Genomic DNA, 461,373 nt, shown 5'->3' on the forward strand with positions numbered 1-461,373 from the left:
TTTAATTCTAACGATATTAGCAATAATTGTTGGCTTAAGTTGGCCAACTAATTATTATATTGAAATGCCTGGTGAGGCTGTGGCCACTAATCACTTTATTAAAAGCCAAAAAAAAGTACCTCCAAATTTTTATTTGGTTACGGTTAGTGAAACTAGTCAACCGGCATCAGTTTTGGAATATCTGCTAAGTTACACCCAAAAATTTGCTACTAGAGTACCCAAAGATGAACTATTAGGCAATGCTACCAATAGTCAATATCAAGAATTACAAAAATGGTATATGCAAACTAGTCAGCAGAATGCCATTTATTATGCTGCTAAAAGAGCTAGATTAAGGCCAAAGTTAAATTATGAAGGCGTCTATGTGATGCAAGTGCAAAAGAATTCTAGCTTTAAAAATAAACTCAAGGTTGGCGATACAGTTCTTGGCGCTGATCATTATAACTTTCATTCAACTGCAGAAATGATGTCATACTTTCAAAAGAAAAAGATTGGTACAAAAGTTAAAATTAAAGTTTTACGAAATCAAAAGTACTATACTTTTTCCGGAAAAATTGTTAAAGTTGCAGGCACTGGCAAGGCCGGAATTGGCATTCAGTTAGTTGAACATATTAAAGTAACTACCAAGCCTAAACTTAAAATTGATGCTGGTGAAATCGGTGGTCCATCGGCAGGTTTAATGTTTACGTTAACAAGTTATGAAATTTTTACTCAAGGTAAATTAGCTAAGGGACATAAGATAGCGGGTACTGGTACAGTTACACCTGATGGTAAAGTTGGTGTCATTGGTGGAGTAGACAAAAAAGTTGTGGCTGCTGATAAAGCTGGAGCAGAAGTGTTTTTTGCTCCAACGGATACTTCGGTAGTCAAACAATCTGAAAGTAATTATGTAGTTGCTAAAAAAACTGCCCAAAAAATTGGTACTAAAATGAAAATAGTTCCAGTGCGTACAGTCGATGATGCAATAAACTATTTGACAAATAATTATTAAAAAAGCTCAGAAAAAATTCTGAGCTTTTTTTTCGTATATAACCTTAAGGAGGAAAAAGGATATGAATTGGGAAAAAATTAGGGATTGGCTCATTGAGCATAAGCAATACGTCATTATAGGAGTGATTTTTATTTTTATTGTATTTTGGAATAAATATGAAAATCATGCACCAACCGTTGATGACCAGTTGGGCATTAAACCAACGCATGTTCAAAAAAATACTTCAACTAAGCAAAAACAGCAGAAAAATGAAGGTGATAAGCCACAGCTTGTAGCAAAAAATAGTGATATAACTTGCGATATTTCAGGTGCTATCAAGCACCAAGGAGTCTATACTTTAAAAAATGGTGCAAGACTACAGGAACTAATAACGGCAGCAGGTGGAATTGTAAGCAATGCCCAGCTAAAAAATGTAAATCGAGCATTAATTTTAAAAGATCAAGACAAGATTCACATTCCATATAAAGGTGAGAAAATCAAAATCAGTGAAATAATTATTTCTGCTAATTCAAGTCAAGGTGAAGCAGCAAGTACCTCTGCGACCGCAGTAGCAGCTACTAATTCTAATCAATCGGCTACGGGGAAAGTAAATATCAATACTGCAAACGAACAGGATTTACAAAAGCTGACTGGGATTGGTGAAAAAAAGGCAGCTCAAATACTTGCTTATCGTCAAAAAAATGGTCTTTTTAAAAGAATTGAAGATTTAAAGCAAGTTTCAGGTATTGGAGATAAAACTTTTGCAGCACTCAAAAATCAACTGGAAATTTAGGCAGCAGTTACAGCCAGGATTTTTTTTACTTACTGCGCTCTTATTTATTGACTTGAGTTTTTTAATATATCAGTGTTCCAAAATAGAACAAATAATTGTTTGTAGTTTATTCGGATTATATTTTATTTATTTATTATTAAAAAAATATTCAGCTTTAAAAAATGTATTAGCATTATTTTTGATTTTAGCAGCTGTAAGTGTAACTTTAAACAGGCCCCATCCAACTTTTTCCCTTACTAGTAGTTCTTCAATTGAACTTTATCCTGATCAAATAAGCTTAAAGGATAATTGGCTTACTGGGGTGGGTAAGGTAAAAGGGACTCCAGTTTTAGTAACAGCAACTATTACGGATATGCAAAAAAAGCAACTGGAACGTGGGTATCAAGTAGTTTTAACTGAACTTAATGGGGAAGTTAAAAAAATTGATCAAGCAACTAATTATGGTCAATTCGATTTACGTAAATATTACTTAGGAAAAAATGTAACGCAGCAGGTTAATTTAAAGAGTTGTCATATTAAAACTAGAGTGGTTGGAATAATAAATTATTTACATTATTTACGCTTTTGTTTACAGTCGTATTTTAAAAAAATGCCACAATTACTGTGCTTTTTTAGTAGTGAGTTGATACTAGGGGAAAATCCTAGTCAAGCTAATCAGTCGATTCTAGACAATTATCGCGATCTTGGCGTTATTCATATCTTGAGTATTTCAGGGTTACATGTAGGCATATATACTATACTTATTAGCACAATCTGCTGCTATTTTAAATTAACAGAATTTGAAACTTTTGCTTGCTGTGTGCCACTTTTATTAGGAGGAATTTTTTTTAGTAATTACCAAGCAGGTTTTATTCGGGCCAGCTTATCTTATTTTTTAAGTCAGATGCTCAAATTTCATCGCTTTCCAATTGCTAAATTAGACTTACTAGGGCTGACATGCTTAATCCATTTATTAATTGATCCACGTTTAATGATGCAAGCTGGAGCTCTTTTAAGTTATGTACTTAGTTTGGGCTTAGCTATTACAGATAAGCTACCTAATTTTAAACAGTCATTATTATTAAATATCTTTTTAGTCCCTTTGCTATTATTCTTCTTTTTCCAGTTAAATCTATTAACTGTAATTTTCAATTTGTTGATTGTGCCTTATTTTAACTACATTATACTGCCACTTACTTTTATAAATTTACTAACTTTTAACCTTGTACCTAGCATGGGTGCGGCTTTTGAAAAAATTTTAATGCTGGGAGAGCAACAAATTGGTAGTCTATCGGCTTCTAAAATTGGCCTATTAACTTTTGGTAAAATCAATTGGTGGCAATGCCTACTGCTAATTAGCTTAACAGTAATTTTACTAGCTGATCAGAATGAGCCCTATTTTAATCGGTCACAACGAAAGTGGCTCTTTCAAAGTATAGGGTGGCTATACCTGATCTTGTTTTTAATGATTCATTTTCCATTAACTGGTCAAGTAACTTTTATTGATGTTGGGCAAGGAGATAGCATTTTAATTACAACGCCTTTTCCTAGAAGAGCTTATCTGATAGATACTGGTGGTAAGCTTAATTTTAGTAAGCAAAAAGTACAACCACAAATCAATAAAATTACGCTTCCCTTTTTAAAAGCTCAGGGAATTAGCAGACTTAATGGCATTTTTGTAACGCATAAGGATACTGACCATATTGGAGATTTAGGACCACTTATGAGTCAAATTCCAGTCGAAAGATTATATTTTGCACAAGGGTTGATGGCTAATCCTTCTTTTAAAAAGCGTATAGAAAAGCACATAAAATTGAATCAGCTAGTACAATTACTAGCGGGACAAGAAATTAAGGAACCACAAATTAAATTTAATATCGTTTATCCCTTTAAGCCGGGACAAGGTGAAAATAAAGATTGCTTATCAATTTTTTTCAAAGTTGCAAATAAAAGCTGGTTATTTACCGGCGATTTAGACCAAGAAGGTGAACAAAAGTTGATGGCTAAATATAATTTACAGGCTAATTATTTTAAATTAGGTCATCATGGTAGTAAAACTTCATCTAATCCTGATTTTTTACATAAATTAGCGCCAGAAATTGTTTTTATTTCAGCTGGTCGTAATAATCGCTTTGGACATCCTCATGTAGAAACTATTGCTACACTTAAAAAATTAGGCATTCCCTGGGTTTCAACACAGGACTGCGGCATGATTTCTTGGACATATAGTAAGTTTACTAAACCTAAATTTAATCGTTTCCTAAAGTAAAAATAAGTTAGCGATATTACCATTTTATTAACTTGGCTAAATTCTAATTTTGAATATATACTTTATTTCATCATAGATTAGGCATGGGTTTCAACAGTAGACTATGATATGATTAATTAGATTTATACCAAATTTTAGGTTTTGATAATGGTGAGTAGCGATGACTTTACTTTCTTTATTTAAAAATTCAAGTAAGAATAATCCGCAAACGTTGATTACGGGAAATGATGCCTTTTTAAATGATTATTTGGCTGCCTCATTTACACATGAAGAAGCTTTTTCTGGCTTTGACTATCTAACTATTGATTGTGAAACTGATGGGCTAGATTTGTTGATAGCTGATTTAACTGAATCAAGTCTATTTAGTCAGAAAAAGGTAATTTTGGTGAAAAATCCATTTTTTTTAAAGGCTAAAGTTCCACAAAAATTAAAAAAGCAAACGGACCAACTACAAAAAATTTTTACTAATATTGAGCAGCTAGATGATATTGTTGTGCTAGTTGCTTCATATGACAAACTTGATCGACGTAAAAAAATAACGAAAACTGTTTTAAATAAGTTTAATGTTGTTGATACCACAGTAAAAAGTTACGAAGTTGGGAAAATAATTCAGTCAATTATGAATACCCAGGGTTATGAAATTTCAAGATCAGCATTACAATTGCTACTTGAACGAAGTGATCAAGTTTTAGATACTGCACTAAGTAATTTTAATAAGTTAAAGCTAGTTGCAGATAATGGCAAAATTACATCTAAATTAGTTGAAAAAAATATTGACCTTTCTTTGGCACAAAATATTTTTGCAATTTTGGAAGCTGCACTAAAACATGATTATCAAGAAGCAATTGATCGATTAGAAAATCAGTTGCGTGAAGGAACTAATCCAATCCAACTACTTGCTGTTTTTGAAAATCAGTTAGAATTAATTTTGGTAGTCAAAATTTTACAGCAGCGAAGCAGAACAGAAATGGAAATTGTTAAAACACTAGGAGTACATCCCTATCGGGTAAAGGTGGCTCTTAGTAACAAATTTGCAGTTACTCAGATAGAAAAGTTGCTTGAGCAGGCGATTGAGCTAGATTTCAATTATAAAAATGGTCAATATCGGGAAAGTGTTTTTTTGAAATTATTTATTTTAAGTATATAAAAAAGCAAGAATGAATTCATTCTTGCTTTTTTATTTTAGTTATACAAGTTTATTTAGCTAACTTAGCTAAGCGGCTCTTGTCACGACTAGCCTTGTTTTTATGAATAAGACCCTTTGAAGCAGCCTTATCTAATGCACGGGCAGCAGCAACATGTAATTCGGAGGCGTTTTCAGCACCAGCAGCTTGAGCAACCTTGAACTTCTTAACAGCAGTTCTTAATTGATTCAATTGAGCGGCATTGCGCTTTCTAGTAGCGTCTTGAGTTTTAACACGTTTAATAGCTGACTTGATTTGTGGCATAAAATTCACCTCCAATAATCGTAAATTCACTTAGTAAATTATACTGAAGAATAATTGCAGATGCAAGCTAATTTATACTTGCTTTTTAAAAAAATAATCTGTATTATACTATTGTTGTGAACCGTTAACGCTGTTTGCACGCTCACACCTGACGGTTAACGTTGTTAACGGCAATTATTTAATGAAAGGTGAAATATTATGGCAATTTCAAAAGCAGAAAAAGATGAAATTATTAAAAAGTTTGCGACTCATGAAGGTGATACTGGATCAACAGAAGTTCAAGTTGCAATATTAACAACAGATATTAACAATTTAACTGAACATATGCGCAATCATTCGCATGACCACCATTCATATGTTGGTTTATTGAAAAAGATTGGTCATCGCCGTAACTTGCTTCGTTATTTGCAAGATAATGATATTAATCGCTACCGTGAATTGATTAAGAAGCTTGGTTTACGTCGTTAATTTAATAAAATAAAAAGTCAGTTCGAACTAGGAACTGACTTTTTATTTTTCTCATCATTAATTTTTATGCTAGAATGAAAAAAGACACTTTTTTACGTTGAGATCGTAATGATCCATAAAATAACAATTGAATAGCAATAGAAAAGGAAATATGATGACTGATCAAGTTAAAATAATGATTTTGGGCGGCGTACGTGAGCAAGGAAAAGATATGTTTGCTGTCCAAGTAAATGACGAAATTTATATTCTTGATGCTGGTTTGAAATATCCTGATAGTACCTTGTTTGGAATTGATTTGGTTATCCCAGATCTTGATTTTTTTGAGCAGTATAGTGATCAGGTAGTTGGCATCTTTTTAACACATGGACATGCTGATTCTATCGGGGCATTGCCATATATATTACGTAAGTATGATATTCCGGTTTTTGGTTCGCAGCTCACAATTGAATTAGCAAAAATAAAAGTCAAACGTGAAAATAAGCGTCTAAAGACAAGCCTTTTTCATGTGATTGATGCAGATACAGAAATTGAATTTAAAAATTCTAATATTTCTTTCTTTCACACCACGCATTCAATTCCAGATTCATTAGGAATTGATGTTCATACAAATGCGGGAGAAATAGTTTATACCGGTGATTTTAAATTTGATTTATCTGCAGCACCAAATTATCGAACTGATTTAGATAGATTGGCAGAAATTTCACAAAAAAACGTCTTGGCTTTGTTAAGTGACTCTTCTAATGCTGAAGCCACCCTACCAAATGTTTCGGAACAAGAAATTGGCGAATATGTGACTAATGTCTTCCGTAATGCAAAGGGAAGAGTGATTGTTGCAGCCAAAGCTTCTAATTTGATTCGTATACAGGAAGTATTAAATGCTGCTTATAGAACTGGCAAAAAAGTTTTGTTAACAGGCCGAGATGTTGCCAAAATTGTCCGTACAGCGATGGGCTTAGGCTATTTAAAAGTGCCAAAGGGGCTTTTGATACGTGTTAAAGACTTAAAGGAAATACCAGAAAATAAAGTGGTTATCCTTGAAACAGGTCAAATGGGCGAGCCCCTTAATTCATTACAGAATATGGCCAAGAAGCGACATACGATGATTACCATTCATCCTGGAGATCTCGTTTTTATTGCAACTACTCCTTCTCATGCAGTTGAAACAACAGTGGCACAAACCAGCGATATGGTTTACCAAGCAGGTGGAAGGGTTATTGAATTAGGACGTGCTAAAAGTACGAGTGGGCACGCTACAGGGACCGATTTGCAAATGCTAATTAGTATCCTTAAGCCTAAATTTGTAATACCAGTTATTGGTGAATATCGCTTACTTGAAGCTCATAAAGACTTAGCAGTTAAAGCAGGGATAAGTCAGGAAAATGTAATAGTTACACGTAATGGTGATTGTTTAAACTATGATTTTAAACAAGCTAAATTTTATTTGACTGACCCGGTTCCAGGTGATGATATCATGATAGATGGCTCTGGTATTGGAGATGTAGGTAATATTGTGCTACGTGATCGGGAGGTTCTTTCTGATGATGGTATTTTTATTGCAGTAGTAACTATTGATCGTCGAAAGAAAAAAATCATAGCTCAACCTCAAGTTACTAGTAGAGGTTTCGTTTATATTAAAGCAAATCGACAATTGATGCAGGATAGTGTTGAGTTAATTAAAAGTACAATTAAAAATAATTTTGAACATAAAAAGTTTGATTGGACTGAAATTAAACAGGATGTACGCAATGATTTAGAGAAGTTTTTGTATAAAAAAACTAATCGGCGACCGGTTGTTTTACCGGTGGTAATGGAAGTTAACCAGAATCGACACCGAGCTTTACAAAAACGCAACGGCAAAAATAACGATTATCATTCAGTTGATGTAAATAAATCTGGCAAGCGAATTATTAAGAAAGATTAGTCATGACTACATTAAGTCAAAAAAATTTATTGCAACTTGCAAGAAAAAATGAGTTAGATAACAATGTGACACTAGCCATTCAAAACTTAGAAGAAGCACTACGTGAAGGTTCAAGTCAAGAAATAGTTTTAATGCTTTGTGAATTATATTTAAAAGATAAGCAGGAATATGCTGCATATAGTTTGATTAAAGAAGAAGGGGATCTTTTTTCAGATAAAACTATTTTTACTGAATATAGCAAAATTTTAAAGGCTAATCATTTTGCTATTGAAGCTTTTGAAGTAACTAATTTGACCAAAGGAGAACTAGCTATTTCTGTTGAACCAGTAAGCATAACTGAACAACAAGAATTGATGCTTAAGTTTAAGCAACTAAAACAGCCTACGCAATATGATTATCAGCAATTATTTAAATTAAGCTTAGCTAATTTTAAGTTTTTTGCACAAAGTTTGTTAGTTGATCCAACTTTGAACTTTGCAGTAAGAATAGCACTCTGTGAAGATTTTGTGCGGCTTGGCTTGAAAGATGAGATTAGCGTAGTCATTCTAGGTGATTTAGTGAAATTTATCCCAGCTGATACTAATTTATTGAAAGATGAGCCAATATATCGTGAAGTAATATCGGGTATAGGAGCAAAATATTATCATCGGCCAAGTCAATTACCAGTAGTTTTAGCTGAAGTTAACTTGATTTTAGGTAGTCTTTATCCTATGATAAATAAGTACGTTGATGAGCCTGATAGTTTCGCTAGCGATATTGCTTCTTACATTGATAACCACGATGGTAGGGGTAATCAAAAGCTGTTCGAAACAATCGAACTTAATTTGCCTAAATAATTTAAACAAAGGGGTTTACTTTTTGAAAACATTTAGTATAATAGCAAAGGATGTTTTCATTAGGCATGGCTCTATGCATTAAAATACTAGGCATTTGCCCATGAAAGTAGTACAATATTCAACAGAGAACTATCCGTTATTATCTCAACGGACTTCTTGCAAATTTACAGGAGGGTCATTTTAATGGCAGAAAAAGAACATTACGTTAGAACGAAGCCACACGTAAACATTGGTACTATTGGTCACGTTGACCATGGTAAGACCACTTTAACAGCGGCTATTACTAAAGTTTTATCAGAAAAAGGTTTGGCTAAAGCTGAAGATTATTCAGAAATCGATGCTGCACCAGAAGAAAAAGAACGTGGTATTACTATCAATACCGCTCACGTTGAGTATGAAACTGAAAAGCGTCACTATGCTCACATGGACGCTCCAGGACACGCCGACTATATCAAGAACATGATTACTGGTGCTGCTCAAATGGATGGTGCCATTTTAGTTGTTGCTGCAACTGATGGACCAATGCCACAAACTCGTGAACACATTTTGCTTGCTCGTCAAGTTGGTGTTAACTACATCGTTGTCTTCTTAAATAAGACTGATTTAGTTGACGATCCAGAATTGATTGACTTGGTTGAAATGGAAGTTCGTGACTTATTATCAGAATATGATTACCCAGGTGACGACATTCCAGTTATCCGTGGTTCAGCTTTGAAAGCTTTACAAGGTGACAAGGAACAACAAGACGTTATTATGAAGTTAATGGATACTGTTGATGAATACATTCCAACTCCAGAACGTCAAACTGATAAGCCTTTCTTAATGCCAGTTGAAGATGTATTTACAATTACTGGTCGTGGTACTGTTGCTTCAGGTCGTATTGACCGTGGTACTGTTAAGGTCGGCGATGAAGTTGAAATCGTTGGTTTAGTAGAAAAGGTTATCAAGTCAGTTGTTACTGGTTTGGAAATGTTCCACAAGACTTTAGATTCTGGTGAAGCCGGTGATAACGTTGGTGTATTGCTTCGTGGTATTGACCGTGACCAAGTTGTCCGTGGACAAGTTTTAGCTGCACCTGGCTCAATTCAAACCCACAACAAGTTCAAGGGTCAAGTTTATGTCCTGAAGAAGGAAGAAGGTGGACGTCATACTCCATTCTTCTCAGACTACCGTCCTCAATTCTATTTCCACACTACTGATATTACTGGTGAAATCGAATTGCCAGAAGGTACTGAAATGGTTATGCCTGGCGATAACACAGAATTTACTGTTACCTTAATTAAACCAGCAGCCATTGAAAAGGGTACTAAGTTTACTATCCGTGAAGGTGGTCGTACTGTTGGTGCTGGTCAGGTTACTGAAATCCTTGACTAGTTCATAAAAGGACAGTTTAAAAAGATGTACTTCTTCATAGAAGTACATCTTTTTTTGCCTAAATTTGTTTTTTTCAATCGTTTAATGTAAGATAATTTAGTATGTACGATGAAGTGATACTTGACATTGGAGGTATTTAATTAATGTCTGTAAATTGGAATAAAACCGGTGAAAATAACGGTGAACTTACTTTTGATATTCCCCAAGCTGAAGTTAAGCGTGGGTTAGACTCAGCTTTTAAGCGAGTAAAAAATAATTTACGTGTTCCTGGTTTTAGAAAGGGACATGTTTCTCGAGTAATTTTTAATCAATATTATGGTGAAGAAGCATTATATGAAGATGCATTAAATATGGTTCTTCCAACTGCATATGCTACTGCAGTTAAAGAGGCTGGTATTGAAGCTGTAGGGCAACCACAAATTATCCCTGTTTCAATGGAAAAGGGTAAGGACTGGAGTGTAAAAGCACTTGTCAATGTTAAGCCTGAAGTTGAATTAGGTGACTACAAGGGTATTGAAGTTCCTAAACAAAATACTCGGGTATATGCTAAGGATATTGACAATGAACTTGAGCAAGATCGCCAGAAGAATGCTGAACTTGTGCTTAAGAAAGATGCCTCTGCTAAAGGTGACACTGTAACTATTGATTATAAGGGTACAGTAGATGGCACGGCCTTTGATGGAGGAACAGCTAATGATTACGCTCTTGAACTTGGCTCAAATACCTTTATTCCTGGTTTTGAAGATCAACTAATTGGTCATAAAGCTGGTGATGATGTAGACGTTGTAGTAACATTCCCAGAAGACTATGGTGCAAAAGATTTAGCTGGTAAGGAAGCACATTTTGCTACAAAGATTCATGAAGTTAAATCAAAGCAACTTCCTAAATTAGACGATGAATTTGCTAAAGATATTGATGATTCTGTTGAAACGCTTGATGAATTAAAAGAAAAAATCAAGAAAGATTTAAAAACTAAAAAAGAAGAAGAAGCTAAATCAGCGATTGAGCAAGCCGCAATTGAAGTAGCAGTTAACAATGCAACAATTAAAGAAATACCTGATACGATGATTCAAGAAGATGTTAATACTCAAATGAATCAATATTTAGGTAATATGCAACGTCAAGGCATTAATCCAGAAACTTATTATAAATTAACTGGGACTACTGAAGAACAATTGCGTTCACAGTTTAGCAAGGATGCAGAAGAAAGAGTTAAGACTAACCTAGTTCTTGAAGCAATCGTTGAAAAAGAAGCTATTAAAGCCTCAAAAGAAGAGATTGATAACGAAATTAAAGAGCTTGCAAAAGAGTACAATATGGATGAAAAGACTGTCCGTAATACTTTAACTGATGACATGCTTTCACACGATATCAATATTCGTAAGGCAATTGATCTTGTCACTGACAATGCAAAACAAGTTGCTAAATCCAAGATTAATGACGACGATAAGAGTTCAGACAACAAATAGAACTTAAATCGAAAGTAGAAAGGTAGTTATTTAACTACCTTTTTATTTTTCTACAAGCAAATAATTCAAGTACCTAACATATTTATGATACTCTTAAACTTGTAGACATAAGGAGGAATAGAATGGCATCACAATTTACTGATCAAGAAGAAATTAAGTGCTCCTTTTGTGATAAAACACAAGATCAAGTTAAAAAAATGATTGCTGGTAACGGTGTTTATATTTGCAATGAATGTGTTAATTTATCTAAAAAAATTATCGACGATGAATTAAAATCGGATTCATTAAAAGAGGCAAAAGACTTACCGAAGCCGATGGAAATCAAGAAGCAGCTTGATCAATATGTTATTGGGCAAGAGAGAGCCAAGAAAATTTTATCAGTATCTGTTTATAACCATTATAAACGGATTACTCAGATGGATATTGATTCTTCAACAGAATTGCAAAAATCAAATATTGCTCTTATTGGGCCTACTGGTTCAGGTAAGACCTATTTAGCTCAAACTTTGGCTCGTATTCTGGATGTTCCATTTGCCATAGCAGATGCAACAACTTTAACAGAAGCTGGTTATGTTGGTGAAGATGTTGAAAATATTTTACTGAAGTTATTGCAAAATGCTGATTACGACATTGAAAGAGCGCAACGTGGAATTGTGTATATAGATGAAATTGACAAAATTTCTAAAAAATCTGAAAATGTATCGATTACACGCGATGTATCTGGGGAAGGAGTGCAGCAATCACTCTTAAAAATCTTAGAAGGCACTATTGCCTCAGTTCCACCACAAGGTGGACGTAAACATCCCCAACAAGAATTGATTCAGATTGATACCACTAATATTTTATTTATTGTTGGTGGAGCATTTGATGGAATAGAACAGATAGTTAAAAGTCGGTTAGGTAAAAAAGTTATCGGGTTTAGTGCAGAAAGTAAGTTAAATTCAGTACAAGATGAAGAATGGACAGAGCACTTGACAACTGGTGATTTAGTTAAATTTGGTTTAATTCCAGAGTTTATTGGACGTATACCAATTGTAGCTACCCTAAATAAATTGGATAATAAAGATTTAGTTCGTATTTTAACAGAACCTAAAAATGCTTTAGTAAAACAATATAAAAAATTATTTTCTCTTGATAATGTTGAACTAGAATTTACAGATAGTGCTTTAACAGCAATTGCTGATTTGGCAATTGAACGTAATATGGGTGCGCGTGGGTTAAGAACAATTATTGAAAATGCAATGATGAGCATTATGTATGAAATACCTAGTGAGACAGATATTGAAAGAGTTGAAATAACCGAAGATGTGATTACTAAGCAAGCTGAACCTCGAGTTGATAGAAAAAAAGAAAGTGATAAGCCACTTAAAGAAGAAGTTAAGGTTGTAAATGATCATTAAGAGTAGTGACTATGCCATTAGTGCAGTTAAAGAAGAACAGTATCCTCAAGATAATTTAAGTGAGATTGCTTTAGCGGGTCGTTCTAATGTTGGAAAGTCCAGTTTGATTAATTCATTATTAGGACGCAAAAATTTAGCTAGAACATCTTCACAACCTGGGAAAACACAAACTTTAAATTTTTATATTGTTAATCAAGATTTTTATTTAGTAGATGTTCCAGGATATGGCTATGCGAAAGTTTCTCAGACACAACGAGAAAAATTTGGCGAAATGATTCAAGATTACCTTGAAACTAGAGAAAACTTAAAGGGATTGATTATTTTAGTTGATTCAAGGCATGAACCTACTAAAAACGATGTTGCGATGTATAACTATGCCTTGGTTCTTGAATTGCCAATTTTGGTAGTCTGTACAAAAATTGATAAAGTAAAGAAAAGCCAGCAAAATAAAGTTATATCCAATTTGAAGAAAAATTTTGATTTAGCACATGATAATGTTAGTGTATTAACTTATAGCTCTGTGCAAAAAACGCATGTTAAAGAAGTATGGACTTGGATTGAACAATATTTGTAAGACTAAAGTAAATAAAAATGGCCCATTAATGAGCCATTTTTATTTTGCCTTTTTTTTATCTTTATTGCTCTTCTTTTTTTTATCTTCAGGAACTGTAGCAAACTTATCAAATAATCTTTCTAAATTATCTTGCTTTTTAAAAGTTAATCCCATAGTTATCTTCCTTTCGTTTGTCTTATTATAATAAAAAAAGAAAGATTCGGCTAGTGCTAACTTACTATTAGAAATAATTATTATTATGTAAAGTAAATTGTTAATTTAAAAACCCATCCAGGCTTCCAGAAAGAAAGTTTGTGATAAAATTGATTCAGAAAATAAGGAAGTGAGTTTTTGGCAACAAAATTAATTGAAAATAAATTAAAGCTTTTGCCTGCTAATCCAGGCTGTTATTTGATGAAAGATATAAACGGTAAGGTTATTTATGTTGGTAAGTCAAAAAATCTGAAAAGCCGTGTTCGGTCATATTTTAAGAGTAAACAGGTTGGACGTAGGGCTGAATTAGTGCGTGAAATTCGAGATTATGACATTATCACTGTATCAACGGATAAAGAAGCATTTCTATTAGAAGTTACCTTAATTAAAAAATATCAACCTTACTATAATGTACAGTTGAAACAAGGAACGGGTTATCCTTATATTGAAATCACTAATGAACGCGATCCTCAAACTAAGTTAACTAGTATTGTGCGTAAGGATGGTGGATATTACTTTGGTCCATATCCTAATGTTTATGCGGCACAAGCAACATTAAAATTTATTCAAAAGCTTTTTCCTTTAAGAAGGTGCAATGGTAAACAGAAGAGACCATGTTTATATTATCATATGGGGCAGTGCTTAGGGGCTTGCTTTAAGGAAGTTCCCAAAGAAGAATACAGAGCACAAATTAAAAAAATCAAAAGTTTTTTAAATGGCGACATAATAGCAGTTAAACAAGATTTAAATAAGAGAATGGGTAAAGCTGCTGAAAATTTAGAATTTGAACGAGCAGCAGAAATTCGTGATCAACTCGCATATATTGAAGAAACAGTCGAAAAGCAAAAAATAATTTCTAATGACAATACTCAGCGTGATATTTTTAATTTTTATGTAGATAAATCATGGATTGCGATTCAAATTTTCTTTTTAAGACAGGCTAAGTTACTTAGAAGCGAAACAAGAATGTATCCCTTAACTGATGAAAGTGACCCCGAAGATGCATTTACTTCATTTATTGTGCAATTTTATGGTCAAAAAAATAGAGTATTACCTAGAGAAGTCTTAGTGCCAACTGGAATTGATAATGAAGCCTTAGGTGAAGTTTTACAAGTTCAAGTTAGAACTCCCATCAGAGGACAAAAAAAAGCACTATTAAAAATGGCAAAGGAAAATGCTAAACTTAAATTGGATGATAAGTTTAGGTTGTTAGAACTTGATAACCGCAAGACTAAGGGGGCACAAAAAGAAATCTTTGATGCTTTGACTCTGCCCTATGGACATGTGATTGAAAGCTTTGATCACTCCCACATTCAAGGAACAGATCCAGTTTCAGCACTAGTGGTTTTTAAAGACGGAGAACCTGACAAAAATTCATATCGAAAGTATAAATTGAAAGGTGAAGTTGAACATCAAAACGGGGGTGATGAAGTTCGTAATACGCGTGAAGTTGTTCGTCGTCGATATAGTCGTCTTTTACGTGAACATAGAAAAATGCCTGATCTCATCTTAATGGATGGTGGACAAATTCAAATTGATGCTTGCCAGGATATTTTGCGTAATGAATTGGATTTAAAAATACCGGTTGCTGGTATGGTTAAGGATAACAAGCACCGAACAAATCATCTGCTTTATGGTGACCCAATTAATGGCATACCCATGAAATTGATTCCACTTGATCCTAAATCACAAGGATTTTATCTAATGACTAGGATTCAGGATGAAGTACACCGATTTGCCATTACTTTTCATCGGCGTACACATGCAAAAAATGCCCTATCAAGTAAGCTTGATTCAATTAAGGGAATTGGTCCAAAAAGTAGAAATAAACTTTTAAGACAATTTGGATCTTTAAAGAAAATAAAGGAAGCAAGTATTGCAGAATTATGTTCAGCGGGATTAACTTTACCACAGGCGCAAACTGTTAAATTAACGTTGTGACGCTAATTTTATCGAATGTGCCAGAATTTTTGTGGTATAGTATTAAGGTTAGTGCAATTGGGAGGAAAAATACATGCCAACATTTGTCGATCAAACTAAGATTGAAGTGCAAGCTGGTAAAGGTGGAGATGGTATTGTTGCCTTTCGCCATGAAAAATATGTACCAAATGGCGGACCAGCCGGAGGTGATGGTGGTCGCGGTGGAAGTATTATTTTTGTTGCTGATAGTGGGTTAAGGACCTTGATGGATTTCCGTTATCGGCGCAAATTTAAGGCCGAGAATGGTGAAAACGGTCGTATAAAATCACAATATGGTCGTGGCGCCAAAGATCTCTATTTACGAGTACCGATTGGTACAACTGTATACGACTTTAACACTAATGAAGAAATCGGAGATCTAACCGAAAATAAGCAAGAGTTAATTGTTGCTCATGGTGGTCGTGGTGGTCGTGGAAATATTCATTTTGCTAATAGTGTTAATACTGCTCCAGAAATTGCTGAAAATGGTGAACCTGGTGAAGATCGTGTTCTACGCTTAGAACTTAAAGTACTAGCCGATGTTGGTTTAGTAGGCTTTCCATCAGTAGGTAAATCGACTTTATTATCAGTAGTAACAAAAGCAAAACCTAAGATTGGGGCCTATGATTTTACTACACTTACTCCTAATTTAGGAATAGTCATTCTTCCTGATGGTCGTGATTTTTCAGTGGCTGATTTGCCCGGATTAATCGAAGGAGCCAGTCAAGGCGTTGGTCTTGGTATTCAGTTTTTACGTCATATTGAAAGAACTAAAGTGATTTTGCATTTGGTATCAATGGATCCAGATAATGGTCGTAGCGCAATTGAGGATTATCAAAAAATTCGTAAGGAACTATTGTCTTATGACCAAAATCTAGAAAAAAGACGTGAAATAATTGTAGCCACGCAAATGGACTTACCTCAAGCTGCTGACAAGCTAGCTAAATTTAAGCAGGATTTAAAACAAGCTGCTATTAATGAAACGGTTTATCCAATTTCAAGTGTTACTCATCAGGGTATTGAGCAATTGATTAATAGTACTGCCACTTTAATAGAGCAAGTAGAGCAAGAACAGGCTAAAGAAAAAATAAAAGCTGGACCAGAGACTAAGGAATATCGATACGAAAAATCTAAGAAATATGAATTCACGATCGAAAAGCTTGAAGAGCATTTATTTAAAATTAAGGGTGAAGGTTTAGAAAAATTAGTTGCAAGAACCAACCTGGATTATCAAGATAGTATTATTCGTTTAGCTCGGCAATTAAAGAACTTAGGTGTAGATGAAGCACTACGTAAAAGTGGGGCTGTTGACGGTGACGAAGTTGTTATTGGCACATTTAATTTTGAATTTGTGCAATAAATTTAATAGAAAAGTTTGAAAATATGGAAAAAAATCGGTTTATTACAGGATATTCTGGACTCAGAGCATTGGCAGTTATTGGGGTGATTTTATATCATCTTAATCCCGATACTTTTATTGGTGGCTATCTTGGTGTACCGATATTTTTTGTTTTATCAGGATATTTAGTTACTTGTCAAATGTTAAAGTCATATGAAAAAGATGGTTTTTTTGATAACGTAAATTTTTATTGGAGTAGAATTAAAAAATTATATCCATCATTACTTTCGGTCTTATGGCTTTCTTCGGCGTATATATTATTATTTCAGCGCAATTTACTTGCTAATTTATGGCAAATCGTAGTTTCTAATGTACTAAGTGTTTATAACTTTTGGCAAATCTTTAATGGGCAAAGTTACTTTGAACGGTTTGCTGCTAATGAGTCACCTTTTGTCCATCTTTGGACAATGTCAATTAATGGGCAATTTTATCTTTTATGGCCATTAGTCGTTTATCTACTTGTCAAGTATGCAAAGAATAAAAAAGTAATGGTCAAAATTCTTTCGGGGTTTTCTCTACTTTCTGCTCTTGAAATGGCAATTATGTATCGAATTGGTGTTAATATTAATAGGATTTATTACGGTACTGATACACGTTTTTTTGCTTTAGGGATAGGAGCAGTATTAGCCGTATTATGGCCAATAAATAAACTGAAGACCGAAATTAAGCAAAATAAAGCTTATTTTTTGGATGGCATGGGTTTTGTTGCCTTATTTATTATTTTATTGATGTTTTTTAGTCCAGCAATGAATGCTGAAGGACCATTTCCTTATTATGGTGGGATGTTGTTATTTACGATAGCAACAACTATCTTTGTGGCTGTTATTGCTCATCCATGTAGTCACTGGAATAGATGGATGACTAATCCAGTTTTTAATTGGCTCGGTTCTAGAAGCTATGGTATATATTTATATCAATTTCCAGTTATGATTTTTTTCGAAGATAAAGTATCTAATCTAGCTGAATATGCTTTTTTATACCATTTATTTGAAATTGCGATAATTCTTGTCTTAAGTGAATTGTCATATCGTTTTATTGAAAAGCCATTGAGTAAAATTAGTCTATCTTCTACCAAAAAATACCTAAAAAAAGTTTTAAATTTTAAGACAAAAAATTACGGTTCTAAAATCCAGGCTTTAGTAATAAGTTTAATTTTTATTTGCGGTAGTATTGCTATCATTGTTTCACCAATGGTTAAAGCTCAAGATTATAATCAGTCGCAGTTAGCTGTAAGAATTCGAAAGAATTGTCGGCAGCAAAAAAAAGAGAATCAACTGGCCATTGCCAAAATAAAAAAAAGTAAGAAAAAAGATCAAAAAAGAGCTAAACTAATTAAAGTAGCTAATAAGACTGCAAAGAGCCACCCAGTCAATCGGTTATATAAAAAATATGGAATTTCACAACTTGATTTACAATTAGCACATAAAGTTCAATTAACGGCAATTGGTGATTCTGTTATGGCAAGTTCTAGTAACGATTTAACACGGTTAATGCCTAAATCTATTATTGATGCGGCTGTTTCTAGACAAGTAAACGCATCTTTTGGGTTACTTGACCATTACAAGTCTCAGCATGTCTTAGCTGACAATGTATTAATTGCTTTAGGAACAAATGGAGCTTTTCCAATGTCTGACTTAAATCAACTAATGCAACTAATAGGATCTAAGCGGCAAGTTTTTTGGATTAATACTTATGTACCCAATAGACCGTGGCAAAATCAGGTCAATCAATCTTTAGCTAAAGCGGCTAGACGTTATCATAATTTAAATATTATTGATTGGTGCAACTATGCAAAAAGTCATCCCAATTGGTTTTATGATGATCATACTCATCCTACACCAATCGGTTCAAAATATTATAGCGCTTTTGTTGTCAAAGCAATCGTTAAGCATGCAAAATTTTAGAATGGGAAATTTATGGAGTTACAATTTTTAGGTACAGGAGCAGGGCAACCATCAAAGCAACGCAACGTATCAAGCATTGCCCTTAAAATGCTTGATGAATTAAATGAGATTTGGTTATTTGATGTAGGTGAAGCTACGCAACATCAAATTTTGCGGACTAATATTCGAATGCGCAAGATAACAAAAATATTCATTTCACATAATCATGGCGATCATATTTTTGGCCTGCCTGGCTTTTTGGCAACTAGATCATTTCAAGGCGATGTTGGTCCCATAACAATTTATGGTCCCCCAGGCTTAGAACAATTTGTTAGAACTTCTTTAAAAGTATCAAGAACAAAAATTTCCTATCCAATTAGGTTTGTACCGCTAGAAAAGGGTGGCCTGATTTTTCAAGGCAATGGATTTAGCGTTTTCGCAGAAAAATTAGAACATCGAGTGCCTAGTTTTGGCTATCGCGTAGTTGAAGATCCTCATCAAGGTGAACTTTTAATGGATAAATTAGCGCAATATAATATACCTAATGGACCATTACTTGGTAAACTAAAAAATGGGGAGAAAATCGTTTTGGATGATAATACGATTTTGGATGGACGCGATTTTTTAGGTCCATCTAAGGCTGGGCGGATAATTTCAATTATTTATGATACCCGTTCAACGGCAACAATTGCACAGCTAGCTAAAAATGCTGATGTCTTGGTTCATGAGTCTACTTTTGCTGGTAACGAAGCAGATTTAGCGTATTCTTATTATCATTCGACTGCGGTAGAAGCGGCTAAGGTTGCGCAAGCTAATGGGGTAAAGCGTTTGTATTTAAACCATATTTCAGCTAGATACTTAGGTGCAAAAGCAAAAAAATTAGTGCAACAAGCGGAGAAGATATTCCCCAATACTAAATTGGCTAATGATTTTGATCGAGTTATAATTCCAATGAAAGGTGAAGAAAAATGAGCGATTCATTAAGAGATAAAGTGGTTGTTATTACAGGAGCTTCAAGTGGTATAGGTCATTCAATTGCCTTAGAGAGTGCTGGTCGTGGTGCTACAGTTGTTTTAATTGCAAGAAGAAAAGATGAACTTGATCATCTTGCAGCTGAGGCACATGAACTTTCCGGTGCTCCAGCTTATGCATTTGTCACTGATATGGGGGAGAGCGACGCAATTGATGCTACTTTTAAAAATATAATTAAGGTAACAAATCATATTGATTATTTAGTCAATTGCGCCGGATTTGGAAAATTTGGTAACTTTGTCGAGATGGATCGGCGCGAAATAACTGCCATGTTTCAAGTCAATGTATTAGGTTTAATGTATTTTACGAGACTAATTGGTCGAGTGATGATGGACCAAAAGGCAGGGCAAATTATAAACTTTGGTTCAATTGCTGGCAAAATTCCAACAGTTAAATCTGCGGCATACAGTGCATCAAAAGCAGCTGTTATTCAATTTTCTAATGTATTACGCTTAGAATTAAAACCCTTTGGCGTTAAGGTGATGACTGTTAATCCAGGTCCAGTTTATACTAACTTTTTTAATATTGCTGATAAAACTGGACATTATGTTGAAAATATTCAAGGATATATGCTTGACCCTGATGATGTTTCTTGGCAAGTGGTACATTATTTTGGTAGCAATAAGCGCGAACTAAATATTCCTATTAGTCTTGCCGTGTATGCGAAGCTGTATAATTTATTTCCAAGTATCGGTGACAAATTATCTATTAAGTATGCTTCCAGAAAGTAGTTCAACCAATGAAAAATAAAATTGATCAGTTAAAATTAATTTTAACTTTAATTCTTAGCTTGTTATCGGTAATTTTTGTAGTTATTAATACTGGCAATGTGGCAATCAATTTTGGTTTATTTAAACTCAATTTACCCTTAATTATTATTTTAGTTTTAATGCTAATTATTGGTGTTTTAATCGGCTGGTTTTGGGGTTCAAATGGACATAATCATGATAAGAATAACTAATATATCTTGATTTATTTGGGATACAATAGTATCATTAACAAGCGTGAAGTGTTTAAGGCCCTTATTAATAGTGACCGGAAAACCTAATTTACAATAAAGGAGATCAATTAAATGGCAGTTCCTAAGAGACATACTTCTAAGCAAAAGAAACGTTCACGTCGTGGTCATATCAAATTAACTGTTCCAGCAATGCATTACGATGCAACTACTGGTGAATACCGTTTGAGCCACCGCGTTTCACCTAAAGGTTATTACAAAGGTCGTCAAGTTGCTACAGAAGCTAATAGCAGTGACAACCAATAATATGAAAAAAACACCGATTATTGGTGTTTTTTTTTACCTAAAAGAATCTGTTGAGTAAGAGGAAAATGATGGAAATAGTATTTTTGAGTTCAAGTGACATCCATGGCTATATATTACCGACTGATTATCAAAATTTCGGAACTGAAGATGCTTCTTTTGGTTTAAGTCGAGTAAGTAGCGTAATTAAGTCAGAGCGAGCAAAATATGACGCTAATAACGTTATTGTAGCAGATACAGGAGATTGCTTACAAGGCTCTCCTTTAGCCGCATATGTTCATACAGCAGATGAGACTGCCCTAAAACAATACACTGACTTATATAATGCTGTTGGCTATGATGTACGCTGTTTAGGGAATCATGATTTTAATTTTGGCCTAACTTATTTAAGACAATACATTAATTACAATCACTCAACTTTATTAAATGCCAATATTTTAGCAAAGAAGACTGCTCAACCGGCTTTTGGTCAAGGCTACTGTATAATTACTAAAAATGGCATCAAGATAGGCATAATTGGAGTAACAACTAAACGAGTTCCTGCATGGGAACCAGCAGAGAATGTTACAGGCTTGAAATTTTTGTCTGCTTTTGATCAAGTTAGATATTATACACAAATTATACGAGCTGAAGTTGATATTTTAGCAGTTATTTACCATGGCGGCTTTGAAGCCGATATACATACTGGTCAAGCAACAGAACCAAAAACTGGTGAAAACGAGGGATATCAAATTTTAAAAGAAATTCCAGAAATTGATGTTTTTTTGACAGGTCATCAACACCAAAAAATGAGTTTAGAAGTTTTTGATACGGCAATTGTTCAACCTGGATATCGCGGAGAAGCTGTTGGTAAGGTTGTCGTTGAAATAGATGAAGACACTAAAAAAATCCAATCAACAACTGCAAGTTTAATTGATACAAAAGATTATTGCCCTGATAAAGAAATAATTTCTTTATGTTCAGGTTTAAATAAGCAAACTGAAAACTGGCTTGATCAACCAATTGCTTATTTAAATGCTCCAGCAAAAATAGATAACGCTCAAAAAGCTAGACTTCAAGGAGCCCCTTTTGTCAATCTTTTACAACAAATGCAGCTATATTATACTCAGGCGGATATCTCGGCAACTGCAGTAATGAGTGAAACCGCAAAAGGATTCGAGCAAAAAGTAACAATGCGTGATATTTTGCTTAACTATCCGTATGCTAATCAGTTATGCCGTGTAAAATTAACTGGAAAAGAATTAAGACAAATTATTGAACATAGTCTTTCATTTTTAATTAAAAATGATCAAGGTAAAATTGAATTTGCTCCTAAGTATCAGAATCTACTTTTTAATTTTGATACGTTCTATCCTATAAATTATCAAGCTGAAATTGATCGTCCCATTGGGCAAAGGCTAACCAAATTAGAACTTGATGGACAAGAAATTGCAGATGGACAAATCTACCGTTTGGCAGTCAATAATTATCGCGCAATGGGTGGCGGTTTTTATCCCGTCTATAATTTAGACAAAATTGAAGAGATATATGACAAGGATTATGTACAAATGTTTCAAGAATTTTTGACTCAGATTAAGCCGAAGGTTGATTTAGTTAAAAATTATTCTTTTAAATAAAAAAGCAGGCGGTATTGCCGACTGCTTTTTTATTTGAAATTTGAATACTTATTTTTATCTTTAGTTGAATGAGCTGTAATTGTTGGGATAGTTGCTGCAAATAGTAGTCCAAAAATGATACCTACAACTATAGCTTCACCAAAATTAAAGACGTTCTGCGTTAAAGGTGCAGCAATAAAACCAACGATTAACATATAAACAATACTCCAACCAATAGTTACAATATATCGCCCCATAAAAGTTCCCTCTTTCATAGATGAATTTTAACAAAGTTAGCGTTTGATTTCAAATCTTAAAGGTGGTTTTTGGTATACTTATATTAGGAAGAAAGGTGGCATGAAGAATGAAAATGGCTGCGTTGCAGAATATTAGTGCATTTACATTGTTAGAAAGTCCAACAAAAATTAAAGACTTGTTGCTAGCTGCCAAAAAACAAGGTTATGAGGCAATCAGCCTAACAGATATTAATGTTACTTATGGGTTAGTAAATTTTTTCGAATTAGCTCAAGAAGTAGGTATTAAGCCACTTTTAGGAATGCAAATTCGAGTGAATGGCTTAATTGATACTTTTAATCAATATGATTTGATTGTCTTAGCAAAAAATGATGCCGGTTACCGTAATCTTTTACGCTTATCAAGCAGAATCAACCTAAAAACTGATAACGGAACTAATAAAAAAGTTTTGACTTTGACAGAGCTAACTAAAGATTTGACCAATTTAATTTTAATTGTTCCAGCCAATTCTTATAGTGAACTTTTGAATTTGCAAGGACAAGACGAACGATTAGGCAATGATTTTGTACGAAAACTAATTGGGATTATACCCAAATCAAGTGAATTGTATTTAGGAGTTTACGGGTCACCAAAACAAAAAGTTTATATTTCATATGTAAAAATGCTAGCTAAACAATTTAAACTACCCTTAGTTTGCGTTGAAGATACACGTTATTTAAAGCCCGAAAATCAATTCTTACGGCATACTTTAAAATCTGTTAAAAATGGTAGTGTATTACCCGATGTTCAATCTTTAGCAAAGCAAAGTGGCTCGCACTATTTACCTTCAACTGAGGAAATAAGTGAGCGTTACCATAGTTTAGATCTTGATCAGGCAGTCAGCAATACATGGGAAATAGCTAATAAATGTACAGCACAAATTACCTTTCAATTGCCAGTTTTACCTAAGTATAAACAGAATAAGTTTCAAACTTCTAAAGAATATCTTAATGAGTTAGCGCAACAGGGATTGAAACAGCGTTTCAGTGGACAAACTGTGCCAATGCAATATCAGCATCAATTAGATTACGAGTTAAAAGTGATTGATGAAATGGATTTTAATGATTACTTTTTAATTGTATGGGATGTTGTTAGTTATTGTCACCGTGTGAATATTGCTATGGGACCGGGACGTGGTTCAGCTTGTGGTTCACTTGTCTCGTATGCTTTGAAAATTACTGAAGTAGATCCAATTCAATATAATTTGTTGTTTGAACGCTTTTTGAATCCTGCGCGGCATGAAATGCCAGATATTGATTTGGATATTCCAGATAATCGGCGTGATGCTGTAATTAAGTATATGTACGAAAAGTATGGCATGGACCACGCTGCTCAAATTCTTACTTTTGGTACCTTAGCAGCAAAGCAGGTTTTACGTGATACTGGGAGAGTTTTTGGTCTAAGTGAGGCCGAATTGAGTAAATGGTCAAATAGTGTTCCTTTTTCTAAAGGAAAGATTACTCTAAAACAAGCATATGAATCTTCTCCTGAAATGAAACTCTTGGTAAATGCAAATGAAAAAAATAAGCTGTTATTTAAAACGGCGCAAGAATTAGAAGGCTTACCGCGGCACTATTCCATTCATGCTGCAGGGTTAGTTATTAGTGATAATTCAATTGCAGCAATTAGTGGCTTGCAAGCAGGGCAATTTGGGATACCTGTTACTCAGCAAACTAAGGCATATGTTGAAGCTTTAGGACTACTAAAAATTGATTTTTTAGGGTTGCGTAATTTAACTATTTTAGGCGAAACTGAGGAATTAATTCATGCTCAAGGGAAGAAATTTAATGCCAATCAAATTCCACTTGATGATTTTGAAACCATCAGGTTATTTCAAACAGGTAATACAGGGTTGATTTTTCAGTTTGAATCAAGTGGTATCAAAGAGGTGTTACGCCGGCTTCATCCAGATAATTTTGAAGACTTAGTGGCAGTAAATGCGCTTTATCGACCTGGCCCAATGCAAAATATTTCATCTTTTATTGCTCGAAAACAGGGAAAAGAAAAAGTAATTTATCCAGATGCTAGTTTAAAGAAAATATTAGCGCCAACATATGGTATCTTGGTTTATCAAGAACAAGTTATGCAAACCGCACAAGTTTTAGCTGGCTTTTCTCTAGGAGAAGCCGATATCTTACGGCGTGCAATGTCGAAAAAAAATCAAGTTGTCATTGAACAAGAACGTAGTAAATTTATAGCTGGTGCAATAAAGAAAGGCCGTTCTAAAGACGTAGCTGAAAAAGTTTATAATTATATTGCAGAATTTGCTAATTATGGCTTTAACCGCTCACATGCGGTTGCTTATACCAAATTGGCCTTTTGGCTGGCTTTCTTACAGGTTCATTATTCGACTGAATTTTATACAGCAATGTTGAATTCCACAAGTGCAAATCAGTTGAAGACAAATGATTTAGTAATGCAAGCTCAAGAATTAGGGGTGAAAATTTTACCACCAGATATTAATCAAAGCGGCTTAGATTATGAAATTAAAAATGGGAAAATAATTGTTGGTTTACGTGCCATTAAAAATATCCGTCTTGATTTTTTAAAGCAAATAATTGAAGTTCGAGCAAAAAGTAAATTTACATCTTTTAGTGATTTTTTACGGCAGGTTGATCCTAAATTCATTCAACCCAAAGTGATTCAAACGCTAATTAAAGCAGGTTGTTTTGATCGGCTGGATCCCAATCGCAATGAATTATTAGAAAATAGTCAAGAAATCATTGAAAATGTTGAACTAACAGGTAAAAATATTGCTCTTTCAGAAAGTCTAGGGGGTGTACCACTTAAACAAGCTCCCATGCCTTCGAAACAAGAAAAAGCGCAAATGGAAGAAGAAACCTTAGGCTTTTCAACGCTTACGTCGCCATTAATTGCTGTACAAAAATATGCAGTAAAATTTAATGCCAAGCCTTTGAGTCAATTTAACATAAATGAAACGGGTATCGCCGTTGGAAAATTAATGGCTTTAAAATTAATTAAGACTAAAAAAGGGGCAGCAATGGCTTTTAGTGTGTTTGCTGATTCAACTAGTCGCCAAGATATTGTTATCTTTCCTGGTGTTTATGACCAGTTTAAAGCAAACTTAAAGGTCGGTACTATTTACTTATTAGAAATAAAAGTTCAAAATGATCGTTATGATACAAGCCGAAAACAATATTTATTAAATAAATTAAAAATTGTTAATTTTAAAAGTTAGGGTATCAAATAGCAACTTATTAACTGTTAACGCTAACACATTAAAAGTTAGCCAAAACGGGATAATATATAATTTTTTTGAGATTTTTTTATAAATTAATGTTAGAATTTAACTGATGTGAGAAATTACACAATAAAATCTTGATGAGGTGAATTCATGAAACGAATTGGTATTTTAACAAGTGGCGGGGATGCTCCCGGTATGAATGCAGCTATTAGAGCTGTTACTAAAACTGCTATTCATCATGGACTTGGTGTTGTTGGTATTCGTTATGGTTTTGCCGGGTTAGTTGCAGGAGATTTTGTTACACTAACTGCTGAAAATGTTGACCACTTGATTAATTTAGGTGGTACATTTCTTTATAGTGCTCGTTATCCAGAATTTGCACAAAAAGATGTGCAAGAAAAAGGTGTGGAGCAATTAAAGAAGCACGATATTGATACTGTTATCGTAATTGGCGGTGATGGATCTTATCATGGTGCACTTGCTTTAACTCGCTTGGGCATTAATTCAATTGGTTTGCCAGGTACTATTGACAATGATATTCCATATACTGAATATACAATTGGATTAGATACTGCATGCCAAACAGCCATGCAAGCTATCGATAAAATTCGTGATACGGCAAGTAGCCATCATCGCGTGTTCATTGTTAATGTGATGGGCCGCAATTGTGGTGATATTGCCATGCGGGTAGGTTTAGCAAGTGGTGCAGATGCAATTGTTGTTCCTGAGCAATCATATGATATTAAAGAAATTGCTGAAACATTGAAACGCGGCTTTGCAGATGGCAAGGATAATGGTATTATCGTATTAGCTGAAGGTGTGATGACTGCCGATGACTTTAGAAACGAGCTTTTAAAGTATGGTGATTTTGATGCCCGAGCTAATATCTTAGGTCACATGCAACGTGGTGGTTCACCATCTGTTTTGGATAGAATCAATGCTACAAAGATGGGAAATTATGCGGTTAAGTTACTTCTTGATGGTAAAGGCGGTTTAGCTGTCGGTATGGAGAATGGAAAACTTGAAACTCATGATATCCTTGATTTATTTGATGGAAAACATGACAGTGATGAAACATTAATAGATATTAATAAAGAAATGACTAAATAGTCAATTTGAGGAGATTTTTAGATAATGAAGAAAACTAAAATTGTTAGTACGTTAGGACCAGCTTCTAATGATGTTGCAACTATTACAGCTTTAGCTAAGGCTGGTGCAAATGTATTTCGTTTTAACTTCTCACACGGGGACCATGCTGAACACCTTTCACGGATGAACATGGTTCGCCAAGTTGAAAAGGAAACTGGTTTAGTTCTAGGTATTGCATTAGATACTAAAGGGGCTGAAATTAGAACTACTGACCAAGAAGGTGGCAAGTTTACTATTAATACTGGTGATGAAATTCGTGTTTCAATGGATGATTCACAAGCAGGTAACAAAGATAAAATTCATGTCACTTATGAAGGATTATACGATGACACTCATGTTGGGGGACACGTTTTAATCGATGATGGTTTGGTCGACTTGTTAATCAAGGAAAAAGATGATGCTAACAAAGAATTAGTTTGTGAAGCTCAAAATACTGGTGTCATTGGATCAAAGAAGGGTGTTAATGCACCTGGAGTTGAAATTCGTCTTCCAGGAATTACTGAAAAAGATGCTGATGATATTAAATTTGGTCTTGAACATGGAATTAACTTCATTTTTGCCTCATTTGCCCGTAAGGCACAGGATATTTTAGATATTCGTAAGCTTTGCGAAGATGCTGGTTGTGATTACGTTAAGATTTATCCTAAGATTGAATCACAAGAAGGTATCAATAATGCTGATGAAATTTTACAAGTTTCAGATGGTTTAATGGTTGCTCGTGGTGACATGGGAGTAGAAATTCCATTTATCGATGTTCCATTTGTGCAAAAGGATTTAATCAAGCGTGCTAATGCGCTGGGTAAGCCAGTTATCACAGCCACACAAATGCTTGATTCAATGCAAGAAAATCCACGTCCGACTCGTGCTGAAGTCTCTGATGTTGCCAATGCAGTTTTAGACGGAACAGATGCTACAATGTTATCTGGTGAATCAGCTAATGGTCTTTATCCAATTAATGCTGTTAAAGCGATGGCCGAAATCGATGAAAGAACTGAAGACGAATTGCTTAAGCGCAATACTTTGGCTTTGCAAAGATTTGAAGAGTACAAGGGTTCTAATGTTACTGAAGCAATTGGTGAATCAGTAGTTCGGACAGCTCAAGAATTAGGAGTTAAAACAATTATTACTGCTACTAATTCTGGTTATACTGCAAGAATGATTTCTAAGTATCGTCCAAATGCAAATATTTTGGCTTTGACTTTTGATGAAAAGATTCAACGTTCATTGGGAATTACTTGGGGTGTACAAGCACTACTTACTGACAAGCCTTCATCAACTGATGATATGTTTGAAGTAGCTGCTAAGGTTGCTAAGGAACAAGGTTATGTTAAAGATGGTGATTTAGTAATTATTGTTGCTGGTGTACCGGTTGGTGATTCAGGTACAACTAACTTAATGAAGTTGCAAATTATCGGTAGCAAACTAGCTCAAGGACTAGGTGTTGGTAACGGTTCCGTTGTAGGAAAAACATTAGTAGTTAACAGTGCCGAAGAAGCCAATAGCCAAATTAAAGAAGGCGATATTCTTGTTGCTAAGACTACTGATCCTGATTACTTGCCTGCAATTAAAAAAGCTTCTGGTTTAGTAGTTGAAGCTTCGGGATTGACTTCTCATGCAGCAATTGTAGGATTATCGCTTGGAATTCCTGTTGTAGTTGGGGTAACTGATGCAACTGAAAAAATTGCAAGTAATATAACTATTACTGTTGATGCACGTCGTGGTGCCATTTATCAAGGTGAAATTGCTAACCTTTAATTAGCAGTAATAAATAATTAAAATAGTCAGCCGATTGGCTGGCTATTTTAATTTTAATCAAGTATTCGCCCTTAATTAATATTGACTTATATCACTTTACTATTCTAAAATGTTATACTTAATGAAAAGAAATATTATATTTTAGGGGAGTGCAGATAATGCTGGGCACGGTCGCAACAGGTAAGATAATTGATCAAAATGAGAACTCATTTTACGTTCAAGTTGAAGGAATAACTTATGAATTAAAGCAAAAAGAACTTACACAAGACGAAAGACCTAATTTGGGTGATCAAATTCAAGGTTTTTTATATGATGATAAGCAACATAATCGCCAAATGACGCAGTTTTTGCCCTTTGTTCAAGCTGATCAATATGGTTGGAGTAAAGTAACTGAGGTGAAATATGATTTGGGGGTTTTTGTTGATATAGGATTACCTGATAAAGATGTAGTGGTATCAGTGGATGACTTGCCCTTTGATAAAAGCCATTGGCCCCATAAAGATGACCAACTTTTGGTTCATTTAGAAACAGATCATAAAGATCGTATTTGGGCCAAATTAGCTGATGAAGATATTTTTAATCAGCTATCGACGCATTTTCCCAATAATATGGAAAATAAAGATATTTTTGGCACCGTTTATTCAAGCCGCGAGGTAGGGGCATTTGTTATTACTAGCGATTATTATCTAGGCTTTGTTCATTCTTCCCAAATGGGAAGACCATTACGTTTAGGGGAACAGTTCAAGGGTCGCGTAATTGGAGTGAGTCAATACGGTCGTTTAAATTTAAGCAGTTTACCACGAGCCTTTGAAGAAATTGATGAAGATGCTGAGATGATTTTAATGAGTTTGCGCCGAAAAAGTGATTTAACTTTGCCTTTTTACGATAAATCAGATGCTCAAGAAATTAAGAATTATTTTGGTATATCTAAGTCTTCTTTTAAACGGGCAGTAGGTCATTTGCTTAAAGCAAAATATATTACAGAAGATAAGGTAGCTGGAACAATCACGTTAATTAAAGATCCTAAAGCAATTGAAAATGAATAATTTACAGGAAAATGTTGATGATTATTTGAGACATTGTCAAATTGAACGGGGCTTAAGTAATAATACTTGTATCGCTTATCGGCAGGATTTAACTAATTTTTTAATATTTTTAAAAAAAGAGAAGATAACTTCTTGGCCAACTAAGGCAATTGATATTGATGCATTTTTGGCTGAATTACGGGATGAAAATAAAGCAACCAGTTCGATTAGTCGTATGATATCTAGTTTACGCAAATTTTATCAATGGCTTGTACGCCAGCATATTCAAAAGTTAAATCCGATGCAAGAAATTGATTCACCTAAAAAGCAACACTTATTACCAGTCGCTTTAAGTGTTAAAGAGGTAACTACCCTTTTAGAACAACCAGATATAAATAAAAAATTGGGCATACGTGACCGTGCTTTATTAGAAACGCTATATGCTACTGGTATTAGAGTTAGTGAATTGATTAATTTAAAATTTACCGACTTACATACTGATTTAGGATTGTTAAAGGTATTTGGAAAGGGATCAAAGGAACGCTTAATTCCAATCAGTGAGGTGGCTATCTCCTGGATTGAAAAATACCAAAAAGAGGTACGTGATGGACTGCTTTTAAGTGTTGGCAAATATAATGATTACATTTTTCTTAATAACCGTGGTGGGTCGTTAACTAGACAGGCCGTCTGGCAAATAATAAAGCATTATTGTCAAACAGCCCAAATTCAAAAAAATGTAACACCACACACTTTACGCCATACTTTTGCTACTCATTTGTTAGAAAATGGGGCCGATTTGCGTGTGGTTCAAGAAATACTAGGACACACTGACATTAGTACTACACAAATTTATACTAATTTGTCACAAAAGCACATTTTAGAAGTATATTCAAAGACGCATCCGCGAATTTAGGTAATTTATGCTAATTGAATGTAAGAAGGACAATGAAAAAATTGCTATGGGACTTTTGTCTTATTTAGATGATTTTAAAAATATTAATGTTTTAAAAGAAGAAATTGAACTAAATAAAAATAGTAGCGAGTTTCAGCTTTATTTGTATCGTGAGTTAAATTTAAATTTTATTGGTGTAATCGGTATTCAAAATTATAAAGATTTTATTGTCGTTCGGTATCTTTCATTGTCTCCCAACTATCGCCAACTTAGGTATAAAGGTAAAATTATACATGAACTGGCATGCAATAATCCTGATAAACGGATTACGGCACTGCCTGAATTTACTAAATTAGTTGAATATTTTAAAAATAAGGAATTATGAGTAATAATCTAACTTTAGAATTACCAAATTTTGAAGGTCCACTTGACCTACTGTTACATTTGATTAAATCACAAAAAATCGATATTTATGATATTCCGATTGCTCAAATTACTAGTCAATATTTGGCATATCTCCATGAAATGCAACGACTAAATTTGAAAATTGCTGGTGAATATTTTGTGATGTCTTCTATATTATTGCGGATAAAATCACAATCACTTTTGCCACAAAATGATTTTGTCAATGAAGATGAACCAGAAGAAGACCCTAGAGACGAATTAGTTCAGCAATTAGTTCAATACTCTGTTTTTAAAAAAATTTCGGCATACTTTAAAGAACGTAATGAAAAAGTACCAATTACAGCATCTAAAGAAGAGAGTGTGCCCCAAACTAAAGAAATTCAACCTCTACCTTTAGGACAAATAACTTCATCTGACTTAGCTAATACTTTTATTGTGATTTTACAACGTTTAAAATTACGCCATCCTAATCTTGCTTCAGTCAAAGTAAATGCAAAATCTATAACGCAAATGATTGATTTTTTGCGAGAAAAACTCGCTGAGAATAAAGTTATTAGTTTTTTTTCTTGCACAGATCAATTACAAAATCTATCTGATTTTATTGGTCTATTTTTAGCATTACTTGAACTTTGCAAGAAGAAGGAGATTAAGGTTAAACAAGCTTGTACTTTTGGTGATTTAAAATTAGAAAGAATTGATAATAATGGTAAGTAAAATAGCTCAGCTAGAAGCATTATTGTATCTTGCTGGTGATAACGGAATTGAGAGTGAAAATCTTTGTGAGTTATTACATGTGGAGCAATCTGCTTTAGGTGAAATGGCTACCAAATTGACTAGCCAGCTTAAAGCAAACGTTGATTCTGGATTACAAGTACTACATGTTAATCATAATTATAAGCTGACTACTAGGCCTGAAGTTAGTAAAACTGTTACTAGCTTTTTTCAAAGAGATTTAACTAAAACTTTGAGTCAATCAGCGCTTGAAATATTAGCTATTATTGCATATAAACAGCCTATCACGCGTATTGAAGTTGATCAAATTCGGGGAGTTAATTCATCAAGCGCATTACAAACGTTAATTTGGCGCGGATTAATTAAGGTTCAAGGTAAAAAGGATGTTGCTGGACACCCCAATTTATATGTTACTAGTGATTATTTTTTGCAATACTTTGGATATCAAAGTTTAGCCGATTTACCGTTAATTGAAGATTTTGAAGTTAACGAAATTAATGCTGATGGAGAAATTGACTTATTTACCACTAAAGGACAAGCAGATAAAAATTTAGCGAAGTTGCCAAAAGGAGAATAATAATGGTTTTAGAACGTTTACAAAAAGTAATTGCCGAAGCTGGTATTGCCTCGCGCCGAAAAGCCGAAAAAATGATTGAAGAAGGTAGGGTAACAGTTGATGGCGCAATTATTACCCAACTTGGTACTAAGGTAGATACCTTTAGCAATATAACGGTTGACGGTGAACCAATTGAACGTGAGAGTTTGCATACGTATCTTTTTTATAAGCCGCGAGGTGTAGTTTCAACCGTAAGTGATGATAAAGGCAGAAAAACGGTAGCTGATTATTTTAAAGATTTACCGTATCGTTTATACCCCATAGGTAGGCTTGACTATGATACATCAGGGTTGTTGTTAATGACAAATGATGGCCAGTTAGCCAATTTACTAATGCATCCACGCAGTGAAGTAGCCAAGGTCTATGTAGCAAAAATTAATGGTCAGCTACTGCCTGAAGAAATAGGGCTGCTTAAGCGAGGAGTAACGATTGATCATCAAAAATGTGCTCCGGCAAAAGTTAAAATTATTCGGACGGATAAAAAGAAGAATATGCAAATAGTGCAATTAACGATTCATGAAGGTCATTATCACCAAGTGAAGCGGATGTTTAAAGCCGTTAATCATCAAGTAAGAAAACTTTCACGCGAAAGATATTCCTTTTTAACCTTAGATTCATTAATTTCTGGTAAGTACCGTGAATTAAGTCATGCTGAGGTTGACAGATTAAAGCAGGTAGATTAGTATTATATTGTAGTTAAATATCGAGTTTGTTGTCTTCATGGCAGGGTGAAAATCCCGACCGGTGGTGAAAGTCCACGACCCACGTAAGTGGTGGAATCGTTTAAGATACCGATAGTTAAAGTCTAGATGAAAGAAGACAGACTAAACTAAGAGCCAAGATGATACTTACTTTTAATTGGTCTGTTGCTAGAAGCAACAGACCAATTATTTTTTCGGAGGTAAGTTCATTGAAAACAAAGAATGGAAGTAAATTGGCCAATATTATTGCTTATGCGTTGATTGGTACAATTGCATTTATCTTGATGTTTATTGCATTTCCCTTGCCAGTAGCAAGTTTTTTAAAGTTTGATTTTTCAGACGTAATTGTTACTATTGGGACATTTTTATTCGGCGCTGGGCCAGGAATATTTATTGCTTTTATTAGAATGTTTATTTCTTTAATTTATAAAGGTTTTTCATTGCCGAGTATAGTAGGTCAATTAGCAGCTTTTGTGGCAACAATTTCATTTGCATTGCCTTTTTACTTTTTCACTAAAAAAATTAATGTTCATGAAAAAAATATGGTAAAAAGACATCTACAACCAATATTAGGAGTTATTTTAGGAATTATTGCAATGACTTTAGTTTTGTCTGTACTCAATGCATTAGTTTTGACCCCTGTTTATGCTGTAACAACTGTTCCCAATTTACCAAAAATTGATGGTTATTCGGGTTTATTAAGTTTTACAGAAAAAGTTTACTTGAGGCAATTACTTCATATTCCATCAATGACCAGCTATATTGCAGGAATTATTGTTCCTTTTAATTTAGTTAAGGGTGCCATTAACGGCATAGTAGTTTATTTACTTTTTGAAACAGTTTTGGGTAGTTTAAAGCCATTTGTACAGCGCTATTTTAATTTAAAAAATTAATTTTTTACTAGATCTTAATCGACCACGTATGAGGTCGATTTTTTTATCCAAAATAATAATTAAATATGCTAAAATAAAACAAGCTAAGTGAAGGAGGTTTTTATTTTAGATGAGCCATGAACCCAAAGGCCCGTATTTACATTACGAGCGTCCAAGTGAATCTAGAACAGTGATCCATAAAGCAACATCAAGAGGGTGGATTGTGTGGATGGTTATTCTGGTTCTGAGTATTATTGCACTTGTACCGCTTGTGCATCACTTAGCTGCAAATGGACAAACAAGTGAGCAAGTAGTTGAATTAAAGAAATCGGTAAAAAAGCATGACAAGCTAAAAAAATCGGTTGTACCTCAAAACCGACTTCAGCCAAAAGCTGAACAAAAGAAAAAAAGGCACCCCCCAAAAGTGCAAACTAAGCCTACACAGTATGTAGCAAAAAGCGGAGATTCATTATCAAGTATTGCCGAAAAATTTGATTTAAGTATTGAAGAGCTCGCAAGTCTAAATCAGCTCAATGTAGATAGCCAAGTTAAAGTTAATCAAATACTTAAAGTGAAATAAATATAGAAAGGATAGGGACTGAATGTCCCTTTTTTATTGGAATGCAAGTAGCAATTGATGGTCCAGCTTCAGCTGGAAAAAGTACAGTGGCAAAACTGATCGCACAAAAATTAAATTTTATTTATATTGATACTGGAGCAATGTATCGTGCATGTACGTTAATTGCCCAAAAGCATGGTATAGATTATAGTAATGAAGCAGAAATTTTAAAAGCAGTTGAAGCAGAAGGAATAGAATTTCAAACTGTTAACAATGAGCAAAGGGTTTATGTTGGTAAGCAGGATGTTTCACAAGAAATTAGAACTCCGGAAATTTCAGCTAATGTTTCACAAGTTTCAGCTTTAGCTGGAATTCGTGCAAAAATGGTCGATCTTCAAAGACAAATGGCTGGAAAAATGGACGTGGTAATGGATGGACGTGATATTGGAACTACTGTTTTGCCTAATGCCCAGGTGAAGATATTTTTAATTGCTTCAGCTTATTCTCGTGCCAAAAGGCGAATGCTAGATTTTAAAGAACGTGGTATCAAAAATTCCCAAACAATTGAAGAAATTGAAGTAGATATTACCGCTCGTGATTATAAAGATTCTCACCGCAAAATCTCTCCTTTAAGAAAAGCTGCCAGTGCAATTGAAATTGATACGACAAATATGACAATTGCCCAAGTAGTTGATGCAATTTTGGCAGAAATTAAAAAAAGTCAAAAAAAACTAGAAAAAAGGGGATAAAACAGTAGAAAAATCTCTAACTTTCATTTAAAATTAGGTTATGATATCGGGAGGTAAATAATGTCAGAAAATAGTAATCAATTTTTAGATGCATTAAAGCAAATGCAAGGGGTTGAGGTCGGAGATATTGTAGATGTTGAAGTGTTGGATGTTGAAGAAGGCCAAATCGATGTCGGTGTTGTAAATGCCGGTGTTGAAGGTGTAATTCCTCGTCGTGAATACACTTCAGATCGCAACGTCGATCTACGTGATGCTGTTAAGCCAGGTGATAACTTTAAGGCTTTAGTTTTAAGAAAAGCTGGTGGCGATAAAGAAAACGGTGAATTTTTCTTCTCAGTTACTCGCTTAAAGGAAAGAGAAGCATACGAAGAACTAAGAAAAGATTTTGAAGCAGGCAATCCAATTGAGGGTACTGTAACTTCTTCAGTTCGTGGCGGTTTACTAGTTGACGTTGGTACTAGAGGATTTTTACCAGCTTCACTTATCTCAAATCGTTACGTTTCGGATCTTAAGCCATATATTGGTAAAACAATGAAACTTAAGATTACAGAAATTGACCCAAGTAAGAATCGTCTGATTCTTTCACACAAAGATTTAATTGAAGAAGAGCGTGAAGAAGCTTTTGACAGTGTTGCATCACAATTAGTTGTGGGAGACATAGTTGAAGGCAAGGTATCTCGTTTGACTAACTTTGGTGCTTTTGTTGATGTTGGTGGAGTTGACGGATTAGTTCATATTTCCGAAATATCATACAAGCATGTAGATAAACCAAGTGATGTTTTAAAATCTGGTCAAGAGGTTAAAGTTAAAGTAATTGGTATTGATGATGACAGACATCGCATCTCCCTTTCAATTAAGCAAACTGAACCATCCCCATTCGAACAAGCAACAGCAGAACTTCATGAAGGTGATATTTTTGAAGGTGAAGTTAAGTCTTTAACTAATTTTGGTGCTTTTGTTGAAGTAGCTGATGGAATTCAAGGTTTGGTTCATGTTTCTGAAATATCATATAAGCATGTAGATAAACCAAGTGATGTTTTAAAGGTCGGCGAAACAGTTAAAGTTAAAGTACTTAATATTGACCCTAATGATCGTCGAATTTCACTTTCAATGAAAGCTACTGAAGCTAAGAGTTCAGATAGTGAAAGTACACGTTCACACAATTCTTACAATAGAAGCGCAGTTAATAAAAAGTATATGAATAGCGATGACAGTGGCTTTGCTTTAGGTGACATTATAGGTGACCAATTAAAAGATCGTCGTTAGTTTTAATAAAAAATGCCGACTTTAAGTTAAGTCGGCATTTTTATTTTTAAGGGAGGCTGGAAATATGGTTTTACCTATAGTTGCAATTGTAGGACAACCCAATGTTGGTAAATCAACTCTTTTCAACCGGATAATCAATGAGCGTTTAGCAATCGTTGAAGATAAGCCTGGCGTTACCCGTGATCGTAATTATGCTCAAGCTGAGTGGATGGGGCATAAGTTTGATTTGATTGATACAGGTGGAATAACCTGGGAAAATAGTCGAATTGAAGATGAAATAAGAGCGCAAGCAGAGATTGCAATTGAAGAAGCGGATGTCATTGTCATTCTGACAAGTGTTACTAATCATTTAACTGACTTAGATGAACGGATTGCACAGATGCTTTATCAAACTAAAAAGCCAATTGTTCTTGCTGTAAATAAGGCCGATAATCCTGAACAAAGAATGGATATTTATGATTTTTATAGTTTAGGATTAGGGACGCCAATACCAATTTCAAGTGTTCATGGGACTGGAATTGGAGATTTACTTGATTGTATAGTGAGTGAACTGCCTAAAGACTTAGACCAACAAAATGATGATCAAATACGTTTTAGTGTGATTGGTCGTCCCAATGTTGGTAAGTCTTCTATTGTTAACAAACTAGTTGGTGAAAAGCGGGTAATTGTTAATAATGAAGAAGGCACAACACGAGATGCTGTAGATACTCCATTTATTGACGAGGAAGGCACTAAGTTTCGAATTGTCGATACAGCTGGAATTAGGCGTCGTGGTAAAGTTTACGAAAAAACTGAAAAATATTCTGTCATGCGAGCAATGAGTGCAATTGAACATTCTGATGTAGTTTGTCTTGTATTAGATGCAAGTACTGGTATTCGTGAGCAAGATAAGCATGTTGCAGGTTATGCCCATGAAGCTGGTTGCGGTATTATTATTGTAGTCAATAAATGGGACTTGCCTAAAAAAACTAGTAATAGTGGAAAAGAATTTGAACAAGTAATCAGAGAGGAATTTCAGTATTTAGATTATGCACCAATTTTATTTGTTTCTGCCAAAACTGGACAAAACCTTGATCAAATAGCAAAATTAGTTAAATTAGTGCATCAAAATCAAACACAACGTATCCAATCAAGTATTTTAAATGATTTATTACTTGACGCAAGTAAATTAGCCCCTGCACCAATGATAAAGGGTAAGCGACTTAGATTATATTATATGACCCAGGTTGCTACAGCGCCACCTACATTTGTGGTATTTGTGAATGATCCAGAATTAATGCACTTTTCATATCAACGTTTTTTAATCAATCAGTTGCGTAATAATTTCAATCTTTCTGGAACCCCAGTTAAGATTATTGCACGTAAAAGAAAATAGTTTGTATTTAGCAAATAATAAAAAACACAAATTTTGATTAAATTGCTTGTTGTACTAAGGGTTTTGTGCTATTTTAAGAACAGAGAAATGATGATTTAAATAATCATTTATTCCTTATTCTTTTTTGAAGGATAAGTTAAGAATCTCTAGATGGAGATTTTATTTTGGGAGGTGAATTCCAGATGGCAAATAAAGCTGATATAGTTAATGAGGTAGCATCAAAAACCGATTTAACTAAAAAGCAAATTGCTGCAGCTATTGATGCAATTTTTAGCTCAATTCAAGATGATCTTGCTAAAAATGAAAAAGTTCAATTAATTGGTTTTGGTACTTTTGAAGTGCGTCAACGTGCAGCTCGTAAAGGTCGTAATCCACAAACTGGTGATGAAATCGAGATACCAGCAAGTGTTGTTCCTGCTTTTAGACCAGGTAAAGCTCTTAAAGAGGCAGTTAAATAGTTTTTAATAAAAAGATGATGGTATTTTGGCCATCATTTTTTTACTTAAAAAAATTTATAAAAGAGCTATAATAGACACCTTGATGTAATCTGATTAAGTGGAGGAATAATATGAGCTATTCAGAACAATTACTTGATTCAATTGAAGAACAAGATTTTTCTCAAGCAAATATTTTATTAAAGAAAGCATTAGATAGCGACCAACCAGAAATTTTAGCATCATTAGCTGAAAGTTTAACTAATATTGGTTTTACTAATTTAGCTAAACAAGTCTATCGTAGTCTTATCGCTCAATTTCCCAAGGAAGATATTTTTAAAATTTATTTAGCTGAAATTTTATTAAATGATGGCAAAGATGACGATGGCTTATCTTTACTTTACAATATTTCTAATGCATCACCAGCTTATCTTGATAGTCTTTTAGTACAAGCAGATTATTATCAGACCAATGGCTTTTTAGAAACAGCTTATAGTAAATTGACGGAGGCATCTCAGCTTGCTCCCAATGAAGATGTTATAAAATTTGGCTTAGCTGAGATAGATTATCTTAGTGGTCGATATGAGAATGCACTTGAGTTATATAAGGATTTATTAAAGCGACAAGAAAGTTTTGGTGAAATTAGTTTAAATGACCGACTTTTTCAAACTTTAGCAAAATTAGGTCGTTATGAAGAGGCTAGCCAAGTAATTAAAAGTAATAATAGTTCGTTATTAGACATTGATAGCAAATATCAAGCCGGATTAGTGTTATTAACAGTCAATGAAGATGATTTGGCAATTAAGTATTTGAATGAAGTTATTGAACAGAGTCCAGACTATGCTAATGCTTATCGCTTGTTAGTTACTGCTTATAAACATAAGAATGATAATGAGCAAATTTTATATATGGCCCAAACTGGTATTGAATACAACGAATTTGATCCTGTCTTGTATGTAGAAGGCGCCTTAGCGGCGGTTAAGCTTAACAATAATAAAACGGCTGAGGAATTGCTTAAAAAGGGCTTGAAGAATATTCCTGAAAGTGAAGATTTACGCTTGCAGTTATCTAACTTATACCTTCGTGAAGGCAAGGATACAGAAAATCTGCAATTGTTCAAAAATGTTGCTGAAGATGAAATTGAGCTGCGAGCACATTGGAATATGGCTATGTCATATCAAAATTTAGAACAAGCCGATAAGGCTAAAAGTGAGTATCTATTGGTTTATCCAGAATTCAAAGATAACGCTGCCTTTTTAAAACAGATGATTCGCTTTTTTAAAACTCAGGCTCACTCAACTGATATTGTGAAGCAACTACTACAAAGATATTTAAAATTAGAACCTGAAGATTTTGAAATGCAAGAAATGTATGCTGATTTATAATTAAACAAAAAACTGTTGGAATTTCCAACAGTTTTTTAATTAAAGATTATTTTCGGATAAGAAAGTGCCGTTGCTTTTGCTTATAGGTGAAGCCTTCACCAACAGCTTCATGAACTTTGATTACGCTAACGAATGCCTTAGGATCTTCTGCAGCTATTAAATCTTTAATAGCAGGCAATTCTCTTGGCGACACAACTAAATAAATGACGGGACGCTTATGCTTACTATAGCCTCCTTGTGCTTCTAAATAAGTAAAGCCGCGGTCCAATTTCAAGTCAATCATTTTAGCGATTTCTTGATATTTATTGGAAATAATTAATAGACCTCTAGCTGATGTTGTTCCCTGCTGAACGGCATCCATTACCCGAGATAAAATAAAAGAAGCAACCAAAGTATACATAATATGTTTAATATCCAAATATGAAAGCGAGGCAAAGAGTACTAGTGCATCACAGATTAACAAAACCTTACCAGAAGAAATACCATAATTCATTTGTAAAATACGGGCAATAATATCTGTGCCGCCAGAAGTACCGTTGTAGCGAAAAACTAGTCCTAGTCCAATTCCTGACAAAGTACCAGCCATTATTGAGGATAAGAAGAGGTCGTGTTCTAGATTTAATTGCGATATAATAGGTACCAAGCGCCAAAACCATAAAAAGAAGGATAACCAAAGTGTCCCCCAAATTGTATAGGCTAAAAGACGCTTTCCCATGTAACGATAACCTAGAATAATTAAGGGAATATTTAATAAAAGGGATGATAGTCCCATATTAATTCCCCAAAAATGACGTAAAAGTAGTGAGATACCACTTATACCACCGTCAGTTAAATTATTGGGAGCTGAGATCATATCTAGACTAATACCATAAATAGCGCAGCCTAGCATAATCATTAACAATTCTAAAAGATTGTGTTTATTAAACTTTGACATAATATAAATCTTTCTTTTAATTTCTTAAATATAGCCCCTTAAACATACCAGAAATAAAGTCTTTTGAAAATAAAAATACTAAGTTAAATGAGTTGATTAAGAATGAAAATAGATAAATTACCTTCAATTTTTTTATCGGCACTACCAGTGCTGAAAATATTAGAACAAGCTGGATATGAAGCGTATTTTGTTGGGGGATCAATTCGTGATTTGTTGCTAAAGCGGCCAATACATGATATTGATATCGCAACAAGTGCTTATCCTGAAGAGGTTAAGAAGCTTTTTCCTAAAACAATTGATACCGGAATTAAACATGGTACAGTAACAGTTTTACATCATGGGGAAAGTTATGAGATAACAACCTTTAGGACTGAATCAGGCTATCAAGATTTTCGTCGCCCTGATAAAGTGACGTTTGTACGTAGTTTAGCTGAGGACCTTAAACGACGCGATTTTACTATAAATGCTCTGGCAATGAATACTAGTGGAGATATCATTGATTTATTTGATGGATTAAGTGATTTACATAAGCATTTAATCAAAGCAGTTGGCAATCCGTTAGAACGATTTCATGAAGATGCTTTAAGAATGATGCGTGCGGTCCGATTTATGAGTCAACTAGGTTTCAAATTAGAAAAACAAACAGCAACTGCACTAAAAGAGTTACATCCTTTGCTAGCCAAAATTTCAGTTGAACGGATTCGAGATGAATTTGTAAAAATGGGATTAGGGAATGATTCTAGAAGAGCTTTTGCAGTATTTTTGAATACCCATCTTAGTGAAGAAGTTCCAAATTTTGCTGGTAAAAAAACCCTGCTAGCGGTCTATCCCAATTTAAAGTTTAATCCGGACTTAGAAACGAGTCTCTGGAGTGTGATAGCTATTTTACTTAAGATTCCTAACCGCCAAATAGCGAGCTTTATGCGTAGTTGGAAAAATTCTAATTTAATGACTAATAAGGTAGAAAAAATTATTACCTTATTTGATGTGATTTCTGCTCATGTGCCAACAGATTTTGAATTATTTGAGGCTGGTGAGGGAACTTTAATGAATACAATTGATGTTGCACGTATTTTAGGACAACCAATTAGTTCAGAAATCCTGGTTAACCGATATCGGGCTTTACCAATAAAAAAAGCCGCTGATTTAGCGGTTGATGGTCGTTTTTTGATTAACTTGGGAATTAAACCGGGGCCGGAGTTAGGCAATTTATTGCTAACAATCAAAAAAGCAGTTGTTGCAGGTGAATTAGAAAATAGCCCAGAAGCAATTGCGGCCTTTTTAAACGTAGAATAAAACTGAAAAATACATTAAAGCAGATGCTAAAATAACAAAAAGGTGCCAAATAACGTGTATATAAGGAATGCGTCTCATGGTATAAAAAAATGCTCCGACAGTATATGCTACTCCTCCACTAGCTAGTAACCAAAATCCAGTTGGGCTCAGACGAACATATAGCTGTTGGGCGACTAAAATTACTAACCAGCCCATACCAACATATATTATGGTATCTAAAATACGATGTTTGCCCCGATTGAAAATGTAGTAAAGTATGCCCAGAATTGCTAATAGCCAAACTAAACTAAACAAGAACCAACCCCATCTGCCACCAATGGCTACTAATGAATAAGGCGTATAGGTACCAGCAATTAAAAGAAAAATTGAGGAATGATCAAAAATTTGAAATATATTTCGTGCTTTCGTAAATATTAAACTATGAAAAAGGGTTGAAAAAAGGTACAGTAACAATAAGCAAATTCCATAAACACTAAAGGTAATAATTCTTACTGTACTATGGGTTGAAATAGCCTTAATAATTAATAAAATTAATCCAGCTATAGCGAGACAAAAGCCGATGCCATGTGTAATAGCACTCAGCGTATTGTCAATAATATAGTATCTTTTTGTTCTTTTTTGCGGCTCCTGCCAAAATTCTTTTAATTTCATAATGAATCAAGCCACTCACTTTCTTCTTTTTGTTTATTTTTTTGATATAATACAAATAATTGATATTAATATTCTATCATAAAAATGTGACAGCAATTCAGAATTGAGGGCGAGTAAAGTTGTCAGAAATTAAAATTTTGACAGATTCTTCGGCACAATTGACGCCAGAAGAAATAGAAAAATATAATATTACAGTCGTACCGTTATCGGTAACCGTTGGAGGTAAAACCTATTTAGATGGGGTAGAAATCACTAGACAACAATTTGTTGATGAAATGGTTATTGCAAAAGAATTACCCAAAACAAGTCAACCACCAATCGGGACTATCATAAAAGCAATTAATGATTTGACAGCAGATGGTAGTGAAGTCATCGGTATATTTTTAGCCAAAGCATTAAGTGGTACGATTGATGCAGCAAGGCAAGCAGCCAATATGGCTGATAAGCCTGATGCTGTTCATATTGTAGATTCAGAATTAACAGATCGAGCTGAGGGACTACAAGTTTTAGCTGCTGCACGTGATGTTGCATCTAACAAAACAGTTAACCAAATTTTAGAGCATATTGAAAACATTAAAAAAACGCAGCGTTTGCGGATGATGATTGTGAACCTAGAAAATGTTATTAAAGGTGGACGTTTAGGCCCTATCTCTGGGAAGATTGCTAATTTACTTAATATTAGAATTGAATTACAGATGCCAGGTGGAGAATTAAAAATTGCTAAAAAGGGCCGTGGCAAAAAGTTTTCGCTTGCCTTTGATCAACGCGTTTTAGCTGATATAGCGGCTAACAAAGATAGTATTAAGGAAGTGGGCATTTCTTATGTTTCAACTGGTGGAGTACCAGAAAAATTACTTGATTTGGCTCAAAAAATAAAAGATATTAATTCAAATATTAATGTATTGGTACGTGAAACTAGTCCTATTATTGCCACCCATGCTGGTATGGATGCGTATGCCATTTTATATTATACGGAGTAAACATATTGTCATATCGAGAGAGCTTTTATCATTATTTAATGACCCAGTGTAGTGCAGATGCAAAAGATGATGTAGCACAATTTGCAAATAATGCTCAAAATGATCAAACTTTTCCTAAGCAAGAGCAAAGTTATGAAGAATTGTCTAATTATTTGGAATTAAATGCAGGTTATTTACCAAATATGAGTATTTTTGATGAAGCATATCAAATGTACCGCGAAAAGATGTCATATTAATTATATATGGTCACATAGACCTTTTAGTGTAAAGAAGGCAAGATAGTAATGGCTAAAATTCAGTGGTATCCAGGTCATATGAATAAAGCTCGTAATCAACTTGAAGATAAGATGAGCTTAATTGATGTATTAGTTGAAGTATTGGATGCACGAATTCCACAATCATCAAGAAATCCAATGATTGAAGACTTAGTTGGTGATAAACCGCATTTAATTATTTTAAATAAAGCAGATTTAGCAGATCCTACAATGACCAAGCTTTGGCAAAAAAAATTAACTGGCAAAGGTAAATTTGTTATGGCAATGGACTCCTTGCATAGTAATAATATGCAAGTTTTAGTTCGTATGATTAAAAATGCCGCCAATGAAAAAATTAAACAGCGTGAAGCCAAAGGAGCTACTAATCCTATAATTAGAATTGCCGTAGCTGGTGTACCTAATTGCGGGAAATCGACAATTATTAATCGTTTAGTTGGACGTAATGTGGCAGTAGTTGGTAATAAGCCAGGCGTTACTAAGGGACAAACTTGGCTAAAAACGCAGTCTAATATTCAAATACTTGATACGCCAGGAATTTTGTGGCCTAAATTTGAAGATCAAGATGTTGGTTATAAGTTAGCTGCGTTTGGAGCAATTAAAGATACAATTTTTAGTGCAGATGATGTTGCTTTATTTTTGCTTGCAAGTTTGCGCAAAAATTATTTAGCTGATTTGGTGAGATTTACTCGTTCGACCAAAGATCGAGTAGAGAAGATTAATAATACTGATTTGTTATTAGCACTTACTGAAGAATATGGCATGCGCGATGACTATGACCGTTTCTCTTTGTATTTACTACAACGGCTTCGTAAAGGTAAGGTGGGAAGGATTACGCTTGATCGTCCATGAAGATTACTGAAATAAAACAGTTATTAACTGAAGATAATGTTAGTGAGTCAGATTTAGCAATGTTTTCGTTAGATTCAAGAGTTGGCGTCCAAAAATTATTAGCAAGCTATTATAAACGTAAAGCAAAGTTTGCCGAAAAAAAACTTGCCTTTAATAATCGTTTTTTTTATGAAAAAAAATATTGGTCGAAAAAAAAGATTGTAGCTGGAGTAGATGAAGTAGGGCGGGGACCGCTTGCTGGTCCGGTAGTTACTGCGGCAGTTATTTTAGACGATAGTTTTGATCTTATTGAAGTCAATGATTCTAAAAAATTAAGTGGAACTAAACGTTTAGAGCTCTATCCATTAATTTTACAAAAGGCAGTCAGTGTAGCTATAGGAATAAAGAGTGCCCAAGTAATCGATCAAATTAACATTTATGAGGCTGATCGTTTAGCAATGGCTGATGCGGTAAAAGGATTGGACTTAAAACCAGATGCATTATTAGTTGATGCGATGAATGTGCCAATTAACTTGCCGCAAGAGCGCTTGATTAGAGGGGATGCTAAATCTAATTCGATTGCAGCAGCTTCGATTATTGCGAAAGTTTTTCGTGATCAGTTAATGGAAGATTATCATGATATTTATCCCGAATATCATTTTAATTGTAATGCTGGTTATGGCACTAAGGACCATATTGCAGCATTACAAAAATATGGTCCGACGCCGATTCACCGTAAAACTTTTGCTCCAGTAAGTGATTTTTATAAGTAAAATAAAAAATCTGCCTCCTTTTCTGCGTATTATACAAATGGGAGGATTTTTTATGAAAATAACAGATTTTCTTTTACGTCTAAAACTACAAAAAAATATTGGTTATGTTAAAATGTTACGAATTGCTAGTCAAATCACTAGCAATGATATCAGTATTCAGACTATTAAGAATATGAATTTGCCTGATAATTTAACTCAGTCATGCTTAGCTGCGTATAATGATACAGGGATAGAAAAAATTATTATTCGTATTAAGAAACAGTGTTACCCCATTAGTTTTTTTGATAATGAATATCCAGACGCCTTGCGTCAAATTTATCGGCCACCTTTAGTTTTATTTACTCAGGGAGATTTAAGTTTATTAAAAAATAAAATAGTAACAATTGTTGGCGCTAGGCAGGCTACTAATTATAGTCAAGTAGTGTTGGATAAGTTGGTACCTAATTTAATCAAAAATAAGATAGTAATTGCCAGTGGTCTAGCCAAAGGGGTAGACGTCATGGCGCACAAAGCAACCTTAAAAAATAAAGGTAAGACTATTGCTGTAGTGGGGAATGGACTTAATCATTTTTATCCCATGAGTAATTATCAGGTTCAAGAGCAAATTGCTAAATCTGGTCTAATTTTAAGTGAGTACCTACCTGATACTCCACCCAGACCCTTTCGATTTCCAGAGCGTAATCGTATTTTAGCTGGCATTGCACAAAGTGTGATTGTAACTGAAGCTAAGGAAAAGTCTGGCTCATTGATAACAGCTAACTTAGCTTTACAAGAAAATCGTGATATCTTTGCCATCCCGGGGCCAATTACTAGTCTCCTTTCTGCAGGACCTAACAAGTTAATTGCAGCTGGGGCTTGTCCAATTACGGATTTTGAATTTCAACTTTAAAGATTTGACAATTAGCCAATAAATATTCTATTCTCAGTCTAGTACTAAAATTAAGAAAATTAATGAGGAGGCTTTTGATGCCTACTAAGTCAAAGCCAAAAAAGCGTAAAAAAACATTAGTAATAGTTGAATCGCCGGCTAAAGCTAAAACAATTGAAAAATATTTAGGACGTAACTATCGTGTGATTGCTTCTAAGGGACACATTCGTGACCTGCCTAAATCACAAATGGGGATTGATTTTGAAAATCACTACGAGCCTAAATATATTTCAATTCGTGGTAAAGGTGACACAATTAAGGAATTGAAAGCAGAAGCCAAAAAAGCTAAAGAAGTATATTTGGCTTCTGACCCCGATCGTGAAGGAGAAGCTATTGCTTGGCATGTGGCCCATGCCTTAAATTTGGATGATACAGCTAAAAATAGAGTTACTTTTAATGAGGTTACTAAGGATGCTGTCAAAAACAGTTTCAAGCATCCACGGGCAATTAATATGGATACAGTTAATGCCCAACAAGCTCGCCGAATTTTAGATCGAATAGTTGGTTATTCTTTATCACCCATTTTATGGGATAAAGTAAAAAAAGGTTTGAGTGCTGGGCGTGTTCAATCTGTTGCGCTTAAGCTTGTGATTGATCGTGAAAAAGCAATAAATAATTTTAAGCCTGAAGAATACTGGACAATTGACGCTGAATTTAAGAAAAAAACTAAAATATTTAAAGCCCAGTTTTGGGGAATTAATGGTAAAAAACAGGACTTACCCAATAATGACGCTGTCAAAAATGTTTTAGCTAAAATTGATAAAAAGCAAGAATTTAATATTAATAATGTTGTTAAACGTGAACGTCGGCGCCAACCAGCTGCTCCGTTTACAACTTCAACAATGCAACAAGAAGCCAATAAGCGGTTAAGTTATCGTACTAGAAGAACTATGAGCATTGCCCAGCAGTTATATGAGGGAATTAGCTTAGGTAAAGAAGGTACGGTCGGCTTAATTACATATATGAGAACAGACTCCAAACGAATATCTCCAATAGCCCAGGCTGAAGCATCTAAATTTTTGAATGAAAAATATGGTGCCCAATATGCAGCTAAAGGGGCGCGGCATTTTAAAAATCAAGAAGATGCCCAAGATGCTCATGAAGCAATTCGGCCAACTAGCGTTTATCGTACACCGGAGTCACTTAAAGCAGTGTTAACTACTGAGCAATATCGTTTATACAAGTTGATTTGGTCACGCTTTTTAGCCAGTGAAATGACACCAGCTGTTTATGACACAGTTAGAGCAGATGCTGAACAAAATGGGGTGATTTTTAGAACTACAGGTTCAAAAATGAAATTTGCTGGCTTTACTAAGGTATATGACAATCAACAAGAAAAAAGTAGTGAACTACCTGAATTGGAAAATGGTGATATTGTTAAATTAGCAAAATCTGATAATAAGCAGCATTTCACTCTACCACCAGCTCGATATACTGAAGCTAGTTTAGTTCATGCTCTAGAAGAAAATGGTGTTGGTCGGCCTTCAACCTATGCTCCGACAATTGATACACTGCAGCGACGTTATTATGTTAAATTAGAAGCTAAATCTATTGTACCAACAGAATTGGGTGAAATTGTTGACGATTTAATTGAAAAATTTTTCCCAGACATTGTTAATATTGATTTTACAGCTCAATTAGAAAATGACTTAGATAGCATTGAAGCGGGCCAGAAGAATTGGGTAAAGGTGGTAGATGAATATTATCATCCCTTTAAAAAGGAACTAGATAAAGCTGATGCTGACATTAAAAAAGTTCAGATTAAAGATGAACCAGCAGGTTTTAATTGTGATATCTGTGGTGCGCCCATGGTCATTAAAATGGGCCGCTATGGCAAATTTTATGCTTGTTCGCGCTTTCCAGAATGTCGTAATACGAAAGCAATTGTTAAAAAAATAGGTGTTTTGTGTCCCAAATGTGGTAAGGGGGATGTGGTTGAAAAGAAATCCAAACGTAACCGTAAATTTTATGGTTGCTCTCGTTACCCAGAATGTGATTTTGTTTCATGGGATAAGCCGATTAGTCGCCAATGCCCTAATGATGACCATTTCTTAGTTGAAAAAAGAAGTAAACACAATTTAGTTGTGTTATGCCCTAATGGTGATTACAGCGAAGAACCAAGGGAAGAAGAAAAAGAAAACCAATAAAGTTAAATTTATGTAAATATCATCAAATCAATCTGATTTGATGATATTCTTTTACATAAATAATATTTTTAGTAAAGGAATATTGATATGCCTAAAAAAGTAACTGTAGTAGGTGGTGGTTTAGCTGGAAGTGAAGCTGCTTGGCAATTGGCTAAACGAGGAATTCCAGTTGATCTTTATGAAATGCGACCGCAAAAAATGACATCCGCACATAAAACAGGGCAGTTAGCTGAACTTGTTTGTACCAATTCAATGCGGTCGAATCAACTATCAAATGCGGTAGGATTGATAAAAGAAGAAATGCGTCAGTTAGATTCACTTATTATTGCTGCAGCGGATAAGACACAAGTTCCAGCTGGTGGAGCACTAGCTGTGGATCGGGATGATTTTAGTGACTATGTTACCGCTAAGTTGCACGCAATGCCGAAGATCACTTTTCACGATGAAGAAATAAAAATTTTGCCAACTGAAGGGATAAATGTTATTGCTACAGGTCCTTTAACTAGTGATGCATTAGCTACACAAATTCAAAAATTTTCTGGAACTGAAAGTTTACATTTTTTTGATGCTGCTGCACCAATTATTGCTGCTGATTCAATTGATATGGATATTGTTTATAAGAAGTCACGCTATGATAAGGGTGAGGCGGCATATTTAAATTGTCCAATGACGCAAGAAGAATATGAAAATTTTGCCCGTGAATTGGTGAGTGCAGAAACAGCTCAAGTGCATAGTTTTGAAAAAGAAGATGTATTTGAAGGCTGCATGCCGATTGAAGTTATGGCCGCTCGTGGTGAAAAGACTATGTTATTTGGTCCACTAAAGCCAGTAGGGTTAGAAGATCCACATACTGGGAAACAGCCATATGCAGTAGTCCAATTGCGGCAAGATAATGCGGTTGCTTCAATGTATAATATAGTTGGCTTTCAGACTCATTTGAAGTATGGGGCCCAAAAGCGAGTTTTTTCAATGATACCAGGACTAGCCAATGCACGTTTTATTCGTTATGGTAAAATGCATCGTAATACTTATATGGCCTCACCTGAAGTATTAACGGCAAGTTATGAAGCAAAAAAATGTGCTGGCCTCTTTTTTGCTGGTCAAATGACAGGTGTAGAAGGATATGTTGAGAGTGCAGCCAGTGGCTTAGTTGCTGGAATTAATGCAGCCAGAAAAGCGAGCGGACAAGATACAATTATTTTTCCTAAAATTACTGCAATGGGTTCAATGGCTAATTATGTGACTACAGCTAATGTTAAGCACTTTCAACCAATGAATGCTAGTTTTGCTTTGATACCTGGTCTTGAAGGTAAAAAAATTCGTAATAAGCGTGAACGGCATGAAAAAATTAGTGAGCGTAGCTTGGAAACGCTAGCAAAGTTCAAGCAAGAAGTGATAGACTAAAATGGTAGCGGAAGAAAGTAATTTTTTGCAACTTTTTATTTCGTATTTACAAAATGAGCGTCAATATAGCAAGGCAACTATTAGGTCTTATCAAACTGATTTGCTTGAAGCAAAAATGTTTTGGCAAGAAAATGGTGGCTTTACTGGTTGGGAAAAAGTAGTACCCAGGGATGTAGAGATTTTTTTACAAAATTTGGTTCAACGTCAGCTTGCACGAACTACTCAAGCGCGAAAAATGTCAAGTTTACGTTCTTTTTATCATTTTTTGTCTAAACGAAAAATGATTAAAGTTGATCCGACTCAGACTATTGTCTTGAGAGCTAAGGAACGAAAACTGCCACAATTTTTTTATCCATCAGAAATTGAGCAAGTTATAACTGCACTAAGTAGTAAAGATCCATTAACAATGCGCAATCTAGCGATGTTTGCATTGTTTTATACAACTGGTATGAGGGTTAGTGAGGTTAGTGGATTAAAAATTAAGGCAATAGATTTTGATTTAAAGATTATCTTAGTCCATGGTAAGGGGAATAAGGATCGTTATGTAGCTTTTGATGATCAAACTAAAATTGTATTAGTAGATTATTTAGAAAGTGCACGTAAGCAACTTTTAGCAAATGCAAAAGATACAGATCATGTTTTTTTAAATAGTCGGGGACGATCATTAACTTCGCGTGGCATTGAGTATATTATGCAAAAAGTGTTTAACAATGCAGGAATTAACGGTAAAGTACATCCACATGAGTTACGGCACTCCTTTGCGACGGCTATGCTCAATAATGGTGCCGATTTGCGTAGCGTGCAAGAATTACTTGGTCACGTTAATCTTTCAACCACCCAGATATATACGCATGTGACTATGAGCCATCTACAAGCAAATTATAAAAGATTTTTTTCCCGCAATGATAAGAAAGACGAGGCAAAATAATGACAACAATATGTTCAGTAAAATATAATGGTAAGACTGCAATTGCAGGCGATGGACAGGTTACTTTAGGTGAAAAAGTGATTGCTAAGTCAACCGCTAAAAAAATTCGCCGGATATATCATGATCAAGTAGTAATCGGTTTTGCAGGTGGGGTTGCGGATGCTGTTAGTCTGCAAGACATGCTTGAAGGAAAGTTAGAGGCATTTAGTGGAGATTTGCGCCGAGCAGCTGTTGAAATGGCGCAAGCATGGCGTAAAGATGCAACTTTACAGAAATTGGAAGCCATGATTATTGCTTTTAATGATCATGACCTATTGCTTATTTCTGGTAATGGAGAGGTTTTAGAGCCAGATGAGAATGTTGTTGCGATTGGTTCAGGTGGCAATTTTGCTCAAGCAGCAGCAATTGCAATGATTAGGCATTCTTCGAATATGACAGCGAGTGAAATTGCACATGAAGCAGTTGAAATTGCTGCTGGTATTGATATTTTTACCGATGACCAAATTAATACAGATGAACTTTAAAAGCAGGTGAAACTCATGGAAACAAAGACCCCTAAGCAAATTGTTAGTTTGCTAAACGAATATATTATTGGTCAAGATCATGCTAAAAAGGCAGTTGCAGTTGCCCTTTATAATCGTTATCGGCGCATGCAATTACCCAGTAAAATGCAGGCAGCAATAACTCCTAAAAATATGCTGATGGCAGGACCAACAGGTGTAGGTAAGACAGAAATTGCTAGAAGGTTAGCCACAATCGTTAAGGCACCTTTTGTTAAAGTAGAAGCAACTAAATTTACAGAAGTTGGCTATGTCGGTCGTGATGTGGAATCAATGGTACGTGACTTGGTTAATGAAGCAGTTCGCATGGAAGAAAAAGAGCAATTTGATCAAGTTCGTTTACAGGCAACTAAAGAAGCTAATAAAGCTTTAGTGCGCTTGCTAGTTCCTGGTATTAAACGTGAAAAGCAAAAAAATATGATGGAAGAATGGCAACAGATGATGTCGGCGATGACTTCAGGTACTCAGGCAAGTGCTAATTCAAATGAAGAAGAAGTAACTGATGCTATCCGTAATGAGCGTTTAACTGTCGCTGAACAATTAAACAAAGGTTTACTAGAAAATCGAGATGTTACAATTAACGTTGAACAGGCACCTAAAGTTAACCCGATGGGTGATATGATGGGACAAATGGGTATTGATATGAGTTCAATACTTAATGGCTTAGCACCTAAAAAGAAAATTAAGCGCACTTTACCCGTTCGAGAAGCACGTGAAATTTTGATTCAAGAAGAATCACATAAGATGGTTGACTATGATTCAATTTATCAAAAAGCGATTGAACGGACGGCTAATAATGGCATCATTTTTATTGATGAAATTGATAAAATTGCTGCTGGTAATAAAAAAACTTCTGGGGAAGTATCACGTGAAGGGGTACAGCGGGATATTTTACCAATTGTTGAAGGATCGACTGTGCAGACAAAATATGGTCCAGTTGAAACAGATCATATTTTGTTTATTGCAGCCGGTGCCTTCTCTGAATCTAAACCTAGTGATTTAATTCCTGAATTGCAGGGACGTTTTCCGATTAGAGTGGAACTTAATGCGCTGACAAAAAATGATTTTGTGAAAATTTTAAAGGATCCAGCTGATTCTCTGTTAGAACAGTACGTTGCTTTGATGAAAGCAGATGGTGTTAAATTAATTTTTACACAGGAAGCTATAAGTCGAATTGCACAAATTGCTTATGATGTCAATCAGGGAACTGATAATATTGGTGCAAGAAGATTGTCGACTATTTTAGAAAAATTGCTTGAAGATGTGCTTTATGAAGGACCGGATATGGCCATGGGTGAAATAACGATTACTGAAGCATATGTTAATGAAAAACTTAGTGATATAATAACAAATAAAGATTTAACCAAGTTTATTCTTTAATAAAGGCGATGAATGATCATGGATTACACTATTAAAAATAGTATTTTACAAGTTGTTATTTCAAATATAGGTGCTGAGATTCACAGTGTTAAAAGTCTGCATAGTAACTATGAATATATTTGGCAGGCAAATCCAGATGTATGGCAACGTCATGCACCAATCCTATTTCCTATCGTAGGTAAATTGAAAAATAATCAATATACTTTTCAAGGTAAGACCTATCAAATGGCCCAGCACGGTTTTGCCCGCGATATGGCATTTGAGGTTGAGCAACATACTGCTGAGAGTATTACTTTTTTACTAACAGACACAGCTCAGACAAGAGAAATTTATCCCTTTAGGTTTGAACTGCGGGTTAACTATAATTTATTAAATAATTTACTTGAAGAAAACTTTAGTATTACCAATAAATCAGATTATGAAATGATTTTTGGAATTGGCGGGCATCCGGGATTTAATATTCCAACAAGTTCGGTTATTAGCAAGTCTGATTTTTATTTTAGTACTAAACCTTCACTTACTCGTGTGCAAATTCCAATAAAAAGTAATGGTCTTCTAGACTGGTCTAATCGCTCTCTAGCATCGACTAATAGTTTGATTACCTTAAGCGAACATTTATTTAAAAATGATGCCCTGGTTTTTGAATTACATGGTCATGATAATCGCGTATCGTTGAAAACTGATACTAGTAATTATCATGTTAATGTATGGCTACGGGATGCACCTTTTGTGGGAATTTGGTCACAGTATCCCCAAATGGCGGATTATGTTTGTATTGAACCTTGGTGGGGAATTGCTGATCGATCGGATTCGACTGGGAAGTTAGAAGAAAAATTTGGAATGAATCATCTTGCAACAGGTAAAACTTTTACTGCTGGTTTTAGTATGGCTTTTCATGATTAAGGTAAAAAGTGTAGTGGTAATTATTGACTGAAACTAACCCCTAGAATTAGATGTTAATATTATTTCATTTTATAAGGCCGTATTCCGATATTCAATCGGGGTGCGGCCTTTTAACTTATACTTAATTCTAGTTTGAGTGTAGTATTTGATTCACTTTAATAGATAATCTGTTTTCCAAAAGATATAGGTAAATCTAAGAATGTAGAATCTATTTATAAATTAGGATGAGTTGAATTCGATTGTGGAGATGTAAAACTATCTTGATGTTTTTTCAAATTGGTTAGTGGCATTGGCTATTTTGTTTCTGCTTTAGTATTGTTGTTTTATCCATTGGACCATGTTAATCGTTATTTCCTTTGCGCGGGTCTCGATATTAATATGAATTCCAAATTTAACCATAGTAAAACCCTCTAGCTGGATTTCTGGTTCATTCTAGAGGGTTAATTTCAGTTAATTATTACTACTAAGCTTTTTTATTAATTATTTTATTGCGAACTTTTGTTCTGATGATTTATAATTATAACAGCCAGTTTTTCTGGTTGTATTTATTTTAGTTTATAACTTATGGTGCTTTTTTTTATACCAGTACCATAAGCCGAAGGGAATAATATTTTCTTGGTGGTGAATAAGTCGATTTATATTACTGCGATGGCGATTAAAAAGTATAATCATAATGCAGCCAACGATGATCTCTAAGAAAAGATCATGAAAGAAAAAGGTAGTAATAAAAATCAAAACAACAGCGATTAAACTTGATAGGCTTACATAAGAAGTAATAAACACAAGGGGCAAAAAAATCAAGGCACAAATGCTGAAAAACTTCAAATCGTAGCCTAAGAAAAGTCCGGCACTAGTTGCAACAGCTTTTCCCCCCTTAAATTTAAGGAAAATAGAAAAAGTATGTCCTAAAATTGCTAAGCAACCACAAATTAGAAGAAGATACTTTGGACCAGAAATTTGCAATAATCTTGGCAGATTAGTTGCTAAGGTTCCTTTAAGTACATCAATGATTAACACAAAGCTACCAGCTAATGGTCCAAAAACTCTAAAAGAATTAGTTGTTCCTATGTTACCTGAACCATATTTACGTATATCTTCTGCGAAAAATATTTTTCCGATAACAACCCCGGTCGGAAATGATCCTAGTAAGTATGCTAAAATAAATACCAGTATTAATTTTAGATTTATCATTTATATCCTACTCTCTTAATTTCTAATCTTATTCTATCAAAGATTGTTTAGTGTGAGAACAGAACAAAAATAAATGATTAAAAAACTGGAGGAGTTTATTTGGTTAAAACAAATAAAAATATAAATTCATATGATGATTCGTCAATCCAGATTCTTCATGGTTTAGAAGCTGTACGTAAAAGACCAGGAATGTATATTGGATCGACTGACATTCACGGTTTAAACCAGTTAGTTTATGAAATCGTTGATAATTCAGTTGACGAAGCTATGGCTGGTTTTGGCCAAGAAATTGATGTAACCATTCACGGTGATAACAGTGTGACTGTGCGTGATTTCGGACGGGGGATGCCTACTGGCATGCACAAGTCTGGTAAGCCGACGATTGAAGTGATATTGACTGTTCTACATGCCGGTGGGAAGTTTACCGAGCAGAATTATAAGACTTCTGGCGGGCTTCACGGTGTAGGATCATCTGTTGTCAATGCTCTTTCTAGTTATATGTGTGTAAAAGTAGTGCGTGATGGCATATTGTATGAAGAGGAATTTACTAATGGTGGTCATCCTGTTGGTAGTTTAAAGCGCCTTGGTAAAACTAAGGAACCAACGGGTACTACTATAACTTTTAAGCCAGATGAAACCATTTTTTCAACTACAAAATATAAGTATGAAGCTATTCAAGAACGAATTCGGGAGTCTGCTTTTTTACTAAAGGGCGTTCGTTTTGTTTTAAATGATGAACGTGAACCTATACATCATGATGACTTCAAGTATGATAACGGAATTGAATCTTTTGTATCATACCTTAACGAAGGCAAGGATACATTAAATAATGTCTTTTACTTTGATGGAAAACAAGATGAAATTGAAGTCGAATTTAGTGGTCAATATAGTGATAGTTATTCTGAAAGTCTTGTTTCTTTTGTAAATAACGTGCGTACAGCTGATGGTGGAACACATGAAGTTGGCGCCCGAAGTGGCTTTACGCGAGCATTCAATGATTATGCTAAAAAGCAAGGTTTACTTGGTAAAAAAGATAAAAACTTGGATGGTTCGGACTATCGTGAAGGTCTAAGTGCAGTATTGTCAGTAAAAATACCTGAAGAGCTTTTGGAATTTGAGGGCCAGACTAAGGGAAAACTGGGTACCCCACAAGCTAGATCAGTAGTTGACGCAATTGTTTATGAAAAAATGTCTTACTATTTAATGGAAAATGGTGAGCTGGCTCAAGAATTGGTTAAAAAGGCCCAGCGTGCAAGAGATGCTCGCGAAGCTGCAAAAAAAGCGCGTAATGAAAGTCGAAATGGTAAAAAAAGACGTAAAAAAGAAGTATTATCAGGTAAATTAACCCCCGCCCAATCTCGTAATCCGAAAAAAAACGAGTTATTTCTTGTCGAAGGTGATTCTGCTGGTGGTTCCGCTAAACAGGGGCGTGATCGTAGATTTCAGGCAATATTACCTTTGCGCGGTAAAGTATTAAATACGCAGAAGGCTAAATTGCAAGATATTTTTAAAAATGAAGAAATTAATACTATGATCTATACTATCGGTGCAGGTGTGGGAGCTGAATTTAAAGTTGACGATTCTAATTACGATAAAGTAATTATTATGACGGACGCTGATGATGATGGTGCTCATATTCAAATTTTGCTATTGACTTTTTTCTATCGGTATATGAGGCCAATGATTGAACATGGCAAAGTATATATTGCCTTACCACCTTTATATCGCTTACAAAAAGGACATGGTAAAACTAGACGGGTTAAGTATTCTTGGACGGATGAAGAATTAGCAATTGATGAGGAAAAAATTGGCCGTGGCTATACTCTGCAGAGATTCAAGGGATTGGGTGAAATGAACGCTGAACAATTATGGAAGACAACGATGAATCCTGAATCTAGAATGTTAATTCGAGTTAAGATTGACGATGCGGCATTAGCTGAACGCCGCGTAACTACTTTAATGGGTGACAAGGTTGATGCTCGGCGTAAGTGGATTGAAGAGAATGTTAAATTTAGAATGGGCGAAAGTGCATCAATTTTAGAAGAAAATGAGTAGAAATAAAGAGGTTTTTGATTAATGGCTACAAATGAACGAATTCGTGAAATGCCGCTTGAGCAGGTTATGGGTGAACGTTTCGGACGATATTCGAAATATATCATTCAAGAAAGAGCATTGCCAGATATTCGTGATGGCTTAAAACCAGTACAAAGGAGAATCCTTTATGCTATGTATCTGGACAATAATACTTATGATAAACCGTTTAAAAAGGCTGCTAAAGCTGTAGGTAATATCATGGGTAATTTTCATCCTCATGGTGATAGTTCAATATATGGTGCTTTAGTTCATTTATCCCAAGACTGGAAAATGCGTGAGACTCTGATTGAAATGCATGGTAATAATGGATCAATGGATGGTGATGGTCCAGCAGCTATGCGTTATACAGAATCACGTTTGAATAAGATTTCTAATATGCTTTTACAGGATATTGACAAAGATACTGTCAATATGGTACTTAATTTTGACGATACAGAATATGAGCCAACTGTTCTTCCGGTTCGTTTTCCTAATTTATTAGTTAATGGATCTACTGGAATTTCATCAGGTTATGCTACTGAAATACCCCCGCATAATTTAAGCGAAGTAATTGATGCTACAATTTATTTATTGAATCATCCTAATGCTAGTTTGGATGAATTAATGCAATTTGTTAAAGGCCCAGACTTTCCTACAGGGGCAATTGTCATGGGGCAAAAAGGACTTCAAGAAGCATATCAGACTGGACGCGGTCGAATTCAAATTCGAGCAAAATCAGTGATTCAAGAAATTCGCGGTCATCGGGAAGAAATTGTGGTTACTGAGATACCCTTTGCAGTTAATAAGGCTCTATTAGTTAAAAAAATTGACGAAATTCGGCTAAATAAAGAAATAGATGGTATTGCTGAAGTTCGTGATGAAACAGATCGTCATGGACTATCAATCGTAATTGAACTTAAAAAGGGTGCAGATGCTCAAAATATTTTAAATTATTTATTTAAAAATACAGAACTACAAGTTTCCTATAACTTCAATATGGTGGCAATTGATCATATGACACCGGTACAAGTTGGTCTGAAACATATTTTGACGTCCTATTTAGAGCATGAAAAAGATGTTGTTATCAAGCGGACTAAGTATGACTTAAATAAAGCTGAAACACGTTTAGAAATAATTCAAGGCTTAATCCATACGATGGATATCTTGGATGAAGTAATAAAAGCAATTCGTGCATCTAAAAATAAGGCCGAAGCTAAGAAAAATTTAACTGCTAAATTTGCTTTCACTTCAAGACAAGCAGAAGCAATTGTCTCATTACAACTATATCGTTTAACTAATACCGATGTAAATGCATTAGTTGCAGAGCAAAATGATTTAAAAGACAAAATTTCCCGTTATCGTGCACTACTGTCAGATGACAAAATTTTACAAAAAGAAATTATTAAAGAATTATCAACTGTTAAAAAAGAATTCGGAAATCCCCGAAGAACAGAAATTTCTACAGAAACAGCTCAAATTAAAATTGATGAAAAGGCACTTCTGGCTGATGAACAAGTACGAATTTTAATTAGTCGTGATGGTTATTTAAAACGATCCTCTTTACGATCTTGGCAATCAAGTGATGATGAAGATAATGGATTACCAGATGGCGATCAAGTTGTGTATGAAAAGACAGTGTCAACTTTAGATAATTTATACTTGTTTACTAACCGTGGTAATGTGATTTATCGTCCAGTAAATGAACTTGTTGAAGCAAAGTGGAAAGAAACCGGTCAGCATTTATCACAAGAAATAGGCTTGAGCAGTGATGAAGAAATTATTCGGGTGTTTTCATTTAGCAAATTAGATGAAGACGTAAATTTTGTGTTAGCTAGTACAGATGGCTATATTAAGCAAGTAAAATTAAAGAATCTACCACCAACTAGGACCTACCGTTCACGTGCAATGGTTGCAATGAAAATGAAAGGTGATACCAGTACCATAGTAAGGGTTGACTTAGTTAAGCCAAATGAAAAATTCGAGGTCATTTTATTTACTCATGATGCCTACGCTGTTAGATATGATCTCAGTGAGGTACCAGAATTGGGGGCGAAAGCGTTAGGCGTTAAATCAGTTAACCTAAAAGCCGATGACTTTATTGTTTCATATACACTAATTCCTTCTAATTACATTAATTTAGTTCGAATAGGTATAGTTACACAGCGCGGTGCCTTTAAACAAATTAAGGCTGATTTAATTAATAAAATTTCTAGAGCTAAAAGGGGTGTACTTGTACTTAGAGAACTTAAGTCGCACCCACATAAAATAGCTTCTTTGGTCTCATATGGACAAGAACATGTATTAGTAATAACTACAAGTAGTAAAAGACAAATCATGGTAAAAACCAATGAATTTCCATTAAGTGATCGGTATTCTAATGGATCTTTTGTTGTTGATACTACAAGCGATGGGGTGCCAATAAGTTTAAAATTAGGTAGGCCTTTGAATTATAGTTAAATAGTTTTTTATTTATGATTCTATTTATATATATTTATTATTTTGCACAAGTTATTTAATTATTTATAAAATATACTTTGACACAGAGCCGTTTTTGATTGATAATAGCATATAAATGTAAGCTATATTATTGTTAAGATAGAAGGAATAATTTATATGCCTAAAATGGATGCTATTCTCTCAAGTAAATCTCTACACTATTTTTTACAGTTAATAGATACAATGAATTATACTCAAGCAGCACAAATTTTGGGAATTACTCAACCAGCATTAACGCAGCAAATCAAAAAAATTGAACATGCAATTGGGACTCCTTTGTTTGGACAAATGGGTAAAAAACTATATCTTACTGAAGCAGGAAAGCAATTACAAGTTGGAGCAATTAAACTTTTGGGAACTATGAACTCTGTCGTAAGTGATATTCAGGAGTTTACCCAAGCTGATCGAGGGAATATTGCAATTGGAGTTTTAGAAAGTGTTAATTGTGAGTGGTTACAAAGGTTCTTAATTAAGTTTAACCAGAAATACCCTGATATTACTATTAATCTTAGTTGCTTTAATCGTAAGGATTTGTGGTATAACTTGGATAATAATTTGATTGATTTGGCAATTTTATATATTCCAGATGTTGCTAAGAAAAGCCAGGCTAGCTTGAATAATCAATATGAACAAATGAAAATTAATGATGAACGCTTAATAATTTTGACGCATCTCGCTAATTTAGAAGCTGGTGAAGCATACCCAATTTCTACGTTTACTAAACAAAAATGGGTAGCATATCCAGATGGATTTTTTTTAACTCAACTAATGAAAGAAAAATTTGAAAGCAGAGTTAATATAAAAAAGAAATTGGATATTTCTATGAGCTTTTCATCAACAGAGCAGCTAGTAGCAACAGCTATAGCAACAAACTACGATACATTTGTTAGTCATTCGTATTATCAAGCTCACAAAAATGACATTAATTTAACTCCAGTCTTTTTAAAAGATGACAAGAAGTTCCTTACTTCAATAGTTTATCGAAAGGGTAAAAAAGACGTTCCTCGAGTCGCTAATATTTTAGCTGAATTTAAGCAATTCTTACCTAAATAGGCTTTATTGAATAGGAGTTATTAGGTAAACTAATTATGTACAATAATTTATAGAAAAAGAGGAAAATTAATGGAAAAAGAGCTAGTTTTTGGTCATCAAAGTCCGGATACGGATGCTATTGGTACAGCTATTGCTTATTCATTTTTACAAAATAAACTGGGTTATAATACTGAAGCAGTGGCATTAGGTGAGCCTAATGACGAAACTATGTTTGCATTAAACAAGTTTGGTTTTCAGGCACCTAGGGTAATCAAGACCGCTGCTAATGAAGTTGAAAAAGTAATGCTAGTTGATCATAATGAACCACAACAAAGTGTTTCTGATATCGATAAGGTAAAAGTTACCCATGTTGTTGATCATCATCGAATTATGAATTTTAACACTAGTTCACCGCTTTTTTATCTTGCTGAGCCAGTTGGCTGTACAAGTACAATTGTTTGGAAGTTATATAAACATTTCGCAATTGCTATTCCGCAAAATATTGCTGGAATTATGCTTTCTGCTATTATTTCTGATACTTTACTTTTAAAATCACCGACTACAACTGAAGATGATTGTAAAGCAGTAAAAGAGTTGGCTAAAATTGCTAATGTTGATTATGAAAATTATGGGCTTGCAGAATTAAAAGCAGGCACAAATATTGCAAGTAAGTCAGAAGATGATCTAATTAAGTTAGATGCGAAAACTTTTGAATTGAAAGATAAAAAAGTTAGGGTAGCTCAAATTAATGTAGTCGATTTACCTGAAGCAATGGGACGTAAAGCTGCTTTTCTAAAGGCAATGGAGTCTGCAATAGCTACCGATCATTATGATTTATTTATGTTACTTATTACGAATGTATTGGATTCTAACTCAACTGCAATAGTAGCAGGATCTAGTGAAGCACAGCAGCTATTTGAAAAGGCATTTGGACAAATTATTGATTCGGAAATCAGTTTACCAGGTGTAGTTTCACGTAAAAAACAAGTTGTACCACCACTTACAAATTCATTTAGTTAATAATTATTTCAAATTTTAAAGATTAAAAAACACGAGTAGGGAAGTAATCCCGCTCGTGTTTTGATTTACGTTTCTAAATTTAAATAAATTATTCTTTGTTAATTTCTTTAGCCAGAATAATAAAAGATTTACACACTCTTTCAGCCTTTTCTGGAGACATTTTTCTTAATTCATTGAGAACTTTTTTAATGAATACAGGTGTATTATCCTGATGGTTCTCAACTTTAACTTCCTTAAATCTATATGCGTTCATTATGATATCAGGTGTAGTAGTATTCAAAGCTCTAGCAATAGAATCAAGTTTTTGAATACTGATATTTTGATTTTTAGTACGCTCAAGACGAGAAATAAAGTTTACAGACAAATCACTCAACTCTGCCAGATCCTCCTGCGTCAACTTCTGTTCGCGTCGACGACGGCATATTTCTTTTCCTAAATTTATACTCATGGAATAAATTCAACCCTTTCAAAAAATATAATTCCATATTCCATAATAACAGATTAATTATAGAATTAAACAATAAAACAAAAAAATTATAAATAAAAACAATTAATTTCAACAAATCTTTAAAACATCAAAGTCGATTGTTGAAATAATAGTTTTAATCTATACTCCAGATAGTATTATAAGACAAATACTAAAAAATATAAATAATAAAGTTTCAACTAATTAAACTTAAAATGAAAAAATATAAGTTTTAAAATATTATTTCAAGTCTGAATTTCCTTTGATACTATAGCCAAAAAGTTTAAATTATAAAAACAACCTTTACAATTAATGATAATATATAAATTAGATATAGAAACCGCTTTACATATACTTAGTTAAGAAAGTATATGTAAATTGATAGTAAATATTTTTAGATAAAATACTATCTAAAAATATTTGATAATAAAAAATAATAAAAAAAAGTAAAAAGCAATATTTTAAGGTCTATAAATAAAATTCTTATGTGTACATGAATTATTTGTATAGGGGAATAGTAGTAGCTAATTTGTAAGTTAAGTTACTAGTTCATTAATAACTTCGTATAATATATATTATGTAAAGTAAGAACTAAAATTAAACCATCAAACGGAAACACACTAATTAATTAAAAAGGCAGCGCTAAAACTTAACACAGTAATCAGCAAACCGGTTTAGCTGAATAATCAATCAAAAGTAGCAAATAAACTTTTCTTGTTTTGCCAGTTTCTAAAAAGAAGCAAAAATCACTTCTCTTACTACAGTGAAAAAGACTTGTTTATGACAATCATATCAAAGTAAAATTATAGTTTTTAAGAGCATGAATTTTAGCTGCAGTGCCAAAAACTAAAATGCTAAAGAGAATAATTTAGAAATGAATATTAACTTTAGCATGCAAGCAAAACTGATAACACTTTTAAGGCAAGTTGCTAGTGAGTTATTAAAATCTAAATAAGTAGTTAATTAAGTTCATGCAAAATTCACTTTAGAATTAATTGGTACAATTGCAGCTAGAAAATGCGTGTAAGTTGATCTGATTTTTTCTAATGTATTACATGTGTATTACATGCAAAGAACGTATTGAAACCAGCAAAAATTTTTGCTCATTGGCTTTATTACAACCATAATGTTTTCTCAGCTTGCTTTCATTAAAACTATAATTTTAATGAAAGGTAAAAAACAACAGCAATAAGGTTTTTTTACTTTTCTACCTAATGAGAATAATTTTATATATAAATGTTTTCAAAATCCAAACAGACATTCTTATTTTGCTTTATAATTTAACTAAGATAAATTTATTTAGGAGAAAATAATATTGGAAACAAAAAAATATTTGGACTTAATTGAAGATGAATTAACAAAAATGCCTGACTTTGTCCAGGAATACAATTTTGGTACTAACCATTCCTTAGCAACTACCTATCAATATTTAACAGAAATTCGCAGATTTTTTGATTGGTTACGCAAAGAAGGAATTTCTTCTGCTCAAAAAAATAGTGATATTACAACTACTACTTTAGCTAATTTACATCGTAATGACATTATGCTTTATATCAATTATCTAGGTCATGTTAAAAACCAACAAGGTCATTTAAATTCACCTACAACAATCAATCGCTCGATTAACGCCCTACGCTCACTTTTCAAGTTTTTGACCATTACTGCAGATAATAATGACGGCCAACCTTACTTTGAGCGAAATGTGATGCTGAAAATTGACTCCCTTAATAATACTAAGACCCTTAATTATCGTGCACATATTCTTGAATCTCATATGTATATTGGAGACTTAAAATACCAATTTTTAAATTATATTGAGAACAACTTTGAAAAGCACTGTAATCCTCATGCCCTCCCCTCCTTTAAGCTTAACAAGGAGAGGGATATGGCAATTATTGCCGTAATTTTAGGGACAGGAATCAGAGTTTCAGAATGTGCGGGTATTAATATATCCGATTTAAATTTAAAGAAAGCAACTTTAGACGTTACTAGAAAAGGCGGTCAAAAAGATAGTGTGCCAATAGCCGAATGGACGTTAACTTATCTAGTTAAATATCAAAAAATACGTAGCCAACGTTATAAAGCAACCAAAAAAGAAACAGCGTTTTTTCTTACTAGGTGGCACCATCAAACGCGTCGAATGACAACTAGCGCAATTGAAAAAATGGTTAATAAGTACTCGGCTTCATTTGGACACCCACTCACCCCACATAAGCTGCGTCATACTCTTGCTTCAGAACTTTATGGAGTTACTAAAGATCAAGTTTTAGTTGCACAGCAATTAGGTCAAAAAGGTACATCAGCAACAGATTTATATACACACGTTGACCAACATAAGCAACGTGAAGCCCTAAATAAAATCACCCAAAGTAATAATTCAAATAATAAAAAGAGCTAGTAATCATAACTAGCTCTTTTTATTATCGTTATTAAAATCTTACTTGCCAACTAGAACCAGCCTGCGCAGCATTGAAACACATTTTAATTTCATCTTCATTAGTTTTATTTTGTGAAAGTGGAGGAAGATTATTTAAATTGAAGTAAGCACTCTCGCTTGTTTCAATATTGGGTGTGAAATTTGAACTTAATTCGCGACACAGAAAAATAACATTACACACGTTGACTAGCCTTTTAATACGCTGTTTATCATGAATGGTAGTTTGACTATCATTAATTGCAATTAGATAATCAATTGCAATATCACATCCGGCTTCTTCTTTTGCTTCTTTAATGCAGTTATCTTTTACCGAAAGATTAGGTTCACACCATCCTCCAGGCAGGGACCAACAGTTGTCTGTGGTTTCTTTAACCAACAAAATCTGCTTATTTTTAAAAATTGCTGCTCGTGTGGCTAATTTAGATGTTTGATAGCCATCTTCACTACTGAAAATTTCTTTTACTTGTTTCAGTGGTAATCCGGTTTTGGCAGCCATCATTTCGGTAGCAATTAATCTAATTTGTGTATACCGTTCTATATCAAAACAATCATTGCCATATTCTAACCCATTTTGGGCAATATTTTGTAATTTTAAGGTCCAATTTAAAAATTTATCTGTATTGTCCATTTTTAATCCTTAAAATATTTTTTATTTAGTTAAATCAATTTTATCAATATCAATCATCCAGCCAATTGCAAATGATTTTTCGCCTAAGTGAGTTGCAATTCCTGGACTAAATTTAGTAATTGAAATGTTTTGCCCAGGAAAGTTTTCTTTCAAAAAGACTTTTGCTTCCTCTACTTGACTACTATCATTTGAATCAATAATAAATAATTTGATTTTATCTTTGTATGGAAGTGTAGCAATTTTGCTTAAAATTAATTGCTGCATTTTCGTAAAAGCACGTTTCATTGATCTAATTTTATCAAAAGCCACAATATTTCCGTCTTTAAAAGTTAAAAGTGGCTTTATATTAAGCATTGAACCAATAAATGCTTCAGCATTACTTAAGCGACCACCTCTTTTAAGGTTCTGCAAATCGTTTGGTACAAAAATTTCATCAATTGTGCCCCTGATCTCTTCAAGTCGTTTAAGTATTGTATCTAAGTCGACCCCATTTTTTATCATTTTTGCGGCAGCTAAAGTAAGTTCTCCTTGAAGACGGACCGTCATTTTAGTATCAATTGCATGTAAGTTGTATTTGGGATTATTTTTCGAAATGTTACACAAAGTATGATAGAATCCAGAAATTCCACTGGATAAAGTAATTGCAATAATTGCTTCATATCCATCATAATGTAGTCTTTCAAAAAGACTAATTAAATCACCCATACTTGGTTGAGACGTTTTGGGAAAATCTGCCCCATTCTTTTGCATTTCAAAGAGTTGTTCAGACGTAATGTCAATATTTTCTAAATATTCTTTATTACCAATAATAATGGGTATTGGCAAAACAATAATGTTATTATCCTTTGCTTCTTGTTTAGTTATAACGCTAGTACTATCAGTAACTAATGCAATCTTCATCTAATTAACCTTTCGCTGTATATACAATATAGAAGATTATAGCATAAAAATAATGAGGTTACGACTAATAGTTAAAATCATTTTGAACCTTTTGTTTTTTGAATTAATTTAGTAAACACCTGGTTAAACGTGTCAATTTCATTTTCAGAAAATCCAGTTAGGAAAAATTCTTCTATATTTTTGACGGTACTCCTTAACTCAGCAATTTTTTTAATGCCATGCTCATTTAAATGGACAGTTTTGCTTGAATCGCTTTCCGAACGAGTAATTGTAATAAGGCTTAATGTCTTTTTCTGTTGTAGTTGTCGGCTTAAAGTTGATAAAGAAATTTTAAGCTTTTTTGCCAAATCACCCATTTTTTGTTCTTTATTGTCATTGTGAGCAAAATAAAGCAACAAACGAGTCTGAGAAAGGTTAAGACCGCACTTGTGCTTAATCTCCTTTTTAATAGTTTCGGAAATTAAATCGAAAGATAAAATGTCCATATAAACCTACCTTTTCTTTTAAAATCAATAATAAAAACAATTTATACAACTTTTAATTATTTGTGAAACATTATCAAATAACCTATTAGCGAATGATTATAGTTTATCGATTAATATTCTAAAAATCTAAAATCAGTATACCAGCTTTTTTAAAATAATGCTTGGCAAAAATTACAAAACATTTATATATGCACAAAAGTAACTTATTTTCAGATAATGATTCTTATACTTATTGCGGTATAATTGATATGATTAATATCGTATTTTTGAGGTGATACTTATGGCATATGATGGCTTATTCATTCATAGTTTGTTAGGTAATGTAAAAAAGCTTTTGGTTGGTGGACGTTTATCGAAAATTTATCAACCATTTGAGCATGATTTAATTTTAATTTTTAGAAAAGAAAGAAAAAATCGCCAACTGCTTATTTCGGCAAATGCGCAATATCCCAGATTTTATATAACTGACCAATCGATTAATAACCCAGATAAGGCTCCTACTTTCGTAATGGTACTAAGAAAATATCTTGAAGGCTCTATTTTGCAATCAATTAAACAAGTTGGTGTTGATCGAATCATTAATTTTTATTTTAGTAATCGCAACGAATTAGGCGATCAAGTACAACTTGTTTTATCAGTTGAATTAATGGGTAAGCATAGTAATGTTATTTTATATAATCAAACAAGTGGACGAATTATTGATTTACTTAAACGGATAAATCCAGAAGAAAATCGGGTGCGTTTACTCTTACCTAAGGCTAAGTATGTTTTACCGCCACTTAATCCAGGGATAAACGGCTTTGAGATAACATCAGCTGAATTTAAGGCGGAAATTAATAAAATAGCACCAGCTGAATTTGTACAAAAGGTTAATGGACTTGATCGTGATGATCGTAATGAATTACTGGGCTATTTAACAGATGATTATTCTTATTCTTCGTTTATGACTTTTATAAGTCAATTTGATAAGAGCAGAGCATATATCTTAACAACTAAAAATAATAAACGAAAGATTTTCCCCTATCTTCCCTATCATCTTGATTTGCTTAAAGAAACTACTGATGATAACTTTAATCATGCACTTGATGAATTTTATCGCTATCAATCAAATCATGACTGGGTTAGACAAAAGTCAACGCAGGTCGAACGAATTATAAAGAATGAGCAAAAAAAATTAACAAAAAAAATAGTTAAATTACGCAAGCAGCTTGAATTGGCTGAAAACTCTGAAGGCTACCGAATCCGAGGCGAAATTTTAAATGCTAATTTAGCCCAAGTAAAGCCAGGAATGACCAAAATTAAGCTTCCAAATTATTATGATAATAATAATTTGATTTCAATTACACTTGATGTTGCAGTGTCTCCTGCCCGTAATGCGCAGAAATATTTTACACGCTATAAAAAAATGCGTGACTCAATTAAGCATGTCAAAGAACAAATCCAAATAGCACAAAATAACTTACTTTATTTTGATTCAGTTCAAACAGCAATTGATAATGCTGAACCTCAAGATATTGATCAAATCATTGATGAATTAACTAGTCAAGGATATATTAAACCAATATCGACGAAAAAGCGGCGTAAAAAGATAATAGAACAGAGCTTGAATAAATTCAAACTCTCCTCAGGCAAGCTTGTTTTAGTGGGTAAAAATAATTATCAAAATGATTGGTTAACATTTAAAAAAGCTAATAAGCAAGATATATGGTTTCATGTAAAAAACATACCCGGTTCACACGTGATTTTACAGGATTCTCAGCCCTCAGAAACTGATATCATAGAGACAGCTGAAATTGCAGCCTACTTTTCTAAGGCAAAAAACTCTGCTCATGTACAAGTTGATTTTGTTAAAGATCAACGGGTTAAAAAGCCCAATGGTGCAAAACCAGGCTTTGTTATATATACTGGCCAAAATTCGATTGAAGTTACGCCGCAAAAAGATAGAGTTTTAAGTAAAAGAATAGACTAATATTTATTAAAAAAAGTTGATAAATCAATGTTTATAACAAGATTTATCAACTTTTTGCTTCTTCTTTAAGATCTTTAACTTTGAAGACGGAAATATTTGCTATATAGGCAAAGTAGTTAAGGATAATGATTCTAAAACTTCCAAAATCAATTCTGTAGTTTCAATACTTGAAAAAACTGGAATATGAATATTTAGAGCAGCATCACGAATTCTAATTGCGTCACCACTTGCTGTATCAGATAAATCAGTAATATTAATAATCATTACTATTTTATGCTGATTTATTTTATCTAATAAATTATTTTCGTTGCTATATACTTTAGTGATTACACCTGTTGTTATTCCTGCTTCAGCAAAATTATTAGCTGTTCCTTCAGTAGCAACGATTTTAAATCCAAGTTTATAGAATCGTTTAGCCAATTCAGTCATTTTCTTCTTATCTTGATCTCTTACTGAGATAAAGATGGTACCGTAACTAGGAATGCGTAGCCCACTTGCCTCGTAACCTTTATATAGAGCTTTTGCTAACTGCGTGTCCCTACCCATTACTGAGCCAGAAGATTTCATCTTAGAGTCGAAAGTATTATTACTTGAGTAATTAATATAAGAAAAAACTGGCATCTTAACATAAATGAAATTATTAGACGACCATATTTTATTTTTATAGGCTAATTCCGACAGATTATGACCACATAATACCTCAGTTGCATAAGCTGTAATATCTTTATTCAATGCCTTAGACAAAAATGCTATATTATGCCCAGCATATGGTTTGATTTGAAGCAAATAAATATCTTTATTAACAATTAAGAAATGTAGTGTGAAAATACCACGCATTTGTAGTCGCTTAATCAAATTAATTGTGTACTCAATAAGAAGTTTTTTGCTGATTTTGGACAGATTTTGCGGCTTAAAAACTGCAATCGAGTCTGATGCATGAGAGCCCGTTTGTTCTAAATGCTCAATAATGCCTGGAATTGTCACATCTTTGCCATCTGAAATAGCTGTAACTTCATATTTGTTTCCTTCAATAAAGTGTGACAAGGTAATTTTAGCTAGTTTATTTTCTTGCAAATATTTTTCTAAAGCAGGCAGATCATAAACAACAGCTGACTTTTGCTTGATATTTTCATTATTATAGCCACCTATTAAAATCGGAAAGTTCTGCTCTTTAGTAAAATTAGCTACTTCTTGTTTATCAAAAGTAGTTAATAATTGATTCTGCCTTAATGATTTTAAAGGTGTTTGCAGAATATTATTAATTTTTTCTTTTGGGTCAAGAGTATTATTACCCAATACATTCAGACCATATTTGGTTAATTTTTTACTTAATGCACTAACTTCTTTTCCAGAAAATTGTAGCAGAACATCCTTTATGGCCTCTTTTTCTGCAATATCTAGAATGTTTTCTAGTGTAATCGGTTCAAAGTAAATTTTATCAGCATTTTTATAATTAGCTGAAACAGACTCATCATTATTTGAAATTAAAACTATAGCATAATTATTATTATGTAAAACTTTGATAGCATGACTAATCATATAGTCAAATTCACTAGTTACGGATACTTGTGATGGTAACATACCAATAACTAATACTTTTTTATCGGCATTCAGAGGCTGTAACTCATCTTGGATGCTGTAGGCACTATAATATGCATGAACTCTAGGTTTATAGACACCAGCTGAACCATCAATTTGCAAATAGACAGGCTTTAGATGGATCTTTTTAAAGTGTTTGTATAGCACACTTTCTTTTATTTTCGTCAAATTAGAAATTAACGCATTACCAAAACCATATTTTTTTGCCGTAAGCAATAAATTGTCAGTAACTTCATCTTCAGCTAATTGCTGACCAATCTTAACGATATGCTCCAATTTTTGGTAATAAACAGGATGAATATATACAATATGTTGTAATTCCTGATAAGTAAAGCCTTGATAAATTGCTGCTAAAAGCTTGATTATATGCAATTCATTTGGATGATTTAGGTCAAAAATAATTTCAGCTTTGTCTTTAATTTTTTCAGCTTCAAAAACTTTTAAAGCCATTTCACTATTAATAGATGAAGCTAGTCCCTTTAAAAAGGCAGATTCAAAATTTCGTCCAATACCGATTGTTTCACCACTAGCTTGAGTTTTATTACTTAAATCATAATGATTACTTCCAGACTGTGTTAATGACCAAAATGGCATTCTTACAGTCACTTTATCTTGTATTGGTTCAATAGCAGCATTTAAACCGGTCATCGGATCAATAATCTCGTTTAGATTATAGCCCACAGCTATTTTACAAACAATATAGCCAATACTATAAAGACAAGTTTTTTGTAACCACAGAGCACTCCGCGTTAGTCGAGGTTTAATGGTTAAAATCTTTACTGTGAATTCATTGCCTTGATGCTTTACCGCAAAGTGAATATTTAAAATACCAACGATTTGTAAGCAATCAGCAATTTTTTTAGCAATTAGTCGAATTTTTTGGACTTGGTCATTATTTAAAGTTAAAGCTGGCATTACAGCAGCTGAATCACCTAAGTTGACGGCAACTGGTTCAATTGTATCAGCTAAACCAGTAAATAAAATATTACCTCGATTATCACGTATTACATTAACAATAACCTCTTCCCATGAGGAAAGATCTTCAATTAAACGATAATTATCATGTAAAGCAATTTCATTTTGTTGCTCTTTTTTTAAATAATCACTCACTTCTAAGGAATTTTTTAAAATAATATGTTTATTATGTAAATAAGAATTATCTTTAATTAATAATACTGGAAAAGTAACTTGTTCCTTTAATTGTTGTTCTAGTTTATCAAATGCAAAATCAGTCATTTCCCAGTATTGATTTGCAGTAATTTTATTTCTTTCTAAAAAAGATGTCATATCCTGTTGGGAATTAAGTTTTAAAGCCTGTTCATTTAAGGCGAGCAAACGTACTCCCATTTGCTTAAGAATACCATCATGAACTAATTCACGTGTTACTTTAAGTCCAGTTGATGAACCATAAGCTGAAATAATTGCATCAGGCTCTTCCATCCTAATTATTCTTTTAAGAAAATCAATTGTCATTGGCTCCAAATAAACGGTTACACCTGGTTGTTTATCAGTAGAAACAGTTGCAGGATTGGGATTAACTAAAATAACGTTAATATCTTCTTCTAAAAGTGCACCGATTGCATCAGACATTAGGATATCTGTTTCCGACACACTACCAATTAATGTAGGACCTGATCCAATAATTAAAATTTTATCTAAATCATTTTCTAAAGGCATGCTTTACCCCATCATCTTTACAAAATCATCAAAAATTTGTAGTGCATCTAAACTACCCGGAGCACCTTCAGCATTAAAAGCTGTAGCAATTGCTTTGTTTTTAGTGCTGAAACCAGCTAGTAGTTGACTATGTAAATCATAGTATTTTTGGTCTAATTCAAGCTGGACACTATTTGGTAAAACTAAACAATCAATATTCATTGCTACTTGCCAAATTTGCTTTGTTAAATCATTAATTATTGGATAATTTGTGCCATTATATGCTTTAGGTAATTCCACTAATTGAAAATTCAAGTAATCACTAAGTACGAGAAAGCCTAGTCCAATTCCCCAGATGGGATACTCGCCATAAAAATTATCTAAGATAGGTCTAAGCTCACCTTGAACTTCTTTAACTTTACCAGGCCCACCAGAGATAATAATACCCTCAGGTCGTAAATTTTTGATATCTGGTACAGCAGTGTTATATGGCAAAACAGTTGCATTAATCTTTCTTAATGATAATTCTCGGAGCATTGAATGTTTAAGACCAAAATCAATAATAGCTACACTTTTACCAACATTTGGTACAGCATATGCATTTTTAGTTGAGACAGACGCAGACCTATTTTTTGGCAAAACTAGTGCTTTAATTTGATCAAAGGCATGTTCGTCATTAGTATCCATAATAGATGCTTTAATCGTTTTAGCTTTTGTTAATCGGTGAACTAAAGCCCGTGTATCAATATTATAAATTGCTGGAATATTTTTTTCTTTTAAAAAAGAATCAAGGTCTTGAAAGTTTTCATTATCTGAAATATTTAGAGCAACATCGTTAGCAATTATGCCCTTAACAGTAGGATTAATGCTTTCATAATCAATGGCATTAATTCCATTACCACCAATCATGGGTGTAGTAAAAACTAGAATTTTTCCAGCATTTGTAGGATCTGTAAGCGCTTCTTGATAACCGAAATTACTAGTTTCAATGGCTAACTCGCCAGTTGAAATAATTGAAGAACCAAGACCTTCACCAGCTAGTGAACTGCCATCTTCAAGAATTAAATATCGCTTCATCTCATCACATTTTTTCCTTTAGCTCGGCTAATCTTTCCGTAAAGATGGTTGGTGGAGCAACTTTAAACTCTAACCATTTATCAGTGCTGGGTTGCATGAACCCCAAAACTTGCGCATGTAAAAATTGACCGTTTCCTTGTAAGGTATTCTTTGGACCATATAATGGGTCACCAGCTACAGAATGACCAATATATGCCAGATGGACTCTAATTTGGTGTGTCCGCCCAGTTTCTAGTTGACAACTTACTAAGCTATAGCCCTTAAATTGTTCTAAAACTGTAAAATGTGTTATAGCTGGTTTACCATTATCAACTACAGCCATTTTTTTACGATTAAGTCGATCACGTCCAATAGGCGCATCAATTAAGCCGGATTGCTCGTTAAAATTGCCATGAACAATTGCTAAATACAATCTTTTGTTACTTTTACTAGCAAGCTGTTTTTCTAAGCTAATTCGTGCCTTTTGATTTTTGGCAACCATTAATAAGCCCGAAGTATCCTTATCAATGCGATGAACAATCCCTGGACGAAAACCTTCAGGACTACTTGCTAAATCTTTTGTATGATATAAAAGTGCATTTACTAAAGTGTGATTGGGGTGACCGGCAGCAGGATGAACTACCATACCTTGTGGTTTGTTAACTACAATTACATCTTCATCTTCATAAATAATGTCCAGTGCAATATTTTCTGCAGTTACTGCTAAAGGGGCTAATTGTGGTACAGTGACTGATATTCGATCTCCCGTTTGAATTTTATATGATACTTTTTCTTTTTTATGATTGACCATAATTCGTTCATCCTGAATCAGCTCTTTAATTCGAGTCCGTGATAACGAACTAATTTTACTTGCAATAAATTTATCTAATCGGCCCTGTTCTGTATTAACTTTGAGTTCATAATTTTTTTCCATGCTCTTTTTCACTTTCATCAAGAAATAGTAGATAAATAAATACCAAAACTATCCCGACTGTTATAGCAGAATCAGCAATATTAAATATATTAAAGTTAATAAAATCGAGTTGAATCATATCGATTACATATTTCAAATGAATCCGATCAATTAAATTGCCGATAATTCCTCCCAAAACTATTGCTAGACCCAATTTCATTAGTTTACTTTGATTTCGTCTTTGAAAAATATAATATAGACAGATTAGAATAGCTATTACACTAATAATATAGAAAAGCCACATTTGACCAGTAAGAATGTTCCAAGCAGCGCCATTATTTTGAATGTAAGTTAATGAAATAACATTAGCTAAAACTGGACGTATTTCCCCAATTGAAAAATTGTGGGCAACAAAACCTTTTAGAGTTTGATCAGCAACAACAATTAATAACGAAATTATTAAATAAACAAGTTTCATATATTTTTTAGAATAAGCCACTAATTTTACCATTATTATCAACATCAATATCTAGTGCCGCAGGATGCTTCGGTAACCCTGGCATATCTAAAACATGGCCAGTGGTAATTACAATAAAACCAGCACCATTTTTTAAACTAGCTCCTGTAACATGCAAAGTGAAATCTGTTGGTGCTCCTAATAATTTTTGGTTATCAGTAAAGGAATATTGAGTTTTAGCAATAATTACTGGCAACTTATCTTTACCAAGCTTTTCTAGTTCCCGAATATCATTTTCGGCTTTTTCAGAGTATTCAACTTTGCTAGCATGATAAATGTTAGTAGCGATTTTATCAATTTTTGTCTTAACTGAATCGTCTTTTTCATAAGTTGACACGAAATTAGACTGATTGGAGTTAGCTAAATCAACGACTGCTTGAGCAGCTGCAATTCCACCTCTTGATCCTTGCTCATGATAATCAACAACGAGAGCTTTAATTCCCTGTTCAGCTACCAACTTTTGTAATAAATTGAGTTCTGCAGGAGTATCAGTTGCAAAATGATTAATTAAAACTATTACTGGCACACCATAATTACGCATATTATTCATATGACGCTCTAAATTTTTAAATCCAACTTCTAATGCTGTAAGATTTTCATCATCTAAATGATCTGTGGTTCCTTCTGCTTGATATTTAAGTGCACGAACAGTAGCAACAACAACACAGGCATCAGGCTTTTTAGCAAGATTATTTGAAACAAAGTCCATAAACTTTTGCCCACCTAAATCACTACCAAAACCAGCTTCTGTTAATACATAATCACTTAAATGCAAAGCTAAATTAGAAGCAATAACGGAGTTAGCCCCATGAGCGATATTGGCAAAGGGACCACCGTGAACTAAGGCTGGAGTATGTTCAATAGTTTGTACTAAATTAGGTTTAAGTGCATTAGCCAATAGAGCTGCAATAGCTCCTTCAAAACCTAATTCTTTTACATAAACAGGTTGGTCTGTTTTGGTATAGCCAACTAGCATTAAACCAATTCGCTTTTTCAAATCATCAATATCAGTAGCTAAACATAAGATGGCCATTAATTCATTGGCAACTGTAATGGCAAAGCTTGATTTGTGTTCTATACCATTAAACTTAGACCCCTGACCAATAGTTATGTTACGCAAACTACGATCATTTACATCAATGCCCCGTTTTAACAAGATTCTTTCTGGGTCAAGATTAAGTTCATTGCCTTGATATATATAATTATCGACTAATGCAGCTAAGGTATCAATTGCCGCAGTTAACGCATGCATATCGCCAGTAAAATGAAGATTTATATCCTCCATTGGAATTACTTGTGCACGACCGCCTCCGGTTGCCCCACCTTTTAGACCAAAAACAGGTCCCATTGAAGGTTCTCTAAGTGCAATTAAAGTTTTTTGATGGAGTTGATTATTAATTGCGTCTCCTAAGCCAATTGTCATAGTTGATTTACCTTCACCAGCTGGTGTAGGCGAAATCGATGTAACTAAAATCAATTTTCCCAAATGATCTTGAGCCATACTTCTGTTAATGGCAGACCATTTTATCTTAGCTTTATTTGAGCCATATAATTCTATATCTGCTAAATTTAAACCAATTTTAGTTGCTATTTCGTCAATAGGTAGTGAATGTGATTCTTGCGCAATTTGAATATCTGATGTCATTGGGCATACTTCTTTCTATAAAAAATTATTTGTCCTATTACTTAATTGCATCTTCGAGATTAGAATTTAGGTTCCCCCTTTGACTTAATAAATTAATTATAGCAAAAATATAAGCTTGTGTATCTTAATTATTAACTAACTGAGAAATTCTGCTTTACCTTCGTTCAATGCGCAAAAGATGATATTTTTTAAAATTATCTATTTTGACTACATAAATTGAAAAACAATGCCATTTATTATTAATTTGTGGTACTGATTCTAGCTGCGTTTTCACCTTAAATGGTAATTTGAAAATATTCCCCTTCCAATAGGAAGTTAAAAATGTATAGATAACAAGAAAAATAAATAGAATTCCCCAAGCAATTGCTGACCAGTTGATAGTTTTAGTGCCCTCGTAGGTAATAATTAAACTCAAAAAAAGAACAATAAGTAACCAACTATAGTAAATAATCCCAACGTTACCTAAAATAATAAAATGTTTTTTATTCATTTTGCTTCTCTTTAAAATTAATTTGTATATTTAGATTACTGTGATCAGTTGTATCAAATAATGTCTGCAAATATCGACCCAGTTTTGGTTGATATTTAGTCAATAGCCGATATTGCTCAGAATTATAAAGTTGAATTAACTTTTTTTCATTGATATGATTGTGTCCGGTAAAATAATTATAATTTGCTTCAATAAAAAATTTATTTATTTTTTGCCCAGAATTTTTATCTTTTTGCGTCATATTATGGGTTAGATTTTTTAATTGTATATCTTTAAGATAATTATGAAAATGGGTTAAAATATAACTTTTTTGTTCTTCTGCAGATAAGTATGGTCGCATATTAAAAGTTTGGCGCTGATATCTAATTTGATTTTTTTTGACTTTTACAAGACCATAAGCTTGATCAAAGGAACAAAAACTAGATGTAACTATTTCAGTAGTTGGAATATTTGGCTGTGGTTTTACAATGTTTTGTGCATGAATATGTCCAGAAAAAGCTAACTTAACATCATATTTTTGGCAAAGCTGACTTAATGAACTAGCATTATCGATAACAAATCCACGATTAACTGCAGGATTATGAACGTATAAATTATGATGCATAAATAAGAGCGGATATAAATTATGCTTTTGGGCAAATTTTAGCTGTTTTTCAAGCCAAGCCAACTGCATTTCGCCTATAAAACCAGCTGTTACTGGTGACCGCAAAGCTTCTTTTTGACCATATATATTAGTGTCAAGCATTAACAACAAGTATTGTGGATTTAACTGAATGCTGTATGCTAATGAAGAAGAATCTGTTGCCCAAGCATGATCATAAGATTCATGAAAAATATTGCGCCAATCAGTGGGACTAATTTGTTTTGTATAAAGTTGCTGGTCATTGCTAAAAGATCGCGCCCAGCCATCAAAAATATCATGATTTCCTGGTAATAAAAATAGTTTGGTGTCAGTTAAGCTACTAAAAATTTTTTGAAATCTTTGTGCTGATAATAATTCGCCATTAAAAGTGACATCGCCAGTGACAATAATTGCTGCTGGTTTTTTTTCGTTTGCAAATTTGCAAAAAGCTCTAAGAGCAATTTCTTGATATACCAAATCTTTGCCTTGGCTAGTACTTTGAATTTGCTTGAAGGCAGGTCCATTATCATGAAGTTGATTAGCAATTAAATGGGTATCAGTAATCACCCAAAATTCAGTATCTAGTTTATTTGTAATCATTTTTTGCCCAATATTGATAAAAATCAACACGTAAGTTGCCATTAAATAACTTACGTTTTTTAGTTGCTTTTTTGCCAAAAAAACTTTCGAAATTGGGATCACCAACTAAATAATATTGACTAAAACTATCATATTTTAGTAAGTTTGACCCCATTTGGGTGTATAAGGCCTCGGCCGATTGTTTATCTTTTAACCTTTTCCCATATGGAGGATTAGCAATAATCACCCCATTTTTTAAATCGGTTGCTAAATCTTTAACAGCAACTTGCTTAAAGTAAATATCTTGTAATACACCAGCATTGTTAGCATTTAACTTAGCAATTTCCAAGATGGATTGGTCAATATCGCAAGCCCAAATTGGGGCTGCTAGTTTTTTGATTTTACTTTTTGCTTCAATTAATAAGTCTTTATGTAATTTTGCATCAAACCAATCAAAATTATCGAAAGCAAATTTTCGCCATGATCCGGGAGCAATATTTTTCCCAATTAGAGCAGCCTCAATTGCTAAAGTACCTGAACCGGTCATTGGATCGATTAGCGGATGACTTCCGTCAAACGGAGTCAACTTTATTAAACTTGCTGCAAAATTTTCTTTCAGGGGTGCGCCACCATGCTCAATGCGATAACCACGTTTAAAAAGACTGTCACCACTAGTATCAAGTGAAATACGGGCAGTATCTTTATAGAGGTGAATGTGTAATGGATAAAAATTACCACTTTCTGGTAAAAAACCACGGCGATGATATTGATCGGACATTTTGTTGACGATTGCCTTTTTTACAATGGATTGAATACCTGGCTCAGAGTGCAATTTTGAGCGAACAGACCGCCCTTGCACTGGAAATTTAGCATCAATAGGTAAAATTGTTGCCCAATCGATATCATATACTTGATTATATAGTGTATCAAAATCAGTTGCTTTAAATTCTTTAAGTAAAATTTTTACGCGATCAGCTGTACGAAGCCAAAGATTGGTTTTAACGATATCTGCTTGAGTTCCCTTAAAAAATACACGACCATTTTCTGTAGTAGTTTCATAACCTAGTGAATGTAATTCTTTAGCCACAACACTCTCAAAACCGGCACCCATTGTTGTATATAATTGATATTTTTTCATTAGTTATCTCTTTCATTTTAATTTCAAAAAAAGCGTTGAGCCCTTTTAAAAGCTCAACGCTGCCTGTACAAATTTCTATAAGCCACGTTCTGTACGGGTAATTTTGGCAAAATTACCTTCAGCAGCCATCTATCTTTACTATCAACATAGTAATCTAACCTTTAGTTCATTTTCTTAGGTTAAGACGCCCCCACCAAATTTGGGTTGCACGCTCGCAGGGTTTACCTCGTTCCACCAATAATGTTTCCACTACTGCTACGTCACTGTGGCACTTTTCAGAATATTCATGCATATTAAAAAAACTTAGCACTTTTTTCGCCGTAATTATAAAAATTCTTTAGTTTATTGGACTAAATACGAGCACTACAAGCATCTCAGCTTGTGCGTGCGTGGACTTTCCTCAGCTCAATTATAAAAATCAAACCGCGACTGCTCAAAATTTGTACTATAAAAAATTATAGCAAAGCTTACTGCTTTTGCAAACCATAAACTTGTCGTTCTAAGTTATAAACTTTACGTTCAAGAGCTGAGATACGTTGAATGATTGCCATGTTAGTAGAACTTTCTGTTTGGTTAGTTTCGCTATCACTAATTGAAGTAAATGACGGATTTCGACTGTGTTTTGGAGTATAAGTACGTACAGCTTCATCGGTTGCTTTTGTTTGATTAGTTTCTTTAGAAAACTGGTCTTTTTGCTTTTCTTTTTGTTGATCAGCCATTAGTTGGCCTTGTAATTTTCCGATTTGACCATATAAATCTTCAATGAGCTGTTCAAAAGTATCGTAATCAGCAATTACAATATCTAAAAATGCATCAACTTCATCGGGATCAATACCTTTAACTTTAGTTCTAAATTGTTTTTTTAAAATATCCTGTGTAGATAACTGTATATCATTTAAATCAGCCATGAGAATGCAACTCCTTTATCGTTATAATTTATTTTAGCAAAAAGTTGTTTAGCTTAAAACTTAAACGATAATTTTAGGCAAACTTTTATAAATTTTATTAGAATTGATTTTTTTCCTGATCACGATATTCTTCAGCAGCATCTTGTAAATCATAAAAATCAATTAATTCAAGTGGATAGTTTGTAGTTTGTTGATAGTTACGAATTAAGTCATAGTCATATTTAGCTTTCCCAGGATATTCTGCGTCATATACCATTAAAGCAGCATCAGTATGTAAAAGCATAAAATTTTGATAATTTCTAAGTTGGACTACGTCATAATAAGCTTGATTTGAAGTTGATGCAAAGAAGTCAACTTTTTGCGTTAAATTAATAAATTTAGTTTGATTAGTTTCGTTCCACCTATGAGCAAAATCTTCGTAAGGAGTGATGATTGAAACGCGTAAGGGATATTTTTTACGTAGTGCAATTGCTAATTCACAGGCCCATTGCTCTATTCCGAGGTTAGCACCAGTAATTACCCAATCAAGCTGTCCATTTTCAAGTAAATTAACCAAACGAGTTTGCAAGACATTTTTGATGATTTTTATTTTTGGATCTTGATCGTTAAAGGTATTTAATTCAAAATTTCGATATCCAGTAATCCAAAGACGTTGCATAGTAAAAGAGATAGCTCCTTGTTCAAAAACTTTTCTATTATTGCTATAATGCTAACAGGAGTGAGATAGATGGTCAAATATCCAAACGGTACTTTTGCCGCATTTCGTAAGTCTGTTGGAGATCCTACATTTAAAAAAAATCAAAAAAGCAACAATTATCGTAAAAATATAAGCTTTTCTGATCGTGGCATGACTCTAGAGCAGATGATTAACGAATCAAATAAATTTTATCGTCTTAAAGAAATTGCGGTTGTACATAAAAAACCAACCCCTATTCAAATTGTAAAAGTTGACTACCCTAAGCGATCAAGGGCCGTAATTAAAGAGGCTTATTTTCGCCAAGAATCTACAACAGATTATAATGGTGTATACAATGGCTATTATTTGGATTTTGAAGCTAAAGAAACTAAAAATAAAACAAGTTTTCCTTTAAAGAATTTTCATGAACATCAAATTGTTCATCTTACAGAATGTTTAAAACAAAAGGGAATTTGCTTTACAATTATCGGCTTTACTAGTTTGAACCGATATTTTGTCACTCCAGCCAATATGATTGCTAAAGCTTGGTGGACCCAGAATAAGAGTTCAGTAACATTAACAGAAATTGAGGAATGGTCAGTCGAAATTGAAAACGGTTTTCAACCTACCCTTCCGTATTTGGAAGCCGTGGATTATTTTATCGCAGATAGGAAATCGAAGAATGGCAAATACAAAATATAAACGTGTATCGCGCAAAAATTATCGGCAAAATCGGCCTAAGCCAATATGGCGGCGGATAATTAAGTGGGCATTTTTAGTAGTTTTTCTGATTTTATTATCGGGTGTAGGCTTGTTTGCCTATTATGCCAAAGATGCTCCCAATATTAGTCGCTCACAACTAGAAAGTGGTGGTTCTTCAAGTCTATATACCACTGATGGTAGATTTTTACTGTCGCTTGGTTCAGAGAAAAGAATCTATGTCAAAGACAGTCAGGATTTACAATTATTAAAAGACGCAGTTGTCTCGGTTGAAGATAAACGATTTTATAAGGATAAATTAGGCATCGATCCCATCAGAATTGCTGGATCAATGTTAACAAACGCTAAAAGTAATAGTATTTCAGCCGGTGGGTCTACTATTACACAGCAGTTAGTTAAGTTAACTGTTTTTTCAACTGATGCTTCGCAACGTACTTTAAGGCGTAAAGCTCAAGAAGCTTGGTTAGCGATGCGCGTCCAGCGTGAATATACCCATGATGAAATTTTAGAGTTTTACATTAATCGTGTCTATATGAATTATGGTAATTATGGTATTGGGACTGCAGCTAATTACTATTATGGTAAAAAAATTGGTCAACTTGACTTAGCCCAAACGGCTCTATTAGCTGGTATCCCTAATCGCCCTACAGCATATAATCCTTATGTTTATCCTAAATATGCTAAATATCGGCGTGATCTAGTTTTAAAAGCAATGCTTGATAATAACAAAATTACGCAAAAACAGTATGAGCAAGCTACCAAGGAAAGTATTAAAAAGGGTTTAAAAGCACATAATCAACGTAAACAATCCAATTTACGTAAAATAGATGATCCTTATATAAAGGAAGCAATTACCGAAGTCAAAGCCAAGGGCTTTGATCCTTATCGTGACAATTTAAAAATTACTATTAATATTGATCAAAAGGCCCAAACTAAGTTATATCAATTAGCAAATAACGGCTTAGTCCCCTTCACTAATGATCAAATGCAAATAGGAGCAACTGTAATTGATCCAAGTAATGGACATGTAGTGGCAATTTTGGGAGGCCGCCATTTACCAGCTAGTGTTCAACTAGGCTTAGATCGGGCCGTACAAACTAGTCGTTCTACAGGTTCGTCAATTAAACCAGTATTAGATTATGCCCCGGCTATTGAGTATTTAAATTGGTCTACTGCCAAAATATTAGATGATAGCAAATACATTTATCCTGGCACTAACGTTCAATTATATGATTGGGATAATAAATATGATGGAGCAATGACGATGAGGCATGCTTTAGAGCAATCACGAAACGTGCCTGCTGTTAAAACTTTAGCAGAAGTTGGAGTTAGTCGAGCTGCTAAATTTGCCGCTAACATGGGTATTAATGTTCCTAAAGACTCAGGTTTATCTGTAGCAATTGGTGCTCAAGCATCTAGTCTGCAAATGGCTGGGGCATTTAGCGCCTTTGCTTCTATGGGGATTTACCATAAGCCACAATTTGTTTCTAAAATCGAAACACCTGATGGGTTAACTAGAAACTACGATTCTGCTGGAATTCGAGTTATGAGTAAATCTACTGCCTATATGATTACGGATATGCTCAAAGGTGTAATTAAACATGGGTCTGGTACTAATGCGCAAATTAAGGGACTTTATCATGCTGGCAAAACCGGTTCGGTTAAGTATTCTGAACAAGATTTAGCCCGTTATCCAGGTTATGCAGCAACCCCCAAAGACTCTTGGTTTGTTGGCTATACCCAGAGATATTCAATTGGGGTTTGGACAGGCTATGATAACCTACGCGATGGGACAATTTCGGGAATTGGTCAACAATCAGCACAATTATTTTACAAAAATATGATGTCATATTTAATGCAAGATAAAGAAAACACAGACTGGCAAAAACCAAATTCAGTTATACGAGCAAGAATTGCCCGTAATTCTAACCCACCTGAAGTTTCGCCAGCTGGTGATTGGCAATTATTTGTGAGAGGTCATGCCCCAGTAGGAATTATTGATGACAGCAGTTCTTATGATGAAGATGACGAAGAAACTAATATTAATCGTTCTAATTCTACTAGTACAACTCAAAATTGGCATGAAAGTGATCAACATATAAACGGTGCGACTACTCAGTCGAATACCAATCAGCATAATTCTAATCGTCAAGCTAAAGATTATTACCTCAAAGAGCCTGATGAAAGTCATGCTCATAGCAGCTCTGATTCTGGAGCTAATGATGCTAATAGTAATAAGCCAAAGCAAGATAATGATGATGCTGCAGATAATAGTTCACCTACTAATGAATCTAAAAATCAGCATAAAAGTCAACATTAAGTAAAAAGAGTAACAATAACTATATTGTTACTCTTTTTCTAATGTATCGATTTTTGTTTTAGCTTTAAATAACTGTATGGGTCATCTTTGTCACGTGCTGTCATCGAATAACGGCCAAATAATATCATTGCATGGTGGGTATGAATCCATTCATTTTTAGGTAAAATTTGTTCAAGTCGCTTTTCAATCTGAAGTGGTTTGGCATTTTGGTCAACAATATGAAATCTTTTAGCGATTCTAGCCACATGTGTATCAACAGCAATTGCTGGGACACCATATCCGTCTGCCAAAACAACATTAGCAGTTTTTTCACCAACTCCGGGTAAAGTAACTAATATTTTTTTGTCTGGTGGTATTTCACTATGATATTTATTAACTAAAATTTCTGCCATAGCTTTTAAATGTTTGGCTTTAGAATGATAAAGTCCTATTTGAGAAATATGTTGTTCGATTTCGATAATTGAAGCTTGCGCCAAGTCTTTGGGCGTAGGATAATCTTGCATAAATTTCGGCATAACACGATTAACCATCTTATCAGTTGTTTGCGCGCTCATTAAGACTGCACATAATAAATGAAATTTATTGTCCCAGATTAGTTCGCTTTTAGCATCTGGATACATTTCATTTATAGTTTGCAAAACTTGACGGGCTTGCTTTGTACTTAATAATTTATCTTGTGCCATTAACGATTCCTTTGCAAAAAGTTTTGAACTTCATTACTTGTCTTTAAGTTATGTCGTTGCCAATTTAATAATATGCGATCAACATATTTGAGACTATATGCTTGAGCTAAAACCGCCTCGCGTAGGGCCAATCTGATTATTTCTGGATCATAATGATCAACTCTTAGCCAAGCTGAAATTTCTTCTCTTTCAATTGGACTTAAATAACGTCCAAATTCAATTTCAAATTGACGCAGTAACTTGTTTAAAGGGCTATTATCTATTTCAGTTGTGGGCTTAGCATGATTAGAATTTGCTGCTGTAATGTTCACACGCAAAACCTCATCTAATTTATCGTAAATTTGATCAAGATTATAACAATTGTAAATTCTCCCTTTATTATCAGTACTTTCATCGATTGCTAAATATTTTTGCTCAATTAACTTTTGAATTAAACTAGCAATTTCAGTAGTTGAAAAATTGGTATTTGCAGCTAATTCTTCATTAGAAGGAAAATTATTTCCTTTCTGGGCAAACATTTCAAGCTGAATGATTAAAATCATTTCAGCATCGCTTATTTTAAGCTGAGGATAATAAGCGATTAATCCATTCGAAATGGTGGTAAACCCTAAATTACGATAGTTATTGTAATGCAATATAATTTTCTCCTTTTAAAAAATTGGGCCAAAATAATTTTAGTCCAACTTTTTAAAATATTCACTTTTCATGTTTTATGGCTGAACACGATTAATCATTCTTGGAAATGGAATTGCTTCACGTACATGGTCTAATTTACATATCCATGCAATCACACGTTCAAATCCCATTCCAAATCCAGAATGAGGAACACTACCATATTTACGTAAGTCTAAATACCAACTATAATCATTTTCGTTCAGTCCCGCTTCAGCTATTTGTTGCCGTAAAGTTTGATAGTCACTTTCTCTTTCAGAGCCACCCATAATTTCTCCGTATCCTTCAGGAGCTAAAACGTCAGCACATAGGTATTCTTTTGGATTATCAGGATTTTTCTTCATATAAAATGGCTTAATTACAGTAGGATAATTTACGATAAAGAATGGACGATCAAACTTTTCAGAAATAAACGCTTCATCCGGTGCACCAAAATCATCGCCCCATTTAAAGTCACGTCCAGCTTCTTGCAGCATTTTAACGGCATCATCATAAGCAAGTCTAGTGTAGTGACCTTGAGCAGCCGGTTCTAATTTTTGCGGATCACGTCCTAATAGTTCTAATTCATATTGACCATGTTCCAATACTGCTTTAACCACGTATGACAGAAAACGCTCTTGAATATCTAATGATTCATCCTGATGCATCCAGGCCATTTCTGGTTCCATCATCCAAAACTCAGTTAAATGACGTCTTGTTTTTGATGCTTCAGCTCTAAAAGTTGGTCCAAAGGTAAATATCTTATCAAATGCAGCGGCACCAACTTCTCCATATAGTTGTCCAGACTGTGATAAGTAGGCATCCCCACCAAAGTATTCTGTATGGAATAATTCAGTTGTACCTTCAGGTGCAGAATGCATAAAAATCGGAGCATCAAATTTCACAAATCCTTCTTTTTCAAAGAAATCTATTGTTGCTTTGTAGATAATATTTCGAATACGCATAATAGCAAACGGCCGTCTACTTCTTAGCCATAAGTGGCGATGGTCCAATAAGAAATCAATCCCATGCTCCTTATTTCCAATTGGGTAACCTTCGTTATTGGTAACTACTTCCAAATCAGAAATTTGAATTTCATAACCAAAGTGGGATCTTGAATCTTCACAAACCGTTCCTGTAATATAAAAACTGGCTTCTTGATGTAATGATTTTGCTGTTTCAAAAACTTCAGCAGAAACATTATCTTTACGAATAACTCCTTGGAAAAAAGCTGTACCATCTCTTAACTGTAAAAATGCTATTTTCCCACTGGAGCGCTTATCTGTTAACCATACGTGCATTTTAACTTCTTCGTTAACATGCTTGTCGCAATCTCTAATTGAAATTAATTTTGTCATAAATCTTGTTTCACTTTCCATATCTTATCAATTTAATAATACCAGAGATTTGATTAATAATCGACTTAACCTAGCAATTTCCCATTTTTAAATTCATACAATTGATAGGTATATCTATTTGCTTGATCTTTAGCTGTAACTTCCCAAACAGCTTTTTTTTTGTACCAACCAAGATTAACTTTAATTATGCTATAATTTGCCCTTTTACCAGAAAATTTATTGCGAACCACATGTTCACTGACTCCTTTATTAGCTGGAAATAAATAAGCTTTTTTTGATCCTGGTAAGTAAATAAAGTAGTAACTTTGTTTTTTGGCTTGTCCTTTAAGTGCATAGCTATTAATACCACGATTTAAATGGTAGTTTTTTTCAATATGCTTTATTGGCGTTTTTGATAAAGCAAGGGCATTTATTTCTTGAACCTGACTTCGTTCTGGCTTACTTGCTTTATAAAAAATTGCTAATAGTAAAAAATATAGCACTATAATTATCGCGGTCAACCATGCTAAAAAAGTTATTGCTTGTTTTGTATCATCTTTTATCATAATTATCTAACTTATTTCGTAATTTATTCAACTTAATCTTTTTAATTTTAACAGGAATGGCATCTAAAAAATTAATACCATAATCCATATTCCATATTCGTGTATCTAGGATTAGAAACTGACCATGATCTTTTTCATTGCGAATTAAACGCCCCATTCCTTGTTTAAACTTGATGATGGCTCGTGGCATTGTATCGGAAGCAAACACATTAATGCCTTGACTTTGTAAATTTTTTTGTCTTAGTTTTACACTTGGTTGATCAGGTGATTCAAATGGTAATTTTGCCACAATAACAAGATCAATACTGCAAGTATGAAAATCAACCCCTTCCCAAAAACTATCAGCGCCAATAATTATTGCCTGTTGAGCAATTGAAAAACGCTTAGTAATTCGATTATTAGAACCGGATACACCTTGTGCTAATATCTCAAAATCACGTAAAGCTGGTTCATTCGCTATTGCACTAAATACTTCCCTAATTTTATCTAGATTAGTCATTAAAACTAAAACATGATGCTTAGTTTTTAGACAGCTTACTAAAATTTGCGCTAACTTTTCGTCAAAATTAGTGCTGGAAATATCAGGCATATCGGTAACTCCCAAAACTTCCAGATTCTGTTTTAACTCAAAGGTGTTAGCTCCAATATAAGTTTGCGGTTTTAAATTGGCTAATGCTAATTGCTTAATAATAAAGGAAAAATCATTATTATTAGTCAAAGTAGCACTGACAAATAGAATATGATCAAAACGTTCATAAATTTGATTTAATTCGTTGGAAGCGTCGAGCATCATCCAGCTTAAATTTACACTTAACGGATCTTGCGGATTGGTCAAAGTTATTATAAAGCCCTCATGCTTTAAGAGATTTTGTTTATGTAGCAAATCTGATAGTTGATAGCTTTGGGTAATGTAAGAATCTAATTGATCAATCTGTGTCGTTAAATCACCTAATAAGGCTTCCTGCTCAATACCAGAACTATCAGTTTCGCTGTACAATTTAAATATAATTTGATTAGTTTGTTGGCGAACATCTTCTAGTTTTCGCTGGAAATTAGCTATTTCCTTTTGAAAACCACTATTTTGTGGGAACAAATCAGCTGCTTGAAAACTAAGTAGCAAATTACCATTGGCTAAAGTATTACTGCTTACAGCTAGTGCTTTTTTACTATATAAGGAACGTTGTAAGTTAGTAATTGCTTCAATTAATGATAAAATTGCAGGGTTTAATTTCTCCAATAAAAAGTTAAACTGAACATCACTGCCATATTGATTTAAAATGCTATCATCGGCATAGTAAAGCAAATTACGTAAATGATTTAGTTCACCCCAAAGTGATTCAAACTGAAAAGAATCATTTCTAGAATTAATGACGTTTTCATTAAATCGATGTGCTTCATCGATTACTAGGTATGGATTTTGCCCCCAAATCGTATCATGATAATGATTAGCTAAATAAGCATGATTAGTTACTAAAATATCAGCAGCTTCTTGTCGTTGTCTAGCTAAATTCCAAAAATCAACTTTTGCAAAAATACTCCCGACACGAGCATCACCTGGATGACTAATTTTAGCAAATAACGGTGCATGATAGGTGGTTAATTGTAACTCATCTAAGTCACCAGTTTTAGTTTTAGTTAGCCAAACCAAAATTCGCATTTGCAAAGTTAAAGTTACCCGATTGACAGTTCGATTTTGGTATAAACTTTGATAAAAACCATCTAAGTCTAAGTAATGATTACTAGATTTGACTATCTCAGCTTGTAAATCTAAATTAGTAACTTTTAATAACTGCGGTATTTCTTGATTAATTATTTGATCTTGTAGGACCTTAGTTGGCGTTGAAATTACTAATTTTCGATTTGTATAAAGACGATATGAATAAGCAAACAAATAAGAAAAAGTTTTGCCTGTACCATTGGGGGCTTCAACTAAGAAGGCTCTTTGTTGCGGATCTGTGATAAATTTATTTATTTGGTTAATTAAATTGACTTGCGGTTGCCGATAATTAATTTTACCCTTAAATAAGTTATTTTTGCTTTGATCACTTAGAGGAAAAGTAACGTTAGTAGCATTATTAGTTTTGTTACTAATCACTTGTTGTTGCAAAATAATATGTTGGACTTGTTGGTACTGCTTTGCTAAAGGCCGTTTTTGCTTACGCAAATTATCCGCAATTGTTGTAAAAATCCATGCTGTATCTCTAATTAGCCCATGAGCCAATGAACTAAGTGTATTTAAAGTGGCTTGGGGCAGTTGTTCTAACGCTTGAATACTTTTAATTAGTAAAATAGCTGTGCTATAAGCATCAGAGTCGGCTTTATGTGGGTTTTGGTGCTTAATTCCCAAGTGACTTGTTAAGTCACTTAGTTTATATGAAGGCATAGTGGGAAAAGCAATTTTTGCAAGTTCAACAGTATCAATTGCCTTATTAGTCAGCGCATCATAACCATGTTGAATAAGTTCGTAATTTAAAAAAGGTAAATCAAAATTGACATTGTGCGCTACAAAGATAGTATTTTTTAGTATTTTCATGATTTTAGGGGCATAGTAATTAAAATCTGGTTGAGTTGTGACATCTTCATTGCGAATATGGGTCAAATTTTGTACGGCTATGGGAATCTCGCAATGAGGATTAATCATAAAAGAATATGTTTTTACTACTTCCATTTTTTTTATGATGGCACAGCCAAACTGAATGATATGATTATTTTCTTCATGTTGTGTACCAGTAGTTTCCAGATCGACTACTGCAAAAGTGTCATTCATAAATGAAACCATATGTTCTTTCTTGCCCCCCTATTTGACTTCAACTATCTTTTGCGCATTAAGTAAAATAAGATATTTATGCTTAACCTTTTTATTTGCAAAAGAGTTGAGTGCTTGTTCATATAAGCGTAATTGTCCCGTGTATTTATGCTTAACTTTTTCGATTGTTTCATCTTGATGATTAGGGTCAATATAATCAGTTTTATAATCAAACAATATTATGCCATCATCTTGGATAAAGTAACCATCAATTGTCCCATGAATTAGAATTTTCGCATCAGGATCACTGAAATCACTAAATAAAGTACTAGCAGGAATTAAACTTGAAAACTCTATTTCACGTTTTAAATTATGCGGATTTTGCCAAAACTCTTTAGCAAAATCACTGTGAACAAACCAGTTAATTTGATCTTGATTGAGACTAGACACGATATCGGGATTAAGTTGATGATGTTTAATTAAATCTTTAATCTCTTCATCAAGTTGCTCCTGATCGCCACGACCATTGTAATCATAATATTGTAAAAGCAAATGCATAGCCGTGCCGATTTCAACTCCGGTAAAAGTTGTTTTAAAAAGAAATTTTGGTTTTGTATCAATTGGTTGTAAATAGCGGTTAGTAGAAGATAAAAGATGAGCATTTTCAAGTTCCGTATCTAAGGGATCATTGAAGGCTTTTTTAATTTCAGAAACTGACTGGTAGGCAGTTGTTTGGCTAGCATCTTTAAATGTATATGAAAAATCATATAATTTTTGGGCCGTTCGCTGCAAAAGTTCTGGACTGTAATTTGCTTTTTGCTTTGTATTAATCTTTTCATGAACCGCTTCAACTGTCTTAGCTTGCTTATGATAATTTACAAAAATAAAATCTTTGCTGAGATCAAGATACATATTAAGATCATTTAATGATAAACTGGAGCATTCCTTTAAACCAAGTGCTGGACCAATAAAACCTAAGGGATTAGTAACGGTTAGTTTATCATTTAATGATATTTTGTGCTGTTTTGCTTTTCGATGCCATAGCTCAATATTTTGCTCAAAATTACTAATTTCAGCGGTTAAAATCAACTTTTGCCTTGCCCTAGTCATGCCAACATATAAAATACGTGCTTCTTCTTCTAAAAGTTGTTTTTCTTTAGTCATATTATCAATGGCTTTGAGCAAAGTATCGGCACAATAATGATTGCGTTGAATAGTAAGTCCAACATTGTCAGCAGTGATGATGTAGTCGCCACTTATATCACGTTTTTGAAAGCGATGATGTAATCCAGCATAAAATACAATTGGAAATTCCAATCCTTTGGAACCATGAATTGTCATAAGTTTAACCGAATCATCAACTTCATTTGTTAGCAATGGTTGTGCTAAATCCTTTTGACTACGACGCATGCGTTCAATAAAATTGATGAATTGATACAATCCTTTGAAACCAGCGCTTTCATATGAACTCGCACGCTCATAAAGAGACTCTAAGTTGATGCGCCGCTGCTTGCCATTAGGAAGTGCAGTCATAATTTCTAATAAATCAGTTCGCTCATAAATGCTCCAGATTAATTCAGAAATACGATGATTGACAGCAAATTGGCGTAAAGAAGCTAATTGATTTAAAAAAATTTTTATCTTTTGACTAAGTTCGTCATTAATTGCAACATAAGCAGTTAGAGCATTATAAAACGTAACTTTTTTGCTATTTATACGAATTTTTGCTAAATCTGGTTCCTTAAAATTAAACAAGGGAGAACGTAAAACGGTCACTAAAGGGATGTCTTGATCTGGATTATCAATGAGACGCAAATAATTCATAATAATAGTCAATTCTATGGTTTGAAAATAATTTTTAGCATCAGTGACTAATAATGGAATATTCTCATTAGCAAATTCTTGCATCATAGCTAAATTATCACTGCGACTTCTAGTTATAATTGCGATATCACTATATTTAAATGGTCTCTTTTGACCCGCTTTTACATCATAGATTTGTAAATTTTCTTGTTTAAATTGTTTGATTCGACTAATAATCATTGCAATTTCGGTAGAATCAAAAGTTTGCTCATCATTTTCTTTATCGTCTTCTGTTTGGTAATAAAGAAATTCTGTTGCTTGAGCTAAATCGGCTGGATAATATTGCGCTCCAAAAGTTAATTCCCCTTCTTTTGCATAATCAATGCCACCGAAATCAGGGGTTAAAATGTTATCAAATACTTGATTAACGATTTTAATAATCGGTTTAGTAGAACGAAAATTATCAGCTAGTAAAATTCGTTTTTGTGTTTTATTTTCGACAGTTTCTTCATATTTACGTAAAAACAAACTCGGATCGGCTTGGCGAAAGCCATAAATTGACTGCTTAACATCCCCTACCATAAAAAGAGTATTATGTTTGTCCTTTTTAATCAATTGTAAGATATTTTCTTGTAATTGATTAATGTCTTGATATTCATCAACCATAATTTCTTTAAACTTATTTTGATAAAAAGAACGAGCCATAGCTGAACTAGATGTATCTTGACTTAGAATTTGATAAGCTAATTGTTCCATATCACTGTAATCAAGCAAATTTTGGGCCCTTTTTAGTTCATTAAACCGGTTAATTAAGGCCGTTTCTGCTTTAGTAATACCCAACATTATTTGCTGGCCTTGCTTTAAGATACTTAATTGTTCTTGTTCATCAGTGGCATAAAAAGATGTAAAGGAGTTGAAAACTAAAGTATTGGCTTCACTTTTTAATTCTGCACATTCATCAATAAAGTCTAGAATATCTTCATCCCATTTTTGAGATTTATTAAATCTTGAAAACTCACAACTGCGCAGATTTTCACGTTGTAAATCGTAATCATAATCTTGCTTTAGGCTAGTTAAATAATTATCAAGACCTCGTTTAAATAGCGTAAAGCTTTCTTTTACTTTCTTGAGCTCTTTAGTTTCAATGATACTAGTAGATAAATAATGATTGATTTTTTCCCTTAATGTTGAAAAACTTTCAAAAAGATAAGGTTTAACTTGTTCTTGCCATAATGGTGAAGTTATTAGGTTAGCTTTTACCTGATACTTTTGGGGTAAATTCTTTAGCCAGGCAGCATAGTCAGGCTTAGCCATTGCATAATTATATAAATCCAAGAGTAAATTACGGGCTGTTTCTGCATCGCGATCTCCTGCAAAATTATTATAAAAAGCTAAGAAGTCTTCATCATTATTGGTTAGAAATTCATTTTCAATCTCATGCAAAGCACGTTCACGCATTAAGCTAGCCTGAGTTTCATCAGTTAAAATACTAAAACTTGGATCGAGGTCAATAACGTAATAAAAGCGATGAATAATATCTAAACAGAAAGCATCAATTGTTGAAATATTTGCTGCATCAATTAAATTAAGCTGTTGCCGCAAATAACGTTGCTTACTTGGTTCGGTAGTTTGGTTTAATTCAGCTTGAATAATCATCTTAATGCGATTTTTCATTTCTTGAGCAGCAGCTTTAGTAAAGGTAACGACCAGTAGCTGATCTACGCTAATTCCACCTAATATTTCTTGCAGTAAACGTTGAACCAAAACGGTGGTTTTACCACTACCAGCAGACGCTGAAACTAATATATCGTGTTCTTTTAGAGTAATTGCCTGCTTTTGCTGATTAGTATAAGAAGTCACTATATTATTCACCCTTTTCTAGTTTTGCTTTAACCTTGTCAATCAAATCGGCTTTTTTTAAGTTTCCAATTTGATGATATTTATTTTCTTTCAACATGGCATCAAAGAAGAAAATGTCACGATAATCAGAGTAGGTTAATGCATTGCTACTCTTTTCATATTTATATGGATTTAATTTGATTTCACCAGCAAGTATTTGTCTGGCAGCATTTTTAATTAAGACTTCATCATATTCGAGTAATAGATCAATTTCATCATCACTAAAAGAATTACCATAAAAAATTAAATGGCCATCTTTAGCAGATGATTTAACATTAGCATATAAATTTGATGATACGCCTTGTTTTTTAAGTTCGGTGTCAGCTTTTAAAAAAGCTAACTGATCATTATTGATGATGCCCTTATAGCGTAACCGATTGTTACTATCATAATTAGTCTCTTTAATTTGCAAGTTAGTGTTATAAAGCATCTTACTATTGAGCCGTTCTAGCTGCCTGGTAATTGTTTGATAAAAGGCACCTAATAAGGATAAAGAGTTCTTTCCCGCAAAAAAGGGTCTATTTTGCTTTAAAACATCAAGATACGAGATCATTTGTAAAGAAATGCCTTCATAAAAAAGACCTAAATCAAACTTTTTAGCAGAAGACTTATAATCAATTATTTGGGCAATTGTTTCTTTTGTTTCTGGTAATTGAGCTAAGTCAATACGATCAATTTTTCCCCGTAAATTAACTTGATGATTAGTAAAATCAGGTATAGGGAAATTAAGTCCGCTTACTTTTTCACCCAAGCCAAAACTTAATTCAGAATATTTTGCTTGTAGAGGTGTTACTTTACCATTACGATGCCAATTATTTACTACCCGCGATGTGGTTTTATCAAGGCATTTGAATAGAAATTGATTGAACGGATCGTTTAATAACTGCTGATATTTGATTTCACTTGTTATATGCAAACGTACATCCTCAAGTATTTGATTTAGGGTTTTATCATCAATTTCTGCTAAATTAAGTGCTTGCCGATTAAGTTCCTTAACTAAGAAATCAAAGGTTTCATGACAATAATTACCTGCCTGAATTAAATCTAATTCATTTTCGAAACGTTTATGTAAATGTAAGCCATAGTTTAAAAAATATTCATAGGAGTTTTCATAGAAAGTCTCTAATTGTGACACCGAAGCATTTAAGTCAGAACCATATAATTTTTGCGCCAACGCTGGGCCGATGTCTGTAGGCTCATTAACAAACTGACTAGCTGCTGTAACTAAGGCCGTTTGATAAGGTAAATGTTGTTGGGTCATTTGAATTAAAGCCGTAACATTGTTGTTTTGTGTTTGTCCTAAGTATGTTAAGTATCCCAAACTTGCTTGTGGGTTAGTCAAAAAAGTTAAGACGTCCTGCATTCCTTCTGGCAAATCGTGTTGTTCAAATTCCGGTGCGCCAGCTTTTTTAATTCGTTCATAAAAAATTGAAGGAAGGGCTTTTTCATTGTCAGATCCAGCTACAGAATATGAAAGATAAACTTTATCTTCTGCTAGAGCTAAGCAATCGCCAAATTGATAATTTTGATTCAAATTATTTAGTTGTTGAAAATCTTCCAAATAAGCTTCCTCACCAAAGGCTGGTCGCAGTTTTTCTAAATTTTCAGTACTTAAAAATCCTGGTGTTGTTTTAATTTGTGGTAGATTGACATTGGTTGCCCCTAAAATAAAAACTTGCTTATAGCCGCCAACTTGAACAATGCCAGTTTCTGATAAATTAACAGCATCTAATGTTGCTGGTATCTGAGCAAAAGTTGCTTCTTTAAAGCCATTTATCAAGACATCAAAAAAACTCGGTAGATTAAACTCAGTTTCATTAATTAAAAGATAATCATGCAATAAATTAATTAATAAATCCCAAATTTGTTCAGATTGGCGGGCTTGTTGTAAGTCTCCTTCTTCTTGAGCCTCTTCACGCCATTTTTCTAAGACTTGTGTAACTCCATTTTGGATTAAAAAATCAAAAAAGATGGTAATTGCTTTTTGCGTGTCTTTTTCTTTTTTAATACTAGTTAGTAACCCTGTTAATTGCTTGACAAAGTAGTTTTTTAACTTGTTTATTTTGGCTACTTCATCGGAATCTTGGTCAAGATAAATAACACCTGCAGCTGTGAAATCAGTAAAATCTCGTTTCCAAAGATTGTTATTAATACCGTGAGCTAAAACAAAATTTTCTAATTCATCAATATCATGTAAATAAGCACTCTCAGTTTGATACCAGTTCGGAATAATTAATCGGGTTTTCATTACAGCTAATATATTTTGGGTAGCAAGTGGGCGAGTTAATAGTTGGGCAATATTTTCAATTAAGACTACTAAAGGATGGTATTTCATTTCTTGCTGTAAGTCATTAAAGAATGGGATTTTATTTTGTCGCAAAATTGGAGTTAGATAGGTTTCATATTCATGTAAGTTTGGTGCTAACACCAAAAAATCACGATAGCGATAATTATTTAAGGCTACCTGCTGGTAAATAGTTCGTGCGACAAAATAAGCCTCAGAGTAGCGGTTATCAGCCCGAACTAGCTGTATTTGATCTAGGTCGCTAATATCATCTATTACATTAACCCAAAATTCATTAAGTAATTCCCGTTTTGTTGGCACTGGTGCCATGGGTGTCTCACTAACTTCAAAGTTTAGTTTATGCCCATTTAAATAATTGATTAACTGATTAATTGTTTTTTGAATAACATAATCATAATCTCCTGGTTCAGTTTGCTTTTTAATTTTGCCTACTTTAGTTTTAAAGGCTAAAGTAACACTATGTGCTTTCATCATCAAGAGCTTAATTGTTAGACATTCTTGTAAAGTAAAATGGGAAAAATCGCTAAAGTAAAAATCAGTTTTGCTTAAATCAATTTTTCCCGCCAGATACTCATTTAATTGCAATTGAATTTCATTAGAAGTAGAAAATTTATCATTAATACCTGCAATAAAACTATCATATATAACTTTTAAATCAGCAATTTTATTTTGAGTTTCCAAATCTAGTTTTTCTTCATTAATTTCAGTTAAATCTAGATTGCCCTCGCGAATTTGTAAAATGGTGTCATAAATTTGCTTTAGTAATCCGGGGCTAGTGCTAACATTTTTGAATAAATGAAGTTGATTTCGATTTTGCTCAATAATTTTAGCTAAAAGCATTGCAGCAGCTGCATTATCTAGTTGAGTTGGTAGTCCTTTTTCAGCATCTTTTAAAAAGTACCATGCTAAGCGTGAAAAAGATAGCACTTGTAAGTTTTTAACTGATTGTTCAGTATGCTGCAAACTAACGGCTAACTTATTAATTGTCCTAATTTCTGTGGTAAACTTAATATGATTGGGAACGATAACGAAAGTTTCATGTTTTGGAAAGCGAATATAATTTTCTACCGCCGCCTGCAAAACTTTTTCTTGTAAGGAATCTGTCTGTCGACCGATTAAAATCTTAATCATTTGTTCTCTTCTCCTCTATTCTTTTTATTTTAGCATAGGAGGAGCAAATTTTTCACAAACAATGAGGATCTTAAATAAAATGAAACTTAGTTACAAAGCACATGGAAAGGTAATTCTACTCGGCGAACACTCAGTTGTTTATGGGTATAACGCTTTAGCAATGCCAATAAAATCTTTATGGCTTAAAGCAACAATTGAACCATCTACCATCTTATGGATGGATACTGCTCTATATCACGGCCCATTTTTGGCTGCACCAGCTGAATATGATGGCTTAAAGTATGTTGTCACCAAATTGTTAGCTAAGACTAACTCCCAACAATTGGTAAAAATTACTTATACAGGAAAAATTCCAATTGAACGCGGCTTAGGTTCAAGCGCGACGGTAGCGACTGCAACTGTTAGAGCATTAAATGATTATTGGCAATTAAATTTGAGTGAAAAAGAAATCATCACCATGATTAATCATGCAGAAATGATTAATCATGGTAAGGCGTCAGGAATTGATGCCGCTACAGTTAATTCTGATAATTTGCTTTTTTTCAACAAAAAAAACGGTGCTCTCCAATTAAAAAGTAAATTGAAAGCCAGTTTATTAATTATGGATACTGGGGATTTAGGTAATACTCAAAAAGCAGTTAAGCAAGTTCATACAATAGTAGCTAACTCGATCTCAGCTAGGCAAAATATTAAAAAATTAGGTAACCTTACTGATCAAGCTAAAGTTGCTTGGGTGAACCAGGATAAGCAACAATTAGGACAAATTTTTAATTTAGCCCAAGATATATTACATTCTTTTAATTTATCGACTACTAAAATTGATCAAATACAAGATATTGCGCTTGCTAATGGTGCTTTGGGTTTTAAATTATCAGGTAGCGGTCTGGGCGGCATTGTGATTGCGCTTTGTGCCAATCATGAAATAGCTGAAAAAATTGCTGACCTAAGTCATAAATTAATTGTTAACCAATGGATTGAGGAAATTTAATGAATAAAACAGCCCGTGCTCATACTAATATTGCCCTAATTAAATATTGGGGTAAAGCCGATTCGAAAAATAAATTACCTTTAATGTCCAGCTTATCTATGACTTTAGACCAGTTTTTTACTGATACTAGGATTACGGTTAGCGAAAAAAATGAATTTGTTCTAAATGGTGTCCTGCAAGCAGGCAAAAACTATCAAAGAGTTTTTACTTATTTAAAAATTTTACAAAAAAAATTTGGTGTATCAGACAATTTACGGGTTGAATCGACTAACCACGTTCCCACCGCTGCAGGTCTGGCCTCTTCTAGTTCGGCTTTTGCAGCGATGGCTGGAGCTTTTTGTGCTTGCTATAATATTCAGCTTAGTAAACGTGATTTATCAAAAATAGCTCGATTAGGATCTGGTTCGGCTAGTCGTTCAATATATGGTGGATTTGCAATTTGGCAAAAGGGATTTGATCATGACTCATCTTATGCCTATGCTCTAGATGAGACTCCGGCTATGGACTTACATTTGCTTGCAATTGAATTAAATCCTAATCCTAAAAAATTATCTTCAACTGCTGGGATGCTTCAAGCACAAACATCTCCATTTTTTATACCTTGGATAAAGCGTAATGAACAGGAGCTTAGCGCAATGGTTGCAGCAATTAAGGCCCAGGACTTTTCAGCTCTAGGTCAATTGGCAGAACTTAATGCCAATGAAATGCATGCGATTAATTTAACTGCTAACCCTGGTTTCAGTTATTTTGAGCCAGATACAATTCATGCTATTCACTTGGTACAGCAATTACGTGCTAGTGGGATTGAATGCTATTACACAATTGATGCTGGTCCTAATGTAAAAATTTTAGCGCAATTAAAAAATGTCAAAGAAATTATTAAACAGTTTCTATCAGAATTTGAGAATGTTAAGATAGTAAATGCAAGCTTTGGTCCAGGACTTTCATACTTGGATCAATAATGTAATTTAATTGATTAGGAGCTTAAATTCTTTTGATAACAGAAAAAGCACCCGGAAAGTTGTATATAGCTGGTGAATATGCGGTTTTAGAACAAGATTGTCCCGCAATTTTGGTTGCTGTTGATCAGTTTATCCGAGTTTCAATTACTAAATCAAATTCAAAAATGGGCTTAATTCATTCTAAGCAATATTCGCAAAATTCAATTCATTGGGTACGCCGTGGGGCGAAAATGGTAATTGATAATCGTGATAACCCTTTTGAATATATTTTGGCAGCAATTTCGTATACTGAGCAGTACTGTCTTGAACAACATGTTAAAATGAAAGTTTATGATTTATATGTTAATTCTGATCTTGATTCAGCTGATGGCAAAAAATATGGCTTAGGTTCAAGTGCAGCAGTTACAGTGGCAACAGTCAAAGCAATTTTACGCTTTTATCATGTCGTATATAGTAATGAACTAGTATATAAGTTATCTGCTATTTCGCATTATTCTGTACAAGGTAATGGGTCTGCCGGCGATATTGCAGCTAGTGTATATGGCGGCTGGTTAGCATACCAAACTTTTGATAAGGCATGGTTAAGTAAAGAATTGGCTACTAAAAAATTAGTAGCAGTGGTCAGTGAAGCTTGGCCAGGATTAAAAATTCAGCTTTTGACTCCTCCTAAAGAAATGAAATTACTTATTGGTTGGAGTCAAACTCCCGCATCTACTTCACGTTTAGTTGATGAAACAAATGCGAATAAAGATGCATTAAATGAAAAATATAGTGAATTTTTGCAAGCATCAAGAAACTGTGTTTTAAAAATGATTGCCGGCTTTGAAGAGAATAATATTACCATTATTCAGCAAGAAATTCGCAATAATCGGCACTTACTTCAGCATTTTGCGCAAATCAATCAAATTGCTATTGAAATTCCTCGCTTGTCAAGACTAATTAATATTGCAGAAGACTATGGTGGAGCAGCTAAGACTTCCGGAGCTGGTAACGGTGATTGCGGAATTGTGATTGCTGATCATACAACCGATATTGCTGCTTTAATCAATAATTGGAAACAGAATGACATTTTGCCATTAAACTTCCATGTGCATCAAGTAAAATTATTACAATAAGGGGAATAAAATGTCCATTCGATCTCAGCGTAAAGAAGACCACCTGGCTTTAGCTGGTCAATTCTATAAGACAAACAAGCCAAATAGTTTTGACCAAATGCATTTATTGCGCCCGGCTTTGCCCGAAACTAAAGTTAAACTGGAACAATTAACAACTGTAATGTTTGGCAAAAAAGTAGCAGTCCCCTTCTTTATTAATGCAATGACTGGTGGAGCCGATAAAGCCTATGCAATAAATCAAGCATTTGGTAAGATAGCTGCAAAAACACAGATAGCTCTAGCACTAGGTTCAGCCAGTATTTTAACTAAGGAACCAGAAGCCCTTACTAGTTTCTTGGTTGCTCGAGAAGAAGATCCAACTGGAGTTGTAATTGCTAATCTTAATGCTAAGACTAAAGCTGATTCGGCCCAGAAAATTGTCCGAGCACTCGAGGCTGACGCACTGCAGATTCATCTCAATTCTGTACAAGAAATAGCTATGCCAGAAGGAGAACGAGATTTTACTTGGCTAACAAATTTACAAGACTTACGCCAAAAATTGACAATTCCAATTATTATTAAAGAAGTTGGTTTTGGTCTTGATCCAACAACTATTCGCTTACTCAAAAGTGAAGGCTTCACTTTATTTGATATAGCTGGTAGTGGTGGTACTAACTTTGCTCAAATTGAAAATGCTAGAAATGAACGTGATTTATCTTATTTAGAAGATTTAGGCTTACCCACTGTTTTAGCAACTATCCTTGCTAAAAATGAGCAAGTTGAAGTAATTGTTTCAGGTGGTGTACGCCAACCATTAGATGTCTTTAAAGGACTTGCTCTAGGTGGTAAATATATTGGCGTAGCTAATGTTTTCTTGCAAGCATTGGAACAAAAGGGAGCTAATTTTTTATTGCAAATGATAAAGAATTGGCAAGAAGAACTGGCATATTTGCTGGCTTTATATGGGATAAGTGATTTAAAGCAAATAACCAAGTTAAAAAAATATTATGATGAGCCTCTTTATAGTTGGCTTCAACAATTTAAATAAAAAAATTCATTTAAAAGTGAATTCCCAAAGTTAGACTAATAAATTTTAATAATGACGGGCTAAGGCTTGATGACGATATTTAAGTGGCGTTAAGCCTTTTTAGCTACACTTTATGCGTTCTTAATTATCATACGCAATGTAATTAAGCTTACTCAGTTGGATTATAATAGCGGACTGGTGGGCCACATTTTCAAGCTGATATAGCTTAGCCAAATGGTTAACTAGCTACCCTGCCATTTTTTCATTGATAATAAAAATTGAGTTTCTGTTTTGTTCCGTTCCTTAAATAATTTTAGTTATAGAAAAAAGCTCGAAAATTGTCTAACTTTCGAGCTTTCTTTCATTGGATGTCTTTTTATTAACTATTTAAAATCTGCCAAATTTCTTTTTGTACCGCACTGTCATTACTTGAGCCAATGACACGACTAGCAGCGTTTTTAGCAATTGGTAAAGCTGTAGAAGTAGCAAAACTTTGACCAACATATTTGAACATGCCCACATCATTGCCGCTATCACCAAAGGCAATCATTTCACGTGGATTAATTCTAAATTTTTGACTTAGGTAGTCAAGACCAATTGCCTTGTTCATCCCCTTAGTGGACATATCAATTGAGGTGGCTGAGCCAGCTACAAAACCTAATTGCGGATATTCGTGTCTAAGTAAATCAATTAAGGCAGGTAGTTTTGCTGCTGATACGTCAAAAGTTACTTTAAAGATTTTATCAGCCAAATCTTCAAAATTAGCGACCAGGGTCAATTTTTCGTAATATTTTTTAAGTTCCTGAGCGTAAGCTTTGCCATCTTTAGTTAAAACATAAGCACTTGCTAGCCCTGAAACGGTTACCTTTTCATCAAAACGATTAATAATTTCCAAAAGTGTTTGCCAATCAATTTCAGATATGCTAGCTGTATGCATAACTTGTCGGCCGTGAGCAACTAAAGCTCCATTTTCGGCAACAAAGTATATTTGACTTGCAACTTCTGGGAAACGTTGATAAATATTTTCGAATTGATTACCACTGGCCACCACGAACTTAATATTTCTTTTCTTCATTAACTCAAATTCGCGTAAAAATAGTTCATGATCATACGTCTTTTCATCAGTTAACCAGGTGCCATCCATGTCTGTTGCAATTAACTTAATCATTTTGAAATCCTTTCTTTACTGTACGTAACCCTTTAGGATAAAAATTTTTTAAAATACCATCCCCACTTACTTTACCAAAACTAAAGATTAAATTATGACAACTAATTAAAACGAAACCCCGTATTTCAGTGTCAATTCGAACAGTTTCGCCATGTAAATAGCACAAATAATCTTGCTCAGATAAATTAATTACTTGATTTTGTTTAATTTGACCTAAAACCATTGCCAATTGATGACTGGGTTCAAATCTTTTTTTCTTTAAAATCCCAAGATCTATTCCATTATTGATGATTTTTAGATGTAAACTAGCAACTTCAGGAAATGCTGGAATACAAACGTGATTATTTTGGACAAGACCTAATTTTGACCAGTTTTTTAATTCATTAGGTAAATTAAAGGGCTCTAAAACTTTTTTGATTAATAAAATTTGTTCTTTATTAAGTAAATTCTGGTTAGTTCCGCGTTTACGTCTCTTTTTTTGTGAGCTTTTTACTAGCTGGGATTCAGATTTAACTAATTTTAGTTTTGCAACAAACTGCCCTTCACCTAATTCATCAAAAGGCCAAAAACGTAAGGTGTTTTTCAATGACAAATTCCCATCAGCCCATTCTGGATGTCCATGGTCTACTGCTATTTTTGCTAATTTAATTGGTAAAATTTCGAAATTAAAGTTGGTGACTAACCAAGAAATTATTTGTTCATTTTCTTCAGGAGCAAAAGTGCAAGTCGAATATATTAATTCACCTCCTGGACGTAACATTTTAACTGCTTCAGTTAAAATATCTTTTTGCCTTTTTTGGCAAACCGAAATATAGTCAGGTGACCAATAGTTGATTGCTTCATTGTTTTTCCGAAACATTCCTTCACCACTACAGGGAGCATCAACAACAATTTTGTCAAAAAAATGTGGTAATTGTGATGCTAATTTTTGCGGGGTCTCGTTTGTAATCAAAGCATTGCTAATTCCCCAGCGTTCAATATTTTCGCGTAATATTTTTGCCCGTGAACGGGAAATTTCATTAGCAAGTAACAGACCTTGACTTTGTAATTGTTCTCCTAGAGCAGTACTCTTACCTCCAGGAGCAGCACATAGATCAAGAACACGCTCACCAGGCTTAGCCTCGGCAATCATAGCTGGAAACATGGCAGCTGGATCTTGCGAATAAACTGTACCACTAACCCATTCAGGATCAAGACCAGTTATTTTTCCATAAAAAGCGGCATTAATATTTAAAATTGGTTCATCTTGCTTATAAGAAACCTGATTTTGCCATTTTAATGAATTAATTCGATAAGCTTTTTTGGGTGAATATTCAAGTGAAGTAAATAGTTCTTTAGCCTTTTCAGCTCCTAGTAAAGCTTGATACTTATTTAGAAAATCAACTGGTAATTTAAGCATGCTTTTTTTCCTTTCTTAAATGCTGTAAAATAGTAAAGCTATAAGCGGCAATGATAAGAAAACAACTAAGAAATAGTAACAAAATCATTTGCTGAGGTTTAGAGATGAAAGCACGCCATGAAAGAAAAAGGTATGCTCCCAGTACTAGAGCTGATTCTAATAGAATTGTTCTGACTCCCCGATTAAATAGCCAATTATGCAACAGCTGCCCAGTTAACGCAGTATTTTTTACCACAGACCAGTCAAGAAGTGCTAATAATGTACTGCAGGACATAGCAATTATGGTAAAAACTATCACTAAACTGATTTCTCTAATTATTGAAAATTTATGAATTTGATGATTTTTAACAAAAACTGGTGTTTTAATTTTAACTTTGTAGCGTGAAGCTAGTTTATTTATAATTTTACTTGAGCTATCAATTATAATGATGTAATTTGTTAGCTTAGCTTTTCCTGTTGGTTGTTTTGGACCAGTAGAAAGATAGTAACCATTTTGTTTCATTTGATGATAATGTTTTAACGTCCCAATCACTGAATAGTAACTATTATCCAAAACGACATATTCATTTCCTTGAGTTGCTAGAGTTTGAACTTTAGCATTAAGACTTAAAACGGCAAAGGATACCCTGCCTTGAAAATCGTCAGCTGTAAAATAGCGCCCACTTTCAGTTGGCAAAGTAATTACATTATGGTTAGCCCAAATCAGTGTTTGCTTAGGATCTATTTTACTTTTAAAATGTAGTTGAATTTTATATTTTGCATAATTTTTTTGTAAATATGTCAAAAAAGAGCTAATTGTTTGATTATTTTTGACTTCTATATAACGTGTATTATTACTTAAACCGTAGGCTTCGAGAAGTTGATCGGCTTCCCTGGACTGTATATTAGATAACATAGAGCCAATGCCCAAAAGGGACAAAAAGATTGTCACAAAGATTATTATTTTTTTAAATTTCATGCTTTATCTCAAATATTTGTTCATTAATAAAATCGTAACTTTTAAGGGACTGATTAATTTTATCAAGTTTTTGGGAATAGTTAAACTTAACTTCTTGCCAAAATGCCATCGAATTGGTGGCTCCGTTTTTTTCGCCAATAAAAAGCAAATGACTTTGCGGATTATATTTTTGCCATGCTTTAATTGCTAAAAGATCACTTTTGGTAAAATTGGGGGCCCAAGAGCAGATAATTAATTGTGCAGTAGCGAATTTTTCGATTGCCTTAGGGGCATCGTAATTTTTAACTGCCATATATGGATTATTTCCAGTTAAGGAAGTTTTTGCCCATTCCAGTGAGTCAGTTGCAATAGTTTCAATCCCAACTTCAGTTAAAGCTTTAGCCCAGCAAGCATTGCCGGCCATGATTTCTAGTGCTTGATCAATTTGAAAATAATCTTTTATCAATTTAGCTGTTGCTAAGTTTGGTAAGGACCAAATACCATATTTAATGGATAAAAATTGGCGTACACTATTTAAAAGTTGATTAATTATCCTTACTTTTTTCTTTTTATTTGCTGCAACTTGAAAACAAATTGCTTCAATTTCATCTGGTAAAAAGCCTAGTTTTTTGGGGGCAAGTGGCATGATTTTCTTTTGTCTGGTAAAAGAAATCATTTGATTAACTATTTGCACTTGCTCATGAACCGACTGATTATCAATTTCACTATCTAATTGGTTAATTTTATTTAAAAATTCTGTCATTATCAAATACCTAATAATGATTTTAACATTCAATTGCCAAGATTTCAGTTATAATAAAAGGTAATGGAATATAAGGAGAATATTTTATGGCAAAAAAGATAGTAAATAAACAAGATGAGCAAGAAGAAAGTTGGGGAAAATTCCTTTTAGATGTTGTAGTAATGATGGCAATCATTCTTGGGATTTTTTACCTGCTATTTAATTTTGTACTTTCAAATGATCGTGTGTCGGGACCATCGATGCAGCCAACTTTTGAAAATAATGAGCGATTAATTTCTACGCGTCATTTCACCCCAAAAAGAAATGATGTTGTGGTTTTACTTGCGCCGAAAGCTGCTAACGACACACCTGGAGCTTTATATATTAAACGTGTAATTGGTCTACCTGGCGATACTTTGGTTTCCAAAAATGATAAAATGTACATTAATGGTAAGCTTTTGAAAGAACCCTACTTAGAAAATTCTTTCAAAAAAGCAGCTAATGATGCTGGGCAAACTTATACCAGTAATTTTACTTATAAAGTACCGCAGGGCTATTATTTTGTTATGGGTGATCACCGCGATATTTCTAAGGATTCTCATATATTTGGACCAGTTAAACGTAGTAATCTTGTAAGTAAAGTAGTATTACGTTATTGGCCATTTAATCGAATCCAAAGTTTTTAGGTTATTTTAATTTTTTTAGCAAAATAAATTCTAGAGGAGCAATTTATTATGAATCAACAACTAGAAGAATTATCCGATACAATTATTAATTATCAAGTTAAACACCATGTAACTGATACTGATTTAGCTTTTGCTAGTCATTTATCAGTAGAAAAAATTCATTCTATGAAAACTGGTAAGGGTGAATTTACAGCTGAAGAAATTAGTCAGTTGTATGACTATTTGGCTGCTAGTCATTAAAAAAAACAAATTAAGTTAAAAAACCATCAAGTTAAGCCTTGATGGTTTTTTAATTTTAATAATTATTAAACAGTTACTTTTTCTCAATTGCTTCAAAGTAATGTTGCATTAAGAAAACGTTAACGATTAGGAAAAATAGATTCAAAATTAGTAAGACCAAAATGATTAGTAAAGAACTTTTATCATTTACCATAAAGCCGGAAAAAATATTGTTCATTCTAATTAAATTACTAATTTTTACTAACAGCCACGCAATTAACCAAATTATGACTAACCGAATAATACTTGATACTCCTCTGCCTGATACATAGGGCAGAAAGTTCATAATTGCCCGACTCGTGAAATTTAAAAAGCTAATGATAAGATAAGTTAGTAAGGCAAACAAGACCATAATTGTGATGAAAATTAATGTTTTATCAAGAATATTATATAAATCACCAAGACGGGAATTCGTATATTTATTTAACTCATTAAGTGTAATTGCAACATTTGTTCGAACTTGAGGACTAATTACATAATAAATACCACTAAATATGGCTAGGGTTAGTAGTTCAAGTAATTTAAAGTAAACCATAGTGACAAATGAACTTAAGATATTACTAATGTAAAATAAACTATCGTTAATTGGTGTGAGCCGCCAGGTTTGGCTAAGATTGATTTTTTCATTTATAAAACAAGTAATAATATAAAAAGCAAAAGTTGAAAAAATCATAATAGTGCCATATATAGAAAGCAATTTAATCATAAAAGTATCTAATACAGAACTATTATAAGAATACCTACTAGAGAAAAAAGTAATGGCAATTGAACCAATGAACTCGATTAACAGGATTAAATACAAATTTTTAGTTTTTTGTTTAAATTGCTGGCTAAATAAACTCTTAAAAATTGACATTATTCATCCTCCTTTAAGTAAAGTCCTTCATAATATTCCTCAATACTCAGATTATTTGTCCTAATTGCTTCAGTTGATTGATGTGTAAGCACTGTTTTATCTTTAATAACGACAACTTCATCAAGCATGGTCGCAATTTCGTTAACAAAATGATCGGAAATCAAAATTGTCGCTTGATCAGCCTTCCAGAGAATAATTGAATTAATTATTTTTTTGCGAGCCATTGCATCTATCCCTGAAAATGGTTCATCTAACAGATATAAATCAGCTTTACGTGAAAAAGTCAATGCAATAATTAATTTTTCACGCATCCCCTTTGAAAGATGAGATAGACGCATATTAAGATCAAGTTTCATAAAACTTCTTAATTGATCAAATTGCTCGTCATCAAAATCGGTATAAATAACTTGATAAAAATGCACAATATCCTGGATTTTCGTTGAGTCACCAAACCCGGTTAACCCATCAGTAAATGATAAATGCGCTTTTCTCATAGCTTCTTTAGTTTCGTTAAGAAGTGTAACACTACCTTGATAGTTTTTAGCCATTCCAGCAATGATACGCATCAAAGTAGTCTTGCCTGCCCCATTTTCACCTAAAAGCGCCACAATTTTTCCTGGTTGTAACTCTAAGTTAATTTTATCCAAGATGATTTTTTGGTTCTTTTTATAGGTTAAATCTTTAATTTCTAAAAGATTATCCATATTTATTCTCCTATCAGATAATTTGATAAAATAACACTAATTTGATCATCAGATACTCCCAAAGCATTCATACTTTGAACAAACTTTTCTAATTCAGCCTTAATCAATTTAGCCTTTGTCTGTTCAAGTAAAGCAGTATCTTCGGTGACAAAATTGCCTTCGCCTCTTTTAGTGAACAAAATACCCTCAGCATTCATTTGTTGTAAAGCTCTTTGAACAGTATTAACGTTGACCGTTAACTCAACCGCTAATTCTCTTACAGAAGGTATTTTATGACCAGGCTGTAATTTACCAGTAATAATTTGCCGATAAAGGTACTGTTTGATTTGGAGATAAATAGGTATATTGTCCTTAAATTCCACTAGCACACCATCCTTTATATACTGTATTATATTTCTATTACACGATCATATCGTAAATTGTTAATTTATGCAATATTTATGTTTTTTCATATTATTAACTACTTTTACCTAACAAAGACATGGCTACGACAAACTGGTAAACTTTTCAATAATAGTAATTCTGAAAAATAAAGCCTAATTTTTTTATAAAAGCTGGCCAGCTGCGTCAGCAGCTATTTGTGATTATTAACATAAATTTGGCCGCTAAAAGCTAGATCAAGCAAAGTGATTTTAGATGATATCCTTTCATTAGCATTTTTAAATCTGCTATATTAAGTATCATTAGATTAACACCCTATTATTCGATAGCTGCTTAAAAAGGCTTCAACCTTTTTAATAATTTTTTCGTTGTTTCACGACCATGTAATTTATTTACTTAAGGCAAAAAAATACCCACAAAGCCATCTAAAACAATGTTTTTGTGAGTAAATTTATTTTTTTATAATAGATGTGTATAATTAGCTAATTTTAAAAAACAGCCAACTATACCTGGTATAAAAGCTTTTTAAAAAATTAATCATCTTATTAAAAAAGTGTGATTAGCTATAATTTTGTTTCACTATTTGTTATTTGTCACATTTAATTCAACCATTTTTACCATAACGTCAACTGCCTTGTACATTGATTCTAAAACTGTGTACTCGTAGCGTCCATGCATGTTTTCTTGTCCAGCAAAAATATTAGGACATGGCAGACCCATATAGGTTAACTGAGACCCATCAGTGCCACCGCGAACCGGATCTTCATTAATTGATAATCCTTCACTGCGATAAGCTTCACGAGCTAAATTAATAATATCCATACGTTTAGCTAATTCATCCGCCATATTATAATATTGATCCCACATTTTCAACTTGATTCGTTCAGTACCAAATGCTTCATTCATTTTATGAACAAGTGATTTGACTAATGCTTTTCGTTCTTCTAGGCCTTCGCGCTCAAAGTCGCGAATGATATAGTCCATATGGGCATTATCAACCGTTCCGGTTAAATTCATCAAATGGAAGAATCCTTGTCGCCCATCAGTCTTTTCTGGAACCTCATCTGCTGGCAATTGATTTTGAAAATCAATTGCGATTTGAAGTGCATTAACCATTTGTCCTTTGGCTACTGCTGGATGGACGTTCACTCCTTGAATATCAAGCCCAAATTGGGCAGCAGAAAAAGTGCCCCAATCAAGTTTTCCTGGTGCTTCGCCATCAACGGTAAAAGCAAAATCAGCTCCAAATTCTGCTACATCAAAATGCCCTGCTCCAGTGCCAATTTCTTCATCTGGCGTGAAAGCTAAACGAATCTTGCCATGCTTAATTTCTGGATGGGTTAAAAGATATTCTGCTAAAGTTACTATTTCTGCTACCCCACATTTATCATCGCCACCAAGTAAAGTATCACCGGAAGTGGTAATAATAGTTTGCCCCTTATAATTTGCAAGATGGGGGAAAACTGCGGAATCAAGGTAAAATTCGGAATTTCCTAATTTTATTTTTGATTTGCCATCATAGTTTTCATGAATTTGCGGTTTAACATTTTCGGAATTGAAGTCTGCCGTATCACAATGAGCTAAAAAGCCCATTGTTGGAACTTCAAAATCAATATTAGCGGGAATTTCAGCGATTACACAGCCGGAATTTTGGTTATAATGAACATCGCTTAGACCTAATTCTTCTAAGTCCTTGATAATTACTTCTTTTTGAAAGTCTTCTTCACGTTTGGTTGAGGGGAAACGATCAGCATGCTCGTCTGATCGTGAATTGACTTGCACATATTTTAAAAATCTTGGCAGTAAGTTTGGATATTCCATAATTCTCCTTTATTAAAATAAATCTTGAAATGGATTAGTTGAAACAGTAGACTTTTCCACTTGTAGGTCCCAATTGTTTTCTTTATTCCATTGAGTTAACTTTTGATACATTTTATCTTTAAATAGTTTTTCTGTATAGTGACCAGGATCAATAACTGTTAATCCTGAAGAAATTATATCATGACCGGTGTGATAATAGACGTCACCAGTAATAAATGCGTCAATTTTTTCTGCAACCGCCTGGTGCCAGAACTTGCTACCATCGCCACAAATAAAACTCACTGATGAAATCATCTTATTAGAATCAGCAGTTATTAACCGTACCATCTTAACTTTCATTTTAGCTTTAACATAATACGCAAAATCATGTGCTGATAATGGGTGTGGTAATTTTCCTTTACGGCCAATGGCTATACCATCAGCATCAAAACAGAAAGGTTTAACATCAATTAAACCTAGTTCTGTTGCCTGCCAATCGCTAGAACCGTCTTGTGCTTTATCAGAATTAGTGTGAATTGAATAGACAGCAATTCCGTGAGCAATAATTTTGCCATACATTTCATTTTGTGGATCAGCAAAATTAAGGTTAATGACAGGCCGAAATATAACTGGATGATGACTAATAATTAAATTAACTCCTCTTTGAATGGCTTCATCTACTACTTCTGGTCGCACATCAAGAGTAGTCATTACTTTATGTACTTCTTGATTAAGTGAACCAATCTGCAGTCCTACGGGGTCACCTTTACTAGCAATTTCTTCAGGAAAGTGTTGGCAAAGAATGGTGACAATATCTTTAACTTTGGTCATTTAATTCTCCTTCAATTAACTCGATTTCTTGTTCTACTTTTTTGATACGCAAGGAATCCTTTTGTTTAGCCTTATTTAAATTATCTAAAAGCCGCTCATGATAATGCAACTGGTCTTGCCACTTTTGGTAAAAGACTGGATTTTTTTCTTTAATAATTACTGGTCCAAAAAATAACTGTGCCTGAGTTAATGTTTCTAACTTAGCTACTTTTTTAGCCTTAATTAATTCATAAATATGACCTGCTTCAGCAATAATTTGTTCAGCTTGAATATGATAAGAGTGCTCAATTAGCCATTTTCGTACCCCATACTCACCAATATTTGGCGCTAAAATTAGCGTATCAAAACTTAAACCATTTTCCCAAGAAGTAGTTAAAATTTGGGTCATGAGTTTGCCCCCCATACCAGCGATTACCACAGTATCAATCTGATCTGCTTTATTAACTGTGTCAAGTCCTGCACCTAGACGTGGTTCAATTTTTTCTGCAAGTCCGGCTTCGATAATATCTTGCTTTGCATTTGCTAGGGGACCTGATGCAATGTCACTAGCAATGGCAAAATCAATTTTACCTGATTTAACTAATTCAATTGGTAAATAAGCATGATCAGTACCAATGTCGGCAACCCGACTACCTGTATCTACCATATTGGCTAAAGTATTTAAACGTAAATTCACTTTTTCCCCTACTTTCTACATACTGAAATTTTAGCATATTACTTAAGCTGGTTTAAGAATTAAATGTTTTTGAAAATTGGTGTCTTGAATAAAATTTAGCTTTACCAAAAAGCTTCATTTTGAGTTTAATTCAAAATGAAGCTAATAAAGAACAATTTAATATGAATACTTATACCAATTATTTAATTAACTGCTTTAAGCTACACTTTATTAAAAATAAAACTAGGGTTACACCAAGATATACTAAGCAGACAGATGGATTTAGTTTATTTATGGGTAACAAGTTAGTAATTCCATTTAGGTAGATAAAACAAAAAATGACCATTAAAAAAATAAACATGCGGTTACACTTGGTAATTAATCCTAAAACTTGTGCTAGCATGCAAATCATAATGCTAAAACATACTAGTAACAAAGCAGTATAACTTGACTTTAGCATGAAAGGTAAAAACAAGATTAGTGTAAATGTTAAACTAGCTACATATTCAAAAAATTGTTGCTTATTTTGTGCTTTAGGAATCGTCATCAGCCATTGATAGAAACTAAATTGAGTAATTTGTGAACCTAAATTACTCAATAATGGTAATTCTGTTAATAAGATTAAAGGTAAAATTATTAATTGCTTTATGGCTAATGAACTAAGCCATGCTGTTAACCACAAAATAATTAATGCAAGTTTATTATAAATAGATAGTGGTCTCCATAATAAAGCAAATGAAGTTTTTAATAAACTACTACTAGCCGATTTTGAATTGATTGTTTTCAATTTATGATGGTCGTGAACTAAGTTAATAGGGATGGAATTTTTACGAATTTTATTTGAGTATTTGTGCGGAGAAAAAATAAAACCTGCTAAAATTAGCATTACAATGCAAATTATGAGCTGAATAATAAAAATTAGTAGATCTTGCTGAGTAAATTTAATCGGTAAAAAAAATAAAGTCTGCTTTCCTGTTTCTTTAAAATTTCCTGAACTAAGTAGCATTGTTTGCTTTAATGGTTGCCCTACTGTCTTAACGCAAGTATCTTGAATCATTTTGAATAAATAGGAGCTACCAGATGGATTAATTATCTTTAAAAAAAAGGAATTATAATTTTCGATACTAACTCCATAACAAATTAATGAAAAAAAGCTAACAAGAATTATTCCTAGAATACCTCTTAGAAAAGGAACAATTTCTGTAAATATCGCAAGCATCGAAATTATGAAAATACCAGGTAATAAAGTTAAAAATGGCGTTAAGAACTGATAAAAGTCAATAAATTTCCCTGGAAACTGTAAAATCACCATTATAATTGTCCCTAATATGATAACAATCCAGAGAATAAATAAAAGTAAACAATTCGCCAAGAATTTTCCACCAATGTACTTAATTTTAGAAAAGGAAACTGACGCCATTAAAACATTAGTATGATTTTGATCATCAATTCCAATTGTATTTTTTAAAAACAGGTAACTAATAATTGGTAAAAACAAGCCTAATACTAACACCACACTAACTGGAACCCAACTAGGATTGCTTGCTTGAATAAATAAATTCGGCTCAAGTACAAATACCTTAATTGGACCCTTAATTCTTGGATATCCAATAACAGCTGCGATTAAGGCCAAAATTATTAGAGCCCAATATGACAAGCGTCGACTTCGTTCTAAAAATGTAGCTTTAACAATTCTAGTCAAACTAATCACCGCTTTCTAAGATAGCCAGACTGGCATCTTCTAAGCGTGGTGTTACATTAACAGCTTCTGCATTAGGTTTAGATTGAGAGATTACTCTAATATGAACACCATCAATTTCTTGCGTAATAGAACTAACATTTTCTAGTTGATTAAGAACCTGATTAACTGGAGCAGTATATTCCCAAACTGAATTTGTTACCCTCTGTAAAAGTCTTTCCGGTGAACCTGTATATAAAATTTGCCCCTCTTTCAAAACAATAATTTTAGAAGCAACTGCTTCTATATCAGAAATAATGTGAGTTGATAAAATAACAATATGATTAACAGCCATTTCTGCCAAAACATTCCTAATAGTTACTCTTTCTAATGGATCTAATCCGACTGTAGGTTCATCAACAATAATTACTTTTGGATCACCTAGTAATGTGGCGGCTATACCTACTCTTTGTCGCATACCGCCAGAAAAGTCGGCCAATTTTGTATTTTTTGCATTAATCAAATGAAATTTAGTTAGTAAATTTTCAATATTACTTCGTGCTTGCTTTTTAGAAATACCTTTAAGAGCCGCAATGTATTGCAAATATTCAATTGCAGTTAAATGAGGATAATATGGAACTTGCTGTGGTAAATATCCTAATGAAATTCGCATCTTTTTGGGATATTTAACAATGTCTACTCCATCTAAAAATATGCTTCCTTTTTCAGGTTGCAAAATAGTTGATATTATCCGCAATAAAGTTGATTTCCCAGCGCCATTAGGACCAATTAGTCCAATGAGCCCACCTGAATGTAAGTTAAGGTTAATGTTATCAAGTATTAGCCTTTGACCAAACTTTAATGATACGTTTTTGATATCTAATTCCATAGTCAATTCCCCTAAAAGTGTAAACTATAATATCATTTATATATTGTATTACTATTCTATTATAGTACAAAAATAAACAAAAAAGACCAGATTTTTAATAAAGTTATTGACTGTAAGTAAATTAATGTATTGTAAATTTACCTAGTTAATCTTTCATCTTTTTTATATAATAAATTCAATAAAAAATGAAAGAAGTTATACGGAATGGATAGAACTGAAAGAGTAACATTAACAAATATGTGTATGATTGAAAATAAGCAAAAAATATTAGTGATTAATCGTAACGATCCAACGTGGCCTGGACTCACCTTTCCCGGCGGACATGTTGAAGCGCATGAATCATTTCACGACTCGGTCATCCGAGAGATTAAAGAAGAAACTAATTTAACAATTAAGAAGCCACATTTAGTGGGAATTAAACAGTTTTATGACGATAATAATAATCGCTATATCGTCTTTTTTTATATTGCTACAAAGTTTAGTGGGCAGCTAAAAGCATCAAAAGAAGGAGAGTTGATCTGGATGACCAAAAAAGAATTGCAACAAGAAAAGCTTGCCTATAACTTTGACCGCGATTTAAAAGTTTATTTTAATAATGATATTGATGAACATCTACTTGATGGCAAGCGTGATGAACTGTTTTAAGTCTAGAAAGGTTTCTAATGGTTACAGAGAAAAAAATAAGAAGTTGGCACCTACTGCAGACCTTATTACAATTGCTACTTGTAATATTTAGTTTAATTTATAGTTTATTTATTCATGCTGGTGGGATTACTACTTTTAAAGCATTTGTTTTGATAATTTTGATTAGTTTACATTTTTCAGTATTAAATAAAAATGTAAATAGTAAGTTAATTCAATGCAATTATTATTTTCAGGCAATTAGTATCACTAGTACCCCAATTTTTTTCTTTACTTTTGTAAATGATCTTTTAATTAAGTATACAAATGAGACTATAACAACATTTGTTTTGTGTCTTATTACAATTTATAAAATTTTTATGTTTATTCCTATGGGCGAATTGGCTATGGGAAATGTTCAGAATAAATGGGGACGTTTTTGTTTACTATGGTTTATATATTTGATTATCGAAATAGAATCTACTTATCCTATTCCCACTAACCCTTTTTTTAAGGCTTGTACCAATAGTGCAATTATTGGTAGTTTAAGTTTTGTTGTTACTACATGGTTTGTGATGAAAAAATGGGGATTTGTTACTCCTAATTTTAAGTTTAGTTCAAGAGTTTCAAAGGTAATTTTGAGTATTCTAATTATTTTTATTATCATAGATTGTCTGTTTAATGGTTTTAATGATGCCAATTCATTGAACGGTATTCTTACTAACTGGAATTTTAGGGTAGCTTCAAATAGTAATCTTTTATATTTAACTTTAAATGCTTTTGCTGCTGGAATTGGTGAAGAATGGATGATGCGCTTTTGCATTTTAAGTTTTTTATTGAAGTTACTCCAAAATTCTAGTAGGCAAATCTTTTGGGCAATATTTCTTGATGGCTTAATTTTTGGTCTAATTCATTTTTTAAATACTCCTGTTCAACCATTATCAGCTACTATTTTGCAAGTGATTAATGCAATGACAGTAGGTATACTATTTTCAGCACTCTATTTATACACTGGTACAATTATTAGCAATATCGCATACCACTTCTTATATGATTTAGCGGGGATGATTGCGTCTGGGAGTATTTCGATGTTAAGTCCTACAATATTTGACTGGCAATTATTAATTTTTATAGTTTTAATTTATCTCGGCCTTGCTTTGTTTCTAGTTACAGGTAAACGTAAAAAAGTTGTCGAATATAATTTGAATCTTCAAGGATTAAATAAAAAGGCATTTTAAATTTATAAGAGAAAAAGTTAAAATTAAGATAAAGCAAAAAAGCTTCACTTCGTACAATAAACGAAGTGAAACTTTTTGTATAGTATAAAGTTAATCCAAAAAATCACGTAACTGATTGGAACGACTAGGATGACGCAATTTCCGTAAAGCCTTGGCTTCAATTTGGCGAATACGTTCACGAGTAACACCAAACACTTTACCGACTTCTTCTAAAGTTCTAGTTCGGCCGTCATCAAGACCAAAACGTAAGCGTAAAACATTCTCTTCACGATCAGTAAGTGTATCTAAAACTTCTTCTAGTTGCTCTTTTAACATTTCATATGAAGCATGTTGTTCTGGACTAGTTGCATCTTTATCTTTAATAAAGTCACCAAGATGAGAATCGTCTTCTTCACCAATTGGTGTTTCGAGTGAAACTGGTTCTTGAGCAATCTTAAGGATATCACGTACCTTAGAAGTTGGCATATCCATTTCGGCACCAATTTCTTCAGGAGTTGGTTCACGTCCTAAATCTTGCAATAGCTGTCTTTGAATTCTGATCAATTTGTTGATTGTTTCTACCATATGAACCGGAATTCTAATTGTCCGTGCTTGATCTGCAATTGCCCGGGTGATGGCTTGCCTTATCCACCAGGTCGCATAAGTTGAAAACTTGAAACCGAGGCTATAATCAAATTTATCTACAGCTTTCATTAACCCCATGTTACCTTCTTGAATTAAATCAAGAAAAGACATACCACGACCAACATATCGTTTAGCAATTGAGACAACAAGACGTAAGTTAGCTTCAGCTAATTCTTGTTTGGCTTCTTCGTCACCTTTTTCAATTCTTTTAGCTAAAGAAATCTCTTGATCGGCGTTTAAAAGTGGTACACGACCAATTTCTTTTAAATACATCCGCACAGGATCATTCATCCTCACGCTTGATGGAGCCGACATATCTTTTAGCTCGGCTTTTTCAATGTCTTTTTGTTTCTTTAAAGCTAATTTAGAAGGATCGCCATTCTCATCGACAATACTAATACCGTTGTCTTCAAATTCCTGAATTAATTGATCGACAGCCTTATTTTGTAAATCATAAGGCTTGACTAGGCGATCTACAAATTCAGTTTCAGTAATCGATTTATCTTTTTTTACGTCTTTGACAACGTGCTTAACAACTTTGTCTAAAGACAATTCTTCATTATTATTGGTATTTTTATTTTCTGTCAAAATAAAGCCCCCCTTTAACCCTGAATTCTTTTTAACTCTAAAATTTTCTGAGTAATTGTCATTATTTCTTTAGTGTCCGTCTTTCTTTTGGCATCTTGCAATTCATTCATTAAGTGATGCAATTGCGTACGAATTTCTCGCATTTTTAATGCATCAATTTGCTCATCAATTTCTTGATCTGAAAAATCCTGGGGCATGTCTGTCATTTCGGTATTAACTATTATACCTTGAAGTTGACTTGGAATAAAATTTAAGAAACTATTGACGGATGGATTTTCTTGTTCTTCACTAAAACTTAACCATAATTCCGCTAATCTTTGAAAAGCCTCATCTGGAAATAAAAATTTTCTATTTAATAAATAATCGCGTGCATGAGTAGAATGAATGAATAAATATAATAAACGCACTTGAATCGGATCAATTGCGGTCTCTTGAGTCGATTTAATTGGCAGCATTTGCCTACTTTGATTAATCAAACTATTTTCTTTACGCCGTTGAGCAATATTAAATTGACGTCTATAGCGTGCTAAGGTCGCTTTTAAAGAATCAAAAGAGACATTTTGCTCGCGTGCTATTTTATCTAAATATAAATCTTGTTCGACGGGATTAGTTAATTTAGCAATTGCTTTAACTGCTTCATCAATATATGCTAATTTTTCGCGATCGTTATCTAAATTATATTTTTTAGCCAAGCGTTTCAAGAAAAAGTCAGTTGGCGTCAGTGCCCCCTTAACTTCTTTAGTATAATTTTCTGCGCCATATTTTTTTATGTATTCATCTGGGTCTAATTTTTCCGGTAATATTACAATACCTAGATTAAATCCACCAGCTTGAGCAAACATTTTAACTGCACGATCTTCCGCATGAATACCAGCGTCATCGCCATCGTAATTAATAATAATATTTTTAGTAATTCTACGAATCATGTAAAGCTGCTGATCGGTAAGACTTGTTCCCATAGAAGCAATTCCCGATTTTATCCCGGCTTGATAAGCTGCAATTACATCCATATATCCTTCATATAAAACTAAATGGTTTTCATCACGAACGGCTTTTTTGGCCTCAGCAAAATGAAAAAGTACCTTTGATTTTGCAAAAACTTTTGTTTCTGGGCTATTAATATATTTTGCCTCAGTTTTGTCATTAGTAATTCTTCTTCCCGAAAAACCAATGACATAACTACCCTCATTTGCAATCGGAAACATTAACCGGTCACGAAAACGATCAAGCAGGCTACCATTTTTTGTCTGAACGAATAAGCCACTTTTTAACAAGTCACTATCTTGAAAATCACGTCCTCTTAAGTAAGTCAAAAGTAAGTCGTTTTGCCTGGGCGCATAGCCAATTTTAAAATGGTCAATTATTTTTGCATCTAGTTTTCGCTGCTTGGCGTATTCAAGTCCACGTCTTCCTGCATTCGTTGAAACTAGTACACGTTGATAAAATTTTGCTGCTTGCTCATTTATTTTAATTAAAATATTAGAGTTTTCTGCTCTAGCATGGGTTACGTCCCCAATATCAATATGCGCAAAATTCGCTGCCTTTTGAACACTTTCCGGGAAAGTCAAACCATCCTTTTCCATTAAGAAGGTAAAAACATTACCGCCTTTACCGCAACCAAAACATTTAAAGAATTGTTTACCCTCGTTAACGGTAAAGGAAGGCGTTTTTTCTTGGTGAAAAGGACATAGGCCAATATAATCTTTACCTTTTTTTTCAAGTGATACATATTGGCTGATAACGTTCACAATATTGATATTTTCTCGTACTTTAGCAATTGTTTGCTCAGGTATTAATCCAGCCACTTCATCACCTACAAATAACTATTTAATAACCAGCTTACTTAAATCCCCTAATCCAGTAGCTAATTCTGAAATCAACTTAAGCTGTGCTAAGCGATTATTCTTAACTATTTCATCTTTGGCCATAATCATATTAGTTTCAAAATAAAGATTTATAATTGGCTGTATTTCAACAAAGCCTTCATATAAAGCTGTCAAATTGGTAAGCTTACTTAAATTATTTACTTCGATAAATAACTTATTCTCACTTTCATTTTCAAACAAGTCTGGATTAATTATGTTTTGCCCTTTGAATTCAGCTTTCTTTAAAATATTATTTATTCTAATTAAGCTTTCAACAACTGGCTTAAATTGTTCATCATCATGGTGCAATTGCAACACATTAGCTGCCGACAAAATTTGAATCGGATCTTGTTGATTGGAAGCTAACACGGCATCAATAATGTCATACTTAAATTGATTTCTTTGTAAGTATTGATTAATCCGATCCCGAATAAATGAAGCAATCTCATCATCTTGCAGCTCAGTCTTAGGTAACTTAGCCGAGGTTTGACCGTCAAGTTCGGTTACAATTTCAGGCAAAACTTTATTAAATGGTAAAGACCAACTTTGATTTAATAAAATACGCACTATCCCATATGCATAACGGCGTAGAGCATATGGATCGTTTGATGAATTGGGAATCATACCTGCCGCAAAAAAGGTAATGATTGTATCCAATTTATCTGCAATTGATAAAAGAGAACCAACAATAGTTTGTGGTAATTCACCTTCGGCAGTGGTTGGCATGTAATGCTCTTTAATTGCAACAGCGACTGTTTGTCTCTCTCCAGCTAAGCTAGCATAATGCATGCCCATCACACCTTGCAATTCAGCAAATTCACCAACCATTTGAGTAATTAAGTCAAATTTATATAATTCACTAGCCCGATTAAAATCAGCGATTGTTTGTTCATCTAATTGCCATTTCTCAGCTAAAAAGTTACCAATGATGCGAACACGTTTGATTTTTTCTGACATTGAACCAATCTTGTCATGAAAAGAAACATTATCGAGTTTTTGTACAAAATGACTAAGCGGATATTTTCTATCTTCATCATAAAAGAATTGTGCATCATCAAGACGTGCAACTAAAACTTTTTCATTCCCTGAAATAACATTTTCTAGAAAATCTTGGTTACCGTTACGTACAGAAATAAAATGATTAACTAGGTGTTCATCTTGATCGTAAACTTCAAAGTACCGTTGATTATCTTTCATTGAAGTAATCAATACTTCTGCTGGCATTTGTAAGTATTTTTCATCAAATGTTCCTGCAAAAACAGTTGGATATTCAACCAAATTAGTCACTTCCTCAAGCAAACTGGAATCTGGTTTGATTTTCCAATTATTTTCTTTAACCAATTCAGACATCTGCGTCACAATCATTTCTTTACGTTTAGTTGCGTCAACAATGACAAATTGATCTTTTAAAGCATCTTCATAATCGCCCGTATTAGCTAATACTACTGAATCACCTAAGAAACGATGACCTTCAGTTTTACGACCAGCTGTAATATCCAATAATTTGACAGGAATAACTTCATTGCCAAAAAGAGATACAATCCAGTGAATTGGTCTGATAAATTCAAAATCATTGGCCGCCCAACGCATTTTAGTAGGGAAGGTCATGGCCTTAACTACTTTATTCATGTTTAACAAAATTTCACTAGCTTTTTTCCCCGTTTTTTTAACATGAACATAGGCATACTCTACACCTTTAAGTTCTTCAAAATAAATATCATCAACGGACATTCCTTGCCCACGAGCAAAACCTTGAGCAGCTTTAGTCCAATTATTATCTTGATCTAGGGCGATTTTTTTAGCTGGTCCCTTTTTGATTTCATCAATATCATCCTGCTTTTCAGCAAGTTCTTCGACTAAAATCGTTAGACGTCTTGGCGTAGAAAAAGTTTTGATATTCTTAAACTTTAAACCATTTTCATTTAAAAATTTTGTGGTTTTGTCAGCTAGTTGATTCACACTACGGGTGACAACATGTGCTGGCATCTCTTCGGTCCCAATTTCAAATAAATAATCTTTAGTCATTTTCAAGCCCTGCTTTCTTATCTTCTGCACTCTTTAATAGCGGGAAACCTCTTTTTTCCCGTTCTTTGACAAAACAAACAGCTACTTCATGGGCAAGATTTCTAATTCTCGCTAAATATCCCGCCCGTTCCGTTACTGAAACTGCTCCGCGTGCATCAAGCAAGTTAAACGTATGCGAGCATTTTAAAATATAATCATATGCTGGCTGAACCAAATTTAATTTAATTAATTCCTGTGCTGTTTTTTCGTAAACATCAAAGAATTTTAACAAGTCTTCCTGGTTTGATTCTTCAAACGCATATTTTGAATTTTCATACTCTGCTTCTTTAAAGATATCGCGGTATAAAACACCATTGCCCCACTCCAAATCAAAAACAGAGTTAACATCTTGAATATATGAAGCTAAACGTTCAACCCCATAAGTAATTTCACTCATTGTTGGTTTAACTTCGAGTTCACCGACAACTTGAAAATAAGTAAACTGACTTACTTCCATTCCATCAAGCCATACTTCCCAACCGACACCGGCACACCCCATTGAAGGATTTTCCCAATTATCTTCAACAAAGCGAATATCATGCTCAAGTGGATTAATTCCTAAAACTTTTAAACTATCTAGATAATATTGTTGAATATCTGTCGGCGCTGGTTTAATTACTACTTGAAATTGATGATGTTGGAATAAGCGATTGGGATTATCACCATAACGTCCATCAGCTGGTCTTCTTGATGGCTCAATATAGCAAGCAGCCCATGGCTCTGGCCCCACAGCCCGTAAAAATGTATACGGGCTCATTGTACCAGCCCCTTTTTCTACATCATATGAAGGCATAACCATGCAGCCTTTGGATGACCAAAATTCTTCTAATTTAAAAATCATATTTTGAATGTTTAATTTTTTCTTTGTCATTTTTAATCCTTTCTGCATTAGACCATAAAAAAAGCCTATGCAAAACTTGCATAGGGACGAGATTTAATCGCGGTTCCACCCTAATTCAGGGAAAATATACCCTGCACTTAATTATTGACTAAAGGTGCCTTTTCCCAGATGTCCTTGCACTATCTAACACTCGCTTAACTGGTACTTTTCTTCTTCCTTATCATTGCCAAAATACAAATTAATTTTACCATAATCCAAGGATAAGCTAAAGCAAACTAAGTTAATAAATTTAACTCGTCTAAAAATTTTTTGGTTTTTAAGTTTAAGTCAATCGTTGCCTGATAAATTTGGTCAATTGCTTTTCGCGTTGCTTTTTTAGTTTGAGCGCTAATTGTAATTTCACCCAATCGTTCAGCTGGTAATAGCCCAATCGTTCTTAAAACAGCCGTTTCTTTAGGCTTTAGATGGAGGCGATTAGGATCAGTATAAAAATGGTCGCTACATAAAACCCCGCCATACTTTATTGAATAATCAAAATTGCCTTTTTCTTTCCTACAAATAACGCAGTGACGTAGTTCTGGCTTTACCCCAAACGCAGCTAAAAGTTGCATTTGAACGATTTGAGTAATCATTTCTGCGTCAACTCCAGCATTGATTTTTTGCAAAGCAAAATCAGCTAATAAGTAATATTGATCTATATGTTGATATTCAATAAAGGCATGATCAATTAAATCTAAAATGAAAGAAGAATACGCATTTTTATTTATATCAGTAAAAATATGATTAAATTGTTTGATATTTTTATAAGTTCGTAAATTACTAAGCCCATGACCATTGGTATAGATAATGTAAGTACCGTAAGAAAAGTTAAGTAAGGCTGCGCCTAACTTCGACTTGGGACGTAGTGCTCCGCGAGCAAGCATGGTAATTATGCCGTAATTTTTAGTTATAATTTTAGCTAAAACATCAGCTTCATTGTATTTTTGCCGTTTAAAAATTATTCCTTGAACTTCTTTGAGTTCACGTGCCATTTTTAGGACAAATCCTTCTTATTATAACCAATCTGCTTCAAAAAGCGGGGATCAGATCGCCAATTACGTTGAACTTTAACCCACAAGTGCAGGTTAACTTTTTCACCTAATAAGTCCTCAATTTGTTTACGGGAATTAATGCCTATTTGCTTAAGCATTTTCCCCCCTTTACCAATAATAATCCCTTTTTGCCCACTTTTTTCGACATAAATTGTAGCTTCAATTTGCAGCTTGTTATTTTCATGCTGATTCATTTGTTCAACCCATACGGCAGCTGCATGGGGTACTTCTTCGGCAGTTAAATTTAAAAGTTGCTCACGAATTAATTCACTAACCATAAAATATTCTGGCCGATCGGTAATTTGCTCAGAGTCATAGTAGGCTGGACCTTCTGGTAAATAGTCATATAAAACTTGATTTAAGTCAGAAATACCAATTCCCTGAGTAGCAGATATTGGTAAAAATTCTTTAAAAAGATTTAATTGACGATATTCATCAATTATTCCTAATAAGTCGTTTGGATTAACCTGATCGACTTTATTAATTAATAAAAATGCTGGTACCTTAACTTGTTGTAAAAGATTAACGATATATTCGTCACCTTTACCCATTTTTTCTGGTTCAACCATAAATAAAATTAAGTCAACATCATTTAAACTGGATAAACTTGCTTTATCCATGTAGTCATCAAGTTCACCATGTGGCTTAAATATTCCTGGTGTATCAACGAAAATTACCTGCATACTTGACGTAGTGTAAATACCTGATATTTTATTACGCGTTGTTTGCGGTTTGTTAGAAGTTATTGCGACTTTTTGACCCACTAAATAATTCATTAAAGTTGATTTACCAACATTGGGTCTACCAATTAACGCAACAAAACCAGACTTATTTTTTTCATTATTTGACATTATTTACCTCTGCCCTCATCTAACTGGTCTGCATATAAAGGCAAGCCATAGTTTTTTAAAATTTTACCTTGAATGGCAAACATTTCTTTTGCTTCGTCAGGTTCTATATGATCATACCCATTAAGGTGTAAAAAGCCATGAACAAGGGTGTAGCCAAACTCACGCTGCCAACCAGTACCATATTCTTCACTGTGTCTTCTTATGACACTCGGACACATGAACAAATCACCAATATCTTCACAAAAATCAGGATCTGCTGCAAAAGCGGCAATCTCAAACTTATCTTCACCGTCTTCAATCGCAAAGGAAATTACATCAGTTGGTCGATTTTTATCACGATATTTATAATTGATTTTTTGACTACGCTCTTCATTGACAAAGTTAATACTCATTTCTAAATTATTTTCTTTACCAATTTCATTTTTGGCTAACAATAATAGGTCAGTAATCCACTTTTGCCAGTTACATTTTTTATCTTGTAAAAAATCAACTTCATCATTATAAGTAATATCGATTGGGGTCATTAACTTTGTTCTTTCTTTTCATATGCATTAATGATTTTAGCTACAACTGGATGTCTAACAACATCATTAGCTGAAAACTGAATAAATTTAATATGACTGATATCTTTTAAAATATGCTCAGCGTCTACTAAACCGCTACGCTGGCGTCCAGGTAAATCGACTTGCGTCATATCACCATTAACAATCATCTTGGAATTAAATCCTAAACGAGTTAAAAACATCTTCATTTGCGCATCAGTAGTATTTTGAGCTTCATCTAATATTATGAATGCATCATCTAATGTACGCCCACGCATATACGCAAGTGGAGCAACCTCAATTACTCCCCGTTCCATCAAATGATCAGTCGTATTCGTACCCAAAATAGAATAAAGAGAATCGTAAATTGGTCTTAAATATGGATCAACCTTTTCCTTTAAATCTCCAGGTAAAAATCCAAGTGACTCACCTGCTTCAATTGCTGGTCGGGTTAAAACAATGCGTGAAACTTCACCCTTTTTAAAAGCTGCAATTGCGCAAACAACGGCAATGAATGTCTTACCAGTACCAGCAGGACCAATACCAAATACGACATCATTTTTTTCGATTGCTTCAACATAATTTTTTTGACCGATATTTTTCACCCTAATCGGTTTGCCTTTAGCATCCCGAATTAGAATTTTTTTATATAGATCAGGAAAATATTCGGTAATCCCCTTATCCGCCATTTTCATTGCGCTGACAATATCAGGAGCACTGATATTAATATTAGCACTAACTACATTGTCTAAGGCTTTTAAAACAGCAATTGCTTTTTGACAATTATTGCTATCGCCTGCAAGCAGAATTTGGTTTCCAGTATCAGTGATACTGATATCATATCCTTCTGCTAACAAATCAAGATTGCTGTCATTAACCCCAACTAACTTTTGAATATTTTCTGGATTTCTAGGAATAAAATTGGTTTGAGCCAATATCTTTGCTCCCTTTCTTGCTTAACTCAGTTTGTTTTTAACCAGGTTAGAGGCAACTTTTCCATCTGCCCTACCTTTAATTCTAGGCATTAAAATTTTCATAATCTTACCAAAGTCAGCTTTAGTTGCACCACTGACTTCAGCAATTGCTGCACTAACGATTTTTTCCAACTCAGATTGTGAAAGTTGCTTAGGCATATAGGCTTCAATAACGGTTAATTCTTTTTTAGTCTCCTCAACTAAATCAGTACGCTTAGCTTTAACAAAGTCAGCCAATGATTCTTCACGTTGCTTTTTTTCACGATTTAAAACTGTTAATTCTTCATCGGAATTCAATTCACGCCCTACTTTGATTTTTTCGTTCATTAAAGCAGCCTTAATCATCCGCACAGTGTTCAACTTAACTTTATCATGTGCCTTCATCGCATCTTTCATATCAGCCATTATCTGTTCTGATAAACTCACAGTAATCCCTTCTTTCTAATATAGCTTGCTTAAATTATAACAAATCTTGTTATAGGTATAAAATAAATATTCTTAGTAAAATATCTAAAAAACGACCTCTACCATAATAGATAGAAGTCGTTTTTTTATATTAATAATGCTTACGCTTGCGAGCTGCTTCTGACTTCAGCTTTCTACGTACACTTGGCTTCTCATAGAATTCGCGCTTGCGATATTCTTGCAAAGTACCACTTCTAGAAACGGAACGTTTGAAACGACGAAGAGCATCATCAATAGACTCGTTTTCGTGAACAACAGTCTTGGCCATATGTGATCCCTCCTTCCATTTCTTGACGTTTCCGTCATACATTTATTTAAATTATATCAAACCATATTCATCGGTCAATACATACAAGCAATATTTTTTAAAATTATTTTTCATTACCGTTTTAGCTATTTAAAATCTGTTAATATTAAAGGAAGATTGTATAATAAATGAAAAAAGGAGCAGACAATGACTGACGAAACCCCAAAAAAAGAAGTTAATATTATAATTATTTCTGATTCTGCTGGTGATACTGCTTTTAATAATGCAGTGGCAGCAGCAGCGCAATTCCCCGATGCTCAAATTAACTATCGGCGATATCCATTCGTTTATAATAAAGAAAAATTGGCAGAAACTTTTCAAGAAATCGAAAAGTATCCTAATTTGGTAATTATCTATAGTTTAGTTAAAGATGAAATGCAGTTACCAGTAATTCGTTTTATTCGGGAACATAATATCCATGGGATTGATATCTTATCTCCAGTGGTTGAAGCAATTCAAAGCGCTACTGGTAGCCGACCGCTTAAGAAAATTGGTGCCCAACATAAAATGAATCAAAAATATTTTGATCGAATATCTGCAATGGAGTTTGCCGTAATGTATGACGATGGCAAAGATCCAAAGGGCTTTTTAGAAGCTGATGTCGTTTTATTAGGTGTTTCTCGAACTTCAAAAACACCACTCTCTTTATTTTTAGCTAATAAAAATTTAAAAGTAGCTAACTTACCATTAGTACCAGATACGCATATTCCAAAGGAGATATATCAAGTTAATCCTAAAAAAATTATTGGTCTGACCAATGACTTATCCGTATTAAATGAAATTAGACGGCAAAGAATGATTGCCTATGGGTTAAATCCCGATACCACTTATTCAAATACAGACGCAATTAAAAAAGAACTTGATTCTGCCCAAACGCTTTACAATGAACTGGAGTGTTTTGTTATTAATGTTGCCAACCGGTCAATCGAGGAAACGGCTGCCTTGATTTTAGATCATCTGGGAATTGAAGAATAAACAAGCACTTAAGACCGGTCTTAAATATTTTTTACCTAAGTCCGGCAAGATGAAATGAGGTCAATAAAATGGCAAATATAAATAAGGATAAAAAACAAAATTTTCAAAAAGCCATCTTTGCTGGGGGCTGCTTTTGGTGTATGGTAGAGCCATTTGACACTTTACCTGGTGTCAAAAAGGTGATTTCTGGCTATACCGGCGGTCACGTCCCTAACCCTACTTACGAGCAAGTAGCCAGTGGATTGACTGGGCACACAGAAGCAGTTGAAATAACTTATGATCCAGAGCTGATGTCTTATAACCAATTATTAGAATACTATTGGCAAGTAACTGATCCAACTGATGCCATGGGCCAGTTTCAAGATCGCGGTGATAATTATCGCCCAGTTATTTATTATAATTCTGTCCAACAACAGTTAGCTGCCGAAAAATCAAAGCAGAAGCTCCAAGAAAGTGGCAGATTTACTGCACCGATTGTTACCAAAATAGAACCGGCTCAACCGTTTTATCCAGCTGAAGAATATCATCAAGATTTCTATAAAAAGGATCCCAATCGCTATGCGCTAGAGGAAGCTGGTGGTCGGTTAACTTTTATCAAAGAACACTGGCAAAAATAAAATTAACTGAATTTTCTCAGTTGGTTACCTCCCCAACTTTTGTTACACTGAATTAAATGAATTACTATTATTTAGGACAAAAGGAAAATGTGAATAATGGATCGACTCGATACCTTTAACAGACGTTATAATTTACTTTCAAAGATTTCAGCTTCATTTTTTTATTCAATTGCAGTAGCAATTGCGTTAAATCTTTTTTGGGGTCCGGGGCACATGTATTCTTCTGGTATTACCGGATTTGCTCAATTAATTAATACATTGAGTGAACGTTATCTCCCCTTCACTTTGACAACTTCAATAATGTATTTTGCCTTAAATGTGCCACTACTTTTAGTTGCTTGGTTTAAGATTGGGCACAAGTTTACTTTTTTTACAATTATCACAGTAATTTTGGGCTCGATTATGATGCGCGTGCTACAACCAGTTAATATGCATGTTGATCCCCTTGTTTGCGCAATTTTTGGGGGAATGATTAATGGCTTGGGAACTGGTTTTGCCTTGAAAAATGGCATCTCAACTGGTGGCTTAGATATTGTGGGAATTGTTGTTCAGAAAAAAACAGGCACAAGTTATGGCAAGGTAAGTATTTTTATTAATTTAGTAATTATTGCTGCTGCCGGTATTGCCTTTGGCTGGAATCGCGCTTTATACTCGGCCCTGACCATTTTTATTAATGGACGGGTGATTGATGCTGTCTATACCCAACACCAAAAATTGCAAGTCACAATTGTCACAGATCAGCCACAAGCGATTATTGATGGAATTCAAGAAAAAATGCATCGCGGCATCACAATTTTTCATGATGTCGAAGGGGCGTACAGTCACATAGAAAAAAAAGTTTTAATAACCGTTATTAATCGCTATGATATGTACGATGTTTTACAAATTGTTCAAAAAAGTGATCCCTATGCCTTCATGAGTGTCACCGAAGTAGAGCGTGTTTATGGGACATTTAAAGAACAAGAAATTGTTTAAAATATATCTATATGTGACACCACAAAAGCCACTCCATGATAAATGGAATGGCTTTTTAGTTATGTTAATTAAAAAATTATTTACTTCTTAGAAGTGGTAGCCAAGCATTCCAGGTATGTTGCTTAATATCTGTTAAAAGTAGCAGTAAGCCACTGCTTCCAGTAGTCAAATCTAAAGAACACTTAAAGCCAAATCTGCCAGGTACCATTACGCCGCCATTTTGAGCAACTAAGTAATTATTAAGTAAATTGTACTTCTTCTTTAAAGTCACTTTATTATTGGTACAAATTGCAAAGGCATTATCTAAAATCAGCAGGCTAAGAAAACCATCGAATAATCCGGCAAAAAAAGTTACAAAAACATCATTTTGCTTTAATATTTTTAATAAAATTTCTAATTCTTTTTTGGTAAAAACCTTAGGATCATCTTGTAAAAATTCTATCATTAATAAGGCTAAGCCAGCACTACCATGATTAACATACGGGATTAAACGTTCATATGAGTAGGAATTATCTTTAATAAATGCACCGTCACTTGTAAGTTGTAATGAATTTTTTATTACTACCTGGTAGATTCTTAAAGCTGCTTGCTTATATTGCTTTGCCTTTGTAACAATACTTAATTTCCATAAAAATAATGCTGCACCCAACCAGCCAGTAATTAATCCACTATCAGTTTTTTCGGTATAGCGTTCATGCTTAATGATTTGCATTACTTGTTTACCAAGATCAATTGCATTTTGTAAGTAAATAGTTTTTTTGGTTTGTCCATAAAAACATAAAAAAGCTAGTCCAACTCCGGCTAAGCCAGAATAAATTGAAATATCATTGGTTAACTTAAATGCCGCATTAGTCTGTATTTCTTTCATTATACTGTAACTAATTTTAGTGTAGCCTAGTTCATACAAAACAGTAGCAATACCGCTTAGACCAGTAAATAATCCGATATCTGTTGTTGGCTCAGCTAACAATTTTTTTAAATTTGGTAATTGTTGTTCGAGCCAAATATTAATTTCTTGCTCACTTTTCTGATCTAAAGTCTGTGATCTATTTAAAGCCATTATAGCGCCAAAAGCGCCATTGGCCACGGAATAATAACTAATTTCAGAACTATATTGTGGAATATCACCATAAATTAATCCTTTAAAGTTGTAATTCAAGTTGTCGCTGATTCCCTTAGCTACTTCGGCAATATTTTGATTTAACTGACTCAGTGAAAATTGTGTAGACGGTACTGTTAGATTTTGATAATAATACTGCGGGTGGCGTGAGTCAGAATTAAAATTCAAATTTAATTGCTTTTTTAAATTATGCAAAAATTCTACAATTTGCTTGCCAAATTCATTGCTAATATTCTTATCTTGTACGGCTTCTAATTCAGGCGCCCAATCAAAGCCAGTTGCGGTTGGCAAAATCATATAACGTGCTATTTTGTATAACGCAATTCGATCAGCTTCTGCAAAAGTCTTCGCATTAAAATCAGAATAGCTAGGCGTTGCCAGACCAGGATTGTAGGCTGCTGAAGCTTTTTGAGCATTTTCAAAATCAATTAACTTTACTTTATCCGTATCTAATATAATTATATTATCCGGTTGTAAATCACCAATTGCGATTCCCTTTTGGTGAATTTGGTTAATTGCCTTTAAAAGTGCCGTAATAATTTTGACCGTCTTCGTAAGATATTCATTTTTCTTTTGCTTATTTGCGGTAAAGGGATATTGACTATCAACAAAATCAGCTAGAGTATCTCCTTGAAGATATTCTTCAACTAAATATTGATGTTTCCATGCCTTAAAACTTTCATAAACATTAACAACTGTTGGTATCTCAGCTAGTTGTTTTAATATCTTATACTCGTGTTTAATCCGATTAAAACCATCATTGCCATTAGCATCTAAGCCCGCAAAAGCACGGCCTTCTTTTAGAACCCATTCCTTCCCCTTGAAAACTGCATGATAAACTCCACCAGCATTGCTATAGTGTAAAGAAAAATCAACATTATAATTCATTAGTTTTTTGAATTCATTTTGATCATAATGTTGTACATTATTTTTCAATTGTTCAGGTTCTACAATAAAATCAGGCTGATAATAATATGGTAACCGTTTATCTTCAACTAAGTCATGTTTATTATCAATAATGGCGTAAACTTCTTCACCGTCAATCACCGTTTTCATTGCCTTAAAGGCACCGTAACGGTAAAAGACATGGCTATCTTGCCATTCTTGATCGCTTAATATATATGGCCCCTCTAAAAAGTCTTGGGTGATTTCTGCTAACGCAGTCAGAAGTTGGACAAATTCAGTAGTATTTACGGGATAAACTGTAATAAACTTTCCCGACTCTGTTCGGTCACCATATTTGGAATTACTTAAAAGCATTGCATCTACTGTATCAATAAATTTATAACTAACTTGTTGATTGTTTAAGTACTGGCTCACCGTCAATAATAGTTTTTGTGCATCCTTAATATTAGCAGTTAGATGAATTTTCCAGCCTTGTTGGGGCAATTTATGATCAAATAAAATATAATGCCAATAGCTATCAGTTAATTCTTGAAAGCTAGTTTTAGGTTTTATAAATTTAAATTTATTTTTTGGTTCATCATTGGGATAATAAAAAAGTGAACGGTCGTTTTTAACAAATTTCAGGTATTCATTACCAGTTAAGTCCATTTATCTGTTTCCTCCTTGTATAATTATTTTTCAACTGCCAATAGTTCTTCATTAACAAATTGTTTATATTTAGGAACCAATTGCATCAACTCTTGGTGGGTACCACTGCCGGTAATTTGATGATTATCTAAAAAATAAATTTTGTCTGAATCAACAATTGTCGATAAGCGATGAGCAATGACAATTAAAGTCGTCTGGTGGTTAGCAAGCAACTCATTCAAAGTATTAGTAATAATTTTCTCCGAATTGGGATCTAGGTTAGAAGTTGCTTCATCTAGAATTAAAAAATTGGCTTGGCGTAAGTATGCGCGAGCAATCTGTAATCTTTGCCTTTGACCACCCGATAAACCAACTCCCTGTTCACCAACTAAAGTTTGTAAGCCATTGGGCATTTTTTGCACATCTTCTAACAAATTAGCCTTGTCTAGGGCGGCCCAAATGTCACTTTCTTCAGGAATAACAGTCAAGCCAAAAGTTAGGTTTAAATAAATTGATCCTGAAATAATCGTGTTTTCTTGGGTTACTACGGCAAACAAATTACGCCAAGTATTTAGATCGTAGTTAGTAGCACTTACTGAATTTAATAAAAGTTGTCCTTCATTCAATTCATACAATCTAGTTAATAAATTAATAATTGTTGTTTTACCAGCACCAGAGGGACCAACTATTGCTATTTTTTGGCCACTATTAAAACTTAAAGAAATATTTTGTAAAACCGGTTCCTTTTGATATGAAAAAGAGGCATTTTTCAACGTTAAACAACTATTCTTAGCAAACAATATTTGAGAATTAACTTGATAAACACTTTTTTCTCCTGGTGTATTCAAAATCTTATTTAATTCCAAAGTAGCTCCTTTAGCTTGCTTGTAACTGGTATAAAAATTACCCAACATATTGATTGGCTCAATTACCTGAAAGAGATAAATTAAAAAGGATACTAAGGTGCCAATACTCAAACTAGCCTGCTGTACACGAATACCACCATATATAATAATTAAAAGAATAATTCCTAAAGTAAAAACTGTTTGAATGGGACCTACAATTGAAAATATGCGATCAGTTTTATTTGAAACTTTAAATAATTCAACTACTACCTGCTTAAAATTTAACAAGACTGGGCGATAAGCATTATTCAGCTTAATACTGCGGATATTATATATGTTTTCTGTACTTTGACCAGAAAGTTCGCTTAATTTATTCTGGGTAGTGAGCGACAATTTTTCACTAATTTTTCCAATTGGATATGCAATTAAGATAATTAGTGAAAAAGATAAGACAATAAATACCGTCAATTGCCAATCTAAATGAAATAAAACGATGAATGATCCTAGCACTGTAATTAAACTATTAATGGTGGCTGGGATACTACTAGTCATAAAATCTTGAACTATTTCAGCATCATTAATTAAATGACTAGAAAGTTGACCACTTTTTTGATTAGTAAAAAAGCTCATAGGCAAAGTAAGTAACTTTTGCTCAATTTCCATTCTGACTTCAGCAATTTTTAAATTTCCGGCCACACTGATCAAGTATTGGCAAAAAGCACTAATAATTGAACTAAAAATAATGGTTAACACGATTACCGCAACTAAACGAAAATTGATATGTGCACTTATGTGCGTTTTACCGTCAATAAATTGTCGCACTATTAAAGGTATCAAAACCTCAATAAAGGTACCAAAAATACCTAAAATAAGCCCTAAAATGAACTGCCAAGAAATTGCATACAACTTTATTTTCTTATTCATAAATCTCACATTCTTTTACAATTAATAAAGACATATCTCATGACCAAAGATATGTCTTTATTAATTTATTTACTTAAAATATACCAAAGAAAGTATGCCCGCAAATTAACGACTTTCGTTTTTTATTATTGTATTTACTATGTTTTTGATGTTTGACTTTCTTCTTTTGTAGGCCAAAAATATGCCGCATTAATGAATCCATGTAATCGCTCCCTTTCATTGATATAATAGCATATTTGTCAAATCGATTAAATATTGTTTCTTCCTTTTTTAAAAAATCCTTTATTCTTTATTTGAATTATTTATAATTGATGTACTAATTTGATTAAAAAGCTGATACTTGCCACTATATAAAAACTCACTGGTCCCTTTTAATCTCTAAGACTTTTAAGTCTTTAGCAATTTTAGCTTCTAGTGCAGCGATGTCTTTTTTATCTTGGACCAATAATCTATCGATTTCAGTTAAATCAATTTTTTTATTTTCAGAAGTAGTAATATATTGTGAAACATTTAAATTATAATCATTAGCACGGATTTCTTCGATAGACGCTAAATAAGCATATTGTGGCATGGCTACACGTTTTTGATAGGTCTTGAAAATTTTATCAATGTTTTCTTGAGTTAAATAATTTTTCATTTTACCTTTAGCAAATTCTTTTGAAGCATCAATAAAAAGAATATCTTTGCTAGTACGCATCTTTTTTAATACCAAAATAATCATTGGCCTTATGCCCTCATAAAATAGATTAGGCGGTAGCCCTATTACAGCATCGATCTGATTACCATCCGGATGCTCAACCAAATTTTTGCGAATTGTAGCTTCTGCAGCACTACGGAATAAAACTTCGTTAGGAAGAACAATCGCCATGATTCCCTTTTCGTTTAAATGATAAAGACCTTGTAAAACAAAAGCAAAACTAGCCTTAGTCCGAGGAGCCAATTTGCCATAATTACGAAAACGGGGATCCGTTAACTTATTTTGGTTATTGTTCCAAGATTGAGGATATGGTGGATTAGCCACAACCGCATCAAAGGTACGTGGATGAGCAATTTCTTTAGTATTTGGTTCGGCCGGCCAATCGTTTTCGAGCGCATCAGTGTTGAACAATGTCATATTAGTAAATAAAACATGGTGCAACATTAAATTTATTCTAGCTAAATTGTAAGCGGTCAAATTTGCTTCTTGCCCATACAATTTAGCAATTGCTGAGTTATTATCATTTGCGACCGCTGACAAAATTGAACCTACCCCACAACTAGGATCATATACTGTGAACGATTGGGTTGCTTTAGGTAAATCTGCTGTCACTATTTTAGCTATTAATTTTGCAACTGCCGGTGGTGTGCAAAAAGTAGCCCCCTTCTTACCAGCTGTATATTTGCTAATTAAACCAGTAGAAATATCACCAAGAATATCTTTACCAGCTTCATCTTGATAATCAATACTATCAACTAATTTGACAATCTTCGCTAAAGACTTCACTCGTTCATTAGCTGATGACCCCAGGTAGGAATCGCCTAAGTTAAGATTACTAAAGATCCCCTTGAAGGTTTGACCTGCCGCTTTAGATAGTGCAGCATTCTTATCAAAATTATCAAAAATAGTTTGATAGTCACTTAGATTTACTTGGCCCTTGTCAATTTTATTTACTAATGACTGCCAAGTGTCAAGTGGCGCAATGGCATAACCAAGATTTGAAAAGATATCCTTAAGATAAGCATTTAATTCAACACCGCCTGCTTGTTCTAGGTAAGCTTCATTAATTGCTTGGTCTTTCTTAACATTTATAGCACTGCTACTAACAAGATACTGTTCTTGCTGTTCGGACAAGTAACGATAACATAGGAAGGCTAAAATATAATTTTTGGATTCAGTTGTATCCGTATTAGTCTCTAGCTCATTGGTCAGTGTCCATAACTGGGAACTAATTGTCTGTAATTTTGTCATTATTCTTCCTTTCTCATGTACCCATTTAGCGCAATAGTACTTTTGCTTTTGAAGATGGACTATTTGCTATTGCCTCATACTAATTAGCTTATCAAGTTTTTAGAAAATGTTAAATTAAGAGAGCTAAAAATAAAAAAAGCATCTAATTTATTAAAGAAATTAATTTGCTTTTTTATACTTTACATAATTATTATTATTTAAAAAGTTTGCGATATTCGCCATATCCCTCTTTTTCTAAGTGATCAAAAGGAATAAATTTTAAGGCTGAAGAATTAATACAATAACGTAAGCCTCCTTGATCTACAGGACCATCGGTAAAGACATGTCCTAGATGAGAGTCAGCCTCAGGACTCTTGACCTCGGTGCGTTCCATATTATGAGACTGATCACGATGATAAACTAGTTTTTGAATTGGCTTAGTAAAGCTAGGCCATCCACAACCAGCATCGTATTTGTCTTCACTTGAAAATAGTGGTTCCTTAGAAACAATGTCAACATAAATTCCCTTTTGATAAAAATCATCATATTTACCCTTAAAAGGATAATCGGTAGCCCCATGCTGCGTCACTTCGAATTGCTCCTTGGACAAATGCTTTAATTGCTGCTTTTTTTGTTCTTGATCCATTATTGTCACTCTCCTTAAATAACTATCATAAATCTATTTCTGAACAACAGAAAAATTAATTGCTAAATTAATATTAATTTAAATATTCTTAAAGCGACTACTGCGTTATAATTGTATCTATATCAAAATTCAAGAAAGGTTCTTTTATTATGCCAACTCTAGCAAATAATTTATCTGATACAATTAACAAAAGGATTGAAAAATTACCTAAATCCGAAATTCGTTCATTTAGTCAAAAAATATCTCAAATTCCTGGAATAGTTAAGTTGACTGTCGGTGAACCCGACTTGAACACTCCCGACCACATTAAGCAAGCTGCTATAGATGATATTAACCGCGATGACTCACACTATGCGCCAGAAGCTGGTAAAGAAGAATACTTAAACGCAGTAAGTGATTATCTCAAAAAGAGTTTAGGTGTGTACTATAACCCCAAAAATGAAATTTGTGCAACTGTCGGAGTATCAGCAGCCTTAAATGTTTCCTTTATGGCTATCCTTAACCCCGGTGATAAAGTAATTGTTCCTACACCTGTTTGGGGGGTCTATTTTGGTATTATAAAAATGGCTGGCGGCGTACCTATAGAAGTAGATACTTCTGCTGATAATTTTATTTTGACTGCTGCACATCTAGCAGAAGTTATGGAAAATGAAGGAAAAGGAGCAAAAGCAGTTATTTTAACTGATCCATCTAATCCGACTGGACGAGTTTATGCTAAAAAAGATTTAAAAGAGCTAGCAAAAGTTATTGTCGATTATAATTTATTTGCCTTAAGCGATGAAATTTATGCCGAATTAATTTATGCTCAGAAAAAGCACTATTCGCTTACACAAATTATTCCGGATCGGACTATCCTTCTTTCAGGATTATCTAAAAATTTTGCCATGACTGGTTGGCGAATTGGTTATATTGCAGCGCCAAAAGAAATTATGCAAACGATCTCCAAAATCAATTCCTTTATGATTACCTCAGTTACTGATAATGTTCAAATTGGGGCAGCAGAAGCTATCAGTCATGGTGAACAAGATTATATCGAAGCCCGAGCAATTTATGAACGCAGATTACACATAATTCAAACAGGTCTTGAAAAAAATGGGTTTACAATGGCTACACCTGAAGGCGCATTTTATATTTTTGCTAAAATTCCAAGTAAATTCGGTACAGATGATGTAGCTTTTGCTACTGACTTAGCCAATAAAGTTAAGGTAGGAGTAATTCCTGGTAGTTACTTTGGGGCTGGTGGTCAAGGATTTGTACGTTTATCCTATGCATCATCTGAAAAATGTTTAAGAACTGCCGTTGAGCGCATTACAACTTACGTAAATGAGCAGCTTTAAATAATTAGCAAGCATTTTATTTTGGTCCAGTTCAGTAGATAGTTTAGACTTTAGAGTAAACAGTTTTAAAGAAAGAGTAAACAAAATGCAAATTACAAGACTAAGTACCCCATTATCGACTAATGGTCAACCACCAAAAGTTGGCGAGATATTACCCGATTTAAAAATTGAAAAAGCTGATGGATCTATCGTCAACTTGTCAGAATTAATTAACAAACCCACCTTAATTAGCGTAGTACCCGACATTAATACTAGTGTATGTAGCATTTCAACCAAGCGCTTTAATAGTGAAGTTGACAAATACGACAATATTAATTTTTATACCATTTCAACTAACTCACCTAGTGACCAACGTAACTGGTGTGCAGCAGAAGGAGTAGTAAAAATGGAATTACTCTCTGATGAAAAATTTGATTTTGGTAAGAAGATGGGACTATTTATTGAAAAAATGGGACTTGATTCACGAAGTATTTGGATTGTTGACACTAACCAAAAAATACTTTATCAAGAATTAATTGTGGAAATGACGAATGAACCAAACTATGATGCAGCTTTAGCATTCTTAGATACTTTAAATTAAGCAAAGAAAAAAGTAACTAGGTAAAATACTAGTTGCTTTTTGTTTAAAATCTTGTTTAAAAAACTGGTCGTTGTAAAACTTGCCAAGTAGAAAAAGTTTGATCTTCTAAATTCATTTGCTCAGGATTGATGAGATACAATTTAGCCCACATAACTAAAGGAGAAGCATTGGTGAAACTTAGCTTTTTCAAAGGTACGCGTACTGCTCCTAATGAGTCTTGACCATCAAATTGGCTAACCTCACCTTTTAATTGACCGACAGCTTTTTGAATATTATAAAAAACGCAGAAGTGCTGGTTAAAATGCCAATTTTCATAGTCCCAAGGATATTTAAATGATGTAATCCCTAATTGTTGATAAACTTGAACTAATAAGCCGGTCTCTTCTCTTATTTCCCGTAGTATAGCTTGATCCAGCCCCTCTCCATCCTCTAAACTACCACCCGGTAAATCATAACGATTAGTATATGGACCACCATTCTTTTTAATGACAACAAGTTCGGACTGATTACCAATTATTCCATAACAGCCAAAGGCCAAGTGATATTTGTCAACCATTTAACTATCCTCCATAAATCAACTTACTGCAGCCAACAATAAACTATTATAGCTTGAATATTTATCTTGGAAAATTAAATCATTATGCTAGACAAAAACAAATTATAATTGCAGAAGTTGATCTTCGATACTTAGAACTTCTAGCAAATCCATTGCACATTCAACTCCCTTATTGCCAGCTTTGCCGCCAGCCCGATTAGCAGCCTATTCAACGGTTTCAGTCATTAAGACGCCAAACATGACTGGTACTTTGCCGGTTGCAGCAATTGCCGCTAATTGACTAGTTGTACCTTCGCAAACATACGTAAAGTGCGCCGTTTCACCCCTAATTATCGCTCCTAAAGTAATTATGCCGTCGACTTTGCCGCTTTGAGCCAAGTAATTGACAACCCGAGCTATTTCAAAAGCCCCCGGGACACGAACAACTATAATTTGCTCGTCAGCGATTCCGCCTTTACTTAATTGGGCAACGGCACCATTAAGCAGACGCTCAGTTATAACATTGTTAAATTGGGCAACGACAATTCCAACTCTTTTTGTTTGGTCAGCAGTTATTTTACCAGTGATTTCCTGCATGCTAATTTACCTCGCTTAATAGATGATTCATTTGGTGTTTTTTAGTCAATAAGTAGTTTTGATTTTCTTTTGTCATTCCGACTTCAAGCGGTATTCGTTTGCTGACTTTAATGCCATAGTTTTCTAATTGGGCAACTTTATCAGGATTATTGGTCATTAAGTGAACTTCTGTAATACCTTTTTGCTTTAAAATGGTAGCGGCCAGCTGATAACTGCGCGCATCAACTGGTAAGCCTAAATGCTGATTTGCCTTTACTGTATCCATTCCTTGATCCTGCAGTTCGTACGCCCGTAATTTATTCATTAAACCGATTCCGCGCCCTTCTTGACGTAAATATAAAACGGCACCGGCGCCATTCTTTTCGATTTGTTTTAAAGCTTCCTGCAATTGTGCTCCACAATCGCAGCGTTTGGAGCCAAAAACATCCCCGGTTAAACATTCACTATGCAGCCTGAGTAGTAAGGGGGGCCCAGCTTTAATTTCACCTTTGCTAATTAATAGTGTGGGCTCTTTTTCTAACTGCTGGTGTTCCCGAAAACCTTCAAGTTGAAAAGTGCCGTATTTGGTAGGCAAGGCCACTCTTGCAAAAGATTCAACTGCCAGCTTTTTCTGAGTTTGAAATTTACGGTATTCAATCAATTCCTCAATCGTTAAATAGGGAATTCCTAATCCTTCAGCCAAGGCCTTCAAGTCTTTGCGCCGGGCCATTGTGCCATCTTTTTTGATGCATTCGCAAATGTAACCTACAGGAGCAGCGCCAGCTAGACGGGCTAAATCAAGCGCTGCTTCGGTATGACCGGTTCGTTCTAAAACACCGCCTTCTTTTGCAACTAAAGGAAAGACGTGGCCGGGATGATAAAAATTGGACCAGTGACTGTTAGGATCAGCTAATCTTTTAATTGTTTTAGCCCGATCAAAAGCGGAAATTCCAGTGGTCGTTTCGGTGGCATCAACGCTTAGTGTAAATGCCGTACCAAAACTATCATTAGAATCAGTTTTAATGGGTTCAAGCTGCAGCCGTTGCGCATATTCCTTGCTCATTGTCACACACAAAAGCCCGCGAGCTTTACTAATCATCATATTAACCGCTGCTGGCGTTACTTTTTCAGCTAAACCGATCATGTCGCCTTCTGCTTCACGCTGAGGTGAGTCAGCCACAATTACAAGTCCGCCTTTTTTCAAATGATTTAAGATTTCTTGCATTTTGCTATTTAATTGTTCATTCATTTTAATTACCTAACGTATTCTTTTTTCCAAATTTGTAATTGTTTGATGACATAACGGCCAATCATATCCGTTTCAATATTGACCAAATCATTAAGCTGATAATTTGCCAAGGTCGTATGTGCAATGGTGTATGGTATTAAGCTAACACCAAATAAATCATCTTTTGCCATCGTGACGGTCAAACCAATGCCATCAATTGCAATGGAACCTTTTTCAACAATCAAGGGCGCATATCTTGCTGGCACCCTAAACTGCAATTCAAGCGAATTTTCATTTTCTGTTTTCTTGATTAATGTAGCCGTCGTATCAACATGGCCCGCAACGATGTGCCCATCTAACTTGTCATTTAATGAAATTGCGGGTTCCAAATTTACTAGGTTATTGAGCTGTAATTTACCTAGATTCGTTCTTTTCATCGTTTCTGGCATGACGTCAACTGTAAAATCTGTGGCCGTGCAATTAGTGACGGTTAAGCAAATTCCATTCACCGCAATACTTGCGCCTAAAGGCAAATTTTTCAGGTCGGTTTGCGGACTGCTGATTATCAATTTTGCATGTTCTTGAGTAGCTTCTAGATTGACAATTTTTCCCGTTGCTTTAATCGTTCCTGTAAACACTTATTCTCTCCTTAAACAAATTCGCACATCTTCACCGCATGTTCTTAAATCAACCAGTTGATAATGCAGTGGCCGCTCTAATCGCGGCCCCATAGCGACTGGCATAGCCGTTCCGCCTAAAATGACTGGCGCTACGTAAGCAACTATTTTATCTACCAGTTTGGCCGCCATAAATTGCGCTTGTAGATTGCTGCCGCCTTCAATCAGTAGTGACTGAATTTCTTTTTCAGCCAATAAACGCATAATTTTGGCAGGTGTCCACTCTTGGTCAACAAAACAAGTAACATTTTCTCTTACTGATTTTGTCAAAGCTACATTGCTCAACAGCCAAATTCTGCCTGGCAAATTAAATAACTTCTTATTAAAGTCTAAGCAGTTAGCATCATGCGTTAAAACGATTCTAACTGGTGGAACGGGTAGCTTTTTAATTCTGACAGTCAATGCAGGATTATCAATTCGCAAGGTATTAGCCCCAATTAAAATAGCCTGCTGATCAAGGCGCAACACTTGCGTATCTAATTGCGCTGCTTGGCCAGTTATGAACGTGCGCTTTTCTTGCTCTTCGTTAAGTTTGCCGTCAACTGACATTGCATATTTTAAAGTAACAAGCGGACGCTGTCTTTGGTAGAAAAAGTTATACGCCTCGTTCAAAAATTCTGTTTGGCCCAGCAATTTAGTTTTAACCCCATGCGCTTCTAAATAACTGATTCCTTTGCCGCTAACTATTTGATGAGGATCGACTTGCCCAATAATTACCTGCTTTATTCCTGCTGCTGCAATTTGATAAGAACATGGTGGTTGCTTGCCGTAATGACTGCAAGGTTCTAAAGTAACGTAAAGGGTTGCCCCCTGAGCCAATCTAAGATCTGCTAAATTATTCAAAGCATCGACTTCGGCGTGCACACCACCAAATTGATGATGGTAGCCAGTGGCAAGAACTTGGTCTTTTTTGACAATAACCGCACCAACTAAGGGATTGGTTTGCGTCATCCCACGTGCCTTAAGCGCTTCTTCTGCCGCCAGTTTCATATAATCACTATCTTGCAATTTTTACACCTCCTAACTAAAAAACTCGTTGATGTAAAATCAACGAGGCTTAAAAAGATTAATTAAATATGATTCCAGCGAAGTATACGCAACGCTACTATCAAATTAGTTTGTTTGTTCTTCTCCTATCCAGACTTTAACTGTCGGTACCAGACTTGCACTAGTTCCACCGCACTTTGCGGGTCACGGACTTCAATATTATGTTGTCACCGTCGGTAGGGAATTACGCCCTGCCCCGAAGAAACCGTATTCAATCACTTACAGAGTAATCTAATCAGCGCTTAACGTCAAGAGGCAATTGAAAAAATTTCTATATCCTTGGAAGTAATGACCAGTTGCAGCATAATTTTAAAACAAAAAAAAGAACCTTTTTGATAAAAGGTTCTTTTTTTAAGTTAAACCGTTGAATAGTAGGTTAAAAAGCAGGTATTGCCCTATCCTTCATCCCAAGCAGTCTTGCGCTCTGAGTTTTGTTGTGCCTGCTGAATTAAGGTATTTTCGGTCTTAGCCACGCTGTCTGCGTATTGTGCTTCAACTTCGATCCCCAAGTCAGCTAATTGCTGCTCAGCAACCGGAGCAGGTGCGTGCATCATTGGCTCTGAAGCATTAGCATTTTTAGGGAAGGCCAAGACATCACGAATATTATCTTTTTCTGCTAGTAGCATTGCAAAACGATCTAAGCCAATAGCTAACCCAGCATGTGGCGGGAAGCCCATATCAAGAGCATCTAATAAGTAACCAAATTGTTCATATGCCCGTTTTTTGCTAAAACCAAGTGCTTTAAGCATTTTTTCTTGAATTGAACGCTTATGGATACGAATTGAACCTCCACCCAATTCATCACCATTCATCACAATGTCATAACTACGAGCATGCGCCTTGTGCGGATCAGTATCAAGTAATTTAATTCCCTCATCATCCGGCATAGTGAATGGGTGGTGAGCCGCAATCCAACGACCTATGCCTTCATCATATTCAAATAGGGGCCAGTCAACTACCCAAACAAAATTAAAGACATGCTTAGGAATAATATTGGTCTCTTTAGCAAATTCCCGGCGTAAATGATCTAATGAATCACAGCAGACTTTCCATTTATCAGCTATAAAGACCAATAACTCACTACCTGTAAGAGAAAATTCTTTAATTAGGGCAGCTTGATTTTCCTCACTTAAAAAGCGCGCAATTGGTCCATTAAATTCCCCATTTTCAAATTTAACCCAAGCTAAACCCTTAGCGTGGAAACGTTTAATGAAATCTTGTTTTTTCTCAATTTGTTTGCGCGAATAAGTCTCAGCGCCGTTTTTAACCGCAATCCCTTTAACAAAACCGCCCGCACTAATTGCATTAGAAAATACTTTAAAGTCACTATTTTTAAAAATTAGACTTAAATCATGAATTTGCATGCCAAAGCGAAGATCAGGCTTATCAGTACCATAATTGTTCATTGCTTCAGTCCAAGTAATGCGATCAATTGGCGTTTTTAAGTCAATCCCCATTACATCTTTCATAACTTTCTTTAATAGTCCTTCAGTATATTCTTGCACTTGTTCTTCATCAGTAAAGGACGTTTCCATATCAATTTGGGTAAATTCTGGTTGACGATCGCCTCTTAAATCTTCATCGCGGAAGCATCTAGATAACTGGTAGTACTTATCAAAACCTGCTCCCATTAACAATTGTTTAAATAATTGAGGTGACTGCGGCAAAGCATAGAAACTACCTGGATAAATTCGCGAAGGAACTAAATAATCTCGTGCACCTTCTGGTGATGATTTTCCTAAAATTGGTGTTTCAATATTAATGAAACCATTTTCATCAAAATATTCATGTGTTGCCTGTAAAATTTTCGAACGTAAAATAAGCGCTTTTTGTAAGCTGGGGCGCCGTAAATCTAGATAACGATATTTTAGCCTAGTTTGCTCGCCTACTTCAATATTATCTTTAATTTCAAAAGGTGGATTTTGTGATTTATTTAAAATAATAAGTTCTTGCGCATTAATTTCAACTTCTCCTGTTTTCATTTCTGGATTAATGCTCGAACGCTTAACTACCTCACCTTTAACTTGAATAACATATTCATTACCAAGTTGATCAGCAAGGTGCATCAATTCTTGGCCTGAGTCATGATTAATGACTACTTGAACTAGACCTTCACGGTCACGTAAATCAATAAAAACTAAATTACCTAAATTACGAACTCGTTGGACCCAACCATATAGATTAACTTTTTGACCAATATATTTAGCAGTAATATTACCACAATAGTTTGTTCTTTTTTCCATAATTTTAATCCTTTAAATGTTCTAAGACTGAATGCATATTTGCTAAATCACTTAACAGCAAATCAATTTTTTGTCCATCAGCTAAGCGTTTAATATTCAACTTACCCTCGGCTATTTCTTTAGCTCCGATAGTAATTACATATTTGGCCTTAACTCGATCAGCTTTTTTAAATTGCGCTTTTAACTTCTTTTGATCAACGTCATATTGAACCCTAAAACCTTGCTTACGTAACAAACGAGCAATTTCAACAACTTTAATTTCAGTCTCTTCACCAATATTAGTAATAAAAAAATCAATTCCTTGATCAGTAAATAAGCCTGGGTTTTGTTTTTGCAAAACTAGCATTAAGCGTTCTTCACCAATACCAAAACCAACTGCTGGGGTTGCAGGACCATCAAATTCTTCAACTAGGTGGTCATAACGTCCACCACCAAGAATCGTTGTAGCCGATTCCCATAAACTAGCGTCTTCAACCATAAATTCAAAGATAATCCCGGAATAATAATCCAGCCCTCTAACCAAATCATTATCAATTACATAATGGATATCTAACTGGTCCAGCATCTGAATAATTCGATTAAAATTATTTTTAGAAGCTTGATCTAAATAATCAATAATTTTTGGTGCATTAGGTAAAAATTGCTTATCTTGTTCATCTTTAGAATCTAAAATTCGGAGCGGATTTTTCTCTAAACGTCGTTTAGAATCATCGGAAAGCCGGTCTTTTAAGGGCGTAAAATAGTCAACTAGTGCATCATGATAACTTTGACGTACTTGACTATTACCCAGGGTATTAATGTGTAATTCATAATTTTTAACACCAAGTTTAGCCAATAAATCGTTAGCTAGAACAATGGTTTCAACATCAGCTAAAAAATTACTTGAGCCAAAACTTTCAATACCAATTTGATGAAATTCTCGCTGCCGCCCAGCTTGCGGGCGTTCATAGCGAAAGGTTGACTCAATATAATAAACATTAAATGGCTTAGCCATTTCTGGAGCATAAAGCTTGTCTTCAACATATGCTCGAACAACGCCAGCTGTTCCTTCTGGACGTAAAGCAATGTGACGTCCACCCTTGTCATTGAAATCATACATTTCTTTTTCAACTACATCCGAAGTTTCACCACTTGATCGAGAAAATACCTCATAGTTTTCAAAACTTGGTGTTCTAATTTCTTGATAGTTTGCCTGTTTGAAAAAATCACGCAATATTTGTTCAACTTTTTCCCATGAACTAGATTGCCCTGGCAATATATCAACTGTTCCTTTAGGTTTTTGCACTCTCATCTAATCATCCTTTTAATCTAAAAAGCACCCTTGAATTAAATCAAGGGCGCTTCAAATTAGCACGGTACCACCTTTTGCCTGCTGCGATTAACGCTCGCGAAACGTTTATTATCTGTTAAAGGGGTCACAGTTAGCTCATTATCTGTCCTTGCACCATAGATAGACAGTCTCTGAAATAAAATTGCTAAGCTTCATTCTTTGTCATTGATAATTCTTTTTTAGCTTATATTTTTACTAGCAAAAAGTCAACCTGTAGTATCATTTTGCACCGATTTTTACATATCTAATACAATCGTGAACGGACCATCATTTTCTAAATCAACTTTCATATCCGCTCCAAACTGTCCTGTTTCAACCTCTAAGCCCAACTTTTCTAATTCATGATTAAAAGATTGCCATAATTCAGCAGACTTTGGTGGCTTCATGGCTTGAACAAAGCTAGGACGATTTCCCTTTTTGGTATCTGCTAACAGAGTAAATTGGCTTACACTAAGAATTTTTCCATTAACATCCTTAATTGCCAAATTAGTCTTACCACTCTCGTCTTCAAAAATACGCATCTTAGAAATTTTGTTTGCAGCTTTTTGAATAATTGCTAAGTCGTCCCCTTCACCTATACCAACTAATAAGAGTAGCCCTTGATTAATCTTACCAACTGTTTCCCCAGCTATTTTTACATTGGCCTGGTTAACCCTTTGAATTACAACTCGCATTAATTATCTGCCCTCCTTGTCTCATAAACATCAGGAATGTCTCTTAATTTAGTTAAAATACTGGCTAATTGACTTGAATTATTCACAGCAACGGTAGCATAAATGTGTGCTATATTATCGTCATTAACTTTACCTGAAAGATTATCAATATTAGGCGTTAGTGCATTTAAGCGGTTGATTACATCACTAAGTAGCTGGGCCCGATTGTAACCAAATATTTCAATATTTGCATTAAATGATTGATTATTATTTGACTCAGTGCCTTCCCAAGAAACTTCTACTAATCGACCTAAACTATCATTATTGTTTACAATATTACGACAGTCATTGCGGTGAATAGTGACACCACGTCCCTTAGTAACATAGCCAACAATTTCATCGCCGGGAACTGGATTGCAACACTTGGCTAAGTGGAGCATCAAATCGTTAATTCCTTGGATAGTAACACCATCGTTATGTTTTGACTTAAGTGTTGCAGCATCTAAGCGACCGTTAACTGACTTGTTAGCAGCTTTTTGACCAGAGTTCAAAATTTCTTCTTCTAGTTGCTTTTGCTTTTTTTTCTCATCTTCACGGCGCAAATCAGATGTTAGGCGGTTAACAATACTAATGGCAGACAAATCGCCAAAACCAACTGCAGCATACATTTCATCAACTGTATGATAATTCAGTTGAACCAAAATTTTTGCAACATGCTCCTTATCCATAAACTCTTTAGGTGAAAGTTCCTGGCTACGAAGCTGTTCAGCAATCATTTGTTCCCCTTGAGCAATACTATGGTCGCGATCAAGGTTACGATAATAACGACGAATTTTATTGCGCGCTCTAGAAGTCTTAACCATATCCATCCAATCGCGCGATGGTGTTGCATTGGTTTGGGTCATAATATCAATGACATCACCATTTTTTAATTTATAATCAAGCGGAACTAGCTTTCCGTTAACTTTAGCTCCAACTGCATGGCTACCAACTTGAGTATGAATTTCATAAGCAAAATCTAAAGTAACTGCTCCCTTAGGCAATTCATATACTTCCCCCTTAGGCGTGAAGACATAAACTCGATCCGAGAAAATTTCGCTTTTGACGCTTTTCATGAATTCACCAGCATCTTGGGTTTCATCCTTTAATTCAAGAATTTCACGCACCATATCTAGTTTTTCATTTGAACTTGTTTGCTCAACCCCATTAAAGTTGCCCTGTTTATATGCCCAATGTGCTGCCACACCATATTCAGCTACATCATGCATATGTTGCGTTCGAATTTGTATTTCTAAAGGTCGCCCACCTGGTCCAATAATCGTTGTATGCAAAGATTGGTAGCCATTAACCTTCGGAACAGCGATATAATCTTTAAAACGCCCCGGCATTGGCTTCCACTTTGTATGGACAGCTCCTAAAACTGCATAGCAATCTTTAACAGTTTGCACAATTACTCGTACAGCTAAGAGATCATAAATTTCTGCGAAATCTTTATGTTTGTCAACCATTTTTTTATAAATGGAATAAATATGTTTAGGCCGCCCATGAATATCATATTTAATATTTAAGCCGTCTAAACTTGTAGTTAGCGTGTTGATTGTGTCTTGAATATAATTTTCTCGTTCGCTACGCTTAGAATCCATTAAACTTACAATTTGATAGTATGCCTTGGGATTTAAGTAGTGAAAACTCATATCTTCTAATTCCCATTTGATTGTTCCAATTCCAAGGCGATCGGCAAGTGGTGCATAGATATCCATTGTTTCAGAGGCAATACGTCTCTGTTTATCAGGGCGTAAATGCTCTAAAGTATGCATATTATGAAGGCGATCTGCTAATTTAACCATAATTACACGTAGATCTTTTGCCATAGCAATTAGCATTTTTCGATGATTTTCTGCCAAAAATTCTTGATGTGATTTATATTCATACTTATTTAGCTTGGTAACTCCATCAACAATAAAGGCTACATCTTTACCAAATTTATCTTTTAAATCATTATTAGTTACTGGAGTATCTTCTACTGTATCATGCAAAAACCCCGCTGCAATCGTGTCGGGATCAAGCCCTAGAGTTGCTAAAGTTCCAGCAACTTGAGTGGGATGAACAATATATGGTTGACCAGAAGCACGTTTTTGATTTTGATGCGCTTTTTGAGCAAAGTCGTAGGCCTGCTTAACAAATGCCAATTGCTCCTCATTCATATATTTTTGACACGCATTGATTACCTCATCATATGTCATTTCTACGTATTTAGACATTTTAATCACCTTCAACTATATATTTGCTTATCCATTAAGCCAAAAATTTCAAAAATAAGATAAATTAAACCAAATAACAGATTATAATTTGCATATTTTAATAATACTATCAAACAAAAACATGTTGGTAAAAGAAGTAGCCAATAATGCTTTATATTGATAGTTTTAACCAAATTACCTACATGATATCCGATGAAGCAATTAATTACAGTGAATAATAGTCCCACTCGCCAAATAACTGAAATTTTCAATAGACTAAAAATAAAAGGTAAAGTAACAACTAAAATACTCCACCAAATTACTGGCATTGGCTTATACTGGTTTATCTTGCGAATAAAAGATATTTGTTTGAACTTATCAATCAATTTAATAATTCCTTACTTAATTTAACTTAATTTTATATTATAACTCTTTTCAATTATCTTTTCGCGTAATTATTAAACCAATCCAGCGATCTTGCTTTAAAGTAAGGATAATTTTAAAACCATTCTGATCAAGCGAATGGGCTATCTTATCCAATTGCAAATAATCTATCCCTGAAAAAATCACTTTTCCTGCTTGAGTTAAATGTTGATCTAATTGTGGAATTAGTTCAAGTAATATTTCAGCCAAAATATTAGCAACAATAACGTCAAACTTTTCATTAACATCTTGTAGTAAACTTGTTTTTTTAATATCGATATTAGTTAATTTATTCAAAGCAACATTTTCTTGGGCAGCTGTAATTGCCTGATCAGATATATCAGTTGCCATTACCCTGTTTGCTCCTAAATAGGCAGCTGCAATAGCTAAAATTCCTGAACCAGTCCCGACATCAATAACAGTCTTAGGTTCAACCAACACTTGTTCAAGTCCCATCATTGCTAAACGAGTAGTTTTATGGTTACCGGTACCGAAAGCAAGACCTGGATCGAGTTTAATTAAATGTTGATCACTAAATTTAGCTTGATAGTTTTCCCATTCAGGAACAATGGCTAAGTGGCGTGAAAAATTCACAACATGGTAAAATTTTTGCCAAACACGATTCCAGTCGCTATCCTCAATATAGGTATAATCAATTTTATTTAGACCAATATTTAAACCGTATCCTTTCAATTCGACTAATTTATTTTTATAAGCATTAATTAATTGAACTTGACTTTGATCTGCTGCAAAATAAGCAGCAAATTCCATATCTTGTGGCAAATCAACAATTTCATCTAAATCTACAATAGTAGAATCATGTTTTGTATTTGCATCTTCAAAATCAGAACGTTTACGTGTTTCTGTACCCAAGCAATGAAGAATATCTTGACTAAAAACATTAAGTGCATCTTCTACTTCATGACTGGTTTCAATTTTAATAACTAGTACTTTCATGCTTAAACTCCCTTTTTATTTATCTTTTATCAATGCTATTATTAAGAAGGTGATTTTTATGGTAAAGAAGAAACGACAAATTGAAAAAACATTGGTTGAAAAAATTTTAGATCAAAATAAAATTTTATACCAGCAAGCCCAATTCCCTACTCATTCAGATTCTAGTGGTATAGCACAAATGGATACTTCTATTCTAAACGAGAATGAACATTTAATCTATAAAACACTTGTCTGTTTAGGAAATAAGACTGGTGTTTTAGTTGGCGTTATTTCGGTAACGGAACATTTAGATATGAAAAAATTAGCTAAAGTATCTGGTAATAAGAAATGCGAACTTTTACCACTAAAAGATTTAGAAAAAACAACAGGTTACGTCCATGGGGCTAATACTCCCATCGGCATTTATTTTAACCATCATTTTCCCATCTATCTAGATAGTAGCATGATGCAAGAAAACAAAATTGCTGTTTCGAGTGGAAAAATCGGACGTAGCGTGTATCTCAAACCCAGCGATTTAAAAAGAATTACAAATGGAACATTCTGCGACTTAATAAAAAATAAAAATTAAGTATCTATTAACTATCTTATGTGTATTTTAAAATTTATAATTTAATAATTTTTTAGCATTTTACCTTTAAATAAACAGTACTTTTGTAATACAATATAAAATAAAAGATAGGGATTATAAAATGACATTATTAAGTGATGAACAGCTAGCAAATATTGCTCACGATTATTTTTTGAGCAATTTAAATATTGCAGATATTTCTAAAAAATATGACCTTTCGCGCTACTTAATTGATAAAGCAATTAATGAAGCTCGTGACAAAGGAATTGTTAAAATAAATATATATCAGCGGCCAAAAAGGGCACATAAATTAGAGCAAGAATTTCAAAAATTATTCAATTTAAAAGAAGCTTATATATTAGAAGACTTAGAAACAAAAAATCAAGATAATGAAATGATTGTTCATTATGCTGCTAAGCAAATTCAAAATTATATTAAACCAGCTCATGTAATTGGTCTGAGTTGGGGAACCTTAATTAAAGACATCATTGACAATTTTACTGAAAGTAATCATGAAGATTTGACCTTTGTTCAATTAGTTGGTTTAGCAGTCAATACTAGTAGGCGAAAAAACCAATTAACCCAGCAAGCAGCTGAAAAATTCAATGCCAAATGTCTAAATATGCCTGCCCCACTTTATACAATAAATTCTAAATTAGTAAAAGAAATTAAAAAGGAACCATATTATGAATATATTGATCAATATTTCAAAAAAATAGATTTGATTTTTGCCAGTATTGGTACTGTTAAATCACTTGAATCTGGGAAATTTTTTATGGACTATTATTCTGATAAATTATTAAAAGATCTTGATTATAGTCAAATTGCTGGTGTGATCTTTGGCAGACCTTATGACATAAATGGCAATTTTTATCAGCCGATTGAATCACATATCTGCGGCATTAGCATGCAAAATATATTACAAATTCCTACTCGTTTCATCGTAGTTAAAAATCGTTTTAAAGATGATGCCCTATTAGGAGCTCTAAGAAGCGGTATAATTACACATCTGGTAACAACTAGTGGCATTGCCCAAAGAGTATTGCAAAAAGCAAACATTAACTAAATGTTTTTTTATATAAATTGCTGATATAATTTTGTAATTCTTGCACAGAATGACGTCTAGAGCGAGCACAATCTTTGGCTGGTCGCTTACATAAAAAACATTTTCTTCCAGAATAGCCAATTTCAGACCTTGATAAGGCCTGTTTTTTATTTTTAACTAAGACATCAGCATCAAATAAACGATTTAGTGGCGCAGAATCTTCAAATTCAATCGCTACTTTTTTAACTTCAATTTTATCTGCAGTTAAAAGATAAAAATTTTCACAACCTGCAGGTTGATTATGACTTTGCAATAAAACAAAAGGTAATTTATTTTTCGTTAATGCCTGTTCAAGCTCAGAAATTCCTGCATAAAAAATATTTTCTAAATAACTGTTATTTTTTATTGGACCTGGAATATTTAATTTTATATCTAATAAAGTATCATGCGGATATTTTTGAAATATTTCTTGTTGTAGGTATGCTCGTTGATCTTTATTTTTTAAAACTTGATCAATACTTAATTTTTCCCCTTCAATAAAAATTGACTGATTCATTTCTTTCCTTTTAGATATATTCATAGTAAAAATCAATATATTAAATTAGAACGGCTTACTTAATATTACTATTTTATTTTAGCTACTAAACAAAAAACCTAACATTTTTGTTAGGTTTTCGCTATATTGATGTTGCCAAATGAATTTTATTAAACATACTTAAATTTGTTAATTGAATTTAACTAAAATCGAAAGCTGCTTTTTAAAATTTTTATGGCAAATTTTATTCTTTAACTTGCTTAATAGTATCAATGATTGAACCATCGCGGTATTGGATAAGAGCAACTGTATTGTCAGTATATTCCAGTGCCTTTGGGCTACCAACTTGCTGTTCAGCCATTTTTTGCAATTCTTTAATATCAATAATATTTAGATTTGTTACTTTACTAAAAGCAGCAAGTAAATCTGGCCGCTTTGGATTAATAGCAATTCCGCGTTCCGTTACTAAAACATCAATTGAATCTCCCGGAGTTACAACTGTCTCAACAGCTGGAACTACAGTAGCATTTCGACCACGAACAAGTGGCGCAGTAATAATTGTCATTTTCGCTGAAGCTGCATCTTGATGTCCACCGATTGCTCCACGAATAACTCCGTCAGATCCTGTCATTACATTAACGTTAAAGTCGGTATCAATTTGCAAAGCAGATAAAATTGCAATGTCTAAATTATTGACTACCGCACCTTTATTATGTGGATCAGCATACCAAGACGCATCAATTTCTTGTTGATCTTTATTCTTAGCCATTGATGCAGCAGCACCCTTGTCAAAGTCCTGCACATCCATAACTTTCTTAACTAAACCCTCATCAAGCAAATCGGTAGTTGGTTTAGTAATACCACCTAAGGCAAAAGATGCTGTAATACCATCATTAATCATTGATTGCCGCAAGTAGCGAGTAACAGCTAATGCTGCGCCACCTGATCCAGTCTGGAAAGAAAAGCCTTCTTTGTAGTATGGCGAATTAACAATTACTTGATTAACCATTTGAGCAATTTTTAATTCTTTAGGATCTTTAGTAAAACGAGTTGCACCGGAACCAATTTTATCAGCATCACCAATTTGATCAACCTTGACAACATAATCGACTTGAGTTTGTTTAATTGAAGCTGGTGTATTGGGATAATCAACAATATTGTCAGTTAACAATACTACTTTATTAGCATATTGGGCATCAATTAAAGCATAACCAAGTGAGCCAAAAATAGCGTCTCCCTCTTGACCATTGGCATTACCAGCTGGATCCGCATTTGGCACTCCTAAAAAGGCAACATCAATCTTAATTTCTCCTTCTTCAATGGATCGAGCTCGATTACCGTGTGAACGAAAAATAACTGGTTTTTTCAACCCACCATGAGAAATGAAATCGCCTAAACTGCCACGCATTCCTGAAGAAGTGATATCCGTAATCACTCCTTTTTTAATGGCTTCAATAACCTTATCGTTCATAATTCCGGTCAAAGAGGATGGGGCTAAGGTTAAGTTTTTGTACCCCAATTTAATAATTAAATCCATTACTTTATTAAAAGCAAAATCACCATTTCTAAAATGATGATGAAATGAAATAGTCATTCCATCTTGCACGGTTCTTTTAATTACTTCTTCAAGCGAATTAACGACTTTATCTGCACCAGTCGTAACTCGAACTTTAGGTGCTACCCTGTTTACTTCGGGATTGCCAATATCTACTGTTTCAAAAGGCTTTAAACCCATTTCTGACATTAGATTATCTGGTAAATTACGCTTTACTTTATTTTCCAATATAATTACCCTCTTCGTTAATCAAACTTGATGCCTTAGCTGTCTCAATTACCCGATTAGCTTTTTCAACAACTGGCTTATCGACCATTTTACCGTTCATTGAAATGACGCCGGAACCTTTAGCCTTAGCTTCACGAATTGCACTCTGAACCGCCATCGCATTTTCAATTTCATCTTTTGTGGGATTGAAAACTTTATTGACCATCTCTATTTGCCGCGGATTAACTAATGATTTTCCATCATAACCTAATTTATAAATATAATTGGTTTCACGATAAAACCCTTCAGGATCGTTCATATTTGAAAAAACTGTGTCAAAGGCATAAACATCCGCTGCTCGAGCAGCTTGTAAAACCATATTACGGGCAAATTCTAACTCACGTCCATCAGGATAACGACGCGTATGCATGTCAGCTGTATAGTCTTCACCCGATACGGCAAGTCCCATCATTAAAGGAGTTGCTGTGGCAATTTTTTGGGAATTTAATACTCCCTTTGCACTTTCAATTGCGGCCATAACACCAATTGAGCCTTTTTCAACACCATATTCTTCTTCAGCTACTTCCATATCTTTTACAAGTTTTTGAATCATTGCAGCTGATTCAGTCTTAGGCAAACGAATCACATCAACACCGGCGCGAACCATTGCTTTAACATCTTCATCATAAAATGGTGTATCCTGACCATTAATCCGAACTACAATCTCGGCTCCACCAAAGTCTACAGTTTTAATAGCATTATAAACTAGCATTCGTGCTGCATCTTTTTCTGTCAAAGAAACCGCATCTTCCAGATCGAGCATGATGGAATCTGCACCATAGATACCAGCATCCTTAATCATAGAAGGGTTGTTACCTGGAACAAACATCATTGTTCGACGTAGACGATTTTTTACATAAGTCATTGATTACAATACCTCCAATTTAGGTTGATCTGAAGTTTCTGTAGCACGTTGGACTGCCGTCAAAGTTCGAACAGCAATTACACAATCAAGTGCTCCTTTATCAGTAGCTTTAACCTTAGCATTTTGAACACCATATTTTTTTAGGGTAGTAATAATTACTTCTTTAATTTGATCACCATAGGCTTTAATAACTTCTGAATCCAAATCAATTTGAATTCCATTGGTACCCTTAGAAATCATGATTTGAATATCTGATGATTCCAAGGTGCCTGCTACACCAATTGTCTTAATTTCCATTAATATTTATTCCTTCCTTAATTCTAGCTTGTAGGACTTCTTTTTGACGATAAATAAATTGCATTGTTTGCGGTGGTACAAAGTTTGAAATGGCTGTCAAATTGTCTTCCTTAATTAATTGTCGCACACGGGTTGCAGTTATTACTTTTCCGTTAATCTGAAATCGATTAACAATTCTAACATTTACTAAGGAACTTAGCTTATTTGTTAAGCTTTGGTTATAAAAGTTAGTTGTTCTTGAGAATGGTTCCGTCCCTAAGTAACGGCGCTTAATTGCTAACTGAGGTGCAATAAAATTTTTAAAAACTAAAGCATCAATATCTGTTTGGGTTGTAATTAAATCAGCCGAAGATTTTAAAAAGTATGCGGGGAAAGTTGACTGTGAAACCATATAATCACCACCGCTTACTACTAAGACATTTTTCAAATCGCTAGTTCCGCTTTTGACCAACTGCATTCGTTCTTTTGTTTTAAACAAGGAAAGATCAGTCGCTACAACAAATACATAAACTAAGTCATTTTCTTGACTAGCCAGCTGAACTAACTTTCTATGTCCCAAAGTAAACGGGTTGGCATTCATGACAATTGCTGCCACTTGTTTATTAGATTGATCTTCAATTTTAGGTATTGCGGCTATAAAGTCGTTGATATCTGGAATCCCACTTTCTAAAAAGGCAGCATGTTCAGTATGTGCTAATTCTGAAAAACCTAAATGTGAAAAACTAGTAGCATATTTTGCTTTTGTAAATACAAAACTATGAAATATTTTCTGATCAAATAAGTAGTGCTGCAAGGCAGTTACCATCTGATTAAAGCGCGCACCGGGGACGGCGTCTTGATTACATACCGCAATATACTTTAAAACATTGTTTGCAATGCTACCCGTGCCAACCAGCTGACCATTTTCATCAATTAGGGCTAAAGTATGATCAATTGCCGCTATTTCACGTAGGCCAAAATCAGTTATACCCATTTTTAACAAAAAATTTTGCCATTTTTTCTTTGTCGCTGAATTATTCAAATATAAATCTACTACTTTATCCATTAAGTCACTTCCTTTTCAACCAAAAAATTAAGTACTTCTTCATACATAACATTGGGTTGCTCAGCTTGAATAATGTGTCCACATTCAGGAATAATTTTAGCGCTAATTTGAGAATTGAGTTCAGTCATTTTATAAGCAAAATGATAATTAAAGAAAGGGGAATTTTTTCCAGCTAAAACTAGCATTGGAATTTTCAAATTAACTAACACATCGCGCCAATCTTGTTCCGCATGATTAATTCGACACAAATAATTACTTTTTGGAAAATAAGGATATTTTTGTGCAAACTGATGTGCTTTTTCAAACATCTCATCGTCTATTTGAGCATAAATACCACTACCAAAATCAAGCTTTAAGTAATCAGGAAAGTTAGCCCATGTTAAATCTTTAAAACCAAACTTCCAAGTTGAATCGTTAATCATCTTGGGTGGCTGGTCTAAATCAATTAGTGCATTTAATCTATCAGAACCATAGATAGAAATATACGCCCAGAAATTGGCAGCTCCCATTGAATTGCCAATGCCAATAATATGGGATAAATCTAACTTTTGAATTAACTCAGCTAAATCTGCTGCATGCCGACTAATTCGTTGCCCTTGAAAAGTTCTTGCAGACTTACCTTGATTGCGTGGATCAATAATGATAATTCTAAATTTTGACTGAAACTGTTCCAATGCTTTTTCCCAAAGTAAAGCAGATCCACCGATACCTGGAATAGCTAATAATGGTTGTTTATCTAATTGAGTATCATAATAATGAATTCTTATACCATCATTGGTTATTAAATCTGCTTGATGAATCATCTACCACATTCCAATCATTTTCATCCAAATTGTCCCAATTCCACCAAAAATAACCAAATAAATGATGCCTAGAACAAAGTTGTACTTCCACCATTCACCTTGCTTAATATAGCCAGTAGTAGCTAAAATCGAAGCGGGACCGTTGGCATAGTGAGTAGTCGACGCATTAATTGCACCAGTAAATGCTAGTAACATTGCAGCTAAGGCCAACGGAGTACCAGTTGCAACAGCTACTGACAAAAACGGTAAATATAAAGCAGTCATATGGGCAGTACCACTAGCAAAGAAGTAATGCGTATAAAACATTAATACAATTAAAATGGCTAAGACAATACCCCAACTAATGCCATGCAATCCACTTTGAATAGTTTTAGAGAACCAGTCAATAAAGCCAAATGAAATCAACTTACTAGCCATAAAAACCAATATTGAAAGCCAAATTAAAATATTCCATGCTCCAGTTTGATTTAAAGCATCTTTCATTGTCAAAACACCGGTTAAAAGCAGTAATCCGACTGCTAAAAAAGCAATGAAAGTTGAATCTAATTGGGGAATATCAAAAATTCCAGATAAAACCCATAAAATAATAGCTAGTAAAAAAACAATTGACATAATTTTCTCAGGCTTAGTAATCGCTCCCATTTTTTGTAAACGATCGTCAGCCCATTTTTTGGCGTTAGGCGTTTCTTTAACTTCTGGTGGGAAAATTTTATAGATAACTATCGGAATTACAGCAGTGGCAATTAATACTGGAACAATAGCTGCTGTGAACCAGCCAATCCAAGTCATCGTATAACCTTTTTGCGACGCCATCTGTGAAGCCACCATATTGGGCGCCGCACCGGTAATGAACAACGCAGTTGATAAGATGTTGGCATGAAAAGCGGTAAAACTTAAATAAGCTCCGATTTTCTTACGAGACGAATCATTAGGTAGAGAATCATAATCTTTAGAGATTGATTCGGTAACTGGCCAGACTACTCCACCAGTTCGTGCACTATTGGAAGGGATTAATGCCCCAAGAATTAATTCTAAAACAGTTATTGCATATCCGATACCGATTGAGCGCTTACCAAAGCGTCGAATCATCCAATAAGCAATCCGATTCCCTAACCCCGTCTTACTAATACCATATGCCATAATAAAAGCCATCGCAATCAGCCAAGAAGCTGAATTACTAAATGCACTCAGTATTCCGGAAGTAACCACTCCTGTTTTAGGATTTACTTCATCTTTAATTGGGGCTAAACCAGCCAAAACAGTTACAATCAAGCCCAATAATGTTGTCCCCCCAATTGGTAAGGGCTTAGTAATGCAACCTATAATTGTCGCCACAAAAACGGCAAACATTTCCCAAGCTTGAACAGACAATCCAGCTGGTCTTAGTGGCGTGTAGCACCACAGAGCAATACCAATTATTAATGGCAAAATAAAACCTTTATAATTTACTTTTTCTAACGTCTTCATCATTATTCCCTTTTAGTTACGGGCGATAAATATCGTCAATAATTTTATAATCTTTATTCTTTAATTTTTCATCAAGCCAATCTATATTTCCGGTGCCATTATGAAAGCTAGCAGCCTTGGCCTCATCTTCTTGATGAAATTTTTCTACTATAGGTAAAAGTTCTGCTGCTTTTTCGCGAGCAATCTTAACAACACCATCTGCATCCCCTAGCATTAAGTCACCCGGATTAACACTAATATTTCCACAAGAAATTGGAACATTTATTTCGCCTGGGCCCTCTTTATATGGTCCATTTGGTGTTGTACTAACGGCATAAATAGGCAAGTCCCAATTGCGCAAACTATCAATATCACGTATTGGTCCGTCGACCACAACCCCTGCTACATGTCTTTGGTCACGTAGCCAAGTCATCATTACTTCACCAATAACAGCTCGAGTATTATCGCCTTCATTATCAATCACAATAATGTCACCTTCATGACAATATTTTAAAGCAGCATAAATTGTCAAATTATCTCCAGGACGATTATGAACTGTAAAAGCTGGCCCACACATTTCCGCTTTAGGCTTAGACATTAATTTGATTCGCGGAGCCATTGCTCCTCTTCGATTCATACAATCTGCTACATTAGATGATGGTAATTTTTTATATTTTTCAATGAGATTTTTGTCTGGTAGCTCTCTTTTCAAAAATATTCTTTTTCCAACTTGCATACTTATGCCTTCTTTATGCTTAATCTACCTTAATATTGACCAAAATTTCATGCATTTTATCAGCCGAATTAATCATTTTCTTAATTTCGCGATCTGACAAATTTGCTTCAATTACGTGACTAATTCCTGAACCGTCAATTGCAGTTGGCGTTCCTAAATATAATTCATGCTGGATGCCATATTCACCGTTAATTGGTGCTGACAATGGTAAAACAATCGCATGGTTATCTAAAATTGCACTAACAATTTGAGCCAACATCATGGCAATTCCATAGAAAGTAGCACCCTTATTTTCAATGATTTTGCCACCCTTTTGCCGGATATCAGTTTCAATTTCGCTTAAAACTTGATCATTTATTGCACTGTACTGGCGTAAAGACTTTTCCGCTACCGTTGATTCATCAAAGTTTTCAAATGATGTATCTCCGTGTTCACCAAGCACCATTGAATTAACACTAGCGATGGGAACACTTAATTTTTGGGCCAACTCTACTTGTAAACGAGCTGAGTCAAGTGAAGTTCCCGTTCCAATAACTTTATTTTTCGGAAAACCAGATAATTTTTGGGTTAAGGTGGTCAAAATGTCTACCGGGTTAGCCGACACAACAAAAATCCCATTAAAGCCAGAAGCTACAACCGGTTCAATGATGCTCTTTAAAATAGCAGCATTCTTATTAACAAGATCTAATCTAGTCTCGCCAGGTTTGCGGGGAATTCCTGCAGTAATTACAACGACATCTGCATCTTTTGCATCAGAATATTCTCCAGGATGAATATTACAGTCACCAATAAAGGGGGTGATATCTTCAAGATCCATAGAATCGCCAACTGGACGTTCTTTAACAACATCGGCAATAATTAATTCATTAACATGTGTCTGTTGTAATAAGTCATTGGCAAAAGTTGACCCAACTGCCCCATCACCAACGAGTAACACTTTTCTATTCATAGTTTTTTCCTTTCAATTTATGAAAAAATGTAATCCTTTACATATTTAATTATAGAATTGAATTATTCTATTTGCAATATTCAAAATAAATTATTTAAATTTAAATTTTTTAAAATTTAAAAATATTTTTAAAACTTAGATAAATAAAAAAGTTAATTACTTAGTTTACTTAAACCCAGCAATTAACTTTTATTCTTTATTTTTTATTGCGAACAAATTTAGTCATCTGCATTCCTGCTTGACGTCCGAATACGACTGTTTCTGCGACAGAGTTTCCCCCAATTCGGTTATTGCCATGAAGGCCACCAGAAACTTCACCAGCAGCATATAAACCATTAATCACATTTCCATTAGTATCCAAAACTTCAGTCTTAGAATTAATATGGATTCCACCCATTGTATAGTGAATAGCTGGATTAATATGAATGGCAAAAAATGGGCCCTGATTAATCGCGCGCTCCATGCCAGTTGTTCTACTATATTCTTTGTCGACTTTGCTATCTACAGCTGTATTCCAAGTTTTAACAGTTGCTTCTAAATTAGAACTAGCAACACCAATTGCTTGAGCAAGATCAGTTAAACTTGTACCGTGTTCAACTAAGCCAATATGATCATAAAACTCTACCGCGGTAAAATTATTGCGAATACTTTGATCAAAAATCAGGTAAGCACCATTTTCATTCAAAGCTGTAATAGCATTAGAAACAATTTTTCGCGTATCCATTTCATTAACAAATCGCTTCCCCGATTTATTGACTAAAATTGCACCCTCACCACGTAGGCCTTCACCAATTAAATACACGTGATCAGTGTCAGTTTGAGCTGTAGGATGAACCTGAATAAGATCCATCTGTTCCAATTGGGCATCAACCTGATTAGCTAGTTTTAGTCCATCTCCAGTTGCGCCTGGTTGGTTTGTTGTCTTGTAATCAACTAAATCTGGGCGGTATTTTTTAATTAATTCCTTTGAAGAACCAAAACCACCAGAAGCAAGTAAAACTGCCTTAGTTTTAACAGTCTTAACCCCATCTTCAGTTTTAATTTCAACGCTATCCACATTTTTATTTTTATCTTGTAATAATTTTATTACCTCAGCATTATTGAACACTGGAATTTTTGCTTGTTGAACTTGTTTTAAGGCATTAGTAATTAAATAATTACCAACTGGTGCCATTGATGCCGGGCGATGAGCTCTTTTTTTACTCATTCCACCAGTAATAGTTAAGTTAGTTAGCTCAATTCCATGGTTTAAAAGCCAGTCAATAGCTGCTGCTGAATGATCGACAAAATAACGCAATAATTCTTGATCATTCATAAGGCCGCCGCCTTTAAGCGTTTCTTGATAGAAATCTTCTTTATCGTCAATAATTCCTTCAGCTAGTTGAACTAAGCTCTCAGATGCATTCATGCCTGAAGAAGCGCGCATTGTATTACCACCTAAAGCAGTATTTTTCTCAAAAACTGCAACTTGCAAGCCTAATTCATGGGCTTGAATGGCTGCAGTTAACCCGGCACCACCAGTACCGACAATAACTGCGTCGTAATAATTAGCGATTTCAGTACTTTGATTAGGGGTAAAGACAAATTTTGCCATTTAAATTATTCTCCTCTTGTATTTCACTAGTCTTCTGGTTTAGTACGATCAATGTTAGTCATTTGCATGTAATCCATCCATTCATCATACTGCTTTTCTGAAACTTTACCACTCTTAAGGGTAGCTTCTTTTAGAGTAATACCCTCTTGATCAGCTGCCTGTGCAATTTTAGCGGCAGCATGATAACCAATGTGGGGGGATAAAGCTGTAACGGTCATTAATGAATTTTCCAGTAATTCATCCATCTTTTCCGAATTTACAGTCAAGCCAGCAATCATCTTATCAGCAAAACCAGTAATTGTTCCTGTCAAAATATCACAACTATCCAGAAAAGCAGCAATCATCACTGTTTTGTAAACGTTCATCTCAAAATTACCTTGTGCGGCAGTGAAGGTAATCGTAGTATCATTACCAAAAACTTTAGCAGCCGCCATCGTAACTGCTTCTGCTTGAGTAGGATTAACCTTACCCGGCATGATTGATGAACCAGGTTCATTAGCTGGAATATTTAGTTCATGATATCCAGCGCGCGGACCTGATGCCAAGAAACGAATATCTTGTGCAATTTTAAACATGTCGTCGGCCAAAGTCTTAAGGGCCCCGTGAACCACTGCAATACCAGAATGATGTGCCAACCCCCAAAACTTATTTGTTTCAACTTTGAATTCATGCCCATAAATTTTAGATAACTTAGTAGCAATTTTTTCAGTCATGCCTGCTGCTGCATTCAAGCCAGTGCCTACAGCAGTACCACCGATTGCTAATTCGTAAAGTGTTGGCTTCAATTTCTGAATATAAGTTAGATCATGCTTTAATGCAGAAATGTAACCCGATACTTCTTGACCAAAAGTAATTGGAGTTGCATCTTGCAAGTGGGTACGTCCTACTTTAACTGTCTGCCAGTATTTGTCTTGCTTAATTTTTAATTCAGCAATTAAATGTTGCACAGCCGGCTCCAACTTATCAAGGGCCTCAACTGCCACAATATTCATAGCTGTTGGGAAAGTATCATTTGATGACTGGCCTCGATTTACGTCATCGTTGGGTAGAATATTTAAACCAGGATGTAATTTATTAGCTAAATTAGCTACAACCTCATTTACATTCATATTACTCTGAGTGCCTGACCCAGTTTGCAAAACGTGCAATGGAAAATCTTTACGTAAATCAGTGTCATTCAAGGCAAGTAATTGATTGATTGCTTCTTCTATTGCTTCACCTTTTTCTTTTGGCTCATCACCAACTTCAACATTTGACTCTACAGCGGCTTTTTTCAAATTTAAAAAAGCACGGATAATCGCTAAGGGCATTAATTCCCCACTTGGAAAGTTGTGGCGGCTTCTTTCAGTTTGTGGCCCCCATAAAGCATCTTGAGGAATTTTAACTGGTCCAATTGTGTCACTTTCAATACGATATTCTGCTTCGCTCATTGTAATTCTCCTTACTATTAAAAATTATCATGACTTATCTTCATGAATATCATACCTGTTATATTTTTTTATTTCAATATTTAAAAATAATTGCTATTTATTTAAATTTTTAAAAATTCAGCATTGATTGCAACAATAACTGTTGACAGTGACATTAAAATTGCGCCTACCGCTGGCGGTAAAACTAAGCCCCATGGTGCTAAAATTCCAGCAGCTAAGGGTAAGGCAATGATATTATAACCTGCCCCCCACCAGAGATTTTGAATTGTTTTGGTTTGCGTTTTCTGTGCTAAGTCCAAGAAACTAATGATTGCTTCTGGCTCACTATTGACTAAAATCACATCAGCAGAATCAACTGCAACATCAGTCCCAGTCCCAATCGCTACTCCAATATCAGCCTTAGCTAAACTAGGAGCATCATTGATGCCATCGCCCACCATCATAACCTTATTACCTGCAGATTGTAGTTTTTTAACTACCTTTTCTTTATCTTGAGGCAAAAGTTCAGCATAAACTTGATCAATTCCAAGTTGAAGAGCTACATTATCAGCTACTTTTTGATTGTCACCAGTTAGCATTACGGGGGTGATTTGACGTTCTTTAATTTGCTTAATTAAAGTAAAAGCTGATGCTTTAATCTGATCCCCCACTGCTATATAACCTAAAAGTTGACTATCTTGTATGAGATAACTAATTGTATCTTTATCAGCTGCTAGCTTAGGAAAATTACTGACTTGTTTGCGTGCTGCTTTTTCATTAACTAGTTGATAAGTGTGCTGCTCAATAGTTCCACTGACGCCTGCACCTGTCATGTTCTGACTATTAGTTAATGGCAGTAGGTTTATCTTTTTAGATTGAGCATAATGTAAAATACTTTGAGCTAAAGGATGAGTTGAATCCTGTTCTAGCGATGCCATAATGGTCAAGACTTGGTTAGAATCAAGTTTATTAGTTAAACTAGCATAGTGCCGAACTTGAAACTTTCCTTGAGTTAATGTTCCCGTTTTATCTAGCAATAAATAATTAATTTTGGAACTTAAACTTATTGCATTATGATTGCGAATAAGTAGACCATGTTTAGCACCAAGAGCAGTACTCTTAGCATTTACCAATGGGATAGCCAGTCCCAAGGCATGTGGACAGGCAATTACTAAAACGGTCACCATCCGCTCTAATCCATTAGCGATTCCTTGAAAACTAGTCCAAACAATCAAAGCCAAAAGTCCAATTATTAATGCAGCATAAAATAACCAACCTGAAACTTGATCTGCCTTAGTCTGCAATTTCGATTTATCTGCCTGTGAAGACTGAACTAACTTATTGACACTAGCCAGAAAACCAGAATTAGCCGTCTGGGTAACTTTGATAGTCAGCGTACCTGGGCCATTGATTGAACCACCAATTACTCGCTGCCCCTTTTGCTTGGTGATTTGCCTTGCTTCACCGGTAACTAAAGACTCATCAGCAGTACTCGAACCACTGATAATTATGCCATCTAAAGGAATACTTTCACCAGGTTTTACAATGATTGTTGCTTGTTTTTGAACATCGTTAATCTTGATTTCTTCAATTTGATTGCTTGTTTGTACATGTACTTTATCTGGCAATAACTTTGCTAAGTCATGAACTGAACTACTAGCCTTCATCACAGAAGTCATTTCAATCCAATGACCTAAGAGCATAATCAAAATCAAAGTTGCTAATTCCCAAAAAAAGTCCATTACCTTCATTTGACTGTGTACCAAATTATTTTGAATAAAGGCGTATACGCTATAAAGATACGCAGTGACAATCCCTAAGGAAATTAGCGTCATCATCTCTGGCTTTTTTTGCTTTAATTCCGCATAAGCTCCTCGTAAAAATATTTCTCCCCCATACCAAAATAAAATAGTAGCAAAAATAACCACTAGCCAATCTGAACCCGGAAAAGAGAATTGGAATGGTAAATTAAATCCCATTGCTGGTGATAACAATAAAATTGGTAGTGCTAAAATAAAAGACCACCAAAATTTTTGCTTTAAATTTCCCATCTGCATCATCTGACCACCATGCATCATCATCTTATGGTCACTCATCGCTTGCTGAGAATCATTTTTCATTTGCATGTTATCTTTTTGATCTGCTTGCTTTAGGTGCTGTTCATGCCCCATATCCATATTTTTCATATTTGTGTCCTATCCTTTTTGATCAATCCTATCTATAACTAGTTACCTTTAATTTACGTTGCTTGGTAAATGTTGTCAAAGAAGAGGCTCAAATTATAAAAATGTTATTTTTTAGTTTTACCCATTTTGCGTAATTGTCAGGATATAATTTTAATTACGTCTAGATTTGTTTATTAACAATCATATGTGCAAGAAAAATAAGCCAAATAAAAAAGATGAAATATGTTCATCTTTAAATTAATATCTATTTTTGCTAATTTTAAATTTAATTTATGCTATCTGATAGCCTACTCATTTAATCACTATTTTTGTACCATGAACTTGATTAACTCCCAGTAATTGCGCTACTTGATTACAGTTATCAACGGTAATTCCTCCTCCTGGCAAAATCGTTATTTGCCCCTTTGACCAAGTAATCAATTCGCTCAAATGGGCAAGATGAGTTTCAATTGGCTCCGTTAGTGGTCCACCGTGAGTTAAAATCCTTTTCACACCATGATTTGCCAACCAATCTAAGCTTGAATGTTGCTGTGCCAATTGTAGTTGGTCAAATGCCATATGCATAACCACTTCTAAATTCAGTTCCTGAGCTAAAGTAATTAATTTTTGCATCTGTTCGCAATTAAGTACCCCTGACTCTTTCAAACAACCAAAGGTGACTGCATCAGCATCTAACAAGGCAGCTAGCTGCAAATCATTAATCATTATATTTAATTCCGTTTCATTATAGACAAAATCACCACTACGTGGTCTAATCATAACTACAACTGCTACGCCATGTTGGTGCGCATATAATATTGCTTGTTTCATTACACCAAATGATGGTGTAAGTCCACCTTGAGCTAAATCACTGTTAAGTTCAATTCTTGTTGCACCAGCAGCAATCATTTGGGGAATAGCAGTAAAATTTTCAACGCAAGCTTCTTTTAGCATAATTAATCCTTTCAGTTTAGCCTCATTAGATAGGCTAATTTCTCCTAACCTATGAGTGATTAGCTACTTACTCATTAGTTTTATAATTTTTATCTTAGTATATTAAGTTAAATAAGACTATTTTTCTGATCAAAATCTCTAACAAATGCAGTGCAACGAAAAGGTTAGACATTTTATTATTTACCTATCTTGATAATCCGCTAAATTAATTACCTGATCATACTTGTCTAAATCAGCAATTTGATAATGATGAATTACCTCTACGAAGGTTAAATTTGAATGCAATAATATCTGATGAATTGCGGCTGAAGTTGCTTGATCAAGTGAAGCATTGATTTCATCAAGTAATAAAATTGGACGTTTCGATAAAATTGCTCTTGCTAATTCAATTCTCGCTAACTGTCCACCAGATAGCTTGTCGGCATTATCCCCTAATTGATAATCAAAACCTTTTTCTTCTACCATAGTATTTAACTCTAGTTGCTCACAAACTTGTTCAACTTCGGTCACAGGTAATTTTTCACCTAAGGTTAAATTAAACCAAAGTGTATCAGCAAAAATAACTGGTGCTTGACTGGAATATGCAAATAGATTAGATATTTGATTAGCTTTGACTTCTTGATTATCAAGCAAAATATTTGATGCTTTCCCAAATTTATTAGACATCAGAAAATAGAGCAAAGTAGACTTACCACTACCAGAAGGCCCAATAACTGCTATCTTTTCTCCAGGATTAATAATTAAATTAAGCCCACTGAAAAGTTGCTTTTTATCCCTTACCAGACAGATATTTTGCCAATTCACTTGTTTATGGAAAGTATATTGGGCTGCTGATTCCTTGGTAGCTGCCAGATCCAAATAATAATTAACCTTTTTTACAATATCTTGAGTCGTTGATAAGTGATTGCGCTCTTCTAAAATTTGCATAAGCGGATTAATAAAAGAATTTGATAATTGAACAATTGCAAACAGAACACCCATCGTTGTTTGCCCGTGTAATACCATTAGCCCACCTAAATAGGCTGGAATGACAAATGTACCATAAATTCCTACAAAGCCTACAACTGTATGAATATTATTGCTCAATAAATTCATCTTACACAGCGCTTGTTCTAATCTTGAAACTTTTGGTAAATTTTCATTAACAGCATTGGCTTGCTTGTGATATAACTTTAATGAATCCGTTCCTGCTAAGATATTTTTTATTTGACTAACATACTTACTATTGGCTTCAGTCCACTGCTTTGAAGCTTTACGTATTGGCTTTTGTAATAAAGCTGAAACTAGTATTGGAAGCGTAGAACCGATTAGAAAAAATACCGTCAAAATCATATTAATATATATTGCATAAATTAATGAAATTGCCACCGTCACAAAATAAAAGGCAATATTAATTTCAGCATTAAACCGATTAGTTTCTAATAATTTAAAATCATTGGTTAAAAAGCCTAGAGCTGAAGCATTATCTTCTTTAGAAGTTTCTAACATTCCTGCTAGAATTTTAGTTCTCAAAAGGGTATTGACTCTCCTAACAGCATCATTTTTTAAATAATTATAGCCTAACTCAGCTACTAAAACGATTAAGAATAAAATTAGCGCAACTAAAAACATACGAGGTAGCTCATGCAAATTTTTGTCTGCTAATGCATTTGTCATAGTTTCTAGCACATAAGCCATCACAATGTTTTGCGTACTAGCAATTATGCCAAGTATTATAAGTGCTACAAGCTTCCATTTAGTATAATATCTAACAATCATAATTGCTCCTTCATCTTTTCATAATTGATAGTAAATCAATCGAAGTATCGCTGTTTCTAATAAAATAAGGATCATGCGATACTATTACAACAGTTTTACCCTTGCTTTTTGCAAACTTTAGTGCCTCAAAGATAATCTCTCTATTTTTTGGATCAAGTGATCCAGTTGGTTCATCGCACAAAATTAATTCACATGGTTTTAGCAAACATCTTGCAAAAGATATACGTTGTTGTTCACCGCCTGATAGCAATCCAGCTTTTACATTTTCATCTACTTTGATATTTAACTGATTTAATAACTCTAATTTTCTTTTTTCAAAGGAAGCGTTTGATTCCTTCGTGTCTATTCTTGCTAAATTCAAATTTCTTTTAACACTTTGATCATTAAGTAACGCATAATTTTGAAAAAGATAACTAATCTTAGTTTTTAAAAGTATTCTGGATTTTGTACTATTGATTTTTGGTGCAGGTTTATTAAAGAGCATTAATTCTCCGGTGTCCGCCTTGTCCAATAAACCAATTATATTAAGTAAAGTCGACTTCCCAGATCCACTAGTTCCATAGATAGTTGTGAGCTCACTGCTTTTAATTTTTAAATTTAAATTATATAAAACTTTTTTCCTTCTGTAGCTTTTATTTATTCCCTTTAACTCAATTATATTATTCACTTAATAATCTCCTTATTGAATTTTTCGCAAACACTTTTAAACTAACCAAGTCCACTAAAAAGTCAATGAATATTGCAGATGCCAATAATATAACACCTGAAATATTAACTTGCCCGTTACTGAAAGTAAACATTATAGCCAATATAATTTGAACTATCCATAATAGCCACAATCCTATACTACTTTTAAAAATGGAAACACCTAAAGTCTGTTTAATTGCATAGGTACGTCCAAAAACATAAAAATACAAATATATCAACGATAAAGATATAATTATAAAAGACATTAACGTTATTATAATTGAAATAATGTTAGATATAGTATTGCCCTCTTTTTGTTGTAGTAAATTTAATTGTATATCGCTTACACGAATTAGCTGAGGGTAATTATCCGCTAAATTATATTTTTCAAGCAATTTTTTGTATTCAGTATTATATACTTCTTGTGGACTTTTCCCGTGTAATGCTACCTTTAACGGATCTTTACCATCTCCGGTAAAAATATTATCGTATCTATTAAAAGCATGCGATGATCTTACATAGATATATCCATATTTTTTTACTTTTTCCCCCATTTCATCAATAATTGTTTGATTGTCCTTAACATATATTATTTTAGCCTTATAGATCTTAAAGTTTTTATATAGATACTTATTTATTTGTTCTTGTAAATTTACATTTGATTTAAATTTGTTAGATAGTAAAATACTTGGTTGGTTATTAACATCGTTTTCTTTTACTCTTGTTCCATTACTTTTATATATAGGATTAAATTTTAAGTAATTTGAATTAATTGTTACAAGTTGATACTGCTGTCTCCCTTTACTATTTGGGCCTGTTATTCCCGTGGTATCAACTAAAATGCCACCATTCTTATTTACATGTGAGTAAATAGCACCGTTCAATAATTTGATTTCATTTTCTGGATTGATCAAATCCTCTTGGTTATATCCGATTATAGATGGAAAGAAAGTAGCATAATCATTGTAAACCGAAGATTCGTTATTGCTGCTACTTGTAATCAAATATTGATACATTAAATCGCCTAGTGGTAATGCAGATGCTAAAACGAATGTTAACAATATTCCCTTCGTAATATACAAAAGAATAAATGCTGTTTTAGCATAGGTACGTTTTATTAATAGCCTGCTAGTAGGCAGTGCTTTCAGTAACATAGCTACCAAATATATAACTAAGCTAAAAGCAATCATTATCATACAAGTTAAAGAAAACATGGGCCAAATTAGTTCATAATGTCGTTTAGTTAATTCAAAAATCGATGCCAACACAAACCCTATTCCTGAACCTAATATTAGCCATGGTAGTGCTACGTGCTTCAAAGTAGTGGCAATTGTATACCCAAGCAATCGATAAATCCCTAAATCCCTAGTAATTGATAAGCAGTAAATCATAATTACTATTAACTGAAAAAAAGTCATAGTAACAGCTAACTGACGAAAATTAATTAAACTTGATTGATCAACACTCGGCAGAGCTGCTGCCCTAAAATCATTCTCTGTAAGTTTAATGCCCAAGTCTGTATTTAATTTCTTACTAAGTACTTTTCTGAATTTTTTAACTACATTGACGTCTAAAGTTTGTAAATAAAATATCCCTTCTCTAGTCATAGGAAGTTTACGCGTACTTATTTCTTTTATTGTAAAATCTGCATTACTATATTTAATAAGTGATACTCTGTTTTTTAACTTTTTTGTTGAATATTCTTTTCCATTTTTTAGTTTAATATTAAAAATTTTGGTCAACGCACTTGATTTCAAATTGCTTACTTCAAATACTGTATTATCAACATATTTTGCATAATCAACTTTTTTAGAATTTAGACCGTTGCCTTTATAGCTCGCCATTTTTAGAAAAGGTACATTCAGTTCTCTACCTGTTTTACTTATATCTATAATTATTTTTCTATATTCTTCATTAGTTGTAGATTTTATAGGTAATCCTAATTGAATATAGAAATTATCAAGATTAATTCTACTTTGATTCTTTACTATATTATGCTGATTAATTATAAAAAATAGCCAAAGAAAAACTGTAATAGTTGAAGTAATCACTAAAACTGACTTTAAAAACTGTTTAAACATATTTTCTCCATGTTTCTCTCAATAAACAAAAAGCCATATACAAATCCAAAAATTCATATATAGCCTTTAGTAATATTACTTCAATTTTTTACGATGCTTCTTTATTCATATGGTGCCCAATACCAAGCTTTTCCAGTTCCATATCCTTCAGCAGTAGCATATGAAAACTTGCCAGCTCCTGCGAATACACGTTTTTTACTGCCATTGCCTACAGCTGCCGTAGAGGAATGCCTTTCACTGTCATGGTAATAATTTGAATGCATCCATTTATAGCCATTAAGATAGTTATTATGGTCTGAATAATAAACCCAGCGACTATGCGGCCACCATGGAAAGCTTGGTGAACGTGGGGTCAACTTATTTGAATCTGAATTTCTGGTTGAACTTGATGTAAAAGTGGGTGAAGAGCTTTCAATGATTTTATTATTATCATCAAGTGCTACGTACCCGCTATTTGGTATTTTTGAACTTGAATCGACTGGCGCTGCTTTGATAATAGCTGGAACTCCTGTCAGTGATACAGCTGTACCAGCTACTATTAGCAATGTAGATAATTTTTTCATATTTTCATTCCTAACAGTATTTATAGCTCTGACGTTTTTCTAAGTACTCCTAGGCTGTACTTTTGCTTTATTATACTTTAATCACCATTGAATGCAAGCGATTTCTTAATAAAATAGTGAAAACATTTAATAAAAAAGTGCACAAAAGTACACATCTGTTGCATAACAGCTAACTTTTCCGGTTCAGCTCAATTAAGCTAACCATAGTAATACACCTGAAATCAAAAATCAATTCAGGGATATTATAAGATTTGCTTGATTTCATTGATTACTTATCAAAAAAATCTTGGATTTCTAGAAGATGTTTATCTTGGCTCTTCTTTTCACTAGCCCATTGATATTTGACCTGTTCATAGATTCTTTGACATTCACGCTCATATACTTCGCCTTCTTCAATATTGGTCACATTAATAAAGTCATAAATCCTATAGGCAATAATATTTTGCTTCGATTCTGCTATGTCCTGATTGGCGCCCATTTGCTTCTCTCCTCTTTGCTACTTTTTTAGCAAAAGCTCTTCTAAAGAAACCAAATACTTTAAATCATCTTATCTGAGTGCTCTCGTAGCATTGAACTTTTCATAAAACTTAATAACGTCCGTCATGGAGCTGATTAATACTATATTTTTTTGACCTATTCTAAATCACCACGAATAAACATAGGCTTGGCTGCATAGTTCTTTTGTCTGTCAAGAAAATAAGTAGATGGATGAGCGTGCTGGTAAGTTTTTTCGGTAGTACCGAGCTTAATGCCGCAAAATTTATCAATTGCTCTAAATTTGGCCTTTGGAGAAGGAAAAGTATTAGTTCTAATGTAGTAATACTACTTTCAAACAATTCATTGCTCCTTAAATCACGCTTGCTCTTCGTTTCTTTAGGCATAACCTGCCATTTATCTTCCCCTTTTTCCTTTTTCATAAACTTTGAAGACGACTAAATTTTAAAAAATAAAATAATTATTGACATTTTTTTAAAAGCGCTTTAATATGAAATTTGTATTTCTAAAACTATATATAGTCATAAAATTTTTATATATTTTAATTGAAGAAAATTACAACATTAAAAAATAACAGTAAAAAGTATATATATGCTTTTTTGTTTATTAAATCATTAAACAGAGTAGGAATTTAATATGTTCGAAAACAAATTATCTAATAAGTTGGCTTTTTTTCTTTGTGGTTTGATGCAAATATTTATAGGAATAATATTTCTATTCATTGAAAGCAAAAAGTATCATTTTGTATATTTTATGATTTTTATTTTATGTGCAATTTTATTTTTCTTTGCGTCCTTTTCTCCTAGGATATCATTTAAAAAGAATGCAAAAAAAGATGAAATGTCTGCGATAGACACTGGGGATCAAATTTTAGGAATGATTTCCTGTCTTCTTGGGTTAATTACAATAATTATAATAAAAGACCCTTGTTCTGGCTTACTAGCAATGGATTTTGGATTCTGTTTATTAATCCTACCTCCAGTTAAGAAATGAATAATTACAAAACTCTTAATCAAGAAGAACTAGTTGACATTATTGGTGGAAATAATTGGGGAGATGTATTTAACAATGCTTTATCGGCTGGTGGAACTACTGCTGGTTTGTGTTCTCCTTTTGATCCTTGGGGAATGGCAGCGTGTGGTACGGTAGCTACTGTTGGTGCTGGCTACTTGACTTACAAGCATCACAAGCGTTAATTCACGAAGACAGGATGTTATATGTATAAAACTAAGCTAACTACTAAAGAAAGATTAAGATTAATTAGTTTTCTTCAAATTATAATAAGTGTCTTTTGTTTTGCGACACTTAATTCTAATAAAAAAATTTATTTTCTAATATTCTTTCTATCTTTTTCAATTCTCATTTTCGGAATTTCTATTTTTAAACCAGTTTCTAAGAAAGATTTTTTTAAAGGAAAAAGTCAGGTCATTTTAAGTAATTTTTTTGGAATGTGCTTTCTTTTGATTGGAATTTTAGAGTTACTTTGTCACAAAGAATTGTTTTCAATTTTACTTGCATTTGATATTGGTTTAATTTGGCTAATTTTATAATATTTGTTTTTAAGTGATTTTCAGGCAAAAGTATTATTTTTTGCTTCTAAAGTAACTTTTATAATCTATTATTTTGCAATTACAAGAACATTAGTAGTTCTTTAATTACCATAGATGCGGGAACTTTATTTATGATTAAACCCCCAAATAGTTTTAAACATCAGACTAACAAGTAATACGAGCAATTTTACTTTAATGCACCTTAATTAGCGGGGATTAGCCGCATGTGCTGCTATTGGTGCAGGAATAGGATATATGGGATAATCAATTATAATTAACAAAAAGCACACGTAAAAGTATTTTTGTGTGCTTTTATTGATGGAAAGGTTAAAAATATGTTTGAAAATAAACTAACCAATAGTCAAGCAATGAGAATTTTTGGTTTAGTTCAAATTTTGATTGGAATCATTTTCTTATTTACAGTAAATAAATATATATGCTTTGTTCTTTTTGGAAGTTTTTTAATAATCGGAAGTTTTTTTGAGATTTTTTCTTTTTCTAACCACTGTAAATATACTGAAAAAGTAAAAAAAGAAGATATGACTATCTATCAAAAAGGATTGCAATTAATAGGAATTGTCTTGTTTTTTAGTGGACTAATTTATTTATTTTTCAATTATAATAATATAAGTGATTCTTTAATTCCCATAGACGCAGGAATTTTATTTATGATTGAACCACCAAATAATTTTAAACATAAGACTAACAAGTAATACAAGCAACTTTATTATAATATGCCTTAATTTATTTATAGTATTAAATATCGAAAGCGCTTTATCAATTTAGGAGTTAAAAATGAAAAAATTAATTAAATATTTAATTATGAGTGCTTTCACTTTACTTTTAGCACTTTCTATCTTTCCTTCACATCAAGTCTCTGCTGAAGAAACAGTGTATCCCATTCGGCAAGTTTCAGTAGATCGCTATCTTAGAAAGATTAAACGAACTAAGCAAATTACTTCAACTGAATACTTGTCCCTAGTTAAAAATTCTAAACAAGATTTTATTGTTTACTTTGGTTTCAAAGATTGTCCGTATTGGCGGGCAGAATCTAGATATCTTAAGAAATTTATTCGTAAAACAGATTATCCCGTCTATTATATTAATATGGAAGAAAGCCTAAACAATGCAACCACTAATGAGCTTAATGAAATTGATAATTCATTAAAGCCTTATGCTTTTATTGGAACACCAACTTTCGCATTCTTTCATAATAATAAAATTCAAAATATGATGATTGGCTATCCATTAAAGGTTGACCAATTGGAACAATTAGATAAGCCGAGCTTAAGCAATGGTACAAGAAGTTTTGAAAATATTGGTATGAGAATATCATACCTACCATTAAGAGCATTGAGTTTAACTAACAATAATGTTGATTAAATTTAATGGCAAGGTGGACTTAACCCATTCGGTATGCGTAAAGGACATTATTATTGCCTTATTATAATGGCATTAATTTTTTAAATTTATATCACTTTTTACACGCTATTCCAGTATTTACTGGGGCGTGTATTTTAATTTGTTCAATCTTCTAATATTGGCATGTAAATAAATATATTTTAGCAAAGTGATTGCTTCACGTTTCATTAATTTAAAAATTGTCTTGTCTATAGCACTAACCCTTAAATAGTAACCAATTTATTTTAAACAATAAATGTGTGCGAGACTTTAGTATATTTAGAAGAATTGCTCATAAAAAGACTTTAGGTTTAAAGTTATAAAAGAAAAGGAATATTACTGCTAATGAAAGTTAATAAAAACCAAGCATTTTTAATGATAGGTGGAATTTCTGCGGCTGTAGCAAGTAAAGGCGCAGCTTTAGCCAAAACTACTACTGTTCATGCTGATGCGACACCAAAAAACACTAAAGTATCTAATAAACAAAATAAGAATAGAGATACTAAGGGACAAGATGTAACAAAAATTGATTCTCAATCAAAAATGGAAATTGTAACTGTAGCAGACGGTGATACTACCTGGGATATTACACGAAAGCACAATACTACTGTTAAACAAATCGTTAAAGACAATGATCTAGCTAATGGTGGTTCATTAATTCATATTAATGACAAACTTAAAATTCGGGTAGATGATAGTACGAATAAAGATAAAAATAAAGATAAAAATAATAGTACTGTACTAACTAAACAAAGATTTCAAATAAATAATATCCAAACATCATACAGTAGTTTACCGACAACTAATCAAACATATACATCAACAACTACCAATCAAACTCAGTCACAAGCTATGCCTCCTTCAACAGACTATAAGTCAAATGTAACTGGTAATGAAATAGCATCCAAAGAATGGATTGCTGCTCGTGAATCAGGTGGATCTTACACTACTCGCAATGCATCATCAGGTACATATGGTCGATATCAATTAATGCCAGAGTACCTACATGGCGATTACTCTCCTGCTAATCAAGAAAAGGTTGCTAATAACTATGTGCTTAAAAGGTATGGTTCATGGGCTACTGCAAAATCATTTTGGCAAGCACATAATTGGTATTAAATACTGCTTGCTTGTATACTTATTTTTTAAAAGAGCAACATCGCAATGATGTTGCTCTTTTTATGTGAGTTTTGCTGTAGTAACTAATTCATATAAGTATTAATGAGATTTAACCATTTTTGCTTAATTTCTTTGTAGCTAAATCTTTGAGCACTTTTATACGCATTTTTAGAGAACTCTGAAGCCACATTTTTATGCTTAAGTAAGTAGATCAATTTATCAGTCAGAGTGTTTATATCATCCGGGGGAATCAAGTAACCTGTACTTTTATCTTCAACAATCTCTGATGGACCATAGTCAACATTATAACTAATTGCAGGAATGCCCTGCATTTGTCCTTCTAATAGAGTCATTGCAAATCCTTCATATTTACTAGTTAATAGTTGTATAGAGCTTGTATCATACTCTGTCTTTAAATCCCTTTTATACCCGCAAAGATTTATGTATAAAGCATGATTATCCGTAATTAGTTTATTTAATGATTTAACCGCTTCATTATTTTCATAAGCATCTCCATAGCCCCAGATATTCAAATACAAATTTTGAAAAAACTTATGGGCTTTAATAATTGCTTTTACAGCATCATTAACATTTTTTCTTCGGAAATCCTAGACACTAGTGATACTTTATTCGGATCACGGTCGCTATAAGATACTTGCGGCTCCTTTAAAGAAGATGTAACTGGAATTACTGCTATCTGGTTATCACTTAACTTAAAAAAATCCATTAATTCCTGTTTTTGCTTTACAGTAGAAACGATAAACTTGGAGATCGTTTTGTTATTTATTAATGCTGGAAAATTTTGATATACAGGACGTAATCTACCATTATTGAGAAAAGTAGAATGAAAAACAAAAAGCACTTTACACGACGAATTTACTGTAATACACGGTAAATCTATTGGAAAAATCCTATCAAAAATTAAGATAACTCTTTCATTTGAATTACAAGCTTTAATATTGTCAAGCAATTTTCGTAATTTAATTGAATTATCTTCGCATACGTAAATATCTTCATCCACCTTGTGATAATCAGATTCACTAAAAATTTGAGCGATTTTCTTATACTCAAATTCTATTGGAATTTGCCGTAAATTCTGAAAATAATTATACATATTGATAATTCGGTGATTTTTCATTTGAAGACTTTTTTCTATTTGAGGGTACTGAAGATTATCTTCTTCTACAATCTCGCTTTCAATAGCTAAATCATCAAATATCTTCTGTCTTTTAACTTGCGCTAATTCAATAACAAAAGTTTACATATAAAACTTTGTAGTTAAAAATAAAAACATGCTTTAATACTCCTTTCCCATACCTACTCTTTTTATTATGAATAAATGTAAAGTAACTTTTAAAAAAATCTATTTAACAAAAAACAACAACAAATCCAATTGTTGTTGTTCGTTTAATAATTATTTTCAAAACCGGAATCAGATATATTTTTAGAAACTTCTATTCCAGTCCAGATTTATCATTTTTTTAATTCAATTTTAGGGACTCTCGACCTAAAATTGAATTGAAAAATCTTTATATGATCTTTTAATACACAAATTCAAAGATTTGCTACTATTAATGACCTCAACTTTAATTGTAAAAGAAAAAATAGACAATTTATCAAGTAAATACCTATTTCTTGATGCCAGTATTTATTCAATAAATTTGGAAATCAGGAAATAAATTAATTTTTAGCTGTGTTTTTATGCCATTTCCAAGCTGAAGAAATAATATCTTCAATATCTTCATGTTTTGGCTCCCAACCTAATATATCTCGCGCTTTAGTTGAATCTGCAACCAAAATATCTGGATCACCACCACGTCTTGGACCAAAAGTATATGGAATATCAATGCCAGTAACTTTTATTGCAGCCTTTACTATTTCAAGATTCGAGTATCCTTGAGATGTCCCTAAATTAAACACATCAGACTTGTTAGTTTTCACTAATCTAATTAACGCTAAAATATGAGCTTCAATTAAATCATTAACCTCAACATAATCACGAACATTAGTGCCGTCTTTTGTATTATAATCATCACCAAAGATTGTAAATTTACCATCACCCTTAAGCGCACTTTTTAATAGTACTGGGATTAGATGTGTTTCATGCTCATGCGCTTCTCCAAAAGAACCATTATCTGCTGCCCCAGCTACATTAAAGTATCGAAGAGCAATTGATTTAATGCCATTAGCTTTATCAGCCCAAGACATAATACGCTCCATCATCATTTTACTGTCACCGTATGGATTAATAGGTTCAAGCGGCGTATCTTCCGTTATTTTTTCCACTTTGGGAATACCATATACCGCAGCAGTAGAAGAAAAAATTAAATATTTAACTTGTGCATCAATCATTGCTTTAAGTAAAGAAATCATACCAGTTACATTATTATCATAATATTTCAACGGCTTTTTTACAGATTCAGAAACCAATGATGACGCTGCAAAATGCATTACTGCACCAATTTTCTCTGAACGCAAAATTTTACTTACTAAAAATGTGTTTTTTAAATCTCCCTGATAAAACTTTGCCTTAGGATCTATTGCACTTGAATATAGAGTGTCGAGTACGACTACATCATATCCATTTTTAATTAATTTTTTTACTGCAACTGAACCAATATATCCAGCTCCGCCAATAACTAAAACCCGCATAACAAAATTCGCTACCTTTCAATTTATTTTAGTAAACTACTCATTCTAATAAATACTAAATTTTCAGTTCCATATATTCCAATAATTATGACAAAATACAATTGTTTTTAGATAGTATAAATCATAAATATATTTTAAATAAAATATTTATATCACTTTAAAGCGATTTTATGTTTTACATAATATTCGTAAGCGGATGGATCTAAAAGTTCTTTAAATCGTCCAGTCTTTATAATATCAGAATTATGAGTAAAAAAGTCTGGCTTGACAGTATAAATTTCCCTCAAAAAAACATTTTTAAATTTTTTATATTTTAAAGAATCCCATTTGGTTGAGTTATCTAAAGGGAAAACAATATCAAAATTTTCTTTAGGATAACATGCATCAAAAAAAGAAATATTAGCATCTGGCCGACAAAATACCGCAATATGTACCTTACCTATTAATTTGGGATTATTTTTAATCACTAAAGAAAGTGCATTAACCCTATCAACAATTGGTAATAACTTCTTTTTCTGAATAGAATCATTACACATGCTCAAAAAATCATTAGTATCCTTATCAGGATAAACAATGGGATTGCAAATATTATTGTTTGGCAACATTAAAACAAAAACTTGACTCCATTTTCTGGATATTTAACTTGAAAATATTCAGCAACTGTTGCTGCTATATCAGATAAAGACTGTCTTTCACCAATATGTTTATTATGTACGTTTGGATAATATATAAGTATAGTAAAAATTTCTCTTGTATGATGAGAGGAGCCATTAGTAGGATCATTACCATGATTCGAAGTTATAATTAGTAAATCATTTTTTTAAATAAGCTCTCGATGAGAGGTAGCCTTTTATCAATAAATTCTAAAAGATTAGAATACTTTAGAGTTTCCTCAGTATGCCCCGCTAAATCAGTTTCCTGTATGTTCATGAATATAAAGCCGTTGCTTATTTCCTTAGATTGTCTTAAAAATTCACCTAATAGATAATTTGTATTTTCACCTGGGAATTTTCTTTTTGTATCAGCTTGAATAATATCTGCTATTACAATAATCCCCAACTTTATATTCATAAACTATTCCATTTTTCATCCAATTATTAATCTTTAACAGCTCTTTTTTCACATAATCATAAGGCTGTCCTTTTACAGAAATTGCTGCAAGAGCTTCCCCACTATTATGATCACCTGTATACTTTCGTCCCAATTTCGCGTATTGATAGTGATCGTAGATACCTTTAATTGGATCCAAATTATAAGTACGACAAAAGCTAAAGATTAAATTAGCATATTCAGAGATATTATTGAATGATGATTAGTAATACATACTATTACTGTCATAATTTACAAATAAAGTATAATCAAGAATTTCATCATTCTTTTTTAAAATTTTAAGACTAAGATATAAATCTTCAAGTTCCTTTTCAATTGATTCAATTTTAGAAATATTCATATATTTACCGATATGGGTAAAAGTATCAGTAAGCTGAGTATAATCAAAATCTTCATTAATTTTCTCTACAGGATTTTTTCGATAGCAAATATCTTTAATGACATCAATTATTCTCCCAAATAGGTAATCTTTTTTAAATTGAGATTGTAGTAGTAAGTTAAAAATCAAATCTGATTGTCCCTGCATAGAATTACAACAAGTAAAATTAGTTACAGCTTGGTCTTTATAATATCTCCATCTGATCTATAATTAATTTCTGATTTACTTTCAATTGTACAAGAATTTATTTACCCAAAACGAAAGTTAAACATCAAAGAATTATTGAATATTTATCTTTAAAAGTATAATTTTTTCGATGCTGAGAAAGCAATTCTAAGACTAAGTCTAGTTTAAATTAATTAGCAACACTTTCATTAAATGACACAGAATGCTTAAAAATAGCAAAAGAAAAAAGTTCTTTTTTGAATGAAAAGAGCCTTTATAAATTTAAAAAATCAAACTCTAGATCTAGTAATGTTTCCTTACGTTATTCTTCAAAACCTAAGTATCTGAAAGTCATTGCTTCGCTAGAGATACGAAACTAATATTATGTCCTGTCTGTTCGTAAATAATGAATGCTCCAGTCTTTCTCATAGTATGTGAACCAATCCAATCAACACCTAATTCAAGTCCAATTTTGTGACAGATACGATAATAAATGTTCTCTGCAATCGGCTTATTTTCACCTAAGTATCTTGAACTTGGAAATAACCATTCACTAGATGCCAATTTTTTATAGGGATGCTTTTCTTCATAGTCTTCCAATACATCTCTTACTGAAGTGAGATATAGTCTGTTCTGCTTTTTGGTTTTCTTATCTTTGGTAAAGACTTCTTTTTCTACTCTACCCCTCTTATCAAAAACTTGATCTTTTTTTAAAGCCAAAACATCACTTACTCTTAAGCACGTAACTTTACCTGTCTGAAAAATGGCATAGTTCCTTTCTCCCATTTCTCCTTCGCTTTTTAATTTGTCTAAAAACTTTTTTAGCATAATTGAGTCCGTAATTGGTCGTGTATCTTTATGTTTTCTCGGCATTTTTTGTTCCTTACTTTATGTTATTTTTTAAAGCCTTGCTATATAGCTATTTTAACGTATTAAGTAGAATAATTCTATTATATTTATTTATTCTACTTAGTTAAATAGCTCAAAATTTTACTATCAGTAAGAATACATCTTTTAGCATACTATGCAGAAAAATTATGTTTTTCTACATAGTTGAAGTTTGAAGATATTTTAATCAAAACAAAAGACACGGCTAAGTTTATTAGTTAATAGTTAAAAAAGATGAACTAGGCCTTAAAATCGCTCTCTCAGCATAATAAAAAACAGAAGCAAGATATAAGCTTACTTCTGTTTTAAGCAGTTAAGGATTATTCGACACATTTTATCTGGTAGAGGAAAAATATTATAATTTGGATTGAAAGACATAATTTTCTAATATAATATATTATTTAAAATTATTTGATTTTTTCTGCACTTCTGATAACCAAAATTGCGCAATTTTCTCTCGATCAGCTTCACTCATTGACAATATAGTTTTTTTAGGTTTATATTTTTTGATTAGCATTACAGCCATTTCTAATTGTGTTAATTGAACATAGGATGCTAACGTAGAAATAGTATAGGTAAAATTTATTGCATTACCAGAGTTTGCAATAATAATAGACTTTTTATTTTTAGATTTTAGTATTCGATAACCTCCATTGTGGCCATAGAGCTTTAAATTTTGTATTTTTTCACTGTGTTTATAAGTATCTTCTGCTGAAGTCACAGAAAACAGATAAAGTGTATTTTGTAAAGATGACTTTTCCAATTTTTCTGTATCTAACGATTGTTCTCCATTAGCAGCGTAAACAATGTCCATGTCCGCCATGATCTTATAATAGTCAATAGTTCCACGAGCTAAGGCATCTGCTAGTCTTATCGCTTGTTTATCTGCCACATATACAATGGCTTCTCGCTTATTCAAATTTTCTGAGATGCTTGCTCCAATTTTTCCAAATCCGATAACCAATATCTTTTTGCCTAAAAAAGTAGTTCCATAATCGGCTAAAAACACTTCTGATTTTACGACAATTTCATGCCCAACCAAGTAATCTTCTTCTATTTTCAATGAACTGCGAGCAACAGATAATAATGGAACACTAATATTATGTTGTTCTAGACTTTTAACGTATTTTTGGTATCCATTTTCTGTATCTTCAATTACTTTTAAAAGTTGACCTTTAAATGCCAATTGAATTTTATCAACCTTTGGTGCAAAATAACCACCAATATCAATAATTGCAAATGTATCATTTTGCACTATCTGACCAATAAAATCAATTACTGAGTCTTGTTTTAATTCTTCTCTATTTGTTTGTAATACGTTACACCAGGATTTAATGGTTTTCAAAACTTTTTTATCTATACTTTTAGGCTTAGAAATATAGTATACTTCATAGTGAGTGCTTAAGTACTTTATAAAATCTAAACTATTAATTACTGAATGCTCTACGACAATAATCTTTTTTGGAATATTACTTTCTACATTAGTATTAAAAGAAGATACTACTTTCGAAAATAATTTTGAATCTAATAAATATTCATTATATCTCATTTTGCTACATTTACTTCCTTTTCAAATTCTTTTAAAAATGAGTTAATATATTCTGTTCTAAGGATAGCTTCCTTCTTTCCAGCTGCTGTATTCATTAATTTTTCAAGATTTAGTAATTTTTCAAAGAAATGGTTATATGTTGTTGTTTCATGTTGCCGATACTGTTTATGGCTTGTCAGCGTAGCAATCTTTATTTGTGGATCATAAATTTTTTGATTTATATGTCCACCATAGGCAAAGGCACGTGCAATTCCTATAGCTCCCAATGCGTCAAGTCGATCAGCATCCTGGACATACTTACCTTCTATTGATAGATTGTAATGAACATCAATATTTTTAGAATAGGACATATGTTGAATAATATTAAAAATCATGTCTTTATTTTCTTGAGATACTTTTTGACTGATTAATAATGAATTAATTTCTTGAAGTGACTTAGTCATATTAGAAGATAGCTTTTCGTCAATCACCTCATGTAAATAACCCGCTGATTCAATAATAAAAAGACTAGTTTTATTATTGCCGTAATAAGTTACATACATTTGTTTAGTCAGAATAGCTACTCTAGACGCATGTAAAAACATGTCTTGTTGGCATCATCATAAATTTTTCTTTTGCAATTTTTTTAGTCATTTATTGGTCATTTTTTTATCTCTTAAAATTATTGTTGTACAAAATATTAAAACTATTATCGATAAAAAGAACAAAACTTTAAAGTTAATCTTTAGGCCAGCTAATGTTCCATTTATAAAATTAAAATAATCGTTTTGTGTAAATGTTAAAATTGAGGCTGCTATTGCTGTTCCCATTGCTCCAGAATATGATTGTGCAGTCATATAGATTACATTGCCGTCGTTGGTCGATTGAATAGGTAAATTTGCTAAGCTTCTTGTCATAATATTACTATACGACAAACCCAATCCAAACATAAAAATTGAATAAATTATAATCAGATTAATTGGTGCAACTGATATAATATTTGCTAATAGAAAAGAGACGCAAATAAGTCCTTCTCCTAACAAGATTGGAAAATTATGATTTAATTTATCATAAATTATTCCAGCAACTGCTGACATTATGGCATCAATTACTGCTGCTGGTAATACAAGCAAGCCCGTTTTTGCCGTTGATAAATGAAATATTATTTCTAAAACATTCGGCATTAAATATGACATGCTTAATGACATTAACTGTAGTAGAAAAAAAGAAATCAGAAATATATCAAATTGTCGATTTTTAAACAAAGATATATCAATAATATAATTTTTATTATTTTTTTCAAAATAAATAAAGAGAATACAACAAATAATAGCAGTTAACAATAAAAAAATACGATAATTACTTTTACTTGCTGTACTAACTATTAATAATAGTGTAGTTATTAATAAACCAGTTAACGTAATACCACCACGATAGTCAAAAGAAATACTAAAAACGTTAAATTTTTGCGTAATACTAAATTCACCTAATAACCAAATAACTAATATTATAGGTATTATTAGTATAAATAAAGTTTGCCAACTATAATACTTTAAAACAATTCCACCATAAACTGGACCAATTGCAGGGGCAAAAGCAATTACTAAACTTCCTAGTCCCATAAAAGAGCCTACTTTCTTTTTAGGAGATTGCTCTAAAATAATTGAAAACATTAATGGTAAGCCAATACCATCAGCAATTCCTTGGATAATTCGACCACATAGAAGCAAGAAAAAGCTTGAAGTAACTCCTGCTAAAACTGTTCCAATAAAAAAACTAATTATTGCTACTCTAAACAACGTAATTGCACGAAATCGTTTTCTCAAATATGCTCCGAAGGGTATAATTACAGTAGAAACTAACATGTAACCAGTTGTTAACCACTGAACTGTGCTAGCGGGAATTTTAAACTTTACCATTAATTTTGGAAAAGCAATATTAAGCGCTGTTTCAATTACAATACCCAAAAAGCTTAGTGTTCCAATTGCGACAATTGACATAATTAATTTTTTATTTTTTTTCAATAAAATCTACTCTCCTTTTTATCACTTATTTTCCACAACATATTGTACTTTAACTATAATAAAAACACAATATGTTGAAGGAGTTATTGTTTTTAGTCTTTAGCATGATTATGAATCCGGTTTCTTTTTCAGCACAAAAAAGCAAAAAAATAAATTTCTTTTACATTTCTACTATTAATTTAAGCCAGCAGCTTATTCTTTTCTCGTAAAGTAAACGAAACTACCAATCATAAATACAATACTTAGTGATCCTAGTATTTGCAGTTTACTGTACCATGGTTATATTCGGCTTAAAGGTAGCTGTTGCTATGACAGGTACACCATTTTTAACAACAGGTAATCCAGTACTTGGTCCATTAACTTACCTCTAACAGAATAAGTTTGACCTAGTATTAAATCAGTTACCGTATTTAGCGGTTTAGCTACAACATCCTTAACACACGTTTGAAAAAGAAAAAAGTTATTGTTTAAACTTAGTTTTCTATTGAACTATAATGGGTATAATTATTATTTCTATTTATGAGGTGAAATACATGAAATTAAGTAAAAAAATCTTTCTTGGATCTATTGCTGGTATTTTAATTTTGGGGGCTGGATTCTCGGTGTCACAACAACTTAAATCTACCCCTATTACTGCAGCAACAACATCTAACAATAACACTCTAAAATTAGTTCATGGTGCATATGTCTATAATAAAAAAGGTAGGCGTCTTAAAAAATATTGTGGCAGCTGGTCTAACACTCACTTACGCAAAGGAACTAATGTACAATATTCCGGCACAATCCAACCAATTGAAAAAGACAGCAAGCAATACTATCTACTAAATGATGACAACTACAATCAATCATGGTTACCTTATAAAAAAATCAAGGGTAAATATTATTACAGCATTGGTCACGGTGGTTACATTAATGCGGCTAACGTTAATGAAATTGACGGTCAACCACTTTATGTGGCATGTGCTACTGTTACCGTTAAACCTAAAGACAATCATGGTTTTTCTGGTGGATATACTGGATCAGGAACGAGCAGAACTTTAGTTAAACCTAGTCAGAAACTGAAAGTTGATTGTATTACTAAAATTCCAGATGGTAATTCAACGTCAAAAGTTTATCGTATAGCTGGTACAACTGACGCTTTTATTTATATTGGACATATAAAAACTCAACCTAGACAAAAATTAGCAACTTACACGATGTATACTTATGTTGGTTTAAAGCAAAACAGTAATACTTACAATATTGCAACAATTCTTAATCCGAAAACTACTAATAAAAATATTACTCTTGCAAAAGATGAAGCTATTCCCGTAGTCAGAGAAATTTATGTTTGGGTACCTAACGACAATAAAGCAGAATTATTTTATCGTTTAAATTATTACACTCCTGACGCTAGAAGTAATCTTTATAACGCAACTACTAATCAACTGTTTTATATTAAAGCAGCTGACACGACTTACTTATCAGGTCCACAATTAACACCAGCAAATACCCCTGAAGAAGCTCGCACAGACGCTAAAGTTGCAACAACCACTGACAAGCAAGACTTACAAAAATTAATTGATCAAGAAAAAGTAATAATAGCTAGTGCTAACTATAAAAATGAACTTTATGTAAATACTTATAAAGCTCGTTATGATGAAGCTTTAGAACAAGCTAAAACCGTAAATTCTTCAACTTCCGCAAGTATTACTGAGGTTAAAGAAGCCGTTTGGTATTTAACTACACAACAGCAAGCTTTATTAAACGCTTCAAAATTTGGCAATGGAGTTATTGAAGACACTATGCCTGTCAACTAAAGTTTAAGCGAAATTAGGTCATCTGACCTAATTTTTTTACGCCTTTTCCGAACGCATGTTTGAGTGATGCATTTTTAACATGTCTTTCAGTTGCTCCAATAACTACATAGTAGTGTTCAAGATCTCCTTCTTTAATCACGTGGGCAATGAAAGGAAAAGGTAAATCCTTAATTTCAAATAAGGACATATCAGCCTTAATCGCTTTGGTCCCAAAGTTAAATTTTTCCGCCGTTTTTATTAGTCCAAGAGCTGTTGTCCCCATTTGATCGATCTTAGCCGTGTTACGTACCTTCGCTAAAGATACTCGCGTACCAAAATGCTTAAACAACATTGCCAGTGCGGCAATACCACAATCTGATTCATCAACTTGTGATATATAAATTTTATTTCTCATAATTTTCTTCATAAACAAAAGCTTACAGTATTATATTTATAATTATACTAATAAAAACGGCAAATTGTGGTATAACATTTTTGATAGATAATCATGATTAGGAGGTATATATCATGAAAAACAAAAAAATGATTGGGACTTTTTTAGCAGCCACATCATTAGCTTTAGGTTTAAGTGTTTCTACTACACAGGTTCATGCCGAAAAATATTATTGGATACGAAACTATTCATACTCTGCTAGACCGTATCATGCCAAAGATCCTCAAGCGAGTGTAGCTGTTTGGAACTGGAATCATACACATAAGTTACATGATTTAATTAATTTTCCCCATACAACTTGGTATGCGACTTCTTCAGTAACCATGCGCCATGGCTCTACTAAGGCTGTCTATTATAAAGTTATTAGTGGCAATAAAAAGCATAGTGGTTATATTTGGCGTGGCTTTTTAACAAAGGGTGCCTATGTTTACTCAGATGATACAGATGGTAGTATAGATGTGCATGATCCAGCTGAGAAATATTACGATCCGGTGCCTCCGGTAACGTATACAGGAAAAAAATATATTGACAGTAGTTTGAATAATCAACTTTCTGCTTTATTCACTGGCGCCGAACCGGATAAGCAAGTACAGTTAGCAGCCGATTTAGCTAATAGAAATGGAGATCATTTATCTACATCACTTCAAAAACTTCAAAATGATATATTAGGTACTGAAAATTCTGCTAACATCATAAAAATTGTTAATAATACGAAATATGAAGGTACTACTGCTGGGTTACTTCAATTTGAAAAAGAGCAAATAAATCAGCAACTAGCTGCGCAAGGCAAGACAATCTCTGATTTTGCGAATTATAAAGTTGGTTCATATGTTTTTCCAAGTAATAATAAAAATTACGGTCGCTTTATTGTGTTCTTAAGCCCAAAAGATGCTGTCTTGCCTAAATTAGGAGATGTTTACTATGATCCGATTGACACAGGGATTGCTATTCCCGCTAATTTAATTGATAATAATTTAAATAATCAAATAGCGGATTTGTTCCCTGGTACAATTAAGGATAGTCAAGTACAATTTGGTGCTAATTTAGCAAGTGTCGCTTTTCAAGAAGGTGATGCTACCAGTGAAAGAGATTATGTATTAGATCATATCGTTGGTAAAGGTAATCATGATAATTACTTTGAATCTGTTGAAAGATATACTGGCTCTCCAGATGGTCTTGTTGACTTTGAAAAAGAGCAGTTAAAGTATAAGTTAGCACTAAGGGGAAAAACATTTTCAGATTTTAAAGGCTATAAGATTGGTGCTTATGTAGTACCGCAAAGTAAAAATGAATTTGAAAGTAGACAATATGGGGAGGTTTTAGTAGTCTTAGTTCCACCGAAGGCAAAACTGCCTGCAGTACCTCCTAAACATACTTTTAACGTAAATGATGTAAATTAAAATTAAAAAATCAATTCTAACGAAACTTAGAATTGATTTTTTTAGTGTATAAGCTATTTTTTAAGATTATTTAAAAAGCAACGGTTACCAAATCTACCCAATACCTTCTTTCATTAACTTTAAGCTCTACTCTTACAGTAGACTCACAGTTGGCATAAACAGAAGTCAATTACATTGTAAATGATAGATATATTTTGCTTCTAGTTTTATCCTTAAAAACATAGCCACTGAATAAAGCAATACTTACTTCATTACGGTTGCTAGTAGTTTCAATTAGATGATGTAATGCTGAGGGGACGATTCTAAGGAGCTTTTTATTAACTTACATTGATAACTTTACGTACTTATTCTTAGAATCGCAATTCTATATTTAAAGCAAAAAATTTTATTAAGCGAATACAAAGCCATGAGAAATCACATGCTAGTTACAAGATTTATTTCTCACAAAAAAGGGCGCTTTACCTGCGTCCTTCATTCTTTTCTTTATACCTAGCAATATTCATTTTCAAAATTGAAACTGCCATAAGTAACTGCTAACTTTAAAATTTCACATCTGCTAAATATTGAACCTAAAAACATTTAGCAACTATTGCTCCTATATCAGATAAAGATTGTCTTTCACCAATGAGTTTATTATATATACGGCTTAAATTTTCTTGTATGACAAAAGGTGAGCCGCTTTCCAAGTCGAAGTAACCTTATCACTTAAGGGCTTAATTATTCCAAACCAGTTACAACTACCCTATTCAATTATTTTTAACTACCCATTCACTTACGTAGTTAGCTATTTTTTCCAAATATTCATTTCTTTTGTTCATACTACTATGATCAATATTACCAAAATTTTTCCATACTCGATTTTTAAATTTAAGCTGCTTAAGTGTACTATTAATAAAAACTTTTTTAATAGCATTGCCACAAAACATCTTCAAATAAAATGTCGGAGAAGTCGAGGTTGTAAGAACTAACGTCTTTTTTATATTGTTAAGGTTTCCTATTAACCCAGTACTGCCTACATTGTAAGCAAAGTCCTTCTTCATTACTTTATCTATGAAGCCTTTTATAATAGCTGGCGTATCATTCCACCATATTGGAAAAATAAATATAACTTTATCTGTATTTTTGATAATTTTCTGGTACTTACTAACTAAAGGATCAATTGTTTTTCCAACACTAAATAAAGATAACTCTTTAGCAGAATATGTTGGATCAAATTTATCATTATATAGGTCTATAACTACATACTCTTCTTTGTTATCTCTCATCGCTTTTATAACTTTATTAAGTATTGCATGGTTAAAGCTTTTTGTGTAAGGATGTGCGTATATTATTGTTGTTGTCATTACTTTATCTCTCTTGTCTTAAATTTATTGATAATATGTAAAATATTTTTTAGTATGCATACTAGAGACAAAAAATATAATTCTTGCCTCACTCTTAAGCCATCCCTTAAAAAGTTCATTTACTTCGCCATACAATAGCAGCAATTCAAACTTGATATCTGTCGTATTAAAATTATGTCTTCTTTTATTATCTAGAACTTCCTTCTGAAGTTTTTTGGTATCAATTATCATTTTTCCCCCTAAATTAATAACTTGGCCATACCTGGAAATTTCTTATTCGCTTAATTCATGAGCTATTTGTATAAAGCCTCTATTTATAGAAAATAAATAAGTTCTAACCTTACTAGAAGTAGCTTCATCTAATAGCAAAAACTTGTTAGTTAACAATAAAGCCCTTGCTAAAGCTATTCGCTACTTTTTATCAAATTTATTATAAATGACTAGTTTTTTAATTTCTATTATTTCAATCGAATACTTTATTTTATATATGTCAACATTATTATTTAAAGTAATATTATCAACCGCAGTACCAGGAAATAAAGGTTAATTTAAATCAATATAAATAATATTTTATTTTTTAACTTAAAATATTTAACCCTTTACAAGATATACCATATTGGTCAAATATTGCCTTTAATAACGGTGCCTTCCCTATTCCTGCGCCTACAAATGATAATACGCATCTAATATCCGGCTTCCCAAACTCAAGAGCCTTATTTGTTTAACCATTTTTTCATAAACTACCCCTTTCTATTTGAATATTTAGTCATGAAAAAAGCGCTCCTAATAGTTAAATTAATGTCTAACTATTATGGAGCACTTCAAAGGCTGAAATTTTTCAATTAATTACCACATACCAATAACTTTAGTCCATAAAAGACCGCCGCCAAGCCAGATAATGTTAAGAATTATTCCGATAATTGCACTAAGCCGCCACCAGTCTTTATTTGAAACATAACCAGTTGATGATAAGAGTGCAGCCGGACCAGCGGAATAACTGGTAGTTGACAAGTATAATGAACCATCTAGCGCCAACATTAATGCGGCCATAATTGGAGGTACACCAGCACCGATCGCAATTGAAAGAAAGCCAGCATATAAGGCTGAAATTTGAGTGGAAACACTAGGAAATAAATAATGTAAATAGAAATAAGCTAGATACAAAATTACTAAAACCCAGACCCAATTCATACCATTTAACATACTTCCCAAAGTTTTTGAGAACCATGGGAAAAAGCCAAGTTGCATTAATTTTTGTGACATTAACATAATAATTGAAAGCCAGGTCAAAATATTCCATGCAAAACTTTGACCAAGAATGTCTTTAACATTAATAACACCACAAATTAATAATAAAGCCACGGCAATAAAACTAACTAAAGTAGCATCAATACCAAATTTAGGACCAATTAACCAAAGCGCTACTGCTAAAATAAAAACTACGGCCATAATTTTTTCAGCTAAGGTCATTTTGCCTAGTTCTTTTAACTTATTATCTGCCCAAGCATGCGCATTAGGAGTTTCTTTGATTTTGGGCGGATAAATTTTATACAAAATAAACGGGATAACCAATAAAGAAATGATTCCTGGTACAATTGCTGCTAAGAACCACTGCATCCAAGAAATTTCAATATTTTGCGTCTTCGCAATTCCTAAAGCTACCATGTTTCCAGCCAATCCAGTCAAAAACATCGTTGACGTAACAATATTAACTTCATATTCATTAAAAACCAAGTAAGATCCCATATCTGCTTGGGTTCCCTTTTTAGGATCTGATCCCATCTCTTTAGAAAGGTTGTCAATAATTGGATACATAATACCATTGACTCTAGCATTATTACTTGGAATTCCAATGGCGAGCACTGTTTCAACCATGGATAAGGCATAAGCCAAACCTAATGTTCGCTTACCAAAAGTTTTAACAAAGAAATAAGCAATTCTTTTTCCTAAACCTGATTTAATAAAACCAGCTGCCATGAACATACACATTGCTACCATCCATGCAGTTGAATTTCCAAAGCCAGCAGTGACTTCTTCCATTTTAAAAATGCCGGTTAAGGTAGCAATTACAATAGCAATAATTGTAGTAGCCATCATAGGCAATGGCTTAGTGATACACGCCACAATCGTTGCAATAAAAATTGCAAACAAGTGCCATGCCTGAATATTAATAGCTGTTGGTCTGATAGGCGTTAAAAGCCATAACCCTAAGCCTAATACAAGTGGTAAAATCCACTTTTTCCATTCAAATTTATCTAACATTTTCTCTACTTTCTATTTAAAATTAGCGTATTATCAAGTATAAATTAATGCTTTTGAATATTATTAATTGCTTGCTTAACTGCCTCTTTAAAGGCAGCACTAGTCGTACTTGCGCCACTGACTACATCAACATCAGTTGTTTGCTTCTCTAGCATTTCCTTAGTCAATACTGGAATCGCTTTACCACCCAGCGAAGGTGTTTCTTTCTGTTGCAAAGTTTCAATCTGGGTCAGCTGCTTACCATTAGCTGTAACTCTAACCACTATTGGTACATCATTAATCCCGTTTTCACTAATACCAATGCCTTGATTTTCGCCAGCTTCATAATCAGTTGCCAAAGCATGGGCGTCGGATTTGAGCTCAGGATTTGCTGAAGCGCCAGTAACCACATCAACTGCAGGTAGCTTACGCTTTACTAAAGCAGCATTTTCACCAGCAATCTTGCCTGAAATTAACAAATCCGCAATGCTATTTGCACCAACATACTTGGTCGCAAATATGTCGCCAAGTTCACCAGCTTCATATAAGTGTGGTATTACGTTATTTTGCAAGTCAAGCACTTCACATTTTTCATTTCGCCGTGCTCCACCATGAGTATGTAAAATATTATGTCTAATTGGAATTGCATAATATGGTCCTGCACCAAAGGCACGCATCGTTTCAAGCTTGCGATTGAGGAACATATCACGTTTTTGTTTTTCAACCAGATAATTAAAATCGGCAACTGCTTCAGTTAGTTTAGGGGCAGCAATCTTTTCCGCTAATTCTGTAAGAGAATCTGCTTTGACTGCATACGAAATTAATTGCTTAATCTGATCGGCTTGAGCTGAATCATCATTGGCTAACTGATGATATTGTTTTTCATCCATTACAATGTGCGGATGATTCTGATTAGGAAGCATAATCCAGTTGCCATGATTATATTTGTAACCATGACGATCTTCTTCGTCTTCACGGTAATAACGAGTACCATCATCACCGGCAACAAAAATGCTCCCATTAAACAAGCTCTTCCAATTAATCATATACGCAAATTTTTCACGTGGCTTACCTTCATTTAAGGAAAAACCATGTGAATCGTAATTAGACATATGCCATAATCTTGCTCCAGCTTCAATTGCTAAATCGATTCCTTTACCCTGATTATAAAGTGTACCGATTGGCGCTAATGATCCTTGGCCCAAAAAAGTCTGCACCATATCTTGGTTATTCTCAAAGCCACCACAAGCTAAAACAACCCCGTTGCGAGCTGCAACATTACGCTTGATCGCGTTGTGTTTAATTTGTACTCCTAAAATAGTCTTAGTTTCTGGATCCTGAATTAAATGCTCTGCTGGACTTGAGAACCAAATATCTATTTGATCAAGACGTTCATATACTTTTTTACGTAATAATTTCCAGAATCCACCATTATACATTCCTGTAGTCATACTTTGTGAACGCATAGTTTCAGCGTGATTATATTCAGGATATTCACCTTTAGGTCGGCGTCCTGTATATTGAGCTTCAATATCAAAGTATTTTTTAGCATATTCCTTCATTTGCAAAACATTGTTTACAAAAGTATCCAAGTCTTTAGGATCATACTTAAAAGGATAATAAGTTTGCTTATAATATTCGCGCAAGTCATTGAAGTTATCACTCCATGCAAAAGCCCCGCCTGCATAACGGGTATTGCCTCCTTCATGACCTTCTGGAGCCGCATCAATTAATAGAACTTTAGCCTTATTATCAGCAGCAAATCTTGCAGCTCCAGCCCCAGCTCCACCAAAACCTACGACAATTACATCATAGACTGCATCCCATTTTTGAGTTGAATCGTAGATCAAATTAATTACCATCACTTTCTTAAGAAATATTTACTACATGCAATATAATCTGTATTTTAAATTTAGTCTAATTAAATTTTTTCTCCAAAAAGGGCAGACAACATGAGCTATATACTACTCTATCTAGTGTTCTTGCATTTTTATTTAAAATTTAATATAATTTAAACAGATAAATTTATAAATTTTTTTTATTTAATTTAAGGTAAGCATATGAATGAAAAAGACTTATTATATTTTTGTAAACTTGTTGAAACAGGAAATTATACAGCAACTGCTTCTTTTTTTGATGTAACCCAACCAACGATTTCAATGGCCGTAAAACGATTAGCTGAAAAATTTGATGATCCTTTGATCATACAAAAAAATCGTAAAAGTAAAATAATGTTAACTGACGCTGGCGATTTACTATACCAAAAAGCTAAAATTTTACTTCAAGATATTGCTAGTATCAATTATGACGTTAAGCATGCCAGCGATAAAAAAATACGTTTAGCCTTTTCTGGCGAAGCCGGTAGTTTATATATAGCAGACATTGTCCAACAATTTCATCAAGCAAACATTACTAATTTAATCGAAACTCATATTGAACGCTCTGCAGATGCTTTTGCAGACTTAACAAATGGGAATGTTGATGTAGCAATTTACTCTTGGATGGTACCCATTAATGATCCGGAATATTTTATTCATAACTTACAAAAAACAGAATTAGTAATAATCACTGGTACAAACGATCAATGGAAGGATGCACACGAGATCAGTGCTAAAGACCTGCGTAATCGTAAATTTATTGCGCGAGCACGCGGTTTTTTAACTCGTGAATGTCTTGAAGAGGAAGCAAAATTAGGTGATTTTACACCTAATATTATTTACACTGCACCGACAATGAAATTAATGATTGATTTGGTTAAACGAAATGTAGGTATTGCCTTGGCGATGGAAAGTAGTATTCAGGATGAACAAGGAATTCATATTATCCACCTACGACCTGGCCAAAAACTTTGGGCTTATATGCAAATCGCAATGCGTAAAAGTTTTGTTCCTAATAAATATCAACGTCAAGGAATTGAAATTTTACGTAATTTTGATCCTAAAAAGTAAAAAAGGTAGTAAAACATAAATGGTTTACTACCCTTTTTACTATAATAAATATTTATTCAGCTAAAACTTCTGCACTTTTTGGATCCAAATCAGCCCATTTAATAAATTGCTTTTCTGATATACCAACAAGTTTAATTCCCTTGACTTTCTTAGTTGAAAATACTACTACTTTTTTGCCTTTTTTTATATAATAACGTGAATCCCTTACTCCTTTTGCATTATAGACAAAAGCATTTCGCTTAACTCTGTATCTAACCGCCTTTAAAATTTTCACATTAGCTGGTTTGATAAATTGATTCTCTTTATTATTAAAGCCAATTAGGGATTTGCCATTTACAGTAGTAAAACTACTAATACCAACAATTAAACCTTTTTTCAACTTTTTATTCTTTACTCTTTTACCGTGCTTATCATAAACATAAGAATTTCGAGTTAATCTAACCGTTTTACCCATTAAAGCAATAGCATTACCATTAGGCTTTTCTGTAGATTTCGGAGTCTCAGTAGCTGTTTTATTACTACTATTATCAGTTTTATTCGCATCCGTCACTGGTGTCTTAGAAGAATTACTTGCTTCTAATTCTGTTTTACCTGCCACTGGACTATTCGCCTCAGCTGCTGATACTGGTATACTAGCACTTAAGCCAATAAGGGCAGATGCTACACCGACAAAACTAATTAATATTTTTTTATTCATACTTAAACCTCGTTAACATTTTAAATTGAACTAAACATATTATACAACTTTCTTTTTATAATAACTTGAAATATGAATAAATAAGTCTCATCTTTTAAATATTGTCAATTTCTCTTGAAAGAGGATAATAATGAAACAAAAATTTACCGAAACAATTGAAATTTTAGTTACAATTGATCAAAATTATGTACATCCATTAGAAGTTATGCTCTACTCTTTAAAATTAAATAATCCAGATAGTGAATTTTGCGTATGGCTACTGTATATTAACCTTGAGGCACGGACTTTAAAGCAACTTGAAATTTTTAGTAAAAAAATAGGCATAGAACTACGACCATTAACAATTAATAAAAAGATTGATTTTTCAAAATCATTGCTTAACTTCAATGATTACCCGCAAGAAATGTATTTTCGGCTTCTAGCAGGGCAAATTCTACCTGCCAGTTTGCATCGAATTATCTATTTAGATCCAGATATCCTAATCATTAATTCAATTAAGCCCTTATGGCACATTAACTTAAATAAAAAAATATTTGCTGCAGCAGTTCATGAGGGCTTAACAGACATTATGAGTTCCATCAATAGTATTAGACTGGGAACAAAGAATAGCTATTTTAATTCTGGTGTTATGGTAATGGACTTAGATAAAATGAGAGAAAAAATCAGTTTAAGTGCTATATCTTCTACAATCAAAAAATATCATAATATTTTAATTTTACCAGATCAAGATATTTTAAATTATCTATACGGGCAAAATATCTTAAAAATTCCAGAAATTAATTGGAACTATGATGCACGTGCGTATTCAGTTTATTTAGCAAAAAGTGCGGGCAAGATAAATACCGAATGGGTGATGGCAAACACTTCAATCTTACATTTTTGTGGTAAACCCAAGCCTTGGCAAAAAGAGAATCATACACATTTCAAAGTACTTTATCTTAATTATCAGCAAATGGTTAAAAGAATACTTGCGAACCAAAATAATTATAAGATTTAGCTTTTTTCTATTGAAGGACTAGCTAACTGTGCTAAAATAATAAAAGTTGTCAAAGGGTAAGTGAGACAATGCTTTACAAAGTTTACGTATAGTTTATTGCGAACTTGCTTTGACTAGTAATAAATTTTATAGAAAAGAGAAGGAAATATGGCTTCAATTAATAAATCTGAGCTTACTAAAGAAGTTTCAGCGAAGACAGAACTTAAGCAGAAAGATGCTGAAAAGGTTATCGATGCCTTAATTGAATCAATTAAGGAGAACTTGGCTAAAGGTGAAAAAGTACAAATTATCGGCTTTGGTTCATTTGAAGTTCGTGACCGGGCAGAAAGAAAAGGTAGAAATCCTCAAACAGGTAAGACTTTAACTATTCCAGCAACTAAGGTACCTGCATTTAAGCCTGGTAAGGCATTAAAAGATGCAGTTAAATAAGATTTATAAAAAAAGCAGCGATTTTAGTCGCTGTTTTTTTTATAAATCTTATCTATTTTGATGATTTAATTTCTTGGCAAAAAAGTCACCTACCACTTGTACAATAAAAATCATAATTACTATTAGTACAGTAGCTATAAATGTGACATCATTATCATAACGAGTATAGCCATAAGAAATAGCTGTATTGCCAATTCCACCTGCGCCAATTGCTCCAGCCATCGCCGTTAACCCAATTAGACTAATGATTGTTACAGTTGATACTCGAATTAATTCTGAGCGTGCTTCTTTCAAATAAACAGTAAAAATGATATCCCAAATAGTTGCCCCAAGACTTTGAGCAGCTTCAATTTTACCATGGCTGACACTTTCTAATGCTACTTGTACTTGACGAGCATAAAAAGGAAAAACACCCAAAGTTAAAGGGACAAGAGCTGCTCTAATTCCAATCTTGGTTCCTACGATTTTCTCAGTAACTGGCTCAATAAAGGCAAGTAAAATGATAAATGGGACTGCACGAAATATTGATACCACTTTATCACAAAAATTAAACCAAAAATGGTTAGGCCGGATACCGTTACTATTAGTTAATACCAAGACAATACCAAAAATGATGCCTAAAAGTCCCCCAAAAATAGCCGACCAAAAAGTCATATAAAGTGTTTGACCAATGCTAGTCCCCCAGCCAGTATCACCTAACCAGCCTAAATTTACAACATTTGGAAAAATCTTGCTGAACCAACTAACCATACAAATTCCCCTTCTCATCTAATCTAGTAACTGTTACATTTGCTTCTTTAAGAAATTTAAGCGTTGCTTCTTGCTTAGTTGGATTACCTTTAACTAAAACCAGCAATGTGCCAATTGGTTCCCCATCAAGAAGTTCTACGTTACCATATAACATGCTGGCTTCAACGCCTATTTCGCGATATAGGTCAATCACGATTGTTTTAGTAACGTTAGCCATACTATAGACAAGTTGATATATTACTTCATTATCTTTCAACTCAGCTAATTTTAAGGACTTCAAGGTATTAATTACTGCACCTGAACCGCCGACAAAACTTTTTGCCAAGTCAGATTGTGGCCTAAGCACTATATCATGCAGATTCCCTTGCTCAACAATTTCACCCAACTGCATTAATGCGACTTGATCACAAATTTGTTTTACTGCTGCCATTTCATGGGTAATCAGCACAATCGTTAAATTTAATTCTTGTTGCAATTTTTTTAATAAAGACAAAATTTGTTGAGTATTTTGAGGATCAAGCGCACTAGTAGCTTCATCTGAAATCAAAATATCGGGTTCATTAGCTAGCGCCCTTGCAATAGCTACACGTTGTTGTTGACCACCTGAGAGCTGAATCGGATAAAAATTTGCTTTATCTTTTAAATCAACTAATTCTAATAGTTGTAGTGCTTTGGCGTTAATCTCTTTTTCTTTCAGTCCAGAGTGTTTTAAGGCAAAAGCCACATTTTCAATAACTGTAATTTCATTTAATAAATTAAAGTTTTGGAAAATCATGCCGATTTTTCTACGAGCAATTTGTAAATTTTTATTAGTAATAATTTGCTGACCATCTTTGATAAATTCTGTACCATTAACTTTAATTGTACCCGCTGTTGGCTTTTGTAATAGGTTAATTGTTCTTACCAGAGTTGATTTACCCGCTCCAGAAAAGCCAACAATGCCAAAAATTGTCCCCTTTTCGATTGATAAATTAACATCATGAACAGCATGAACCGTTTTATCAGTATGATTAGCAAAATCGACATTTACATGTTTTAATTCAATAATTGCCATTAAATTTATCCCCGTTTATTAAAACTTAACATCCCAAGCTGGTATTGTTGCATCACCGTAATATTTTTTAATTAATGCTTTAGTTTCAGCAGTTTGATAAGCCTTAACTACCGCTTGATAATCTTTATTATTTTCTTCTCCTTTACGTGTGCAGATGATATTAACCCATTGCAAGGAATCCTTATTTACTGGTTCAACAAAAATAGTTTCCTTTTTACCAAGACCGGCTGGACGAGCAAAGTCATTATTAACAACTGCTGCATCTACGGAACTAACTACTCGACCACATTGATCAGCGCTGACTTCCTTGATTTTTAGCTTCTTAGGATTTTTAACAATATCAGCAATTGTAACCAGGGCCTTGCCTGGACGTAATTTAATGAAACCAGCATTTTTTAAAACAAACAAAGCACGAGATTCATTAGTTGCATCATTAGGAACCGCAATTGTTGCACCACTAGGCAACTGACTTAATTGGTGATACTTTTTTGAATATAGTCTAATTGGATTAATTTCAGTTCTACCAATTGCAACCACACCGTTATGATTTGCCTTATTCCATGCCTTTAAAAAAGCATAATGTTGGAAAGCATTTAAATCAATATCGCCATCCTTAACTGCACTATTGGGTTGATTATAATCAGTGAAACTTTTAATTTTAATAGTTACACCATACTTTTTCTTTGCTAAAGCAGCTGCATGATCCCAAATGTCCTGCTTAGCTTTAGTCGAACTTACAATTCCAACTGTAACTACATGACTTTTTTTATTGTTAGTAGTCTTATTTTGACTAAAACTAAACCAACCAGCAATACCGATTATTGCTATAGCAATTAATCCAATGATAATATTTTTATTTTTTTTTGTCATTTTACAACCTCCAAAATTAAACAAGCAAAAAAGCACTCGTCCTTAGCAAAAGGACGAGTGCTTCGCGTTACCACCTTAATTTCATTTATTACTCACGTAATAAACCTCATTAGCTATCAAACAATAGCTTGCAAATTTAACGGACGCAACTCCGCTACTAGCTAAATATCACTAATAGACATCATTTCAAGCCCATGTTCACTAACTTTTACTAACTGAGTTTCACCATATCCCCAGCTCTCTTTATTAGTAAAAAGTATAGCTACTCTGCTTTTCAAGATGTATTAATATTTAATTGTTTATTAATTTAGCACTTAAAATTAATCTTGTCAACTGAATTTTAATTTTATTTTTAACGATTAGCAATAATAATTTATAGTTAAGATCTAACTTTACAGATTAAAGAATTAGCGTCTTAATTTTTTATGCTTTAACCAGAAAATACTAACTACAGATAATAACAATGTCCCTCCTAAAGAAAGCACCGCTATATTTTCACGTTTTTTTGCTCGAGTTTTAGGTGATAACTCATTTATAGTATCTTTTGATTTATTATTTAGTTTTGGTTTAGTTACTTCATCTTTTATTGCATCATTAATTTTTTTACTGTAGACATAAGCAACAGACTGCGGAATTTTAGTAAAGTAACCATAAACTGAACCTTTAATCTCTTTCAAAGTATAACCAGGAATTGTCTTTGCTAGGGTGTGATACTCATCACCAATTTTTCCCTTTAAAACTTCGTCAGCTACAATTTTTGCCCCAATTTCATCTACAAATTGAATAAAAACCTGTGCTTTAGTATAGACAAAAGTAATAACTTTATTTTTTCTATCCGTAAATCGATCACTTGTCTCGCCGATTATATTTTTAATCACATAGCTTGAAATGTTAATACTTGAAACGTCAGTATATTGTTCATCGATTAAACCCATTCTAACATGATTGGGCGCCAAAACATTGCCATCCTCATCTCGGTATTGAGTCGTCACAATACCAAAACGAATATAGGTATCGGTATCTTGTCCTACCTGATATTTGGTCGACATTTCGCATGGATACCAAATATTAGAGCCCTTTGCATCTGTGATGGTTCCTCCATCCAAATTGACCCATCTACTATCTACTGGTTGGCCATAATTTACTCCTTCCCGATATAGCCAGCCATCCATATTTGAATTTTTTAAATCACAATTATTATTTAATTTTAAAATTTTCAGTTTGGTCATACCTGATAGCATTGCAAATGTACTTTGATCATCGGAACCAATTGGCGCTTGATTAAATCGTGGTATGCTTCTCATATCAAAATGGCTTAAATCCAGTTTTTTAATATTTGCACAACCAGAAAACATTTCACCCATATCGGTTACTTTAGCTGTGTTAAATTTTTCTATGTTTAAACTAGTCAAATTATAACAATTGCCAAACATCCCATGCATATTAGTGACATTTGACGTATCAAAGTTACTTACGTCTATAGTTTTTAAATTACAGCAATAATTGAATAGCCCACTCATATTTGTAACTTCAGTAGTGTCGATATTTGCTAAACCATCAATCAGAGTCAATTTTTTTAAATAGCTGAACATGTATTCAGCAGAACCAATTATTTTTAGCTTTCCAATTATTTTGATTTGTTTAACATTATTTTGACCAGTAGCACCAAAAATTGAATAAATTTGCTTTGGATTATTTAAAATTGTAGGAGAGACTTCTGTACCACCTGGAATTGTTAAAACTTTTGAAACATCATTATAAAAAACTGGTATTTCATTCCAAACGTAATTAAAAATTAAACGTTTTGCTTTCGAAGCTTTTACAAAAAGATTAGTCTGTTTTGTTGCTTTTTTAAAATTTAAATCACTTTGTTTACAGTTCATATTATCAGTCATATCAGTACAGTTAGTTATATTCTCTGAAAAGTTTTTTATACTTGATTAGCACTCATCTGATTAAATTATTTACATTGCTATTATTAGTTTAAATATCTTCACAATGATATTATCAACTTTGACTATCTTACTTTTGTTAAAATAAGTTCGTCTACTTGTGCAGTAATTAAGTTACGTATGTTATTAAATTATCGCTTTTTTAAAACAAATAGTCAACTTAAATAGCAATCAAACTAGTAAAATAGTCCCTTGACTTACAATAGTAACGCTAGTTTTAATTAAAAATAAAATACATGTACTAATATTGGTTAGTATTACCATTAATCTATTAATTCAAAACATGTTTTTTTAAAAATAATCTTGCTATAGTAGTTATAGATATAATTATGAGGAGAAATAGAAATATGTCAAAAAAAGCTGATAAATTTGCAGAAGAAAAATTCAATAAACTAAAAAAAACTGAGGCCGATTTAGTACGTGATTTGCAAACCGTAATTAGTCATCCTGAAGAAGAAAATAAACTTAGTAAGCAAATTTTTCAAAATCATCAAACTTGGCTTAAAATTATTATGCCAAATTATTCTCCGGAAATTCATCTAAGTATTGTTAATAGTTATCAGTGTGATAAACGTTATCGTTCGTACTATGATGATAAAGCTGGTAAGGGAGCAACCAAAATTTTAATCAAAAGTGTCAAAAAATATTTAACTAAATAAAGGCAGTCCCATTATTAAGGGACTGCCTTTTAAGATAACTATCGTTTCACGCAAAAAATATTTTCAACACACTAGTGGTTTTCTTAGTGTCATTTACTTCTCTTAAAAAATTTTTATTCTTTTTAAATTATAAAATTGAAGTAGCAGACTATTTTACTTATGATTCTTCGATTAGCTAATTTTTAATGGAACCAATGAGTATGCTTATCAGTAAACGCTAATAAATCATTACTCAAATACAAAATGTAAGTAAAAAATAAAGTTAAATTAGCATCTCCTTGAAAAGCCGTTACTCCCCAAAGAACAACGGATAAGATACCCTGAATTGTCCAAAAGTAATACTGCTCCCGAAACCGCAAGGTACACAAAAGTGAACCAGTTAAACCAATTGCACCTGCAACTGCATCAATTAAAGGTCTAGGACTAATAAAAACTTTTGTATCCATTAAATATAGCAATCCAGTAGTTACAACAAAAAAGAAAAACGTTAACAGCCATTTAGAAGCATTCAATCCGCGAATATGTTTTGCGGCATCTTTATTCCAAGCTGGCAATAATAAGACTGGCAAATCTAACAGAAAAATATATGATGCTTGCAAAACAATGTTGGCATAATTTTTAGCTGTAATTGATATTATGATGTAAATAATTGAAGATAGTAATCCTAATACCCCGTTGATTGCTTTAGCATTAGTGATTGCTAACGTACAAGTAAAACCCATAATTGCCGCGATCATTGTTACAAATGTAATTAAATTAATTGGAGCAGAGATTGTTGTGCCAATAATCACACCAATTCCGAGCATTAAGAGCATATAAGTTTTAAAACTCCAACCTTGCATTTGGTTAATGTACCAATTTATTTTAAATACATTTGTATTTGGTTCAAATTTCATGTATTATCCTACCTTTTCTTAAAAGTCATTGGTTAAAAAACACGTTCTCAATCATAACATTCTTGAACAGATAGAAACAAGAGTTTAACCAAAAGTTAATAACAAATAGAGCTATAAACTATAACTAATTGAACAATAAAAAGCTTATAGTTTTAAAAGCAATTTACGTGTAATCACCTAGCTAAATAAAATGGCGGACAAGAGCTTAAATGGTTTTCTAGTACTTTTTTTATATATTTGAACTAAAAAAGTTCGCTATGGGACACAACGGACTCTTATTAGTACTCAATATTATACAGTTATACGCCAAATTTACGAATCAATTAAGTTTTATCCTCATCCTCCAAAAAGTGACATTATTCCTACCCCAAATCTTCGTTTTCCAGGAAATTTGGGGTCAAGTAATAACCGATAAATTTTTTTACCACCATCAGATAATTCTTCACGAATTGCCAACGGAGTTAATGCATTTTGAAGAGAACTTACTATAGCAGAAAGATATTTTTTTCTTTTCCAAGTATCTTTTGGCTAAAAGAAAAATTCTCTTTTCTTTTGCTGAAATAGGTTCCTGAAGACACGCATTAATTTCAGCTAACAATACAGTTTTCGGTTTCTCTCGTTTCACTAGTAGTACCTCTTGATTTTAATGACTATATCTATTACTGCCAAATCCAAACCCGCTACCTAGAGCATCTTGCCATCCTTGTGCTATAACATGACCAACAGTTTCCCATGGAGTTCTAGTGACAACGTACTGATAGTATCCGTGATTGCTTTGCATTAAGTAGCTATTAGAACCCGTAGTTGTATCTACTACATGCCATTTTTCTTTTGCTTTTGGGTAATATCCTGTATTTGTTACATTTGCCGCACGTAATAGATTAACGTATTCATCAGGTTCCTGTGCAGCCTTAATAGTTTGTTTTGTTTCAACCTGGTTGTCAGATACTTGTACAACTGGTGTTGTGGCTGCTACAACGATTTGTGGTTCTGTTGCAGTAAAAATTCCTGCCGCAGCGATTATACTTGATACTTAAAAAATTTTCTATTCATTTTTGAATCATCAGAAATCCATTGCAATATTTCAAAATATTGTACTGTGAATTTTATTAAAAGTAAATGCAACAATTTATTTTCATTTAATAAATATTAGATAGAAATGTACTCCGGATTTTATTTAAGCACAATAGAATACGCTCTATTGGACTAACTACTTTAAGAGATAGTAGAAAAAAGCTATAAATTTACTTTTTCTTTTAGATTCAATATGAAATTAAGCATGCGTGAATTCAATTTTTACTTTTCTATTGGCCGCTTGAGCAATTTCGCTTAGCAACATAGTGAAAGCGTTAAACGAGCCATTTTCAATTCTTGCAATTGTTGATTGCGGCTTGTTTACCAGATTAGCAAATTCCCTTTGCGTTAAGCCCAGATGCTCTAATCTCGGTATGATCAACGCCGTATTCCCGCTCTAAACTAGCTAAAGTTTCTTGGGGAGACAAGTATTTACTGCAAATTTCAATTTTGTAATCACTTGAATATTTAGTCATTAAAAAAGTGCTCCTAATAGTCAGATTAATGTCTAACTATTATGGAGCACTTCAATTTCGGGGGTCATATCGCTTTAGTGACCTGATACTCAAGCAAAACTTTACCAAATTCTATCAACTATATTTAATAAAGAGTCGATAAAGCTGCTACTAATCTAAATGATATATTGATTACTGCTGCGCTAATTTGAGATATTTTCTTTTAATTTACCATCGGTTAATAGCCATTGTTTATATCCTAAATCTTGTGCTTGCCGACTATTAATATGATAGGAAATCATAATCACTGTTTTATCAATGTTTGCAAGCAAATTATCTATTTGAACGGCATTTTGAGGATCTAAATTTGCATCAATTTCGTCCGCCAAGATAATTTGCCTATCAAAAACTAGAGCACGAGCAATCTCTAGGCGAGCACGTTGACCTCCCGATAAATTATTACCACCATCTTTACAAACATAATCTAATGGTTTACTGCCAAGTTCTTTATCTAAATTGACCTCTTTTAGACATGATTCTAAAATCTGATCTGAAAATCTCAGTCCTAAGCCTAAATTGTAGCGAATAGTATCATTGAAAATATATGGATCTTGTTGAATTAGAGCAAAATCATTTGGATCAAGAGCTGTTTCTCCATCTTTAGTAGTATAAATTATTTTGCCTTTTGACGGCTTAAGTGAACCCATCAATAAATTGAAAACGGTACTCTTACCAATACCCGAGGCGCCTGCTAACAAAATTTTATCGTTTTGATTAATTGTGATCATAGCATTTTTTAGAATTATCTTGTTACCAAAAGAGAAGGTAATATCGTTACTGTATATCTTTTTTAAAATTGGTGAAGTATTAGTATTGATTTCAAATTTTTCATCAAATTGATCAATTTCACTTGCAAGTGTTTGTTCAATTGTCTTTCTAATCATTTTGGTTGTTTTTATAGAAGCAAAGTCATTTATAGCTTCTCTTAAAGGCTGCATTACCTGACTGCTTGCTAAATAAATAGATAGAATGATTGAAATCGTAACGGGTTTGCCAGTGTTCATTAAGAAAAATCCTAGAGCAACTGGTACGAATAGAGCAATTATGGACCATATCCAAGATATTAATTGAACATCTATTCTAGAGTTATTCATTTTCTGATGAGACCGCTCTGTTACAGAGAGCTGTTGCTTAATTTTTTTGAAAGCTGGAGCAAATGCACAATAACGCAGTACGGTATCCCGACCACCCATTAAATCACGTATTTGTTCAACAAAATCGCTATTATTATTCGACCATTTGGCTGAACGTCGTAACAAGACAGGCTGAAAAATATTTGGGATAAATATTTGGGGTATAGCAAAAATAATAAAGACTGTTCCTAGTAAAAGATTAAGCTTCAGTACAAAAAATGTCGAAAATGCAGCCATACAAAAATCAGAAACAATTTGAATAAGTAAGTTAAAATAATTAGTTTCGATTAATTTGAAATCATTAATTAGTGTAGAAATCTCTTTATTAGTATTAACCTTTTTAAAAGTTGCCTTCTTAATATATTCGGATTTAAGGTTTGTATTGAGTAAATAAATGATTTTGTTTTGTATCTTCGAAAACAGCCAAATCCAGAATATAACTGTACGCTTCGTTTAAGTTAATAATCTCCAGCGTTTCCCTAATGGTTTTCCCATGAATAGTTGCACCGAGCCCGCCGTTAAGAATCTCGGCAGTTTCGGCTTCGGTCATTGTGTTGCCCTCAATTGCAGCAGAAGACCAGACGTGTTCAATTCTGATATTTTGCTCGAGTTGCTTAACTTCAAGCGGGGATAAAGGTCTGTAAGTATCCATCTTGTTTTTTAGGTTTGTAATTGCGGCTAATTTTCCCCCGTATTCCATTGTGATACCTTCTTAATTAAATTAATATTTTGGGCCAACTAAAGCTCAAGTCCATCGTTGCCCAGTTCCTGCTGCTCTTTTTCCTGTTGTTCAGCGTATTTTTTGGCAAGTTCAGCTTGGCTATCATGTGTTTGTCTACCATGCTCTCCTTCACCCTGTTTGCTCCATGCAGCTGCTTTGAGCATTTTTTTGAATTCGGCAATAGTTTCTTTTTCTTCATTAGCGGATAATTCCTGACTTTTATGTTCCGCCCGCGCCTGCAAGTTTGGCTCCATACCAGAAATACCATTTTGATACGTCCAGTCCTTAAGGTCGGTCATGTCATTTGAAAAGTAATAATCAGCCAGCTTTTTCTGCCATGTGGGCATTTGTCAAGCGGCACATTAATCATACCGGCTCCGTTATCAATCATTATCTTGTTAGCCGCAATTGTGGCGGTCCGCTTGTTGCCATCGTAGAACATTTGTTGGCGCATATTGTGATACATCAGGGTTAGTGCCTTATCGGTAGCAGTATGATTACTGGCTAACAGCTGCTTTAAATACTCCTGTTCTTGGCCCTCTTCAATCATAGGTGGTTCAAACTCACCTCGGTAAGTTTCCACCCCGCATGATCCATTACGCAAATATCCTGGAAAGGCCGCCGTATCGCGTGCAACAATCTTATTAATCTTCTTTTTAAAGTTTAAGTCTAGGGGCTTTTTTTCATTGATGGCAAACTGCCAGCCACGCTTAAGTTGAACAATAATATTAATATCATCGATTGGAAGGCCGTCAACACCCAGGCCATCAATGATTGTCTGGGTTTGCGGCATGGTGGTAGTCAGGCCTTCAAAGCGTGAGTTAGTGAAGACCAATTTGGTTAGATTGGTTTTGGCAAAGCGTCTATTTTCTTCAGGCGTTAGCCTAAATTTGTCTTCATACTTCAATTGATTTATCCTGCTTTTTAATCTAATTCAAGGCCTTCATCTTAATCTAACGCCTGTTGTTCTTTGCCATACCTATTAGCTAATATAGTAAAAGCATTCTCTCGGCTAGGCATATTTTGAATCTTAATTAATTGCGCAATTCGTCCCACATCAGCGTCTATTTGCGCTTGGATCATCTCTTCATTTTTTCGTGGGTAGTCAATCACTTGGCCATGGTTTGCTGCATAGGCAGAAAGAAAAACTTTACAGCTCCGACCGTTGCCCTCTCTAAACGGGTGCATAAAATTGATTTCATCTAATAGTTTAGTGTAATCCTCAGCTGCTAAAGCCCTCTTTTCGGGCTGATTATGCATGATGCTATTAATATTGGTTTCCGCATACCCAAATCTTGAATGGTCAAAAAAATCATAACCGTTTTTTTGGAAATTACCCGGTCGGTATTTTCCGGCCCAATCATATAAACGGCCAAACATGATTTTATGAACCTTTTTTATATCCTGAATATTTTTAATTTGGGGCTTGGAGTGGAGAAAAATTGCTGCTCTGCGCGTTGCTTGAAGATATTCTACTTGTTCAAGCTTTTGCTGATCCCGAATATGATATTTGTTTTTCAAAACGCCGTTAGGGTACAGCGTATCTTGTATCCAGTCACTCATTGTTACTATCCCAAATTGCAGCAATTTCCTTAACTTCTTCTGGATCAGGATTTACAACTCCGTCCAGAACGGCTTGAATATCCTCCTTAGTGGGGTTCCAGCCCTCTAAATGACTAGCTTCTACTACTCCCCGGATTTCAAAATACATTTCTTTATCTGGTATAAAGACGCCCTGAATGGTCTGCGCGTCATCATCAATTTCTAAATTATATGATTGTGGTTTTAACATGTTTAATAAATCACCCGCTCTTTTATCTAAACCGACCGCAAAGGCGTCAAGAATTCTGATTGACCAAGCTTCAATAGGCCTAGCAATTGCTTTTCTTAGTGTACTTTCTGAAACGTGACTCTTTTCGGCAACTTCCCTTACCGAAACGTGTTTATTATTCAGTAGTTTTGTAATTGTTGCGCTCATTTTAAAATGCTCATTTCTAAAATTATTTCCTAAATATATTATACCATATTTGGAAATATTTATTCCATTTATGGAAGTGTCTTAATGCGAAGCGTATATCTGTTAAAGTTCTAGACCTTCATCTTGAATTATGTCTTGCTGTTTAGCGTACATAGCTGCCAACTGCTTTTGGGTCATTGGTTCTTGTTCTAATCGACAACTTTTGCCCCAATAAATAATTGCATATTGCTACAATATCGTAGCTATTTTTCTCAGAACAACAGAGAATTAAATTAATGAAACTGCTAAAATTGCCTAAAGTTTCGGTAAAATGTCTCAAAATAGAGCATTTTTTAGCCAAGCAAAAAACCTAACTGTTGTTAGGTTTCAATCGTTGATATTCTGTTTATACAATAAATGTTAATACTTAGCCTACATGTCCACCAAAAATTGTTGCTAATCCTATGCCCAACCCCTTGTCTGCAGGGAATTGTGGATCAAGTAATAATCGATAAATCTTTCTTCCGTTATCTGATAACTCTTGTCGAATAGCAAGAGGAGTTAGTTCCATTTTGAGAGAATTAACTATAGCAGGAAAATATTCTTTTTTTTCTAAACGCTTTTTTATATTAAGAAATATTTTTCTTTCTTTTGTCGTAATGATGCCTTGTAAACAATAATTTATTTCATTAAATAAAATAGTTTCACTTTTTTCTTTGTTCATATAAAACCACTTTCATCAGTTATGCCCGAATCCAAAGCCCTTACTCATAGCATCTCCCCAACCTTGTTTCATTACATGTAAAACTGTTTGTGTGGGAGATCTAGTTACAACGTATCTATAATCCCTTTATTGCTTTGCATTAAGTATCCATTAGAACCAGTAGTTGTATCTATTACGCGCCATTTTTCTTTTTCTTTTGGAAAATATCCTGTACTTGCTGTATGTGCCATCGAGCGTAATAATGGGTAACGGCTTCATCAGGAACTTGTCCAGCTTTAATATCCTGTTTTACTTTAACTTCTCTATTAGAAGCTTGTGCTGTGTTTATAGCAGCCTGTTTTGCTTCTGCTCCTTTATTAGAGGCTTGTACTGTGTTATCAGTAACTTTTTCACTATTGGCAGATTCAACAGAATCGGCAGCTACAGTTTGCGTTTTAGCGGCAGTGAGGAAAACTGCTGATAACATCATACTTGACATTAAAGTAATAACTTTTCTTTTTTCCATTTTATTAACTTCCAATAATGTAGTATGTCCAATATTATGATATGTATCGAATTAAAAGTCAATATTTTTTTAATTTAATTATTATAAATATAAAATATTGGTACAGGCAAGGCAAAGTTAAACAAAATAGATTAAAGCTCTAACTCTTCTTCTTTCTCTTGTCCTCCTTTATATTGATTATATATTGTTGTCAATTCTAGTTGAGAAAGTGGTTGTGATGTCGTATGCTTCTCAATATTCTTTTCAATTTCCTGCTCTTCGATGAAATTGATCATGCAACGGCAGCCTTAGTGGTATTTGAAAGAATTTTTGCTTGCATTTCTGGATTTAATTGGTCAAGCTTTTTCCCGTTGTCTGTCTAGCCAGCAATGTAGTCTACAGTGTACTCCCGATTATCAATGCCATAGTTTTGGGCCACTAAATAAGAAGTCATTTGAGCTTGTAGCTCTTGTAGTGGCCGTGATAAATCTTTGGTTTTAGAACCAGACAGGCTGTGCAATTGTGCATGCCCTAATTCGTGCATTAGAGTCGTCGTCATTTCATTCCCAGTATTGCTAGGATTGAGGTATATTTCCTTTTTTGACGGCACGGTAACCCCCCTTTGCAATTCCAAAAGTATTACTGTAGTCGGCTTCAGGCAGAGTTCTATTAACTGAATACCCTAATTTTTGAGCAAATTTATCCAGCTGCTGATCAAGTTTAGTCTTATCAATCGGATTATTAATGTCAAAGTCTAAATGCCGGTTAGGATACATTTCTGGATATTTTTCTTTGGGCATATTGGTCTGAGTAACGTCAAATACGTTACCATGAACAAATCTAAGCTCCTTATAGACGAAAATTTGTCCCTTTTTAATTTTGCTTTTTTCTGCGGCTGTCGCATATTTAACGGGCACCTTGCTTTTATTGCGCATAAAAGTTTTGGACTCAAAGGGAACGAGAACTTTGATTCCTCTTTTGACTGCATATCCCAAATCCTCAATTTTTTTAAAGCTTGCTACAGCTACAACTGCAGGTCTTTGACTATTAATTAGTAAGCGATTTTTCATTGAATAATGCGGGAAATTATTTAAAAAATCAACCAATTCTATAAATTTTTCTGGAGAAGTAAAATATTTCTGTACATCTTTCATTAAATCAGAAATAGTTGTTTTATCAATTTTTTGCTTTGTCGCTTTGTTTTTCCATTTTTTAATTTCTTTTTTCTAAAAAAAGCACTTAGTTAAACTAAGTGCTTTAATATAAGTTACAAAAAAGGGCATTAAATCTGTCCTTTTAACGATCTAGCCCTCTTGATTTATTAAGTTGTTGCTGTAACAAGGATTGTTGCAGTGAAGTTTGGTGTAGTGCTTGACAATCAGCTTTAATACATTCTTATGCCCATTTGATAGAGCCGTTATATATTTTCCCGCAAACACATAGAACGCTGGCGTCATCTGATAAATTCCTTATTATTTATAATTTCTTTTTGATTTAATTGCAAGTTTCGGTCATAAATTGTGCTCCAAAACTTTGCTTCATCCGGATTGGAAATATTCATTATTTTTTTGTCAAGTTCGCAAATATCCATATTTAAAATGGCTTGATCTAATTGTTCTGGAGTAATCATAAGCTGTTCTCTTTTTTAAAAATATTGTTAATTATATCATGTACTTTTTAAGAATTACTGATTTTATCAAATAATTAAAGTGTGGCAAACATGACCAATAAGTTGTTGATTAGGTGTGTAAAATAGGGATAGGCTAAGTCTTTTGTTTGTGTATATTCGTAAGCTAAAATTATACCACAAATTGTATATACTAAAGTACACCAATCTAGTTTTGGCTCATGACACAAACCAAAGATTATTCCGTTTACTAAAATAACAGTAAAATATTTAAGTTTACTGGTTGTTGAACTGCTTAAAAAAGTTAAAGAAAAATGTTTTTTATTCTATCACTTTAGTCCAAATATTCTCAATTTATGTATCAATATTATATTCAACCTTACTACACAAATTGAAAATATCAAGTAGAAATACACACTCATTGACAACAATTATATTCATTACTAATATCATATATTATAATATACTAAAAATGAAAATAAATATGTACAAAAGAAGGAAACTATGACAACTTTTAGTAAAAGACTAGAAAAAAGACGTTTAGAAAAGGGATGGACAAAAACAAAAACGGCTAAAAGGTTAAAAATAGGCTTGTCAACTTATGCTAATTATGAATATGGGTTAAGGGAACCCGATATAAAAATGCTTACGTTAATAGCAAACTTATTTGATACTTCAACTGATTACCTTTTAGGAAAGACACCTAACTTTGATGATTTTGAAGATGAACTTAACTGGTCTTACTTTGATGTGGGAAATAAGTCTACTCTTGAGACGACAGTGCAGAATGTACATAATTATTTAGATTATTAACCATTGCTGTATATAAATAGCCTTCGTAATTAGTAATGCGTTTACTCGAATCAGTGTCTACTGTACGGATTCGGTTAAAGTAATTACGTAACCACTTTGGCATTTCATCGGTTAAATTTTCTAAGTCTAACAAGCCTGTGTAAGCTTCAAAGCCTTGATTAGTCATGTTTTTAGTTACTGCTTTTTTGGCATTCAAAATAATCTGAACAAAACGATAAACTTCTTTTGGTGTTTTGCACCACGACTTGATTAAGATTGCTGATTCCTGATTTAAAAATGGGGGGCTATCTTTACTGTTAACTAAATCAGGTAAATGCATGTATCTTAGTTAGTATCTATATTATTATATAAATTGTGTTTCATTTCGATAATGTCTTGTGGCTCTAATGTTTGTGCTATTGCTTGTTTTATGTATACATCTTTAGCCGTGTCTTCTAAGTCAGCTAGGTAAAGTCGATTAGGTAGATTCTTTTTTGTTTTGAATCAAAGCCTTGATTTATTTGAAATAATAATCTTTTTGTTCGAACTACTTTAGCAGAACTCCAGCCAAAAAGATTATGTAGTTCTTGATTAAGTAAAAATAAACTATATTTTTTGTTCATAGGATAATTTTTCTTTTTCATAAGTAAGTAATTTATCATCAAAATGGTCAATTTTATAGTTTAAATAATTTATTGTTTTTTGAAGCTGGGCTTGTTGTTGCTCTAATTGCTCACGTTGCTTAATTAGTAAATTCAACCGTTTTTGCGCTGTTTCTTTTTGACGATAATTGAATAGGAATACTTTTAGTTTGGATACAGGCATCCCCGCATTACGTAAAACTTTAATATAAAAAATCCAATTTTGATCTATTTCGCTATATTGGCGATAGCCGTGTTCATCGCGCTTAATTGCTGGCAGTAACCCCACTTTTTCCCAATAGCGTAACGTATCTTTTGATAAGACAAACTTTTTACTAATTTCATTAATACTCACAAACTACCCCTTTTTATCTACTTTTTGTATCATATCATAAATACGTTGTACCGCAGCTGGATCTTGATGATCGAAGAATTGACTTTTCTTTTGATCTAAAGAATTAATTAATGTAACTTCTTTAGCTGTTAATTCAAAGTCAAAAATATTACTATTTTCAATTATTCTTTTTTTATGAACAGATTTCGGAATAACCACAATTTTTCTTTGAATTAGCCATCGTAGAATAACCTGACTGACTGATTTATGATATTGCAGACCAATTTTAGTCAACAAAGAATTACTAAAAAGTTCATTTTTTCCTTCAGCAAAAGGAGCCCAAGCTTCTGGCTGAATCTTTTTTTCTTTTAAAAATTTAACTGCCTTAGATTGTTGCATCCATGGATTAATCTCAATTTGATTAACAGCTGGTTTTATTTCATTATACAACGTTAAATCTAAAATACGATCTGGCTCAAAATTTGAAACTCCAATTGCCCTAATTATACCTGATTCATATGCTTCTTCCATTGCACGCCAGGAACCATGGACATCACCATATGGCTGATGAATTAAATATAAATCAAGGTACTGCAATTGTAATTTATTTAACGACTCTTTAATTGCTCTTCTAGTTGCTTCATATCCTGTATCGGATACCCAAAGCTTAGTGGTAATAAATAAATTTTCCCGTGATACCTTACTATTTTTAATTGCTCGTCCGACTGCTGCTTCATTCCCATAAGAACTTGCGGTATCAATCAGGCGATAGCCTGCTTCAAGTGCTGACAAGACAGATTTTTCCACCATTTCTGCATCAGTAATTTGAAAAACTCCAAAGCCTAAAAGTGGCATTTCAACTCCATTATTTAATTTCACTTTTTCCATGTCTTTATTCCTCAATATCTTTTTAATCATACTTTTTAGGTATTATAAGCCTTGGTGTGTGGACTAAGGCAAGCTAATATTTTTAATTACTCATATCAAATTACTAGTTCATATAATGCTGCTTTAAAAATAGATTATGTCAAACTTATTTAATATCTACCTGCAATACAGTAACTTTTTAGATAATTTTCCACAATAAATACAATAGTTAGATTAAGTGAGCGTTAAAATAAAAAAAGCCCGAAAAGAAATAATCTTGCGGGCTTTTTAATATCAAGGAATTATAGATAAGAAGTTGCTTCCAGATAGATGAAACGATGACTTTTACAGTAGAACATTTATCTTACTAATACACTTTCTGCTTACTCTTTTTCTAGTTTCTGTTAATTCCTCCATAAAACCAATGTTAAGAACACCTTTTTATTTTTAAAAGTTTTCTTATAATACTTTATAATTGATAATACTTTCAATTACTACGGCAATAATTAGACTTATTATTACAGTTTTAATTATTATTTTTGGTCTCAAATCGATTTTTGTTTTAATTGTCCAATTACCCTTTGATTTTTTAAATTCATAAATTTTGTTCATTGTTATTTTTCTTTTCATAGTACACTAATTTATATACAACAGAAACCAAACTCTTCTCTGTTGTTATCATCTATAAATATTTATAAGCTTTTTACCATATAGTTGCAATTAAACTCACTTTTTTCCCAAAAATGGGAAATACTTTAGTCTAGTTCCAATAATCAACGCAATTCTTTTAACGTTAATGCTATTTTCTATTAGGTTTTCGCTTAATCGCAGCATTATTTAGCCAACTTACCCTCGCCTAAATTTACTAATAGTAGAAAAATAGATACTTGATTGCATAATTTTTAGCTTACATAAAAAACTACTAAGAGAGACCATTCTCTTAGTAGCTATGTTCAAATTTATCAATAAGGAAATCGATAAATAGAAATAAATCTCTAGTTGAACAATTATAGTTTAACATAAGTCGAAACTTAAAGATAGGAAATTATAGAGCAATTGTTAATACCAAAATAAACTATACTTAAAAAGTCGCTTTATTATTCAAAACAGTGCATTTTTAATTTTTTACCGTTTGTAATCGTTGATATTACAGGCTTTTTAAAAGTATTTAAGGAGATTAAAGTGATTAATTTATAATTAATAATGGTTAATTACAAAGTTGGCGAACATCTCTATGCTTTTAATTCAGTCCTACGTTGTTCAACCTATTCTAAAATATTTTCTAAGTCTTCTTTTGTAGCTAAATTAAGGATAAAGTTTTTAGCTGTAGACCACTTATTTATATATGATTTTATTTTTTTGTTTTTTCGTCCCACTTTTTATTAGCACGTTTCTTTGCTTCACTTAGAGTCATAATAATTCACCAATTGCAAATAATATTATTCCAAGCAAGATAGCAATTATTGCTGATTTATAATACTTTTTTTCTTTTTTGTCATGTTATATAGGTAGTAAAGAGTGGAATTTAGTTCCACATCTTTTGGTTATTTACAAAAGGCTTTAGCAATTTTTTCATTTGATTCTTGTTGAAGTCTTTTTTATTTCTTTGCCATCTACTTTCACCTCCTTATATATATACTGATTATAGTGCACATTATGAATAATAATTGATAATTAATTTATATTTTTGTATAAAAAGAAGCCCTACTAAGGGTAATATAACTCCTAAGTGTGGAGCTATCAAATGAAGGTAACCATCAATTATATTTTAAACGTTTTTATATTGGCCTGCAATCTGACTCTGTAAAGATTTATTGGTCTTGACTAGCTTATCTGTCTTGGTTTTTATTGCCTCAACATCAGCGCCATGTAGGATCATGACCTTGTCAATTTGTTCATCGGTTAAATCTAATTTTTTTAATTCTTCATGTTTCATATTTTTCCTTATTCCATGTTTTCCTCCAAGCAAAAGCAGGGCGCTCGGACTGTCAAGGGACGAGCGCCCCTTGAGCTGGCTATCGCTTGATAGCAACGACTAACAGTAGTATTATAATTAATATAAGTATTATATCAGTCAAGGTAATCACCCTCGGATAATGCAATCCAACTTGTTGGATTAAGCTAAGGAGAGGTGATTACTTTTTTTGCTAGCCAGCGCAAGAAATCCTTTAAGGTACCTATGAATAAAATCAAAGAATTTCTTACTAAACATAAGGAATTAACCTTTGATTTTAATGAGTATCGTGATACCTTGTATATTGAAGAGCATTAAAAAAACAGCTACTAGAGCTGTAATGTAAAACATTAAATTTTCTGCCCATAGCTTCAACCTATGGCAGATTAGAGGGAGATTAATTATGAAAAAAATAGTAACTGCAGTATTCAGTACCCTATTAATGGGTTTAGGTCTGATAACTACTAGTAGCACTATAATTAATGCCACAGTAGCTACAAACAATAGCACTTCAAAAATAAACTTTAAACAAATTAAAAAGGGAGACTACACTAGCTTATTAGGTAAATGGAAGCAAGTTGCAGGAATGCACAATGCTTATGATGGTAGAGGTATTACTTGGTATAAGTTAGATCCTAAACATCCGATATTTAAGTTAAAAATCACAAAACATCAAATAAAAGAATTTAGTGGAGATGGAAGAACTAAATTTGAAACTTTTCATGGAAAATATATTACTGTCAAATCTGCCTCTGGTAAGGGATACGAAAGTGCTAAATTAAAATGGTCTAAAAATAATCACTTCTTTGGAGCTAGTGAAGATGTCGGAGCAATCAATTATGCTATTACATTTTATCCTAAAAATGTTCCAATTTACGATGACAAATATCATAGAAAGCAACCTAAGGAGATAGATAATAAAAAAAATCGTATTGAACTTTGGTGTAGCAATATGGGGTCCGTGCAAATTTTTCAACGGAATTAACCGATTATGAATAAAACAAAAAAGCCCTTAAGAACTCGTCTGGAAAACTATTCTTAAAGGCTTCACATGTAAACAATTAGCCAAAGCTTTTTGTCTACCCTATTTTAGCAAATTTTAAAGGGGAAATAAATATGGCGTATTTTAAAAAACGCGGCAACAGTTGGCAAGCACAAGTGTCGTGGTATGACGCAGACAATACTAGGAAGTATAAAACAAAAAGTGGCTTTGCCACCTCCTAGCAATATGCCACCATCTAACACTGGTGAAAACGTAAGTCCTTTAATGTAGCCATCATCACTTAGCATCTGTAGCGTGCGAATGAATTGTTGCTGCGATATAATCGAAAGTATCAGCTTTCAATATATTAGGGTCTGTATCTTGACCGTTCTCATAGCAATATTTTAGATAACTCAATATTTTATAAGCAATTGTAAAATAATCGTTGTTACTCATTACTCTACCTATGCTGGTTCTGCACTAACAATATCAGAAATGCCTATCTCATCTTCTAAAGTTCCGCCAATGAAAGTAAGCTCAGGCTCATCATCATCTTCATTTAAGATGTCCTCAACAAATATCGTTTTATGCTTACCATTCTTTAAAGTGAACTTCACATTCCTGCCATAGAAATGCTGATCAATTTCTTTAATCGTCATTTTTCGTGGGTTCATGATTTGCCCTCCTTACTTTAAATAATCTGGCTTTCTAGGTGTAATATGTGCCCCTTTGCTTTTTCTATATGAAATACGTCCATTTTTAGTTGGGTATAAATTACCATTTATGTCAGACCAAAAACCAATATATGATTCATGTTTAAATAGAATTTGATTCTTACTATTACTTTCTCGTTTCTTGCCATATTTATCAAATTCAGGTGTACTTCTTACATGTTTATTATACTGCTCTGCATTGAGTTCGTTCCAGTTATACTTGCCCTTTTTTGAAATATATCTCGCAGCAGTATTCGGTAGCGACTCATTTTTCCTTTGATAATCAACTGCCTTTTTCCATTGGTCAAAGGTCATGTTTTCAACATATTCACCCTTACCAGTTTCTGGGTCTCTTGACTACCTTACTCGGTCATCTGGCAAGCCCTCGATGTAAGGAACTGTTGTACACCTACAATAAGGATGAATTAACGGATAATTTAACGCCGTCTTTTTGCCGTACGAAAGTAATAAAAAAGCTTGTAATCATTGATATTACAAGCTTTTTAAACATATTTAAGGAGAGTACAGTCTAATTTATTAAAAATAAATAATTTAACCATCTCACAATCACTGAAATATCAATATTTATAAATTGATTGATCATAATTAATAACAACTAATTACAAAGTCGGCGAACATTTTGGCGAGCATCACACTATGCTTTTAATTCAATCCTACGTTGCCCAACATATTCTGAAATGTTTTCTATTTAAAAGCTTGAATTAGCAAGTTTTATAGCACACAAAAAAGCCACTCAGAATCTATTCTGAATGGCATTTAATTTTAGTCAATATTATCGTGATCCTTATTGTTAGTTAAATCGTCATTTCCCGATAACGTATCAATATTATTAGATATAGAACCCATAAATGTAAAAAACGATATTAGTCCTGATGCTCCACCAAAATAAGGATGTTCATTCATAATTAAATAAACTGCACCTATAGTAAAAAAGAGAACAAAGCAACCTGTTATAATCAAACTAACCCAAGCTAACCTTCCACGTCTTCTTTGACGTTCTTCTTCTAATTTTCTTCGTTGCTCAGACTCTGCAATACCATTATCAATAATCTTTTTTGCGGCTCCTTTATAAAGTGCCTCATATCCAGCTAACAACTTCGGGTGAGGAATTGGACCTGAATACATCGACATTGCCGCAATGATATGTTCCTGCTCATCCTTTGGAATATCAGAATTTTCAACTTGCTTAATAATTTCTTTGTCAAGCTCTTGCCCTTCCTCATTCTGATTCAAAGTTTGATCAGCTTTAATGTTAATATTCTGTTCCTGACTCATTATTTAAATTTTGATGTCCCATAATCTAAAATTCCACGTCTTAAATCATTTCCTACGTTAATCCAGTCTTGTTCAATAAAACCCCCTATAGAAGCCTTTAAAGGCGTTTTATTATGGCTGTAATTATGTCCTGTTCTATTATAAGATACACTTAAAAGCTTAGTAGCTTTTTTAATTATAATGTTCAATTCAGTAAACATACTAATATACCTCCCTTAGAACTTAGAAAAATACTAATTTCTACATCTAACTCTACACATTGCAAACTTATTTGTAAACTATTTTTTGTTCTTACAATCAATCTTAAATTAATTATAAAATTAGTTACAAAGAAAAAATAAACCATCCCAACCCACAGTCCATAGTGGCTTATTTTATTTGTTCAATTCATTTTCGCGTTGTGCCACATATTTCTTAATGGTTTCCAAGTCTTCTTGAGTGGCTAAATTTAGAATAAAACTTTTAGCAGTTGAGCGTTTATTTAAATAGCGCTTGCGCTCTTTATTTTTGCTATCCCACTTTCGATTGGCTTTTTCTCGTGCTTCAGTCAATTTGTTCATTAAAATAAAACCTTTCTTATCGTAAATAATATTATTGCTATAATAATTGCCAAAAATGCAGATGTATAATATTTCTTTTCTTTATCACTCATGTTATTATTTAGATGACAAAGTAGTGAGGACTTATCCTCACTACTCAGTTATTTCAAAAATGCTTTTACAAGACTTCTGATAAGCCTTAGTAACTCAACTACTGGGGCTGACCAAGCTGCTATTGCTGTATATTTAGCAATTTTAGCTTGAGTTTCTTGTTGAAGCATTTTTTTCTTTTTCTTTGCCACCTATTTCTCACCTCCTTACATATTATATAATACACTATCAAGCGTACATCGTAAATAATATCTGACAATTAATTTATATTTTTTGCACAAAAATAAGCACTCCAGGAATTACTCCCAGAGTGCTTATTTAATATTTTGTAAAAAAGCGCTTTTTTTAAATTTTCATTAGTAAATTTACTTCGTAATTTGCAAAAACCAGATTTTTTAACAAATTAAAATTAAACGTAATTTTAAGCACAAAAAAGCCACTCACGTTACTTCCTGAATGGCTTTTATTTTTCAATGTAAAAATAACTCGACCAATTAAAGATAGTAAGAGTGCTGACCATTATAACACATCAAAAAATCAAAACTTTATTTTTAGTCCTATTGACTTTTATACGTAAATTACGTATAAAAGTTATATAAAGTTGAGAAGGGAGGAATAACAGATATGACAATGAAACCACAACAAATAGTAAAATTGTTGATGAAAAACGGTTTTGTGAAAAAACGCAAGAATGGAACCTCACATTTAATAATGTATAACAAAAATAAAAATATCTCAGTTCCAGTTCCCATTCATGGCGGCAAAGAATCACGCAAGACGCAATTCTGAAAGAAGCAGGCTTAAAATAAGCCTTCTTTGCTATATCTGTTATCCTTTAAAAAATAGAGGTGTAAAAAATTATGCAAGAAAAAGATCTATTAACATATCCAGTAGTTATTTGGGCTGCTGAAAAAGGCTATAATGTTTTTGTTCCAGATTTAGGGGAAAAAGGTCTAGCGACACAAGGAACCAGCTTAGATAATGCTATCTATATGGCAGGCGATTTAATTGGCTGTATGCTAGCTGATACCACCAACTATCCGAAAGCAACACCGCTTAATGAAGTTGACATTCCTGCCGAGGCTAAAAAAGCAATCACAACACTTGTACCTGTCAATATTAAAGATTATAGAAAACGGGCATCAAAGACAGTCAGAAAAACAGTATCCTTACCAGAATATTTGGTGGATTTAGGAAAAAAAGAAAAAATTAATTTTTCTAAAATTTTAACTGAAGCATTAGAAAGCAGATTACTATAACTAGACCAGTACCAACTTTACATAATGTGCATTATAGGAAATACCTAAAAAATACTACTAAGTCAAGGCTGATAATTGCCCATGATAAAACTTTGTGAAATTATCATGTTTCACACTTAATAATCCTAATTTTATAGGGTTCCTTTTTTCGTCCAAAATACAATTTCACAAAGTATACCAATTGCATAAGTTCCTTGTTGTGCTACAATACGTATATAGGCGTATTGTTTATTTGTGAATAAAAAATAATTATGCACGTTAAAGGAGGAAAAATATGACGGAACATAGCGCCAATGAAATCATTAACTTAATTAAGAAAAAGGGATATGAAGAGCATCATACAACTGGTGACCACCATATCTATAAGAATAAATCCGGAAAAATGATTTTTATTCCCTACACTCACTTGAAAGATAGTATTAGCATTGGGACGTATAAATCAATCGTCAGAATGCTTGATAGTAAGTAATTACTTAAAAAGACAGTCATAACTGTTTTTTTATTGACTTATATGCGTACTAATGCGTATAATATTGTTAATAAAAAATAAAAATAGAGGTAAAATTAAAATGTATAAAGGGACAAAATACTACAAAGAAAAATTTTATACATATCCTGCGGTACTAGATGATTCTGAAAATGAAAAAGGTACATATACTGTAACGTTTCCAGATGTGCCAGGTGCTATCGGAGAGGGAAAAGGTATTTCTGAAGCTATTGCCAGTGGTAAAGAGGGCTTAGAATCTATTTTGATTGCTTCAAATGAGCTATATACTAATAGTCCAATTGAAAAAGTAAAAAAAGACAATCCTAATAAAATTGTCACATATATTTTGGCCGATATGGAAGAAGCTAGAGAAATCACTAAACCAGCGACTGTTAAAAAGAATACAACTATCCCAAGAGATTTAGCCATTAAAGGTGAAAAAGCAGGAGTTAACTTTTCAAAGTTATTAACTGATGCTTTACGCGTTAAATTAAGTTAAAAAAGCGGGTGACTTTTTTTAATTTATCAAGGATTTTTTGCAAAAAAAATCAAAAAGATGTATAATAATTTTACTCCGATGTTTTCGGTCTTAACTTTATAAAAAAGACGCCTAGATTAATTTCTAGGCGTCTTTTTTATAAAGTTTAATTCATCAATAATGTCTGGTTATAGCATCCAACAATTTTGTTCTTTATCGAACTCTAAAGTGCCGTATTTCTCTTCGTCTACATTAAGTTCTCCTTTGTTTTCTTAACTTTATATCTATATATTGTCAACAGAAATTTATATTTTTTTCCGTTTTTCTGCAATTATTTTTTCTAATTCGTCTAAATCCTCGCTGGTAGCAAAGCGACGAATGAAACTCTTGGCTTGTGACCTGTAGACTAAATATTTTTTTCGGTCTTTATTCTTCTCGTCCCACTTTTTATTAGCACGTTTCTTTGCTTCACTTAAAGTCATAATAATTCACCAATTTCGAATAATATTATTCCAAGCAAGATAGCAATTATTGCTGATCTATAGTACTTTTTTCTTTATCAGTCATGTTATAATAGATAGCAAAGAGTGGAATTTAGCTCCACATCTTTTGGTTATTTACAAAAGGCTTTAACAATTTTTTCATTTGATTCTTGTTGAAGTCTTTTTTGCTTATTTGCCACCTATCTCTCACCTCCTTACATATTATATGATGCACTACATAACGTGTACTGTCAACTATTTCTTTAAAAAAAGCCACCCTAGTTTTACCTAGAGTGGCTTATTAAAATGTTAAAAACCCTGTTTTAGGCATTTATCTTGATATTTCCCATACTAAATTCACAAAAAACGGACTTTTTAACAAATTAAAATTAAACGTAATTTTACGCACAAAAAACCCACCCAGAAATTAGTTTGAGCGGCTTTTTATAAAGTTAAGAATCCGACAAACAACGGAATGTTAAAATTATACATTTTTAAGTAAAGATAGTCAAACGGTTCTGCCTAATGGTTTTGCTTAATAAGGAAGCAAAACAATTTAACAAAAAGATTCCTTAAAGAATCGTTTTGTTATATACATAAATATATCATCTTACAACAAGGAGGATATCAACCGCAAAATTATCACATCATAAAATTAATGGTTTTTGCTTTACAAAAGAATCAATTTTTTATAGAATAACCATCAGTTGCTATTTATTTGAATAATATTTTTGTTTATAAATTTTTGCTTTTTGGTTATACACTAAAAAAATTCTACTTTATAAGTAGAATTTCTTTAATGAGTTGAATTTAAAGTGTAGTCATATACACATACAATTATACAAATTTACTTAACCAAAAATTTGCTTAAGGATATTAAGAATGAATTCAATAATTTTAGTAATGAACATAATTAGTACCAAACCTTTCTTTTAGAATAAACTTTAAAGTTCTTTAAAGATTATAACATAATATTTTTAAAAGAGTAGTACTATTTTAAAAAAATAGTACTAATTTTAAAAGTTAGTACAATAGGTGCGATTTAATGCATTGAAAAAGGCGATTCTTGATTGGATCGCCTTTTTATTTTGGTGGAGATAAGATATCTGCTCTTTATTTTATATAACAAAAAAAGCCACCCAGAAATTAATCTGAGTGACTTTTCGAATTTATTTTTGGATTGTAGTGCAATGTATATACACCAACTATATTATACAACCGTTATCTAGTTAGCGCAATATTAGCCCCACTAAAACCTTTGGTCAAATCATGTGCGAATTTAGCCCTTGATACCCCAATTTTTGGCAGGTATTGCCATGGGGCAACATGATCAGTATTAGAGTAACCGTATTGCACAAGCCATGAGTGAGTTTTGATTCCACGATATGAACCAGTGTCCAAGGCTAACGGTATACCATATTTTTTAGCTGACCAGCGTAACCAATTGACATAGTGTTTGTAGGCTTTCATGGCACGTCTGTGATTACTAAACTCGCACAATTCAATCTGGACTGGTGCCAAGTTGTTAGCAGGACTGCCCGCTCCCCACGCTACATATCCAAGCTCTCCCACTTGATATATGCTTTTGTTGTCAATTACAAAGTGCACGTAAGTCTGGCTAACATTGATGCCATTTTTCATGTTGCGGGAAATAGCCCAGGCTTCTCCATTTGGTGTAGCGGTTGAGTGAGCAATAATAAGTTTCGGTGTTGCCAGTTGTGAACTTCCTTCATTGTCACCAGTTTGCTTTTTGAGCGTCTTTAAATCCTTGTCACGCTCTGCAATTTGGCTTTGTAGCGACTCATTGGTCTTGCCTAGCTCATCTGTCTTGGTTTTCATTGCCTCAACATCAGCGTCATGTAACCCCATGACCTTGTCAATCTGTCCATCGGTTAAAGCTAATTTTTTTAATTCTTCACGTTTCATCTTATTTCCTCTTTCGCAATCTTTTACGTGGGGCGACCACTTTCAAGGTATAAAAAATAAGCCTTTTTACGCCATGCTCAGGGCAAATTTTGAGTACAAAAAAAGCAACTAGAACAGTTGCTTAAATATATTTAATTATTCCATTTTCATTGGGCTTGCATGATTGATTCATTGTTTTCTGATATTCATCAAATTCTTCTTTAACCCAATTAGGAGCATTTTTTTCTATTACCGCACCACTGTCAGTATAGTGCCAGTATTTATATCCCTTTGGTATGTCCAGCATTGTTTATTACCTCCAGTGCCATTTTTTCAAAGTAAGCTTTGAACTCTTTTGCTTGGTTTCTAGGCGTTGATCCATATGCTTCTGCCATTATCTCTGCAAATGGTTCTGCTAAACTATTTGATTTCATATAACTACTGTAAGCATAATCACTTATTTTTTTAATGTCAATAGTTTTTGAATCTTCTTTCATCTTGCCAAATATTGCGGTAGAAAAATCACTGCCTGATAGTTTTGAAAGCTGTCTATCAATATGATGAGAAAACTCATGTAGCATCACATGATTTGCATCCGAATTGTTTGAGAGCCAATGACTTTTTACCATTTTACTTACTGAGTCTTTAAGCTCTGCTTCACTTTTAAACCATTTGACATTTAAACCAAATTCATACGGCATTTTGCTTTTAACATATGAGGAATAACAAGCAATAGTATTGCCCATTTTGGAAGGAGGATATGCTGTTAATGTTGGTATTTTATCTGGCAGTGCATCATACAGATTACTGAATTGTCCAACAGTCTTTATTGTTTCTTTAAGTGCTGTTCTAGACAACTTAGTACGACTGGTTTCTTTTAACTGCATTCCAAATTTATCAGTAATATACTGCCTCATTTCAAGCTCTGTAGCCTTATCAAGATTGATATCATGAAACGGCTTAGGTTTTAACAAACTAGCAGTATAGCCCTGTTTCTGTCCATCGACATATTGCTTTTTCCACTCATCAAAGGTCATGTTTTCAACATATTCACCCTTACCAGTTTCAGGGTTACGTGCCAATCTTTCGGAACTATCAGGCAAGCCCTCGATGTAAGGAACTGTTGTACACCTACAATAAGGATGAATTAACGCCATCTTTTTTGCCGTGCGTTTGCCGTGCGAAAGTAATAAAAAAGCTTGTAATTATTGATATTACAAGCTTTTTTAAAATATTTAAGTGAAGAAGCCTTACTCTATTTTTATCGTTCCATTTTTTATTAGCACGTTTCTTTGCTTCACTTATTTTGCCCATAAAATTATTCCGCCAATAATTGCCATAATTGATATTAATAATAGCAACCGTTTTGGGTAAAATTGAAAATTAGTTTTAACAATACCGTTTTTATTTTTTAGGGGCCTTTCCCGATGGTAATAATAGTTTTTCATTGTAAATTCCCTCCATAGCATTTATAATTAACTTAGATATGGCAAAGAAGGCAATGCCTTCCTTGCCTGTCTTGTTTCTCGTATGAGATATGATATTCAAAAGCTACAAAATAGAGGTTGATTCTGATGGTTATCTCTACTGTAGCTTTTTTCTTTTTCCGTTTTTTCATATCTCTCACCTCCTTACATATTATCAACAACATTTTTTAAATATAATCGAAAAAATTTCTATTTAAAAGTTTGAATTAGCATACTGTACAGTAAAAAAATAAGCCTTTTTATGCCATGCTCAGGGCAAAATAAAAAGCAGCTGTTAAGCTACTTTATTAGTTTTGATTATTATTTTCAGAATATTTTTTCTAGCTTTTTCTGCAAAATACTTCTTACTTATAAAAATACAATAACTACCATTGAACATCATCCATCTTAGAATATAGTTCTGATAACTTTTTACCATCAATTTCAAAGTTCAATACTTCATTAATATTTTTGAACTTTTTAATATAGTCGCCACTACCTAGCTCGCGACTCTCTGAAAAGTCAGGTGCATTTGGGTCAGGCTCCAATAACCAACGTCGCTTATTTAAAGTGAACTCTATTTCGTATCCTATTTCAATTAATTCTCTAAATTGAGCTAAACTCTTAATATTGCTCATTATTGTGCCACCTCCTTAAGTCCTCAATTTCGTTTTCAGTTAATGGTCTACCTGTTCTTCTATATAACCTTATTTTACCACGGCTTTTATCAAATTGCTTTACCACAAGTGCACATGCGGTACGATTATATGAATTTTTTATTGCCATGATCAGTTAAGTCTAAATCTTTGTCAACGAAACCTGTTTCATCGTAATATCTATATTTAACCAACTTACCTTTGTATAATCTACCAATAACTGATAGTGGTTTACCTTTAGTCGACATGTTATGCATTTCTTTTATAGATGAAACAACTTTTTCATATTTATTAATACGATTTTGTTCCTTTTCATTAACATGTCTAATTTTAATTTGTTTCTTCCACTCATCAAAGGTCATATTATCAACATAAGCACCTTTGCCAGTTTCTGGGTCTCTTGACCACCTTACTTGGTCATCTGGCAAGCCCTCGATGTAAGGAACTGTTATATACCTACAATAAGAAATCAACGGATAATTTAACGCCGTCTTTTTTGCCGTACGAAAGTAATAAAAAGGCTTGTAATCATTGATATTACAAGCCTTTTTAAACATATTTAAGGAGAGTACAGGATTTGAACCTGCGCGCCAAGGAATACTTGGTTCGCCGGATTTCGAGTCCGGTGCATTACCACTCTGCCAACTCTCCACAACAATCATAATTATACATGATATTGGCAAAACTGCAAAATTAATTTTACAATTTTGCCAAATTTGTTCTTATAATTGTTATCCATTTTAACTATGACTTCTTTAATTTTTGCCAAAATGGCTTACTATCGTTTTGCAACATTAACCGTTTATATGATTTGCCAACAGAAAATACTAATAAACCAATGCATCCAATTAAAATAAGCAAAGAAAAGGCACTCTCCCAATTATTAGCCGTTTTAGTAATTAAGCGTAAAGGCATGAAAAACGATGAGAATCCAGGAATAAAGGATAAAAAAACTATAATAGGATTCTTTAGTGTACTGATATTGCTTGATATTAATCCAATAAATAAGATAACAAATGAGAAGTAAGTAACTGGCTGTGCAGCTTTTGAAGCATCTTCTGTCCGTTTGACCACTGCTCCACAATATGCCGCTAAAATCATGAATAGAATTATTCCCAATAAAAGATATACTAGTTTAATTCCTAAAAGACTTTGGACAATAGCTCGGGCGTAAGCTAATAAATTAGTTTGCGCCATAAAAGGAGCAGCTTGCGGTATATGTTTAATCATTTCTAGCCCAGTAGCTCCAATGATTAAATAAATCAATAATTGAAAAACTACAAGCCCTAAAATACCAGTAATTTTTCCAGTGAAATATTTAACGGCAGAAATGCTTGAAAAAATAACCTCAATTATCTTTGTCCCTTTATCAGCAGCAATTTCTTGTGCGGTAATATTAGTATAAATACCAACGATAACAAACATAATTCCAAATATAGTCGATAAAAATAGATGAGGATCTTCACCGAGATTAATGGTCATCTTCTGCAAGTGCTCGCTTAATACTGGAGTCAGATGAGTCTGAGATGAGTTTAGTTTAGAATCTTTCTTGCTACGCTCATTTTGAAGTTGTTTCAGGTATTTTACTAATCTCTTTTTAAACTTTGAATCAATTTTCTTAGTACCAAAATAATCGGCTTGAATTTGACCACGTTTAACTTCAATATCAACATAACCGTCAATATCAACATTTTGTAAACTCTTTTTAGCAATTGAAACTGTTTTGATAGTGTCATCAACGTAATCTTCAACATTAGCTTTTACAAAAGGTTTACTTATCTCCGGATTATTGCTGACAACAGCATAAGTGTCACCCATGCTGTTAATAATGAAGTATTCGGTTCCAAATGTAACAGCTAAGAGCAAAAGTGGTACTGAAAATAACATCACGAATGACCATGATTTTACTTGTTTGCAAAATGTGTGCCAAACAACAATAGCAAATTTACGTATTCTTCTCACTCGCTTTCATCCGAAAAATTTCAGCTAAAGTTGGTGCTTGCTGCTGATATTCTTCAATATACTGATCTTTTGTCAAAGCTACAAAGACTTCCGGACCGCTTTTTTCGTCATCTATTCTTAATAAATAGCGATTATTTTTCCTCTGCTCAACAGTTTGAACATGTGGCAATTTAATTAGTTCTGCTAGCGGTGTAGCTGTTTTGACAAGAATTTCATTTTTAGAAAACGAATTTCGAACTTCTTCAACCGGACCTTTTAAAACTACCTGGCCTTTTCTGAGCATCAAAAGTGAATCGCAAATTTCCTCAACATTCACCATATCATGACTTGAATAAATAATAATAGCTCCATTATTCTTAGCGTCTAGAATTGCCGTTTTTAGTAATTCCGTATTAATTGGATCAAGCCCACTAAATGGTTCGTCTAAAATAATTAATTTTGGTTGATGAATCAAAGTACAGATCAGCTGTACTTTCTGCTGATTACCCTTTGATAAAGTCTTTATTTTGTCAGATTTATTTCCATTAACCTCAAAGCAATCTAGCCAAGCATCGATTTTACTTAAAATATCTTGCTTTTTCATCCCTTTGAGTTGAGCATAATAAATAATTTGATTTTGAAGCGTCAACTCTTTCATCAAACTGCGCTCTTCAGGTAAATAACCAATTTGATCAAAATTATCTTCAGTTATCTGTTTATTTTCCCAGGAAATCTTACCGTCATAGCTAATAAAGTTCAAAATACTATGAAAAGTTGTAGTTTTACCAGCACCATTTTGACCAATTAGTCCTAAAATTTTACCTGGTTCAGCTACAAAATCAATATCATCTAGTGCGACCTTGTCATCAAACTTTTTACTAAGATGTTCAATTTTCAGCATATAAAACCACCTTTTTAATTTTTTCTAAATAATTGATTTATAAAATAAGATAGAGCGTTTTCCTTTTTTATTAGAATTGTTGCATCACCCTTCATGCCGTAGTGAATATTTTCGCCTGCTTAGCTGATAATTTAGTTTGAATCTCAACATAGGATGTATAAATTAAAACTTCCTTTTAATAGCCATCAATTTTAAAAATGTATCTCTTATTCCAGTTTAGTCAGAATTTTGGTTTTTCCATTTGAAAATGTGAGAAAATATATCTTTCAGGACTCCTATGACGCAATCTTAGTTTGTAATGAAACACTTTACGCCAAATATTTTATGCTTGAAGCAAGTATTTTTTCAAGCTAAGTTTCTAAGACATAGTTCAAAAGACTCTATTTAGAAGGATTTTTTGATCATTTATAGTTAAGCCAAAAATAATTATTTTTGGCTTAATCAACATCTATTATCAATTTGTACCCAGACCTAACAACAGTCTATGAATAATTGGTAGTTAGTGCTAGGTACAAATTATTAAGACCAAACTGATTTTTAAATTTAACTGAAAAATGGTTTAATATATATTTATATGTATATGGAATTTTGAAAAGGTGGTTTAAAAATGAAAATAGGTTTAAAAATTAAGTTTTATCGTACCAAAAACAGGCTTACTCAAGAGCAACTAGGCAGTCAACTACTTGTATCAAGAAAAACAATTTCAAGCTGGGAAAATGATCGTAGTGTGCCTGATCTCGAAACTTTATTAAAATTAAGCGACATTTTTAATATTACCTTGGATTACTTACTGCACCAAGATATTACTAAAACTCAAAATATTAAAACACAGTATTATATTGGTATATCCTCCACTCATTAACATAGCTTTGTCTGTCATCTATTTACTATTATTCAATGACTGGGCTCGTTTTCAGCAAAAAAAGAAACTAGTTTTATTACTAGTTTCTTTTTCTTACTTTTTAATTCTGGCATTATAATATTCAATAATTATCTTATTGACTCTTTCTCAAATATACCTTCACATAACCTGGAAACCTTATTTGATGCGAGGACCCTTGCCCTCACCCAGTCGAAAAGCAAGATGTCGACTCTTTAAATGCGTCCTAGATATGTTAGAATTAAGCAAGTTCATTGGTAACTTTATTTGCTAGAATTGAATTGGTAATTACATTCTAGCAAATAGGTCCAATGGACTTTTTATTTTCTAATCAGGGCAAATGTCCAACTTCATTCTATAATTTAGGAAAAAACATTTTGAAGATTTCTAATTAATTTTCCAATAGTAATTAAAAATCTATAGCATCATTGTCGCTCTTTTAACCCCACTATTAATTTTACCTAAATCTTTGTTATTGCAAATGTAAAATTTACTTTTATTTAACTTGTTCATTATTTGTTTCTCTCATATTCAATTTTTTACATACTTATCAAAAAACTAAGAATGGTGGTTAATAAACAATTTTTGAAGGCCGACACCTATCGCACTTGCTGCAATCCCCAGCAGAACTACTAACCCTACATTTATTTTAACTTTTGAGAAAGACTGAATTACTTCTATTCCAGCTATTGCAATAACTAGTCCTCTTAAACCAGATACTATCATACTTGAATGTTTAATTTGTTGGGTATACATACCATTATCAATACTTTTTTTCAATAAGTGCTGATAAATAAAAATATCAGCAGAAGCTATAATTAGAGATACTAGGGCAATTAAACCACTTCTAAAATCATTTTTTTGTAAAAAAATTGCGTTTGGAATTGGAAAACAAAAAATTACAATCGCCAGTGGCAAGAGATTACCCTTTTTTAAAGCAGAGCTAGGATCTGACCATTCTTTCAGATGATGATAAATATCTTTTAACGCTTCGAAAACTGTTTCTTGTTTTTTCATCCTCTAATTTCTCCTATTTAGACTTTTAAGATTATAATATCTTATAATCAAAGTTAGCATTTTTTCAAGCTAAGTTTCTAAGACATGCATTAGAGCTTGATTTATTAAGTCATGCAGAAATCGCTTAATAAATTTTTGAAAAACGGATTATTATTTGATGCAAAAGAATTTAAGCAAAGACAAACAATTATTATTAACATTTTTCTCGCGATTTTTGAAACTTATTCGAAAATTCAAAGTAACATTAATTTTCCCAACAGTTTTTCTTTATTAAAAAACAAACTTGAAGTCCATCTCCTATTAAGCTAGCTATTATTGAAAATATTAATACTGACCAAAGATTAAATTTCATTTTAGTATAAGTACAAATTGAAAGCATGATACTAACAATAATCAAGCTCATTCTTATAGATGTATTAATTAAAATCCATCTTTTCATTGAATCGTTGATATTATTAGCGTTAATTTCTTTAATGATAGCACATTGATAACAAAAGCCAGTCCATATTTCTGCAAATACATCAAAAACAAAAAGTGGGCCCATAACACTTACAGATTCGTTACCCCCATAATTAAAATTTAAATCTTGCAATACCATGAAAACACAGAACCATAAACGGGAATCGAATTTTAGAAAAGTATTTTTTTTCTCTAATTTATCCATATTTAATCTTTTCCATTTAGAAATATGGTTATGGATATCCATTAAGCTTTCTATAATCCCGTTTTTTTTCATTTTAGTCTCCCCTCTTCTATGCACTCAAACAATTTTTTAAAAAAATATTTTCAATAGTATGATATTAAAAGTTATTACTTGATGTACTTCTACAGTAAGCTATAAAAATGATTTCTAAATAAATATCATCTCAACAATTGGTACTGAAAAAATCACAAATAATTGATATAAAATTTATCTTTTATAATTTTTAAATATTATATTGTCTTTTTAAACCAATAATGCTTGAATGTCACTATGTATGTACACATGATTTAAATTTTTTAATAGAAAGTCATAAAGATGGAATTAGGAGACAAAATTAAACATTATCGTATTAAATATGGTCTTACACAAGAACAATTGGCTAAAAAATTACTAGTTTCTCGTAAAACAGTATCAAGCTGGGAAAATGATCGTAGTACACCAAATATTGAAATGCTTTCTAAACTTTGTAGTATATTTGAAATTTCACTTGATGAACTAGGTAGTATACAAGATACAAAATTAAAAAAAGACAATAATGTAAAAAAGAAAAATAAGCCGTTAACCGTTATACTATATTTATTATTATGTGCATTTGCCGTAATGACTTATCTGAGATTTTTTGGATTTAAATTGATTATTAAATATACTCCATTTATAGCTTTTATAATCAATATTGTTTATCTTAATTTTTATTCTGAATGGAGTAAATTTTCTAAACCAAAAGCACTTGTCTTTCTTTTATGTTCTATTTTTGTTTTTCTTATACTAAATTGCTGTTTATTATTTAAAAACAACTACCTTTTTTCTTCTTATTCGACAGATTATATAAATAATATTTTAGTTACTTTAGCTTCAATTACATATGTTTTGATTACCACATTTATTATTACAACAATAGTTTTTTTTAGTCCTTTTAATATAAAAAAACTCACAAAAAATAATTTCTAGCCTACTTCTCTCTTAGATTAATCAACTTTTTCATTAGACAATCTTTGCTATAAGTCTATAGGTAGCAGTAATATGTTTTTATTAATTTTAAGTAGAACAAAATTATTTTTGATTATAATAAAAACCTTTAGCTTTAATTTCTTTAGTCTTTGAGACTTCTAAAAACCCATGTATTTATTTAATAAATTTGTTTCAGAATGTTTGCCTCCGCGTATTTCAATTAAATCCGCATTTTTTAGCAAATAAAATTGTATTTTTTTGTTGCATTTTTCATAATTAATTCCTCTCTTAAATTAATATTATTTAAAAAAGTTAACTAAATAATCTAAAAAATCGTACTTTCACAAAACTAAACAAAAACAAGTTAGAGTAATTCAGTAAAACTTTCTTGTTTTTTCATCCTCTAATTTCTCCTATTTAGACTTTTAAGATTATAATATTTTATAATCAAAGTTGGCATTTTTTCAAGCTAAGTTTCTAAGACATGGATTAGAGCTTGATTTATTAAGTCATGCAGAAATATTTTAATGAAGCAAAAAATATTTTTGCCTAGGAATATTCAATTACATTTGACTAAATTTTTAAAATTAATTGTTTATAATTCTAACTAAACCAATAACAAGTTAATGACAAAAAACATTTATAACTAGCAATTTTCTTAATTTTTACTCAAGAGTGTACTTTAAAGTATATTGAAACCTCGGTAACTGTTAAAATACAGTCAAATAAAGTTAAAGTTTGATAGGTAGGGATTTATCTTGTATTTAAACATCTGGGTTGCAATTATGTCCGCTCTAATACTGGTACTACTTATTTTTAATGTTAGAAACTCACGTCGATTTAATCTGTTTGACCATTGGCTCCATCACAAATTAGTTGGGCAACATGATGGTTTTAGCTGGCAAATAATTACTTTCATCAATGATCCAAAACTCTTAGTAGTTTGGGATATTTTTTTGGCTAGTTTCCTAATTAATGAAGAAAAGAATTTAGCCGCACTTTGGGTTTTATTTACTCTTGGTTTTACCGATTTAAGTGGGCTGCTATTAAAAAAGTGGATGCACCGCAAGCGTCCACTCATGCACTCCAGTCTTGAAGACGGTTATAGTTTTCCTAGTGGTCATGTCTTAGGAACTACTAGTATGGTCTTAATTATTTGGGAAATTTTTGGAACAAAATTTGGTAATGGGTTAATAATTACACTAGCTGTCATTTGGATAATGGTAGTGATATCAAGGATTAGTTTGAAAGCCCACTATCCTTCAGACGTTATTGGTGCAACTTCTTTAGCTGTCTTCTGTTTTACCTTATCACAGCAAATTTTTCTTGCCTTTTTATAAATACCAAATTATTAGAACAATAATACTATCTTAGCTAAATATCATAAGACATATTTCATAGTATCGGATACGATTTATGGCTTACTTCTTAAGGTTTTCTCAAATTGGTCTTTTACTAATCGCCAAAATTACTATCAATGTATCTTAACCGTCATTTTTTTAAAGTGTAATAAAATAATTACCAAAAAAGCAGTTCACATCGCTATGTTGAACTGCTTTTCGCTATTTAAAAATTACCGCTCATCGAAACCAACCATTAAACTACCGGCTTCTGCGTAAAAAGCACATAGACCATGCATTGGTCGAATTATTATTTCTGCTTGAGGATATGATATGAGAATTTTTTCTTTAAGTACTTGCGCATCTTTTTCATTATTACACTGATCAATGATTACTCGCCCACCTTGATAGTTCATTTCATTCATCAATTTTAATATTTCATTTAAAGAACGCTTCATACCACGTACTTTAGCAATTGGTTCCAATTTCCCTTGCTCACTAGCTGTCCCAACAAGATTGATTTTTAACATTTTAGCTACTTTAGCTACTGCCATACTTACACGACCGTTTAAAGCTAAATTATGTAGGGATTGTAGCACAAACAATAAGTGCGTATGCGTTTTGTATTCCGAAATTTTTTGTTCTATATCTACAAACCTAGTTTGATCATCAACCAAGCGTTCAATTTCACGTTGAATCATTGAAACCTCTGGTCCAGCAGTTCTAGAATCAATAACGATGACCCGACTATTAGGATTATCTTTTTCATATATCTGCTTTGCTTGATAAGCTGAAGAAAAACTACCACTAAGTCCACTAGTAATTGTTAACATAATTGCTCGGCTACTACCTTCTAAGGCTTTAAGCCACTCATCGATACTTGGACAAGATGTCCTTCCCTCTTCGGTATTTTTCGCCATTGAATCAAGAAAATCAGCCATATTTAAATGTTGATCATCTATAAAGTCTTTACCTGAAATTGATATTGTTAAAGGAACGACTGTCAGTCTTTCACTTATCTTTTCATTAGCACTAGAATCGATTATTAATTTTACTTCTTCCATTTATTGAATATCCTTATTAAAAATAAACCAATCAAAGTTAAGATTGTATAGTTAAATAATAATGCAAATCGACTAAAAAAGCGAATAAATGCTTATAAAATTTTTAATACTAGAAAACGGTTACAAATGTTTACATAATCACAAACTTAGGCTAAAATTTGTCATGTAGACTTGGAGCTCTGCTCCACTAATGTATGTACTAATTAGTACAGCATTTATTATTTAGGAGGTTTTTAGATGTTAAAATCAGTCATTGAAAATGTTCATGCACTGGAAATCTATGATTCACGTGGTAATCCAACTGTTGAGGCGTTTGTTACGCTTTCAAATGGTGTTGTAGGAAAGGCCGAAGTTCCATCTGGTGCTTCAACAGGTGAAAACGAAGCTGTTGAATTGCGTGATGGTGATAATCGTGTTGGCGGTAAAGGTGTTGCCAAAGCCGTTGAAAACGTTAATACTAAGATTGCCGAAGCTTTAAAGGGTTTAGATCCTCACGATCAAGCAAATATTGACCGTGTTATGATTGAATTAGATGGTACCCCTAACAAGGCTAAGCTTGGTGCTAATGCAATTTTGGGTGTATCAATGGCTACTGCTGCTGCTGCTGCTAAAGATACTCATCAACCTTTATACCGTTACCTTGGTGGAACTGACCTTGAAATGCCTCAAACTTTCCACAACGTTATTAACGGTGGAGAACACGCTGACAACGGTATCGATGTTCAAGAATTCATGATTACCCCAGTTAAAAAGACTTCATTCCGTGACGGTTTTGAAAAGATTGTTAACACTTACCACACATTAAAGAAGGTTCTTGAAGACATGGGTTACGAAACTGGTCTTGGTGACGAAGGTGGTTTCGCTCCTAACATGAAGAACTCTGAAGAAGCTTTGCAAGCTTTACACGATGCTATTGTTAAGGCCGGTTACAAGCCTGGTGAAGATATTGCAATTGCTTGTGACTGTGCTGCTTCATACTTCTACAACAAAGAAGATGGTAAGTACCACTTTGAAGGTAAAGTCTTTGACGACGATCAATTAGCTGAATACTACGACAAGTTACTTGATGAATTCCCTGAATTAATTTCAATTGAAGATCCATACGATGAAAATGATGTTGAAGGAATGATTAAGTTTACTCAAACTCACAAAGACAGAATTCAAATCGTTTTAGATGACTTCATTTGTACTAATCCTCAACTTTTAGCTAAAGCTATTAAGGAAGGTGCTGGTAATGCATCATTAATTAAGTTGAATCAAATTGGTACTGTTACTGAAACTTTGGAAACTATTCGTCTTTCACGTAAGAATGGTTACAACACCATGATTTCTCACCGTTCAGGTGAAACTGGTGATACTTTTATTGCTGACTTCGCTGTTGCAATTAATGGTGGTCAATTGAAGACTGGTGCTCCAGCTCGTTCAGAACGTGTTGAGAAGTACAACCGTTTACTTGAAATCGAAGAAGAACTTGGTGCAGGTGAACGTTTAGCTACTTTCCCAGATAACGTTAACAAGGACTAATTAGTCTTATCATAAAAAAGCTTGCTTATAAGCAAGCTTTTTTTGTGCCCTATTTGTTGTAAGTAAAACCATTCCGTTTTATTTGCTAGAAAACGGGGCATATTTATGCTAACTTAAATAAAGAATTACTTGTTAAGGAAGGAAAATTATGTCTGAAAAAATTGCTAGCTTAAGTCAAGCCGAAGCAGATGAATTACTAACAAAAAATGGGTTAAACGAAGTACCCGAACCTCAATTTAACTTTTTTAAAGAATTTTTAGCTAAATTATGGAATCTATCCGCCTGGATTTTAGAAGCTGCCTTACTTCTTGAGTGTCTTTTAGGTAAATGGATCCAATCTTTTTTCGTTTTATTAATGTTACTATTTGCTGCTTGGAATGGTGCTTCAAAGAAAAAGCAGTCTCGCCGTGTTTTAAACACTATTTCTCATAAATTAACCCCTCTGGTATCAGTTCAACGCGATGGAATTTGGAAAACTATTGATTCCAAATATTTAGTTCCAGGCGATTTGATTAGTATCCAATCTGGCGATGTGCTAGCGGCAGATGTTCAAATACTTGATAACCCAGTTTCTTTTGATGAAAGTTCTATTACGGGTGAAGCAAAAACCGTAAAAAAGAACATTACAGATATCGCCTTTGCGGGTACAACTGTAACCGAAGGAAGTTCCCTAGCTCGTGTAACCGCAACTGGGGCAAATTCACGTTCTGGGAAAACCATTAATTTAATTAATAATTCAGCTGCTCCAGGTCACTTGCAACAACTATTAACTAAAATTATTTATTATCTCTGTATCCTTGATGGAATTTTAACTTTAGTAATCGTGATTGCTTCCTTCTTTAAAGGTGGTGATTTGAAGAATTTAATTGATATGCTACCATTTTTGGCAATGATGTTTATTGCCTCCATACCTGTTGCGATGCCTTCAACCTTTGCCCTCTCCAATTCCTTTGAAGCTACTAGATTAAGCAAAGAGGGGGTTTTGACATCTGATTTAACCGGTATTCAAGATGCAGCTAATTTAAATTTAATTTTATTAGATAAAACTGGAACAATTACCGAAAATAAAACAGCTGTTTCTCAATGGACTAATTTTAGTGAGATGAGCAATGATACGGTATTAGAACTTGCTTCTGCCGCCATTGATCAAAGGAATAAAAAAATTATTGATACTGCGATTACCGATTATATTTCCAACTGCAACTTACAGATTAAAACTAGTAAGGACTTTACTCCTTTTACCTCTGCAAGAGGCTATTCAATGGCCAATGTTGATAACCATAATGTTAAATTAGGGTCATTCAAGCAATTATCTTTAATTGATTCAACTGCCCTAACCAAAGTTAAAGATATTGATTTTAGTTCAGGACGATCCGTTGCTGTGTTAATTGATGATATTTTAGCGGGAGTATTTATTTTAGAAGATAAAGTAAGATCTGACTCAAAAGCTGCTATAGCTGAACTTAAAAAACGTGGTGTTCTGCCAATTATGCTAACTGGTGATAACCAAAAAACCGCTCAGGCTGTTGCAAAACAAGTTAACTTAAGCGGAAAAGTTATTTCTATTCATGATTTTAATGATCAAACTGATATTCAACATCTTGCTGGAATTGCTGACGTGTTACCAGAAGATAAATTACGAATGGTCAAATTTTTTCAAAAAAAAGGTTATATTGTAGGAATGACTGGGGATGGTGTCAATGATTCTCCTGCATTAAAACAAGCCGAAGTTGGAATCGCTGTTTCAAATGCAGCCGACGTTGCCAAACGATCCAGTAAGATGGTTCTTCTTGATGATGGCTTAGCATCCATTGTTAAAATTCTAGACGCTGGACATCGGGTATATCAGCGAATGACTACCTGGTCGTTAACAAAATTAGCTAGAACTGCTCAACTCACTATGCTACTTACTTTTGGCTATTTATTTTTCGATTATATCCCTATGGCCTTAAATGCAATGGTTATTTATACCATTATGAATAACATGGTTACAATGATGATTGGTACTGATCGCACCCACATCACTTACCGACCAGAAAATTGGGATATGGCTAAGTTAGCTAAAATTGCTTTTTCACTAGCATTCGGCTGGACCTTGATTGGCATAGCAGGTATTTGGTACTTAAATAACCATAACTTTAGTCATGGTACTATTTCAACTATGGTCTATGTATATCTAGTTTTAAGTGCAATGTTTATTATTTTAATAACTCGGACAAAGCATTACTTTTGGCAAGACTATCCTTCTAAAGCCGTTGGATTAACGCAAATGGGAGATATTATTCTAACAATTGTGCTTGCACTAAGCGGAATTGCGATGACTCAGATTAATTGGATAAATTTGCTAATTACTATTTTTATTAGTTTAATAGCAGCAATCTTAATTGATTTATTTTATCAACCAATTATGAAAAATAAATAACTAAAATTGAAGTAGATCGCTCCAAATATCTCTTGTGATAAGTTTGGGAGCGATTTTTATTGTCTCTCAAATATGAGCTGCTTCTTGTTGCCTCTTTAATAATTAAAAAAGCTGAGCACGCCATTTTGACGTACTCAGCTTTTAAAGATTATCAGGCGTTCCTGACTATCCTCGCCTAATAAAATATGTTTGTATATGTGTTTGTATATGTGTTTGGTTATAAAAATTAAAAATAGGAAAAAATATTTAATTAATCAGGAAATTTAATTAGTTTATTTAAAATTTGAATCATTAACATAAATCATAATATATCAATGACCCTCTAACCACCCCCTTAAAATTGTTGATTTTATCGAGTTATACGGTTTTAATTTAATAAGCTTTAACTGTTTTTGTTTTTTGCAATAAATCAATATATAATTTGTATTTTAGTAACTATTGTTTAAACAGTTTATTTAAATATACTACAAAACTAGTTAAAAAAACAACAATAAATTAAAAAAGATTCCCAAAGTTAACGGAACCTTTTATTAATTATTACTCTTTAATTCATACACATAAGATGTTTCATTTGGTCTATATACACCATGCAAAGTACCTACTCGAGTAAAGCCCATCTTATTAATTAAATGTTGCATTGCCTTATTATCTTCGTGAGTATCAATGCGAATTGAATCAATATCTGTTCTATTATCGAGAATATAATTAATAACAGAGCTTAATAATTCTGTTGCATAGCCCTTCCCTGCATAATTTGAATGGATTGCTACTCGATGAATAACTACATATTTATCAGTATTACATAACCACTGGCCAACTAACTTATCGTAAGCATGATCAGGAGCGTTTACAATAGAAATTGCCCCAATTGTTTCACTATCTGCTGAAGAAGCTAGGTATGCTGAACCATGTTCAATATCCTCTTTAATTTGAGCTTTAGAAGGATAATCTCCTTGCCATTGATCAACTCCTCTTTCAGCTAACTGGTTAGCGCCATCTTTCAAAATCGTCATAATTTGGTCAAAATCGGCCATGGTTGCTTTTCTTAATTTCAAATTATTATGCTCCTTTTTTGAGATACCGTACCATTATAAATACTTGAACACTATTTGTAAAAAGATTTCGTCCTAAAATTAAAAAAAGTTTGCGATGATTACGTTCTGTTTAAGAAAATTAAGTTGATCCCTACTTTTAAATACCAGAGTCCTATAAATAAAAGGCTTGATACACTTGTGCATCAAGCCTTTTTTATTGTTCTTAAGCTCCGTGATACTGAACAAGAGAAAAGACATCTAAGCCTGGCAACTTCTCTTTACCCTTTAAATCAGGTAGTTCAATATAAAAAGCAGCTCCTACTAGTTCGCCACCTAGTTCTTCAACAAGTTCCTTACATGCTCTTAAAGTTCCAGCCGTAGCAAGCAAATCATCACAGATGACTACTCGTTGTCCGGGTTTAATTGCATCTTTATGCATTTCCAAAATATTGGAACCATATTCTAAATCATAGGATGCGCGCTCAACTTCACGTGGTAGTTTCTGTGGCTTTCTGGCGGGAACAAAACCTAAGCCCAATTCAGTTGCTACTGGACAGCCAACAATAAAACCGCGTGCCTCAGGGCCTACAATTACATCAGCCGCTCTACTTTTAGCGTATTCCGCCAATTGGTGAGTAGCTTCTCGAAATAACTTCCCATCTTGCAAGATGGGTGTAATGTCGCGGAAAGTAATTCCTTTATTCGGGAAATCCTTGACACTTGCAATATGATCTTCAAAAACGTTTGCCATAAGAAGAAAAAAACCTCCAAATTCAATTGCTTGCTACAGCTTCTTTGACTTATCTATTCTACCAGACTTTTATCTTAAAAGCATTAAATGCTATTAATTATTGTTCTTTAATTGCTGATTAACATACATTAGCAACTTTTCACTTGGCATTTGTCGTAATTGTTGAATAAAATTAAGTTGTGATTGAATAGCACAAAAATACTTTGAAGCAGTCAAGGCTTTTTTTTCTGGATTTTTAATACCCCAAATTTTATTTTGCTTAATTGTAATAAATTTTAATTCATAAAAAACACGCATAATAAATAGTATATTCTGATAATCAATACCTAAAAATGGTGCCACCTGTCGATATTCATTAATTTCTAATCCTGGATGCTGGTATACATATTTAAGAAGCACTTCAAAATATTTCTTTGCCGGCATTAATTTAATTGGTAATTGATCTAGCAGAAAGCGTAAATAAAGCTGTTTATAATTTTTACTCAAGGCTTGATCCAATTCAACCTGATTATGAGGTGTATCGAGAAAGACCACAACTTCACGATCACTGTCATTATCATATTCATCAATTAGGGTGATTTTTTTAGAATCAATATCAAAACTATTATTTGCCACTTCTAAGTTTTGCTTGTCAAATAAAAGATAGCGATCAGCAAAGCCCATTATATGCTTTTCTTGACGCAAATCAATTACTGGAGTTGAAAACAAAAATTTAGGTGCTGAAAAAACAATTCCCTCGATTATTCCCTGTAATTTAACTTGATTACGATAATTATTTTCACCAAGTTGGATAAACAATTGGTTTATATATGGTAATAAATCTTTAGTTATGTATTTTTTATTAAAGCCCACTACCTCTAATTTATTATTTTTTTGGCTTAATGTTAATTTAATATGGTTCTTATCCTTACCCATAAAAAAGCAACTGCTGATTTCTAAATTAGAAATACTGAAAATTGGCTTTACATTGTCAGTTCCATAGGGTCCAACTTGATTAATTTGGTGCATAATATCAAGAGAAAGATGCGTAAATGGTAATTCAAAATCATAATACTTAACTACTGTACTTTCATGAATATCGTAACTAGCTTCAAATTCGGTTCTAAGGGTAGCAATTTTGCTTTCTTCCATTGATAGCCCACAAGCAAAGTCATGACCACCAAATTTAAGAAATAAATTTTGTTTTAAGCTATCTAACGCATTAAAAATATTAAAATTTGCAACTGAACGCCCTGAACCTTTGATAATTCCTGCTCTATTTTTAGTTAAAATAATTGTTGGCTTATGTAACTCTTCGGCAATTTTATTAGCCACCAGTCCTAAGACACCTTCGTGAAAGTCAGCAGAATAGATAACAAGTGTTTCCCTTGATTGCCAATTATTGACTTTAACTTGCTGTAAGCATGCCTTATATACTTTAGCTGTTAAATCTTTACGCTGTTCATTAAGGTTTTCAATCTTATCGGCTATTTTTTGCGCTTCAGCTTCACTTTCACACAACAATAGTTCAACTGCCAAACTAGCATTATCGAGTCTTCCCACTGCATTTAATCTGGGAGTAATATTAAAGCCAACATCATTCTCATCAATTTGACCACTTTGCAATCCTGAATTTTTAATTAGTGCCTTCAGCCCAGGTCTATCGGTTTGATTTAGTACTTCTAAACCACGTTTGACAACAATGTGCCCCTCACCTGAAACTTTCACCATGTCACCAATTGTGCCAATCATCGCAAGCTCTAATAATTCAGGCATCGGATCTTGCATCAATTCACGACAAATTGTATAAGCAACTCCCGCACCACAATAATCATCAAACGGATATTTTTGTCCCGGATAGTTGCAGTGCACTAGGGCATAACAATCAGGTACATTTTCTTGCATTTTGTGATGATCCGTAATTATGGTATCAACACCCTTGTGCTTGGCATAAGCTACTTCTTCTACTCCAGTAATACCATTGTCAACGGTAATAATTAAATTAGTCCCATTAGCAACTATTTTCTTATATGCGACTAAATTGGGACCATAACCATCTTCAAAACGATTAGGAATAAAATAGTGCACATCAGCCCCTAAAATTTCCAGTGTTTCCATCATAATAGCAGTAGCTGTTATTCCATCTGCATCATAATCGCCATAAATAGTTATTTTTTCATTATGCTCAATAGCTAAATTAATACGTGCGACTGCTTTAGCCATATCATGCATTAAATTAGGATCAGCTAAATCTTCTTCGGTAGCATTTAACCAATATTCTAATTTCTCTACTGTATTTAGATTACGTAATGCAAACAATTTTGCAGCAATGGGTTTTAGCTGATATTTTTCAACTAATTCAGGAGCTAATTCTTTACTAGTGCGCTCTTTCCACTTTATCATTTACTTAATTATGCCTTCTCTAAAATAGTAAAATTCCAAAGTTAAATATTGCGATGCTGGAACTTAAAAATTGTCACAGTACCATATTAAATCTTTGGAATTAAAATATCTTGTTAAAATTTATTTTGAGTTTAAATCATCATCATTCATTCTTAGAACTGCCATAAACGCATCTTGGGGAACTTCAACTTGTCCAACAGCCTTCATTCTCTTTTTACCACGTTTTTGTTTTTCAAGTAACTTTGCCCGACGATCAGGGTCACCTGTATGAATTTTCCAAGTAACATCTTTACGATACGGCTTAATTGTTGCTCGCGAAATTATTTTTGCTCCAATTGCTCCTTGAATATCAACTTCAAAGTTTTGCCTTGGAATCAGCTTCTTTAGCATTGAAGTCATTTGTCTTGCTCTATTTTGTGATTCATCGCGATGAGCAATAAAACTCAAGGCATCGATAACTTGTTTATTTAGCAAAATATCAATCTTGACTAAATCGGTTGCACGATAGCCAGTAATTTCGTAGTCTAGTGACGCGTATCCTTTAGTAGACGATTTTAAATCATCAAAGAAATCATAGATTATTTCGGCTAAAGGCATATTATAAATTACATTAACCCGGTATTTATCTAAATAATCCATTGTAACAAATTCACCGCGTTTACGTTGACAAAGTTCCATTACCGGACCTACAAAGTCACTTGGTACCATTACTTCTGCTTTAACATAAGGTTCTTGAACTTCACGATATTCTCCAGCTGAAGGCAAATCAGATGGATTGTCAATCACTTTTGTAGAGCCATCGTTCATAATTGCATGATAATCGACTGAAGGGGCTGTCATAATTAGATCTAAATTAAATTCTTGCTCTAATCTTTCTTGAACCACATCCATATGCAATAGACCTAGAAAGCCACAACGAAAACCAAATCCTAATGCAGTAGAAGTTTCTGGTTCAAATTCCAGTGCAGCATCATTTAATTGTAATTTTTGAAGTGCCTCTTTCAAATCGTCATATTTTGAGTTATCAACTGGATACATACCCGAATAAACCATTGGTGGGATTTGACGATAGCCAGGAAGTGGTTCAGCTGTCGCATTTTCGTTTGAAGTAATTGTATCTCCCACCCCAGTTTCACGAACTGACTTAATATTAGCTGTTAGATAGCCAACATCTCCAGCAATTAAAAGATCTTTTTTCACGGGATGCGGACTAGAAACACCAACCTCAGTTACTTCATACTCTTTTCCCGTGTTCATGATTTTAATATGGTCACCAGGTTTAACCATTCCATCTTCGACTCTAATTGATAAGACGACCCCACGATAGTCGTCATATTTTGAATCAAAAATCAAAGCCTTAAGTGGTGCCTCTAAATCACCATCCGGAGCAGGAATATCTTGTACAATTCTTTCTAATAAATCACCAATACCTTGCCCAGTTTTACCTGAAACTTCAGCCGCATTAGACGCATCTAATCCTAACATCTCGGTAATCTCTTCTTTTGCTTGCTCGGGATTTGCTGATGGTAAATCAATTTTATTAATAACCGGTAAAATTTCTAAATCATCATCAATAGCTAAATATGTATTGGCTAAGGTTTGTGCCTGTACACCTTGAGAAGCATCAACGACCAAAAGCGCTCCTTCACAAGCAGCTAGTGACCTTGAAACTTCATAAGAAAAATCAACATGACCTGGTGTATCAATAAGATGAAAAATATAATCTTCACCATTTTGAGCATGATATTTAATTTCAACTGAGTTCATTTTAATTGTAATTCCTCGTTGACGCTCAAGTGGCATATCATCTAGCATTTGATTCTTTAACTGCCGCTCTGAAACCGTATCGGTTAACTCTAAAATTCGATCAGCAATCGTTGATTTACCATGATCAATATGAGCAACAATTGAAAAGTTGCGAATATGTTTTTGATAATCTTCTAATTTTGTTAGATCCATAAATCATTTGCATCCTTTTGTTTTTTCTGTCATTGACCAATCAACGTTTTAATGCTGATTGATGCAATTTTTATTTCTTAATTACTTTCAGATTAATAATTATTTACTATATTATTGTGAAGACTACTTTCTTCTTTCTGTGTAAGACAATTATACCATACCCCCCATACTGAAAAAATAACTGCAAGTTAGACCTATGTTTCAGAATAAAGTCTTAACATTAACTTTTAAGTAATTATTACTACTAAAATCAATTAAATTAATTATCTAGCAAACATTTTTAAATGCTGTGATTTTCATTGACTGTTTAGCAGAATAAAAAAAACGCAATAACTAAATTGCGTTTTCTTAATTATTGCAGTTTTTCTTTTAATCTTTCAAAGAAACCTTTTTCTTGTGGATTAATGGATCCCCCGCCAGCCTTAACAAAGTCAACCAAGGCTGCTCTTTGTTTTTCGTTAATGGTCTTAGGAATCTGTACTTCAACTGTTGTTACTTGATCACCACGTGCATTACCACGTAAATATGGAACTCCCTCACCTCTTAATGTGAATTTTTTATTAGGCTGGGTACCAGCAGGAATTTTTAATTTTTGCTCCCCATGAACAGTTTTAACTGTAATTTCATCCCCAAGAGTAGCCTGAGCAAATGAAATTGGCACCGTTGTATAAATTGTATTCCCTTCACGCTTAAAGTCCTTGGACGGTTTTATCCGATATGAAATATATAAGTCACCATAAGGCCCACCGTTTTTACCAGCTTCACCTTGACCTTCATAGCGTAACTGCTGACCATTGTCAATTCCGGCTGGAATATTAACTTCTATAGTGTTTTTACCATCTACAACACCATTTCCATGACACGTACCACAAGGATGTTCAATAATAATCCCTCGTCCATTACATTTGTCACAAACCGTTTGCCGTCGAATCATCCCAATCATTGACTTCTGCGTAACTGTCATATAACCAGTTCCATTACATTTGTCACAAGTAATTGGATGGGTACCCTTTTCAGCACCACTTCCCTTACATGTCCCACAAATTTCACTACGAGTATATGAAACTTGCGTTTTTTTACCAGTAATAGAATCCATGAAATCAATAGTTAGGGTATAGTCTAAATCTTCGCCACGTGTTGGTGCAGTCGGATCTGCTCGTCGCTGTCCACTAGAAGCGCCACCAAAGAAATCGTTAAAAATATCACCAAAATCACCGAAACCACTAAAGTCACCGTAGCCTTGACCTGCACCACCAAAGCCAGCTTGGCCATTCACACCAGCTGCACCAAATTGATCGTACTGACTCTTCTTTTGTGGGTCATGAAGAACTTCATAAGCTTCATTTATTTTTTTGTATTTTTCCTCTGCACCTGGTTCATGATTGATATCAGGATGGTATTTCTTAGCTAATTTACGATAAGCAGAATTAATTTCTTTATCACTGGCATTTCGATCAACACCTAGCACACTATAATAATCTTCTTGTGCCATCTAAAAGCTCCTTACTTTCCAAAAGAAAAGAACTACTTTCATGGCAGTTCTTTTCTAATTTATTCAATTATAAACCCATTACTTGTCAGGGTCTACTTTATGAAATTCGCCATCGCTAGCTGAACCATCACCTGCATTGCCATTTTGACCATCAGCTTCAGCACCAGGTTGTCCTTGAGCTCCACCATTAGCTTGGTATAACTTAACCGCTAAGTCTTGAGCAACTTTTGATAGTGCATCTTTCTTAGTCTTCATTTCTTCCAAGTTATTGTCCTTTTGTGCCTGCTTCAATTCATCAAGCGCATCTTGAACCTTCTTAATATCGTCTTCAGAAACTTTATCCTTAACTTCACCCAAAGTCTTTTCAGTTGAGAAAATTAATTGATCAACTTCATTGCGTAAGTCAACTTCTTCTTTCTTCTTTTTATCTTCTTCGGCATGCTCTTCAGCTTCTTTTTGCATCTTTTGAATTTCTTCATCGGATAAACCAGATGAACTCTTAATGGTAATCTTTTGTTCTTTACCGGTACCCATATCTTTAGCCGAAACGTTTACAATTCCATTCTTATCGATATCAAAGGTTACTTGAATTTGTGGAACACCACGAGGTGCGGCAGGAATATCAGTCAGTTCAAAACGACCCAAGGTCTTATCATCAGCAGCCATTGGACGTTCACCTTGCAAAACGTGGACATCAACAGCAGGTTGATTATCAGCAGCAGTTGAAAAGATTTGACTCTTAGACGTTGGAATTGTGGTATTCTTTTCAATTAATTTAGTGAAGACACCACCCATGGTTTCAATACCAAGTGAAAGTGGAGTAACATCGAGTAAAACGACATCCTTAACATCACCTGAAATAACACCACCTTGAATAGCAGCACCTAAGGCAACAGCTTCATCAGGATTGATTGAGTGGTCAGGTTCTTTGCCAGACCACTTCTTAACTGCTTCTTGAACCGCTGGAATTCTAGTCGATCCACCATTTAAAATAACCTTATCAATATCATTAACAGTTAAGTCTGCATCTTTTAGTGCATTATCAAATGGAATCTTAGTTCGATCAACAAGATCAGCCGTTAATTCATCAAACTTAGCACGAGTCAAATCAGCTTCTAAGTGTAATGGACCGGCTTCACCAGCAGAAATAAATGGAAGTGAAATGTGAGTTGAAGATACACCAGATAGATCTTTCTTAGCTTTTTCAGCAGCATCTTTTAATCTCTGTAGTGCCATCTTATCAGTTGATAAGTCCACACCATTTTCATCTTTAAAGCCTTTAACAAGCCAGTCAATGATCTTATTATCAAAGTCATCACCACCAAGACGTGTATCACCATTAGTGGACAATACCTGAAAAACACCATCACCTAGTTGCAAAACAGAAACATCGAAAGTTCCACCACCAAGGTCATATACTAAAACTTTTTCATCTTCAGCATCTTTATCCAAACCATAAGCAAGTGATGAAGCAGTTGGTTCGTTAATAATCCGTTTTACTTCTAAACCAGCAATCTTACCAGCATCTTTAGTAGCTTGACGTTGAGCATCATTAAAGTAAGCTGGAACCGTAATAACTGCTTCAGTAACCTTCTCACCTAAATAGTCTTCTGAAAATTTCTTAATATATTGTAAAATCATTGCAGAAATTTCTTGTGGTGTATAGGCCTTATCCCCAATTTTCACTTTATAACCAGCCTCACCAATGTGACGCTTAATTGAAGAAATAGTATTAGGATTAGTAATTGCTTGCCGTTTAGCTACTTCACCAACTTGAATTTCACCATCCTTAAAGGCAACTACTGAAGGAGTAGTTCTGTTACCTTCTGGATTAGTAATAATTTTTGGTTCCTTACCTTCAAGAACTGCAACTGCAGAGTTAGTTGTTCCAAGATCAATACCGATAACTTTTGACATTAATAAAACTTCCTTTCAATTATTGTGCAACAACAACCATTGCTGGTCTTAATGTGCGATCCTTATATAAATATCCCTTTTGTAAAACCTGAACGATATAATTCTTCTGCTCATTATTTTCAGCAGTAACCGTTTGAACTGCCTGATGTAAGTTTGGATCAAATTCTACACCTTCAGCATCGATTTCACTAATTCCATGATCTTTCATCGCTTTAATCAGGGAGTCAAGAGTCATTTGAACACCCTTTTTAAGCTGCTTTGAAGCTTCATCATCTACTTCAATTGCTAAAGCTCTTTCTAAATTATCCATTGCCGGTAAAATATCTTTAGCTAAAGACTGAGATTCATACTTAATCAATTGTGCACGTTCATTATTATAACGATTTTGCATATTTTGCATTTCTGCTTGACTACGTAAGTATTTATCTTCTAAATCTTTATTTTGTTCCTGTACCCTAGTTAACTCTGATTTGATTTTATCTTTTTCAGATTCAGATGCTTGTTGATCATCTACTTGAGCTTCAAAATCTTTCGTTTCATCCGTTGCCGGTTGATTTTCTATAAAATCTTTTTCATTAGTCTGTTTTTCTTTACTCACAGTTAACCTCCTTTATTTAAATCTGCCATAATATTCCAGTAGCTTTTTAGCTAATTCATTTCTAAAATATTCTAGTAGGCCAATCACTTGCGAATATGGCATATTATTAGGACCAAGTAAAGCAATAATACCCTTACCATATGACCCTACACTGTACTCTGCAGTAAGAAGACTATAATCCTTCAATAAATCATTAGATAATTCCGAACCTAAACTAACTCTTATGGGTGAGTGACTATCACTTGAGTTCATTACATTAGTCATTAAATTCGAAACTATATCTTCATGACCCAGTAATTCATAGAGCGATTTCAAACTTGAAGCATCGCTTAGTGAACTGTTATTTAAAAGGTTTAGCTGCCCGTCAACATACATTTGCTCACTAGTAGCCTCTTTAACCACATCTTCAACCAATTCAATTAATTCAGTGATATGATGAAGACCAAATTTTTCACTTAAATCTTGACTTAATAAACTCGGGTTTATTTCGTTTAAAGTCTTACCTACCAATTCATCGTTTAGCATTCGCACAGCTTTTTCAACTTCATCGCCACCAATATTATAGGGTAAACGATAAACTTGACTGTGAACATTCCCATCACTGGTAACCAAAATAGCCATAACTTGCCTATTCACTAATGGAACAATTCGAAAACCAGTAATAGTTAAAGAATTACTCTCTGGTCCTTCAGCAAAAGCAGTATAATTAGTCAAATTAGATAAAATCTTGGCCGCCTCTTGAACAATTTCATTAACTTGATGAAATGGCTGGCTAAATTGTAGCATAATTCTATCATATACTGATGCTGGCAAACGTAATGGCTCAACTAAATTATCTAAATAGTACCGATAGCCTTCAGTTGATGGTAAACGGCCACTAGACAAATGAGTTTTTTCAATTAAGCCCTTGTCTTCTAAAAGAGCCATTTCATTACGAATAGTTGCACTGGAAACTTTAATTGGCAGTTGGTTCATTACAGTTTTTGAACCGACAGGATCATGTGTCTGTGTAAAATTATTAATAATTGTTTTTAAAATTAATTCTTGACGTTCGGTCAACATAAATATCGCCCTCACTTTTAGCACTCTTATTTGCTTTGTGCTAACAATTATTATGATACTAGTATTTAGCAGAATGTCAAGCTGAGTGCTAATTATTTTGAAATAAATTTTTGCAACAATTTCAACTTACCTGTACCGCTCAAAATAGTCTGTAATCTTTAATTTATCCTGTTTCATTTGCTCTTTTAGTTGATTTAAATTAGCAAACTTTATTTCGCCACGTGTATACTTATACCATTTAATTATTATCTTTTGGTCATAAGCCTCTTCACTAAAACCAAATAAGTTAGATTCAATATATATTTTTTGGGCACTGTTAATTGTTACATTATAGCCTACACTAGTCATTGATTCATACCACTTACCATTAATCATTGTCCTTGTAGCATAAACGCCAACTTTAGGAATCACCTTATTCTCATCCCAAACTAAATTAGCAGTTGGAAAGCCCAACTTGTGACCATTACGTAGTCCATGCCCAATATAACCGGACATGACATAAGGTGTGCCAAGTAAGTCTTTAACTAAGTCCATTTTCCCATTTTTAATAGCTCTTTTAATCTCTGTTGAGCCAATTTTTTGGCCATTGTATGTTTGTTCCGGAACCGTAATAATCTCAAATCTGTTTTGCGCAAATTTGGGTAAATTTTGCATATTGGCAATATTTTTAGGTCCATAGGTATAATCAAAACCAGCAACAACAGTCTCAGTATTAAGTTTAACAATAATATTATCTACAAATTCTTGGGCACTTACTTTGCTAAATTGCTCATTAAAATGCATCACCAACAAATAATCTACTCCAAGCTGCCGCATTTTATATATCTTTTCATCTAGGGTATCAATATAACTCACTACTTGGTTTTGATAGACCTCCTTAGGATGCCGATCAAATGTCATTAGCACTAAGGGTAAGCCCTTACTATTGGCAGTGTTCTTTGCGACCTTTATTAACTGCTGATGTCCACGATGAACACCATCAAAAAAGCCGAGAGCCAATACAATTTTACCCGGGACAATATTCTTTTTAACTGGATAAGATAAATGAATAATTTGCACTGTTGAACCTTCATTTCATCTAATTATTTTGCAAAAGCATTAATTCAGGACGGTACATTGTACCTCTGGCTTGATAAATCGCCTTAACTTTATTATTGTACCTTAATGCAACTTTTTTTGCATTCGTTTTCAAAGCAATTGCTGCCCCATTTTTTACCTTTAGCCATTGATTTTCGTTCAAGTCAATTGTCTGATAATCTTTGAAAAATACTTCGATTGGTTGTATTGCTTTTTCAGCTATAGCTGGATTGCTAATAATTTCATCTAGTTTAACAGCTTGACTGAGATTAAAGCCTGAGCTTGCTGTCCTTCGTAAGGTTTGCATTACTGCCGGAACACCTATATTTTCGCCTAGGTCATTGACAAGTGAACGCACATATGTGCCTTTACTACATTCAATTTCAAAATTAAAAGTTTCTTGTCCCTGTTCTAAGTCAAATTGAGGCTCATCAACCGCGTTGTATGCAAAAATTTTAACTAATCGCTTTGGTCGTTCAACCTCAATACCTTCGCGTGCATATTCATAGAGGTGCCTGCCATTTAAACGTACAGCTGAGTAAATTGGTGGAACCTGTTCTATTTTTCCAATAAACTCTTGCATCCTTGTTTGCAGAGTATCTTTACTAATTTTCGTTGTTAAACGCTTAGTTTCGAGTACTTTACCAGATGTGTCATAACTATCCGTGGCATAACCTAACAGGCCCGCACCACAATATTTTTTATTTTTTTGATGCATTAATTCAATCAATTTTGTCGCTTGTCCAATTGCAATTGGTAAAACTCCAGTTACATCAGGGTCTAAAGTTCCCGCATGGCCAATTTTTTTAATATGCAGTACTTTACGCAAATGGTAAACAACATCTGCACTCGTCATACCCTTTTCTTTATCAATTACTAATATTCCGTTAATCATTTCCCTACCTACTAAAAAAGCGCTAACCAGCGCTTTTCTTAATTATTGCGATCTGCATCTTGCTTTTTTACTTCTGCAATTAAACGATCAATCTTACTACCATATTTAACTGAATTATCCCGTTTAAAAATTAATTCTGGAACTTTATAAACAGTTAAAATTTGTCCTAAGAGATGACGCATCATTCCCTTAGCTTTTTCTAAACCAATAGCCGTTTCTTCTTCCTTTTTTGGATTTTCAGAAAGAATGCTGTAATAAACAGTAGCATAAGACAAATCATTGGTACATTCAACTGCTGTAATCGTTACATCTTTAACACGTGCATCACGTATATCTTTTCGTAAAATTTTAGTTAATTCACGCAGAATTTCGCCTTCAACACGACCAATTCTATGTTTCATACTTTGCTCCTAATCACACTATTTTTGTGGCTTAACTTCCTGTTGTTCAACTGCTTCCAGCTCATCGCCAATTTTAATGTCATTATAACCTTCGATTGTTAAACCACAGTCAAAGCCCTGCTTAACAATTTTGGTATCATCTTTAAACCGTTTTAATGAACCAACTTTACCAGTATAGATTACAACACCATTACGTATCAAATTAACATCCGCATCACGTGAGATATAGCCTGAATCAACAAAAGCTCCAGCAATAGTGCCGACTTTAGAAACTTTCCATGTTTCACGCACGGTCAAATTCCCAACAACTTTATCTTCATATGTTGGCTCAAGCATTCCTTGCATAGCGGCTTTAACATCATCAATTGCTTTATAAATAACACTATATAAACGTATGTCGACTCCGCCATCTGTTTCCGCCTGCGACTTAGCGGTTACAGTCGGACGAACATTAAAACCAATAATAAATGCGTTCGATGCGGCAGCTAATGTTACATCGGATTCATTAACTGCACCAACACCAGCGTGAATAATATTAACCCGGACACCCTCAACGTCAATTTTTTCAAATGATTGTTGTAAAGCTTCAACAGATCCTTGAACATCAGCTTTTAAGACAACACCAACTTCTTTCATATTCTCTTTCTTCATTGTATCGAAAAGATTATCAAGGGTTACATGTTGTACATTTTCCCTGGATTGCTGTAATGCTTGTTGCGCCCTCTGTTCGCCGACACTACGTGCTGTCTTTTCATCATCAAAGACAACTATCTTATCAGCAGATTCTGGCACATCATTTAGCCCAGTAATTTCAACTGGCATCGATGGGGTAGCTTTTTCAACTTGACGTCCACGATCATTGGTCATTACCCGAACGCGTCCAAAACGATTCCCCACAACAATCGGATCTCCAGTATGCAACGTACCTTGCTGAATTAATAAATCAGCAACTGGACCACGTCCCCGAGATAACCGAGCTTCGATTACTGTACCAATCGCCTTTTGCTTAGGATCAGCCTTTAGTTCCATTAAATCAGCTTGGAGTAAAATCATTTGCAAAAGCTCATCAACATTTTCACCAGTTTTAGCAGATATTTGAACATAAATGGTATCTCCACCATAATCTTCTGGTATTAAATTATATTTCATTAATTGTTCGGTAACATGTTCCGGGTTAGCACCTGGCACATCCATTTTGTTAATTGCAACAATTATTGGCACTTTTGCACTTTTAGCATGATCAATTGCTTCAATAGTTTGTGGCATTACTCCATCGTCAGCTGCAACAACTAAAACAACAATATCTGTTATTTCTGCACCACGTTCACGCATATTTGAAAATGCCGCATGACCTGGAGTATCCAAAAATGTTATTGGCTTATTATCTATTTTTACTTGATAAGCTCCAATTTTTTGAGTAATACCACCAGCTTCATGTGCTGAAACTTGTGTATGGCGTAAGCGATCTAATAAAGTTGTCTTACCGTGATCAACGTGTCCCATAATTGTAACGACTGGTGGGCGTTTAACTTGTAATTTCGAATTTTGCGAAGCTTCCATTTGTTTTTCATAAAGAGTATCAATGTCGGAAATATCTTCATGAATTTTTTCTTCAGCGTTAATCCCATATTCAGCCGCAATTAACTCAATTGCATCTTTATCTAATGATTGATTTTGATTGGTCATCACTCCAAGCATAAATAATTTTTTAACAATTTCTGCTGGTTCACGATGCAATAATTTCCCCAAATCTTGAGCATTCATCCCAACTTCATAAACTAAAGTTTCTGGCAATGGGCGCTCTTTGCGTTGAGTTGGTTGTTTTTTAGGTAATTGTTCAAATTGCCGCTTTTTACCCTTATTTTTGCGCTTTTCTTGATGCTTTGAAAAATTATTGCCAGCATAATTTTGATTTTTTCCCTTACGACCAGGCTTACCAGAATTGCGAGTATGACCATTACCACGCCGATTCTCATCTTTTACAGGCTCTATCGTGGTATTATCTTCAATAACTCGATGCTTATTAACCGAAGATGACGCCTGATTTTGTTTCATTCTTGCTGGCGAAGGCTTAATTATTTTAGGACCGACTGTCTTAGGAGTAACTGCTACTTTTTTAACAGTTTGCTTTTCATTTGAACTTATTTTTTTCACTTCTTCTATTTTTTTAGTTGGCTTTTCTTCATTTGACTTTTCAAAATCATGTCGACTAACCTGTTTTGTTTGCTGATTTAATGAATTTTCTTCAACTCGCTGTTTTTGCTTTAACTGCTTAAGCAAGTCTTGTGCTACCGGCTTAGACGTTTTTTCATTATGATTTGTTTTAATCTTTTGTTTTTTGTTTACTTGATCACGATGCGCCTGATCATTTACACGATTAGTATTCCGCTTTTTAGTAGTCTTTTTTTCATCAACCTTTTTTTCGTTTTTACGAATTGAAGTTACAGAAACTTTGATTTTACTACTTTTCGAAGCGGATTTCTCTTCCTTTTTAGTGGGAGCGGGGTTTTGAAAACTACCCTTTATCTGATTCACTTCTGAATCTTCCAGTGATGACATATGATTCTTTACATTGAAACCGAGTTCTTTCGCTTTATTAACCACAACTTTATTCTCGATGCCTAACTCTTTTGCAATTTCATAAATTCTTGTTCTAGTCATCCAATCACACTCCTTCATTAATCTTTTGTACTAATGCTTTATAAAAACCAATATCAGTAATACCTAATACTTTACGCTTTTTGCCAATTGCATGTGAAATTTCATCACTATTAAAAGCAGAAATAATACTTATCCCACTTTTGGTAGTAATTCTATTGACCTTTTCACTTGTACCTTCATGGCAGTCATTAGCCAAAATAACAACTTTGATTTTCTTTGCTTTAAGACCCGCAAGAACAAGTTCCTGACCTGAAATTATTTTCCCAGCTCGCTCCGCAAGACCTAGCAAATTCAACGCTTTTTGTCTACTTTGCAAATCTAACTATCACCAAATAATTCTTTTCTTGCCTTTTGATGATCGACATAAGCATATAACTCGTCATAGAATGCTGCTGAAATTTTAGTTCCGAGACTGCGATCTAACACGCCTTTTTCTTGTGCAGACTTAATTTTAGTAGGATCTAATGAAACATAAGCACCACGACCTGGCTTTTTACCAGTTGGGTCAACAAAAACATTTTTTTCTTTATCAATTACAATGCGAACTAACTCTTTTTTAGGTTGCATACTATTAGTTAATAAATCTTTTCGCATTGGAATCTTTCTTTTTTTCAAAAAAATTCCTCCTTGCCTTATTCATTATCAATATGCTCATTTATTTCTAAATTTTGCTTAGTCTCTTGTATATCACTCAATTGGTCTTCATTGTCAGTACCTGATTGTTTCTCATTTGATACAGAATCAGTGCTTTCTTCTGTATTGTCATTTGCTTCATCAACAAACTCAACTTCAGATTCTGGTCTAATGTCAATTTTATAGCCAGTTAAGCGTGCAGCTAAGCGAACATTCTGCCCCTTCTTACCAATAGCAAGTGATAATTGATAATCAGGTACAATTACCAATGCACTTTTTTCATCTGCTTCATCGCCAAATTGAACTGCAATAACTTCTGCAGGATTTAGGGCATTAGCAATAAAGTCTGACGGATCTTGCTCGTAATTGACAATATCAATATTTTCACCATCAAGTTCATTAACGACATTTTGCACACGTGTACCACGTTGACCAACACAGGTTCCAACAGGATCAATATTAGGATCATTTGATTTTACCGCGATTTTAGTTCTATCACCAGCTTCACGCGCAATAGAAATGATTTCAACTGTACCATCAAAAATTTCTGGGACTTCCTGTTCAAATAATCTTTTAACCATATCTGGTGCAGTTCGTGAAACTGTAATTTGAGCTCCTTTGGAATCAGAACCAACATGAGTTACTAGTACACGAATTTGATCTTGAGGATTATAAATTTCATTTGGCATTTGATCATTGCGAGGCATAACAGCTTCTACATTACCAATTTTAACATAGACAAAGCGATTATCACGTCTTTCAACTGTTCCAGTAATTAATTCATCTTCGTACTTTGAATATTCACTAATTATCTGATTTCTTTCAGCTTCACGTAAATGTTGCATGATAACTTGTTTGGCTGTTTGAGCTGCAATGCGACCGAAGTTCTTTGGTGCAACTTCAAAGCGAATTGTATCCCCTAATTCATATGCACGGTTGATTGCTAAAGCATCTTTTAAACTAATTTCTAGTCGATCATCATGAACTTCTTCCACAACAACCTTCTCAGTCATTAACCTAAAGTCGCCCTTACGTTCATCAAATTTAACTACAACATTAGTTGCTTGGTTATAATTCTTTTTATATGCTGCAACGAGGGCTGCTTCAATTGCTTCAACAATTACCTCTTGCTTAATACCTTTTGTTTCTTCTAAAGTAGCAAACGCCTCTAGCATTTCTTTAGACATAAGTTTTAATCAACCTTTCTAAAATTCAATTGCAAATCGAACATTTGCAACTAGTTTACGGGGAATAGTTAACTGCTTCCGCCTTGTTTTAATTTTAATTTCCAATTTTATCTCGTCATTAGTATATGACTTTAAAATACCTTCATATTCTTTTTGGTTATCGATTTTTTGATAAAGTGCAATGTGAATGTAATTATTCAAAGCCTTTTGCCAATCATTATTAGTTTTTATTGGTTGCTCAATACCAGGAGAAGAAACTTCTAAAATATAGGGGTCAGGAAATGGATCAGGGCTTAATTCATCTAACTTAGTAGAAATCAGCTCACTAAGCCCAGCAATTTCATCCATATCAATTCCATCATCTCGATCCACATATATGCGTAAATAATTTTGTCCTTTTTCTTTCACATATTCACTATCTACCAATTCATCTCCACGTGACTTTATAATTGGGATAATTTCTGCAAGAACAGCTTCTTTAACTTTCGCCAAGTACTTTCCTCCGTAATAAAAAGAGTGAGCAATCAATGCTCACTCCGAATCACTTATTCGAACTTCTTTATCAATTATATCATATTTATACTAATACTGCAAAAATCAAAAGAGTGATAGTTGATTTTGATCAGGCAAGCCTTCCAAAACGCCATTTTCTTCTAAATAGTCCATGATTGTCTGCGATACTTTGCCCCTTTTTGCCAAATCTTCTTTTGATAAAAATTCTTGTTCTGCTCGTGCAGCAACAATTTGTTTTGCAGCATTTATCCCTAAGCCAGGAACGGCATTAAATGGCGCTAAAATTGTATGTTGGTCAACAATTGTAAAATTAGTTGCTTCAGATTTATTAATATCAACCATTTTTATACTAATACCACGTTCAAGACACTCATTAGCAATTTCTAAAACAGTTAATAGACTTTTATCTTTAGCAGAAGCATCATTACCTTTGGCTTGAAGGTCACTCATTGCCTTTTTAACAGTATTTTTACCATGACTCATTGCTACTAAATCAAACAGATCAGCCCGAACTGAAAAATAAGCAGTGTAATATATTTCAGGATAGTAAACTTTAAACCAAGCAATTCTTAAGGCCATTAAAATATAAGCAGTAGCGTGGGCCTTCGGAAACATATATTTTATCTTCAAACAAGACTGAATATACCAACTAGGAATTTTATTATTTTCTTGTAAAACAGCCATGTCTTCCTCACTGATACCACGACCATGCCGAACCGATTCCATAGTCGAAAAGGCAACTTCAGGTTTAACACCCCAGTGAATAAGATCTGTCATAATATTATCACGACAACCAATTACATTTTTTAGTTTGCAAATACCATTATTAATTAGTTCCTCTGCATTACCTAACCAGACATCCGTCCCATGAGAAAGACCAGAAATCTGTAATAGTTCGGAAAAAGTAGTTGGCTTAGTTTCTTCAAGCATACCACGAACAAATCTCGTTCCAAATTCTGGTACTCCTAAAGTTCCAGTTTTAGATTGTATTTGCTCTGGTGTCACTCCTAAGATATCAGGACTAGAAAATAATGACATAACGCCGGGATCATCAGGTGGAATAGACAGTGGGTCTACTCCTGATAGGTCTTGAAGCATTCTAATCATCGTTGGATCATCATGTCCTAAAATATCAAATTTCAATATATTGTCATGAATCGAATGAAAATCAAAATGAGTTGTTTTCCATGTTGCATTAACATCATCTGCTGGGTATTGTACTGGAGTAAAATCATAAATATCCATATCATCCGGAACTACAACAATACCAGCTGGATGTTGCCCAGTTGTTCGTTTTACTCCGCTGACTCCTGCTGCTAAACGATCTAATTCTGCTCTTCGCAGATTTAACTCTTTTTCATCATCGTAATGTTTAGCATAACCATATGCTGTTTTATCTGCAACTGTCGCAATTGTCCCAGCTCGATAAGAATTTACGGGGCCAAACATCACCCGAATAAAATTATGTGCCACTGGTTGATAGTCACCAGAAAAGTTCAAATCAATATCTGGAACTTTATCTCCGTGAAAACCTAAAAAAGTGGCAAAAGGTATATCTTGGCCGTCTTTGACCAAATCTGTATCACATTTGGGACACTTTTTATCAGGTAAATCATAGCCAGAACCATATTCACCATTCTCAAAAAATTGGGAATATTTACATTTCGGACAACGATAATGCGGCGCGAGTGGATTAACTTCCGTAATTCCAGACATTGTTGCAACAAGACTAGAACCAACTGAACCACGTGAACCAACTAAATAACCGTCTTTATTTGACTTGGCAACTAATCGTTGTGATATTAAGTAAATTACTGCATAGCCATTTGAAATAATCGAATGCAATTCCATATCAACACGGTCTTGAACTAGCTTAGGTAGCGGATTGCCATAAAGCTCATGCGCTTTATCATACGTCAGCTTTTTCATTTCTTCATCAGCATTTTCAATATGTGGCGGATAAAGTCCATCTTTAATTGGTGCAATTTCTTCAACTGATTTAGCAATTTTATTTGGATTTGTAATAACAATTTCTTGAGCCGCTTCTTCACCTAAAAAGCTAAAAGCATCTAGCATTTCTTGAGTAGTATAAAAATGCAAATCAGGTTGTTTTTTATTTCGATCAGGGTTACCCCTTTGCGCAGAAATTAAAATTGTCCTGTAAATAGCGTCATGCGGTTCAACGTAATGGGCATCTCCAGTTGCAACAACGGGCTTATTTAATTCTTGCCCTAATTGATATATATTACTTAAAATTTCTTCTAATTCTGCTTCATCAGCAATTAAGTGATTGTCAATCATTGCGGCGTAATTTGCAGGTGGTTGAATTTCCAAATAATCATAAAATTCTGCCTTCTTGCGTGCTTCATCATAGCCTTTTTGCATCATTGCAGTAAAAACTTCACCTTCACCGCAGCCAGATCCATAAAGCAAGCCTTCATGGTTTTCAATTAAATCAGATTTAGGGGTACGTGGAATACGATAAAAGTCTTCAGTGCTCGCAATAGAAACTAAACGATACATATTTTTTAAGCCAGCTTGAGTTTGAGCCAATATAGACATATGTTGCGGTCGTGCTCTTTTAAACACTTGACCATGGGCAGCATAATCATTCATTTTTCCCAAATCGGCCTCACCAAATTTTTCAGTAAAGGCAGTAAGTAGTTTAAACATTAAATAACCCGTTGCTTCTGCATCTTGATTTGCTCTGTGATGATGTTCAAGTACAACATTGTATTTTTTAGCTAATGAATCGAGGGTGTGTCGCGTTTGTTCTGGATGAAGGAGCCTTGAAATTTCAAGGGTATCAACTACTGGCTGTGTGATTTCACTCAAATTTGCTCTTTTTAAAGCAACATTTACAAAACCGACATCAAATTGAACATTATGACCACAAAGCGGCCTTGCACCATAAAAATCCTGAAACTGTTTAATTACAACGTCTTCATCATCAGCAGCCTTTACCATTTCATCAGTAATAGAAGTTAAGTTAATCGTTTGTTCACTTAGAGGGTGATGCGGATTTATAAATTTATCAAACCGATCAATTACTTCGCCATTTTTCATTTTTACAGCACCAATTTCGATAATAGTGTCATAAACTGACGATAATCCAGTTGTTTCAACATCAAAAATTACGAATTCTTGATCTTCATATTTCATTGGCGCAGGATTAAGGATCAATAAGGCATGATCATCAATCATATTTGCTTCAAGACCATAAACAATCTTTATACCATTCTTCTTGCCAGCATTATAAGCTTCAGGAAAGGCTTGTACATCTGCATGATCTGTAATAGCAATCGCCTTTTGCCCAAATCGTTTAGCTGCTAAAACAAAATCAGTCGCTGTATTAGTTGCATCAAGCTGACTCATATTAGTATGCAAATGCAATTCAATACGCTTCTCTTCACCTTTATACTTTTCAATTCTCTCAGTATGCTCAACTACTTCAAAAGAAGAAATATTGAAAACAACGTCGTGGCTCCATTGATCTTCAGCTGCAGTACCCTGCATCTTAGCCCAAGTTCCCCGTTTCAATTTACTAATATTTTCTAGTTGCTCATCATCCGAAATAAACTTTTTGAATGAAATTGAATCAGTATAATCAGTAATTTCTCCCATATAAATATGAGAGCCGTTTTTAAGTTCCCGTACATCAGTATTAAAAATGTTGCCCTCAATAACCACATTTCTGGTTCCGGCAATAATATCCTTAATTTGAGTTACTGTCATTTTTTTATCAAGTGTTCGGTTACCATAGCGCGTTTTTTTAGTTTGATAAATCGGTTTTTTAGAGTATTCCTTTGGTGGGGTTGCCAAATAAGCCTCTTGCATATTTTGCTCATGCTGCTCCTGTAATTGCTGTAAACTTGCTAAATTACTTTGTGAGCTGGCCTCATCGATTTCCGTTACAAACTTTAAATTGAAAAAGCCGTAATCTCTCATTTCAATTGCTAACTGGTCTAATACCTTTTGTTCCAATAACCCATCTACCACTAAATTGTCAACCGGAATAATCCACCGTCCATCTTCTTTTCGCGGTTGATGGCTTGCAATGAACTCTCGTGCAACTGGTTGCAATAGTTGCGAGGTTTGAACTGCATATTGCCAATAGTCAGTTAAATAATTATCATCTCCGTTTTCTGATCGCACAAACAAATGTGTTTTAACAAATGAAGAAAAGCTTGCCGTCATTGCCTTATTTAGAGCATCATAAGTGGCAAACTTTAACGGTGTAGCAAAAAGAACATGGATATCCCATCTATGCTCTTTAGCGTAAACATCCACGTTCTCAATTTGGCCCTTTTGCAGTATATCCTCATCTTCAAATTGTTTAGGGAAATTAATCTGCTCTAACAGGCGTAAGAAAAGTTCGTTTTTATTCGTCACGAAAATTATCCTAACTCTTTATTTACAAAATCTGCTAGTTCAGTAGTTGTCATCTCAGTAGCCACTTCATCACTTGGTCGCTTAACTTCAATAATTCCTTCACTAGCCTTTTTACCAATTGTAATACGAACGGTAGCACCAATCAAATCAGCATCAGCAAATTTAACACCGGGACGTTCATTGCGGTCATCGTATAAAACATCATAATTTTTACTGAACTCTGCTTCAAGTTGCTCAGCTAATCTAGTCTGTGCTTCATCTTTCATTTTCATTTGGACTATGTGCAAATTGAATGGAGCAATTTCTTTTGGCCATGCAATACCAAATTTCGTCAAATGCTGCTCAATTACAGCTGATAAAACACGTGTAACGCCAATACCGTATGAGCCCATAATCACTGGTTGTGATTTTCCATTTTGATCTAAAAAATCAGCTCCCATTTTTTCAGTATAATATGTACCAAGTTTAAAAATATGTCCTACTTCAATTGAAGTAGTAAATTTAAGCGGTAAATGGTCGACTGGATCAGGTTCACCTTCATTGGCAACACGAAGATCACTGACTTGGTCAATTTTAAGATCACGATCAAAATTAACGTTCTTTAATTGGTAACCATTCTCATTTGCGCCAACAACAGTATTGACTAAATTCTTAATTGTTTCATCAGCAATAATTTGATCAGCCCAGGTAGCATTTATTGGACCTACGCTTCCCTTTTTCAAGCCAGTAAGCTGGTATAATTCATCATCACTAGCGACTCTTACTGAATCTGCATCAAGTAGATGAGTAAGCTTTACTTCATTAACTTGCTTATCACCACGAATTAAGACCAGTACATGATCTTTTTCATTAACTATATAAAGGATGCTTTTTACAATTTTAGTTGCTGGCACATTTAAAAATTTCGTTAAATCAGCAATGGTTTCTTGTCCTGGAGTGGCAACCTTAACAATTGCTTCTTCCTTTTCTTGACTAGGCTTGAAAGTATCAACACTAACCGCCATTTCTAAATTAGCAGAGTATGTATTAGTTTCGTTAGTGGCAATTGTATCTTCTCCAATAGCTGCCGGAGCTTGGAATTCAGTAGAATTTTTACCACCCATGGTACCAGAATCGGCAATTACTGCTGTCACATTAACTCCACAACGTTTGAAAATAGCTTCAAATGCCTTCTTTTCATCATTAAATTGTTCATCCAATTGTTCTCTAGTAGCAGCGAAACTATAGGCATCCAGCATAATGAATTCACGCGTTCTTAATAAACCAAACCGTGGCCGATTTTCATCACGAAATTTATTTTGAATTTGGTATAAAGCAATTGGCATTTGCTTATAGCTTTTGATGCTTTTAGCAACAATTTGCGTAAATGTTTCCTCATGAGTCGGTCCTAGTAAACTTTGCCGACCATGCCGATCATTTAATCTAAACATTTCTAAACCGTATTTTTGCCAACGCCCTGATTCTTCCCATAATGAAGCAGGTAGTAATTCTGGCATAGCCATTTCCGGCACATTGATTTTGGCCATTTCTTCTTTTATTATCTGTTCAACTTTGGTTAAGACGCGATAACCTAATGGTAAATATGCATAAACACCAGCAGTTACTTGCCGAACATAACCACCCCGAAGCATCAGCTTGTGACTAGCCGCAACTGCATCAGCTGGAGCCTCCTTTAAAGTAGGTATAAATAATTTAGATTGACGCATTAATTTCTCCCCCAAAATAACTTTTTAAAAAATTCTATTTAATAAAATAGCGATATATGTCATTGCCAGTCACTGCAATAATCAAAATAAGTAACAGTCCAAAACCGATTAGTTCTACTAACGCCTCATGATCTTCTGAAATTGGTTTACCACGAACAATTTCAATTAAATTAAGCAAAAACTTTCCTCCATCTAAACCAGGAATTGGAATCATGTTTACAATCCCCAAGTTTATTGAAATCATCGCTAAAAATGCCAAAATATACGGTAACCCTAATTGTGATACTTGTGATGTTTGTGAATATATTCCAACTGGACCTGATAGTTTATTTAAACTAAAATGTCTGAACAATCCACCAACAGCATTAAAAATCATTCCAGTTGTTGATACGGCCATCTCCCATCCTCGTTGAGCCTTGGCAGAAATATGCTCATCACTTTGTGCATGGATTCCGATTTGATAGATGGTTTGGCCCTGAACTTTAATTGATTTTGGCTTAACACTAGCTGTCTTTGTTTGACCATCTTTATTAATAAAGGAAACTTTAATATTTTTTCCCTTACTATGATTAATAAAGTCAGAAACCTCTTGAAAAGTAGTAATCTTGTAATTGTTAATTTTAATTAGTCTAGAGCCTGGTTCGATTTTCGCCAATTTAGCAGGTGAATTAGTATCGACATGACTAACAGTTGTTGTAGCTGGACCTGGAATTGTAAAGGTCCAAATCATAAAAACAACAAAGCCCAAAATAATATTCATTAATGGACCAGCGATATTAGTCGCTAATTTTTGCCAAACATTGGCTTCTTGAAATTGAGTATCACGCGGAGCAATAATTAATTCGGTTTTTGTTTGATCGATTATAGTAGCATCATGATTAACATGATAGGTTACTCGATCTGCCTCATTGCCATTTTCATATCCTGAAATAAATAACTCATCAACCAAATCAGCTTTTGTAATTAAGACTGGGATGCCCTCAATTGGCACATCTGATTTAGAAGCATCAATTTTGATAACTTCGTTTTGCTCATTTAACTGTAGAATCACCGTCATCCCGGGTTCAAGTGCTGTGTCGTCATCTTTACCTGCTAAACGAACATAGCCACCTAATGGCAGCCAACGGATGGTATACGTGGTTGGATTACGACGCACTTGAAAAAGTTTTGGCCCCATTCCAATTGAAAATTCACGTACCAAAATACCACATTTTTTAGCAACAATGAAGTGCCCGAATTCATGGACAAAAACTAACAACCCAAATACAATTAAAAAAATTAGTATACCTTTCAAAAGAAATCTCCTAGTGGACAATACCTAATAAAGCAGCAAAAACTGGCAAAACAAACAGCATACTGTCGAATCTGTCTAAAATTCCACCATGACCAGGCAAAATTTTACCAGAATCTTTTACATTATAAAAACGCTTGTAGGCAGATTCAACTAGGTCCCCCATCTGGCCAACAATGGATAAGATTAAAGCAAAAATCACCAATTCAATTAAAGAATAACCTAATGGAACAAAATAGGCATAAATTGTTGCACAAATAACTGCGCAAATTGTTCCTCCAATTGAACCTTCCCAAGTTTTATTGGGACTAATCACTGGCCATAATTTATGTCGACCAATTTTTCGACCGATCATATAAGCCCCTGTGTCTGTTAACCAAACCACTACAAATACATAGCAAAGTAAAGCCAGTCCATGCGAACTATTTCTAATTCCTGCCATATAGTGAAAGCCAGTGCCAATATACAGTGATCCCAAAGTATAAACACCAATATCATCAAAATTTGTTTTATTCTTTGATAAAACAGTCCATGTTAACATTAACATGATTAATGCAAAATAGATGCCATACTTAGTCCAATTAAATGGCATTGCCTTAATAAAGGTATCTGGAATTGCCCAAGTTATCGTTGCCAATAATGCTAATACAAAATTAACTGATACTAAAATTTGCTTTTTCATTAAAAATATTTCACTGATTCCAATTGCTGCAAAAGCAACAGTGAGCCAGTCCATCCAAAGCCCACCTGCCCAAACAATCGGAATAAACAAAATTAAAGCAATAATTGCTGTGATTACACGTTGTTTCATATATTTACCTAACTACCTTATTCATCAAGTTTACCAAATCGACGATGACGATTTTCAAAGTCGTTGACAAATTCTTGTAAATCATTTTTATTAAAATCCGGCCAATTTTTCGAACTAAAAGCCAATTCAGAATAAGCAAGTTGCCAAAGCATAAAATTAGAAATTCTTTGTTCGCCAGAAGTTCTAATTAACAAGTCTGGTTCTTGAAATTTACCAAAATTAGCGGTCATTAAATGTTGAGCAATCATTTTTTCATCAATCTGTGCACTAGTTAATTGCCCCATTTCAATTAGAGACCCTAATTCTTGCATAGCTGTTAGAATCTCTCTTCTTGAGCCGTAATTAAAAGCAAAATTCAAGATTAATCCGGTATTATCAGCTGTTTCAGCCATTGCCTGTTGTACAACATCGTATGTTTTACTTGGCAATTCGTCAAGATAGCCCATAATGTTAACCTTAACATTATTTTCCATTAGCGTAGGCATAAACTTATCAAAAAAGCGTACTGGTAAATTCATTAAATACGCAACTTCTTCTTTGGGACGAGCCCAATTTTCAGTTGAGAAGGCGTACAATGATAGAACTCTAATTCCCAGTTCATTAGCGGCTAAGGTAATACGTTCGACATTATACATTCCTTCTCGATGCCCCATAATGCGTTGCTTACCTTGTTGTGTAGCCCATCGCCCGTTGCCATCCATAATAATGGCAAGATGGTTTAACTGATTCCTTTTTTCTACCATTACTTATCCTTGAGTAATTTCTTTTCGTTTTTTATCTGCTAACACATCGATGTTTTTAGTTGCTTCATCAGTAACCTTTTGAACCTGCTTTTCTAAGTTTCGCTGTTCATCTTCAGTTATTTCATCATCTTTTTGCAATTTTTTCAAACTATTCATTGCATCGCGACGCACATTTCTAACCGCAATTTTACCTTCTTCAGCCATTTTATTTACTTCTTTAGCAATTTCTTGACGCCTTTCTCCAGTCAATTGCGGAATTACTAACCGAATAACTTTACCATCATTGGCTGGGGTTAGCCCCAGGTTAGAAGCTAACAAAGCATGTTCGATATTATCAATACTAGTTTGATCATATGGTGTAATCAATAGCACACGTGGTTCGGGAATTGTTACACTGGACATTTGTGTTAAAGGCGTTGGGGCACCATAATAGTCAACTTTAATTCCATCTAAAATCGCTGCATTGGCAACCCCAGCTCTAACCGTGCCCAGATTCTTTTCAAAAACATGAATCGATTTATCCATATTTTCCTTTGCCTTATTAATAACTTCGTTACTCATTTTTTCCTCCTTCAATCATTGTACCAATATTTTCACCCATGACAGCTCGCTTAATATTACCTTCAGTATTAACGTTAAATACAATTAGAGGTATATTTGTATCCATTGAAAGTGAGCTTGCCGTTCGATCCATAACTTTTAAGTTCTTTGAAATAACATCAAGTTGGGTCAACTCAGTATATTTAGTGGCATTAGGATCAATTTTGGGATCAGCAGTATAAACACCATCAACACCGTTTTTGGCCATTAAAATTACATCTGCACCAATTTCTGCTGCCCGAAGAGCTGCCGTTGTATCAGTTGAAAAATATGGGTTACCAGTACCTCCACCCATAATAATTACGCGTCCTTTTTCTAAATGACGAATTGCTTTTCTTCTAATATATGGCTCAGCAATTTGTCTCATCTCAATTGAAGTTTGCAATCTAGTAGGAACACCTACATGTTCTAATCCATCTTGAAGTGCTAAACCGTTCATTATGGTAGCTAACATCCCCATATAATCAGCTTGAGAGCGTTCCATTCCTAGCTTAGCACCAGTTTCACCGCGCCACATATTGCCACCACCACAAACAATGCCAATTTCGACGCCTAAGTCGTGAACCGCCTTTATTTCTTGTGCTAAATGACTGATAACTGTAGGATCAATTCCCGTACCTTTAGTTCCAGCTAATGCTTCACCGGAAATTTTTAAAACGACTCGCTTATATTTAACTTCAGTCATGACAACCTCCTCTATTAACTTAAATTATTCTACCATATAAAGCATACAAATGTAGTACATCAAAACAGCCGGATTCAGTAACCAATCTTAACTAACTTATTTTAACAAAAAATCCATTCCTAAAGAATGGACTTTCACAATATTATTTTTCATTATTGACTTGCAACAATAGATTATAAAGCGCCCCATAAAGATTCGAATCATTTCTAAACTTGGCAGAAACGATATTAGGTTTGACCAAAGTTTGACCAATAATTGGGTTATCTATTGTAGTAAAACGGTCGTAGGCTGCATTAATTTCCTCGATTAAAATTGATTGTGCACTAATACCACCACCAATTGCTACTTTATTAATATCAATAACCGTTTGCAGATTTAAAATTAGAATTGCAATTTTTAAACAATACTCATTAAAAATTGCCACAGCTTCTGGAACTTGATTTTTTATTGCGGCAAAAGCATACTTACCATCAGTCTCATCTTGATAGTGCAGCACCTGATTAATTTTTCTAATAAACTGCACAGCTGAACCGCGATATGCCATACTACCCAGCATTGTCTTTGCTTGCGAACTATCACAAATCATAAAGCTCAATTCTCCAGCTTGTGCATGTACCCCAGATAATAAATGACCATCAATCATGATGCCACCACCAACTGCCGTACCCAAAGTAATAGCGGCACAATTCTTTTCCCCTTTTAGATTACCTAACCAACTTTCTGCTAAAATGCTTGCTTTTCCGTCGTTAATTACTGCTACTGGAAAATCATATTTATCACCATATACTTGTGCAAAATCAATGCCATCTAAAAAAGGTAGCGCCCCACCAAAGCAAATTTTTGTTTTATCAATTTTACCAGGAGCGCAAACTGCCAGCCCCTTCAGGTTAGCTACATCTTGTTGGATTATCTTATCGATACTATTAAGAAAATCAACTTTATTTTTTGAAGTTTCAATTTTACCCTTATTAATAATTTTCCCAGATGAACTTAAATGGGCGTACTTAACTTCAGTACCGCCAATATCAATGCTTAAATAGTTTTTCATAATTTTCTTTCATTTATAACTTTCTAATATCTTAATTAGATTCTATAATTTTACAATAGAAAAAGTAAAAATAACAACTGAAAGAATAAACTTAATGGTAAAACTTTTCATGTTTCTTACTTATAATTAGCTGTTTTCTTCAATTTTAACCATACATTCAATGATTAACTCGACAAAAAGAGAAACTAATGACTGGATATCAAATGAAGCGTCATAGACAAATGACTACCTGGCAAAACAATTAAATGCCTAAAGTCTTTTCTGAGACTCGCATCTGGATTAAAAGTAACTAAATAAGTTATGATCAGACTTAGATTTTCACTTAAAGATATTACCAGAACAAATAAAAAAATTTAGAAGATATTGATAAAATTCTAGGTGTTGTGTGTGCAGGTGAGTAATACCTAGAATTTTAGGGTCAAACTTACTTCCAACTTATAGTGCAGTCGTTCAAAACTTTAACTTAACTACAGAAAAACCTGTCAATGAAAATCTTGATAACCCAGCAAATATCTAGCAAAACGTTGGTAGTAAAACCATAGGGTTTATTCCAGCAGCATTACTCCAATGATCGCAGGAGGAATGATCAAAGTAGTTTTGATCTTAATTACTACATTTGTTAATTCAAATTTTGTTAAAACCTCTAGTTATATGCTACTTTCTGCTATCGGAGATGCCCCTATTTACTTCATGCCAATTGTAGTCGCATATGGCGCTGCAACCAAATTAGTTGGAACGCCAACACTTTTTACCCTCCCGGTAAGAATTTTGAATTATGAGACTTCCTTATGGAATTAGTGGTCTAAACAAGATTAAAATGGAAGCTGAAGATATAACTACACTTAAAAATAGTCAATTGGATTTTATTACCTTTAGCTATTACCGTTCGACCATTTCAAAAACCGGTGATTCTTGGTTTAATATCGGTGTATTTACCTAATCCATATTTAAAAGTAACCAAATGGTTATGGGGACTCGATCCTCTTGGCTTACGCTATACAATGAACATGATTTATGATCGAATTCAAAAACCAATCTTTATTGTAGAAAATGGCTTAGGAGCTATTGATCAGCCAGACGAAAATAATTATGTAGAAGATAATTATCGAATTGACTACTTACAGAAACATCTTTCAGCAATGGCTGATGCAATTAATATTAACAAAGTTCATGTATTGGCTATACCATGTGGGCTCCAATTGATTTGATTTCACTTTCAACCGGAGAAATGAAAAAAAGATATGGCTTTGTATATGTAGATATGGATGACTTAGGAAATGGTAGTTTAAAAAGAATTCCAAAAAAATCGTTTAAATGGATAAAAAAACATAATCAAAACTAATGGAAAAGCATTAGATAATTAGTTCAAATTAACCAATAATTGTAATAAATAAAAAAGGGGGTCTCTTTTAGAGACATCCCCTTTTTATTTATATCCGACTTACTTCATTTGTTCTTGTACTTCAGCCGCAAAATCTTCTTGTTTCTTTTCAATACCTTCGCCCACTTCGTAGCGAGTAAATGCAGCTACTTCACAGCCTACTGATTTAGCGTACTCAGCAACTGTCATATCGCCATCCTTAACGTAAGGTTGATCAACCAAGCAAATTTCACTTAAGTACTTATTAACCCGACCTTCAACAATCTTAGGAATAATGTTAGCAGGCTTGCCTTCATTTTCAGTTTCCTTAGTAAAGACTTCTTTTTGACGATCAAAGTCAGCCTTTGGCACTGATTCTTTATTCAAATATTCAGGATTTATTGCTGCTACGTGCATTGCAATATTCTTAGCTGCTTCTTCGTTATCACCCTTTAAAGTAACAACAGCAACAATTGCACCACCGTTATGCTTGTATGCGCCAAAGACTTCATCATCATTCTTAGAAATCAAGTCAAATCTTCTTAAAGTGATCTTTTCACCAATGACAGCCGTTAAGTTAGTAATCTCATCACCAATAGTTGAGTCACCCATAGGTGCCTTCAATGCTTCTTCGACATTTGCTGGTTTAGCACTTAAAATTGCCTTAGTAACGTCATCAACTAATTTAATAAACTTATCGTTTGATGAAACAAAATCAGTTTCGGAGTTAATCTCAACTAAAACAGCATCGTTGCCTTCAAATGCAAATTCAGCTAGACCTTCAGCTGCGATACGACCACTCTTTTTAGCAGCTTTAGCAACACCATTTTCTCTTAAGATATCAATTGCCTTTTCCACATCTCCGTTAGCTTCAACTAAAGCCTTCTTGGAGTCCATCATACCGGCACCAGTACGATCACGTAACTCTTTAACTTGTTTAGCAGTAATGTTAGCCATTAAAGTTTCCTTCCAAATAAAAACTAATTTTCATCTGAAACTTCTTCAGTTTCAGTAACTTCTTCGCTACTCTCAGTCAATTCAGTTTCAACTTTTTCTTCATTATCATCTTGACCTTGCTTACCTTCAATAACAGCATCAGCCATTGCGCCTGAAATTAGACGGATAGCACGGATAGCATCATCATTTGAAGGGATAACAACATCAACTGGATCCGGATCAGTATTAGTATCAACCATAGCAACAACCGGAATACCTAAAATATTAGCTTCATGAACTGCAATCTTTTCCTTCTTAGGATCAACTACAAATAATACATCAGGAATTCTTGGCATATCTTCAATACCACCTAAGAATCTCTCTAATTTATCCATTTCTTTAGTAAGAAGTGAAGCTTCCTTCTTTGGTAATCTGTCAAAAGTACCATCTTCTGACATCTTCTTTAAGTCTTTAAGTCTTTGTACTCGGCTTTGGATTGTCTTCCAGTTAGTTAAAGTACCACCTAGCCAACGTTGGTTAACATAATATTGACCAGCACGAGTGGCTTCTTCAGCAATTGAATCTTGCGCTTGCTTCTTAGTACCAACAAATAAAATAACACCATTATTTTGAGCAACAGCTCTAATAAAGTCATGCGCATCATCTAGCATCTTGATTGTCTTTTGCAAATCAATGATGTAGATGCCATTTCTCTGCGTGAAGATGTATGGAGCCATCTTAGGATCCCATCTTCTAGTTTGGTGTCCAAAGTGAACACCAGCTTCAAGTAATTGTTTCATTGAAACTACTGACATAATAAATTCCTCCTATGGTTTTGTTCCTCTCAAGCGGTCATTTTAACGATTCACCAATGTCTGGCACCAAAACGTTAATCGCCCTTGATGTTTTATCCATGTACTTATAGCACACTAGAGAATGATACTAAATTTTTATTAAAGATGCAAGACTAAAAGTCAACACGGTGTTCCCTTAAAAAATCTTCCTTCCATTGTCTGGAGTGGTGTTTAAACCAGTATTCACGTTTAAGAGCCAACTTTTTATCAGCAAACTTTTCGTGGTAAATCAGCTTGACTGGTCGACGTGCCTTGGTATATTTAGCACCCTTACCATCATTATGTGCTGTTAAGCGTTTTTGTAAATCATCAGTAAAACCGCCATAAAAACTATTGTCATTACATAATAGAACATAAAAGTAATATGTTTTTTGTGCTCGCTTATCCTCTGAATTGGGATTTGGCTCATGAATAATATACTGGATTGCAGGCAAATAATTTCCCTGTTCATCATGTACCTCAATTGCATCTTTTAAAATCAACCCATCTGTCCCTGTATGTTTAACCGCTTCAATAACAATCAAGTTACTATTTTCACCGCGGTGAGAAACATATGGCTGAACCACTTTTATACTAAGGTCGTGTTTCATACAAAAATAAGCAATTTCATTTAAGCGCTCTGGGCGATGCACCATAAATAATTTGCCCTTCATTTTAAGCAAACTGCTAGCAGAAGAAATTATTTCTTCTAAATTAATTAATATCTCATGGCGAGCAATTGCCTTCTGTCGCTCAGGATTAATTTTATGATTTTCGACAACTTTAAAATAAGGTGGATTAACCACCACCAGATCATAAGAATCTTTAGGTAAGAAAACAGCTACATCTTTAACATTTTTTTGATAAACGGTTATGCGGTTTTCCATATGATTCAACTCAATTGAACGTCTAGCTTGAGAAACAATTTCAGGTTGAATTTCTACTGCATCGTATTTAGCTCGATTAAAATATGCCATATACATTGTTGCTGCACAATTACCAGCACAAAGATCAGCCACCTTAGATCGATCACGAATTGATTCTTTTGCCATTGCAGCTAATAATAACGTATCAAGTGAAAAACTAAAGGAACTTTTGTCCTGAATAATCTTTAAATTGTCACTATACATATAATCTATGCGCTCATTTTTTTCCAAATTTACCATAAAATTTTATCCTCTTCAAAAGCTTTGTTATAATATTTTACATCAAATGGAGGAAATTATGTTTTATCATTTTATTCGCGCCGTTGCCCGGTTTATTGTTTGGGTAATTAACGGTCACTTACACGTTAACCATAAAAATCGCATTCCTGAAGGAAACTATATTTTAGCTGCACCCCATCGAACATGGTGGGAACCAATTTTATTTGCTTTAGCTGCAAGCCCTGCAGAATTTATGTTCATGGCCAAAATTGAACTATTTAAATTCCCACCATTGCGCTTCATCCTTAAGCATGCTCACGCTTTTGCAGTAGATCGACAAAATCCCGGTCCCTCTGCAATCAAAACACCTATTAAGGGATTAAAAGAAAAAAATTATTCATTAATTATTTTTCCATCTGGTACACGCCATTCTTCCGAACTAAAAGGTGGCACCATTGCAATCGCCAAATTGTCCGGTAAACCAATTGTTCCCGTCGTTTATCAAGGACCATTGACCTTTACAGGAGTATTGAAGCGGCAACCACTTGAAATTTGCTTTGGTGATCCTATTCAAATTGATCGTAAAATTAAATTAACTCATGAAAATGAAAAAATTTTAGATAACCAATTACAAACTGCTTGGGAAAAGTTAGATTACGAACAAAATCCAGCCTTTCATTATCAACCAAAATAAAAGAGATCGAGTTCATAATGAATTGATATGACCCCTGAAATTAAGACGATTTCGGGGGTCATATTTTTATGTCTAAATTATCTAACAAGATAAAATTAAAATCTTTTATCTTTGGCATGATTATCAAATTAGTGCTACTGAATTAAATCAGCGTTATCGGGTTAGCACTAATATTGATTACTTGCTAGCTTTAATTGAACGTCACGGTCTGGCCATTTTAAATCAGCCTTATGCCACTTATACAAGTGATTTCAAGGAGCAAGCCCTTAGTCAGGGCATAGTTAAACATGAGTCTGTCTATCAAGTAGCGCTTGACTTAGGTTTAAAAAGTAATGGCATGTTTACAATTGGCTGCGCGAATATCGTAAATGTGGATTCATATTACGTTTACGCTGAGCAACTAATTCCTGCATATATTCAGGTATCTTTTCCGCAGTATCAATAAAATTTGAAACTGTATTTGTACTATGTACATAATGACGTTTACGCTCTACAGGCTTGGTATCGTGGATTTTAGTTGTTACATTTTTTTCTTCTCTAATATTATTAGTAACTTTTGTATTTTTTTCTGTTATTAAATTGGTGTTTTTATCTACATCACTAGGCATTTCACCAATCATATCTATCAAATTTTTTTCTACCATACTAATTTCCTCTCGCTACTAAAATCTTTAATGTTAGAGTAACAAAAATCATTAAAATTCGTTACATTTAATCAGAAAGAGAAAAAATCTTACATAGAAAGTAAAATTCACAGTAATTTTCCTGAAATAGGATTTCAAATTTGATATATTTATTATGTAAAGAAAAATAATATAAAGTATTCACGGAGGTAAATTTATGTTAAAAAGAAAAAAATTGATTACTCTAGGAGCTATTATTGCTCTAGGATTCGGTGGTTTGGCAAAAACTTCTACTGATGTGAATGCCGCTTCTTGGAAAGTCAAACTTACACATAATGCTTATGTTTATACTTATGATGGTATGCGTAATGGTTCGACAGTTCTTAAAAAAGGACATAAGTACATTGCTCACGGCACTAAAATGATTGTTGGTGAAAAATTCATTAAACTAAGTAAGAATCACTATATCAAATTGGCCAATACAAAAAAAGCAAAATTTAAAAAGATAAATGAAGACTTGGGTAATCAGTCACAGTCATCACCATCTAGTGACGCAGAAAAAAGTAACAAGAAGGAACCCTCATCTAAAATAGATGATGATTTATCTAATTATGATGAAGTTTCTAAGGGTGTTTATGTTGAAAAAACAAAATTAATGACTCAATCTCAAATGGAAGAAATAAAGAGTAGTTTTTTAAAATATGTTAATAATTGGCGTAACGCACAAGGAAAACAATCTTTTACTACTATAAATTGGCTTTCTGATGGCGCTCAACTTCGAGCAAATGAATGTATTGATCTACTAAATACAAACCGTGACATATCACATACTAGACCTAACGGGCAAGGATATTCGACAGCTTTTACAAATAAAAATCAAATTAGGAGCGAAGTAATTGTAAAAGATGATTATGGCAATATTATTAATCCTGACGAAATTGCCGAAGGTCTCTTTAATGTATTTATATATCATGATGCTGCTTCAAATTGGGGACATAAAAAAACCTTAGAAAGTGATCTCTTAAATCCTGCTATTGGTATTGGAGTAGCCACTACTTTTGTTAATAAAAAGCCTTATGTAGTATTAGTTGGGGATACAGCTAGTTTAAGATAAACTAAAAGAGATCGAGTTCATAATGAATTCGATCTCTTTTTTTAGTGTTAGAATAAAAATAGTGACAACGGAATGGAGGTATTCGAAAATTGTTAGAAAAAACATTTTATCGAACAATGTTGAGCAAGTCTTTTCCCTTCCCTGTAAAAGTAACTTATTGGGACGGAAAAAGTGAAATTTATGGAAATGGCACGCCAAATATTGAAATTATTTTTAATGAAAAAATTCCTGTGTCTTCTATTACTAATAATGCTTCACTGGCTTTGGGTGAAGCTTATATGAATAAAAAAATTGAAATCAAAGGTAATATCCAACACTTGATTTGGGGAGCTTATGAAAGTGCTGGTAGTTTTATGCGCTCAAGTAAATTTCGTAAATTTTTACCACATGAAAAGCATACGGAAGCTCAAAGTGAAAAAGATGTTCAAAGCCATTATGATATTGGGAATGACTTTTATAAATTATGGTTAGATCCTACCCTTACTTATTCTTGTGCATATTTTGATGAAGACAATAAGGATGATTTAGAAAAAGCCCAAATAGCTAAAATCAATCATATTCTTGAAAAGTTACATCCCCAAAAAGGTAAAACGCTACTTGACATTGGCTGCGGCTGGGGAACCTTAATGCTGACCGCTGCTAAAAAATATGGTCTGAAGGTTACGGGAGTAACGTTAAGCGAAGAGCAATATAAATTCGTACAAAAGAAAATTTATGATCAAAATATGCAAGACATGGCTGAAGTTAAACTAGAAGATTATCGCGAATTAGGTAACCAAGAATGGGACTATATTACCTCCGTAGGTATGTTTGAACATGTTGGGCAAGAAAACTTAGGTCAATATTTTAACGATGTCGCTAAATATCTAAAAAAAGACGGCATTGCCTTAATTCATGGTATTACCCGTCAACAAGGTGGGGCAAAAAATGCTTGGATTAACAAATATATCTTTCCTGGTGGCTACGTTCCAGGTTTAGGCGAAAATATCAATCATATTGTGGCTAGTGGCTTACAAATTGATGACTTAGAAATGCTTCGCCGTCACTACCAACGAACATTAGAGATGTGGGATGAAAATTTTAATAAACAACGTGATCTTATTCAAAAGAAAATGGGTGAGCGGTTTACTAGAATGTGGGATTTATACTTGCAAGCCTGTGCAGCCTCTTTTGAATCTGGCAATATTGATGTAGTCCAGTATCTACTAACCAAAGGACCATCAGGTGAAAATCTACCGATGACTAGGAGATACATGATTAAATAACATTTATTTAAAAAGGGTATGGCTTAACCATACCTTTTTTGTTCCTTTCAAAGATTAAAAATCTTAGCTGGATTTAAAACGTTTTTCGGATCAAATAAATTTTTAATTTGTCGTAATAAGTCAGTATATTCTTTACCATAAAAGTCTTCATAGTTATTAGCACGGGCAAAGCCAATACCATGTTCGCCGGACATATTACCATCATAAGATTTAGCAGTTTTATAAAGTTCAGAAATAACTTTAGCGTTTATTTTTTTATATTCATTATCGGTTAAGTTATCTGAACAAAGATAAATATGTAAGTTGCCATCACCTGCGTGACCAAAATTAGGGATACGAATTTTTAATTCACTTTCCAATTCGGCAATTCGTTTTAAAACATCTGGAATATGATTAATTGGCACACAAATATCAATTTCATCCATTTTGGGAGTCGATTTTTGGATTGCAAGCAAAAGCTGTTCCCTACATTGCCAAATTTTTTGAGCTTCTTTTGAATCAGCTGCTAAAATTATTGCATCCTCAGCCTTAAAGTCTTTTACTACTGTTAGTGTTTGCTTTAATTGAGCTTGCCATTCTTCATCAGTAAATGAATCTAGACCGATAATAAGGAAGCCATCTCCATTTGAAATTGGAAATTGCTCATTAGAATATTCCTCCCATAATTCTATTACTTTCCGCCCCATGAATTCAACTGTTGTCGGCACGACGCCTGATGCTAAAATTGCCGGAACAGACTTGATTGCATCATTTAATGTAGGATATGGAATGATGGCATTAATCGACTTACGTGGTTTAGGATAAAGTCTCATCGTAATTTCAGTTATAACACCCAACGTGCCTTCAGCACCAATAATTAAGTCTTTTAATGAATAACCCGATGAAGACTTTACTGCTTTTGAACCAAATTTATATAGCTGACCATTAGTTAAAACAACTTTTAACTCCCGAATATGTTCCCTAGTAACACCATACTTAATTGCTTTAAGTCCCCCAGCATTTGTCGATACATTACCTCCGAGTGTTGCCCAATGCATCGCTGGCGCTGGCATGTAAGTAAATGGCTTATCTGCAAGGTATTCTTCAATATCTTTTAGTCTAATACCAGCTTGAACTGTCATAGTCAATCCTTTCGGATCATATTCTAGAACCCGATTCATTTTAACCATATCTAAAGATATGCCACCCTTAACAGTTAAGTTGGCTCCCATTAAGCCAGTGGAGTTTCCCCTAGCTACAATAGGAATATTATTATCATTAGCATATTTAACAACGTTTATTACTTCTTCATTATTTACTGGCTGAATAACTAAATCAGGCATAGCCGTAATTGTTTTGAATTGATCATGATCCCAGTGCTGCGTTGGATTAGTAATAAATCGATCTGCTTCTGAGATAAATCTAGATAAATTAGCGCAATCAGCTTTAGTAATTTCATGGTACTTCATGGTATATTCCTTTTCATTTCTAAATTTACAAATTAACTTACCTAGTAAATTTATCTTTTTATGTAAGCGGTGTCAATAATAAAGAAATAAATTAAAATAGCCAATCTTATTTTTGCGTAAAGGTAAATACTATTTCATGACTTTTTGTTGTATTTGCTGGCAAAACAATATTACCAAAATCGTCATTATTAATTGCGTCAGGCAATGTTTGTGCCTCTAATGCCACTGCTTCACTAGGTTGAGCAAATTTACCTCCATCACGTATAAACTTAACCCCCGGTTGATTTTGCGACATAGTATACACAACTAAGCAATTACTATCGCTAGATATTGTTATTGCTCGACCACTTGTCTGTTCACTTAAAACTGCAACTGGTCGTAAATTAGTGCTTGCTCCATCAATGACAAAGGCATCGTCAAAGCCATTATTCTTACTTATGGCAGATTCAAGATTTTGAAAGTCGCGAAAATCATAGGGAGTATTTTCAACCGCAAGCATATTTTCTGTTGGGATTAATTCCGTATCTAATTCTAAATATTGTGTACTATTAATTTTTAATTTATGTGAAGCTAAATTAGGCTGGTCACTCAAGTTAAAATACGCATGGCAAGTTGGGTTGAATAATGTCGATTTCGAACCACCTTTAGCCGTATACAAAATCATTACTTGATTTTGATTATTTAGTGTATATTTAATCTCTACATTAAGATCCCCAGGAAACCCATCAATCTTTTCGCTGATTTTATTGCTAAAAATCACGCTAACACTATTATGCTCTTTTTGGGTAGTTATCTTCCAATTCAAAAAACGGAAGCCATGATTACCACCATGTAAAGTATTGCCATTCTCATTAGGTAGCAATTGAACCTCTTGCTGATTTAACTTAAAATGTCCTTTTTTTATTCGCCCAGCGACCCGTCCAATTGATTGACAGCAACACAAGCCATTTGAATAATAGTCAGCACAGTGTGCAAAATTCATTATCAAATTGTGCTTATTTCCATCTTTGTCTGGTACTAAAAATTCATACCAAGTTGCCCCCATTGATAAACACGAAATTGCCACACCGCAATCGTTTTTTAGAGTAACTTTTTTAATTTCTTGAGCTTGATATTTTTCAAATTTTTGTGTAATAATTTCCATTTTTCTTCCTTACTAGCAAAATACACTACTCCAAAAAACATTGAAATAGTGTATTTATTTTTAATAATTGTCCTTACTTTATGCTACATAAATCAATACCATACATTGTAGCCAGATCACTAACTTGCTCTTCAGTTGCCGCAAATGAAAAGACTGTATGGTGTCCACCACCTGCTTGAATCCACTGCTTAGATCCCTTTTCTAAGCCGACTTTTGGTGTCCACATTTGTTTAGCAACTGGTAAATGTGGCGTTTCTTTTTCAGCTTTATGCGCATCAACTTCATAAGTAACTAACTTAAAGTTATTTCTAAAATCTGCCAGAGTAACATCAATTGCGTCACCTTCTGAACCTGAAAATACTAAACGGGCTGGGTCGGCTTTTCCACCAATATCTAGCGGATGAACTTCAACACGTGGTTTTTCTGAAGCAATAGAAGGATCTACTTCTAACATATGTGAACCCAGAATTGCTTTATGGCCCTCACGTAAATCAAGTGTATAGTCTTCCATGAAGGCCGTCTTTTGATTATGGGTCATAATCTTAAATGTTCTAAGTAAAGCGGCTGTTTTCCAATCACCTTCACCAGCAAAGCCATAACCATCACGCATTAACAGCTGAGCTGACAATCCTTCCAATTGCTCTAAACCATGAAGATCTTCAAAGTTACTAGTAAATGCAGTATAACCACCCCGTTCTAAGAACCGTTTTAAAGCAATGTATTGCTTCAACTGATAGCGAACCGTTTTTTCATATTCAGCTTCAGCCATATCGCCAGGAACTAAAGTATACTCATTTTTTAATTCAGCAAATTGCTCATCAATTTCTGATTCTTTCACTTTGTCCATCTCAGCAACTAAGTCACCGACACCATAATAGTCAACAGTCCAGCCCAATTGAATTTGAGCTTGAACTTTGTCTCCTTCAGTAACCCCAACATCACGCATTGTATCCCCAAAGCGACAAACCTTTAGTTTGAATGATTCGTCATATGCTACTGCTACATCTTCCCAATCAGCAATTTGCTTCATCACTTTAGGGTCTTGCCAATAACCATAAATTATTTTATTGTGCTTTTGCAAACGGGCATTAATATAGCCATATTCCCGATCACCATGGGCACTTTGATTTAAGTTCATATAATCAAAATCGATAGTGTCGTAAGGAATATAGTCTAAATATTGTGTTGCAAAATGTAATAACGGTTTTTGCAATAATTTTGTGCCCCGAATCCAGTTCTTTGCAGGTGAAAAAGTATGCATCCAAGTAATTACACCAGCAACATTATCCTGATAATTAGCTTCTTTCATAAACTTAGTAACTTCGTCAGCTGTAGTTAAAACAGCTTTAAAGACTATTTTATATGGAAGATTACCTTTTTCATTTAAACCTGCAACAATTTTCTTTGAATTTTCAGCTACTTCTTTTAATGTTTCTTCACCATACAAGTGTTGACTTCCAGCTGCAAACCAAAATTCATATTTAGGTACTTCTAACATTTTAAAAAATCTCCTTAATTTTAATAACTACTTCTTAATTTTTATTTTCTTTTCGCATGGGTCTGCGACTGGGCATTATTTTGCCCGTAATATGCTCCTTGACCATGCTTTCGATAGTAATGCTTATCTAATAAATACTGGGGCACATGACTATCTGCTCTAGTTAACATAAGAGTGTGGTAGTCTTCTTCTGCCACTACCTCTAAAACCTTAGCGTTATAGACTGCCTGGGCGGCCGTTTTCCCCCAACAAAATGGCCCATGTTGGCTTACTAGACTCCCGGGCGTTGCTTCATAATCTAAGTGGCGTTCTGCAAAGGTCTGCACAATGGTCTTGCCCGTATTGCCTTCATAGTCGGCTGTAATTTCGGCTTCAGTTAAGGCAGCCGCTGCTGGTATATCGGTATAAAAGGTATCGGCATGCGTTGTATTCAAAGCTGGTATGTCCATCTTAGCTGCCGCAAAGGCCACCGCCCAAGGTGAATGAGTATGGACAATTCCGCCAATCTTAGGAAAATGGTTGTACAAATAGGTGTGGGTAGGAGTATCGGAAGAAGGGTTTAACTGACCTTCAACTACTTCACCCTTAAGATTGACGACTACTAAGTCCGCTGGCGTTAATTCTTCATAACTAACACCTGACGGTTTAATCACATATAAGCCTTGCTGGCGGTCAATTCCAGAAACATTACCCCAGGTAAAGGTTACCAAACTCAATTGGGGTAACTGCATATTTGCTTCATAAACTTCTTGTTTTAATTTTTCTAGCATTACTCATTCCTCATCTTTTAAGACAGTTGCTTGATTTTCCAAAGGCAATGCCTTTCGAAAACGTGCAAGATATTTTTCAGCACCCTCTGCACCTTCAGTCTCTGGGCTCAATGTCATAATTTCAGATTTAACAAATACTTTTGTATCCAAATAATCTGCAAGCGATTCCTGTGCACCAGATAACACATATTGAGCTAAAACTGCCATACCCCAAGGACCACCAGCACTAGCATTAGTCATAATCGAAATTGGTAAATTCAACATATTAGATAAGACTTGTTGCCCCACAACTGGTGTTTTAAAAAGACCACCTTGAGCAATCATCACATCAGTCGTGATTCCTTCTTCCTTAGTAAGAATATCCATGCCAATTCTAAGTGGAGCAAATGCTGAATACAGTTGAGCCAACATCAAATTTGCTAGAGTAAAATTACTACTTGGCGTTCTAAGCAAGAGCGGTCTGCCCTCTTGCGTTTGCGTAATTGGTTCACCTGAAAGATAACTGTAATTTACAAGACCACCAGCATCAGCATCAGCTTTGGTAGTATCTAAAAACAACTTACTATATAGCTGGTCTGCAGTGATATTTTTACCCAATCGAGCCGCAAATTCACTAAAGACCTGTGCCCAAGCATTAATATCAGATGAGCAATTATTAATATGGACCATAGCAACAGGTGCGCCAGTTGGTGTAGTCACAATATCAATATCACGGTGTACTTTTTTCAGTGACTTTTCCAAAACAACCATTGAAAATTCTGATGTTCCAACTGATATATTACCCGTTCGTAAGCGAACACTATTGGTACTAATCATCCCAGTTCCAGCATCACCTTCTGGTGGTGCCATGACGCTACCAGGCTGCAAAGTCCCTGTTGGATCAAGCAGGTGAGCACCTTCATCACTCAAATGTCCAGCAATCTCACCAGCTTTTAAAACATGTGGTAGAATTTCTTCAATTTTCCATGGGTATTTTTTAACTTTTTTCAAAGTATTAAATTTTTTTAAGCAACTTTGATCAAATTGTCCAGCTGCATCAATTGGAAACATTCCAGAAGCATCGCCTACACCAATATTTTTTTCACCTGATAACTGCCAATGGACATAACCAGCTAATGTTGTTAAATATGCAATCTGCTTAACATGTTCTTCATCATGTAAAATTGCATGATATAAATGTGCAATACTCCAACGTAAAGGAATATTAAAATCAAATAAGTCAGTTAGTTCAGTAGCAGCATCGCTTGTGATTGTATTCCGCCATGTTCTAAACGGAACTAATAACTTACCTGCTTGATCAAATGGTAAATAGCCATGCATCATGGCACTAATTCCAATTGAAGCAAGCTTTTTAATCGGAACATGATATTTACTACTTACATTAGCAGCTAATTGTGCATAACTTTGCTTTAGCCCCGTTAAAATTTCTGTTTGCGAATATGTCCATATGCCATCTTGTAAACTGTTTTCCCATAAAAAACTACCAGAAGCGATTGGCTGAAAGTCTGGTGTAATTAACACAGCTTTAATCTGAGTTGAGCCAAATTCAACCCCTAACGTTGTTTGGCCACTTTCAATTAGTTGTGCTATTTTAGCAATATTCACTTCTATTTCACCTCTTAATTATTTTTGGCATGATTCATACCAATTGCTTCAATTTGTTCCAAGGTATATCCTTTTGTTTCTGGAACAAAGAATCGAACAAATAACACACCTAAAATACAAATAATTCCAAAAATTCCAAAAACCATTTCTTGTGACATAGAAGCCGTCATCATTGGAAAAAGTAAGCCCACAGCCCATGAACCAATCCAATTAAGAGAAGATGCTAAGCCAGATGCGCGACCACGAATTGCCAATGGAAAAATTTCGCCAACCAAAACCCAAGTCAATGGGGCCCATGTAAATGAATAAAATGCAACATAGATACATAAAAAAATTACAATCATTATTGGATTAGTATGTGAAGCTACACTATTAATTACTGATGGTAGCAGAAATGAAAATCCCATAATTGTGCCACCAAGCATTAATAAAGTTCGTCGCTTACATTTTTCTGCAATTGCAATATAGATTAGCGACCCAATTACAAGAATTATTCCTTGTACAATTGGCCACATTAAAGCTGAACTTGCAGCACTTCCTGTTGCTTTTTGAACTATTAAAGGAATATAGTAAAAAATTGCATTTGCGCCTTGAAACTGCTGAAAGGCTGCTACGCCTACCCCCGCAATTACCAAGTACCGATATTTACCACTAAAAAGTGAGCCCCAAGTGGTTTTCTCAGCTGCAGTATTTTCCTTTTGTGAAGCTAGATTAATTTCATTAATTTCATTAGTTACATCTTGGTCACTTTTACGTATACATGAAAGAACTTGCCTTGCTTGCTCTTCATCATTATTTTTAATTAAAAAACGAGGCGATTCTGGTAACCGAAGTACACCACAAAATAATATAATTGCTGGAACAGCTGCTAATCCTAGCATAATCCTCCATCCCCATGCTTGCGGCAAACCTTTCAATACATAATCCATGATATATGATAAAAGCATACCCGAAACAATCATTGTTTGGTTTAAACCTGAGAGACTCCCCCGAGCATTCGCTGGTGCCATTTCCGACATATATGCTGGCACTAATGCAGAAGCTGCACCTACTGCTAACCCCAGCAAAATACGTATAATAATTAAATATAAGGCTCCATTAGTAGGAGCTACCATCGAAAGTAATGAAAAAACTGCAAAAACAATTGCTGAAACTAAAATCATTTTACGACGACCAAATCGATCAGATAATTGTCCAGCAGCTGCACCACCAAAAATTGCCCCAAACATTACCGCTGATGTGATCCAGCCAACAATAGATGCATTAGTTAGGTTCCAGTCTTTTTGAAGAAATGGTAAGGCACCAGTCATGACACCAATGTCATAACCAAACAAAATTCCGCCAAATGAACCAAAAAAATAAATAAAACTACTAGGAATTTTCTTTCTGTCCTTTGTCACTAAAAATACCTCCCTTTATTTAAATTTTTCAAAAATCTATCGCCTTCTAGAAAGCACTTTCATAATATATTTTTTATTAATCGTATTCAATACCCTTAAAAATTCATTCGCATAATTTTTAACTATTGTATAGGTTATAATTATTGATATTACTTAATTTTTACTTTGGAAAATTTTTTATATGTTTTTTTCTAAAATATTAGAAATAATTCATTGTTTACCCTAGTATGTCAATTAACTTATTTTTTACTTATATATCAGTATTTTTAGGTGGACAATTTTGCGATTTTTATTTATTCATGATATTATCTTAGTTAAAAAATAAAGATTATCTATTATTATCAAATATTTATTCGAATAAATTTCAGGAGAATTAGTTTGAAAAGTGATTATATCGCTATTACGGAAACCCTCAGGAATGAAATAACTTTAGGGAGCTTCAAAACCAATCAAAAATTACCAACTGAAAATGAATTAATGCAACGATTTCAATCCACGCGTTATTCAGTACGGAAGGCTTTAATTGAACTACAAAACGAACATTTAATTTATAAAGTTCAAGGTAGCGGAATGTATATCCAAGATTGGAACAAAAAATGGCAAGCTAATCCAAAAAGTAAAATAATTGGGCTAATTTGCACCCATATAGCAGATTACATTTTTCCCAAAATCATCTCGCAAATTGATGCTGTAATTGAGCCTGCTGGTTATTCTTTGCTACTAGCTAATACTCATAATTATCCAGATAAAGAACGATTTAATTTAATAAAAATGCTCGATTCCCAAGTAGCTGGATTAATAGTTGAACCAAGTGAGAGTGCCAAACCTTGCCCAAATTCAGATATTTATAGACGAATTGCTAAAAGTAAAATCCCATTATTATTTATTAATGCTAAATATGCTGAATTCGATTTTCCTGCCATTACTAATTCTGATCGAGCATCGGAAAAAGAGTTAATTACTTATTTACTTAAACAGGGACACAAAAACATCCTTGGAATATTTCAAATTGATGATTGCCAAGGAGTTGAACGCATGCAAGGTTTTATTGCAGCATACCAATCTAGTAATATCAATTTAACTAATAGTAATCTAATTATGTATAACTCCCACGATTCCTTTTCAATTATTAGTCAAAAAATTGATGTTTATCTTAAAAGTAAGCAAGTGCCAACAGCAATTGCCTGTTATAACGACGAACTTGCTGTCTTAGTCATTGATAAGTTAAAAAACAAAAATATCAAGATTCCGCAAGATATATCTGTTGTTGGTTTTGATAATTTTGATTCTGCAACTTATTTGTCTCCCAGTTTAACCACTATGAATTATCAAAGAACTCTTGTCGGAAAAGAAGCTGGTAAGGGAATACTAACATTAATTAAAGGTAAAAAATTTTCCTCAATTGTGCATCAGCCACAATTACAAATACGTGATTCAGTTTGCACTCCTAAAAATAATAAATCAAAAAGGCACTGATAAATTATCAGTGCCTTTTTGATTTCGAAACAATTATTTAGTTTTGCTTATGTCTATTTTGTAATGTATACAGATTATAATAGTAACCATGTTGATTAATTAATTTATCATGAGTACCACGTTCAACAATTTTGCCGTCGTCAAGTACAATTATTTGATTAGCATCAACAATTGTAGACAATCTATGAGCAATTGCTAAAGTAGTACGTCCCTGGCGTAAGCTTTTCAATCCCTTCTGAATCAAAGTTTCAGTTTCAGTATCAACATTTGCCGTTGCTTCATCCAAGACCAGAATTTTGGGATCTGTAACTAAAGTCCTAGCAAAAGATATTAGTTGTCTCTGCCCTTGACTAAATTCACTACCGCCTTCACCAACTTCTGCATGATATTCTCCACTTAGTTTTTTAATAAAATCATCTGCTTGTACGGTCTTAGCCGCCTTTCTTATTTGGTCGTCTGTAATTTTATCATTATATAATCTAATATTTGAACTTATGTCACCATAAAACATGAAAGGCTCTTGTAAAACAAGTCCAAGTTTCTGGCGAAGTTCGGCTTTAGGATACCTTCTAATATCTACACCATCTATTAAAATTTCACCTTGATAAAATTCATAAAAACGCATCATTACATTAATAATTGAACTTTTTCCTGATCCAGTATGCCCAACAATTCCTAAAGTTTCTCCGGGATTAACCGTGAAGGAAATATCATGTAAAATTTCATTTTGACCATCATAAGAAAAACTAACATGTTTAAATTCAATTTTCCCCTGCCTAATAGTCAGTCCTGATTGTTCATTTTGCACAGGTTCATAATTAGTATTATCTAAAATTTTGAAAATTCGTTTACCAGCAACTATTCCATCCTGAAAAAAGGTCATTTGATCCATTAAAGTTGCTATTGGATTGAAAAACTGTGAAATATATTGCGAAAATGCATAAACGACTCCCGCTGGAACAAAAGTTTCCCGCAATGGAAAGCCAAAATACATTAACGTCAATGCCAAGGCTAGTGAATATAATAAACTAGTCAATGGTGAAAGTAAGATTGAATTAAGAGTAATCATACTGAACCTAGTTCTCATCAAATTAGAATTTTCTTGTTCAAAATGATGGCTCATTCTCTCTTCCTGTTTGAACTGTTGAATAAGAGAAACACCTTCAATTGATTCATTTAAATTTGTATTAATCCTGCTTAAGCGTTCCCGATAATTACGATACAGCTTGGAACTTCTTTTTGAATACTGCCAAATAATCAATAATAAAATTGGTAGAAAAGCAAGGACAATAAAACCAGCTAATGTATTCGTCGAAAACATGGCGATTAAAGCAGAAACAATTGAAAAAAATGAAAGAACCACACTAGCTAAAACTGTCAGAAAATTGCTCAAAGTCATTGTATCATTGGTTACGCGTGACACAATGGAGCCTGCAGGAGTTTGATCAAAATAACGCATTCCTAAAGTATGCAATTTTTGATAAAGATCTGTTCGTAAAGCTTCTAATGATTTTTCTGACCCTAAAGCAAAAAAATATTCATAAGTAAACTGCAATATTGCCTTAACGATAGAGCCTAAAGCGTATAATATACCAGCAAAAATGATCACCTGTGTTGTAACATCTGCTTTTACTAGATAGTTATCCAGAAAGAACTGTAATCCATAGGGTAACAGCATATTAATTGCACTAACTAAGAATGCACCAATCCCAGCAACAATAATTTCATTTTTAAAACGCCAAACAAAACCAAGTAATCGTTTTAATATTTTTAACTGTTCTTTAACCGGAATTTCTTGAGCCCAAACAGATTGATTCGTCTCTTGTTCGTCCACACTATTCACCAACCTTTTCTTCTAATTCTTGTTTTTGCCACATATCTGCATACCAACCATGAGCAGCTAATAACTGGTCATGAGTTCCACGCTCAACAATTTGACCATCTTTTAATACTAAAATCAGGTTAGCATGCATTACTGAAGTTAAGCGATGAGTTGCAATCACTGTTGTCTTGTCTTTGCGTTCTTGATTTAAAGACTTTAAAATTGCCATCTCAGTTCTGGCATCAACGGCCGATAAAGCATCATCCAAAATTAATATTTGACTTTTTTTAACCAAAGCACGTGCAATTGACATTCGCTGCTTTTGTCCTCCAGAAAGCGAAATACCATTTTCCCCTACCATAGTTTGATAATCTCTTGGCATTTGCATAATATCTTCATGTAAATCACTCTTTTTTGCAGCCAAAATAATTTCTGCTTTTTGTGTGTTCGTTTTTGCAAAAGAAATATTATTTTGAATATTAGTTGAAAACAAATAATTATTCTGTGGAACGTAAGAAATTTGTTTTAATAACAGTTCTAACGGAATTTGCCGAATATCTAAACCATTCAATGTAATTTGACCATCGTACTTATCAAATTCCCGTAAAAGCAGTTGAATGATTGAAGTTTTACCAGCTCCAACTTTACCGACTAAACCTAATGTTTGCCCGATTTTTAAAGTGAAATTAATATGATGTAGTACGGGGAGATTAGGTTCATCAGGATAGGCAAAAGAATTAATATGATATACTAAATCGCCAGTAATATCAGTCGCAGATAAATTTGGATCAGCCTTATCATCTGTAATCTCAGGCTTTTCAGCTAGTAATTTTTCAATCCGATCATAACTAGCACTGCCACGTTCTAAAATATTAAAAAGGTAGCCAATTGCAAACATGGGCCAAACCATATTGCCAATATAAGCAATAAAGGAAACTAGCTGACCAACTGATAATGAATGATTAACCACCATTAGCCCACCATAAATGATAGTTATAGCATAAGTTAAGCCAATCAGTAAGGTACTTAAGGGATCAAACATTGAATCCCACTTAAATACTTGTTTATTAATTTGAATTGTATCAGCAACCATAGCATTAAATGCTGCCGCATCAGCTTTTCCTTGACCGAAAGTTTTTATTACTTTTATTCCAGAAACTGATTCTTGCGTCTTATTATTTAAACGGGAAAAAGCTGCTTGAGATTTATCAAACGAATCGTGTAGTTTATCACCTAACTTCCAAGCCCCTACAGCTAAAAATGGTAAGGGTAATAAAGCAACTATTGTCAAACGCCAGTTTACAAAAGTCACCATAGCGGCCATGGTAGATAAGCCCATGACCAAAGAATCAACTAGGGTCAGTACCCCCTCACCTGCCACTTCTTGCACTGCCGAAACATCATTAGTAGCATGAGCCATCAAATCACCAGTTCGATGTCTTTGATAAAAAGTCCGATCCATTTCCATAAAATGACGAAATAGCTTTGACCGTAATTGTAACTCGAGTTCTGCAGCACCGCCCCAGATCTGCTTTCGCCAAAAATAGCGAAAACTATACAATAATAAAGCAGCAATAACAATTGTCAAAATCAGTAAGGTATATTCACTCCAAGAAATATGCCCTCGATTTAATTGATCAGCCATTAAGCCTAAAATACGTGGTGGGACTAAATTGACAAAAGACGTTAATATTAAAAATGTGATACCGATGAGGTACCTTTTTTTCTCCTGTTTAAAGAACCAACTTAATTTATAAAATATACTCATTATTCACCTAACTTTATTTATACAAAAAGACGGAGATAAACCCCGTCTTTTTCAATCTAGTAAAATTATTTATTTTTGATGTTTCATCATGTTCATTACTTGGTTGACCTTCTTAGCCGAAGGTTTCTGTCCCATTTGTGACATCATGGCAACAATCATATCTTCACTGATTGGTGGATTATCTTTAAAATATTTCTTCATATAAGTTCTTGCACCATAGAAGCCTCCTACAAGACCAATTAGTAGTGCAATAATAATTAAAAAAATTTCTAACCCTAAATTCATAAAACAGTCACCTCAATTTGTCCAATAAATATATCTTACCTAAAAATCATTTAAAATTAAAGGCTAAAGTTAATTTTTTCTTAAACCTTTTTTCCGTTGAATCGCTTTAGCTTTTTCAGAAGTAACTTCTTTACCATCTTTATCAAGTATTACCAAATTTTCGACATCTTGCTTAAAACTAGCCCGAAAGTTTTTGATAAATTCTTGGTGTAATTTTTCTCGTTCTTTTTCTTCCTCAGCAGTTAAACCTTCAGCCTTTTTCTTATGATAAAGTTCATTGATTCGGTCAACCATCTTTTTTTCTTTGTCTTTTGTCATTCTTTGCACCTCTCAATAAAAAAGTCTACCTTATTTTTAACTATAAAAAAAGTCTAAGCTTTTAGAACGTTTGTTTGCACATAACCCTAATATCTGCTAAAATAAACTTAATTTAAGATAATTGTCATTACTATAGGAGCGTATTTATGACTACCAAGCAAAATCCTAAACAACTGCAAATTCTCCAATATATCTATGATACTGTCCAAAAGCGTGGCTTCCCGCCTACTGTGCGCGAAATTTGCCATGAAGTAGGACTATCATCTACTTCAACTGTTCATGGTCACTTAACACGACTTGAACGAAAGGGACTCCTGCTTAAAGATGCTACTAAACCACGTGCCTTAGAAGTAACCGCTCAAGGTAAAAAAGTTTTGGGCATTAAAGCTACTGAAATTCCAATAGTTGGTGTGGTAACCGCTGGTGAACCAATTTTAGCAGTTGAAGATATCGAAGATTATTTTCCTCTTCCGCCAGATTTAGCTAATGATTCAGATAACCTATTTATGCTAAAAATTCATGGTGAAAGTATGATTAATGCTGGCATTTTAAACGGTGACAATGTTATTGTTCGCAAGCAAAGTTCAGCAATTAATGGTGAAATAGTAGTTGCTATGACCGATGAAAATGAAGCAACCGTTAAACGCTTTTATAAAGAAAAAGATCATTATCGTCTTCAACCTGAAAATGACAATATGGCACCAATTATTTTAGATAAAGTACAAATATTAGGTAAAGTGGTTGGACTTTATCGCAATAACATTTTCTAAATTGGCTAAAAAGCCTAATCAATAACTTTTAACTACAAATATCTAACTGCAATTAAATTGATATTTGTAGTTTTTTTATAAAAAAGTCTAACAAAAAGTAATGCCAATTTTCCACATCTATTAGATTTATTCGATTCACAAAGTTTTGGCGTTATTTTTTTGATAAATGCTTTAATATCAACTTATTTATTTTATTTTGTGAAATACGCCAATGTTTCATATAGGTTTCACAACCATATTTTTCACAAGCTTTGCTTAAAATTCAGCAATTATCTTAGCCGCTAAGGTGAGAACAGTTTCATGAGCATCCAGCCTCCAGCCCCTATCATTGTGACATTCAATATTACTTAATGAATCTGCCGTAAATAAGATCTGCGCAAAATCAACTCGGCGAAATTGTGCACACGCAGCCATGGCTGCACATTCCATTTCAACGCAAGCCGCACCAAGTTCTCTAAATTGTTCTACCTTTTGAGCAGTTTCTCTAAAAAATCCTTTTAACTAATGTTCATGTTACAGCAAAAATTGCTCAATTTCCTTTTTGGTAATAAAAGTTTTTTAGCTTCATGGGTTAGATTAATTACAACATATTGATTTGCGTCAAAATCTAATAAAAATGGCTGTCGCACTTTAAAACCTTCTAGCTAAAATAATATTTGCAATATTTTAACATAAAAAAATAGAGCTGTCTTTAACTAAAGACAGTTCTATTTTTTATTTGATTAACGACGCTTCTCAGCAATTCTTGCAGACTTACCATGACGTTCACGTAAGTAGTAAAGCTTAGCACGACGTACACGACCATGACGCAATACTTCAACTTTAGCTACACGTGGATCATTAACTGGGAAGGTACGTTCAACACCAACACCAGAAGCAATCTTACGAACAGTGTAAGCAGCTGCAATACCAGCGCCTTTACGCTTAATTACAACGCCTTCAAACATCTGAATACGTTCATGACTACCTTCAACAACACGTACATGAACACGGATAGTGTCCCCTGCACGAAAATCAGGAATATCATCACGTAATTGCTCTTTAGTTAATTCTTGAATTAATGGATCCATTGTTTTTCTCCTTCTTCGGCATTCATTAACGTTACTTCCGCCAGCGGAACACCCCTAATTATTAGTGCCTGTATAGCACCTGAACTATCTTAGCAAATTCTTGAGTGCAAATCAAGCTTTGTTAATTTCAGCTTTAATTTCACTTAACATCTTTTTTTCGGCTGTAGTCATAACATATTTTTCAAGTAAGTCCGGCCTTTTAAGATAAGTCACTTTCAACGCTTCTTTATGCCGCCATTCAGCAATTTTTTGATGGTTACCAGAAGTTAACACTGCCGGTACTTTCATGCCTTCAAAATTTTCAGGTCTGGTATATTGTGGGTACTCTAGTAATCCATGAGAAAAACTTTCATCAATCGGTGAGGCCGCATTGCCTAAAATACCAGGTAACAAGCGAATAGTTGCATCAATCATACTCATCGTTGGCAGTTCCCCACCAGTTAAAACATAGTCACCGATTGAAACCACTTCATCAGCCATATCATAAACCCGTTGATCAAAACCTTCATAATGACCACAAATAAAGGTTAAATTTTCTTCACGTGCCCAATTTTGAGCAACTTGTTGATTAAAAATTTTTCCTTGCGGAGCTGTAATGATTACTTTTCCTTTATTTTTTAAGGAATCAAGTGCCCTTTTAATTGGCATAATCTGTAGGACCATTCCGGCGCCGCCACCATATGGTGCATCATCAACATGATGGTGAACATCAGCCGTAAAATCACGAAAATTGACTAAATTTAATTGCCACTTATTGTCCTCAAGTCCGCGACCAAGCATCGAAGTTTGTAGGGGCGTGAACATATCTGGAAAAAGAGTCAGTACGTTAATCTGCATCGCGCAAACCCTCCAGTAACTCAACATAAACTCTTTTATTGGTAATATCGACTTGTTTAACTACTTCATCAATATAAGGAAGCAGGTATTCATTCCCAGAATCTTCAGTAACTTCCCACACATCATTAGCACCAGGAGCTTCAATACCAGTAATTTGCCCTAAATCATTACCAGTTAAATTATCAAGCACACGGCAACCTAAAATATCACGATAATAATATGTACCCGTAGGTAGTTGATGCTGATTAAGCTCACTCACTACCAATATTTTACCCATTAACTGCTTTGCGACTTCAATTGTATTAATTTCGGTAAATTGAACTAGCCAAAATTGCTTAAATGGTCTAGCAGTTTTAACTGTTAAAGTTCTATCAGTGTCATTTTTTAGGGATAATTTATTGCCCGCAACAAAACGTTCCTGTGGGAAATCGGTAATTAAAGCGATTTTAAGTTCTCCCGCTAAGCCATGGGTAGTTAAAATTTTTGCAACATCGTAAAATTGCATTTTTTCTCCTAACTCAAAAGAAAAAAGTTTGAAGCATAAGGGGCCTCAAACTTTTAACCGGCAAATTCATTATTTATTGAATTTTGAATCATGCAACTTCTTCATTAAACCGGCACTTGAAAGTAGTGAACGAACTGTGTCAGAAGGTTGTGCACCCTTCTTTAGCCATTCAAAAATCTTATCCTCGTCAAGTTTCAATTCTTTTGGTTCTGAAACAGGATTGTAGTAACCTACTTCTTCAATAAAACGACCATCACGTGGCATTCTTGAATCTGCAACAACTATTCTATAAAAAGGCTTTCTTTTAGCACCCATACGGCGCATACGAATTTTAACTGACATAAATTTATTCCTCCTAAAAGTTACGGATTATAATATAGCACTTTTTTAAAAAAGTGTAAAGTGTTTTTCCTTAACATAGCGATTAAGAATGGTAGCGTTTAACTTTCATTCGTTTCTTTTTATTTTTTTTAAACTTTTTACCCATGTGTCTCATAGCCATGCGTCCCATCGGTGAATTCATCCCAGGTAAATTTTCCATCCCTTTAAAATTACCATTAGTAATTTTACTCATCATCTCGCGAGCTTGTTTGAATTGCTTAATCATTCGATTTACTTCTACAATCGGACGACCAGAGCCGGCAGCAATTCTTCTTCTGCGACTGGGGTTAAGTAATTCTGGATTTTCACGTTCTGCTTGAGTCATTGAAGAAATAATTGCTTTAACATAAACAATTTGTTTCTTATCAAAATTCATATTCTTTAATTGCGGATTATTAGCCATTCCTGGAATCATTTTGACTATTTGATCAAGTGGCCCCATCTTTTCAACTTGCTCCAGTTGATCAACAAAATCATTGAAATCAAAAGTATTTTCTTTCATTTTTGCTGCAACAGCTGCTGCTTTTTTGGCATCATAGTCTTGCTGGGCTTTCTCAATTAAAGTGAGCATATCACCCATTCCCAAGATTCGTGAGGCCATCCGATCTGGATAAAACTGTTCTAAATCAGTTAATTTTTCACCCTGTCCAGTATAAATAATCGGCTTACCAGTCACCGCTCTGATTGAAAGCGCTGCTCCACCTCGGGTATCTCCATCAAGCTTAGTTAAGATAATGCCGGTAATATCAAGCCGATTATCAAATCCAGTTGCCACGTCAGTAGCAACTTGCCCCGTCATTGCATCGACAACTAGCAAAATATTATCTGGTTGGGCAATTTCTTTTATTTGTTCAAGCTCCTCCATTAAGGGCTCATCAATTTCCAACCTACCAGCAGTATCTATAATCACATAGTCGTTCTTGTTTTGCTCTGCTTGTTTCAATCCATTTGCGACAATTTGTGCTACATCTGATTGATCCTGCTCACTATAAACTGGTACTTTTAAATCAGCACCAATTTGTTGCAATTGTTCGATAGCTGCTGGACGGTAAATATCACCAGCAATGAGTAATGGCCGCGCTTTTTCTTTTTCAATTAGTTGATTAGCTAATTTACCAACCGTAGTTGTTTTACCAGTACCCTGTAAACCAACCATCATAATTATTGTAGGAATATGCTTTGATCTATTTAGAGTAGTTGCACTTGAACCCATCATCTTGGTCAATTCATCATTAACTATTTTGATGACTTGTTGCCCTGGATTTAGACTCTCTTGAACTTCTTTACCTAGCGCTTCTTTTTTGATTTTTTTAATAAAATCTTTTACTACTTTAAAATTAACATCAGCTTCAAGTAAAGCTAGTCTAATCTCTCTACTCGCTGCATTAATGTCTTCTTCTGAAATTTTACCTTTACCGGTTAAATTACGTAACGCTTTTTGAATTCGTTCGCTTAAATTTTCAAAGGCCATGAATTATTCTCCTCTCATTTTTGCTAATAAATCATTAATTAAACTTAAAGCTTGGGCCTGCTTTTTTTGCTTAACAATCTCACTAAGACTAGCTAATGCTTGCTCAATCTCATTATATTCTTTTTGCATTTGCAATTTTTCTTCATAGTTAAACAAAAGCTTGCGACATCGCCGCAAATTATCATAAACTGCCTGGCGCGAAACCTGGTGGTTAGCCGCAATTTCACTCAAAGAAAGATCATTGTAATAATAATCTTCAAAATAATTCTGCTGACTTTTTGTTAAAAGCTTACCATAATAGGCATATAAATCACCTATTGTTTCGTTTTTTTCTAGTTCATCCATTACTTTTTCACCTTGAATTAGTATAGCAAAAATGCCGTTAAATGACGATCTTGAAAGTTATATTTAGTAAAGTAAAACTTGGCAAAACTTGATTTTCAAGCTAAATATAGGTATGATTACCACTAGTATAATTAGAGATTAATTTATTGATGGTGCTTAGTCATGCTGAACTTAGTACCCTTTTTTATTTATACAATTTACAGTGCTAATACGCTTAGTTTACCCGTAATAGTGCAGAGGTTGTTTTATTAAAATCAAGGAGAAATGAAATTGAATTTATGGAAAACAATGAACCGGAAAGAAGATCCTAGTATCTATCAACAAAAAGATGGCCAACTAGTTAGAACTTTAAAGGTACGCGATTTTCTTGCTCTTGGGGTAGGCACAATCGTATCAACTTCTATTTTTACTTTACCAGGAGAAGTAGCTGCTCTACATACAGGACCTGCTGTTGCTATTTCTTGCTTGTTAGCAGCCATTGTTGCTGGTTTAGTCGCTTTTGCTTATGCGGAAATGGCAGCAGCAATGCCTTTTGCAGGTTCTGTTTATTCATGGATTAATGTCATTTTTGGGGAATTCTGGGGGTGGATATCAGGCTGGGCGCTCTTAGCAGAATACTTAATTGGTATGGCTTTTATTAGTTCGGGCTTATCAGCTAATCTACGCGCACTGGTTACTCCACTGGGCTGGAAATTACCTACTGCCTTAGCCAATCCACTAGGAGTTAAGGGTGGAATATTTGACTTAGTGGCTTTGGTTGCCATTTTGCTATCGGCTATTTTAGTTAGTTTTGGGGTATCAAAAGCATCAAAAGTCGAAAATGCCTTAGTAGTGGTTAAAGTAATGGCAATTTTATTATTTGTCTTTGTCGGTTTAACTGTGGTTAGAAAAGCTAATTTTATGCCATTTATTCCACATTACCGCATGACAGCTCATGGACCATTTGGGGGTTGGCAGGGAATTTATGCTGGAGTATCAATGATCTATATATCTTTTTTGGGCTTTGATGCTATCGCTTCAAATTCCGCCGAAGCTGTTAATCCTCAAAAGACTATGCCTCGGGGTATCATTGGCTCCTTATTAATAGCTGTCGGATTATTTATTGCTGTAAGTCTAGTATTAGTAGGAATGGTACCTTATCAGAAGTACTTAAACTCGGCCGAGCCAGTCGGTTATGCCTTACGTCAAACTGGTCATACGACAATTGCCCTTATTGTGCAATCAATTGCAATTCTAGGGATGTTTACAGCTTTAATTGGTCTTTGCATGGCAAGTTCGCGGTTAGTATACTCTTTTGGTCGGGATGGAATGTTACCTAAAAAATTAGGAAAATTAAACAAAGATCATCGCCCTGCCAGTTCACTCTGGGCAGTATCGCTAGTAGCAATTATTATTTCTGCATTTATCCCATTTTCATTTTTAACACAGTTAGTTTCCGCTGGTACGTTAATTGCCTTTATGTTTGTTTCAATTGGTATCTATAAATTGCGACCAAGAGAAGGTCAAGATATTGCTGAACCATCTTTTAAGATGCCATTTTATCCCGTACTACCTTTTTTAGCATTTAGTGGCTCACTCGTTGTATTTTTAGGTTTAGATAATGAAGCTAAACAATATATGCTGATTTGGACAGTTGTTGGTATATTAATCTACTACCTATATGGTATTCATCATTCAACTATTACCGCAAGAAAATAATTAGTAGCTCTAATCGTAAAGGTTAGAGCTTTTTTTAAATAAAAAAATAACCCAGAATAATCCTGGATTATTTAAATATCGTACTTAAGTTAGCAACAGCAGACTATTATAATTATTAAATTTCACCAATCTAATAAATCAATTATAAATTAGCATCCATATTAAAAGTCAATTTTGACATATTAATCGAATCAATCATCATTTGACCCCATAATTTTTCTGATTGCTTTCGCGTATAGGCAACTGTTTCTTGATTAGCCTTAGTCAAATAATCAGTTAATTCTACACCCTTTTTATTAGCTGCACCAATAATAACTTCATTAACACGACTGCGATAGTATTGATTCAATTCCTTCAAATAGTCAGTATCTAATTGAACAAATTGCGGATAGTGACTTTCTACTAATACTGCTAGAGATTTGTAATACCACCATGCATCATTCATGTTATATTCCATTGAAGTATTGCTATATGATGGATCCGTGTCATTCATATTCGCAAAGAATGGAACAAATGGTGTGAAAGTTGGTCCACCAATACATAGCCACATAATTGCTGCTTTATCAGCTGGAACATCATTTCTTATTTGTAAAATATGCGCATTTTGGGTTCTATTTAACCCAATTGGGCGAAAACGGTGCTTTTCTTCTTCTGTTCCCTTACCAAAAGGATCAAAAGGTGTATTTTGATAATGACTCCCCAAAACAAATTCAATATCTTCACGCGTAATCTTTTTAGCAGCGCGACGAATAAATGGTAAATCGCCATCTGTTGGATCTTGCTCAATTTCAGGATTAAAATACTTCTGTCCATACCAAACGCGGTTAGTGTTATAGTAGCGATCTTGTTGGCTGTATGTACCAAATATATGGCGGAAATTCCAACCCTTGTGATCAACATTTAAGTGGTACTTAGTAACAAAATCTTGAATGCCTTCACTCCACATGAAATTATCTGAATCATTAAAATCAACTTGTTCAATCGAAACTCGGTTAGCAGCAACTGCATAAGCATCATCTGGAATTCTTTGGGCTACCCAATGATGACCAGTAACAATTTCCATATACCAAATTTCATCTTTGTCACCAAATAAAACAGAATTACCAGCTGGTGAGCCGTATTTTTTAATTAATTTACCTAAATATTCAACTCCATTTCTAGCGGAATGAATATAAGGTAAAACAACCGTTTGCATACAGTCTTCATCAAGACCATCCTTCACTAATGGATCAAAGGCTAGTGCGCGTTCGTTACCATAGGTTGATTCAGTACATGACATTGCCACATTTTCTTGGTTAATACCACTTTCATCATAATAGCCACGATTTTTATAATCCACGTTAGGAACCGCTGGTACAGCTTGAGCATCTTCTGGCAAATCCATTGCAAAATTATTAAGCCATGACTTAATCTTGCGTCCCTTTTCTTTTTTAGCAGCTGGTTCAATGATAAATTTCTGAGGGGTAATTGGCCTAAAAGTATCATCATTTCTAGCAATCATGGTTGATCCATCAACAGATGCCTTTTTACCAACTAAAATTGTTGTACAAGCGCTATATTCTTTCATAAAATATCTCCTTTTTATTCTATCTTAAACTAAGTCATGGAAAAGTCCAATAGCATAATTAGCGGCATCAAAATCTGCTAAGTCACTAGCTTTTTCTCCTAGGCCAACTAATTTAACCGGCAATTTCATTTCATTTCTAATTGCTAACACTACTCCCCCTTTAGATGAACCATCTAACTTAGTTAAAACTAAACCCGTTAATTTGGTCGTTTTATCAAAATCTTTTGCCTGCAAAAGTGCATTTTGTCCAGTTGAGCCATCTAAAACTAGTAAAGTTTCAGTTGGTTCATTAGGCGCTAACTTTTTTATAGTCCGTTCAATTTTTTCTAGCTCATTCATCAGATTCTTCTTATTTTGTAGACGCCCCGCCGTATCAACCAACAAATAGTCTGCTTGCTCTTTAATTGCTTTTGCAGTTGCGTCAAAGACTACCGAAGCAGGATCAGCTTGATCTTTACCGGTTACAACTGGCGCATCAACTCGTTTGCCCCATTCAACAAGTTGCTCAACAGCACCTGCCCTAAAAGTATCAGCAGCAGCTAGTACAACTGTTTTGCCCTCGTCTTTGAAGCGCTTAGCTAATTTACCAATGGTAGTAGTCTTGCCTGCACCATTTACCCCAACAAAAAGATAAATGTTAAGCTGTCCATCATCGTGTACACGTAACTGCTCATTTTCGCTATCACCATTTTGGTCATAAAGATCGACTAACTTCTCAACAATTACTTTCTTTAAATCATCACGTGATTTAGCTTTTTGTAATTTTGCTTCATCACGCAACTCATTTGTTAGATTTTCAGCTGTTTCATAGCCCACATCCGATTCGATTAATAGTTCTTCTAAGTCATCAAAAAAATCTTCATCTACAGTTCGAAATTGGGCAAAAAATTTATTTAAACGCGCACCAAAACCTTTGTTAGTTTTTTCAAGTCCCTTTTCGTATAAGTCAGCATTATTAGCAGCGTTATATTCACTTGCTGGTATTTGTGCCGTACTCGGATCAAGATTTGCTTCAGCATCCGTTTTTGTTGTGATTGTACTCTCTTTTACCGCTGAGTCTGAAATAGTAGTAGCTGTTTTAAAATCAGCTTCTTTTTTGGCATTTACCTTTTTCTTTTCGTTATCAAGAGCTTGTTTAGCTTGATCATCATTCACAGATGACAAAGCATCATCAGCTTCAACATCTACTACCGTATTAGTCGGCTTTTCTTTATTTTTTTCGTCATCATTATTACCAAACAGTGACTTTTTGATTTTATTGAATAATCCCAATCCTAATTTACCTCATTTTTTAATTCTTTTAATGAAACTGACAAAACTTGTGAAACGCCAGATTCTTGCATTACAACTCCATATAATTGATCAGCACGTTCCATGGTACCACGCCGATGAGTAATAACAATAAATTGAGTGTGCATATCGTATTTTTCTAAAAACTGCGCAAAACGGGTCACATTGGCATCATCAAGTGCCGCTTCAACTTCATCTAATACACAAAAAGGAACCGGTTTAACCTTTAACATTGCAAATAGCAACGTAATAGCTGTTAAAGCTCGTTCTCCACCAGATAATAAGCTAAGTTGCTGTAATTTCTTACCTGGCGGCTGGGCTACTATTTCAACTCCAGTAGTTAATAAATCATCTGGATTGGTTAAAACAAGCTTAGCATTTCCTCCCCCAAACACAACTGGAAAAAGAGTAGCAAAACTTTTAGCAACTGCTGTAAAGGTCTGATTAAACCTAGTTGAAACTTCTTGATCTAGTTCCGCCATTGATTGGCGCAAATTATCACGGCCCTTTAACAAATCATTTTGCTGATTATTAAGAAAATCATAACGTTTTTTAACTTCATCATATTCCTCAATAGATTTTAAATTAACTGGACCAATTTCTGCAATTGACATTTGATGAAGTTTAACACTTTTTTGCAGTTGTTCCCTAGTAGTTGCATCATTTTCACCTTCAGCTTGAGCCAATGCTGCTTCATAAGTTAAAGCATAATCCTCACTAAGCTGACCAAGACGCTGATCAATTTTACTATTTAATTGAGCGATTTGAACCGAAAGATCTTCTTGCTCTCCTGCCGCGTCTTTACGTAAGTCATAATTTCGGTTAGCTACTTGATCAAGTTGGTTAATTTTTGCATCAAATTGTCCCAAATGAGAACTCAAACTATTTAATTGCTCTTGCAGTTTAGTTTGCTGCAGAGTGCTTTGTTCCTTTTCAATTTTCATTTGCTGCTTTTTATCTTGATTTACTGCGCCACTTTGAATGATTGTCTCTAACTTTTTAGTTAATACGCTAATTTGCTTTTGGTGATGGGTTAAATCATGCTGCTTTTCTTCTTGTTGTTTAGATAAATTTTCTAACTTATTGCTAAAAACAGCGATTTGTGGATCTACTTCGGCTAGCTTAGCTTGAACTTCTTGATTTAATTCGGTAAAGTTTTTTATCTTGTCCTGAGTTTTTTCAATTTCAACTTTTTGTTGATCGATTTTTTTAATTAATTTTACCTTTTGCTTTTCGGCAATATTAAGCTTTTCTTTAATATCTATTCTTTGCTGTGCTCGTTCTTCTTGACGAGCTTCAAATAATTTTTTAGCCGCTTTAAGCCGCTTTACTTCCTTTTCTTGATTTTGATATGAAAGTACTGCTTCATTCAAGTCTTGACTATATTTTTGCTTTTGGGCCTCTAGCTGACTAATTTCTTGAGCTAAAGATTCATTTGTTACCGATAATACTGCAAAATCAGCTTGATTTTTTGCTAATTGCTCCTTCAACATATCCATTGTTACTTTTAACTGATTAAGTTCAGTAACCGTTTGTAAGGGGGAATTGCTTTTTTGATTGCGGGCTCCCCCAGTCATTGACCCACCAGGAGAAATCACATCTCCATCAAGGGTCACTATGCGATACCGCGAGATTTGTTGCCGCAATTGCATTGCGTGATCAATTGTATCTACAATTATTGTACTTGCTAAAAGATAATTAATTGCTGCACTAATATCTTGCTTGGTAGTACTTGTTACTAGCTCACTTGCTATTCCTTGAAAGCCAGTATATGATTCCATCAGCCTGACGACTGAAGTTGGGATTGCATGATTATTTAGTCCGTCTAAAGGCAAAAATGTCGCCCGTCCCGCATGACTTCTTTTTAATTGATTAATTGCATCTCTTGCACTAACACTGGTCGTAGTCACAAGGTCCTGAACACCTCCCCCTAGAGCAGTTGCCATTGCTGCTTCTAATTCAACTGGAAAAGAGATTAACTCACCTACTGCGCCAATAACACCAGGATACTTGTCTAAATTATTTAAAACATTTTTGACTCCAAAGTAATACCCTTCATGACGTTTACGAATATTTTCTAAAGCTTCATAGCGAGCACAAACTTGGCTGTATCGCTGACTGTTATCATTTAATACCTGGCGTAAACGCTCTAATTTACTTTTACTCTCAGCCTGTTGATCATTTAAAGCAGATAGCTGCTTTTGCGCCGCTTGAAGTTTTTCTTTTAAAGCTTTTCCTTCACTACTGAGTCTTTCTAGCTCACTTGTTCCCTTTATTAATTGATCAGTCACATCATCATTTTGATATGTACTATCATCGCTAGTTCTTTTTAATTCTGAATTAAGATAAACAATTTCATTATTATTTGAGGTTTGCTCTTGTAACAATTGAATGTATTGCGCACGCAATTGCTCTAAATCTTTATTCATTTGAGCTGGATCTTGCTGCAAGCGATATGTTAGTTCGGTCCTTTTAGCATTTAATTCCTTTAATTGTTGTTTCAAATCCTGTTCTGTTTTGCTTAAGTTCGCATAGTCTACCTGACAACTTTTAACTGATTTTTTTAAATTTGCTAATTCAGACTGATATTCCTTTTTCGTTGCTTCAGTGTATTGTTTACTCTGTTCAGCCACTTGTAAATTAGTATTAATATCAGAAAGTTTCTTTGTCAAAGCCAGTAATTCATTTTGAATTTGTTCACGTTGATCATTAATTTGCTTATATTCATTTCTTTTAGCAGCTAACGCATTCTGAGATTCTTTTACTTCTCGGTCAAGCTTTGACAAAAGAACTTGATTTTGTTTAGCCTTTTTCTGAAGCAAATGTTTTTGACTATCGATATTTTCAATTTCAAAAGCTAGTAATGTTTTTAGTTCTTTATCGAGACCATTCTTTTGAAACTGATATTCTTTTGCAAGAGAACTTTGCTCTTCTAAAGGCTCAATTCTTTGCTCTAGCTCTTTAACCAAATCATTAATTCTAATTAAATTATCAGTTGTTTGCTCTAATTGAAGATTCGCTTGCTCTTTTTGCTTTTTAAAAGATAAAATACCAGCTGCTTCTTCAAACAAGCCACGCCGATTTTCGGGGCGCGAATTTAAAATTTGATCAACTCGTCCTTGAGAAATAATGGCTAAACTGTCTTGTGACACACCTAAGTCCATAAATAAATCACGGATATCGCGTTGACGTACATTACGTTTATTAATTAAATATTCACTATCACCTGAACGCAAAATTCTTCTGGTAACAATCACCCTATTTGCTTCAAAATTCAAATCATGCTGTTGATTATCAAAAATCAAGGAAACTTGAGCATAACTAGCTGATTTGCGAAACTCACTACCAGCAAAAATAACATCTTTCATATTAGAACCACGTAGTGATTTTGCACTTGTTTCACCCATTACCCAACGGATGGCCTCAGTAATATTACTTTTCCCACTGCCGTTAGGACCAACAATGCCAGTAATTCCCGTATCGAATTTAATCGTTGTTTTTTCGGCAAATGATTTAAAACCATCAATAATAAGTTCCGTTAATGGCACAAATTTATCCCCCTAATTAAGTCTAGCTAAAGCAGCTCTTGCTGCATCCTGCTCGGCTGTTTTCTTATTATGCCCTTGCCCTTGCGCTAAAACATGACCATCCGCTTTTAATTGAACAGTAAAGCGTGAGGGAGTTTGTTCTTCTTTTAGTACTGTATATTCAATTTTAACGGGTCCATCTTGTTGTAAAAATTCTTGCAAATCAGTTTTATAATCACGAGAAGCATCAAATTTACCCGCATCAATTAGCGGATAAACAGTTAAACTTAGAAAATGTTCTACAGCATCCATTCCTTGATCAAGAAAAAGTGCCCCATTAAAAGCTTCAAAAACATCTTCTAACAAGGTTTTGCGTGATCTGGCACCCGCTTTTTCTTCACCACGACCCAGATTTATTTCAGCAGGAAAGCCGAATTTATATGCAAATTCAGCAAAGCCCTCGGTGTCTACAATGTTTGAACGCATTCGTGTTAATTCGCCCTCATTTAAACTTGTAAAATTACGATATAAGTAATTGGAAATAGCTAATTCTAACACTGCATCCCCTAAAAATTCTAATTTTTCATAATCCCGAATCCCACTTTCAGGATGCTCATTGGCATAGGATGAATGTGTGAAAGCTTCTTCTAATAATTTTTTATTATTAAACTTAATTTTATATTTTTCTGCTAATTGATTAATAAATTTCGAACTGACCATCTTATAAATTCCTTTCTTTATAAATTATACCAGTTTTTGGTACCTAAAATAAAAAAGAAAACTATTACAACATTTATGCAATAGTTTTCTTAACTAATAAATCGCTTTTTCTAAATTATAAAAATGCCCCAACTTTATTTACTTAACAAAACCTACATTGAACCACATTGGATGATCATAATTAATTTTTGACGGCTTTAATGAGTAACCTGTTAACTTGCTGTTTACTGCATCAATATTATATTGATTATAAGTTGGTACGACATAAGCTTGATCAACCATATATTTTTGCCATTCATGGAATTTTTCCACCCGATATTTATGATCAAAGGCCTTTTGTGAATCCATTTCTGCAATTAACTTGTTATTTTCCGGTGTAACGAATCTAGAATAATTTTGCATAGTTCCTTCACTATACAGCTGAGCCTGCGATGGTTCATCTGATAAAGTCCAACCCGCCATGTAAACATCAATTCCCGGGGCATCGTGCTGTACTTTATCATAGAAGGAATTGAACTCAGTTAAACGACCACCAACCAACTTAACATTCAAGCCAATCTTATTCCATTGTTGGATATAATTTTGCACAATTGGCTCTTGAATGGCATCACCGGACTTAGCTGCAAAATTAATAGTCAACGGTTTACCACTGGGCATTGTGCGCCATTTACCCTTCTTCTTATATCCAGCTTTATCTAAGATTTCATTGGCTTTTTTAAGGTTATAAGTATAACCTTTATTATTTTTATCAAAGTAGTCGCCATACTGGGCTGGTATTAAGGTAGGGATTTGGAAACTCAACCCATCTGTATAATGCTTATATACTTGATCCGTATTCATCGCATAAGCCATAGCCTGACGCAAGTTTTTATCACCCATCTTGGCCTTTGGATTCATAACGTTCTTAGAATTTTTTGTATCCCATTTACCAACTTTGAAACCCAAATAGTAATATGCTAAAGGAATTTCGGCAATAAAGTTTACCTCTTTAGTATCTTTAACTTGCTTCCACTGGTTATTTACCACCCGCGCAATATCAAATTTATGACTTTTAATTGCTTGTGAAGCTGAATTAGGTGACACTACTTGATAGATAATCTTATCTAGCTTTGGTTTACCACGCCAATAGTACTTGTTCGGTACCCAAGTTACTGATTGACCACGCACAACTTTTTGGACTTGAAATGGACCAAAAAGTAAAGGCTTTTTGCGAATTTCATCAGAAGACTCTAATTTAGTAAACGGAATATCCTTTAAATAGTGATACGGGGCTGCATTTTCCCAGATATATCCATTACCTACATATGCCATTCCTGGTTTTAATTCCTTGCAATGAATAATAACAGTTCTCCCGTTTTCACCGTCAGGCATTTCAATTCCAGAAATTGTTTTTGCCTTGCCTTCGTGGTATTCTTTTAAGCCTTCAATTATATTAAATTGTGATGAGTATCTTTCAGATTTAGTACCCTTATTTGCAATAATCTCATAAGCATATTCAATGTCCTTAGCAGTAACTTGCTTGCCATCTGACCATTTTACGCCCTTTTTAACGGTGATTGTCACTGTCTTAGCTTTACGGTTCAGTCTTAAAGTCGCTGCTCCTTTGTCATTGATTTTATAATGATCATCAGTGTCAAACAAGGACTCTTGACCAGGACTCATTACATCAGCATCAGGCTGACTCATTTGTAATTCTTCATTAAAAATACCGGTAAATGGGGTGTCCATTTCCTCAGCCACTTTTAAGGTACCACCTTGCTTAGTATCCTTAATCGGTGTTTCTACAGGAAACTTACTCGCCGTTTTGGCCCCCTCACTATTAGTACCATTGCCCTTGCCACAAGCTGCCAGAGTTAAGGTAGCAGTACTGATAAGTCCAATTGAACCTAATATTTTTATTTTGTTCATAATTGAAGTTACTCCTTCATTATTTAATATTTTATAATCTTTTAATTTAATATTATCACTTAATGTTAATTTTTCAACTTTTTATTATAATTTTGCAAACAAAAAACTCGAGCATTGCCCGAGTTTCCTTTATTAACCGTAAATTACTTAGTATACGCAACTTGGTACCATAATGGATGACCATTATTAGTTTTTGATGGTTTCAAAGAGTAACCAGTTAACTTATTGTTTACTGCATCTATCTGGTATTCATTATAAGTTGGCACGACATAAGCTTGATCAACCATATATTTTTGCCATTCATGGAATTTTTCCACCCGATATTTATGATCAAAGGCCTTTTGTGAATCCATTTCTGCAATTAACTTGTTATTTTCTGGTGTAACAAATCTAGAATAGTTTGACATTGTTCCTTCACTATACATTTGATTTTGTGATGGCTCACTTGATAGACCCCAGCCAGCCATAAACATATCAACCTTAGGATCATCATGATGCACCTTATCGTAGAAAGAATTGAACTCAGTTAAACGACCGCCAACCAACTTAACATTCAAGCCAATCTTATTCCATTGTTGGATATAATTTTGCACAATTGGCTCTTGAATGGCATTACCAGACATTGCCATAAAGTTAATGGTTAATGGTTTGCCATTTGGCGTTGTACGCCATTTACCCTTCTTCTTATATCCAGCTTTATCTAAGATTTCATTGGCTTTCTTAAGGTTATAAGTATAACCTTTGTTACTCTTATCAAAGTAATCACCAAATTGGGCTGGAATTAAGGTAGGAATTTGGAAACTTAACCCATCTGTATAATGCTTATATACTTGATCCGTATTCATCGCATAAGCCATGGCCTGACGCAAGTTCTTATCACCCATCTTGGCCTTTGGATTCATAACGTTCTTAGATTTTTTAGCATCCCATTTACCAACTTTAAAAGCCACATACCGGTAGCCTAGTGGAACTTGGGCCACAAAATCTACATCCTTAGTATCTTTGACTTGTTTCCATTGACTATTTACAACACGTGCTACATCAAATTTATGACTCTTAATTGCTTGTGAAGCTGAATTAGGTGACACTACTTGATAGATAATCTTATCTAGCTTTGGTTTACCACGCCAATAGTACTTGTTCGGTACCCAAGTTACTGATTGACCACGCACAATTTTTTGGACTTGAAATGGCCCGAAAAATAGTGGATTTTTTCTAATCTTATCAGAAGATTCTAATTTATCGAAAGGAATGTCTTTTAAATAGTGATATGGCGCTGCCGCTTCCCAAATAAAACCATTACCACTGTTAGTCATACCCGGTTTTAATTCTTTACAATGTAAAACTACAGTTCTTCCATTTTCACCATCAGGCATTTCAATTCCGGAAATTGTTTTTGCCTTACCTTCATGGTATTCAGCCATTCCATTGATAATATTAAATTGGGATGAATAACGCTGTGACTTAGTGCCCTTATTAGCAATAATTTCATAAGCATATTCAATGTCCTTAGCAGTAACTTGCTTACCATCTGACCATTTTACGCCCTTTTTAACGGTAATCGTTACTGTTTTGGCTTGACGGTTAAGTTTTAAAGTCGCTGCTCCTTTGTCATTGATTTTATAATGGTCATCAGTATCAAAGAGAGTTTCCGATCCAGGACTCATTACATCGGCATCAGGCTGACTCATTTGTAATTCTTCATTAAAAATTCCAGTAAATGGCGTATCCGTTTCTTCAGCTACCTTTAAGGTGCCACCTTGCTTAGCATCCTTAACAGCCGTTTCTGCAGGAAACTTACTTGCTGTTTTAGCGCCTTCATTACTAGTATTATTGCCGCCTTTGCCACAAGCTACTAAAGTCAAAGCAGCGGCACTAACAAGTCCAATTGAACTTAAAATATTTCTTTTTTTCATAATAGACAACTCCTTCACATATAAAGTGATTGAAGTTTCTAGAACAAGTTAACGACTGAATTTTAACATTTTTACTTTAATATGCAAAGAAATATTTTATAAATTATTCATTAATCTATGAATTAAATCAAAATTTATTTTACATAACCAACATTATACCAAGCAGAATTGCCTTTTGAAGGTCTTAAAGAATAACCAGTTAACTTTTTATTTACAGCTGAAATATTATAAGAATTATTAGTTGGAATTACATAGGCTTGGTCAAACATGTATTTTTGCCATTCATGGAATTTCTCCACCCGATATTTGTGGTCAAAGGCCTTTTGCGAATCAATCTCTTTCAATAATTTCGTATTTTCAGGAGTCACAAATCTTTCATTATTAAACGCTGCTCCTTCATCATAAAGTCCCGCAGGAGATGGTTCACTTGATAATGACCACCCGGCCATAAACATATCAACTGAAGGATCATCATGTTGAATTTTATCAAAGAATGAATTTGCTTCAGCCAAACGTCCACCTACTAGCCCAACATTTAAGCCAATTTTATGCCATTGTTGAATGTAATTTAAAATAATCGGTTCTCTTGAAGAATCACCTTGAGCTGCTAATAATTTGATTTTTAATGGCTTACCATTTGGTTGTACACGCCACTTACCTTTTTTCTTATAACCAGCCTTATCTAAAATCTGATTGGCTTTCTTTAAATCATATGAAAAGCCTTTAACATCTTTATTAAAGTAATCACCAAATTGAGCTGGAATTAAAGTTGGTACTTGGAAAGTCAAGCCACTTGTGTATCGTTTGTTGACTGCTTCAATATTCATAGCATAACCAATTGCTTGACGCAATGCCTTATTGTTCATTTTACTCTTAGGATTCATAACATTTTTACTGGTTTTAGCATCCCATTTACCAACTTTAAATCCTAAATAACTATAACTTAATGGCACCTTAGCAATAAAAGTTACATCCTTAGTATCTTTAACTTGCTTCCACTGTGTATTTATTACTTCTGCTATATCAAATTTATGACTCTTAATTGCTTGAGAAGTAGAATTGGTTGAAACTACTTGAGAAACAATTTTATCTAATTTGGGTTTGCCACGCCAATAATATTTATTTGGTACCCAAGTTACTGATTGACCACGCACAATTTTTTGAACTTGATATGGTCCAAAAAAGAGAGGATCTTTTCTAACTTTATCTGAAGATTCTAAATTTTTAAAAGGTACATCTTTTAAATAGTGATATGGTTCTGCGCATTCCCAAAAATAACCATTTCCACTATTATACATACCAGGCTTTAATTCAGTATAATGGATTACTACCTTAAGACCATTTTCACCATCTGGCATTTCAATACCTGAAATTGACTTTGCCTTGCCTTCGTGATATTCTTTCATGCCCTTAATAAATTCAAATTGACTGGTATATCTTTGCGATTTAGTAGCTTTATTACCCATAATTTCATAAGGATATTCAACGTCTTTAGCAATAACTTGCTTGCCATCTGACCATTTAACCCCCTTTTTAATGGTAATCGAAACTGTCTTATTTTTCTTATCAATTTTTAGTGAGGCAGGTCCCTTGTTAGTAATTTGGTAATTGTCATCGGTATCAAATAGTGACTCATTACCTGGCTCCATAACTTTAGCATCTGTGGCAGTTGTATATAATTCATTTGAAAAAATCCCTGTAAATGGTGAATCTGTTTCAATAGCATATTTCACAACTCCACCTTGTTTTGCTTCTTTTTCAGGCATTTCCTGCGGAAACTTGCTTGCTGTCTTAGCATCATTAGTGTCAGCATTATTACTATTTTTACCACAAGCAACCAAAGTTAGTGCCGCAGCACTTACAACCCCAATTGAACTAAATAATTTTGATTTTTTCATAAATAAACTCCTTAAAAATAAAGTAAATTTCAATTACAAATTAATAAAGAACAAGTTAATAAAGAGATTTTAACATTTATATTTTTAAAATCAAGATATTTGTTAATAAATAATTAATAAAAACAGCGCATTAATTTATTAATCTAATTAAACCATAATTTTTTGCAAATAAAAAAGCTCGGTTTTAAACTGAGCTTTTTCACATATTTTTATTTACTAAAGCCAACTTTGCCCCATAATTGGTGCCCATTTGAATTATCGACTGGCTTAGTTGAATAACCTGTCAATTTTTGATTAACAGCTGTTAGTATGTATGAATTATCCATTGGAACTACGTAAGCCTGATTATTCATATAATCTTGCCATTCATGAATTTTTTGAACACGATATTCATGATTAAATGACTTTTCAGAATCAATTTGGTTTAGTAGTTTATTGTTTTCTGAAGTAACAAATCGCGTATAATTCATTGGCGAAGATTCACCGTATAAGGAGGCAGGTGATGGTTCACTTGCTAAACTCCAGCCGGCTATAAAAACATCTACTTCTGGATCATCATTTTGAATTTTATCAGAAAATGAATTAAATTCAGTTAGTCTGCCACTCACTAATTTGACATTTAAGCCAATCTTTTGCCACTGTTGGAGATAGTTTTGGATTGTTGGTTCTTGAACAGAACTTCCTGTCTTTGCTAAAAGATGAATTGTTAATGGTTTACCATTAGGCTGAACTCGCCATTTACCCTTCTTTTTATAACCAGCTTTATCTAATAGAGTATTTGCCTTTTTAAGATTATAATCATATTTTTGAGAATTTTTATTAAAATAATCACCAAATTGTTGCGGAATAAGAGTAGGAATAGGAAAACTTAATCCCGAGGTATATTGTTGATCAACAGAACCAATGTTCATAGCAAAAGCCATTGCTTGACGTAAAGACTTATTATTCATTTTTGCCTGTGAATTCATGACATTTTTGCCCTCCTTATTATCCCACTTACCAACTTTAAAACCCAAATAATTATATGAAAGTGGAATTTGCGCTACAAAGTTAACTCCCTTTGTATCCTTTACTTGATTCCATTGTGAATTAATTACTTGTGCTACATCAAACTTTTGATTTTTAATTGCTTCTGAAGTTGAGTTAGGTGAAATTACTTGAGCGGTAATTTTATCTAGCTTTGGTTTACCGCGCCAGTAATATTTATTAGGCACCCAAGTTACTGCTTCCCCCCGAACAATTTTTTGAACTTGAAATGGACCAAAAAATAATGGTTTTTTTCTAATTTCATCAGCCGATTGTAATTTATCAAATGCAATATTTTTTAAATAGTGATAAGGGGCAGCACTTTCCCAAAAATATCCATTTCCGCTATATAACATTCCTGGCTTCAACGCTTTAAAGTGAATTATCACTGTACGTCCATTATCACCATCAGGCATTTCAATTCCTGAAATTGTATTAGCCTTGCCTTCATGATATTCCTTCATACCAATGATTTCTTCAAATTGACTACTATATCTTTGTGACTTAGTTTTTTTATTGGCTAAAATCTCGTAAGGGTATTCTATATCTTTGGCATTAACCTGCTTACCGTCTGACCATTTAACCCCTTCTTTGACCGTAATCGTTATTGTTTTAGCCGTGCGGTTAATTTTTAGAGTTGCTGGCCCTTTATCAGTAATTTTAAAATTGTTATCTGTATCAAATAGTGCTTCTTCACCTGGTGCTGCTACAGCACCATCAATTGAAGTTGTAGAAAGCTCATCAGAAAAAATTCCTGTAAATGGTGTATCAGTTTCTACTGCATATTTTACCGTACCGCCTTGCCTGGTTTTTTTAACTGGAACAGCTTGCGGAAATTTACTTACTAGCTTTGCATTTTCATTATTGATAGAATTACTATCACTTTTGCCACACGCAGCTAAGGTTAAGGCAACAGTTGCGATGAGACCTGTAAAGCTAATAATTCTTGTTTTGTACATATTATAGAACTCCTATCTAGTCTGGCTAATTATAATTTTTTATATTTGTTATAATAAGACATTGTTTATATTCTAACACAGCGCCCAATAACTGACTAATCACAGGTTTCACTATAAAAATCAATATAAAAAAGCCTTGCCAAAGCAAAGCTTTTTATAGTTTATTTAATTTTCTCTTTGTCTTGCGTCACCTGCACGTTGGAGTGCTCGACCTACATAGTTAATGCTTAATGATATTGCTAATAACATAACAGTAGCTGGTAACCACAACCAAGGACGGTTAACGACATTAACCGGATCGTTGGCAAAACCAATTAAAGTTCCTAGAGAAGGCGTTGTTGGTGGTAAACCATAACCAATAAATGACAAAGTAGTTTCAATACCGATATTACCAGCAATTGTTAACACGACATCAATAATTAACATTGACGTAATATTCGGTAATACTTCACGAAACATAATTTTTAGATCTGATGAACCAGAAGTCTTAGATGCAAGAACATAGTCGCGATCGCGTTGTGATAAAACAAAGGCCCTAAAATATCTTGCAGTATTGGTCCATCCAAATACCGAAATAATCCAAACCAAACTCCACGCACTGTAATGCGGAATAACTGTAACTAAAACAATTTCAATTGGCATTCTCGGTAAAACTTGCACAAAGTCAACAATTCTCATAATAATGGCATCAATATAACCACCATAATAGCCAGATACTAATCCAACCACTAACCCCACTAGTTCACAGACAGCAGTAACACCGAGTCCAATTAAAATTGAATTGCGGCCACCCATAATTAAGAGATTAACAATGTCACGGCCACCATCATCTGTACCAAATAAGTGACCATTAACTCCCCAACCGTTATAGGCATCGATAATGTTAATCTCAGTAACTTTGCTAGAATCTAAGAATAAAGATCCACCAAAAGTAAACAACAAAATTAAAACAATAATAATAAATGCAGTTAAAGCAACTTTGTCTTTAACAATTTCCCGCACAACCACTTTAAAACTTGAGGCAGGAGAAGAAATTTTTGCTTTTTTTACTTCTGTTTTTGAAGCATTCTTTTTCTTGTCAGACATTCCTCTTCCTCCTTACTTAATTCTTATTCTTGGATCAACAATACTCATAATGATATCGGACAATAAATTACCAAGTAAAGTTAAAGTACCAAAAATTAAAATTAATGCCGTTAAAGTAGTATAATCACGCTGACCAATCGAATCTAGGAATAATTTTCCCATTCCTGGGTAACTGAAAACCATTTCAACCACCATTGAGCCACTCAATAACCCAGTAATTACTGTACCGAATGAAGATGCAATTGGTAGTAATGAGTTACGCAAAATATGTTTATTAAAAACAACATTATCCGGAACACCTTTACTGTGTGCTGTACGAACATAATCTTCAACTTTATTGTCGACAATACCAGTTCTAAGGTATTGCACAATCGAGGTCGTAGTAATTAATGCTGATAAAATTGCTGGTAAGAGGATATGATACAGTTGACTACCCAAAGTGCCCCAAAATCCTGAAGCATTTGGTGAGACTGAACCTGAAATAGGGAACCAACCCAAAGTAAAACCAAACAACCAAATTCCTAAAATGAAAAATACAAACGCTGGCACAGCAAAAGTTATATAGTTAAAAATTTGAACTGTTTGATCTTGCCACTCATCTTGATGACGGCCAGCAGTCACACCTAAAGGAATAGATATTGCATAACAAATAATTGTCGTTAATAGTGATAGCCAAAATGTATTTACAGCTCGATCAGCAATTAGTGACGTTACAGGAACATGCTGGATATAGCTGGTACCCATATCACCCTTGAACAAGTTACCCACCCAACGAGCATATTGTACTGGAGCTGGATCATTTAAGCCTGCTGCTTGCTTTAAAGCGGCAAGCTGCTTGGGATCCGTATTAGGATTTATTTGTCCACTAAACGGGTCACCGGGCATCATTTTAGCCAAGAAGAAGACTAAAATACTCAAAATGATCAATTGCGGGATCATGATTAATATACGTCTTAAGACTGTTTTCCACATGATTAGTCTCTCCCCTTTTCATTTAATTCTTCTTGTATTACTTCATCTTTAGGCAAGGCTACCCAGTGATTACCAGAAACTTGTTGTAAAGGATAGACACAACCATTTTTGTCATACCACTTACTTTGATCGTTTTGAAATTCCAATTCAACTTCTTGCCGATGCTTTTTATGTTTTATTCTGTTTTCAACATCAACCATTGGAATTGCCGATAATAGTCGCTTGGTATAAATGTGCATTGGATGATTATAAATATCTGCTCTACTGCCAATCTCTACCAAACGTCCACGGTGCATAATTGCTAAATTTTCAGACATATGCTTAACAACACCCAGATCGTGTGAAATAAATAAATAAGCAATGTTATATTGTTGCTGAATATGCTTCATAAAGTTCAATACTTGAGCTTGAACCGATAAGTCTAAGGCACTAGTTGGTTCATCCGCAACAATTAATCTTGGATTAGTTGCAACTGCGCGCGCAACACCAATTCTTTGTCTTTGACCGCCCGAAAATTCATGTGGAAACTTATAAATTGCATCACTAGGCATCCCAACAATATCTAATAACTCTTGTACTCGAGTACGTTCTTGATCAGTAGTCAGATTTTCAAAATTGCGAATTGGCTCGGCAATAATATCTTCAATTCTTTTTCGTGGATTCAAACTTGACATTGAATCTTGAAAGATCATTTGAACATCTTTATTGTAGTTAAGTTTACGCCGATTACTTGGCTTTGTCACATCAACATCTTTATAAATAATTTGTCCACTAGTAACTGGTTCAACACCAACAATTGCTTTACCAGTAGTTGATTTACCTGAACCGGATTCACCAATTAAACCGTATGTTTCACCTTCGTTAATTGTAAGACTTACATCATCAACAGCACGAACATAATCTGTTATACGATTCCAAAAACCTGATCTAATCGGATAATGAACCTTTAAATTCTTAACTTGAATAATTTCTTTAGCCATAAAACTACTCCCCACCTACTTCATCTTGAAAGTGGAACGTTTTCCAGCAAGTACATCTCACCCAGTGATTAGGTTCAACTTCATGCATTATTGGCTCTTGTTCATGAGCACTTGCAGGAATCCAAGGAATTCTTGCGGCAAAGCGATCACCTTCATGAGGCATATTTTGTAATGATGGAACTGTTCCTTGAATAACATGTAAATCTTCATCTTCATCTTCAGATTGCGGCATTGAATTCAAAAGAGAACGAGTATAAGGATGTAAAGGATTTTCAAAAATAGTTTTTACATCTGCTTTTTCGACTACCTGTCCAGCATACATGACAGCAACTTGGTCAGCTGTTTCGGCAACAACACCTAAGTCATGTGTAATTAGGATAATACCAGAATGAGATTGACGCTGAATATCTTCTAGTAAATCTAAAATTTGGGCTTGGATAGTAACGTCTAAAGCAGTTGTTGGCTCATCAGCAATAATTACTTCTGGTTTGCAGGCAATTGCCATCGCAATAACAATTCGCTGACGCAAACCTCCTGAAAGCTCAAAGGGATACATAGCATAAGTTGACTCTGGTTTTGGCATTCCTACTTGATTGAACAACTCAATTACACGATTGTGCCGCTCTTGTTCATTCATATCAGTATGATAATAGAGTGTTTCAGCTACTTGGTCTCCAACTCTCATTAACGGATTAAGACTTGCAAGCGGATCTTGAAAAATCATTCCAATTTTATTTCCTCGAATCTTATCAAATAAGGATTCATTCAAACCTACAAGATTTAATTCATTGTACATAATATCGCCAGTTACTTTTGTATTTTTATGGTCATATAAACCAATAATACTTGCAGCAATTGTACTCTTACCACAACCAGATTCACCTACAACTGATAAAATCTCATCACGCTTCAATGTTATATTAATATCATCAGCAGCATCATAAAATTTTCCTTGTAAACGGTAAGCAGTATGCAAATGCTGGATGTCTAGCAAGAGATCACTTTGTTTTTCCAAAGGTCATTTCCCCTCTCAAATTTTCAAAGAATTTATTAAAGATATTTAATAAATTTATTTAATTTCTAATTATATACATTAAATCGACTACATGCAAATTACAAGACGACTTTTTTAAAATTATTTTTGATGAGAAGTAATGTAATTGACTGCATCACCAACAGTTTTGATTTTTTCTGCATCCTCATCAGAAATTTCTGAGCCAAACTCATCTTCTAATTGCAAAATAAACTCAACTAAGTCTATAGAATCAGCATCAAGATCATTAGTAAAATCAGTATTTAAGGTGATCTTATCTTTATCAACCTCTAAGTTATCAGCTAAAATATCACGAATTTTGATAAAAATTTCTTCTTCAGTCATCATTTTCTCCTTTTTACCCTAACTTTAAATTATTTTTTATGATCAAATTCCTGTCTAAATTGATCAATTATTTTTTCACTTAAAATCTTATCTATTTGCTTAATCGTATAATAAACTGCACGCTTATCAGACCGACCATGCGTTTTAACTACTGGTGCATCTGTTCCAAGTAAAACTGCCCCACCATATTTATCAACATCGAATTTTGATATAAGTCCTTTTAAAGCATTTTTAATCATTAATGCACCTATTTTGGTGATTGGTCCATTGTTTAGCAGACTATCCTTTAACAAATGAATTAAAACGCCTGAAGTTCCTTCAATGTTTTTAAGAACTGCATTCCCAGTAAAGCCATCAGTTGCAACAACATCTGCCTTACCGTCCAACAACTCGTTGCCTTCAATATTACCAATAAAGTTAAGATTGCTTTTACGTAATAATTCATAGGCTTGTTGATGCAGGTCATCACCTTTATCACTTTCAGCCCCATTATTCAGCAGAGCAACTTTAGGATTTTTAATTCCTCTGATTTTTTCAGCATAATATGCAGCCATTTTTGCCCAATCAAGAAGATACTCCGGTCGACTCTTAGCATTCGCCCCTACATCAATCATATTGAACCCATCATCAGAATTTTTAACTGGTAACGTCGGCATAAATCCAGGTCGCGCTACTCCCTTAATTCGTCCGATAATGAAAATTCCACAGGCTAAGATTGAGCCCGTATTTCCTAAGGAAAGAAGCGCATCTGCTTTTTTTTGTTTAACATACTGTGCAGCGACCACTAGGGAAGAATCTTTCATAGTACGGATTGCTTTAACCGGCTCATCTTCATCCTTAATCACCTGAGTGGTTGCCACAATTGTTATTCTTTCTTTATCCTGGCCAATTAAATTAGTTATTTTTTCTTCGTCACCAAAAAGAATAAACCTTGTATCCTTTAGTTCAGCTTTTGCTTGTAAAACAGCTTGGACGATTGCCTCTGGGGCATTTTCTCCGCCCATTGCATCAATTGCAATTGTTTTCATTTTTACCAATCTTTTCTAAGTTCTTTCTTGCTGTAATTGTTTATATTCAAGTACTTGCTTGAGGTTTTTATGTATTGACTGTTGTAAATCTGGATCCTGTGTTATGACATCTTTAGCAACTTGTTGAGCCACTACTAGTGTCTCATAGTTATTAACGACATTGCCAACTTGAAACTCGGGTAAACCTGACTGTGCTTTACCAAATAAATCACCTGCACCCCGCATTTTCAAATCTGCCTTTGCAAGTTTAAAGCCATCTGTTGTTGCTGAGACTGTCTGCATCCTTGTCTTACCAATTTCTGTTTTCGGATCCGCTAAAAAAACACAATAGCTTTGAGTTTTTCCTCTACCAATCCTACCACGTAATTGATGCAACTGGCTCATACCAAAGCGATCAGCATTATAGATTATCATCATATTAGCATTAGCCACATCTACGCCAACTTCAATTACACTAGTTGCTACTAAAATATCAATTTCTCCTGCAGCAAAAGCCATCATAATTTCGTCTTTTTTAGCTCCAGGCATTTGTCCATGTAATAAAACTACCTTTTGTTTAGGAAAATCATGAGATAGTTTCTCAAAAAGTTGTTCAGCAGTTTTTAAATCTAACGATTCAGATTCTGTAATTAATGGTGTCACTGCATAAATTTGGAAACCCTGGTTTAATTGTTTCTGCATCAATTTATACACATCATTTATTTGACTACTAGTTTTCCAAACAGAAATAATTTGTTTTCGGCCCGCTGGCAGATGTCGTATTTCAGAAATTGCGGTATTCCCATATATTGTTAAAGCAAGAGTACGCGGGATAGGCGTAGCTGTCATCGTCAATACATCTGGCCGATCACCCTTATTAATTAAGGTTTGCCTTTGACCTACACCAAAGCGATGCTGCTCATCAATAATTACTAAACCTAATTTTTTAAAAATAACTTTAGCTTGAATTATAGCATGGGTACCAACCACAATATTGAGTGTCCCATCAGCTAATTCCTTATATATTTCTCGTCGTTCCAGTGTTTTGGTTGTACCCGTTAAGAGAGCTGTTTTTATCCCAAATGGACTTAGTAATTCATCAATTTTTTTAAAATGTTGCGTAGCCAAAATTTCTGTTGGTACCATTAAAGCCACTTGATAACCAGCTGTAACTGCTGCAAACATTACATAAACAGCAACAATTGTTTTTCCCGATCCAACATCTCCTTGTAATAAACGATTCATTTGTCGATTAGAATGTAAATCAGCAAAAATCTCATTAATCACTTGCTTTTGATCCGCCGAAAGTTCAAATGGCAACATGCTATTTAATTTTGTTACTTCAGTTAAATCATATTTTTTAGCAAATCCAATACTTTTAGCATTAAAGTTATTTAAAAATGCCAGTTCCATTTCAAAAATAAAAAATTCACGAAAAATTGCACTTCTTTTAGCAATCATAGCTTCTTTACCATTTTTAGGATGATGCATCTTTACTATTATCTCTTGTTCATCTAATAGTCGATACTTCTTACGTATAGCAGAGGGTACCACGTCACCTATTTCTGGTAAAAAATCTGCTATAGCCAGGTCAATTAAATCAGTCAATTTTTTCTGTCTAAGATGCCGATTAACTGAATAAATTGGTGCCATACCGCTATCATTTGCTTTTGCTGCTACAAATTTAAAAGCTGACAAACTTTGCTTGGCTAAATTATATTTACCATATATTGCTATTTCTTGACCAATTGTAATTTTTTCTTTAAGCCAAGGTTGATTAAAAAAATTGACCATGACAACATCATGGTCAATCATTAATTTGAAACTCAAACGGCTTTTTTTATAGCCAAATTTACTTACAAAAGCTTCCGTAGCAACGATTCCCTTTAGCATTACTTTTTGACCATCCATGATCTGATCAAGAGGAATTGTTTGTAATTCATCATAACGAAAAGGAAAATAAAAAAGCAAATCGTAAATACTATAAATTCCAAGGCTTCCAAGTATTGCAGCAGTTTTTGTCCCTACTCCTTTTAAGTCAGTTACGGGAGCAAATACTTTACTTGCATCCATTTTATTCCACAGAAATTAAGAAATTATACACTGGTTGACCACCATCATGAACTTCAAATTCTAAGTCACCATGCTTTGCTTCAAGAGCGGCTATAATTTGATCTGCTTGCTCTTTATTAGAATCACGGCCATACATTACCGTAATAATTTCTGAATCTTCATTTAACATCTTCTCAATCATATTTACAGTTGAGTTAATTAAATCAAATGTTGCCACTTGAATGTCACCATCAATAATACCAAGATAGTCATCTTTATGGATATCAATCCCATTAATGCAAGTATCCCGGTTAGCCTGAGTAACTTCGCCAGAAACAACTGTTTCAAGTGCCATTGTCATGCTTTCAATATTGTCTTCAAGACTAGCATCTTGATCAAACGATAACATTGCTGTTAATCCTTGAGAAATCGTCTTAGTTGGAACAATCCCAACTGGAATATCACTAACTTCTGCTGCCTGCTTAGCTGCCATCACAATGTTGCCATTATTTGGCAATACAATCGCTTGCTTAGCACCAGATTTTTTAATTGCATCAATAATATCTTGAGTTGAAGGATTCATTGTTTGTCCACCAGAAATAATTCGGTTGACTCCTTCACTTTCAAACAGCTTTCTAATCCCATTTCCAGACGCAACTGCAATCACAGCAAAATCAACACTTTCCTGATTCTCTTCATTACTGTTGACAATTGTTTCATGTTGTATCCGCATGTTATCAATTTTTATTTTGCCTAATTGACCAAATTGACCACCATAAGTAAAGATTTCACCCGGATGCTCTGTATGAATATGTACTTTAGCAACTTCATCGTCTGAAACGGCTAGTAATGAATCACCTAATTTTGAAAGATAACTTCTAAACTCTTCAAGATTAAAGGCTTTTTTATTAGGAATATCGGCAGTTAAATCAACCATAATTTCCGTACAATAACCATGATCTATATCCTGAGTAGAAAGCTGGGATTGAACTGATTGATGATGCATTGCATTAATCATTTCATCCATTTCACCTTCATCTGGTTGATAGCGATCGGCAAAGCTTTCTCCTAAAAGTCCTTCTAAAAAGCCCTCATAAATAAATAGTAAGCCTTGACCACCAGAATCAACTACACCTACTTGCTTTAATACCGGTAATAAGTCAGGGGTTGTTTTTAATGCTCTTTTTGCACCTTCAACAATGGCTTTCATTACTTCTTCAACATCATCAGTTTCATTAGCTTTATTAACACCATCTTGAGCTGCCACGCGAGCAACCGTTAAAATAGTACCTTCAACTGGTTTCATTACAGCTTTATATGCTGTAGCTACACCATTAGAAAAAGCATTAGCCAATTCTTGTGCATTTAAAGTCTGCATCCCCTGGGTAGCTTTATAAATACCTCTAAATAATTGTGAAGAAATAACACCACTATTTCCCCGTGCCCCCATTAACATACCTTTAGCTAGACTTTCAGTCAAATTACCAACGCTTGAGCTAGTGTTTTCACTAACAGCTTTAGCTCCGCTTTCAATAGTCAAATTCATATTTGTGCCAGTGTCACCATCTGGTACAGGAAAAACATTCAACGAGTTAATAAACTCTGCATTACGACCTAATCTATGGGTTGCAACACGAACCATATCCCTAAATTTTTTACTATCTATTTCCTTTAAAACCAATATCCTAAACCTCCGCTTGAATTATTCGTCAAGCACTTTAACACTTTGAACGATGACATTAACAGCCTTAGTATCAATTCCAAGCTGATTTTTCAAGTTAAATTTTACGCTGTCTTGTACATTACGACTTACTTCTGAAATTTTCAATCCATAACCTACAATAATATAAACATCAACTGTAATCATATTATCTTCTGACTTGACAACTACACCACGTTTATAATTTGCACGGTTAAGAATTCCATCAAATCCATCACGAATTGCATTCTTTGATGCCATTCCAACAACTCCGTAGTTGGATGTAGCTGCGCTACCAACGACAGTTGCAATTACTCCGTTTGAAATATCAATCAAACCATCTTTTGTTTTGATTTTTACAGCCATATTTATCCTCCATATCATTGTTCTCGATATTATGAATCTATTTTATCATAGTAATCAAGTATTAAGGAAAAATCCTATTCATAAAAAATACTTTTTAGAGTTGCAATGATTTTTAAATTATGCTATCTTAATTGAGTATGAAAACACAAATAAAGGAGGTTTAGCAAATGGCAAAAGATTATTTAACTGGTAAAAAGACCACTTTTGGTAATACACGTTCACACGCATTGAATTCGTCACGTCGTACATGGAAGCCAAACCTTCAAAAAGTTCGCATTCTTGTTGATGGTAAACCAAAACGTGTTTGGGTTTCAACTAAGACTTTAAAGTCTGGTAAAGTTACTCGCGTATAATAAAAAAGCTGACGACTAATGATTGCCGCCAGTTTTTTTATTTTAAAATTAGAACCATTTTCTGTCTAATTATTATAGAAAATGGTTTTTTAAATTTTCTGAAATCGGTTGATATCTTTCGACTGTATCACAGCAACAACGCCTTCATTGAAAGATACATTAACTAAATTCTGTTGTACAAATTCATTTGAGCTTAAAGATATTGGGTATGAATTAAAGTAACTAGATAAATTATATTTTGCGCCATTAATATTTAAATTTTTTACTTCTGATAGGGTAACTATTCCAAAATATGTATAACCTGGCCGTCTTTTTATTGTATGATTACCAGGATTATAAAATTTAACTAGATTTTGCCGATCAATAATTTCTATTTTTTCAGCCCAGGCATTAAACTCAGGTTTTAGCATCATTAACATGTTCGTCATAAAGTGATCAAGACGCCCGCCAGTAGCTCCTAAAAGTGTTAAAAAATTTATCTGATAATCTTCAAAAGCATATTTTAACATCAATTCAGTATCAGTTAAATCTTTTTCTGGTACCGAATAGCGCATGTCAGGAATATATCGTTCGATAATATTTAATTCATTTTTTTTAAGCGAATCAAAGTCGCCCACAGCTAAATCTGGCACTAATCCTAATTCCGCTAAAAGTATACTCCCTCGGTCAACACCAATTATTAGGGAGTCTCTTTTTTTTGCCGCAAAAATTTGTTTTTTCATAAAGGCTGGCCACTGTGATTTAGGCCCGCCTAATAACGCAACAGCCTTCATTTTAATACCCTATTCAATTCGTTAATTTGCGCTACAACACTTTCTTGACAAAATAAATATGACCCCGCAACAAAAATCTCTGCCCCAGCTTCTTGGGCTAATTTTGCAGTTTGCCTATTTATTCCACCATCGACCTCAACTGGAATCTTGCTTGCTAACATGACTTTGGCTTGACGAATTTTTTCACACGATTCAGCAATAAATTTCTGCCCGCCAAAGCCAGGATAAACTGTCATAATTAATAATTGATCAATTTTTGGTATAAAGGGGGGTAAAACCGTTAAAGGTGTATCAGGATTAAGTACAAGACCGACTCTAACTTGATGCTGCTTTAAGTAGTCAATCCATTTATTCAATTCAGCAGTATCCATAGCCTCATAATGCAACAACATTAAATCAGCCCCCGCTTTAACAAAAGCTGGAACCATTATTTCTGGTTTATTACTCATTAAGTGTACTTCAGCTTCAAGCTTAGGAAAAGTCTTCTTAAAATCACTTACTACTTGTGGTCCAAAAGATAAATTAGGTACAAAATGTCCATCCATAATATCAATATGGAATCTTTTGATTCCTGCTTGAGCTGCTACTTGAATATCATTTTTTAAATCTAGATTATTAATATTTAAAATTGAAGGTGCTATCATCATTTTTTCTTTCTTCTCACTTTAAGTATTCTGGAAGCCGCCCATGTTCAATTTCTGTTCTCATAAGCAAGTAATTATCATAGCGACTTTGCTTTATTTGTTTTTTTTCAACTAAATTTTTAACTTCGCACTTAGGCTCTTTAAGGTGTTGACAACCACGAAATTTACAACTACTACTCACTCGTTTAAATTCGACAAAGTAATTACACAACTCGTTTATTTTAATTGGTGTAAAGTCAATTGCAGAAAAGCCGGGCGTATCAGCTAAATATCCATGACCTATATGGAAAAGCTGGACCGTTCTTGTTGTATGCTTGCCTCGATTTAGACTGGAAGATATGGCCGCCGTTTTTTGCTTTAAGCTCTTTTTAAAATGATTAATTAATGTCGACTTTCCTGCCCCCGATTGCCCAGCCAAGGTCCAAATCTGGTTGGGCTTAATAATGGTAGCCAAATTTTGCGCAAAATCTTCCCAATTATAAACTACTTGATATCCAAGTTGGGCATAATAATTGAGATTTTGCTTAATTTCAGTTAATTGTGGTGCACTAACTAAATCAGCCTTAGAAAGATAAATACTAACTGCAACCTTTTGCCAAGAAAAAAATGTTAAATAACGATCAAGTAATTGCAAAGAAAATTCGGGTTCCACAGCAGAAATAACCAATAAAACTTGATCAATATTTGCGACTGCAGGTCGCCCGATTAAATTTGTTCGCGCATAAACTTCAACTAAATAATTCATTCCATGTTCATCAAGTTGTATTTTTACTCGATCACCTACGGTCGGCTTTTGCTTATTTTTGCGAAAAATTCCGCGCGCTCTTGTACGCTCAATTCCGTTGCTTGTTTGAACATCATAAAATCCTGCAATTGAACTGACAATAATTCCTTCTACCTGCTTATTCATTTATGAACCTTTTCATTTAAAATCGTTTGTCCATCACGAACAACCTTTAATATACCCGAATTATTTTTTAGCACAAAAGGTATTGAAAAATTGACATCTCGTTTAATATACAAATCACGATAAATATTTTTTACGGAGTGACTATCATCACTTATATATATTTGAACATGGTTTTGCTTGCTATCAATAGCTCCCTCATTGTTTTCATAATTAACAGTGAAAGTCTTGGTAACCGTAAAGTCTTGTTCCCTTTTGGGACCCTCAGAAACACTAACTATAACAGTACTACCGCGTTGAACTGCTGTTCCAGCGGAAGGACTCATAGAAATAATCATACCTTTTTTGACCTTATTTGAGTAAGTTGGACTAACTTGTAAAATCAAATTATGCCTATGTGCATATATCTGCGCACTCTTCAGAGAATACGTACTTAAATTAGGTAATTTAATCAGATTATAATCAATATGTTCATTTCGACCTTTAGAAACACTAAGTGTAATCGTTGTTTGGGCAGGCTTAACCTCTACATCTGCTGCAATACTTTGCGTAATAACATTCTCTGGCGCAACACTGTTTGAAAATTGATTTGCTCGTATAACTTGAAAACCCATGCTTTCAAGTTTACTTGCTGCCACTTGATAATTTTCACCTGTTACATCAGGGACACGAATCATTTTTGCACCATCAGAAACATAAAGATTAATATAGCGCCCTTGCTTAATATTTTTTCCAGCAGGTGGTGAAGTTTTAATGATCTTACCCTTTTCAATACTATTAGAATTTTTATGCTTTATGCTACCTATTTTTAATCCTAAATTTTCTAGACGACTACGTGCCCTACTTTCAGTTAAATTGGTTACATTAGGAATACGAACTTCATTATTGTTCCTACCAAAAAGTACAAAAAACATTAACCCAACTACTGTTATAGCTGCTAATCCAACAAAAATCCACCACCATTTATATTTACGCAAATTCTGAAAAAAAATAGGGCTTTTCTTTTGCTCATCTTTAGCTATACTTTTTTTTGCTTGCTCTGTTGTCGCACTCGTTCTATTCGCTTTAAAGTTTGGTAATACAATCGTTTCATCATTATTTAAACCATTATTAGCTAAAAAGGGAGGTTCATTTGCCCGCTGTTTTTCTAAACTTGTATCTAAATCAACTTGCATTTCATAAGCTGACGCGTATCTAAGACGTGGATCCTTAGCTGTCGCCCTTAAAACCACATTTTCTAAAGACTGCGGTACCTTTTCATCTTTTTCTTTAATTGAAGGAATCGGCTCTTGAGCATGTTTTAATGCAATGGCAACAGCCGAGTCACCATTAAAGGGCACTGAACCTGTAATTAATTCATAAAGAATTATCCCCAAAGAATAAATATCGGATTGCTTAGTAACTAAGCCACCTCGAGTTTGCTCGGGTGACATATAGTGAACAGAACCAACAGCTGAGTTAGTTTGTGTAACAGAATTTTGATTTAACGCAACGGCAATACCAAAATCAGCAATCTTAATATTGCCTCTTTTATCCATTAAAATATTTTGTGGTTTTAAATCACGATGGATCACATTATGTTTATGAGCTAGTGTCATCGCACTTAAAATTTGATCCATTATACGGATCACATCATGTAAATCAAGAGGCGTATTTTTTCTAATATAATCTTTTAAATCTGGTCCATCAACATATTCCATGACCATGTATGGTAAGCCATAGTCCATGCCTACATCTAAAACCATAACGATATTGGGATGACTAAGTTCACTAGTAGCTAATGCTTCACGCTGAAAACGAGCTAAAATTTGCGGTTCTTTTTGTAAATCCATGCGTAGAATCTTAACAGCAACTTTTCGTTGTAAAATAATATCCTCAGCCAGATATACATTAGACATTCCGCCTTCGCCCAGAGTATCTATAATACGATAACGATCACCTAGCAAATAGCCCCTATTTATCATTATTTTTCACCGCCTTCATCCAAAATTAGGCAAACAGTGATATTATCTCCCCCACCTAAGCGATTGGCTTCATCAATTAATTTTTGACACCGCTCTTTAAGGGATAAGTCTTTAGTTGCTAAAACTTGTTGGATTTGCGGATCACTCAAGGAATTAGTTAAACCGTCGGTACATAATAAAATAAGGTCATGCTTCTTTATCTTGATTTGACAAAATTCTGGATCAATTGTGCTAGAAACACCTAATGATTGCGTAATAATATTTTTTTGCGGATGGTTTTTCGCCTGTTGCTTAGTAATTTGTCCCATTTTTACTAACTCATTAACGAGTGAGTGGTCTTCTACTAATTGAGTAAATTTACCTTCCGTGTAACCATATGCACGTGAATCACCTAAATGTGCAATTATTGCTTCAGTGTCAAAGACAATTGCTAAAACAATCGTAGTACCCATACCATTAAGATCTGGAAATCGATCTGCAGTATGTAAGATAGTATCATTTTCTACTTTAAGCTGAACATCTAGCCACTTATGGGCACTAGAGCAATCATTAAAATCAGTCATACTGAAGCTATGCCCTAAATGGCTTACAGCCATTGTTGAAGCAACATCCCCACCTTGATGACCACCCATTCCATCACAAACAATGGCCATTACTGCATTATTCTTATTTTTAAAAACCTGTACAAAATCTTGATTACTTTTTCGTATTTTTCCAATACTCGAAGCAAAAGCTGTTCTTATCAAAACGTTAACCTCGTACTACAAATTTAGAAATGAAAAATCCATCACTACCATAACTATCTGGCAAAATTTTTAGCATCCCATTAGATGCTTGCATTTTAGCTGCTTTAAATGGTTTTAATTCAAATTCCGGATGTTTTTTAAGGAAAATTTTTACCACATCTTCATCTTCTTCTTGTGTAATTGTACAAGTAGAATATACTAATTCGCCACCACTTCTTAACAATGAACACACATGATCCAGTATTTGCAATTGGATTTTTTGCAAGTCAGTTAAATCAGTCAACTTCTTATTATAACGAATTTCCGGCTTGCGGCGAATTAAACCTAATCCTGAACATGGTGCATCAACTAAAACTTTATCAAATTTACCGGCTGCAAAAGCTTGATCAGCATTTCTAGCATCTAGAGCCTTAGTTGTTACTCGCTTACTGACTTTCATCCTTTGACAATTTTGTTCAACTAGATGCAATTTATTTTCATGGATATCTAACGCAATAACATTCCCCTGTGGAATATTTTCTGCTATTTGAACTGTTTTTCCGCCAGGAGCACTACAAGCGTCTAATACTTGCTCATTACCAACAAAATCAAAAGCTTGTACTGCTAAACTAGCTGCCTCATCTTGAATAGTTATTTCACCGTTTTTAAATAAACTAGTTTTACTAATTCCACCATGACTTACAATTAATTCATTCAAATTTAATGTCGATTCTTGTGGATTAAAACCCAATTGATTCATCTCTGAAATCACATTAGCCAAATTAGTAGCTTGCGAAACACGGACTATATTTTTAGCAGGTTCATTAATGCTAGAAAGAATACTCGCTGTACGTTCTGCTCCCCAATGTTTTAACAAATATTCAACTAACCATTCAGGTACGCTCTCTTTTACACTTAAATAAAATGGCAAATTATCTAGAGTAGGTAAAATTGGCTGACGACGAATTAAAGCACGTAAAACACCATTAACTATTCTAAAACCGTTAGAATTAACTTTGCTAAATTGCTTAGCTAATTTATTTGCTTCATTTAAAACCGCCCGATTTGGTACCTTATCCATAAAGATAATCTGATAAGCAGACATCAATAATAGCGGTCTTAAATAAATTTCTTTTAACTTAGTTTTTATTAAATCGTGTAATTGGTATTCTAAATAAATTTTATATTGAATAGTACCATAAACTATACGCGTAGCAAAATTTGAATCATTCGCAGATAAATGTGCTTTTTGCAACTCATTATTCAAACTAATATTTGAATATGAATCCTTCTCTAAAACACGAATCAATGTATCTAAGGCAACTGCACGAGCACTTCTATTCGTCAATAATCTTTTCTCCCACTTTAAATTTATCACCTTGACCATTTAAAAAGTTCTTGATGGGCATTCTTTTCTTGCCTGCAGGCTGTACCTCTGTTAAATCTAACACACTTCCACTCGCCATAGTAATAGCAAAACGACCTTTGTTATTAGCTAAACTTCCTGCTGGTAAAACTGATTTTTCTGAGCTTACTCGTGCTTGCCAAACTTTAAAACGCTTGCCATTAACCTTTAAGTACGCTCCAGGATTAGGATTAAGACCACGAATTAAATTATTTGCTTCTTGTGCAGTCATATTGAGCTTAATTTGCTCTTGTTCCTTACTAATATTAGGTGAAAAAATAACTCCAGCAGAGTCTTGTGGCGCTTTTATATTCGGATGAGCAATGATTTGAGGTAAAGTTTTAAGTAATAAATCACGCCCAACAATTGCTAATTTATTAAAAACTGTACCCGCAGTATCTGTAGCAGCTATTTTTATTGCTTCTTGCGCATAGATGTCACCGGCATCCATTTCTTTTACCATTTCCATAATGGTTACACCAGTTTCAGTATCACCATTAATTATTGAATATTGAATTGGTGCTCCTCCGCGATATTTAGGTAAGAGTGAGCCATGAACATTAACAGCTGCTATTTTTACTGAATTCAAAAATTTACTTGGTAAAAATTGGCCATAAGCTGCAGTTACAATTAAATCAGCATGTAAATTAATTAAAACTTCTAATTCTTGTGACTTTGGTAATTTAATTGGTTGAAAAATAGGTAAATTAAGCTCTTCGGCTACTATTTTTACTGGCGTTTTTTTAAGGCTCTGTTTACGACCAACTTTTTTATCAGGTTGAGTTACCACAGCCTTAATTTCATAGCCGTTTTCAACCAGGCCTTTCAAAATTGGCACTCCAAAATTAGGCGTACCCATAAAAATTACAGATGTCATTTGCATATCCCCTTTATATAATGTGTTCAGGCTCGTTATCAATATATATATTCAAACCATATTTTTTTATTTTTTGTGCAGAATCTTGAATTTGATGTAACAACTGATTTAAATTAGCCTCTTTTTTATATTTTACCAGTATTTGATAATAATACTGATTTTTTAGACGTGAAACTGCACTGGGCGCAGGTCCTAAAATAATAGTAGTGCGTTGCAGACGTTGTTGCAACCAATTTTTTATTTTAAATGCTTCTCTAGCAACATTTTGTTCATTCTTAGCAGCTATAGAAATTAATACTGTATAAAAGTAGGGTGAATAATTTCCTGCATGTCGCATACGCATTTCATACGCATAAAAACGTTCATAATCTTGAGTCTGAGCAAATTTTATTGCATAGTGATCAGGATTAAAAGTTTGAATAATAACTTCGCCCTTTTTCTCTGCCCGACCTGCCCGACCTGCAACTTGTGTCAACAATTCAAACGTCCGTTCAGACGCATTATAGTCAGGTAACCAAAGTCCTGTATCAGCATTAATGACGCCCACTAAAGTGACATTGGGAAAATCTAATCCCTTGGCAATCATTTGGGTACCCAATAAAATATCAGCTTCATGATGACCAAATGAATCAAGAATTTTTTTAAATGCACCTTTACGTCTAGTTGTATCAACATCCATGCGCAACATTCGAGCAGCAGGTAAAAGCGTTTCTAACTCTTGCATAACTTTTTGCGTTCCTGTACCTAAAAAACGAATCTTTAAACTCTGACAATTAGGACATTTTTGCGGAATTGCGGTTGCATAGCCACAATAATGACACTGCATTTTCGCAGTATCCTTGTGCATAGTCAGAGAAAGATCACAGTTAGGACATTTCATAACATAACCGCAATCTCTACAGAGCATAAAACTTGAATAACCTCGACGATTAAGCAATAAAATAACTTGTTCTTTTTTGGCGATTCTAGTTTTTATTGCCTCAAGCAATTGAGCGGATAAATCTAGTTGATCTCCAATAAAGCTAGTTTGCTTCAAATCAATAATCTTAACTTTAGGTAAGCTCTTTTTGTTAGCCCTTTCTGGTAATTTTAAGAGCTGATAAACTCCCTTTTGAGCACGTGCTCGACTAACTAATGAAGGAGTTGCACTACCCAATATCAGAGGACAAGAATTATACTTACTGCGCCAAATAGCAACATCTCGTGCATGGTAACGCGGAGTATCTTCTTGCTTATATGAAGACTCATGTTCTTCGTCAATAACAATCAACCCAATATTTTTTAATGGTGCAAAAATGGCACTACGTGCTCCAACAACCACGTGCACCTCACCGCGGCGAATCCTACGCCATTCATCATAAAGTTCACCTTCTGACAATCCACTATGTAAGACAGCAATTTGCTGTCCAAAGCGTTGCTTTACCTGGGCTACCATCTGTGGCGTTAGTGAAATTTCTGGAACTAACATCAGAGCATTTTTGTCATTTGTTAACGCTTGGCTAATTGCATTTAAATATACTTCAGTTTTCCCACTACCAGTTACACCTTCTAATAAAAAGGTTTGTGCAGTTTGATTATCAATTGCACGATTTATTTTGGCCAGCGCCTTATCTTGTGCCACAGTCAGTTTGATACTTTGCTGTGATTTTGAAGTGGCAACATCAATTAACGGATCACGATATACCTCAGTAAGTTCTTTTTTTAACCACCCTTTTTTTACAGCAGAAGTCAAAGTAGCTATTTTAACTCCAGAATTCTGTTCTAAATCTACTTGCTTTTGTGGAAATTTGGTGAAATTTTCAATAATATATATTAAAAGTTGCTTTTGCTTTTGGGCATTTTGCCTAAGCGTTTCATAAATTTTGATATATTCATTTTTACTTAGTAAAAGTGAATAGTTATTCTGCATTTTAACTTGGGCGCGATTTTCGACTAGATACTCAATTTTGGCATCATGATTTCGCAGTAATTTATGGATAAAAGAAACTTCCTTAGCATCATCTACTTTAGTTAAATCAATTAATCCCCTTTTAAAAAGCGGCATCCTTTTAGCTTTATCTGAAATTGGCGTTAAGATTTTACGATAATTTGCTCGCATCACCCGAGGGAGCATTGCTTTTAAAATAGAAATTCGATAAGAAAAATTTTCATTTGCCAATGTTTTAGATAAATCAACTAATTCAGTAGTTAGTGGTGGTTGTTCATCTACTACTAAAAGCAGGTCCTTAAGTTTCCCTTGAAACTTGCTTGTCTGACTTAACCCAACGACAAATCCTTGCAATTTGCGTGAACCAAAAGGGACGAATACTCGAGAACCTACTGCAACCTCTTTGAGCTCATTAGGAATATGATATTCAAAAATACGATCTGTCTGTTTAGCTGCTATGTCAACGATTATTTGTGCAATCATTATAACAATCACCTTCAAAAATGGCCTCCATCTTTTTATAGATGGAGGCCATAAAATTTTTAACTAACTATTAGTTAACCTTGTGATTTGGAATCAACGGTAACCTTACCAGCTTCAATCTCTTCAAGGGCTCTACCAACGGGTTTTAATGCTTTGTAATTTTTAAGTGCTTCTGGTTCACCCGCTTCTAATTCATGTGCTCGCTTGGCAGCTAACACAGACAATGAATAGCGTGAATCTACGCGATCTAATAATTTATCGATTGATGGATATGTAACTCTCATCTTAATCCTCCCTGACCATTTTACGATATGTGTCAATAACTCGCTTTACACTAACATGCTCAGCATCAACAATTGCCTTAATATGATCTACAGCATTGGCAACTGTATCATTAACAACGGCATAATCATAATCTTGCATGACTAATATTTCTTGACGTGCTTGATTAATTCGTCCTAGAATCACATCTTCTGACTCAGTGCCACGATTTTCTAGACGTAAATGCAATGTATGTAAATCTGGCGGCGTCAAAAAGATAAATACACCATCGGGCATTTTTTCTCTAACAGTTTTTGCTCCATTGACATCAATTTCAAGTAAAACATCTTTACCTTCATCTAACATCTTTTTAACTGGCGCAAATGGTGTCCCGTAATAATTATTTACATATTTATTATATTCTAAAAGTTCACCCTGCTTAATAGCTTCCCCAAACTTCTCTTCGCTAACAAAATAATAATCTTGCCCGTCAACTTCACCTGGTCTCGGCTTTCTAGTTGTCATCGAAACTGAATATTCAAACGGAAAAACTTTATTTTCAACGATTGCACTTTTAACGGTTCCTTTTCCAACTCCAGAAGGTCCCGAAAGGACAAGTAACAAACCTTTTTCTGTCATGCCATACTCCCCTATAAAAAGCTATTATATCTAGTTTGCACTAAAAGAAGGATATTTTCAAGTTAAGATGTTTTTTAATTTTATGAATTAAAGACTTGTTTTTTTAAACAAATGTTCTTATAATAAATATATCAAACAAATGTTCGCATAGATGATGAGAGGAGCAAAAATGAAAAATTCACTAAAAAAAATTTATCATTACCTATTTGATTACGATAATAACAAGCCCGATGGTACGAATCAATATAGCAGTGAGATTTTAACTTTACTTACGATGGCCATGCATAATCAAAAATATGTATTAGTGACTTTTCAAGATGGACAAAGTGAAATCGGACAAGTAAACCAGCAACTTTCAGCTCAAAAATTTATTTTGCGTTCAACTAATCAAAAACTCTTACACATTGTTGACATTAATTACCTTATAAGAGTTGATCTGGCCTAAATAATTTTTTAATTAAAAAATACGGACTGATGTCCGTATTTTTAGTTAATTTTATTTTTTTAAATAAACATTTTCACTTTTTATTTCAAATCCTGCCGCTAAATATGCCTTGATGGCGGGAATATTATTAATATCTACATCAAGTACAAATTCTTTTACGCCTTTTTTTCCCAATTGGTACATCATTTCTTTAATAAAAAATGTACCAAAGCCTCGATTGCAATACTTGTGCGCAATAAATAAGCCAAAAAAATAAGCATACTTACTAATATCAGCTGCGCAATAACCTATAATTTGATTATGATACAGCAAAACAAAACTAAATTGATTTAAATTTCGTAATCCTTGAGTAAGGTAGTTAAGTGACATTGTTAAATCATTATCAAAGGCTGCACTATGCAATACTGCAGTTTCTTTAACTTTATCCTTTGTTAACAAACATAGCCTTAAATCTTGCTTTAACCGACTATCATTTGCATTAGCAAGCGGATTTTGGGTCCGCATATTATATTCTTCATCCACTATTTTTAATTTTGTTTTACCTAAAAATTGGGGATGCTCATCTAAAAATCTTTGCTCAGATGCATAATTAAAATTACTGTAGCCGTATTTATTTAAAATTATTTTGGCCCGGTTAATCAAAGTCGTAGCTATTTTTCTTTGTCGAAATTTTGGCAAAACATATATATATAAATCAATTTCTTCATCAGGTTTGTCATCTGCATAAATCATCAGAAAGCCCACCAGCAAATCGTTTTGATAGGCCAAAATAAAAGCAGGCATGTCTGAAAAATAATTGTATTCGTTACTTAAATATGGATCTGAATATGTATGATCATGGCTATGAATTTCATTCATTAATGTTTTAACCTGTTTAATTTCTTCATTCGCTAAAACTTTTTTCGCAATAATTTCCATAATTAATTCCGCTCTTTAAAACTTTTTAGCAAATCTTTTGCATTTTGTTTGGCAGCCTGAGTTACATCACTCCCAGCCATCATTTCAGCAATTGCAGTTACTGTTTCCTCTTGAGTAAGTGGGCCAATTTGGGTATAAGTTGCCCCGTCTTTTACTTCTTTGGCCACTAAGTATTTTTGATCACTGGCAGCTGCCACTTGAGGAGAATGAGTTATTACAATGACCTGTTTATTTTTCCCAATTGAGTGCAATTTTTTTCCAATTGCGGCCGATACTCGGCCTGAAACTCCCGTATCGACTTCATCAAAAATCATAGTTCCGACTGGCTCTACCTGACTAAAAATTGATTTTAGAGCTAAAATTAAACGTGACTGTTCACCCCCAGAAACAATTTTAACTAATGGCATTAATTCTTCACCTGGATTAGGCGAGATTAAAAACACAACTGCATCAGTTCCTGTACTAGTGAATGCTTTAGTGTTTTTCAAGTCTATTACAAATCGAGCCTTTGCCATATAAAGATCTGCCAATTCGTGTTTAATCTTTTCTTCAAGTATATTTACAATTTTTTCTCTTAATTGATGTAATTCAGTAGCTTCTTTGGTTAATTTACGTTCAATCTCTATTACCTGTTGTTCTAGGTGATTTTCATCTAAACCACCTGTTTCAAATTGATTCAGTTCTTTTTGCACTTTTTTATAAAAAGCAAACACATTAGTCAAACTAGGACCGTATTTTTTCTTTAGCGAATTTAGTAAGTCAATCCGATTAGATACATATTGATATCTTTCTGCATCAAAATCTAGTCCATCAAGAACATTGGAAAGCTCACTCCTTGCATCACTTAAAGCAAAAACTCCATCATCAATAGTTTTAGCAATATCTTTAAATTTAGCCCCGTATTCAGTTAATTCTTGCGCTGCATTCTGAGCATTTCCTAATAATTCTTCAATTCCATGTTCGTCATCATCAAATAATTGTATTAAATAATTAGCAGTATCAACTATTTTCTGATAATTATTCAGTTCATTATATTCTTCTTCTAATTGCTCGTCTTCATTTGGATCAGTTAGGTTTGCGGCCCTTAACTCCTCATTTTGAAAAGATAATATATCTTGCTTTTGCGCCAATTCTTGAGCATCATTACGTAAATGATTTAAGCGCGTAGTCAATTTTTGCCATGTTTTAAAATCAATTTGGTATTGAGCTAATTTTTCTTTAAAATCTGCGGGAGCATAATCATCCACTAAATCTATTTGGCGGTCTTGATTCATTAAAATTTGTTGATCATTTTGACCATGAATATCTACTAAATAATTGCCTAATTCACGTAAAACGTTAATTGTAGTCAATTGCCCATTTATCCGAACAACATTGCGCCCTTTAACAGCCAATTCACGACTAATAATTAGTTGTCCTTCTGAATCTGGCAACCCGTACTTATCACAGATTTGCGCAATTTGCTTAGATTGACCAACTTCAAATAGCCCCGTAATCACCGCCTTAGTTTCGCCACTACGCACCATCTCTTTTTGACTACGACCACCCATTAGTAGTGAAACTGCATCAATAATAATCGATTTTCCAGCACCCGTTTCACCAATTAAAGCTGTCATATTTTCTTGAAAGCGAACCTTTAAAGCCTTAATAATGGCAAAGTTTTTAATATCCAGTTCAACTAACATGCTTTTTCTCCTAAAGTCCTTTTACTGCTCGTTCAACAATCTCTGCGGGCGTATTTGGCCAAATTAATTTACCGCCATCTCTTTCATTTTTTTGCAAATGAATTAAAAACTCTATGTTTCCCTTTCCCCCTTTAATCGGTGAATAGTCAACTGCTAACACATTAAAGCCAATTGCTAAAGCTTGCTCAATCGTATGCTTTATTACCGCACAATGAACGTGATGATCATTTACTATACCATGCTTACCAACGTTTTCTGGACCAGCTTCAAATTGTGGCTTAATTAAGCAAACTGCCTCACACTGATCTTTTAAAATTTGATACATAGGTGGCATAATTAAATCAAGAGATATAAAAGATACATCGGTCATAGCAAAGTCAGGCAAACCCTTAGTAAAGTCTTCTGGTTTACTATAGCGAAAATTTTGTTTTTCCATAACTTCTACACGCAAGTCATCACGTAATTGCCAAGCTAACTGATTATAACCAACATCAAGAGCATAAACTAATTTAGCCCCATTTTGTAATGCCACATCAGTAAAGCCGCCAGTTGAAGCACCAATATCTAGACAAATTTTATCGGTCAAATCAATATTGAAAACTTTTAAAGCTTTTTCTAACTTTAAACCACCACGTGAGACATATTTTTTCCCTGAATCTTTAATAAAAAATTGCTCATCACTGGGAAAACTTGTGCCACTTTTATCAATTCGTTGATGATTATGATCACAAACCAGTCCGGCCATAATTGCACGTTGTGCTTGCGTTCGTGAATTAAATAATCCTTGTTTAGCTAGTAAAATATCTGCTCTTTCTTTTGCCATTTATAGTACCTTTTGATACAAATCAAGAAATCCTACTAAAACTGAATCATCAAAATTTGCCAAATTAGACTTTGCCCGTTTGATTAGTTCTTTCAATTCTTGACGACTTTTTTTAGCTCCAAGTAAAGTTAAAGTATTATTTTTACCACTTACTTGATCTTTATGCGTTGCTTTTCCAGCTTCTTGGGTTGTCTCGACAATATCAACTAAATCATCATAAATTTGATATGCACGACCAAAATCTTTGGCAAAAGCAACAAGTTGTTTACCACTTTGACTACTTGCCTTACCATGAATTGTGGCCATTTCAACACTTGCTTGTATTAGGCAACCTGTCTTTTGCCACTCCATCTTATTAATGAAATTAGCATCATTAGCCACACTTTTGTTATTTGTTGAATCAATGTCTAGATATTGGCCACCAACCATGCCATTTGCACCAATTGCAGCGGTAATAATTTTAACCAACTTTGGCTCATTACTGCCTTCAACAATCCACTGAATCCCCATCGGAAGTAATGCATCTCCAGCCAAAATTGCTTCAGCTTCGCCCCATCTTTTATGACTAGTTAGTTTTCCTCTACGGTAATCATCGTTATCCATTACCGGCAAATCATCATGAATTAAAGAGTATGTATGGATTAATTCTATTCCACAAGCAATTCTAACTTCTTTTTCAGAAATTTCTTTATTCAATGCCGAATAAGTTGCTAAAAACAATAGAGGCCGTAATCTTTTACCCCCTGCCATTACTGAGTAAGCCATAATCTCGCTTAATTTTGCATTGTTTACTTCTAATTTTAAGTGACTAGCTAAATAATTATCAATTATTGGTGTCCATTTTATTTTAAAATCATTAAAAGTCATTTTTTATTCTTCCGGTGCAGCACTACTATTAGGATCAATTTCATGTTCTGAACCGTCGCCTTCAATTAGCTTAGCGACAGTTTGCTCAGCAGCAGTCAGTTTTTGATTTAAATCTCGACTTAACTTAACACCGGTTTGAAACTCATCTAAAGCATCTTCTAAGGCCACATTACCATTTTCCAAATTAGCTACAATTTGCTGTAATTTAGCTAATTCTTCTTCAAAATTATTTTTCTTCGTTACCATTCTTAATTCTCCTTGTAGATTTTATAACTGCTACTGCTTTACCGTCTTTGAAATTAAGGTTGACTTTATTATTTGGCTTAAGCTGCGTAACTGAACTGATTGTCTGCTTTTGCTCATTAACTACATAAACATAACCGCGATCAAGAGTTTTAAGTGGGCTATAATCATCTAATTGTTGCCCAATTTTAGCTAAACCATGTCTTTTTTCCTGTAAAATATTTTTTACATTAGCATCCAATTTTTGTCGGTAAAAACTAGCCCTTTCTTCGTATTGTTTTACTCTATCTTTAGGGTTCTTAGCTAGTAATTGCTGCCTTGTTAATTGATACTTTTGTTGCGCAAGCTCTAAGAGTCGCACCATGTTCCGCCTAAGTTGCTCTTTTAAGAAATCCAAAGTCTGCGCTTGTTCATCATAAAGTCGTGTGGGTTCACGCATAATAATCGAATTATCAATCCGCTTTAAAGCTTCTCGGCGGGCATGAATAATATTTTGCATACTGGCAAGCATACTACTTTGGAGTTGATGAATATTAGCTAATTCATTGGTCAAATTAGGAGTGGCATATTCTGCCGCCGCTGTTGGTGTTGCCGCTCGAACATCGGCTACTAAATCACATAATGTAGTATCAGTTTCATGACCTACAGAAGAAATTACGGGCACTGGCATCTCATATATTTGTCGGACAACTCGTTCTTCATTAAACGGCCATAAATCTTCAAGTGAGCCCCCACCACGACCAATAATCATTACATCATATTTATCTTTAATAGCCATTATTTGTTTCATTGCATTAACTAATGAGTCAGCCGCTTGATCTCCTTGAACTTGGGCTGGAAATAAGTCAACTTGTGCATGCGGAAAGCGGCGATTGACCGTAACCAATATATCATGAATTACAGCTCCAGATGCACTAGTAACAACCGCTATTCGATCAGGAAAATGTGGTAAAGGTTGCTTATGTTCTTGGTTAAATAATCCCTCTTGCGCTAATTTATGTTGAAGCTGTTGTAATTGCTCATATAAGGCACCTAAACCTGCTGGTTCCATTGTTTCGGCATAAAATTGATAAGTTCCCTGTGGCCCATAAACGCTAACGTAGCCAGTAATATAAACTTTCATTCCCTCTTCGGGCTTGAAATTAACTTTGTCAAAATAGGTTCGAAACATGACAACATTTAGTTTAGACTTCTCATCTTTTAATGAAAAGTATTGGTGTGAATTACGTCGATACCGAAAATTAGATAGTTCCCCTTGTAAAAAAACCTTATGTAAATACGGATCATTTTTAAATTTTTGCGTAATATAATAATTTAAATCAGTTACGGAAAGATACTTATCATCTGCCATTTTTTCTCCTTGCTAATTTCACTACTTGTTCCATTAGTGATTCAACTGTAAGTGGGCCAATCCCACCAGGTACAGGGGTAATATAACTAACTTTGGGAGCCACATTTTGGAAATCAACGTCACCAGCTATCTGATTGCCAATACGATTAATCCCTACATCAATCACTATTGCATTGTCCTTAACCATTTTTTCCGTTATTAGTCCCAGTTGCCCAGCTGCAGACACCAATATATCAGCTTCTTTAGTGTATTTAGCAAGATTATTGGTTTTCGTATGCAAAACAGAAACTGTCGCATCTTGCTCTAGCATCAATGCTGCTAGTGGTTTGCCAACAATGCTACTACGCCCAATGATTACTACATGCTTACCACTAGAGTCAATCTGATAGTGCTTTAATAAAGCCAAAATACCATGAGCAGTTGCTGGTTCAACAAAATGATTACCTTGCCATAAACGGCCTACATTACTTGGTGTTAAACAATCGACATCCTTTTCCGGATCAATTAAAGAGAGAGCTTCATTTAAGTTAATCTGGCTTGGAACTGGCAACTGAATCATAATTCCATTAACCTGACTTTCAGAGTTTAATCTAGCAATCAAGCTCAATAGCTCGGCTTGACTAGTAGCAGAATCTAATTGAAAAATTTTTTGTTTAATTCCAATTTTAGTAGCTAGCTTTTTTTTACTTTTAAGATAAATTTTACTACTAATATCATCACCAATATTAATTACGCTAAAAAAAGGTTGAACACCTTGCTTTTTTAATCCATCTACTTGCTTTTTAAGTTTAGTTGCCCGAATATTTGCTAGCTTTTGCCCATCTAAAAGTTGTGCCATCCATAATTCCTTTTCTACTAAAAATAGCCGGCTATTCAGCCGACTACTAGTTATTTTTTAATAAAATTCGCCAAAATACCATTAACAAAAGGCTTATTTTTGGGATCGGCAAATTCATCACATAAGTTTAAAGCCTCATTAATTGCTGCCCTAGGCTCTATGTCCATACTGTACTTAATCTCATATAAAGCAACTTCTAAAATAGCAAGTAAAATCTGACTAATTCGATCGATTCGCCAGTTTTCTTTTAAACAACTGGCAAGATTAGCTTTAATTTCCTCCCGCTTTTCAATCACGCCTTCAATAATATTTTTTGAATAAGCAGAAAGTTCCTTTAGATTAAGTGTAGCAACCGTTTTAGCTTCAACTTCAGAAGCAGTATACGTTGGTTCTTGGTTTGCCAAATACACTGCTTGCATTGCTACTCTACGACTCTGGTGTTGATTCATTTTTACTCTTTTCATCAATGTCAGAAAATAGCTGAGAGGTTCCCCTATTATCCTGCTGCTCTTCTGGGTCATCCGGAAATACTAAGCCCGTCACGTGAACATTAATTTCTTTCAGAACCAAGTCAGTCATTTGTAGGACTTGCTGTCTTAAAGACTTTTGCAAATCCATTGCAACTTTAGGCACATAACTGCCAGCTTCAAAACTTACATAAACATCGGCAATCAAATTGTGATTATCGTCAAGCTTGATTGCAATTCCTTTGCCTCGATTTTCTCGTCCCAAAACGCGATTGATTCCAGATTTAACATTACCGTGCATTGCGGCAACTCCGTCAACTTTTTCGGCAGCAATGCCCATGATAACTTCAAGAACACTAGAATCTATTTCGATTTCTTCACCGTTATTTTTATCATCTAAGACAATCTTTGAACTATCTGCCATTTTATTTACCTCAAAAAACTACTTATTTGCACGAGATACGTAAGTACCATCTACAGTATTAATTATTAATGCATCGCCTTCATTAATAAAGAAAGGTACGTTAACTACTAGCCCAGTTTCCATAGTTGCAGGTTTACCACCACCAGAGGAAGTATCACCTTTAATATTTGGCTCAGTCTTAGCAACTATCAATTCAACTGTGTTTGGCAATTGGATTCCTAGAGTTTTACCTTCATGCATAATTACGCTAACATCCATATTTTCCTTCAGATACTTAGCTTCTTCTTCAACTTGTGAATTAGGAATAGCTAATTGATCATAGGTTGTCGTATCCATGAAAACATAGTTTGATCCATCATTGTATAAATATTGCATTGCTTTCGTTTGAATTTCTGCTGTGTCGACCTTAGCAGTAGAACGAAATGTATATTCTTGTACTGCACCAGTATTCAGACTCTTTAACTTTGATCTAACAAATGCACTACCCTTACCGGGCTTAACATGTTGAAACTCAACAATGCGCCATAAATCATTGTTATACTTAATGGTTAAACCATTTTTAAACTCATTAACTGAAATCATTGTCATATTAACTACCTCATCTCCATAATAATATCTTACCAATTCAGACATGATTTTACTATAAATAATATTTAAAAATATTATCTTTTATAAAGAAATTAACTCAGCTTTAGGCAAGGTTGATAGTGTTTCCGGACTTTGTCCATGAATTAAAATATCGTCCTCAATCCTTACGCCACCTTTTTGAGGTAAATAAATTCCTGGTTCAACCGTATGAACCATATTATTAACCAGTTCTTGCTTACCAAACGGTAAGGCCGGCTGACATAATTCATGAATTTCTAGTCCTATGCCGTGACCAATACCATGACCAAAGTATTGACCATATCCTTGTTCATTAATATAATCGCGCGCTGCTCGATCAACATCATTTCCATGATTACCGACAATAGCTGCTGCAATACCACGACGTTGTGCCTCATAAACAATGTTATAAATTTTACTTAATTCAGTATCAACTTTCCCTACAGCCACAGTGCGTGTAATATCAGCAGCATAACCATGATAAAAAGCGCCAAAGTCAACTACTACCAAGTCACCTTCTTCAATTGCTTTATCACTTGCTACACCATGAGCCCAGGCTGATCGAACACCCGATGCAATAATCGTAGCAAAACTGGGGCCATCGCCACCATTTAACTTAAAAAGATAGTCAAGCTTAGCACCAATATTACGTTCAATTTCACCAGGTTTAATCATCGGTAAAATTTCATTAAAACTACTCATTGAGATATTAATTGCTTGACGCAAAGTGGCAATTTCTAAATCATCTTTAACATTGCGCACACACTCAACTAATTCTTCTACAATTTGAAACTCAATTTGTGGATTTAACTTTTGCAAATTGGCAAATTCTACTGCAGAAACAAATTCACCTTCCACTAAGACCTTATGTAAATTGGCATGTTGCAACTGCCGACTAATTTCTTCATCCTGATTACCACGTTTCATGACAACTGACATTTCACCTGGTGCCTCAGCTTTAATTTGGTTATCAAAGCGGGAATCAGACAATAAAATCCGATCACCCCGATTAGTTACTATCAATTGCGCTTCTTCACCAGTAAAATTAGTTAAATAACGATAATTAGCTTGATTAAAAATCAAAAAGCCATCCGCACCTTGATCTGTAATCAACTTACCTACTTGGGCAATCCGCTTATTTAGAAGTGTTAATAAGTCATTTGTTTCATTCATCTCAGTATCTCCAAATTCGACCATAAAATTAGTACTAATTAGCACCAGCGTTAATTAATCAGTTCCAACTAAAAATATTATCTATAGTAAAGTCATAAATATAAAAAAGACGAGAAGCACATGCTTTTCGTCTTCTTATTAAGAACTAAATTACTTAGCTTCTTCTTCGACAGGAATAACAGAAACTTGTTTTCTGTACTTGTCTTTACGCTCAAATTTAACTACACCATTTACTAATGCAAATAAAGTGTCGTCTCCACCTTGACCAACATTCTTGCCTGGGTGAATCTTAGTACCACGTTGACGATAAATAATCGTTCCTGCGTGAATAGTTTGACCGTCAGCAGCCTTGGCACCTAAACGGCGACCAGCTGAATCACGACCATTGGCAGTAGAACCTCCACCCTTGTGGTGGGCAAATAATTTAAGATTTAAAATATTCATAATCACTTCACCTCTAGCTTAATTCAATCTTTTCAACTTCAACCTTAGTATAAGGTTGACGATGACCATATTTTGAATGTGAGTGCTTCTTTGGTTTGTATTTGAAAGTTACAACTTTCTTCTCTTTACCATGTTTTTCAACTTTGGCAACAACTTTGGCACCCTTAACTAATGGTGTACCAACTTTAACGTCTTTACCATCAGAAACAAGAATTACCTCATCAAAGGTAACTTCCTTACCTTCTTCAATGTCAAGTTTTTCTACGAAAATACTGTCGCCTTCAGCAACTTTATATTGCTTACCGCCAGTCTTAATAATTGCGTACATTACTGCCCTCCAAAAAATACTTAGACTCGCCAATAAGGGTGCTTTTATAAATAAAAGTCTTCTTACCCCTATTTGTGCGGTTGCAGATGTGAAGGTCTCCACAAATACAACTACTGTATGATACTACTATTGGTAAGAATTAGCAAGATTAAAACAAGTTAGCAATCATGTTTAATTAAAATTACATTTGCCATTTTCCACCATGAACTTTAGCAATATTTTCTGTCACTATAAAAGCCTCTGGGTCAATTTCACGTGCTTTTGCTACTAACTGACCGTATTCATTAGTATCAACGATAATTACCAATTGTTGCTTATCTTTATCACTATAACCACCAATAACATTATAGACAGTTAATCCGTCATAATCGCGTTGTAACATATTTTTGATTTGCTCCAATTGTTGATTACTCATAATGCGAACTTGAAATTTCTTATCAAACCCAGTCTCAGTATAGTGCATAGTTAAGGTCGTTATAATTTGTGAAAAAGCAGCGAGTAAAAAGGCCTCAGTACCATCAACAAAAATATTCAAAAAAATAATTGACATATCAATTATCATTAAGGATATAGCTGGATCGATAAAAAAATATTTTTTGATAATTAGTGGCGGAATTGTAGTGCCACCTGATGAAGCATTTATGCGATAGAGCATCGAGACGCCAATTCCCATAAGCACACCACCATAGATTACTGCCAGCATATTATTGGAAGTTAGTTTTAAACTTGGGGTAATTTCCATTAAAATTGGTAAAAGCAGACTACCAATTGCCACTTTTTTTAATGTTTGTCGACCTAAAAAAATTGCCGCCATAATCAACATTAATGAATTAATAATGAAAACTGTCAGTGAGCGATTGATTCCCCAAACTGCATCAACTAAGATTGCAATTCCAGTTGATCCTCCTGCCGCAACATTGATTGGCGCATAAAACAAATTAATTGCAACGGTAATTATTTCTAATCCTGACAAGAAGAAAAGCCAATACTGCCAAGTATGTCCATGTTTTTCTTTCCCCATCTCATCTTCCTTTCATAAAAAACTTTGGTCTATATTGTACTCAAGAATGACCTGTTTATTCAATAAATATGCAAAAATACAAATAATTCTTAATTATTTGTATTTTTATTAAAAGCCTTAATTTGCTTTTTTATATTCAATTGTCTGATTGCCTTCATAAGCAGGTAAGCCCATTTCTGCTCGGTAGAGAGCACGTTCAAAAGCTTGATATCCTTTACTAGAACTAACTGCAAATTTAACATTATATTTGCTAGTAAATTCGCTGATATTCCATGTACTATCATGAGCAGCAAAAGCGGTAACAAGAATAACAATATCTAAATTTTTTATCTGCTGTTCAATTATTTTTTTCTTTCCCTGAAAGGCATCAATTGCTATGGGAATTCCATTATAGCGTTTGACGATTCCTTCAAGCAGTGCTTCATTTTGGTTATTGCCAATTGCAATGCCAACGCGCTGATAATGTAAATTTAATGCCAATTTTGGTATTTCCGTAGCTTGATCTGTTTGTTTGACTTTTTTCTTTTTTAATTTAGACATGGTGGCGGGCTGATCCAGTTCATAAATCCACCGAATTTCAATAGCTTCGGTGGGATTTTTCTTTAAACGGATATCGCCATCATACCAAGCCAGATCAACAATTGAACCATCAGTTAATGGGATATTTTTCTCTTCAAATTTGCTTTCATCAACAGATAAAGTGATAGATTTACCACGAATACGCAACTTTTGCCCTTTAATATTATGACTGATAGTTAAATGACCGGAATTTCCTTGTACTACCGCATACTTAAATGTAGAAATTTGATCAACTTCCATTCGCGAAAGCTGGCGAAAGCCCACCACCCTTAATATTTCTGCTTCGTAATTACGATTATCTTCTACTGGTAATGCTTCAACAATATCTCCACTTTTCAAATTTAAAGAATGGATTTGTGATTCTTTTAATGTAAAAACACATCGCTTACTGTCATTAACTAAGTCACAGCCTGACAATAGTCGAACAACTATATAACGCTTACCTTTACGATAATCCACTTTAGGCGTTATCTTTTTTTGTAGTGCTTGTTCAAAAACCTTTTTGTTGATAGTTTCTTTGGTTGTTTGCGAAGCTTTAACTGCCTGGCTTAGATCGATTAAAGTTTGACGCAACCCAGTTTCAAGCTTTGACGTTAACAATATTTGCCGAATTGCCTTCAAAGTATTATTTTTTGCGTAATTATCACCTGGATTTTTAATTAAAGCTATTAACCCCCTCAAAAAGAGGTCTACTTGTTTATAGTCAACTTGAGTACTAATTATTGGCTCACCTAATGCCTCATCAGCCATACCCAAGATTAACTTGATTGCAGCTAGTCCATTACTTAGGCTTTTTTCATCGCCAGCTGTTTGGTTTAAAATTCTTTTTAAGTTATTACGATAATCAAACATTATTTTCCACTTTTCTAATTCAGTAAATTAAGTATAACAAGAAAAAAGCCCACTTAAAACTGAGCTTTTTCAAAAATAAATTATTAAAATGCACCTCCACCAGAGCCAGCACCAAATCCACCTGATGCGTCTCCAATTGAGCAAGATGATTCTAGACTACTACTAAAACTTTCATAAAATCCTTTGCTGTTGAAATTATAAATTGGTTCATGAATATAAAAGTCACTCTGTTGCCATTCATCAGCAGTAAATTCAATTTTTAATTTTTTTAAAACTTCTTTAGCCAAATTAAAAGTCACTGCATAAGGCATAATATCTTTCCAAAGAACTAAGTCACCAACATCACGCATTTCAAAGTTACCAATGTCTTCTAACATATGTTTAAACCCACGAATTTGATTAGTAATTTCAGCCCCTTTTTGAGAATAAAAACTAATCATATTATTGCTATGAACTAAAGCAGTGATGCCAAAAAGCAATAAAATAGTTTCCACAACTAACATTACAATTCTAAGTTCAGAAAATTTTAAAAAAAATATTATTGCTCCTCCAAAACTAAGAAATAATAGGGAACAAATGATTGTTTGATTAGTATTTCTTTTATGAATCGACTTCTCTACTAACAAGCCCTGATTTACAACTTCATTATAAGAATTTTTACGCCAATCAATATAACAACGGTTAACTTTTTAGCTGACTTTCTTTCCACGAGAATTTTTAATTTCTTCAGTCGTTACAGTTTGACCATTACCGACATCATTGAATAAAGTTGCTAAAAGTGGATTTCGACTAACTAAATGCATATCCTTTAAAGTTATTCTATAAAAAGTAGTCTTATCTTTTTGATAATCCTCAATTGTTATCTTCTTTTTTGCTGCTAGTTCCATTAAGTACGCTATAAATGCTCTAATATTTGGCGCATCAACTTTGTCCATAATTTGAGCCACTACAGCGTTAACGGAGGGGCATTCATAACTATGGGGAATAAAATTAGTGTCATGGACTGTCCCACCTTGTTTTTTCACCGTAAATCCTAGCACAATTGCACTAGTGGCACTTAACACAATTATAAGTACTAATCCAATTTCAAAAATAAAAATTTTCTTTCTTTTACAATTAGCCTCCTGAGCCAGTTTTGCTTCTTGATTTAAAACAAATGGACCATGGATTTGGTTAACAATATTTTTATTTCTAGGTGTTACACTTAAAGGAAATATTGTATGAACTTCAATTCCCGAATATCCATCAAGATTATTGGCAGTCAGCGTGATTCTCCCTTTGCTTGGATCAACCTTAATATAACCATTCAGTGGTCCATGAGCCCATGCTTTTATATTTTTCACTGGACCCGGGAAAAGCACAACTGCTTTTACATGATCTAAATCTTTGTCCCAATTATTACCAATAATCATAAAATTCAATTCAGCTATATCACGATAATTCGTAATAGCTTGGGTAATTTTATAAAAATAAGTTACAGTGTATCTAGAATTAGGTTTAACATGATTATAAACTGCAAAGTGGTATCCTGAATTCACTTTTTGCAAGCTAAAATCATGCGAATAGCGTCCTGTTTGATTTTCATTTTGAATTTTAACTTTCGCATCAACTAAATTTTGGCTAGGAGCAAGATTTTGCTGATAAAAAACTCCTTTGCTTTGACTTTTGAATTTGTAAGTAATTTGCTTTTTAATCGCAATCGACCCATCTTTTTTAATGGAAGCTGTCGTGACATTATTTTCAATTCGATAGTCAACTTCTGCACTAACATTTTTTACGTATAAAAATAACAGTAATAAAATGGTTAGATATGGCATAACTTTCATAAACTTAATTTTCATAATATAATCCTCAAAAATAATTGTTTTCAAATTATACATAATTTATTAAAATAATGGTATATAATTTAACCAAAAAATATTAAATAATACATAATTTAAGATTGTTGCTACCTCAGTTAGATGATAACTTTACACTTCGCTGTTCATTATTTTTTGGCCCATAATTAAAAAGTTAATTTTATGGTTGCAATTAGCAAAACTTTTCTCTATAATAGTTAATGTTCTTGTGAGAGCAATGGTCTGGTAGCTCAGCTGGATAGAGCAACGGTCTTCTAAACCGTGGGTCGTGAGTTCGAATCTCACCCGGATCATTTTTATTGATTTTTATTGATTTTTATCAATATTCTATCTTGCTATATCAACATTCTAATGTTTGTTGATTTTAAATAATTTTAAAGTTGGCTAACATTTTGGCTAACATAAAAGCCACTCTGTAAAGAGTGGCTTTTTTATTTGTTTTTTCTTGCATTTAATTTTTTTGCATAAAATCAAATAAATATTTTTATTTGAAACGTTGATGTATCAGGCTTTATGATATATTATCGAATATAAATTATTTTTTGCATAAAAAAGCCACCCAGAATCTAATCTGAGTGGCGTTTAATTTTATTATTGTGCGCTTGAATTATCAGTATTTAAAACCTGAATAACGCTGATTCTTTAATTGTCTTGCAAGTTTTAATGATTTGTACGAATGGCTTGAACTACTAATTGGTTCTCCTATTGCAGTAGTTAATACATAATGACCATTAAGTTTCGAAACATTGTAATGTGTTCCAAAGCCCATCATTGCATTCCAACCTTTTATAGTAATCCATCTTCTACCATTGACTTGTCCACGATCAAAAAAATAAATCCAATTTTGTGTTTTATTAGACATCTTAGAATTGTTATGTCTGACATGTAAATAACTTACATATTTGTGACCACCATCATAAGATATATATTTCTTAGGAGTAATAACAGTTTTATCACCATTTCCACTATACCATGTACCCCGTATTTTTTTCGGAAAAACTGCAGTATTAATCTTTGCATCAACAATTTTGGCATTATTAATTGTGCAGACTGTACTTACTCCCATAGTCGCAATTAACACAATTGCAATTATATATTTCTTTATTTTCATTTCTTTCCTCCTTGCTAAAACTGTACCAAATAATTATATTATTATACTTATAAATAAGCCACCCCAGAGTATTAACTCCAGAGTGGCTTATTTAGCTTATTTATTTGTTGAAACTTGACAAAATATATCGTTTTGGTAAAAAGATACACATTGCTTGACTGATGTACACATTTTTACTAAGTAACACTATTTGTAAATTTCATAAAATTATTTTTACTTTGTGCCACTAATCATTTTATACTTACCTGCTCTTATTGGAAGTTTGTTCATAGTTAATGTAACCTGCATACATTAACTTTTCTGTAGCTCTTAGGAAATCTTCTGGAGTCCAAATTTCCCTCATTTTTTTAACCATTGTATCAAAATCATAATTATACTTAGTCATGAGTTTTTTCTCCATTTTGTATTCTTTGAAAGTTCCATCAACAGTAACCTCTAGCATCCAAACAAGCCACCCCAGACTAACGTCCAGAGTTAGCCTATTTAAAATGCTAAAAACCCTGTTTTGAGCATTTATCCTGATATTCCTCATATGTAATTTACAAAAAAGCGCTTTTTTGATGTTTTCATTAGTAAATTTACTTCATAATTTACAAAAACAGGACTTTTTAACAAATTAAAATTAAACGTAATTTTACGCATAAAAATAAGCCACCCAGAAATTAATCTGTGTGGCTTTTTTATTTCTATTTAGTGAGTGCAATATTGGCGCCACTAAAACCTTTAGTTAAATCCTTAGAAAACTTTGCCTTAGTGATACCTAGGCGAGCCAAATATCCCCAAGGGTCGGTGTGGTCAGTGTTTGAGTAGCCATGCTGCACAAGCCATGAGTGTGTCTTAATGCCACGATATGAGTTAGTGTCTAGAGCTAATGGTATGCCATACTTTTTAGCTGACCATCTGAGCCAGTTTACATAATGCTTATAGGCTTTCATTGCCCGTCTGTGATTGCTGAACTCGCACAATTCAATCTGAACAGGAGCCAAACTATTAGCAGGACTACCTGCACCCCAAGCCACATAACCCAACTCGCCAACCTGATATATGCTCTTGTCGTCAATGACAAAATGCACATAAGTCTGGCTAGTGTTGATTCCATTTTTCATGTTTCTAGCAATAGCCCAAGCTTCCCCATTAGGTGTAGCGGTAGAGTGAGCAATAATGAATCTTGGTGTAGCCAGTTGTGAGCTACCTTCAGAATCACTTAAAGCGTAGTTAAAATTTCTTTTCATTATTTAGTCTCCTTTGTTTCGTTATAGGCTTTTTGAATCAAGCCTTCTGCAGTATTACGAGTAATTTTGGTTTTAGATAGCTTTGCTTGCTCTAATAAAGCAGTAGTTGCCGTTTCTTTTTTGTCAGCACCGCTAGTATCACGCGTGGCTTGCTGTGCCACAATATACTGAGCAACGTCATACAGCCACTTCATTTTGTCCGCAATTGCCGGATTATGCTGTCTTGCATATGGATAGATAGCCACAACCCCTACAGCAAGCAGTACAATGTATGGCAGTACCGAATTTAGAATATTAATAATTTGAGTCATTTTTAAATCCTTTCTAAAAAAGCACTAGATACTATGATCTAGTGCTTTTCAATTCCTTTAATTCTTTTTCTAGCTTTTTTCGTAAAGCTTTTTCTTCATAATAGTCTTTTTTAAATTCATCTCGTTCGAGGCGAAGTTCTTTATTAATTGAGTCTTTGCTCTTAATGATTGCGTCCTTTTCCTTAAAAATTGCATCATAGTCTGCTCTGTTAGTTTTATGTGCTACAGCAATAGCAGTTACTAATGCACCAACAGCGCTGGCAAACACTTGTAAATCGTGCAAGTGATCGCCTCCTAGCTTGTATATGCACACCTGATAATCAAAATAAATAAAACAGCATCAAAGATTACTGCCATTGTCATCTCTATGTTATGGGCAAATAAAACATGCCACAGTTGCTCTGTCAGCAGCACAAATGTCGCACCACCAGCAACAGTAATTGTAATATCATGTATTACTTTATTTTTATTACCAGTAACGGCACAATAGAGCAACACTAATCCCAGAACAACAAAAAAGATGTCAGAATACTCACTATTCATCATTGGTCTCAATTGTGGTGGCCATGTAAAGTAGCTTTTATCTGCAAATAAAAACCCACCAATTAATACAATTGATAGGCCTATTACTACTTGGTTAAAATTTTTATTAATATTATTAGTTAGTCTGTGCCACATAGTCGTCACCTGTGATTTCTTTATAGTCATTACCTGTAAGTAGTGTTAACCCTACAAAGGAGGCGATATCTGCCGTAGTATAAAAACCGTCATTATAAAACTCTTGGGTCATTTCTTTAAAATAATCAAGCATTAGTCTTGCCCCCTTTGGCCAGTAGTGGTGCCATCATTTTTAGCATTTCGGCTTGATTTTTTGAGATTGAAGTTAAGCTAGTTTCTTGGTTCTTGTTCATTTGCTCTAACTGTTTTGCTTGAGTTTCGACTTTAGTTTGCAAATTAGCGATTATTTGCGTCTTGCTGCTCGAGTCATTTTCAACCCAACCATTTGTTTTGTTGTCCCATATTGGGTCAACCATTGACTCATCAGGCTTTTCTGCATGCCAGCGCCATGGCAAGTCATCCAATTTTAAAATTGATTGTATTACTAAGTGATGCATATTAATGTCCGAACTAGTCGGGTCGCTGTAATAGTATGTATTGTATGTCTCTTCTGTCATTTTTATTTCCCTCTTGCTATTTTCTAAATAGCCTTCATTTTTTTAATATTTAAAAAGTCATTATTCAGGTATAAAAAATATATATCATTGTTGCTATTAATGCTTAAAACACAACGACCATAACTATACTCATCTATTGGTATCATAAGGCTTATATCTCCACCTGACCTAAATCTTAATAAATATATATAAGAATTAGCAGTACGTGCAATTACAAAAATCTCATTAGTTTTATCTACAACTATATATACAAAGCATAATAGATCTTTAGATATATCACCAATATGTATAATTTTTGTAGGCAATTTGTTTTGATAAAAAATATAAATTGCATCGGATGTCATAACCCAAGCATTACCGATATTATCTACCGTGAAATCAATAACTTCTTTTTCGGTCTTAAGCACAATATCATTATTCAAATTTCTTTTTTCAATTTTATGAATTTCAACATTTGTAGAATAATATAAATATAGTCCATCATTTGTTTCGATATTATTGAGATACTCACCAGAATTAATTTTTAGGTTAACTTCATTAATTTCAACTCCATTTTTGTTAAAAACCATTAGCAGCGTATTGTTTTCAAATGTAGATAAGCAAACATATAAATTATTAGTATCTACAGTAGTTTTAATTCTCCATTTTTTTTCAATACTTATTGACATACTATATAGTTTAGAAAAAACAATGTTATTATTTTTATCAAACGCTTGAATTTTTAAGCCAGATGAGTTTACGGATGTAATATATAAGTTATTATCTTTATCTAAGCAAATATCTGGCTCAGATTCATATTTAGAGCTATCAATTATAAGACCATGGTTAGAACTTAACTTGTAAAGCATATAATCTGCTAATGCCGTAGTAGTTAAAACATATATACTACCCTCTGAATCAACAATAGATTTTTCTACGACCCAAGTTTTATTAGTATCAACTTGGTTAGACCAATCTTCTTTATAATTGTTTTCTTTTACATAGACTAGTTTTTCGCCTAAAAAAGCATGACTTATAGGATTATTCCCAACAAAAAGCTGCTGTACTTGCTTATTGCTGACATAAATTTTTGATAAATTCATTAAACCACCTTAACTTTCAAGCACATAATACGTTGTCTTTGGATCTTTGACTGTTAATGAATTGTACTGTGTCAAAGTACCCGTCCAAATTTTTTGAACACCTTCTAAATTGGATTCTAATTGATTTTGCAAATCGCGTAATTCATTATTAGTAATTAACCTTTTAAACTTATCTCTATACTTGTAGTTATTTTTGCCAATGGTTCTGAAAGCAAAAGTTATGTCTTTGACATCAGCTGTATCTAACAGCATTAATAGCTGAATGACATAGTAATCGCTGTAGTTAATGACTATAAGATAGCCTGAAACATTCGTAAAATTTGGCAAATCAGTCAACCCACTTGTGTTATTTACCCCAGTTGATAAATTCGCTGAAACGAAACGATAGTAGCCAGGATTTGTGGCTGTATCTAAATCAAAGTCTGACTTAGATATCACAAAATCTGCATTGTTAAAGCTAGGCAACCTGATTGCACCCAAATTATCAGGTTGCCTGCCATTAACGCTTTCAACTTTTTTAGCAAGCTGTCTTTGTGCATCTTCTTTTGTCTCAAACCTTGATAAGTCTGGCTCTTTAATATCAATGTTTGCCACCCCTGCGGCATCAGGTTCGACAGGTACACCACCGTTAACGCTAATCTTTTTCAACTTTCCAGCTTGGTCTAATTTTTCGTTAACTTCAGTTTTAGAATAAACGTCTCCAACATTTACTTTACCGTCTAACTCTTTTTTGACTTTAGTCAAATCTGCTTTTGTTGCTGAATTCGAGTCGTCGACAATCACCGATACATTATCTGTACGTCCAACAGCGACAAACATTGTCAAGCTAAACTTAAATAGGACTTTATTTTTATAATCCGGCATAAACTCAGGCGCAATAGCTGTTGTAATAGCATAGAGTATCTCTTTATCTTGTCCATCTTCTTTGGCAAAAAGCCCAATCGTATTAATGTTATAGCCATTACCTAAATCTTTATTATTAAAAAGTAGTTCAGTACCAATAACAATACTTTTATCTTGCGTTGAATCAGCTACATTATTTATGACCCCATATTGCATTAAACTAGGCAACTCAGTTAGTTGCTGTAAGTCAGCCATACTCTTATTAGCTAGTTGTTCAGTCGAAGTTGCCGCTCTAGTAATTGCAAACCTGGCTGTCCCCTTATTCGCACGGGCCATTAAATCCAGACCTTGGTTGGTTAATATCGTTTTATTGTATTCTGACAAAAATATCACTTCCTTTAATTTTTAATTTGCGACAGGTTAGCCTGTACAGTTACATCTGCTCTGGACCATATACCAGCCCCAATTTTGATATTATTGGTAATTTGTACTTCGTTTAAAGCCACTCTAATTTCATAGACCATGTTAGCTGGCAAATAAATATTGAGTAGATACTTGACATTATCAATCTGCTTGCTAGTAATTTCTGCATTTTTGGCTTCGACAATTGCATCCCTTTTGGGATAGTCAACCCTTATAGTGGCAGGTATCTTCAATGTTACAAACAGCTCTCGCATGTACCTAATTGTGATTGGTCTAGGCGGTAACAAGCGCATTAGTACCTTGTTCTGCCGCATTTGTAAAGTATCACCTGATGCTGGCTTAATACCAACTTGGTCTTCAAAAACGGCTATCCCTTTAGCGTCTGTTTGCGTTACAAACTGGTTTAAAAGTAGTCTTAACTGCTCACTTTCAGCTCTATCCAGCACACCGCCTTGAGCGTGCATGATTGCTTCCATCTCATAGACGCCATCATAGTAATCTGGTAAGTAGTCCATTAGATTGTTAGCCATCTAGCACCACCTCTCCTAATACTGGTAATTGTGAAGTCTGGTTATTAAAGGTCAAAACTATATCGTTATCAGCATTGTTTAATTTTGGCACCGACGCGTTAACCACGCCTTCAGTCATCATAATTTGTGATAATACCTTAGAGCGATAGATTGTTTGCGCATAACCACGACCTATTGTGGGGTCAGCCCTATTCCAAGCCTGTCTTAGTAACTTAAAGTAGGCTTCAATTGCCGTCTTAATGTTAGCTTTAACAATATCTACACCATGATTGCCGTCAATATTTATAGTTGCTGAAACATTAACCGTTAAAGTAGTTGGTGCTACAACCGTTACTTGATGGTCAATTGGTGCTAGACCATAGCCATTGCCCTCGCTATCAATAGGGTCAATGATGTTTTTAACCTTTTTAATTAAGTCAGCACTAGCAGGCATTAGAGTGTTATCAACAATAACTAACTTAACTGTTCCTGCACCATTCCAGATGGGATAAACTTGTCCAGCTCCAACTTCTTTAATCTTTGATAGCATTGCTAAATAATCGGTAATGTTGCCACCATAAGCAATCCAGTCATCAGATTGTAACAATCTATCACGCAAGTGGTCATCTGTTTCTTCATCCCTAGCCGGTGCCACTATTTCAGTTATTTCTGCCCAGTTTAATGAATCGTTTGCCGTAACTGGTAAAATTTGACCTATGTAAGAATTAGCAATTGTTCCTGGTTCATCTGCAGTCATTTCAGCCGTAAGATCATCGTTGACCTTTTGAATAGTATAAAAAATAGGCGTTTCACCAATACTGGCAAATTTATCGCCCATTTGTACGTTATTAATAGGATTGCCGTCAGAATCTAAAAATTTAGCTTTAACTTCCGTTTGTGTTGCTGCATATCTGGCTGTACCATGCTCAGCGGCTCTGTAATCTAAGAACTGTCCTTGTGCCGTTTTAATATATGTTTGCTTAATGATGTTAGCCCTATCTAATGACTGTTGTGCCATTACCATTGCCGCTGGCGCTAGTGCATCATATATAATCGAGCCTTCACGTTGGTCAATGTCATCTGGCACACTATCTAGCATTAGATTTAACCAATAATCAAAATCTTCAGCCATATAACTAGCCGCTAATTCATCAGGGTTCATCAAGACTCACCTCACTGTCTATATTAATATCACCAAAAGCTGTTATGCATATTCCTTTGACTTGCAAAGTATCACGACTAATTTGTTCTATTTCATCAACTTGAACATCAGTAACTCGATCGTCCGCTAATAGTGCCTCTTTCAGCATACGTTCAACTTCAACTTTAGCATAACCCATATCCTTTCCAATTAAATCGTTGAAATCGTTACCATACTGGTCTGAATAGATGGGAAAGACTAGACGCTCTGTTTGCAGTATCTTGTCAACTGCTTGAATCATAGCTTCTTGTTCATCAACTTTGCCCCGAATACGACCATTTTCAACTTTAAAAGTTAAGGTTGGCTCATCATCCAAGCTCTCATCATCGTCACTATCAGTGTCGATATCATCTTCCAATTCAGCATTATTTTCACTGTCATCGTCCTCTGTAACAATAATGTCGTCTTCATTCATGTTTAGCCCTCCTCTCGCTCAAACAAGTAAAACTGCTGACCACCGTCCATGCGTATCATCGTGACCTTGTCACCTTTTTTAAGGCTATTGTCGAATTCCATTTCTTTAAAGGTAATATCTTCACTGACTGTTGGACGATTTCCCGATACATTCCCAATCTGATCACTGTGGGATTTAACTTCAATTTTTGCTTTGCCTGGCAGTTGAAACTTGCCAATATGCTTGCCTAGAACTATAAAGTTATCATCAATTACTATGTTGTTAGCTAATTGTACTTTTAAGGGTTTTACAGAAGTAACCACCCCATAAATCACATCAGAATACTCGCTATCTTTACCACCACGCTCCTTTAGCATCTTGATTAAGAGCTCCCCAGCCATTCTGCACCTACTTTCATTGTTAAATGACAATTATAATCAGTACCAAAATTATGTTCTGCCTTTAGAATTGGACAGTTTTTCAGAGTTTTCCCAAGGTCATTAATTTTAATCGTAACTGCGTTACCGGCTACTAAATCAATATGCCCGATACAGTCAATTGTTAACTCCTTGTTAGCTCTATTTTTCTTGCGTAGCTCATCTTTAGCTTGTTTAACCATCTGAGCATGATTAGCTTTATTTTTCTTATTAACTGTTTCTTGCAATTTACTCCACTGTTCGGTAGATTTACCTGCAGCACTGGTCGATTTAAAGCTAGTCCGTTTAGGATTGTCTTGTTTGGCAGTGGCTGATTTTGACTGCGATTTCTTGGTATCTTTCTGAATTACTTTGACCACATTAGCTGTGTTGTTAATATCAACGGCATAAGAAAAGCCGGTCATTGCCGACTTACTACCAATTATTATTTTTAACTTTTTATATGGAGAACGCCTAAGCTCTACTGTGTCGTAATTGCAGTATATGTAGTACATATGCTTAGTGGCTGTCCTAGTTTTAGTTATAGCACTCTTTACCATATCAAAGTAAGTCTTGCCATCACAAACTTCAGCCGAAACCTTATGGGTAGGCTTATCAACCACCTTGTGACTGATACCTGCACGTTTGCATACATTGTTGAAACGGTCTGCAATTGTGCCAGATTGCCAAACAATTGAGTCTTGGTTCTTGAGATACCTTGATTTGTCATAGCACGTTACGCTCACTGTATTGTCTTCTTTTACTTCGTATTTAAAAACATAGCCATAAAAAATCTTGTGGTGGTCCCAGCTGAAGGTAATAATGTCGCCCGTATAAGGAATAATTTGATGAGCATTCTGAATCAAGTCAAATGTTAATTCGCCAGCACTAAAATTCAAGTCAGTAGACCATTTAATATTGGTCACTACTTGCCTCAAATCATATGTGGTACCTTTACCATTACTTTTAGATTTACGATACATATTACTACGGCGCTTAAGTTTAAAAGTTGTGACTGTCATGCTTTTTTCACATCACTTTTTCTGACCCAGCCACGTGCAGAACCATTTATGCCAACACATATTGGGAACTTATGACCAGTGGCAATGTTAATCACAGTCCTCTTAGCATTTTTTTCGTAACCCCCAGGGCCATTGCCATTTGAGTCCATATACAACTTGCCACTAACTACAACACTTGAGCCAACTCCAAATTTCTTTGGCGGTGAAATCCGCTCTTTACCTTTTTTGGATTTTTTCTTCTTTTTATTTTTAGAAGTAGAAACTTTAATTGCTTTAAACTCACGATACTGTTTCAACTCCAGTGTATACTTGTACTCTTCATCGTAGCCATCTTCAAAGCCATATTCAAAACTAGAAATAGTCATCGCTAAACTTATTTTGGTATTAGCCACAACAACCTGCATATGTCCTTTAGCTTTTTGGATTTTTTTAATGAAATCAATATAGTACTCTGGTTCTTGAAGCTCATCTACAGCTATATAAGTAGTCTCATTTAGTGGAAACGTACTTTCGATTGTTATATCTACCAATTTTAGATTACCCAGCCGATTAATCTCACCAAGATTGACGACCGTTTGACTCTGGTCATCTCCCTCATATTTGAGCTTTAACTCAGCCGGATTAACCGGCAATTGGATAGTTTTGTTATTTTTATAGTTTGTCAAAAAAACGCCAAACCCATCCATTATTTATCACCCTCTATCTCTTAGCCCAAAGATTTCTCTTGTTGAGCAATAATCTTATTTTCTAACGCTGCTAAAAGCGTATCAGCATCATACTCGGCACTACCCGAACTATTAATTTGAATGGCACCACTCTCGATTGTGATTGTCGATGAGCGGTTGTCATTGCTTGTACTGTTTCCGCCAAATCTTGCATTGGTAAGACCACTAGGTCTGCCAGATTGATTAACACTGCCATCATAGTTAGTGCCAACCGTATCAGGTGTTGCAGTAGCAATCATCGCATCACTAGCACTAGCAATTAAGCCTTGTGTACTGTTCATCCCAATAGCCATACCCTTACCGAGATAACCACCTATTTCAGCAAAAAGCCTTGACGGTGAGTGGATTTTCGCTTTAGCCCGTGCGGCACGATCTGCCTGGGCAACTAATGCATCAGCGGCGGCTGCAACTTCGCCTACTGCTGACCGCATTCCAGCTGCTAATCCTTGTCCAATCATTGCTCCTGCGCTAAACATCGGACCAGCTCCTGCTTGAGCTATTGCAGCCGCTCGACTAATCGCGGATTGAACGCTTGCTAAAAATTCAGCAGTTTTTGCTCTGCCCATTCTAGGACCCGGAATCGGTCTAACTGTAGGCATTATTGGAGTCGGCACTTTTGGTCGTGCTACTTTAACATGGATTGTTTTGACTTTAGGCATAGTTGGCTGTGGCACCTTAGGTTTGGCAACCCTAATATGCAAGGTTTTAGGCTTAGGCATTGTAGGTTGGGGAACTTTAGGCTTAGCTACCTTTACATGCATGGTCTTAATCTTGGGCGTCTTAGGTGTGGGTACCTTAGGCTTAGCAACTTTAACTTTAATTGGCTTAGAACCTATTTGAGACTGCATCTTCTTTTGGGCAACTCCAGCTGAACCAGTATCGGTTTTAACCTTGGCTTTAAGCGGGTTCTTACTAATGCTTTGCTGAAGTTTATTAACGGGATCGCCTACTGTTGTGCTAGAAATTTTTGCCTTTAGTGGCTTAGATGCTAGCTGCTTTTCAATTTTTGCATTTGGATTAGTGTCAAATTGATAACCAATTTTTATTTTTTTATTAGCTAATTGTTTATTTAAATCTATATTATTTAAACCGTTTATCTTACTATTTTGAGCAGCTATATTTGGCATCTTAATACTGTCTAAACTAGATTTAGTTGTTTTAGCTTGAGCATCGATTCCCTTAAGTGAACTGATTACAGCGCCCGTTGTTTTGAATTCGTGCGCACGATTTAAAGAATCGAACATATGACCGATATCATTGCCTGCTTCACTAAAAGCCTTACGCATCCCGCTGAAACTAAAATCACCGTTTTTAATATCGTTAATGGCAGAACCAAATGCTTTAACGCTATCTCCAGCTGCCCTTAATGAATACACAAATGCTGAAGCTATGTTTATAATGCTTGTCAGCGCATCTGCAAGCGCACCAACGCCAATAGCAATGCCGTAAATAGCTCCAATACTAATAGTACCTAATGCTTTACCTATTACTGATAAAACTCCACTCGCTGGTGCAAGTGCTTCACCCAAATTACTAAATGCACTACTTAGTGGTGCAAATATTGTCCCGATATTGCTAAACAAATTAGACATTGTGTTTCTAAAATTAAAAAGATTGGTCTGCCAAGCATAGACAGCTCCAATAATTAGAGCAGTCACTCCTGCAATTACAAGAGCAACAGGCCCCGTGATTGCAGAAAAGGCCCCCCCTATCATGCTACCAATTTGAGCAATTTTCTGAGACAACGTCAGTATGGCTGAAATTGTTGAAATAAAATTACTTAGACCACTTGACAATTTTTCGAAAACGCTAGCTATAGCACCGGTACCTTTCATTGCAACAAAGGCGGTTGCTAGTGCAGTGACAGCAGTTGCAACGTGCTGCAGTTGACCTGGATCTAACGAGCCAATTATTTTCAAACCTGCTGCTATTGCGGCAAGCTTAAGGCCATTAACGCCAAGTTTTAATGCTACAAACGCAGTTGCTAACATTTTTAGTGCGCTAGGATTAATTTTTGATATCGCCTGCACAACGTTGGCAATCCCAGAAGCCATGGTTAATGCAAACCTTCCAACACCTTGGCCAATACTATTAAACAGCCCTTTCAGACCTTGATTATTAGACAAGCTACTAAACAGCGTCCTTATGCTATCTCCAATATCTCGGATTATGTCGACAAATTGGTTTTTGCTAAATTGGCTAGTAAAGCCTTTTATAAAAGCGCTGCCTGCCGTTTTCACACGATTAATGCCATCAATTATCTTATCGGCAAAGTTGGTAAAGTTAACTTTCCCTAGCTTGTCAGTAATGCTACTGATTGCCTTAATACCAATCTCACTCAGTTTCTTAAATTGCGGTTGAACCTTGTTTGCCAACGTCTCTTTTAATCCGTCTAATGCTTGACCAATGGTCTTGTATTGTGTTGCCATCTTGGAGAAGTTGGCATTAGTCCCTGTTTTTGCTACGGCATTTAAGAAGTCTTCCGTTTTAATGGTACTAGCCTGGACATTTTTAACTAATTCCTTGGTAGACATTCCCATTGTTTTAGCAACGGCTGCCATACCTGCTGGTGTTTGTTCTAGCATTAACTTGAAGTCTTGCCATTGCACTGTTGGTTTAGCAGCCATTTGCGTAGCCTGTTCAGACAACGTCTTCATAGCTTGTTGTGGATCAGTAGCGGCTGCAGCTAAGCCGCCAAATCCTTTAACTAAAGCCGTGGTGTTTTTTGTTCCAACAGCTGCTAACTGACTATACGTCTGTGCCATGTCAGATGAGGAATAGATGGTATCTTGGGCAAACTTCTGCAACGAATTTTTAGCGGCATAAATTTGTGCCGGACTCTTACCAATCTGACGCATGTTGCCTTCAAATGTTGACCAAGCTACTGTTGAATCATTTAATTCACCTACAAAAGCACGAACACCATTCTCAGCAGCACCCATTGCCGAACTAATCATACTGCCGATTGCTGAACCAGCAATTAATTGCTTAAGCCCTATATTGGCTGTATTGGCACTGTGACCCATTCTCTCAATACCGGTAGAGCCTTTGTTCATTTCTGCTTTAAGCCTGTTAGCAGCGGACATACTACGCTGCATTCCCGAATTAAATCTATTTAGTACATTACTAAAAGCATCATTAATCCTAAGAGTCCCACTAATTGTAGCCATTTTTTACCTCCTTTCTATTTATATCTTCTAGCCTCACGTTCTGCTTCTTTTTGTTGCTTTTCTTCGGCTTCAACACGTAAGTCAATTGTAGCCTGTACCATTGCTTTTTCTCTTAGTGTTAAATTGCCATATTGGCTAGGTGTCCAATGATATTCGTTAATGCAGTAATAGCAATAATTGAAGTCCCGATTGGACTCAATTAGTTTTTTGCTATTTCCACAAAATTGCTTAATTTATCCGCATCAAAGCCAGAAATTTCCGAAATAGCTTCTAATAAGTCGCCGTATTCTCCCGCCTTAGCAATCATTTTCCGCAACATTTTAGCTGGTTCAGCGATACAGCCCCAGCTTTTTTGTAGTTTTTCGTCATGTAGATTAGGTACTACGACAGACTTTTCGATTAGTAAATCGGTAAACTTATTACTATCAGACTTTTCAACTTCTTGATAAGTTTTCTTGCTAATCATTCTAGAAGTCGCTTGCTTTTGCAATTGATCAAATTCTTCAGAAGTAATATTCTGAATTACAAATGGCTCCTTATAGCCTGTAATTTTGATTTCTTTTGTCAGACGCTCTTGCTTTACATTTTCAGCTAAAAAATCGTTAACATTATATTCTTTTTTGATAGTCATTTATTATTTCTCCTTATAAATCAAACCCAGTGAACGGTGTTACCAAGTTAATCTGTTCAAAAGTAAAGTCTGTCTTCCATTGCATAACTCCATCATCAGCTTTAAAGTCCGCCAGTGGAATATCGTTAAGGTTAACTTCTCCTAAATGAATTGTCTGAGTACCAGCCTGGCTAGTTGGGTCGTTAATCGTAAAAGTGATTTCAAAGTAAAGATCTTTCCCGCCTTGTACGTATGGCAAAGCGTATTTTGTCCAATTTGAACTAATTAAATAGCCTCCAATTGAACCCGTACCTTCCACAGATGTGACCTTTTTATGTTTCCAACGACTGCCAAGCGTCTGCACGTCCTCTTTATTTTTTTCGAGTTTTGCTGAAAATTCATTACATTCAATCAATGGAATAACATTGCCATTAATCGTGATATATACTTTCGCATCTTTTGTTGAAATGGTATCCCTGCCATTTAAAAAACTGCCAACTGTACTTACTGTTTCGTCTGCCATTTATTTTTACCTCCTAAATTATTGAACTACCATTGTCATATAAAGTTTTTCCATTGAATCCAATGGAGTTATTGCTAAATTGACTAAAATAGAATCACGCTCATCCCCTGTTTCAACAGCAATGTCATTGGTATCAAAACCGTTAATTATTCCGTTATCTGATAGGCTTTGTAAATAACTGACAATATTAGCTTTGAACAAATCACGACCAGTTAAATTGTTCGTAATTTTGCCAATAAACATATCTTCAAACGTGCGTTTAATTCTAGTTACAACTGTATCCATTGTTCTAACCACACGATTTTTACCGAAAAATACTGGCTTTTCAGCAGTAATCTTAGTTAATGAGTTAATATCCTGCTCAATAATCACTGCTTCATTACGTTTTGTAGTAAAGACAATTTGCCCTTTTTCTAAAGCATCAATAGTCTTATCATTACTGAACTTCGGATAGGCACTGATTGCATCTGGATATTCTACATAAGTTAGCGATTTGGCAGCCGTAGCTGAACTTGATGCGCCTGCAAAATAACCGGCTGCTACTGTGGCATCTAATTCTGTACCATCACCGAGGACCACACCGTTTGCAACCATGGAAATGCCTTCATAATTGACCTTGTCAGTTGTTACTGGGACAACACCACGTACTTTAATATCGTTGTCCTCACGTAAATGTTTAATTTCTTCCACCAATTGTTTATGCAATGGACTATCGACTGGAAATCCTGCCGTAGTGGCTACGTCATAGTCTTCAGTTTCTAATGCATCATTAAGCAATTCAGTCATTTGTACTGGTACCGTTGTGCCACCTGTTAAATCAACAGTTATAGGATTTTGCAATTGTTCTAGTTTAGATAACATAACCGTTGGCGTATTGTTCCCCGAACTATCATCTTGTGGGCTAGGCTGTGGAGCCAATTCACCATTTACCTTGAATTTCACATAATCATTGTCAATTAGCTTCTCTGGTTTATCAACGTCAATAACTTGTTGGTCGACCAATTTTGTACCAAATAGAGTTGATACTGTAACTTTGCTGTCTTGTCTTTGCACAGAGATATGTAATTCATTGCCTTTAGTACCTGGATAAATAGCTGTAATCGTCCATGGTAAGGCAGGGTCTGCTTTAGAAGCAGGTTGTCCATCATTGTTATTAAGTAAAAGTACTGTATCGGCTCCTTTTAGCACTTCATGTAGAGTCTGCAACTCTGGCTCATTAAGGTCATGACCTAACAAAGCTTTAAAATTAGATTCATGAGTTAATTTGATAATTCCCTTTGCTCCCCAGTTAAGTTGTGTGCTAACCGGTAATAGTGTGCGTCCAATTTCAGCGCCAGTATTACCTTTACCCTTACCAACAACATTGATATAGGCACCTGGTCGGCGTTTGTTTTGTGTTTTCCAACTCATTTAATTTGTCCTTTCAATTTCTCATTTTGTAACTTTACTTCGTCTTTTTTATCAGGGTAAAACCTACCCCACACTTCGAATTTGTAAATTAGCGTATTGTCTTCTTGCTGAGTAACTTCAATGTTTCTAAGAGGCGCATAGTCTTTTAGTTCTAACAATCCGCTTAGCAAGTAATCTTCGACACGTTCCATATCAGTCTTAGGATTGTTTGGATTAGGAAAGTAGATAACTTGAAAGCTTTGCTTACGCATCTGTCTATCAAACAATTCTGGAGTAGCGATTATACTGATTTTCTCAATAAAAAAAGACGGCTCGCTAAAACCATCTGCTTGATTTTCAGTGTAAATTATTTCATTTGGAAATATCCGTGCAATCTCGTCAGCAACACGTTCAATTATTGTCAATCATCCATCAACCTCCTCATCATATCCCAAACAATCGGTGTTAATAGCTGTGGCATTTGGCCACTTGTTTGGTCCGTTGCTTTTTGTAAAAAGTGCTGACCTGGTACCCAACTAGCTTTTAGTCGCTTGCCAATTACTGGCACGTACTGTCCTACTTTTTGCCGGTGGCCATTTTCCACAAATGAAGCATAATTTTTACTATTCCGCAATTCGACTGTTATGTCTGAACCTGAAAAGAATGGTCCCTTGAGTTGCCAACTGCGTCTTAGATCGCCAGTTTTAACTGGTGTGTTTGCCTGAGCATTACGCTTATAAGTTTCTCCAACATTTTTTACGCTCTTTTTAACTTCAGTTTTTAATTGATCGCCTGAAACTACTGCATTAACATGTTTAGCAAATTCTTGAAACTCTTCATCGTCAAAACTTCCAAATGCACTCATGCTTTCTCATCTCTTGTCATTGCTACTTCTTGATGACTAACATAGCCCGAATATCCCTTACTTGAACGCTTGTACTTGGTAACCTTGCCATTGATATCAGTCACTTCAATTGTTGCTCCTGCTGGAATGTATAACCCAGTTCTGATTAACAAAGTCGCATCATACTCATCTGTGCCAAAAAACGACTGTTCACCACTTTTTAATCCTTTGAGGATAACCTTAGCTGGCTCATCGGAAACAATCGTCACAGGCTCGCTTGTGGTTATATGATGTTCATTAACCACTTTCTTGGTGGTTTTTATGGTCACCTTATCAGTCCATAACTTAGGAGCAATGTCCTTTAACTTGTTAAATGCATCAATTACCATTGCAGTCTCCTAAAATGGTTTAAATCTACAAAGAAATCGTCTGTAATCGGATTTAATTGTTGTACTTTAGCGTATATTTCAGCTGGTGAGCCAAAATTAACTGATACATCGCCTTCACTAATTGAGTTGACTGTGTCACTATTGCCATTGGTCCAATTGTGTGTCTGAACTAATTGCACACACATTGCGGTAATCGTAGTGTCAATGTCAGGTGGTAGTTCCTCAATCGGAATGTTGGTGTAGTTGGCCACTGATTGAATCACTCGATCTAGGCTAAAACTCACTATGTCGGCATTAACCTTGTCACCAAGCAATTGGGTGACCTTATCTTTAATTTTTTGTTTGTGTTCATCATTCATTTTTACTTCCCACTTTTGGCAGTTTTAGTACTTTGGCTATCATCTTCTAGTGATTGACCACTAACACCTTGCGCTGGCTTATCAGCAATCACGAATTGAATACCTGCTGTTTTGGTATTAAGCAGTAAAACATCGTTGTATGATTGCTCATAGTAGAGATAGTTACCGCTTGAAGCTGCACTTGGTTGGTCAAAACCTGCAAAACTATACTTTTCTGGAGCAATTTGAACACCGTTGTAAATTAACATCATTTCAATTTGTTTAGCTGAGTCAATTGTCTTAGCACCAACAGTAAAGTCATATGCGGTCTGCATTAAATCAGATGGAATAACCACAATCGTTACATCATCTAAGCTGTAAACTGTCCGTTGAATGCTGTTAGGGTCTTTTAATGTTAAGCCACGATTCAGTGCCTCAGCACGCTTCAAAATTGCGTTAATCTTGGGAGTTACGTACAGATAACGGTTTTGGTTTGGAATACGCGCTTCATCAAAATCAACCATCATATTGTCAAATGCCGTTAAAATGTTCTTCTCATCAAGCGTATTGTTAGTAATTCCCTTGCCACTATCTTTAGTTTGTTTTTCTAAAAACAGCTTGCTAAACATGTATTTGTCCATTTCAGGCATCTTTTCGTCTAAGTTAAATTGACGAGTAATGTTAGCCATTGAAATAACATAATTTGATTCATCAACGTCTGATGGGTCAACTAAAGTACTCCAGTAACGTTCATTCTTTAATTCATAAGTATCCCAATCGTTACTGTAGTTTGGCGTAATGTCCGTAATAGTCCGTCTTGCTCGGTCTTTGCGGCCTTCTAAAATAGTTAATCTTGGTAATTTAATGTGTTTGGCGCCATCAAACGTAATCATTAAATTTGATGGTGAATTCCATAATGGTGCTGTATAAAGATGACCATCATAAAATCCTTGTTGAATTGCTTGTTGATATGCTTCTGCATAATTAATTGTTGCTGGCATTATTTATCTTCTCCTTTAAATATATTTGTCATAGTTGCTACCAAATCAGGGTCAGTCTTAGCTCCTCCACCTTGTGGTTGATAAAGCTCTTTCTGACCCTGATCAAATAGGTAACTATCAGATTTTTGCAATGAACTAATTTGGTTGTCTAGGCCTTCAAGTTCGCCTTTGTCGTTTAACTTGACTTCGTCCATATTCAATAGCGCTTTAGCAGCCTTTGTATTGCGCACTTTTGCTTTCCCTAATTCACTGTCAACTGCGCTATTGAGCTTGGTTTGTTGCAATTCCTTGGTTAAGTTTTCTGTGTCATGCTTGTATTTGCCCTGAAGTTCCTTTAACTGATTACCGAGTTCTTCGTTATCACCTGCCTGCTTTTTGAGAGATTTCAAATCTTTGTCTCTTTCTGCAATCTGAGACTGCAAGGACTCATTAGCTTTTTTCAATTCCTCAGTTTTTGAATTAATTAATTCATCGGACTTGGCTTTCAACTCTTCAATATCTGCACCATGAAGTGCAACAATCTTTTCCATTTGTTCATTACTTAAACCAATTTTTATTAACTTTTCTCTTGAAATTCTATTTGCCATTTTATTTCCTCTCTCGCAATATTTTTACGTGGAGCGACCACAAATTAAGGTATAAAAAATAAGCCTTTTTACGCCATGCTTGGGGCAAAATAAAAAGCAGCTGTTAGGCTGCTTTATTTTTTATTATTAACTATTTCTTTTATTTTCTCTTCAGCTTTAGGCTGCAATATATACGGAAAAAAAGGATTATCAACATCATCTGTGTATATGGTATTCATGGTTTTTTCAATTAGTTCAAATTGTTCTAAAAGTCGTACTTTTTGATTATTATAGGGAAGCCTTCTAGCGTTTGGATGTGTTTCATATAAGTAAATCAAAATATGAATTGCATCAGGATCTTTCAATAGATTGTTTTGCTGTTTTATAAAGTACTTATTAAATTTTCTATCTCTTTTTCTTTTTAAGATTAGCATTCCACTTTGCACAATAAGAAAAAAGAAACTCAAAATAAGGACTATGAAAATATTACCGCCATATTTATTATAAATATCAAGATAATGTATACGCTCTAAAAAGCTATATGGAAGTAAACCTCCTACTGAGCAAAGGCATAAACTCGATAAAAAAGTTGCTAACGTAAAGAAGAAAGCAACCGAACTCCCAAGAATATTTATTAATTTATCTAAATTTTTTCATCCTGCATATGTCCTGTGAAACTAAAACCTATATCAATAATTCTGCTTTTTTAATGATTTTTTTCAAATCATTTAGCCATATATCTTTTTTTGTCTCATCGTATGCTTCCGTAAACTCAGGAATAACATCATTTAAATAATCTTCCATTTTAGGATTATCTATTGCCAGTTGATCCGTTTCATCTGCAAAATAATCTTGAATAGTAAACACATATGTTTCTAAATCAGTATTATTAAAAGCCCTATTCAGTATATCTATTGCTTGCTTTTCACTTTTTTTCAATTTTATCCCACCTACTTCCTGGCTTTCGTTGACGAATTATAGTAACCACTTTACCAGTAGTTGATTCTTTAATTATTGCTATTTTATCATAATACTCTATCAATCTATTATTTCTTGTGTCAATATAATTGGCTGGCATTTTTGCCACCCTCTTAATAGTTTCATAATTATATAAGAACCTTCCATTTTTCTTCTGTTGCATACGAGATGCATATTGCAATGCTGCATGTCCAGAAACTAGAATATCGTCATTTTTAAAGGAAAAGTAAGCTTCTTTAGCAATATTCCTTTTAGTTATGGACTGAGTTTCTGTTTTCGAATTTCTTATATAATCAATAGTCTTGATATCATTACTTAGCTTTTCATATTGTTCACTTTTTCTATTTAAAGAAAACAATTCTTGCTTTTTAGGTGCATGTTCGCCAAGCAAGGCTTTAATTTTCCTGTATTTAGGTTCATCTACATACTGTTTCTTCCACTCGTTGAAGGTCATATTTTCAACATATTCACCCTTACCAGTTTCAGGATCACGAGCCCAGCGTTCAGAGCTGTCAGGAAAACCTTCAATATATGGCATTGTGGTACATCTGCAATAAGGATGTATTAAGGGATAGTTAAGTCCCTCTACTTTGTCTTTTAATTCAAATACTTGGCCATCTAAATGAGCACATTCTTCACAAGTGTGGGACTCTAACGTTGCTAAATACTGGTACTGTTCAACTCCCTCTTCTTTGTATGCTTGTGCGGTTGCTTCTTCGGCAATGTGCCCCATTTCAGTAATCACTAAGCGATGCAATTGATAGTCTTCAACGTCTCTCAATCGCTGGCGCATCATTTTAAAAATCTGCTCGTTAGAATGTCCTAAAACTGTGCCACGTAACAACGCATCACCTAATTCATTAGGTAACACCTCAGTGTAGTTTTTCCAAATCCGTTTAGAGAAGTTGCTGCCATTCCAAGGCTTGTTGACAATTACTTTGACTTGATATTCATTGACATTGGCAAAGTCACTGGACAACTTGGCCTGTTCTAATTGCGTCAAATAGATGCTATGCATGTATGTTTGTTGAAATTGGTTAGATAGACTTTGTGCTAATTTGTCACTCTCAGATGTCGCATATTGGCTTAATAGGTTGGTTAACTGCTCGTCTATGTTCTCAAGTCTTGATAATTGGCTTTTGAAATATTCGGCATCTAGTTCTTTGTCAAAGCCGCCTTCTTTAGCCTTACGTTCAAATTCTTTAAGCGTCATGTGCCAATCACGAGTACCAATTGTGCTCAAGATTTTACGAGCATCTTTTATGCTTATCTCTTGATTAGATGCATATCGTTTAAGCCAATAATCAACTTCTTGCTCCAATACCTGCTCGACTTCTTTTAGCCTAGCCCGCATTGCCGTTTCATATTCAGCAGTGTTCTGGAGTTGCTGTTCTTTTTCATACAAAAAACGACGTTTCCAATAATCAACTTCTCTCTTGGTCGTCATTATTGTCACCGCCGCCGTTTAGGTTGTCAGGGTTACCATACTCATCATTACGATTCTTAAGGTCTTCCTGTTGGTCTTTCAACTCTTGCTGCCAATCTTCAACTATTGGGTTAGCTTTGGCTATTGCCTCTTTGCTTGTCCAATTTGCCAACTGAGCAACCACCTGAGCTTTTTCAACATCATTTTGGATTGCTGTTCTGGTCCAAGTTTGATTAATTCTTCGACTATCCGCATCTGAAATATTTAACCAATGCATGATTGCTCTAACTAATTCAGTCAATGCATCCCTAAAATAGGCTTCTGTTTTAGCTGCTTTTAACTCCAAATGAGAATAGAGCATCTTAATTGCAGTCCCAGTTGCATTATTAGTTTTAAAATCAGTTGGATCGATTCCTTGAGCATGAACAAAAATGTTAGTCTTAGTTGTTTCTAGCATTGAGTTACGGGCCTCAGTTGGAATATTAATGGCTAATTGATCAACACCTGAATCATCGCCACTACCCATACTCCTAACTCTAATGGCCTTATATCGTTGGAGGTCTTTTCTGAATTCGTCCAGACCTTGTCCGCCATAATTCTTTAAAATTAAAAATATTTGTTGAATATCATCTAAATCATTAACGTAGCCGTTATAAATTTTGTCATAAACGTCGATTAAGCCCTTGTAATGAAATAAATCTGGTTGCTGTTCCTTGTTTTTTGGAAACGCAATAAACGGAATTCGACCAAAATCATGATAGTTAACACTTGACGTTCCTGTAAGTTCATCTGTTGTTAAATCATAAACGTTGAATCTATCTTCAATTAGTTCTAAATTATTAAATTGCTCGTCTTTTGATTTAAAAACAGTGACCGTTTCATCATCCCAGTATTCATGTACCCAATAAGTTTTAGCAGTTTCTGAATCAAGTTCTTTGTATGAACGTCTTAGTGCTACTAACTTACGATTTAAATCAGTTGAATAAATTGGTGTTACTTGGTCTGGTGGCACAATCGCATATCTAAACTGGCTATTTTCATCAAGCCAATAATGTAGCCATGCTATACCAGCATTAGCTGCATCAACAACCAATTCATTTAATCTTAAAGCAAAGTTGTCGCCTAAAGTATCTTTAATTTGGTCATTTAGCTTATCTTCACCCACATCAATAGTTGGCGCTTTAGTAGCCAAATAGCCTGCTTCTTGATCAACTAATAGTTGGTGGAAGTTAGAACTCACACGGTTATCAGCTGGCCTTAACGGATTTTTACTCTTTTTTGCGGCATCGTCTTCTTTAGTTTTAGACTCACCATTGTTTTTGATAGTGATGTCATTCTCATTGAGGTAATAGCTTTTAGATTTAGCATATTTAGCATTAAAATTAACTCGCCTTGTTTGCGTGTTTTGTAGCAATTTTTTCATCGCTTCTAATTCCATTTAATAAAACCTCCTTTCCTGATTAAACTTTCAAGAGCATATCGGGTCGCGTCCATAGTATGGTCGTTGCCATCAGGATAGCCTGACTTGTAGTTGCCGTTTAAATCGATTTCAAATTCATAGCTAGTAAATTCACGCCAAGCATCAGGACAACGGTTGGGGTCAATGATAATTTCACGTAAATCTTCCAGCCACTTGTAGCCATGATCACGTGAACCTCCGCCTTTGATAGCGCCATAGATGTTAAGTCCTTGGTCTTGGTATTCCGCAATCATATCAGGAGAGGCCGAATCAGCTGTTAATGGTTCATTTCTGGGATTACGTTGCTTTATCATCGCAACTGCATCACGTACTTTTAGACCAACACGTTCAAATTCATCAAAAATAAAAATGCGACGCCTTGCTGAGTCCCAATAAATTTTAACGAATGCCGTCGGGTCTTTGGCAAAGCCAAAATCTAAGCCGTAGTAAACCTTATCGAACCTAGCAATTTCATCATCTGTTATTGCGCGTGTCGTAATATTGTTGAACACTTCCGCGCCAGTACCAGTTACTTCTCCTAGATACTCATGTCTATATGCTTTTTCATTATCTTTTTTTAGCTGTTCAGCATCTGCTAAGAATTCAATACCGAGCCACGACTTCGGAACAGAGCGATAATCTGAAAGATTAACCAACGTGTCATCACGCATTTGCTCACTGTCAACCGCCTGATTTACCCAATTAGATTGTCTAGCTGGTGGGTTATATGAATAGAAAGTAATAATACCGGAACCACCACGTCCTAGAGATTGGTTGATTGACCTGATTTCTTCCATGCCCTTAAACTCTGTGACCTCTTCAAAATGTTTAAATTTCGTGTAACCTTGCCTAAACGTTTGCGACTTTATCTTACGTGGGTCGTCTGCACCCTTAAATCTAATCTGTTGACCGGTTGGTTTAAAGGTTAATTGCATCGGACTAACTGACGATTGCCAGTATTCATCAACGTGTAATAAATCAATTGCCCACAAGTATTGCTCAAACACTGAATCACGTAACGTGTTGGCTACTTTACGCAAAACAATTGCATTAGCATCCTTATCTTGCATAATTCCCAGCACAATCATGAGTGAAATAAAAGAGGACTTGGTACTACCACGTCCTCCTTTGAGCCAATAATTGGCATGTTTTTTGTTATGAATATCCCAAAAAAGCTTATAGAAAGCCGGCGAGATATTATCTTTAAGACTCACTTGCATTATTGTCCTCCTTTGGGATATTGAAATTGATGTTGACTGTCGTGTCTAGATCATCACTGTTTAATTGCTCAACTTTATATTCAGCCATCTTAGCTTCGGCAACCATTTTACGCAGTTGCGCATTAGAAATAGGGTCACTTGGATACCGTTTAAGCAATTCTTTAGCAGCAGTAATTCTGTCTTTAGCCGAAACTTCAATACCCTCAAAAATGCCCTTAGCAGTCGCTACAGTCTCCGTTTGTTCGCCTCGCATAACTGAGGTTAAGTATTCTAAAACCTCTTTGGCGCTCGCTAATTTGGCAGATTCGAGCCGTTTCATGCGCGATTCGATATAAGCTTTAACGTTAGCATTTGTTAGCATGCGACTAGCGTTAGCTCTCGCAGTTTCATTATTTTTAACCTTGTAGCCAGCATTTACATATGCTTCGGTCGCATTACCACTTTTGATATACTCGTCAGCAAACTTTTTTTGTTTACCTTTTAATTCAGTCACATCATTTCACCACCTCCTGATTTTGAACATTAAAAAAAGCACCCCATTAGGTACTATAGAGTGCTATTGCTTGCTTCATTTTAAATATTTAGATAAGTCTACCCCATTATCTGAAGCCATTTTCAAAGTTTCTTCCATGTCATAGCCGTAATCTGTAATAGTGATATCATACATAAAATCATGGACTTCATCAGGCTTTGCTGTTTTACTAAAAGTGAAAAAAGCTCCTACAAGACCTAGCCATTGCAAAACAATTAAAAAATCTTTATCTGAATATACCCAAAAATATATGCTATTATCAATTGATTTTTCCAAATGATATTCTATTTTTCTTTTTTCACTGAGATACTTAAAATAAATAATCAAATTTTCTTGTTTTTTTGTGTTCATAATTAAAAAGCCGCCCTAGGTTTCATACATTTTGATACAACTAAAGTTCCATCAGAAATAGCATTTCCAACAAGTTCAACATATCCATGATTACCTACTTTTGGAATATAGACATTTTTAGTCCAAGCTTTACCTATAACCCCATTATCTCCATGTGCCACTTTTACATTTCTTATCTTACCATTATAATAATGTACTCTTAATTTCAAATTTAATGTATAAAAAGAGAATATCGGATTAGTCATTTTAATGTATACATAAAATTGATTTCTACTGACATGAGTAACTTTTGAAATTCCTGACGGACCAGTCATTGTAGAAAACGTTTCTGCTGAATTAGTATTTTTCACAGGTCCCATGGATTTGGTGTTAGATTTAACACTTACTTTCACACTACTTTTTGCTGCTTCAATCTTATTGCCACTTAAAGATAACAAAGAAATAGTTAACATCATAGTAACTAGTACCAATAATCTATTTATTTTTTTCAATACATATACCTCTATTTCTATAAAACTATATTTATATTGTAGCATATTATGTGTTATTTAAATAATTATATAATGCTTTTAATTGGTATATGTATTGTTCTTACAATCCTCGTACGCAGTAGGGAGTTACGTATGGCTATTGCGGTGTCGGGACTCGAACCCAGCTACAACCATTACCGCAGCCCTTTGTCTTTATATTTAAGGAGGTACCATCAATGAGGAAAAATTTATAGATATTTATAGATAAAGTATCATCGAAAGACAATTCCTTAATCTTTCGACAATACCATAATACAACGTATTATCTCTACTCAACCTATGATAATCCTATGCAAAAACTATGATGATTCTATGATTTTAAAAAAACTCGTAAATCACTAATTGAAGCACAATCTTTTTTTCGCCAAAAATCAAGGCGTTCTGCAAACTCAACACACGCACTATTTTTCAATTGATAATAGCGAGCTGACTGATAACCTAATCTTTCTGCAATTTTTGTATCTGGCATCTTTTTTATAAAAAATAAATATAAAATTATTCCACTAGAATAATTGCAACTGCTAAGAGCATGATCAACCGCTCTTACGCAAGCTTGAGCGTCGAGATTAACAACTATGCGTTCATCTTGATGATTGCGTCCATCATGTCCACCAACGTTATTAGGGTCAAGAGTTGGGCTTGATATGTCGCTTAGGTGTTTGTTGGCCAGATTAAGATAATGACCAAAGTCTTCTGTAAAAAAATTTTTAACTGCTTGTGCTGTTTTTGCTTTATCTAATTTCGCTTTCTTAAACAAAACTGATTGCTCAACTCCAATCATCATCCATTACCGACCTATTCTTTAATAAAAATTTTCGTATTATTCTTAGGAACCATATATCTACCACCTTGGGGTATGTCGCACCAATGAGTGCGTTTAGTTATCAGATTAATGTGTTTCCGCATTCGCTTATAAACTTCATTGGAATGATTGCTTTGTGAGATACCAAAATATTGCAGATTAGTTGTAGCGGCTAAATAAATTTCAGGTTGATTTTCTGGTTTAACAACATACTTAAAAACAGGTCTAGTATGATAACCATATAGCACTGCTATTCTGCGACAAGCGCTAGGATTGTGACCAACTTTTGCGCTAATTTCGCGATAGTTATAGCCGAGCTTTATCAACCTAATTATTTCTTTATCATAATCATGTTTTACAAATTTCTGAGCTACACCTATCTCTTTATGCAATTTAACCATTAAGGGTTTGTCATCAGGTATGACAAGCGTTCCATATTTATCTTCTATTTCATGTATTAAATCCCAAACTTTTTGCGATAATCTCATTTTTATCACTTCCCTTTTAAAGCCCTACCACACCAAGGGCAGTAGTTTATTTGATACGAAACGCTTGCCCAACCATAGTTGTTGTCATCTTTAATTTGTGTATTTAACAAATTTTCACGAATTTTAATTTTACCCGTATAACCATTTAATTTTTCAACTATTACTTCGCTTTTTTGGCAATATTTACAGATTTCAGTACCCATATCCGACTAACCCTTCTTTCACGATTTTTAAAGCGTCATCTGCACTCCTAGCTATACCATGCACAATTTTTCGTTTTTGTAGCACATTATGAAATCTGATTTGTTCAGGTCGCGGCTTACCCGTTGCCGACTTTACTTCAATAAAAAAGATTTGATTATCAATCCACCGAAAGCCAACCAAGTCTGGAAAGCCTTTAGGTAAGCCTGTATCAAACCAACGACCGTCTTTCATCAGGACTTTGCCGACATTGGCACGGAAAACTGTACAGTGATTGGCTGATAAGCTTAATTGAATTTGTTTTTGAATTTCGTGCTCTTGCAATAATTACCACCCCCAGCTAGTCCACCACATATACTTTTCAAGCAAGCCGGCTAATACTGCTAAAACAGCAAATATTATAAAGAATGCCCAACCTAATTTTTCGTTATCTAGGTAAAAACACACGAACGCTACTATGCATGATAATGCTCCCAACAAGCCGATTAAAATTATTAATAATTTCATTGATTACCCCCGCATTCACTAACTTTTTTGTCTTTGATTCGCCTTTTTAAAATTCGAGCACATTTAGCATATGTTTCTTCATCAACATGATAGGTTTGTTCAAAAGGCTTAGGAGAATCGCCAAAAATACCACTTTTATTGGGCACGTGTTTAAAATTTATTATATATTGTCCGTTAGAATGAATTTCTATACTACTCAAATTTTCGATAAGTTCTTCATAATCGCGTTCCTTTTTAATATCAGTAAAGCGAATTGCTTTCTTAGTTATTTCTTTCATTTTTATCCGCCTTTTTGTTTAAGTAATCCACGCTCCAGTCATAGTCTTCTTTGCTGACCCTATATGTTCCAGATTGAAATTTCACAAAGTATGCAGGTACTTTTCGCTTAGGCTTAAGTTCATCATTATTTAGAAGCAGCATTGACGTTCCATACATGTCTTCCAACATTTCTTCACGTTTTATATTTTTGTCAACGTTAGTAAATCTAATTGCTTTCTTAGTCGTCTCTTCCATTTTTTGTTACTCCCGCGTCTTCGAATTTCTCGTTTTCACCCAATGGATAGTTATCTGGCACGTGCCCAAGGAACACGTACTTGCCATTTTTGCTTTTGCGATATAACTTTTTTACTTTCGTCATTGTTTAATCCTTTTAAAACTAATATTGATAGTCAAATCTTCTGAATTTTTATTGGACGTTTTATTAAATGACAATTCGTTTAAAGTTAAATCCTTATCATTTGCAATGCTAGATATAGCTTGTAGCTGCATAATTACAGCTGCTAATTCAGGGTACTTTGTATCAATTAAAATTTTTTCTTCTTTTTTCATTGCTAGTCCTCCACTGGCGTTAAATTAAAATACGTACTTAACCAAAGTTCTATTTCTTCAAATTCTCCGGACCCTAGTAAAGTGCCTTTTGTGTCCCCCTTAAATTCCTCTTCATCGATTTTGTTTTTCCAATTTGCAACATTAGGCTTGTCAATAAAGCCGAGTTCGATATATTCGCCAGAATCAATAATTACATGGTTATCGTACAAGTTGGTTCCCATAACAGGATTCTTACCAACATATTTTCTAAAGCCAATGTAGTTAAATTTACCCATTGTGCCTTTGTCTGCTTTAAAAATTAGTTTTTTCATTATTTTTCTCCTAAAGGTGACACTTGGGTGACAGTAACCGTCACCTGTTTTTAACTTACTCTCCCAAGGCTTTATTACTATATTTTTCAAAGGTGACAGTAAAATTGAAAAAAACTTTTAAAAGCTATTAATAGGCTTATTTATATAAATAAAAAGTTTTATTAAAATATACTGTCTTACTGTCACCTAACCATAATTTAACTTACTCTCCCAAGGCTTTAGTTAGGTGACAGTAACCGTCACCTAACTGTCACTAACTGTCACCTTTGAAATCCTCTAACCGTTTTTCCATCTATTTTTTTACGAGCGCTCGTATCATATCCAAGGTGTTCCATGTAGTAATTACGGTAAAATTACAGTAACTGTAATGTGCTTTACCGTTACTCTCTCAAGGAATTAGATACCATAATTTTAAAAATTACAGTAAAAATCAAAAAAACTTTTAAAAGCTATTGAATAGGCTTATTTATATAAATAAAAAGTTTATATAAATAATAGTGTAATAGTGTAATTTATATTTATAACTCTTAGAGTGACAAGGGCTTGCAAGATTACAGTAACCGTAATTTTACTGTAATTCACTGTAATTATTTACTAAATCCCCTAACCGTCTTACCGTCTATTAACTTAGTTGCGCCTACTGTATAACCTTCATGTTCCATGTAATACCGTACGTTTTTAGTTTGTTTATTGTTACGCGACAGTGCGTTGTAGTCTTGAAACAAAGCAAAGGCCAAATCACGGTTAGCTATAAATTCTTGATTTTTAAATTTATTTTCTAAAACATCCATTAAGTCATCTTCTAGCCCAGTCGTATATCTGAACTGCTCACGATTAGCTTTTAGTAACCCTTCTTGTCTGGGCGTAAACAAAAACGGGTCTTTGGCATTTTTATAGAGCCACACTGCTTCGCCCCACACCTGCTCCACCACCTCTGGAGATAGTTCAGTTATCGGACTTTTAGTTTGTTGTTCAGGGTGCGCATAAATTGATAAAAAACGCCGGTCGCCTGAACGGTCTTTAAGGTGACGGACTTCATTAGTTGTCCGCGTAATAATAAATTTCTTTTGAAATTTGATTGGCTTATGCGCGTAAGGTTTACGATATTCAAAGTCTTGCATTGTGATAAATTTTTTAATCTCTTCAAAACTGGCATCATTACTCGCGGTCATTTCATCATCATTAACGATAAGCGCGTTTTTCATGACTTCAAAATCGTCTTTTTTAGTAAAGCTATTGAATTGGTCGGTATATAGTCCCATTGGAGCGATATTTTTTAAGCACGTTGTTTTACCAACACCTTGGCCACCGACTAAATCGGTAACATAGTCAACTTTAACTGCTGGGTCATAAGCTTTTGCTACTACCGCCATAAAAAATATCCGTGTAATCAACACATTGGTTTCATTATTATCCGCGCCCAGATATTCAACAAAAAATTTATCTAAACGGCGTTTTTTATCCCAGTGCTTGTAAGCTTTATCCATATACTTCACCACGGGGTTATAAGGATTCATGTAGGCAACATTATCAACGGCTTGTTCAATAATCATATTTTTAAAAGACGCGTGACCGTAAACACCTTGGCTTTCGATATATAATTCGATTGAATTAGTAACTTGGTCGGTGTATCGACCCTTAGTAATCGCTACTTTACCAATGTCCGGCAGCGCAATCTCAACCGACTTGACTACATCAACTTCGCCAGTAAACTCATTTAAACGAAATAAACCTTTCAGATTGGGGTCGCGGAGTAAAATCATGACTACATTTTTAACGCTGGTGGTTTTGACCGCGCCATTAGTTTGCTTGTCAAGGTCAATTGTGGTGTTGCGCAATTTATTCGCGTTTTTTTCATCAATATGAATAATGTCACTCATCAATCCCCCTCCTCTGTATCTCTTTTTCAATCATGGAGTTAACTGTTCGTTCGACCTCATTGAGTGGTAAGCTGTCCGCCGTGTTTGTGTTGGCTATGATAGCCAGCTTGGCAACGGCATCTGGGTCGACTCCGCGATATAGTAGACCACCCACAAAACTAGCTAACGATTTATTGCGTTGACCATCATCACCAAGGCCATTAGCTATCTTTTCAAATAAGCCTGTTGTTTGTGTTTTTGCTGAAATTTTATAGCTTAAAATCTTACGCTTTTCGGGCTTTGCTTTCTCTTTTATCAAATCCAGCAAGCCTTGCGGCGCTGGTCTGATTGGCTTGTGGTTAAGCCATCTGTAAGATTTATCGCCTATGCGGCTAGGTGCAACAACCACGTAGTTATTTTCGTGTGCTTTCAAGTCAACGCCTGGCAAGAAACCGATATTTTGTGATATATTTTCATCCTTAGGCTTTTGGAAAAAGAAATGAAAACCGTTATGAGCGGTGCGTTCAGTCAAGGTATCTTTAAACCATTCATCATGTTTTAAAGCACGAATAGCGTCCATACCATCTACCTCACCATGTCGGTCAACATCAATCACAAAAAACTGGTCGGTTTTAAGAGCGATATTAGCCAGTGGATAACGTTGCCAAGTTTGTTTAATTTCATCCACACTCATTGCAGGTCGGTTAGCAAACTTAACTAAAGGTCGCTTATTGGCGCCGATTGGAATCACACCAAAACCGTGATTAGCGTAGTTAATCGCATAATTTACTAAATTTTCTAGTGCCAATTTAATCCCACCAAACGTCATCAATATCTTGGACACCGTCAGGCACATGCGGATAAGTAAATTCGGGGCTATACGCAGAGTCGACTTGTACATAGTGGTCATTAGTCAGACTGCCTTTAATGGTGATAGGCGCTCCCTGTTTAACTGTCCTTAACAAATTTTTAATTATTACATCTGTAGTTATGCAGGTCACCATTACCTCTCCACATTGCACCACCGCTTGCGTGTAAGCCCAGCAACCATTTTCAAAAATATTTTTCGGATCTCTAAATAGCACGCCAATTAAGGTAACTTGATTTACCATGATTACACCTCGCTTCTAGTCAAAAGGGAGGTCGTCGTCAGAAATATCTACCGTGTTCCCAGTGCCATTAAACGGGTCTTTAGCATCTGCAACCTTAGGCTGTTCGTGCTTCTCAAATTTATAGTTTCGGTAAGGATATTGTGGGTTCTTTTTGTTCGGCGAGGTTGTAATCGTTACTTTTAAAAGTCTGCCTAAAGCTCCTTGAAGTTTGTCAGCGATTGCATCATAAGCTTCAGTTTCTATATCAAAATCAAAACAACTATCTGGAATCGGATTGTCTACTGCTTCACCTAAAATTTGAATTTGTGAAATAGTTCGGGCGATAAAATTTGGAGAAATTGGAGTACCATCGTTTTTAGTTTGTCTCAATGATGGGAAGTAAGACTCGCGGCGACCTTCGTATTCGCCTTCAACAACGCTGAAATTAATAATCAAAAAATCATGGTCATTTTTAACGCTGTGTGAAGCACCATCAAGTGTCATCAGATAAGTATCATCAGGAATTGGCTCGTTGGGGTTAAATTCCTTGCCTTCTTTAGGGTCAAAACCGTTCTTTTTTAACTCATTCATTGCATCCATTAAACTCATAGTTATTTATTCTCCTTTTTAAAAATTCCATTGCATGTTTGTAAAAGCTGTAGAACCCGCTTGTCAGTGATATTTTTAGGGTCGTATTGGGTTCTTAAGCCCTTAACTTCTCTGAAGTACGTGGCGTTAGTGCCATCACCAACTTTTTTAGTGCGAATTTCAATATCGCAGTTGCCATTGACGACGTTGTAATATTTCGTTTTAAGTGAAGGGTGGTAAGTAGTCGCTCCAGTGTTTTCATCTGTAATAGCTATTTCGCGCGAAATATAGATGATGTTCATCGGCAGCGCTTTTAAATCCATGACCATTTGCTGAAGTGCCGCATTAAATAGTGCGTAGCCTTTCCCATATCCGATATCACCTAGTGACTTCACGTTGTTTTCCCAACAGATAGCCTGCTCCAACATGACAACAATGTCGTCAATAACATCAACCACTAGAGTTTTAAATTGTTCTTCTGGCTTTCTTTGCTCGTTTTCGTTTTGCAAAGCTAGAACAATATCGTCGATTTGATTAGTGACCAGTTGCTTAGGCCGGCCATTTTTATCTCTTAAATTTCTGATTTGAAATGCCGGTGCAGTTCCTTGCTCGCTGTTTCCGTCCGTATTAAGCACTAACGGATTCGGAAAATAACTTGCGAAGTAACTTTTGCCGGTCATCGGTGCGCCCCAGATAAAAAAGTTATGGGGCTGAGATTTTGGAGCCAATTGCTCCGCTTTTGGTAAAATAATCATTAATATTTGTCTCTTTCTATTTCTGCTTCAAAAATCAATCTGTCGATAAAATGATTCAGAATATTTCTTTGCTGTAAAACTTCTTTATAATTCCCAGCCATTGTTGCTATAGCGATTCTGATCGCAACATGGTTGAGAAAATTAACTTTTTTCACTTTTTAAAATATCCTTTCTGTTTAAGTTGAAAGTAAACCCAGCCAGGCTTATAGCCATGAAGGTTTGCATAAGCTTTAAATTCGGCTGGTGATTGTAATTCACTTACTTTCTTTGTCGCAACTTTTTTAAGTAAATCGTTGTGTACAATTTCTTTAATTAAATTTTTGCGTTTCTTAGCTTCTACTAAATCAACATCTGCCACTTGTTTGTCTTCGTGAACCTTGATTGGCTCGCCGCATAATGGGCATTTACCGTTTTTAACTTCGGCTACCTTTACCACGGCAAAACAATAATCGCAGGTGATAATTGCTGTTCCTTGGTTGGCAGTCGCTGACGTGTCACCTTTTACACCACTTACGATTGCTTGTCGCCAGTCGCGGTCGTCATCTGGATAACCAAATTTCTGTACGTTATTAGCGTGGTCGATAATGATCGCCGTTTTACCTTCGCGCGGGTTTAAGCACCGCATCGAAAACTGGAGGTATAAAGCAAGTGACGTGGTAGGTCTGGCCATAATCACGCAATCCACATTTGGCAGGTCAACACCTTCAGTAAATAGATTGACGTTTACAAGTATCTTTAATCGTTGTTTGCGAAAATCGTTAACAGTGCTATCGCGCTCGGCGTCAGCAGTTTTACCATCTACTTCTTTGGCACTAATTCCTGCTCGATTGAATTCGTCAGCAACTCTTTTAGCTGAATCAATCGAATAGGTGTAAACGACTGCTTGCTTATCTGGCGCTATCCTTTGATATTGCTTAACAATATGACCATAAATTTTACTGCTCATAGCGTCGTCCATTGATTGTGTGGTATAGTCCCCAGTTGAACTTCTTTTTAGTAGTTTGCTGTTAAAATCGTTTGGTGGTTGAAAATATCTAAACGGTGCTAAAAAGCCGTTATCGGTTAGCTCTCTGATTGATTGACCGATGATAATATCGTCCGCAATCTGGTCTAGTTGTTGTTTACCAGTTCGCCGCGGTGTCGCAGTAAAAAATAAAATGTAAGCATTGCTAAATTTTTGGATTATCTTTTGATAACTTTTCGCTAAAGCGTGGTGACCTTCGTCAATTAAAATTAGTTGTGGTTCGGGTAGTTTATCGACCCGTCGACAAAGTGTCTGTACTAGTCCCATAGTTGCCAGTTCAGGTTTAACACCCTGTGCTTTAAATGTATCAATCGCTTGGTCTAAAACTTCTTTGCGGTGGATAATGAACATCACGCGATTATTTTTAAGTGTTGTCCGTCTAGCAATTTCAGCCATAACCACCGTCTTTCCTGTCCTCGGCGGCGACTGCACAATAATGTGGTGGTGCCCAGTCTGCATTGATTTAGTTATGTGGCTAATTAAATCCAGTTGATATGGTCTTAACTCATACATTATTTATAAATTATCGTAAAAATTCAGCAATTCATTCGCTATATTAATATCTCGCTTTTTATTGGAGTTATTAGCACACTTCATATTTCTATTTACGAAAGCGATTTTTTCTTGATTCGTTAAGTTCATCAACTCTGTGGTTTTGTTAACTACAGCCTCAAATTGATCATGAGGATTAATATTTAGTTCTTGGTGGATTAGTAGAATTAAACAGTTCAAAGCTAAAAACTTTTTAGTTTCCCTATCGCAATCCGCAAATTCACCTTGATTAAATGAATCTAAGGAGCCAACAGTGCAATTAACCAGTAGCATGGTTTGTAGAATTTTTTGTATTTTGTTTATATCAATTTCGCCTCTGAGATAAGAAACCGGTTGGCCAAAGTAAACGGATAATTGTTGCCAGATAGCCGAGCTAGGCTCTCTCAACCCTAGCTCGTATAAACTGATAGCTTGTTGTGTTATGCCGGTGCCCTTAGCTAAATCTTCTTGGCTAAGTCCGCGTTCTTGACGCAGTTCTTTCAGTCGGTTATGAGGAGTTGGCTGTTCATACCCTTGTAGATAAGGAACAGATACGCCGTAAAAATCAGCCAACTTTTGCCATATTTCAGGCTTAGGATTGCGTTTACCAGTTTCGTACTGGCAAAGCGTGTTATCATGTAACCCGATAGCATGGCCTAATTCCGTTTGCGTCAGTCCCTGCTGTTTCCGCAGTTCCTTTAATCTATGCATCTTTTGCCACCTCCTGCTTTAAAGCTTCTTCACGAACCATCTTGGCAGCATCACTAAACATGGTTCTGGTAATCTCTCGGAAAAGCTCATCAGTGGTGCCTCTAAATGAGCCTGACAATTCAGGCTTACTACGGCTTAAAAAATTAATTGCCCCACTATATGTTTTTTGCTTTAAAGCTTCAGTTTTTAAGCGAATTGTCCATAACTCAATGGCTTTCAAAGTTTCTTTTTGCCATTCGATAAAATCATCTTGCATCGTCATATATATCGCCCCTAATTGATCGTTGTCTTACGGTTAGGCTCTAAATGTGCCCCCGGTATTTCCACACCTTTTTTTAAGTCGTTGTATAGTAATTGTTTATTAATTGAGACAACTTCTTTCTTTTCTCGGTATGTATCAGGTAGTTTTAATTCATCAGAAATAATTGTTTTTTGCCGGTAATTGCGTGGTTTTAAAATATAATGCTTAGTTTGTACCTGCTTGACACCTGCATCATCGATAACTTCAGTCATATATTTAAGTAAATTATCTTTTTGATTCTGAAAGTGCCGCTTTTGCTCCGTTAACTGCTTAATTTTATTGGTCAAAAAATCGATATCAGCTGTATCTCGTTCAATTAAACTGGCTAGTCCATCAAGTTTGGCATCCCTTGTTAGCTCAAGTGAATCTAACGTGTCTTTCAAAGTCACAGGGGCAATATCATCACGATCTACAATTTGCTTTATAGCATCATTAATTTCAAAAAGTTTCATCACTAGTCCTCCTCAATGCTGTCGTAAAAAGCAACTATCTTGTTTGCCTTTTTAATAGTGCTATCAATTCCACAAAATTCAATTGCAGCTTCAGTAAGCATTATTGCCAAAAATGGATTAAATTCTGATATCTTTGCTCCTTTTAAAACAGCCTCTTCAAATTCTCGTTTCGTATCGAGGCCGAGTTCGAGCATTAAAGCAATCATTAATGTTGAAATTGATGCTGCTTTTTCTTGCTCGCTGAGAACTTTGCCATTAACTTCAAATTTAGTATTTGGCATAGTTAGTACGATTGCAGTTTTAGCAATCTTTTTAATTTTTTCTTCGTTCATGTTATAATTCTCCTAGTGTTATTACTTAAGTCCGATTGCCGTCGGGCTTTTTTACGTTTCGGGAATCAACTCCGGTTGCGCTAACAGCCAAATCGTTAATGCCAGCCCAACAATTACTAGCAATAACGAGATTGTTAATGACTGCTTGGTGTGTAGCTCGACGTCTGTGTATGTGTTTAAAAAGTTTTCCCATTTTTTCAATATCCTTTCAATCATGGTAATTTTGCGTTCCAATCTATTTCACATCTGTGTTTGTCTAGCCATTCTTTTGCAGGCTTTTCAAAGATAAATGTCCTGTTTCCATCTTTATTTTTTCTTGGATTGACTACCCAGCCGCCATTTTTAAAATCAACTTCAGGGAATTCATCAAAAATGAATAATCTTATCCAAGGCACTGCTTTACTACCACAATACTTTTTCGAGAATTCTTTCATCTTGATTGTTTTGCCCTCCAGCGACTCAGCTGGGACATAGCCACGCTCTTGCATGATTTGATCAACCACTTCAATCAGAGGCCCCACTTGTATTTGTAGATTTACTAGATCAGTCAATTGATTTCACCTCGTTTTCCATTAGTTTTCTTTTTCTCTCTTTAATTTCGCAGCCATAGCTAGCCTGAGAGCTATGCTTTTTCTAATACTTAAATTTCAATTCCCAAAATTTCAGCAGCAGCTTTCCTGATTTCTTGAGATCTTTTTGCTGGATCGCCTGAAATAGCTTTGCTAAATTGAAATTCATTGGTATTGCAATATTTAGCTACTTTTCTCTGGGTAGTATGGTGTTTCTTAATTGCAATTTGAAATTTAAGTTTTAATTCTTCAGCGTTTTTTACTAAAGCTTGCTCAACCATAAGTTCACCTTCTTTCTAAAGTATTTTAATCAAGTTCTTGACTATTTTTAGACTAAGGTCTAATATATAATCATGACAAATAAGCAGAAAAGCATTGCTATATCAATCTTTACTCGCCAAAGTTTCTGAATTGATAGGCTAGTTTTTTCTTGCTTAATTACTTGATGACTTAATAATACCACCATAGTCTAAAAATGCAACAATTTATTTTTACTTTGGTCTAATTATTTTAGTCAATAGTCGGAGGAATACTATTATGGCACTACTTGATACCGTTAAAATAATGGCAAAAAAACATGGTTATAGTCTTACAGAATTAAACGAAAAAGCTGGGCTCGGCAAAAATACAATATATAGTTGGAAAACAAAAACTCCTTCTACAGAAAATCTGCAAAAGGTAGCTAAAGTCCTTCACACGTCTACTGATTACCTTTTAGGCAACACAGATGATCCCTCTCCCGTAACCCATAACGGACACAAAAATATAGATATTGCTAATACAGATAATATCTATTCTTACAACGGTCAACAAATACCCGAAGAGTATCTTGATGTAATCAGAAATTTAATGGATTCTGATTTTAGAAAGGGGCGAAAGAATGGAAAATTTGATTAGCTATCTTTTGAATTATGCTTTTGATCGAGGAGTAAGCTATGCCTTAGTGGATAACGTCAAAGACACAGACCCATCAGTTTCCTTCACAGATTTAAATAAAATGGTTATCAATTTAAACTGGAAAAACAAAAAAGAACTGCCTTTCATAATTGGTCATGAAATCGGTCATTTTGCAAATGGTGACTCTGGTAAATTTTATTATCGGAACTTTAATACTCCAGTTGAGCATCATGCTGACTTGTATTCACTGAACCTAATCTTTGACTACGCCACACGACAATACGATTGTTTTAATGAGCCAAGCGAATTTATGCAAGCATATGGTATACCGGTACGCATGTATGATGATGTGGTTGAATTATTTAGAAAACACAATGATTTATTGTTTTAAAAATAAAAAAAGCCTTCAAGACTCGGGTTGACAGTTGAATCTTGAAAGCTAATATAACAATACGCTTAAAATAATAACGCTTACTATATATAATTTTATCATAGTTTTTAATGCTAAAAGAGGTAAAAATGAAACAAAAGCACTGTGGAGTATGCGGTAAGAAAATAGGCTTATGGTCATCACAATATGTTTTAAAAGATGGCATAATTTGTAATAATTGTGCTACTAAAACTCAGCTTTTGAAAAAGTCAAGCCAAGCTAAAATGAATGATTATTTTCAATCTCATACAATTGTTGAAATAAACAACTTGCTTAATATTCCAAACCAATCTTCAAATAGTGAAAACCAAAAAGTAAGCGATTCTTCAAATAAAGCAAATTCTTTTTTTGATATTTTTCATGTTCGAGAATTAAAAGAAGAAATTATAAACCTAAAGACTGAAAATGCTAATTTAAAGAAAGAAAATGAGCTTAAATTGAGCGTTCAGCAAATGAAACCTGTTGAACTTGATGCTCTTATTGAAAAAAAGAATTCTGAATTGAATGAATTAGATAAAACAATTAAGACTAAGCAGAATAAAGAAAAACAACTTACAACTACTATAAACTCACTGTATACCAAGGTAGACGAATTAAATAACCAAATTGTAGACTTGTCTGAGGAAATAAATTACGAAAGCTATGGTCTCTATAAACCACGTTATGAATTTTCGAATTCAAGTACTTATAAAGGTAAACTGACTGAAGTTCGATCTAATCAAAAAACAATGATTCGTAATGAAATAGCAGCCGAAATATTCGAACCTATGACCATGAATGGCTCTTTAGCTAAGGGAAAATCCATGCAGAAGAAAAATATAAAACAATTACTCCGCTCCTTTAACGGTGAATGTGAAGCAGCCATTAACAAGGTAACAAAATCTAATATTGAAACTATTGAAAAAAGAATAAATACATCATTTGCACAGTTAAATAAATTAAATGAGCCTAATGGTATCCGCCTTACCACTGATTATCTTGACAGTAAATTGGACGAAGCTCATATTGGTCTCGAATATGCATTGAAAAAAGAAGAAGAAAAAGAGCAATTACGAGAGCAACGTGAACGAGAGCGTGAGGAAAAGAAATTACAGCGTGAAATTGCATCAGAACGTGCTAAATACGAAAAAGATGAAGCTCACTTTACTCAAGCAAAAGATCGCATAGCTGACAAATTAAGCACGACTACAGATACATCTGAGGTGTTAGCTCTTAAACATCAATTACAAGAATTACAAGATAAACTTAATAATATTCGTGAGAGAAAAGAAAAATTACAAGATAGAGCAGCCAATCCTACAGCTGGTTATGTTTATATAATTTCTAATATTGGTTCATTTGGTAAAGATGTATATAAAATCGGAGTAACTCGTAGATTAGACCCAATGGATCGCATTAATGAATTAGGAAATGCTTCTGTACCATTTAAATTTGATGTTAATGCTTTAGTATTCAGTGAAGATGCATTCAGCTTAGAATCTAGTTTACATACTTACTTTAAAGAATATCGTGTTAATCGCGTAAATAAACGTAAAGAATACTTTAAGGTACCTATGAATAAAATCAAGGAAGTTCTTGCTAAACACAAGGAATTAACTTTTGATTTTAATGAGTATCCTGATGCTTATGAGTATCGTGATACCTTGTATATTGAAGAGCATGAAAAAGAAAAAACTGCTACTAGTGCTGTAATGTAAAATATTAAATTTTCTGCCCATAGCTTTAACCTATGGCGGATTATCTATTTGAAGGAAAAAATATGAATAATTTACAAAAAATGAGTAAAACTACCAACCAACCTTTTTATAAAAAGACTTGGTTTTGGATAATTATCGCTATTGCTTTTATTGGATTACTAGGAGCCGTTTTTTGGGCTGGTAAAAACAGCACCTCTAATAGTGCTACGAAAACAGAGGAAAAATCCAAAAGAAAATCTAAGCCTAAATTGATTTCTGACAAATTAGGTGATAAAACGACAGAAAATAATATGGCATTATTTCAAATTTATACAAAAATCAAAGTTGGTGATCTTATGCAAGATGGTAAAGGAGGATCTACCTACACATCTGTTAAAAAGTCTCTCCAATCCGGACCATCTAAAAATTATGACAGTGAAACTTCAGGCATAGAAACCACGGTTGCAAAATGGGAATATGATGATATGACACTTACTTTTATATTTGTTAATAACAAAGTGGTTAGGTCGTCCTTAACTGATTTTAGATGGAAAAGACCAGCTAATAAGTTTACTCGCAAGGCTTATAAAAAGTTATCAAACAGTACAACTGCTGATGAAGTAACAAATAAATTTGGTTTACCTGATGAAATTACGCAATCTTTAATTTTGGGTAATTACAAAACTACTTATACTTGGTATACAGGCATTGATGGTGGTGTTGGTTCTAGTGTTGCATTAGATTTTACCGGTTCAAGGCTTACTGGTAAATCAGAAACAGGGTTAAATAACTAATTAAAATAAGCAACACAAAAAGCCTTTAAGAACTCGTCTGGAAAACTATTCTTGAAGGCTTATCAATGTAGACAAAAGCTTTTTGTCTACCCTATTTTAGCAAATTTTAAAGAGGAAATAAATATGACCGTTTATAAACGTGGCAATAGCTGGACCGTACAGGTTTCCTGGTATATTAACGATCCAGATGCTAAATCTGGTAAAAAGAAAAAATATAAAACCAAAGGTGGTTTTAGAACTAAGGCTCAAGCAAAAAAATGGGAAAACGAACAGACTTTAGCCAAAAACAAAAATAATATTACAAATGAAAATCCAGTTTTTGCTGATTATTTTTGGAAATGGGCAATGACGTATCGCATCCCAGGCAAAACAGATGGTACCAAGAGAAGATATACTTATATTAGCAATGTGGTTAAAAAATATTTTGGTACTACTAGAATAAATGATATTAATCGCTCTGTATATCAAAATTTTATCAACGAATATGGTAAAAATCATTCTAAAGTAACCATTAAAAAGTTAAATGGTATTCTAAAATCATGTGTTTCAGATGCACATGAAGAAGGTATTATTCCACAAAATTTTACTAATCGAATTAACGAAGTCTGGAATGAAACAAGGGCACGACATATTGAATATTTGTCAATTAAAGAAATTCAGTCTTTACTTAAGGTTACCCAAAGCAGTCTGAATCGAAAGCATACGACTCCTTATGCGATTTTAACTGCAATAGAGACAGGAATGAGGGCGGGCGAAATTTTGGCGCTTAAATGGTTTGATATTGACAATAAAAAGCAAACTATCAAAATTAGCAAGTCATACGATTACATATCTAAAAAAATTAAGCCGCCTAAAAATGAAAGTTCAAAAAGAGTAATTTATGTTTCAAAGTCTTTATTAAATACATTAAATGAACTTAAGGAAAATAATCAAGAATTCATTTTCGCAAAACCAAATGGTGAACTACCTACTGATAACGCTCTAAATAAGGCTCTGAGATATCGCTTGAAAGAGGCAAATATATCTAAGAAAGGTTTTCATTTTCACAGCTTGCGTCATTGCCACGTTGCATATCTGGTTGCTCATCACGTGGACTGGTATGAAATTAGTAAAAGGCTCGGCCACTCCAATTTAGGAATTACGATGGATACTTATTCATACATGATTGATGAGATGAAAGCCACGCAACAGAAAATACTTGCAAATGCATTAGATTCAATGGATCAACCGCAAAAATTGCATCTTGCATAAAGTTGGCTAACATTTGGCTAACATCAACGCTTTAAAATACTGTTATAACAGTATTTTAATTACCCATATAAAGACCACCCGGATCATTTTTATTGATTTTTATTGATTTTTATCAATATTTTATCTGCTATACCAGCATTTAGGTATTTATTGATTTTGAAGTTGGCTAATGTTTTGGCTAACATAAAAGTCACTCTGTGAAGAGTGACTTTTTTTGTAAAATTAAAATCTATTGCAGCTTACGCCTAAAAAATGGATCGTATTAAAAACCAGAATAATTGTTCTTAGTTCAACAGCAATCATATTGGTAAAGATGTTGCAAGCTTGTTATTGCTGAACAAATCAAAATAATTAATTAAACAAAAAATCCTCAGAAACTTTAGATTCTGAAGATTTTTGCTTAGTTATATTATATAAAAGAGCTCAAGATTAAGCTATAGCCTTAAACAACAAAGCTGCTAGCAGGCCACCTACTATTGGACCAACTACTGGCACCCAGCTATAAGCCCAATCCGACTTACCTTTATTAGCAATCGGTAAAAGCTGATGGGCTAATCTAGGACCAAAATCACGAGCAGGATTAATTGCATAACCTGTAATTCCCCCAACTGAGAAAACACAACCTACAATTAACAATCCTGCAAGGATGGGATTCAAATTAGCAGGAATGTTAGCTTTAGTAAAAGCTAACAAGCCGTAAATAAAGATAAAAGTACCCACTACTTCCGCAAAGAAATTCCAAAAGTAATTTCTAATTGCCGGTTCAGTACTAAATGTTCCTAAAATCAATTCTTGATCAGTAGTCTCGGCCCAATGAGGATAATATGTTAACCAGACCATTACTGCACCAACAAAAGCACCTGCTACTTGGGCAATAATATAGGGCAAAACTGACGACCAAGCAAACTTACCTGCTGTAGCCATGGCAATTGTAACTGCCGGATTAAAATGCCCTGGACTTAACCAGCTTACAAAATATACGCTAAGTGTCACAGCTAGCCCCCAGCCTAAAGCAATCGCAATCCAGCCTGCGCCATTTGCTTTTGACTTTTTCAAGTTAACAGCTGCACATACTCCATCACCAAGTAGTACAACAAAAGCTGTTCCTATAAACTCACCTATGAGTTGCATCATTAAACTATTATGCATAATTTTTCCTTTTCTATTTTAGAATGTTTTAATTATACCCTAAGTACGATGCAAATAACAATTCAAAGTTTTACTAATTCTTAATATTTAAAGGTGCTAATTGCTGTTCAATCTCAGTTAGCCCAACACTAGCCTGAATAAGTGATGCTGCAGTGTATGCTCCTTCAACAAAAGCAACATCATACAAATGAATTTTTTTATTAGTCATTTCAGTAGCCATTTCTAAATTCATTTTCGCACTGCCTAAATCATAAAAAGCCAAAATTTCTTCAGCTTGATTAGTTGAAAAAGCCGTTAAAATTTTATCCATGCTCGTGCCAATTTCATCACTACTGCTCCCACCTGCGCTTGTAATTGAAACGTCACTTGCTACTTGAGCAAGTAACTTATCCAATCCTATAACAAGTTCAGGAACGTGCGAGACTAATGTAATGCCTAATTTCATAATAAACCTTCAGTTTCTAATAAAGCAGTGAACAGATATGCGCTTGATTGTGCCCCTGGGTCAACATGACCCTTGACTCTTTCACCTAGATATGAGGCACGTCCCTTTTTAGCAACTAAATCTTTAGTAGCTTCAACTGCACTAGCAATTTTATTCTCCGTGAGCGTGTGCGCTTTAATTTCTGGAATTACTGCTTGCCAAACGTCCACCATCGTTTTATCACCCGGCTCAGCTCCACCACGTTTTTCAATACCATTTAAAGCAGCTGTTAGTAGATCGACTAAATCAGTGGTAGTACTACTTTTTTTGGCCATTTCTAAAAAAGCAGTACCGTAAAGCGGACCTGAAGCACCGCCAACCGTAGAAATTAGTGTCATAGCAATAACTTTAAAGGTTTCTGGCAAACTTGCCGGTTCCGTTTTTAATTTGGCCATGACAGCTTGCATCCCGCGATCCATATTAAAGCCATGATCGCTATCACCAATTGGAGTATCTAAATCGCTTAAGAATTGCTTATTAACCGCTATTTTATCCGCAAACTTAGCCATCCATATTATCAAATTATTAACCGTTAATGTCATTTTTATCTCCTATTACCAACCAATAGTTTCAACTGGCTCATTTAAATACTCTAACCACTGTTTTGCTTGTAATTCAAAAACCGTAAGCGAAATTCCCGCCATATCGATTGAGGTCATATAATTGCCAACTTTCATCCAAACTGGCCTTATCTGTTTTTGTGCTAAATTATTTATCAAGTCATTACTAAATATATATTGTTCCATTAATGGTGTTGCCCCTAAGCCATTGACTAAAACCGCATATTGCTTTTGAGAGTCAAAATGTATTTCTTGGTCAATTTTGCTAACAAGTTCAGTCACTAATGCCTGCGATGATTTTATTTTTTCCCGGCGATAGCCTGGCTCTGAATGAATACCGACACCATATTCAATTTCATCGTTTTTTAACTCAAAACCTGGTTTCCCTGTTTCGGGATTAGTAGCCGCAGATAGAGCAACTGCAACAGTTTTAATATTTGGCAAAATTTCTTGCGCTAACTGACTAATTTCTGGCAAGGAAGTTCCTGCTTGCGCAGCTGCTCCCAAAACCTTATGAACTAAAATTGTTCCGGCAACTCCACGACGACCTTGCGTGTACATACTATTTTCTACTGCAATATCATCATCAACTATAACTGAGTCAACTTTAATTCCATCCATTTCAGCCATATCTTTGGCCATTTCAAAGTTCATTACATCGCCAGAGTAATTTTTTATAACTAAAAAGACCCCGCGTCCTTGATCAGCTGCTTTAATTACTTCATAAATCTGATCAGGTGTTGGAGAAGTAAAAATTTGACCACAAACTGCACCTGTGAGCATTCCCTTGCCGACAAAGCCAGCATGAGCCGGTTCATGTCCTGAACCTCCGCCACTGACAAGTCCAACTTTATTTACCATAGAAGCTTGATCTGAGCGTATTACGGCTGCAGTTTTTGGAATGGGAGTAAGAATTTGTGGATACGCCTTAGTCATTCCAGACAACATTTCTGAAACAACATCAGCTGGATTATTAATTATTTTTTTCATGATAAGCTTTCCCTTTAATAATTTTGATTACGATACTAAGTATAACAGAAAACGTTTTCAATATCTGTGGTAATGATATATTATAAAAAAATTAATAACTTTACATTGATAGCTAAGCTATTTTTTAAATTACTTTTTAGCTTTAACTTGAAATCTTCTCTGCAATTTAGTATGATACTGATTAAATATTTATGAAAGGTTAACGATTATGACGACTAGCAACGTAACTAATCAACCACAAGTTAAATATTATTTTTGGTATTTTGGTTTTTCAAACTAAATGCCTAGTTTGTCATTTATTTGACACACTGGCCTACGGCAATTGTGTCAAAGTCTTAAGTGTTTACTTCTTAATAAAGAACTCACACAATTGTCGTCAGTTGTGTGAGTTTTATTTTTAGGAGAAATTTATGAAGACTATCAAAAAAATCACTTTTGATACACTGAATGGTTTGTCAATCGGTATTGTTGTAGCCCTAATTCCAGGAGCTTTAATTGGGCAATTAACTAAAGCCCTTTTACCAATTTGGCCCCAACTCAATTTTATCTTAGTATTAACCGCCTTTGCTGCAGCACTTTTACCCGTAATTAGTGCTGGGTGCGTCGGAATGACTGGTAACTTAACCCCGATTCAAACTGCTTCAATTGCCCTGGCTGCGGTCGCTGGAGCCGGTAATTTTATGATGAAAAATGGAAAAATTATGGTTGTTGGTAATGGTGATGTCGTTAATACTGCAATTACAATCATGCTAGCTTACGGACTGGTTTTATTTTTAGGCCAAAAGCTTAAAGCTTACACCATTTTACTAGTCCCTTTAATTGTTTTAGTGGTTGCTGGTGGAATTGGGTGTTTAACTAGAGGTCCAATTGGCCAACTAACTGCGCTTATTGGCGTGGGGGTTGAACATTTAACTAATTTACAACCAATAATTATGGGTATTTTAATGGGTATTGTATTTGCTCTGTTAATTGTTTCGCCAATTTCTTCTGTCGGGATTGCTACAGCAATTAGTATTTCTGGAATTGCTGCAGGTTCTGCTAATCTAGGAATCACAGCGGCTAGTTTTGCTTTGGCTATTTTTGGCTGGAAAGCTAACTCTTTTGGTACTTCAATTGCACATTTTTTAGGTTCGCCAAAAATGCAAATGGCAAATTTAATCACGCAACCTAAATTACTGATTCCTTTAATGATTAACGCCGGAATTATGGGCGGCTTGGGTGCAATATTCAAAATTGCTGGTACTCCAATGAGTGCAGGTTTTGGTTTTTCTGGATTGATTGGCCCGATTGCAGCAATGACAGGCAGGACAAATGATTTTGGTTCAATAATTTTAATTACACTTCTCTTCTTTATTCTACCAATTGCTCTTGGTCTAATTGCTAACTATATCTGTAATAACAGGTTGCATTTCTTTAGTAGTCAAGATTTCAAACTTGATTTCAAATAAAAACCCCCTAGTCAAAAAGAGTCTCAGTGTGCTTGCTTAACATTGGTAGTTGGTAATTGGTATAATTAATTATCATTCAAATAAAAGAAGGTTATTAAAATGATTAAGTTTTATGGTTACAAGCGTTGCTCAACATCGCGTAGTGCACAAAAATGGTTAACTGACCATCATGTCAAAATTGACTTTCAAGACTTGGTGGAACAGCCACCTAAAAAGGAAGATTTGATGGGTTGGTTAACCCAATATCAAGATCGCGGTTTAAAGTATTTCTTCAATACACACGGTCAAGATTATCGGCAACTGCATCTTAAAGATAAAGTTAGTACACTGTCGATTTCGGAAGCCGCCGAGATGATGTCTCAAAATGGTAAATTAATTAAACGTCCATTGGTTGTTGGTAATGACCAATTAACCTGTGGTTTTAATGAGGATCTTTACCAAAATACTTGGTTACAAGAGCAGGCCTAATGGTCTGCTCTTGTTTTGTAAGCATAACTTTTATATCTTAAAGATAACAGGTAAAATAAGTAAATAAAAAGGAGAAATACATGAAATACAATCAATATGCTTATGTAGAAACTGATTACCAGACACAAGTAAAGGAATTGCTTAATATTAAATTTTTACCGGTTAATTTTGAACAACTAACTTTTAGTGAATTATTGACTACAATGGTTGCCAATGTTCTAGCTGAAGTTAATCCACAAGATGAAGACGCCCGTAAAGCTAAATTAACTGAATTTGCCGTATCGAGTAACCAAAACTTGACAGATTTTCTAACTAATAAACCAGAAAAAATTTCAGTTGAGCAATTTTACAATGTTGCTTTACAACTATTGGGTTATCACGTTCAGTATGATTATGATTTAGATAATCCCTTAAAATTTATGAAAAAGCAAGCCTTACCAACTGTAAGTCAAATTGATAATTCCGCCAACTTGATTGGAGCTTTTTATCGGTTGCTAAATACTCGTACTAAAAATGGGCAAATATTACTTGATGTAATGGCTGGCAAGGGCTATTTCTTTGACCGGCGAGACGAATTACCGCAAAATGAATTTGTTTTATTCAATGGCAAAAGTCAACCAGTCTTTGATACCAGTAAAGTCATTTGCGAAGTAGTTTACGTTGAATGTGATCTCGACACAGATGGTGATGGTCACTCCGACTTATTACAAACCACCATTTTTAGACCTAGTGAAAGTGCTAAAATGCCCGTCCCTGCACTTTATACTGCCGATCCTTATTTTGGTGGTGTAATTGCTAATGAAAAGCGTAACCATAGTGTTGATGAAAACTTAACTGATGCAACTATATGGTCTAATCCTCAGTACCAGCCCGCCAATCATATCAAGGCTAAAGCACCCACTAGTAGCAATACTGACGCAAATCCAGCAACTGAACGAGCATTAAATAAAGCACCTTATACGTTAAATGAATATATGCTTGCTCGCGGCTTTGCTAGCGTTGTGGCTGGAGCAATTGGTACTCGTGGTAGCGATGGCCTGCGCATTACAGGAGGGCCTGAAGAAACTGAAAGTGCTAAAGCTGTTATCGAATGGTTACACGGTGATCGAATTGCTTATACCGACCGCACTCGAAAGCACGAAACTAAAGCTGATTGGTGCAATGGTAACATCGGAATGACTGGACGGTCATACTTAGGGACTTTACAAATTGCACTAGCGACAACTGGAGTAGCTGGACTCAAAACGATTGTTTCAGAAGCCGCCATTTCTTCTTGGTACGACTACTACCGTGAACATGGTTTAGTAATTGCACCCGAAGCTTGTCAAGGAGAAGACTTAGATATGCTAGCTGAAACTTGTCAGTCTAATCTCTGGGATGCCGGTGACTATCTCAAAATCAAGCCCAAATATGACGAAATGCAAAAAACTCTGTTGGCAAAAGCCGATCGCCTAACGGGGCAATATTCTGACTTTTGGGATGTCCGTAATTACCGCCATCATACTGACCAAATTAAATGCTCATGGATTAGTGTGCACGGCTTAAATGACTGGAATGTTAAACCCAAAAATGTTTATAAAATCTGGCAAAAAGTTAAAAATTTACCAATTGAACACCACCTCTTTTTACATCAAGGCCCACACTACAATATGAATAACTTGGTTTCAATCGATTTTACTGACTTGATGAACTTATGGTTCGTGCACGAATTGTTAGGTATTGAAAATCAGGCGTATAAGCAATGGCCACAGGTAATGATTCAGGATAACTTAGAAGCTGACACATGGCATCAAGAACAAGACTGGAGTAATGATTGCGGTCATGAATCAACTTACTACCCAACCGATGATGGTCAATTACAAAAAGACGGCAATGGTCAAAAGCAACTTGCCTTTACTGATGTTGGGGGAAAGGAATTTAAAAAGGCTAAAATTTCTGAAAACGATTGGCAAAATCAATTTATTAGTGGTGCTAAAAAGTGGACCAAAGCCAGTTTACGTTTTACCACTGAAGAATTTATCCACCCGGTCACTATAGTGGGACGACCAACGGTAAAAATGCGAGTTTCATCTAATCTTAATAAAGGGCAATTATCAGTTGCCCTCGTAGAATTAGGCGAGCGTAAGCGATTAACTCCCACTCCCCGTTTGATTATGCCTGGAGGGCAAGAATTAGGCTATCGTTTTGGAACCGATACTTTGCAAGAATTTATGCCCGATAAAGTAACGCCCGCTAAATTAATCACTAAGGGGCACATGAACTTACAAAATTATGCTGATTTGAAAAAGCCAAGGGCGATTGAGGCAAACCAATTTTATGACTTGGAATTTCAATTGCAGCCAACTTACTACAAATTACCAGTTCAAAGTCGCTTATGTCTGATAATTTATTCAACTGATCAAGGCATGACCAAGCGGCCACTTGAAGACACAACTTACACAGTTGATTTAACGCAAACTGAAATTAGGTTTAATCAACAATCATAATAGTTCTTGATTAAATTAATTTTAATAACCGTTAGCTTTTATGGCTAACGGTTATTCTTCTTTTCTCTTATTTTTACGTGCTAGTAATGTATTTAAATTAATATTGATTAACTTTAAATTTCAGCAATACCAAAATAAATAGAGCATCTTACGTAAAGCAAAGACTAAAAACATTAACTAGTGCCACAAAAATACAAGCATTACCTGCATAACTTTAAAAAGTGCTACCAATATTTAATTGACAACTAGCAATAAATATAGCAATATAAACGCATAAAGCGCTTTAATTTTAGAAATAATTGAAAGGATAAAATTATGTATAAAGAAATTGGTTACATCGTCCTGATATTTTTACTTTATGTCCTAGCAAAAAAATTTAATAATTGGCCAATTTTTAAATTCGCTAAAAAAACCGAGGCGGCTTAATCTTAACATTTTCGATAATAGGACTGCTTTATACTTTAATCGCGTACAAATTTAAATTCAATCATATCATGCCAAGTTTGATAAGTATTTTAGTTGTTATTATGCTAATTGGTCTGTTCTACATTTTCAAAGATCATTCAGCCCAAAAATAAATAATAAAACCTCGAAGTTAAAGCAATTTCGAAGTTTTACTATTGATATCCTAAAATTTTTTAGTTAAGTTAATGAATTCATATATGCCATCATTTGATTTTTGCATTTTAGAACCTTCTTTTTTAAATCCTGCTCTCTGATAAACTTTAATGGCACGTTTATTGAAGCTAGCCACTGACAGAAGGATCATTTTATAATTGAAATTTTTTTGTACAAATGCCTCGATTTCTTTTACAAAACTTAATTCCTAACCCTTGTCCAGTTAAATCTGGTCTCAATCCTAAACCAATTTCCACCTTTTTTTCTGACAATCTTTCTAAGCAAAAATACCCCACAAGTTCATCTTTATCATCTAAAACCTGATAATACTTATTTCCTCGTAACCTTGAAGTGATTATTTCTTCAAAATCTTCTGGGTCATTTTCCATATTATAAAAATCATACTGGCCACTGTAATGCCATTTTCTAGCAATCTGGTCTGCATTTGCTTGAGTTAGTTGTGTTATTTTTTTATATTTCATTTTTTCACCTTCTGCTTTTTGTTGTAAAATCTATTAAATATTAATAATTTTAATTATATTATCAATAATATATAACTTACAAGCCAATAATTTTACCTTATACTAAGCTCAATCATCTACTAGTAAGATAGAAATTTTTTGCCTAACCCTGAAGTCAGGTTATTTGCCTTTAGTACCCGTGTGCAAAAAATCAAATCTCAAAGATATTCTCTGGCTTCTTGATTTAAGCCTAAATATTTCGCTAATGTTAAACTATGATATGATTGCCTATATAATAATCTCAACAGCTTTAGTAAAAAGCATTAATTTGGAATCTTGCCTTTCTATAATTTTCCTGAATTAATTAGTTCGAGTTGTTACATTTTACATATAAACTAATTTAAGAAAAAGAAAATTAAGGTATAAACGAGTTACCTATGCTTCAATTAAAGCATTTGCGTAAATTTTATCATGTAGGGGATACAGTCACTTATCCCTTGATAATGAAAACTATGAAACTGCACTTATCACATTTCATCTCAAAAACGGCATAGAAATGTGATAAACAAATTGGTATTTTTGAAACTTCCAGACCGCTATTATCGTTCTTCGAATGAACAAACTGAAATTTTACAAGAAAAAGTAATTAAATGAGGATTAATATGCAAAAATCTGATTATGCTACCTTTATAGATAAAGAAGTGGCTCATCTTCCTTTTTATGTAAAAGAATTTAATATAAATAAAAATCTTTCTTTAGCTACGAAATATCAGTATCTAACTGAAATTAGGCGTTTTTTTGACTGGTTACGCTCTTCAGGCATAGCTAATGTCCAAACTAATAAAGATATATTATTGAACTTGCTTGAGAGATTTAAAATGTGAAGATGTTATGCTTTGTATTGATTATCTGAAGAATACTAAAAACTCACATGGTACGTATAACAACCCTACTACGATAAATCGTACTATTAATTCTTTACGTTCGTTATATACTTATCTTACAATTACAGCAGATAATAACAATGGAGAGCCGTATTTTTATCGTAATGTAATGAAAAAAATAGAATCTCTCCCCAACTACCAGACGCTTAATTACCGAGAACATGAAATTGAGCGTAAAATATATCAAGAAAATCTTAAACATGAATTTTTAGATTTCTTGAATACTAAATATGAAACTCAAGTTAATAGTTATATTAGCGGCAATTTTAAAATTCATAAAAAGGCGAGATATAGCAATCATTACCCTTTTACTAGGAACAGGTATACGTATTTCAGAGGCTACCAATACTAATGTGAATGATCTCAATATTGATGATGAAATGCTTAATGTTTCTCGCAAAGGTGGCCAGAGAGATGCTGTACCAATTGCTGAATGGACAATAAAATTATATTCGTCCTTATTATGAAGATAGAATTTTTATATACAAAAAAATAGGAAAGAAAAAAGTTTGTTTCTAACTAAATATCGCGAAAATTACAAGCGTATAACGTCTGTTACCATTGAACGTTTTGTTGAAAAATATTCAACAACGTTGGGACGACCAATTACACCGCATAAGTTACGTCACACACTTGCTTCAGAATTATATCAAGAGACTAAAGATCAAGTTCTTGTATCACAGCAATTGGGGCAGAAAGATACTAGTGCAACAGATTTATACACGCATATTGGCCAATCAAAACAAAAAGAAGCATTAAATAAAATTAAGTAGCATTAAGTTCCTTGGATTGCAAGCAAGTGTCTAATCTAACTTTCGAGTCTCATTTCAATCAGTTATTCCAAAACCCTACCTTCCTTTTCCCCGAAGCGATAATTAGATTCTGATCATTTTGAAAGAGCAACTTACTTTCTGCCTTCCATTCTTTTGGATTACCAACAAATCGCTAAGCTATTGAATAACTTAGCGATTTGTTTCATCCTAATACTCCTAAGATGACTAGAAAAGTTAAGTTGATAGATAGGGATTATAAGATGAGCCTACCTAAATTGTTCAACGCAAATTCAACAGCTATCTGGAGAAAGCCAACTTTAAGTAAACAGAAAAAGCAGATAAAAGTATTGTCACACTTTTATCTGCCGCCTATTTTAGGATGTTTGACAAAGAATCTCAGAATCGATAATCAATTGTTCTGGAACAACAATATCTTTGGTGTACTATGAGACTGGGCTACCTATTGAATATTCTTTTATTAATTAATAAAAGCTAACTTTTTGACAAACTTTCCACCTTTTACTATATAGTACTTTTTATTTAAGTAACCTGTAATCTGTAGTCCATATGTCATTACTTTAGTGTTCTTTTTTAGCTTTTTTAATTTTCCACCATCTGGGAAAATAACATACGCATCTTTCTTTAATTTACGGCTTTTTCCTTTTAGGTTAGTAGCCACAATAAACTTACCATCTGAAATTTCATCAAAACAACGACCATTTGAAATTACAGAAGAAAGCAAATTTACTTTTGTTCCTTTTGCTACCTTTCCTTTTGTAGGCATATATGCAGCTAGTCTTTCATTTGGCACGTATATAGTAGACTTTTTTGCAACAACGGATGTATTATTATTTACTTTTGCAAACGTTGTAGTTATTGATCCAAAACTTATGCAAAATAAAAGTAAAGTGCTTAATAGCAAACTTGCATTAAATCTTTTTTGTTTCATTATTTTTCTCCTAACTATTATCAACTGAATTAAATTATTTACTAATTTAGTCGATAAGCATAACCATGTCGAACAAGTCTCTTCCTAAAATCAATTTTATTTCATCCAAAGGCGATTGCGTCCAACATTTGCTCTCTGGCTCCTAATTTAGACCCAAGTATTCTAGAGATATTTTTTCCGAGGAATGGTTCAATAGTTTCATTACTAAGGCTATATTATGATGGTACTTGTTTATAAACACTATTTTCCGCATGGTGTGTGTACCAAAATAATTGATATCCAATAGCGCTCCTACTCTATACATTATCATATAATATCTTCGCTCATTAATACGCTTATTAGAATTTCACATTGATAGAAAAAACCATTTACTATTGAAAGCACTTTGATTTAGATAATCCTTCTCATACTCTTCTAGACCAATCATAGTAATCTTCCAAATCACGTTCAATCGGATGTAAATACAATAGGGGATACTTTTTAGCTTTTTATAAATTGGGTATGCGTTCCTTTTAACACACCATTCATGTAATTTTGGGTTACTGATTTTATTAATTATAGTTCACCATTAAGTTTACCCATATTATCTTTTAGAAATATTTAACTGGATGTTTTTTTGCTTTAGCTAAACTACGATATTCGTTCCAACTTGGACCATTCATACCTTTTACAATATGATCCCCACTCCTATTAATATACCATTCGTCTACTTGTGGGTAACCAAATACAATATGATTTCCTTGTTTAGAACCAAGCATAAATTTTTTCTCAGTCCAACCATATTTGTCAAGTAATGGGTTTAATTTAGGTGAATTTTTATAAACTTTAATACAGTTAAAAGTATGCTTGGTAAACCTATCTATACCAACTTTACCCTTTTTACTTACAAAGTACCACTTACCTCTGATGTTTTTAGGGAAGGTAAACAATGGATACTTCTTACTAGCTTGGACTTCGCATACATTTGTATTCATTGCTACTGTTCCTACAGCGGGTAATACTAACATTGTGCTTATGACTATACGTTTAATTATTCTAAATTTCACTGGAATTTCTCCTTTCTTACTAAGACTATTCAATTAGACTACAAAAAATCGATAACTACACTAGCTACTAGTTCTATTCATTACACTTTACATTTAAATATAATTAAATATCAAAAATGCTTGAAACAATTTTTCACAATTTATCCATTAGCTCACTGCCTTTACAATGACCAACTATTTCCCCATTACGATAACGATATGAATACATTAGTACCTGATTTAAAATTAAATTTCCATTTAATTTACTATCGAGATCAACAAACCGACATCGCCAAGGGATATCATCTCTATGAATATATGAAATCGCTATTGCACAAACTCTACCTGTATCATTAGTCTACCTCCTAATAATACTAAATAATGTTAACACTGTTAATACATTAGTAAATAAAATTTTTTGGTACTATTTAATTGAAAAATTCATATATTAAAGAGCGTACTTTTCCTTCAAAAATTACAAACAAAAAGGAACACGCCAATACACGATTTAGGTAAAATAAACAATATCAAAATTCTAGTCAAGCTGAAGTCTTTTAATAATTTAAAAGCAAGACCAGCTTATTATATTCTTAAAGAAGCTATCAAGGCCGGAAATATTAATAGAGATACAATTGTTGTAGAGTCTTCATCTGGTAATTTTGCGATTTTACTAGCAGCACTTTGTAATCAAATTGGGCTCAAATTTGTGCCTGTTATTGATCCAAACATCAATCCTTCTTACGAAAATTTGCTGCATACTCTTTGTTCAACAGTAATAAAAGTATCACAACGAGATAACACTGGGGGCTTTTTAAAAACCAGATTAGCTACAATGAAAAAATTTTTAGATAAACATCCTAACTCATATTGGACAAATCAGTATAATATCCCAAATAACTTTAAAGTACATTACCTAAGTTTAGGGGAAGAAATAATAAAATCTGGCTTTAATTTTGACTACATATTTATTGCGGTAAGTGCACTAGAAACAATCACTGGCGTCTCAAAACGAATTAAGGAAAGTCAGGTAAATTGCAAAACAATTGCTGCTGACGCTAATGGAAGTTCCATATTAACTCTCCAGCCCATGCTCATTATATTCCTAGTATTGGTTCTAGCATTCATCCCGCGTTTTTGAATACAGCCCTTATTAATGATCATATTTAGGAAAGAAAAAAGTTTGTTTCTAACTAAATATCGCGGAAATTACAAGCGTATAACGTCTGCTGCCATTGAACGTTTTGTTGAAAAATATTCAACAGCGTTTGGACGACCAATTACACCCCATAAGTTACGTCACACACTTGCTTCAGAACTATATCAAGAGACTAAAGATCAAGTTCTTGTATCACAACAATTGGGACAGAAAGGTACCAGTGCAACGGATTTATACACGCATATTGGTCAATCAAAGCAAAAAGAAGCATTAAATAAAATTAAGTAGGATGAAAATATAGGTAAAATAAAAAGCCAAAATTAAATAAGCTTAAAGTATGCTTTCACTTATTTTTATAACAGTCCTTTTAAGCCGTTAACAAAAAAACTGTGTGACCAACTCTATGATCACTACAGCCTATATCATAATTTAATTATTTGGATTTTTTCTTCTTTTGTCTTAATTCAATAAGTAAACAACTCGAAGATTTAGATTTAAACGTTAAGAAAATATCATCAAAGCATAGACTTAGTCTATCTTTTTTATTTTCCCCAAATTCGACACATAAAAATAATTCTTTAAGAATTGGATAAATCAGCATTTATTAAAGATTAAACTTATTTTCCCAACATAAAATTGCCAAAATCTACTTTTGTAGCATTTGTGTAGCAAGAACAAAAAATTAAAAACACAAAAGCAACCTATTATCAAGATAGTTATAGAACCTCGACAATAAACTTTTTAAAGCTAAATTATAAAAAGTTATGCTGACTAGAAACTAATTCCGATATTTTGATAAAATTAGCGCTTATCTAAAATTTGATATGCTCTAGATAGCAAGCTATCCAAATCTTTGTCACTAACATGCCCAACAATTTTACCGTGTCGACCCAAAAAATCATAATTAGGCATGTAAAAAGTAATTACACTACCAGATACTCCACTATTGATATCAGCAACAGGATAGTATAGCTCACCATTATTTTTATTAATATTATGCGTAAGAGGCATACAAATAACTAATCCTGTCTTTTGATTATATGCATTATTTGATATAACTATCGCTGGTCTTTGAATATTACCAGATTGGAAACTATGCCCACCTTCTTCTCGTCCTGCATGAGGTTCAGCATCTATCCAAATAATATCTCCTTGTTTGGGGGCTACCACGGAATATTCTCCTTACCAACCTGCATAGTATCAGGATTACCTACTTTTTCAATTTCTTTTTTAAAGTCAATATTGTCATATTCACCATTAAACCATGGATTAGAGTCAATAGTCTTATAGATTAAAGTGTCATTATCTTCTTGAATCAATTCAAATCGTTGACCAAGTTTAACACCCGCCTTACTCGGAACCGTGAGAGCTGTAGAATTACCTACTTTTCTAGCAACAAAGTTACCTAATTTCTTTTCCATTAATATCAACTCCCTAACTATGTTAGTACAAGTATACACTGTTGCTAAAAAGGTTTCAAGTATATCTCTCCACAATTTAGGTGATATTGATTTTAATCAGCAATCCGGTCTTAATAGTTATTTAGATGATTTATTAGAATCTATAATAGAATCTATTTGTTTATATTGTTTTTTAATTAAAGCCTTTTCTATTTTTATTTGATTTGCTCTATCTATTAGGATTAAGTCATTTTCTTTACAACAAATAATAAATTGGCATCCAACCTCTTTATCTCTATTAATATAATTACCTTTATCTTTTATAAATATAGTAAAATATTCTTTATATCTCCAATTTTTTTGACGTCTTACTAGATATTTATTTTTAAATAAGTAGAATCTATAATTTCTTTGTGCTTCATACAAACTTTTAGATGGGAATTCAGCAAGTGAACAACTCAATATTCTTGATCCCTTATTATTATTGCATTTCTCACATGTGACAAGTAAGTTATCAATTTCGCCATTGCCCCCTGCCCATATTGGAATAACGTGATCTATTTGACCGCTATTTGTAAGTTGATTATGGCAATAAGCACAGAATTTTTTTTTAAAATTATTATTATTTTTATTATCATTTTTTCTAGCATTATTTTTTATTTTATATCCAAATCTCTTACAATATGAATTAATTGAAACAAAGGCACTACTGGAAAATTTATTGATTAAGCATTTCGGATTTGATTGTAAATCGCCATTTTTTAGATCTTTAATGCTTTGTGAAAAGACAAAGATATATTTTTTATTTTGTGAATTTATTTCTTTTAATGCTGCTTTTAGCGCTTCTATCTCCGCCTCTTTTCGTCCATCAAATCTTTTTGAAGTATCCTTTAATGGGGTATTATTAATTTCTTGAGGGTCATTTATACTTATAAATTTATATTTTCCCTTATATTTATTATTACTGCTTTCGTTCCATATGTATATAAAAGAGTCGTATTTTGACAAATTAATATCATTAATATTCATATCAATATTAGTATTAGTATCCATATATATCTACCATTCATTGTAATAAATCACGTCATTAAAAACTATACAAATATAATTATATTATATTTATAAAGTAGTGGTCAAAAATTATTTAACTATATTTGGTAGTAAACTCATCTTGACAGACAAGCATCTTTTTAAAGTCAGTTATACTTTTAGCCAAATGTAATTAGTGAAAAGTATGAAAATTTTCGTTAGAAAATATTGGTAATGCTTTTAACTGTTGTGTGTAGTTTAGTTAGAATACTTGTACTAAAAAATGAAGTAACAGAAAGGTCCTAAGTTATTGATTTAAAGCTTTTTTAAAAATTATTATTGAATTTAATAACCACTTTGCTTTATAATCATACAAAGAAAGAGCCAGCGATTGCTAGTCGCTAACTCTTTACGTGATACAAATTACTGGTTGTCTTAGCTAATCTTTACGATTAGCTTTTTTGTTTACAAGCAGTGAATTGGATAAATCAAGAACATGCTTTACCATAATCCTTACTTAATTAGTTTGCCAACAGCTGAACATCAATGCAATAAGCATGTGCTATCACATTAAGTAAGCCTCTAGTCTATCTAGATTTACTGGCATAGCTTTCAACTTCGTGTCTGCAGATAAAGTTGGGGGCTACAATTATGGTTATTCATCACTAAGTTCAAGTGATAGTTAGACACTTGACTGAGCCTAACTACTAGTTTACTGATAAAATAGATTTTTTTAATTCTTTTTAGTGATTTATAATCTTCAAAGCTATTCTTTAGTTAACATCTGCTCATTAACAAATTTTCTATATGAAGGAAGATTTTTTAGCAATTCAGAATGTGTTCCATTAGCCTGTATATGATTTTTATCAAGAAAATATATACAATCAGAGTCAACAATCGTTGATAATCTATGTGCAATTACAATTAATGTTTTTTCCTTCGAAAGAAGATTCATTGAATTAGTCACAAGTTTTTCTGAATCAGCATCCAGATTAGAAGTAGCTTCATCAAATATTATAAATTGTGCATTTTTTAAATACACTTTTTCAGCACATTCAATTTTACCGATCTTATATTTTGAAAAGATTCCGTAGCTATAGCATTAAGATCTCCCAACCTTCCTTGATAATCCTTAGAAATTTTTTCTGAAATTTTACCTAATTAACAAAAGAAGGCACAGATTGCGATATGAAGTTTTTTACAATAGTTGCATCATTAATTACACGACTAGCTAATTGACCACTCATATTGTTATTAAAAAAACTTAAGGGTAATTTCAACAAATGATTTTGTAGTTGCAATCTAACACTTGTTATTTGCTTATCACCTTCACGACTAATTATAAATCCACTTATAGAATCTATAATTGAACTTAATATTAATAAGGCAACAATACCAAAGATTAATTTGAGATTTGTAGAGTTACCTAGTAATTTTTTTAAATCAATTGTTTGTCTGATTTGTAAAGGTATTAATAAATTTATAAGATTACCAAAAATACCTAATAATATACCAATTAGAAATAGTCCAGTAACTTTAAATAGAGGTACTTTTTTCATGATTAATTCCTTACTTACACACAGTATCTTTTAATAGCGTTTTTTACGGAAAATCAGATAACCTAGAATAAAGAAAATGATAATGTAAAACATTGACCCGATAAGGATTTGATTATTATTCAGATGAGTTGTTTCAACATACATTGAGTAATTACCGAACTGGCGAGTTAAATTAAGCATATTTAATGGATTCCACCTCATCACATTGATGAACTTATTTGAGTTTAACAAATTACTAGAAATAGTTTGCCCCATGAATACTAACAAAAAACTTAGAGTAACTACAATGGCATTATTATTAATTAAACAAGATAGTAAGAAAACAAGTGTTATGATTAGCATTGTCGTAACTAAATCAACCATGAATGCCGTTAACATGTTTTCCCAAATTGACTGACCGTATAGATAGGTCATTGTCCACACTGCTGAAGTTCGAAAAAGCGTATAATGCAAACAAAATGTATAAACAAGTGCCAGTAAGTGCAAAAAGACATCATACAGAAACAGTACAATGTACTTTGACAAATAAACATAAACCTTATTAGTGGCTTTATATAATAGAGTTAAGATGGCATTATTCTGAAATTCCATCGAGAAGGTCGTAGCACCTATTACAACCAGTATAAACATAATCCAATCAGGTGCATCAAAACATAGTACTAGTAACAGCTTGTTTTCTTCACCGCTCAGCGCATAGCCTGCCAAGATCATCAATACTAATAAAATTATAGGAGCAATCCAAGCTATTTTTTTGTGACGTAACTTATAAAATTCTTGTTTGATACTATAAAACATCATTTATTCTCCATCTTATAATTTAAACCCGCCGATTTTTGAAGAGGTAATAGCCTATAATCGCAAACAAAATACCATAAATCAACGTAGTCACAATCAATTGCATGTTAGTCAAATTGGATTTAAGGATAATCGAACTTCTGGTCAACTGCTGGGAAATAAAAATCATATTAAGCGGGTTCCACTTGATAATCTTAACCAGTGATGGCAGAGACGACATCAGACCAGCTGAAAGACTGGCACCAAAAAAGCTAGGGCTAAGCCAATACAGATTACTACTGCATTGATTTTAACAAGCATGGTCAACATGAAGGATAACCCAATGATGAAAACAGAGTAGATTACTTCACCAAACATATTAAGTATAAGAGCGTCTCTCAACGTATGTGCATGAAAAGCTGCACCCCAACTAAATCCACCAGGTACAAAAAGCCAATTCAATATAAAAGTGAATAGAATAGCACCAATTGTCAGTATAAAGCCATAAACAAAAACAACAATGAGCTTGGCCAGATAAATTTTGAGTTTGCTTGAATTTTTGTAGATTAGCATAATAATCGTATTATTGCTGTACTCCATGGCAAAAAATGCAGACCCAACAGCAATCAGAATAATTGGAATCCATTCGACTGATCCAAAACCAAATGCCAATGTATTCTTGGTAATGTTTGTTGTTAGTGCACTGTAGACCATCAAAACAAGCATAGTTATTACTCCATACATTGCAACCTTTTGGTGGTAAAATTTATAGAACTCTTCTTTGAGACTAACGCCCATCTTCCTTACCTCTTTCTCGGTCCAGAATGTTAACGACAAGTTCCTCAAAGCTAGCCTCTAATGGCAGTATTTCTTGCAAGTGGATATTATTTTTCAAAAGTACATCCTGAATAGCAAAAATGTTTTTTTGATCTATGACTAAGAAATTATTCTTGAGTATAAACGGAATCTTTTCTTTCTGCAGAAGAGACATTGCTCGATTATTATCTTCCGTGAGTACTTTATATTTTTGTTTACTAGTCTTATTAAATTCCTCAATTGGTTGGTCAACAATAATTTTACCTGAAGTTATCAGTACCACTTGAGTCATAATCTTTTGCAGTTCACTTAAAATATGACTCGAAATAAGAAAAGCTGTTCCTTAATCGGCGTAGCGTTTAATTAACTTGCGCACGCCAATGGTAGCTTCAATATCTAGGCCATTCATTGGTTCATCTAAAATTACTAACTGAGGTTGATTAAGTAAAGCGATTGCAATCCCTAATTTCTGTTTCATGCCTAAGGAATAACCCTTGGCTTTATTATTAATATAAGAATCCATCTGCAAAGTGGAAACCAATTGAGTTAGATCTCTTTTATTACGGGCATATAATTCCAGATTCTGTCTTCCCGTTAAAAATGGATAGATAGCTGGATGCTCGATCAAAGCGCCAACCCTTGCTAAAGCCCTATGATTAGTCTCAGTGACTGGACGATTACCCACGGTGATACTACCGGTAAACTTCGTCAAGCCTAAAATGGTTTTCATAATCGTGGTTTTCCCCGCACCATTAGGTCCAATTAAACCGACAATTTCACCTGCCTTAATCTTCAAAGAAATATTGTTTATAATTTTAATTTTTCCTATATAAGTGTTTACATTACTGACTTCAAGTATTCCTTCATTAGCGTGTTTCATTTTTAAATTAAACCTCTAAAATAACTTAAATTCATTGTTACATTATAACTGTTTCGCTGTTCTACTTATATAACACACAAAAGCAAACTATTATACAATTAATTTTTAAGTAATATGACCAATTTAAAACTAGATATTAATACTCAGTATTGAGATTCATTTTCTAAATTGAACAAAAACTATCAGCAATTAGACATGTATAAAAATGGCTTTATTACCAAAATTTTAAAGTAATCTACAGGTGTTCATCGTAAATACCAAACATTATTTGATTTTTTCGCTTTATTATCCTATCTTTGGTTAGCAGAAATATGTGGCGTCAGCGATAAACTTTTTATAACTAAATCTATTCATTAAATATTTAGAATACTGATAAACAAAAAAGAGTCTGCAAACGATTTGATATCTTAAACCAGACTCTGTTTATATTAAATTAGAAATTTGCAGCTAATCTTTTTGTGATGAGATTAATTAAATTCTACTTTGCATAGAATTACTTACTAAGCTTAAATATTTTTATATATTAATTTCTTTATTTCCTACCATTAACTAGATAGCTATTAATTAAAAACTTGAGAAACGAAATCATCTTGAGACTAGGACGATCTAAAAAATTATTTTATAGCAAACACAATAAATATATTAAATTTGTGGGAATCAGTAAAAAGCTTTGTTTGATTAATATTTTTGCTAACGTGAAAATTATTGATTTTTTTGATAAGACATGGTCTGCTGGTCAGCCGAATATAGCATTGGTAGATTTTGGGTAAGCGTCTAGGCGATTTTATGGTTACAGATAAAAAGCGATATTTTAAGTATGTGGATAGCCAATGGTTTAATTTTTATACATTGTTATTGGTTTACAATCTACTTATAGTAAAAAACAATTTAAAAATCGTTTAGCTTTCACGACTTATCTAAAAATATATCACTTTTAATCGATTAACATATTAGTCAAAAATCGAATTATATCTATTAAATCCAAATAATTTTTTAAATACGTTAATATTTATTTTAACTAATAAGTTACTATTTTATCCTATCAGCTTAACGATATACCTATAATATCAAAAGCAAAAATTAATATTAAAGCAAATGAAGAAATGGATTTCATTGCGTAAGATAAATAAATAAGTAAATGGTTAAAGAAATTTGTTCCAATGAATAAAAATAAAAATAAAAAAATTTGCCCTATATCAATTAATACCAATATCATTATTTTTGTTTTATAAATAGCATAAAAATCTACAGCATTCCTAAACAAGCCCAATATCAGCAATATTAAAAATATTGGCATCAGCTGTTTCCAATATCCAAAACCAAATATCATATTCAGTATATGCTTGATTTTATATGGTAAACTTGTCGATATTTTTGGTAAAAATATAAAAAACAATGAAACTATAATTCCCCAAAGAGCTCTGCTCACTTTGCCAATCATATTATATTCCTCTATTAAGTAAGCATTTTTACTTATTAAGTTGATTATCATATTTTATATAGATACAATTTAATTATCTTTTATACAACTTTACAATTCACCGAATCGTGGGAAAACCCTAAAAGGAAACCGTTCAATCAAATTTTTAGTTTCCATTTCAATAAATTCTGTAAAGCCGCCCTTTTCTGCTCGTTTTTGGGCAACTACCTTTAAAAAATGTTCTTGGTCAATCCCCTTAAAGTCTAAATAAGCTCTTAAAACTTCATAAACATCACCAAGCTCTTCAACCAAGTTGGTTTCACTGGTCGCATTAACTACTTCGCCAGTTTCTTCCACTAATTTTTTCTTTAAGGCTGGCTCAATTTCGTCATGTGTAAGGTAACGATAATTAGCCGCTTTAGCAAATTCAGGTATTTTATCTCTAACTAATTTTTTCATCTTAAATTCTCTTATAAAATAATAAAGACAATAGTTTTTATGATACTATAATGAATTCCTACTTTTTTTGTAAAATATCAAAAACTTCTCTACTTCATTATTCTGCCTTTTCTTGCCAATGGCTAAAGTAGCGCATAATCAGCCAACTTAAGATGATGGTTAACAAAACGGGTACAACATAAGTCAATGCGGCTACTTTTTGATAAGCAAGCGGAATGTCAGGTAGCCAAAAGACGGTCAAACGGCTTTGCCATGCCCAAGGAATGATTGGCCAAATAAAATCAAATAAGGAAGTTGTAGCCAACATTGCAATTACTGAGCCAAAAAAACCTAAAACTAAGCTACCACCAACGTTCCACTTCATTACAGCCACTTCAGCAAGCTCATACTGTAAAAAGCCTAAAAGCGCCATGGCAATGCTAGTAAGCAATAATTTAATAAAAGAAATGTCAACCACTTTAAAACCAAAAGCCAAGATTAGATAATAAATTAAATTCGTGCCGATAATCTCAATTACATACAGCAGCCAGTAATAAAACAATTGCCCCCCTACTATTTTGCCCCTGCTAATCGGTTCGGTTAGCCAATTTTTAAAGTCTCCCGCCTTCTTCTCTCGATCATAGACTATGCACACGACAATGCTAATCACAAGCGGTGAAGCAAGTGCCAAAAAAGTATTAAATATATTGATCATATTTTCTGAACTGGATAGATTTTTGCGACTGCCATAATACCAGCCAAAGATAACGGGGAGGAAAATTAAAGCAATTAAATGTAGATAAAGTAGCATGCTACGACGTAGTTTGACATTTTCCGCACCACAAATTCGTTTAAGCATTTTTAATCACCTGCTTTTGAAATGAATAGGCTGCCAAATAACTGAAAATAATAAATAGGCCAATTGAAGCAAAAATAGTCCAAGAAGCATTAGGCACAAGCGCACCAATTTTTATCGGAGTACCATTAATATGTAATTTAATCAATGCCACCGGAAATAGGTTGGACCAACCATACGGCAAAATCGGACCCCAAGAAAAGGTGGTTACACAATATAAGCCAATCATAGAACCGATAAAGGCTAGCCCAAGCGTAATATAGAGGTTAGATATTCTGCTTAACCACGTATAAAGAGGGATTTCCCAGATAGTCGTTAAAAAAAGGCCTCCAACTGCAACTAGGCAGGAAACGATTCCAACTCTAACCGTCCAAATAAAACTGGTTAATATAAGAAACACGACTAAAAAGAAACTAACAATAAACGATAATAGTACACCATGCAAGATTCTTCCTAATTCATAAGTAAACAAATTAGTGGGCGAGCTTAAAATTGTTTTATATTCCGTACTATTTTTTTCATAACGATCGATTAGACCAATAATTAACGCCAAATATAAATTAAGCCAAAATAAGCTCCATTGATTAATCGTACTTTCAAGCACATAACCCGTCGAATTAAAAAAAGAATGATGAAAACCATAACCAAAAGGGGGAAAAGTACCGTTATGGGTCTAATAATTGTTCTTTTGGTTTTAAAAACTTCATTTTCTAAAACTTTAAACATATAGAACACCAACCTTTTCCAAAGTCGAATTAAACAGTTTTTCCAAATCAGTTTCATGGTCATATGGTTGTTCCAAGAGAAGCTTGCCGGCGCCAATAATACCAATATTATCAGCTAGATGTTCTACTTCTGAGAGCATGTGACTAGAAATAATGATTGTAATGTCTTTCTGCTTGAATTCAGCAATCAAATTACGTAACTGCTGGATGCCTAGTGGGTCTAGTCCATTAGTCGGCTCATCTAAAATCAAAAGTTTAGGATGTCCAACTAAGGCTAAACCAATTCCTAACCGCTCTTTCATTCCTAAAGAAAAATTCTTCGTTAATTTATTTCCAGTATTGTTAAGACCGACGGTTTGTAAAATACTGGGAATCTCACTTTCGCTTGTGCCACGCAAACGACAAATTATCTATAAATTCTCTTTAGCAGTCAGATTGCTATATAAAGGAGCATTTTCAATTAATGAACCAATCTTAGCTAAGTCAGATCTTGTCCATTCATGACCAGCAAATTCGACTTGACCACTTGACGCCGGGATCATTCCCGTTAAAATTTTCATTAAAGTGGTTTTACCTGCTCCATTAGGTCCTAAAAGACAATAAACTTTATTTTCTGGAATATGTAAATTTATTCCATCTAAAACTAGTTGGTCTTTAAACTTTTTAACCAGATTTTTTGTTTCAAGTAAATTAATCATGCGCATATTCTCCTAAACGTATTTAGATTTCCCCCATAATTATATCAATATGTACTAAGTATATAATTTTTAATTATTATTTCGTAATATATCATATCATGAAAACTAGCAAACGTCCTCTTCCCTGTGGCTTTTATTAAAATAAGGAAGTAATCTTGAATTTTCACTAAATGATCACAATAACTCTTCAGGTAAAAGGTTGTTTAATGATATTTAAAATTTCAAAAAGTTAAGTTCCAGCTTAGCCATTTATCTGCCAATTACTCTAAAATACTTAAAAAAGTTTATTTTACTACCAAAAAATACAGTATCGCACCTTCTTATTTTTTAGTTAGCATTTTTTTGCAAAAATTATCTGTAAAAATTGCAATAAATTTACACACAGTTAATTTGGAAAAACCTCATTTTAAAATACTTTTGCAGATAGGTTTTAGCTAAATTGATTTTAACATCATTACAATTAAATTGAACTAGAGTAAAATAAAGTTATTATTGTAATTTTAGTTATCTAAGGAAGAATTATGATGTTGAAAAATAATACGAGTCTATTAGCTCTACTCGAAAACCAACAAATGCCTACTTCTGTTGAACAGAGTTTAATTGATACCGCAGTAAAAGAACTAAAGCACCAGAAAAATGTATATCAGGTTAAAAGAGATTTGATTAAAAAATTAAATACGCTAGCACTTAAAGAAAAACTATCCAAAAAGGGAATACAATTACTTATTCAACTAAACAAACCTAACTTCAACGAAGACGTTGCCAAATCAGTAACAACTTGGTTTTAACCCCCTAATATTTAGATTTATTAAATCCATAATTTCCTATATTGAGTAGCTGATTGTTTTAAAAATAACACTAACTGATTAAATAGCGGTTCTAACATTCAAACAAAATCAATTAGTTAAAATTCTAAGTTTGGTTTCTTCCATTATTAATCTTTCAGATAAAATAATAAACTTGTCGTTAGACTTGCAAGCTCAAAGTTAAAAAGTATAAATTAAACTAAAAAGACTAACCTCGATTTAGCATCAAGAATCAGTCTTTGATTAAACGTTATTAAGTAGTCCTAATTTTAGCTTCACTTCAGCTTTTTTGAGATATATTTTCCGACCGCACATGTCTTGAAGCTGCGGGAACTTGCTCAAATTATCAGCCAGCTGCATCTTTTGGGCCCAGGTTTGCGCGGCCGCGTTCAGCTGGTCGTTATGTTTTCCTTGATGCTACCCGAAAACAAGATGGGATCCTGCGGGATATAGCCTATTTAGTTAAGATTGGGTTCAATGATCCGGCCCTCTTTGTCCCTAAAGGTAATCTCTCCGGTCGTCGACATTAGTTCCTGTAAAATCAATTTGAACAGGGTCGATTTACCGGTACCGCTGTCTCCTGAAAGCAAGATTTTTTCACCGGCCTTGATGTGAATGTCCGGATAGGTCAGACTTTCACCGTTGTTAAAATTTTTGTGCAAACCGGTAATATATCTAAACCGACAAATGCAGCTAAGCTGCTCGTTGAAGTTTGCGTGGAAGTAGCAACGGGCTTGGTGTCTTGAGACACCTTGGCGTTCGGTAGAATATTCTATAGAATATCAATTTTCATCAAGCCTTTGAGATTATCGCTATCGCTAAGATACTAACTATCAGCAAAAAGTCCGACCAACTAGCCTTTTCTTTTAAGAAATACTACCGAAAAATACGCTATACAAAGATGTCATGTTCAAGAATACCCATGCAATACTTAAATTAGAGGAAGACGTTGCCAAAGTGTAGGCAATCTGGGGCAACAAAGTTAAAAAAGCACGTGCGGCATAGATCCCAAAAATTTTAACAGATATTTTACTTCTTTGAATTGTAAAAGCTTTATTCTTAACCCAAAAGGTAATACAAGTAATTATGTAGCGAATATAAATTGTACCAATTGTAAAAAAGGTCAGATCCGCTGCAGCAATTAGTCCTTTAGTCAATAATGGCGACAGCGCCGCTTGAATCGTTAATAAAGGAGCAATTACACCAAGTGTTCTCAATGTAAATTTAATTAGCTACGTCGTTGTTTGAAAACTATGTAGATTACAACCAGAATCGTCGACCCAATTGATACCAAATACGATGAGCGACTGAAGTAACCCATTGTTAAAAAAATGGCTAATGGAATAAATAAATCTGACAATTTGCTCAAAATAACGGATTTCATAATCGAAACTTTTTTCATTACGTAGCTATAACCGTATGCTACTAATTGCGTTAATAGTGCATACAGCAACATTCTTAACAAATAGCTTATAGTAATCGTCGGCCCATGAAAATTAACCAACATGTAAATCAAAAAAAGGTAACTAAAACCGCGCTCCAAATGTTATTCAGAAAATTAACATTGATAGAACCTTGCTTCCGGTATCCCATTTGGTAACGATCAATAACGGAAATAATCCCACGCGAGAATGAAGAAATAGTAGCAAAAACGATTAATACAACACTACTGGTTATCATTTTCTCCCTGCTCCATCTCGAGAAATTCTGCAAAGCTGCCCTTTAAGGTACGCTTTTTTTCTACTTGCTTTAAAAACGTTGCTTGGTCAACACCCTTGAATTTTAGGTAAGTTAGGATAACTTCATAAACGTCACCTAGCTCTTCAATTAAGTTAGTTGAACTGTCGGCTTCTATAACTTCCATTGTTTCTTCAATCAGTTTTTTCCTTAGAGCAGGTTCTCGTTCTGAATCAGCTAATTTACGAAACTTAGCATTCTCAAGAAATTCGGGAATTTTGTCCCTAACTAATTTTTTCATTTTTAAATACTTCTTTTAACTTATCTCTATCAGCATTTACTTGTTCCCAGTTAGGGTTGTCATGCCAATTTGCTAATTCTGGTCGGCCAATCGCTTCAGCAGTAATAGTTCTTAAATACTGTCTTGGAATTGGGCGTGTGATTTGAAAGAGAGATTCTTCTTGATTAAAATCCTCAAAATACAGATACTGACCAAGCTCATAACACTTTTCAAACATAGCTGATGGTGCTTCTAATTTTATTGGAAACAATCCGTCACTTATTAATCTATCTTCTAAATCAACTTTTACAGGAATAGCATGCATATGGCATGGTAACACAATTCTTCTCCTGTCTGAACATGACAATATCCTGCACGTCCATGTTCAAAAAAATACAACTACCATATTCTTTTGTTAATTTTACTCTAACTAATTCTTTAAGAATCAAAAATTCTGATTGAAGCTCATCTGGTAGTAAACCAACACAATTATAATGATCATTGGATACAATTAAAGAATATCCTGGTGCTATTGGTCCTACTGAAATACAAACAACGAAATTTTTTGTTTTATAACATACGGGTGTTTCTTTTTTTCACAAAAAGTGCAAAAATCTGTTATATTTTTCATAGTATCCTCCTAATCAAAATTATATATGCTTGGACTAGAATATATATTTGGAATGTTTATATTTTTTACCGCGTCTAGATTACTTACGACTTTAGATATGTAGTTTATTAATTCTTCAATCTCTTCTTCTGTATTAAACTGTGACATACTAACCCTTACACATTCAAATAGATTAATTTTCAAAAATTCATGTATAAAAGGCGCACATATTATTCCTGCTCTAGTTTTAATATCAGCATCTTCGTCCAAAAATGTTGATAATCTAGATGGAATTATGCCATCAATGTTAAATGAAACTATTCTTATTGGATTAGGCTTAGAATAAACAGAAACATGTTTTATTAAAGATAATTTAGTAATAAGTGATTTAGTTTTCTGTAATAAATCATTTAAATAATTTATACCATAATATAAGGATCCTATACCAAGAGTATTCATAGTTCCTGCTTCATATTGCAACGGTATTCCCTTAGGTTACACTAGAAGCTCTGATAATACTCCTGTGCCACCGACTTTAAAAGGACGAATTTCTACTTTTGGATTTATATAATACCCTCCTATTCCTGTAATACCAAATAAAGACTTATGACCTGTAAAAGCTATAAAATCGGCTTTTATTTTTTGATTATCTATAGGAATGTGACCAATAGATTGTGACGTATCAAGCAGAAATTTCACATTTGGATATTTTCTTAATGCACTACCAACTTTTTCAACATTTTGAATTGATCCTGTAATATTTGATGCATGGTTAACCACAACTAAACGTGTACTACCAGTTACTGCATTTATAATCTCATCTGGATTCACATAACCATACTCATTCGATTTTATCCACGTTATTTTTATATTTTTTCTTTACGAAGTCTAATAAGTGGGCGTACAACAGAATTATCTTCTATAGCAGTTGAAACCGCATGATCTCCATCTTTTAAGAAACCATCTATAATCATATTTAGTGAATCAGTTGTATTAGACGTAAAGACAATACTTGTCGGATAATCAACATTCAATAGCTTTGCAATCTTTTTTCTTGTCTCAAATATAATATCCGTATCTTCTGTACTAGAGGTCCTCATTGAACTTCCCGTAGTATTCTCAATTAAATCATTACTCCTTTCCTTACATATTCAGGTTTAGGATATGTAGTTGACTCATTATCAAAGTAAATCATCTTTTCCTCCCTATCATTTTATCTGTTGACATATTTATAACTCTATCATTGATTTTAATCTACGTGTTTCAAGCAAAAAAACCTATTTAAGCAAAAAATATTTTATTTTATCAACAAAAAAGCGAACTTTAAATAAATTTTATTAATATATATTCGTATTTTATACTAAAAATAAATAGTGATATTTTTTCTTAATATTTACTTATATTATTTATTAACGTTTTTACAGTCTGTTGAACTAAATTTATCCAACAAAAAACAAGTTTTGCATAATGATAAAATGTCTAACTTTTTAGTTGTACTTCAAATTCGGAGGTCATATTTTTATGGTTAAACTATCTAAACAAGACAAAATTGAAATCTTTCATCTTTGGCAAAACCAGCAAGTGGGGCCACAGAACTTAGTCGCCGCTATCAGGTCTACGATTCAATATCTTTTAACCCTTATCAATCATTATGGGTCAGCCATTCTTGACCGACCTTATACAAACTATTCAGTTAACTTTAAGGAACTAGCTATTAAGCGGGTACTGGTCAAAGGTGAAACGATTTATCGGGTAGCCCTTGATTTAGGTCTTAAAAGTTCAGGTGTTTTGTTTAATTGGCTGCTTCAGTACCGTGAAAATGGGTATAATGTCGTTATCAAACAGAGAGAACGACCGCCTCATGACCAAAAGAGAACAATTAATCAAGCAGGAAAATCACCGCTTGAAACAAGAAAACGGACGTTTACGTCAGCAGAACTTGAAGCTGACCGTCGAGAACGAATTCGTAAAAAAATTGAACCCCTTGGTCGATCAGCAGGTCAAGAACCGCAAGCCGCGGAAATAGCCCGGGCAGTTACAGAGCTGATGCGTGAACTCAAAGTTAGCGTAACTTTTATTCTTGAAGTTATTAATGCAATACCAATCCTAATCTGCCGCACTTATCGCGCAGTAATTACTACTACACGCTTAAACGGGGCGACAAAGACCAGGGCAATGAAGTCGTAATGATCACAATCAAAGCCAGTTATGAAAAACATAAACACCGCCGGATTATCCTGGAGCTCAGGCGGCGCCTGGCAATCAACCACAAGAAAGTGTAGCGTTTGATGAAGAAGCTGAAATTATTTGGTTTGGTTAGTAAACGCTGGTGCAAGTATAACAGCTACTACGGCACCCAAGGTCCAATTAAGCCCAACTTGATCAAGCACAATTTTGGGGCGATTTACCCCAAGCACAAATGGTATTCCGACGTGACCGAGTTCAAACTTAACTGGTAGAAGACCTACCTGGCGCCCATCATCGATGGCTGCACGCAGGAGATTATTGCCTACACCATTTTCCATAGTCCCAACCTTAAGCAGACCATAGACATGTTAAGGCAGGCCTTGCGCAGACACACCCACCCCTGAACGGTTTGGTCTTTCATACGGACCAGTGCTGGCAGCACCAGCACCTGCAATTTCAAGCCTGGCTAAAAAATCATGGCATCGACCAGAAGGGGATGACGACTTGATGGAAGGCTTCTTTGGCATCTTAAAGCGGGAAATGTTCTACGGCTTTGAACAGGCCTTCAAGAACTTAACCGCACTAGAAGAAGCGATCAGAAAACACATTGACTACTACAACACCAAAAGAATCAAAAGCAAACTGAAAGGACTAACCCCGATTGAATATCAGGAGTTAGTTCTCAGTTAGAATTTATTCGACTGTCCTAATTTTAGGATTCTATTTTTGTTGACAAAATTAAATTAAGGATTTATGATACTAACTATAAAAAATTATTTTTTATTAATATTTAAGGAGGCGTTTAAAATGGAATCGACAAGTGAATTTGAAAAATATATTGATAAAAGCCAAATAGCTATTGGCTATGTAGACTTTGAAGTTTCTGAAGTGCGTAATGATTCAACTCATCATAATTGGTACTTTATTTAATAAAATTTTAATATAATGTTGGGGCAGAAAAATGAAATTAGAAAGTAGATTTGAAAATTATGTTAACGCAGATCAAGTAACCACTAGTGCTATGGATTTTGAAATTTCTGAAGTACGTAATGATTCGACTCACCATAACTGGTACTTCATTTAAAAAACAATATAAAAAACTGTTATGCGCTGTGTAAAGAAAAACAACATATCTTACACAGTGTTTTTTTATAGGGAATTTAATATGAAAGACGAATTACTAAAATATTATCCTATGATTCATCAAGACAAAATGATTTATGAATACGAAAAGGGCACGATTAGAATAGGTACCGATGATAATGATGTTATTGAAATAACAGACAAAGAGAACAAATTATTACCTTTATTAAATATGCTAGATGGTAATAATAATGTAGAAAAGATTTTATCTTCTTTTCCTTGGATCAATTTAAAAAGTTTAAGTCTTTTAATAGTTAAATTATCAAAAGCTCACTCACTAAGTTTATTAAATGAACCCTTAAGCGTACTTACAAGCAACGATGAATTTAAAAGCGATTGTACATATTATTATAGTGAAGGACTTAATGGACAAGATATCATTAAAAAAATAAAGAATTTGAAAGTAACAATTTTTGGAGTAGGTGGAGGTGGAAGCTTACTGGCTCTGCAACTAACGAATTTAGGCGTTAGACACATACATCTGGTCGACAATGACAAAATAGATAAATCAAATCTACATAGACAATTCCTTTTCAAGAATGATGATATTGGAAAATTCAAAGTTGATGTTGTCCAACAATTTTTAAAATCAAGAAATTCTAATGTTAAAATTACTGTATCCAAGAAAAAAATCATCTCTGTAAATTCAGCAATAGATGAGATAGAAACTAACGAATCAAATTGGGCTTTCTGCTGTATGGACGAGCCCCCTTATGTAGCACAAAGAATAATAAATAGAGCTAGCTATATTAAGCAAATTCCTAGTTTATATGGGTTTAGTTCAAGAGATTCATGTAAAATGTTAATGGTTAATCCTAATAAATCTGGTTGTATTGACTGCTTACTAAACGCTACAAATGATACGGAATTTGAAAAATTAGTATACGCTTTACGGAAAAACAATTTTAAGCCCACCACACCTATTATTATTCCAAATTTAATGCTAGAGACTTCCTGGATGGTTAAAAAATGGTTAGATCAAATAACTAATAAAAGACAGCAATGGAATGTACTATACAGATTCGATTATAATTCATTAAAGGAAAAAAGTTTTGTTAGTTTCGAAAGACAAAGTGATTGTCCAACTTGCGGCACAGAAAGTAATAATAAATTATGGCAAATAATCCCAATCAAATAATTAAATTTAAAAATGGTCTACAAATAAATGTAATCAAAATGCCTGAAAGTAAACTTTCAGGCATAGTCATTAAGATTCATTTAAAAGAGCAATATAAAAATGGAATACCACATTTATTTGAACATTTAGTAATAGACCAAATTAAAAAACCAAGCTTTTTGAATGTTAGTGGTAGTACCACTCTTAGATTTATAGCTTTTAAGATAATTGGTATTGAAGATGATATATACGATTTTTTAACCAAATTTGTCTATAATCTATCTAGTTTTCAGCTTACCGATAAAAACTTGGAAAGTGAAAAGTCAATTGTTAAACAGGAACTATTACAATATCGCACTAGTCAACTTGAGAAATTTGCTTCTGAAGCACGTAATAAAATGTTTGATTCTAATGGTGAATATCAAGATTCGGTTTTAGGATCTTTGGATGATATAGATGATATTACTTTAGAAAAGGTTTTAAAGTTTGCCAAGAACAATTTAACAGCTAAAAATATTTCATGTTTGGCAACAGGTAATCATGTAGACAACGTAGTCTCCATTTTAAAGCAACTAGATAGCTTGCCAGTTTATACATCAAAAAATATCGCATTTAATAAAAGCAAAAACATATTGCTGGCAAAATCATATAGTTGTAAGGGCACCATTGCTAACGCACAGGTTGCCAATGTTTCAATGATTTTTAAGCTTACTGATAGCAATCTTTCAACAGTTAAAATATACGCTTTAAGTTTATTTTTTTCAATATTAACTTCTGGGGAAAATGCGTTGATATTGCAGTTACGTAAATCAAATCATCAGATATACTTTATAAAAGCCTTACCTATTTATAGATATAATAGTGTTTACATACAACTGATTTTATCCGGTTTACCAAATGAAGCTAAAGGTATAGTTATAGATTTGAAACATATAATGTTTAATTTCGAAAAGACATCTAAAAAGATACTAAGAGATGCTTTTAAAAATTTATATTTTCAGCAAAACGTCTTATTTGATGGTGTTGAGCATAGTGTTAATTCTTTTTCTAATATGGAATATGAACAAGAAAAGATAACTTCTTTTGAGGGTGTTAAGTATCACGAAATTATAAATGAGTATAATAAGCTGATTTCTAAAATGCTTCTAGAACTCAATAATATAAATATTTTTGTCGAATATAATTGAGAGGAAATAGCGATGATTATAAATTACACACGACCATGGAAAATAACGTTATATGTTTTTCTTGCTTTTTTAAAATCTCTCCAAATTGTTTTTGTTGCTTTTGTTTTTCAAAAATTTATTGACTTCGCCCAGAACCCCCAAGGTAGTTTAATCTGGCTAACTGCTTTTGCCATTTTAGGCTTATTAATATTCGGTATAGTCGGTATAATATATCAGTATTTTTATTATAAAATCATAGAAGAAGTCAATCTTACTCTAAAAAGGTTAACTGCTGATTATTTAGTGAATAACCAATCCAATAATAACAATATTGATAGTTCGTTTATGACTAATGATCTTAAACAAATTGAAACTAATAGTATTAAAGCAGAGCTTTCAATTATTTCTGATTTAATTCAATTCTGTGCAGCTGTAGTCTCTGCCTTTGTAAGTTCTTGGATTATTGCTTTAGTATTTTTAATAGCTTCTTTCGTTCCTGCCATTATTCAATCAATTTTTGGTCCTAAAATAGAGCAAAATTCTGAAACTTGGGAAAATTTGAATAGTAAATATACTGATACAGTTATTGAGACTCATTCTGGAGTTGAAATGGCTAATATATATAATGTTCAATATTCAATGGTTAGTAGATTAATCAAAGCAGCCAAGTTAATGGAAACAGCCCTTTTTAAAACCAATTGGACTAAAGGTATGTCTAATGAACTGACTATGATAATCGCCTATATTTTCAGTATGTTTCTTCCTTTTGCTATTGGAATCAATTTCATTGTTAGCGGTCATTTGACTTTAGGTACATTTATGATGATTTCACAACTTGCAAACAATTTTATTAATCCTGTGGTCGGTATTTTTGAATCATTTAATGATATTAAAACTGCAAAACCAATTATACATAAAATCAAGAAAATTGATTTATATATGAAGACAAGCAAAAACAAGAAAGTTCTTACCAATGTTCCAGATACTTTCCAATCATTACAATTAACAAATGCCGAAGTGAGTCAGGGAAAACAGATGATTTTTACTAATGTTAACCTAAAAATCAAATCTGGAGAAAAAGTCCTCCTTGAGGCACCTTCTGGTTGGGGAAAATCAACTTTATTAAGCGTATTAATCGGGATGAAGCAACTTAATTCTGGATCATATAAGCTTAATCAATTTGAAGCCAATGGAAATTGGTCAAAATTACATGAATATTTTTCGTTTATCGAGCAAAAACCATTTATTTTAAATGATACTTTAGAATACAATATCACTTTGGGTCGACAAGTTTCTAAAGCTAATCTGAATAATGCCATTACGCGAGCCGGATTAACTGATCTTGTAAATGAAAAAGGCTTAAGCTACTTACTTGGTAAAAATGGCAATAATCTATCAGGTGGTCAAAATCAACGGATTGAAATTGCTCGAGCATTACTAACAAAAAGGCCAATATTATTGGCCGATGAAGCAACTTCCTCTCTTGATCAAGATTTATCCATGCAAATACACCAAACAATTTTAAATAACTTCAATGGCACGGTTATCGAGGTTGCACATCACATCACATCAAAAGAAAAGGCTATGTTTGACCAAATAATTGATTTATCAAAATAATCGTAATCTCGGTTTGTCATGTGGCATTTCAAAAATTAAGAAATATATGAATATACATGAAAAGCTGTTACATATAGGCTATAAAAAGACTTGACATTGGTTGAATACCAATGTCAAGTCTTTTAGTTTAAGTTTTAATTCATTAATCATTAGTTATAGTTCTTTATAAAATGAAGCAAGATTACCCCAGTATCAAATACGTGTGGCTAGGCCCATGCCCACGTAATAGAGAGGTAGATAATTTTAAAAAAATATTAATAAAACTAACTCTTTAGATTGAAGAATTAGATCCAGCAAAATTAACTAATATTTTATAACATAAACAATTAAATAAATAATTTATTTAATTTTGTTTAAAGCATCTTTTTGCTCTGTTTGATCAATATGGGTGTACAAATCTGTGACAGAGGTACCATGCTGGACAAGCTGCTGTGAGACCAAAACGGTGTCCTGGGTCTCTCCGTAAAGTTCCGAGGCTAGCGTATGCCGCAACTTATGAGGCGTAATACGGTTGCCAAATGCTACAGAATACTTGGCAACAAATTATTCGATAGCGTCTGATGTTAACCGTTTTGCCTTACCATTTTGTAGAGACACAAAGAGGGAAATTTCATCTTCGGCACCAGGATAGCGGTCATTTCTGACGACCAAGTACCTTCTGATATAGGGCAATACCCAACGTGCAATTGGCACAGTATCTTTTTGACCGCCTTTGCGGATCACATTTAGCATGGGCTTGTATGTTTAACTCCTTAACATTTGCACTGGCAGCCTCTTGGACCCTCACACCAGCACCTAGCATTAGCGCTATTATTGCAATATCACGCTCTTTATTTCGCACAAAATGTCCTGCAATATTATTATTGACCTGCGTTTCATATCTATTAGAAAGAAAATCCAAAAAATCATGTTTCTTTTGTCCCCGATACATGTGTGTCTTGAGTTCATTTGCACGATAATTTAACGTTTTTGAAGCGAGGAGAGAATCGATTTTTGCCATGACATTACGGTAAAAATACGGTTCTCCATTATTATTGTCAGCAGTCACTGTTAAAAAGGTATAAAGAGAACGAAGTGCATTTATCGTCTATTTATTGTGGTGGGAAAGTTGTATTTGTTTTGCTTATTTGGCTTATTCTTTAAAGAATCAATATAAAACATTACATCGTCACGTTTCAAATGCTCTAAAGTTTTTAAACTTATATTCTTGCAGCTATCTGCTCTGCTTAAACCTTCTTGGATTAGCCAGGTGAGGAAGCGTCGTATTTCTGTTAAGTAATAATATTTAGTAATTATTGATAAGTTTTTGGATTGATAAGTTTTTGGTTAGATAAAACTCGCTGACATAGAACGGTAAATTACTAAGTTCCCGATTGATTAATTTGGCGTAGTGTTCTTAATCCATACCGATTTCTTTTGTAATAAATATGTTAAATTATTGGGTATCTCATAAACAAAAAAATTCGCTGCAGCATCTTAATTTTAGAGAGTAGAGCGATCAATACCACTGATTAAATTTATAGTTTTAATCAATCAATGATATTGTAAATAAGAAATATAATTATTCACTACAATAAACAAGTTCAAATAGGATAAAATATGTTCTTATGTTCTCAGATTAGTAAAACTAAAATGCAAGCAGCCGAACCAATTCTTTGTTGCACATTAGAAAATATATTATTATTTTTCAAGTAAACAAAGAAAGCAGAACCGATAATTGTTAACAAAGACATTTGTAAAATTTCTACTAATATATTAAAGCTTCCTCCTCCAGATTGTAATGCAAAGAAAAGCCCAACTGAAATATTTCCCTTGGCACTAAGTAGACCACTTGCACCATGAATACCAAGAAAAACATGGACTGTAATTAGTACAAAATAAAGCATTAAAATAAACACAATAATCTTTTTAGTATTTTTAAGTTTCATCAATTTTTCCTTTACAAAAGGGTATGATATCTACACCCCCAGAATTATTTTGAAATTCTTTTTTTAAAAAAAATTTACGTAATTATCTAAATTTCTAATATTATTAACTGTACAATAACGGGTCAATTATGTAAACGCTATTTTTATCAAAAAACCAAAGCAAAAAAATTACTGCTTATTATTATCCTTCACTAAAAAATGCTTTAAATATAAACCTTAGCTTAGGAATAATATTTAAAGCATTATTTTAATTTAAACTAGTAGTCAAAAATGAACGATTCTCTAAAGCAATAAGCAGTGCACGCGCTGTATCAAAACTAGTAATTAATGGAATATTCTGATTAATTGCCGCTTGGCGAATAATAAAACCGTCAGAATTCTTGGCCACATCGTGCCCCATCGTATTGATTACTAAATCGATTTTACCATTTTTAAATTCAGTCAAGATATTATCATCAGTTTTTGCATGAATTTTATTTACTACAGTTGCATTTAAATTATGTTGCTTAAGATAGCTAGCGGTGCCACTAGCAGCAAAAATACGATATCCAATCTGGGCAAAACGACTAGCAATTGGCAAAACTTCTTTTTTATCACGATCTTCAATAGTCAATAAAACATTGCCGCTATCTGGAATTTGCATATTAGCACCAGCAAAAGCCTTATATAAAGCCTTAGGAAAACTTAAATCGCTCCCCATAACTTCACCAGTTGATTTCATTTCAGGACCTAAATAACTGTCGACATCGGTTAACTTACTAAAGGAAAAGACCGGTGCCTTGACACTAATCATCTTGGGTTCAGGTGCTAAGCCGTCAGTATAGCCTTGTGCTTGCAAACTTTGCCCCATAATTACTCGAGTTGCCACTTGCGCCATTTCAATCCCTGTAATTTTACTTAAAAATGGGACTGTTCGACTGGTACGTGGATTAACTTCAATAATATAAATTTCACCATTGCGCTCAATCAACTGCAGATTCATAATCCCATGACAGTTAAGTTTTAAGGCGAATTTTTTAGTTACTTCAGCAATTTTTTGTTTAATCTCAGGTGAAAAAGTTTGGGCTGGATAGACCGCCATCGAGTCACCTGAATGTACGCCTGCATGTTCAATATGTTCCATAATACCTGGAATTAGCACGTTTTGACCATCACAAATTGCATCAACATCACATTCACGCCCATCAAGATAATCATCAACTAAAATTGGATGACTAGCAGCAATATCAACATGGTTTTGCAAATAATCCGTTAATTCTGCAGGAGTATAAACAATTTCCATTGCTTTACCACCCAAAACATAACTCGGCCGTACTAATACTGGATAGCCTAACTGCTCTGCTGCTTGCATCACACCTTCATGAGTAGTTGCTGTAATTCCTTGTGGCTGCTTTAACTGCAGTTCTTTAACTGCTTGATCAAACAACTCACGATCTTCTGCGCGATTTAAATTAGCAACACTAGTTCCTAATATCTTAATACCATTTTTTTCAAGTCCTGCAGCTAAATTAATTGCCGTTTGTCCACCAAACTGAATAATTACCCCTTCCGGTTGTTCTAAATCGCAAACATTTAGCACATCTTCTAAGGTTAATGGCTCAAAGTATAATTTATCTGAAATCGAAAAATCAGTTGAAACCGTTTCTGGATTAGAATTAATAACAATTGCTTCGTAGCCCATCTTTTGCAAGGCTTTAACACAGTGAACGGTGGCGTAATCGAATTCAACCCCTTGACCGATTCTAATTGGTCCCGAGCCAACTACTAAAACTGATTTTCGAGTAGTTGTTTGACTTTCATTTTCGGTATCATAAGTTGAATAAAAGTATGGCGTTTGCGAAGCAAACTCTGCCGCACAAGTATCAACCATCTTATAAACTGGAACAATCCCCTTTGCTTTACGCAATTGACGAATGCTGCTTTCATCTTCTTGCCAAAGATTAGCAATTGTCTGATCACTAAAACCGTATTTTTTGGCTAACTTGAGAGTTGCAATCTCTTTAGGATGAGCCTGAATGGTTTGTTCTAATTCAACAAGATGCTTTACAATGTCTAAAAAGTAAAAATTAATCTTAGTTAATTCATGTAGATCAGAAATAGAATAATTTCGGCGAAAGGCCTCTGCTAAATAAAAAAGGCGATCATCCTGTACCTTGACTAATTTTTGTTCTAATTCTTCATCACTTGCTTGATGCGCTTGTGGCGCAAAAAAGTCTTTTTGATCAATTTCTAAAGAACGCACCGCTTTTTGAAAGGCTTCTTCACCAGTACGTCCAATTGCCATGACTTCACCTGTCGCCTTCATTTGGGTACCTAAAGTCCGATCAGCCTTAGTAAATTTGTCAAATGGCCACCGTGGAATCTTGCAAACTACATAATCAAGGGCTGGTTCAAATTCAGCATAAGTTGTCCCTGTTACTGGATTTTTGATTTCATCTAGTGTCATCCCAATTGCTATCTTTGCTGCCATTTTGGCAATGGGATAACCCGTTGCTTTCGACGCCAAGGCAGACGAGCGTGAAACTCGTGGGTTAACTTCAATCACATCATAAGTAAAGCTATTTGGATCTAAAGCCAGTTGAACGTTACAGCCACCTTCAATTTTCAAAGCTCTAATCAGCCGTAATGCGCAATCACGTAGTAATTGATATTCCTTATCTGATAGAGTTTGAGCAGGTGAAAAAACAATTGAATCGCCAGTATGAATTCCTACTGGATCAAAATTTTCCATACAACAAACAATCATGGCATGGTCATCGTGATCACGCATAACTTCAAATTCAATTTCCTTATAACCAGCGATTGAGCGTTCAATCAAACATTCGCCTACTGGCGACAATTCTAGACCATTTTTAGCAACTTGGGCTAATTCAGTTGGATCATTACAGATTCCACCACCTGTTCCCCCCATTGTAAAAGCCGGTCGTACAATAATCGGATAACCACATTTTTTACCAAAAGCTAAAGCAGCTTCAACGTTTTTAACACTCTCTGATGGTGGAACAGGTTCACCTAACTTTTGACAAAGCTCTTTAAATTGTTCCCGATCTTCTGCCTGCTCAATTGACTCTAATTTAGTTCCCAACAATTCAATGTTCAATTCAGCTAAAATACCACTTTTTGCTAGCGAAAGTGCCATATTTAACCCCACTTGCCCACCAAGCGTTGGCAAAATTGCATCAGGACATTCCCGCCGGATGATACGCGAAATAGCTGTGACAGTTAGTGGTTCTAAATAAACTTTATCTGCAATGGTTGTATCCGTCATAATAGTTGCCGGATTGGAATTAACTAAAATAACTTCATATCCTTCTTCGCGCAAGGCTAAACACGCTTGCGTACCTGAATAATCGAATTCCGCGGCTTGACCAATAATAATCGGGCCTGACCCAATAACCATAATTTTGTGAATATCTGTTCTTTTAGGCATGAAGTTCGTTTTCCTTTCTTTGATCAATCATTTGCATAAAATAATCAAAAATTCCTTCTTCGTCATGGGGACCTGGAGTTGCATCAGGATGAAACTGTACTGAAAAGGCAGGATATTTTTTATGTTGTAACCCTTCAATTGTACCGTCATTAATCTCAACATGGGTCACTAACAATTGACTTACATCGATTGAACTTGCTTTAACTGCGTAACCATGATTTTGCGAAGTAAAACCAATATTTCCTGTAGCAATTTCGCGGACCGGATGGTTAAAACCCCGATGACCAAATCTCATCTTATAAGTTTTAGCCCCATTGGCTAGAGCAAAAATCTGATGTCCGAGGCAAATACCCATTAAAGGAATTTGCTGCTCAACTTGCTGAACCATTTTTATCGCATCTTGCATTTCCAGTGGATCACCCGGTCCATTGGAAAGCAAAACTCCATCGGGATGAAGGGCTAAAATTTTTTCAGCAGAAGTTGTGTAAGGTACTACAATACAATTACAGTCACGTTTACTAAGTTCACGTAAAATACTATTTTTCAAGCCAAAGTCAACCACTACAATATTACGCTTAGAGCCTGGAACTGGATAAGACTTTGTCGTAGCCACTTGCTTTACTACCCCAGCAGTCACATTAGTCGCACGTAGCTTAGCTATGACTTTGGCAGCATCCTTTTGACTATTGCAAATTTGACCTTTCATCGTCCCAAATTGGCGTAACTTTTTGACCAACATACGAGTATCAATTCCTTGAATTCCCGGAATATCAAGTTGCTCTAAAAAATGCGGTAGCGTAGTTTGCATGCGCCAATTATCGGGATAACGCGCTAACTGATGGCAAATTACCCCTTTAATGCCAGGCTCAAGCGATTCATAATCAGCCAAGGTAATACCATAATTACCAATTAGCGGATTAGTAAAAACCAAAATTTGGTCAGCATATGATTGATCAGTAATTGCTTCTTGGTAACCTGTCATCCCTGTAGTAAACACAACCTCACCCTGTGTCTCACAATTACTACCAAAACCTTCACCTGCGTAGATACTGCCATCTTCTAAAATTAAGTATTTCATTTAATTGCCTTTCTTTTGGTAAACTATCTGACCATTAACCATGGTTAGTTCAGTTTGTCCATAAACTGTTTGTCCAGTAAATGGTGTATTTTTCCCTTTAGATTGGTAGTTGGTTTCATTAATTACACTAGCATTTTTTAAATCAAAAATTGCTAAGTCAGCTGGTTGATTTAGACCAATACGGCCAGTATTTTTTAGTTCAAAAGCTTGAGCAGGTTTTAGAGTAAGCCAATTGAGTAATTGCTCAAGCGTAAAAATATTAGTTCTAACAAAATGTGTATATAACTGGCTAAAGACCGTCTCGCTACCTGTAATGCCAAAAGCTGCTTTAGCAAAGCCCCCACTTTTATCTTGTTTTGTATGCGGTGCATGATCTGTAGCGATTAGATCTATCGTACCGTCTAATAAACCGCCAATCAAAGCTGCTTGATCTTCTGATCTACGTAACGGCGGATTCATTTTATAATTGCCATTGTTACTCATAATATCTTGTTCATTTAAAAGTAAATGGTGTGGCGTAACTTCACAAGTAACATGAATCCCTTGCTTTTTGGCCCAACGAACTAGTTCTACACTAGTTGCCGTTGATACATGACAGAGATGATAATGAACTCCTGTTTTTTGCGCTAGTAATAAATCACGCGCAATCTGTGTTGTCTCTGCCAATTCAGTAATTGGTCGCAAACTCCAAGCCTTGGCTTTTTCACCTTCATTAATTACACCTAGATTGAACAAACTATCATCTTGAGCATGCTCAGCAATAATCAAATCATTAGCTTTAGCTTTTTGCATTGCAAGATACATTGTTTGGGCATCTTGTACGCCGTGCCCATCATTACTTAGGGCAAAGCAGCCAGCTTTTTTAAGTGCGGCATAATCAGGAAATACGTCAGTTGTTTCGTTGACGGTAATTGGGCCATATTGCAAAATATGAACTACTCCGTTTGCTTTATTATTAGTGACCATTTGTGTCATTAAATCAGCATCATTAGGTACAGGAACAACATTAGGCATTGCCCCAACAGTGGTAAAACCACCGTGAGCTGCAGCTAAAGAACCAGTTTGAACATTCTCTTTTGCAGTTTGGCCCGGATCACGATAATGAACATGAAGATCAATTAACCCTGGACTAACTAATTTGTCTGTAGCATCTATTACCCGATCTGCGGTTAAATTACGGCCAATAGCTGAGATTAAACCATGATTGATTAATAAATCGCCTTGCTCTAAGTGACCATTAACAAAAATCGTACCATTTTTAATGACAAGCGCCATTATTCTAGCCCTCCTAGTTTGCGTCCGCGCATCACCGCTTCAAGCATCGCCATACGCATGAAAACTCCATTTTGCATCTGCCGATAAAACATACTTTTAGGTGCTTCAACTAATTCATCAGCTAGTTCAACCCCACGATTAATTGGACCGGGATGCATAATAATGGTTTGCTCTTTTAGGTCAGCGTAACGACGTTGGTTAATTCCATAATCTTCATGATATTTTTTTGCATCAAATTTTTGTTCATTTGGATCACCTTCGTGGCGTTCATGTTGCACCCGCAAGAGCATCATCACGTCAACTTGGTTCACTAATTGATCAAGCTCTTGATATTCACCATATTGATCAAATTCACTATCATACCAATAACTTGGTCCCGAAAAGTAAACCTGCGCCCCCAAGCGTGTTAATAGTTCCATATCACTTTTTGCAACGCGGGAATTGCTAATATCACCTACGATTGCCACTTTTAAGTCTTTAAAATGACCAAAATGCTCATGAATAGTCATCATATCAAGCATACATTGTGATGGGTGCTGACCGCTACCATCTCCACCATTAATTACTCCAATTTGCAAGTGATGCACGTTATCTGGGTGAATCAATTCTTGATAATATTCATTTTGCGGATGGCGAATAACTTCTAAATCAACTCCTAGCGCAGCCATAGTCAAGGAAGTATCATAGAGAGTTTCACCTTTCTTAGTTGAACTATGTTCTGAATCAAATGGAATTACGGTTAAGCCTAATTTGCGCTCCGCCATTTCGAAACTTGTTCTTGTTCGACTAGAATTTTCTAAAAAAATATTTGTTGCATATACTGGTTGGCTTAATTTTGGCGTAGCGCCACCATTTTTAAAATATTCTGCCCGTTCAATAAGAGCTAAAACTTCAGCTGTTGATAAATTTTCTACATTAACAAAGTGTGATAGAGTGACAAAATTTTTAGTTTTCATAATTTAGACGCTTTCTTAAAAAAATAAACCTGAAGCTAATTTATGCTTCAGGTTTAGCAAAAGGGTTTTAAGCTGACTAAATTTTAGTATACAAGCAGCAAAAAAACTCAAACCCTTCTGACCCTCTCTGAAGTCAATTAAATGGCTGAATTATAATAATTTATGACAGTGGTTTTAACTCTACACTATCTTTATGATCAATTTCTTCCACATTTACTGCAACTTGTTCATGGGAAGAAGTCGGGATATTTTTACCGACAAAATCTGCTCGAATAGGCAATTCACGGTGCCCGCGATCAACTAGTACGGCCACCGCAATTGAACTTGGACGACCCAAATCCATAATCGCATCCATGGCTGAGCGAATAGTACGACCAGTAAAAATAACATCGTCAACTAAAACAACATTTTTATTGGTAATATCAACATCGATTGCAGTTGAATTGACAACTGGCTCTTGTGGTAAAGATGCATCATGGCGATCATCACGATAAAGTGTAATATCCAACTGACCTAGAGGAACATCGACTCCTTCTAATTTTTGAATTCGTTCATGAATTCGTTGAGCTAAATAAACTCCCCGAGTCTTAATACCAACTAATACTAAATTTTCAGTCCCTTTATTGTGCTCAATTATTTCATAAGTAATTCGCGTTAAAGCCCGTTTCATCGTTAACGCATCCCAAATTTCTTTTGCCATGTTTTCTCCTATCTATTTTGCCTTAAAAAAGCACCTAATCTACCTTGAGACTAGGTGCTTACTAGAAAGTTAATACTTAATTAAGCTTGCCTTGTTAGCCTCACGGGACTAATTTTAAGGACGATATATATTTATAATATACGTGCGAAAATTTAGATTGTCAACCAAAAGCAAGAGCGACCTTTTAGTTAAATTTTACCTGACCAACCAAATCATTGATATCACTAACGCCCAAATCATCAAGTACTCGAGGAAGAGCTTGAATAATCTCGGGACAAACTAACGGATTATGAAAATGAGCGCTACCAACTTCAACCGCATTTGCTCCAGCTAGCATAAACTCAACTACATCACTCGCCGTTTCAATGCCACCCATACCAATAATTGGCAACTGCGTAGCTACTCGAACTTGATGTACCAAATAAAGGGCAATAGGCTTAATGCCACGACCAGAATAACCGCCAATATTATTCCCAAGTAATGGTTTGCGCGAAGCAATATCAATGCGCATGCCCATAACTGTATTGATAAGAACTAGCCCATCTGCGCCACCATCTTCGGCAGCACGAGCAATTTCCTGAATATTAGTCACATTCGGTGTTAATTTAATATAAATTGGTAACTTAACTTTTTGTTTAATAGCTGAGGTAATCCGTGCTACCATTTTAGGATGGACACCAAAAGTCATTCCTCCTTGGGCAACATTGGGACAAGATAGATTTATTTCTAAAGCATCAACTAAGCGAGCTTGACTTAGTTGATTGGCCACCGTTAAATAACCCGCTTCATCTTCAGCTCCAACACTAGCAATAATTGGTAAATTTGGATAGAGTTTCTTTAGCGCTACTAGTTTTTCATTAATTACTTGCTCTACGCCTGGATTAGTTAAACCAACCGAATTTAAAACTCCATCATCTAAAACCGCAATCTGTGGTTGCGGATTACCTACACGCTTGTTAGGTGTTGTCGTTTTAATTACCAGTGCCCCTAACTTGTTTAAATCATATTTTTGGGCAGCAGCCACGTCGCCAAAGCCAAAGGTCCCACTTGCTGGCATAACTGGGTTTTTTAATTTAAGACCGGGTAATTTAACATTAAGATTGACCATATTTCCCTCCAAAATGAATGCTCTCTGTCATTACAATTATTTCGGGGCTTATTTTACACCTTTTTTTGATTTTTACTAGCTAAAAATCTATTGTATTTTGTCCAATAAGGTGGTAAGCTCGGTATTAGTAAACTTTAAACGGTACAGTGAGACCGCAAGTTCAACATGACTTAATTACTACAAAAGTCTATTTTGATGCGCACTGTACCAAAATAGGCTTTTTTGATGGAGGTTGGCAATGGAAAAAGCAGTATTTATTGCTTTAGATTATGATCGAGAAGAAGATGCTCAAAATTTACTTATGAAATTAGGATCAGCTGACAAAACTTATTTAAAGATTGGAATGGAACTTTTTTATCATTCTGGCTCGCATTTTGTTAAACAATTAGTGGAGCAAGGTTATCACATTTTTTTAGACTTAAAACTACATGATATTCCTAATACAGTTTATCGTGCGGCTAAACAATTAGCTCAACTCGGCGTATTCTGTATTACTATTCACGCATTAGGCGGTAGCGAAATGATTATGGCGGCCAAAAAAGGGTTAGTTGCGGGCACACCTAAGGGTATGAAGCCGCCAAAATTATTAGCAGTCACTGAGCTAACTTCAATTTCAGATGCTATTTTACGAAATGAACAGAACTGTTCTTTATCAATGACCAAACAAGTAGTTAGTCTCGCTCAAACAGCTAAAAAAGCCGGTGCTGATGGCGTCATCTGTTCTCCACTTGAAGTAACAAGCTTGCAAAAAATTATTGGTACTGATTTTCTCTACTTAACGCCAGGAATTCGTTTAGCCAATAATCAAAATGGTGACCAAAAAAGGGTTGCCACGCCAAAGCAAGCCAAAGATTATGGCGCAAGTGCAATTGTAGTTGGCAGACCTATTACTACTGCTACAGATCCAGCGTCTGTTTATCAAATCATTAAAAAGGAGTTTAACTGATGTACCAAGAAAAAATTATTACAAATTTAGTTGATCACAAAATTATTACTATTTCTCCTAATAAGCCTTTTACCTATGCTAGTGGGATGCTTTCACCGATATACACCGACCTACGTCTAACTGTCGCTTACCCCGACCTGCGCGATTGGATTGCTAGCGATTTAGCTGCCTTAATTAAAGAAAAGTATCCTGATGTTTCAATTATTGGTGGGGTTGCTACTGCAGGCATTCCACATGCTGCATGGGTAGCCAGCAAACTTAATTTACCAATGATTTACGTTCGCCCAAAACCCAAAGACCATGGAAAGGGAAAACAAATCGAGGGAATTTTTACTGCTAATGATAAAATTGTTTTAATTGACGATTTAATTACCACCGGTGGTTCAGTGTTAAACGCTGTCGCCGCTACTAAAAAAGAAGGTGGCAATGTTCTAGGGGTTGCATCAATTTTCACCTATTTTTTGAATGATACTAAGAAAAACTTTAACGATGCTACAGTTGATTTTATATCATTATTAACATACCCCGAATTATTAAAGAAAGAAAAAGAATTAAATTATATAACTGCTCCTGAATATGATGCTCTAAAAAGTTGGCATCAAGACCCATGGAAATGGGGCGAAAAATTTAATTAGCCAATTTAATACCAAATTTTTGGGGTAACAATAACTTTAATATATTGGATAATAAAAAAACGCTTGAAAATATCAAGCGTTTTTTCAATATAATTATATATTATAGGATAAATGTTAGGTTAGAATAATGAAAAATAGTTGTTTATTATTTTAGAAGTTAGCTTTTTTAACGTATTTATTAGCACCAACTATATAATACTTCTTACCAGTTAACCGTACAGCACTACCATATGTACGTATATACTTACCCTTTTTAATTGCCTTCTTCTTTATACGTTTTATTTTATTATTATAAACATATGAATTGTGCTTCAACTTTCTTAAAGTACCATCAATGTTTGTCGCAATAATAAATTTATCATTACCTAAATTATAATATTTCCGGCCTTTAATAAATTTTGTGCCAAAAGTATTTACTTTAGTAAATGAAGTATACTTTTTAGATAAACGAGTTCCATTTGAATCATAAACATATGCAGTATGTCGTATAACCTTTTTAACAGCAACTTTAGTTACATCAGTACCGTTTGAATTTTTGTTTATATCACTACCATTGTTAGCGCCACCGTTTGTGCTACCGTTGTTGGTGCCACCGTTGTTGGTGCCGCCGTTCGTGCCACCGTTGTTGGTGCCGCCGTTTGTGCTACCGTTGTTGGTGCCGCCGTTTGTGCCACCGTTGTTAGTGCCACCGTTTGTGCTACCGTTGTTGGTGCCGCCGTTTGTGCCACCATTCGTAGCTGTTTCTACCTTAACCTGAACAGGTACTTCATCGTAAGTATTATCAGAATAATCGACATGAACTATAGCGTTGCCTAGTTGCTTACTTACATCAGTATCTTTAGCACCATCAATTATTGTACCGTCAGCAGCTGCTATAACACCACCGTCTATCACATTTCCTTGATTATCCATTGCTTTACCAGGTACCCATTGTACCCCAGTAATCACTTTAGTATTAGATAAAGCATCAATTGTGCTTGATGTGCCGTCAACAGAATTGTTTATAGTAAGTATATCTTTACCTAAGCTGACCTTACCATTTTTAGCAGTTTGCTTAAGACTTGTAACATCATAAATTCCAGCTCCGGTTTTAGCTAAAACATCATCTAAATCAGTACCAAGCTGAAGTCCAGGAACCGTTTTAATACCTAAAAGCCTATTAATTTTTTCGGCAAGCTCACCACCCTCTAATTTATTGAGAATAGGTACTCCACTTGCATCAAATAATGGTCCATTCAAAAATGAACAATAATTTTCCAGATCTTTCATAGTACCAAAGTCTGTAAATGTTTTATTTGCTTTACCTTTTTTACTAATTAAACTAAGTGGAGTTTGATAATCATTAACTAAAGTTTCATTTAAACCAGTAAGATTTAATTGTGGCAAAATAGTATCAATAATATCTGAGGCAATTGGAATTTTATGAAGTGCTAATGCCATCAAGTTTGAATGAGTGGCAGTTAGAACCCAGTTTTTACGCAAAGCCATGTCAGACATGCCAATATTTTTACCTGTTATATCCGTACCTAAATAGCGAATTTGGGGACGCTTAACATCTGGATTAGTACTTATAATTTTTACGGATGCAGGGTTATTTGCAGAAAGAAATACCCAGTTAGCTAATGGATCTAGCAATTCTGCTTTAATTGCTGGAGCGTTGTCAACTAATTTTAATCTTGCACCATCATTAACTTCAATATTTAGTAAAGTATTTTCGCAAAGTCTTGTTACAGTAGAATCAAGATAAACATTTACATTTGCATTTTTACCTATTGTAAATTTAGAACCTAGTTTTATACCTTTAATTGCATTTATCAGGTCATCTTTATTATTAACATGGTTAATATCAGGAATCAAATTATTAATGGTGTTCATTAGTTCTCCATTAAACAACTGAACTAAATTTCCCGCATTAACAGCCAAATTTACTCCATCATTAACAATTAAATTCCCATCAAACAAGGTTGAATTTTTTGAATTCTTATTATTACTTTTATAATTAATGGTTGAATCGCCAATTACGTTAACGCTAACACTAATCAATTGTGAATCAAGACCGCCACCAAAAGTAATTCCATTAGTAATTACTTTGTCTAAAGTGATTTTCCCAAAATCACCAATAGTTGTCCAAGGAATATTGTTAACTATCGGTAAATGAGTCAAATAAGCACCCGTACCATTAATGGTAATGTTCTTAAACGTAATATTAGGTAAGCCTAGAGATTGAATAATATTACCACTTAATTGATTATCATTCAGGTTCAAAGTGTGTCCCTGACCATCAATAATCTTATCTCCTTTTACCCCAATTTCACCTAATTTGTTGAGCCAAGTATCAGTAAATCCATGTGGAATCTCAACATCTCCTAGCAAATTTACATAATGCTTATCTCCACTTCCCATAGCAGTAACAAAGCCCTCGGCAGTACTAACATTAGAAGTATTAATCTCATCAGCCACCATGGTGATATTAGCTTTATCTGTTTGAATTTCAGACTTATCTGTTTGAATTTTAGACTTATCTGTAGTATCATCTTGTCTGGTAATGTTGGCAGAATCTGGAGTTACAGATTCATTGGTTTCATTACTAGAAAATTTTAAGAATGTCTTTAAACCCTGATATGATGTTACATTAGATTTAGATTCATTCTTTGTTTCATTTGAAGTAGTTTCTGTGTTAGTGGCACTAGAGACTACTTTTTCTTTTACGTCAGGGCTGGTTACTGTTACTTCATTTTCACCAACTACAGCGGTATCTGTTTCTGGACTAATTGTATCAGCCTTGGCAGTTTGAGAACTTAACCCAACGAAGCTCAATCCGATAAGTACTGAAGCAGCTCCAACTGTTAATTTTCTAATAGAAAACCGATCATGCTTAGATTGCCTTTCTATTTTATTTAACTTTTCATTGAAATTATTTTTTCCTAACATAACTTCTCTCTTTCCTAGTTATATTCATAACCATTACTTAATTATATTTTGCAACATTACTATAATGTGTTACACATCAAGTTTAATAAAAACATTCAATTAAGTCAATAATATAATTGGTATAAAATAAATATCAATAGTAAATATATAAAAAATATTGTATTATTAAATAACGATTTTAAACTTTTTTTGAGAAATAAAATATTTATGTTATCAAATAATAAATATATATATTATTATTTGATAACATAAATAGTAATATTAATTGATATTAAATTTAATTATTAATTTAATGCTTAGTATTTAAATTAATATTTTTTATATAAAATTAAAAAATATTAATTGGTATATGTATACTATATGTGATAAACATAATAAAAAGCAACGAATTACTTTTGTAATTCGCTGCTTTTTAAATATTATAACCACTAAAGGCTTAATAACCCATATACCGATTTCTTTCCCAATCAGAAACAGTTTGTGTATATTGCGACCATTCTAATTCTTTAGAACTAATAAAACTTTGTGTTAAATGATCACCCAAAGCAGCTTGAATCAACTGATCGTCCTTAAACGCTTTAAGCGCATTGTGTAATGTAGAAGGCAATGGTTTAATTCCTAATTCATCTCGTTGTTGTTGACTTAATTCAAATAAATTGCAATCAACAGGATCCATTGGCATTTTTTCCGCTTTAATACCTGATAGTCCCGCACTTAAGCATGCTGCCAAAAGCAAATATGGATTAGCAGTTGGATCAGCCGAACGCATTTCTAAACGAGTATTAATTTCTTCTGCCGAAGGTACCCTTACCATTGGTGAGCGATTTTTAGAAGCCCAAGATATATAAACAGGTGCCTCATAACCCGGAATTAATCTCTTATATGAATTAACAGTTGGATTACCTACAGCAGTAATAGCTCGCGCATGCTCTAAAATTCCATTTAAAAAGTAAAGTGCTGTATTTGATAAATGGAATTTATTATTATTATCATAAAAAGCATTCTTATTGTCCCTAAATAAAGACATATTAGTATGCATTCCATTACCTGCTTCACCTTGAAGTGGCTTTGCCATAAATGTTGCATATAAACCGTGTTTTTTAGCAATTTCACGGACAATCATTTTAAACATTTGCACACGGTCTGCAGTCGTTAAAGCATCGTCAAATTTAAAATCAATCTCTTGTTGTCCCACGCCAACTTCATGGTGGGCAGCTTCAACTTCAAAACCAATGCTTTCTAACGTTTCAACAATATCTCTACGACAACTGGCACTTTCATCATTAGAAGTCAAATCAAAGTAAGAGGCATGATCAGGAACTTCCGTAGTCCAATTTCCATTACTATCAAGTTTAAGTAAATGAAATTCTGCTTCAAAGCCAATATCAAACGCTGAAAAACCCATCTCTTTCATTTCATTAAGGACACGTTTCAAATTATTACGCGGATCACCAGTAAATGGCTGTCCATCGGTTGTATGAACAGAGCAAATTAGGCTACCAATCTTTCCGCCTCGACTATCAGTCCATGGTAAAACTGACCACGTTGAAAAATCAGGATATAAAACCATATCACTTTCTTCTAACCGAACAAAGCCATCAATTGAAGAACCATCAAAACGAATATCATTTTCTAAAACTTTTTCAAGTTGACTATTTGGAACTTCAACTGCTTTTAACGTTCCATTAATGTCAGTAAACATTAATCGTAAAAATCGAACATCGTTATCAGCGACACTTTTTCTAATATCATCTTCTGAAATTTTGTTTGTCATGCTTTTCCCCTAAAAATATAAACCACTAATAATTGGTATAGTTTACAAAAGGCCTTGACCTTTATACTAAACTTTGATTAATAGATTAACAAATCATTAGATAAAAGTCAAAATGGTATAACTATTTTGAGATAAATTTTATCAAAGCTTTACTTCTGACTTACTTCAATTACTGATTAAAAATTATTAATTAAAAAATAATTCATTTACGGCATTGGTAATTGCTAGTTTAACATGCGCATATGTCAATCCACCTTGCATATAAATTGCATACGGTGGTCGAATTGGTCCATCTCCGGAAAATTCAATGCTGGCACCCTCAATAAATGAGCCATCGGCCATAATCACCTTATCTTCATAGCCAGCATCATTACTTGGAACTGGATCAACAAAAGAATTAATGGGTGAATTTGACTGAATAGTCTTAGCAAAATTAATCATTTTTTCTTGATCATTAAAAATTACAGCTTGAATTAAATCCGTCCGCTCAGCATTCCATTTAGGCGAAACTTCAAGCCCCATTCGTTCTAATATCGCTGAAGTATAAATAGCACCCTTAATGGCATTGCCAGTTACGCTTGGTGCAATAAATAAACCCTCAAAATAGTCAAGATTATTATTTAGGCTTGCACCTTCAAAGCGGCCAATTCCGCCAGCTGTTAAACGATGGGCCGCATTTTCAATTAATTCATGTTTACCCACAATATAACCGCCGACCTTTGCCAAGCCACCACCAGCATTTTTAATCAATGAACCAGCCATTAAATCTGCCCCATATTCAGTTGGCTCATGCTTTTGGGAAAACTCCCCATAACAATTATCAATAAAAATAATACTGTTAGGACTCGCTGCCCGAATCATCGTAATCATCGGCCTAATTTTTTCAACGGTAAAGCTTTGGCGCGTATCATAACCACGTGAGCGTTGAATTACGACCATTTTAGGTTGATGAGCAGTTAACAATTTTTCACATGCAGCAAAATCAACTTCACCGTTTTTTAAATCAACATGAGAAAATTTAACACCATATGACATTAAACTCCCACGCCCATCGCCAGCAATGCCAATCACCTGTTGCAGTGTATCGTATGGCATTCCAGTTATATAGGTTAGTTCATCCCCAGGTAACAAGTTACCTGCCATAGCTGTTGCCAAGGTATGCGTGCCCGAAACAAATTGTGAACGAACTAGAGCATCTTCTGTGCCAAAAATTTCTGCATACATGCGGTCAAGTTTATCTCTACCACTATCATCAGAACCATAACCAGTACTGCCAATTAGGTCAGCTTCAGCAACCTCTTCCTTTTTAAAAGCTTGTAATACCTTATTCTGATTGAAGAGTATAATATCATCAATCTTTGCTAATTGCGGTGCAATCTGCAGATCAATTTCACTAACAAGATGCTGTAGTTCTTTGGGCCAATTATTCATTTAACCATGCCTCTACTTTCTGTTTAATTTCTTTTGTACAATTATTGTTTTTTAATGGGTCTACCCAATTAACTGGTAATTGATGGCGAAAATAGGTCAACTGTCTTTTAGCATAATGTCTTGAGGCGGTTTTTAAATCAGCTATACATTCTACCAATTTTTTTTCACCGGTAAAATAAGGAAAAAATTCTTTGTACCCGATTGCCTGCAATACTTGATATTCTTGTTCTTTATTTTGAAAAATATATTCTGCTTCTTTAAGTAAACCCTGCTCCATCATCTGGTCAACCCGCAGATTAATTCGCCGATATATTTCTTGACGATCTGCATTTAAGCCGATTATTAAATAATTATAACGCGGCAGAATTTCTTCTTGCTGTTGCGAAAATTTTTTCCCTGTTCGCTCAATTACCGTCAAGGCACGTAACACACGTCGTGAATTATTGGGTGAAATTTTACGAGCAGTTGCAAAATCTTGAGCAGCTAGTTGTTGCCAAAGTTGTGCAGCTCCATTTTGCTTTAAATACATATTCCATTTTTCAGCGATTGCACTTTCTTGGCTATTTTTTTCACCAAGCTGCATTTGATTGAGAAAAGCATTAACATAAAAGCCCGTTCCCCCTACAAGGATCGGCAATTTGTTTTTTTTAGTAATTTCTTGAACGGCATTTTTAGCATCATGAACAAAATCAACTACTGAATATGGTGCAAAAATTGATTGTGTATCAACTAAATAATGTTTAACAGCTTGTCTTTCTGAATAAGTTGGTTTAGCTGTTCCTACTGCAACTTCTTGATAGACTTGCATTGAATCGCCAGAAATAATCTCACCAGACAGCTCTTGCGCCAAAGAGATTGCCATACTAGTTTTACCAATAGCAGTTGGTCCAACAATTGCTAATATTTTTTGCATTTTCACTTTCCTTAATATTATATAGAAAAAAACACGTTTGAATAGTCACAAACATGTTTTTAAAATTAGTATTTAGCGGACTTAGTTCTGCCATTCCATTCATCAAAGCCATTTTTTAACCACTTGATTTTTGAAAAATTATTTTTTTGTAAAAACCTAGCAGCCCGCAAGGTAACCGAAACGGAATCAGAATATAAGTACACAGGTAAATCAGTCCTTAATTCAGCATATTGATACTTTAACATTGTATACGGAATATTTCTGGCACCATCAATATGCTTTCTTTTGAAGGGCTCTTTTTCACGTAAATCAACAATTTGAGCTTTTCGCATTCCTTGTTTAAATTCATCGTTTGACAAGTCGCCATTACCTAGACGCTTAGCTTGAACTTTATTCCACAGCCATACAAACACAAAAGCAAGTATAATCACAACTAAAACAATGTCTATAATAATCAATAGAGTTGACATAAATTATTCTCTCCTCTAACTTTTATAAATAATATACTCCTAAATTCAGTTAAGAGCTATGTTTATCCTTTTCTATTTGCTCTTCATACTCATGTTCATGACGCAAAATCATTTTAGCTATTAGATAGTCGTGTTGGCTAATTAAATGAGAACGATTAATGTTATCAAGTTCAAGTGCCATTAACTCAATATCCCATATCCGTTTACCAACATGAACAAGCACACCATATTTTTTTAAAAGTTGTTGTACATCATATAGAGTTTTCATTATATTTTTATAATCATACCTGTTCTAATAGTTGCTAGTACATAGATAAGTAATAAGCAACTAGCAATTACACGCCATTTAAAGGAATAACGCTTCATTGTCTTATCACCAATAATTATTGCAAGTAAAAAGCCAGCAATAAAGCCACCAATATGACCCTGAATATCAATATTTGGTACAAATAAATCTAAGCCAATATTAATCAAAGCAAGCCAAAATGACTGCCTACCAAGATAAGTAAGAATTGGATTGGCTCGATTTTGCAAGGCGATTGCAGTCATGGCACCAAAAATTCCAAATAAGGCAGTAGATGCTCCTGCACTGATTGCTTGATCACTGCCCAAGGCTAAACTTAATAAATTACCACCTACGCCAGATAATATATATAAGATCAAAAAACGCCAATGACCAATAATTTCTTCCAAATACATACCTAAATAATAGATCATTACAGCATTAGAAATAAGGTGCATCATCCCGATATGTAAAAATTGAGCAGTAAATAGGCGCCACCACTGTCCCGCAGCAACAATCGCATAATTATTCATTGCCCCCATTTTGACAAGTACATATGTGCTTTCCGAGCCACCTAAAGCAACTTCAATTATATAAACAAGCAGCAGCGCTATTAATATTAGCACCGTCATATAACAATTACGCAAATTCTGTCTTTGATTCATTATAACCTCTAATTATTTTTAAATTTCATGTGGTGTAATAATAGTTTTTAGCGGGATATCGGTTTTTTCAGCTTGCCAACTCATATGCGCAAAAATCATTTTCGTATTAGCCAGAGCAATAGTTGGCGTATGGGGATGTTTAGCTAAAAAACGATCATAATAGCCACCACCAAAACCAATCCTCTGCTTTGAATCAAGGGCAAAGGCGACACCTGGAACAATAATCAAATCAAGTTCATTATTGACTTTAGCATTAGTATCTATTACTTCCTCAACACCAAACTTTGATCTAGCAACCTTACTATTATAATTATAGGCGACAAAATCTTGCGTATGTTCACGATTATTGTATGACCGAGCTAAATAAACCTCCTTACCCTGCTCCCATAAATTAGCTATCAAGTTAGATGTATCGACTTCATATGGCAAAGACGAAGTAACACCGATTCTTTGGCTATGCTGTAATAATTTTAAATTCATTAATTTTTCAAGCAAAATTAAATCATCAAGCTCTTTTGCTGCAGTAGCTGCATAATTTTTCAAACACTCAATTTGTTTTTGTCGAAGTTCTTTTTTATTCATAATCATTTCATACAAAAAATAGCAGGAGCATAGGCCCTTGCTATATTAGTTTATTACTTAGTTTCACGATGAAGAGTTGCCTGTCTTTCAACTGGGCAATACTTCTTCAAACTTAAACGTTCCGGATGCTTACGCTTGTTTTTCTTAGATAAGTAACTTCTATCGCCACATTCGGTGCATTCCAAAATGATGTTATCTGCCATTTCTTTCACCACCTAAATTTATTCTGCCTGAATTAGTTTAGCATTTTCTACAACTTTTTGCCAGTATTATTTATTAATTTCTATTTTTTATGTAACTTAAAATAATCTTCAACCATTGCTTTAGTCATTTGAAGGGTATAGGAACCCTCTAAATCAGGGTCAAGTCCAGGGAAAATAACTGCTGTGGCAATTTCAGGTTTATCTGACGGAGCATAACCAACAAAGGTAGCATTAACCAATTCAGGTGGATTCTTTTGCCGCGGATGCTCTGGATCAAAATAAAAAGTTTGAGCTGTTCCCGACTTACCTGAAATAGCTGGCTTGACATCTTTTAACTTATGCGCTGTTCCCCAGGAATTGGTTCCATGAACAACCCGCCACATTCCCTGCCGAACAACATTTAGCTCATCAGTTGTCCAAGGAATCCGTAATTGAACATTAGGCTTTTTATTATAGTCGACATAGACCTTTTTGCCATCATTAGCCGTATGCCCAATTGACTGTACAACGTAAGGCTGCATCCGATAACCTCCATTAGCAATGGTGGAAACATATTGCACCATTTGGATAGGAGTATAAGCATCGTAATTACCATAAGACAAGTCTAAAACTGAACCGGACAAAATTTGACCTTGTTCATTAAATGACCGGCCTTGAATACCAGCAATTTCTCCTGGTAAATCAACACCAGTCTTTTGCCCCAACCCAAACATATTGAAATTATGACGCAAAGTATCAAAAGCCGTTGCAGGCATACTAATTTTGGTCTTAGGCACATAGTCAGCATGAATCCAATTCATAGCCAGATGCATCATATAAATATTACTAGAAACTTCAAGTGCTGTTGCAGCATCAAGTGCCCCAAATGTCCCAACTGGATATACTGATTTTTTAATTGGCGTACCTGGTAAATAAACTGGCGTATCTGGTAAAGTATTATTGGTAGGCGTAATTACTTTATTGATTAAACCGCCACCAACCATCGCTCCTTTAACCACTGATCCCATAACAAAAGACTGATTAATAACACCTAATGCATTGTTCGTCGTCTTATTTTTATTGGGATCTCTACTAATACCAGCGATTGCTAACAATGCACCAGTTTTAGGATTCATTGCTACTGCATAGGCACCATTTGAATAATGTGCTGCACCAGAAGCTAGAGCTGAGGCATAAATCTGCTCAAGTGATTTTTGTACTTCTTTTTGGTACTTAGCATCTAGTGTAAGAATTAAACTTGAACCAGCTTGACCTGAATAAACTAATTTGGATTGTTCAATTCCACCAGCTGTTTTGGTCCAAATCTTACTGGTTGCCTTAGTTCCCCTTAAAAGTGGTTCATATTCTTCTTCTAAATATGATGTTCCTACACGATCATTGCGTGAATAGCCGTTAGTCAAATAATATTGTAAGTTGTCACTAGGTAAGCCAGCTTTTTCAGTAGAAACTGAACCAATAATACTTCTAATAGATGAGCCGTTAGGATAAGATCTCTGCCAATCAGTACCAATTCCAACCCCAGGCAATTCTGAAAGATGCTCACCTATTTCAGCTATTTCCTTATCGGTTAAATCATTATTTTTGATATAAATTGTTGATAAGGTATAGGCGCCAGAAATTTTATTGAAAATTATTGCCGCGGTTTTTTGCCGTTCAGTTAGCTTAATATGTTCTTTTAGTACTTGACTTTTGATTCGTGCGTTAATAAGATTATCATCTTGTGTTTCACGAATAGATTTAGGTACTTTAGCCGCCTCTTGGGTACTATTTTTTTTATTAGCTAAATAGTAATCAACAACCTGCTGACTAGTGGGCTTTTCATCCTTTATTTGTAAGTACTGGCTAAGTAAATTAGAAATTTTATATATATCATCAGCCGTTGTAGAGACACTTTTAGTATAAGTAATTGCATTTTTAGCCTTGTTACCAACCAAGACACGTCCTTTATTATCATACATGACACCTCTTGGGACTTGACTAGAAACTACCGCGGAATTAGATTTTTGAACTTCTGCCTTAAAGCGCGAGCCATAACCTATCTGCAAATATGCTAGTTGTCCAACCAAAGTAGCAAAAAGAATAAAAATAATTCCTAAAATTAGCTTCATTCTAATTGGTGTTGAAGACTGCTTTTTCGAGTTTGTAGTTTCTCGATTTTTTTTAGAAAATTTCACTTAATTAAAACCTCACTAAACTAGCGTAATTCTATCAAAAAAAAAGCTATAATTCTATCTCTTCCCTCTATCTTTGCTAATATTTTAACAAATAAACAAGTTTTAACTATTATAAGTTGTTACTTTTATTCAAAATTAAGTCATTTTTATGAATGAAACGTTTTCAAAAAAACTTCTTTAATTATAGTTTTTGTAATAAAATTAATAGATGAAAGATTAAAATTTTAAATAAAGGAAGATTAAGATGATACTTAAATACCAAATTGGGGTTGATGCTGGTGGCACACATACAACTGCTATTGCATACGATGAAAAAGGAGCCGAACTAAAACGAATAGAATCAGGTCCTGGACAAATTAATACCGATTATACCAGAGGAATTGAAAATATAACTAATGCAATTAACCAATTAATTAACCAAATTAATGGTGATTGCCAACGAATTTTATGTGGAATTGCTGGCTTATCAGTAATTGGACGGGCAACTGAAGTAGCCGGTGAAATTTCAGCAAAAGTTAGTAATTTACCAGTTAGAGCTGTAACTGATTCTTTACTTGCTCTTTATAACGGTCTTGAAGGTGATGATGGCGGATTGGTAATCGCTGGCACAGGCTCAGTTTTTAATGGATTACAAAATGGACATATCATTACTACTGGCGGTTATGGCGCAATTTTAGGTGATGAAGGTTCTGGATATGCTATTGCTCTTTCTGCATTCAAACAGGCTCTACTAAGCTGGGATAAACGCGAAAATAACCAATTAATTGATTTGTTTAACCGACTCTTTCAAGTAGATAATTTAGTTGATGCAACTGCAAAATTTTATAAATTGAGTAATCCAGAAATTGCAGCAATGGCCGTTAGTGTAGCACAACTTGCAGATGCAGGAGATACAAATGCAATAGCTGTTATTAAAGAACAAGCAGAATTACTTGCCCGAGATATTATTATTGGAATTGATCGTTATGTTGAACCCAAACCAATGAAAGTTGCTTTGACTGGTTCAGTTTTAGCCAATAATAAAATGCTACGTGATTTTTTAGAAGATAAGGTTCACAGTAAATATCCCGATATAATTTTTTCTATTTCAAATGGCGAAAATGCGCGCGGAGTAATATTTGATAAAAGTAAAGATTATCGCTACTTTTCTAATCATTGATTACCTTAAATAAAAAAGACTAAAATGTTAACATTTTAGTCTTTTTTATTTAGTTTTAAAATTAACCGAAGATAATTGATAAACTAATCTTCTACTTTATCAATTATAGCGTCAAATTTACCACCTGGTGTAGCAATTGTAACTTTTTGACCCTTTTTTTTGCCTAAAATTGCTTGAGCAATTGGTGAATCGTTAGAAATCTTCCCATTTAGTGGGTCAGATTCATCACTACCAACAATTGTATAGGTTTCTGAATCAGTTTCTCCTACTTCAGTGTAAGTAACTGTCTTACCGACAGCAACTTCATCAGGATCAATCGAGGTCGCATCAACCACTTGCGCGTATTTTAACATTTCTTCGACCACATTAATTCGGTCCTCCAGATGACTTTGCTCGTCTTTTGCTGCATCATATTCTGAATTTTCAGATAAATCACCATAAGAACGAGCAACTTTAATACGCTCAATTACTTCCGGACGCTTAACTACTTTTAAATTTTTCAATTCTGCTTCAAGCTTTTCTTTTCCTTCAGCAGTCATCGGATATGATTTCTCAGGCATAAAATTTTCTACTCCTTAAAGTTAAAATCTTTTTTCGCACTGGTTTATAATATTGATTTCCTAACTTAAAGTCAACCTTTAACGAATTTCTACTTTTAAGCTTTCTTTTAAATGCTGTACAACTGAATCCATTGACTTAGTGACAACTTCATCAGTTAAGGTATCCCTATTATTTAGGAAAGTTAGCCGATAAGCTAGACTCTTTTTGCTTTGGTCAATATGCGGCCCTTGATAGATATCAATAACCTGTAATTTAATTAAATATTTACCACCATTTTGATTGATAATATCTTCAATGGCTTGGTTCGTTACAGCTTTATCAACCAAAATAGATAAATCCCGCTCAACTGCCGGGAATTTTGGTGCAGCTTGGGCAATTGTCTTTGGCTTGCAAATCAAATCAACAATTTTATCAAGATTTAATTCATAACCATAAATCTCACTACCATTCATTGCCTTATTAGCTCGCGTAACTGAATGGCTAATCATGCCGATTAAACCGACATTTTGCTTTTTAATATAGATTCCAGCTGTACGGGTAGGATGCATATCAGTTACAGTTTCTGCCCGATATTCTACTTCACTTAAGTTAATCCCAATAGCTGCTAATAAATTGGTTAATTGTCCTTTGACATAGTAAAAATCAATTTTTTCATCATCATGCTGCCAGTTTTCAAAATAAATTTTACCAGAATATAACGCAGCAAGGTGTTCATGCTCGTTATAGATATTATCTTCAAAATCGTAAACACGTCCTTGCTCATATAAAGCCAACTGATTTTGTTTACGGGCCATATTGTAACTAGCAGCGTCAACTAGACCGGTAAGCAAATTTTGTCTTAAAGTTGAACGACTTGAATTAAGTGGCATTTGCACCTTGATTGGTTTTTTGGCTTCTTTAGTATAAGCAGTTGCTTTCTGTGGTGAAGTCAAAGAATATGAAATAGCTTCCATCAAACCTTGGCCTTGAACAAAATTCTTTATTCGTCTAATAGTCTCTTCTTTTTTAGAATAACCACCATGAGTTTCCGCTAAGACCAGTTGGGTTGATTCGATATTGTCATAACCGTATAAGCGACCAATTTCCTCAACTAAATCAGCGGGAATTGTAATATCCCATCGTCTAGCTGGAACATGTACAGTTAAATCATCTTTTGCAAGTGTAGTTTCAAAATTTAGCCTTTCAAATAGGTGTAACATTTCTTTTGCAGCTATTTTTGTACCTAAAGTCTTGTTAATGTATGAAACTGTAGTCTTAATTATTGTTGGTTGTTGAGCTTTATCTATTGCACAGATAGTTCCTTCATTAATAGTTCCACTGGCATTATTACGTAGTAGTAGTGCGGCCATTTCCAAAGCTCGTTGAGTTGCTTCACGATTTATTCCCTTTTCATAGCGACTTGACGCTTCAGTTCGATTGGCATGGCGTAAAGCAGATTTCCTAATTAAAGTAGAATCAAAAATAGCAGCTTCTAAAATCACATCAGTAGTATCAACTTCTATTTCTGAGTTTAAACCGCCCATAACACCAGCCATCATTACCACTTGGTCGCCATTAGTAATTACGATATCTTCAGGATCAAGGCTAACCTCTTTATTGTTAAGTAAAGTTAATTGTTCCCCTTCATTAGCTTTGCGCACAACTAATTTATTATTTGTAAAAGCTCTAGCATCGTAGGCATGTAGTGGTTGTCCAGTTAAAAGCATGACATAGTTTGTTACATCAACTACATTGTTGATTGGTCTAATTCCAGCATTCCATAAGCGTCTTTGCATCCATAGTGGGCTAGCAGCTATTTTAACATTAGTGATTTTTCGTAAATAAAATTTAGAGGTTAAATCAGAATCAACTAAAACATCAAAATTGTCTGTCCATGCCTCCCCATCAGCTTTGATGGTTACATTTTCTACTTTAACGGGTTCATCAACAATTGCCCCGACCTCATAAGCAGAGCCTTCCATTGACAGGGTATCAGCACGATTAGGAGTAATATCAAAATCAAAAATATAATCATCCATTCCTAACGGTTCAAATACTGTTTGACCCGGTTTAATGTCAGTATCTTTAGGAAAAACATAAATACCAGCAGCATATTTTTCAGGAACTACACTATCTGAAAATCCAATTTCTTGTAAACTACAAATCATACCATTGGATTCATATCCACGCAGTTTTCCCTTTTTTATTTTAGTATTGTCAATAATTCTGGCACCGGGTAAGGCTACAATAACATCTTGACCAGCTGCTACATTAGGGGCACCACAAACTATTTGATGTGGTTCATCCCCACCAACATCAACATGTGTAATATTTAAATGGGTACCTTCAATTGGCGTACAATCAATAATATGACCTACAACAATTTTTTTCAAACCAGCTTGTGGATGCTTTACCTCTGCAACTTCCACGCCAGTTCGCGTAATTTTTTCTGCTAATTTTTCAGGATCTTGGTCTAACTTTAGAAAATCTTGGAGCCATCTATAAGAAACTAACACTATCTTTCCTCCTTGCTAAATTGTTCTAAGAACCGAACATCATTAGTATAAAAGTCGCGAATATCATCAATACCATATTTAAGAATAGCAAATCGATCAAGCCCCACACCAAAAGCAAATCCACCATAAGTATTTGAATCAACGCCAGCATTTTCTAAGACATTAGGATGCACCATACCAGCTCCTAGAACTTCAATCCAACCAGTATATTTGCAAATTGAACATCCCTTACCATCACAATTAAAGCAAGAAACATCCATCTCAACCGAAGGCTCAGTAAATGGGAAATAACTTGGACGTAGCCTTGTTTTACGATCTTGACCAAAGACATGTCTGGTCATCATTTCTAAGGTTCCTTTTAAATCACCCATGGTAATATTTTTATCTACTACTAGACCTTCCATTTGCATAAATTGATGAGAGTGAGTTGCATCATCATCATCACGGCGATATACCTTACCGGGGCCAACCATCTTTAATGGTCCCTTAGTAAAATCAAATTTTTCTAAAACTCGCGCTTGATCACCCGAAGTCTGTGAACGTAATAGATCTTCGGCATCAATATAAAAAGTATCTTGCATATCACGGGCTGGATGATCCTTAGGCAAGTTCATCATTTCAAAGCAATAATGATCTGTTTCAACTTCTGGTCCTTGAACAACTTCATAACCCATACCGATAAAATATTTCTCTAAATCATCTAAAATAATATTAATTGGATGCTTTACGCCCAGATGAGACTTTCGGCCTGGTAAAGTTACATCGATTTTTTCTTGCTCAAGCTGTTCTTTTTCGATAGTCTTAAGAATTTTAGCTTTTGCTTCATCCAATTTTTCATTAAATAAATCACGTAATTCATTTACTTTTTGTCCAATTTCACGCCGATTTTTTGGTTCAACATTCTTCATTGAATGCAAAATTTCAGTCAGTTCACTCTTGCGACCAACTAACTTAATCCGTACCTGGTTTAGCGCTGCTTCATTTTTTGCTTGTTTGATTTCAGTTAATCCTTGCTCACACAGCTGATTCAGCCTGTCAAATAAGTCCATAATTTTCCCTTTCAAATAAAAAAGCTTCGCCCCAAAAAGGGACGAAGCTTCGCGGTACCACCCTAGTTTAAGTCCAAATAAGAACTTACACTTAAGTTTTCGATAACGGTGAATACCGGAATTGATTAGATTCTACTAGTAAGATGAAATTCACAGAATCATTTAAACTTTTCTCCCAGCTTAATAAAAAGTCTCTCTAAATAAATAATTTCTGTTACTAGTCTTACATTGCGTAATTACATAATAGAATAATGCTTTTTGAAATAACTTTCAAGTAGTTAGATTATTTTACTCCCATTTATCGGCCCAACCATGAATTTGATCGAAAACAGGTCTGAGTTCTTCACCCTTTTTGGTTAAACTATAAGAAATTATTTTTGTTTTTTCATCAACCAATCTTTTGATTATGTTTTCTCTTTCTAATTCTTTAAGACGTTCAACTAATACACGATCAGAACATGCTTCTACACAGCTAGCTAAATCTTTAAAACGCATATACTCGCCATCACATAAAGAACTAATAATTAGGCCATTCCATTTTTTACCAATGATATTAAATGCATTAATAAAATGTTGACACTGTTCGTAATCAATAGCTTTACAACCCACTTTAATTTTATTTTTAACACTCTGAGCCATGGTACTTCCTCTCACATCAAAGTAATATCTGACTTATTATAAAAAAACCACTTACTAAAAACAAGTGAATTACTAAGCAAAATAATAAATCATAATACCAGCAGCAACTGCTGCATTTAATGACTCTGCCTTTCCTTTAATTGGAATATATAATTTTTGGTCACTAATTTGCGCAACGGCATAACTAACACCATGCGCCTCATTGCCAATTACCAACCCTAATTGCAAGACGGAATTAAACTCTTGTAACTGCTTAGCTGAAGAATCTAATACACTGGAATATATTGGGATTGAATTATTTTTAAATATTTCAATTGCCGTTAACAAATCTTGGACAATTAGTTTAATATGAAATTGGCTACCTTGCATTGCTCGTTGCGTTTTGGGATTATAAAGATCTACACTTTCTGGTGACAAAATAACACCATCAAAGCCAGCAGCATCAGCTGTTCTGATGATAGTGCCCACATTCCCTGGATCAGACAAATGATCTAATAAAATCCACTTTCCATAATTAAATGAATAAACTTTGGGTTGAGAAATTTTTAATACCATAAAAATTTCTTGCGAATTTTTTGTACTTGATAAGTGACGAGCAATTGCTGAATTAATAATAATATGTTTAGAAGATGTATAATCAAGTTGGTATTTTTGCTCTACTTGAACTATAGTCTCTTCTGTACCTAATAAATAAATATATCCTTTACAAGCTTTGAAAGCTTCTTCAACTAAATGAAATCCTTCAACTATATATAGACCAGTTTCTTCACGATATTTTTTTTGCTTTAATTTTACTAAATCTTTAATTAGCTTATTGTTTACTGAACTTATTTGTTGCATTGGTTAAACATCTTCTTTCAAATTTTATTATAACCCAGGATTTAATGGATTAAATGTTAAAATCAAAATAGTAGCTACAGAAAGGAAAAATCATGCGATTATTTAAAAAACAGCAACCAGCTAAATCAAGTAGTTCGCCAACTGAAACTTGGTGCCTAACAGTCTCAGGTATCGTTCAAGGCGTAGGCTTTCGTTGGAGCGTTTTAAATTTAGCCCAAAAAATGAAAATTAATGGTACAGTATGTAATAATAGTGATCAAACTGTAACCATCATTTTGCAAACAACTCTTGACGAAGTCAATCAATTTTGTTTTGCACTTCCGCAAAATATTTCCCAATTTGCACATATTACAAAAATTAAAAAAGAAAAAATGATAAATATAGCCAAAATGAATGATTTTCATGTATTATATTAGATATTGACTAAAAAAAATACTATGGTGAATTTAATGAAAAAATATCGTAAATATATCAGTTTGATTGTCCTTTGCTTGGCAGTCATGTTAATTGTCACTGCATGTTCGCAGACTACAAAATCATCTACTCTACCACCTCAGGGTGGATTCTATGGCTGGATTTTCAACTTAATTGGTCAGCCTTTGCAAAATATTATGCTACGTTGTTCTACGCTGATTGGTGGTGCTAATGGAGCTGGTTGGGCTATTATTTTAATGACTTTTATAGTCAGAATGGTGTTATTGCCATTAATGCTTAACCAACAAAAGAAAGCTACTACGCAACAAGAAAAAATGACTCGGGTCCAACCACAAATGAAATTAATTCAAGAAGCGATGAAACGCAAGGATTTGACCCAAGAACAGCAGATGACTCTAGCAGGCTGGCAAAGAGAATTGTATTCGAAAAACAATCTCTCCTTAACTGGCGGAATGGGTTGTCTACCGCTGCTTATTCAGTTTCCAATTATGATTGGAATTTATCAAGCAGTTATGTATTCTAGCACATTAGCTCATTCAACTTTCTTTGGTATTTCCTTAAGTGAGCGCTCACTATTAGTAACAATTATGGCTACTATTTTTGCATTCCTACAAGGATACCTCTCATTAATCGGTATTCCGCCAGAGCAAAAAAAGCAAATGCAATATATGATTCTAATGAACCCATTGATGACTTTGTTTATTTCACTTTCTGTATCTGGTTCTGTTGCTTTATATTGGGCTGCCGGCAACTTTTTCTCAGTTATTCAACAAATAATTGTAACTTTTATTATTATGCCAAAAGTTAAACAAGAAGTTGATACTGAATTACAAAACGAACCACTAAAAGAGATTGTTACTAAGGATAAAATTGCTAAGTTGCTAAGTTCTCCAACCACTAGTTCACAGACAAATGAGCAAACGAATCAGTTACATCAAAATTTACGTAACCGCAATAAAGGTAAGCAGCAAAAGCATTATAAAGACTAAAAAAATGCATGATTTTATTTAATAATGAAATCATGCATTTTTTATAATATAAATTTTAACAGTAAGTAATCATAAGCATGGAAATTTCGCTTTATCTAATAATCGAAAACTGCTACCAAAGTTTTTAATTTACTTATTTTTTTGCTTACTTTGTTCACGTTGCCGTAATTTTTGAGCTTGGGCCTTACTCAATACAGGAAAAATCATAATAAATTGACTTCCCTGTCCTTCAACAGATTCAACGCTAATCGTACCATGATAGCTAGTTACCAGTTTTTGAGCAATTGAAAGCCCTAGACCATTGCCACCTTTTTCTCTTGTTCTAGCCTTATCTACGCGATAAAAGCGATTAAAGATTTTACTTTGCTCAGACTTTGAAATTCCTTCCCCATAATCTTGAACAATAATATGGACTTCATTTTGATCTAGCCCAGCTGAAATATTTAATTCCTTACGGTCAGTAGAATATTTAATGCCATTATCAATCAGCACAACAAGCAATTGTTCTAAGTGACCCTGATATATTTGAATTTCCGTCTCGAGCGGTAAATCGTCCATATCAAGGCTAATTGTAAAGTCAGTATGAACCATTGCCATATTTCCGGTCACACGACGCAAAACATCTGCTACACGAGAAACTGCATTAGGATATTGCACATTAATTTGTTCAGCTCGTGTTAAATCAAGCATTTCTTGAATCAAGTGTTGCATTCTTTTCGCTTCTTGCAAGGAAGCATTAATTGATTCAGCTAAGATTTCAGGATCATCTTTACCCCAGCGCTCTAGCATATTTAAATGTCCTTCGATAACTGCAACTGGTGTACGCAATTCATGTGAAACATCACCAACAAATTCTTTTTGTTGGTCAATATATCTTTGCATGCGATCTAACATTTGATTAAAGGAGACGGCTAATTCTTGTAATTCATCGTGACGATGAAAATCTTTGATTCTAACAGTACTATTAGGATCATCATTAACTTCTCTAGCAACTTTAGACATCTCTTTAACGGGCTTAACAATGCCTAACACAATTATCAGAGAAATAATTATAAATAAAATAATTGCTATAACCGAAATACGTACCATCCATTTAAGAAGTTTCTGCATTAATCCGTTATAATACGTCATTTTGTTTGCTACAACAATATAGCCCGTAATTTTACCTGTTTGAATCGATCTAACTTTTTGATAGGTTACTAACTGTCGATGGTGATTTTGATAGACTTTTTCCATTAGGTAGTCACCTTGGAAATTTTTAAATTTAGGAATATTGCTACCATTATCAAAAACGTCTTCTTTTTCCAAATTATAGACCACTACATTTAAATCTGGATTAGTTAAAGATGACAAAAGGTCATCATTAAATGCATTTGTACTATGATCATTATCACTAATTGCAGGATTTCCTTGTAAAATATTACGGATAGATGGGGTTAATGATGGTACAACATTAGCAATCTGCAATTCATGTGGGATACGTGCAAGATTTTCATTTAGCTTGATCATCATTTCTTCAGACGTTTCTCTTTGTTGCGTCATTGATTGCTGGTCAACGATAGAATAAATAATTACTGAAAATACAATAAAAGAGACCATAATCGTTAATGCAACGACACTTACCCAATGGACGATTAAGGACGAGTGTTTGGCCTCTTTTATATTTTTTTGATTATTTTTTTTCATCGTCCTCATCTCTTACCATATATCCGGTACCGCGAACGGTCTTAATATATGATTGTTGTCCAGGAACATCAATCTTATTACGTAAATAGCGCACATAGACTTCAACAACATTGGTTTCAATATTTGAACCGGGTCCCCAAATTTTTGATAGCAATTGATCACGACTAACTACGTTATTCTTATTTTTGATTAAGGTCATCAAAAGATTGTATTCACGCTTAGTCAAATCAACAGCTTTACCATCACCACGACGAACGATTCGATTTGCAGTTTCAATAGTCATATCCTTAAACTTAATGACTTTCTTTTCAATTGTACCATCCGATGCTTCTTTTTCGATTTTAACCCGACGCAAAACTGCGCGCAAACGAGCCAAAAGTTCTTCAATTGCAAAGGGCTTAACAATATAGTCATCCGCGCCATGATCTAGACCTGATACGCGATCAATCACTGAATCTCTAGCAGTCATCATAATAATAGGTGTGCTCTTAGCTTGACGAACGCGACGCGCAATTTCCAAACCATTTAAATCAGGCAACATTAAGTCTAACAAAATTGCATCAAAATCTTCTTTTAATGCAAGCTCTAAGCTTTTACGACCATTACTTTCAACCACTGTATCGTAATTTTCATGTTTAAGTTCTAACTCAACAAAACGTGCTAAGTTCTTTTCATCTTCAACAATTAAAATTCTTGCCATTTTTTCTTCCTTTTCATAATTATTAAATACAAACCAGCATTATAACCTAATTATAAGTTAAGCATACTTTAAAAATGCTTTTAAAACAAGATAAAAAAATCAGGTTAAGACTAACTCTGATTTAATCTTTATTTTTAATTACTCTGAATCCTGATTATCATTTTCCTGATTAAATAAATTTTTTAGTTTGGCAAAAGCAGGATTTATCTGATTTGATTTACCTTTATTAAATTCTGCTTCTGAAATGACTGTCCAGCCATTGCCTTGAGGATAAATGTTATCTTTTTCTTCCTCAGGAGTCAAAATAGTGACGGGTATATGAAGTAAAATATTGTCTTCAATTGCAGTTTGTAAATCTATATTGTCATCTTCAATTTTGACAATTGGTATATCACTTTCATCGAGCTCTTCTTTAGGTATATCAGTAGTAGTGTAACTTTCACTATACCTAAAATTCTCATAATATTTTACTGGCTCTAGACTCCGACTGGAAGGAACAACCAAATTAGCTGTAACTTGAAAATTGCCTGTTACATAGGGTTCGCTATAAAAAACATTACCAACAAACTGAACATTTTCAACTTTATAAAGTAACTTTTGACTACGCTGTAAAAATTCTGGTCTTACATTTACAGCACATTCAATATGGGTCAAAGGGGCAGAACTCTTTACTATTTGTGAAAAACTAAGTGATAACATTTTATACCTCCAAAGGACGACGACCAAAGTTTTGATCAGTCTGCATAACCTGCTCGAATAGCCGATCAACTCGCTTTTGTAAATGCAACGAACCAGTCTTAGTATTTTTTTGGTCGACCTTAGATACAATATTAGCCGATGTTTCTTTTCTAATCTGTTTCAAATATTTTTGACCTATCTTACTATAACCAAGTAACAGAATCGCCTCATTATTGAAACTAGCAATCATATCATCTTGTGTAACATTTAGCAAAGTATATAAACTCAAGCGTCGTAGCCGTGAATATGTATATCTTTTAGATTTGATTCGCCTTAAAAACTCTGTAAAAGTTTGAGCTAAATGAATTTCATGTTTCATCTTATATTCAAGCCCTTCACTCATTTGATAAATTTGTCGCAATTCTGTGTATGTCGCTGATTCAAGCCGATACTTTAAAAATGGAAATAAAATATTCCAATTTGGATACACTTTTTGTTGCTGTAAATTTTCAACTTCTTTTTCAGGTAACCATTGATTAAGGTCACCATTCGCTCCATTATGCAAAATAATATTCCTAATAGCACTGCCACTTTGGACTACTCCACTGTCATGCAATAAATCATCATGCCCTGCACCAATACGACTAATTGGATGCAAACTTAATGGTTCACCAAGATTGTGATTAGCAACTGCATATGCTAGAGCTAAAATAGTGTTTGGTTCATTAACCTCATGGCCAACTTCACGGGCAACCATTTGATTATACTGCGTCGAATATGTTTGACTATAATCATTAAAATCCATATGACTCTGAGGAATCTCAGCAATTCTACCACCCAAATAAGCAAAATTTTGGCTAGCATCTTCAACCCCAAAAACTAAGTCGCTAACCCCTAGTTTAACTAACTGATCAATACTACCTAACGAAAAAAGGTCCGCTGGCTGGACTGACGTAGAAAATGGCAATTCAAAAACCAAATCAGCACCACTTTCTAATGCAGCCTGTGCTCTTGCCCATTTATCAATAATCGCCATCTCGCCTCTTTGAACATAGTTACCCGACATAATGACGACAATTGGATCTCTACTACCAGCAAGATAACGTGCTTGATTCATTAAAAACTCATGTCCACTATGGAAGGGATTATATTCTGCAATGATCCCAACAACACTCATATTCAGCTAGTCTTCCTTTATTTCTATTTTTTTACCATCAGTCCATAATTTTTCAACGTTGTAAAAATCACGAGCTTCTTCTGTAAATACATTAACCACAACATCACCTAAGTCAAGTAATAACCAATTTGACTCGCTAGATCCTTCAACGCGATAATCGTTAAAATTAGCCAGATGTGCTGCATCAATAATTGCATTGGCAATTGCATGTAGTTGACGATTAGAACCTGCACTTGTTGCAACATAGTAATCAGCCAGAATACTATAGCCTTGCATATCATAGGCAACAGTATTTTCACCATGGCGATCACTAATTGCCTTTAATGTAAATGTTAAAATATCTTTACTAGTCAATTTTTCTCCTCATTATTTTCCTTAGTACTCCACACATTATACGCATCTAGAGTACGGGGGTAAATCTTATCTCTCTTTTTTATCAAAAATTCAAGAGTATGTGCTAGTTGGTAAGCCACACCCGAATCTAAGTTATTACAAGTAACCTCTTGTGCTTCCTCAACTCCAGCAAAAGTCCTTCCAGGCTCAATATAATCAGCCATAAAAACAATTTTATCTAACAGGGTCATTTCGACGTCAGCTGTTGTATGACGCTTTATAGCATTGAGAATTTCCGTATCTATTATTTTTAAGTCGCGTTGCACAAAATATGCTCCTACCATACCATGCCAAATAGCTGGACCCCAATTTAAAAGGTCATGGTCCATCTTTTGTTCCTTAATTACTTTGCGAAATTCATCAGCTGGAACTTGTTTAGCATAATCATGAATAAAACCGGTTAAAGCTGCTTTATTTTCATCATAGTGATTCAATTTAGCTAATTTTCTTGCTGTTTCACTGACTCTAACACAGTGATTAAACCGACTTTGATCCATATTATTTTTTTCTTTAGTTATTATTTCATTGCTAGATAATGGTGAATAAGTATTTTTAAAAAACAAATCACTCATAATATAATCCCTTTTTTTGAATATAATTTAAAACTGTTTCTGGTACTAAGTATCTAATTGAACCACCCACTGCAATAGTTTGCCGAACTAAGGTTGAGCTTACATCAATGCCTGGTACATCTACCCAAATCATCGGTAACCTTGCCTTTTGGGGATAGCCGGCACGCTGTATCCCAACCAAAGTGGCCAATTGGGCTAATTTAGTTGGCTCTTTCCATTCAAATAATTGATTAACTTGATCACTACCCATAATTAAATAATAACGATTCTCGGGGTAGATTTCATGTAAATAACGTAAGGTATCTACAGTGTATGAGACGCCACCACGAAATAATTCAAACAACTTAACCTGAAACCGCGCATTATCTTGCGTAGCCAATTCTAGCATATTTGCTCGATCTTGAGCGGAAACAATTGGCGCATTTTTTAACGGAGGTATATTGGTCGGAATAAACCAAATTTCATCTAAATGCAACTTACTTAATACTTGTTCTGCTACAAGTAAGTGTCCAATATGGACTGGATTAAATGTGCCAC

The 461,373-nt window shown here is 34.0% G+C and carries 459 protein-coding genes, 2 tRNA genes, 1 other RNA gene, 14 pseudogenes, 2 riboswitches and 3 other annotated features (2 of these 481 running past the window's edge); of the genes and pseudogenes, 130 read left to right on the top strand and 346 right to left on the bottom strand.

Features of this window, described 5'->3' with window-relative positions; all coding sequences use genetic code 11:
- The 4 genes from F5ESL0233_RS03335 to holA form a co-directional block, all read left to right on the top strand.
- Positions 1-991, top strand: partial view of a SepM family pheromone-processing serine protease gene (locus tag F5ESL0233_RS03335; RefSeq protein ID WP_122058732.1) — the 3' portion only. Its footprint begins 59 nt before the window's first position; 991 of the gene's 1,050 nt are visible here — the last part of the coding sequence; its start codon lies beyond the left edge, outside the window; the stop codon is at positions 989-991.
- A gap of 61 nt (positions 992-1,052) precedes the next feature.
- A complete protein-coding gene (locus tag F5ESL0233_RS03340; protein ID WP_090091825.1) occupies positions 1,053-1,763 on the top strand; it encodes a helix-hairpin-helix domain-containing protein in 711 nt (236 codons plus the stop codon).
- Positions 1,732-4,011, top strand: a complete 2,280-nt coding sequence (locus F5ESL0233_RS03345; protein ID WP_122058734.1) for a DNA internalization-related competence protein ComEC/Rec2 — start codon at positions 1,732-1,734, stop codon at positions 4,009-4,011. Before F5ESL0233_RS03340 ends, F5ESL0233_RS03345 begins: the two co-directional genes overlap by 32 nt.
- A 160-nt stretch (positions 4,012-4,171) precedes the next feature.
- Positions 4,172-5,158: a DNA polymerase III subunit delta gene (holA, locus tag F5ESL0233_RS03350; protein ID WP_122058736.1), complete on the top strand. Its 987-nt coding sequence runs from the start codon at positions 4,172-4,174 to the stop codon at positions 5,156-5,158.
- 49 nt (positions 5,159-5,207) lie between these two features.
- On the opposite strand, the gene rpsT is transcribed toward holA, so the two are convergent.
- Positions 5,208-5,459 (bottom strand): 30S ribosomal protein S20, encoded by a 252-nt coding sequence (gene rpsT / locus F5ESL0233_RS03355; RefSeq protein WP_090091831.1) that lies wholly within the window; start codon positions 5,457-5,459, stop codon positions 5,208-5,210.
- 198 nt (positions 5,460-5,657) lie between these two features.
- Between rpsT and rpsO the strand changes: the two genes are divergently transcribed.
- The 7 genes from rpsO to yihA all read left to right on the top strand — a co-directional run bounded on the left by rpsO (position 5,658) and on the right by yihA (position 13,501).
- Entirely contained in the window at positions 5,658-5,927 is a 270-nt protein-coding gene (gene rpsO / locus F5ESL0233_RS03360) for a 30S ribosomal protein S15 (protein ID WP_090091833.1), read from the top strand.
- Positions 5,928-6,081: 154 nt separating this feature from the next.
- On the top strand, positions 6,082-7,848 hold the full coding sequence (locus F5ESL0233_RS03365) for a ribonuclease J (RefSeq protein ID WP_118896436.1): 1,767 nt from the start codon (positions 6,082-6,084) through the stop codon (positions 7,846-7,848).
- A 2-nt stretch (positions 7,849-7,850) separates the two neighbouring features.
- Positions 7,851-8,684: a hypothetical protein gene (locus F5ESL0233_RS03370; RefSeq protein WP_090091837.1), complete on the top strand. Its 834-nt coding sequence runs from the start codon at positions 7,851-7,853 to the stop codon at positions 8,682-8,684.
- A 183-nt stretch (positions 8,685-8,867) separates the two neighbouring features.
- Positions 8,868-10,058 carry an elongation factor Tu gene (gene tuf, locus F5ESL0233_RS03375; protein ID WP_090091838.1) on the top strand — a complete coding sequence of 397 codons (1,191 nt, stop codon included), beginning with the start codon at positions 8,868-8,870 and terminating at the stop codon, positions 10,056-10,058.
- A gap of 143 nt (positions 10,059-10,201) precedes the next feature.
- Positions 10,202-11,527 (top strand): trigger factor, encoded by a 1,326-nt coding sequence (gene tig / locus F5ESL0233_RS03380; protein ID WP_090091840.1) that lies wholly within the window; start codon positions 10,202-10,204, stop codon positions 11,525-11,527.
- A 122-nt stretch (positions 11,528-11,649) separates the two neighbouring features.
- Positions 11,650-12,927 (top strand): ATP-dependent Clp protease ATP-binding subunit ClpX, encoded by a 1,278-nt coding sequence (gene clpX, locus F5ESL0233_RS03385; protein WP_122058738.1) that lies wholly within the window; start codon positions 11,650-11,652, stop codon positions 12,925-12,927.
- Positions 12,917-13,501, top strand: coding sequence for a ribosome biogenesis GTP-binding protein YihA/YsxC (gene yihA, locus F5ESL0233_RS03390; protein WP_090091843.1), 585 nt, complete (start codon positions 12,917-12,919; stop codon positions 13,499-13,501). The genes clpX and yihA overlap by 11 nt, the downstream gene beginning before the upstream one ends.
- 39 nt (positions 13,502-13,540) lie before the next feature.
- On the opposite strand, the gene F5ESL0233_RS08440 is transcribed toward yihA, so the two are convergent.
- Positions 13,541-13,654, bottom strand: coding sequence for an SPJ_0845 family protein (locus F5ESL0233_RS08440; protein WP_255409262.1), 114 nt, complete (start codon positions 13,652-13,654; stop codon positions 13,541-13,543).
- A gap of 177 nt (positions 13,655-13,831) precedes the next feature.
- On the opposite strand from F5ESL0233_RS08440, the gene uvrC reads away from it, so the two are divergent.
- The 8 genes from uvrC to F5ESL0233_RS03430 all read left to right on the top strand — a co-directional run bounded on the left by uvrC (position 13,832) and on the right by F5ESL0233_RS03430 (position 22,843).
- Complete coding sequence (uvrC, locus tag F5ESL0233_RS03395; protein WP_122058739.1) at positions 13,832-15,634, top strand: excinuclease ABC subunit UvrC; 1,803 nt, start codon at positions 13,832-13,834, stop codon at positions 15,632-15,634.
- Between the two features lie 73 nt (positions 15,635-15,707).
- Positions 15,708-17,012: a GTPase ObgE gene (gene obgE, locus F5ESL0233_RS03400; protein WP_122058741.1), complete on the top strand. Its 1,305-nt coding sequence runs from the start codon at positions 15,708-15,710 to the stop codon at positions 17,010-17,012.
- A gap of 23 nt (positions 17,013-17,035) precedes the next feature.
- Complete coding sequence (locus F5ESL0233_RS03405) at positions 17,036-18,955, top strand: acyltransferase family protein (RefSeq protein WP_122058743.1); 1,920 nt, start codon at positions 17,036-17,038, stop codon at positions 18,953-18,955.
- Between the two features lie 12 nt (positions 18,956-18,967).
- Positions 18,968-19,906: a ribonuclease Z gene (rnz, locus tag F5ESL0233_RS03410; protein WP_118896444.1), complete on the top strand. Its 939-nt coding sequence runs from the start codon at positions 18,968-18,970 to the stop codon at positions 19,904-19,906.
- Entirely contained in the window at positions 19,903-20,697 is a 795-nt protein-coding gene (locus tag F5ESL0233_RS03415; RefSeq protein ID WP_118896445.1) for an SDR family oxidoreductase, read from the top strand. The genes rnz and F5ESL0233_RS03415 overlap by 4 nt, the downstream gene beginning before the upstream one ends.
- 8 nt (positions 20,698-20,705) lie before the next feature.
- Positions 20,706-20,927: a lipopolysaccharide assembly protein LapA domain-containing protein gene (locus F5ESL0233_RS03420; RefSeq protein WP_090091853.1), complete on the top strand. Its 222-nt coding sequence runs from the start codon at positions 20,706-20,708 to the stop codon at positions 20,925-20,927.
- A 111-nt stretch (positions 20,928-21,038) separates the two neighbouring features.
- Positions 21,039-21,230, top strand: a complete 192-nt coding sequence (gene rpmF / locus F5ESL0233_RS03425; RefSeq protein ID WP_090091854.1) for a 50S ribosomal protein L32 — start codon at positions 21,039-21,041, stop codon at positions 21,228-21,230.
- 68 nt (positions 21,231-21,298) lie between these two features.
- The gene (locus F5ESL0233_RS03430) at positions 21,299-22,843 is read left to right on the top strand and encodes a bifunctional UDP-sugar hydrolase/5'-nucleotidase (RefSeq protein WP_122058744.1); all 1,545 of its coding nucleotides are present in this window, start codon (positions 21,299-21,301) and stop codon (positions 22,841-22,843) included.
- A 29-nt stretch (positions 22,844-22,872) separates the two neighbouring features.
- On the opposite strand, the gene F5ESL0233_RS03435 is transcribed toward F5ESL0233_RS03430, so the two are convergent.
- A complete protein-coding gene (locus F5ESL0233_RS03435; RefSeq protein WP_090091857.1) occupies positions 22,873-23,079 on the bottom strand; it encodes a DUF2929 family protein in 207 nt (68 codons plus the stop codon).
- Between the two features lie 107 nt (positions 23,080-23,186).
- Here F5ESL0233_RS03435 and F5ESL0233_RS03440 point away from each other — a divergent pair, with 107 nt between their 5' ends.
- The 16 genes from F5ESL0233_RS03440 to F5ESL0233_RS03515 all read left to right on the top strand — a co-directional run bounded on the left by F5ESL0233_RS03440 (position 23,187) and on the right by F5ESL0233_RS03515 (position 40,236).
- Positions 23,187-26,315, top strand: coding sequence for a DNA polymerase III subunit alpha (locus F5ESL0233_RS03440; RefSeq protein WP_122058746.1), 3,129 nt, complete (start codon positions 23,187-23,189; stop codon positions 26,313-26,315).
- A gap of 156 nt (positions 26,316-26,471) precedes the next feature.
- Positions 26,472-27,431: a 6-phosphofructokinase gene (gene pfkA, locus F5ESL0233_RS03445; RefSeq protein WP_090091861.1), complete on the top strand. Its 960-nt coding sequence runs from the start codon at positions 26,472-26,474 to the stop codon at positions 27,429-27,431.
- A gap of 24 nt (positions 27,432-27,455) precedes the next feature.
- Positions 27,456-29,225: a pyruvate kinase gene (gene pyk / locus F5ESL0233_RS03450; RefSeq protein WP_122058747.1), complete on the top strand. Its 1,770-nt coding sequence runs from the start codon at positions 27,456-27,458 to the stop codon at positions 29,223-29,225.
- A 158-nt stretch (positions 29,226-29,383) separates the two neighbouring features.
- A complete protein-coding gene (locus tag F5ESL0233_RS03455; protein ID WP_122058749.1) occupies positions 29,384-30,271 on the top strand; it encodes a S1 RNA-binding domain-containing protein in 888 nt (295 codons plus the stop codon).
- Positions 30,264-31,163: a site-specific tyrosine recombinase XerD gene (xerD, locus tag F5ESL0233_RS03460; RefSeq protein ID WP_090091867.1), complete on the top strand. Its 900-nt coding sequence runs from the start codon at positions 30,264-30,266 to the stop codon at positions 31,161-31,163. The genes F5ESL0233_RS03455 and xerD overlap by 8 nt, the downstream gene beginning before the upstream one ends.
- Positions 31,164-31,170: 7 nt before the next feature.
- Positions 31,171-31,527: a reductase gene (locus F5ESL0233_RS03465; RefSeq protein ID WP_122058751.1), complete on the top strand. Its 357-nt coding sequence runs from the start codon at positions 31,171-31,173 to the stop codon at positions 31,525-31,527.
- Positions 31,524-32,261 carry a ScpA family protein gene (locus F5ESL0233_RS03470; protein ID WP_199692571.1) on the top strand — a complete coding sequence of 246 codons (738 nt, stop codon included), beginning with the start codon at positions 31,524-31,526 and terminating at the stop codon, positions 32,259-32,261. The genes F5ESL0233_RS03465 and F5ESL0233_RS03470 overlap by 4 nt, the downstream gene beginning before the upstream one ends.
- Complete coding sequence (scpB, locus tag F5ESL0233_RS03475) at positions 32,251-32,856, top strand: SMC-Scp complex subunit ScpB (protein WP_122058754.1); 606 nt, start codon at positions 32,251-32,253, stop codon at positions 32,854-32,856. The genes F5ESL0233_RS03470 and scpB overlap by 11 nt, the downstream gene beginning before the upstream one ends.
- A 2-nt stretch (positions 32,857-32,858) precedes the next feature.
- Positions 32,859-33,578, top strand: a complete 720-nt coding sequence (locus tag F5ESL0233_RS03480; RefSeq protein WP_118896454.1) for a pseudouridine synthase — start codon at positions 32,859-32,861, stop codon at positions 33,576-33,578.
- Between the two features lie 27 nt (positions 33,579-33,605).
- A riboswitch (FMN riboswitch) is annotated at positions 33,606-33,720 on the top strand.
- 85 nt (positions 33,721-33,805) lie between these two features.
- A complete protein-coding gene (locus tag F5ESL0233_RS03485; RefSeq protein ID WP_370448339.1) occupies positions 33,806-34,489 on the top strand; it encodes an ECF transporter S component in 684 nt (227 codons plus the stop codon).
- A gap of 109 nt (positions 34,490-34,598) precedes the next feature.
- On the top strand, positions 34,599-35,048 hold the full coding sequence (locus F5ESL0233_RS03490; protein ID WP_122058757.1) for a LysM peptidoglycan-binding domain-containing protein: 450 nt from the start codon (positions 34,599-34,601) through the stop codon (positions 35,046-35,048).
- 41 nt (positions 35,049-35,089) lie between these two features.
- Positions 35,090-35,776 carry a (d)CMP kinase gene (gene cmk / locus F5ESL0233_RS03495; RefSeq protein ID WP_122058759.1) on the top strand — a complete coding sequence of 229 codons (687 nt, stop codon included), beginning with the start codon at positions 35,090-35,092 and terminating at the stop codon, positions 35,774-35,776.
- Positions 35,777-35,836: 60 nt separating this feature from the next.
- Complete coding sequence (rpsA, locus tag F5ESL0233_RS03500; RefSeq protein WP_090091879.1) at positions 35,837-37,042, top strand: 30S ribosomal protein S1; 1,206 nt, start codon at positions 35,837-35,839, stop codon at positions 37,040-37,042.
- A 64-nt stretch (positions 37,043-37,106) separates the two neighbouring features.
- Positions 37,107-38,417, top strand: coding sequence for a ribosome biogenesis GTPase Der (gene der, locus F5ESL0233_RS03505; RefSeq protein ID WP_122058761.1), 1,311 nt, complete (start codon positions 37,107-37,109; stop codon positions 38,415-38,417).
- A gap of 182 nt (positions 38,418-38,599) precedes the next feature.
- Positions 38,600-38,875 carry an HU family DNA-binding protein gene (locus F5ESL0233_RS03510; RefSeq protein ID WP_090091881.1) on the top strand — a complete coding sequence of 92 codons (276 nt, stop codon included), beginning with the start codon at positions 38,600-38,602 and terminating at the stop codon, positions 38,873-38,875.
- Between the two features lie 110 nt (positions 38,876-38,985).
- Positions 38,986-40,236, top strand: a complete 1,251-nt coding sequence (locus F5ESL0233_RS03515) for a lipopolysaccharide assembly protein LapB (RefSeq protein ID WP_122058763.1) — start codon at positions 38,986-38,988, stop codon at positions 40,234-40,236.
- Positions 40,237-40,282: 46 nt separating this feature from the next.
- Here the strand turns inward: F5ESL0233_RS03515 and F5ESL0233_RS03520 are convergent, their stop codons facing one another.
- Positions 40,283-41,170, bottom strand: a complete 888-nt coding sequence (locus tag F5ESL0233_RS03520) for a YitT family protein (protein WP_122058765.1) — start codon at positions 41,168-41,170, stop codon at positions 40,283-40,285.
- Positions 41,171-41,272: 102 nt separating this feature from the next.
- Here F5ESL0233_RS03520 and F5ESL0233_RS03525 point away from each other — a divergent pair, with 102 nt between their 5' ends.
- Positions 41,273-42,466, top strand: coding sequence for a CCA tRNA nucleotidyltransferase (locus F5ESL0233_RS03525; protein ID WP_122058766.1), 1,194 nt, complete (start codon positions 41,273-41,275; stop codon positions 42,464-42,466).
- Here the strand turns inward: F5ESL0233_RS03525 and F5ESL0233_RS03530 are convergent.
- Positions 42,452-43,117 carry a hemolysin III family protein gene (locus F5ESL0233_RS03530; RefSeq protein ID WP_090091889.1) on the bottom strand — a complete coding sequence of 222 codons (666 nt, stop codon included), beginning with the start codon at positions 43,115-43,117 and terminating at the stop codon, positions 42,452-42,454. The two genes, F5ESL0233_RS03525 and F5ESL0233_RS03530, sit on opposite strands and share 15 nt — an antisense overlap.
- Before the next feature lie 119 nt (positions 43,118-43,236).
- Between F5ESL0233_RS03530 and F5ESL0233_RS03535 the strand changes: the two genes are divergently transcribed.
- The 11 genes from F5ESL0233_RS03535 (at position 43,237) to F5ESL0233_RS03585 (ending at position 54,223) form a co-directional block, all read left to right on the top strand.
- Positions 43,237-44,097: a DegV family protein gene (locus F5ESL0233_RS03535; protein ID WP_090091891.1), complete on the top strand. Its 861-nt coding sequence runs from the start codon at positions 43,237-43,239 to the stop codon at positions 44,095-44,097.
- A gap of 5 nt (positions 44,098-44,102) precedes the next feature.
- Entirely contained in the window at positions 44,103-44,333 is a 231-nt protein-coding gene (locus tag F5ESL0233_RS03540; protein WP_122058768.1) for a YozE family protein, read from the top strand.
- 48 nt (positions 44,334-44,381) lie between these two features.
- Entirely contained in the window at positions 44,382-45,221 is an 840-nt protein-coding gene (gene ylqF, locus F5ESL0233_RS03545; RefSeq protein ID WP_118896463.1) for a ribosome biogenesis GTPase YlqF, read from the top strand.
- On the top strand, positions 45,218-45,973 hold the full coding sequence (locus F5ESL0233_RS03550) for a ribonuclease HII (RefSeq protein ID WP_090091896.1): 756 nt from the start codon (positions 45,218-45,220) through the stop codon (positions 45,971-45,973). Before ylqF ends, F5ESL0233_RS03550 begins: the two co-directional genes overlap by 4 nt.
- Before the next feature lie 52 nt (positions 45,974-46,025).
- Positions 46,026-46,862 (top strand): DNA-processing protein DprA, encoded by an 837-nt coding sequence (gene dprA, locus F5ESL0233_RS03555; protein ID WP_090091898.1) that lies wholly within the window; start codon positions 46,026-46,028, stop codon positions 46,860-46,862.
- A gap of 77 nt (positions 46,863-46,939) precedes the next feature.
- Positions 46,940-49,048 carry a type I DNA topoisomerase gene (gene topA / locus F5ESL0233_RS03560; protein WP_122058770.1) on the top strand — a complete coding sequence of 703 codons (2,109 nt, stop codon included), beginning with the start codon at positions 46,940-46,942 and terminating at the stop codon, positions 49,046-49,048.
- 87 nt (positions 49,049-49,135) lie between these two features.
- Positions 49,136-50,452 (top strand): methylenetetrahydrofolate--tRNA-(uracil(54)-C(5))-methyltransferase (FADH(2)-oxidizing) TrmFO, encoded by a 1,317-nt coding sequence (gene trmFO, locus F5ESL0233_RS03565; RefSeq protein ID WP_090091901.1) that lies wholly within the window; start codon positions 49,136-49,138, stop codon positions 50,450-50,452.
- A gap of 1 nt (position 50,453) precedes the next feature.
- Positions 50,454-51,380: a site-specific tyrosine recombinase/integron integrase gene (gene xerA, locus F5ESL0233_RS03570; protein WP_122058771.1), complete on the top strand. Its 927-nt coding sequence runs from the start codon at positions 50,454-50,456 to the stop codon at positions 51,378-51,380.
- A complete protein-coding gene (gene hslV / locus F5ESL0233_RS03575; RefSeq protein WP_090091905.1) occupies positions 51,380-51,904 on the top strand; it encodes an HslVU peptidase proteolytic subunit in 525 nt (174 codons plus the stop codon). The genes xerA and hslV overlap by 1 nt, the downstream gene beginning before the upstream one ends.
- Before the next feature lie 15 nt (positions 51,905-51,919).
- Entirely contained in the window at positions 51,920-53,320 is a 1,401-nt protein-coding gene (hslU, locus tag F5ESL0233_RS03580; RefSeq protein WP_122058773.1) for an ATP-dependent protease ATPase subunit HslU, read from the top strand.
- Between the two features lie 18 nt (positions 53,321-53,338).
- Positions 53,339-54,223, top strand: a complete 885-nt coding sequence (locus F5ESL0233_RS03585; RefSeq protein WP_090092231.1) for an aldose 1-epimerase family protein — start codon at positions 53,339-53,341, stop codon at positions 54,221-54,223.
- Positions 54,224-54,292: 69 nt separating this feature from the next.
- Here the strand turns inward: F5ESL0233_RS03585 and F5ESL0233_RS08515 are convergent, their stop codons facing one another.
- Both F5ESL0233_RS08515 and plsY read right to left on the bottom strand, forming a co-directional pair.
- The gene (locus F5ESL0233_RS08515) at positions 54,293-54,373 is read right to left on the bottom strand and encodes an IS3 family transposase (protein WP_370448346.1); all 81 of its coding nucleotides are present in this window, start codon (positions 54,371-54,373) and stop codon (positions 54,293-54,295) included.
- Between the two features lie 405 nt (positions 54,374-54,778).
- Positions 54,779-55,414, bottom strand: a complete 636-nt coding sequence (plsY, locus tag F5ESL0233_RS03590; protein WP_090091914.1) for a glycerol-3-phosphate 1-O-acyltransferase PlsY — start codon at positions 55,412-55,414, stop codon at positions 54,779-54,781.
- 99 nt (positions 55,415-55,513) lie between these two features.
- Here plsY and parE point away from each other — a divergent pair, with 99 nt between their 5' ends.
- The 4 genes from parE (at position 55,514) to F5ESL0233_RS03610 (ending at position 62,035) form a co-directional block, all read left to right on the top strand.
- Positions 55,514-57,469 carry a DNA topoisomerase IV subunit B gene (parE, locus tag F5ESL0233_RS03595; RefSeq protein WP_199692572.1) on the top strand — a complete coding sequence of 652 codons (1,956 nt, stop codon included), beginning with the start codon at positions 55,514-55,516 and terminating at the stop codon, positions 57,467-57,469.
- 21 nt (positions 57,470-57,490) lie between these two features.
- Positions 57,491-59,944, top strand: a complete 2,454-nt coding sequence (gene parC, locus F5ESL0233_RS03600) for a DNA topoisomerase IV subunit A (protein WP_122058775.1) — start codon at positions 57,491-57,493, stop codon at positions 59,942-59,944.
- Positions 59,945-60,100: 156 nt separating this feature from the next.
- Positions 60,101-61,036, top strand: a complete 936-nt coding sequence (locus tag F5ESL0233_RS03605) for a LysR family transcriptional regulator (protein ID WP_122058777.1) — start codon at positions 60,101-60,103, stop codon at positions 61,034-61,036.
- 69 nt (positions 61,037-61,105) lie between these two features.
- Positions 61,106-62,035, top strand: a complete 930-nt coding sequence (locus F5ESL0233_RS03610; protein WP_122058779.1) for a manganese-dependent inorganic pyrophosphatase — start codon at positions 61,106-61,108, stop codon at positions 62,033-62,035.
- 88 nt (positions 62,036-62,123) lie between these two features.
- Here the strand turns inward: F5ESL0233_RS03610 and F5ESL0233_RS03615 are convergent, their stop codons facing one another.
- Positions 62,124-62,483 carry a helix-turn-helix domain-containing protein gene (locus tag F5ESL0233_RS03615; RefSeq protein WP_090091921.1) on the bottom strand — a complete coding sequence of 120 codons (360 nt, stop codon included), beginning with the start codon at positions 62,481-62,483 and terminating at the stop codon, positions 62,124-62,126.
- Positions 62,484-63,816: 1,333 nt separating this feature from the next.
- On the opposite strand from F5ESL0233_RS03615, the gene xerS (F5ESL0233_RS03620) reads away from it, so the two are divergent.
- Complete coding sequence (gene xerS / locus F5ESL0233_RS03620) at positions 63,817-64,899, top strand: tyrosine recombinase XerS (protein WP_122058781.1); 1,083 nt, start codon at positions 63,817-63,819, stop codon at positions 64,897-64,899.
- 31 nt (positions 64,900-64,930) lie between these two features.
- Here xerS (F5ESL0233_RS03620) and F5ESL0233_RS03625 read toward each other — a convergent pair whose 3' ends face one another.
- The 3 genes from F5ESL0233_RS03625 to F5ESL0233_RS03635 form a co-directional block, all read right to left on the bottom strand.
- Complete coding sequence (locus F5ESL0233_RS03625) at positions 64,931-65,566, bottom strand: NUDIX hydrolase N-terminal domain-containing protein (protein WP_090091925.1); 636 nt, start codon at positions 65,564-65,566, stop codon at positions 64,931-64,933.
- 21 nt (positions 65,567-65,587) lie between these two features.
- A complete protein-coding gene (locus F5ESL0233_RS03630) occupies positions 65,588-66,466 on the bottom strand; it encodes a DegV family protein (RefSeq protein ID WP_090091927.1) in 879 nt (292 codons plus the stop codon).
- Positions 66,467-66,543: 77 nt separating this feature from the next.
- A complete protein-coding gene (locus tag F5ESL0233_RS03635; RefSeq protein ID WP_090091929.1) occupies positions 66,544-66,951 on the bottom strand; it encodes a MarR family winged helix-turn-helix transcriptional regulator in 408 nt (135 codons plus the stop codon).
- A 280-nt stretch (positions 66,952-67,231) separates the two neighbouring features.
- Here F5ESL0233_RS03635 and F5ESL0233_RS03640 point away from each other — a divergent pair, with 280 nt between their 5' ends.
- On the top strand, positions 67,232-68,920 hold the full coding sequence (locus tag F5ESL0233_RS03640; protein ID WP_122058782.1) for an NFACT family protein: 1,689 nt from the start codon (positions 67,232-67,234) through the stop codon (positions 68,918-68,920).
- Positions 68,921-69,019: 99 nt separating this feature from the next.
- Here F5ESL0233_RS03640 and F5ESL0233_RS03645 read toward each other — a convergent pair whose 3' ends face one another.
- The 11 genes from F5ESL0233_RS03645 to F5ESL0233_RS03695 all read right to left on the bottom strand — a co-directional run bounded on the left by F5ESL0233_RS03645 (position 69,020) and on the right by F5ESL0233_RS03695 (position 80,701).
- The gene (locus F5ESL0233_RS03645; protein ID WP_122058784.1) at positions 69,020-72,196 is read right to left on the bottom strand and encodes a carbamoyl phosphate synthase large subunit; all 3,177 of its coding nucleotides are present in this window, start codon (positions 72,194-72,196) and stop codon (positions 69,020-69,022) included.
- Positions 72,197-72,199: 3 nt separating this feature from the next.
- Positions 72,200-73,252 carry a carbamoyl phosphate synthase small subunit gene (locus F5ESL0233_RS03650; RefSeq protein ID WP_122058786.1) on the bottom strand — a complete coding sequence of 351 codons (1,053 nt, stop codon included), beginning with the start codon at positions 73,250-73,252 and terminating at the stop codon, positions 72,200-72,202.
- Positions 73,253-73,256: 4 nt separating this feature from the next.
- A complete protein-coding gene (locus F5ESL0233_RS03655; protein WP_090091937.1) occupies positions 73,257-74,165 on the bottom strand; it encodes an RluA family pseudouridine synthase in 909 nt (302 codons plus the stop codon).
- Entirely contained in the window at positions 74,149-74,622 is a 474-nt protein-coding gene (gene lspA, locus F5ESL0233_RS03660; RefSeq protein WP_090092234.1) for a signal peptidase II, read from the bottom strand. The genes F5ESL0233_RS03655 and lspA overlap by 17 nt, the downstream gene beginning before the upstream one ends.
- 7 nt (positions 74,623-74,629) lie before the next feature.
- Entirely contained in the window at positions 74,630-76,306 is a 1,677-nt protein-coding gene (locus F5ESL0233_RS03665; RefSeq protein ID WP_122058787.1) for a formate--tetrahydrofolate ligase, read from the bottom strand.
- Between the two features lie 154 nt (positions 76,307-76,460).
- Complete coding sequence (locus tag F5ESL0233_RS03670) at positions 76,461-76,796, bottom strand: hypothetical protein (protein ID WP_090091941.1); 336 nt, start codon at positions 76,794-76,796, stop codon at positions 76,461-76,463.
- Entirely contained in the window at positions 76,789-78,018 is a 1,230-nt protein-coding gene (locus F5ESL0233_RS03675) for a metallophosphoesterase (RefSeq protein WP_122059243.1), read from the bottom strand. The genes F5ESL0233_RS03670 and F5ESL0233_RS03675 overlap by 8 nt, the downstream gene beginning before the upstream one ends.
- A complete protein-coding gene (locus F5ESL0233_RS03680) occupies positions 78,005-79,135 on the bottom strand; it encodes a class I SAM-dependent RNA methyltransferase (RefSeq protein WP_122058789.1) in 1,131 nt (376 codons plus the stop codon). The genes F5ESL0233_RS03675 and F5ESL0233_RS03680 overlap by 14 nt, the downstream gene beginning before the upstream one ends.
- 73 nt (positions 79,136-79,208) lie before the next feature.
- Positions 79,209-79,576, bottom strand: an RNA gene (gene rnpB / locus F5ESL0233_RS03685) — RNase P RNA component class B.
- 26 nt (positions 79,577-79,602) lie between these two features.
- Positions 79,603-80,043, bottom strand: a complete 441-nt coding sequence (locus F5ESL0233_RS03690) for a DivIVA domain-containing protein (RefSeq protein WP_122058791.1) — start codon at positions 80,041-80,043, stop codon at positions 79,603-79,605.
- Positions 80,044-80,140: 97 nt separating this feature from the next.
- Complete coding sequence (locus tag F5ESL0233_RS03695) at positions 80,141-80,701, bottom strand: DUF1273 domain-containing protein (protein ID WP_122058793.1); 561 nt, start codon at positions 80,699-80,701, stop codon at positions 80,141-80,143.
- A gap of 69 nt (positions 80,702-80,770) precedes the next feature.
- Here F5ESL0233_RS03695 and recU point away from each other — a divergent pair, with 69 nt between their 5' ends.
- Together recU and F5ESL0233_RS03705 are read left to right on the top strand one after the other, a co-directional pair.
- Positions 80,771-81,421: a Holliday junction resolvase RecU gene (gene recU, locus F5ESL0233_RS03700; protein ID WP_090091947.1), complete on the top strand. Its 651-nt coding sequence runs from the start codon at positions 80,771-80,773 to the stop codon at positions 81,419-81,421.
- On the top strand, positions 81,402-83,759 hold the full coding sequence (locus F5ESL0233_RS03705) for a transglycosylase domain-containing protein (RefSeq protein ID WP_090091948.1): 2,358 nt from the start codon (positions 81,402-81,404) through the stop codon (positions 83,757-83,759). Before recU ends, F5ESL0233_RS03705 begins: the two co-directional genes overlap by 20 nt.
- A gap of 38 nt (positions 83,760-83,797) precedes the next feature.
- On the opposite strand, the gene nth is transcribed toward F5ESL0233_RS03705, so the two are convergent.
- From nth to F5ESL0233_RS03740, 7 genes are all read right to left on the bottom strand, one after another.
- Positions 83,798-84,442: an endonuclease III gene (gene nth, locus F5ESL0233_RS03710; protein ID WP_090091950.1), complete on the bottom strand. Its 645-nt coding sequence runs from the start codon at positions 84,440-84,442 to the stop codon at positions 83,798-83,800.
- Positions 84,442-85,077, bottom strand: a complete 636-nt coding sequence (locus F5ESL0233_RS03715) for a DnaD domain protein (protein ID WP_118906880.1) — start codon at positions 85,075-85,077, stop codon at positions 84,442-84,444. Before F5ESL0233_RS03715 ends, nth begins: the two co-directional genes overlap by 1 nt.
- A gap of 75 nt (positions 85,078-85,152) precedes the next feature.
- On the bottom strand, positions 85,153-86,451 hold the full coding sequence (gene asnS / locus F5ESL0233_RS03720) for an asparagine--tRNA ligase (protein ID WP_122058795.1): 1,299 nt from the start codon (positions 86,449-86,451) through the stop codon (positions 85,153-85,155).
- Positions 86,452-86,516: 65 nt separating this feature from the next.
- Positions 86,517-86,996, bottom strand: coding sequence for a hypothetical protein (locus F5ESL0233_RS03725; protein WP_122058797.1), 480 nt, complete (start codon positions 86,994-86,996; stop codon positions 86,517-86,519).
- Positions 86,983-89,775: a helicase C-terminal domain-containing protein gene (locus F5ESL0233_RS03730; protein ID WP_122058798.1), complete on the bottom strand. Its 2,793-nt coding sequence runs from the start codon at positions 89,773-89,775 to the stop codon at positions 86,983-86,985. The genes F5ESL0233_RS03725 and F5ESL0233_RS03730 overlap by 14 nt, the downstream gene beginning before the upstream one ends.
- 18 nt (positions 89,776-89,793) lie before the next feature.
- Positions 89,794-93,405: a helicase-exonuclease AddAB subunit AddA gene (gene addA, locus F5ESL0233_RS03735; RefSeq protein WP_122058800.1), complete on the bottom strand. Its 3,612-nt coding sequence runs from the start codon at positions 93,403-93,405 to the stop codon at positions 89,794-89,796.
- A gap of 4 nt (positions 93,406-93,409) precedes the next feature.
- Positions 93,410-96,880 carry a PD-(D/E)XK nuclease family protein gene (locus F5ESL0233_RS03740; protein WP_122058802.1) on the bottom strand — a complete coding sequence of 1,157 codons (3,471 nt, stop codon included), beginning with the start codon at positions 96,878-96,880 and terminating at the stop codon, positions 93,410-93,412.
- Between the two features lie 79 nt (positions 96,881-96,959).
- Here F5ESL0233_RS03740 and mvk point away from each other — a divergent pair, with 79 nt between their 5' ends.
- The 4 genes from mvk to fni are packed head-to-tail and all read left to right on the top strand — an operon-like array spanning position 96,960 to position 100,972.
- The gene (gene mvk / locus F5ESL0233_RS03745) at positions 96,960-97,868 is read left to right on the top strand and encodes a mevalonate kinase (RefSeq protein ID WP_122059245.1); all 909 of its coding nucleotides are present in this window, start codon (positions 96,960-96,962) and stop codon (positions 97,866-97,868) included.
- Positions 97,868-98,830, top strand: coding sequence for a diphosphomevalonate decarboxylase (mvaD, locus tag F5ESL0233_RS03750; protein ID WP_090091962.1), 963 nt, complete (start codon positions 97,868-97,870; stop codon positions 98,828-98,830). Before mvk ends, mvaD begins: the two co-directional genes overlap by 1 nt.
- A 32-nt stretch (positions 98,831-98,862) precedes the next feature.
- Entirely contained in the window at positions 98,863-99,945 is a 1,083-nt protein-coding gene (locus tag F5ESL0233_RS03755) for a phosphomevalonate kinase (RefSeq protein WP_090091964.1), read from the top strand.
- 10 nt (positions 99,946-99,955) lie between these two features.
- On the top strand, positions 99,956-100,972 hold the full coding sequence (gene fni, locus F5ESL0233_RS03760; protein ID WP_122058804.1) for a type 2 isopentenyl-diphosphate Delta-isomerase: 1,017 nt from the start codon (positions 99,956-99,958) through the stop codon (positions 100,970-100,972).
- A 358-nt stretch (positions 100,973-101,330) separates the two neighbouring features.
- Here fni and F5ESL0233_RS03765 read toward each other — a convergent pair whose 3' ends face one another.
- Genes F5ESL0233_RS03765 through F5ESL0233_RS03780 form a run of 4 tightly spaced genes read right to left on the bottom strand, consistent with a single transcriptional unit; the run spans position 101,331 to position 105,218 of the window.
- Positions 101,331-102,119, bottom strand: a complete 789-nt coding sequence (locus tag F5ESL0233_RS03765) for a Cof-type HAD-IIB family hydrolase (protein WP_122058806.1) — start codon at positions 102,117-102,119, stop codon at positions 101,331-101,333.
- Entirely contained in the window at positions 102,112-103,518 is a 1,407-nt protein-coding gene (locus F5ESL0233_RS03770; protein ID WP_122058808.1) for an RsmB/NOP family class I SAM-dependent RNA methyltransferase, read from the bottom strand. The genes F5ESL0233_RS03765 and F5ESL0233_RS03770 overlap by 8 nt, the downstream gene beginning before the upstream one ends.
- A complete protein-coding gene (locus F5ESL0233_RS03775; protein ID WP_122058809.1) occupies positions 103,511-104,476 on the bottom strand; it encodes a hypothetical protein in 966 nt (321 codons plus the stop codon). Before F5ESL0233_RS03775 ends, F5ESL0233_RS03770 begins: the two co-directional genes overlap by 8 nt.
- Positions 104,466-105,218, bottom strand: a complete 753-nt coding sequence (locus F5ESL0233_RS03780; protein WP_122058811.1) for an SAM-dependent methyltransferase — start codon at positions 105,216-105,218, stop codon at positions 104,466-104,468. The genes F5ESL0233_RS03775 and F5ESL0233_RS03780 overlap by 11 nt, the downstream gene beginning before the upstream one ends.
- An 86-nt stretch (positions 105,219-105,304) precedes the next feature.
- On the opposite strand from F5ESL0233_RS03780, the gene lepB reads away from it, so the two are divergent.
- Together lepB and F5ESL0233_RS03790 are read left to right on the top strand one after the other, a co-directional pair.
- Positions 105,305-105,883, top strand: coding sequence for a signal peptidase I (gene lepB, locus F5ESL0233_RS03785; RefSeq protein WP_090091974.1), 579 nt, complete (start codon positions 105,305-105,307; stop codon positions 105,881-105,883).
- 48 nt (positions 105,884-105,931) lie between these two features.
- Positions 105,932-106,123 carry an LBP_cg2779 family protein gene (locus F5ESL0233_RS03790; protein WP_090091976.1) on the top strand — a complete coding sequence of 64 codons (192 nt, stop codon included), beginning with the start codon at positions 105,932-105,934 and terminating at the stop codon, positions 106,121-106,123.
- Positions 106,124-106,196: 73 nt separating this feature from the next.
- Here the strand turns inward: F5ESL0233_RS03790 and F5ESL0233_RS03795 are convergent, their stop codons facing one another.
- The 8 genes from F5ESL0233_RS03795 to F5ESL0233_RS03830 all read right to left on the bottom strand — a co-directional run bounded on the left by F5ESL0233_RS03795 (position 106,197) and on the right by F5ESL0233_RS03830 (position 113,956).
- Positions 106,197-107,018 (bottom strand): hypothetical protein, encoded by an 822-nt coding sequence (locus tag F5ESL0233_RS03795; protein WP_122058813.1) that lies wholly within the window; start codon positions 107,016-107,018, stop codon positions 106,197-106,199.
- A complete protein-coding gene (locus F5ESL0233_RS03800; RefSeq protein ID WP_090091981.1) occupies positions 107,018-107,722 on the bottom strand; it encodes an ABC transporter ATP-binding protein in 705 nt (234 codons plus the stop codon). Before F5ESL0233_RS03800 ends, F5ESL0233_RS03795 begins: the two co-directional genes overlap by 1 nt.
- A gap of 2 nt (positions 107,723-107,724) precedes the next feature.
- Positions 107,725-108,084: a GntR family transcriptional regulator gene (locus F5ESL0233_RS03805; protein WP_090091982.1), complete on the bottom strand. Its 360-nt coding sequence runs from the start codon at positions 108,082-108,084 to the stop codon at positions 107,725-107,727.
- Between the two features lie 598 nt (positions 108,085-108,682).
- On the bottom strand, positions 108,683-109,924 hold the full coding sequence (pepT, locus tag F5ESL0233_RS03810) for a peptidase T (RefSeq protein WP_122058815.1): 1,242 nt from the start codon (positions 109,922-109,924) through the stop codon (positions 108,683-108,685).
- 12 nt (positions 109,925-109,936) lie between these two features.
- The gene (locus tag F5ESL0233_RS03815; RefSeq protein ID WP_122058817.1) at positions 109,937-110,734 is read right to left on the bottom strand and encodes a Nif3-like dinuclear metal center hexameric protein; all 798 of its coding nucleotides are present in this window, start codon (positions 110,732-110,734) and stop codon (positions 109,937-109,939) included.
- A complete protein-coding gene (locus tag F5ESL0233_RS03820; protein WP_122058819.1) occupies positions 110,721-111,410 on the bottom strand; it encodes a class I SAM-dependent methyltransferase in 690 nt (229 codons plus the stop codon). The genes F5ESL0233_RS03815 and F5ESL0233_RS03820 overlap by 14 nt, the downstream gene beginning before the upstream one ends.
- A gap of 178 nt (positions 111,411-111,588) precedes the next feature.
- Positions 111,589-113,091, bottom strand: coding sequence for a hypothetical protein (locus F5ESL0233_RS03825; protein ID WP_147442583.1), 1,503 nt, complete (start codon positions 113,089-113,091; stop codon positions 111,589-111,591).
- Between the two features lies 1 nt (position 113,092).
- Positions 113,093-113,956 carry an ABC transporter ATP-binding protein gene (locus F5ESL0233_RS03830; protein ID WP_090091990.1) on the bottom strand — a complete coding sequence of 288 codons (864 nt, stop codon included), beginning with the start codon at positions 113,954-113,956 and terminating at the stop codon, positions 113,093-113,095.
- A 204-nt stretch (positions 113,957-114,160) separates the two neighbouring features.
- Between F5ESL0233_RS03830 and F5ESL0233_RS03835 the strand changes: the two genes are divergently transcribed.
- Together F5ESL0233_RS03835 and F5ESL0233_RS03840 are read left to right on the top strand one after the other, a co-directional pair.
- Positions 114,161-114,601 carry an 8-oxo-dGTP diphosphatase gene (locus tag F5ESL0233_RS03835; protein WP_122021688.1) on the top strand — a complete coding sequence of 147 codons (441 nt, stop codon included), beginning with the start codon at positions 114,161-114,163 and terminating at the stop codon, positions 114,599-114,601.
- A 17-nt stretch (positions 114,602-114,618) separates the two neighbouring features.
- On the top strand, positions 114,619-115,815 hold the full coding sequence (locus tag F5ESL0233_RS03840; RefSeq protein ID WP_122058823.1) for a CPBP family intramembrane glutamic endopeptidase: 1,197 nt from the start codon (positions 114,619-114,621) through the stop codon (positions 115,813-115,815).
- Between the two features lie 90 nt (positions 115,816-115,905).
- On the opposite strand, the gene rpoD is transcribed toward F5ESL0233_RS03840, so the two are convergent.
- From rpoD to rpsU, 10 genes are all read right to left on the bottom strand, one after another.
- Positions 115,906-117,027: an RNA polymerase sigma factor RpoD gene (gene rpoD, locus F5ESL0233_RS03845; protein ID WP_122058825.1), complete on the bottom strand. Its 1,122-nt coding sequence runs from the start codon at positions 117,025-117,027 to the stop codon at positions 115,906-115,908.
- A gap of 14 nt (positions 117,028-117,041) precedes the next feature.
- Complete coding sequence (dnaG, locus tag F5ESL0233_RS03850; protein WP_122058826.1) at positions 117,042-118,832, bottom strand: DNA primase; 1,791 nt, start codon at positions 118,830-118,832, stop codon at positions 117,042-117,044.
- A gap of 18 nt (positions 118,833-118,850) precedes the next feature.
- A complete protein-coding gene (glyS, locus tag F5ESL0233_RS03855; RefSeq protein ID WP_122058828.1) occupies positions 118,851-120,917 on the bottom strand; it encodes a glycine--tRNA ligase subunit beta in 2,067 nt (688 codons plus the stop codon).
- A complete protein-coding gene (gene glyQ, locus F5ESL0233_RS03860) occupies positions 120,910-121,827 on the bottom strand; it encodes a glycine--tRNA ligase subunit alpha (RefSeq protein ID WP_090091999.1) in 918 nt (305 codons plus the stop codon). The genes glyS and glyQ overlap by 8 nt, the downstream gene beginning before the upstream one ends.
- 245 nt (positions 121,828-122,072) lie before the next feature.
- Positions 122,073-122,828 (bottom strand): DNA repair protein RecO, encoded by a 756-nt coding sequence (gene recO, locus F5ESL0233_RS03865; protein WP_122024677.1) that lies wholly within the window; start codon positions 122,826-122,828, stop codon positions 122,073-122,075.
- Positions 122,829-122,830: 2 nt separating this feature from the next.
- Positions 122,831-123,739, bottom strand: a complete 909-nt coding sequence (gene era / locus F5ESL0233_RS03870; protein WP_122058830.1) for a GTPase Era — start codon at positions 123,737-123,739, stop codon at positions 122,831-122,833.
- Complete coding sequence (ybeY, locus tag F5ESL0233_RS03875) at positions 123,739-124,263, bottom strand: rRNA maturation RNase YbeY (RefSeq protein ID WP_090092004.1); 525 nt, start codon at positions 124,261-124,263, stop codon at positions 123,739-123,741. Before ybeY ends, era begins: the two co-directional genes overlap by 1 nt.
- Entirely contained in the window at positions 124,263-125,216 is a 954-nt protein-coding gene (locus tag F5ESL0233_RS03880; RefSeq protein ID WP_090092006.1) for a PhoH family protein, read from the bottom strand. Before F5ESL0233_RS03880 ends, ybeY begins: the two co-directional genes overlap by 1 nt.
- 21 nt (positions 125,217-125,237) lie before the next feature.
- Positions 125,238-125,681, bottom strand: coding sequence for a GatB/YqeY domain-containing protein (locus F5ESL0233_RS03885; RefSeq protein ID WP_090092007.1), 444 nt, complete (start codon positions 125,679-125,681; stop codon positions 125,238-125,240).
- Between the two features lie 130 nt (positions 125,682-125,811).
- A complete protein-coding gene (gene rpsU, locus F5ESL0233_RS03890; RefSeq protein WP_046306945.1) occupies positions 125,812-125,988 on the bottom strand; it encodes a 30S ribosomal protein S21 in 177 nt (58 codons plus the stop codon).
- 186 nt (positions 125,989-126,174) lie between these two features.
- Here rpsU and F5ESL0233_RS03895 point away from each other — a divergent pair, with 186 nt between their 5' ends.
- From F5ESL0233_RS03895 to F5ESL0233_RS03905, 3 genes are all read left to right on the top strand, one after another.
- Positions 126,175-127,002, top strand: coding sequence for a pyruvate, water dikinase regulatory protein (locus F5ESL0233_RS03895; RefSeq protein ID WP_122058832.1), 828 nt, complete (start codon positions 126,175-126,177; stop codon positions 127,000-127,002).
- Between the two features lie 68 nt (positions 127,003-127,070).
- Entirely contained in the window at positions 127,071-127,619 is a 549-nt protein-coding gene (gene msrA, locus F5ESL0233_RS03900; RefSeq protein WP_122058834.1) for a peptide-methionine (S)-S-oxide reductase MsrA, read from the top strand.
- 96 nt (positions 127,620-127,715) lie between these two features.
- Positions 127,716-128,594 (top strand): YitT family protein, encoded by an 879-nt coding sequence (locus tag F5ESL0233_RS03905; protein WP_122058835.1) that lies wholly within the window; start codon positions 127,716-127,718, stop codon positions 128,592-128,594.
- A 76-nt stretch (positions 128,595-128,670) separates the two neighbouring features.
- Here the strand turns inward: F5ESL0233_RS03905 and lanKC are convergent, their stop codons facing one another.
- The 5 genes from lanKC to msrB form a co-directional block, all read right to left on the bottom strand.
- Entirely contained in the window at positions 128,671-131,268 is a 2,598-nt protein-coding gene (gene lanKC / locus F5ESL0233_RS03910; RefSeq protein ID WP_122058837.1) for a class III lanthionine synthetase LanKC, read from the bottom strand.
- A 23-nt stretch (positions 131,269-131,291) separates the two neighbouring features.
- Positions 131,292-133,016: an ABC transporter ATP-binding protein gene (locus F5ESL0233_RS03915; protein WP_122058839.1), complete on the bottom strand. Its 1,725-nt coding sequence runs from the start codon at positions 133,014-133,016 to the stop codon at positions 131,292-131,294.
- 73 nt (positions 133,017-133,089) lie between these two features.
- Entirely contained in the window at positions 133,090-133,218 is a 129-nt protein-coding gene (locus F5ESL0233_RS08445) for a hypothetical protein (protein ID WP_255409268.1), read from the bottom strand.
- Between the two features lie 156 nt (positions 133,219-133,374).
- On the bottom strand, positions 133,375-134,964 hold the full coding sequence (locus F5ESL0233_RS03920) for a type I restriction-modification system subunit M (RefSeq protein ID WP_122058841.1): 1,590 nt from the start codon (positions 134,962-134,964) through the stop codon (positions 133,375-133,377).
- A gap of 193 nt (positions 134,965-135,157) precedes the next feature.
- Positions 135,158-135,589 (bottom strand): peptide-methionine (R)-S-oxide reductase MsrB, encoded by a 432-nt coding sequence (gene msrB, locus F5ESL0233_RS03925; protein ID WP_122058843.1) that lies wholly within the window; start codon positions 135,587-135,589, stop codon positions 135,158-135,160.
- Positions 135,590-135,738: 149 nt separating this feature from the next.
- Between msrB and F5ESL0233_RS03930 the strand changes: the two genes are divergently transcribed.
- A complete protein-coding gene (locus tag F5ESL0233_RS03930; RefSeq protein ID WP_122058844.1) occupies positions 135,739-136,926 on the top strand; it encodes an aminotransferase class I/II-fold pyridoxal phosphate-dependent enzyme in 1,188 nt (395 codons plus the stop codon).
- Positions 136,927-137,011: 85 nt separating this feature from the next.
- Positions 137,012-137,506: a thiol peroxidase gene (gene tpx, locus F5ESL0233_RS03935; protein ID WP_090092021.1), complete on the top strand. Its 495-nt coding sequence runs from the start codon at positions 137,012-137,014 to the stop codon at positions 137,504-137,506.
- Between the two features lie 55 nt (positions 137,507-137,561).
- Here tpx and F5ESL0233_RS03940 read toward each other — a convergent pair whose 3' ends face one another.
- The 10 genes from F5ESL0233_RS03940 to prmA form a co-directional block, all read right to left on the bottom strand.
- The gene (locus tag F5ESL0233_RS03940; RefSeq protein WP_122058846.1) at positions 137,562-138,062 is read right to left on the bottom strand and encodes an NUDIX hydrolase; all 501 of its coding nucleotides are present in this window, start codon (positions 138,060-138,062) and stop codon (positions 137,562-137,564) included.
- A gap of 204 nt (positions 138,063-138,266) precedes the next feature.
- Positions 138,267-138,638, bottom strand: a complete 372-nt coding sequence (gene ribH, locus F5ESL0233_RS03945; protein WP_370448340.1) for a 6,7-dimethyl-8-ribityllumazine synthase — start codon at positions 138,636-138,638, stop codon at positions 138,267-138,269.
- Position 138,639: 1 nt separating this feature from the next.
- The gene (ribA, locus tag F5ESL0233_RS03950) at positions 138,640-139,866 is read right to left on the bottom strand and encodes a GTP cyclohydrolase II (RefSeq protein WP_122058848.1); all 1,227 of its coding nucleotides are present in this window, start codon (positions 139,864-139,866) and stop codon (positions 138,640-138,642) included.
- Between the two features lie 5 nt (positions 139,867-139,871).
- Positions 139,872-140,483 (bottom strand): riboflavin synthase, encoded by a 612-nt coding sequence (locus F5ESL0233_RS03955; protein WP_122058849.1) that lies wholly within the window; start codon positions 140,481-140,483, stop codon positions 139,872-139,874.
- Positions 140,484-141,530 carry a bifunctional diaminohydroxyphosphoribosylaminopyrimidine deaminase/5-amino-6-(5-phosphoribosylamino)uracil reductase RibD gene (gene ribD, locus F5ESL0233_RS03960; protein ID WP_122058851.1) on the bottom strand — a complete coding sequence of 349 codons (1,047 nt, stop codon included), beginning with the start codon at positions 141,528-141,530 and terminating at the stop codon, positions 140,484-140,486. It lies immediately after the preceding gene.
- 113 nt (positions 141,531-141,643) lie between these two features.
- Positions 141,644-141,777, bottom strand: a riboswitch (FMN riboswitch).
- 187 nt (positions 141,778-141,964) lie between these two features.
- The gene (gene aspS / locus F5ESL0233_RS03965) at positions 141,965-143,812 is read right to left on the bottom strand and encodes an aspartate--tRNA ligase (protein WP_122058852.1); all 1,848 of its coding nucleotides are present in this window, start codon (positions 143,810-143,812) and stop codon (positions 141,965-141,967) included.
- A 4-nt stretch (positions 143,813-143,816) separates the two neighbouring features.
- Positions 143,817-145,103, bottom strand: a complete 1,287-nt coding sequence (gene hisS / locus F5ESL0233_RS03970) for a histidine--tRNA ligase (RefSeq protein ID WP_122058854.1) — start codon at positions 145,101-145,103, stop codon at positions 143,817-143,819.
- A gap of 275 nt (positions 145,104-145,378) precedes the next feature.
- Entirely contained in the window at positions 145,379-145,816 is a 438-nt protein-coding gene (gene dtd / locus F5ESL0233_RS03975; protein ID WP_118896530.1) for a D-aminoacyl-tRNA deacylase, read from the bottom strand.
- Positions 145,816-148,056 carry a bifunctional (p)ppGpp synthetase/guanosine-3',5'-bis(diphosphate) 3'-pyrophosphohydrolase gene (locus F5ESL0233_RS03980; protein WP_122058855.1) on the bottom strand — a complete coding sequence of 747 codons (2,241 nt, stop codon included), beginning with the start codon at positions 148,054-148,056 and terminating at the stop codon, positions 145,816-145,818. The genes dtd and F5ESL0233_RS03980 overlap by 1 nt, the downstream gene beginning before the upstream one ends.
- A gap of 414 nt (positions 148,057-148,470) precedes the next feature.
- A complete protein-coding gene (gene prmA, locus F5ESL0233_RS03990; protein ID WP_122058857.1) occupies positions 148,471-149,415 on the bottom strand; it encodes a 50S ribosomal protein L11 methyltransferase in 945 nt (314 codons plus the stop codon).
- Positions 149,416-149,473: 58 nt separating this feature from the next.
- On the opposite strand from prmA, the gene F5ESL0233_RS03995 reads away from it, so the two are divergent.
- Together F5ESL0233_RS03995 and F5ESL0233_RS04000 are read left to right on the top strand one after the other, a co-directional pair.
- Complete coding sequence (locus F5ESL0233_RS03995) at positions 149,474-149,983, top strand: aminoacyl-tRNA deacylase (protein ID WP_090092035.1); 510 nt, start codon at positions 149,474-149,476, stop codon at positions 149,981-149,983.
- A 121-nt stretch (positions 149,984-150,104) separates the two neighbouring features.
- Positions 150,105-151,049 carry a sugar-binding transcriptional regulator gene (locus tag F5ESL0233_RS04000; RefSeq protein WP_122058859.1) on the top strand — a complete coding sequence of 315 codons (945 nt, stop codon included), beginning with the start codon at positions 150,105-150,107 and terminating at the stop codon, positions 151,047-151,049.
- Here F5ESL0233_RS04000 and citX read toward each other — a convergent pair.
- The 18 genes from citX to F5ESL0233_RS04090 all read right to left on the bottom strand — a co-directional run bounded on the left by citX (position 151,042) and on the right by F5ESL0233_RS04090 (position 171,215).
- A complete protein-coding gene (gene citX / locus F5ESL0233_RS04005) occupies positions 151,042-151,584 on the bottom strand; it encodes a citrate lyase holo-[acyl-carrier protein] synthase (protein ID WP_122058860.1) in 543 nt (180 codons plus the stop codon). The two genes, F5ESL0233_RS04000 and citX, sit on opposite strands and share 8 nt — an antisense overlap.
- A gap of 223 nt (positions 151,585-151,807) precedes the next feature.
- Positions 151,808-153,346: a citrate lyase subunit alpha gene (gene citF / locus F5ESL0233_RS04010; RefSeq protein ID WP_090092039.1), complete on the bottom strand. Its 1,539-nt coding sequence runs from the start codon at positions 153,344-153,346 to the stop codon at positions 151,808-151,810.
- The gene (locus tag F5ESL0233_RS04015) at positions 153,336-154,250 is read right to left on the bottom strand and encodes an aldolase/citrate lyase family protein (protein WP_122058862.1); all 915 of its coding nucleotides are present in this window, start codon (positions 154,248-154,250) and stop codon (positions 153,336-153,338) included. Before F5ESL0233_RS04015 ends, citF begins: the two co-directional genes overlap by 11 nt.
- Before the next feature lie 3 nt (positions 154,251-154,253).
- Positions 154,254-154,547 carry a citrate lyase acyl carrier protein gene (citD, locus tag F5ESL0233_RS04020; RefSeq protein ID WP_122058863.1) on the bottom strand — a complete coding sequence of 98 codons (294 nt, stop codon included), beginning with the start codon at positions 154,545-154,547 and terminating at the stop codon, positions 154,254-154,256.
- Positions 154,537-155,592, bottom strand: coding sequence for a [citrate (pro-3S)-lyase] ligase (citC, locus tag F5ESL0233_RS04025; protein WP_122058865.1), 1,056 nt, complete (start codon positions 155,590-155,592; stop codon positions 154,537-154,539). Before citC ends, citD begins: the two co-directional genes overlap by 11 nt.
- Positions 155,592-156,395 carry an alpha/beta fold hydrolase gene (locus tag F5ESL0233_RS04030; protein ID WP_122058866.1) on the bottom strand — a complete coding sequence of 268 codons (804 nt, stop codon included), beginning with the start codon at positions 156,393-156,395 and terminating at the stop codon, positions 155,592-155,594. The genes citC and F5ESL0233_RS04030 overlap by 1 nt, the downstream gene beginning before the upstream one ends.
- A complete protein-coding gene (locus tag F5ESL0233_RS04035) occupies positions 156,396-157,862 on the bottom strand; it encodes a DASS family sodium-coupled anion symporter (RefSeq protein ID WP_122058868.1) in 1,467 nt (488 codons plus the stop codon).
- 16 nt (positions 157,863-157,878) lie between these two features.
- The gene (locus F5ESL0233_RS04040; protein WP_118896541.1) at positions 157,879-158,577 is read right to left on the bottom strand and encodes an RraA family protein; all 699 of its coding nucleotides are present in this window, start codon (positions 158,575-158,577) and stop codon (positions 157,879-157,881) included.
- Positions 158,578-158,596: 19 nt separating this feature from the next.
- Positions 158,597-159,526: an L-lactate dehydrogenase gene (locus tag F5ESL0233_RS04045; RefSeq protein ID WP_122058869.1), complete on the bottom strand. Its 930-nt coding sequence runs from the start codon at positions 159,524-159,526 to the stop codon at positions 158,597-158,599.
- Positions 159,527-159,722: 196 nt separating this feature from the next.
- On the bottom strand, positions 159,723-161,120 hold the full coding sequence (locus F5ESL0233_RS04050) for a flavocytochrome c (protein WP_122058871.1): 1,398 nt from the start codon (positions 161,118-161,120) through the stop codon (positions 159,723-159,725).
- Between the two features lie 26 nt (positions 161,121-161,146).
- Positions 161,147-162,550, bottom strand: coding sequence for a class II fumarate hydratase (locus F5ESL0233_RS04055; RefSeq protein WP_122058872.1), 1,404 nt, complete (start codon positions 162,548-162,550; stop codon positions 161,147-161,149).
- A gap of 101 nt (positions 162,551-162,651) precedes the next feature.
- Positions 162,652-164,715 (bottom strand): copper-translocating P-type ATPase, encoded by a 2,064-nt coding sequence (locus F5ESL0233_RS04060; RefSeq protein ID WP_199692573.1) that lies wholly within the window; start codon positions 164,713-164,715, stop codon positions 162,652-162,654.
- Between the two features lie 291 nt (positions 164,716-165,006).
- Positions 165,007-165,648, bottom strand: coding sequence for a copper homeostasis protein CutC (locus F5ESL0233_RS04065; RefSeq protein WP_122021721.1), 642 nt, complete (start codon positions 165,646-165,648; stop codon positions 165,007-165,009).
- A 180-nt stretch (positions 165,649-165,828) separates the two neighbouring features.
- Positions 165,829-167,406 (bottom strand): ABC transporter ATP-binding protein, encoded by a 1,578-nt coding sequence (locus F5ESL0233_RS04070; RefSeq protein ID WP_122058874.1) that lies wholly within the window; start codon positions 167,404-167,406, stop codon positions 165,829-165,831.
- A gap of 10 nt (positions 167,407-167,416) precedes the next feature.
- Positions 167,417-168,073 carry an ATP-binding cassette domain-containing protein gene (locus F5ESL0233_RS04075; RefSeq protein ID WP_122058875.1) on the bottom strand — a complete coding sequence of 219 codons (657 nt, stop codon included), beginning with the start codon at positions 168,071-168,073 and terminating at the stop codon, positions 167,417-167,419.
- Positions 168,066-170,174 (bottom strand): hypothetical protein, encoded by a 2,109-nt coding sequence (locus F5ESL0233_RS04080; RefSeq protein WP_122058877.1) that lies wholly within the window; start codon positions 170,172-170,174, stop codon positions 168,066-168,068. The genes F5ESL0233_RS04075 and F5ESL0233_RS04080 overlap by 8 nt, the downstream gene beginning before the upstream one ends.
- A 101-nt stretch (positions 170,175-170,275) precedes the next feature.
- On the bottom strand, positions 170,276-170,737 hold the full coding sequence (locus F5ESL0233_RS04085; protein ID WP_122058878.1) for a lactococcin 972 family bacteriocin: 462 nt from the start codon (positions 170,735-170,737) through the stop codon (positions 170,276-170,278).
- A gap of 268 nt (positions 170,738-171,005) precedes the next feature.
- Positions 171,006-171,215 (bottom strand): hypothetical protein, encoded by a 210-nt coding sequence (locus tag F5ESL0233_RS04090; protein ID WP_122058880.1) that lies wholly within the window; start codon positions 171,213-171,215, stop codon positions 171,006-171,008.
- 653 nt (positions 171,216-171,868) lie between these two features.
- Here F5ESL0233_RS04090 and F5ESL0233_RS04100 point away from each other — a divergent pair.
- From F5ESL0233_RS04100 to F5ESL0233_RS04125, 5 genes are all read left to right on the top strand, one after another.
- Positions 171,869-172,225, top strand: coding sequence for a hypothetical protein (locus F5ESL0233_RS04100; RefSeq protein WP_122058884.1), 357 nt, complete (start codon positions 171,869-171,871; stop codon positions 172,223-172,225).
- Positions 172,222-172,428, top strand: coding sequence for a bacteriocin (locus F5ESL0233_RS04105; RefSeq protein WP_122058886.1), 207 nt, complete (start codon positions 172,222-172,224; stop codon positions 172,426-172,428). Before F5ESL0233_RS04100 ends, F5ESL0233_RS04105 begins: the two co-directional genes overlap by 4 nt.
- A 689-nt stretch (positions 172,429-173,117) precedes the next feature.
- The gene (locus F5ESL0233_RS04115; protein ID WP_122058890.1) at positions 173,118-173,495 is read left to right on the top strand and encodes a hypothetical protein; all 378 of its coding nucleotides are present in this window, start codon (positions 173,118-173,120) and stop codon (positions 173,493-173,495) included.
- Between the two features lie 82 nt (positions 173,496-173,577).
- The gene (locus F5ESL0233_RS04120) at positions 173,578-174,165 is read left to right on the top strand and encodes a pediocin PapC-like protein (protein WP_122058892.1); all 588 of its coding nucleotides are present in this window, start codon (positions 173,578-173,580) and stop codon (positions 174,163-174,165) included.
- A 363-nt stretch (positions 174,166-174,528) separates the two neighbouring features.
- A complete protein-coding gene (locus F5ESL0233_RS04125; protein ID WP_122058894.1) occupies positions 174,529-175,302 on the top strand; it encodes a LysM peptidoglycan-binding domain-containing protein in 774 nt (257 codons plus the stop codon).
- Positions 175,303-175,385: 83 nt separating this feature from the next.
- On the opposite strand, the gene F5ESL0233_RS04130 is transcribed toward F5ESL0233_RS04125, so the two are convergent.
- From F5ESL0233_RS04130 to F5ESL0233_RS04180, 11 genes and pseudogenes are all read right to left on the bottom strand, one after another.
- Positions 175,386-175,871 carry a glycosyltransferase gene (locus tag F5ESL0233_RS04130; protein WP_122058895.1) on the bottom strand — a complete coding sequence of 162 codons (486 nt, stop codon included), beginning with the start codon at positions 175,869-175,871 and terminating at the stop codon, positions 175,386-175,388.
- 5 nt (positions 175,872-175,876) lie between these two features.
- Entirely contained in the window at positions 175,877-176,440 is a 564-nt protein-coding gene (locus F5ESL0233_RS04135) for a hypothetical protein (RefSeq protein WP_122058897.1), read from the bottom strand.
- A 542-nt stretch (positions 176,441-176,982) separates the two neighbouring features.
- The gene (gene galE / locus F5ESL0233_RS04140) at positions 176,983-177,954 is read right to left on the bottom strand and encodes a UDP-glucose 4-epimerase GalE (protein ID WP_122058898.1); all 972 of its coding nucleotides are present in this window, start codon (positions 177,952-177,954) and stop codon (positions 176,983-176,985) included.
- Between the two features lie 152 nt (positions 177,955-178,106).
- On the bottom strand, positions 178,107-178,559 hold the full coding sequence (locus F5ESL0233_RS04145; RefSeq protein WP_122058900.1) for a hypothetical protein: 453 nt from the start codon (positions 178,557-178,559) through the stop codon (positions 178,107-178,109).
- Positions 178,559-178,759 (bottom strand): hypothetical protein, encoded by a 201-nt coding sequence (locus F5ESL0233_RS08520; protein ID WP_122059248.1) that lies wholly within the window; start codon positions 178,757-178,759, stop codon positions 178,559-178,561. The genes F5ESL0233_RS04145 and F5ESL0233_RS08520 overlap by 1 nt, the downstream gene beginning before the upstream one ends.
- Positions 178,759-179,025, bottom strand: a complete 267-nt coding sequence (locus F5ESL0233_RS04155; protein ID WP_122058901.1) for a hypothetical protein — start codon at positions 179,023-179,025, stop codon at positions 178,759-178,761. The genes F5ESL0233_RS08520 and F5ESL0233_RS04155 overlap by 1 nt, the downstream gene beginning before the upstream one ends.
- Before the next feature lie 241 nt (positions 179,026-179,266).
- Positions 179,267-179,590, bottom strand: coding sequence for a hypothetical protein (locus F5ESL0233_RS04160; RefSeq protein WP_122058903.1), 324 nt, complete (start codon positions 179,588-179,590; stop codon positions 179,267-179,269).
- Positions 179,591-179,930: 340 nt separating this feature from the next.
- Positions 179,931-180,481: pseudogene (locus F5ESL0233_RS04165) on the bottom strand (tyrosine-type recombinase/integrase).
- Between the two features lie 412 nt (positions 180,482-180,893).
- On the bottom strand, positions 180,894-182,045 hold the full coding sequence (locus F5ESL0233_RS04170) for an S-adenosyl-L-homocysteine hydrolase (protein WP_122058905.1): 1,152 nt from the start codon (positions 182,043-182,045) through the stop codon (positions 180,894-180,896).
- The gene (locus F5ESL0233_RS04175) at positions 182,042-182,629 is read right to left on the bottom strand and encodes an HD domain-containing protein (protein WP_122058906.1); all 588 of its coding nucleotides are present in this window, start codon (positions 182,627-182,629) and stop codon (positions 182,042-182,044) included. Before F5ESL0233_RS04175 ends, F5ESL0233_RS04170 begins: the two co-directional genes overlap by 4 nt.
- A 45-nt stretch (positions 182,630-182,674) precedes the next feature.
- On the bottom strand, positions 182,675-184,048 hold the full coding sequence (locus F5ESL0233_RS04180; protein ID WP_233554961.1) for an MFS transporter: 1,374 nt from the start codon (positions 184,046-184,048) through the stop codon (positions 182,675-182,677).
- A 533-nt stretch (positions 184,049-184,581) separates the two neighbouring features.
- Here F5ESL0233_RS04180 and F5ESL0233_RS04185 point away from each other — a divergent pair.
- Complete coding sequence (locus tag F5ESL0233_RS04185) at positions 184,582-185,847, top strand: SLAP domain-containing protein (RefSeq protein WP_122058910.1); 1,266 nt, start codon at positions 184,582-184,584, stop codon at positions 185,845-185,847.
- A gap of 13 nt (positions 185,848-185,860) precedes the next feature.
- Here F5ESL0233_RS04185 and F5ESL0233_RS04190 read toward each other — a convergent pair whose 3' ends face one another.
- The gene (locus tag F5ESL0233_RS04190) at positions 185,861-186,241 is read right to left on the bottom strand and encodes a cysteine peptidase family C39 domain-containing protein (RefSeq protein ID WP_122058911.1); all 381 of its coding nucleotides are present in this window, start codon (positions 186,239-186,241) and stop codon (positions 185,861-185,863) included.
- 113 nt (positions 186,242-186,354) lie between these two features.
- Here F5ESL0233_RS04190 and F5ESL0233_RS04195 point away from each other — a divergent pair, with 113 nt between their 5' ends.
- On the top strand, positions 186,355-187,680 hold the full coding sequence (locus F5ESL0233_RS04195; protein ID WP_122058913.1) for a hypothetical protein: 1,326 nt from the start codon (positions 186,355-186,357) through the stop codon (positions 187,678-187,680).
- 746 nt (positions 187,681-188,426) lie between these two features.
- Here F5ESL0233_RS04195 and F5ESL0233_RS04200 read toward each other — a convergent pair.
- From F5ESL0233_RS04200 to F5ESL0233_RS04215, 3 genes are all read right to left on the bottom strand, one after another.
- A complete protein-coding gene (locus tag F5ESL0233_RS04200) occupies positions 188,427-189,023 on the bottom strand; it encodes an NAD(P)H-dependent oxidoreductase (RefSeq protein WP_122058915.1) in 597 nt (198 codons plus the stop codon).
- A gap of 846 nt (positions 189,024-189,869) precedes the next feature.
- Entirely contained in the window at positions 189,870-191,285 is a 1,416-nt protein-coding gene (locus tag F5ESL0233_RS04210; protein ID WP_122021730.1) for a DASS family sodium-coupled anion symporter, read from the bottom strand.
- A gap of 44 nt (positions 191,286-191,329) precedes the next feature.
- On the bottom strand, positions 191,330-193,126 hold the full coding sequence (locus tag F5ESL0233_RS04215; protein WP_370448341.1) for an FAD-binding protein: 1,797 nt from the start codon (positions 193,124-193,126) through the stop codon (positions 191,330-191,332).
- Positions 193,127-193,324: 198 nt separating this feature from the next.
- On the opposite strand from F5ESL0233_RS04215, the gene F5ESL0233_RS04220 reads away from it, so the two are divergent.
- On the top strand, positions 193,325-194,212 hold the full coding sequence (locus F5ESL0233_RS04220; RefSeq protein ID WP_090092079.1) for a LysR family transcriptional regulator: 888 nt from the start codon (positions 193,325-193,327) through the stop codon (positions 194,210-194,212).
- A 52-nt stretch (positions 194,213-194,264) separates the two neighbouring features.
- Here F5ESL0233_RS04220 and F5ESL0233_RS04225 read toward each other — a convergent pair whose 3' ends face one another.
- On the bottom strand, positions 194,265-194,909 hold the full coding sequence (locus tag F5ESL0233_RS04225) for an SLAP domain-containing protein (RefSeq protein WP_122058918.1): 645 nt from the start codon (positions 194,907-194,909) through the stop codon (positions 194,265-194,267).
- Between the two features lie 130 nt (positions 194,910-195,039).
- Here F5ESL0233_RS04225 and F5ESL0233_RS04230 point away from each other — a divergent pair, with 130 nt between their 5' ends.
- Both F5ESL0233_RS04230 and F5ESL0233_RS04235 read left to right on the top strand, forming a co-directional pair.
- On the top strand, positions 195,040-195,906 hold the full coding sequence (locus tag F5ESL0233_RS04230; protein WP_122058919.1) for a glycosyltransferase family 8 protein: 867 nt from the start codon (positions 195,040-195,042) through the stop codon (positions 195,904-195,906).
- A gap of 147 nt (positions 195,907-196,053) precedes the next feature.
- Positions 196,054-196,335 carry an HU family DNA-binding protein gene (locus F5ESL0233_RS04235; protein WP_090092084.1) on the top strand — a complete coding sequence of 94 codons (282 nt, stop codon included), beginning with the start codon at positions 196,054-196,056 and terminating at the stop codon, positions 196,333-196,335.
- A 48-nt stretch (positions 196,336-196,383) separates the two neighbouring features.
- On the opposite strand, the gene F5ESL0233_RS04240 is transcribed toward F5ESL0233_RS04235, so the two are convergent.
- The 4 genes from F5ESL0233_RS04240 to F5ESL0233_RS04255 all read right to left on the bottom strand — a co-directional run bounded on the left by F5ESL0233_RS04240 (position 196,384) and on the right by F5ESL0233_RS04255 (position 200,892).
- Complete coding sequence (locus tag F5ESL0233_RS04240) at positions 196,384-197,085, bottom strand: methionine ABC transporter permease (RefSeq protein WP_118897863.1); 702 nt, start codon at positions 197,083-197,085, stop codon at positions 196,384-196,386.
- Complete coding sequence (locus tag F5ESL0233_RS04245; RefSeq protein WP_122058921.1) at positions 197,078-198,139, bottom strand: methionine ABC transporter ATP-binding protein; 1,062 nt, start codon at positions 198,137-198,139, stop codon at positions 197,078-197,080. The genes F5ESL0233_RS04240 and F5ESL0233_RS04245 overlap by 8 nt, the downstream gene beginning before the upstream one ends.
- An 18-nt stretch (positions 198,140-198,157) precedes the next feature.
- Positions 198,158-199,009, bottom strand: coding sequence for a MetQ/NlpA family ABC transporter substrate-binding protein (locus F5ESL0233_RS04250; protein WP_090092089.1), 852 nt, complete (start codon positions 199,007-199,009; stop codon positions 198,158-198,160).
- Between the two features lie 46 nt (positions 199,010-199,055).
- Positions 199,056-199,296 (bottom strand) — a binding site (T-box leader).
- Between the two features lie 120 nt (positions 199,297-199,416).
- Positions 199,417-200,892, bottom strand: coding sequence for a MucBP domain-containing protein (locus F5ESL0233_RS04255; protein WP_158593120.1), 1,476 nt, complete (start codon positions 200,890-200,892; stop codon positions 199,417-199,419).
- A gap of 416 nt (positions 200,893-201,308) precedes the next feature.
- On the opposite strand from F5ESL0233_RS04255, the gene F5ESL0233_RS04260 reads away from it, so the two are divergent.
- Positions 201,309-201,620, top strand: a complete 312-nt coding sequence (locus tag F5ESL0233_RS04260; protein WP_158593121.1) for a TipAS antibiotic-recognition domain-containing protein — start codon at positions 201,309-201,311, stop codon at positions 201,618-201,620.
- A gap of 182 nt (positions 201,621-201,802) precedes the next feature.
- Here the strand turns inward: F5ESL0233_RS04260 and pnuC are convergent, their stop codons facing one another.
- The 16 genes and pseudogenes from pnuC to F5ESL0233_RS08525 form a co-directional block, all read right to left on the bottom strand.
- On the bottom strand, positions 201,803-202,516 hold the full coding sequence (gene pnuC / locus F5ESL0233_RS04265) for a nicotinamide riboside transporter PnuC (protein WP_122058924.1): 714 nt from the start codon (positions 202,514-202,516) through the stop codon (positions 201,803-201,805).
- A gap of 643 nt (positions 202,517-203,159) precedes the next feature.
- Positions 203,160-203,540 (bottom strand): garvicin Q family class II bacteriocin, encoded by a 381-nt coding sequence (locus F5ESL0233_RS08450; RefSeq protein ID WP_370448347.1) that lies wholly within the window; start codon positions 203,538-203,540, stop codon positions 203,160-203,162.
- 249 nt (positions 203,541-203,789) lie between these two features.
- Positions 203,790-203,972, bottom strand: a complete 183-nt coding sequence (locus F5ESL0233_RS04275; RefSeq protein WP_090092097.1) for a helix-turn-helix transcriptional regulator — start codon at positions 203,970-203,972, stop codon at positions 203,790-203,792.
- On the bottom strand, positions 203,920-204,066 hold the full coding sequence (locus tag F5ESL0233_RS08245) for a hypothetical protein (RefSeq protein ID WP_158593122.1): 147 nt from the start codon (positions 204,064-204,066) through the stop codon (positions 203,920-203,922). The genes F5ESL0233_RS04275 and F5ESL0233_RS08245 overlap by 53 nt, the downstream gene beginning before the upstream one ends.
- Positions 204,067-204,248: 182 nt before the next feature.
- The gene (locus tag F5ESL0233_RS04280) at positions 204,249-205,475 is read right to left on the bottom strand and encodes an ABC transporter ATP-binding protein (RefSeq protein ID WP_122058927.1); all 1,227 of its coding nucleotides are present in this window, start codon (positions 205,473-205,475) and stop codon (positions 204,249-204,251) included.
- 133 nt (positions 205,476-205,608) lie between these two features.
- Complete coding sequence (locus F5ESL0233_RS04285) at positions 205,609-205,938, bottom strand: hypothetical protein (RefSeq protein WP_090092099.1); 330 nt, start codon at positions 205,936-205,938, stop codon at positions 205,609-205,611.
- Between the two features lie 269 nt (positions 205,939-206,207).
- Positions 206,208-206,866: pseudogene (locus tag F5ESL0233_RS04290) on the bottom strand (Fic family protein); the annotation flags it as partial.
- A 41-nt stretch (positions 206,867-206,907) separates the two neighbouring features.
- Complete coding sequence (locus F5ESL0233_RS04295) at positions 206,908-207,522, bottom strand: Fic family protein (protein ID WP_090092100.1); 615 nt, start codon at positions 207,520-207,522, stop codon at positions 206,908-206,910.
- The gene (locus F5ESL0233_RS04300; protein WP_090092101.1) at positions 207,515-207,937 is read right to left on the bottom strand and encodes a helix-turn-helix domain-containing protein; all 423 of its coding nucleotides are present in this window, start codon (positions 207,935-207,937) and stop codon (positions 207,515-207,517) included. The genes F5ESL0233_RS04295 and F5ESL0233_RS04300 overlap by 8 nt, the downstream gene beginning before the upstream one ends.
- A gap of 406 nt (positions 207,938-208,343) precedes the next feature.
- Positions 208,344-208,640: a bacteriocin immunity protein gene (locus tag F5ESL0233_RS04305; RefSeq protein WP_090092102.1), complete on the bottom strand. Its 297-nt coding sequence runs from the start codon at positions 208,638-208,640 to the stop codon at positions 208,344-208,346.
- A 172-nt stretch (positions 208,641-208,812) separates the two neighbouring features.
- Positions 208,813-209,145: a hypothetical protein gene (locus F5ESL0233_RS04310; protein WP_122058928.1), complete on the bottom strand. Its 333-nt coding sequence runs from the start codon at positions 209,143-209,145 to the stop codon at positions 208,813-208,815.
- 131 nt (positions 209,146-209,276) lie between these two features.
- On the bottom strand, positions 209,277-209,420 hold the full coding sequence (locus F5ESL0233_RS08250) for a hypothetical protein (protein ID WP_158593123.1): 144 nt from the start codon (positions 209,418-209,420) through the stop codon (positions 209,277-209,279).
- A gap of 83 nt (positions 209,421-209,503) precedes the next feature.
- Positions 209,504-209,734, bottom strand: a complete 231-nt coding sequence (locus F5ESL0233_RS04315) for an ImmA/IrrE family metallo-endopeptidase (RefSeq protein ID WP_122058930.1) — start codon at positions 209,732-209,734, stop codon at positions 209,504-209,506.
- Complete coding sequence (locus F5ESL0233_RS04320) at positions 209,700-210,278, bottom strand: hypothetical protein (RefSeq protein WP_122058931.1); 579 nt, start codon at positions 210,276-210,278, stop codon at positions 209,700-209,702. Before F5ESL0233_RS04320 ends, F5ESL0233_RS04315 begins: the two co-directional genes overlap by 35 nt.
- A gap of 299 nt (positions 210,279-210,577) precedes the next feature.
- Positions 210,578-210,754, bottom strand: coding sequence for a hypothetical protein (locus F5ESL0233_RS08255; RefSeq protein WP_158593124.1), 177 nt, complete (start codon positions 210,752-210,754; stop codon positions 210,578-210,580).
- A gap of 74 nt (positions 210,755-210,828) precedes the next feature.
- A pseudogene (locus tag F5ESL0233_RS08525) lies at positions 210,829-211,017 on the bottom strand (type II CAAX prenyl endopeptidase Rce1 family protein); the annotation flags it as partial.
- Positions 211,018-211,255: 238 nt separating this feature from the next.
- Between F5ESL0233_RS08525 and F5ESL0233_RS04330 the strand changes: the two are divergent.
- A complete protein-coding gene (locus F5ESL0233_RS04330) occupies positions 211,256-211,564 on the top strand; it encodes a helix-turn-helix domain-containing protein (RefSeq protein ID WP_122058933.1) in 309 nt (102 codons plus the stop codon).
- Here the strand turns inward: F5ESL0233_RS04330 and F5ESL0233_RS04335 are convergent.
- The 5 genes from F5ESL0233_RS04335 to F5ESL0233_RS08260 all read right to left on the bottom strand — a co-directional run bounded on the left by F5ESL0233_RS04335 (position 211,515) and on the right by F5ESL0233_RS08260 (position 215,321).
- Positions 211,515-211,883, bottom strand: a complete 369-nt coding sequence (locus F5ESL0233_RS04335) for a hypothetical protein (protein WP_122058934.1) — start codon at positions 211,881-211,883, stop codon at positions 211,515-211,517. The two genes, F5ESL0233_RS04330 and F5ESL0233_RS04335, sit on opposite strands and share 50 nt — an antisense overlap.
- Positions 211,884-212,007: 124 nt before the next feature.
- Positions 212,008-212,166, bottom strand: a complete 159-nt coding sequence (locus tag F5ESL0233_RS08310; protein WP_199692574.1) for a hypothetical protein — start codon at positions 212,164-212,166, stop codon at positions 212,008-212,010.
- Entirely contained in the window at positions 212,150-212,539 is a 390-nt protein-coding gene (locus F5ESL0233_RS04345; protein ID WP_122058936.1) for a MerR family transcriptional regulator, read from the bottom strand. The genes F5ESL0233_RS08310 and F5ESL0233_RS04345 overlap by 17 nt, the downstream gene beginning before the upstream one ends.
- A gap of 3 nt (positions 212,540-212,542) precedes the next feature.
- On the bottom strand, positions 212,543-213,406 hold the full coding sequence (locus F5ESL0233_RS04350; RefSeq protein WP_122058938.1) for an aldo/keto reductase: 864 nt from the start codon (positions 213,404-213,406) through the stop codon (positions 212,543-212,545).
- A gap of 1,747 nt (positions 213,407-215,153) precedes the next feature.
- A complete protein-coding gene (locus F5ESL0233_RS08260; RefSeq protein ID WP_158593125.1) occupies positions 215,154-215,321 on the bottom strand; it encodes a hypothetical protein in 168 nt (55 codons plus the stop codon).
- A gap of 195 nt (positions 215,322-215,516) precedes the next feature.
- Here F5ESL0233_RS08260 and F5ESL0233_RS08265 point away from each other — a divergent pair, with 195 nt between their 5' ends.
- The 3 genes from F5ESL0233_RS08265 to F5ESL0233_RS04360 all read left to right on the top strand — a co-directional run bounded on the left by F5ESL0233_RS08265 (position 215,517) and on the right by F5ESL0233_RS04360 (position 216,563).
- A complete protein-coding gene (locus tag F5ESL0233_RS08265) occupies positions 215,517-215,657 on the top strand; it encodes a hypothetical protein (protein WP_158593126.1) in 141 nt (46 codons plus the stop codon).
- Between the two features lie 85 nt (positions 215,658-215,742).
- Positions 215,743-216,324 carry a DUF6287 domain-containing protein gene (locus F5ESL0233_RS04355; protein ID WP_122058939.1) on the top strand — a complete coding sequence of 194 codons (582 nt, stop codon included), beginning with the start codon at positions 215,743-215,745 and terminating at the stop codon, positions 216,322-216,324.
- Positions 216,325-216,455: 131 nt separating this feature from the next.
- Complete coding sequence (locus F5ESL0233_RS04360; RefSeq protein ID WP_122058941.1) at positions 216,456-216,563, top strand: Arm DNA-binding domain-containing protein; 108 nt, start codon at positions 216,456-216,458, stop codon at positions 216,561-216,563.
- A 55-nt stretch (positions 216,564-216,618) separates the two neighbouring features.
- On the opposite strand, the gene F5ESL0233_RS08270 is transcribed toward F5ESL0233_RS04360, so the two are convergent.
- From F5ESL0233_RS08270 to F5ESL0233_RS08315, 7 genes are all read right to left on the bottom strand, one after another.
- A complete protein-coding gene (locus F5ESL0233_RS08270; RefSeq protein ID WP_158593127.1) occupies positions 216,619-216,777 on the bottom strand; it encodes a hypothetical protein in 159 nt (52 codons plus the stop codon).
- 8 nt (positions 216,778-216,785) lie between these two features.
- The gene (locus F5ESL0233_RS04365) at positions 216,786-216,995 is read right to left on the bottom strand and encodes a hypothetical protein (RefSeq protein WP_118897872.1); all 210 of its coding nucleotides are present in this window, start codon (positions 216,993-216,995) and stop codon (positions 216,786-216,788) included.
- A gap of 12 nt (positions 216,996-217,007) precedes the next feature.
- Positions 217,008-217,349, bottom strand: coding sequence for a polymorphic toxin type 50 domain-containing protein (locus tag F5ESL0233_RS04370; RefSeq protein ID WP_122058942.1), 342 nt, complete (start codon positions 217,347-217,349; stop codon positions 217,008-217,010).
- Positions 217,350-217,817: 468 nt separating this feature from the next.
- Positions 217,818-218,330: a DUF2335 domain-containing protein gene (locus tag F5ESL0233_RS04375; protein ID WP_233554962.1), complete on the bottom strand. Its 513-nt coding sequence runs from the start codon at positions 218,328-218,330 to the stop codon at positions 217,818-217,820.
- Complete coding sequence (locus tag F5ESL0233_RS04380) at positions 218,330-218,530, bottom strand: hypothetical protein (RefSeq protein ID WP_122058944.1); 201 nt, start codon at positions 218,528-218,530, stop codon at positions 218,330-218,332. Before F5ESL0233_RS04380 ends, F5ESL0233_RS04375 begins: the two co-directional genes overlap by 1 nt.
- Positions 218,531-218,704: 174 nt before the next feature.
- Entirely contained in the window at positions 218,705-218,890 is a 186-nt protein-coding gene (locus F5ESL0233_RS04385; RefSeq protein WP_090092118.1) for a hypothetical protein, read from the bottom strand.
- 140 nt (positions 218,891-219,030) lie between these two features.
- Entirely contained in the window at positions 219,031-219,171 is a 141-nt protein-coding gene (locus F5ESL0233_RS08315; RefSeq protein WP_090092120.1) for a hypothetical protein, read from the bottom strand.
- 433 nt (positions 219,172-219,604) lie between these two features.
- Here F5ESL0233_RS08315 and F5ESL0233_RS04390 point away from each other — a divergent pair, with 433 nt between their 5' ends.
- From F5ESL0233_RS04390 to F5ESL0233_RS04405, 4 genes are all read left to right on the top strand, one after another.
- The gene (locus F5ESL0233_RS04390; RefSeq protein ID WP_228150135.1) at positions 219,605-219,769 is read left to right on the top strand and encodes a type II toxin-antitoxin system HicA family toxin; all 165 of its coding nucleotides are present in this window, start codon (positions 219,605-219,607) and stop codon (positions 219,767-219,769) included.
- A 71-nt stretch (positions 219,770-219,840) separates the two neighbouring features.
- On the top strand, positions 219,841-220,239 hold the full coding sequence (locus F5ESL0233_RS04395) for a type II toxin-antitoxin system HicB family antitoxin (protein ID WP_090092122.1): 399 nt from the start codon (positions 219,841-219,843) through the stop codon (positions 220,237-220,239).
- 274 nt (positions 220,240-220,513) lie between these two features.
- Positions 220,514-220,708, top strand: coding sequence for a type II toxin-antitoxin system HicA family toxin (locus tag F5ESL0233_RS04400; protein WP_122058946.1), 195 nt, complete (start codon positions 220,514-220,516; stop codon positions 220,706-220,708).
- Positions 220,709-220,808: 100 nt separating this feature from the next.
- Positions 220,809-221,225, top strand: a complete 417-nt coding sequence (locus F5ESL0233_RS04405) for a type II toxin-antitoxin system HicB family antitoxin (protein ID WP_090092126.1) — start codon at positions 220,809-220,811, stop codon at positions 221,223-221,225.
- 284 nt (positions 221,226-221,509) lie between these two features.
- Here F5ESL0233_RS04405 and F5ESL0233_RS04410 read toward each other — a convergent pair whose 3' ends face one another.
- The 11 genes from F5ESL0233_RS04410 to F5ESL0233_RS04450 all read right to left on the bottom strand — a co-directional run bounded on the left by F5ESL0233_RS04410 (position 221,510) and on the right by F5ESL0233_RS04450 (position 228,555).
- A complete protein-coding gene (locus F5ESL0233_RS04410) occupies positions 221,510-221,689 on the bottom strand; it encodes a hypothetical protein (protein ID WP_122021742.1) in 180 nt (59 codons plus the stop codon).
- Positions 221,690-222,907: 1,218 nt separating this feature from the next.
- Complete coding sequence (locus tag F5ESL0233_RS04415; protein ID WP_122058947.1) at positions 222,908-223,612, bottom strand: N-acetylmuramoyl-L-alanine amidase; 705 nt, start codon at positions 223,610-223,612, stop codon at positions 222,908-222,910.
- Positions 223,613-223,733: 121 nt separating this feature from the next.
- Positions 223,734-223,898 carry a hypothetical protein gene (locus tag F5ESL0233_RS08320; protein ID WP_165777870.1) on the bottom strand — a complete coding sequence of 55 codons (165 nt, stop codon included), beginning with the start codon at positions 223,896-223,898 and terminating at the stop codon, positions 223,734-223,736.
- A complete protein-coding gene (locus tag F5ESL0233_RS04420) occupies positions 223,873-224,673 on the bottom strand; it encodes a hypothetical protein (RefSeq protein WP_147442584.1) in 801 nt (266 codons plus the stop codon). The genes F5ESL0233_RS08320 and F5ESL0233_RS04420 overlap by 26 nt, the downstream gene beginning before the upstream one ends.
- 219 nt (positions 224,674-224,892) lie before the next feature.
- Positions 224,893-225,039, bottom strand: a complete 147-nt coding sequence (locus F5ESL0233_RS08275) for a hypothetical protein (protein WP_158592389.1) — start codon at positions 225,037-225,039, stop codon at positions 224,893-224,895.
- A 32-nt stretch (positions 225,040-225,071) separates the two neighbouring features.
- A complete protein-coding gene (locus tag F5ESL0233_RS08280) occupies positions 225,072-225,209 on the bottom strand; it encodes a hypothetical protein (protein WP_158592390.1) in 138 nt (45 codons plus the stop codon).
- 234 nt (positions 225,210-225,443) lie between these two features.
- Positions 225,444-225,695, bottom strand: a complete 252-nt coding sequence (locus tag F5ESL0233_RS04430; protein ID WP_122058954.1) for a hypothetical protein — start codon at positions 225,693-225,695, stop codon at positions 225,444-225,446.
- A 125-nt stretch (positions 225,696-225,820) separates the two neighbouring features.
- Positions 225,821-226,186 carry a hypothetical protein gene (locus tag F5ESL0233_RS04435; protein ID WP_158593128.1) on the bottom strand — a complete coding sequence of 122 codons (366 nt, stop codon included), beginning with the start codon at positions 226,184-226,186 and terminating at the stop codon, positions 225,821-225,823.
- An 89-nt stretch (positions 226,187-226,275) separates the two neighbouring features.
- Positions 226,276-226,364 (bottom strand) — tRNA-Ser (locus F5ESL0233_RS04440).
- 93 nt (positions 226,365-226,457) lie between these two features.
- Positions 226,458-227,675, bottom strand: coding sequence for an ABC transporter permease (locus F5ESL0233_RS04445; protein WP_158593129.1), 1,218 nt, complete (start codon positions 227,673-227,675; stop codon positions 226,458-226,460).
- A complete protein-coding gene (locus F5ESL0233_RS04450) occupies positions 227,659-228,555 on the bottom strand; it encodes an ABC transporter ATP-binding protein (protein ID WP_122058958.1) in 897 nt (298 codons plus the stop codon). Before F5ESL0233_RS04450 ends, F5ESL0233_RS04445 begins: the two co-directional genes overlap by 17 nt.
- Positions 228,556-229,162: 607 nt before the next feature.
- Here F5ESL0233_RS04450 and F5ESL0233_RS04455 point away from each other — a divergent pair.
- Entirely contained in the window at positions 229,163-229,417 is a 255-nt protein-coding gene (locus tag F5ESL0233_RS04455) for a helix-turn-helix domain-containing protein (RefSeq protein WP_122058960.1), read from the top strand.
- Between the two features lie 576 nt (positions 229,418-229,993).
- On the opposite strand, the gene F5ESL0233_RS04460 is transcribed toward F5ESL0233_RS04455, so the two are convergent.
- Both F5ESL0233_RS04460 and F5ESL0233_RS04465 read right to left on the bottom strand, forming a co-directional pair.
- Complete coding sequence (locus F5ESL0233_RS04460; RefSeq protein ID WP_122058961.1) at positions 229,994-230,452, bottom strand: hypothetical protein; 459 nt, start codon at positions 230,450-230,452, stop codon at positions 229,994-229,996.
- A 244-nt stretch (positions 230,453-230,696) separates the two neighbouring features.
- Positions 230,697-231,188: a hypothetical protein gene (locus tag F5ESL0233_RS04465; protein WP_090092159.1), complete on the bottom strand. Its 492-nt coding sequence runs from the start codon at positions 231,186-231,188 to the stop codon at positions 230,697-230,699.
- Positions 231,189-231,470: 282 nt separating this feature from the next.
- Here F5ESL0233_RS04465 and F5ESL0233_RS04470 point away from each other — a divergent pair, with 282 nt between their 5' ends.
- Positions 231,471-232,103 carry a helix-turn-helix transcriptional regulator gene (locus F5ESL0233_RS04470; protein WP_090092160.1) on the top strand — a complete coding sequence of 211 codons (633 nt, stop codon included), beginning with the start codon at positions 231,471-231,473 and terminating at the stop codon, positions 232,101-232,103.
- 785 nt (positions 232,104-232,888) lie between these two features.
- The gene (locus F5ESL0233_RS04475; protein ID WP_122059253.1) at positions 232,889-233,443 is read left to right on the top strand and encodes a phosphatase PAP2 family protein; all 555 of its coding nucleotides are present in this window, start codon (positions 232,889-232,891) and stop codon (positions 233,441-233,443) included.
- Positions 233,444-233,676: 233 nt separating this feature from the next.
- Here F5ESL0233_RS04475 and F5ESL0233_RS04480 read toward each other — a convergent pair whose 3' ends face one another.
- On the bottom strand, positions 233,677-234,507 hold the full coding sequence (locus tag F5ESL0233_RS04480) for a DegV family protein (RefSeq protein WP_122058963.1): 831 nt from the start codon (positions 234,505-234,507) through the stop codon (positions 233,677-233,679).
- A 237-nt stretch (positions 234,508-234,744) separates the two neighbouring features.
- On the opposite strand from F5ESL0233_RS04480, the gene eno reads away from it, so the two are divergent.
- Positions 234,745-236,031 carry a phosphopyruvate hydratase gene (gene eno, locus F5ESL0233_RS04485; protein WP_118897025.1) on the top strand — a complete coding sequence of 429 codons (1,287 nt, stop codon included), beginning with the start codon at positions 234,745-234,747 and terminating at the stop codon, positions 236,029-236,031.
- A gap of 148 nt (positions 236,032-236,179) precedes the next feature.
- Positions 236,180-238,453: an HAD-IC family P-type ATPase gene (locus F5ESL0233_RS04490; RefSeq protein ID WP_122058964.1), complete on the top strand. Its 2,274-nt coding sequence runs from the start codon at positions 236,180-236,182 to the stop codon at positions 238,451-238,453.
- Between the two features lie 530 nt (positions 238,454-238,983).
- On the opposite strand, the gene F5ESL0233_RS04495 is transcribed toward F5ESL0233_RS04490, so the two are convergent.
- The 24 genes from F5ESL0233_RS04495 to F5ESL0233_RS04610 all read right to left on the bottom strand — a co-directional run bounded on the left by F5ESL0233_RS04495 (position 238,984) and on the right by F5ESL0233_RS04610 (position 268,291).
- Positions 238,984-239,508 carry a GNAT family N-acetyltransferase gene (locus F5ESL0233_RS04495; RefSeq protein ID WP_090092168.1) on the bottom strand — a complete coding sequence of 175 codons (525 nt, stop codon included), beginning with the start codon at positions 239,506-239,508 and terminating at the stop codon, positions 238,984-238,986.
- Between the two features lie 202 nt (positions 239,509-239,710).
- The gene (locus F5ESL0233_RS04500) at positions 239,711-240,238 is read right to left on the bottom strand and encodes an adenine phosphoribosyltransferase (protein ID WP_090092169.1); all 528 of its coding nucleotides are present in this window, start codon (positions 240,236-240,238) and stop codon (positions 239,711-239,713) included.
- A 93-nt stretch (positions 240,239-240,331) separates the two neighbouring features.
- Positions 240,332-242,617, bottom strand: coding sequence for a single-stranded-DNA-specific exonuclease RecJ (gene recJ / locus F5ESL0233_RS04505; protein WP_122059254.1), 2,286 nt, complete (start codon positions 242,615-242,617; stop codon positions 240,332-240,334).
- Positions 242,618-242,740: 123 nt separating this feature from the next.
- On the bottom strand, positions 242,741-244,579 hold the full coding sequence (gene lepA, locus F5ESL0233_RS04510) for a translation elongation factor 4 (RefSeq protein WP_122058966.1): 1,839 nt from the start codon (positions 244,577-244,579) through the stop codon (positions 242,741-242,743).
- A gap of 352 nt (positions 244,580-244,931) precedes the next feature.
- Positions 244,932-246,071 carry a molecular chaperone DnaJ gene (gene dnaJ / locus F5ESL0233_RS04515; RefSeq protein WP_090092172.1) on the bottom strand — a complete coding sequence of 380 codons (1,140 nt, stop codon included), beginning with the start codon at positions 246,069-246,071 and terminating at the stop codon, positions 244,932-244,934.
- 78 nt (positions 246,072-246,149) lie between these two features.
- Positions 246,150-247,988: a molecular chaperone DnaK gene (gene dnaK, locus F5ESL0233_RS04520; RefSeq protein WP_090092174.1), complete on the bottom strand. Its 1,839-nt coding sequence runs from the start codon at positions 247,986-247,988 to the stop codon at positions 246,150-246,152.
- Positions 247,989-248,007: 19 nt separating this feature from the next.
- Positions 248,008-248,586, bottom strand: coding sequence for a nucleotide exchange factor GrpE (gene grpE, locus F5ESL0233_RS04525; RefSeq protein WP_090092175.1), 579 nt, complete (start codon positions 248,584-248,586; stop codon positions 248,008-248,010).
- A 12-nt stretch (positions 248,587-248,598) separates the two neighbouring features.
- On the bottom strand, positions 248,599-249,648 hold the full coding sequence (hrcA, locus tag F5ESL0233_RS04530; RefSeq protein WP_122058968.1) for a heat-inducible transcriptional repressor HrcA: 1,050 nt from the start codon (positions 249,646-249,648) through the stop codon (positions 248,599-248,601).
- Positions 249,649-249,774: 126 nt separating this feature from the next.
- Positions 249,775-250,707, bottom strand: coding sequence for a riboflavin biosynthesis protein RibF (ribF, locus tag F5ESL0233_RS04535; RefSeq protein WP_122058970.1), 933 nt, complete (start codon positions 250,705-250,707; stop codon positions 249,775-249,777).
- 19 nt (positions 250,708-250,726) lie between these two features.
- The gene (truB, locus tag F5ESL0233_RS04540) at positions 250,727-251,620 is read right to left on the bottom strand and encodes a tRNA pseudouridine(55) synthase TruB (RefSeq protein ID WP_122058971.1); all 894 of its coding nucleotides are present in this window, start codon (positions 251,618-251,620) and stop codon (positions 250,727-250,729) included.
- A gap of 38 nt (positions 251,621-251,658) precedes the next feature.
- Complete coding sequence (locus F5ESL0233_RS04545; protein ID WP_090092181.1) at positions 251,659-252,021, bottom strand: ribosome-binding factor A; 363 nt, start codon at positions 252,019-252,021, stop codon at positions 251,659-251,661.
- 18 nt (positions 252,022-252,039) lie between these two features.
- On the bottom strand, positions 252,040-254,682 hold the full coding sequence (gene infB / locus F5ESL0233_RS04550; RefSeq protein ID WP_090092183.1) for a translation initiation factor IF-2: 2,643 nt from the start codon (positions 254,680-254,682) through the stop codon (positions 252,040-252,042).
- Positions 254,683-254,686: 4 nt separating this feature from the next.
- Positions 254,687-254,998 carry a ribosomal L7Ae/L30e/S12e/Gadd45 family protein gene (locus F5ESL0233_RS04555; protein ID WP_090092184.1) on the bottom strand — a complete coding sequence of 104 codons (312 nt, stop codon included), beginning with the start codon at positions 254,996-254,998 and terminating at the stop codon, positions 254,687-254,689.
- A gap of 2 nt (positions 254,999-255,000) precedes the next feature.
- Positions 255,001-255,297: an RNase P modulator RnpM gene (gene rnpM / locus F5ESL0233_RS04560; RefSeq protein ID WP_090092186.1), complete on the bottom strand. Its 297-nt coding sequence runs from the start codon at positions 255,295-255,297 to the stop codon at positions 255,001-255,003.
- A gap of 17 nt (positions 255,298-255,314) precedes the next feature.
- Complete coding sequence (gene nusA / locus F5ESL0233_RS04565; RefSeq protein WP_090092187.1) at positions 255,315-256,502, bottom strand: transcription termination factor NusA; 1,188 nt, start codon at positions 256,500-256,502, stop codon at positions 255,315-255,317.
- Positions 256,503-256,520: 18 nt separating this feature from the next.
- Entirely contained in the window at positions 256,521-256,994 is a 474-nt protein-coding gene (gene rimP / locus F5ESL0233_RS04570; RefSeq protein ID WP_122058973.1) for a ribosome maturation factor RimP, read from the bottom strand.
- A gap of 105 nt (positions 256,995-257,099) precedes the next feature.
- On the bottom strand, positions 257,100-261,407 hold the full coding sequence (locus F5ESL0233_RS04575; RefSeq protein ID WP_122058974.1) for a PolC-type DNA polymerase III: 4,308 nt from the start codon (positions 261,405-261,407) through the stop codon (positions 257,100-257,102).
- Positions 261,408-261,412: 5 nt separating this feature from the next.
- Complete coding sequence (locus tag F5ESL0233_RS04580) at positions 261,413-263,113, bottom strand: proline--tRNA ligase (RefSeq protein WP_090092192.1); 1,701 nt, start codon at positions 263,111-263,113, stop codon at positions 261,413-261,415.
- Between the two features lie 34 nt (positions 263,114-263,147).
- Positions 263,148-264,407 carry an RIP metalloprotease RseP gene (rseP, locus tag F5ESL0233_RS04585; RefSeq protein WP_090092194.1) on the bottom strand — a complete coding sequence of 420 codons (1,260 nt, stop codon included), beginning with the start codon at positions 264,405-264,407 and terminating at the stop codon, positions 263,148-263,150.
- Positions 264,408-264,417: 10 nt separating this feature from the next.
- Positions 264,418-265,215 carry a phosphatidate cytidylyltransferase gene (locus tag F5ESL0233_RS04590; RefSeq protein WP_090092196.1) on the bottom strand — a complete coding sequence of 266 codons (798 nt, stop codon included), beginning with the start codon at positions 265,213-265,215 and terminating at the stop codon, positions 264,418-264,420.
- Positions 265,216-265,232: 17 nt separating this feature from the next.
- Positions 265,233-265,958 carry an isoprenyl transferase gene (locus F5ESL0233_RS04595; RefSeq protein WP_122058976.1) on the bottom strand — a complete coding sequence of 242 codons (726 nt, stop codon included), beginning with the start codon at positions 265,956-265,958 and terminating at the stop codon, positions 265,233-265,235.
- Between the two features lie 3 nt (positions 265,959-265,961).
- Entirely contained in the window at positions 265,962-266,519 is a 558-nt protein-coding gene (frr, locus tag F5ESL0233_RS04600; RefSeq protein WP_090092199.1) for a ribosome recycling factor, read from the bottom strand.
- The gene (pyrH, locus tag F5ESL0233_RS04605; protein ID WP_090092200.1) at positions 266,512-267,243 is read right to left on the bottom strand and encodes a UMP kinase; all 732 of its coding nucleotides are present in this window, start codon (positions 267,241-267,243) and stop codon (positions 266,512-266,514) included. The genes frr and pyrH overlap by 8 nt, the downstream gene beginning before the upstream one ends.
- 142 nt (positions 267,244-267,385) lie before the next feature.
- On the bottom strand, positions 267,386-268,291 hold the full coding sequence (locus tag F5ESL0233_RS04610) for an ROK family protein (RefSeq protein ID WP_090092202.1): 906 nt from the start codon (positions 268,289-268,291) through the stop codon (positions 267,386-267,388).
- Positions 268,292-268,873: 582 nt separating this feature from the next.
- Here F5ESL0233_RS04610 and F5ESL0233_RS04615 point away from each other — a divergent pair.
- Together F5ESL0233_RS04615 and F5ESL0233_RS04620 are read left to right on the top strand one after the other, a co-directional pair.
- A complete protein-coding gene (locus tag F5ESL0233_RS04615; protein ID WP_122058977.1) occupies positions 268,874-269,089 on the top strand; it encodes a hypothetical protein in 216 nt (71 codons plus the stop codon).
- A 49-nt stretch (positions 269,090-269,138) separates the two neighbouring features.
- Positions 269,139-269,655, top strand: a pseudogene (locus F5ESL0233_RS04620) (family 1 glycosylhydrolase); the annotation flags it as partial.
- Between the two features lie 77 nt (positions 269,656-269,732).
- Here the strand turns inward: F5ESL0233_RS04620 and tsf are convergent.
- From tsf to F5ESL0233_RS04635, 3 genes are all read right to left on the bottom strand, one after another.
- Entirely contained in the window at positions 269,733-270,608 is an 876-nt protein-coding gene (gene tsf / locus F5ESL0233_RS04625; protein WP_118897009.1) for a translation elongation factor Ts, read from the bottom strand.
- Positions 270,609-270,631: 23 nt separating this feature from the next.
- Positions 270,632-271,402 (bottom strand): 30S ribosomal protein S2, encoded by a 771-nt coding sequence (gene rpsB, locus F5ESL0233_RS04630; protein ID WP_165777865.1) that lies wholly within the window; start codon positions 271,400-271,402, stop codon positions 270,632-270,634.
- Positions 271,403-271,554: 152 nt separating this feature from the next.
- A complete protein-coding gene (locus F5ESL0233_RS04635; protein WP_090092210.1) occupies positions 271,555-272,586 on the bottom strand; it encodes a GIY-YIG nuclease family protein in 1,032 nt (343 codons plus the stop codon).
- Between the two features lie 58 nt (positions 272,587-272,644).
- On the opposite strand from F5ESL0233_RS04635, the gene F5ESL0233_RS04640 reads away from it, so the two are divergent.
- Positions 272,645-273,259, top strand: coding sequence for a 1-acyl-sn-glycerol-3-phosphate acyltransferase (locus tag F5ESL0233_RS04640; protein ID WP_122058979.1), 615 nt, complete (start codon positions 272,645-272,647; stop codon positions 273,257-273,259).
- 341 nt (positions 273,260-273,600) lie between these two features.
- Here the strand turns inward: F5ESL0233_RS04640 and F5ESL0233_RS04645 are convergent, their stop codons facing one another.
- The gene (locus F5ESL0233_RS04645; protein WP_122058980.1) at positions 273,601-273,903 is read right to left on the bottom strand and encodes a hypothetical protein; all 303 of its coding nucleotides are present in this window, start codon (positions 273,901-273,903) and stop codon (positions 273,601-273,603) included.
- A 196-nt stretch (positions 273,904-274,099) separates the two neighbouring features.
- On the opposite strand from F5ESL0233_RS04645, the gene F5ESL0233_RS04650 reads away from it, so the two are divergent.
- Positions 274,100-274,996: an SLAP domain-containing protein gene (locus F5ESL0233_RS04650; protein WP_122058982.1), complete on the top strand. Its 897-nt coding sequence runs from the start codon at positions 274,100-274,102 to the stop codon at positions 274,994-274,996.
- An 89-nt stretch (positions 274,997-275,085) separates the two neighbouring features.
- Positions 275,086-276,261, top strand: a complete 1,176-nt coding sequence (locus F5ESL0233_RS04655) for a cyclopropane-fatty-acyl-phospholipid synthase family protein (protein ID WP_122058984.1) — start codon at positions 275,086-275,088, stop codon at positions 276,259-276,261.
- 47 nt (positions 276,262-276,308) lie between these two features.
- Here F5ESL0233_RS04655 and F5ESL0233_RS04660 read toward each other — a convergent pair whose 3' ends face one another.
- From F5ESL0233_RS04660 to F5ESL0233_RS04685, 6 genes are all read right to left on the bottom strand, one after another.
- Positions 276,309-277,709, bottom strand: a complete 1,401-nt coding sequence (locus F5ESL0233_RS04660) for an FAD-binding oxidoreductase (RefSeq protein WP_122058986.1) — start codon at positions 277,707-277,709, stop codon at positions 276,309-276,311.
- A gap of 106 nt (positions 277,710-277,815) precedes the next feature.
- Positions 277,816-278,853 (bottom strand): aldose epimerase family protein, encoded by a 1,038-nt coding sequence (locus F5ESL0233_RS04665; RefSeq protein WP_122058987.1) that lies wholly within the window; start codon positions 278,851-278,853, stop codon positions 277,816-277,818.
- A 73-nt stretch (positions 278,854-278,926) separates the two neighbouring features.
- Complete coding sequence (araA, locus tag F5ESL0233_RS04670) at positions 278,927-280,351, bottom strand: L-arabinose isomerase (protein ID WP_090092218.1); 1,425 nt, start codon at positions 280,349-280,351, stop codon at positions 278,927-278,929.
- A 41-nt stretch (positions 280,352-280,392) separates the two neighbouring features.
- Entirely contained in the window at positions 280,393-281,121 is a 729-nt protein-coding gene (locus F5ESL0233_RS04675) for an L-ribulose-5-phosphate 4-epimerase (RefSeq protein WP_122058989.1), read from the bottom strand.
- A 3-nt stretch (positions 281,122-281,124) separates the two neighbouring features.
- The gene (locus tag F5ESL0233_RS04680; protein WP_122058990.1) at positions 281,125-282,726 is read right to left on the bottom strand and encodes a xylulokinase; all 1,602 of its coding nucleotides are present in this window, start codon (positions 282,724-282,726) and stop codon (positions 281,125-281,127) included.
- 14 nt (positions 282,727-282,740) lie between these two features.
- Positions 282,741-284,126, bottom strand: coding sequence for a sugar porter family MFS transporter (locus tag F5ESL0233_RS04685; RefSeq protein ID WP_122058992.1), 1,386 nt, complete (start codon positions 284,124-284,126; stop codon positions 282,741-282,743).
- Positions 284,127-284,504: 378 nt separating this feature from the next.
- On the opposite strand from F5ESL0233_RS04685, the gene F5ESL0233_RS04690 reads away from it, so the two are divergent.
- Entirely contained in the window at positions 284,505-285,602 is a 1,098-nt protein-coding gene (locus F5ESL0233_RS04690) for a GntR family transcriptional regulator (RefSeq protein ID WP_122058993.1), read from the top strand.
- A 37-nt stretch (positions 285,603-285,639) separates the two neighbouring features.
- Here F5ESL0233_RS04690 and F5ESL0233_RS04695 read toward each other — a convergent pair whose 3' ends face one another.
- The 4 genes from F5ESL0233_RS04695 to F5ESL0233_RS04710 form a co-directional block, all read right to left on the bottom strand.
- Complete coding sequence (locus F5ESL0233_RS04695) at positions 285,640-287,436, bottom strand: ABC transporter ATP-binding protein (protein WP_122059256.1); 1,797 nt, start codon at positions 287,434-287,436, stop codon at positions 285,640-285,642.
- 1 nt (position 287,437) lies between these two features.
- On the bottom strand, positions 287,438-289,192 hold the full coding sequence (locus tag F5ESL0233_RS04700; RefSeq protein WP_122058995.1) for an ABC transporter ATP-binding protein: 1,755 nt from the start codon (positions 289,190-289,192) through the stop codon (positions 287,438-287,440).
- A 69-nt stretch (positions 289,193-289,261) separates the two neighbouring features.
- The gene (locus tag F5ESL0233_RS04705) at positions 289,262-289,477 is read right to left on the bottom strand and encodes a YneF family protein (RefSeq protein WP_090092700.1); all 216 of its coding nucleotides are present in this window, start codon (positions 289,475-289,477) and stop codon (positions 289,262-289,264) included.
- A 69-nt stretch (positions 289,478-289,546) separates the two neighbouring features.
- On the bottom strand, positions 289,547-289,795 hold the full coding sequence (locus F5ESL0233_RS04710; protein WP_090092702.1) for a DUF896 domain-containing protein: 249 nt from the start codon (positions 289,793-289,795) through the stop codon (positions 289,547-289,549).
- Positions 289,796-289,941: 146 nt separating this feature from the next.
- On the opposite strand from F5ESL0233_RS04710, the gene lexA reads away from it, so the two are divergent.
- Complete coding sequence (gene lexA / locus F5ESL0233_RS04715; protein WP_090092703.1) at positions 289,942-290,565, top strand: transcriptional repressor LexA; 624 nt, start codon at positions 289,942-289,944, stop codon at positions 290,563-290,565.
- Positions 290,566-290,820: 255 nt separating this feature from the next.
- Here the strand turns inward: lexA and F5ESL0233_RS04720 are convergent.
- The 7 genes and pseudogenes from F5ESL0233_RS04720 to ylxM all read right to left on the bottom strand — a co-directional run.
- Positions 290,821-291,060 (bottom strand): annotated as a pseudogene (locus tag F5ESL0233_RS04720) (phosphorylase); the annotation flags it as partial.
- 227 nt (positions 291,061-291,287) lie between these two features.
- Positions 291,288-291,635, bottom strand: a complete 348-nt coding sequence (rplS, locus tag F5ESL0233_RS04725) for a 50S ribosomal protein L19 (RefSeq protein ID WP_090092706.1) — start codon at positions 291,633-291,635, stop codon at positions 291,288-291,290.
- A gap of 111 nt (positions 291,636-291,746) precedes the next feature.
- Entirely contained in the window at positions 291,747-292,472 is a 726-nt protein-coding gene (gene trmD, locus F5ESL0233_RS04730; protein WP_118896262.1) for a tRNA (guanosine(37)-N1)-methyltransferase TrmD, read from the bottom strand.
- Positions 292,462-292,977, bottom strand: coding sequence for a ribosome maturation factor RimM (gene rimM, locus F5ESL0233_RS04735; RefSeq protein WP_122058996.1), 516 nt, complete (start codon positions 292,975-292,977; stop codon positions 292,462-292,464). The genes trmD and rimM overlap by 11 nt, the downstream gene beginning before the upstream one ends.
- Before the next feature lie 69 nt (positions 292,978-293,046).
- Entirely contained in the window at positions 293,047-293,319 is a 273-nt protein-coding gene (gene rpsP, locus F5ESL0233_RS04740) for a 30S ribosomal protein S16 (protein ID WP_090092711.1), read from the bottom strand.
- An 82-nt stretch (positions 293,320-293,401) separates the two neighbouring features.
- The gene (gene ffh / locus F5ESL0233_RS04745) at positions 293,402-294,829 is read right to left on the bottom strand and encodes a signal recognition particle protein (protein WP_122058998.1); all 1,428 of its coding nucleotides are present in this window, start codon (positions 294,827-294,829) and stop codon (positions 293,402-293,404) included.
- Positions 294,830-294,832: 3 nt separating this feature from the next.
- Entirely contained in the window at positions 294,833-295,174 is a 342-nt protein-coding gene (gene ylxM, locus F5ESL0233_RS04750; protein ID WP_118896264.1) for a YlxM family DNA-binding protein, read from the bottom strand.
- Between the two features lie 270 nt (positions 295,175-295,444).
- Here ylxM and F5ESL0233_RS04755 point away from each other — a divergent pair, with 270 nt between their 5' ends.
- Positions 295,445-296,872, top strand: coding sequence for an APC family permease (locus tag F5ESL0233_RS04755; RefSeq protein WP_199692575.1), 1,428 nt, complete (start codon positions 295,445-295,447; stop codon positions 296,870-296,872).
- 142 nt (positions 296,873-297,014) lie between these two features.
- On the opposite strand, the gene F5ESL0233_RS04760 is transcribed toward F5ESL0233_RS04755, so the two are convergent.
- From F5ESL0233_RS04760 to F5ESL0233_RS04840, 17 genes are all read right to left on the bottom strand, one after another.
- Complete coding sequence (locus tag F5ESL0233_RS04760) at positions 297,015-298,439, bottom strand: C69 family dipeptidase (protein ID WP_122059000.1); 1,425 nt, start codon at positions 298,437-298,439, stop codon at positions 297,015-297,017.
- Positions 298,440-298,463: 24 nt separating this feature from the next.
- Entirely contained in the window at positions 298,464-299,711 is a 1,248-nt protein-coding gene (gene ftsY / locus F5ESL0233_RS04765; RefSeq protein ID WP_122059001.1) for a signal recognition particle-docking protein FtsY, read from the bottom strand.
- A 2-nt stretch (positions 299,712-299,713) separates the two neighbouring features.
- Positions 299,714-303,277: a chromosome segregation protein SMC gene (gene smc / locus F5ESL0233_RS04770; protein WP_122059003.1), complete on the bottom strand. Its 3,564-nt coding sequence runs from the start codon at positions 303,275-303,277 to the stop codon at positions 299,714-299,716.
- Between the two features lie 12 nt (positions 303,278-303,289).
- Entirely contained in the window at positions 303,290-303,976 is a 687-nt protein-coding gene (rnc, locus tag F5ESL0233_RS04775) for a ribonuclease III (RefSeq protein WP_118897478.1), read from the bottom strand.
- A gap of 138 nt (positions 303,977-304,114) precedes the next feature.
- Complete coding sequence (locus F5ESL0233_RS04780; protein ID WP_122059005.1) at positions 304,115-305,884, bottom strand: oligopeptide ABC transporter substrate-binding protein; 1,770 nt, start codon at positions 305,882-305,884, stop codon at positions 304,115-304,117.
- Positions 305,885-306,027: 143 nt separating this feature from the next.
- Positions 306,028-307,800: an oligopeptide ABC transporter substrate-binding protein gene (locus F5ESL0233_RS04785; protein WP_122059007.1), complete on the bottom strand. Its 1,773-nt coding sequence runs from the start codon at positions 307,798-307,800 to the stop codon at positions 306,028-306,030.
- Between the two features lie 134 nt (positions 307,801-307,934).
- A complete protein-coding gene (locus tag F5ESL0233_RS04790; protein WP_122059008.1) occupies positions 307,935-309,698 on the bottom strand; it encodes an oligopeptide ABC transporter substrate-binding protein in 1,764 nt (587 codons plus the stop codon).
- Between the two features lie 209 nt (positions 309,699-309,907).
- Entirely contained in the window at positions 309,908-311,683 is a 1,776-nt protein-coding gene (locus F5ESL0233_RS04795; RefSeq protein ID WP_122059010.1) for an oligopeptide ABC transporter substrate-binding protein, read from the bottom strand.
- Positions 311,684-311,848: 165 nt separating this feature from the next.
- A complete protein-coding gene (locus tag F5ESL0233_RS04800; protein ID WP_090092731.1) occupies positions 311,849-312,769 on the bottom strand; it encodes an ABC transporter permease in 921 nt (306 codons plus the stop codon).
- 12 nt (positions 312,770-312,781) lie between these two features.
- Entirely contained in the window at positions 312,782-313,741 is a 960-nt protein-coding gene (gene opp4B / locus F5ESL0233_RS04805) for an oligopeptide ABC transporter permease (protein ID WP_090092732.1), read from the bottom strand.
- A gap of 2 nt (positions 313,742-313,743) precedes the next feature.
- Entirely contained in the window at positions 313,744-314,721 is a 978-nt protein-coding gene (locus F5ESL0233_RS04810; protein WP_090092734.1) for an ABC transporter ATP-binding protein, read from the bottom strand.
- A gap of 4 nt (positions 314,722-314,725) precedes the next feature.
- Positions 314,726-315,736, bottom strand: coding sequence for an ABC transporter ATP-binding protein (locus tag F5ESL0233_RS04815; protein ID WP_090092736.1), 1,011 nt, complete (start codon positions 315,734-315,736; stop codon positions 314,726-314,728).
- Between the two features lie 120 nt (positions 315,737-315,856).
- The gene (acpP, locus tag F5ESL0233_RS04820) at positions 315,857-316,099 is read right to left on the bottom strand and encodes an acyl carrier protein (RefSeq protein WP_122021881.1); all 243 of its coding nucleotides are present in this window, start codon (positions 316,097-316,099) and stop codon (positions 315,857-315,859) included.
- 29 nt (positions 316,100-316,128) lie between these two features.
- On the bottom strand, positions 316,129-317,127 hold the full coding sequence (gene plsX, locus F5ESL0233_RS04825; protein WP_122059012.1) for a phosphate acyltransferase PlsX: 999 nt from the start codon (positions 317,125-317,127) through the stop codon (positions 316,129-316,131).
- A 15-nt stretch (positions 317,128-317,142) separates the two neighbouring features.
- Positions 317,143-319,179, bottom strand: a complete 2,037-nt coding sequence (gene recG / locus F5ESL0233_RS04830) for an ATP-dependent DNA helicase RecG (protein ID WP_122059014.1) — start codon at positions 319,177-319,179, stop codon at positions 317,143-317,145.
- Position 319,180: 1 nt separating this feature from the next.
- Entirely contained in the window at positions 319,181-320,839 is a 1,659-nt protein-coding gene (locus F5ESL0233_RS04835; RefSeq protein WP_122059015.1) for a DAK2 domain-containing protein, read from the bottom strand.
- A 21-nt stretch (positions 320,840-320,860) separates the two neighbouring features.
- Complete coding sequence (locus tag F5ESL0233_RS04840; RefSeq protein ID WP_090092743.1) at positions 320,861-321,223, bottom strand: Asp23/Gls24 family envelope stress response protein; 363 nt, start codon at positions 321,221-321,223, stop codon at positions 320,861-320,863.
- A 167-nt stretch (positions 321,224-321,390) separates the two neighbouring features.
- Between F5ESL0233_RS04840 and rpmB the strand changes: the two genes are divergently transcribed.
- Positions 321,391-321,576 carry a 50S ribosomal protein L28 gene (gene rpmB, locus F5ESL0233_RS04845; RefSeq protein WP_090092744.1) on the top strand — a complete coding sequence of 62 codons (186 nt, stop codon included), beginning with the start codon at positions 321,391-321,393 and terminating at the stop codon, positions 321,574-321,576.
- Positions 321,577-321,665: 89 nt separating this feature from the next.
- On the opposite strand, the gene F5ESL0233_RS04850 is transcribed toward rpmB, so the two are convergent.
- The 10 genes from F5ESL0233_RS04850 to gmk form a co-directional block, all read right to left on the bottom strand.
- Positions 321,666-322,349 carry a thiamine diphosphokinase gene (locus tag F5ESL0233_RS04850; RefSeq protein WP_122059017.1) on the bottom strand — a complete coding sequence of 228 codons (684 nt, stop codon included), beginning with the start codon at positions 322,347-322,349 and terminating at the stop codon, positions 321,666-321,668.
- Positions 322,346-322,996 carry a ribulose-phosphate 3-epimerase gene (gene rpe, locus F5ESL0233_RS04855; RefSeq protein ID WP_122059019.1) on the bottom strand — a complete coding sequence of 217 codons (651 nt, stop codon included), beginning with the start codon at positions 322,994-322,996 and terminating at the stop codon, positions 322,346-322,348. The genes F5ESL0233_RS04850 and rpe overlap by 4 nt, the downstream gene beginning before the upstream one ends.
- A 13-nt stretch (positions 322,997-323,009) precedes the next feature.
- Positions 323,010-323,903 (bottom strand): ribosome small subunit-dependent GTPase A, encoded by an 894-nt coding sequence (gene rsgA, locus F5ESL0233_RS04860; protein ID WP_122059020.1) that lies wholly within the window; start codon positions 323,901-323,903, stop codon positions 323,010-323,012.
- Entirely contained in the window at positions 323,900-325,864 is a 1,965-nt protein-coding gene (pknB, locus tag F5ESL0233_RS04865; protein WP_122059022.1) for a Stk1 family PASTA domain-containing Ser/Thr kinase, read from the bottom strand. Before pknB ends, rsgA begins: the two co-directional genes overlap by 4 nt.
- A complete protein-coding gene (locus F5ESL0233_RS04870; protein WP_090092752.1) occupies positions 325,864-326,610 on the bottom strand; it encodes a Stp1/IreP family PP2C-type Ser/Thr phosphatase in 747 nt (248 codons plus the stop codon). The genes pknB and F5ESL0233_RS04870 overlap by 1 nt, the downstream gene beginning before the upstream one ends.
- A gap of 4 nt (positions 326,611-326,614) precedes the next feature.
- Positions 326,615-327,976: a 16S rRNA (cytosine(967)-C(5))-methyltransferase RsmB gene (rsmB, locus tag F5ESL0233_RS04875; protein WP_122059023.1), complete on the bottom strand. Its 1,362-nt coding sequence runs from the start codon at positions 327,974-327,976 to the stop codon at positions 326,615-326,617.
- A complete protein-coding gene (gene fmt, locus F5ESL0233_RS04880; RefSeq protein WP_122059025.1) occupies positions 327,927-328,871 on the bottom strand; it encodes a methionyl-tRNA formyltransferase in 945 nt (314 codons plus the stop codon). Before fmt ends, rsmB begins: the two co-directional genes overlap by 50 nt.
- A 13-nt stretch (positions 328,872-328,884) precedes the next feature.
- Positions 328,885-331,281 (bottom strand): primosomal protein N', encoded by a 2,397-nt coding sequence (gene priA, locus F5ESL0233_RS04885; RefSeq protein WP_122059259.1) that lies wholly within the window; start codon positions 331,279-331,281, stop codon positions 328,885-328,887.
- 74 nt (positions 331,282-331,355) lie between these two features.
- On the bottom strand, positions 331,356-331,565 hold the full coding sequence (rpoZ, locus tag F5ESL0233_RS04890; RefSeq protein WP_118896282.1) for a DNA-directed RNA polymerase subunit omega: 210 nt from the start codon (positions 331,563-331,565) through the stop codon (positions 331,356-331,358).
- Position 331,566: 1 nt separating this feature from the next.
- Positions 331,567-332,181 carry a guanylate kinase gene (gene gmk / locus F5ESL0233_RS04895; RefSeq protein ID WP_090092757.1) on the bottom strand — a complete coding sequence of 205 codons (615 nt, stop codon included), beginning with the start codon at positions 332,179-332,181 and terminating at the stop codon, positions 331,567-331,569.
- Between the two features lie 169 nt (positions 332,182-332,350).
- Between gmk and F5ESL0233_RS04900 the strand changes: the two genes are divergently transcribed.
- Positions 332,351-332,626: a hypothetical protein gene (locus F5ESL0233_RS04900; protein ID WP_090092759.1), complete on the top strand. Its 276-nt coding sequence runs from the start codon at positions 332,351-332,353 to the stop codon at positions 332,624-332,626.
- A gap of 51 nt (positions 332,627-332,677) precedes the next feature.
- On the opposite strand, the gene F5ESL0233_RS04905 is transcribed toward F5ESL0233_RS04900, so the two are convergent.
- The 16 genes and pseudogenes from F5ESL0233_RS04905 to F5ESL0233_RS08385 all read right to left on the bottom strand — a co-directional run bounded on the left by F5ESL0233_RS04905 (position 332,678) and on the right by F5ESL0233_RS08385 (position 347,125).
- On the bottom strand, positions 332,678-333,544 hold the full coding sequence (locus F5ESL0233_RS04905) for a GNAT family N-acetyltransferase (RefSeq protein ID WP_118896284.1): 867 nt from the start codon (positions 333,542-333,544) through the stop codon (positions 332,678-332,680).
- 2 nt (positions 333,545-333,546) lie between these two features.
- Positions 333,547-335,229 (bottom strand): DNA repair protein RecN, encoded by a 1,683-nt coding sequence (recN, locus tag F5ESL0233_RS04910; RefSeq protein WP_122059027.1) that lies wholly within the window; start codon positions 335,227-335,229, stop codon positions 333,547-333,549.
- A gap of 10 nt (positions 335,230-335,239) precedes the next feature.
- Positions 335,240-336,052 (bottom strand): TlyA family RNA methyltransferase, encoded by an 813-nt coding sequence (locus F5ESL0233_RS04915; protein WP_118896286.1) that lies wholly within the window; start codon positions 336,050-336,052, stop codon positions 335,240-335,242.
- Positions 336,053-336,919, bottom strand: a complete 867-nt coding sequence (locus tag F5ESL0233_RS04920) for a polyprenyl synthetase family protein (protein ID WP_122059029.1) — start codon at positions 336,917-336,919, stop codon at positions 336,053-336,055.
- Between the two features lie 3 nt (positions 336,920-336,922).
- Complete coding sequence (locus tag F5ESL0233_RS04925; RefSeq protein ID WP_090092766.1) at positions 336,923-337,165, bottom strand: exodeoxyribonuclease VII small subunit; 243 nt, start codon at positions 337,163-337,165, stop codon at positions 336,923-336,925.
- The gene (gene xseA, locus F5ESL0233_RS04930; protein ID WP_122059031.1) at positions 337,146-338,513 is read right to left on the bottom strand and encodes an exodeoxyribonuclease VII large subunit; all 1,368 of its coding nucleotides are present in this window, start codon (positions 338,511-338,513) and stop codon (positions 337,146-337,148) included. Before xseA ends, F5ESL0233_RS04925 begins: the two co-directional genes overlap by 20 nt.
- A complete protein-coding gene (locus F5ESL0233_RS04935; protein WP_122059033.1) occupies positions 338,503-339,351 on the bottom strand; it encodes a tetrahydrofolate dehydrogenase/cyclohydrolase catalytic domain-containing protein in 849 nt (282 codons plus the stop codon). The genes xseA and F5ESL0233_RS04935 overlap by 11 nt, the downstream gene beginning before the upstream one ends.
- A gap of 50 nt (positions 339,352-339,401) precedes the next feature.
- On the bottom strand, positions 339,402-339,800 hold the full coding sequence (gene nusB, locus F5ESL0233_RS04940; protein WP_090092771.1) for a transcription antitermination factor NusB: 399 nt from the start codon (positions 339,798-339,800) through the stop codon (positions 339,402-339,404).
- The gene (locus F5ESL0233_RS04945) at positions 339,778-340,242 is read right to left on the bottom strand and encodes an Asp23/Gls24 family envelope stress response protein (protein WP_090092773.1); all 465 of its coding nucleotides are present in this window, start codon (positions 340,240-340,242) and stop codon (positions 339,778-339,780) included. Before F5ESL0233_RS04945 ends, nusB begins: the two co-directional genes overlap by 23 nt.
- A gap of 18 nt (positions 340,243-340,260) precedes the next feature.
- Positions 340,261-340,830, bottom strand: coding sequence for an elongation factor P (efp, locus tag F5ESL0233_RS04950; RefSeq protein WP_090092775.1), 570 nt, complete (start codon positions 340,828-340,830; stop codon positions 340,261-340,263).
- An 81-nt stretch (positions 340,831-340,911) separates the two neighbouring features.
- On the bottom strand, positions 340,912-342,021 hold the full coding sequence (locus F5ESL0233_RS04955; RefSeq protein WP_122059034.1) for an aminopeptidase P family protein: 1,110 nt from the start codon (positions 342,019-342,021) through the stop codon (positions 340,912-340,914).
- Between the two features lie 150 nt (positions 342,022-342,171).
- Positions 342,172-342,465, bottom strand: coding sequence for a 50S ribosomal protein L27 (gene rpmA, locus F5ESL0233_RS04960; RefSeq protein WP_046307181.1), 294 nt, complete (start codon positions 342,463-342,465; stop codon positions 342,172-342,174).
- A 13-nt stretch (positions 342,466-342,478) separates the two neighbouring features.
- A complete protein-coding gene (rplU, locus tag F5ESL0233_RS04965) occupies positions 342,479-342,793 on the bottom strand; it encodes a 50S ribosomal protein L21 (protein ID WP_090092778.1) in 315 nt (104 codons plus the stop codon).
- 12 nt (positions 342,794-342,805) lie between these two features.
- Positions 342,806-342,885, bottom strand: a sequence feature (ribosomal protein L21 leader region).
- A gap of 89 nt (positions 342,886-342,974) precedes the next feature.
- Positions 342,975-343,814: a YitT family protein gene (locus F5ESL0233_RS04970; protein ID WP_090092780.1), complete on the bottom strand. Its 840-nt coding sequence runs from the start codon at positions 343,812-343,814 to the stop codon at positions 342,975-342,977.
- A gap of 117 nt (positions 343,815-343,931) precedes the next feature.
- Complete coding sequence (locus F5ESL0233_RS04975) at positions 343,932-345,245, bottom strand: DUF2325 domain-containing protein (RefSeq protein ID WP_122059036.1); 1,314 nt, start codon at positions 345,243-345,245, stop codon at positions 343,932-343,934.
- Positions 345,246-345,328: 83 nt separating this feature from the next.
- A pseudogene (locus F5ESL0233_RS08385) lies at positions 345,329-347,125 on the bottom strand (DUF2207 domain-containing protein).
- Between the two features lie 198 nt (positions 347,126-347,323).
- On the opposite strand from F5ESL0233_RS08385, the gene F5ESL0233_RS04990 reads away from it, so the two are divergent.
- Positions 347,324-347,397, top strand: a tRNA-Arg gene (locus F5ESL0233_RS04990).
- Positions 347,398-347,714: 317 nt separating this feature from the next.
- Here F5ESL0233_RS04990 and F5ESL0233_RS04995 read toward each other — a convergent pair.
- From F5ESL0233_RS04995 to F5ESL0233_RS05265, 57 genes are all read right to left on the bottom strand, one after another.
- Positions 347,715-348,215, bottom strand: a complete 501-nt coding sequence (locus F5ESL0233_RS04995; RefSeq protein WP_122059040.1) for a hypothetical protein — start codon at positions 348,213-348,215, stop codon at positions 347,715-347,717.
- 241 nt (positions 348,216-348,456) lie between these two features.
- Positions 348,457-348,600, bottom strand: coding sequence for a hypothetical protein (locus F5ESL0233_RS05000; RefSeq protein ID WP_158593131.1), 144 nt, complete (start codon positions 348,598-348,600; stop codon positions 348,457-348,459).
- Positions 348,601-348,901: 301 nt separating this feature from the next.
- A complete protein-coding gene (locus F5ESL0233_RS05005) occupies positions 348,902-349,447 on the bottom strand; it encodes a peptidoglycan recognition family protein (RefSeq protein WP_122059043.1) in 546 nt (181 codons plus the stop codon).
- On the bottom strand, positions 349,447-349,758 hold the full coding sequence (locus tag F5ESL0233_RS05010; protein WP_122059045.1) for a phage holin, LLH family: 312 nt from the start codon (positions 349,756-349,758) through the stop codon (positions 349,447-349,449). Before F5ESL0233_RS05010 ends, F5ESL0233_RS05005 begins: the two co-directional genes overlap by 1 nt.
- A 31-nt stretch (positions 349,759-349,789) precedes the next feature.
- A complete protein-coding gene (locus tag F5ESL0233_RS05015) occupies positions 349,790-350,041 on the bottom strand; it encodes a hypothetical protein (protein WP_122023006.1) in 252 nt (83 codons plus the stop codon).
- Positions 350,042-350,052: 11 nt separating this feature from the next.
- Positions 350,053-350,436, bottom strand: a complete 384-nt coding sequence (locus tag F5ESL0233_RS05020) for a hypothetical protein (protein WP_122059046.1) — start codon at positions 350,434-350,436, stop codon at positions 350,053-350,055.
- Positions 350,417-350,569, bottom strand: coding sequence for an XkdX family protein (locus tag F5ESL0233_RS05025; RefSeq protein WP_199692576.1), 153 nt, complete (start codon positions 350,567-350,569; stop codon positions 350,417-350,419). The genes F5ESL0233_RS05020 and F5ESL0233_RS05025 overlap by 20 nt, the downstream gene beginning before the upstream one ends.
- Positions 350,562-350,933 carry a hypothetical protein gene (locus F5ESL0233_RS05030; protein ID WP_122059048.1) on the bottom strand — a complete coding sequence of 124 codons (372 nt, stop codon included), beginning with the start codon at positions 350,931-350,933 and terminating at the stop codon, positions 350,562-350,564. The genes F5ESL0233_RS05025 and F5ESL0233_RS05030 overlap by 8 nt, the downstream gene beginning before the upstream one ends.
- A 23-nt stretch (positions 350,934-350,956) precedes the next feature.
- Positions 350,957-352,015, bottom strand: a complete 1,059-nt coding sequence (locus F5ESL0233_RS05035; protein ID WP_122059049.1) for a hypothetical protein — start codon at positions 352,013-352,015, stop codon at positions 350,957-350,959.
- A gap of 9 nt (positions 352,016-352,024) precedes the next feature.
- The gene (locus tag F5ESL0233_RS05040) at positions 352,025-353,242 is read right to left on the bottom strand and encodes a pyocin knob domain-containing protein (RefSeq protein ID WP_122059051.1); all 1,218 of its coding nucleotides are present in this window, start codon (positions 353,240-353,242) and stop codon (positions 352,025-352,027) included.
- 14 nt (positions 353,243-353,256) lie between these two features.
- Positions 353,257-353,811: a putative phage tail protein gene (locus F5ESL0233_RS05045; RefSeq protein WP_122059052.1), complete on the bottom strand. Its 555-nt coding sequence runs from the start codon at positions 353,809-353,811 to the stop codon at positions 353,257-353,259.
- Positions 353,804-354,952, bottom strand: coding sequence for a baseplate J/gp47 family protein (locus F5ESL0233_RS05050; protein ID WP_122059054.1), 1,149 nt, complete (start codon positions 354,950-354,952; stop codon positions 353,804-353,806). Before F5ESL0233_RS05050 ends, F5ESL0233_RS05045 begins: the two co-directional genes overlap by 8 nt.
- Positions 354,942-355,406 carry a DUF2634 domain-containing protein gene (locus tag F5ESL0233_RS05055; protein ID WP_122059055.1) on the bottom strand — a complete coding sequence of 155 codons (465 nt, stop codon included), beginning with the start codon at positions 355,404-355,406 and terminating at the stop codon, positions 354,942-354,944. Before F5ESL0233_RS05055 ends, F5ESL0233_RS05050 begins: the two co-directional genes overlap by 11 nt.
- Positions 355,407-355,408: 2 nt before the next feature.
- Complete coding sequence (locus F5ESL0233_RS05060; RefSeq protein WP_122059057.1) at positions 355,409-355,786, bottom strand: DUF2577 domain-containing protein; 378 nt, start codon at positions 355,784-355,786, stop codon at positions 355,409-355,411.
- Positions 355,768-356,823 carry a hypothetical protein gene (locus tag F5ESL0233_RS05065; RefSeq protein WP_233554963.1) on the bottom strand — a complete coding sequence of 352 codons (1,056 nt, stop codon included), beginning with the start codon at positions 356,821-356,823 and terminating at the stop codon, positions 355,768-355,770. Before F5ESL0233_RS05065 ends, F5ESL0233_RS05060 begins: the two co-directional genes overlap by 19 nt.
- The gene (locus F5ESL0233_RS05070; protein WP_122059058.1) at positions 356,820-357,509 is read right to left on the bottom strand and encodes a hypothetical protein; all 690 of its coding nucleotides are present in this window, start codon (positions 357,507-357,509) and stop codon (positions 356,820-356,822) included. Before F5ESL0233_RS05070 ends, F5ESL0233_RS05065 begins: the two co-directional genes overlap by 4 nt.
- A 20-nt stretch (positions 357,510-357,529) precedes the next feature.
- Positions 357,530-360,718: a tape measure protein gene (locus F5ESL0233_RS05075; protein WP_122059060.1), complete on the bottom strand. Its 3,189-nt coding sequence runs from the start codon at positions 360,716-360,718 to the stop codon at positions 357,530-357,532.
- A gap of 199 nt (positions 360,719-360,917) precedes the next feature.
- Positions 360,918-361,349 (bottom strand): hypothetical protein, encoded by a 432-nt coding sequence (locus F5ESL0233_RS05080; protein WP_122059061.1) that lies wholly within the window; start codon positions 361,347-361,349, stop codon positions 360,918-360,920.
- A 13-nt stretch (positions 361,350-361,362) separates the two neighbouring features.
- On the bottom strand, positions 361,363-361,851 hold the full coding sequence (locus tag F5ESL0233_RS05085) for a phage tail tube protein (protein WP_122024775.1): 489 nt from the start codon (positions 361,849-361,851) through the stop codon (positions 361,363-361,365).
- Between the two features lie 18 nt (positions 361,852-361,869).
- Positions 361,870-363,261 carry a phage tail sheath C-terminal domain-containing protein gene (locus F5ESL0233_RS05090; RefSeq protein WP_122059063.1) on the bottom strand — a complete coding sequence of 464 codons (1,392 nt, stop codon included), beginning with the start codon at positions 363,259-363,261 and terminating at the stop codon, positions 361,870-361,872.
- The gene (locus tag F5ESL0233_RS05095) at positions 363,258-363,665 is read right to left on the bottom strand and encodes a DUF6838 family protein (RefSeq protein ID WP_122059064.1); all 408 of its coding nucleotides are present in this window, start codon (positions 363,663-363,665) and stop codon (positions 363,258-363,260) included. The genes F5ESL0233_RS05090 and F5ESL0233_RS05095 overlap by 4 nt, the downstream gene beginning before the upstream one ends.
- Positions 363,662-364,105: an HK97-gp10 family putative phage morphogenesis protein gene (locus F5ESL0233_RS05100; protein ID WP_122059066.1), complete on the bottom strand. Its 444-nt coding sequence runs from the start codon at positions 364,103-364,105 to the stop codon at positions 363,662-363,664. The genes F5ESL0233_RS05095 and F5ESL0233_RS05100 overlap by 4 nt, the downstream gene beginning before the upstream one ends.
- A complete protein-coding gene (locus F5ESL0233_RS05105) occupies positions 364,102-364,467 on the bottom strand; it encodes a hypothetical protein (RefSeq protein ID WP_118898254.1) in 366 nt (121 codons plus the stop codon). Before F5ESL0233_RS05105 ends, F5ESL0233_RS05100 begins: the two co-directional genes overlap by 4 nt.
- Positions 364,467-364,832 (bottom strand): hypothetical protein, encoded by a 366-nt coding sequence (locus F5ESL0233_RS05110; protein ID WP_122059067.1) that lies wholly within the window; start codon positions 364,830-364,832, stop codon positions 364,467-364,469. Before F5ESL0233_RS05110 ends, F5ESL0233_RS05105 begins: the two co-directional genes overlap by 1 nt.
- 2 nt (positions 364,833-364,834) lie before the next feature.
- On the bottom strand, positions 364,835-365,812 hold the full coding sequence (locus F5ESL0233_RS05115; protein WP_233554964.1) for a capsid protein: 978 nt from the start codon (positions 365,810-365,812) through the stop codon (positions 364,835-364,837).
- Positions 365,812-366,399, bottom strand: coding sequence for a phage scaffolding protein (locus F5ESL0233_RS05120; protein WP_233554965.1), 588 nt, complete (start codon positions 366,397-366,399; stop codon positions 365,812-365,814). Before F5ESL0233_RS05120 ends, F5ESL0233_RS05115 begins: the two co-directional genes overlap by 1 nt.
- 113 nt (positions 366,400-366,512) lie before the next feature.
- The gene (locus tag F5ESL0233_RS05125; protein WP_370448348.1) at positions 366,513-367,013 is read right to left on the bottom strand and encodes a super-infection exclusion protein B; all 501 of its coding nucleotides are present in this window, start codon (positions 367,011-367,013) and stop codon (positions 366,513-366,515) included.
- Between the two features lie 49 nt (positions 367,014-367,062).
- Positions 367,063-367,317 (bottom strand): hypothetical protein, encoded by a 255-nt coding sequence (locus tag F5ESL0233_RS05130; RefSeq protein WP_122059070.1) that lies wholly within the window; start codon positions 367,315-367,317, stop codon positions 367,063-367,065.
- Positions 367,304-368,803, bottom strand: coding sequence for a minor capsid protein (locus tag F5ESL0233_RS05135; protein WP_122059072.1), 1,500 nt, complete (start codon positions 368,801-368,803; stop codon positions 367,304-367,306). The genes F5ESL0233_RS05130 and F5ESL0233_RS05135 overlap by 14 nt, the downstream gene beginning before the upstream one ends.
- Positions 368,781-370,220: a phage portal protein gene (locus F5ESL0233_RS05140; RefSeq protein ID WP_122059073.1), complete on the bottom strand. Its 1,440-nt coding sequence runs from the start codon at positions 370,218-370,220 to the stop codon at positions 368,781-368,783. Before F5ESL0233_RS05140 ends, F5ESL0233_RS05135 begins: the two co-directional genes overlap by 23 nt.
- A complete protein-coding gene (locus F5ESL0233_RS05145) occupies positions 370,211-371,461 on the bottom strand; it encodes a PBSX family phage terminase large subunit (RefSeq protein ID WP_122059075.1) in 1,251 nt (416 codons plus the stop codon). The genes F5ESL0233_RS05140 and F5ESL0233_RS05145 overlap by 10 nt, the downstream gene beginning before the upstream one ends.
- Positions 371,445-371,954, bottom strand: coding sequence for a terminase small subunit (locus F5ESL0233_RS05150; protein WP_122021804.1), 510 nt, complete (start codon positions 371,952-371,954; stop codon positions 371,445-371,447). Before F5ESL0233_RS05150 ends, F5ESL0233_RS05145 begins: the two co-directional genes overlap by 17 nt.
- A 75-nt stretch (positions 371,955-372,029) precedes the next feature.
- Positions 372,030-372,344, bottom strand: coding sequence for a hypothetical protein (locus F5ESL0233_RS05155; RefSeq protein ID WP_122059076.1), 315 nt, complete (start codon positions 372,342-372,344; stop codon positions 372,030-372,032).
- 2 nt (positions 372,345-372,346) lie between these two features.
- Entirely contained in the window at positions 372,347-372,835 is a 489-nt protein-coding gene (locus F5ESL0233_RS05160) for a hypothetical protein (protein WP_122059078.1), read from the bottom strand.
- Between the two features lie 349 nt (positions 372,836-373,184).
- Complete coding sequence (locus F5ESL0233_RS05165; RefSeq protein WP_122059079.1) at positions 373,185-373,658, bottom strand: ArpU family phage packaging/lysis transcriptional regulator; 474 nt, start codon at positions 373,656-373,658, stop codon at positions 373,185-373,187.
- 11 nt (positions 373,659-373,669) lie between these two features.
- Positions 373,670-374,164, bottom strand: a complete 495-nt coding sequence (locus F5ESL0233_RS05170) for a hypothetical protein (RefSeq protein WP_122059081.1) — start codon at positions 374,162-374,164, stop codon at positions 373,670-373,672.
- A gap of 5 nt (positions 374,165-374,169) precedes the next feature.
- Positions 374,170-374,367, bottom strand: coding sequence for a hypothetical protein (locus F5ESL0233_RS05175; protein WP_090094002.1), 198 nt, complete (start codon positions 374,365-374,367; stop codon positions 374,170-374,172).
- Positions 374,357-374,689, bottom strand: coding sequence for a VRR-NUC domain-containing protein (locus F5ESL0233_RS05180; protein ID WP_122059083.1), 333 nt, complete (start codon positions 374,687-374,689; stop codon positions 374,357-374,359). Before F5ESL0233_RS05180 ends, F5ESL0233_RS05175 begins: the two co-directional genes overlap by 11 nt.
- Positions 374,690-374,692: 3 nt before the next feature.
- Entirely contained in the window at positions 374,693-374,872 is a 180-nt protein-coding gene (locus F5ESL0233_RS05185; protein WP_122059084.1) for a hypothetical protein, read from the bottom strand.
- Entirely contained in the window at positions 374,869-375,150 is a 282-nt protein-coding gene (locus F5ESL0233_RS05190) for a hypothetical protein (protein WP_122059086.1), read from the bottom strand. Before F5ESL0233_RS05190 ends, F5ESL0233_RS05185 begins: the two co-directional genes overlap by 4 nt.
- Positions 375,134-375,385 (bottom strand): hypothetical protein, encoded by a 252-nt coding sequence (locus tag F5ESL0233_RS05195; RefSeq protein ID WP_122059087.1) that lies wholly within the window; start codon positions 375,383-375,385, stop codon positions 375,134-375,136. The genes F5ESL0233_RS05190 and F5ESL0233_RS05195 overlap by 17 nt, the downstream gene beginning before the upstream one ends.
- A 120-nt stretch (positions 375,386-375,505) precedes the next feature.
- Positions 375,506-375,700, bottom strand: a complete 195-nt coding sequence (locus F5ESL0233_RS05200) for a hypothetical protein (protein ID WP_122059089.1) — start codon at positions 375,698-375,700, stop codon at positions 375,506-375,508.
- 2 nt (positions 375,701-375,702) lie between these two features.
- A complete protein-coding gene (locus F5ESL0233_RS05205; RefSeq protein WP_122059090.1) occupies positions 375,703-376,011 on the bottom strand; it encodes a hypothetical protein in 309 nt (102 codons plus the stop codon).
- Positions 376,012-376,598: 587 nt separating this feature from the next.
- Entirely contained in the window at positions 376,599-377,891 is a 1,293-nt protein-coding gene (locus F5ESL0233_RS05210) for a VapE domain-containing protein (RefSeq protein ID WP_122059092.1), read from the bottom strand.
- On the bottom strand, positions 377,884-378,699 hold the full coding sequence (locus tag F5ESL0233_RS05215) for a bifunctional DNA primase/polymerase (protein WP_122059093.1): 816 nt from the start codon (positions 378,697-378,699) through the stop codon (positions 377,884-377,886). The genes F5ESL0233_RS05210 and F5ESL0233_RS05215 overlap by 8 nt, the downstream gene beginning before the upstream one ends.
- Positions 378,680-378,874: a hypothetical protein gene (locus F5ESL0233_RS08180; RefSeq protein WP_147442587.1), complete on the bottom strand. Its 195-nt coding sequence runs from the start codon at positions 378,872-378,874 to the stop codon at positions 378,680-378,682. Before F5ESL0233_RS08180 ends, F5ESL0233_RS05215 begins: the two co-directional genes overlap by 20 nt.
- 123 nt (positions 378,875-378,997) lie before the next feature.
- Positions 378,998-379,570 (bottom strand): single-stranded DNA-binding protein, encoded by a 573-nt coding sequence (locus F5ESL0233_RS05225; protein ID WP_122059097.1) that lies wholly within the window; start codon positions 379,568-379,570, stop codon positions 378,998-379,000.
- Positions 379,571-379,572: 2 nt separating this feature from the next.
- Entirely contained in the window at positions 379,573-380,304 is a 732-nt protein-coding gene (locus F5ESL0233_RS05230; RefSeq protein WP_122059098.1) for an AAA family ATPase, read from the bottom strand.
- Positions 380,304-380,459: a hypothetical protein gene (locus F5ESL0233_RS08285; RefSeq protein ID WP_158593132.1), complete on the bottom strand. Its 156-nt coding sequence runs from the start codon at positions 380,457-380,459 to the stop codon at positions 380,304-380,306. The genes F5ESL0233_RS05230 and F5ESL0233_RS08285 overlap by 1 nt, the downstream gene beginning before the upstream one ends.
- Positions 380,456-381,841 (bottom strand): DEAD/DEAH box helicase, encoded by a 1,386-nt coding sequence (locus tag F5ESL0233_RS05235; protein WP_122059100.1) that lies wholly within the window; start codon positions 381,839-381,841, stop codon positions 380,456-380,458. The genes F5ESL0233_RS08285 and F5ESL0233_RS05235 overlap by 4 nt, the downstream gene beginning before the upstream one ends.
- Before the next feature lie 3 nt (positions 381,842-381,844).
- Entirely contained in the window at positions 381,845-382,570 is a 726-nt protein-coding gene (locus F5ESL0233_RS05240) for a helix-turn-helix domain-containing protein (protein WP_122059101.1), read from the bottom strand.
- On the bottom strand, positions 382,563-382,832 hold the full coding sequence (locus F5ESL0233_RS05245) for a hypothetical protein (RefSeq protein ID WP_122059103.1): 270 nt from the start codon (positions 382,830-382,832) through the stop codon (positions 382,563-382,565). The genes F5ESL0233_RS05240 and F5ESL0233_RS05245 overlap by 8 nt, the downstream gene beginning before the upstream one ends.
- An 11-nt stretch (positions 382,833-382,843) precedes the next feature.
- Positions 382,844-383,323 carry a siphovirus Gp157 family protein gene (locus F5ESL0233_RS05250; protein WP_122059104.1) on the bottom strand — a complete coding sequence of 160 codons (480 nt, stop codon included), beginning with the start codon at positions 383,321-383,323 and terminating at the stop codon, positions 382,844-382,846.
- Positions 383,324-383,325: 2 nt separating this feature from the next.
- Positions 383,326-383,655 (bottom strand): hypothetical protein, encoded by a 330-nt coding sequence (locus tag F5ESL0233_RS05255; protein WP_122059106.1) that lies wholly within the window; start codon positions 383,653-383,655, stop codon positions 383,326-383,328.
- Between the two features lie 51 nt (positions 383,656-383,706).
- Positions 383,707-383,871, bottom strand: coding sequence for a hypothetical protein (locus F5ESL0233_RS08185; protein ID WP_158593133.1), 165 nt, complete (start codon positions 383,869-383,871; stop codon positions 383,707-383,709).
- A complete protein-coding gene (locus F5ESL0233_RS05260) occupies positions 383,868-384,206 on the bottom strand; it encodes a DUF771 domain-containing protein (protein WP_233554966.1) in 339 nt (112 codons plus the stop codon). The genes F5ESL0233_RS08185 and F5ESL0233_RS05260 overlap by 4 nt, the downstream gene beginning before the upstream one ends.
- An 89-nt stretch (positions 384,207-384,295) precedes the next feature.
- Positions 384,296-384,505, bottom strand: a complete 210-nt coding sequence (locus F5ESL0233_RS05265; protein ID WP_122059107.1) for a hypothetical protein — start codon at positions 384,503-384,505, stop codon at positions 384,296-384,298.
- Between the two features lie 256 nt (positions 384,506-384,761).
- Between F5ESL0233_RS05265 and F5ESL0233_RS05270 the strand changes: the two genes are divergently transcribed.
- From F5ESL0233_RS05270 to F5ESL0233_RS05290, 5 genes are all read left to right on the top strand, one after another.
- Positions 384,762-385,121, top strand: a complete 360-nt coding sequence (locus F5ESL0233_RS05270; RefSeq protein WP_122059109.1) for a helix-turn-helix domain-containing protein — start codon at positions 384,762-384,764, stop codon at positions 385,119-385,121.
- A complete protein-coding gene (locus F5ESL0233_RS05275) occupies positions 385,105-385,512 on the top strand; it encodes a M48 family metalloprotease (protein WP_122059111.1) in 408 nt (135 codons plus the stop codon). The genes F5ESL0233_RS05270 and F5ESL0233_RS05275 overlap by 17 nt, the downstream gene beginning before the upstream one ends.
- Before the next feature lie 128 nt (positions 385,513-385,640).
- Positions 385,641-387,248: a DUF4041 domain-containing protein gene (locus F5ESL0233_RS05280; RefSeq protein ID WP_158593134.1), complete on the top strand. Its 1,608-nt coding sequence runs from the start codon at positions 385,641-385,643 to the stop codon at positions 387,246-387,248.
- Positions 387,249-387,310: 62 nt separating this feature from the next.
- Complete coding sequence (locus F5ESL0233_RS05285; RefSeq protein ID WP_158593135.1) at positions 387,311-388,021, top strand: DUF3862 domain-containing protein; 711 nt, start codon at positions 387,311-387,313, stop codon at positions 388,019-388,021.
- Between the two features lie 123 nt (positions 388,022-388,144).
- A complete protein-coding gene (locus tag F5ESL0233_RS05290; protein WP_122059116.1) occupies positions 388,145-389,272 on the top strand; it encodes a site-specific integrase in 1,128 nt (375 codons plus the stop codon).
- A gap of 429 nt (positions 389,273-389,701) precedes the next feature.
- Here F5ESL0233_RS05290 and F5ESL0233_RS05295 read toward each other — a convergent pair whose 3' ends face one another.
- The 4 genes from F5ESL0233_RS05295 to dhaK all read right to left on the bottom strand — a co-directional run bounded on the left by F5ESL0233_RS05295 (position 389,702) and on the right by dhaK (position 392,455).
- The gene (locus F5ESL0233_RS05295) at positions 389,702-390,421 is read right to left on the bottom strand and encodes an MIP/aquaporin family protein (protein ID WP_122059118.1); all 720 of its coding nucleotides are present in this window, start codon (positions 390,419-390,421) and stop codon (positions 389,702-389,704) included.
- A 73-nt stretch (positions 390,422-390,494) separates the two neighbouring features.
- Complete coding sequence (gene dhaM / locus F5ESL0233_RS05300; protein WP_122059119.1) at positions 390,495-390,866, bottom strand: dihydroxyacetone kinase phosphoryl donor subunit DhaM; 372 nt, start codon at positions 390,864-390,866, stop codon at positions 390,495-390,497.
- On the bottom strand, positions 390,863-391,447 hold the full coding sequence (dhaL, locus tag F5ESL0233_RS05305; RefSeq protein WP_122059121.1) for a dihydroxyacetone kinase subunit DhaL: 585 nt from the start codon (positions 391,445-391,447) through the stop codon (positions 390,863-390,865). Before dhaL ends, dhaM begins: the two co-directional genes overlap by 4 nt.
- Positions 391,448-391,459: 12 nt before the next feature.
- Entirely contained in the window at positions 391,460-392,455 is a 996-nt protein-coding gene (gene dhaK, locus F5ESL0233_RS05310) for a dihydroxyacetone kinase subunit DhaK (RefSeq protein WP_118896298.1), read from the bottom strand.
- 410 nt (positions 392,456-392,865) lie between these two features.
- On the opposite strand from dhaK, the gene F5ESL0233_RS05315 reads away from it, so the two are divergent.
- From F5ESL0233_RS05315 to F5ESL0233_RS05325, 3 genes are all read left to right on the top strand, one after another.
- A complete protein-coding gene (locus F5ESL0233_RS05315) occupies positions 392,866-393,903 on the top strand; it encodes a PTS sugar transporter subunit IIC (protein WP_122059122.1) in 1,038 nt (345 codons plus the stop codon).
- Between the two features lie 99 nt (positions 393,904-394,002).
- Positions 394,003-394,371, top strand: coding sequence for an arsenate reductase family protein (locus tag F5ESL0233_RS05320; protein ID WP_122059124.1), 369 nt, complete (start codon positions 394,003-394,005; stop codon positions 394,369-394,371).
- An 80-nt stretch (positions 394,372-394,451) separates the two neighbouring features.
- Positions 394,452-396,857: a Xaa-Pro dipeptidyl-peptidase gene (locus F5ESL0233_RS05325; protein ID WP_122059126.1), complete on the top strand. Its 2,406-nt coding sequence runs from the start codon at positions 394,452-394,454 to the stop codon at positions 396,855-396,857.
- 770 nt (positions 396,858-397,627) lie between these two features.
- Here the strand turns inward: F5ESL0233_RS05325 and F5ESL0233_RS05330 are convergent.
- A complete protein-coding gene (locus F5ESL0233_RS05330) occupies positions 397,628-397,957 on the bottom strand; it encodes a GNAT family N-acetyltransferase (RefSeq protein WP_199692577.1) in 330 nt (109 codons plus the stop codon).
- Between the two features lie 641 nt (positions 397,958-398,598).
- On the opposite strand from F5ESL0233_RS05330, the gene F5ESL0233_RS08530 reads away from it, so the two are divergent.
- From F5ESL0233_RS08530 to F5ESL0233_RS08540, 3 genes and pseudogenes are all read left to right on the top strand, one after another.
- Positions 398,599-398,820, top strand: a complete 222-nt coding sequence (locus F5ESL0233_RS08530; RefSeq protein WP_370448342.1) for a hypothetical protein — start codon at positions 398,599-398,601, stop codon at positions 398,818-398,820.
- Positions 398,821-398,827: 7 nt separating this feature from the next.
- Positions 398,828-399,232 (top strand): hypothetical protein, encoded by a 405-nt coding sequence (locus tag F5ESL0233_RS08535; protein ID WP_370448350.1) that lies wholly within the window; start codon positions 398,828-398,830, stop codon positions 399,230-399,232.
- Positions 399,180-399,653, top strand: a pseudogene (locus F5ESL0233_RS08540) (tyrosine-type recombinase/integrase). Before F5ESL0233_RS08535 ends, F5ESL0233_RS08540 begins: the two are co-directional and overlap by 53 nt.
- Positions 399,654-400,131: 478 nt before the next feature.
- On the opposite strand, the gene F5ESL0233_RS05340 reads toward F5ESL0233_RS08540, so the two are convergent.
- The gene (locus F5ESL0233_RS05340) at positions 400,132-400,602 is read right to left on the bottom strand and encodes an SLAP domain-containing protein (protein WP_122059127.1); all 471 of its coding nucleotides are present in this window, start codon (positions 400,600-400,602) and stop codon (positions 400,132-400,134) included.
- Between the two features lie 590 nt (positions 400,603-401,192).
- Positions 401,193-401,648, bottom strand: coding sequence for a hypothetical protein (locus F5ESL0233_RS05350; protein WP_122021914.1), 456 nt, complete (start codon positions 401,646-401,648; stop codon positions 401,193-401,195).
- Between the two features lie 424 nt (positions 401,649-402,072).
- Between F5ESL0233_RS05350 and F5ESL0233_RS05355 the strand changes: the two genes are divergently transcribed.
- Both F5ESL0233_RS05355 and F5ESL0233_RS05360 read left to right on the top strand, forming a co-directional pair.
- Positions 402,073-402,765 carry a pyridoxal-phosphate dependent enzyme gene (locus F5ESL0233_RS05355; RefSeq protein WP_255409633.1) on the top strand — a complete coding sequence of 231 codons (693 nt, stop codon included), beginning with the start codon at positions 402,073-402,075 and terminating at the stop codon, positions 402,763-402,765.
- Positions 402,766-402,795: 30 nt separating this feature from the next.
- Positions 402,796-403,071: pseudogene (locus F5ESL0233_RS05360) on the top strand (tyrosine-type recombinase/integrase); the annotation flags it as partial.
- A 513-nt stretch (positions 403,072-403,584) separates the two neighbouring features.
- Here the strand turns inward: F5ESL0233_RS05360 and F5ESL0233_RS05365 are convergent.
- The 13 genes and pseudogenes from F5ESL0233_RS05365 to F5ESL0233_RS05435 form a co-directional block, all read right to left on the bottom strand.
- A complete protein-coding gene (locus F5ESL0233_RS05365) occupies positions 403,585-403,953 on the bottom strand; it encodes a type II toxin-antitoxin system PemK/MazF family toxin (protein ID WP_122059130.1) in 369 nt (122 codons plus the stop codon).
- Complete coding sequence (locus tag F5ESL0233_RS05370) at positions 403,947-404,204, bottom strand: hypothetical protein (RefSeq protein ID WP_122059132.1); 258 nt, start codon at positions 404,202-404,204, stop codon at positions 403,947-403,949. The genes F5ESL0233_RS05365 and F5ESL0233_RS05370 overlap by 7 nt, the downstream gene beginning before the upstream one ends.
- A 117-nt stretch (positions 404,205-404,321) precedes the next feature.
- Complete coding sequence (locus tag F5ESL0233_RS05375) at positions 404,322-405,236, bottom strand: HNH endonuclease (RefSeq protein WP_122059133.1); 915 nt, start codon at positions 405,234-405,236, stop codon at positions 404,322-404,324.
- A gap of 742 nt (positions 405,237-405,978) precedes the next feature.
- Positions 405,979-406,254 (bottom strand): hypothetical protein, encoded by a 276-nt coding sequence (locus tag F5ESL0233_RS05380; protein WP_122059135.1) that lies wholly within the window; start codon positions 406,252-406,254, stop codon positions 405,979-405,981.
- A gap of 115 nt (positions 406,255-406,369) precedes the next feature.
- Positions 406,370-406,771, bottom strand: coding sequence for an ABC transporter transmembrane domain-containing protein (locus F5ESL0233_RS05385; protein ID WP_122059136.1), 402 nt, complete (start codon positions 406,769-406,771; stop codon positions 406,370-406,372).
- Positions 406,772-406,801: 30 nt separating this feature from the next.
- Positions 406,802-407,569: an ABC transporter permease gene (locus F5ESL0233_RS05390; protein ID WP_233554967.1), complete on the bottom strand. Its 768-nt coding sequence runs from the start codon at positions 407,567-407,569 to the stop codon at positions 406,802-406,804.
- Between the two features lie 216 nt (positions 407,570-407,785).
- Positions 407,786-408,343 carry an ABC transporter permease gene (locus tag F5ESL0233_RS05395; RefSeq protein ID WP_122059139.1) on the bottom strand — a complete coding sequence of 186 codons (558 nt, stop codon included), beginning with the start codon at positions 408,341-408,343 and terminating at the stop codon, positions 407,786-407,788.
- Positions 408,333-409,220: pseudogene (locus F5ESL0233_RS05400) on the bottom strand (ABC transporter ATP-binding protein). The gene F5ESL0233_RS05395 and the pseudogene F5ESL0233_RS05400 overlap by 11 nt, the downstream one beginning before the upstream one ends.
- Positions 409,221-410,283: 1,063 nt before the next feature.
- On the bottom strand, positions 410,284-410,682 hold the full coding sequence (locus F5ESL0233_RS05410) for a hypothetical protein (RefSeq protein WP_122059142.1): 399 nt from the start codon (positions 410,680-410,682) through the stop codon (positions 410,284-410,286).
- Positions 410,683-410,772: 90 nt separating this feature from the next.
- Positions 410,773-411,120 (bottom strand): nucleoside triphosphate pyrophosphohydrolase, encoded by a 348-nt coding sequence (locus F5ESL0233_RS05415; RefSeq protein WP_122059144.1) that lies wholly within the window; start codon positions 411,118-411,120, stop codon positions 410,773-410,775.
- A 97-nt stretch (positions 411,121-411,217) separates the two neighbouring features.
- The gene (locus F5ESL0233_RS05420) at positions 411,218-411,958 is read right to left on the bottom strand and encodes an ABC transporter permease (RefSeq protein WP_122059146.1); all 741 of its coding nucleotides are present in this window, start codon (positions 411,956-411,958) and stop codon (positions 411,218-411,220) included.
- Positions 411,951-412,559 (bottom strand): hypothetical protein, encoded by a 609-nt coding sequence (locus tag F5ESL0233_RS05425; RefSeq protein WP_158593136.1) that lies wholly within the window; start codon positions 412,557-412,559, stop codon positions 411,951-411,953. The genes F5ESL0233_RS05420 and F5ESL0233_RS05425 overlap by 8 nt, the downstream gene beginning before the upstream one ends.
- A gap of 114 nt (positions 412,560-412,673) precedes the next feature.
- A pseudogene (locus F5ESL0233_RS05435) lies at positions 412,674-413,378 on the bottom strand (lantibiotic protection ABC transporter ATP-binding subunit).
- Positions 413,379-413,899: 521 nt separating this feature from the next.
- Between F5ESL0233_RS05435 and F5ESL0233_RS05440 the strand changes: the two are divergent.
- Entirely contained in the window at positions 413,900-414,166 is a 267-nt protein-coding gene (locus F5ESL0233_RS05440; protein ID WP_147442590.1) for a hypothetical protein, read from the top strand.
- A 416-nt stretch (positions 414,167-414,582) separates the two neighbouring features.
- On the opposite strand, the pseudogene F5ESL0233_RS08390 reads toward F5ESL0233_RS05440, so the two are convergent.
- The 5 genes and pseudogenes from F5ESL0233_RS08390 to F5ESL0233_RS08400 all read right to left on the bottom strand — a co-directional run.
- A pseudogene (locus F5ESL0233_RS08390) lies at positions 414,583-414,846 on the bottom strand (ATP-binding cassette domain-containing protein); the annotation flags it as partial.
- 204 nt (positions 414,847-415,050) lie between these two features.
- Complete coding sequence (locus F5ESL0233_RS05450; RefSeq protein WP_122059154.1) at positions 415,051-415,401, bottom strand: hypothetical protein; 351 nt, start codon at positions 415,399-415,401, stop codon at positions 415,051-415,053.
- A 449-nt stretch (positions 415,402-415,850) separates the two neighbouring features.
- Positions 415,851-416,162: a nucleoside triphosphate pyrophosphohydrolase gene (locus F5ESL0233_RS05455; protein WP_122059156.1), complete on the bottom strand. Its 312-nt coding sequence runs from the start codon at positions 416,160-416,162 to the stop codon at positions 415,851-415,853.
- Positions 416,146-416,481, bottom strand: a complete 336-nt coding sequence (locus F5ESL0233_RS08395) for a hypothetical protein (RefSeq protein WP_233554968.1) — start codon at positions 416,479-416,481, stop codon at positions 416,146-416,148. The genes F5ESL0233_RS05455 and F5ESL0233_RS08395 overlap by 17 nt, the downstream gene beginning before the upstream one ends.
- 300 nt (positions 416,482-416,781) lie before the next feature.
- A pseudogene (locus F5ESL0233_RS08400) lies at positions 416,782-417,851 on the bottom strand (aminotransferase class V-fold PLP-dependent enzyme).
- 421 nt (positions 417,852-418,272) lie between these two features.
- Here F5ESL0233_RS08400 and F5ESL0233_RS05480 point away from each other — a divergent pair.
- From F5ESL0233_RS05480 to F5ESL0233_RS05495, 6 genes and pseudogenes are all read left to right on the top strand, one after another.
- Positions 418,273-419,628: pseudogene (locus F5ESL0233_RS05480) on the top strand (IS3 family transposase).
- A gap of 117 nt (positions 419,629-419,745) precedes the next feature.
- Entirely contained in the window at positions 419,746-419,868 is a 123-nt protein-coding gene (locus tag F5ESL0233_RS08460; protein WP_255409631.1) for a hypothetical protein, read from the top strand.
- A gap of 31 nt (positions 419,869-419,899) precedes the next feature.
- Complete coding sequence (locus F5ESL0233_RS08465) at positions 419,900-420,022, top strand: hypothetical protein (protein ID WP_255409632.1); 123 nt, start codon at positions 419,900-419,902, stop codon at positions 420,020-420,022.
- A gap of 81 nt (positions 420,023-420,103) precedes the next feature.
- The gene (locus F5ESL0233_RS05485) at positions 420,104-421,219 is read left to right on the top strand and encodes a ThiF family adenylyltransferase (protein ID WP_158593137.1); all 1,116 of its coding nucleotides are present in this window, start codon (positions 420,104-420,106) and stop codon (positions 421,217-421,219) included.
- On the top strand, positions 421,195-422,385 hold the full coding sequence (locus F5ESL0233_RS05490; protein WP_122059161.1) for an insulinase family protein: 1,191 nt from the start codon (positions 421,195-421,197) through the stop codon (positions 422,383-422,385). Before F5ESL0233_RS05485 ends, F5ESL0233_RS05490 begins: the two co-directional genes overlap by 25 nt.
- 12 nt (positions 422,386-422,397) lie before the next feature.
- Positions 422,398-423,981 carry an ABC transporter ATP-binding protein gene (locus F5ESL0233_RS05495; RefSeq protein WP_122059162.1) on the top strand — a complete coding sequence of 528 codons (1,584 nt, stop codon included), beginning with the start codon at positions 422,398-422,400 and terminating at the stop codon, positions 423,979-423,981.
- Between the two features lie 339 nt (positions 423,982-424,320).
- Here the strand turns inward: F5ESL0233_RS05495 and xerS (F5ESL0233_RS05500) are convergent.
- The 8 genes and pseudogenes from xerS (F5ESL0233_RS05500) to F5ESL0233_RS05535 all read right to left on the bottom strand — a co-directional run bounded on the left by xerS (F5ESL0233_RS05500) (position 424,321) and on the right by F5ESL0233_RS05535 (position 434,456).
- Positions 424,321-425,359: pseudogene (xerS, locus tag F5ESL0233_RS05500) on the bottom strand (tyrosine recombinase XerS).
- Between the two features lie 235 nt (positions 425,360-425,594).
- A complete protein-coding gene (locus F5ESL0233_RS05505) occupies positions 425,595-425,909 on the bottom strand; it encodes a hypothetical protein (RefSeq protein ID WP_122059164.1) in 315 nt (104 codons plus the stop codon).
- 247 nt (positions 425,910-426,156) lie between these two features.
- Positions 426,157-429,339, bottom strand: coding sequence for a carbamoyl-phosphate synthase large subunit (carB, locus tag F5ESL0233_RS05510; protein WP_122059166.1), 3,183 nt, complete (start codon positions 429,337-429,339; stop codon positions 426,157-426,159).
- Complete coding sequence (locus tag F5ESL0233_RS05515; protein WP_122059167.1) at positions 429,332-430,417, bottom strand: carbamoyl phosphate synthase small subunit; 1,086 nt, start codon at positions 430,415-430,417, stop codon at positions 429,332-429,334. Before F5ESL0233_RS05515 ends, carB begins: the two co-directional genes overlap by 8 nt.
- Positions 430,418-431,692 carry a dihydroorotase gene (locus tag F5ESL0233_RS05520; protein ID WP_122059169.1) on the bottom strand — a complete coding sequence of 425 codons (1,275 nt, stop codon included), beginning with the start codon at positions 431,690-431,692 and terminating at the stop codon, positions 430,418-430,420.
- Positions 431,692-432,648, bottom strand: a complete 957-nt coding sequence (locus tag F5ESL0233_RS05525) for an aspartate carbamoyltransferase catalytic subunit (RefSeq protein ID WP_122059170.1) — start codon at positions 432,646-432,648, stop codon at positions 431,692-431,694. The genes F5ESL0233_RS05520 and F5ESL0233_RS05525 overlap by 1 nt, the downstream gene beginning before the upstream one ends.
- A 160-nt stretch (positions 432,649-432,808) precedes the next feature.
- The gene (gene pyrR / locus F5ESL0233_RS05530) at positions 432,809-433,348 is read right to left on the bottom strand and encodes a bifunctional pyr operon transcriptional regulator/uracil phosphoribosyltransferase PyrR (protein ID WP_090092843.1); all 540 of its coding nucleotides are present in this window, start codon (positions 433,346-433,348) and stop codon (positions 432,809-432,811) included.
- Between the two features lie 184 nt (positions 433,349-433,532).
- A complete protein-coding gene (locus F5ESL0233_RS05535) occupies positions 433,533-434,456 on the bottom strand; it encodes a dihydroorotate dehydrogenase (protein WP_122059172.1) in 924 nt (307 codons plus the stop codon).
- A gap of 238 nt (positions 434,457-434,694) precedes the next feature.
- On the opposite strand from F5ESL0233_RS05535, the gene pyrF reads away from it, so the two are divergent.
- Positions 434,695-435,402, top strand: a complete 708-nt coding sequence (pyrF, locus tag F5ESL0233_RS05540; protein ID WP_122059174.1) for an orotidine-5'-phosphate decarboxylase — start codon at positions 434,695-434,697, stop codon at positions 435,400-435,402.
- Entirely contained in the window at positions 435,402-436,037 is a 636-nt protein-coding gene (gene pyrE / locus F5ESL0233_RS05545) for an orotate phosphoribosyltransferase (protein WP_122059175.1), read from the top strand. Before pyrF ends, pyrE begins: the two co-directional genes overlap by 1 nt.
- 150 nt (positions 436,038-436,187) lie before the next feature.
- Here pyrE and F5ESL0233_RS05550 read toward each other — a convergent pair whose 3' ends face one another.
- The 10 genes from F5ESL0233_RS05550 to F5ESL0233_RS05595 all read right to left on the bottom strand — a co-directional run bounded on the left by F5ESL0233_RS05550 (position 436,188) and on the right by F5ESL0233_RS05595 (position 447,397).
- Complete coding sequence (locus F5ESL0233_RS05550) at positions 436,188-438,968, bottom strand: SLAP domain-containing protein (RefSeq protein ID WP_122059177.1); 2,781 nt, start codon at positions 438,966-438,968, stop codon at positions 436,188-436,190.
- A gap of 436 nt (positions 438,969-439,404) precedes the next feature.
- Positions 439,405-440,742, bottom strand: a complete 1,338-nt coding sequence (glnA, locus tag F5ESL0233_RS05555) for a type I glutamate--ammonia ligase (RefSeq protein WP_090092851.1) — start codon at positions 440,740-440,742, stop codon at positions 439,405-439,407.
- Between the two features lie 186 nt (positions 440,743-440,928).
- Positions 440,929-442,173: a methionine gamma-lyase family protein gene (locus F5ESL0233_RS05560; protein WP_122059179.1), complete on the bottom strand. Its 1,245-nt coding sequence runs from the start codon at positions 442,171-442,173 to the stop codon at positions 440,929-440,931.
- Positions 442,166-443,086 (bottom strand): tRNA (adenosine(37)-N6)-dimethylallyltransferase MiaA, encoded by a 921-nt coding sequence (gene miaA, locus F5ESL0233_RS05565; RefSeq protein WP_090092853.1) that lies wholly within the window; start codon positions 443,084-443,086, stop codon positions 442,166-442,168. Before miaA ends, F5ESL0233_RS05560 begins: the two co-directional genes overlap by 8 nt.
- A gap of 65 nt (positions 443,087-443,151) precedes the next feature.
- Positions 443,152-443,556: a rhodanese-like domain-containing protein gene (locus tag F5ESL0233_RS05570; protein ID WP_090092854.1), complete on the bottom strand. Its 405-nt coding sequence runs from the start codon at positions 443,554-443,556 to the stop codon at positions 443,152-443,154.
- Positions 443,557-443,605: 49 nt separating this feature from the next.
- On the bottom strand, positions 443,606-443,824 hold the full coding sequence (locus tag F5ESL0233_RS05575) for a YqgQ family protein (RefSeq protein ID WP_090092855.1): 219 nt from the start codon (positions 443,822-443,824) through the stop codon (positions 443,606-443,608).
- Positions 443,824-444,504, bottom strand: coding sequence for a rhomboid family intramembrane serine protease (locus F5ESL0233_RS05580; RefSeq protein ID WP_090092856.1), 681 nt, complete (start codon positions 444,502-444,504; stop codon positions 443,824-443,826). Before F5ESL0233_RS05580 ends, F5ESL0233_RS05575 begins: the two co-directional genes overlap by 1 nt.
- Before the next feature lie 18 nt (positions 444,505-444,522).
- A complete protein-coding gene (locus F5ESL0233_RS05585) occupies positions 444,523-445,086 on the bottom strand; it encodes a 5-formyltetrahydrofolate cyclo-ligase (protein WP_090092857.1) in 564 nt (187 codons plus the stop codon).
- A 53-nt stretch (positions 445,087-445,139) separates the two neighbouring features.
- Positions 445,140-445,289 carry a 50S ribosomal protein L33 gene (rpmG, locus tag F5ESL0233_RS05590; protein WP_090092858.1) on the bottom strand — a complete coding sequence of 50 codons (150 nt, stop codon included), beginning with the start codon at positions 445,287-445,289 and terminating at the stop codon, positions 445,140-445,142.
- An 80-nt stretch (positions 445,290-445,369) separates the two neighbouring features.
- A complete protein-coding gene (locus F5ESL0233_RS05595; protein WP_122059267.1) occupies positions 445,370-447,397 on the bottom strand; it encodes a penicillin-binding protein 2 in 2,028 nt (675 codons plus the stop codon).
- Between the two features lie 310 nt (positions 447,398-447,707).
- On the opposite strand from F5ESL0233_RS05595, the gene F5ESL0233_RS05600 reads away from it, so the two are divergent.
- Complete coding sequence (locus tag F5ESL0233_RS05600; RefSeq protein WP_122059180.1) at positions 447,708-448,622, top strand: N-acetylglucosamine kinase; 915 nt, start codon at positions 447,708-447,710, stop codon at positions 448,620-448,622.
- A gap of 83 nt (positions 448,623-448,705) precedes the next feature.
- Here the strand turns inward: F5ESL0233_RS05600 and greA are convergent, their stop codons facing one another.
- The 5 genes from greA to F5ESL0233_RS05625 form a co-directional block, all read right to left on the bottom strand.
- On the bottom strand, positions 448,706-449,182 hold the full coding sequence (gene greA / locus F5ESL0233_RS05605; protein WP_090092860.1) for a transcription elongation factor GreA: 477 nt from the start codon (positions 449,180-449,182) through the stop codon (positions 448,706-448,708).
- A gap of 78 nt (positions 449,183-449,260) precedes the next feature.
- Positions 449,261-451,678: a phenylalanine--tRNA ligase subunit beta gene (gene pheT, locus F5ESL0233_RS05610; protein WP_122059182.1), complete on the bottom strand. Its 2,418-nt coding sequence runs from the start codon at positions 451,676-451,678 to the stop codon at positions 449,261-449,263.
- Positions 451,678-452,727: a phenylalanine--tRNA ligase subunit alpha gene (gene pheS, locus F5ESL0233_RS05615; protein WP_090092865.1), complete on the bottom strand. Its 1,050-nt coding sequence runs from the start codon at positions 452,725-452,727 to the stop codon at positions 451,678-451,680. The genes pheT and pheS overlap by 1 nt, the downstream gene beginning before the upstream one ends.
- Positions 452,728-452,761: 34 nt before the next feature.
- Positions 452,762-452,967, bottom strand: a binding site (T-box leader).
- Between the two features lie 48 nt (positions 452,968-453,015).
- Complete coding sequence (locus F5ESL0233_RS05620) at positions 453,016-453,366, bottom strand: helix-turn-helix domain-containing protein (protein ID WP_090092867.1); 351 nt, start codon at positions 453,364-453,366, stop codon at positions 453,016-453,018.
- A gap of 72 nt (positions 453,367-453,438) precedes the next feature.
- Positions 453,439-454,206: an RNA methyltransferase gene (locus tag F5ESL0233_RS05625; protein ID WP_122059184.1), complete on the bottom strand. Its 768-nt coding sequence runs from the start codon at positions 454,204-454,206 to the stop codon at positions 453,439-453,441.
- A 92-nt stretch (positions 454,207-454,298) separates the two neighbouring features.
- Here F5ESL0233_RS05625 and F5ESL0233_RS05630 point away from each other — a divergent pair, with 92 nt between their 5' ends.
- Positions 454,299-454,622, top strand: coding sequence for an acylphosphatase (locus F5ESL0233_RS05630; protein ID WP_090092869.1), 324 nt, complete (start codon positions 454,299-454,301; stop codon positions 454,620-454,622).
- A 33-nt stretch (positions 454,623-454,655) separates the two neighbouring features.
- Entirely contained in the window at positions 454,656-455,630 is a 975-nt protein-coding gene (gene yidC, locus F5ESL0233_RS05635; protein WP_122059185.1) for a membrane protein insertase YidC, read from the top strand.
- A 129-nt stretch (positions 455,631-455,759) separates the two neighbouring features.
- On the opposite strand, the gene F5ESL0233_RS05640 is transcribed toward yidC, so the two are convergent.
- From F5ESL0233_RS05640 to F5ESL0233_RS05670, 7 genes are all read right to left on the bottom strand, one after another.
- Positions 455,760-457,325: a HAMP domain-containing histidine kinase gene (locus tag F5ESL0233_RS05640; protein WP_090092871.1), complete on the bottom strand. Its 1,566-nt coding sequence runs from the start codon at positions 457,323-457,325 to the stop codon at positions 455,760-455,762.
- Positions 457,303-458,016: a response regulator transcription factor gene (locus F5ESL0233_RS05645; protein WP_090092872.1), complete on the bottom strand. Its 714-nt coding sequence runs from the start codon at positions 458,014-458,016 to the stop codon at positions 457,303-457,305. Before F5ESL0233_RS05645 ends, F5ESL0233_RS05640 begins: the two co-directional genes overlap by 23 nt.
- A gap of 138 nt (positions 458,017-458,154) precedes the next feature.
- On the bottom strand, positions 458,155-458,715 hold the full coding sequence (locus F5ESL0233_RS05650) for a DUF177 domain-containing protein (protein WP_122059187.1): 561 nt from the start codon (positions 458,713-458,715) through the stop codon (positions 458,155-458,157).
- Position 458,716: 1 nt separating this feature from the next.
- On the bottom strand, positions 458,717-459,871 hold the full coding sequence (locus tag F5ESL0233_RS05655; RefSeq protein WP_122059188.1) for a nucleotidyltransferase: 1,155 nt from the start codon (positions 459,869-459,871) through the stop codon (positions 458,717-458,719).
- A gap of 6 nt (positions 459,872-459,877) precedes the next feature.
- Entirely contained in the window at positions 459,878-460,225 is a 348-nt protein-coding gene (rsfS, locus tag F5ESL0233_RS05660) for a ribosome silencing factor (RefSeq protein ID WP_090092877.1), read from the bottom strand.
- Positions 460,222-460,836, bottom strand: coding sequence for a bis(5'-nucleosyl)-tetraphosphatase (symmetrical) YqeK (gene yqeK, locus F5ESL0233_RS05665; RefSeq protein WP_122059190.1), 615 nt, complete (start codon positions 460,834-460,836; stop codon positions 460,222-460,224). Before yqeK ends, rsfS begins: the two co-directional genes overlap by 4 nt.
- Positions 460,829-461,373, bottom strand: the 3' portion of a protein-coding gene (locus F5ESL0233_RS05670) for a nicotinate-nucleotide adenylyltransferase (protein ID WP_090092880.1). The gene runs 97 nt beyond the window's last position; the window shows 545 of its 642 coding nt (coding positions 98-642); its start codon lies off the right edge, out of view; the stop codon is at positions 460,829-460,831. The genes yqeK and F5ESL0233_RS05670 overlap by 8 nt, the downstream gene beginning before the upstream one ends.

The organism is Lactobacillus sp. ESL0233 (genome assembly GCF_003692995.1).
Lineage (GTDB): Bacteria > Bacillota > Bacilli > Lactobacillales > Lactobacillaceae > Lactobacillus > Lactobacillus bombicola.

Excerpts from the sequence above, each read along its gene's own strand:
- F5ESL0233_RS04300 (WP_090092101.1), bottom strand. The coding sequence starts at position 207,937 with ATGAGCGCAACAATTACAAAACTACTGAATAATAAACACGTTTCGGTA.
- acpP (WP_122021881.1), bottom strand. The coding sequence starts at position 316,099 with ATGACTGAAGAAGAAATTTTTATCAAAATTCGTGATATTTTAGCTGAT.
- rpsB (WP_165777865.1), bottom strand. The coding sequence starts at position 271,402 with ATGTCAGTAGTTTCAATGAAACAATTACTTGAAGCTGGTGTTCACTTT.
- F5ESL0233_RS08535 (WP_370448350.1), top strand. The coding sequence starts at position 398,828 with ATGCTTTGTATTGATTATCTGAAGAATACTAAAAACTCACATGGTACG.
- F5ESL0233_RS03675 (WP_122059243.1), bottom strand. The coding sequence starts at position 78,018 with ATGATTACAAATAAACTAGATACTGAATTTTGGGTGATTACTGATACC.
- pknB (WP_122059022.1), bottom strand. The coding sequence starts at position 325,864 with ATGATAAATAGGGGCTATTTGCTAGGTGATCGTTATCGTATTATAGAT.
- F5ESL0233_RS04105 (WP_122058886.1), top strand. The coding sequence starts at position 172,222 with ATGAATAATTACAAAACTCTTAATCAAGAAGAACTAGTTGACATTATT.
- xerD (WP_090091867.1), top strand. The coding sequence starts at position 30,264 with ATGAATAATTTACAGGAAAATGTTGATGATTATTTGAGACATTGTCAA.
- F5ESL0233_RS08320 (WP_165777870.1), bottom strand. The coding sequence starts at position 223,898 with ATGCTGGACATACCAAAGGGATATAAATACTGGCACTATACTGACAGT.
- F5ESL0233_RS05240 (WP_122059101.1), bottom strand. The coding sequence starts at position 382,570 with ATGCATAGATTAAAGGAACTGCGGAAACAGCAGGGACTGACGCAAACG.
- recG (WP_122059014.1), bottom strand. The coding sequence starts at position 319,179 with ATGGATGCAAGTAAAGTATTTGCTCCCGTAACTGACTTAAAAGGAGTA.
- F5ESL0233_RS05325 (WP_122059126.1), top strand. The coding sequence starts at position 394,452 with ATGAAATACAATCAATATGCTTATGTAGAAACTGATTACCAGACACAA.
- F5ESL0233_RS03645 (WP_122058784.1), bottom strand. The coding sequence starts at position 72,196 with ATGCCTTTAGAAAATGATTTAGATAAAATTTTAATTATTGGATCAGGT.
- F5ESL0233_RS05535 (WP_122059172.1), bottom strand. The coding sequence starts at position 434,456 with ATGGTCAATCTTAATGTTAAATTACCCGGTCTTAAATTAAAAAACCCA.
- F5ESL0233_RS04320 (WP_122058931.1), bottom strand. The coding sequence starts at position 210,278 with ATGAAAGATGTACAGAAATATTTTACTTCTCCAGAAAAATTTATAGAA.
- F5ESL0233_RS03815 (WP_122058817.1), bottom strand. The coding sequence starts at position 110,734 with ATGACCAAAGTTAAAGATATTGTCACCATTCTTTGCCAACACTTTCCT.
- nusB (WP_090092771.1), bottom strand. The coding sequence starts at position 339,800 with ATGAATCAACACCAGAGTCGTAGAGTAGCAATGCAAGCAGTGTATTTG.
- F5ESL0233_RS05235 (WP_122059100.1), bottom strand. The coding sequence starts at position 381,841 with ATGTATGAGTTAAGACCATATCAACTGGATTTAATTAGCCACATAACT.
- F5ESL0233_RS05560 (WP_122059179.1), bottom strand. The coding sequence starts at position 442,173 with ATGAATAATTGGCCCAAAGAACTACAGCATCTTGTTAGTGAAATTGAT.
- F5ESL0233_RS08460 (WP_255409631.1), top strand. The coding sequence starts at position 419,746 with ATGGAATCGACAAGTGAATTTGAAAAATATATTGATAAAAGCCAAATA.
- F5ESL0233_RS03525 (WP_122058766.1), top strand. The coding sequence starts at position 41,273 with ATGAAAATAGATAAATTACCTTCAATTTTTTTATCGGCACTACCAGTG.
- F5ESL0233_RS05265 (WP_122059107.1), bottom strand. The coding sequence starts at position 384,505 with ATGGTTGAGCAAGCTTTAGTAAAAAACGCTGAAGAATTAAAACTTAAA.
- F5ESL0233_RS04310 (WP_122058928.1), bottom strand. The coding sequence starts at position 209,145 with ATGGAAAAAAGAAAAGTTATTACTTTAATGTCAAGTATGATGTTATCA.
- miaA (WP_090092853.1), bottom strand. The coding sequence starts at position 443,086 with ATGCAAAAAATATTAGCAATTGTTGGACCAACTGCTATTGGTAAAACT.
- F5ESL0233_RS05090 (WP_122059063.1), bottom strand. The coding sequence starts at position 363,261 with ATGAGTTGGAAAACACAAAACAAACGCCGACCAGGTGCCTATATCAAT.
- F5ESL0233_RS03655 (WP_090091937.1), bottom strand. The coding sequence starts at position 74,165 with ATGGAAAAAAATTATGAACTCAAAGTTAATACAGAACAGGGCCGATTA.
- F5ESL0233_RS04260 (WP_158593121.1), top strand. The coding sequence starts at position 201,309 with ATGTCAAAAAAAGCTGATAAATTTGCAGAAGAAAAATTCAATAAACTA.
- pheS (WP_090092865.1), bottom strand. The coding sequence starts at position 452,727 with ATGGACTTATTTGACAGGCTGAATCAGCTGTGTGAGCAAGGATTAACT.
- F5ESL0233_RS05650 (WP_122059187.1), bottom strand. The coding sequence starts at position 458,715 with ATGTTATCACTTAGTTTTTCACAAATAGTAAAGAGTTCTGCCCCTTTG.
- lspA (WP_090092234.1), bottom strand. The coding sequence starts at position 74,622 with ATGAAACTTGTTTATTTAATAATTTCGTTATTAATTGTTGTTGCTGAT.
- F5ESL0233_RS05050 (WP_122059054.1), bottom strand. The coding sequence starts at position 354,952 with ATGAACCCTGATGAATTAGCGGCTAGTTATATGGCTGAAGATTTTGAT.
- dnaJ (WP_090092172.1), bottom strand. The coding sequence starts at position 246,071 with ATGGCACAAGAAGATTATTATAGTGTGCTAGGTGTTGATCGAAATGCC.
- F5ESL0233_RS03365 (WP_118896436.1), top strand. The coding sequence starts at position 6,082 with ATGACTGATCAAGTTAAAATAATGATTTTGGGCGGCGTACGTGAGCAA.
- rpsO (WP_090091833.1), top strand. The coding sequence starts at position 5,658 with ATGGCAATTTCAAAAGCAGAAAAAGATGAAATTATTAAAAAGTTTGCG.
- F5ESL0233_RS03585 (WP_090092231.1), top strand. The coding sequence starts at position 53,339 with ATGGATTACACTATTAAAAATAGTATTTTACAAGTTGTTATTTCAAAT.
- F5ESL0233_RS03520 (WP_122058765.1), bottom strand. The coding sequence starts at position 41,170 with ATGTCAAAGTTTAATAAACACAATCTTTTAGAATTGTTAATGATTATG.
- xerA (WP_122058771.1), top strand. The coding sequence starts at position 50,454 with ATGGTAGCGGAAGAAAGTAATTTTTTGCAACTTTTTATTTCGTATTTA.
- F5ESL0233_RS04905 (WP_118896284.1), bottom strand. The coding sequence starts at position 333,544 with ATGGAAATTATTGCGAAAAAAGTTTTAGCGAATGAAGAAATTAAACAG.
- trmD (WP_118896262.1), bottom strand. The coding sequence starts at position 292,472 with ATGCAGATTAACGTACTGACTCTTTTTCCAGATATGTTCACGCCCCTA.
- F5ESL0233_RS03415 (WP_118896445.1), top strand. The coding sequence starts at position 19,903 with ATGAGCGATTCATTAAGAGATAAAGTGGTTGTTATTACAGGAGCTTCA.
- F5ESL0233_RS03780 (WP_122058811.1), bottom strand. The coding sequence starts at position 105,218 with ATGACAGAATTTTTAAATAAAATTAACCAATTAGATAGTGAAATTGAT.
- glnA (WP_090092851.1), bottom strand. The coding sequence starts at position 440,742 with ATGACAAACAAAATTTCAGAAGATGATATTAGAAAAAGTGTCGCTGAT.
- prmA (WP_122058857.1), bottom strand. The coding sequence starts at position 149,415 with ATGAAAGTACTAGTTATTAAAATTGAAACCAGTCATGAAGTAGAAGAT.
- F5ESL0233_RS04415 (WP_122058947.1), bottom strand. The coding sequence starts at position 223,612 with ATGAAACGTGAAGAATTAAAAAAATTAGCTTTAACCGATGGACAGATT.
- frr (WP_090092199.1), bottom strand. The coding sequence starts at position 266,519 with ATGAGTAACGAAGTTATTAATAAGGCAAAGGAAAATATGGATAAATCG.
- F5ESL0233_RS08245 (WP_158593122.1), bottom strand. The coding sequence starts at position 204,066 with ATGACTAAATATTCAAGTGATTACAAAATTGAAATTTGCAGTAAATAC.
- infB (WP_090092183.1), bottom strand. The coding sequence starts at position 254,682 with ATGACTAGAACAAGAATTTATGAAATTGCAAAAGAGTTAGGCATCGAG.
- F5ESL0233_RS05655 (WP_122059188.1), bottom strand. The coding sequence starts at position 459,871 with ATGAGTGTTGTTGGGATCATTGCAGAATATAATCCCTTCCATAGTGGA.
- F5ESL0233_RS05170 (WP_122059081.1), bottom strand. The coding sequence starts at position 374,164 with ATGAGATTATCGCAAAAAGTTTGGGATTTAATACATGAAATAGAAGAT.
- F5ESL0233_RS04995 (WP_122059040.1), bottom strand. The coding sequence starts at position 348,215 with ATGAAAATAAAGAAATATATAATTGCAATTGTGTTAATTGCGACTATG.
- F5ESL0233_RS05080 (WP_122059061.1), bottom strand. The coding sequence starts at position 361,349 with ATGACTATCAAAAAAGAATATAATGTTAACGATTTTTTAGCTGAAAAT.
- F5ESL0233_RS04595 (WP_122058976.1), bottom strand. The coding sequence starts at position 265,958 with ATGGTAGAAAAAAGGAATCAGTTAAACCATCTTGCCATTATTATGGAT.
- F5ESL0233_RS05155 (WP_122059076.1), bottom strand. The coding sequence starts at position 372,344 with ATGAACACAAAAAAACAAGAAAATTTGATTATTTATTTTAAGTATCTC.
- F5ESL0233_RS03980 (WP_122058855.1), bottom strand. The coding sequence starts at position 148,056 with ATGTCTAAATACGTAGAAATGACATATGATGAGGTAATCAATGCGTGT.
- lepA (WP_122058966.1), bottom strand. The coding sequence starts at position 244,579 with ATGGATCTAACAAAATTAGAAGATTATCAAAAACATATTCGCAACTTT.
- F5ESL0233_RS05195 (WP_122059087.1), bottom strand. The coding sequence starts at position 375,385 with ATGGAAGAGACGACTAAGAAAGCAATTAGATTTACTAACGTTGACAAA.
- F5ESL0233_RS03670 (WP_090091941.1), bottom strand. The coding sequence starts at position 76,796 with ATGAATAAAAAACATTTTATTATTTTAGGTAACGTTGGGATTATTTAC.
- F5ESL0233_RS04650 (WP_122058982.1), top strand. The coding sequence starts at position 274,100 with ATGTTAAAAAGAAAAAAATTGATTACTCTAGGAGCTATTATTGCTCTA.
- F5ESL0233_RS05580 (WP_090092856.1), bottom strand. The coding sequence starts at position 444,504 with ATGAATCAAAGACAGAATTTGCGTAATTGTTATATGACGGTGCTAATA.
- F5ESL0233_RS03625 (WP_090091925.1), bottom strand. The coding sequence starts at position 65,566 with ATGGACAATACAGATAAATTTTTAAATTGGACCTTAAAATTACAAAAT.
- F5ESL0233_RS04220 (WP_090092079.1), top strand. The coding sequence starts at position 193,325 with ATGAATGAAAAAGACTTATTATATTTTTGTAAACTTGTTGAAACAGGA.
- F5ESL0233_RS04610 (WP_090092202.1), bottom strand. The coding sequence starts at position 268,291 with ATGAAAAACTATTTAAGCATTGATATTGGCGGTACTGAAGTTAAGTAC.
- rnz (WP_118896444.1), top strand. The coding sequence starts at position 18,968 with ATGGAGTTACAATTTTTAGGTACAGGAGCAGGGCAACCATCAAAGCAA.
- xseA (WP_122059031.1), bottom strand. The coding sequence starts at position 338,513 with ATGGCAGATGATAAGTATCTTTCCGTAACTGATTTAAATTATTATATT.
- F5ESL0233_RS05250 (WP_122059104.1), bottom strand. The coding sequence starts at position 383,323 with ATGAAACTTTTTGAAATTAATGATGCTATAAAGCAAATTGTAGATCGT.
- F5ESL0233_RS03610 (WP_122058779.1), top strand. The coding sequence starts at position 61,106 with ATGGAAAAAGAGCTAGTTTTTGGTCATCAAAGTCCGGATACGGATGCT.
- F5ESL0233_RS05315 (WP_122059122.1), top strand. The coding sequence starts at position 392,866 with ATGAAGACTATCAAAAAAATCACTTTTGATACACTGAATGGTTTGTCA.
- F5ESL0233_RS05045 (WP_122059052.1), bottom strand. The coding sequence starts at position 353,811 with ATGGCTAACAATCTAATGGACTACTTACCAGATTACTATGATGGCGTC.
- hslV (WP_090091905.1), top strand. The coding sequence starts at position 51,380 with ATGACAACAATATGTTCAGTAAAATATAATGGTAAGACTGCAATTGCA.
- F5ESL0233_RS08270 (WP_158593127.1), bottom strand. The coding sequence starts at position 216,777 with ATGAGTAACAACGATTATTTTACAATTGCTTATAAAATATTGAGTTAT.
- tig (WP_090091840.1), top strand. The coding sequence starts at position 10,202 with ATGTCTGTAAATTGGAATAAAACCGGTGAAAATAACGGTGAACTTACT.
- F5ESL0233_RS04250 (WP_090092089.1), bottom strand. The coding sequence starts at position 199,009 with ATGACAAAAAAAAATAAAAATATTATCATTGGATTAATTGCTATAGCA.
- F5ESL0233_RS05065 (WP_233554963.1), bottom strand. The coding sequence starts at position 356,823 with ATGACAGTCACAACTTTTAAACTTAAGCGCCGTAGTAATATGTATCGT.
- F5ESL0233_RS03340 (WP_090091825.1), top strand. The coding sequence starts at position 1,053 with ATGAATTGGGAAAAAATTAGGGATTGGCTCATTGAGCATAAGCAATAC.
- ffh (WP_122058998.1), bottom strand. The coding sequence starts at position 294,829 with ATGGCCTTTGAAAATTTAAGCGAACGAATTCAAAAAGCGTTACGTAAT.
- tpx (WP_090092021.1), top strand. The coding sequence starts at position 137,012 with ATGCAAATTACAAGACTAAGTACCCCATTATCGACTAATGGTCAACCA.
- F5ESL0233_RS05550 (WP_122059177.1), bottom strand. The coding sequence starts at position 438,968 with ATGTTAGGAAAAAATAATTTCAATGAAAAGTTAAATAAAATAGAAAGG.
- F5ESL0233_RS03800 (WP_090091981.1), bottom strand. The coding sequence starts at position 107,722 with ATGGATAATCTTTTAGAAATTAAAGATTTAACCTATAAAAAGAACCAA.
- F5ESL0233_RS04255 (WP_158593120.1), bottom strand. The coding sequence starts at position 200,892 with ATGAACTGTAAACAAAGTGATTTAAATTTTAAAAAAGCAACAAAACAG.
- F5ESL0233_RS05370 (WP_122059132.1), bottom strand. The coding sequence starts at position 404,204 with ATGGAAAAGAAATTAGGTAACTTTGTTGCTAGAAAAGTAGGTAATTCT.
- F5ESL0233_RS04370 (WP_122058942.1), bottom strand. The coding sequence starts at position 217,349 with ATGACCTTTGACCAATGGAAAAAGGCAGTTGATTATCAAAGGAAAAAT.
- F5ESL0233_RS03470 (WP_199692571.1), top strand. The coding sequence starts at position 31,524 with ATGAGTAATAATCTAACTTTAGAATTACCAAATTTTGAAGGTCCACTT.
- trmFO (WP_090091901.1), top strand. The coding sequence starts at position 49,136 with ATGCCTAAAAAAGTAACTGTAGTAGGTGGTGGTTTAGCTGGAAGTGAA.
- F5ESL0233_RS05005 (WP_122059043.1), bottom strand. The coding sequence starts at position 349,447 with ATGAAAAGAAATTTTAACTACGCTTTAAGTGATTCTGAAGGTAGCTCA.
- F5ESL0233_RS05035 (WP_122059049.1), bottom strand. The coding sequence starts at position 352,015 with ATGAATTTATCAAAAATTTATGTCAGCAATAAGCAAGTACAGCAGCTT.
- F5ESL0233_RS03770 (WP_122058808.1), bottom strand. The coding sequence starts at position 103,518 with ATGCTTAAATTACCAGTTGATTTTCTAAATAAGTATCAAGCTTTACTA.
- dhaK (WP_118896298.1), bottom strand. The coding sequence starts at position 392,455 with ATGAAAAAAATAATTAATAATCCAGCTGATGTTGTTTCAGAAATGTTG.
- F5ESL0233_RS04240 (WP_118897863.1), bottom strand. The coding sequence starts at position 197,085 with ATGGTTAGTTGGTTCAGCAAGATTTTTCCAAATGTTGTAAATTTAGGC.
- F5ESL0233_RS03605 (WP_122058777.1), top strand. The coding sequence starts at position 60,101 with ATGCCTAAAATGGATGCTATTCTCTCAAGTAAATCTCTACACTATTTT.
- F5ESL0233_RS04915 (WP_118896286.1), bottom strand. The coding sequence starts at position 336,052 with ATGGCAAAAGAAAGAGCAGATATTTTACTAGCTAAACAAGGATTATTT.
- F5ESL0233_RS08440 (WP_255409262.1), bottom strand. The coding sequence starts at position 13,654 with ATGGGATTAACTTTTAAAAAGCAAGATAATTTAGAAAGATTATTTGAT.
- F5ESL0233_RS04970 (WP_090092780.1), bottom strand. The coding sequence starts at position 343,814 with ATGGGGAAAGAAAAACATGGACATACTTGGCAGTATTGGCTTTTCTTC.
- yidC (WP_122059185.1), top strand. The coding sequence starts at position 454,656 with ATGAAAAAATATCGTAAATATATCAGTTTGATTGTCCTTTGCTTGGCA.
- F5ESL0233_RS04955 (WP_122059034.1), bottom strand. The coding sequence starts at position 342,021 with ATGAATGAAACAAATGACTTATTAACACTTCTAAATAAGCGGATTGCC.
- rpmB (WP_090092744.1), top strand. The coding sequence starts at position 321,391 with ATGGCAAAAGATTATTTAACTGGTAAAAAGACCACTTTTGGTAATACA.
- pyk (WP_122058747.1), top strand. The coding sequence starts at position 27,456 with ATGAAGAAAACTAAAATTGTTAGTACGTTAGGACCAGCTTCTAATGAT.
- F5ESL0233_RS03730 (WP_122058798.1), bottom strand. The coding sequence starts at position 89,775 with ATGGTTTCATTTATGAATGACACTTTTGCAGTAGTCGATCTGGAAACT.
- F5ESL0233_RS04400 (WP_122058946.1), top strand. The coding sequence starts at position 220,514 with ATGACGGAACATAGCGCCAATGAAATCATTAACTTAATTAAGAAAAAG.
- F5ESL0233_RS04925 (WP_090092766.1), bottom strand. The coding sequence starts at position 337,165 with ATGGTAACGAAGAAAAATAATTTTGAAGAAGAATTAGCTAAATTACAG.
- F5ESL0233_RS05395 (WP_122059139.1), bottom strand. The coding sequence starts at position 408,343 with ATGGGCGTTAGTCTCAAAGAAGAGTTCTATAAATTTTACCACCAAAAG.
- fmt (WP_122059025.1), bottom strand. The coding sequence starts at position 328,871 with ATGACATCTGTAATTTTTATGGGTACGCCTAATTTTGGAGTGCCAATT.
- F5ESL0233_RS04245 (WP_122058921.1), bottom strand. The coding sequence starts at position 198,139 with ATGGCAATTATTGAATTAAAACATGTAAATGTCGATTTTGCTAATCAT.
- F5ESL0233_RS04795 (WP_122059010.1), bottom strand. The coding sequence starts at position 311,683 with ATGTACAAAACAAGAATTATTAGCTTTACAGGTCTCATCGCAACTGTT.
- lepB (WP_090091974.1), top strand. The coding sequence starts at position 105,305 with ATGGCAAAAAAGATAGTAAATAAACAAGATGAGCAAGAAGAAAGTTGG.
- F5ESL0233_RS03920 (WP_122058841.1), bottom strand. The coding sequence starts at position 134,964 with ATGACAAAATTACAGACAATTAGTTCCCAGTTATGGACACTGACCAAT.
- F5ESL0233_RS04660 (WP_122058986.1), bottom strand. The coding sequence starts at position 277,709 with ATGAAGTACCATGAAATTACTAAAGCTGATTGCGCTAATTTATCTAGA.
- nusA (WP_090092187.1), bottom strand. The coding sequence starts at position 256,502 with ATGTCTAAAGAAATGCTAGAGGCGTTTGCTACTTTAGAAGAAACAAAA.
- ribH (WP_370448340.1), bottom strand. The coding sequence starts at position 138,638 with ATGCAGGAAATCACTGGTAAAATAACTGCTGACCAAACAAAAAGAGTT.
- F5ESL0233_RS04215 (WP_370448341.1), bottom strand. The coding sequence starts at position 193,126 with ATGGTAATTAATTTGATCTACGATTCAACTCAAAAATGGGATGCAGTC.
- F5ESL0233_RS05165 (WP_122059079.1), bottom strand. The coding sequence starts at position 373,658 with ATGATGATTGGAGTTGAGCAATCAGTTTTGTTTAAGAAAGCGAAATTA.
- F5ESL0233_RS03835 (WP_122021688.1), top strand. The coding sequence starts at position 114,161 with ATGGATAGAACTGAAAGAGTAACATTAACAAATATGTGTATGATTGAA.
- F5ESL0233_RS04675 (WP_122058989.1), bottom strand. The coding sequence starts at position 281,121 with ATGCTAGAAAAATTAAAACAAGAAGTTTATGAAGCAAATATGCAGTTA.
- F5ESL0233_RS05320 (WP_122059124.1), top strand. The coding sequence starts at position 394,003 with ATGATTAAGTTTTATGGTTACAAGCGTTGCTCAACATCGCGTAGTGCA.
- F5ESL0233_RS03830 (WP_090091990.1), bottom strand. The coding sequence starts at position 113,956 with ATGGAATTAGATATCAAAAACGTATCATTAAAGTTTGGTCAAAGGCTA.
- dtd (WP_118896530.1), bottom strand. The coding sequence starts at position 145,816 with ATGCGAGTTGTAATTCAAAGGGTTAACCAGGCCAATGTAAAAATAGCT.
- F5ESL0233_RS05455 (WP_122059156.1), bottom strand. The coding sequence starts at position 416,162 with ATGAAAAAATTAGTTAGGGACAAAATTCCCGAATTTCTTGAGAATGCT.
- F5ESL0233_RS04935 (WP_122059033.1), bottom strand. The coding sequence starts at position 339,351 with ATGGCACAACTTTTAGATGGGCAAAAGCTAGCAAATATTCGGGCAACT.
- F5ESL0233_RS08275 (WP_158592389.1), bottom strand. The coding sequence starts at position 225,039 with ATGAAAAACTATTATTACCATCGGGAAAGGCCCCTAAAAAATAAAAAC.
- F5ESL0233_RS04330 (WP_122058933.1), top strand. The coding sequence starts at position 211,256 with ATGACAACTTTTAGTAAAAGACTAGAAAAAAGACGTTTAGAAAAGGGA.
- rpsT (WP_090091831.1), bottom strand. The coding sequence starts at position 5,459 with ATGCCACAAATCAAGTCAGCTATTAAACGTGTTAAAACTCAAGACGCT.
- F5ESL0233_RS05070 (WP_122059058.1), bottom strand. The coding sequence starts at position 357,509 with ATGGATGGGTTTGGCGTTTTTTTGACAAACTATAAAAATAACAAAACT.
- F5ESL0233_RS03895 (WP_122058832.1), top strand. The coding sequence starts at position 126,175 with ATGACTGACGAAACCCCAAAAAAAGAAGTTAATATTATAATTATTTCT.
- dprA (WP_090091898.1), top strand. The coding sequence starts at position 46,026 with ATGAAAATAACAGATTTTCTTTTACGTCTAAAACTACAAAAAAATATT.
- F5ESL0233_RS03430 (WP_122058744.1), top strand. The coding sequence starts at position 21,299 with ATGGAAATAGTATTTTTGAGTTCAAGTGACATCCATGGCTATATATTA.
- F5ESL0233_RS04000 (WP_122058859.1), top strand. The coding sequence starts at position 150,105 with ATGACATTATTAAGTGATGAACAGCTAGCAAATATTGCTCACGATTAT.
- nth (WP_090091950.1), bottom strand. The coding sequence starts at position 84,442 with ATGGCACAAGATAAATTATTAAGTACAAAGCAAGCCCGTCAAGTTTTG.
- pyrE (WP_122059175.1), top strand. The coding sequence starts at position 435,402 with ATGTACCAAGAAAAAATTATTACAAATTTAGTTGATCACAAAATTATT.
- F5ESL0233_RS04365 (WP_118897872.1), bottom strand. The coding sequence starts at position 216,995 with ATGAACCCACGAAAAATGACGATTAAAGAAATTGATCAGCATTTCTAT.
- F5ESL0233_RS05505 (WP_122059164.1), bottom strand. The coding sequence starts at position 425,909 with ATGAAACTTAAAAATACTAAAAAGATTATTGTGTTTATTTTAATGCTT.
- F5ESL0233_RS04155 (WP_122058901.1), bottom strand. The coding sequence starts at position 179,025 with ATGAATATAAAGTTGGGGATTATTGTAATAGCAGATATTATTCAAGCT.
- F5ESL0233_RS04375 (WP_233554962.1), bottom strand. The coding sequence starts at position 218,330 with ATGAGTCAGGAACAGAATATTAACATTAAAGCTGATCAAACTTTGAAT.
- F5ESL0233_RS03510 (WP_090091881.1), top strand. The coding sequence starts at position 38,600 with ATGGCAAATAAAGCTGATATAGTTAATGAGGTAGCATCAAAAACCGAT.
- F5ESL0233_RS05085 (WP_122024775.1), bottom strand. The coding sequence starts at position 361,851 with ATGGCAGACGAAACAGTAAGTACAGTTGGCAGTTTTTTAAATGGCAGG.
- gmk (WP_090092757.1), bottom strand. The coding sequence starts at position 332,181 with ATGACAGAAAAAGGTTTGTTACTTGTCCTTTCGGGACCTTCTGGAGTT.
- pyrH (WP_090092200.1), bottom strand. The coding sequence starts at position 267,243 with ATGACTGAAGTTAAATATAAGCGAGTCGTTTTAAAAATTTCCGGTGAA.
- F5ESL0233_RS04235 (WP_090092084.1), top strand. The coding sequence starts at position 196,054 with ATGGCTTCAATTAATAAATCTGAGCTTACTAAAGAAGTTTCAGCGAAG.
- F5ESL0233_RS04665 (WP_122058987.1), bottom strand. The coding sequence starts at position 278,853 with ATGGAAATTATTACACAAAAATTTGAAAAATATCAAGCTCAAGAAATT.
- tsf (WP_118897009.1), bottom strand. The coding sequence starts at position 270,608 with ATGGCTAACATTACTGCTAAACAAGTTAAAGAGTTACGTGATCGTACT.
- F5ESL0233_RS04230 (WP_122058919.1), top strand. The coding sequence starts at position 195,040 with ATGAAACAAAAATTTACCGAAACAATTGAAATTTTAGTTACAATTGAT.
- F5ESL0233_RS05025 (WP_199692576.1), bottom strand. The coding sequence starts at position 350,569 with ATGCTTGATTATTTTAAAGAAATGACCCAAGAGTTTTATAATGACGGT.
- F5ESL0233_RS04135 (WP_122058897.1), bottom strand. The coding sequence starts at position 176,440 with ATGAAAAATCACCGAATTATCAATATGTATAATTATTTTCAGAATTTA.
- rplU (WP_090092778.1), bottom strand. The coding sequence starts at position 342,793 with ATGTACGCAATTATTAAGACTGGCGGTAAGCAATATAAAGTTGCTGAA.
- F5ESL0233_RS03940 (WP_122058846.1), bottom strand. The coding sequence starts at position 138,062 with ATGGTTGACAAATATCACTTGGCCTTTGGCTGTTATGGAATAATTGGT.
- F5ESL0233_RS08310 (WP_199692574.1), bottom strand. The coding sequence starts at position 212,166 with ATGAACAAAAAATATAGTTTATTTTTACTTAATCAAGAACTACATAAT.
- F5ESL0233_RS03440 (WP_122058746.1), top strand. The coding sequence starts at position 23,187 with ATGAAAATGGCTGCGTTGCAGAATATTAGTGCATTTACATTGTTAGAA.
- F5ESL0233_RS04070 (WP_122058874.1), bottom strand. The coding sequence starts at position 167,406 with ATGATTGTTAGATATTATACTAAATGGAAGCTTGTAGCACTTATAATA.
- F5ESL0233_RS04975 (WP_122059036.1), bottom strand. The coding sequence starts at position 345,245 with ATGTTTGATTATCGTAATAACTTAAAAAGAATTTTAAACCAAACAGCT.
- F5ESL0233_RS03695 (WP_122058793.1), bottom strand. The coding sequence starts at position 80,701 with ATGCAACGTCTTTGGATTACTGGATATCGAAATTTTGAATTAAATACC.
- F5ESL0233_RS05285 (WP_158593135.1), top strand. The coding sequence starts at position 387,311 with ATGAATAATTTACAAAAAATGAGTAAAACTACCAACCAACCTTTTTAT.
- tuf (WP_090091838.1), top strand. The coding sequence starts at position 8,868 with ATGGCAGAAAAAGAACATTACGTTAGAACGAAGCCACACGTAAACATT.
- F5ESL0233_RS04125 (WP_122058894.1), top strand. The coding sequence starts at position 174,529 with ATGAAAGTTAATAAAAACCAAGCATTTTTAATGATAGGTGGAATTTCT.
- F5ESL0233_RS04065 (WP_122021721.1), bottom strand. The coding sequence starts at position 165,648 with ATGCTAAAAGAAGCTTGCGTTGAAAATTTTACTGCTATTCCCCAAATG.
- F5ESL0233_RS05330 (WP_199692577.1), bottom strand. The coding sequence starts at position 397,957 with ATGAAATATAAAAAAATAACACAACTAACTCAAGCAAATGCAGACCAG.
- F5ESL0233_RS04800 (WP_090092731.1), bottom strand. The coding sequence starts at position 312,769 with ATGTCTGACAAGAAAAAGAATGCTTCAAAAACAGAAGTAAAAAAAGCA.
- rpsU (WP_046306945.1), bottom strand. The coding sequence starts at position 125,988 with ATGGCCAAGACTGTTGTTCACGAAAACGAGTCTATTGATGATGCTCTT.
- F5ESL0233_RS03480 (WP_118896454.1), top strand. The coding sequence starts at position 32,859 with ATGGTTTTAGAACGTTTACAAAAAGTAATTGCCGAAGCTGGTATTGCC.
- hslU (WP_122058773.1), top strand. The coding sequence starts at position 51,920 with ATGGAAACAAAGACCCCTAAGCAAATTGTTAGTTTGCTAAACGAATAT.
- F5ESL0233_RS04460 (WP_122058961.1), bottom strand. The coding sequence starts at position 230,452 with ATGAAAAAACAAGAAACAGTTTTCGAAGCGTTAAAAGATATTTATCAT.
- F5ESL0233_RS04710 (WP_090092702.1), bottom strand. The coding sequence starts at position 289,795 with ATGACAAAAGACAAAGAAAAAAAGATGGTTGACCGAATCAATGAACTT.
- F5ESL0233_RS05205 (WP_122059090.1), bottom strand. The coding sequence starts at position 376,011 with ATGAAAAAACTAATTTTTAAAGCAGACAAAGGCACAATGGGTAAATTT.
- F5ESL0233_RS04705 (WP_090092700.1), bottom strand. The coding sequence starts at position 289,477 with ATGAATTTAGGGTTAGAAATTTTTTTAATTATTATTGCACTACTAATT.
- F5ESL0233_RS03405 (WP_122058743.1), top strand. The coding sequence starts at position 17,036 with ATGGAAAAAAATCGGTTTATTACAGGATATTCTGGACTCAGAGCATTG.
- F5ESL0233_RS03790 (WP_090091976.1), top strand. The coding sequence starts at position 105,932 with ATGAATCAACAACTAGAAGAATTATCCGATACAATTATTAATTATCAA.
- F5ESL0233_RS08180 (WP_147442587.1), bottom strand. The coding sequence starts at position 378,874 with ATGGTGACCTGCATAACTACAGATGTAATAATTAAAAATTTGTTAAGG.
- pepT (WP_122058815.1), bottom strand. The coding sequence starts at position 109,924 with ATGGAATATCCAAACTTACTGCCAAGATTTTTAAAATATGTGCAAGTC.
- F5ESL0233_RS04500 (WP_090092169.1), bottom strand. The coding sequence starts at position 240,238 with ATGGCAAACGTTTTTGAAGATCATATTGCAAGTGTCAAGGATTTCCCG.
- F5ESL0233_RS04645 (WP_122058980.1), bottom strand. The coding sequence starts at position 273,903 with ATGGTAGAAAAAAATTTGATAGATATGATTGGTGAAATGCCTAGTGAT.
- F5ESL0233_RS04280 (WP_122058927.1), bottom strand. The coding sequence starts at position 205,475 with ATGGCTGCATTTTCGACATTTTTTGTACTGAAGCTTAATCTTTTACTA.
- truB (WP_122058971.1), bottom strand. The coding sequence starts at position 251,620 with ATGATTAACGGAATATTAGTAATTGATAAAGAAAAGGGTATGACGAGT.
- F5ESL0233_RS04040 (WP_118896541.1), bottom strand. The coding sequence starts at position 158,577 with ATGCAAGTTGGAAAAAGAATATTTTTGAAAAGAGAGCTACCAGACAAA.
- F5ESL0233_RS05245 (WP_122059103.1), bottom strand. The coding sequence starts at position 382,832 with ATGACGATGCAAGATGATTTTATCGAATGGCAAAAAGAAACTTTGAAA.
- F5ESL0233_RS04455 (WP_122058960.1), top strand. The coding sequence starts at position 229,163 with ATGAAAATAGGTTTAAAAATTAAGTTTTATCGTACCAAAAACAGGCTT.
- yihA (WP_090091843.1), top strand. The coding sequence starts at position 12,917 with ATGATCATTAAGAGTAGTGACTATGCCATTAGTGCAGTTAAAGAAGAA.
- aspS (WP_122058852.1), bottom strand. The coding sequence starts at position 143,812 with ATGGAAAAAAGAACAAACTATTGTGGTAATATTACTGCTAAATATATT.
- obgE (WP_122058741.1), top strand. The coding sequence starts at position 15,708 with ATGCCAACATTTGTCGATCAAACTAAGATTGAAGTGCAAGCTGGTAAA.
- F5ESL0233_RS05075 (WP_122059060.1), bottom strand. The coding sequence starts at position 360,718 with ATGGCTACAATTAGTGGGACTCTTAGGATTAATGATGCTTTTAGTAAT.
- F5ESL0233_RS04450 (WP_122058958.1), bottom strand. The coding sequence starts at position 228,555 with ATGCTGAAAATTGAACATCTTAGTAAAAAGTTTGATGACAAGGTCGCA.
- F5ESL0233_RS04385 (WP_090092118.1), bottom strand. The coding sequence starts at position 218,890 with ATGAACAAATTGACTGAAGCACGAGAAAAAGCCAATCGAAAGTGGGAT.
- F5ESL0233_RS04920 (WP_122059029.1), bottom strand. The coding sequence starts at position 336,919 with ATGACTTTTAATGATTTTAAAATAAAATGGACACCAATAATTGATAAT.
- dhaM (WP_122059119.1), bottom strand. The coding sequence starts at position 390,866 with ATGAAATTAGGCATTACATTAGTCTCGCACGTTCCTGAACTTGTTATA.
- F5ESL0233_RS04360 (WP_122058941.1), top strand. The coding sequence starts at position 216,456 with ATGGCGTATTTTAAAAAACGCGGCAACAGTTGGCAAGCACAAGTGTCG.
- F5ESL0233_RS05410 (WP_122059142.1), bottom strand. The coding sequence starts at position 410,682 with ATGATTGGCAAAGTGAGCAGAGCTCTTTGGGGAATTATAGTTTCATTG.
- F5ESL0233_RS03915 (WP_122058839.1), bottom strand. The coding sequence starts at position 133,016 with ATGAATAAGAAAATAAAGTTGTATGCAATTTCTTGGCAGTTCATTTTA.
- F5ESL0233_RS05135 (WP_122059072.1), bottom strand. The coding sequence starts at position 368,803 with ATGACGACCAAGAGAGAAGTTGATTATTGGAAACGTCGTTTTTTGTAT.
- rpmA (WP_046307181.1), bottom strand. The coding sequence starts at position 342,465 with ATGAATATTTTAAATCTTAAATTATTTGCCCACCACAAGGGTGGAGGT.
- F5ESL0233_RS03455 (WP_122058749.1), top strand. The coding sequence starts at position 29,384 with ATGCTGGGCACGGTCGCAACAGGTAAGATAATTGATCAAAATGAGAAC.
- F5ESL0233_RS04810 (WP_090092734.1), bottom strand. The coding sequence starts at position 314,721 with ATGGCTAAAGAAATTATTCAAGTTAAGAATTTAAAGGTTCATTATCCG.
- F5ESL0233_RS04175 (WP_122058906.1), bottom strand. The coding sequence starts at position 182,629 with ATGTTTTTACATGCGTCTAGAGTAGCTATTCTGACTAAACAAATGTAT.
- F5ESL0233_RS03795 (WP_122058813.1), bottom strand. The coding sequence starts at position 107,018 with ATGTCAATTTTTAAGAGTTTATTTAGCCAGCAATTTAAACAAAAAACT.
- F5ESL0233_RS04210 (WP_122021730.1), bottom strand. The coding sequence starts at position 191,285 with ATGTTAGATAAATTTGAATGGAAAAAGTGGATTTTACCACTTGTATTA.
- F5ESL0233_RS05600 (WP_122059180.1), top strand. The coding sequence starts at position 447,708 with ATGATACTTAAATACCAAATTGGGGTTGATGCTGGTGGCACACATACA.
- F5ESL0233_RS05490 (WP_122059161.1), top strand. The coding sequence starts at position 421,195 with ATGGCAAATAATCCCAATCAAATAATTAAATTTAAAAATGGTCTACAA.
- recN (WP_122059027.1), bottom strand. The coding sequence starts at position 335,229 with ATGTTAGTTGAACTGGATATTAAAAACTTTGCCATTATTAAGGCTTTA.
- F5ESL0233_RS05275 (WP_122059111.1), top strand. The coding sequence starts at position 385,105 with ATGGAAAATTTGATTAGCTATCTTTTGAATTATGCTTTTGATCGAGGA.
- msrB (WP_122058843.1), bottom strand. The coding sequence starts at position 135,589 with ATGGATCAAGAACAAAAAAAGCAGCAATTAAAGCATTTGTCCAAGGAG.
- F5ESL0233_RS04225 (WP_122058918.1), bottom strand. The coding sequence starts at position 194,909 with ATGAATAAAAAAATATTAATTAGTTTTGTCGGTGTAGCATCTGCCCTT.
- F5ESL0233_RS03705 (WP_090091948.1), top strand. The coding sequence starts at position 81,402 with ATGGCAAATACAAAATATAAACGTGTATCGCGCAAAAATTATCGGCAA.
- hrcA (WP_122058968.1), bottom strand. The coding sequence starts at position 249,648 with ATGTTGACCGAACGTCAAGAATTAATTTTAAAAACAATTATTAATAAT.
- F5ESL0233_RS04790 (WP_122059008.1), bottom strand. The coding sequence starts at position 309,698 with ATGAAAAAATCAAAATTATTTAGTTCAATTGGGGTTGTAAGTGCTGCG.
- F5ESL0233_RS04900 (WP_090092759.1), top strand. The coding sequence starts at position 332,351 with ATGAAAAATTCACTAAAAAAAATTTATCATTACCTATTTGATTACGAT.
- topA (WP_122058770.1), top strand. The coding sequence starts at position 46,940 with ATGCCTACTAAGTCAAAGCCAAAAAAGCGTAAAAAAACATTAGTAATA.
- F5ESL0233_RS04355 (WP_122058939.1), top strand. The coding sequence starts at position 215,743 with ATGAAAAAAATAGTAACTGCAGTATTCAGTACCCTATTAATGGGTTTA.
- F5ESL0233_RS03775 (WP_122058809.1), bottom strand. The coding sequence starts at position 104,476 with ATGAAATTTAAAAAAATAATAATCTTTGTGACAATCTTTTTGTCCCTT.
- F5ESL0233_RS04475 (WP_122059253.1), top strand. The coding sequence starts at position 232,889 with ATGTCCGCTCTAATACTGGTACTACTTATTTTTAATGTTAGAAACTCA.
- F5ESL0233_RS05515 (WP_122059167.1), bottom strand. The coding sequence starts at position 430,417 with ATGAAATACTTAATTTTAGAAGATGGCAGTATCTACGCAGGTGAAGGT.
- F5ESL0233_RS05620 (WP_090092867.1), bottom strand. The coding sequence starts at position 453,366 with ATGGCTCAGAGTGTTAAAAATAAAATTAAAGTGGGTTGTAAAGCTATT.
- efp (WP_090092775.1), bottom strand. The coding sequence starts at position 340,830 with ATGACAATGATTTCAGTTAATGAGTTTAAAAATGGTTTAACCATTAAG.
- der (WP_122058761.1), top strand. The coding sequence starts at position 37,107 with ATGGTTTTACCTATAGTTGCAATTGTAGGACAACCCAATGTTGGTAAA.
- rsmB (WP_122059023.1), bottom strand. The coding sequence starts at position 327,976 with ATGGTCAAGGTGATAAATTTAAAGTGGGAGAAAAGATTATTGACGAAT.
- rnc (WP_118897478.1), bottom strand. The coding sequence starts at position 303,976 with ATGGTCAGTTCGAAATTTATTAATCAATTAGCAGAAAAATATAAAATT.
- F5ESL0233_RS08185 (WP_158593133.1), bottom strand. The coding sequence starts at position 383,871 with ATGATTGAAAGGATATTGAAAAAATGGGAAAACTTTTTAAACACATAC.
- F5ESL0233_RS05270 (WP_122059109.1), top strand. The coding sequence starts at position 384,762 with ATGGCACTACTTGATACCGTTAAAATAATGGCAAAAAAACATGGTTAT.
- F5ESL0233_RS04160 (WP_122058903.1), bottom strand. The coding sequence starts at position 179,590 with ATGCAGGGACAATCAGATTTGATTTTTAACTTACTACTACAATCTCAA.
- pfkA (WP_090091861.1), top strand. The coding sequence starts at position 26,472 with ATGAAACGAATTGGTATTTTAACAAGTGGCGGGGATGCTCCCGGTATG.
- F5ESL0233_RS05020 (WP_122059046.1), bottom strand. The coding sequence starts at position 350,436 with ATGTGGCACAGACTAACTAATAATATTAATAAAAATTTTAACCAAGTA.
- F5ESL0233_RS04080 (WP_122058877.1), bottom strand. The coding sequence starts at position 170,174 with ATGTTTAAACAGTTTTTAAAGTCAGTTTTAGTGATTACTTCAACTATT.
- F5ESL0233_RS04090 (WP_122058880.1), bottom strand. The coding sequence starts at position 171,215 with ATGGGCGCCAATCAGGACATAGCAGAATCGAAGCAAAATATTATTGCC.
- F5ESL0233_RS04055 (WP_122058872.1), bottom strand. The coding sequence starts at position 162,550 with ATGAGCGAAGCAGAATATCGTATTGAAAGTGACACAATTGGACCAGTT.
- F5ESL0233_RS04405 (WP_090092126.1), top strand. The coding sequence starts at position 220,809 with ATGTATAAAGGGACAAAATACTACAAAGAAAAATTTTATACATATCCT.
- F5ESL0233_RS05570 (WP_090092854.1), bottom strand. The coding sequence starts at position 443,556 with ATGTCAACTCTATTGATTATTATAGACATTGTTTTAGTTGTGATTATA.
- F5ESL0233_RS08280 (WP_158592390.1), bottom strand. The coding sequence starts at position 225,209 with ATGAAAAAACGGAAAAAGAAAAAAGCTACAGTAGAGATAACCATCAGA.
- rpsP (WP_090092711.1), bottom strand. The coding sequence starts at position 293,319 with ATGTCAGTTAAAATTCGTATGCGCCGTATGGGTGCTAAAAGAAAGCCT.
- F5ESL0233_RS05420 (WP_122059146.1), bottom strand. The coding sequence starts at position 411,958 with ATGCTTAAACGAATTTGTGGTGCGGAAAATGTCAAACTACGTCGTAGC.
- parC (WP_122058775.1), top strand. The coding sequence starts at position 57,491 with ATGGCTACAAATGAACGAATTCGTGAAATGCCGCTTGAGCAGGTTATG.
- F5ESL0233_RS05375 (WP_122059133.1), bottom strand. The coding sequence starts at position 405,236 with ATGGATACTAATACTAATATTGATATGAATATTAATGATATTAATTTG.
- F5ESL0233_RS08530 (WP_370448342.1), top strand. The coding sequence starts at position 398,599 with ATGCAAAAATCTGATTATGCTACCTTTATAGATAAAGAAGTGGCTCAT.
- rsgA (WP_122059020.1), bottom strand. The coding sequence starts at position 323,903 with ATGAATAAGCAGGTAGAAGGAATTATTGTCAGTTCAATTGCAGGATTT.
- F5ESL0233_RS03680 (WP_122058789.1), bottom strand. The coding sequence starts at position 79,135 with ATGAAAAAATATCAATTATATACAACAATGGGTGCCGGTTTTGAGAGT.
- citC (WP_122058865.1), bottom strand. The coding sequence starts at position 155,592 with ATGGATAAAGTAGTAGATTTATATTTGAATAATTCAGCGACAAAGAAA.
- eno (WP_118897025.1), top strand. The coding sequence starts at position 234,745 with ATGTTAAAATCAGTCATTGAAAATGTTCATGCACTGGAAATCTATGAT.
- F5ESL0233_RS05585 (WP_090092857.1), bottom strand. The coding sequence starts at position 445,086 with ATGAATAAAAAAGAACTTCGACAAAAACAAATTGAGTGTTTGAAAAAT.
- F5ESL0233_RS05280 (WP_158593134.1), top strand. The coding sequence starts at position 385,641 with ATGAAACAAAAGCACTGTGGAGTATGCGGTAAGAAAATAGGCTTATGG.
- F5ESL0233_RS08445 (WP_255409268.1), bottom strand. The coding sequence starts at position 133,218 with ATGGATTCATTAATGCGGCATATTTTTGGCCTACAAAAGAAGAAAGTC.
- F5ESL0233_RS03740 (WP_122058802.1), bottom strand. The coding sequence starts at position 96,880 with ATGATTAAGATTTTAATCGGTCGACAGACAGATTCCTTACAAGAAAAA.
- F5ESL0233_RS05495 (WP_122059162.1), top strand. The coding sequence starts at position 422,398 with ATGATTATAAATTACACACGACCATGGAAAATAACGTTATATGTTTTT.
- F5ESL0233_RS05575 (WP_090092855.1), bottom strand. The coding sequence starts at position 443,824 with ATGAAAACTCTATATGATGTACAACAACTTTTAAAAAAATATGGTGTG.
- era (WP_122058830.1), bottom strand. The coding sequence starts at position 123,739 with ATGTCAAATAATGAAAAAAATAAGTCTGGTTTTGTTGCGTTAATTGGT.
- F5ESL0233_RS05120 (WP_233554965.1), bottom strand. The coding sequence starts at position 366,399 with ATGGCAAATAGAATTTCAAGAGAAAAGTTAATAAAAATTGGTTTAAGT.
- rpmF (WP_090091854.1), top strand. The coding sequence starts at position 21,039 with ATGGCAGTTCCTAAGAGACATACTTCTAAGCAAAAGAAACGTTCACGT.
- F5ESL0233_RS03420 (WP_090091853.1), top strand. The coding sequence starts at position 20,706 with ATGAAAAATAAAATTGATCAGTTAAAATTAATTTTAACTTTAATTCTT.
- rpmG (WP_090092858.1), bottom strand. The coding sequence starts at position 445,289 with ATGGCAGATAACATCATTTTGGAATGCACCGAATGTGGCGATAGAAGT.
- F5ESL0233_RS04470 (WP_090092160.1), top strand. The coding sequence starts at position 231,471 with ATGGAATTAGGAGACAAAATTAAACATTATCGTATTAAATATGGTCTT.
- F5ESL0233_RS03725 (WP_122058797.1), bottom strand. The coding sequence starts at position 86,996 with ATGATAAAAGATGATACAAAACAAGCAATAACTTTTTTAGCATGGTTG.
- F5ESL0233_RS04035 (WP_122058868.1), bottom strand. The coding sequence starts at position 157,862 with ATGAAGACGTTAGAAAAAGTAAATTATAAAGGTTTTATTTTGCCATTA.
- F5ESL0233_RS04615 (WP_122058977.1), top strand. The coding sequence starts at position 268,874 with ATGATCAAAGTAGTTTTGATCTTAATTACTACATTTGTTAATTCAAAT.
- pnuC (WP_122058924.1), bottom strand. The coding sequence starts at position 202,516 with ATGAAATTTGAACCAAATACAAATGTATTTAAAATAAATTGGTACATT.
- plsX (WP_122059012.1), bottom strand. The coding sequence starts at position 317,127 with ATGAAAACAATTGCAATTGATGCAATGGGCGGAGAAAATGCCCCAGAG.
- F5ESL0233_RS03640 (WP_122058782.1), top strand. The coding sequence starts at position 67,232 with ATGGCATATGATGGCTTATTCATTCATAGTTTGTTAGGTAATGTAAAA.
- F5ESL0233_RS05140 (WP_122059073.1), bottom strand. The coding sequence starts at position 370,220 with ATGGAATTAGAAGCGATGAAAAAATTGCTACAAAACACGCAAACAAGG.
- F5ESL0233_RS03530 (WP_090091889.1), bottom strand. The coding sequence starts at position 43,117 with ATGAAATTAAAAGAATTTTGGCAGGAGCCGCAAAAAAGAACAAAAAGA.
- F5ESL0233_RS03615 (WP_090091921.1), bottom strand. The coding sequence starts at position 62,483 with ATGAGTATAAATTTAGGAAAAGAAATATGCCGTCGTCGACGCGAACAG.
- F5ESL0233_RS05525 (WP_122059170.1), bottom strand. The coding sequence starts at position 432,648 with ATGAAAACTAAAAATTTTGTCACTCTATCACACTTTGTTAATGTAGAA.
- clpX (WP_122058738.1), top strand. The coding sequence starts at position 11,650 with ATGGCATCACAATTTACTGATCAAGAAGAAATTAAGTGCTCCTTTTGT.
- mvaD (WP_090091962.1), top strand. The coding sequence starts at position 97,868 with ATGAATAAAACAGCCCGTGCTCATACTAATATTGCCCTAATTAAATAT.
- F5ESL0233_RS04840 (WP_090092743.1), bottom strand. The coding sequence starts at position 321,223 with ATGGCTGTAAAAATCAAAACAAAAGATGGTTTGATTGATATTTCAAAC.
- recU (WP_090091947.1), top strand. The coding sequence starts at position 80,771 with ATGGTCAAATATCCAAACGGTACTTTTGCCGCATTTCGTAAGTCTGTT.
- F5ESL0233_RS05290 (WP_122059116.1), top strand. The coding sequence starts at position 388,145 with ATGACCGTTTATAAACGTGGCAATAGCTGGACCGTACAGGTTTCCTGG.
- F5ESL0233_RS05630 (WP_090092869.1), top strand. The coding sequence starts at position 454,299 with ATGCGATTATTTAAAAAACAGCAACCAGCTAAATCAAGTAGTTCGCCA.
- F5ESL0233_RS04590 (WP_090092196.1), bottom strand. The coding sequence starts at position 265,215 with ATGAAACAACGTGTAATCACAGCAATTATTGCTTTAATTTTGTTTATT.
- F5ESL0233_RS04050 (WP_122058871.1), bottom strand. The coding sequence starts at position 161,120 with ATGGCAAAATTTGTCTTTACCCCTAATCAAAGTACTGAAATCGCTAAT.
- F5ESL0233_RS03905 (WP_122058835.1), top strand. The coding sequence starts at position 127,716 with ATGGATCGACTCGATACCTTTAACAGACGTTATAATTTACTTTCAAAG.
- F5ESL0233_RS05030 (WP_122059048.1), bottom strand. The coding sequence starts at position 350,933 with ATGACAGAAGAGACATACAATACATACTATTACAGCGACCCGACTAGT.
- F5ESL0233_RS05385 (WP_122059136.1), bottom strand. The coding sequence starts at position 406,771 with ATGAAAAAAGTACCTCTATTTAAAGTTACTGGACTATTTCTAATTGGT.
- lexA (WP_090092703.1), top strand. The coding sequence starts at position 289,942 with ATGACTACCAAGCAAAATCCTAAACAACTGCAAATTCTCCAATATATC.
- ylqF (WP_118896463.1), top strand. The coding sequence starts at position 44,382 with ATGGCTAAAATTCAGTGGTATCCAGGTCATATGAATAAAGCTCGTAAT.
- rpoZ (WP_118896282.1), bottom strand. The coding sequence starts at position 331,565 with ATGAGAGTTACATATCCATCAATCGATAAATTATTAGATCGCGTAGAT.
- F5ESL0233_RS05175 (WP_090094002.1), bottom strand. The coding sequence starts at position 374,367 with ATGGGTACTGAAATCTGTAAATATTGCCAAAAAAGCGAAGTAATAGTT.
- F5ESL0233_RS05210 (WP_122059092.1), bottom strand. The coding sequence starts at position 377,891 with ATGAGTGACATTATTCATATTGATGAAAAAAACGCGAATAAATTGCGC.
- F5ESL0233_RS04085 (WP_122058878.1), bottom strand. The coding sequence starts at position 170,737 with ATGAAAAAATTATCTACATTGCTAATAGTAGCTGGTACAGCTGTATCA.
- F5ESL0233_RS04380 (WP_122058944.1), bottom strand. The coding sequence starts at position 218,530 with ATGTTTACTGAATTGAACATTATAATTAAAAAAGCTACTAAGCTTTTA.
- citX (WP_122058860.1), bottom strand. The coding sequence starts at position 151,584 with ATGAATCAGTCAATTTTTATTGAAGGGGAAAAATTAAGTATTGATCAA.
- F5ESL0233_RS03665 (WP_122058787.1), bottom strand. The coding sequence starts at position 76,306 with ATGACATCAGATATTCAAATTGCGCAAGAATCACATTCACTACCTATT.
- F5ESL0233_RS04490 (WP_122058964.1), top strand. The coding sequence starts at position 236,180 with ATGTCTGAAAAAATTGCTAGCTTAAGTCAAGCCGAAGCAGATGAATTA.
- F5ESL0233_RS04480 (WP_122058963.1), bottom strand. The coding sequence starts at position 234,507 with ATGGAAGAAGTAAAATTAATAATCGATTCTAGTGCTAATGAAAAGATA.
- F5ESL0233_RS05060 (WP_122059057.1), bottom strand. The coding sequence starts at position 355,786 with ATGGCTGGGGAGCTCTTAATCAAGATGCTAAAGGAGCGTGGTGGTAAA.
- F5ESL0233_RS04115 (WP_122058890.1), top strand. The coding sequence starts at position 173,118 with ATGTTTGAAAATAAACTAACCAATAGTCAAGCAATGAGAATTTTTGGT.
- araA (WP_090092218.1), bottom strand. The coding sequence starts at position 280,351 with ATGTTAGAAGTACCTAAATATGAATTTTGGTTTGCAGCTGGAAGTCAA.
- msrA (WP_122058834.1), top strand. The coding sequence starts at position 127,071 with ATGGCAAATATAAATAAGGATAAAAAACAAAATTTTCAAAAAGCCATC.
- rplS (WP_090092706.1), bottom strand. The coding sequence starts at position 291,635 with ATGGATCCATTAATTCAAGAATTAACTAAAGAGCAATTACGTGATGAT.
- F5ESL0233_RS04635 (WP_090092210.1), bottom strand. The coding sequence starts at position 272,586 with ATGGTAAATTTGGAAAAAAATGAGCGCATAGATTATATGTATAGTGAC.
- F5ESL0233_RS05595 (WP_122059267.1), bottom strand. The coding sequence starts at position 447,397 with ATGAAGCTAATTTTAGGAATTATTTTTATTCTTTTTGCTACTTTGGTT.
- F5ESL0233_RS04190 (WP_122058911.1), bottom strand. The coding sequence starts at position 186,241 with ATGAGAAATAAAATTTATATATCACAAGTTGATGAATCAGATTGTGGT.
- F5ESL0233_RS05645 (WP_090092872.1), bottom strand. The coding sequence starts at position 458,016 with ATGGCAAGAATTTTAATTGTTGAAGATGAAAAGAACTTAGCACGTTTT.
- rpsA (WP_090091879.1), top strand. The coding sequence starts at position 35,837 with ATGTCAGAAAATAGTAATCAATTTTTAGATGCATTAAAGCAAATGCAA.
- ribA (WP_122058848.1), bottom strand. The coding sequence starts at position 139,866 with ATGAATGAACAATTAAATAGCAAAATGCAAGAAATCTTAAATCATTTG.
- F5ESL0233_RS04785 (WP_122059007.1), bottom strand. The coding sequence starts at position 307,800 with ATGAAAAAAAGAAATATTTTAAGTTCAATTGGACTTGTTAGTGCCGCT.
- F5ESL0233_RS04850 (WP_122059017.1), bottom strand. The coding sequence starts at position 322,349 with ATGAAGGCTGTTGCGTTATTAGGCGGGCCTAAATCACAGTGGCCAGCC.
- greA (WP_090092860.1), bottom strand. The coding sequence starts at position 449,182 with ATGCCTGAGAAATCATATCCGATGACTGCTGAAGGAAAAGAAAAGCTT.
- lanKC (WP_122058837.1), bottom strand. The coding sequence starts at position 131,268 with ATGGACTTAACTGGTAATGAATACCTGAAATTTGTTAAAAACGACCGT.
- F5ESL0233_RS05055 (WP_122059055.1), bottom strand. The coding sequence starts at position 355,406 with ATGAATGAAGACGACATTATTGTTACAGAGGACGATGACAGTGAAAAT.
- F5ESL0233_RS04030 (WP_122058866.1), bottom strand. The coding sequence starts at position 156,395 with ATGATTCATCAAGCAGATTTAATAACCAATGATGGTATAAGAATTCAT.
- rpe (WP_122059019.1), bottom strand. The coding sequence starts at position 322,996 with ATGATGATAGCACCTTCAATTTTAAATATTAATAATCTAGATTTAAAA.
- scpB (WP_122058754.1), top strand. The coding sequence starts at position 32,251 with ATGGTAAGTAAAATAGCTCAGCTAGAAGCATTATTGTATCTTGCTGGT.
- F5ESL0233_RS03995 (WP_090092035.1), top strand. The coding sequence starts at position 149,474 with ATGGTAAAGAAGAAACGACAAATTGAAAAAACATTGGTTGAAAAAATT.
- F5ESL0233_RS04640 (WP_122058979.1), top strand. The coding sequence starts at position 272,645 with ATGTTTTATCATTTTATTCGCGCCGTTGCCCGGTTTATTGTTTGGGTA.
- F5ESL0233_RS05225 (WP_122059097.1), bottom strand. The coding sequence starts at position 379,570 with ATGAGTTTAATGGATGCAATGAATGAGTTAAAAAAGAACGGTTTTGAC.
- F5ESL0233_RS08465 (WP_255409632.1), top strand. The coding sequence starts at position 419,900 with ATGAAATTAGAAAGTAGATTTGAAAATTATGTTAACGCAGATCAAGTA.
- F5ESL0233_RS05190 (WP_122059086.1), bottom strand. The coding sequence starts at position 375,150 with ATGAAAGAAATAACTAAGAAAGCAATTCGCTTTACTGATATTAAAAAG.
- F5ESL0233_RS05115 (WP_233554964.1), bottom strand. The coding sequence starts at position 365,812 with ATGCCAGCAACAATTAATTATGCAGAAGCATATCAACAAGCAATTCAA.
- F5ESL0233_RS04015 (WP_122058862.1), bottom strand. The coding sequence starts at position 154,250 with ATGACTTATGTAAAAAATCGTCTACGTCGAACAATGATGTTTGTTCCA.
- F5ESL0233_RS03765 (WP_122058806.1), bottom strand. The coding sequence starts at position 102,119 with ATGATTAAGTTAATTGCAACAGACATGGATGGCACCTGGTTAACTGAT.
- dnaK (WP_090092174.1), bottom strand. The coding sequence starts at position 247,988 with ATGTCAAAAGTTATCGGTATTGATCTTGGAACAACTAACTCTGCAGTT.
- pyrR (WP_090092843.1), bottom strand. The coding sequence starts at position 433,348 with ATGGCAAAAGAAATTTGGGATGCGTTAACGATGAAACGGGCTTTAACG.
- F5ESL0233_RS05625 (WP_122059184.1), bottom strand. The coding sequence starts at position 454,206 with ATGCAACAAATAAGTTCAGTAAACAATAAGCTAATTAAAGATTTAGTA.
- opp4B (WP_090092732.1), bottom strand. The coding sequence starts at position 313,741 with ATGTGGAAAACAGTCTTAAGACGTATATTAATCATGATCCCGCAATTG.
- dhaL (WP_122059121.1), bottom strand. The coding sequence starts at position 391,447 with ATGACATTAACGGTTAATAATTTGATAATATGGATGGCTAAGTTTGCG.
- F5ESL0233_RS03370 (WP_090091837.1), top strand. The coding sequence starts at position 7,851 with ATGACTACATTAAGTCAAAAAAATTTATTGCAACTTGCAAGAAAAAAT.
- F5ESL0233_RS05340 (WP_122059127.1), bottom strand. The coding sequence starts at position 400,602 with ATGAAACAAAAAAGATTTAATGCAAGTTTGCTATTAAGCACTTTACTT.
- citD (WP_122058863.1), bottom strand. The coding sequence starts at position 154,547 with ATGGAAATTAAGACAATTGGTGTAGCAGGCACCTTGGAATCATCAGAT.
- F5ESL0233_RS04760 (WP_122059000.1), bottom strand. The coding sequence starts at position 298,439 with ATGAAAGAATATAGCGCTTGTACAACAATTTTAGTTGGTAAAAAGGCA.
- F5ESL0233_RS04285 (WP_090092099.1), bottom strand. The coding sequence starts at position 205,938 with ATGGAATACGGGGGAAAATTAGCCGCAATTACAAACCTAAAAAACAAG.
- F5ESL0233_RS04945 (WP_090092773.1), bottom strand. The coding sequence starts at position 340,242 with ATGGCAGATAGTTCAAAGATTGTCTTAGATGATAAAAATAACGGTGAA.
- F5ESL0233_RS04350 (WP_122058938.1), bottom strand. The coding sequence starts at position 213,406 with ATGGAAAAAGTGAAATTAAATAATGGAGTTGAAATGCCACTTTTAGGC.
- F5ESL0233_RS03490 (WP_122058757.1), top strand. The coding sequence starts at position 34,599 with ATGAGCCATGAACCCAAAGGCCCGTATTTACATTACGAGCGTCCAAGT.
- F5ESL0233_RS03690 (WP_122058791.1), bottom strand. The coding sequence starts at position 80,043 with ATGGCTGATTTAAATGATATACAGTTATCTACACAGGATATTTTAAAA.
- F5ESL0233_RS04335 (WP_122058934.1), bottom strand. The coding sequence starts at position 211,883 with ATGCATTTACCTGATTTAGTTAACAGTAAAGATAGCCCCCCATTTTTA.
- yqeK (WP_122059190.1), bottom strand. The coding sequence starts at position 460,836 with ATGAGTGATTTGTTTTTTAAAAATACTTATTCACCATTATCTAGCAAT.
- F5ESL0233_RS08255 (WP_158593124.1), bottom strand. The coding sequence starts at position 210,754 with ATGATTACTCCAGAACAATTAGATCAAGCCATTTTAAATATGGATATT.
- cmk (WP_122058759.1), top strand. The coding sequence starts at position 35,090 with ATGCAAGTAGCAATTGATGGTCCAGCTTCAGCTGGAAAAAGTACAGTG.
- F5ESL0233_RS04170 (WP_122058905.1), bottom strand. The coding sequence starts at position 182,045 with ATGAGATATAATGAATATTTATTAGATTCAAAATTATTTTCGAAAGTA.
- F5ESL0233_RS05415 (WP_122059144.1), bottom strand. The coding sequence starts at position 411,120 with ATGAAAAAATTAGTTAGAGATAAAATACCTGAATTTGCTAAAGCGGCT.
- F5ESL0233_RS08260 (WP_158593125.1), bottom strand. The coding sequence starts at position 215,321 with ATGAAACATGAAGAATTAAAAAAATTAGATTTAACCGATGAACAAATT.
- F5ESL0233_RS05520 (WP_122059169.1), bottom strand. The coding sequence starts at position 431,692 with ATGGCGCTTGTCATTAAAAATGGTACGATTTTTGTTAATGGTCACTTA.
- F5ESL0233_RS04390 (WP_228150135.1), top strand. The coding sequence starts at position 219,605 with ATGACAATGAAACCACAACAAATAGTAAAATTGTTGATGAAAAACGGT.
- F5ESL0233_RS04780 (WP_122059005.1), bottom strand. The coding sequence starts at position 305,884 with ATGAACAAAATAAAAATATTAGGTTCAATTGGACTTATCAGTACTGCT.
- F5ESL0233_RS03550 (WP_090091896.1), top strand. The coding sequence starts at position 45,218 with ATGAAGATTACTGAAATAAAACAGTTATTAACTGAAGATAATGTTAGT.
- F5ESL0233_RS04545 (WP_090092181.1), bottom strand. The coding sequence starts at position 252,021 with ATGAAACATAGAATTGGTCGTGTTGAAGGCGAAATTCTGCGTGAATTA.
- F5ESL0233_RS05200 (WP_122059089.1), bottom strand. The coding sequence starts at position 375,700 with ATGAAAAAAGAAGAAAAAATTTTAATTGATACAAAGTACCCTGAATTA.
- F5ESL0233_RS05110 (WP_122059067.1), bottom strand. The coding sequence starts at position 364,832 with ATGAATGATGAACACAAACAAAAAATTAAAGATAAGGTCACCCAATTG.
- recO (WP_122024677.1), bottom strand. The coding sequence starts at position 122,828 with ATGGCACGTGAACTCAAAGAAGTTCAAGGAATAATTTTTAAACGGCAA.
- F5ESL0233_RS04100 (WP_122058884.1), top strand. The coding sequence starts at position 171,869 with ATGTTCGAAAACAAATTATCTAATAAGTTGGCTTTTTTTCTTTGTGGT.
- holA (WP_122058736.1), top strand. The coding sequence starts at position 4,172 with ATGACTTTACTTTCTTTATTTAAAAATTCAAGTAAGAATAATCCGCAA.
- F5ESL0233_RS04295 (WP_090092100.1), bottom strand. The coding sequence starts at position 207,522 with ATGAGTGACTGGATACAAGATACGCTGTACCCTAACGGCGTTTTGAAA.
- F5ESL0233_RS03465 (WP_122058751.1), top strand. The coding sequence starts at position 31,171 with ATGCTAATTGAATGTAAGAAGGACAATGAAAAAATTGCTATGGGACTT.
- F5ESL0233_RS05485 (WP_158593137.1), top strand. The coding sequence starts at position 420,104 with ATGAAAGACGAATTACTAAAATATTATCCTATGATTCATCAAGACAAA.
- F5ESL0233_RS04060 (WP_199692573.1), bottom strand. The coding sequence starts at position 164,715 with ATGAAAAATATGGATATGGGGCATGAACAGCACCTAAAGCAAGCAGAT.
- F5ESL0233_RS05640 (WP_090092871.1), bottom strand. The coding sequence starts at position 457,325 with ATGAGGACGATGAAAAAAAATAATCAAAAAAATATAAAAGAGGCCAAA.
- pyrF (WP_122059174.1), top strand. The coding sequence starts at position 434,695 with ATGGAAAAAGCAGTATTTATTGCTTTAGATTATGATCGAGAAGAAGAT.
- F5ESL0233_RS05185 (WP_122059084.1), bottom strand. The coding sequence starts at position 374,872 with ATGAAATTATTAATAATTTTAATCGGCTTGTTGGGAGCATTATCATGC.
- F5ESL0233_RS05215 (WP_122059093.1), bottom strand. The coding sequence starts at position 378,699 with ATGACGTTTGGTGGGATTAAATTGGCACTAGAAAATTTAGTAAATTAT.
- F5ESL0233_RS03630 (WP_090091927.1), bottom strand. The coding sequence starts at position 66,466 with ATGAAGATTGCATTAGTTACTGATAGTACTAGCGTTATAACTAAACAA.
- ylxM (WP_118896264.1), bottom strand. The coding sequence starts at position 295,174 with ATGGATGAACTAGAAAAAAACGAAACAATAGGTGATTTATATGCCTAT.
- F5ESL0233_RS05145 (WP_122059075.1), bottom strand. The coding sequence starts at position 371,461 with ATGCAAGTGAGTCTTAAAGATAATATCTCGCCGGCTTTCTATAAGCTT.
- F5ESL0233_RS04700 (WP_122058995.1), bottom strand. The coding sequence starts at position 289,192 with ATGAGTATATTTTATAAATTAAGTTGGTTCTTTAAACAGGAGAAAAAA.
- F5ESL0233_RS05255 (WP_122059106.1), bottom strand. The coding sequence starts at position 383,655 with ATGAACGAAGAAAAAATTAAAAAGATTGCTAAAACTGCAATCGTACTA.
- F5ESL0233_RS04465 (WP_090092159.1), bottom strand. The coding sequence starts at position 231,188 with ATGAAAAAAAACGGGATTATAGAAAGCTTAATGGATATCCATAACCAT.
- fni (WP_122058804.1), top strand. The coding sequence starts at position 99,956 with ATGTCCATTCGATCTCAGCGTAAAGAAGACCACCTGGCTTTAGCTGGT.
- priA (WP_122059259.1), bottom strand. The coding sequence starts at position 331,281 with ATGATTGCACAAATAATCGTTGACATAGCAGCTAAACAGACAGATCGT.
- F5ESL0233_RS04200 (WP_122058915.1), bottom strand. The coding sequence starts at position 189,023 with ATGACAACAACAATAATATACGCACATCCTTACACAAAAAGCTTTAAC.
- F5ESL0233_RS04430 (WP_122058954.1), bottom strand. The coding sequence starts at position 225,695 with ATGAGCAATATTAAGAGTTTAGCTCAATTTAGAGAATTAATTGAAATA.
- F5ESL0233_RS03435 (WP_090091857.1), bottom strand. The coding sequence starts at position 23,079 with ATGGGGCGATATATTGTAACTATTGGTTGGAGTATTGTTTATATGTTA.
- F5ESL0233_RS04145 (WP_122058900.1), bottom strand. The coding sequence starts at position 178,559 with ATGTTGCCAAACAATAATATTTGCAATCCCATTGTTTATCCTGATAAG.
- F5ESL0233_RS03840 (WP_122058823.1), top strand. The coding sequence starts at position 114,619 with ATGGTTACAGAGAAAAAAATAAGAAGTTGGCACCTACTGCAGACCTTA.
- F5ESL0233_RS03515 (WP_122058763.1), top strand. The coding sequence starts at position 38,986 with ATGAGCTATTCAGAACAATTACTTGATTCAATTGAAGAACAAGATTTT.
- glyQ (WP_090091999.1), bottom strand. The coding sequence starts at position 121,827 with ATGACAAAGAAAAAATTAAACATTCAAAATATGATTTTTAAATTAGAA.
- F5ESL0233_RS04305 (WP_090092102.1), bottom strand. The coding sequence starts at position 208,640 with ATGAACAAAGAAAAAAGTGAAACTATTTTATTTAATGAAATAAATTAT.
- hisS (WP_122058854.1), bottom strand. The coding sequence starts at position 145,103 with ATGAGAGTGCAAAAACCTAAAGGAACAGTTGATATATTGCCAGGGCAA.
- F5ESL0233_RS05000 (WP_158593131.1), bottom strand. The coding sequence starts at position 348,600 with ATGACTAAGTATAATTATGATTTTGATACAATGGTTAAAAAAATGAGG.
- F5ESL0233_RS08250 (WP_158593123.1), bottom strand. The coding sequence starts at position 209,420 with ATGATCAATTTCATCGAAGAGCAGGAAATTGAAAAGAATATTGAGAAG.
- plsY (WP_090091914.1), bottom strand. The coding sequence starts at position 55,414 with ATGATAAATCTAAAATTAATACTGGTATTTATTTTAGCATACTTACTA.
- ybeY (WP_090092004.1), bottom strand. The coding sequence starts at position 124,263 with ATGACCCCAATCGATATTACTTATAATGATGAAGTTGATTTTTTACAA.
- rimM (WP_122058996.1), bottom strand. The coding sequence starts at position 292,977 with ATGCAATTTTACGATGTTGCAAAAATTTTAACTACCCATGGCTTAGCG.
- F5ESL0233_RS05010 (WP_122059045.1), bottom strand. The coding sequence starts at position 349,758 with ATGACTCAAATTATTAATATTCTAAATTCGGTACTGCCATACATTGTA.
- F5ESL0233_RS04120 (WP_122058892.1), top strand. The coding sequence starts at position 173,578 with ATGAAAAAATTAATTAAATATTTAATTATGAGTGCTTTCACTTTACTT.
- F5ESL0233_RS04045 (WP_122058869.1), bottom strand. The coding sequence starts at position 159,526 with ATGAATAGAAAAGTGTTACTCGTTGGTGATGGGGCAGTTGGGTCAACT.
- asnS (WP_122058795.1), bottom strand. The coding sequence starts at position 86,451 with ATGACAAAATTAATTTCAATTAGAGATTGCGACAAGCATGTTAACGAA.
- F5ESL0233_RS03635 (WP_090091929.1), bottom strand. The coding sequence starts at position 66,951 with ATGGACATTTTATCTTTCGATTTAATTTCCGAAACTATTAAAAAGGAG.
- F5ESL0233_RS05100 (WP_122059066.1), bottom strand. The coding sequence starts at position 364,105 with ATGAGTGCATTTGGAAGTTTTGACGATGAAGAGTTTCAAGAATTTGCT.
- galE (WP_122058898.1), bottom strand. The coding sequence starts at position 177,954 with ATGCGGGTTTTAGTTATTGGCGGAGCTGGATATATTGGTTCAGTTGCA.
- glyS (WP_122058828.1), bottom strand. The coding sequence starts at position 120,917 with ATGACTAAAGATTATTTATTTGAAATTGGGACCGAAGAGATGCCAGCA.
- F5ESL0233_RS04580 (WP_090092192.1), bottom strand. The coding sequence starts at position 263,113 with ATGCGTCAATCTAAATTATTTATACCTACTTTAAAGGAGGCTCCAGCT.
- F5ESL0233_RS03930 (WP_122058844.1), top strand. The coding sequence starts at position 135,739 with ATGCCAACTCTAGCAAATAATTTATCTGATACAATTAACAAAAGGATT.
- F5ESL0233_RS04195 (WP_122058913.1), top strand. The coding sequence starts at position 186,355 with ATGAAAAACAAAAAAATGATTGGGACTTTTTTAGCAGCCACATCATTA.
- F5ESL0233_RS05230 (WP_122059098.1), bottom strand. The coding sequence starts at position 380,304 with ATGATTATTTTACCAAAAGCGGAGCAATTGGCTCCAAAATCTCAGCCC.
- F5ESL0233_RS04395 (WP_090092122.1), top strand. The coding sequence starts at position 219,841 with ATGCAAGAAAAAGATCTATTAACATATCCAGTAGTTATTTGGGCTGCT.
- mvk (WP_122059245.1), top strand. The coding sequence starts at position 96,960 with ATGAAACTTAGTTACAAAGCACATGGAAAGGTAATTCTACTCGGCGAA.
- F5ESL0233_RS05295 (WP_122059118.1), bottom strand. The coding sequence starts at position 390,421 with ATGCATAATAGTTTAATGATGCAACTCATAGGTGAGTTTATAGGAACA.
- F5ESL0233_RS05390 (WP_233554967.1), bottom strand. The coding sequence starts at position 407,569 with ATGATGTTTTATAGTATCAAACAAGAATTTTATAAGTTACGTCACAAA.
- F5ESL0233_RS03650 (WP_122058786.1), bottom strand. The coding sequence starts at position 73,252 with ATGAAGCGATATTTAATTCTTGAAGATGGCAGTTCACTAGCTGGTGAA.
- F5ESL0233_RS05440 (WP_147442590.1), top strand. The coding sequence starts at position 413,900 with ATGATGTTGAAAAATAATACGAGTCTATTAGCTCTACTCGAAAACCAA.
- carB (WP_122059166.1), bottom strand. The coding sequence starts at position 429,339 with ATGCCTAAAAGAACAGATATTCACAAAATTATGGTTATTGGGTCAGGC.
- F5ESL0233_RS04185 (WP_122058910.1), top strand. The coding sequence starts at position 184,582 with ATGAAATTAAGTAAAAAAATCTTTCTTGGATCTATTGCTGGTATTTTA.